This is a genomic window from Pseudomonas alcaligenes, from assembly GCF_041729615.1.
GTDB lineage: Bacteria > Pseudomonadota > Gammaproteobacteria > Pseudomonadales > Pseudomonadaceae > Aquipseudomonas > Aquipseudomonas alcaligenes_B.
Genome location: NZ_CP154874.1, coordinates 3,262,949 through 3,705,831, shown reverse-complemented (window position 1 = coordinate 3,705,831; position 442,883 = coordinate 3,262,949). Strand labels below are relative to the sequence as shown.

Genomic DNA, 442,883 nt, shown 5'->3' with positions numbered 1-442,883 from the left:
GGCGACTCGACCACGGCGTTCTGCGTGGTGGTCACCTGGTTGCCGGAGCCGTCGTCCTCGGTCTTGTCGAAGCTGTATACGCCGTTGAGTTCGTTGTCGACCCAGTTCACGGCACGCACGATGCAACGCGAGTAGCCGCTCCAGCTGATCAGCGTACTCGCCTGGGTCAGCACCATCTGCACCAGCTCGCCATCCGGCACCTTGGCCGCGGCATAGGTCTCGCCGGAGACCTGCACCTTGCTCAGCGAGTAGATGTAGCCATCGACTTCGTAGCCGAACAGACTGGCCTGGCCGCTGCCGTCGCGCACCATCACCGGGCGAGTCGTCGCCGCCTGCGCGCCATCCGGCACGTCATCGGTCAGCTCACCCTTGAGCGGATCGAAATACTTGCCATCGTTCTCGTAGGCGAAGCCGACCACCTGGTTGTTGACCACGATGGCCACCAGCGGTACCTCGTTGCCATCCTCGTCGACGAAGATGCTGCCGACACTGACGCCAGTGATCTCCTCGCCATCGACTACGGCCACCTGCTCGCCGGTTTCCTCGTTGTAGGTGTACTCACCGATCACGTTGCCATCGAGGTCATAAATGGTGCTGCCGGATACGGTGCCGATGACGTTGCCCTGGTCGTCGTAGACGTAGTTGACCTTGTTCAGCGACTCGGCCGGCGTCTCAGTGGGATCATCGTTGCCACCGTCACCGGGAATGCTGTCGTCATCCTCGACCTCGCCCTCATCTTCCGGTGGTGCGGCTACGTCCACCTCGCCATAGTCCTGCACATCGCCGATGGCCGCCGAATAGCCCTCATAGTTGTTGTGCAGAGCATCGATCAGGGTCGGTACGCAGCCCTTGGCGCTGCCGGCCACGGTACAGGGTGTCAGGGTCAGGGCCGCGATGATGCTGCCGCCGATGCCCAGCGCCACCAGGTATTCGGCCATCGACTGGCCAGCCTGCGCGCGCATCAGCGATCCACCCGATTGAGCAGGATCTGCGTCTGCTCGCCGGCGGTGCGCAGGAACACCACCGACAGCTGCTCGCGACCTTTGCCGTAGATCAGCGTGGCGTTGTTCTGGCTGTACTGACGGCGGTTGAGTTGCCAGCCGCTGCGCACCATCTCCGTCTCGTACCAGCGGGTGGCGGCATCGAGCACATCCGGGTAGAGCAGCATCACCAGCTGGCCGTCACGGTAGCTGTCCTGGTTCTGCATGTCGGTCACCACCACCGCATCGGGGGGCATCGGCACGCCTCCCCCCAGAGGGCGTGAGCTGCCCTCCTCATCCGGCGGATTGACCAGCATCAGGCGGCCCTGGGTCTGCCCTTCGGCGCTGCGCAGCTGAACCATCATCATGCAGTCGTCATTGATGTGCAGGATCTGCTGCCAGGCGCCGAACTCGGTGAAGTCCACCGCGCCCTCCCAGCGCTCGGCATAGAAGCCGCGCAGCACTTCCACGGGCGCCTCGGTGCGGAAGCCCTTGACGCTCATCGGCAGGTTGTTCCATTGCATGGCCTCTGCCACCGTGGCCAGTTGCATGCCGTCCTGGGTCGGAAAATCGTCGAAATCACAGTCGGCCTGCGCCACCTGGGACAGTAAAGCGAGCAGCAGGATGGCGGGCAGGCGCTCAATCATCGTCTTCATCGAAGTAGCAGAAACCGAAATCGCACTTGGTCTCGGCATCGGGGATGGGATCGGTGCCGACATAGCCGAAGTCGACATCGGCGAAGCTGGGTTCGAAGATGCCGATGAAGTCGATCACCGCATTGATCACCGCGTTGTCCATCATGGTGCCGATGGCGAAGTCGTCCACCCGCTCCTGGAAATGATGCTCGCCCTGGGCATTCCAGCCATCGGCGAGAATGGCGCTGTTGGCGGTGATGGTCAGGTTGGCCGGCAAGGCGCTGGACTCCAGGCCGACCTTGCTGAGATCTACGCGAGTGCTGACACTGGGGGTGAAATAGTTGTCCTGGGGATGCGCCACCTGCAGGAAATCCGCATCGTCCTGGATACGCAGCATGGTCAGAGGCGTCATCAGCAGCGACATGCCGTCGTTGTAGACCTCCAGCACGTCATAGGCGAAAGAAGGCGTTTCCTCGGGGTTCAGGCTGCCCCCCGCCAGCCCGCCTGCGCCCAGCATCTGCTCGCCATTGCTCCAGCGCCACAGGGCATGCCGGGTTCCGACCGGCAGGCCGCTCACATCACTGGCAGCGAGTTCCTCGGGACTGGCAGAGAAGCTCAACAGGCGCCGCTGCGCGCTGCCGTCGATGGCCGCGTCGCTGCGCACCGCAACATCGTAGCCCGGCTCGGTGGTTTCACCCGGCTGGTCACCATTGTCATACCAGACAGTGCGCTCCCAGGCGGCGTAACGCGCCATCTGCTGAGTCTGGAAGCTCATGTCGAGCAGTTTGGCCAGGGTCGGCACCACCAGGAACAGGATCAGCAGCACGCCACTGGTCATGACCACGAACTCGGTCATGGCCTGGCCCGAGCATTTCGACCTAAGGCACATAGTTATCCAGCCCATCTAGCATGGCGTCCTTGGGCGGGCCAGTGACCTGATCGAACACCTCGTCCACTACCTCTTCGGCAAGCTGCTTGACCGGCGGCTGGACGTTCTTCAGCAACTGTTCCTTGGCAGGATCGGTAATGCTCTCGATGGCGGTATCGATCACCCACTCGGCCACCCCCTTGATGCCGCCGGAGAGGTTGAGCTCCTCCATCAACTGGAAGGGGTTGATCTCGCCGGTGGCGATCATCATGGTGATGGCGCTCGGCTCGCGCAGGCGCGCATCCCAGAAGGGGCTGAACTGGCTGGCCACCTCGTCTTCGTCACGCGGGCTGGCGAAGTAGGTTTCCGCCGAGGACACCGTCATCAGTGCATTCGGCTCGTGCCACAGGGCCGTGGCATAGGCGGTACTCAGGGCGCCATCCACCGGTCCCTGGGTATCCAGCTGGAAGCGGTACAACTGGTTACCGGACGAACCGTTGAGGTTGAGGCCGTCCGGGCTGTCGGTGGTGGGCACGTCGCTGAGCTTCTTGGCCACCGCGATGCTGAACTCGTGGCTGGTGCCGGACTCGGCGAAGGAGTCATTCAGGGCAAAGAAGGATGGCGGGCCGGCGTAGTTGGTCTTCACATCCGCCGGAATGGTGCCGTAGATGTTGCGCACCTGCCCCCAGAACCAGGTCACCGCGTGCACCATATGGAAGGTGTCGGCGTACATGCCCGGCGCCAGGCCCGTCATGTCCATGCCGGGGAAGCCCCACTGCGGCGCCGAGCGCATCGCATCGGCGTCCTCCGCCACCAACTGTTCGGTGGCACCGCTGATGGGCATGCCGAAACCCAATGGGATATTGCCGTCGATGATGGTGAAGCACTTGGTACCTACCACCGGGAACCACAGGCACAGCTCGATGAAGATATCCACGTCGAGCTTGAAGCCCAGCGAGGTGTAGTCGATGGAAGTCCAGCCGTAACGCTCGATGCCATCGCCGGTGGAGCTGGTACGCAGCGGGTTGTATCGGTAGGCGGTGCCACCGTCGTTGAAGGAGCCCATCTCCAGGGTCAGGCTGAAGCTGATGCGCAGTGGCCCCAGCGGCAGGGTGATCTCAGGCGTGGCCAGGGCGGGGGGCCCCAGGTTGAAGTGGCGCTGATCCAGCCAGTCGTTGCGATTGTCGTTGATGATCGCGGCGAACTGCCGATAGGCCTCCTTGGCATCGTCATTGGCCGGCGGGTCCTGGGTGGAGCCGGCCTTCTTCTTGTAGCGCTCCGGGTTGGTGTCCACCAGCATGGTCTCGGGGCCGTTGAGCCCTCCGAGAAAGGAGCCGACCACCTCGTCGGTCGTCGAGGGCGGAGACTCGCCGGCACCACCCGCTCCTCCGCCGGAGGCACCGCCGCCGCTCATCGCGCTGCTGGCCTGACTGTAGAGGTTCTCGTAGCTGAAACTGTCGCCGAAGTAGGTCAGCGCGGCATTCTGGGTCAGGAAGTAGTAGCCCAGCAGGGGAATATAGAGATCGTCTTCGGGGTCGGCGCCGCTCTGGTTCTGGTGCGCCTCCACCACATCGATCATGCCCTCGATCTGCGACTCGACCGTGGCCATGGCAAAGGCCTTCTGGAACATGGACATCGCCATGTTGAAGTAGGACACGGTGGTCGGGTAGAAGCCGATCATCGGGTTGGTCACCGCGTCGATGCCGTAACCGATGGCGATGTAGGGGATGTAGACGGCCTTGAGTGCATCGGCCAGGGTTGGCCTGGGTGCGGGCGGCACGATGGGAATCTGGTAGGCCGGGAAGGAGTCGACCCAGCTCGGAATGGTCTTGTAGCGCTTGGCCCAGGAGCGCATCGCCACCATCTGGCCGATCGACAGCTCGTTGGCGATCATCGCGCGATTGGTATAGGCGATGAAGTTCTGGTTGCGCGCGAACAGCTTGGCCTGGGTATAGACCGCCGCGTCGGCGGCATTTTCCAGCTGCACGCGGTCGCGGGTGAGGATGCCGTGGTTGTACACCAGCAGCATCGCCACCACGGCCACGCCTAGGAAGAGCAGGCCAAAGACAATGGCCTGCCCTCTCTGGGAGGAGGGTTTCACAACAGCACTTTGAGCAGTGCTGAGTTAGTTGCCGCCGCCCTCTTCCTGATTGAAGTTGCCCAGGTCGTAATCCTGGCCTGCCTCGGTACCAGCCTCACCACCTGCGGTCGCACCTTCACCCGTGGCGGCACCGCCGCCCAGCTCCGCCGCCATATCGCCGACCTGACCGCGCACGGTATCGCCGAACAGGTTGTAGACGACGATGGCGGCGATGGCGATCAGCGCCACGATGATGATGTACTCGGTCATGCCCTGCCCCAGCTGACGAGCACGCGCCTTGATGTTCATAAGAGTCTCTCCTGCTTGTTATTGGTTGTGATGGCAAATCCATGGCGGATAGCCAATACACTACCAAAGGTGTAGGAAATCGTCTCGAAAAGTTCGGAAAAACGCTTGACTTTGACCGATCAATCAGGATCTGGAATTGCGCCCTTCTTACGAATCATCCCTGGGGCGATTCCCTCCAGCAGGGAATCCAGCAATGCCCGGCCCTCGGGCCAGTCGCCCAGGCCGCTGTCGCCGTTGATATGGCCGCACGCGCCAAGGTTGTGCCAGCGACTGCCCCAGCGCAGGGCGGCGCCATGGGCATGCTCCAGGCTGCCGTAGGGATCGTCGCTGCTGGCCACCACCAGGCTGGGGAAGGCCAGCGGCAGGTCGGGCACCGGCACGAAACCACGGATATTCAGCTCGGCAGCCGGACCTTCTGGATCGGGAGGAGCCACCAGCATGGCGGCGCGGATGGGCTGGCGAGTCTGCGCCGCCCAGTGCGCCACCAGCCCGCAGCCCAGGCTATGGGCGACCAGCACGGTGTTCGGGCCGCTGGCAACCACTGCCGCCTCCAGGGTCGCCACCCAGTCCTCGCACAATGGGTTCCACCAGTCGCGTTGCTCGACCCGGCGAAAGCGCGGATCCTGCCGCTGCCAGCGGCTCTGCCAGTGCTCGGTCCCGGAGTCGCCGTAGCCGGGGATGATCAGAAAGGTCGTATCCATTGCCTTGTCTGCCGCGTCGATAACCGGCCCCCAACATGCCGCAAGCGGCCGGGCGGCTCAAGCGCCCATAAAAAAGGGCAGCCCGCAGGCTGCCCGAGTCACACGGAGCGTCTGACGATCAGTGGGCGACCGCGCCACTGGCGCCGAGGCCGGTCTGCGAGCGGACGAACTGCGGGTAGAAGCGTGCACGCTCCTCGTCGGCCGCGGCGGACTTGTCGGTGATCGAGAAGAACCAGATACCGATGAAGGCCACCAGGATGGAGAACAGCGCCGGATACTCGTAGGGGTAGACCGGGGTGGCGTTGCCGAGGATCTGCACCCACACGGTCGGGCCGAGCACGGTCAGGGTGACGGCGGTCACCAGGCCCAGCCAGCCGCCGATCATGGCGCCACGGGTGGTCAGCTTCTTCCAGTACATGGAGAGGATCAGCACCGGGAAGTTGCAGCTGGCGGCGATGGAGAAGGCCAGGCCGACCATGAAGGCGATGTTCTGCTTCTCGAACAGGATGCCCAGGCCGATGGCCAGCACACCCAGGGCCACGGTGGTGATCTTCGACACGCGCAGCTCATCCTTCTCGTTGGCCTTGCCCTTCTTGATCACGCTGGCGTAGAGGTCGTGGGACACCGCCGAGGCACCGGCCAGGGTCAGGCCGGCGACCACCGCGAGGATGGTGGCGAAGGCCACGGCCGAGATGAAGCCGAGGAACAGGCTGCCACCGACGGCATCGGCCAGGTGCACCGCCGCCATGTTGTTGCCGCCCAGCAGGGCGCCGGTGGCGTCCTTGAACTGCGGATTGGTGCCGACCAGGAGGATGGCGCCGAAACCGATGATGAAGGTCAGGATGTAGAAGTAGCCGATGAAACCGGTGGCGTAGAACACCGACTTGCGGGCTTCCTTGGCGTCGGCGACGGTGAAGAAGCGCATCAGGATATGCGGCAGACCGGCGGTGCCGAACATCAGCGCCAGGCCCAGGGAGATGGCCGAAATCGGGTCCTTGACCAGGCCGCCGGGGCTCATGATCGCCTCGCCTTTCGGGTGGGCCTTGACCGCTTCGCTGAACAGGGTGCCGAAGTCGAAGCCCACGTGCTTCATCACCATCAGCGCCATGAAGGAGGCGCCGGACAGCAGCAGCACGGCCTTGATGATCTGTACCCAGGTGGTAGCCAGCATGCCGCCGAACAGCACGTAGCAGACCATCAGGATGCCGACCAGGATCACCGCGACATGGTAGTCCAGGCCGAACAGCAGCTCGATCAGCTTGCCGGCACCGACCATCTGCGCGATCAGGTAGAAGGCCACCACCACCAGCGAGCCGCTGGCCGACAGGGTGCGGATTTCCGTCTGCTTGAGGCGGTAGGAGGCCACGTCGGCGAAGGTGTACTTGCCGAGGTTGCGCAGGCGTTCGGCGATCAGGAACAGGATCACCGGCCAGCCGACCAGGAAGCCGATGGAATAGATCAGGCCGTCGTAGCCGGAAGCGAACACCAGGGCGGAGATACCCAGGAAGGAGGCCGCCGACATGTAGTCACCGGCGATCGCCAGGCCGTTCTGGAAGCCGGTGATACTGCCACCGGCGGTGTAGAAGTCGGAGGCCGACTTGCTGCGCTTGGAGGCCCAGTAGGTGATGAACATGGTGAAGGCGACGAAGGCCACGAACATCACGATGGCCGAGATGTTCAGCGGCTGGCGCTGCACTTCGCCTTCCAGCGCGCCGGCGGCCCACAGGGCCGGCGAGGCGGCCAGCAGGCCCAGGGAGGTAAGGATGCGGGCGATCATTTCTGCACCTCGTCGAGGATTTCCTGGTTCAGGCTGTCGAACTCGCCGTTGGCGCGCTTGACGTAGATGCCGGTCAGCACGAAGGCCGACAGGATCAGGCCGATGCCCAAGGGGATACCCCAGGTCGTGGTGCCTTCCGGACTGATGCGCGTGCCGAGCAGCTGCGGCTCGAAGGCGATCAGCAGGATGAAGGCCACGTACAGGCCGAGCATGATGGCAGAGAGGGTCCAGGCGAACCTGTCGCGCTTGGCGACCAGTTCCTGGAAGCGCGGATTCTGCTCGATCCGCTTGTAGACGCTGTCGTTCATTGTTTTTGTCCTCCACAGCTGGGTTGCTGGTGAGGTCACTGTAGAACTCTGGCCCGCGCAAGACAGACGACCTTAGTCGTAACGACAGGAGCTTCTCGACCAAAGTCTTAGGCGCCCGGCAGCGGCATACAGCGCCGCTATCGGCGCCATGCACAAGAGCGATTTCCCGCTTCCTACCAGCGCGGCTACCTTGCACGACAAGAAAGAACAATTCTCGTTCAGCGAGGTGTGCCATGCTCAAGACCGTAACCTTCACCCTCATGCACTTCTGCATCGCCTTCGCCGTCGCCTATGCGCTGACCGGCAGCGTGGCCGTGGGTGGCCTGGTGGCGGCGGTGGAGCCGCTGTGCAACTCGGTGGGTTTCTACTTCCACGAGAAAATCTGGCGGCGCTTCGAGAAGAAGGGTCAGGGCAGCGCCATCCCCAGGTACGCCTGGCTGCATCACCACGCCTGAGGCGGCTGTGCGCGGCCCGCCGGCTCCGCTAAGATGCGCGGCTTTGCCGCCACGCATCCCCAGCCGACATGAAGTCCGACTCGCGCCTGCTCCTCGTTACCTACCTCATCGCCCTGCTCCTCGCCGTCGGTGCCCTGGCCGCCGGCTGGTACTGGATCGGCCGGCCGCTGCCACTGGCCGACGCGGCGACGCCCACGCACAAGCTGCAATGCGCCTCCTACACGCCGTTCGCCAAGGATCAGTCGCCCTTCCAGCAACCTTTCGTGCTGCGTCCCGAGCGGGTCGACGCCGACCTGGCACTGCTCGCCCAGCGTTTCACCTGCATCCGCACCTACTCGCAGATCGGCCTGGAGGCGCTGCCCGAACTGGCGCGCAAGCACGGCCTGAAGATGCTGGCCGGGGCCTGGATCAGCGCCAACCCGGTGGACAGCGAGAAGGAAGTCGCCGCGCTGATCAGCGCCGCCAACGCCTACCCGGACGTGATCGAGGCGGTCATCGTCGGCAACGAGGTGCTGCTGCGCAAGGAAGCCACCGAGGCGCAACTGGTGGCGCTGATCGAACGGGTCAGGGCCGCCGTGGCGCAGCCGGTGACCTACGCCGATGTCTGGGAGTTCTGGATCAAGCACCCGCGGATGGCACCGGCGGTGGACTTCCTCACTATCCACCTGCTGCCCTACTGGGAAGACGAACCCACCGGTATCGACGCCGCCCTGGCCCAGGTCGCCAACGTGCGCCGCGCCTTCGGCAGCGCCTACGCGCCCAAGGACATCCTGATCGGTGAAACCGGCTGGCCCAGCGAGGGCCGCCAGCGCGAGACCGCCCTGCCGAGCCGGGTCAATGAAGCGCTGTTCATTCGCGGCTTCGTCAAGCTGGCCGAGGACAACGGCTGGCGCTACAACCTGATCGAAGCCTTCGACCAGCCCTGGAAGCGCGACAGCGAGGGTGCTGTCGGCGGCTTCTGGGGCCTGTACGATGCCGACCGGCAGGACAAGGGCATCCTCGCCGGCCCGGTGTCCAACCTGCCGCACTGGCCGCTGTGGCTGGGCGCCAGCGGCCTGCTGCTGCTCGCCGCGCTGTGCCTGGCCGGGCGCCCGGCCAGCCCCCGCGCCGCCCTGCTGCTGCCATTCGCGGCCGCCCTCGGCGCCGCCTGCAGCCTCGGCTGGACCGAGCTGGCGCTGGTCACCAGCCGCTACTGGGGTGAATGGCTGTGGGCCGCCGCCCTGCTGGGCCTGAACCTGATCGTCCTGGCGCATGCCGTGCTGGCCCTGTCGGCCCGCCACGGCTGGCGCCAGCGCGCCTTCGCCTGGCTGGAGGCACGCGCCGGCTGGTGGCTGGCGGCGGCCGGCTTCGCCGGCGCGGTGCTGATGCTGGCCCTGGTGTTCGACGCCCGCTACCGCAGCTTCCCCAGCCTCGCCCTGCTGCTGCCGGCGCTGGTCTACCTGTGCCGCCCGGTACAGGGCCCGCGCCGCGAGGTCGCCCTGCTGGCGGCCATCATCGGCGCCGGCATCGCCCCGCAGCTGTACCAGGAAGGCCCGCACAACCTGCAGGCCATCAGCTGGGCGGTGACCAGCGCCCTGCTGCTCGCCGCCCTGTGGCGCAGCCTGCGCCACTCGCGCCGTCAGGCCTGAGGCGCGCGCCGCACCAGGCGCAGCCCGGCCAGCACCAGGGCGAACACCGCCAGGCTGGCGCTGTACAGCACCAGGGCCGGAATGCCCACGAACAGCGCCAGGACGGCCAGCAGGCGACCGATCCGGCCGGGCGCGACGAAAGCCAGCAGCGCCAGGCCCAGCGCGCCCCAGGCGATCACCCGGAAGTGGATCAGGTAGCCCAGGCCGGCACGCGCCTGGCATTCCCAGCGCGTCGCCTGTTCCACGCAGAGGCCCACCCACTGACCGTCCTCCATCAGCGCGAAACGCACGCCGTAGCTGGCCGCCAGCCACAGGGGCAGCACCAGCAGCAACAGCAGGAAGGGAAGATGGCGGGACATTCTGGGCACTCCGATGGTCCGAAAAAGGCGCCCAGCTTAATCCGCCCGCGCCCGAGTGCAAGACGGATCGCCAGAATCCATCCGGAAGAGCCGGGATCTGCCGCCGGCCCAGGCCAGCGCCGAGCCTGTCCGGGGGGCATGGCGCGGCTCGCCAGGCCGCGTCACGGCACTCTTGGCGCTTGCACTTGTCATAGCGCCGTTATTCACTCCCTGCAGTCCGTCAAAGGGATTCGACCATGCTCCGTCTACTCACCCGCGTCGCCCTGCTCGGCCAGCTGCTGTCCCTGCCGGCCACGGCCGCCGATCTCGACGTCGCCAGCTACGGCTTCCCGCTGGCCAACCCGTTCGAGGCGACCATCGCCGGCACACCGCCGAAACTGCGCCCGCAGGTGCCCGGCGATGACGACATCGACCAGGCCGACTACAGCCTCAAGCTGCGCCCGGAGCGCGAGTTCGAACTACCGGAAAACTTCTGGCCGGTGACCAAGCTGCGCTACCGCCTGGCCCAGCAGAAAGGCCGCGCGCCGTTGATCTTCATCATCGCCGGCACCGGCGCGCACTACGCCAGCGGCAAGACCGAGGAGCTCAAGCGCCTGTTCTACGGCGCCGGCTACCACGTGGTGCAGCTGTCCTCGCCGACCAGCTACGACTTCATGAGCGCCGCCTCGCGCAGCGCCACCCCCGGCATCTCGCGGGCCGACGCCGAAGACCTGTACCGGGTGATGATGGCCGTGCGCGCCCAGCATCCCAAGCTCGCGGTGAGCGACTACCACCTCACCGGCTACAGCCTCGGCGCGCTCAACGCCGCCTTCGTCAGCGAGCTGGACGAGCGCCTGCGCAGCTTCAACTTCAAGCGCGTGCTGCTGCTCAACCCGCCGGTCAACCTGTACACCTCGGTGACCAACCTGGATCGCCTGGTGCAGACCCGGGTTAGGGGCGTCGACGACCAGACCACCTACTTCGAGCTGGTCCTCGGCAAGCTCACGCGCTACTTCGAGGAGAAGGGCTATATCGACCTGAACGAGGCCCTGCTCTACGACTTCCAGCAGTCCGGGCAGAAGCTCAGCAACGAGCAGCTGGCCATGCTGATCGGCAGCTCGTTCCGCTTTTCCGTCTCCGACATGGCCTTCACCGCCGACCTGATCAACCGTCGCGGCCTGATCACCCCGCCGCACTACCCGATCCGCGAGGGCACCAGCCTCACGCCCTTCTTCAAGCGCGCCCTGCAGTGCGACTTCGACTGCTACATAGTCGAGCAGCTGCTGCCCTACTGGCGCGCCAGGTACGACGGCGGCAGCCTGTTGCAGCTGAACGACCAGATCAGCCTGTACGCCCTGCAGGACTACCTCAGGGCCAGCACCAAGGTCGCCGTAATGCACAACGCCGACGACCTGATCCTCGGCCCCGGCGACCTCGGCTTCCTGCGGCGCACCTTCGGCGAGCGCCTGACCCTGTACCCGCGCGGCGGGCACTGCGGCAACCTCAACTACCGCGTCAACAGCGACGCCATGCTGGAGTTCTTCCGTGGCTAAGTACCTGTTCCCGCTCGCCCTGCTGCTCGCCGCCGGCCTGGCCCACGGCGAACCCGCCACCGATCCGGACGGCTTCACCAATCCCATGCAGCGCCTGCAGTTCAACCCTTACCTGGACCAGCGCGAGTTCGAGCGCTCGACCCTGAACGCACTGCAGGTCTACGACCCCTGGGAGTCGTGGAACCGCCGCGTCTACCACTTCAACTACCGCTTCGACGAGTGGGTGTTCCTACCGGTGGTCGAGGGCTACCGCTACGTCACCCCGGGCTTCGTGCGCAGCGGGGTGAGCAACTTCTTCGCCAACCTGGGCGACGTGCCCAACCTGCTCAACAGCCTGCTGCAGTTCAAGGGCAAGCGCTCGCTGCAGACCAGCGGACGCCTGCTGGTCAACACCACCATCGGCGTGGCCGGCCTGTGGGACCCGGCCACGCGCATCGGCCTGCCCAAGCAAAGCGAGGACTTCGGCCAGACCCTGGGCTTCTACGGCGTCCCCGATGGCCCCTACCTGGTGCTGCCGATCCTCGGCCCGTCCAACCTGCGCGACACCGGCGGCAAGGTGTTCGACTTCGCCGCGGAGAGCCAGATCAACTACCTCAACGTCGCCGAAGTCAGCAGCGATCACCCGGAAATCACCGCCCTGCGCGTGGTGGACCTGCGCCACAGCACCGCCTTCCGCTACGGCCAGACCAACAGCCCGTTCGAGTACGAGAAGCTGCGCTACGTGTACCGCGAGGCGCGCAAGCTGCAGATCGCCGAATAATCGACCTTATCGATCATTACAAAGCAAAACTTGCGACCATAGATTCAATAAACAGGACTAGCATGGGCACATTCCCGCTACGGAGGTGCCCCATGACCCAGTTCCGCCAAGTTCTCACCCAGCACATCGGCCAGAGCGCCTCGGACGGCGCCGGCGTGCGCCTGACCCGCGTGATCGGCGGTGCCGGCATCGAACGCTTCGATCCCTTCCTGATGCTCGACGAATTCGGCTCGGACAACCCGGACGACTACATCGCCGGCTTCCCGCCGCATCCGCACCGCGGCTTCGAGACCATCACCTACATGCTCGAGGGGCGCATGCGCCACGAGGACCACCTGGGCAACGTCGGCCTGTTGGAAAGCGGCGGCGTGCAGTGGATGACGGCCGCCCGCGGCATCATCCACAGCGAGATGCCGGAGCAGCAGGAAGGCGTGATGCGTGGCTTCCAGCTGTGGCTCAACCTGCCGGCCAAGGACAAGATGGGCGATGCCGGCTACCGCGACTATGCCCCGCAGGAGATCCCGCGCCTGACCACCGCCGATGGCGTGGCCGTCAGCGTGATCGCCGGGCGCTTCGATGACGGCCAGCAGCAGCAGGATGGCGCCGTGCAGCGCCCGCACACCGAGCCACAGCTGTTCGACCTGCACCTGCCGGCCGGCAGCCGCCTGGCGCCGCGCCTGGCCGATGGCCAGCGGGTGCTGCTCTACGTCTACGAGGGCGAGCTGGCGGTCAATGGCCACAGCATCGGCAAGGGCCGCCTGGCGCGGCTGTCGGAGGCCGGCGCCATCGAGATGGGCAGCAGCAGCGGTGCACGGGTGCTGCTGATCGCCGGCACGCCGCTCAACGAGCCGATCGTGCAGTACGGCCCCTTCGTGATGAACAGCCGGGAAGAGATCGAGCAGGCGCTACGCGATTTTCGCGACGACCGCCTGACCGCCTGAGGCTCAGCGCGCCGAGAGAACCGGCGCCTCCTCGCTCGCTTCTTCGGCATGGCCGAGGAAGCGGCACAGCGCGCCCTTCTGCGCCATGGCGTCCTGGTAGCCCAGCTCGATCAGCTCGTTGCAGTAGCCAGGCTCGAACAGCAGGTAGCTGAGCACCCCGGCACCGCTGGCGCGGGTGGCGCCCGGCCCGCGCAGGAAGAAGCGCATGGACTTGGGCAGTTCGTGGCGATGGCGTGCGGCGATCTGGTCCAGCGGCTGGCTCGGCGAGATCACCAGCACGTCCACCGGCTTCAGGCCCAGGCCGCGCGGATGCAGGCCCGAGGGCACCAGGCGGCTCATGTGGTTGAGCCGTTCGAGCAGCTCGATGTCGCCCTCCAGGCTGTCGATGAAGGTGCTGTTGAGCATGTGCCCGCTGATCTGTGCCAGGGTCGGCGGCAGGCCGCTGCGCGGACGTGCCACCTGCTGGTTGGCAGCCTTGCCCAGCGGGTTGCCGCTCACCCCCACCACCAGCACGCGGCTGGCGCCCAGGTGCAGCGCCGGGCTGATCGGCGCCTGCTGGCGCACCGCGCCATCGCCGAAGTACTCGCGGTTGACCTTGACCGGCGGAAAGATCAGCGGGATCGCCGCACTGGCCAGCAGATGCTCCAGGCCCAGGCGGGTCGGTACGCCGACGCGGCGATGGCGGAACCAGGGGTCGATGGTCGCGCGGCCCTGGTAGAAGGTCACTGCCTGGCCGCTCTCGTAGCCGAAGGCGGTCACCGCCACCGCGCGCAGCTGGCGCATGCGTACCGCCGCGGCGATGCCGGAGAAGTCCAGCTCGCGGGCCAGTAGCTCGCCCAGCGGCGCGCTGTCGAGCAGCGCCACCGGAAGATCCTTGCCCATGCCCAGCAGGCTGTGGCCGAGAAAGCGACTGGCCTGGCGCAGCACGCCGGGCCAGTCGCTGCGATACACGTCGCCGCAGTGGAAGGCTTGCCAGACCTCGGTCAGGCGGCGCACCGCGCTGGCGAAATGCAGGGCGCCGCAGGCCAGGCCGACGGCGTTGATGGCGCCGGCTGAGGTACCGACTATGACCGGGAAAGGGTTGCGGCAGGATTCACCAAGCAGGTCGGCGATCGCCCCCAGCACGCCCACCTGGTAGGCCGCCCGCGCGCCGCCGCCGGAGAGAATCAGCCCGGTGACGGGCCTGCTGACTTCTACTGCTTCACTCATGGGGCGCTTTCCGCTTTTTCTAGCGAGTATAGGGGCCGGCTACTTGCCGCGCTTGTAGAGCTTGGGCTCGCCCTCGGGACGGGTCTTGAAGCGCCGGTGCGCCCACAGGTACTGCTCCGGGTGGCGGCGAATAGCCGCCTCGATCCACTGGTTCAGGCGCAGGCAGTCGGCCTCCTCGCTCTCGCCGGGGAAATCGGCCAGCGGCGGGTGCACCACCACCCTGTAGCCGGAGCCATCGGCCAGGCGCTCCTGGGTAAAGGGGATGACCCGCGCCTTGCCCAGGCGGGCGAACTTGCTGGTGGCGGTGACGGTGGCCGCCGCAATGCCGAACAGCGGCACGAAGATGCTGTGCTGCGCACCATAGTCCTGGTCGGGGGCGTACCAGACCACGCCGCCGGCGCGCAGCTGCTTGAGCATGCCGCGCACGTCGTCGCGCTCCATGGCGCCCAGCAGACGATGTTCCCGTCCCTCGCGCTGGATGAAGTCGAACAGCGGATTCTTGTGCGCCCGGTACATGCCGTACATGTCATGGCGCACAGCGAGCAGGGCGCCGCCCAGCTCCAGGGTGGTGAAGTGCAGCGCCATGAGGATCACGCCCTGGCCTTCGGCCTGGGCCTGCTGCAGGTGTTCGAGCCCCTCCACCCGCCCCAGCCTGCGCAGCCGCGCCACCGGCCACCACCAGCTGATGGCGATCTCGAAGAAGCTCATGCCGATCGAGGCGAAGTTCTCACGCAGCATGCGCTGGCGCTCGGCCACCGACAGTTCGGGGAAGCACAGCTCGAGGTTGCGTGCGGCGATACGCCGGCGCGAACCAGCCAGGTGGTACATCAGCCAGCCGAGCGCACGCCCCAGCACCATCAACAGTCGATACGGCAGTTGCGAAACCAGCCAGAGCAGGCCCAACCCCAGCCATAACAGCCAGAAACGGGGATGCAGCAGGCTGGCTCGAAATTGCGGGCGATCCATGAATTATTCCGGACAAAGACTCGGGGCGGCCATTCTACAGAAGTCCCCTTGGCTTGCGGCCGACCAGGCTTCTCGTTATAAGTCCTCGCCATCCAACCGCATGAACAGACCATGAGCCAAGCCGATCTCCTCGACCAAGACCCCGTGTTCCAGCTCAAGGGCAGCATGCTCGCCATCACCGTGCTGGAGTTGGCGCACAACGAGCTGGAGCGCCTGGACCGGCAACTGGCCGACAAAGTCGCCCAGGCCCCCAACTTCTTCCAGAACATCCCCCTGGTGCTGGCCCTGGACAAGCTGCCGGAAGGCGAAGGCGAACTCGACCTGGCCAGGCTGATGGAAGTCTGCCGCGGCCACGGCCTGCGCACCCTGGCCATCCGCGCCAACCGCGCGGACGACATCGCCGCCGCCGAGGCCCTGGACATCCCGGTACTGCCGCCCTCCGGCGCCCGCGAGAAACTGGTCGAGCCGGTGGAAGCGCGTAAAAAGGAAGAGAAGCCGGCCGAACCGCAGTACAAGCCGACCCGCATCGTCACCAGCCCGGTCCGCGGCGGCCAGCAGATCTACGCCCAGGGCGGCGACCTGGTGGTGATGGCGCCGGTCAGTGCCGGCGCGGAACTTCTCGCCGACGGCAACATCCATGTGTACGGCCCGCTGCGCGGCCGTGCCCTGGCCGGTGTCAAGGGCGACGCCCGGGCCCGCATCTTCTGCCAGCAGATGGGCGCGGAAATGCTTTCCGTGGCCGGCCAGTACAAGACCGCCGAGGAGCTGCGCCGCGATCCCCTGTGGGGCCAATCGGTGCAAGTCAGCCTGTCGGGTGATGTGTTGAACATCACCCGCCTTTAACGGATACTGCGGCCCAATTTCAGGGACCAAAAGGGGCATTCGGAAGCCAGTTTACCGGCGCCGGATTTCCCGATTTTTCATATATTTGGGGTGAATCACCTTGGCCAAGATCCTCGTAGTCACTTCCGGCAAGGGCGGCGTGGGTAAAACCACCACCAGCGCCGCCATCGGCACCGGCCTCGCCCTGCGCGGCCACAAGACCGTCATCGTCGACTTCGACGTGGGCCTGCGTAACCTCGACCTGATCATGGGCTGCGAACGCCGCGTGGTTTACGACTTCGTCAACGTGATCAACGGCGAAGCCAGCCTGACCCAGGCCCTGATCAAGGACAAGCGCCTGGAAAACCTCTACGTGCTGGCCGCCAGCCAGACCCGTGACAAGGACGCGCTGACCAAGGAAGGCGTGGGCAAGGTCATCGACGAGCTGTCGCAGAACTTCGAATTCGTGATCTGCGACTCGCCGGCCGGCATCGAGACCGGCGCGCACATGGCCATGTACTTCGCCGACGAAGCCATAGTCGTGACCAACCCGGAAGTCTCCTCGGTACGCGACTCCGACCGCATGCTCGGCCTGCTGGCCAGCAAGTCGCGCCGCGCCGAACAGGGCCTGGAGCCGATCAAGGAGCGCCTGCTGCTGACCCGCTACAACCCCGAGCGCGTCACCAAGGGCGAGATGCTCGGCGTGGAAGACGTCGAGGAAATCCTCGCCATCAACCTGCTGGGCGTGATCCCCGAGTCCCAGGCCGTGCTGAAAGCCTCCAACCAGGGCGTGCCGGTCATCCTCGATGACCAGAGCGACGCCGGCCAGGCCTACAGCGATGCCGTCGACCGTCTGCTGGGCAAGGAAGTGCCCCATCGCTTCCTCGATGTGCAGAAGAAAGGACTCATGCAACGCCTGTTTGGAGCGCGCTAATGAACATTTTCGACTTCTTTCGTGAACGCAAGAAGGAAACCCCTGCGTCGATCGCGAAAGAGCGTCTGTCGATCATCGTCGCCCACGAGCGCGGCCAGCGCAGCCAGCCGGACTACCTGCCGGCGCTGCAGAAAGAACTGGTCGAGGTGATCCGCAAGTACGTCAAGATCGACCAGGACCAGGTGCACGTGGCGCTGGAAAACCAGGGCAGCTGCTCCATCCTGGAACTCAACATCACCCTGCCGGATCGTTGATCCAACCGGGGTAAGCGACGGCGGCCACGGCCGCCGTCGTCATTTGTGGAACGCCCATGCCGCTGTCGAACATCGAGATACTCCATCAGGACGACGCCCTGCTGGTGATCAACAAGCCCACCCTGCTGCTCTCGGTACCCGGCCGCGCGGAGGACAACCGCGACTGCCTGGTGACCCGCCTGCAGGAAAACGGCTACCCGGAAGCGCGCATCGTCCACCGCCTGGACTGGGAAACCTCCGGCATCATCGTGCTGGCCCGCGACGCCGACAGCCACCGCGAGCTGTCCCGGCAGTTCCACGACCGCGAGACCGAGAAGGCCTACACCGCCCTGTGCTGGGGCCAGCCGGAGCTGGACAGCGGCAGCATCGACCTGCCGCTGCGCTACGATCCGCCGACCAAGCCGCGCCACGTGGTCGACCATGAGCTGGGCAAGCACGCCCTGACCTTCTGGCGCGTGGTCGAGCGCTGCGGCGACTACTGCCGGGTCGAGCTGACCCCCATCACCGGACGCTCGCACCAACTGCGCGTGCACATGCTGTCCATCGGCCACCCGCTGCTCGGCGACCGCCTCTACGCCCACGCCGAGGCCCTGGCCGCCCATGAGCGCCTGTGCCTGCACGCCAGCATGCTCAGCCTGACTCACCCGACCACCGGCCAGCGCCTGCGCTTCGAGTGCCCGGCGCCGTTCTGACTGTCTTCTCCCCTCTCCCACTTGTGGGAGAGGGGCCGGGGGAGAGGGGTGCGTCAATGCCCTCTCCCCAACCCTCTCCCGTAAACGGGAGAGGGGGCCTCCTGCCCATACTCTGAATCCGATAAACTCGGCCGATCGCCGTCCGGAGTCCGTTATGCGTGCAGAGCTGAACCAGGGCCTGATCGATTTTCTAAAGGCCTCGCCCACCCCCTTCCACGCCACCCGCAGCCTGGCCCAGCGCCTGCAGGCCGCCGGTTTCCGTCCGCTGGACGAGCGCGAGCCCTGGCACACCGAGGCCGGCGGGCGCTATTACGTGACCCGCAACGACTCCTCGATCATCGCCTTCCGCCTGGGCCGCCGCGCGCCGCTGGAAGGTGGCCTGCGCCTGGTCGGCGCGCATACCGACAGCCCCTGCCTACGCGTCAAGCCGCAGCCGGAGCTGCAGCGCCAGGGCTTCCTGCAGCTCGGCGTGGAAGTCTACGGCGGCGCCCTGCTCGCGCCCTGGTTCGACCGCGACCTGTCGCTGGCCGGCCGCGTGACCTTCCGCGAGGGCGGCAAGGTGCAGAGCCTGCTGATCGACTTCCAGCAGCCGATCGCGGTGATCCCCAACCTGGCCATCCACCTCAACCGCGAGGCCAACCAGGGCTGGCCGATCAACGCGCAGACCGAGCTGCCGCCGATCCTGGCCCAGCTCAGCGGCGACGAGCGCGCCGACTTCCGTGCCCTGCTCGCCGACCGCCTGGCCGTGGAGCACGGCATCTGCGCCGACGCGGTACTGGACTACGAACTGAGCTTCTACGACACCCAGGGCGCCGCGCTGATCGGCCTCAACCAGGACTTCATCGCCGGCGCGCGCCTGGACAACCTGCTGTCCTGCTACGCCGGCCTGCAGGCGCTGATCGAGGCCGAGGGCGACGAGACCTGCGTGCTGGTCTGCACCGACCACGAGGAGATCGGCTCCTGCTCGGCCTGCGGCGCCGACGGCCCGTTCCTCGATCAGGTCCTGCGCCGCGTGCTGCCGGAGGGCGACGCCTTCGTGCGGACCATCCAGAAGTCACTGCTGGTGTCGGCCGACAACGCCCACGGCGTGCACCCCAACTACGCTGACAAGCACGACGCCAACCACGGCCCCAAGCTCAACGCCGGCCCGGTGATCAAGGTCAACAGCAACCAGCGCTACGCCACCAACAGCGAAACCGCCGGCTTCTTCCGCCACCTGTGCCTGGCCGAGGAAGTGCCGGTGCAGAGCTTCGTGGTGCGCAGCGACATGGGCTGCGGCTCGACCATCGGCCCGATCACCGCCAGCCAGTTGGGCGTACGCACCGTGGACATCGGCCTGCCGACCTTCGCCATGCACTCCATCCGCGAACTGGCCGGCAGCCACGACCTGGCACACCTGGTGCGGGTGCTGAGCGCCTTCTACGCCAGCGCCGAGCTGGCCTGAGTGCCCGGCTAGAGCCGGAAGCTCTGCCGGTAGGCCAGCGGCGTCATGCCGGTGACCCGCTTGAAGGTGCGGCGGAAGCTGGACTCGTCGCCAAAGCCCAGTGCCTCGCTGATCTGCGCGACTGACTCCGACGTCAGGATCAGCCGCTCGCCAGCCTGGTTGAGCTTGATCAACCGCACATGATCGGCCAGCGCGTGGCCGGTCAGCGCCCTGACCTTGCGCGCCAGTGTGCGCGTGCTCAGCGCCAGTTCCGCAGCCAGCCGCTCGGCCACCAGCAGCCGTGCCGGGTGGCGCTCCACCAGCAGCTGCAGCCGGCGCAGCAGCGGATCGCTCTGCCGTGCCACGCCCAGGGCACGGAACACCGGGGCGGCCGGCTCGGGCCGCGGCAGCACCATCATCCGGGCAATCTCGCGATAGGCCTCGACACCCAGCTGCTCCTCGATCAGTGCCCTGGCGATCGGCAGATGGCCGCTGACACCCGAGGCGGTGGCGACCCGCGGGCCGAACAACTGGGTGTGCTGGAACTGCCAGCCGACCTTGGGAAAACGTGCGCGCAGGCTGTCCGCCAGCCACCAGGTAGCGGTGGCCTCCTCGCCGTCCAGCCGGCCACTGCCCGCCAGCAGGCATACGCCGGTGCAATAGCTCCACAGCCGGGTCTTTCGACTCAAGCGCGCCAGGCCGTGCAGCAGCGCGCGGTGCTGCTCCAGCGCCTGCGCCACCCGTGCCTCGCTATCCGCCCATAGCCCGGGGATGAGCAGCGCATCGCAACGCGCCTCGGCCAGCGTCGCCTCCGGCTGCAGGCGCAGCCCCTGCGCGCACTCGACCGCCTGCAGGTCCAGACCGAGCCAGCGCAGCTCGAAATGCCGCTGTCCGCTCCGCCGATTGGCGGCCGACAGCAGATCGGCGAAAGCAAACAGGCCAGCCGGCATGCAGCCGGGGTAGAGCAGCAGACCGATAGTTCGAGTTGGCATGAAATGTCCGCTTTATGGCAATTCAAGCCATGCTCACCCGGCCGCGCAATTTTCACAATGGCCCTACCTGAATCGGAGGCCACCATGAAGATCACCCAGTTGCGCAACGCCACCCTCATCGTCCAGTTCGGCGATGTCCACCTGCTGGTCGACCCCATGCTGGCGCCGCGCGGCCAGCTGCCGTCGCTCAAGTTCGTCACCCGCTCGCGCCGACGCAATCCACTGGTCGAGCTGCCGGACAACGCCGCCACACATCTGGAGCGGGTGACCCACTGCCTGATCACCCACTGCCAGAAGGGCCATTTCGACCACCTCGACCGCGCCGCCGTGCGCTGGCTGCGCCAACGCGGCACGCCGGTGCTGTGTATGGCGGAGGACGCCGACTATCTGCGCCGGCTGCGCCTTAACGTGCAGGTACTGGCGACCGACGAGGATGGGGCCTTCTTCGGCGGCAGCGTGCGTGCCATCCCCTGCCTGCATGGCGAGGGCTTCGTCGGCCGGCTGATGGCTCACGGTTATGGCTACTTCATGCGCATCCCCGGCGAGCCCAGTCTCTATCTGGCCGGCGACACCCTGTTGACCGACGAGGTACGCCACTGCCTGCGGGAACTGCAGCCGGACGTCAGCGTGCTGCCAGCCGGCGGCGCGCAGTTCGATATCGGCGGCGCGATCATCATGGGCCAGGCCGACATCCTCGCGGCGCTGAGCCTCAGCCGCGGATTGGTGATCGCCAACCACCTCGAGGCCCTCGACCACTGCCCGGTGAGCCGCGCCGAACTGCTGGCCGAGGCCAACCGCGCGCAACTGGGTGGTCGCTTGCGCGTCCCCCTGGATGGCGAGACCCTGACCTTCCCCGCAACCGCTCGCGCCGGCGCCACGGCCTGAGGAATCCGCCTCAGTCCGGAACCTCGACGCGCACCCGCACCGCATCGTGGCGCCAGTACTCCAGGTCGCAGTCGATGATGCGTCCGTGCTGGTCGCGGTTGACCCGGGTGATGCACAGTGCCGGGCTGCCCGGCGCCGCCTTGAGGCTGAGCGCGGCGTCGGCCGGCAGCGCGGTGGGCAGGATGTCGAAGGCCACCCGGCCGTAGCGGATGCCGTACTGGCTGGCGTACATCTCGGTGAGCGAGGCGGTCAGGTCGTTGTCGAGGATGCCGGGGAAATAGGCCGGGTTGAGGTAGTGCTCGACATACAGCACCAGGCGCCCATCGATACGCCGCACCCGGCGGATCTGCTGCACCGCCGACAACGCCGGTAGCTCCAGGCGCGCGCAGATGTCCGCCGGCGCCGGCACCAGCCGCGCACTCAGCACCTCGGTCGAGGGCACCCGGCCCTGCTCGCGCACCATGGCGTGGAAGTGGCTGCGCACCAGCGGGTTGTAGTCCAGCCGGCGCGGCGAGACGAACCAGCCACGGCGCTCCTCGCGATAGATCAACCCCTCCGACTCCAGCTGCCCCAGCGCCTCGCGCAGGGTGATGCGGGTGGTTTCGAACAGCTCGCTGAGCTTGCGCTCGGCCGGCAGCTTGCCGCCCTGGGGCAGCAGGCCATGGTCGATCTGCTCCTGCAGGGCGCGGCAGATGGCGGTAACGGTACGCGGCGCTTCTTCGCGCATGCATTTCTCCATTCTGGAATAGACCAGCACCAATGAGGTGCGCAGCCGTGAGGCGATACGGCCATGCTAGGCAGCCTAGATGACTGCCAGATGACAGTCGCGGCGACCATCGAAACGTCTGCATGCCTTATGCCATCTGGCCTGGTGCGAATCAGGCAAATCAGCCACTTAGCTATGGTCTACGCTTTCCTGCGCGGAGCGGACCTGTGGAACGGGCCGCAGCCTCGCCATAAAAGCGTCATGAAAAGCCTCTAGATTTGGCCTGGGTCTTGCTGATCTAGACCAAACTTTCACCCTGCTAAGGAGCTTCACGATGAAACGCCTGCTGCTGGCTTCACTGATGGGATCGGCCATTGTTCTGGGTAACCAGGCCATGGCCAACGAGGACTTGAAAGCACTGGAACAAGCCGCCCGCGCAGAGGGCGAAGTCAACAGTGTCGGCATGCCTGACAGCTGGGCCAACTGGAAGGACACCTGGGCTGACCTGAACAAGCTGTACGGCCTCAAGCACATGGACACCGACATGAGCTCGGCCCAGGAGATCGCCAAGTTCGACGCCGAGAAGGACAACGCCACCGCCGACATCGGCGACGTCGGCGCCGCCTTCGGCCCCATCGCGGTGCAGAAGGGCGTGACCCAGCCCTACAAGCCGAGCACCTGGGAACAGATCCCGGCCTGGGCCAAGGACGCAGACGGCCACTGGATGCTGGCCTACACCGGCTCCATCGCCTTCATCGTCAACAAGCAGCTGGTCAAGGAGCCGCCGAAGTCCTGGGCCGACCTCAAGGAAGGCAAGTACAAGGTCGCCATCGGTGACGTCAGCGCCGCCGCCCAGGCCGTCAACGGCGTGCTGGCCGCCGCCATCGCCAACGGCGGTGACGAGAAGAACATCCAGCCGGGTCTGGACTTCTTCGCCGAGATCGCCAAGCAGGGCCGCCTGTCGCTGTCCAACCCGACCATCCAGACCCTGGAAAAAGGCGAAGTGGAAGTCGGCGTGGTATGGGACTTCAACGGCCTGTCCTACCGCGACCAGATCGACCCGAGCCGCTTCGAGGTGCTGATCCCGTCCGACGGTTCGGTGATCTCCGGCTACACCACCATCATCAACAAGTACGCCAAGCACCCCAACGCGGCCAAACTGGCCCGCGAGTACATCCTCTCCGACGCCGGCCAGATCAACCTGGCCAAGGGCAATGCCCGGCCGATCCGCGCCGAGCACCTGACCCTGCCGCCGGAAGTGCAGGCCAAGCTGCTGCCCAACGAGCAGTACGCCAAGGTCCAGCCGATCAAGGATGCCGCCGCCTGGGAAGCCACGTCCAAGGCCCTGCCGCAGCTGTGGCAGGAAAACGTGATCATCGAAATGCAGTGACCGCGATGCGGGGCCCGCACGGGCCCCGCTCTCGCCAAGGAATTCCCGATGCCGTACAAAGTCATTCTGGTCGTGCTCGACGGTCTCAACTACGAGGTCGCACGGCATGCCCTGGGCCATCTGCACGCCTACTGCGCCGCCGGCCGCGCCGCGCTGTACCGCCTCGAATGCGAACTGCCGGCGCTGTCGCGCCCGCTCTACGAATGCATCATGACCGGCGTTGCGCCGATCGACAGCGGCGTGGTGCACAACGACGTGGTGCGCCTGTCCAGGGAGCGCAGTATCTTCCACTATGCCCGTGACGCCGGCCTGACCACCGCCGCCGCGGCCTATCACTGGATGAGCGAGCTGTATAACCGCGCGCCCTTCGTCGCCGCCCGCGACCGCCACACCAGCGATGCGGCCCTGCCGATCCAGCACGGCCACTTCTACTACGCCGACCACTACCCGGACTCGCACCTGTTCGCCGACGCCGAGAGCCTGCGCCTGAAACACGCGCCGGACTTCCTGCTGGTGCACCCGATGAACATCGACGACGCCGGCCATGGTTACGGCCTGGATTCGCCGCAATACCGCAACGCCGCGCGGCGTGCCGACGTGATCCTCGCCGACTACCTGCAGGGCTGGCTCGACGCCGGCTACCAGGTGCTGGTGACCGCCGACCACGGCATGAACAACGACCGCTCGCACAACGGCATGCTGGCCGAAGAGCGCGAGGTCCCGCTGCTGGTGCTGGGCGAGGCCTTCAGCCTCGACGCCAACGCCCGCCCTCGGCAGATCGAGCTGTGCGGCACCATCTGCGCGCTGCTCGGTGCCGCCCACGACAAACCCCTGTGCAAGGAACTGCTCAAGTGATGTCTGCTCTTCGCGGCAAGTGGCTGGCCCTGCTGTGCCTGCTGCCCTTCGCCGTGTTCTTCTTCGCCTTCCAGGTCGCCCCGCTGTTGTGGGTGGCGATCAACAGCCTGATCGTCGGCGACAGCTGGAGCCTGGCCAATTTCAGCAAGATCTTCTCCTCGAAGTTCTACCTGCAGGCGATCAAGCACAGCCTGCAGATCGCCTTCTGGTCCAGCCTGTTCGGCATCGTCATCGCCATCCTCGGCAGCTACTCGCTGCGCCAGGTCGACTCGAAGCTGCGCGACTTCGTCATGGCTTTCTCCAACATGACCAGCAACTTCGCCGGCGTGCCGCTGGCCTTCGCCTTCATCATCCTGCTCGGCTTCAACGGCGCACTGACCCTGCTGCTCAAGCAGGCCGGCGTGATCGACGACTTCAACCTCTACTCCAAGACCGGCCTGATCGTGCTCTACACCTACTTCCAGATTCCCCTGGGCGTGCTGCTGCTCTACCCGGCTTTCGACGCCCTGCGCCAGGACTGGCGCGAGTCGGCGCAACTGCTCGGCGCCGGCACCTGGGACTTCTGGCGGCATATCGGCCTGCCGGTGCTGACCCCGGCGCTGCTCGGCACCTTCGTCATCCTGCTGGCCAACGCCCTCGGTGCCTACGCCACCGTGTACTACCTGACTACCGGCAACTTCAACGTGATGCCGATCCGCATCGCCGGTCTGGTGGCCGGCGACATCAGCCTCGACCCCAACCTGGCCAGCGCCCTGGCCATGGTGCTCGTTGGCCTGATGGCGCTGATCACCGTGGTGCACCAGTGGCTGCTGCGCAGGAGCTATCACGATGCGCGCTGAAAACAAACCCGCCGCCCTCTACCACCGCGTGGTGGTCTGGCTGCTGTTCCTGATCCTGCTGCTGCCGCTGGCGGCCACCCTGCTCTACTCGCTGTCCACCAGCTGGTCGGCGACCATCCTGCCGGATGGCCTGACCTTCAAGTGGTACCTGGCGCTGTGGAGCGACGCGCGCTTCCTCGCCGCCTTCGGCCAGTCGCTGCTGGTGTGCCTGGGTGCGCTGCTGCTGGCGGTACTGCTGATCCTGCCGCTGCTGTTCGTGGTGCACTACCACTTCCCCAAGCTGGACGGGGTGATGAACATCCTCATCCTGCTGCCCTTCGCCGTGCCGCCGGTGGTGTCCTCGGTGGGCCTGCTGCAGGTCTACGGTTCCGGGCCGCTGGCGATGGTCGGCACGCCGTGGATCCTGATCGGCTGCTACTTCACCGTGGCCCTGCCGTTCATGTACCGCGCTATCACCAACAACCTGCAGGCGATCAATCTGCGCGACCTGATGGACGCCGCCCACCTGCTCGGCGCCAGCACCTGGAAAGCCGCCTTCCTGGTGGTGCTGCCCAACCTGCGCAACGGCCTGATGGTCTCGCTGTTCCTTTCCTTCAGCTTCCTGTTCGGCGAGTTCGTGTTCGCCAACCTGCTGGTTGGTACCCGCTACGAGACCCTGCAGGTGTACCTGAACAACATGCGCAACAGCAGCGGCCACTTCAACAGCGCGCTGGTCATTTCCTACTTCTTCTTCGTACTGGTCTTCACCTGGGCGGCCACCCGCCTGAACAAGGACAAACCGTAGGCTGCGCGCGAGCGCAGCGAGTCGAAGCCTACAAGGACACCTTCATGAGTTACCTGAGTATCCGCAGCCTGCACAAAAGCTACGGCGCCACCCCGATCTTCAGCGACATCCACTGCGAGATCGAAAAAGGTGAGTTCGTCACCCTGCTCGGCCCCTCCGGCTGCGGCAAGTCCACCCTGCTGCGCTGCATCGCCGGCCTGACCGAGGTCGATGGCGGGCAGATCCTCCTGGGCGACCAGGACCTGGTGCCGCTGTCGCCGCAGAAGCGCGGCATCGGCATGGTGTTCCAGAGCTACGCGCTGTTCCCCAACATGACCGTGCAGCAGAACGTCGCCTTCGGCCTGCGCATGCAGAAGGTCGGCAAGGACGAGACCGCCCAGCGCGTCGACGAGGTGCTGCGCCTGGTGGAGCTGCACGACTATGCCGCGCGCTACCCGCACCAGCTCTCCGGCGGCCAGTGCCAGCGCGTGGCCCTGGCCCGCTCGCTGGTGACCCGCCCGCGCCTGCTGCTGCTCGACGAGCCGCTGTCGGCGCTGGATGCACGCATCCGCAAGCACCTGCGCGAGCAGATCCGCGCCATCCAGCAGGAGCTGGGTCTGACCACCATCTTCGTCACCCACGACCAGGAGGAGGCGCTGACCATGAGCGACCGCATCTTCCTGATGAATGCCGGCAAGATCGTCCAGAGCGGCGATGCCGAGTCCCTCTACACCGCGCCGGTCGACGCCTTCGCTGCCGGTTTCATCGGCAACTACAACCTGCTCGATGCCGATGCCGCCAGCCGCCTGCTGCTGCGTCCGGTGCACCAGCGCATCGCCATCCGCCCCGAGGCCATCCGCCTGGAAGACAGCGGCGCCATCGCCGCCGAGGTGCTCGGCCACAGCCTGCTCGGCAACGTGATCCGCTACCGGGTGCAGGCCAACGGCGTGGAGTTGCTGGTGGACGTACTCAACCGCTCGGAAGGCTCGCTGATCGGCAAGGGCCAGTGCATCGGCCTGTCCATCGACCCCAACGCGATCCGGGAGGTGGCGTGATGGCCCTGGCGATCTTCGACCTCGACGAAACCCTGATCCACGGCGACTGTGCCTCGCTGTGGGCGCAGCACATGGCCGACATCCAGTGGGTCGACGGCGAGTCCTTCCTCGCCCGCGAACAGGAACTGATGGCGCTCTATTCCCAGGGCAAGCTGGCCATGGAGGACTACATGGCCTACACCCTGTCGCCGCTGGTGGGGCGCACACCGGAGGAAGTGGCCTTCGTCGTCGGCCCCTTCGTCGAAGACGTGATCGAGCCGATCATCTACAGCGACGCCATGCGCTGCCTGGCCGCTCACCGTGCGGCCGGCGACCGCCTGCTGATCATCTCCGCCTCGGCACATTTCCTGGTCAGCGCCATCGGCGAACGCCTGGGCGTCGAGGAAGTCCTGGCCATCGACTGCGAGCTGCAGCACGGCTGCTACAGCGGCAAGACCAGCGGCGTACTGACCTACCGCGAAGGCAAGGTCACCCGCCTCGCCGCCTGGCTAGAGGCCGAAGGCGAGAGCCTGGACGGTGCGCATTTCTACTCCGACTCGCGCAACGACCTGCCACTGCTGCAGCAGGTGCCGCATCCCCATGCGGTCAATCCGGACCCGACCCTGCGCGCTCACGCCGAGCAGGCCGGCTGGGACATCCTCGCCTGGCACTGACAGCGCGCGAGCCGGCTCAGGCCAGGCTCGCGTCGAGCTGCAGCACCAGCTTGCCGGCCACCTGGTTGCTGGCCAATGCGGCGAAGGCGGCATCCACGTCCTTGGCCGGGTAGACGCGCTCCAGCTGCGGCTTGAGGCGGCCTTCGGCGAACAGCGGCCAGACATGACGCTGCAGATCGGCCAGCAACTCGGCCTTGAACTGCTCGTCACGGTTGCGCAGGGTCGAGCCGGTCAGCTGGATGCGCTTGCCGAGCAGCAGCGCCATGTCCAGCGGCGCCTTGCTGCCGCCCATCAGGCCGATACACACCCAGCGGCCATCGCGGGCCAGCAGCTGCAGGTTGAGCTCGGCGTAGCTGGCCCCCACCGGGTCGAGAATCACATCGAACGGCCCGAAGTCGCGCAGGCTCTCCAGCGCCTCGCCGCGAATCGCACCGCCCTGGGCACCGAGCCCCACGCAATAGGCCAGGCGCTCGGCCGAGCCGACGCTGACCCAGCAGGGATTGCCGAAGGCCTTGCACAGCTGGATCGCTGCCGAGCCGACGCCGCTGGCACCGGCGTGCAGCAACACCTTCTCGCCGGGCTTGAGCGCGGCCAACTGGAACAGATTGAGCCAGGCGGTGGCGTACACCTCGGGCAGCGCCGCCGCTTCGGCCAGTGAGAGGCCCTCGGGTACCGGCAGGCAATGGCGGGCGTCCACCACCACCTCCTCGGCCATGCCGCCACCGGCCAGCAGGGCACAGACCCGGTCACCGACCTGCCAGGCGCTGCCGGCACCGACCTCGATCACCACCCCCGAGCACTCCAGGCCGAGGATATCGCTGGCGCCCGGCGGTGGCGGGTAATGCCCGGCCCGCTGCAACAGGTCGGCACGGTTGAGGCCGGCGGCGGCCACGCGAATGCGGACCTGCCCCACATCGCAGGCAGGAACCACCCGCTGCACCCACTCCAGCTGCCCCTCGATGCCTTGCAATGCCTTCATGCTGCCTCCATAGTGAGTGAGACCCCGGCAATAGACAGCATGCGGCTTTGCGCCTACCGTCGGGTTTTTGCATTCTGCCGCCCGGCTCCCACGGAACCGGCGCCCTACCAGACGGCCTAATATGCGTTATCACCTGCCTTCGCGTCGAACCACCATGCAGAGATTCCTCCCCGCTACCGCCCTGGCCCTGCTTCTCGGCCTGCACGCCCTGCCCGCCGCCGCCAAGGCCGCCGCGGAGAACTGGGCCTACCTGCAGCCAGACCGCGAACAGGTGATCGCCAGCCTCAACGTGGTCGAGCTGCTCAAGCGCCACCACTACAACAAGCCCCCGCTGGACGACGCCCGCTCGGCGAAGATCTACGAGGGCTACCTGAAGATGCTCGACCCGGCGCGCAGCTACTTCACCGCCGCCGACATCGCCCAGTTCGACCGCTGGCAGAACAGGTTCGACGACCTGCTCAAGAGCGGCGACCTCGAGCCCGGCTTCATCATCTACCGCACCTACCTGCAGCGTGCCGAGGAGCGCCTCGACCGGGTTGACGCCCTGCTCGCCGCCGGTGTCGACAATCTCGACTTCGGCATCGACGAGAGCCTGCTGGTGGACCGCGAGAAGGCCCCCTGGGCCAAGGATCAGGCCGAGCTGGACGACCTCTGGCGCAAGCGCGTCAAGGACGAAGTACTGCGCCTGAAGATCGCCGGCAAGGACAGCAAGGACATCCAGGAGCTGCTGCAGAAGCGCTACAACAACCAGCGCAAGCGCCTGTCGCAGACCCGCGGCGAGGACGTGTTCCAGGCCTACATCAACGCTTTCGCGCAGACCTACGACCCGCACACCAACTACCTCTCCCCGGACAACGCGGAGAACTTCGACATCAACATGAGTCTGTCGCTGGAAGGCATCGGTGCCGTGCTGCAGACCGACAACGAGTACGTCAAGGTGGTGCGCCTGGTGCCTGCCGGCCCGGCCGAGAAGAGCAAGCTGATCGCGCCGGCCGACAAGATCATCGGCGTGGCCCAGGGCGACAAGGAAATGGTCGACGTGATCGGCTGGCGCCTGGATGAAGTGGTCAAGCTGATTCGCGGGCCCAAGGGCTCCAGGGTCCGCCTGGAGGTGATACCGGCCAGCAACGCGCCGAGCGACCAGACCAGCAAGGTGGTCACCATCGTCCGCGAAGCGGTCAAGCTGGAGGAACAGGCGGCGCAGAAGTCGGTGCTCAAGCTGCAGCACGAGGGTCGCGACTACAAGCTCGGCGTGATCAAGGTCCCGGCCTTCTACCTGGACTTCAAGGCCTATCGCGCCCAGGACCCCAACTACAAGAGCACCACCCGCGACGTGAAGCGCCTGCTGGGTGAACTGAAACAGGAGAAGGTCGACGGCGTGGTCATCGACCTGCGCGACAATGGCGGCGGCTCCCTGCAGGAAGCCACCGAGCTGACCGGACTGTTCATCGACCAGGGCCCGACAGTGCTGGTGCGCAATGCCGACGGCCGCGTCGACGTGCTGGCCGACGAGGAGCCCGGGGTGTTCTACGACGGCCCGCTGGCCGTGCTGGTCGACCGACTGTCCGCCTCCGCCTCGGAAATCTTCGCCGGTGCCATGCAGGACTACCATCGCGCGCTGATCCTCGGTGGCCAGACCTTCGGCAAGGGTACGGTGCAGACCATCCAGCCGCTCAACCACGGCGAGTTGAAACTGACCCTGGCCAAGTTCTACCGGGTTTCCGGGCAGAGCACCCAACACCAGGGCGTGCTGCCGGACATCGCCTACCCGGACATCGTCGACACCCAGGAGATCGGCGAAAGCGCCCTGCCCGAGGCCATGCCCTGGGACAGTATCAAGCCGGCCGTGCGCCCGGACAGCAATCCCTACAAGCCCTTCCTCGCCGAGCTGAAAGCCCGTCACGAGTCACGTACTGCGGACAACCCGGACTTCGTCTTCACCCGCGAGCGCCTGGCCCTGGCCCAGGAGCTGATGGCCGAGACCAGCGTCAGCCTCAACGAGGCCAAGCGCCGCGCCCAGCACGCCGATATCGAGGCCCGCCAACTGGCGCTGGAGAACGCCAAGCGCAAGGCCAAGGGCGAGGAGCTGCTCAAGGAGATCAAGGAAGAAGACGAGGACGCCGCGCCGGCGGAGCCGGAGAAGACCAAGCCGGAAGACGACGCCTACCTGACCGAGAGCGGGCGCATCCTGCTCGACTACCTCGGCCTGGAAGCCACGCTGGCCAAGCACTGACGAGAAGTCATCAAACAGTCATCGAACTGTCGTGAAATAAGGGCCGGTAGCGATACCGGCCCTTTTCTTTCCGGCAGATCGAGACACCTCCATGACCGTCACCGAGCAGTTGAGCGCCCTGGAATCCATCCTCGCTCACGGCGACTTGCACAGCCTGTTCCAGCCCATCGTCTCGCTCTCCGAGCGACGCATCCTGGGCTACGAGGCACTGACCCGAGGCCCCTCCAACAGCCCGCTGCATGCACCCATCGCGTTGTTCAGCGTGGCGCGCAACGCCGGCCGCCTGAGCCAGCTGGAGCTGGCCAGCCGCAAGAGCGCCTGCCGCCGCTTCCGCGACCAGGGCCTGGACGGCAAGCTGTTCCTCAACGTCTCGCCGGAATCGCTGCTGGAGCCCAGCCACCAGCCCGGACGCACCCTGCGCCTGCTGCAGGAGTTCGGCATCGCCCCTGACCGGGTGGTGATCGAGCTCACCGAGCAGGCGCCGATCGACGACTTCCAGCTGCTCGACACCGCCCTGCACCACTACCGCGCCATGGGCTTCTCCATCGCCCTGGACGACCTCGGCGCCGGCTACTCCAGCCTGCGCCTGTGGTCCGAGCTGCGCCCGGACTACGTGAAGATCGACCGCCACTTCATCGACGGCATCCATCAGGATGCGGTCAAGCGCGAGTTCGTCGACTCCATCCTGAAGATGGCCAAGGCCTCGCGTGCCCAGGTGATCGCCGAGGGCATCGAGCTGGCCGAGGAGCTGGCAACTCTGATCGAGATGGGCGTCGACCTGGTCCAGGGCTACCTGCTGTGCCGCCCCCAGGAGCAGCCGCCGCGTGACGCGCAGAAGCTGCTGCCGCGCCTGGACAACCTGGCCCCGGCCCTGGGCGAGGACGCCGGTGACCTGTCCGCACTGCTCAACGAACAGCCGGCCGTACCCCAGGACACACCGATCGCCGTGGTACTGGAGGCCTTCCGCGCCCAGGCCAACCTCAATTCCCTGGCGGTGCTGGATGAGCGTGCGCAGCCGGTCGGCATCGTGCATCGCCACTCACTGTCCGACGCCCTGCTCAAGCCCTTCGCCACCGACCTGTTCGCCCGCAAGCCGATCAGCCGGCTGATGAGCACGGACTTCCTCGCGGTGGATATCGGCCAGTCGCTGCAGCAGGTCAGCCGCCTGCTCACCAGCCGCGCGCGCCAGCGCATGGAAGAGGACTTCATCATCGTCCAGCAGGGGCGCTACCGCGGCCTGGGGCGGGTGATCGACGTGCTCAAGCTGATCACCGAGCTGAAGATCCAGCAGGCCCGCCACGCCAATCCGCTGACCCTGCTGCCGGGCAACGTACCCATCCAGCAGTGCCTCGGCCGCCTGCTGCAGCAGGGCCGCGAGGCCGTGGTGTGCTATGTGGATATCGACAGCTTCAAGCCGTTCAACGACCTCTATGGCTATGCCAAAGGTGACGAGGTTCTGCTGTGCCTGGCCCAGTGTCTGAACGAACGGGTCGACCCCAGCCGCGACTTCGTCGGCCATATCGGCGGCGACGACTTTCTCCTGGTACTGGGGCCGGACACCTGGCGCGAACGGCTCAACCAGCTGCTGGAGGACTTCCAGGCCCAGTGCCGGCGCTTCTACCGCGAGGAGCACCTGCAGGCCGGCTGCTTCGTCAGCCACAACCGCCAGGGCCGGCGCGAGGAATTCCCGCTACTGTCACTGTCGATTGGCGTGGTCCAGCTGCACCCGCAGAGCTGCGCCAGACTCGATGCCAGCCAGCTGGCCGGCCTGGCCTCGGAAGCCAAGCGCCAGGCCAAGGCGGTGCCCGGTTACAGCCTGCACATCCTCGACACCCTCAACCTTTCGGCCTGAAGCCAAGCGCCTCGGCCTGGCGGGCGAAACGCTCGGCCTGCTGCGGGTCGACCGGCAGACCGGGAGCGCCTTCCCGATAGAGTTGCGCCAGGCGCTGCGCCGCCAGCGGATGGCCAGCCTCGGCTGCCCGCGCCCACCAGCGCGCCGCCTCGGTGGCATCCGCGGCCTGGCGCGCGTCGCCGGCCAGGCACTGCACACCGAGCTGGTAGGCGGCCTTGCCATCGCCGCCCTGAGCGGCCAGACGCAGCAGGCGCAGCCCCTCCTCGCGGGCGCCGAAGCCCTGGCCGCGAAACAGCAGGAGGTGGCCGTAGAAGCCCTGTGCCGGCACATGGCCGAGGGCCGCCATGCGCGCATACTGGCCCTGCATCCAGGCCCAGGCCCGTGGCTGCTGCACCAGCCAGCGCCAGTGCAACAGGCGGCGCGCCAGCCAGTAGCCCAGGCGCGCGCGCAGGGTCCAGAGCATCAGGCCTCCTCGGGGTAGCTGAACTCGAAGACCCGCGCCACCTCGGCAGCGTGCCAGGAGGCAGCGGCAATGCCGTCGGACGGTCCGGAGAAGCGCCCGAGGCGAGCCACGCACTCGAAGAAACCGGTGCGCGGCAGGCGGCTGGCGCCCTGGCTGATCACCAGCGCGCTGCGCAGGGGGCGTTCGGCGCGGGCGTCGAGGGCGGCCAGGTGTTCCAGGGCGGCGGTCAGGGTCTGCATGGCCGGGGTCGGCAGCTGCAGGCGCTCGACCAGGGCGCGGTAGGTCAGCAGGTGACGCTGGCGGCGGGCATCTTCCAGCTCGCCGAGCAGAGCCTGCCAGTGTTGACGATGGATACGCACGCTCAAGAAGACTGCTCCCAGTCGCCGATTTCCAGCACACGCCCCAGCGAACGCAGGATGGCCCCATCGGGCTGGCGCTCGCCGCTTTCGATCATGTTCAGGTAATGCGGGCTGATGCCCACGGCACGCGCCAGATCGGCCTGGGACAACCCCTTGGCCTCGCGCAACGCCGCCAACTGGTCGAGCCGGGCCGCGCCAGGCTGGATGGTTTCGGCGACGGCAGCCGGGGCCTGGCCGGCCGCCTGCAACAGGGCCTGGTAATCGGCCCAGGGCAGCACGGCGTACTCCGCCTCGCCGTCGCGCATGATGACTTGCACACTCATTACAGCTCTCCGTGGAAAGCAGTGCCGAAACGTTCGGCACCTCCCTTGCAGGCGCTCATCTTAACAGTCGGGTCACCTTCAAAGCGTGACCTATACTGACCCGGCAGACAAGAGTCGGGAGCCGAGCACGGATGGCCAAACGCCTGCTGATCTGCCTGCTCTGCGCCGGCAGCCTCAGCGCCTTCGCCGAAGAGCTACGCTGGGGCTTCGGCCCGCTGGACGGCATGCCCTATGTCGACGTGGAAAGCCAGCAGCTGGTCGGCGGCTTCACCCTGCTGCTCGGCCAGCGGGTCGGCCAGCGCCTGGGCCTGCAGGTGCGCTTCATCGAGGCGCCGAACAACCGCCTGGAAAGCTTCCTGCTGCAGGGCCGCATCCAGCTGATCTGCAACGCCAATCCGGCCTGGCTAGGGCCCTCGGCCAGACTGCACTGGTCAGCACCGCTGTACGAGGAGGAGGACGTGCTGCTGCAGCATGTACGGCAGCCAGCCTTCAGCGATCTGGCCAGCCTGCGCGGCAAGACCATCGGCACCAGCCTGGGCTTCGTCTACAGCGCCGCACTGATGGCGGCCTTCGCCGACGGCAGCGTAGTGCGCAAGGATGTCCGCGATCTCGAAACCCGCCTGCACATGCTGGCGCTGCGGCGCCTCGACGCGGTGATCGACATGCGCCGCCCCCTGACCTATCGCCTGGCGCGCGAGCCCGATCTGCCGTTGCGCTTCAGCCCTTGGGTGGTGCAGCGCTACAACATGCACTGCGTCTACGGGGAGCCACTGCCGATAGCCGCCGAACGTCTGGATGAGATCCTGCAGGAGATGCGCGACAGCGGCGAAATCCGCGCACTACTGCTGCAGGCGGAGCGCCGGTTGCACTGACTCCGGCCACCAGCTAGTCGGGCTGCCCCGCCTGTACCGGGGGTAGCGCCTCGATACGCTGCAGCGTGGCGACGGGCTGTGTCTCGCGCCAGGCGCGATAGGCTTGCAACTCACCCTCCCAGGTACGCAGGACCCAGGCCAGCACCGCCAGATCGTCCAGCAGGCCGACAGCCAGTAGCCAGTCCGGGGCCATGTCCAGCGGCACCAGGAAATACACCAGGGCAGCCACCACGGCGAGCAGGGCCTGCTTGCTGATGTCTCGATACTCTCCACGCCACCAGGCTGCGCAGAGTCCCTGCATGAGATTCAGATCGGCGCGCAAGCGGGCAAACCTGGCTCCGCCTTCGCCCTTGCGAGCGACGGCCAGCAGCAGTGCCGGCAATCGCCCACGAGCCAGCACGCGCTGAGCCAGGCGAAGGTAACGCACACTGTTCCAGGGAATGCTCATGGTGATTCTCCGCGATACCGCATGGCTGCTGGGTCAGGTCCGGTTATCCACCGAAGCTGTGGATAACCCTGTGAACAGTTGTTTGATGAGTCGAGCAAACGCCCGTATCACGCGGCCTCGCTACAGATCGGGCATTTTTTGCTCACGAATAAAAAATTATATAAATCAGCTAGTTACAGCAATCGTACCGCTCATCAAAACTGTAACAGTCGGTGCAGGAAAGGTAACTCGGGCAATGTGCATAACCGTAACACCATCTGGCCCCGCACTCCCATTCAGACCGCCAGGTCGCCTACCGGTTCTGCAAATGAAAACGCCCCGGCAAGCGGGGCGTTGTCTTGTGCAGCGAGCGTTACTGCGCCGGGGCAGCCGGGTCCTTGATCGCCAGCAGTTCCAGCTCGAACACCAGCACCGAGTTGGCCGGGATCGCCGGGCTCGGGCTCTGGGCACCGTAAGCCAGCTCGCTGGGGATGTACAGCTTGTACTTCTCACCCACATGCATCAGCTGCAGGCCCTCGACCCAGCCCGGGATCACGCCGCTGACCGGCAGATCGATGGGGCTGCCGCGCTCGATGGAGCTGTCGAACACGCTGCCGTCGGTCAGCTTGCCCTCGTAGTGCACGGTGACCACGTCGGTGGCCTTGGGCTGGGCGCCGTCGGCCTTCTTCAGTACTTCGTACTGCAGACCGGAAGCGGTGGTGATCACGCCCTCCTTCTTACCATTCTCTTCGAGGAACTTCTTGCCGGCGGCGGCGGACTCCTCGTTGAGCTTGGCCATGCGCTCCTCGGCACGCTTCTGCAGGAACTCGAAGGCATCCTTCATGTCCGCGTCGGTGATTTTCTGCTCCTGCTTACCAATGGCATCCTCGATGCCCATGGCCACGGCCTTGGAGTCCAGATCATCCAGGCCTTCCTGGGACAGGCTCTTGCCCATGTTCAGGCCAATGCCGTAGGAAGCCTTCTGCGCCGGGGTCTTGAGTTCCACTTCGCTGGTCTGCGCATCGCAACCGGCCAGTACCAGGCCGACCAGGGCAACCGCCGCCGCAAGACGATGTTGTTTCATGCTTGTTCCTTGTAGAAGCCACGAAGGGCAATGAGAGAGCGCGAGCTTAGCAGCCTGCAGCGAGCACTGGCTACGGCACAATGGGAACCGCAAACGATGCAGAAGTTCAGTGGCGCAGGCCGGCTGGCGAAGAGCCCGCCTGGGCGCGGAGAAATCGCGGGCAAAAAAAAACGACCTTTCGGTCGTTTTCTTCAAGCTCCGGTCTTCAGTCTAACCAGAGCTTTGTGTATGGCGCAGCGGACGGGACTCGAACCCGCGACCCCCGGCGTGACAGGCCGGTATTCTAACCGACTGAACTACCGCTGCGCATAACCTCGAAAGTGGTGGGTGGTGACGGGATCGAACCGCCGACCCTCTGCTTGTAAGGCAGATGCTCTCCCGGCTGAGCTAACCACCCAGTGCTCTCGAAGTGGTGCGCATTCTAGGGATGCCCTTTCACCTTGGCAAGCCTTTTTTGAAAAAAATTTTCGAGCAGTTCCAAAGGCTTAGCTTCACCCCCGGCAATGGAGAATAATGCGCGCTTCGTGTTCAAGGAGTGTTCATTCCCATGTGGTTCCGCAACCTGCTCGTTTATCGCCTGACCCAGGACGTTCCGTTCGACGCCGAGGCCCTGGAGGCAGCGCTGGCCGCCAAGGCCGCGCGCCCCTGCGCCAGCCAGGAGCTGACCACCTACGGTTTCATGGCGCCGTTCGGCAAAGGTGGCGACGCGCCGCTGGTGCATGTCAGCGGTGACTTCCTGCTGATCGCCGCACGCAAGGAAGAACGCATCCTGCCCGGCAGCGTGGTGCGCGACGCACTGAAGGACAAGGTCGACGAGATCGAGGCGCAGCAGATGCGCAAGGTCTACAAGAAGGAGCGCGACCAGCTCAAGGACGAGATCGTCATGAGCTTCCTGCCGCGCGCCTTCATCCGCCGCTCCAGCACCTTCGCCGCCATCGCGCCCAAGCTCGGCCTGATCCTGGTCGATACCGCCAGCGCCAAGAAGGCCGAAGACCTGCTGTCCACCCTGCGCGAAGCCATAGGCTCGCTGCCGGTGCGTCCGCTCTCCGTGAAGATGGCGCCGACCGCCACCCTCACCGACTGGGTCAAGGCCCAGGCCGCAGCGCCGGATTTCTTCGTGCTCGACGAGTGCGAGCTGCGCGATACCAGCGAAGACGGCGGCGTGGTGCGCTGCAAGCGCCAGGACCTGACCAGTGAGGAAATCCAGCTGCATCTGTCGTCCGGAAAGCTGGTCACCCAGCTGTCCCTGGCCTGGCAGGACAAGCTGTCCTTCGTGCTGGACGACAAGTTCGCAGTCAAACGCCTGCGTTTCGAGGACCTGCTGCAGGACCAGGCCGCCCAGGACGGCGGTGACGATGCGCTGGGCCAGCTCGATGCCAGCTTCACCTTGATGATGCTGACCCTGAGCGACTTCCTGCCGGCGCTGTTCGAAGCCTTCGGCGGCGAGGAAATCCCGCAGGGTATCTGATCCGCTGCGCAGACTGCACGGGGCCATCCGTCCTTCATGACTTGCCCTGTGCAGCCGACTGTGCAAAATAGCGAACAACGCGAGGACGACCTCGCCGCTCCATTCGAGTGACCATCCGGGACGGCCCGCCCATTCGTTGTAAGGAGCCATCCCATGTCCTGGATCATTCTGTTTCTCGCCGGCCTGTTCGAGGTCTGCTGGGCCGTCGGCCTCAAGTATACCGACGGCTTCAGCCGCCCCCTCCCCACCCTGCTCACCGTCGCGGCCATGGTCGTCAGTATCGGCCTGCTCGGCCTGGCCATGAAGGAACTGCCGTTGGGCACCGCCTATGCCATCTGGACCGGGGTTGGCGCCGTCGGCACGGTGATCGCCGGCGTGCTGCTGTTTGGCGAGTCCATGGCGCTAATGCGCCTGGGCAGCGTAGCGTTGATCGTCATCGGCCTGGTCGGCCTCAAGCTCAGCCACTGATAGGCCCCAAAGAAAAAGCCCGCCAATCGGCGGGCTTTTATTCGATCGGGTCAGCGCTGATCACCGCGCAGGCGCATCACCTGCTCCTGCATGACCAGTCTGCCGGTGTCCGCCGGTAGCGGCGTGCCGGCGACTATGTTGACCCGCGACCACAGGCGCTTGAACAGGCCCTTGTGCGGCGCACGACTGAAGAAGCTGCCCCACAGGCCCTGCAGAGCCAGCGGAATCACCGGCACCGGGTTGGCCGCGAGGATGCGCTCGACCCCGGCCTTGAACTCGTCGATCTCGCCATCGGTGGTCAACTTGCCCTCGGGAAAGATGCACACCAGCTCGCCCGCCGCCAGGTACTCGGCGATCCGCGTGAATGCCCGCTCGAACACCTCCGGGTCCTCGTTGCGCCCGGCGATCGGCACGGTGCCGGCGGTGCGGAACACGAAGTTGAGCACCGGTAGATCGTAGATCTTGTAGTACATGACGAAGCGCAACGGCCGGCGTACCGCGCCACCGATCAACAGGGCATCGACGAAGGACACGTGGTTGCACACCAGCACCGCCGCGCCCTCGTCGGGAATGACATCCAGATTCTGATGGCGCACCCGGTACATGGAATGGCTGAGCATCCAGATGAGGAAGCGCATGGTGAACTCGGGGACGATCTTGAAGATGTACAGGTTCACTGCGATGTTCATCAGCGAGATGGCCAGGAACAGCTGCGGGATGCTCAGCTTGGCCACGCTGAGGAAGAGGATCGACACCAGCGCCGCCGCCACCATGAACAGCGCGTTGAGGATATTGTTGGCGGCGATCACCCGCGCCCGCTCGTGCTCCTCGGTGCGCGACTGGATCAGTGCATACAGCGGCACGATGTAGAAGCCGCCGAACATGCCGATGCCGAGAATGGCGGCAAGCACCCACCAGGCCTGGCCAACGCCCAGCAGCCCCAGCCAGTCGTAGGGTGTCGCTGGCTGAGGGAAACCGCTGGAGAACCACCAGAGCAGGATTCCGAACAGGGTCAGGCCGAACGAGCCGAAGGGCACCAGGCCGATCTCCACCTTGTGCCCGCTCATGCGCTCGCAAAGGATCGAGCCCAGGCCGATACCGATGGAAAACACCGCGAGGATCAGGGTCACCACGCTCTCGTCGCCGTGCAGCAGTTCCTTGGCGAAGGCCGGGATCTGCGTCAGGTACACGGCCCCGAGAAACCAGAACCAGGAGTTGCCCACCAGCGAGCGCGACACCGCCGGGCGCTGGCCAAGCCCCAGGCGCATGATCCGCCAGGATTGGCGCAGGATGTTCCAGTCCAGCGGCAGCTCCGGCAGCGCTGCCGCCGCACGCGGCACATGGCGGCTGGCCAGGTAGCCGGCCACGGCCACCAGCACCACCACGCCGGCCACCAGCGCGGCATAGCTGTCGCTGGCCATCAGCATGCCGGCGCCGATGGTGCCGGCGAGGATGGCCAGGAAAGTACCCATCTCCACCAGCGCGTTACCGCCGACCAGCTCCTGCTCGCGCAGCGCCGCCGGCAGGATCGAGTACTTCACCGGACCGAACAGCGCGGACTGGGTCCCCATCACGAACAGGGTGGCCAGCATCAGCGGCAGGCTGCCGAGCAGGAAGCCCAGCGCGCCAACCAGCATGATCACCACCTCTGCCAGCTTGATCGCACGGATCAGCGCATCCTTGGCGAACTTCTCGCCGAACTGGCCGCCAAGGGCGGAGAACAGGAAGAACGGCAGGATGAACAGCAGTGCGCAGAGATTGACCAGCAGATCGCGGTCGGCGCTGACACTGAGCTTGAACAGGATGGCGAGGATCAGCGACTGCTTGAACACGTTGTCGTTGAACGCACCGAGCAGCTGGGTGATGAAGAACGGCAGGAAGCGCCGGGTGCCGAGCAGGGCGAATTGCGAGTGTGGGGTCATCGTCCTTGTACCTGTCATATGGGCGGCAAACGCCGTCCTGCATTGGACAGCATCCAGCCCTGACAAAGCCACACCCACGTGTGGCATTCGCCCAGGATCGTCGCGGAAAAGTGCTAGAGCGGCAGCTGCCCCAGCCACCCGCGCAACAGAAAGAACACCAGCAGGCCGCCCCCGATGGTCGCCAGCAGGTGGCGGGTCGCGGCGGCGATGACGATGGTCACCAGGCCGGCCAGCAGGTAGGCGTTGTCCAGGCTCAGGGCCCAGCTCTGGCCGTCCGGCAACAGCATGCCGGGCACCACGATAGCGCTGAGCACGGCGGTCGGCACGTAGTGCAGGCCCTGGCGCACCATGGGCGGGAAGTGCAGGTCGGGAAAGGCGAACAGGCTGTAGCGGGTGGCGAAGGTGATCGCCAGCATGCCGAGGATCAGGAGCCAGTTGTCCATCAGAACACCTCGTCCTGCAGCAGGCGGTAGCGCCGTTCCAGCACCACGCCGACGACGATGCCGGCACCGGCCGCGGCCATCAGGCCGAGCTTGTAGGGTAGCGCGTGGCAGACCAGCGCCACCGCCCCGGCCACCAGGGCCGCCGCCACCTGCGGGCGGTTGCGCAGCATGGGCACGACGATGCCGATGAAGGTGGCGAGCATGGCGAAGTCCAGGCCCCAGGCGCCGATGTTCGGCACCGCCTGGCCGAACACCAGGCCGATCAGGGTGCAGGCCTGCCAGTTGAGGTACATGGCCAGCGCCGCGCCGAGGAAGTACCAGTGCTTGTGTGGCGAGGCATCGCTTTCGGCATAACGGTGCTGGACCACGGCGAAGGCCTCGTCGGTCAGCCAGAAGGCCAGCGGCACCCGCCAGCGCTTGGGCAGGTGGCGCACGAAGGGCTGCAGGCTGGCGCTGTACAGGGCGTGGCGCAGGTTGACCACCAGGGTGGTCAGCCACAGCACGGCCAGGGTCGCGCCGCCGCCGAGCAGGCTGATGGCGATGAACTGGGCGGAGCCGGCGAACACCAGCAGCGACATGCCGATGGTCTGCCAGGGCGTGAGGCCGGCGGCACCGGCCAGGCTGCCGAAGATGATGCCGAAGGGAATGGCACCGAGCAGCATCGGCAGCATGTCGCGCATGCCCTGCAGGAATTCGTGGTGACGGGACATGGAACCTCCTTGGAACGAGGAGGCTAGCTGGCCGCCACGGCGCCGTCTTGAACGATATTGCTGCACCCCGCAGCAGCGGGGTTCCTCAGGACAGCCAGGGGATCACAGCGAGTCCAGGTAGCGCTCCACGTCCAGGGCTGCCATGCAGCCGGCGCCGGCCGAGGTGATGGCCTGGCGGTACACCGAGTCGGCCACGTCGCCGGCGGCGAACACCCCGGCAATGCTGGTGGCGGTGGCGTTGCCATCGCGGCCGCCGTTGACCACCAGGTAGCCATCCTTGAGCGCCAGCTGGCCCTCGAAAAGCGTGGTGTTGGGGGTATGGCCGATGGCGACGAACAGGCCGTCGACCTTTAGCTCGCTGCGGGCGCCATCGCTGTGCCTCAGGCGCACCCCGGTGACCCCCGTCTCATCGCCCAGCACCTCGTCCACCTCGGCGTTCAGGCGCAGCTCGATCCTGCCCTCGGCGATGCGCGCCCTGAGCTTGTCCTGCAGGATCTTCTCGGCACGGAAGGTCTCGCGGCGGTGTACCAGGGTCACCTTGCTGGCGATGTTGGCCAGGTACAGCGCCTCCTCCACCGCGGTGTTGCCACCGCCGACCACCGCCACTTCGCGGCCCCGGTAGAAGAAGCCGTCGCAGGTGGCACAGGCGGACACGCCCTTGCCCATGAACGCCTGCTCGGACGGCAGCCCCAGGTAGCGGGCGCTGGCGCCGGTGGCGATGATCAGCGCATCGGCCGTGTAGGTGCCGCTGTCGCCGACCAGGGTGAAGGGCTTGCCGGCCAGGTCTACGGCGTTGATATGGTCGAAGACGATCTCGGTCTCGAAACGCTCGGCATGCTCCTGCATGCGCTGCATCAGTGCCGGCCCGGTGAGACCGTGGGGGTCGCCGGGCCAGTTGTCGACCTCGGTGGTGGTGGTCAGCTGGCCGCCGGCCTGGATGCCGGTGATCAACAGCGGCTTGAGGTTGGCACGGGCGGCGTAGACGGCCGCGCTGTAACCCGCGGGGCCTGAACCGAGGATGATGACGCGGGCGTGACGGTTGGCGGACATGACCGGCTCCTGAATAAAAGGGGGTTATCCACAGCACTTGGGGAAGGCTTGGGAGGAACGGACGACCCCGACAAGGGAAACTGCGGCCACGCTACCGGGCCGCCGCCATCGGAGAAAATACCCATTCTCAATGCCGCCGATAGCCCGGGCCTATGCGCCAGAGCGCTAGGTCTATACTCGGCTCATCCCACCCCAGGACGCACGATCGGCATGACGCTGCGCAAACGCCTGTTCTGGCTCTTCGCCCCCCTGCTGGCCCTGGCCCTGGTCATCGCCTACCTGCTCTCGCAGAGCCTGATCCTCACCCGCTTCGACCGCCAGGACGCCGCCCTGCTGGTCGCCGAGGCCGAGCGTGCGCGCGCGCTGCTGGACAATAACCTGAACCGCAATCTCGACCTGCTGCTCAGCTATGCCCAGTGGGATGCCAGCTACGAGTTCATGCTCGGCCAGCACCCGGACTTCGTCCAGCGCAACATGGACACCGAGGCCCTGCGCCAGATGAACTTCGACTTCATGGTCTACCTGGACACCGATGGTCAGGTTCGCGCCGAGCAATGGCTGCCGCCGGACCTCCCGGATCTGCTGGCATTGGGGAACGACAAGCCACGTAGCCATGAGTCGCTGCGCACCAGCATCCTGACCCTGGCCGAGCGCCTGCGCCACCGCGACGGCGAGGGTCCGCGCGGCCAGCTGGTGGCCTTGCAGGGCGTACCACTGCTGCTCGTGATGAGCGACATCAGCAACAACCAGAACAGCCTGCCCAGCGTCGGCACCCTGGTGGCCGGCCACTTCATCGACGGCGAGCGCGCCGAGAACCTGCAGAGTCAGCTCAGCGGCACCCTGCGTCTGTTGCCACCGGACGAGGAGATGGTGCGCTGGAAGATGCTGTCCAGCCTCGACCAGACCAGCATCAACCAGATCGAGATCAGCCCGCGGCGCATTCTCGACGACGACCATCACCAGGTGGTGCTGCTGTTCAGCAACAGCCTCGACGAGCCCGAGCTGATGTTCGAACTGACCCGCGAGCGACGCCTGTACCTGGAGGGCCGCAAGGCCATCGCCATCTTCCTGGCGCAGGCCGGCACGGTCGGCGTCGCCGCCTGGCTGCTGATCTACCTGGGCCTGGAATTCGGCATCCTGCGCCGGGTCTCACGCATGCACCGGGAAATCGCCGGCATCGGCCCGGACTCCGCCGGCCAGCGCCTGAGCGATGCCGGGCGCGACGAGCTGGGTCGGCTGGCGGCCGAGACCAACCGCATGCTGGCCCGCCTGGAACAGAGCGAGACGCGCGACCGCGAGATCCTCGACGCCATCCAGGACGGCTACTTCGAACTGGCCCCGGATGGCACCATTCGGGCGGTCAACCGCGCACTGTGCAGCATGCTGGGTTATCCGGCCGAGCAGTTGCTGCAGCGCTCCTTCGAGACGGTGCTGGAGGAGCAGGACATCAAGCGTGCCCGCGAACTGTTCCGCCAGAGCTGGGACACCGGCAGCGATGCCACTTTCGCCGCGCCTTTCCGCCGCCGCGACGGCAGCCAGGGCTACTACGAGACACGCTTTTCGCTGATCCGTGACGCCCAGGGCAACTGCGCCGGTTATCGCGGCATCCTGCGCGACATCAGCGACCAGATGGCCTACCAGCAGCGCCTGCTGGACATGGCCTACCACGACCCGCTGACCGGGCTGGGCAACCGCAAGGCCTTCCACGAGCAATTGCGCCAGTCCATCGAGCAGGCCAAGCAGCCGCTGGCGCTGCTGTTTCTCGACCTGGATCGCTTCAAGGAGGTCAACGACCGCTTCGGCCACGACGTCGGCGACACCCTGCTGCAGCACATCGCCGAGCGCCTGCGTGGCACCGTGCGCCAACCGGACCGGGTCTATCGCCTGGGTGGCGACGAGTTCACCCTGATCCTGACCGACAGCAGTGCGGAAACCGCGCAGAAGCTCGCCGAGCGCCTGCGCGAGGCACTGCAGCACGTCATCCGCATCGGTGCGCTGAGCATCGACTTTGTTACACCGAGTATCGGCATCGCCCTGTGCCCACAGCACGCCGACGATGCGGACGGCCTGATCAAGGCCGCCGACAGTGCCATGTACGAGGCCAAGCGCGAGCGCAACCGCACCTGCCTGTATCACCCCGGCATGCTTTCCTCCTCCCCGCAAAGTGGTTAAGGTCGGCGCGTTTTTCAGCGCAACGGAGATCACGATGCTCACCCCCGCCCTGTCCGGCCCCCAATACCTCGGCCAAGGCCTGAAACTGGTGCTCAGTCCTGGCCTGCGCCTGTTCGTGCTGCTGCCGCTGACGGTCAACACCCTGCTGTTCGTCGGCCTGATCGTGCTGGCCATGCAACAGTTCGGCGGCTGGGTGGACAGCTTCATGCCCAGCCTGCCCGACTGGCTGAGCTTTCTCGAATACCTGCTGTGGCCGCTGTTCGTGCTGCTGGTGCTGGTGATCATGTTCTTCACCTTCACCCTGCTGGCCAACGTCATCGCCGCGCCCTTCAACGGCTTCCTCGCCGAGAAGGTGGAAGTGGTGCTGCGCGGCCGCGACGACTTCCCGCCGTTCAGCTGGGCCGAACTGCTGGCCATGATGCCGCGCACCATCGGCCGCGAGTTGCGCAAGCTGGCCTACTTCCTGCCGCGCGCCATCCCGCTGCTGATCCTCACCTTCGTACCGGTGCTCAACCTGCTGGCCGTGCCGCTGTGGATACTGTTCGGCATCTGGATGATGGCCGTGCAGTACATCGACTACCCGGCGGACAACAACAAGCTGGGCTGGGACGAGATGCTCGCCTGGCTGCGCGAGAAGCGCTGGCAGAGCCTGGGCTTCGGCGGCACCGTGTACCTGGCGCTGCTGGTGCCCTTCTTCAACATTCTGGTGATGCCCGCCGCCGTGGCCGGCGCCACCCTGTTCTGGGTGCGCGAGCGCGACGTCACCGCGCAGTAACCGGGCCGTCACCAACCCTTCATGGCGTCGTCGCAGACTGGCGCCATGAATGTCACGAACCTGCATATCGCCCTGGTCAGCGAGACCTTTCCGCCCGAGATCAACGGCGTGGCCAATACCCTTGGCCGCTTGTGCCAGGGTCTGCGCGAGCGTGGCCATCGGCTGCAGCTGGTGCGCCCGCGCCAGGCCGACGAGGACACCCCCGACGACGAGGACCTGCTGCTCACCCGCGGCTGGCCGCTGCCGGGCTACGCCGGCCTGCAGTGGGGCCAGTCGTCGCTGCACAAGCTGCTGCGCCGCTGGCAGCGCCATCGCCCGGACGTGCTGTACATCGCCACCGAGGGCCCGCTCGGCCTGTCCGCCCTGCGCGCCGCGCGGCGCCTGGGCATCCCGGTGGTCAGCGGCTTCCACACCAACTTCCAGCAGTACAGCGACCACTACGGCCTGGGCCTGCTCAGCCGCCTGCTGACCGGCTACCTGCGCTGGTTCCACAACCGCTCGCGGCTGACCCTGGTGCCCAGTCCCAGCCAGCGCCTGGAACTGCAGCGGCGCGGCTTCGAGCGCCTGGAGCTGCTGGCGCGGGGCGTCGACGGTCAGCAGTTCCACCCGATGCGCCGCTCGGCCGAACTGCGCGCCGAATGGGGCCTGGGCGAGAACGAGATCGCCGTGCTGCACGTCGGCCGCCTGGCCGCGGAAAAGAATCTGCAACTGCTGGTGCGCGCCTTCCGCAGCCTGCAGCAGAGCCTGCCGCAGCGCCGCCTGAAACTGGTGCTGGTGGGCGACGGCCCGCTGCGCCCGCAACTCCAGGCCGAGCTGCCCGATGCCCTGTTCTGCGGCGTACGCCGCGACGCGGAGCTGGCCGAGCACTATGCCAGCGGCGACCTGTTCCTCTTCCCCAGCCTGTCCGAGACCTTCGGCAACGTGGTGCTGGAGGCCCTGGCCTCGGGCCTGGCCGTGGTCGCCTTCGACCAGGCCGCGGCGGCCCAGCACATCCGCCACGGGCACAACGGTGCCCTCGCCACCCCCGGCGACGAGACGGCCTTCATCGAGGCCGCGCACTGGCTGCTGGAGGACGCGGAAAGCCTGCGCCGGGTACGCCTGAACGCCCGCCGACACGCCGGCCAGCAGGGTTGGGCCAGCATAGTCGAGCAGTTCGAGGCACACCTGCGCCAGGCCCGCATCGCCCCCGCGCCGGAATGAACCACTTGCAACCCTGAACGGCAGGCATAAAAAAACCGGCCTGCCGGGAGGAGTGCCCGTGCAGACCGGTGGACGGGCCGAGTGGATCGGCCCCAGGGGAGAGTCGGGTATCAGGCGACCTGGGCCAGCTGCTCGCGGGCCTTGGCCAGGCCTTTCTCCTGGAACTCGGCGCCCATGTTCAGGCCCTCGGCGTGGATGAACTGCACGTCGTGGATGCCGATGAAGGCCAGCGCCTGGCGCAGATAAGGTTCCTGGTGATCGAGGCCGCTGCCGGCGTAGATGCCGCCGCGGGCGGTCAGCACGAAGGCGCGCTTGCCTGTGAGCAGGCCCTGCGGGCCGGTCTCGGTGTACTTGAAGGTGACTCCGGCGCGCAGCACGTGATCCAGCCAGGCCTTGAGGGTGCTGGGGATGGCGAAGTTGTACATGGGCGCGGCCAGCACCAGCACGTCGGCAGCCAGCAGCTCATCGGTCAGCTGGTTGGAACGGGCGGCGGCGGCCTGCTCCGCTTCGCTCTGCTGCTCGACCGGCTTCATCCAGCCACCGAGCAGGGCTTCATCCAGGTGCGGCACCGGCTGCTTGGCCAGGTCGCGAACCTGTACCTGGTCCTGCGGGTGGGCGGCTTGCCACTGGGCGACGAAATCGGCGGTCAGTTGGCGGGAGACGGAATCCTGTTGACGGGCGCTGCTTTCGATAACGAGTACACGGGACATTTGGCTGACCTCCATCGGGGGTGATTGGCTTCGATGGGGTGCAGATTATGGTCAGCCATTAAGATAAAAAAGCGCAAATATCCGCTACTACCAATCAACAAAGTTGATTTATCTGCCGCTGCGCTCTAGTCTCAACCCTGCTGGCAGGTCAGCTCGACACGCAGCTTGATGATGTCGCGGGCGAACCTTACCGTCAGGTTGGCGGTATCGCCGGCCTTGACCTCGACCTTGCGTGTACGCGGAGCCTCCGGACCGTTGCGGAACAGCGCCGTGCACTGGGCAGCCACGGAGCCGTAGTTGTACAGCAGCACCGCGCCGATGTTGCGATCCACCTGCTGGCTGGTGGCGGAAACCTCGGCGCCATTGAGCTGCTTCTCGATTTCGATCGGATAGGCGGCAGCGGTCAGCGGCAGCAGCGCGAGCAAGGCCAGGCAACAGTTTTTCATCGGTATCTCCTCGTCCGGGGATGCCCAGATTAGAGAAGAGGAAGCGGCGATGAAAGCGCCCCGTGTCACCCTGGAACAATGGCGCACCCTGCAGGCGGTGGTCGACCATGGCGGCTTCGCCCAGGCCGCCGAGGCCCTGCACCGTTCGCAATCCTCGGTGAGCTACACGGTGGCGCGCATGCAGGAGCAGCTGGGCGCGCCGCTGCTGCGCATCGACGGGCGCAAGGCGGTGCTCACCGAGGCCGGCGAGGTGCTGCTGCGTCGCTCGCGGCAGCTGGTCAAGCAGGCCAGCCAGCTGGAGGAACTGGCCCACCATATGGAACAGGGCTGGGAAGCGGAAGTGCGCCTGGTGGTGGACGCCGCCTACCCCACCGCCAACATCGTCCGCGCCCTCTCCGCCTTCATGCCGCAGAGCCGTGGCTGCCGCGTGCGCCTGCGCGAGGAGGTGCTGTCCGGGGTCGAGGAAGTGCTCAAGGAGGGCTCCGCCGACCTGGCCATCAGCGCCCTCAACATCACCGGCTACCTGCCTATCGAGCTGGGCGAGGTGGAGTTCATCGCCGTGGCCCATCCGGAACATCCGCTGCACCGCCTGCAACGCGAAGTGACCTTCCAGGACCTGGAAGGCCAGATGCAGGTGGTGACCCGCGACAGCGGGCGCATCCAGCCGCGCGACTCGGGTTGGCTCGGCGCCGAGCAGCGCTGGACGGTCGGCAGCCTGCCCACCGCGCGTACCTTCGTCTCCAGCGGCCTGGGTTTCGCCTGGCTACCGCGCCACCTGATCGCCCGCGAACTGGCCGAGGGCCTGCTCAAGCCGCTGCCGATGGAACAGGGCGGCACGCGCAAGCCGCGTTTCTGCCTGTACAGCAACAAGGACAAGGTGCTCGGCCCGGCCACCCAGATCCTCATCGAACTGATCAAGAACTTCGACGGCGCGCCGCTGGATGCCCCCTTTGCCGCCCCGCTGGCCAGCGACTGAGGAGAACGCGATGGCCTTTTTCGAGCATGACGGCTGCCGTTTCTACTACGAGGAGCACGGCCAGGGCGAAGCGCTGCTGCTGGTGCACGGTCTGGGCTCCAGCACCCGCGACTGGGAGTACCAGATTCCCCACCTGGCCCGCACGCACCGGGTACTGAGCCTCGACCTGCGCGGCCACGGCCAGTCGTCCAAGCCACGCCAACGCTACAGCATCGCCGGCTTCGCCGCCGACGTGGCGGCGCTGATCGAGCACCTGCAGCTGCCGCCGATACATCTGGTGGGCATCTCCATGGGCGGCATGGTCGGCTTCCAGCTGGGCGTCGAGCGCCCCGAACTGCTGCGCAGCCTGACCATCGTCAACAGCGCCCCGGAGGTCAAGGTCAGGAGCGCCGCCGACCTCTGGCAGCTGGCCAAGCGCTGGAGCCTGTCTCGCCTGCTGAGCATGCAGGCGATCGGCAAGGGCCTCGGCCGCATCCTCTTCCCCCATCCGCAGCAGGCCGAGCTGCGCGCCAAGATCGAGCAGCGCTGGCCGCAGAACGACAAGCGCGCCTACCTGGCCAGCCTCGACGCGATCATCGGCTGGGGCGTGCGGGAACGCCTGGCGGCGATCACCTGTCCTACGCTGGTGGTCACGGCCGACCGCGACTACACCCCGGTCGCCCTCAAGGAGGCCTATGTGAACGAACTGCCCGACGCCCGCCTGGTGGTGATCGAGCATTCGCGCCACGCCACGCCGATGGACCAGCCCGAACGCTTCAACGCCGTCCTGGACGACTTCCTCGCCCGGGTCGAAGCTACCCCGCCACACACCCAAGACAAGGACCTACGACCATGCTGAAGCAACTCCTCCTCTGCGCCTGCGGCCTGCTGCTGAGCACCAGCCTGCTGGCTGCGGAAAATCCCCATGTGCTGCTGACCACCAGCTATGGCGACATCGAGCTGGAGCTCAACGCCGAGAAGGCGCCGATCAGCACGCAGAACTTCCTCGGCTACGTGGAATCCGGCTTCTACAACGGCACCCAGTTCCACCGGGTGATCCCGAACTTCATGATCCAGGGCGGCGGCTTCGATGCCGACATGGCCGAGAAGGACACCTTCAAGCCGATCAAGAACGAGGCCGACAACGGCCTGCGCAACGACCGCGGCACCATCGCCATGGCCCGTACCCAGGTAGTGGACTCGGCCACCAGCCAGTTCTTCATCAACCACAAGGACAACGACTTCCTCAACCACGGCGGCCGCGACTTCGGCTACGCGGTGTTCGGCAAGGTGGTACGCGGCATGGACGTGGTTGACCGCATCGCCAAGGTGCGCACCGGCAACCGCGGCATGCACCAGAACGTGCCGGTCGAGCCGGTGCTGATCCTCAACGCGAAGAAGCTCTGACCTCGTACTCCTGGCGCAGCCGCTCCAGCCGCTGCGCCAGTTCCTCGGCGCGCAGGCCGTAGTTCTCCGGCAGCGCCGCCTGGCAACCGCCCAGTGCCAGCGACAGGCGCACGCCCCGCCCCGGTGGTTCGCAGCCCGGGCGATAGTGCCAGCCGACCAGGCGGTTCGGCCCCACCTGTGCCACGCCGAAGTGGCTCACCTGCGCCCAGCCCACCCGGTGCGCGCGAAACAGCGAAGAGAAGGTGAAGCCGTCCTCGTCTAGGCGCAGATAGTTGGCGCCCGGCAGCACCGCCACCGCCGCGACCAGGGCTCCCAGGCCGAACAGCGCCAGGCAGAACCAGCCGGCGAGGCGCCCGTCCCGCAACATCAGCACGGCGACCACGCAGAAGGCCAGCGACAGCAGCAGGATGCCCAGCCATTTCCAGGGCCTGGGGCGCAGTTCCTGGGTCATCGCAGGTAGGCGCCCACCTTGCGCCGCAGCAGCTCGACCAACTCCGTCTGCATGAAGTCATAGTCGTCGGGGATGTCCAGGCAGATCACCCGCTTGCCCCTGAGCCAGGGGGCGAAGCGCTGTTGCAGGCGGCGCCGGTGGACGGGCTCCATGACGAAGACCAGCTCGGCCCATTCGAGCTGTTCGGCGGACAGCGCTACCTCGGCGTCCGCCGCCAGCCCGGCCGAATCGCTCTCGACACCAGGCCAGCTGGCGAACAGGCGCTCGGCCGTGGGGCTGCGCAGACGGTTACGGCTACAGATGAACAGGGCGCGGGGCATGCTCAGCTTCCCTCTTGGCGATAGGGCAACAGCTGCCGCGCCTGCTCGGCATAGGCCAGCACCGCCGGCCGCTCGTGGGCCAGGAAGTCGGCCACCGCCGCACGCAACCCGGGGTGCAGCAGATAGTGCCAGGAACGGGTGATCTGCGGCTCGAAGCCGCGGATCAGCTTGTGCTCGCCCTGGGCCCCGGCGTCGAAGCGCTGCAGTCCCTCGGCGATGGCGCGCTCGATACCCTGGTAGAAACAGGTCTCGAAGTGCAGGCGGTCGAAGTCGCCCAGGCAGCCCCAGTAGCGCCCATAGAAAGTGTCGCCGGCCACCAGGCTGAAGGCCATGGCCACCGGCCGGCCATTGTGCAGCGCGGTGACCACGCGGATCGCCTCTGGCATACGCTCGGCCAGCAGGCTGAAGAAGTCGCGGGCCAGGTAGGGCGCGCGGCGGCGCACATGATAGGTGCTGGCATAGCAGGCGTAGACGAAGTCCCAGTCCGCCTCCGCGAGCTCGTCGCCGCGCTGCCAGCGGAACTCGATGCCCTGCCCGGCCACCTGCTCGCGCTCCTTGCGCAGCTGCTTGCGCTTGCGCGAACTGAGTGAGTCGAGGAAATCCTGGAAATCACGGTAGCCGCGGTTGCGCCAGTGGTACTGGCAGTCCAGGCGCTGCAACCAGCCCTCGCGCCCCTCGAATAACGTATCGTCCTCGGCGCGCAGGAAGTTGATGTGCAGGCCGGACAGGCCCTGCTCCGCCAGCTGTGCCTGCAGCTCGTCCAGCAGCTGCGCGCAGGCCCGTGCATCGCCGAGCAGACGCGGTCCGCTCACCGGGCTGAAGGGCACGGCGCCGAGCAGCTTGGGGTAGTAGGCGATGCCGGCGCGCTGGCAGGCCTCGGCCCAGCCCATATCGAACACATACTCGCCGTAGGAGTGCTGCTTGATATAGGCCGGCAGGGCCGCCAACGCCTGACCATGGGCGTCGTACAGCACCCGGTGGGCCGGCCACCAGCCACTGTCGGCAGCCAGGCTGCCACTGTCCTCCAGGGCACTCAGGAAGGCATGCCGCAGGAACGGCTGTGGCTCGGGCAGCAGGGCATCCCAGGCGGCGGGCGTGATCTGGCGTAGGGAATCGAGGCTGTGCAGCGGCATGGGTGCGCGGTATCCGGTGCGACAAGAGCCGCACTATAGCGCGCCATCCGGACGAAAAAAGCCCCGCGCGAGGCGGGGCCGAAGAAGGAGCAGTATCGTTCGCTTGTTCTTAGAACACGTACTGCAGGCGACCGATGATGGCCTTGCCGTCGTCCTGCACGTCTTCGCCGTCGATCTGCTGCTCGGTGTCGATATTGTCCACCTGGTAGTCGACGTAGTTCAGGCTCATGCGCACGGCCGGGGTCGGGAAGTAGTTGACGCCGACCACGAAGGCGTCGGCGGTGAACTCGTCGCCGATGTCCTCGGCGATGATGCCGTCGACGTTGCTGTTCAGCTCACCCGGTACGGCGTTCTCGTCGGCGTCGACGGTGCTGCTCTCGTAGCGGGCGAACAGTTCCACGGCACCCGCCTGGTCCGGCTTGTCCCACTTGCCGGCGCCGGCCTTGTACTTGCGTACGCCGTTGAACATGTAGGACAGCTGGGCGTAGTAGCCGCTGACATCCACGTCGGCATCGGCACCCAGATCGTCCTCGCCGGAGATGTTGCGCTGGAAGTACTCGGCCTGGGCACGGAAGGCGCCGAACTGGGCACCGGACTCCAGGACCCATTCGGTGTCCTTGTCGGCCTGGCGCACGTCGCCGAAGGTCAGGCGGTCATCCTGGTCGCTGCGGATACCCAGGCGGGTACGGGCGCGGCTGCGGTCGTCGTCCGGGTTGGAGCTGTGGAAGTTGGCACCCAGGTGCACCACGTCGGTACCGTTCATGTACGGCGCCCAGTTGGCGCGCAGGGTGTAGCCGAAGGCCTCGTCGTTGCCGTTGTCCGGGTTCTCGTAGGTATCGTAGTGGCCGACCTGGGCCATCAGGCCGTAGTTGTCACCGGCGTGCATGACGTTGACGCCGAACTTGGTGTCCTCGTCGCCATTGAGGAAGTCGTACATGAACGGACGTTCGATGCCGGTGATCCAGGACGAGCTGGTGGTGTTTTCAAGACCGTAGTCGACGCCGTACTTACCGACGGTGACGTCGGCGAAACCGAGGCCGGTGTAGGTGATGAAGGCGCGATCGACGTCGGTGCTCTCTTCGGCGTCGGTGTAGCTCAGACGCAGGCCATAGCCCCAGTCGGTGTAGGCCACGCCTTCAACGGAAACTTCACCGCGACGGATGAAGGTGTTGAAGGTGTCGTCGAACGGCTGATTCTGGCTGGCGGCCTGCAGGCCGTCGAAATTGGTGGCATCCCACTGCAGCTTGCCGCCCAGCTTGAAGCTGAATTCCTTGTCGGTGGTCGCGACTTCCAGGCCGCTCTTGGTGTTGATCACGAGGTCGGCGCCGTCGGTGGTGACGGTGCCGGCGAAAGCCTGGGCGGAAACGGCCAGGGCCAGTGCGCTGGCTGCGAAACCGGCGAAGTGCTTACGGATCATCGAAGGATTCCCCTATTGGTCTTTAGCGTTGGAAAACACGCGGGCTTCGGCCCTTGGTGTTGGGGGGGAATCTTGGCGGGGGGTTATTTCAGCGCGGTTGTGTTTATATGAAAATTCAATGACATAGGAACTTTTTTACTTCGTTAAAGAATAAGCGGAAAGGCCCGGCCCGCCTGGGCCGCGGCCGTTCCGACCGGGCAGTCAAGGCCGCCGAAAGCGCGCCGCGATCCAGTGATCGAGGCTCACCCAGCGCCCGCCACCGGTGCCGAACAGCGCCAGCAGCATCACCAGGTAGGTGGCGGCGAACTCGATGCCGTTGTTCAGCACCACGAAGCGCCCGCTGGCCGTCAGCCAGGCATAGTTGCCGTGCTCCTGGAGGATGGCGCGGGCTCGCTCCAGCTTCTCCGCCGCCGCCAGCACCCGCTCGTTGGCGAAGGGAGCGGACGGATCGGCGATGGCCTGCCAGCCGAACTGCCAGTGCACGGTGAAGATCGCCACCAGCATGGTCACCATCAGCGGGATGCTGATCCAGCGCACCGCCAGGCCGAACAGCAGCAGCAGCGCACCACCCGCCTCGGTCAGCGCCGCCAGCCAGGCCAGCAGTGCCGGGAACGGCAGGCCCAGGCCCCAGTCCGGATTGCCGAACCAGGCGATGGTCGACTCCATGTCGGCCAGCTTGTGCGTGCCGGCCATCCAGAATACCGGCACCAGGTACAGGCGCAGCAGCAGGGGGCCGAGAAAATCCAGGCGACGGGTAGCGTCCAGGCCATCCTGGAGGCGGTTGAGCAGTCTGAGCATGGTGATCTCCGTGCGGCGCGAGCCCGCGGATCAGGTGGCAGGGGGGAACCAGATGTCCTGGCGCTGCCAGTCATGGAGCAGCGCACGGGCCTGGCTGAAGTAGTGTTCGTTAGCCTCCAGGCCGCTCTGCGCGGCCAGCTCCAGCAGCGCCTCGGCGCTCGCCTGGCCGGCCTGCAGGCGCAGCGCCAGCTGGTAGGCGAAGGGCGCCAGCTGCTGGAAGCGCACCCGCTCCTGCGCATCGCGCCAGGCCAGCAGGCAGGTCGGCTCGGCCGGCGGCTGCACGGCCTGGTACTCGGCATCGATCCGCTGCACCGGCCAGGCGTAGGCCAGCGGCCAGGCCAGAGGCGACCAGCCCTGCCGCGGCAACTCGGCCTCGGCGACATCGAGGGCCAGCTCGACCCGTTCGTAGTGGGCCAGCTCGAGCAGGAACGGCGGATCGTCCGGCTCGGCGACGCAGCCCTCCTGCAGCCAGGCAAGGAACTCTGCGCCGATCTGCAGGAAGTACGGCGTGGTGCAGCGGTGGCCCGCCAGGAAGGCCCGCACCAGGCGTCGCCGGCGCGTCTCGCCGAGCACCCGGCAGAGCACCGGGAAACCGCTGCTGATGAAGCCATCGACATTGTTGAAGAACAGCTCCTCGTACACCGCCATGCGCTCAGGCGCGATGCCCGGCAGCAGCGCTTGCGACTCGGGCCGGCGGATGCGCGCGGCGAAGGCGGCCTGATCCTGCGCGCTCATCGTCCGGCCTCCCGTTGCAGCTGGCGGATCTGCGCCACCTCGGCGTACAGCTCGGCCACCGGCGGGAAGTTGAAGTCGCGCTCCAGCAGGGTCGGGCGCACGCCGTGCAGGCTGTAGCAATGCTGCAGCAATTGCCACACCGGCTCGCCCACCGGCGCGCCGTGGGTGTCGATCTTGAGGTCGGCGGCCTGGTCGTAATGACCGGCCATGTGCAGGTAGGCGATGCGCTCGCCGGGCATGGCGGCGATGTAGGCGCGCGCATCGAAGGTGAAATTGTGGGCGTTGACCGCCACGTTGTTGATGTCCAGCAGCAGCCGGCAGTCGGCCTCCTCCAGCACCGCGCGGACGAACTCGACCTCGTCCAGCTCGCCGGGCAGGCGCGCGTAGGCCGAGACGTTCTCGATGATCAGCGGGCGCTCCAGCACCTCCTCGACCTGGCGGATGCGCGCCGCGACGCGGCGCACCGTTTCCTCGCTGAAGGGCAGCGGCATCAGATCGTACAGCTGGCCCTGGTCGGCACAGGCCGACAGGTGTTCGCTATAACCGCGGACGCCGTGCTCGTCGAGGAACGCCTTGATCGAGCGCAGCAGCTGCATGTCCAGCGGGGTGAAGCCGCCGAGGTTTAGGGACAGACCATGGCAGAGAAACGGCAGGCGCTCGCTCAGCGCGCGCAGCTGGCGGCCGAAACGGCCGCCGACACCGATCCAGTTCTCCGGGGCGATTTCGAGAAAATCCGCCTGGCCGACGACGCTGTCCTGCAGCGCCGCCAGCAGGCCGCGACGCAGGCCCAGGCCGGCGCCGGTGACGAAACCCTGCATGGTCATGTCCCGTCGCCCTTACTCGGTCTTGTCGCCGCCGCACTTGCCCTCGCCGCACTTGCCTTCGCGACCGGCCTTGCCTTCCTCGCCGCAGCTGCCCTCCTTGCTCGCCTTGTCGCCGCCACACTTGCCTTCTTCGGCCTTCATCTCGCCCCCACACTTGCCCTCGCCACAGGAGCCTTCGTGGCCCTTCTCGTGGGCCGCCAGGCTGTAGCCGCTGGAGAGCTCCTGGGCGGCAAAGGGGTTGCTGCCAGCCTGGGCAGTGAAGGCAGCGGTGCTCAGCAGGGCGGCGCCCAGGGTGGCGACAACGGTATTCAGCTGTTTCATGGAGTCTCTCCAGTGGAGGGGCGACATGCCCCCGACGCAACACTAGACGGAGTGACGAAGCGGGCGTTACAGCCCGGGAGAATTTTTTCTACGACGCCGGCTCAGGGCTGCCGGCGATGCTGCTCGGCAAGGCGGTCGGCCAGGGCATCCAGCTCCGGCAGGCTCTGTTCGGGCAACTGGCGCAGCACGGCCTGGGTCACCTTCATCTGGCGGATGAAGCGCCGGCAGTGGTGGCACATGGCGAGGTGGGCGCGCACCGCGATGCGCTCGCGCAGGCGCAGCTGGCCGTCGAGATAGTCGCTGGAGTGAGCTACCAGTTCCTGGCAGGTCAGCATTGGCCGGTCTCCTCGAAATGCTCCAGGGTGGCGAACACCTTGAGCCGGGCGCGGTGCAGGAGCACGCGGACATTGGAGAGCGAAAGGTCGAGAAGATTACAGATCTCCTCCAGCTCCAGCCCCTGGCGCTCGCGCAGCAGCAGCACGCTGGACTGCATCTCGGACAGGCTGGCGATGGTCTTCTCCAGGCACTCGCGCAGCTCGCCGGCCGCCAGCAGGGCCTCGGGGGTATCCTGCTCCCACTGGCTGGGCGGCGCCTGCCAGTGGCCATTTTCCGAGAAACGTTCGGCACCGACGCTGCCATGCGGCGCCGGCAGGTCATCGAGCAGCGGCTCGCGGCGTTGCTGCTTGAGGCGGCTCTTGGCGGTATTGGCGGTGATGGTCAGCAGCCAGGTCTTGAGGCTGGCGCGCTGCTGGAAGCCGGCCAGGTTGCGCACCACGGCCAGCCAGGCGTCCTGCACCACCTCGTCGGCATTGCGGCTGCCGACTATGGCGTAGGCCACCGCGCGCATGGCACCCTGGTAGCGGGCGACCAGCTCGCGGAAGGCCTGCTGTTCGCCGGCCAGCAGGCGCTGCAACAGCTGCTGCTCGTCCATGGCGTGCGCTCCGCCAGGTACTGGCGTCAGGCCTTCTTGCGCAGGATCACGCTGCCGATCGAGTAGCCCGCGCCGAAGGAGCTGAGCACGCCCAGGCTGCCGGCCGGCAGGTCGTCCTGGTACTTGTGGAAGGCGATCACCGAACCGGCCGAACTGGTGTTGGCGTAGGTGTCGAGGATCACCGGCGCCTCGTGCGGCTCGGCATCGCGGCCGAGCAGCTTGCGGGCGATCAGCAGGTTCATGTTGAGGTTGGCCTGGTGCAGCCAGAAACGCTTGACATCGCCGACGTTCAGCTGGTTTTCCGCCAGGTGCGCGGCGATCAGCTCGGCCACCATCGGGCAGACGTCCTTGAACACCTTGCGGCCTTCCTGGACGAACAGCTTGTCCGGCGCGCCGATGCCCTCTTCCGCAGCGCGGTTGAGGAAGCCGAAGTTGTTGCGGATGTTGTTGGAGAACTGGGTCAGCAGCTTGGTGCCGAGGATATCCCACTGGTGCGCGGAGGTGGCCTGGTCGGCGCGTTCGATGATCACCGCGGTGGCGGCATCGCCGAAGATGAAGTGGCTGTCGCGGTCGCGGAAGTTCAGGTGGCCGGTGCAGATCTCCGGGTTGACCATCAGCACGGCGCGCGCCTGGCCGGTGGCCACGGCATTGGTAGCGGCCTGGATGCCGAAGGTGGCGGAGGAGCAGGCCACGTTCATGTCGTAGCCCCAGCCGTCGATGCCCAGGGCGGCCTGCACCTCGATAGCCACCGCCGGGTAGGCGCGCTGCAGGTTGGAGCAGGCGACTATCACCCCGTCGATGTCGGCGACGCTGCGGCCGGCGCGCTGCAGGGCTTCCCTGGCGGCGCCCACGGCCATCTCGCAGAGGATGCCCCACTCGTCGTTGGAGCGCTCGGGGATGCGCGGCACCATGCGCTGCGGGTCGAGGATGCCGTCCTTGTCGATGACGAAGCGGCTCTTGATGCCCGAGGCCTTCTCGATGAAGGCCACGCTGGACTCGGCCAGCGCCTGCACCTCGCCGCGCTCGATGGCGGCGGCGTTGTCGGCGTTGAACTGCTGGACGTAGGCATTGAAGGAGGCCACCAGCTCTTCGTTGGAGATGCTGTTGGTCGGGGTGTACAGGCCAGTGCCACTGATTACGGCTTTGTGCACGGGACATTCCTCTTCTTGTACCGCCGCGGGCGGCTGGCTGGTCGGTTGCACCCCGGTGCGGGCCGGCGGCGCGAATTCGGCTGCAGGGCGGCTCACGGCCAGGCTGGGCCCGCCACGCTGCAAAGCGCAGAGTGTGCCATAGCCGCCGGCGTGGCGCTGCTGTCGCACGGCGGCACCGGACTGGCGGCGAAGCATCCTGCGTTCATAGGAGATGCACGCACCTGCGGCGAAGACACAGGAATCTGTCGCGATAGTCGAGCAAAACAGGCTTTTGCGACGGGAGCAGCACGCTCGCCGAGACGATGCCCGGGTTTTGACCAGCCATTCAAAAAAGGCGCAGAATCCTGGCTTCCCAGCCCCTGGAGCCTGCCCATGCTCGGCACCCACGACCTCGCCCTGTTCGTCATTTCCGGCCTGCTGCTGAACATGGCCCCCGGGCCGGACTCGCTGCTGATCATGGCACGCAGCGCCACCCAGGGCTGGCGTGCCGGCTCGGCGGCGGCGCTGGGCATCGGCGCCGGCACCTGCGTACACATAGTCGCCGCCGCGCTGGGCATGTCCGCCCTGCTCGCCACCTCGGCCACCGCCTTCATGCTGGTCAAGCTGATCGGCGCTGCCTACCTGCTGTACATCGGCATCGGCATGCTGCTGGCCAGGCACAAGGAAGCGGCCGCACCGGGCGCCAGCGAGCTGCCGGCGCTACCCTACGGGCGCATCTTCGCCCAGGGCTTCCTGACCAACGTGCTCAACCCCAAGGTGGCGCTGTTCTTCCTCGCCTTCGTGCCGCAGTTCATCAGCCCGGACGCCGAGCACAAGGCACTGGCCTTCCTCCTGCTGGGCGCCATCTTCAACTTCAACGGCATGCTCTGGTGCCACTTCCTGGCCCTGAGCACCGCCTTCGCCCAGCAGCGCCTGCAGGTCGGCCGGCGCGTCGGCCTGTGGCTGGAGCGCGCTACCGGCGGCCTGTTCACCCTGCTGGGGGTGAAGCTGGCCCTCGCCGATCGGGTGTGATGCGCCGGGGCCGCAGGGCCCCTGGTGCAGTCCGGCTCAGTGGCTGGCCGCCACCGCGCCGCCCTCCCCGCCGGGGATGCACTCCAGCCGGCGCAACCAGGTGCAGCGCAGCAGGGCGGCGCACAGGCCGATGCTGGCGGCCGACTCATCCAGGCGCAGCAACCAGCCCCGCTCCTGCCGCTGCAGGCGCCAGCCAGGCGCCGCGCCGAGCGCCGCGAGGCGCTGGCGCAGGGCCTGTTCGTCCAGACTCCGGGTTTCCATCAATACGAGCTTGGCCATGGCGGTCTCCAGGACAGGGGGCGTGGCCGGCACTCAGGCCGATTGCATGGCGAAGCCGACGCCGAAGCGGTTCCAGAGATTGATGGTGGCGATGCACAGGGTCAGCTCGGCCAGCTCCTGCGGGTCGAACTGCGCGGCCACCTGCTGGTGCAGGGCATCCGTGACGTGCCCCTCGGTCAGCCGGGTCAGGCTGTCGGTCCACAGCAGGGCGGCCCGTTCGCGCTCGCTGAAGCAGGGCGCATCCTGCCAGGCGCCCAGGGCCAGCAGGCGACGGGCCGACTCGCCCTGCTTCAGCGCGTCGGCGCTGTGCATGTCCAGGCACAGGGCGCAGCCGTTGAGCTGCGAGGCACGCACCTTGACCAGCTCGCGCAGCGAGCCCTCCAGGGCAAAGCCGGCCTGGGTCTGTTCCAGGGCATAGATGGCCTTGAACACGTGCGGGGCGGTCTGGTGATAGTTGTTGCGCTTGCTGGTCATCATGGCGATTGCTCCGAAGGGGCCCGATGTCGTACCGGGATTGGTCGTCACTGTATTAGCCATGCATAACGCGATAAATTGGCCTCATACGGAAACATTGTGCGGAGATTCGGATAATGGCCCTGGACCGTCTGGAAGCCATGCGCGCCTTCTGTCGCATCGTCGAGCTGGGCAGTTTCACCCGCGCCGCCGATGCCCTGGGCCTGGCCAAGACCACGGTGTCGGGCCAGGTGCAGGCACTGGAAAGCCAGCTCGGCGTCAAGCTGCTGCACCGCACCACCCGCCGGGTGTCGCCGACCACCGATGGCAGCGCCTACTACGAACGCGCCCGCGCCGTGCTCGACGACCTCGACGAACTGGAAGCCAGCGTGGCGCAGAACCGCAGCCTGGCGCGCGGCCGGGTACGGGTGGAGATGCCCTCGCCGGTCAGCCGTTTCCTGCTGATTCCCGCCCTGCCCGACTTCGTCGCCCGCTACCCGCAGATCCGCCTGGACATCGGCAGCAGCGAGCGGGTCGTCGATCTGGTGCAGGAAGGCGTCGACTGCGCCATCCGCGGCGGCCCGGTGCACGACCCGGATCTGGTCTGCCGGCCCATCGGGCAGATGCGCTTCTGCCTGTGCGCGGCGCCGAGCTACCTGGCCGCCAGCCCGCCACTGCGGCACCCGCAGGATCTGGTGGCGCACCGCTACCTGGCCTTCGTCTACCCGGCCACCGGACGGCAGAAGGCCAACACCCTGCACTGCGGCAACGAGCATTATCCGATCGAGCAGGAGCCGGCCATGCGCTTCAACAGCGGCGAGGCCTACCTGGCCGCCGTCGTGGCCGGCCTGGGCTTTGCCGTGCTACCGGCGGCGGCCGCGCGCCAGGCCCTGGAAGATGGCCACCTGGTCCAGCCGCTGCCGCAATGGCAGGCCGACAGCATGCCGCTGAGCCTGGTCTACCCCCAATCGCGGCATCTCTCGGCCAGGGTGCGCGCCTTCATCGACTGGGCGGGCGAACTGCTGGCCGGCGATCCGCTGTGGCGCCCGCGAGACTAAGCCGCGGCGCTAAGCCCGTGCCGTTCTGACTGGTCGTCTGCTATCGCTGAGCGCCCAATTCGCCCAGGCACTGCTGCGAAACCTGCTGCAGGCGCTCGATCAGCGCCGGCGGTAACTCGGCCTGCTCCAGCGCGGCGATCTCGGCCAGGCTGAAATCGCGATCGATGCGCCCCACCGTGCAGTCGCAGTAGAGCAGCGCGCGCTCCTTGCCCAGCGGTTCGCCGGCGCTGTTCACACAGCTGTCGCGGAAGGTCTGCTTGACCCCGGCCGGCCAGTCCTTGGCCAGCACCGGCGCGCAGCTCAGCAGCAAGCCGAGCAGGATGGCGCGGCGGATACCCGACATGCCGGCGTTCACTGCAGCTTGGGCGGTTGCGCATCCGGGCGGATGTCGAAGCCGCCACGGTTCTCGCTGACGATATGGAAGTACTGCACGCTGCCCGGCGCGACCTTCACCGCCACTTCCTTGTGCAGGCGCCCCATGCCGCACAGGGTGTCGTCCAGCGGGTCGATGGTCAGGCCCAGCACGCGGGTACCGGCCGGCACATTGAAGCTCGCCACCTCGGCCATGCCGATGCGCGCGGCCAGCTTGCGATCCACCTCGATGGCCACGTAGCAGCCGCCGCCCATCAGGCCCATGTCACGGTTGACCACCAGCTGGCCACCGCCCTCGCGCGCCTCCTGGTAGGCCAGCAGGCGATCGTCGGGGACTTGGGTGATGTGCTCGGCGTCGGGACGGAACGACGAGCAGCCGGCCAGCAGAACCAGGGGAAAAACGGCGAGGATCGAACGCATGGAAGCCCTCCTTGGGCGTGCGTGGAGTCGGCCCAGTATTGGCGCTCCCACGCCGCCGCTCAAGCCCGATCTGCAACGCTGTGCTACAGCCCCGACTTCAGCCGGCTGAAGGCCCGGGTCAGGGCGCGGTTGAAGGCCGGGGTGTTGTCGTTCTTGGTGTACAGGCTGGCGCGCAGCTGCGCCGGCGGATAGGTACCGGGATCGGCGAGGAGGGCCGGATCGACGAAGGCATCGGCCGCCGGCACCGCATTGGCGTAGTAGATGCTGTTGGTGATGGCGCCGATCACCTCGGGCTTCATCAGGTGGTCCATCAGCGCCAGCGCCTCCTGCGGATGCGGCGCATCCGCCGGGATGACCATAGCGTCGAACCAGATCAGCGTGCCCTCGCGCGGGATGCTGTAGTGCAGGCTGTAGGGCTTGCCGGCCTGCTGCGCCTGGCCGGCGGCGATGGCAACGTTGCCGTTCCACGACATCGCCAGGCAGGTGTCGCCGTTGGCGAGATCCGCGATGTTACGGTCGTTGTCGAAATAGCGGATCGACGGCCGCACCTTGGCCAGGTGCGCCTCGGCCTTTTTAAGGTCATCGAGGTTCTGCTGGTTGATATCCAGGCCCAGGTAGCGGAAGGCGGCGGCGAACACCTCGTTGGGGTCATTGAGGAAGCTCACCCCGCAGTCGGCGAACTTGGCCACCACCGCCGGGTCCATCAGCATCGCCCAGCTGTCGGTCGGCGCATCCTTCATGCGCTGGGCGATGGCCTCACGCTGGTAGCCGAAACCGGTGGTGCCCCACACGTAGAGCCCGGCATGACGGTTACCCGGATCGAAGACCGCCATATGCCCGGTGAACTCCGGCGCCAGGCCGGCGAAGTGCGGCAGCGCGGCCTTGTCCAGCGGCTGCAGCGCGCCACTTGTGATGGCCCGCTGCAGGTGCTGGCCGGCGGTCAGCACCAGGTCGTAGCCGCTGCGTCCGGTAAGCAGCTTGGTCTCCACCGTCTCCAGCGAGTCGAAGTGATCGACCACCACCTTGATCCCGGTCTGCTGCTCGAAGGACGCCAGGGTGTCCGGTGCCAGGTACTCGTTCCAGATATACAGGTTGACCTGTTTGGCGGGCTCGGCCGCCTGCGCACACGCGCAGACGGACAGAGACAGGGCCAGCCACGAGGCGGGCAGTTTCATGGCGGCCTCCTAGCGCTTGGGCGCGGCGTATTGCGGCGAGGTGATGCAAGCGACGTTGCCGCCACCGAGGAGGATCTCCCGCGAGTTCTCGATGCCGAGGATGCGGTGCTTGGGGAACAGCTCGGCCAGGGTCGCCTGGGCAATGCGGTCGTTGGGATCGTTGAACAGCGGTACGACGATGGCCGAGTTGCCGGCGTAGTAGTTGATGTAGGACGCGCAGATCCGGGTGCCGGCCTGACGGGTGTGGGTGGCGTCGTCCTGGTCCAGGCCTTCGGCCTCCTCGGCCGTCCACTCCAGCACGCGCGGCTGCGGCAGCTTGTGAATCTCCAGCTCGCGACCCTGAGCATCGCGGGTGCTGCGCAGGATGTCGTAGGCCTCCTGGTAGATCTCCCACTGTGGGTCACTGCGGTCGTCGGTCCACTGCATCACCACTACGCCGGGGCGGACGAAACAGGCCAGGTCGTCGATATGGCCGTCGGTTTCATCGAACTTGCAGCCGCGCGGCAGCCAGATCACCTGCTCGGCGCCCAGGTAGTCCTGCAGGCGGCGAGTCATCTCGTCCGTGCCCAGGTGGGCGTTGCGGTTGCGGTTGAGCAGGCACTGCTCGGTGGTCAGCAGGGTGCGCTGGCCGTCGCTCTGGATGCCCCCCATCTCGGCGATAAAGGGCGCGCGGTAACGGTCGAAGCCCTCGATCTCGAGGATCTTCTGGGCGATCTGGTCGTCCTTGTCCCAGGGGTAGTAGAGGCCGCCATCGAGGCCGCCGTAGGAGTTGAACTCGAAGTCCACGCCGCGCACTTCACCGGACTCGTCGTTGACCAGAAAGGCCGGGCCGCTGTCGCGGAACCAGGTGTCGTTACAGGTCATCTCCACCACCCGCACATGGGCCGGCAGCAGGCGGCGGGCGTTGGCGTACTGGGCCGCCGAGGCGCACACGGTCACCGGCTCGCTGCTGGCGATGGCGCTGACGATCTCGACCCAGACCTTCTGCGCCGGCTTGCCGCCGTTGCGCCACACGTCCGGGCGCTCCGGCCAGCCGAGCCAGCAGCGGCTCTTGGGTTCGAATTCACCGGGCAGGCGGAAGCCGTCGGCCTTGGGCAGGGAGGTCAGGGTACGGGCCATTGTCAGGTACTCGTCGATGGCTGTTGGATGGCTCGACAGTACCCGCGGCAGAGCGGCCGCGACCAATGACCATTATCGCGGGATAGCTGAATTCAATTCACCGATCAGCTAGCTGATCGGTGAATCAATCGATGAAGCTGGCCACCGCAGGCTTGTCCAGGCGCAGGCGTTCGCAGACCAGCGCATACTGCCCTAGCGAGGCCACCTGGGCGGCGAACGGGCGCACCAGGCGGCCGCTGGCCAGGTCTTCGGCGCTGGTCAGGTTGTCGCCGATGGCCACGCCCTGGCCGCGCGCCGCCGCCTCCATGGTCAGCCCGGCATGGCCGAGGTACAGGTGGCGCGCAGGCTGGATATCGCCGGCATGGGTGGTCAACCAGGCGGTCCAGGTCTTGCCGTCCTGGTCGTCGTGCAGCAGGCAGTGGCGGGCCAGGTCGCGCGGGTGCTTGAGCAGCAGCTGGTTGAACAGGCCGGGGCTGCACACCGGGAAGAACTGCAGGGTCGGCAGCGGTCGCACGAAGTAGGTGCTGGCGTCCTCCGGGCCGGTGCCATAGGTGATCGCCAGATCGATCTCGGCGCCCGGCAGCGGCGCCTCCAGCGGTTGCTCGTGCAGGTGCAGGGTGATCTGCGGGTGGCGCTCGGCGAAGTCCGCCAGGCGCCCGATCAGCCACTTCTGCGCCAGCTCCACGGTCACCGCGATGCGCAGCTGCGCCTGCGAGCCGGGGTCGCGCAGCTCGTCGCAGGCCTCACCGATCAGCTCGAAGGCCTGCTGCAGGCTGCGCAGCAGTCGCCGCGCCTGGGGCGTGAGGCGCACCTGGCGGCCGTCGCGCTGAAACAGAAGCGTGCCCAGTTGCTCCTCGAGCTGGCGAATCTGGTGGCTGACCGCGCTGTCGGTGACGCACAGCTCGGCGGCCGCACGACCGAAATGGGCGTGGCGCGCGGCGGCCTCGAAGGTGCGCAGGGCGGTGAGTGAAGGCAGGCGGCGCATGGCGATCCGGTTCCGGCAAAAGCCGTCATCCTTGCCCAGCGCCGCGCTCCCCGTCCAGCCCGATCAGTGCCCCTGGAAGGTCTGCCGCCAGGCACTGGGCGACACGCCGAAGGCGCGACCGAAGTGATGGCGCAGCGACACCGGCGAGCCGAAGCCGGCCAGTGCGGCGATCGCCTCCACGCCCTGCTCACTGCTCTCCAGCAGGCGCTGGGTCAGGGCCAGGCGCTCGGCCAGCAGCCAGTCGCCCACCGTCATGCCGGTGAGCTGGCGGAAGTGCCGAGTGAAGGTGCGTCGGCTCATCAGCGCGCGCTCGGCCAGGCTGTCCAGGCTGTGCGGCAGGTCGAGGTGGGCACGCACCCAGTCCAGCAGGCCGGCCAGGCGATCGTCGCGGGAGGTGGCCGGCAGCGGCTGCTCGATGAACTGCGCCTGGCCGCCCTGGCGGTGCGGCGGCACCACCAGGCGCCTTGCGACCCGGTTGGCGAGCTCGGCGCCGTGCTGCTGGCGCAGCAGGTGCAGGCAGCAGTCGATGCCGGCGGCGGTGCCGGCCGAGGTCAGCAGGCCGCCGTCATCCAGATAGAGCACGTCAGCGTCCACCGTCACCCGCGGGAAGCGCGCGGCGAAGTCATTGGCCCAGGCCCAGTGGGTGGTGGCGCGCAGGCCATCGAGCAGTCCCGCCTCGGCCAGCACATAGGCGCCCAGGCACAGGCCGACCAGCCGCGCGCCGCGTGCATGGGCCGCCACCAGCGCATCCAGCAGGGTCTGCGGTGGGCGCTCGTCCGGGTCGTGCCAGCTCGGCACGATGATCGTCTGCGCCCACTGCAGCGCCTCCAGCCCGTGTTCGACCTGCAGGGCGAAGCCGGCGGTGGTCGGCAGCGCGCCCGGCGCAGTGGCGCACACGCGCAGCTCGTACAGCTCGGCGCCCGGCCCGAGGTCGCCGAACACCAGGCAGGGCACGGACAGGTGGAACGGCGTGATGTGGTCGAAGGCGACCACGGCGATGCGGTGGGCAGGCATGGCGTTGTCCCGATCCGAAGGTTTGGCCCGATCTTAGCGCAAGCTGGCTTCAGGGCCACTTACGACAACAGGCGCGACGGGCGAACAATCTGTCCATCGACCACCACACCGCCAAACCAGAGGAACCCGCCATGAGCCAGCAAGCGAAACGCGCCCTGATCGTCATCGATGTGCAGAACGAATACGTCACCGGCAACCTGCGCATCGAGTACCCGCCCATCGAGCAGTCGATGGCCAATATCGGCCGCGCCATGGACGCCGCCAGCGCCGCCGGCATCCCGGTGATCGTCATCCAGCACCTGCTGCCGGAAAGCGCGCCGATCTTCGCCACCGGCAGCCACAACGCCGAGCTGCACCCGCTGGTGGCGGAGCGCCCGCGTGACCACTTCATCCAGAAGCAGATGGCCAGCTCCTTCGCCGGCACCGACCTGGCCGCCTACCTCAAGCAACACGAGATCGACACCCTCAGCGTGATCGGCTACATGACCCACAACTGCGACGACTCCACCGTACGCCAGGCCCACCACGAGGGCTGGAAGGTCGAACTGCTGCACGACGCCGCCGGCTCGCCGCCCTACCGCAACGCCATGGGCTCGGCCACTGCCGAGGAGATCCACCGGGTGTTCACCGTGGTCATGCACACCGGCTTCGCCGCCGTGCTCAGCACCGATGACTGGCTCAACGCCCTGCAGACCGGCGAAGTGCCGCAGCCGGACAACATCTACCTGTCCAACCAGCGGGCGATTGCCGATCGCTGAGCGTGGCAACGCCGGGGCATCCATCGCCCCGGCTGTTAGTTGCGTGGCCCCGTTCAAAGCCTCTGCCACGCGCCTCGATTAGAATCCTTTCGATCGCCAGGACCGGCGAAGCCAATCCCATAGAGAAGGAACTCATATGCTCCCTCAGCGGTTAATCCAGGCGCTGCTCATCGGCGTCCTCAGCATCAGCTCCATCCACGCCGCTCCGGCGGTCAACCCTACTAACAACGGCGTGGTACTGCAGGCCTTCGAACCTGGACAGAACGACGCGCCCTACCGCTTGGACCGCGACCCGCAGGTGCGCGGTGCACTGGAGAAGCTGCTCGGCTACGGCCGCGCTAGCTATATCAGTGCCGATACCTTAGTACTCGAGCAGGTGCTCGAGTCACTCAACTCGTCGATGGACATCGTCACCGCCAACCTCGCCGACGGGCGCCGTCTGATCGCCTCGGAGAACAAGATGACCGGTGGCTACGAACGCGCCGCGCTGCTGATCGAAGGGCGCAAGCTGGTCGCCGTCGGCCTGGTACATGGCCCCTGCCAGTTGGATGAGGAAACCCACGAGATGACTTGCCACTCCCAGGAGCCGGCAGCCATCCTAACCATCTTCCTGCCCGCCGGCACCGCCCGCGACAGCGTGCAGCCACTGCGCGACTGGGCCGTGCAGTTGCCACCACTACTGGTCAACCTGGCCGATGCACGCGGTGGCGTGGATCAGGTGCAGGTCATCGCCAAGACCGAATATGTGGAGCCGGACCTCAACGCCCCTGGTTGGGATGACAAGGAGCTGGGCCTGGCGCAACCGCTGCTGGCCCTGCTGCCCAAAAGAGCCAAGCTCAGCACGGCCATGCGCGACGGTCAGTACATCGCGCCGGCACACATGGCCGGCGATATCTTCGACACCGGATGGGACGATGCACTGGGTCAGCCCCACCGCAATGCAGAGGTTGTGCTGTTCAGCCACGCGGACTACGCGGAACTCGTTCAGCACTACCGGCAGCTGGCCGGCGATCAGCCCATCGACGATGACGGCCAGACCGCCCGCTGGAGCGGTCAGAACGAAGCCGGCGTGTTCACCCTGACCCTGGAAGACGAACAAGAGAAGGGAGTACGCATCACACTGTCGGTCTGGCCGCTCGACACGGCCTCCTGAGCGAGACAGATCAGCCGTTGATCCGCTTCACCAACCGCGCCTGCAGCTGCTCCAGCTCGGCCGCATCGGCCTGCTTGGCGGCGTGCACGCCAAGTTTCTCGCCCTCGTAGCGCGGCACTATGTGCATGTGGATGTGGAATACCGTCTGCCCGGCCGGGGCGCCATTGAACTGCGCCACCTGTACGCCGGCCGGCTGCAGCTCGTCCACCACCACCTGGGTCAGCCGGCGCACCACGGACATGACCTTGGCCAGATTGGCGTCGTCGATCTCCAGGATGTTGCGCGCCGGGGCATTCTTCGGAATCACCAGGCAGTGGCCGTAGGACTGCGGGAACAGGTCGAGGAAGGCGAGCACGTCCTCATCCTCGTACAGCTTGTAGCAGGGCGCCTCGCCACGAATGATCTTGGCGAAGATGTTCTGCGGATCGTAAGTGCCATGCAGGCTCATGGGTAAGCTCCCTAACCCGGGTGAATAAAGCCCGCACCATACCGGCTCGAGCCGCCGCTGCCCATGCCCCCGTGGCCGGGCCGGGGCGAAATGTCGCAGTGACCATTCGGTCACGCGGTGGCGTCATTGCCCCATTCCCCGATCCGGCAGAAGAACCAGCATGCATCCACTGCGCGTCACCCTGCACAACGAGCTGCACTCGCGCCCCTCGATTCACTTTCAGGAACCGGCTAACGTCCACCACCTGGCCTTCGTCGACCCGGACGAGGCCTGCTCGGTGCTGATCGGCCAGCTCGAACGGCTGGCCGACGAGCGCCTGCCCAGCAACAGCGTGCAGGGCCTGCTGCGCCTGGGCCAGGCCACGCTCAAGTGGGAGCGCCACGGCGAGTTCTTCACCCTCACCCTGGTGCAGCCACGCCAGGCCAGCGACCCGCTGTGGGGCGAATGGCCGGCGGTGCTGGAGCCACTGCTGGCACCCCATCGTGAACGCCTGATCAGCGCCAGCCAGCTGCTCGTGGAATCCGCCGCCCACTGGCCCGACGGCCCGGCCCGCTGCGGCTTCAAGGACCCGGCCGCCTCCGCCCTGGGCGACGGCGACGCCATCGCCTGGTCGGACTTCCGCCTCGACGAGCAGGGCGTCAACCGCCTGCTGCTGGTCAACCACCGACTCAACGCCTACCGCCTGGGACGCATGGTGCGGCGCCTGCTGGAGATCGAAACCTACCGCATGATGGCCTCGCTGACCCTGCCGGTGGCGCAGCAGGTCAGCCGCGAGCTGAAGGACCACGAGCGCGAGCTGGATCGCCTGTCCGCGCGCAACGCCGAAGGCCGCGACGGCGCCCGCGAGCTGTCCACCGACCTGGCCCGGCTGTCGGCGCGCATCGTCCACTGCAGCGCGCGCACCCGCCAGCGTTTCGGCGCCGCCACCGCCTACGCGCAACTGGTCGGCGAACGCATCGCCGAGCTGCGCGAGAAGCACGTCGAGGACTGCCAGCGCCTGGGCGTGTTCATCGAACGGCGCTTCCTGCCCACGGTGCGCTACTGCCAGGCCACCGACCAGCGCCTGACCCGCCTGGCCCAGGGCGTTGCACACCTGAGCGACCTGCTGCAGGTGCGGGTGCAGGGCGAGGTGGAGGAACAGAACTCGGCCATCCTGCGCAGCCTCAATGCGCGCGCCGACACCCAGATCAGGATCCAGAAGGCGGTCGAGGGCCTGTCGATCATCGCCATCAGCTACTACCTGCTGAGCCTGTTCAAGCTGCTCTACCAGGGCCTGCTCGGCCTCGGCCTGGAGCTGTCGGAACGCACCGCGCTGCTGACCCTGGGGCCGCTGGCGCTGCTCACCCTGGCCGGGGTGATGCTGCGCATCCGCCGGGCACGCCGGCAGGGGGACAGAATCGCCGCGACTGATAGCCACTAGCGCCACTATCGATTTTCCCGCAGCCGCAGCGCCGTGCTGAGATGGCCCGAGTTCTCAACTGCCAAGGAAGCCCCATGACCGACCTGTCCGCCTTCGCCATCACCCGCAAGTGGCCCGCCCGGCACCCCGAGCGCCTGCAGCTGTACTCGCTGCCCACGCCCAACGGGGTCAAGGTCTCGATCATGCTGGAGGAGACCGGCCTGGCCTACGAGCCGCACCTGGTCAGCTTCGACAGCAACGACCAGCTCAGCGCGGAGTTCCTCTCGCTCAACCCGAACAACAAGATTCCCGCCATCCTCGACCCCAATGGGCCGCACGGCGCGCCGCTGGCCCTGTTCGAGTCCGGTGCCATCCTCCTCTACCTGGCCGAGAAGACCGGCCAGCTGCTGCCGCAGGACCAGGCCCTGCGCTACCAGGCCATCCAGTGGCTGATGTGGCAGATGGGCGGCATCGGCCCGATGTTCGGCCAGCTCGGTTTCTTCCACAAGTTCGCCGGCCGCGACTACGAGGACAAGCGCCCGCGTGACCGCTACGTGGCCGAATCCGTGCGCCTACTCGGTGTGCTCGACCAGCTCCTGCAAGACCGCGACTGGACGCTGGGCGACGACTACAGCATCGTCGACATCGCCATCTTCCCCTGGGTGCGCAACCTGGTCGGCTTCTACGAGGCCGGCGAGCTGGTGCAGTTCGAGCGCTTCGCCAACGTCGCCCGCGTGCTCGACGCCTTCCTCGCCCGCCCGGCGGTGCAGCGCGGCCTGCAGATACCGGCGCGCACCTGACCTCGACCGCCCCGCGCGTTCCTGCGCGGGGCGTGCTATAGGCGCAGGGCCGCGCTACGGGTATCTTCTGCGCCCAGTCGTTCAGCCAGAAGTCGTCGCCCCATGAGCCGTACCCTCCTCCGCCTCGCCCTGCTCTGCGCCGCCGCGCTGGGCGCCAGCCCCAGCCTGGCCAGGGTCGAAATCGAAGCCGCCGAGCAGAAATCGGTCGGCCGCATCCTCATCGTCAAGGTCTCCGAGGACATCGCCCCCGGCGACTACGAGGTCCTGTTCAAGGGCCTGCGCGGCCACCCCGGCAAGTTCGCGCGCAAGATCCTGCTGCTCGACAGCATCGGCGGCAGCACCGCCGAGGCCCTGCGCATGGGTCGCCTGCTGCGCGAAACCGGCTTCGACGCCCTGGTCCCGGCCCGAGGTGTTTGCCAGGGCAGCTGCGTCTACCTGCTGGCGGCCGGGCGCAAGAAGAACGTGCGCGGCCACGTGGCCATCCACCGCCCGCACTTCCCCGCCGGCGAGTCGGCCCGCGCCCGCGAGGCCGGCATGCCCCACAACCTGGCCGGCTATCTGCGCGAGATGGGTGTGGCGCCGACGCTCGCCAGCGACATGCAGGCCATCGAGCCGCACCGCATGAAGGTGCTCACGGCGCAGGAACTGGCGCGCTACCGTCTGTACTGAGGCGCTGGCCGCTGCAGTGGTGATTGCGTACCATCCGCCCCCCTTTGCAACTCCGCAGCACCGCACCGGCAGCCGCCGGCTGCTTCAGGAAAGCCCATGAAAATCGCCCGTGTGCGCGCCGACATCCTGGCCGGCCTCACCTCGTCCTTCGCCCTGGTGCCCGAGTGCATCGCCTTCGCCCTGGTAGCCCAGCTCAACCCGCTGATGGGCCTGTACGGCGCCTTCATGATCTGTACCCTCACCGCGCTGTTCGGCGGCCGCCCGGGGATGATCTCCGGCGCCGCCGGCTCGATGGCGGTGGTCATCGTCGCCCTGGTGGTGCAACACGGCGCGCAGTACCTGCTGGCCACCGTGCTGCTCGGCGGCCTGCTGATGATCCTGTTCGGCGTGCTGCGCCTGGGCAAGCTGGTGCGCATGGTGCCGCACCCGGTGATGCTCGGCTTCGTCAACGGCCTGGCCATCGTCATCGCCCTGTCGCAGCTGGAGCACTTCCATGCCGACGGTGGCTGGCTCAAGGGCACGCCGCTGTACTGGATGCTCGGCCTGGTGGCCCTGACCATGGCGGTGGTCTACCTGCTGCCGAAACTGACTCGCGCGGTGCCGCCGGCGCTGGTGGCGATCCTCGGCGTCGGCCTGCTGGTGTACCTGCTCGACCTGCCCACCCGCACCCTCGGCGACATGGCGCAGATCGCCGGCGGCCTGCCGCAGTTCGCCCTGCCGGACATTCCGTGGAACCTGGAGACCCTGCGCATCATCGCCCCCTACGCGGCGCTGATGGCCCTGGTCGGCCTGCTGGAAACCCTGCTCACGCTGAACCTCACCGACGAGATCACCCAGAGCCGCGGCCACACCAACCGCGAGTGCGTGGCCCTGGGCGCGGCCAATGTGGTTTCTGGCGCGTTCGGCGGCATGGGCGGCTGCGCGATGATCGGGCAGACCGTGATCAACCTCAGCTCCGGTGGCCGCGGCCGCCTGTCCGGCGTGGTCAGCGGGGTAATGATCCTGCTGTTCGTGCTGTTCCTGGCCCCGCTGATCGAGCTGATCCCGCTGGCCGCGCTGGTTGGGGTGATGTTCGTGGTGTCGCAGCAGACCTTCGCCTGGGGCTCGCTGCGCGTGCTCGGCAAGGTGCCGCTCAGCGACGCCCTGGTGATCGCCGCCGTGACCGTCATCACCGTCTTTACCGACCTGGCCACCGCCGTGCTCTGCGGCATCGTCATCGCCGCGCTGAACTTTGCCTGGCACCACGCCCGCGAGCTGTACGCCGACAGCGACATCCAGGCCGACGGCAGCAAGCTGTACCGCGTACACGGCACGCTGTTCTTCGCCAGCACCACGCCCTTCCTCAACCTGTTCGAGGTGGCCGACGACCCGCAGCAGGTGACCCTCGACTGCCGCCACCTGAGCTTCGTCGACTACTCGGCCATCGCCGCGCTGAAGACCCTGCGCGAGCGCTACGCCCGTGCCGGCAAGCACCTGCGCGTGGTGCACCTGTCCGAGCGCTGCAAGCAACTGCTCAAGCGCGCCGGCGCCCACGACTGATAGGCGAAAACGACTGCGGCGCCCAAGGGCGCCGCAGTGCTGTCAGGCCTTGGCCTTCTTGCGGAACAGGCGTTTCCACCAGTGCTTGGGCCGGGTCACCGAGTTGCCCGAGTAGGTCTTCTGCGAGTACTTGGGGAACGCACCGAAGACCTGCTGCATGCGGTAGTTGTCCAGGCTGTAGCCGGCATCCAGCGCCTCCTGGTACAGGCGTTCGAACAGCGCCTGCAGGTCCTGGCGCGGGTGCGGCATCACGGTGCCGTCGAACCAGTGCTTGCGCCCCTCGCGCTCCAGGCGCGGGAAGGAAATCTTGTGCGAGAACTGGGTGCCCATGTCCGAGTAATGGAGGATCTTGATCTGCTCGATCGGGGTGTTTTCGCCGTCGATGTTGTTGTACTGGGTATCGAACGGCTGGATCACCTCGGTGTGCTTCTTGTAGTACTTCTTCAACTGCTGGTGGATCTCCGGCTTGCCGCGCAGGTCCTCGATCGGCGGCAGGTGCTTCTTGGCCTCGGCGCAGTCCCACATGGACACGCAGAAGCGCCAGGACTCCTCGCCGCCCTTGGCCATCACCACCTTGCCCGGCTCGAACGACAGGTTCCACATCTGCGCCAGGTCGCACAGCACCATGACGTCGGTGTCCATGTAGATGGCCTTGCCCTGGTAGTTGCAGAACGCCGGGATGCCCCAGCGAAAGGCGGAAAACGGCGTGGTCCAGGCCTCGGTGCGCCAGCCCTGCTGCTGCTCGGGGTTGGAGTACCAGAAGCTCTGCGGATCACGGGACAACTGCATCCAGTGGATCTCCACCGGCTGCGAGCAATGCTTACGGATGCTGTAGTCCAGCACCATCATCTGTTCCAGGTCGCAATCGTTCGGATCGCAGCCCACGAATACGCGGATCGTCTCCGTCATAACCCTCTCCTTGCTCCGGCAGTGCTCGCACCGCCCCGAAAAGCCGGCATGATACCGCCAAGCCCCGGCGAATGCCGCACCGCCTGGCGCCCGCCGCTAGCGCCCCGGCTTGCGCCCGGTCTTGCGCGCATGCGCCGCGGCGGCGGCGTCCTTGAGCAGGCGCTGGAAAGTCGGGCACTCGGCATGGCTCGGCGCCCGGCAGGCGGCGGCATGGCGCAGGCCACGGCTCATGGCGCGCAGGCGCTTGATGCTGGCATCGATCTCGGCAGCCTTGGCCAGTAGCGCCTGGCGGTCGATGTTCGGCTCGCCATTGCTGGTCAGCATGCTGCGGATCTCCTCCAGGCTGAAGCCGGCGGACTGGCCGAGGGAGATCAGCGCCAGCTGGTCGAGAATCTGCGGGCCGAAGCGGCGCCGCTCGCCCTGGCGGTTGAGCACCTGTACCAGGCCCTTTTCCTCGTAGAAGCGCAGCGTCGACGCGGGCAACCCGGAGCGCCTGGCGACTTCGGCGATATCCATGCGAATACCTCTTGACCTCAAGTTCACTTGAACTTGTAGCCTCACATCGAAACCCCTGTTGGTCAACCCGAGTGAGGCCGCCATGAACCCGTTACTGCACAACTTCCTGCTCATCATCGCCATCGGTGCCGGCGCCACCCTGGTGATGGACGCCTGGCTGCTGCTCCTGCAGCGCCTGGGCGTACCGACCCTGAGCTTCGCCTTCGTCGGCCGCTGGGTCGGCCACCTGGTGCGCGGCCGGGTACGCCACCCCGCCATCGCCAAGGCCGCGCCGATTCGCGGCGAACTGGCCCTGGGCTGGCTCGTCCACTACGCCACCGGCATCGCCTTCGCCGCCCTGCTGCTGGTCCTCGCCGGGCCGGGCTGGGCCGCACGCCCCTCGCTGCTGCCGGCGCTGGCGCTGGGCCTGGCCACGGTCGCCGTGCCGCTGCTGCTGATCCAGCCGGCCATGGGCGCCGGCATCGCCTCGCGCAACACCCCCACGCCGCTGCGGAACAGCCTGAAAAGCCTGACCACCCACAGCGTGTTCGGCCTCGGCCTGTACCTCAGCGCCGCCCTGGTCGCCGCGCTGCAACCCTGAACCCCGCCAAGGAGCCCTCCCATGATGCAAGTCGCCATCCTCTACCACAGCGCCCACGGGCACACCCAGCACATCGCCGAGCGCATCGGCGAGGGCGTGGCCGGCGTCGGCGGCGTCGCCGCCCACCTGCTGCAAGCCCAGGAGCTGGTCGCCCGGCCCGACGAACTGCCCGCCTACGACGGCCTGATCCTCGGCTCGCCAACCTACCTCGGCGGCGTCTCGGCACCGCTCAAGGCGCTGATGGACGCCACCGGCGGCCTGTGGCGCCAGCAGCGCCTGCGCGGCCGGCTGGCGGCAGGCTTCACCGTGTCGGCACTGCCGGCCGGCGACAAGCAGTCCACCCTGCTGTCGATGTTCACCTTCTGCATGCAGCACGGCATGCTCTGGGTCGGCAACCCGATCCTGCCCGAGCAGCACCTGGGCGTACCCTATGACGAAGCCGCCAACCGCCTGGGCTCCTGGTCCGGACTGATGGCCCAGGCGGACAAGGCCTCGCCCGGCCACGCCTTCGCCCCCGGTGACATCAAGACCGCGCGCCTGTTCGGCCAGCACTTCGCCCACACCCTGCTGCGCCTGCACGCCGGCGCCACCCCGGAGCACGCCTGATGATCCCGCCCAAGTACACCCCGCTGCTGTTCGCCCTGATCCTCTCCGGGCTGATGTCGCTGCTGGTCTCCGGCATCGCCACCCTGCGCGCCAGCGGGCTGGTGCCGCAGTTCACCGAGATCTGGCTGGGCGCCTGGCTGACGGCCTGGCTATTCGCCTTCCCAACCGTGCTGCTGGTGGCGCCGCTGACCCAGCGCCTGGTGCGCCTGCTGCTGCGCCAGGCCTGAAGCCGGCGGCACGCTGCAGCGTGCCGCGGCCTCTCAGCGCAGGGTGTAGCCCTTGTCCACCACCCAGTCCTGGCCGTACACGCCACGGGCACCCTGGGACAGCTGGAACAGCACCACCTCGGCCACCGCCGCAGCGCTGAGGAACTCGCCGTCCACCAGGCGCGCACTGACCTCGCCGGCCACACCGGCCAGCGCCTCGTCCGCCAGGCCCAGGCTGTTCCAGATCGGCGTGGCGGTCGGCCCCGGCGACACCAGGTTCAGGCGCACGCCCTCGCCGGCATGCTCCAGCGCCAGGCTGCGCACCAGCGCGGACAGCGCCGCCTTGCTGGCAATGTAGGCGCCCAGGCCGACGAAGCCCAGCTGGCGCAGAAAGGTGCTGATGAACACCACCGACGCCGGCTGTGCCAACTGCGCCTTCAATGCGTAGAAGGTATTCACCGCGCCGGCGCCGTTGACCCGCCACTGCGCCTCGAACGCCTGCAGATCGCTGCCCGGCGCCAGCTGGGCGATGCCGGCGTTGGGCACCAGGTAATGCACCTCGCCCAGCTCGGCGGCGCGCGCGGCCAGCCCCTGTAGCGAGGGCGCGCGGGTCACGTCGCCCTCATGCCAGTACAGCTGTTCGGGATAGCGCTGCAGCAGCGGCGCCAGCCCACCCAGGCTGCGCGACATCGCCAGCACCCGCGCGCCACACTCCAGCAGCTGCTCGCACACGGCCAGGCCGATACCGGAACTGGCGCCGGTCACCACCGCCAGGCGTTGCTCGAATTCGTTGTTCATCATTACCTCGAAAGCCGAGAAGAAGGGTCGCGCCCCGGACCCAGCCCGGAGCGCCGTCAGGATCAGTGGGGATAGAGCCGGCCCTGGCGCAGGTCTACCTGCTGGCCACGCTCGAAGCGCCGGTGCGGCGAGCGCACCCAGCGCTCCTCGCCCGCCTCGTCGCGCACGATGTAGGCGGTGCCGCTCTGCCCGCTGGCGCGCTGCACCTGCGCCCCGGACCAGCCCCCCAGCGCCGCCCCCACCACGGCGCCGACCGGCCCGCCGGCGGCGGCACCGACCATCAGCCCGGTCAGCCCACCGAAACCGGTGCCGACCGCGTTTTCTTCCCGCTCTGCCACCACCTCGGCGGCCTGGAGGGTTTGCATGGCCAATAGGCCGGTTGTGAAAGCAAGCAAGGCAAGGTGTTTCATCTGAGTACTCCTGTTTTGGGCATTGCGCCTGGAGTTACTCAGCTTTCGTGCCAGGTATTTTTCTATTTAATTTCAATGACTTGATGCAGTAAAAAGTCGTGATAACAACGATGACTCGCGGTCGATATGACATTCAATGAGGTCGAAATGACAGCGATGTAGCAGTGACTGCGGTTCTGGAGGGGCACCGATGTAAACGGGATGCTTGATCCCCCTGCGAGTTCAGGTTCGGCAGAGCGTTAGCCTCGCCGAACTTCCCAGCTCATTCGGCATTACCCGCGTTATGTCTTAAGATGGCGGACTGCCGAAAGAACCGTCATGGCCGTAGCCATGAAGGGCTTTCATTCTTTACAGACACCTGTGGTGAAGATGAACAAGCCTTTCATTTCGCTGTGCCCTGAAATTACTCGGGCACACGCGCTGAAGCTGATGGACTGGTTGGAAGATGAGCGCGTCACCTGCTACCTGAGCGATTCGCGTCATACCTCGCGCTTCATCGAGCAAGCCATCGATCGTACTCAGTTACCGATCCTGACCCATCTGTTCAACCGCGGCGGCCGATTCTTCATGGCCTATGACCGGCATGACGCTCCGGTGGGCTTTGTCCGTCTGATCAAGACCGGCGCACAGTGCGAAATCGTCCTGGTAATCGGAGACAGCGACACATGGGGCCGCAACCTTGGCACCAGCACCCTCCGCGAAGGCATGAAACTGGCGTTTCTCGACATGCGGGCCGAAAAGCTAATCGCCAAGATCCACCCGGATAACGTGCGCTCGCTAAAAGCCTTTCTGCGCAGCGGCTTTCTGCTTGAGAGCGAATCGCCTGCATTGAAGTCATTTTCCATGACGGCAGGGCGCTATCTCCAGCTCTTGCGCGAAGGTAGCGCTGGCGACTCCGGCAGGATCTACATCACTGAAGTCGACAAATCCAGGCTCGAGAGCCTTATCGCACTCGAGCAGGGCCCGGCCGTTGTTGAGCTCGAACACGAGCTTGAACGAGTCATTGTCGTCAAGCCGCAGCAGGTGGCGTGCAACGTCGTCACGATGAACTCCAGGGCCTTGCTGCAGTTGGACGAAGAAGAGCTCGAAGTGGCCTTGGTCTACCCGGAGGACGCGGACACCAACGCTGGGAAGCATTCCGTGTGTTCCGACATCGGCGCGGCCATCCTCGGCTATCAGGAAGGGGACGCCATCGACTGGCGTATTGCTGATCGGACCTGCCGGATTGCCATCAGGAAAGTGCTTTACCAGCCGGAGGCTGCGGGCCATTTCCACCTCTGATTGCGATCTTGGCTCGCGCTCAGAATCAATGGGGACAGACCACGCTTTATCCGAAGCGCAGGCTCTAGGTCGCAACACTTTCCTCGGCTGAAGCTACAGGTTTCGCCCTGCACGGCGAGTCACTTTCTCTTTGCGCGCGCAAAGAGAAAGTAACCAAAGAGAAAGCGCGCCCGACATCCGGGTCTGGCCTGCGGCCAGACTTCCCTCGCTCCGGTGCTACTCCGGGGGCCGGCTTACAAGGGCCATCCTTGGCCCTTTAAGCCTCTCGCCGCATCCATGCGGCTCGTCCCCCTGCGCAACACCTCCACTCGGCCTCCTGACGGGGTTCGGGCTACGAGTTGCCTGATGGCTTTCCCTGGCGCTGCGCGCATTGATCGTTCCCATGCCCCGCGCCCATTCGTTGTTTTGTACGGGCCGGCAGCTCTGTGACGAGGAGCGTAACGGGATTAGCTTCCACGCAGAGCGTGGGAGCTGGAGAAGGCACATGACTGTCAGGCAGCTCCAAACGCCCCTTCAGGAGGGTGAGCGGAATCGTTGCGTAGAGGGGTGAGCCGCATGGATGCGGCGAAAGGCTTACAAGGGCCAGGGACGGCCCTTGTAAGCCGACCCTCGGAGCAGCGATGGAGAGAACGAACCCGGAGCGAAGCGGAGGGCCGGATGGCGGGGCAAGCCCTTTTGGTTCCTTTTGGGGCGACTGCCAAAAGGAACCCGCCCAGCAGGGCGGAACTGAAGCAGTCAGCAACTGGGTAAATAGCAGCGGCACGAAACCATCAAACAAAGCCCCTCTCCCCCACCCCTCTCCCGTAAACGAGAGAGGGGAGTTACAGTGCCCGACCCAACTCCCCGCCAGCCCTGAGCAAGAACCCGATGAGCAACGACCCCCTCCACGGCCTGACCCTGAAAGCCATCCTCCAGGCCCTGGTCGACAAGCACGGCTGGGAGCGCCTCGGCCAGCTCATCGCCATCCGCTGCTTCACCCACGAACCCAGCCTCGAATCCAGCCTCAAGTTCCTGCGCAAGACACCCTGGGCGCGGGAGAAGGTGGAGGCGCTCTATATCAGGGACATTGCCCGCAGCCGCTAGCCCTCAGGGCTTCAGGTAGCGCTGGCGAATCTGCGCATAGCGGCCCTCGGCGATCTGCCGGCGCAGCGCCTCGGCATAGCGCTGGACGAACTCGGGCGCGACGCTCTTCTTGCTGAAGGCGGTTTCCGCGCCCTCGCTGGACACCACCACCGGCGTCGCCAGGATCAGCTCGCTCAGGCCCAGGTCGGCCAGCTCCTGTTGGCCGGAATGTTCGTCGGCGATCACACCGTCGATGCGCCCCTTGGCGACCATGCGCCAGAGGTTGAGACGGGTGGCGCTGAACTCCATGCGCTCGTGGAAGGCCGGGGTCTGGATCAACTTCTGGTAGCCGGGGCCATAGGACACGTCGATCTGCGCGCCGAGGCGAAACGGCGTATCGCGCAGCTGCAGCAGCTCGCTCACCGGCCAGCGGGCGGCGGCCTCGCGGTGCATGAACAGGATGTTGCGCGAGGGTTCCTCGATCACGCCGGAGAAGTGTGCGTAGACCTCGCGCTCGGGCTTGCGGAAGGCGCCGGTGAGCACGTCGAGGCGCCCCTGTTCCAGATCGCGCAGGGCCCTGGCCCAGGGCAGGCGCACCAGGCGTACCTCGCACCCCAGGCCTTCTAGCACCTCGCGGGCGCTGTCGATGGAGATGCCGGCGATGGAGCCATCGGCCAGCTGCATGCTGAAGGGCGGGTCGTTGTCCCAGCGCAGCGACATTTCGCAACCGGCCCTGGCCAGGCCCGGCACGAGGAGTAGCAGCCCCAGCAGGAGGCAGCGGCAGTGCGGCGTGGTGAGGCTGGGCAGAGGCATCGGGGCGCTCGCGGGACTGCTCGGGGCCGGGAGCCTCCGACTCTAAGAGAAAGTCGACGCCTCGGTAAAGCGCGCCGTGTTCAGGGCTTGAAGCCCTTGACCGCCTCCAGCCAGGCCGGATCGAGGCGCTTCTGCTCGATATCCAGCCCGCGCTGTGCCATGGCCTCGCGGTGGGCATCGATCTCCCACACCATCTGGCCGAGGTCGCTGCTGTTGCCGTCCAGCTGGTGCATCTGGGTCACGCCCAGGTGGTAGAAGCGCAGCAGCTTCATGGCGCTCTCGTCACCCGCCGCCACGCCGGCCTTGACGTGGTGCATGACGTTGGTGACGCGCATCAGGCTGCGCTTGAGCTGCCAACCGTACACCGCCGCCGCCATGAACGGCCGCTGCCACAGTTGCTGGCGCACCAGGGCGATGGTCAGGGCCAGGCCGAGCAGCACGCCGAGCAGATTCCACTTGAAGTTGTCGCCACCGGGCGTGCCCAGCAGCTGGGTGCTGGCAGTGGCGCAGAGCATGCCCAGCGCCAGGAAGATGGCCGCCAGCGCCAGGGTGCTGCGGCGGGTCTGCTGGCGGTAGTGCTCGGGGTTCATGGGCTGGATTTCGAACATGGCGAGTCCGCGGGAATGCCTTGGGGGCGCCAAAAATGCCCGATCACCTTCGCGCCGTCGAGCCCTGCGCAGTGACAAGAGGCTTCAGAGCACCTCAATGCGGTCGCGGCCGTTGGCCTTGGCCCGGTACAGCGCGCGGTCGGCGCGCTCCAGCATGCTCTGCGGGTTCTCGTCGCCACGGAAATGGGTGATGCCGAAGCTGGCGGTCTTGCGCAGTACGGTGTCGAAGTCGAACTGGTGGATGCGCTCCTGCAGGGTACGCGCGACGGCCTGGGCCTGCTCGGCGTCGATCTCCGGCAGGATGACGAGAAACTCCTCGCCACCCAGGCGACCGACCTTGTCGATGCTCCTGACGTTGTTGCGCAGCAGCGTGGCGAACTGGCGCAGCACGCTGTCACCCACCGTATGGCCATGGTGATCGTTGACGTGCTTGAAGTGGTCGATGTCCAGCAGGATCACCGAGAACGGCGTGCCATAGCGCCGGGCACGGGCGATCTCATCGGCGAAGAACTGGTCGATGCGGGCGCGGTTCCACAGCCCGGTGAGGCCGTCGAGGCTGGCGCTGAGGGTCAGCTGGCCCTGGTGCAGGAACATGGTCTTGTGCGCCTTCTCGAGGATGAAGGCGCAGAGCAGGCCGAAGGACAGCGAGGCGAGCACCCAGATCAGGTGCAGGCGTTGCGGCCCGGGTTGCAGCGCCCCGTCGAGGGTGACGATGGCCACCACCAGGGTGGAGGCCCCGGCGCTCAGCGTGGCCTGGCGCAGGTTCAGCCCGGAGACGGTGAAGGTCCACATCAGGGCGAGGTAGATCTCCGGGGCGAAGTAGGCGAAGTCGGCCCCGCCGTGGTTGAACGCCAGGTTGGCGCTCACCGCGCCCACCGGCGCCACGCAGAGGGTGACGAGCATGCCCCGGTGCCAGGCCTCGCGGTAACTCATCAGGCCCACGGCGAGCAGTGCCAGGGGCACCAGCAGGCCGTGCACCAGCAGACGCGAGCCGAGGTGGTCGCGCGCCACATTCTGCTCGATGGCGGCGTAGACCAGGTACAGCGCCATGGTCAGGAAGGCGACGTAGCGGATCTGCAGCAGCTTGGCCTGGCGGTACCAGCAGGCGAAATCCTCGCACGTCGCATGCGGCAGGCCGTGCAACGGATTCAGCGACCGCATCAGCCTGTCGATCCACCCCACCAGCGGCTCCTCCTCATGAGCTGCTCGCTATTTCGGCACAAGCATCGCCGACATGAGCTCAGAATGCCATCAGGCCTCGACCTGGCTCCACTGCTTGCTCAGGCGCTTGTCCGACACCGCCATCCTGGTGCCCAGCTGCTGGGCGAACAGCGACACGCGGTACTCCTCCAGCATCCAGCGATACAGCACCAGCTCGGGGTCGCGCTTGCCCTCCTGGGCGTGCTTGGCGGCGCGCGCCTGGTACTGCTCCCAGGCGGTGCTCAGCTCGCCGGTCCACACCCGGTCGCGCTGCAACTGCCCGCCGATTTTGTCAAAGCGCTGTTCGATGGCCTTGAGATAACGCGGGATTTCCTTCAGCCACTCGCCGGGCGTTTCGCGCACGAAGCCGGGGTAGACCAGGTTGGCCAGCTGCTGCTTGATGTCGTTGAGCGCCATGGCCTGGGCCAGGTCGATCTTGCCCTTGAAGCGCTTGTGCAGGCCGTGGGTGAGCTTGAGGATGTCCAGGGTGAGTCTGGCGATGCGCTCGGCGTGGCCGGTCCAGTCGCCGCGCTTGCGCTCGGCCAGCTGCGCCAGGGCGGCGCCATCGCGCGGCAGCGTCGCTTCGCCGTCGAGGATGCAGGCGTCCAGGCTGGCCAGCAGGATGTCCTCGACCAGCGCCTCGGGGCGGCCCATCTCGCGGTACAGCAGGCCCAGCTCGGTGAGCCCCGGCAGCTTGCCGCGCAGGTACTTGGCCGGTTCGGCCAGCTGTTGCAGCAGCAGCCTCTGCAGCGCGCGGCGGTGCTGGAAGTCGGCCTCGGCCTGGGTCGGGAAACGGCCTTCCTTGACCACCCCGCCCTCTTCCACCAGCGCCGGGAATACGGTCATGGAGAGGCCGGCGATCTTCTGCTGGGTCTTCTCGGCGACCTGGGCGAAGGCCTTGGCCTCCACCGGCTTCTGTTCCTGCTTCTGCTGCGGGATGGCCAGGGCGGCCTGGCTGGCTTCGGCGAAGCGCGCGCACAGCTCGGCCAGGTCGCGGCCTTCACCGAGGAACTTGCCGCGCGCATCGACCACCTCGATGTTCATCTTCAGGTGGTTTTCCAGCTGCTGCGCCGCCTCCTCCCAGGCCTCGTCGGGCACGCGCGCGCCGGTCATGCGGGTCAGTTCACGGCCGAGCGACTCGGGCAGGCTGCCCTGGCCGAAGGCGATCTTCGACAGGGCCGCGCCGACGAAGTCCGGAACCGGCACGAAGTTCTTGCGGATGGCCTTGGGCAGGCCGCGCACCAGGGCGATGGCCTTGGCCTCGATCAGGCCCGGCACCAGCCATTCCAGGCGGTCCGCCGGCAGCTGCGGCAGCAGCGGCGCCGGCACGCGCAGGGTCACGCCGTCGCGCGGATGATTGGGTTCGAAGTGGTAGGTCAGCGGCAATTGCAGCTCGCCGAGCGGGAGGATGTCCGGATACTGCGCGGCGGTGACTTCCTTGGCATCGCGCGCCAGCACGTCTTCCTCGCGCATGATCAGCAGCTGCGGGTTCTTCGCCCCTTCGCTCTTGTACCAGTGCTCGAAGGTCGCGGCCTGGTGGATCTCCGCCGGGATGCGCGCCTCGTAGTAGGCGTAGAGGGTTTCCTCGTCGGCGAGGATGTCGCGACGCCGGGCCTTGGCCTCCAGTTCGTCGAGGCGTTCGAGCAGCTCGCGGTTGGCCGCCAGGCAACGGGCGCGGCTGTTGATCTCGCCGCGCACCAGACCCTCGCGGATAAACAGCTCGCGCGAGGCGACCGGGTCCACCGGGCCGAAATGCACCGGGCGGCGGCCGACCACGATCAGCCCGTACAGGGTGACCTGCTCATAGGCCACCACCTGGCCACGGCGCTTTTCCCAATGGGGCTCGAAGTGGTTCTTCTTGATCAGGTGGCCGGCCAGCGGCTCGATCCAGTCCGGCTCGATCTTGGCGACCATGCGGGCGAACAGCTTGGTGGTTTCCACCAGTTCGGCGGTCATCACCCAGGCCGGCTTCTTGCGCCCGATCACGCTGGACGGGTGAATCCAGAAGCGCCGCTGGCGCGCGCCGAGGTAGTCGCCGTCCTCGCTCTTCTGGCCGATCTGGCTGAGCAGGCCGGACAGGATCGCCTTGTGCACCGCGGCGTAGCTCTTGGCGCGTTGCGCCGCCTCGCTGGCCTCGGCCTGCTCGCGGACGATGACATTGACCTTGGTATCGCTGGTGGGCTTGGCCTTCTGCTCGCCCTGGGCCGGACGCTCGCGACGGCCTTCCGCCTTGCTCGCCGACAGCTGCAGCTCGCGGGCGATCAGCACCAGCTGGCGATGGGCGTCGCGCCATTCGCGCAGACGCAGGTAATTCAGGAAGTTCTTCTTGCACCAGTTGCGCAAGGGGTTTGCGCCCAGCTCCTGGCGCTTCTCCTCGAAGCCGCGCCACAGGTTGATCAGCGCGGCGAAGTCGGAATCCACGTCCTTCCACTGCGCATGCGCCTGGTCAGCCGCCTGCTGACGGTCCAGCGGCCGCTCGCGCGGGTCCTGCACCGACAGCGCCGAGGCGACGATGAGGATTTCGTCCAGGCTGCCGAGCTTGGCCGCCTCCAGCACCATGCGACCCAGGCGCGGGTCGATGGGCAGGCGCGCCAGTTGGCGCCCCAGCGGGGTGAGCTGGCCCTCGCGGTTGACCGCCGAGAGTTCCTGCAGCAGGTTGAAGCCGTCGCTGATGGCCTTGCCATCCGGCGGCTCGATAAAGGGGAAATCCTCGATGCTGCCCAGGCGCAGGTGCAGCATCTGCAGGATCACCGCCGCCAGGTTGGTACGCAGGATTTCCGGATCGGTGAATTCGGGGCGGGCGAGGAAGTCCTCCTCGCTGTACAGGCGGATGCAGATGCCCGGCTCGACCCGGCCGCAACGGCCCTTGCGCTGGTTGGCGCTGGCCTGGGAAATGGCCTCGATGGGCAGGCGCTGCACCTTGGCACGGTAGCTGTAGCGGCTGATACGCGCGGTGCCGGAGTCGATCACATAGCGAATGCCCGGCACGGTCAGCGAAGTCTCGGCGACGTTGGTGGCCAGCACTATCTTGCGTGCGCCCATCGGCGCGAAGATCTTCTGCTGTTCGGCCGGGGTCAGGCGTGCATAGAGCGGCAGCACCTCGGTCAGGCGCAGGTTGGCCTTGCGCAGCACCTCGGCGGCCTCGCGGATCTCGCGCTCGCCGGGGAGGAACACCAGCACGTCGCCGGGGCGCTTGCCCTCGGCCCGTTCATGGGCGGCGATCTCGTCCAGCGCGGCGAGGATGCCCTGGTCGACGGTCAGGTCGTCGAGCAGGCTCTCGCCCTCCTCGTCCACCTCGGCGGCCAGCGGGCGGTACCAGGTCTCCACCGGGTAGGTGCGGCCGGAGACCTCGATGATCGGGGCGTTGTCGAAGTGCTTGGAGAAGCGCTCAAGATCGATGGTCGCCGAGGTGATGATCAGCTTGAGGTCGGGGCGGCGCGGCAGCAGGGTTTTGAGATAGCCCAAGAGGAAGTCGATATTGAGGCTTCGTTCATGCGCCTCGTCGACGATGATGGTGTCGTACTTTTCCAGGAAGCGATCGTGCTGGGTCTCGGCTAGCAGGATGCCGTCGGTCATCAGCTTGATCAGGCTGGCGTCGCCGGAATGGTCCTCGAAGCGCACCTGGTAGCCGACCAGCTCGCCCAGCGGGGTGCCGATCTCCTCGGCCACCCGGGTGGCCACGCTGCGCGCGGCCAGGCGGCGCGGCTGGGTGTGGCCGATCAGGCCGTGCACGCCACGGCCCAGCTCCAGGCAGATCTTCGGCAGCTGGGTGGTCTTGCCCGAGCCGGTCTCGCCGGCGATCACCAGCACCTGGTGCTCCTGCAACGCCTTCTTGATCTCGTCGCGCTTGGCGGCGATCGGCAGGGCGTCGTCGTAGCGGATGCTCGGGATGCTGCGCTGGCGCGCCTCGACCTTGGCCACTGAGGCCTGGAAGCGCTCCAGCCACTGCGCCAGCTTGGCCTCGTCCGGCGGCGTCTGCTTCTGCAGCTCGTGCAGCTGGCGGCGCAGGCGGTGGCGGTCGGCCTGCATGGCCTGGTCGAGGTTCTTCTGCAAGGTGTGGAAGTCGGTCATTGCAACGCGGCGGTCTGGGGAGGGCGGGCGGCGATTGTCGCAGATTGCGCGGCCCGGCGTGAAACCGCGCGGCTCAGCGCGCGGCCGGCGGCAGGCCGGCCAGCAGCTTGCCGAGCAGGTCGAACAGCTGGGTCTGTTCGGCTTCGTCCAGCCCCGCCAGCAGGCGGCGCATATTGGCCACGTGCGCGGCCATGATGCCGTCGATCAGGGCGAAGCCGGCGGCGGTCAGCGCCACCAGCACCCCGCGCCGGTCGCTCGGGTGCTTGCGCCGTTCGATCAGCCCGGCCCTCTCCAGGCGGTCGATGCGGCTGGTCATGCCGCCGGAGGAGATCATCGCCGCCTCGTACAGCGCGGTGGGCATCAGCGCATAGGGCTCGCCGGCGCGGCGCAGGGTGGCCAGCAGGTCGAACTCGCCCGGCTGCAGGCCATGGGCGGTGAAGAACGGCACTAAGTGATCGCGGCTGATCAGCTGGCTCAGCTCACCGAGGCGCCCCAGCAGAGCCATGGGAAAGGGGTCGAGGTCGGGACGCTGCTGGCACCACTGGTCGGCGGCGGTTTGCGCACGATCGTGCATGGACTGCTCCACTTATCTTGCCATCAAGATACTTATCATCAAGAATGCAGCCATCCTAACCCGAGGAGACCGCCATGTCGCGCCCCTGGCTTTCCCTGTTCCTGCTGCTGGCCGTGGGCGGCCTGCTCGGCCTGATCGGCAACGTCGCCAAACTCGCCGCCGCCAGCGGCTGGCCGCCGGTGGCCCTGCTGCTGTGGAGCCTGCTCGGTGCCGGCGGCCTGCTCTGCCTGCTGGCGCTGGCCCGCGGTGAGGCGCCCAGCCTGCGGGGGCCCTACCTGCGCTACTACCTGGTTTCCGGGCTGGTCAGCATCAGCCTGCCCAACGCCCTGCTGTTCAGCGCCATCCCCCACGTCGGCGCCGGCTTCGCCTCGCTGTGCCTGGCCTTCCCGCCGCTGCTGACCTACGTGCTGGCCCTGGCGCTGCGCATGGAGGGCCTGCAGCGCCTGCGCCTGCTCGGCATCTTGATTGGCCTGGCGGGCAGCCTGATCCTCGCCCTGGGCAAGCTCGGCAGCGGCGACAGCCCGCTGCTCTGGGTACTGGCGACGCTGGTCATGCCGGTGTTCCTGGCCATCGGCAACGTCTACCGCTCGCGCCACTGGCCGGAAGGCGCGCGCCCGCTGCAACTGGCGCCCGGCATGCTGCTGGCCGGCGCCCTGCTGCTGTTGCCGCTGGGACTGTTCGGCGTGGAGCTGCGCCCGGCCTGGGAGCAGGCCGCCGCGGCCTGGTGGCTGGTCGCCGAGGTAGCGCTGTTCGCCGGCATGTACGCGCTCTACTTCGTGCTGCAGAAGGTGGCCGGCGCGGTGTACCTGAGCCAGATCGGCTCGGTCACGGCCATCACCGGCGCGGCGGTGGCGATCTTCCTGCTCGGCGAGCAGGGCTCGGCCTCCATGCTGCTGGCCGCCCTGTGCACCACGGTCGGCGTGGCCCTGGTGGCTCTGCGCCCGGCGCGGACCGCGGGCTAAAGATCATCCGATCCGGACCGTTACAGGGAGTAGCGGCGGCTCTCTTGACCCGGATCAAGCCGGGGCGAACTGTCGCAGGCATGATAGCGGCCTTGTGCCATCCCATCAGACGCTGAAGAAGTTCGCCATGGATGCATGGATTCGTAATCTCTCTCTGAAATACAAGTTCTGGGCCGTCAACCTGGTGGCCTTCGCCACCACCCTGCTGCTGGTGCTGTTCGCCATGCAGCAGGAGCAGCACGGCCGCGCCGAGACCGCGCGCCAGGCCGGCCAGGCCCTGGCCGTGCAACTGGCGGCCCTGGCGGAGCTGCCGGCAGCTAGCCAGGCCCGGCGTTTCGCCGCCTCGGCGCAGCCGCCGCTGGGCCTGCCGCGCACTGCCCGAGGCTGGGTGGAGCTGGAGCATGACGGCCTGTGGGGCGACTCGCCGCTGATCGGCGCCTGGGTGCTGGACAGCGCCGACGGCCAGCGCCTGGCCCTGCCGGTACACGCGCCGAGCCTGTGGCAGGTGTTCGGCGAGCGCGCCGGCGCCTACGCCATCGCCGTGGCCGTGCTGATGCTGCTGTTGCTGGGCGCCTCGCAGCTGCTGATCCGCTTCATCCTCGGCCATCTCAACCAGCTCAAGGACGTGATGCTGCACGTGGAGCGCAGCGGCGACCTGGCCGCCCGCGCCGAACTCGACAGCGGCGACGAAGTGGGCCAGATGGCCAGTGCCTTCAACGCCATGCAGGCCGGCTACCAGCGCGTGGTCGGCACCGTGGCCCAGGCCGCCGCCAGCCTCGACGAAGGCGCCAGGCGCCTGGCCGCGAGCATGGAACAGGTGCGCAGCGGCATGCTCGGCCAGCAGGCCGAGACCGACCTGGCCGCCACCGCGATCAACGAGATGTCCGCCACCGTGCACGAGATCGCCCGTCATGCCGGTGACACCCGCGACCAGTCCGCCGAGGCCGACCGCCTCAGCGGCGTCGGCCAGCAGGTGGTGGCGCGCGCCGGCTCGGCCATCGCCAATCTGTCGCAGGGCGTGCAGCAGACCGCCGAGATGATCCAGAAGCTGGCCGAGGACAGCCGCACCATCGGCGGCATGGTCGAGACCATCCACGGCATCGCCGAGCAGACCAACCTGCTGGCGCTCAACGCCGCCATCGAGGCGGCGCGTGCCGGCGAGATGGGCCGCGGTTTCGCCGTGGTCGCCGACGAGGTGCGCAACCTGGCCAAGCGGGTGCAGGACTCCACCGACGAGATCACCCGCATGATCGGCAACCTGCAGGCGGCCAGCCGCGACGCCGTGGAGTTCATGCGCGAGAGCTCGATCAAGGCCGACCACTGCGTGCAGGAGGCCGAAGCGGCCGGCGGCGCGCTCGGCGACATCGCCCGTGCGGTGGCGCAGATGCGCGACAGCAACGTGCAGATCGCCGTGGCCGCCGAGCAGCAGAGCCAGGTGGCCGAGGAGATGACCCGCTCGGTGGTGGGCATCCGCGACGTCACCGAGCAGACGGTGCAGCAGACCCTGGCCTCAGCCAGCACCAGCGCCGAGCTGGTCGGCCTGGCCGACGAGCTGGGCAAGGCGATCCGCAAGCTCAAGCTGTAGCCCTCTCGCCCCTCCTGCGGCAGAGGGGTGAAGAGCGGTACGACAGAAACGAAAAAGCCCCGGCGAGGCGGGGCTTTTTCATGGCCGTGAAGATCAGGCCGTGGCGGCCAGCTTCTTCAGCTCCTGGTCGCGCAGCTCGCGGCGCAGGATCTTGCCGACGTTGGTGGTCGGCAGGCTGTCGCGGAACTCGACCGAGCGCGGCACCTTGTAGCCGGTGAGGTTGGCGCGCATGTGCTCCATCACCTGCTCCTTGCTCAGGCTCTCGCCCGGGCGCACCACCACGAAGACCTTGATCGCCTCGCCCGACTTCTCGTCCGGCACGCCGATGGCCGCGCACTGCAGCACGCCCGGCAGGGTGGCGAGCACGTCTTCCAGCTCGTTGGGGTACACGTTGAAGCCGGACACCAGGATCATGTCCTTCTTGCGATCGACGATGCGCATGTAGCCGTCGTCCTGGATCACCGCGATGTCGCCGGTCTTCAGCCAGCCATCGGCCGAGAGCATCTCGTCGGTGGCTTCCTGGCGCTGCCAGTAGCCCTTCATCACCTGCGGGCCCTTGACGCACAGCTCGCCACGCTCGCCCAGCGGCAGGTCGTTGCCGTCGTCGTCGATGACCTTGCACTGGGTCGAGGGCACCGGGATGCCGATGGTGCCGATCTGGATGTTCTGGTAGGGGTTCACCGACACCACCGGGCTGGTCTCGGTCATGCCGTAGCCTTCGCAGATGGCGCAGCCGGTGACTTCCTTCCAGCGCTCGGCGGTGGCCAGTTGCAGGGCCATGCCGCCGGACAGGGTCAGCTTCAGGCTGGACAGGTCCAGGCGACGGAACTCCTCGTTGTTGCACAGGGCGACGAACAGGGTGTTGAGGCCGACGAAGGTGCTGAACTTCCACTTCGACAGTTCCTTCACCGTGCCCGGCAGGTCGCGCGGGTTGGTGATGAGGATGTTGTGGTTGCCGGTCAGCATCATCGCCATGCAATGGAAGGTGAAGGCGTAGATGTGGTACAGCGGCAGCGGGCAGATGACGATCTCGCAGCCCTCGCCGAGGTTGGAGCCCATCAGCGCCTTGGACTGCAGCATGTTGGCCACCAGGTTGCGGTGGGTCAGCATGGCGCCCTTGGCCACGCCGGTGGTGCCACCGGTGTACTGCAGCACGGCGATGTCGGTATTGCTCGGGCTGGCCTCGGTGACCGCCTTGCCACGACCGAGGGCCAGGGCCTGGTTGAGCTTGACGGCCTGCGGCAGGTTGAAGGCCGGAACCATCTTCTTCACGTGCTTGACCACGGTGTTGACCAGCAGGCGCTTGAGCGGCGGCAGCAGGTCGCCCACCTCGGTGACGATGACGTGCTTGATGCCGGTCTTGGGCAGCACTTCTTCGGCCAGGTGAGCCATGTTGGCCAGGCAGACGAGGGCCTTGGCGCCGGAGTCGTTGAACTGGTGTTCCATCTCCCGCGCGGTGTACAGCGGGTTGGTGTTGACCACGATCATGCCGGCGCGCATGGCGCCGAATACCACCACGGGGTATTGCAGGACGTTGGGCAGCTGCACGGCGATACGGTCGCCGGGCTTGAGATCGGTGTGGTTCTGCAGATAGGCGGCGAAGGTGCCGGAGAGTTGGTACAGCTCGCCGTAGGTCAGGGTCTTGCCCATGTTGCTGAAAGCAGGCTTATCGGCAAAGCGTTGGCAGGACTCTTTCAGTACGGCCTGGATGTTGGGGTACTGGTCGGCATCGATTTCGGCAGCGATTCCGACAGGGTATTTGTCCTTCCAGAAGTTATCGGTCATGGAAGCCTACTCCTGAGCAACAGCTTGTCTACACCGCGCGCAATGGCGGTTGTTTGTTGTGATGATTGACCTTGACGCGAGATGGGGACTGGCGCAAAGCGTGCCGAGAGTAGCAGCTTTGCCAGGGTGCGCCTAGCACCAAACATGGCCGCAGCGGTCATAAAAGTGACCGAACCATCCAGCCTGGTCACCAGCGCCACCACGGGACAAAAAAGCCCCTGGGACGGGGCTTTTCGGCACCTGCCGGCACAAGCGATGCCGGTCGGGAACGGGCGTCAGGCGATGTCGCGCAGCTCGCGACGGAGGATCTTGCCGACGGGCGTCATCGGCAGGGCGTCCTTCAGCACGATGTGCTTGGGCACCTTGTAGCCGGTGAAGTTCTCCTTGCAGTAGGCCTTGATCTCCTCGACGGTGACGCCACCTTCGCGGGCCACCACGAACAGCTTGACCGCCTCGCCGGACTTCTCGTCCGGCACGCCGATGGCCGCGCAGCTGGCCACCTTGGGGTGGGCCATGACCACGTCCTCGATCTCGTTGGGGTACACGTTGAAGCCGGAGACGATGATCATGTCCTTCTTGCGGTCGACGATGCGCACATGGCCGTCCGGGTCGATCACGGCGATGTCGCCGGTCTTGAACCAGCCCTCCTCGTCCAGCACCTCGGCGGTCGCCTCGGGGCGCTGCCAGTAGCCCTTCATCACCTGCGGGCCCTTGATGCACAGCTCGCCGCGCTCGCCCAGCGGCTGCTCGACGCCGTTGTCGTCGATCACCTTGAGCGTGGTGCCGGCCACCGGAATGCCCACCGAGCCCAGGCGCGCCAGCTTGCCATAGCAGTTGGTGGTGGCCACCGGCGAGGTCTCGGTGAGGCCGTAGCCCTCAACGATGGTGCAGCCGGTCATCTGCTGCCAGCGCTCGGCGGTAGCCTTGACCAGCGCGGTACCGCCGGAGTTGGTCAGCTTGAGGCGGGAGAAATCGAGGTTCTTGAAGTCCGGGTGATCCATCAGCGCGACGAACAGGGTATTGAGGCCGAGCAGCGCGGAGAACTGCCACTTGCCCAGCTCCTTGACGAAGCCGGGGATGTCGCGCGGGTTGGTGATCAGCACGTTGTGGTTGCCGCTGACCATCATGCACATGCAGTTCGCGGTGAAGGCGTAGATATGGTAGAGCGGCAGCGGCGCGATCATGATCTCGCCGCCCTCGCGCATCAGCGGCTGGCCGTCCTCGCCGATCTGCTGCAGGCAGTTGTGCACCTGCTGCATGTTGGCCACCAGGTTGCCGTGGGTGAGCATGGCGCCCTTGGCCACGCCGGTGGTGCCGCCGGTGTACTGCAGCACGGCGATGTCGTCCAGACCCTGCTTGGCCGGCTGGAAGGCGTGGCCCTTGCCCTCGCGCAGCGCCTGCTTGAAGGACACGGCCTGCGGCAGCTGGTAGTCCGGCACCATCTTCTTCACGTGCTTGACCAGGGTGTTCACCAGCCAGCCCTTGAGGCTCGGCAGCATGTCGCCCAGGCGCGCCTCGATCAGGTACTCGACCTGGGTGTCGGGCAGCACTTCCTGGACCGCCTTGCCGAAGGTGTTGAGGTACACCAGGGCGCGCACGCCGGCGTCGTTGAACTGGTGGCGCATCTCGCGCACGGTGTACAGCGGGTTGGTGTTGACCACGATCAGCCCGGCGCGCATGGCACCGAACACGGCGATCGGATACTGCAGGATGTTGGGCATCTGCACGGCGATGCGGTCGCCGGGCTTGAGGTCGGTGTTCTTCTGCAACCAGGCGGCGAAGGCCGCGGAATGGCGCTCCAGCTCGGCGTAGGTCATGGTCACGCCGAGGTTGCTGAAGGCCGGGCGGTCGGCGAATTTCTTGCAGGATCGCTCGAACACCTCGACCACCGAGCGGTAGGCGGTCATGTCGATCTGGTTGGATACCCCGGCCGGGCGCTTGTCGTCCCAGAAGTCAGGTTGCATTGTTGTTATTCCCCTTGACCTGAATGTGCGGGCCGGACGCCAGCGATTGCGACCGGGCTGTGCCGGAACTTAACAGTTGGTGCGTCACAGGCAAATACCTGTGGTCACTCATTGACCGCGTGAATCTTTACCATGCTTTTCGGCGATTCATGCCCGACTGGGCTATAGCTACTAATCGCCCCCGACATACCCGCCTTCATGCCCCCAAGATTCTGGCCCGCCCTCCTCGCCCTGTTCTGCCTGCCGCTGGCGGCCGAGCCGCGCCTGGCCACCCTGGAATACCCGCCCTACAGCTCGGAGCACCTGCCCGGCGGCGGCAGCATAGTGGAGCTGACCCGCCGCGCCTTCGCCACCCAGGGCCATGCCCCGCAGATCGATTTCCTGCCCTGGGCACGGGTGCGCGCCGAGCTGCGCAACGGCAACTACCAGGGTGCCCTGGCGCTGTGGCCGCAGGAGATCAAGGAAGAGCGACTGATCGCCTCGCGCCCGCTGTTCTACAGCCAGCTCGGCCTGTTCGTGCGCATGCACGAACGGCAACCCGTGCACAGCCTGGCCGACCTGCGCGGGCGCCGGGTCGGCATCGTGCGCGGCTACGGCTATCCGCCGCGCATCCTGGCCTCGGGCCTGCTCGCCGAGGAGGCGGTGGACGACATCAGCAACCTGCGCAAGCTGGCGGCCCGGCGATTCGACCTGGTGCTGCTGGAGCGCATCGTCGGCGAACACCTGGTGGCCGGCGACGCGGCGCTGCGCGGGCGCCTGGCCTGGCAGGAGCCGGCGCTGGAACGCATCCCGCTGATGGTCGGCTTCAACGCACCGCGCCCCGGCCAGCCGGACTGGGCGGCGATCTTCGAGCGCGGCCTGCGCGAACTGCACGCCAGCGGCGAATACATGCGCATCCTGCGGCGCTACGCCGCGCCACGCTGAGCCTCGGCGGGCGTGGCACTTTGCGCGGCCGGCCGGGCCATGCACAATGCCGCCACTCCCAGGGCACAAGGACCCGCCATGCAACTCGAAGAACTCTGGATCGGCGCCAGCGACGGCAGCCAACTGTTCGTGCGCCGCTGGCACGGCGACGCAGCGCCGCGCGCGGTGCTGATGATCGCCCACGGCATGGCCGAACATGGCGCGCGCTATGCCCGCCTGGCCGCACAGCTGGTGGCGGCCGGCCACGAGGTCTACGCCCTCGACCAGCGCGGCCACGGCCGCACCGCCGAACGCGGCGTGCTCGGCCACTACGCCGACGCGGACGGCTGGAACAAGGTGGTCGGCGACCTCGCCACCCTCAACCACCACATCCGCCAGCAGCACCCGCAGACGCCGATCTTCCTGCTCGGCCACAGCATGGGCAGCTACATCGGCCAGGCCTACCTGATGCAGCACAGCTGCAGCCTGCAGGGCGCCATCCTGTCCGGCTCCAACTGCCAGCCGCTGGCGCTGTACAAGCTGGCCAGCCTGATCGCCCGCGGCGAGCGCTGGCGCCTCGGCCCGCTGGGGCGCAGCCGGCTGCTCGACCGGCTCTCCTTCGGCTCGTTCAACCAGGCCTTCAAGCCCAACCGCACCGCCTTCGACTGGCTCAGCCGCGACCCGGCGGAAGTCGACCAGTACATCGCCGACCCGCTGTGCGGCTTCATCTGCACCACCCAGCTGTGGTGCGACCTGCTCGCCGGCCTGCAGCAGATCACCCCGGTGCGCAACCTGGCGCAGATCGACAGCGCGCTGCCGCTGCTGGTGATCGGCGGCGACCGCGACCCGGTCAGCCAGGGCAAGCGCCTGGTCGACCTGGCCAATGCGCTGCGTGCCGCCGGCCTCAAGGAAGTCGAACTCAAGCTTTATCCCGAGGCCCGTCACGAGCTGTTCAACGAGAGCAACCGCGACGAGGTCACCACCCATCTGCGCGACTGGCTGGAGCGGGCCCTGACCCGCGGCCGTTGCCATACCACCGCCTAGGAGCACGCCATGACCCAGGTCACCAACATCCCCTACGACAAACTGGAAGTGGGCCAGCAGGCCAGCCTCGACAAGCGGGTGGAGGAGCGCGACATCCAGCTGTTCGCCGCCGTCTCCGGCGACAACAACCCGGTGCATCTGGACGCCGCCTTCGCCGCCGAGACGATGTTCAAGGAGCGCATCGCCCACGGCATGTTCAGCGGCGCGCTGATCAGCGCCGCCATCGCCTGCCGCCTGCCCGGCCCGGGCACCATCTACCTCGGCCAGCAGCTCAAGTTCACCCGCCCGGTGAAGCTCGGCGACACCCTGACGGTGAAGCTGGAAGTGCTGGAAAAACTGCCCAAGGGCCGCGTACGCCTGGCCACCCGGGTGTTCAACCAGAACGCCGAGCAGGTGGTGGACGGCGAGGCCGAGGTCCTGGCCCCGCGCGCCGAGCAGACCCTGAGCATGCCGGAGATGCCCAAGGTCACGGTCGGTTGACTGGAGTCCAGGTCCGGGTACGACAAGGCCGCTCATTGAGCGGCCTTTTTGCTGAGTCATCGTTGCCGTAGCCCGGAGTCAGCCTGGGCCGAGTCAGCCCAGCGCTACTCCCGCTCCACCCGCACGCTCGCCGTCATCCCCGCGCTCAGCGGCAGCTCCTTCGGCACCGCCTCCAGCTCGATGCGCACCGGGATGCGCTGGGCCAGGCGCACCCAGTTGAAGGTCGGCTCGACATTGGCCAGCAGCTGCGCATCCGGCGCCGCATTGCGGTCGGTGATGCCGCGGCTGATGCTCTGCACCCTGCCGCGCAGCGGCTCGTCGCCGCTCATCAGGATCACCTCGGCCGGCGCGCCGACGCGGATGCCCGGCAGCTTGGTCTCCTCGAAATAGGCCTGCACGTAGAAGGAATCGTCGGCCACCAGGGCCATCACCGCCTGGCCGGCCTGCACGTAGTTGCCCTGGGCCAGGTGCAGGTTGGTGATCTGCCCCGCACGTGGCGCGCGCACCTCGCTGCGCTGCAGGTTGAGCTCGGCCAGCTTGACCTCGGCCTCGGCCTGCTGGAACTCGGCGCGGGCGATCTCGGCGTTGATCTGGGCGTTCTCGCGCAACTCGGCGCTGATCGCCTGCGGGCCCAGGCGGGTGCGCCGGTTGGCCTCGTGCTCGCGCAGGCGCAGCTGCTGGCGGCGCGTCTCGGCCAGGGCGCGGGCCTTGTCCAGGGCGGCCTGGTAGCGCTCGCGGTCGATGCTCATGAGCAGGTCGCCGGCCCTGACCTGCTGGTTGTCCTGCACCTTCAGCTCGACCACCCAGCCGGACACGTCCGGGGCCAGGGTGACCACGTCGGCGCGCACCCGCGCATCGCGGGTCCAGGGCGCGATCATGTAGAAGTGCCACAGCCACCAGCCGGCCAGCAGGGCCAGCAGCAGCGCGATCAGGGTCACCGCCATGCGCGGAAGTGCGTTCATCAACAACTCCTCACCAGGTGGCCAGCGCCGCCAGCAGCGCCGCCAGTACACAGACATACAGGGCGCAGTCGAACAGCGCCTCGTGCCAGATCCAGCGCGCCAGCCCGGCACGCTGCAGGGCCAGGCGCAGCACGCCGGTCAGCAGCAGCGCCAGCAGCGCGTACAGCAGCATGGGGCTGAGCAGCACGCCGCCCAGGGCCCATTCACGCAGTGCCATCGGAGTCTCCTTGCCGGTCGCACCACTGGCGCCAGCTGTGGGTCAGTTGTAGCAGCGCCGCCTCGGCCAGGCGCAGCTCGATGCCCTGGGGGTATTCGTGCAGCGCGCGCAGCAGGGCCGTGGCCGGCGCCTCCAGGGCCGCGCCCCGGGCCGGCTGCGGCCCCTGCAGCAGCAGGCGCTGCACCTCGGCGAAGAAGTGCCGCTCGGCCTCGCGCGGGGTGGCGGGCGCGGCGGCCAGGCAGGCGCGCAGGTGCAGCAGCTCGTCACCCAGGTCGAGGCTGTCGAGGCCGTCGTCCCAGCGGCTGCGCCGCTCGTCCGGCAGCTGCGGGTAGTGGCGGGCCAGCTGCAGCAGGCGATCGGCCATGCGCCCGCCGAACCAGTTCTCGGCGCCGTCGAGGCTACGCGAGCAGAGCCGTGCCAGATCCTCCAGGGTCGCGCGCAACAGGCGCCGGGCATGCCACAGCGGGTTGCGCAGCACCACCAGGCGCAGCGCCAGCACGGCGCAGCCGACGCCGATCAGCATGGCCAGCGCCTCGTTGAGGAAGAAGGCGACGTCATAGACCATGTCGTTGCGCGGCGCACAGAGCACGATGAAGTGCAGGCAGAAGGAGGTGGCGGCGCCGGCCAGCGCCGGCCGCGCCATCGCCAGCAGGCCGCACAGCAGCGGCACGCCGAGCCCCAGGCAGAGCATGGCAAAGCCGTTCCACTGCGGCAGCAGCAACTGGCCGACGACGAAGGCCACCGGCAAGGCGTAGAAGATGCCGCGCAGGAAGGCCATGCCGATCAGGTCGGCGTTCTCCCGGCTGGCGAACAGGCTGCACACCACCGCCGCCAGCAGCAGCGCGCCATTGGCGGCGGGCCAGCCGCTGGCCAGCCAGAAGGCCGACAGTGCCAGCAGGGTCAGGCAGCTGCGCAGGCCATAGACCGCGGCGGTCTGCACATCGCGATGCCAGGACAAGGCCGGCGGCGCATCCTCTGGCGGCTCGCCGCGCTCCACCGCGAGCAGGGCCTGCCGTGCACGCCCCAGCTGCCGCGCCAGCAGCGCCAGGCGCCCCAGACAGTGGCGGCGCGCCGGCGGCTGCTCGGCCTGCTCGGCCGCCGCCAGCAGGTCACGGTACAGCTCATCCGGCGCCGCCTCGGCGTCGCCGAGCCGCGCCCGAAGGCGCTCCAGCCAGGGCGCCAGGGCACGCGCGTCGGCCTCGTCCAGCTGCCGCCACTGGCGCGCCACGCCGCGTGCCGTGCGCAGCAGGCCGAGCAGCTCGCGGGTCAGCGCGCGCAGGCCGCGGGCACGCTGGCGGCCGCGCCGGCCCTCGAACCAGGCATGCTCGCGCTGGGCATCCACCGCGACGATGCGGCCGAGGGTCTCCAACAGGCCCTGGCGCTGCGCCGCCCGGCCCTGCAGGGCCGCCGCCGCGGCCTGGGTGCCGCTCTGCCAGGCCGCGCGCGCCTGCTGCACCAGCTGTCGCTCGACCCGCTGTGGCCAGAGCACGGCGCTGACCGCCATGGAACAGAGGATGCCCAGGCTGATCTCGGTGCAGCGCGCCACGGCCGCATCGAACACCTGCAGCGGCTTGCCGAGGATCGGCAGGCAGATGATCGCCACCGTGTAGCCGGCCAGCACGAAGGAGTAGGCCCAGGCGCTGCGCAGCAGGGTCGAAGCGCCGGTGCACAGCCCCAGCCACAGCGCCATCACCAGCAGGAACAGCCAGGGGGCCTGGGCGAACAGGGCCATGAACAGTACCGCCATGCCGGTGCCGATGAACGTGCCGAGCAGGCGCGCCAGGCCCTTCTGCACCACCATGCCGGCCAGCGGCTGGGCGACGATGAAGGCGGTCATCAGCGCCCATTGCGGCTGGTCGAGATCGAAACGGAAGGCGCACCACAGGGCCAGACCGCCACTGAGCAGGGTCTTGAGGGCGAACTGCAGCGCCACGGGGCTGGGCGCAAGGAAGGCCGAGAGGGAATCACGCACGGCGGCTACCTGATGGACTCATGCTGGACATGCCATTACGGCAGATACAAACAGAAGCTAATTATTAGCTAACTATCATTAAGCCTCCAGTCGAATCTTCGCTACAGGAGTTTTAGCGGATATGTCCCGATGCTGCCGCCTGCGCCAACGCCGGTTATGCTCGGACGAGGCAGACAAGATGAGGCAAGGACATGCGACGCTCATCCGCCCTACCCACCCTGGCACTGCTGGCCTGCATGGGCCTGCTGGCCGCCTGCAGCCGTATCGACCTGGCCTACCGCAACCTGGACTGGCTGCTGACCTGGCGGGTCGACCAGTACCTGGACCTGGATCGCCAGCAGAAGGCCTGGCTCAAGCCACGCCTGCAGGAGCACCAGGCCTGGCACTGCAGCACGCAGATGCCACAGCTGGCCACCTGGCTGGAGGAAGACGGCGCCCGCCTGGACGTCGGCCGCCTGGACAGCGACCGCCTGCTGCAGCGCCTCGGCCAGCTGCGCCAGGCGCTCGACGCGGTGTCCGTGGAAGTCGGCCCGACCGCCGCCGGCCTGCTGCAGCAGCTGAGCCCGCAGCAAGTCGAACAGCTGCGCCAGGCCCTGGCCGAGGAAAACGCCGAGCTGCGCCGTGAGTATGTCGACCCGCCGGCGGACCAGCTGCTGGAGCGCCGCCGCGTGCGCATGGAAGAACGCCTGCAGCCCTGGTTCGGCCAGCTCGATGCGGCACAGCGCGACCTGGTGGTGCGCTGGGCACGGCAGCTGGAGGGCCAGAGCCCGCTCTGGCTGGACAGCCGCCAGCGCTGGCAGGCGGCGCTGCTGGCAACTCTGGAGCAACGCCAGGCGGAGGACTTCGCCGCCCGCATCGAGCAACTGTTCGCCCAGCGCCAGGACTACTGGAGCGAGGACTACCGCGCCGCCTTCACCCGCAGCGAGCAGGCCCTAGCCGAGCTGCTGGGCGGGCTGATCGCCAGCAGCTCGGCGCAGCAGCGCCAGCACCTGCAGGCGCGCCTGGGCGAGCTGCGCGAGGACATCGCCGGGTTGAGCTGTGAGACGACTACAGGGGCGGCAGTCGCCAATCGATCGGAGTGAGGCCGCACTGCTCCAGGTACTTGTTGGTGCGGCTGAAATGGCCGTTGCCGAGGAAACCCCGGTAGGCCGACAGCGGCGAGGGGTGCGCCGACTTCAGCACCAGGTGGCGGGTGCTGTCGATCAGCTTCTGCTTGCTCTGCGCGTGCGAGCCCCAGAGCAGGAACACCAGGTTGCCCGGCCGTGCGTTGACCACCTCGATCACCTTGTCGGTGAACGGCTGCCAGCCCTTGTCGGCATGCGAGCCGGCGCTGGCCTGCTGCACGGTGAGCGAGGTATTGAGCAGCAACACGCCCTGGTCCGCCCAGCTCTGCAGGCAGCCATGCTCGGGGATGTCGATGTTCAGGTCGCGCTTGAGCTCCTTGAAGATGTTCACCAGCGAGGGCGGCGCCGCCACCCCGGGCTGCACCGAGAAGCACAGGCCATGGGCCTGCCCCGGACCGTGGTAGGGGTCCTGGCCGATGATCACCACCTTGACCCGCTCCAGCGGCGTGGAATTGAGCGCGTTGAAGATCAGCGGGCCCGGCGGGTAGATCACCTTGCCGGCGGCCTTCTCGGCGCGCAGGAACTCGCTCAGCTCGCGCATGTAGGGCTTGTCGAACTCCTCGCGCAGGGCCTCCTTCCAGCCCGGTTCGAGTTTGATGCGGTCGTCGGCGCCCATGCGGTGTTCCTGCTGCGAAAAACGGAAGCGGCACGCTAGGCAAGGGCCGCGTGCAAGTCAAGCTGATGCCCGGCCATCACGGCCGTGGATGCATGTGGCCCGTACGCCGAAGCCGGCCAAGACTGCAGGTTCCCCACCTGCGAGGAGCACCCACATGGACACCGCCACCGGCATCAGCCGCGCACGCCTGGAACAGGCCCTGCAACACTCCACCTTCGCCCAGCTGCTGGGCGCCGAACTGCTCGACTTCGCGCCCGGCAAGGTCAGCCTGCAGGTGCGCAGCCGCCCGGACCTGTGCCAGCACCACGGCTACCTGCACGGCGCCGTGGTCGGCTTCATGGTCGATAGCGGTTGCGCCTGGGCGGCGGCCTCGATGGTCGGCGACGTGGTCACCAGCGAGTACAAGCTCAACCTGCTGGCGCCGGCCCTCGGCGAGCGCCTGGTCTGCCGCAGCGAAGTGCTCAAGGCCGGCCAGCGCCAGGCGGTGTGCCGGGCCGATGTGTTCGCCGTCAAGGATGGCGCGGAGAAGCTGATCGCCACCGGCCTGGCGACCATCGCCCGGGTGTAGGGCCTGGTCAGGCCGCCTGTGGCGGCTGATGCTCGCGGCAGATCAGCTCGCTATCGGACTGGCGCAGCGGTTCCTGGGTCAGGCCGCAGAACGGCGCACCGTCACGCTGCTGGTGGAAGCGGCAGGTGTGGCACAGGCCGAAGCCGGGCACATCCTGGTTGCGCTGGATCTGCCGCAGCAGGTCGCCGAACAGCACCTCCAGCGCCTGCGCGCGCTCGCCCAGCTGCTCCAGCGCCGCCACCAGGAACTGCGGCGGCGCGATGGCCGCCAGCAGCTCGCGGGCCGGCACGGTCAGTTCCAGGTGCACGCTGCGCCGGTCGTGCGGGTCCTGCACCTTCTCGATCAGGCCCTTGGCCTCCAGCGCCTTGAGCGACTGCGACACCGTGCCCTTGGTCAGCCCCAGGTACTCGGTCACCGCCAGCGGCGTATTGGAGTAGCAGTTGCAGCGCGACAGGTAGACCAGCGCGCTGACCTGGATCGGCTGCAGCTCCGCCAGCAGCGGGTGCTGGCGGTTCCAGATGCGCATCAGGCTGGTCAGGCGTTCGATCAGGTCGAAGAGGGTCGTGGCGGTCATGTCATCACTCCTGTCGACACATAGTATCGACTAAAAACCATATTGACAAAGCGCGCAGTTCGCGTAGCCTTCAATTCAGTATTGAATCGATACCAAATTAACCTGAAGGAGACTCGAAATGACCCACGCACGCTTCTACCACGCCGGCTGCCCCGTCTGCGTTTCGGCCGAACAGACCCTGCTCGCCCTGCTGGCCCCGCAAGTTGAGGTCGAGGTCGTCCACCTCGGCGATCAGCCACAGCGCGCCGCCGAGGCCGAAGCGGCCGGTGTCAGGTCGGTGCCCGCATTGGTGGTCGAAGGCCAGGTGCTGCACCTGAACTTCGGCGCCTCCATCGACGACCTGAAATAAGGAGCCGGCCATGAAAGCCCCCTTCGCTCTCGCGCTCACCGCACTCCTCGCCAGCCAGGCCTGGGCCCATGGCCCGGGCGGCATCCACAGCGAGAAGAGCACCCAGCTCGACGCCGCCTTCGACCTGGTGCACACCCGCGTGACCAAGGACGGCAGCGATCTGGTGTTCGAACAGCTGGTCGACGGCCAGGCCGGCAGCCGCACGCCTTCGCCCAAGGGCAGCTTCGCCGCCGCCGAGGTGTACAGCTATGTCTGGCCGACCAGCCTGGACGCCGGCAGCGTCGGCTTCGAGCCGGGCGCGGGCATCCTCGCCCTGGCGCTGACCTCGCACCCGGACTTCGACGACACCCCGCAGCTGGACGAGAACGGCGACGGCAAGCAGGACAACGACGGCGGCCTGTGGCACTCGCACTGGGTGGTGCTGACCAAGGATGAAAGCTGCGGCCCGTCCGGACTCAAGGTGCGCGACATCCCCGAAGGCGCCAAGCCCAGGCTGCCGGCCACCTGGCCCGGCACGCCGATCTACATCGACTCGCCCGGCTACGACCTCAGCGTGCAGGGCGACGCCGCGCGCATCCGCGTGCCGCTGGCCGCCGTCGGCTTTCCGCAGAGCTTCAACTACGACGGCGTGACCGCCGCCCTGCAGGTCAATGCCAACCTACACAACCCGCTGCTGTGCGTCTCCAGCGTGTGGGACGTGGCCTCCGGCGACCTGTCGCTGCCGGCCACCTGGAAAGAGGAGCAATGACATGAAGGTGCAGGTCTTCGACACCCACGTGCGCACGCTCGACGGTAGCTACCTACACTTCGACGTGCTCATCGCAGGCAACGACCAGGCCCTCGCCGCCCGCCATGCCCGCGACTGGCTCGCCAGCCGCGGCGTGGCGGAAGCGGATGTGGAGCAGAGTCGCTGCCAGTTCTGCCACAGCGAGCCGGCCCACCCCGAGGTGGCCGCGGCCATCGCCCGGCAGGGCTACTTCATCATCCCGTTGCAGGGTTGCTGAGCCGAGGAGGAAAGCCATGAACACGTATCAACCCCTGAACTGCGATCTGCACGACTTCCTGGAAATCGCCTGCATGCACGGCTACCGCCTGCAGGTCGAGCTGGTCGAGGGCCCGGGCTTCGTGGCCAGGGCGCTGGATACGCGCACGGCCCCGAGCAAGGAGGAGTTCCTCGTGCTGCAGACCGAGGCAGGCCAGCAGGAGGTGCGCCTCGACCGCCTGCTGGCCATCACCCCGCTCGACCCCGGCGCCAGCTTCGGCCGGGTGGAGCTGGCAGGGCTGGTCTGCTCGATCTGACCGCGACAGAACAGGCCGTGGCTGATACCCACGGCCTGTTCATTTAGCCCTGGTGCAACGCCCGATAGTGACTGGGCGCCATGCCCACCACCTTCCGGAACAGCCGCGAGAAGTAGTAGGGATCGTCGTAGCCCAGCTGCTCGGCGATCTGCCGCACTTCCAGGCTGCCCTGGTCGAGCAGGCGGCAGGCCTGGGCCATCTTCAGCTGGATGAAGTCCTGGATCGGCGCATGGCCGGTCAGGGCGCGGTAGGTCTTGGCGAAGTGGAAGCGCGACAGCTTGAACTGCGCCGCCAGCTCGTCGAGGTTGAGGCTGCCATGCAGGTGGCTGCGCATCACCGCCTGCACCGCGTCCACGTCCAGCACCCGCCCGGACTTCAACGTGGTGCGCGCCGGCAGTATGGCCAGCGAGCTGAGCAGTGCCTGCAACTGGTGGGCGGCGTGGATGAAGTGCGCCGGGTTGAGGCCCTGGCGGTGCAGGCCGAGCAGCGCCTCGAAGTCCGCCAGCAGGCGCGGCTGCACGCCGATGCGCCGCGCGCCGGGCCTGCCCAGCAGGCGCAGGAAGTCGTCGCCGAGGCTGCCGTCGAAGTGCACCCAGTACAGGGTCCAGGGCCGCTCGGGGTCAGCGCCGTAGGCATGGGCCTGGCCGCGCGGCAGCAGCAGCAGGTCGCCGCCACCGACCTCTAATCGTCCATCCACCGTCTCCAGCCAGCCACGCCCGGCGCGGCAGTAGATCAGCAGGTGATCGTCCGGCTGCACGCGCTGCATGCGGTGTCCGGCGGCCTCCGGGTAGAACCCCAGGGCCAGCGGGTAGCAGCCGCCGCTGAGCGGATGGCGGGCCAGCACACGGCGCAGCCGCGGCGGCACGATGAAGCGCAGGCCGCCGGCGGGCAGCGGCCAGTTGGAGGTTTCGACGGATGCGGCCATGCTGACTCTCCGGTTTCGAATCCCAAGATCGTCCATCCCGAGAGCAAGATCGTCAATCCACAGGCTGGTCGGCTGCGGCTATAACAGGGGCACACAAGAACAATCAGGAGGCCCGCGATGCCCCGAGTGATCCCCCAGCTGATCGATGGCCAGTGGCAGGCCAGCCACGCCCGCGAACTGATCGAAGTGACCGACCCGGCCACCCAGGAAGTCCTGGCCCTGGCGCCCAAGGCCACCCACGAGGAGATCGAGGCGGCCATCGCCAGTGCCAAGAAGGCCTTCCTCGCCTGGCGCGAAGTGCCGGTGCCGGAGCGTGCGCGGCTGATGCTGCGCTACCAGCACCTGCTCAAGGAACACCACGACGAGCTGGCCGAGATCCTCGCCGGCGAGACCGGCAAGACCTTCGCCGATGCCAAGGGCGACGTCTGGCGCGGCATCGAGGTTGCCGAGCACGCGGCCAACATCTGCAGCCTGATGATGGGCGAGACGGTGGAGAACGTCGCCCGCGAGATCGACACCGCCAGCTATATCCAGCCGCTGGGCGTGTGCGTCGGCATCACCCCGTTCAACTTCCCGGCGATGATCCCGCTGTGGATGTTCCCGCTGGCCATCGCCTGCGGCAACACCTTCATCCTCAAACCGTCGGAGCAGGACCCGCTGACCCCCAACCGCCTGGCCGAGCTGTTCCTCGAGGCCGGCGCGCCGGCCGGCGTGCTGCAGGTGCTGCACGGCGGCCGCGAGGTGGTCGACGCCCTGCTCACCCACGAAGACATCCGCGCCATCTCCTTCGTCGGCTCGGTGCCGGTGGGCCAGCACATCTACCGCACCGGCACCCAGCACCTGAAGCGCGTGCAGGCCTTCGCCGGCGCCAAGAACCACATGGTGATCATGCCCGACGCGCCCAAGGACCAGGTCATCAGCAACCTGCTCGGCGCCAGCTGCGGCGCCGCCGGCCAGCGCTGCATGGCGATCAGCGTGGCGGTGTTCGTCGGCGAGTCGAAGCAGTGGATCGACGAGCTGGCCGCGCAGATGGCCGAGCTGCGCCCTGGCTACTGGAAGGACAGCGGCGCCGCCTATGGCCCGCTGATCAGCCAGCAGGCCAAGCAGCGCGTGCAGCGGCTGATCGCCGAGGGCAAGGCCGAAGGCGCCGAGTGCCTGCTCGACGGCAGCCACTGCGAGGTGCCCGGCTACCCGGACGGCAACTGGCTGGGTCCGACCCTGTTCCGTGGTGTGACGACGAAGATGTCCCTCTACCGCGAGGAAATCTTCGGTCCGGTGCTGGTGTGCATGGAGGTCGACACCCTGGAGCAGGCCATCGAGCTGGTCAACGCCAGCCCCTACGGCAACGGCACCAGCATCTTCACCCGCTCCGGCGGCGCCGCGCGCCACTACCAGCACGCGGTGGAAGTCGGCCAGGTGGGCATCAACGTGCCGATCCCGGTGCCGCTGCCGTTCTTCTCCTTCACCGGCTGGAAGGGCTCCTTCTATGGCGACCTGCACGCCTACGGCAAGCAGGCGGTGCGTTTCTACACCGAGACCAAGACGGTCACCAGCCGCTGGTTCGATGACAGTCCGGTGAGTGGACCGAACATGACCATCCAACTGAAGTGAGACCTGACTCACCTCAATAACGGACGACTAAGACGAAAAGACAATGCCTCCGCGTTCGCCAGGGCCTCAGAGTGGCCCCGGCACAACAAGAACAAGGAGCCATTGCCCGATGAAACGACTGACCGCCACCCTGGCCCTGTGGGCCGGGATCACCGCCTGTGCGCAGGCCGCCGAGCCCATCACCCTCGGCCTCAACTACCCGCGCACCGGCCCGTACAAGGAAGAGGGACTGGCACAGATGCGCGGAGCCTTGCTGGCCATCGACGAGCTCAACGCCCAGGGCGGCGTGCTGGGCCGGCCGCTGCGCCTGTCCAGCCGGGACACCGCCTCGCGCCCGGAAAAGGCGGTGAAGAACGTCGACAAGCTGGCCGACGAGGGCGCCGCCATGCTCTTCGGCGGTGCCTCCAGCGCGGTGGCCATCGCCGCCGGCAAGCACGCCCGCGAGCGCGGCCTGCTGTACTTCGGCACCCTCACCTACTCCAACGACACCACCGGCAAGGACGGCCAGCGCTACCTGTTCCGCGAGTGCAACAGCGCCTGGATGAGCGCCCGCGTGCTCGGCCAGTACCTGGCCAAGACCCTGCCGGGCAAGCGCTACTTCTACGTCACCGCCGACTACACCTGGGGCACCACCAGCGAGAGCTCGCTGCGCCAGGCCACCGGCACCCAGGACATCGCCCGTCATCCGGGGCTCAAGGTGCCCTTCCCCGGCGCCCGCCTCGGTGACTACCACGAACGCCTGAGCCAGGCCGCCGCCAGCCAGGCCGAAGTGCTGGTACTGGTGCTGTTCGGCGAGGATCTGGTTCGTGCCATGCGCGTGGCCGAGGACCTGGGCCTGACCCAGCGCATGCAGATAGTCGCGCCCAACCTGACCCAGGGCATAGTCGAGCAGGCCGGCCCCAGCCTGATGCAGGGCGTGATCGGCACCGAGCCCTGGACCTGGCGCGTGCCCGAGCTGGTCGGCTCGGAAGCCGGCAAGGCCTTCGTGCGTGACTTCACCGAGCGCTACCAGGTCTACCCCTCCAGCGCCGCCGCCTCGGCCTACAGCATCGTCCACCAGTGGGCCGACGCCGCCGAACGGGCCCGCAGCCTGGACAGCGAAGCCTTGATCAAGGCCCTCGAAGGCCACAGCTACCGCCTGCTCAAGGATCAGCAGCAGTGGCGCGCCTTCGACCACCAGAACGTGCAGAGCGTCTACGCCGTGCGGGTCAAGCCGCGCGCCGAAGTGATGAAGGACGCCCTGCGCCAGGATTATTTCGAGATCGTCCACCAACTGGACGGCGCCCAGGCCGCACCCAGCCTCGCCGAATGGCAGGCCGAGCGGCAGGCGGCCGGCCAGCCCAGCACCCTGCAGTGAGGAACCATGGACTTTGAACTGAACGAAGAACAACGCCTGCTGGTCGACAGCGCCCGCGCCTTCGCCCAGAAGGAGCTGGCGCCACACGCCGCCGACTGGGACCGCGACCACCACTTCCCGGTGGACGTGATCAAGCGCGCCGCCGAACAGGGCTACCTGGCCCTGTACATCAAGGAAGAGGATGGCGGCCTGGGCCTGTCGCGCCTGTCCAGCTCGCTGATCTTCGAACAGCTGTCCGCCGGCTGTATCGCCACCACCGCCTTCCTCACCATCCACAACATGGCCAGCTGGATGCTGGCCAGCTTCGCCGACCAGGCGCTGAAGGATGCCTGGCTGCCGCGCCTGACCAGCGGCGAGCTGCTGGCCTCCTACTGCCTGACCGAGCCGGACGCCGGCTCCGACGCCGCCCACCTGCGCACCCGCGCGCGGCGCGACGGCGACGAGTACGTGCTGGACGGCAGCAAGTGCTTCATCTCCGGCGCCGGCAGCACCGATGTACTGATCGTCATGGCGCGCACCGGCGAGGACGGCGCCAAGGGCGTGTCCTGCTTCCTGGTGCCGGGCGACGCGCCGGGGGTGAAATACGGGCGCAACGAGCTGAAGATGGGCTGGCGCGCGCAGCCGACCCGCACCATCGCCTTCGAGGGCGTGCGCATCCCGGCCGGCAACCGCATCGGCCCGGAGGGCCAGGGCTTCGTCTATGCCATGAAGGGCCTGGACGGCGGCCGCATCAACATCGCCAGCTGCTCCCTCGGCGCGGCCCAGGCGGCGCTGGAGCAGAGCCTGCGCTACGTCGAGGAACGCAAGCAGTTCGGCAAGCAGCTCAGTACCTTCCAGGCCCTGCAGTTCAAGCTGGCCGATATGCTCACCGACCTGACCGCGAGCAGGCAGATGGTGCGCCTGGCCGCGCACAAGCTGGACCACGGCCACGCCGAGGCCAGCCTGTACTGCGCCATGGCCAAGCGCTTCGCCACCGACCACTGCTTCACGGTGTGCAACGAGGCCCTGCAGCTGCACGGCGGCTACGGTTACCTCAACGACTACCCGCTGGAGCGCTGGGTACGCGACAGCCGCGTGCACCAGATACTGGAAGGCACCAACGAGATCATGCGGGTGATCATCGCCCGCCGCCTGCTGGACCAGGGCGGCATGCTCGATCGCCTGCTGTAGCTTTTGCTTATAGTCCCCTCTCCCCCCGGGGAGAGGGTCAGGGAGAGGGGGCCGAACAGCCTCCCTCTCCCCCTGCCCCATCTCCCATGAATGAGACGGGCAAGAACACCGACGAGGAGCGTTATGAGCACCGCCATCGAAGCCTACAAACCCGGCATCTTCGACCTGACCCACAAGCTGACGGTGGAGAAGCACGGACACACCGCGCTGATCACCATCAACCACCCGCCGGCCAACACCTGGGACCGCGACTCACTGATCGGCCTCAAGCAGGTGGTCGAACACCTCAACCGCGACGACGACATCTACGCCTTGGTGGTGACCGGCCAGGGCAGCAAGTTCTTCAGCGCCGGCGCCGACCTCAACCTGTTCGCCGACGGCGACAAGGCGCGCGCCCGCGAGATGGCGCGGCGCTTCGGCGAGGCCTTCGAGACCCTGCGCGACTTCCGCGGCGTGTCCATCGCCGCGATCAACGGCTACGCCATGGGCGGCGGCCTGGAATGCGCCCTGGCCTGCGACATCCGCATCGCCGAACGCCAGGCCCAGCTGGCCCTGCCCGAGGCCACGGTTGGCCTGCTGCCCTGCGCCGGCGGTACCCAGGCCCTGCCCTGGCTGGTCGGCGAAGGCTGGGCCAAGCGCATGATCCTCTGCGGCGAGCGCATCGACGCCGAGACCGCCCTGCGCATCGGCCTCATCGAGCAGGTGGTGGACAGCGGCGAGGCGCGCGGCACCGCCCTGCTGCTGGCGGCCAAGGTGGCGCGGCAGAGCCCGGTGGCGGTACGCACCATCAAGCCGCTGATCCAGGGCGCACGTTCACGCGGGCCGAACACCTGGCTGCCGGAGGAGCGCGAGCGCTTCGTCGACCTGTTCGACGCCGACGACACCCGCGAGGGGGTCAACGCCTTCCTGGAGAAACGCGACCCGCAGTGGCGCAACAAGTGATGACCTCCATGAACCTGCATTTCGAAGAACGCCCCGCCCAGCATGGCTACCGCATCGGCATCGCCAGCCTGGATGCGGAGAAGAGCCTCAACGCCCTGAGCCTGCCGATGATCGAGGCGCTGGACGCCAAGCTGCGCCAGTGGGCCGAGGACGAGCGTATCGCCTGCGTGCTGCTGCGCGGCAACGGGCCCAAGGCCTTCTGCGCCGGCGGCGACGTGGTGCAGCTGGTGCAGCAGTGCCGCGAGCACCCCGGCGAGGTGCCGCCGCTGGCGCGGCGCTTCTTCGCCGACGAATACCGCCTCGACCACCGCATCCACACCTACCCCAAGCCGCTGATCTGCTGGGCCCACGGCCATGTGCTGGGTGGCGGCATGGGCCTGATGCAGGGCGCGGCGATCCGCATCGTCACCCCGAGCAGCCGCCTGGGCATGCCGGAGATCAACATCGGCCTGTACCCGGACGTGGGCGGCAGCTGGTTCCTCGCCCGTCTGCCGGGCAGGCTCGGCCTGTTCCTCGGCCTGACCGCCGCCAGCATCAACGCCCGTGACGCCCTGGACCTGAATCTCGCCGACCGCTTCCTGCGCGACGACCAGCAGGACGCGCTGCTCGACGGCCTGACACAGCTCAACTGGCAGCAGCAGGCCGCCGAACAGCTCACCAGCCTGCTCCGCGCCCTGGAGCACGAGGCCCGCGCGGAACTGCCGCAAGCCCAGTGGCTGCCGCGCCGCGAGCGCATCGACGCGCTGCTCGACGTGGCCGACCTGCCCGCCGCCTGGCATGCGCTGAGCGCCCTGCAGGGCGACGACGACCTGCTGCTGGCGCGCGCCGCCAAGACCCTGGCCGCCGGCTGCCCGCTGACCGCGCACCTGGTCTGGCAGCAGATCCGCCGCGCCCGCCACCTGTCGCTGGCCGAGGTGTTCCGCATGGAATACGCCATGAGCCTGAACTGCTGCCGCCATCCGGAATTCCCCGAGGGCGTGCGTGCGCGCCTGATCGACAAGGACCAGGCACCGAAGTGGCACTGGCCCGACCCGGCGGCCATCCCGGCGGCGATGATCGCGGCGCACTTCGCCCCGGTCTGGGAGGGCGAGCACCCACTGGCGGATCTGTAGGAACGAGCCGTAGCCCGGATGAAATCCGGGAGAGCTGCGAAACCGCACCCCGGATTGCATCCGGGCTACGTACTGACACTCCCCTCTCCCGCCCACGGGAGAGGGAAGAACAAGGCCCTGCGCGGCCACACCATCACCGGGACTGTACAAGGAGAACAACAATGACCCAGATCGCCTTCATCGGCCTCGGCCACATGGGCCTGCCCATGGCCCGCAACCTGCTCAAGGCCGGCTTTGCCGTGACCGCCTTCGACCTGGTGCAGGAGGCGCTGGACGCCTTCATCCAGGACGGCGGCAAGCCTGCCGCCAGCGCCGCCGAGGCCGTGCGCGACGCCCAGGTGGTGGTCAGCATGCTGCCGGCCAGCCGCCATGTGGAGGGTCTGTACCTGGGCGATGACGGCCTGCTGCAGAAGATCACGCCCGGCAGCCTGGTGCTGGAATGCTCGACCATCGCCCCGGAATCCGCGCGCAAGGTGCATGCCGTGGCGGCCGCGCGCGGCATCGCCCTGCTCGATGCGCCGGTGTCCGGCGGCACCGCCGGCGCCGCCGCCGGTACCCTGACCTTCATGGTCGGCGGCAAGGCCGAGGCACTGGACAAGGCCCGGCCGATCCTCGCCGCCATGGGCAAGAACATCTTCCACGCCGGCCCCGACGGCGCCGGCCAGGTGGCCAAGGTGTGCAACAACCAGCTGCTCGCCGTGCACATGATCGGCACCGCCGAGGCCATGGCCCTGGGCGTGGCCAGCGGCCTGGACCCGGCCGTGCTGGCCGAGATCATGCGGCAGAGTTCGGGCGGCAACTGGAGCCTGGAGAAGTACAACCCCTGGCCGGGGGTGATGGACAACGTGCCGGCGTCGAAAGGCTACAGCGGCGGCTTCATGGCCGAGCTGATGGCCAAGGACCTCGGCCTGGCCCAGGAGGCGGCGCAGGCCACCGGCAGCAGCACGCCAATGGGCGCGCTGGCGCTGCAGCTGTACCGTCTGCTGCTCAAGCAGGGCAACGGCAAGCTGGACTTCTCGGCGGTGCAGAAACTCTTCGTCGAGCCGCGCTGAAGCGACAGCGGGACGCTCCCCGCTGCCCCTCACTCAGTTGGAAATCCCCCAGTAGCGGCCATCGCCGCGCTGGCTACGCCGGTCCGGCTCGCGCTCCTGGCTGCGCTGGCGCTCGTGGCGGCGCTCCTGGTGCTTGCGCGGGTAGCCGTCGTAGCGCTGGCCGCCATGGCGCTGCCAGGACGACTGGTCGCGGCGGTCATACTGGCGATAGCGCTGGTCCCAGCCATGGCGCGGCGGCTGGTAGCCACGGTCATGCTCGCGGTAGCGCTCGTGGCGCCTGCCATCCTGCCACTGGTAACGGCCGTCGTAGCCCGGCGCGTAGTGGGAATGGCGGCGCTCCTGATAGCGGTCGCGATGCCAGCGATGGTAGTTGCGGTCATCGTCGTAGTAGTAGACGCGGTAGGACGGGTAGCTTTCGTAGTAGCGCACGCTGGGGCCGGGATAACCGTAGTCACCACCGTACACGGCGCAACCGCTGAGGCTCAGGGCCAGAACTGCAAGGGCAAGGGCTAGACGGGACATGGCGGCCTCCTTCGACCGCGGGGAAGGCGCCGGCGAGTGCCGGCTCCGGGACTGCTCCCACTGCATCTGACCGCGTCACCGGGGCAAGCGCATGCCGGGCCCCGGGCGAACTTTCATTACAAGTTGTTACAGCACCGACAGCTCGATGTCGTCCTTGTAGGGCGACTGCAGGTCGCGTTCGGGAATCTCCCAGATCAGCAGCTGCGGCGGCGTTTCGCGGAAAGCCGGGCTGGCGAAGTAGTCCCTGGCGGCACCGGAGAACTCACCACCGTCCTTGGCGAAGTTGCCCAGGCTGGCCCCCAGGGCCTGCTCGAGGAAGGCCACGAAGTTGGAGTTGCGCGAGAAGGAGGTACCGATCAGCGCCACGTTGGGCAGCTGACTGTCACCGAACAGGTCGTCCTCGCTCATCGCCTCGGCCTGCTCGACCTTGCTGAAGCGCGACTCGGCCACCCGCTCGCCGGCCGGCTGCAGGCCTTCCGGCAGCCAGTCGAGGCCCGCCAGGCGCACCAGATCGCCAGGGCGCGGCGCCTCCGCCTGCAGCTCGCGCTTGAGCTGCTGGGCCGGTGTCGGGGTCACACCGAGCACGCCGATCTGCGGCGCCAGCGCCAGTGCGGCGGCCTGCGCCCCCGCTTCGCTCCAGTGGGTGTCGCTGCGCAGGTAGGCCGAACTGCCCAGCGCCTGCAGGGTCGGTGCCAGGTCCAGCACCGCCACGCCGGCCTGCTGCAGCTGCGCCTGCCAGCGCTGCGCGCGATCGGCCAGCTGGGCGGAACGGCTGATACCGCACAGCTGGTCGGCGGCGATCCGGCTCTTGTCCGGCACCAGCGCCACCAGCAGGCGGATATTGCGCGCCGCCAGCCAGTCACGCACGGCGAGCACCTTCTGCGCACGCGCCTGGGCATTGACCTCGGCACGCGGGTGGATGCGGTTCTCGTCGGCCAGGAACAGCCAGCCAGCACAGCCCTGGCGCACGCGCGCGCCGGTGTCGCCGATCAGCAGCCAGCTGGCGGCGCGCTCCAGGTCGGCCGCCTTTCTGGCCAGCGTCACATGGGACAGTTCCTTGGCGATATGGTGGGTGATCTCGCCTTCGCTGATGGCGGCCCAGTCGTGCTCCTTGGGCAGCAGGTCCACCTTGCCGCTGACGAACATGGCCCACAGGCAGCTGAGCAGGCCGGCCAGCAGGAACACGAACATCACCACTCCGGCGACCGGGCTGAGCAGAATGGTCATCGCACTCGGCGGTACCGGGGCGAGGGAAGCGTCTTTTTTCGACATGAGGACGTCCCCTTAGAACTGGAAGTACAGGAAAGGTACGGTTTCACGGCTGGCGATCAGGGCGAACGACAGCAGGAAACCGGCGACCGGCCACAGGGCGCCAACCGCACGGAAGCTCAGGCTGTGGCCGAAGCGCGCCTCGGCACGGGCCTGCAGCAGCGGCAGCAGCAGGCACACCACGCCGAGGGCGGCGGCGATACCGTGGGCCGGGCGCAGGGTCGCCGCCAGGGCATCGCCCAGGGCGAAGCCGTTGAAACCGAACTGGCCGGCGTACATGCCCAGCGCCGTGGCGAAGTCCGGCGAGCGGAACAGGGTCCAGGCCAGGCAGACGAACAGCAGCGTCACCGTGTGCGCCAGCGGCGCCGGCAGGTCCGGCAGGCCGGCGCGGCTCCAGGCGCGATCGATGCACAGGGCGATACCGTGGGCGGCGCCCCAGAGCACGTAGTTCCAGCTGTCGCCGCCGTGCCACAGGCCGCCGATGGCCATGATCAGGAACAGGTTGCGGTAGGTCTTCCAGGTACCCAAGCGGTTGCCGCCCAGGCCGATGTACAGGTAGTCGCGCAGCCAGCTGGACAGAGAGATGTGCCAGCGCCGCCAGAAGTCCTGGATGTTGCGCGCCCAGTACGGCCGGTTGAAGTTCTCCGGGAAGTGGAAGCCGAGCATCAGGCCCAGGCCGATGGCCATGGCGCTGTAGCCGGCGAAGTCGAAGAACAGCTGCAGCGAGTAGGCCAGGCAGCCGATCCAGGCATCGACGAAGGACGGATTGGCCTGGCTGAAGGCCACATCCACCAGCGGCGACAGGCTGTCGGCCACCAGCACCTTCATGCTCATGCCGATCATGAAGCGGCGCGCGCCGAGGGCGAAGTTCAGCGGATTGAAATAGCGCTGCACCAGTTCGCGACGCACCCAGTCGTAACGGATGATCGGACCGGCGATGGAGTGGCCGAACATCGCCAGGTAGGTGGCGAAGTTGGCGAAGCTGCGCTCGACCGGAACCACCTTGCGATGCACGTCGACCAGGTAGGAGATCACCTGCAGCACGATGAACGACAGGCCCGCCGGCAGCGCCACCTTCTGCCACTCGAACGGCATGGCGCCGTAGGCGCTGAGCAGCTCGTTGAAGGTCGCGGCGAGGATGTTGGCGTACTTGTACCAGCTCAGCACCAGCACATTGACCACGATCAGCAGTGTCAGCAGGCGGTAGCGCCGCCGCGACTGCGCATCGGTCAGCTCCACCAGCAGGCCGCCGACCCAGCCCACCGCCGTCAGTACCACGTGCAGCAGGAGGAAGGCCGGGCTCAGCCAGCCATAGAAGATCCAGCTGCCGATCAGCAGCACATGGTTGCGCCCCCCCGGCCGGACCAAGGCATACACCAGCATGAAGGTGGGCAGGAACAGCAGGAGAAATTCGAGGGAGGCGAAAACCATGTCGGGATCTTAGTTAGCCAGATTGTCGACGGCCTGGAACAGGCGCGGCCCCTGCGCCGAGGGCACCAGGAACAGGGTGTAGCGCTGGCCGGCGGCCAGCTGGCCAAGGTCCAGCGGCTGGCCGACGGCGGCGCCGCCGCAGCGCAGCTGCACGGACAGCTTCAGCGGGTTGATCGAACGCCGCTGCAGGCTGCCTTCGGCGACATCCTTGAAAATGTCGACATTGCGCCCGGCGGCCTGCAGGCCTGCGTTGGCGCAGCTGCCATCGAGGCTGTAGAAGGCCAGCGAAGCTTTCAGGGAGTTGAAGTCGTCCGGCTGCTCGCGCAGGGTCAGCAGGCGCAGCTCCTTGCCGTTGCCGAGGCCGACCACGGTGGCGAACTCGCCCGGCTCGACGCTGACATCCAGCGCCTGTTGCGCGCCGCCCTGCTTCAGGCTGCCCTGGATCGGCTTGCCGGCCGGCACGGTGAGGAAGTCGGAGGCGCGCTGCTCGCCTGCCAGGCGCAGACTGGCGCCGTTGGCGGCGTTCAGCTCCAGCGGCGTCTCGCCGGCGTTGAAGAAGCGCAGGAAGGCCGAATCTTCGCTGGGGCCGGTGGGATACAGCGGAATCTCCGCCGCCAGGGCCTGGCCCAGCGGCAGCACAGCGAACAGACCGAGCAGTGCGCGCTTCATCACTTGCCTCCTTTCAGGCTGGCGGCCGGCAGCTTGCTCATCGCTTCGGCGATGGCATTGCCCCAGGCCTTGTAGCCGGCCACGGTGAAGTGCTGGCCATCGGTGGTCACCCACTGCCCCGGCTTGGACATTTTCAGCGAGTCGACATAGGTGCAGGGCGCCACGTTGGCGGCGAGGAACTGCGACATGAACTGGGTGCGCGGGTCGTTCTTCTTGTACTTGCCACCGACCTTGCCCCAGGCCGGGCCGACCCACACGCACTTGGTGCCGGTGGCAGCGATGGCCTTGGTCAGGTTGGTCACGCTCTGCCAGGCCCAGGCCTTGGGAAAGGCCGGCTTGTCGTAGGAGGCCATGGTGTCGCCGATGACCAGCACCACCACGTCAGGCTTCTGCTGCGCGATCAGCTCCTTGATCGGCGTGGTGGTGGCGCCACTGCCCTTGAGCACCAGCTTGCCGTTGTTGTCCTGCACGGCACCGCAGTCGACCTTCTTGGTCACCAGCCAGTCGGCCGCGCTGGCACCGCAGGCACCGATCGAATGCACGTTGGCGCCCTTGGCCACCAGCGCCGCGTTGAGCGGCTCGGTCAGGTGGTTCTGCAGGCTCATGTGGCTTTCGCCGAGCACCAGAAGGGTCAGGCCGGCCAGTACGGAAGAAGACATCTGAAACTCCTTGAATCGTTCGTAAAGAGGAATACCGGGCTTACTGGGCGGCGCCCTTGCGCACTTTCTCCAGCTCGGCGCTGATGGCCGCGCCCCACTTCTGGTAGCCCTGCACATTGAGGTGCTGGCCGTCGGTGGTGGCCCACTCGCCCGGCTTGGAGAATTTCAGCGAGTCGACGTAGCTGCACGGCGCCACGTTGGCGGCGAGGAAGGCTGACATTTGCTTCACCTTGGCGTAGGTCTTGCCGTACTTGCCGCCCTCGGTACCCCAGTTCGGCCCGACCCAGGCGCACTGGGTGCCGGTGGCGCCGATGGCCTTGGTCAGGCTGGTGGTCTGCTGCCAGATCCAGGCCTTGGGGAAGGACGGCTTGTCGTAACCGGCCATGGTGTCGCCGATCACGATCAGCACCAGGTCCGGCTTGTCCTTGGCGATCAGCTCCTTGATCGGCGTGGTGCTGGCCTTGCCGCGCAGCACCTGGGCCGGCTCCTTGCCACGGCGCTCGGCCGCACCGCAGCCGCCACCCGGAGAGACTTTCAGCCAGTCGCCGGCATTGGCCCCGCAGATACCGATGGAATGGACGTTGGCGCCCTTGCGGATGAGGTCGTCGTGCAGACCGCCGATCAGGTAGTTGGGAGTGGCCATATGGCTGTCGCCAATGATCAGGATCGACAGGCCGGCAAGCAGGGAGGAAGCCATGGGAATCCTTATTTCGCGTAGGGGGATTGATAGGGAGAAACGGGCAGCGGCATCGGGCCGGTCATGCGTTCGAGCATGTAGCGCAGGTACAGGCCGCCGTTCCACTGGCGGTAGTCCTGGGCGTTGTCGACGCCGACGTGACCACCGAGGAACAGGTGGTCGCCCAGCTGGTATTCGGCGGCGCCGGCCAGGTTGTAGCCGATACCGGTGCTGTTATCGCTGCCGTAGACCGCCTCGTAGCCCAGCGCACGACTGGCCTCGGCCTGTTTCGCGCGGTCGCCGGGGAAGAAGTCGGCCTCGTCCTGCTTGATCGACTGCACGCCGACCGAGCCGCGTAGCTGGAAGCTCAGGCGCTCGTAGCGACGCGCCCAGCTGACCGGCACGCCGAGGGCGAAGAAGCTCTGCGGGCTGAAGTAGCCGCCGTGGCCATAGGTGAAGTAGCCGAGGTTCTCGCGATAACCGATGCCGAGCAGGTCGAGACCGATGGTGGCCTGGCTCTGCTCGTCGTTCTGCAGGTACCAGTAGACACCGGTGCCCGCCTCCACCCGGTCGTTGTCCTCGACGTTGTTGCCGAGCAGGCGATGCCAGCCGGCATAGGCATAGGCGCCCATTTCGCGGTCATCGAAGGCCAGCTGGGCACGTCCACCGTTGGCGGTGACGCCGCCCCACTTCTGCCCGGTGCGCTTGTCCTCGGCACCGGCGAACGACAGCAGGCTGTCGGTGACCGCGCGCCGCGACACGCCGACGTTCCAGTGCAGGTCCGGGTTGCCCGGCACGGCACGCTCGACGCTGACGCCACCGACGGCGGTGCTGTAGAGGAAACCCTGCGGCGTGGTGCCGATGTCGGCCTTGAGGCCCGCACCGGGATTCTCGAAGGCCACGGCCAGGCCGACACCGGAATCCTTCTGCGAACCCGGCGACATGCCCGGGTTGTCCAGGGTCGCCTGCGGGCCACCGCCGAAGCGATCACGCGCACTGTCGTCCAGGCTGCCGGCGTTCAGCGAGACCGGGGTCACGCGCACGGCCAGGCGGTTGTCGCCCAGCGGCATGCTGGCCTCGAACGGCGCCTGCACATCGGTGATCTTGCTCAGGCCGGACTCGCTGTCGTTGGTCCGCACCGTCACGCCCTGCACCACATAAGCGCTGCGCTGCTGCAGGATATCGTCTAGGGCGCGGGCCGCCTCGCTCATGCCGGCACGCGGGTCCGGCTCTTCCTCGGCACCCGGCAGGAAGGGATTGGCCGAGGCCGGCTCGGCGGCGGCCAGTGCCGGCGCGGTTTCCAGGGCCAGCAGGCTGTCGCGCGTAGTGCTCACCGGTAGCTCGGCACGGGCCGGGGCACGCGGCTGGCTGCTCGCCGGGGCTGGAATATCGTCCAGCGCCAGAGTCGGACGCTCGACCGGCGCCGCCAGGGTCGATACCGGGTCGGGAATCGCCGCAGGTACTGCGGCCAGACTGCCGACACCGGCGAAGGGGTTGGCCGGCGCGCTGGCCGGACGGGTGCTGGCGGCGTAGCTCGGGGTCTGTTCGCGTTTCTCCTGGGCCACCACCTTGCCCAGCAGCTCGGCGGCGGTACCGGTGCGACCGAGGTAGCGGTACACACGGGCAGCGGTGGTGAGGATGTCGACGTCATTGGGCGCCAGCTTCAGCGCCTGTTCCAGGCGCTCCTCGGCATAGCCGTTCTCGGCCTGCTGGGCGGCCATGTCGGCAGCACCGACCTGCAGGTTGGCGTCTTGCGGGTGACGCTGCACCAGCGGCTTGAACAGCTCAAGGGCCTTGGCAGTGTCGCCGTTGGCGCCGTACATGCGCGCCAGCGCCGAAACCACCAGCGGGTCCTGCGGGCGCTGCGCCAGGGCGGGCGCCAGGGTGTCGTAAGCGGCGGCCAGCTCACCGCGCAGGCGTAGCTGCTCGGCCTGGCGCACGCGGTAGTGGAACAGCAGATCGTCGTACTGCTTGCGCTGCTCCACCGTCATGCTGCGGCCCTGCAGGTCGCGCAGAATGGCGGCCACTTCGGCGTCCTGCTCGGCGCGCAACAGTACGCCGGCATAGCTCAGGGTCAGCGACAGGTCGTTGCGCGGGCTGCGCGCCAGCAGGTCGCGCATGATGGCCATGGCACGCTGCGGGTCGTCGGCATCGGCATAGGCCGAAGCCATGCTGGCCAGACGCGCCGGCTTGCCCTGGGCCAGCGGTTCGATGCGGCCGAGGAAGGCACGGGCCTCGGCGCGCCGACCGCTACGGTTGAGTTCCTCGATTTCCTGCATCTGCAGGTTGAAATCCACTTCGGCCACCAGCCGGCTGACGTCCGCGTTGCGCGCGTCGCGCGGGATGCGCGCGAGGGTCGTCTGGGCCTTGCGCCAGTCGCCCAGCTGCATGGACAACAGGGCGCTGGTGTACAGCGCGTCGCGGTCGTTCGGCTGGGTCTGCAACAGGCCATCGACCAGGCTGCGCGCTTCGTCCACGGCGCCCAGGTCAACGTACAGGCGCGCCAGGGCGAAGCGTGCCCAGGCATTGTTCGGATCATCGCGCAGGGCGTTTTCCAGCTCGCGGCGCATGCCGGCGCTGTCGCCGCGCTGTTCGGCGGCGCGGGCGCGCTGCAGCGCCTGCTCGGCACGCAGCTGGCTGAGGCTGCCAATCTTCTCGCGCTCGGCCTTGGGCAGCTTGTCCAGCTCGTGCAGGGCCTCGTCGACCTTGCCCTGGCCACCCAGCACCTGCACCAGGCCGCGCAGGGCGCGCGCCTGCTGCTGGCCCAGCTGCAGCGCCTGGCGATAGCCGGTTTCGGCGGCCGCGAGTTCGCCCTGCTGGGCCTGCAGCTCGGCCAGGCTCAGCACGGCCTCGGCATCCTTGGGCTTGAGCCGGCGCGCCTGTTCCAGTTGCTGGCGGGCATCGGCATTGCGCGCGTTGGCGATGTTGTCGCGAGCACGCTGCAGCAGCGACCAGTAGCGCACATCGTCCAGCGCGCTCTGCCAGGCGCGGCCACCGCCGCCCTTCACGGCACGGGTGAGCAGCAGCTCGGCATCCTCGAAGCGCTCCTGGCGCTGGCGCAGGATGCCGAGCCCGCCGAGGGCATCAGGGTCCTTGGGGTGCTTCTCCAGGTAGGCGCTCAACTCGCGCTCGGCCACCTGCAGTTCGCCTTTCTCCAGGGCCTTGAGCCCGCGGTCGAGCTGCGGGTCACGGCGCCAGGCCGCCGCTGCGCTGGCGGGCTGAGTGCGGCCCTTGACCAGCAGCGCGCGGATTTCCTCGTCGTCCGGATGGGTCTTGAGAAACTGCTCGAACAGCGGCTGCTGCGCCTTGTTGGGCGGGCCGATCCAGGTCAGCGCCAGGCGCCAGCTTTCGTCGGCGTCGCCGCCGATATCCTCGCGCTCGGCCAGCTTGGCCAGGGCACGGATACCCTCCTCGCGCGCGCCCTGGTTGCGCGCCAGGTGCTTGGCCAGGAACAGCGCGGCATAGGGATCGTCCGGGTACTCGCGCTGGATGCGCTGCATGCCGCTGCGGGCCTCGGCCCAGTGCGCGTCGACGTAGCCCAGGTTGTTGTAGAACTCCAGGCCGATCTGCCCCTGCGCGGGCTTGCCGCCCAGCGCACGGCGATAGACTTCGGCGGCCTTCGCGCGCTCATCGCTCTCGACCAGCAGGCGAGCCTCGTCGAGCAGCTTCTGGTTGGCCGGATCGGCCAGGCGGATATCCTGCTCCAGCAGCAGGGCCTGACGCGGCAACGGCTGGATGGCCTGCAGGCGCTGCAGGTAGCCGCCGGCGCTGGCCAGGTCGCCGTCCTTGACCGCGATGAAGCCCAGGCCATAGAGCGCATCCGGCTGCGCCGCATCGATCAGCAGCAGCTTCTGCCAGACCTCGCCGGCACGCTTGGGCTTGTCCTGCGCCTGCCAGAAATGTCCCTGCTCGATCAGCAGGCGCTGGGCATCGCTGCCCTCGGCCTTGGCGCCGCCATGGGCCAGGGCGGCGAGCAGCGCCAGAGTCAGCGGGCGGTAGCGGAACATGGAGACTCCCAAAGCGGTAGCAGACGGCCATCGGCCGCGAAGCGGTAGTACTTGTCTGCCCAGCCGAGACCGAACAGGCTGAGCATGTAGTCGTAATAGAACGGCGCAGGCCCCGTGCCGGCGATCCACTGGTCGATGGCGCCGCGCGCGCGCTGGTCCTGCAGCTCTTCCAGCCAGGGCTGGCCCTTGGCGCGGAAGTACGGCACCAGGGCGCCGGAGAAGCCGCTCGGGCTCTGCCCCGAGGTGACGCCCGTGCGCACGTCGACCTTCTCCGGCGGCAGGCCGCTGGAGGCGGTGGCGCGCGCCATGCCGAACAGGCTGTCGAGCAGCGGCTTGGCCAGCGGGTCGGCGGGATCGGTCATGCCGGCCCAGAGGTAGACGCGGATGGCGTCGTAGCTGCCGCTGTCGCCCTTCATCGGGTCGCTGGCGAACAGCCCGGCACGCTCGGACACGGCGCGGTAGCCGATCCAGTCGGCAGCGAAGCCATGCGGCCCGGCCTGCTCCTGCAACACCGCGCTGTGCCGGGCGATGGCGTTCCACGGCCCCTTGGGGTCGACGGCGGCGAGGCGGCGCAGCAGCGGCAGCGGCTGGTAGCTGGGGTTGATGCGCCACAGATGGCCAATATGCGAGAAGCCGATCGGACCCGGCAGCAACACCGGGCCCAGGCCTGGCAGCTCGGTGGTTTCACGGGCCTTGATCTGCGCCAGCAGGGCCAGCGCATCGGCGCGGTATTCGGGCTTGCGCCACAGGCGGTCGGCTTCCAGCAGGGCGTAGACGAACCACAGGTCGGCGTCGGAAGCGGAGTTGGGGTCCTGCACCTGCCACTGGCCGTCCTTGCCCTGCCCCCACAGCCAGGCCGGCAGGATGTTCTGCGGGTCATTGCCGGCGAGGTTCTCGCGACTCCAGCGCCAGATGCGCTCGAAACGCGCCTGGTCATTGGCCACCAGGGCGAAGAACAGTGCGTAGGACTGCCCTTCCGAGGTGCTGTGGTTCTTCTCCAGGCTGGACTCCAGGACGCGGCCGTCCGGCTGGATCCAGTGTTCGGCGAAGCGCTGCCAGTGCGGCCAATCGACCGGGCAGGCAGCCTGTGCGGCGCCGCCGAGCACGAGGCTCAGCAGGCCGGCGCAGAGAGTCGGATACAGACGCCGCATGGCCGACCTCAGCCGTTCAGGCGGGCACGAGCCCGCGCACGCAGGCTGACGAACAGCAGCAGACTGATCAGGCCGACGCCCAGCGCGGTGAGCAGCAGCATCCAGCCCAGGTTGTGCGCCAGCAGCCACTGCAGGTAGCGGAACCAGCCCAGGTCGCCGACATGGTATTGCTCGTCGGCCACCAGCGAGTTGATGCGCGTGCCGTTGACCACCGCCAGGCTGCCCTGCAGGGACTGCTCGTAGTCCTCGCCGCCGCGCAGGGCCGCGCTGACTTCGCCCAGCCGGTCGGCGGCGCTGGCGGCGATCACCACCACGCTGCGCTCGCTGGTCAGCGGCGACTCGAAGCCGGCCACGTAGGCGCCGGCCGCGCCGCTGCCCAGCACCAGGTTGCTGCGCGCCGGACGGCGGCTGGCGCTGTCCACCCAGTGGCGCACGCGATGGACCAGGTCGGACAGCTCGAAGCTGGCGCGCCCGTTGATCTGCGCCGGCAGCCAGTCGGCCCAGCGCTCCAGCAGCGGCTGGTTGCTGCCGGTGGCCAGCACCAGCAGGTCCTTGTCCTCCAGCTCGGCATCGCTGTCGCCCTGGGTCACGCTGACGCCGCTGGCAGGCAGGCCGGTGGACTCGCCGAAGCGGCCGAGCAGGTCGAGCAGCAGGGAGATTTCCTCGGCACTGGCACCGGCCGGGATCACCACGGCGGTCTCGGCCAGGTCGGCCATGCGGGTGAACGGGAAGCCGCTGCTCTGGAACACGCCCAGGTTGGGCATGGCGATGAAGTGCTCGTAGCCGCTCAGGTCCAGGGTCGAATCCGGCTCGATGGTGCCGCGCATGTTGTCGATGATGATGTCGCGGCAATCGCCCTGCTTGATGTAGTCGTACATGAAGCGCAGCTGCAGGGCCGACTGCAGCGGCAGGCTGTCCAGCGGCAGCATCAGCTTGGCCTCGCGCAGCAGGCTGTCATCCTGCAGCTTGGCCAGCAGCGACTGGTCGAGGTTCTCCTGCGACGGCAGCGGCAGCGACTTGATGAACTTGCCGCCGACGCTGATCAGCAGCGACGAGTTGGTCGACACCGGCTGCGGCGTGTAGCGGTACTTGAGGTGCAGCGGCACGCCTGGCTGGCGCCAGTTGAACAGGTCCGGCGGCAGGCGCAGCGGCAGGTTGATGGTGCCCGGGTCATAGCCGGAGACGCTCAGGCGCTTGGCTTCCGTCAGCTCGCCGAGGCGCACCGGGCGGTCGCTGGGCAGCCAGTTCGGCGCGTCATAGGGCTCGCGCGGCGCCAGGCTGTCGATGCGCTCGATGCGCGCATGGGCGCCGGACAGCACCTGGCTGCCGGTGACCAGCGCCAGGGCGGCCTGCTTGAGTTGTTCGCCGTCGTCACCACGCAGGATCAGCAGCTTGCCAAAGGGATCGGCGGGGTGCGCCATCAGGGTCAGGCTGGGGCCCTTGTCGGTTGCCGCGGGCACACCGTCGAGGTTGGCCGCGCCGCTGAGCAGGACGATGGCGTTGCCCTTCTCCGGCAGCTGGCCGAGGCTGACCGGGAAACGCGCGCCGCGGTAGCTGGCCAGCGCACCGAACCACGAGGACACCATGCCGGCGGCCTCCAGGCTGCGGTTGTCCGGCGCACCGGCAAACACGAAGGGCAGCTCCAGCAGGCGCGAATCGCGGCTGTCGAAGAACGGCAGCGGCAGCTTGGCCAGGTCGTCCGGCAGGGCGATCTGGGTGGTCTCCAGCTGCAGTTCGCTGGTGTTGCTGACCTTGGCCCACAGGCTGGAATGCAGCGGGTCCTCGCACATCATGGTGTAGTGGCCGATCAGCTGCAGGGTCAGGCGGTTGAACTCGGTGATCAGGTGCGGCGGGATGTCCAGCACCTGCTGCTGCAGGGTGCCGGCGGTTTCCTTGGGCACCGGCAGACTGGCCGCCACCTGGTCGTTGACCATCAGGTTGATCTGCGACAGGTCGGGCAGCAGCGCCGGCGAGTAGCTGTATTCCAGCTTGACCCGCGCCTTGCTCACCACCTGGTCGGCGCGCACGTCGAAGCTGACGCTGTCGCTGCCCTCGATGCCGCGCAGGTGCATGGTGTAGTTGGCGCCCAGCTGCTTGAGCGTGGCGCTGTAGGTCGGCACGAACTCGACCGGCACGGCATCCGCCGGGATCTCAGCACCGTCGACGGCAGCACCCTCGACGGCGACGGCGCCCTCCTCCACCGGTTCCTCGGCCCAGGCGGAAGCCAGCAGCAGCGGCAGGGTCAATGCGAGACACAGGGACGACAGTCCATTGCGTTTCTGGCTCATGGGTTCCTCGGGGTGGAGCGAAGGTGGAAGGACGGGCTGGGCAGGCGCGCACGCAGTTCGGCGAAGGTGGCGCGCGACAGCAGGCGAAGGCCGCGCCAGCCGATGCTGGAGACTTCGGCCAGGGCGCCCAGCGGCGTATCGACGGCGCCCTGGCCCCAGGTGGCGGCCCAGGTGTCGGCGCGTGAGAAGGTCATGCGGGTCAGCTCGCGCTGCTGCTCGATGTTCAGCTCGAGGAAGTTCAGGCCCAGCACGCCGTCGCGGGAGAACATCACCACGGCGGGGAACACGCATTCCTCGTTGTCGCGGAACAGCGACACCAGCAGCTGCTCGCCACGCTCGACCTGCGCCCCTTCGGGCAGGGCGATGCCGACGCCGCGCTGGGAGAAGTCGTTGGTGCGGCAGACGATGGTCTTGCCGTTGGCCAGGCTCAGGGTGGCCGGCAGCTCGGCGTACACCCGCGGCTCGGCGCGGATCTGCCGGGCCTCGGCGGCCACCGCCACCGAGGCGGCGCTGATGACGATGTTGTAGAAGGTCCAGGTCAGGTTGATCAGCACCGTGGCCACGCTGACCTCGGGGTCGAAGCCCAGCTTCCACAGGCCGGCCAGCACGCCCAGCAGGTTCAGGGCCAGCACCACGATATAGGGCCGCGCCATCTTCCAGTCGAAGTAGCTCTTGTCGATCACCCCGCCCTTGGCCGTCACGTTGAACTTGCCGAGCTTGGGGTTGACCATCGCCAGCAGCACCGGGCGCATGATGTACCAGGCCAGCACCGACTCGTAGACCTCGTTCCAAAAGGAATGGCGGAAGCGCCCCTGGATGGTCGAGTTGGTGACGCTGGCGATGAGGATGTGCGGCAGCGCGTAAGCCAGAATCAGCAGCGCCTCGGCCTGGAAGATCTGCGCGCCGAAGAACAGGTAGGCCAGCGGCGCGGTGAGGAACACCAGGCGCGGCAGGCCGTAGAAGAAGTGCAGCATGGCGTTGAGGTAGCACAGCCGCTGGCCGAGCTTGAGCCCCTTGCCCAGCAGCGGGTTGTCGGTGCGGAAGATCTGCGCCATGCCGCGCGCCCAGCGGATGCGCTGGCCGATGTGCCCGGACAGGCTCTCGGTGGCCAGGCCGGCGGCCTGCGGCAGCGCCAGGTAGGCGGTGTTGTAGCCCAGGCGGTTGAGCTTGAGGGCAGTGTGGGCGTCCTCGGTGACGGTCTCCACGGCGATGCCGCCGACTTCCTCCAGCGGGCCGCGCTTGATGATGGCGCAGGAGCCGCAGAAGAAGGTGGCGTTCCACAGATCGTTGCCGTCCTGCACCAGGCCGTAGAACAGCTCGCCCTCGTTGGGTACCGAACGGAAGGTGTCGAGGTTCTTCTCGAAGGGGTCCGGCGAGAAGAAGAAGTGCGGCGTCTGCAGCATCGCCAGCTTGGGGTCGCGCAGGAACCAGCCCATGCCGACCTGCAGGAAGGAACGGGTCGGCACATGGTCGGCATCGAAGATGGCGATGTAGTCGCCGTGGGTCAGCTTCAGCGCGTGGTTGAGGTTGCCGGCCTTGGCGTGGAAGTTATCCGGGCGAATGATGTAGCCGATCCCGGCCTCGGCGCAGAAGTCGCGGAACTCCTCGCGGCGGCCGTCATCGAGCACGTAGACGTTGAGCTTGTCCTTCGGCCAGTCGATGGCCTGGGCGGCGAAGGCGGTGAGCTTGATGATCTCCAGCGGCTCGTTGTAGGTGGGGATGTACACATCCACCGTGGGCCACAGGGCGGTGTCGCGCGGCAGCGGGTAGGGCTTGCGCTGCAGCGGCCAGGCCGTCTGCAGGTAGCCGAGCAGCAGCACCAGCAGGGCATACAGCTCGGCCAGCACCAGGCCGTAGCCGAACAGCATGTCGAGCAGGTTCTCGAAGCCCAGCGAGGAAGTCAGGCGCCAGTACATGTAGCGCAGCGAGGCGATCACCGACAGCGTGATCATCGCCAGGATCGCCAGGCGATGTGCGTGCCGGCGTAAAACGAGCGCCGCCGCCATGCAGGCGGCGGTGAACAGCATCTGGGCTTCGAGGTCGAGCGGCGCGGCCACCACCACCCCGAGCATGAGCAGGGCGAGCAGCAGCGTCAGCCGCTGCCCCAGGCGACTGGCGCACAGCCGCGCAGCGACGGAGTCCGACGCCAGGACGCCGGACCATTTGCGCCAGAGGCTCATGCCGGTTGCTCGACTCGCTGCTCGTTCGCCAGGCGTACCAGCAGGCTCTGGGCGCAGGCCAGGATATCGTGGCAGCCGCGGCCGTGCGGGTCGTAGTCCAGCACGTTGCGGTTGTAGGCCAGCGCCTCGCCGACCGACTGATCGCGATGCACCAGGCCCAGCAGGCGCTTGCCGAGCAGGCCCTGCATGATCTGGGTGATGTCCTTGCTCAGCTGCCGCGAGTTGTCCACCTGATTGATCAGGTAGGCGCTGCCGGCGAAGTCGGCGCGACCCTCGGTATGGCTGGCGATCAGCCCATCGATCAGCGGCAGCGCGGTGTAGGAGGCCGCATCGGCCAGGCTCACCACCAGGGCGAGATTGGCCACGTTCAGCGCCTGCTGCAGGTACAGCGATGGGCCCGGCGGCGTGTCGAGCAGCACCAGCGCGCCATCGGCCAGCTGCAGATCGGCCAGACGCCGCGCCAACCACAGGGGATCGCTTTCCAGCTGACGTTCGAAGGTGCGCCGGGCCGGTTCGTCGGTCAGGCCGTGGGGCAGCACGAACAGGCCGTCGCGGGTCGGCACGCAGAGCTCGTGCCAGTCGCGCTCGCTATGACACAACCCCTGCGCCGGCGCTGCAGCCTGTGCTTGTTCGGTCGCCTGGAAGTGATGGTGCAGGGCATTCTGCGGATCGAGATCGATGGCCAACACGGCCCGTCCGGTCTTCTGCAGCGCGGCCGCCAGGTTGGCCGCCAGGGTGCTCTTGCCGACGCCACCCTTGGCGGAAACCACCGCGATCACGCGGATGTGCGCAAGATCGGGACGTTCCGGCGCGACCGCAGCGGCGACCGGCGCCGGCTCGCTGGGCTCCTCGGCCAGCTTGGCCAGCAGGCTCTGCAGGCCGGCAGCGGACCAGACCTCCGGTTGCGCGACAGGCGCCTGCTCGGCCACTGCGACGGCCTCGGGCGCCGCGGGTAAGACCTCAGCGATGTCAGTGGGCTGAATCTCGCTGCGCCCCACCACCGGCCAGCGCTCGACACTGGCCCGCGCCTCATCGCCCCGGGATATTTCCTGATACTGATCCGCGCGACCACCGAACTGCTTGAACAAACGCGAGATATCGCTCGAGGCACTCATATCGAAACACCGCTGGCCGGATTAGGGCAGGTACGCAAGGAAGAGGGGAACGCACAAATGGCGTCAAAAAAATATCGACTGCTTATTATTTTTCGAAATTGCGTCAATTCTACAGCGAGATAAAAACCTGATGTCAAGATGATATTGCAGCCCGGCTTTCTGCCCTCTTACTGGGCGGGTGCGCACCAAAAAACACCCATCCGCATGCCAGAGCGGCCTTTCGCCCCCGCAAATGGCGCAATCCGGCCTCCCTGCGCCTGGCACGCCATTCGCTAAGCAATGGCAGCACAGGATGTGCCGGCCTGGTGCCAACACATCATCGCAATGGCCGACTAGGGTTCCGGCTCGTCCACCACGACGAGCGACTGGTCCGAGAGTGGGCGACCCCGACTGGGGTTACACGGCGGGACAAAAGCCCGGGAGAAATGCGTGCCTGCTCGGCCGCATCCTGTCTCCCATCCATTGTCCCGAGGTCATCATGCCTGCCCGCCTGTTCTGTTCCTGCCTGCTCGCCCTGCTGCTCCTGCAGCCCGCCCACGCTGCCGAAACCCGCCCGTTCAAGGTCTGCTGGTCGATCTACGCCGGCTGGATGCTGTGGGGCTACATGGCCGAGCAGGGCATCGTCGACAAGTGGGCGAAGAAGTACGGCATCCAAATCCAGGTCGAGCAGGTGCCGGACTACGTCGCCTCCATCGAGCAGTACACCGCCGGCCAGTACGACGCCTGCGCCATGACCAACATGGACGCCCTGACCATCCCGGCCGCCGCCGGCGTGGACTCCACCGCGCTGATCGTCGGCGACTTCTCCGCCGGCGCCGACGGCATCCTGGTGCGCGGCGGCAGCAAGGACCTGAAGGATCTCAAGGGCAAGACCATCCTGCTGGTGGAGAACTCGGTATCCCACTACCTGCTCAGCCGCGCCCTGGAATGGGCCCACCTGCAGCCTTCCGACGTGACCATCGAGAACGTCTCGGACAAGGATCTGGCGCGGGTCTGGCGCAGTGGCAGGGGCGATGCGGTGGTGACCTGGAACCCGATCCTCGCCGACCTGCGCCAGGACGGCGACAGCGTGCAGGTGTTCAGCTCGCACCACATCCCCGGCGAGATCCTCGACCTGCTGGTGATCAACAGCCAGACCCTGACCCAGCATCCGCAGCTGGGCCGCGCCCTCACCGGCGCCTGGTTCGAAGGCATGCGCCTGATGGGCCTGCCGAATGCCGCCGGCGCCGCCGCGCGTGCGCGCATGGCCGCTGCCGCGGACACCACGCCGGCCGACTTCGACGAGCAGCTGCGTACCATCCGCTCCTTCTACGCACCGCGCTCGGCGGCCGCCTTCGCCCGTGGCGAGAAGATGCCGGACCTGATGCAGCGGGTGGCCAACTTCGCCGACGCGCAGCAGCTGCTCGGCGAAGGCCATGGCCTGCAGCGCCTGGGCATCGCCTTCGGCGACGGCCGGGTGCTGGGCAACCCGACGCAGGTCCTGCTGCGCTTCGAGCCGGCCTACATGCAGCTGGCCGCCGACAACCAGCTGTAAGCACCAACAGCGAACATCACGCACCGCTTTCGTGCAGCAGAGCACGGCGCGGCGCCGGGCACCCCGCGTCGCGCCCAGCAGAATAGGGGCTGCAGGCAACTGGCACGATGTTCGCTTTGTTCGAGACATGCAGAAGCACCCCGCAAGGGGCGCGGCACTACAACTTGCAATGGCCGACTAGGGTTCCGGCTCGCCAAGCCCGGCGAGCGACTGGTCCGAGAGTGGGCGACCTCGACAGGGGTTACACGGCGGGACAAAAGCCCGGGAGAACGCGCACAGGCCAGTGCCGCGCCGCTCCTGCCCGTATCCCTGGAACTGGAGGTCTACCCATGCGCAAGTCCCCGCTGTTCGCCCTGCTTTCCGCCGGCCTCGCCGCCGCCCTCGCCTTCCCCGCCCACGCCGAAAAGAAAGAGCAGTTCGACGTCTGCTGGACCATCTACGCCGGCTGGATGCCATGGGAATACGGCGCCGCCCAGGGCATCGTCGACAAGTGGGCACAGAAGTACGGCATCGAGATCAAGGTCACCCAGCTCAACGACTACGTCGAATCGATCAACCAGTACACCGCCGGCGCCTTCGACGGCTGCACCATGACCAACATGGATGCCCTGACCATTCCCGCCGCCGGTGGCGTGGACAGCACCGCGCTGATCGTCGGCGACTTCTCCAACGGCAACGACGGCATCGTGCTCAAGGGCGAGAAGAAGACCCTCGGCGACCTCAAGGGCATGGACGTCAACCTGGTCGAGCTGTCCGTCTCCCATTACCTGCTGGCCCGCGGCCTGGAGCGCGCCGGCCTGAGCGAGAAGGACCTGAAGGTGGTCAACACCTCCGACGCCGACCTGGTCGCCGCCTTCGCCACCGACGACGTCAAGGCGGTGGCCACCTGGAACCCGCTGCTGGCCGAGATCGAAGCCACCCCGGGCGTGACCAAGGTGTTCGACTCCAGCCAGATTCCCGGCGAGATCATCGACCTGATGGTGGTCAACAGCGACACGCTGAAGGACAACCCCGAGCTGGGCAAGGCGCTGACCGGCGCCTGGTACGAGATCATGGCCACCATGAGCGCCGATTCGGCCGAGGGCAAGGCCGCCCGCGAACACATGGCCAAGGCCTCCGGCACCGACCTGGCCGGCTACGAGGCGCAGCTGGCGGCGACCAAGATGTTCTATTCGGCCAAGGATGCGGTGGCCTTCGCCAACAGCCCGAAGCTGCCGGCGACCATGACCAAGGTGGCCGAGTTCTCCTTCAGCCATGGTCTGCTCGGCGAGGGCGCACAGAGCGCCGACGCCATCGGCATGGCATTCGCCAAGGACGTAGTCACCGGCGACGCCGGCAACATCAAGCTGCGCTTCGATCCGACCTACATGGAAATGGCCGCGCAAGGCAAGCTCTGACGCCGCCCCGCCGGCCGCAATGGCTTCCCTCCCCTCTCCCGCCTGCGGGAAAGGGGCCGGGGGAGAGGGCATGAAGCCAACCGAGACCCCAGCATGCGCCTGATCAACCGATACCCGGACCGCGGCGGTCGCCTGCTGCTGATCCTGCTGCCCTTCGCCCTGCTGCTGTTCGCCTACTTCGCAGGCTCCACGGCACGCCTGGCGGACAACCCCAACGACAAGCTGCTGCCCAGCGCCGCGCAGATGGTCGATGCGGTCGAGCACCTGGCCTTCAACGAGGACAAGCGCACCGGCCAGTACCTGTTCTGGCAGGACAGCGCCGCCAGCCTCGGCCGTCTCGGCCTGGGCATCGGCATCGCCGCCCTGGCCGGCCTGATGCTGGGGATCGCCGCCGGCAGCATCCCGCTGTTCGGCGCACCGCTGTCGCCGCTGCTCACCGTGCTGTCGATGATCCCACCGCTGGCGATCCTGCCGATCCTGTTCATCGTGTTCGGCCTGGGCGAGCTGTCCAAGGTGATGCTGATCGTCATCGGCATCACCCCCTGCATCGCCCGCGACATCGAGCAGCGCGCCCGCGAGATCCCGCGCGAGCTGCTGATCAAGGCACAGACCCTCGGCGCCAGCACCTGGACCCTGATCCTGCGCGTGGTGCTGCCGCAGTTGTTGCCGCGCCTGCTGATCTCCCTGCGCCTGATGCTCGGTTCGGCCTGGCTGTTCCTCATCGCCGCCGAGGCCATCGCCAGCACCGACGGCCTCGGCTACCGCATCTTCCTGGTGCGCCGCTACCTGGCCATGGACGTGATCCTGCCCTACGTGGTGTGGATCACCCTGCTCGCCTGGCTGATGGACCTGGGCCTGCGCCGCCTGACCCAGCTGTGCTTCCCCTGGTACGAAGGAGCCAAGGCATGAGCTTCATCCAGGTCAAGAATGTCTGGCAGGAATATGGCGACCAGGTCGTCCTGGAGAGACTCAACCTGATCGTGCGCGAGGGCGAGTTCTGCACCCTGGTCGGCGCCTCCGGCTGCGGCAAATCGACTTTCCTGCGCCTGCTGCTGGGCCAGGAGCAGCCGAGCCGCGGCGAGATCCTCCTGGCCGGTCAGCCGCTGGTGGCCGAACCGGATGCCAGCCGCGGCGTGGTGTTCCAGCGCTACTCGGTGTTCCCCCACCTGTCGGTGCTGGACAACGTCGCCATCGGCCTGGAGCTGCCGCGCTCGCCCCTGCTCGGCCGCCTGTTCGGCAATGCCAAGCGCGAGGCGCGCGAACGCGCCGCCGAGCTGCTGCGCAAGGTCGGCCTCGGCCATGCCCTGGACAAGTACCCCAGCGCGCTGTCCGGCGGCATGCAGCAGCGCCTGGCCATCGCCCAGGCGCTGATCACCAGGCCGCGCGTGCTGCTGCTGGACGAACCCTTCGGCGCGCTGGACCCGGGCATCCGCAAGGACATGCACGCCCTGCTGCTGGAGCTGTGGCGCGAAACCGGGCTGACCGTGTTTATGGTCACCCATGACCTCTCCGAGGGCTTCAGCCTCGGCACCCGCCTGCTGGTGTTCGACAAGGTGCGCCTCGACCCGCACGCGCCCAACGCCTTCGGCGCGCGCATCACCTACGACATTCCGCTCAACAGCGAACGCCGTGCGGCCCTGCCCGCCGAACTGGCCGAGCGCCTGCAACCGCAACTTCAAGGAGCCTGAGCATGACTGCCTCTCTCGCCCTGCGCCCCACTCTCTACGAGGAGACAGTCCCCGGTGGCGGCCACACCTCCTTCGTGCTCAAGCGCGGCCAGCTGCTGCGCATCACCGATCTCGACGGCGGCGCCAACGTCAGCCTGCTGCTGCTCAATGCTGTCGAAAAGAGCGAACGGCTGAACCTGCCGGATACCCTCAAGTGCCAGCACACCGCCAGGCTCACCGCCGGCCACTGCCTGTACTCGGACATGGGCAGAGTCCTCGCTGCCATCACCGCCGACACCTGCGGCTGGCACGACAGCTTCGGCGGCGTGCTCAACGCGCAGGAAGTCGCCGAGAAATACGGCCAGGGCCGCTACCAGGAACTGCGCAACGGCTTCTTCCGCAACGGCGTGGACAACCTGCTGGTGGAACTGGGCAAGTGGAACCTGGGCCTTGCGGACCTGCTGATGAACCTCAACCTGTTCAGCAAGGTCACCGTCGATGCGGACGGCTGCTTCCACTTCGAAGCCGGCAATTCCAAGGCCGGCGATTACCTCGAGCTGTACGCGCCGATGGATACCCTGGTGGTGCTCAGCGCCCTGCAGCACCCGCTGGACCCCAACCCGCAGTACGCACCCAAGCCGGTGCAGCTGACCTGGAGCCGGGTCGAGAGCGACGGCATCAGCGTGCTCTGCCGCACCTCGCGCCCGGAGAACGGCCGCGGCTTCCACAACACCGAGAGGCTTTATCTGGCATGAAGGATTCATCCCTGAATCCTTCATGCGACGCCATTCGCGGCGCATGTCCGCGCATGGCTCCCGCCGAATCGCAAGCGATTCGCGGGCAGCACATCCTGTACTGCCGAGTGGCCAAAACCACCCCACGGAGCCGCCTATGAGTCTCACCGCCAGCACCCTGCATCCCGAAGCCGCCGTGTTCCGCCACGTGATCCCGGCCGGCGAGCCCTACCTGTTCGAGGTCAAGGCCGGGCAGACCCTGCGCCTGCTCGACCTGGAAGGCAACCAGGCCGTCGACACCCTGTTCTTCAGCGCCAAGAACCCGCGCGAGCGCTACGACCCACAGCGCACCCTGCGCAAACAGAACCGCGTGTACCTGACCACCGGCACCGTGCTCTGGTCCAACCTCGGCAACCCGCTGCTGACCATCACGGCCGATACCTGCGGCCGCCACGACACCCTCGGCGGCGCCTGCGCCCAGGAGAGCAACACCGTGCGCTACGCCCTGGACAAGCGCTACATGCACAGCTGCCGCGACAACTTCCTGCGCGGCGCGCTGCATGACGGCCGCCTGGAGAAGCGCGACATCGGCGCCAACATCAACTTCTTCATGAACGTTCCCGTCACTCCGGAAGGTGGCCTGACCTTCGCCGACGGCATCTCGGCCCCGGGCAAGTACGTGGAGCTGAAAGCGCATATGGATGTGATCGTGCTGATCTCCAACTGCCCGCAATTGAACAACCCCTGCAACGCCTACAACCCGACCCCGGCCGAGGTGCTGGTATGGGACTGAAAGGCTTGCGCCTGTGGTTGTTCCGCCTGTGCCAGAGCCGCTCGGGGCAGTGCCTAGGCTCTCTCCCCTCTCCCGTTGGCGGGAGAGGGGCCGGGGGAGAGGGGAACGACAGAACGCCGAGTTAAACCCTCTCTCCAGCCCTCTCCCTGCTCTTTGTTCATAAGCATGGGAGAGGGAGCAAAGCACTCCCAGCCACGGACGACCGTGGTGCAGACGAATAAGGCGGGACGGCCCGCCATCCCTTTCGAGGGTTCTGCAATGTTCGACAAACTCCTGATCGCCAACCGCGGCGCCATTGCCTGCCGCATCCTGCGTACCCTGCGCCAGCTCGACGTCAAGGGCGTGGCCGTGTACTCCGAGGCCGACGCCGCCAGCCTGCACCTGCAGCAGGCCGACGAGGCCCACAGCCTGGGCGAAGGCCCGGCGGCCCAGACCTATCTGGTGGTCGACAAGATTCTGCAGATCGCCAAGCGCAGCGGCGCCAAAGCCATCCACCCCGGCTACGGCTTCCTCTCCGAGAACGCCGCCTTTGCCGAAGCCTGCGAGGCCGCCGGCATTGCCTTTGTCGGCCCCACGCCCGAACAGCTGCGCGTGTTCGGCCTCAAGCACACCGCCAGGGCACTCGCGAAACAGCATGGCGTGCCGATGCTGGAAGGCACCGAGCTGCTGGAAAACCTCGATGCCGCGCTTAAGGCCGGTGAAGAGGTCGGCTACCCGGTGATGCTGAAAAGCACCGCCGGCGGTGGCGGCATCGGCATGCGCGTGTGCCGCAGCGCGGAAGAACTAAGCGACGCCTTCGAGGCGGTCAAGCGTCTGGGGCAGAACAACTTCAGCGACAGCGGCGTGTTCATCGAGAAGTACATCCAGCGCGCCCGCCATCTGGAAGTGCAGGTCTTTGGCGACGGCGCCGGCGAAGTGCTCGCCCTTGGCGTGCGTGACTGCTCGGTGCAGCGCCGTAACCAGAAGGTGCTGGAAGAAACCCCGGCGCCCAACCTGCCGGCCGGCATGGCCGAGGAACTGTGCGCGGCGGCGATCAAGCTGGCCAAGGCGGTGAATTACCGCAGCGCCGGCACCGTGGAATTCGTCTACGACAGCGCCGCCGAGCGTTTCTACTTTTTAGAGGTGAACACCCGCCTGCAGGTCGAACACGGTGTTACCGAACAGGTGTGGGGCGTCGACCTGGTGCGCTGGATGATCGAACTGGCGGCCGGCGACCTGCCGCCGCTCAACGAACTGGCGAAGCACCTGAAACCCAGCGGCCACGCCATCCAGGCGCGCCTGTATGCCGAGGACCCGGGTCGCGACTTCCAGCCCAGCCCCGGCCTGCTCACCGCCGTCAGCTTCCCCGAAGCCGATGGCAAAGCTTTGCGCATCGACACCTGGGTCGAAGCCGGCTGCGAGATCCCGCCCTACTTCGACCCGATGATCGCCAAACTCATCACCTGGGCACCGACTCGCAGGGAGGCCAGCGCCGCCCTCAGCCGGGCCCTGGCCGATACCCTGCTGTACGGCGTGGAAACCAACAGCCAGTACCTGCGCCAGATCCTGGCCGACGCGCCCTTCGCCAGCGGCTCGCCCTGGACCCGCTGCCTGGAAGGCCTGGTCTACCAGGCGCATACCTTCGAGGTGCTCTGCGCCGGAACCCAGACCACCGTGCAGGATTTCCCCGGCCGCCTCGGCTACTGGGCGGTCGGCGTACCGCCGTCCGGCCCGATGGACGACCGCGCCCTGCGCCTGGGCAATCGCCTACTGGGCAATGAGGAAGGCGCCGCCGGCCTGGAAATCACCATGAGCGGTCCGCTGCTGCGCTTCAACACCGAGGCGGTGGTGGCGATCACCGGCGCAGATATCCCGGTGACGCTGGACGGCGTGGCCCAGCCGATGAACACCGCCCTGTTGATCAAGGCCGGCAGCACCCTGAGCCTCGACACCATCGCCGGCAGCGGCGCACGCTCCTACCTCACCCTGCGCGGCGGCCTGCAGGTGCCCGAGTATCTGGGCAGCAAAAGCACCTTCACCCTCGGCCAGTTCGGCGGCCACGGCGGCCGCGCCCTGCGTGCCGGCGATGTGCTGCACATTCCACCTCTCGGCGATACGAGCAACGGCGCGCAACTGCCCGCCGCACTCTGTACCGCCCTGCCCGCCGTGCGCGAAATCCGCGTGATATACGGCCCGCACGGCGCGCCGGAATACTTCACCGAGGGTTATATCGATACCTTCCTCGCCACCGACTGGGAAGTGCACTTCAACTCCAGCCGCACCGGCGTGCGCCTGATAGGCCCCAAGCCGGAGTGGGTACGCGACAGCGGTGGTGAAGCCGGCCTGCACCCGTCGAACATCCACGACAACCCCTATGCCATCGGCGCGGTGGACTTTACCGGCGATATGCCGGTGATACTCGGCCCGGACGGCCCGAGCCTGGGCGGCTTCGTCTGCCCGGTGACCATCATCGAGGCCGACCTGTGGCAGCTCGGCCAGCTCAAGGCTGGCGACAAGGTTCGGTTTATCCCGGTGGATGTCGCCACGGCGCGGGAGTTGGCCAAGGCGCAGAAACAGGTGTACGCGGACCTATCCCCTCTCCCATTTATGGGAGAGGGGTCGGGGGAGAGGGCAATTGGCAACGCAAAAAGCCCCTCTCCCCAGCCCTCTCCCGCAAGCGGTAGAGGGAGCTTGTCCGAGGCCGATCTAACCTCCCCCATCGTGCTCGACCTCGGCGAAGCCGACAAACGCCTGGTCGCCCGCCTCTCCGGCGACACCCACCTGCTGCTGGAAATCGGCCAGCCGGAACTGGACCTGGTGCTGCGTTTCCGCGGCCATGCGCTGATGCAGGCGCTGGAAGCCAAGCACCTCGACGGGGTGATCGACCTCACCCCCGGCATCCGCTCGCTGCAGGTGCACTACCAGCCGGAAACCCTGCCCTTGGCCAACCTGCTGGCGGTGGTGATCGGCGAGTGGGATGCGGTGTGCAACGCCACCGACCTGCGCGTACCCTCACGCATCGTCCATCTGCCGCTGTCCTGGGACGACCCGGCCTGCCAGTTGGCCATCGACAAGTACATGACCACGGTGCGCAAGGACGCGCCCTGGTGCCCGAGCAACCTGGAATTTATCCGCCGCATAAACGATCTGCCCAACCTCGACGAGGTGTACCGCACGGTGTTCGATGCCAGCTACCTGGTGATGGGCCTGGGCGACGTCTACCTCGGCGCCCCGGTGGCCACGCCGCTGGACCCGCGCCACCGCCTGGTCACCACCAAGTACAACCCGGCGCGCACCTGGACCGCGGAGAACTCGGTGGGCATCGGTGGCGCCTACATGTGCGTGTACGGCATGGAAGGCCCCGGCGGTTACCAGTTCGTCGGCCGCACCCTGCAGATGTGGAACCGCTACCGCGAGGTCGAGGCCTTCGACGGCAAGCCCTGGCTGCTGCGCTTCTTCGACCAGATCCGCTTCTACCCGGTGAGCGCGGAGGAACTGCTGCAGATCCGCCGCGACTTCCCCCTGGGCCGTTACCCTCTGCGCATCGAGCACAGGGAGCTGGCCCTGGCCGACTACCAGCAGTTCCTCGCCAACGAGGCCGCAGGCATCGACGCCTTCCGCCGCCAGCAGCGCGCCGCCTTCGCCGCCGAACGCCAGCGCTGGATCGATTCCGGCCAGGCGCATTTCGAGGTGGACGAGACAGTGGCCGAACTGAGCGAGGATGCCCCGCTCGGCGCCGGCCAGCACGGCATCGACAGCCATATCGCCGGCAACCTCTGGCAGGTGCAGGTGGAGGCCGGCAGCACGGTGCAGGCCGGCGACGTGCTGGTGATCCTCGAATCGATGAAGATGGAGATACCCCTCACTGCGCCGGTCGGCGGTGTGGTGCGCGAGGTGCGGGTGCAGCCGGGCTCGCCGGTGCGCGCCGGGCAGCGGGTGGTGGTGCTGGAGGAGGTATAAGCACGGTAGGCAGCGGGGTGGCGGTGACGCCGCCCACCGCCACGCGCTAGCATTGCGCCATCTCATCGAGAGCCCGCCCCATGCCGCTCAGCACGTCCCGCAAGGCCCAGATCACCCTGCTGTCGCTTCTGTCGATCCTGTTGCTGGGCGGCTTCCTCGCCACCAGCCTGGTCAGCTACTTCGCCTCGCGCGACAGCATCCGCCACAACATCGTCAACACCGAGCTGCCGCTGACTTCGGACAACATCTACTCGGAGATCCAGAAGGACCTGATCCGCCCCACCCAGATCGCCTCGATGATGTCGCGCGATACCTTCCTGCGCGACTGGGCCCTGGCCGGCGAGCAGAACGCCGAGCCGATGACCCGCTACCTGCGCGAGATCCAGGACCACTACGGCACCTTCACCAGCTTCTTCATCTCGGAAAAGACCCGCACCTACTACCAGGCCAAGGGCGTGCTCAAGCAGGTGCGCGAGGACGAGCCGCGCGACGCCTGGTACTTCCGCGTGCGCGGCATGGCCGAGCCCTACGAGATCAGCGTCGACCCGGACATGGCCAACGCCGACCGCCTGACCTTCTTCATCAACTTCAAGGTGTTCGACTACCAGGAGCGCTTCATCGGCGTGGCCGGTGTCGGCCTGACGGTGGACGCGGTGGTCAAGCTGGTGGACGACTACCAGCGTCGCTACGACCGCAGCATCTTTTTCACCGATCGCCAGGGCAACCTGGTGCTCACCGGTGCCGAGGGTGGGCCCATGGGCGCCCGTCGCGGTCAGTCGCTCGAACAGATTCCCGGCCTGGAACCTTTGCGCGCCAAGCTGCCGCAGCCCAGGAGCGGCAATTTCAGCTACCAGGAACACGGCCGCGGGCACTTCCTCAACGTGCGCTACATCCCCGAACTGGACTGGTACCTGTTCGTCGACAAGCACGAGGAAGGCGCTCTCGCTGGCATCCGCCACACGCTCTACCTCAACCTGCTGATCTGTGCACTGATCAGTGCCCTGGTGCTGTTCCTGGTCTACCTGGCCACCCGCCGCTACCAGCAGCGCATCGCCGCCCTGGCCACCACCGACATGCTCACCGGCCTGCCCAACCGCCGCGGTTTCGACCTGCTGGCCGGCCAGGCACTGCAGGAGGCGCAACGCGAGCTCAGCCCGCTGAGCGCACTGCTGATCGACCTGGACCACTTCAAGCAGCTCAACGACACTCACGGCCACCTGGCCGGCGACCAGGTGCTGCGCGGCTTCGCCCATAGCCTGCAGGGCAACCTGCGGCAGTCGGACATCATCTGTCGCTGGGGTGGCGAGGAATTCATCCTGCTGCTCAAGGGCACCGGCAGCAGCACGGCGCGCCAGCTGGCGGAGAAGATTCGCCAGCAGACCGCAGAGCAGCTGTTCCAGTTCAACGGCGTCAACCTGCGCATCACCACCAGCATCGGCCTCACCGAGCTGCAGGGCGAGGACAGCCTGGACCGCCTGATCGCCCGCGCCGACCGCGCCCTGTACCGGGCCAAGCAGTCCGGGCGCAACCGCGTGTGCGAAGACGCGGGCGGCCTGCAGCAGTGAACGCCGAGCGCTGTCCGCGCTGCGGCCAGCCCAATCGCTGCGCCCAGGCGGGCGAGGAGCAGGCGGTGCAGGACTGCTGGTGCTTCCATGTGCCGATCGTGGCGGGTGCGCTGGAGCAGCTGCCCGCCGCAGCAGGCGATCGGGCCTGCCTGTGCCCCAACTGCCTGCGCGCCCTGACCGGCGAGCCCGAGTAGCGATGCGCCTCGACCGCTTCCTCAGCAACCTGCCTCGCTTCAGCCGCGCCGACGCGCGCCTGCTGCTGGCCGCCGGCCGCCTGCGGGTGGACGGTGCCACGGTACGCGACGGCCGCTTCGAGGTGCGCGAGTTCAGTCGCGTCGAGCTGGACGACGAGCTGCTGCAGGCCGGCAAGCCGGCGCGCTACTTCATGCTCAACAAGCCGGCCGGGGTGGTCAGCGCCACCGAACACCCCGAGCACCGCACCGTGCTCGACCTGCTCGACGAGCCGGACAAGCACGAGCTGCACATCGGCGGGCGCCTCGATCTGAGCACCACCGGCCTGCTGATCATCACCAACGACGGCCTCTGGTCGCGCCGCCTCACCGAGCCGCGCAGCCGCCTGGGCAAGCTCTACCGGGTCAGCACCGAGAGGCCTATCACCGAGGAGTACGTCGAGGTGTTCGCCCGCGGCCTGTACTTCGCCTACGAGAACCTCACCACCCTGCCCGCCGAACTGCAGATCCTTGACCCGCACACCGCCCTGCTGACCCTGCACGAGGGCCGCTACCACCAGGTCAAGCGCATGTTCGGTCACTTCCAGAACAAGGTGATCGGCCTGCACCGCGAGCGCATGGGCCCGCTGCAGCTCGACCCGGCCCTGGCGCCAGGCCACTACCGCCCGCTCACGACCGCCGAGATAGACGCCGTCTGAACAGGGCCCGCCCGACCAATGGCAGGGACAAATTCACCGGCATGTCTTGCATCGGTAACACCGGGCTGCTTGAATCCCCTCAACGGTCCGTTAGTGACCGAATAGTCATAGACAACATCTAAAAGCGCTTCCTCCGTAACGCCACACGGGCCTGCCCCTCGAAGCCCGCACGGAAAACGCCCCGCCACCAACAACAAGCGTCGGCCCGCAGTCAGAGCCGACAGGCCCCGTTTCCCAGGCACATGCCTACCTGCCGAAGCTCGCCCAGCCGCATTGCGCGCTGTGCGTCCGCACTCTTGCACGTCAGGGGCATGCACGATGAAACCAGAAACCGCTGTGCTGGATATCCAGGGGCAATACCGGGTTTACACGGAGTTCTACCGCGCCGACGGCGCCGAGCAGACCATCATCCTGGTCAACGGCTCGCTGTCGACCACCGCATCCTTCGCGCAGACGGTCCGCTACCTCCACCCCCACTTCAACCTGGTGCTGTTCGACCTGCCCTACGCCGGGCAGTCGCGCGCGCACAACCGCCACGAGCGCTTCCTCAGCCGCGAGGAAGAGGCCGATATCCTGCTGGAACTGGTCGAGCGCTTCGCCTGCGACCTGGTGCTGTCCTTTTCCTGGGGCGGCATCGCCACCCTCCAGGCCCTGGCGCGGCGGCCACGGCGGATCAAACGCGCGGTCATCAACTCCTTCTCGCCGGTGGTCAACAGCGCCATGCTCGGCTACCTGCGCGCAGGCCTGGCGGTGATGCGCGACTGTGACCGCGAGAGCATCGGCATGGTGCTCAACGGCACCATCGGCAAGCACCTGCCCTCGCTGTTCAAGCGCTACAACCATCGCCACGTCACCGGCCTGGAACGCTACGAATACGAGCAGATGAGCTTCCACGTGGAAACCGTGCTGAACAACGGCGGGCGCTCCTGCGTCAGCTTCGCCGGGCAGATCGAGATCCCACTGCTGTTCGTCAACGGCGAATGGGACGAATACACCACCGCGCAGGACGCCCGCCTGTTCACCCAATACGTACGCCACTGCGAGTTCCGCACCATCGCCCAGGCCGGCCACTTCCTCGACATGGAACACAAGGGCGCCTGGCTGCAGACCCGCGACGCCCTGCTGGCCTTCCTGCTGGCGCCAGCGCCGGCACAGCAGCGGGAGCAGGAACGCGAACCCCACGCCCTGGCCGGCTGAACGCCTGCCGCTTCACCTGCGCGGGCGATTCTGGTACAAAGTCACCCGCCCGAGCGGGCGTCGTATAATGGCATTACCTGAGCTTCCCAAGCTCATGACGAGGGTTCGATTCCCTTCGCCCGCTCCAGACTTCCCCACAAAGGCCCCGCACTCGCGGGGCCTTTGCATTTCGGCCCAGCCTGAATTGGCCAATGGCCACCATCAAAATGTGACGGAAATCACCATTTATCGTCAGAGCATATGTCGAAGGGATCACAAGCCTTGTTAGGCTTGCGTCACAAATCACTCTAGGAGCTTGTCCGATGAAGGAACAACGGAAGTTTCTCGCCTTGCGCGCCTACATCGAAACCCTGCTGCAGAACGGCGCCGAAGTCGTCAGCAGGCATCCTTTCACCCTGCGTATCAACGGCCGCCAGTTCTGGGTCCAGCACGGCATGCTGATCGGTCATTCGGCCGCCGCCTGAACCCCACCGTCGAGGCCCGCCACTGGCGGGCCTCTTTGCTTCTGCAGGCCGTCGCCCCGGACTTGCCCCCGCCTCACGGATGGCGCACTCTTTAACTGTATAAAAAACCAGTTAAAAGCCATCCATGCCCGCTCCACTCGATTCCAGCCTCTACTACCTCGACAACTTCCGCACGCTGCTGGCCTGGATCGAGCAGCGCTACGCCGACCTGCTGGATGCCGAGGAGCGCGCCTTTCTGCAGGGGTTCGCCGCGCTGGCGCAGCCGTCCCAGGCCCTGCTGGTGCGCCTGGTGATGCGCAAGGGGCCGCACTTTCGCGCCGGCAAGCTGAACTACGCGGAAGTCGGCGACATCGCCGCCGCAGCCGAGCCGCTGCTGCAGCTGGGCTGGCTGATCGAGGATGCCGAACTGACCCTGGCCGAGGTCTTCGCCCTGCTGCGCAAGGACGAGCTGCTCGCCAGCTTCGGCGAACTCGCCGGGCGCCGCGGGCTGAAGAAGGACGAGCAGCTGCAGGCCCTGCTGCCGCTCTACCCACAGGCGCAACCCTTCACCCGCTGGTGCCCGCAGCTGGATCGGCTCTACAGCCTGACCATAGGCCCCCTGTGCGACCGCCTGCGCCTGCTGTTCTTCGGCAACCTGGCGCAGGACTGGTCCGAGTTCGTCCTCGCCGAGTTGGGCATCTACCGCTACGAGAGCGTCGCCATAGACGCCGAGGCACGGGGTTTCAGGCAGCGCCGCGATATCGAGCAGTACCTGCACCTGCATAGCTGCCGCGAGCTGTTCGAGGCGGGCCAGCCCATCCCCACAGTGCTCGCCGCGCTCGGCGAGTTCGCCAGCGACAACCCGCACCTGCAGAGGCGCCATGCCCGGCTGCTGTTCCACCTCGGCCAGCAGCTGGAGCGCGACGGCGAGCTGGCACAGGCCGCCACCCTGTACGCCGGCAGCACACACGGCGAGGCCCGCCAGCGTCAGGTCCGCGTGCTGGAGAAACTCGGCCAGTTCCGGCAGGCCCACGACCTGGCCAGTGCGGCCCTGCTGGCCCCGCGCAACGCCGCCGAGGTGCAGGCGCTGGAACGCGCCCTGCCGCGCCTGCAGCGCCAGCTCGGCCTGCCGAAGACTCCCCCCAGGCCGGCGGTCGCCGCCAGCCTGCTCGAACTGGAGCTGCCGCAACCCGATGGGCTGAGCGTGGAATGGGCGGTGCAGCAGCACCTGCATGAGGAGCAGGCGCCGGCCTTCTATGTGGAGAACACCCTGGTCTGCGGCCTGTTCGGCCTGCTGTGCTGGGAGGCGATCTTCGCCCCGCTGCCCGGCGCCTTCTTCCACCCCTTCCAGGCCGGGCCGGCTGACCTGTTCGACGCCGATTTCCGCCAGCGCCGCGCCGCGCTGTTCGAGCGCTGCCTGGCCCGGCTCGACGACGGCAGCCATGCCGCGGCGATCCGCGCCACCTACGCGGCCAAGCAGGGCATCGTCTCGCCCTTCGTGCACTGGGAAGTGCTGACGCCCGCTTTGCTGGACACCGCCCTGCACTGCCTGCCGGCGGACCACCTGCGCGCCTGGTTCGAGCGCCTGCTCGGCGACATCCGCGCCAACCGCGCCGGCATGCCGGACCTGATCCAGTTCTGGCCGGCCGAGCGGCGCTACCGGATGATCGAGGTCAAGGGCCCCGGCGACCGCCTGCAGGACAACCAGAAGCGCTGGCTGGACTTCTGCGCCCGCCACGGCATGCCGGTGGACGTCTGCTACGTGCGCTGGAGCGGCGCATGAGCTACGCCGTCGGCGTGCGCGCGCTGTGCGAGTTCACCGCCAAGGCCGGCGACCTCGACCTGCGCTTCACCCCGGCACCGAGCGCGGCCGAGGGCATGGCCGGCCATGCCACTGTGGTCGGCCGGCGCGGCGCCGGCTATATCGCCGAGCTGGCGCTGGTCGGCGCGTATGCGGGCCTGCTGATCAGCGGCCGCGCCGACGGCTACGACCCGGCACAGAACCTGCTGGAGGAGATCAAGACCCACCGCGGCGACGTGGCGCGCATCCCGGACAACCACCGCGCGCTGCACTGGGCCCAGGCCAAGGTCTATGGCTGGCTGCTGTGCGCCGAGCGCGGGCTGGAGGAGATCGAGCTGGCGCTGGTGTACTTCAACGTCGTGTCGCAGAAGGAAACGGTGCTGCGCGAGCGCTACGCCGCCAGCACACTGCGGGCCTTCTTCGAGGCGCAATGCGCGCGTTTCATCGCCTTCGCCGAACGGGAAAGCGCCCACCGGGTCGCCCGCGACCTGGCTCTGGAGCGCCTGCGCTTCCCCTACCCGAGCTTCCGCCAGGGCCAGCGCCAGCTCGCCGAGGCGGTGTATCGCGCCGCCCGCGACGGCGAGCACCTGCTGGCCCAGGCCACCACCGGCATCGGCAAGACCCTGGCCACCCTGTTCCCGCAGCTCAAGGCCTTCCCGGCGCAGGGCCTGGACCGCCTGTTCTTCCTCACCGCCAAGACCCCGGGCCGGCGCCTGGCGCTGGACGCCCTGGCCCGCCTGCGCGAACAGGAAGACGACATGCCGCTGCGGGTGCTGGAGCTGGTGGCCCGCGACAAGGCCTGCGAACACCCGGACAAGGCCTGCCACGGCGAGTCCTGCCCGCTGGCCAGGGGCTTCTACGACCGCCTGCCGGCCGCCCGCGGCGAAGCCCTGCAGCGCCGCTGGCTGGACCAGCAGGCGGTGCGCGAGATCGCCCTGGCGCACCAGCTCTGCCCCTACTACCTGGCCCAGGAACTGTGCCGCTGGAGCGACGTGGTGGTCGGCGACTACAACTACTACTTCGACATCAGCGCCCTGCTGCACGGGCTGACCGTGCTCAATGGCTGGAAGGTCACCCTGCTGGTGGACGAGGCGCACAACCTGATCGACCGTGCGCGCGGCATGTACAGCGCCGAGCTGGACCAGGCCGAGTTCAACGCCCTGCGCAAGGTCGCCCCGCCCGGGCTCAAGGGCGTGCTGGAGCGGGTCAGCCGGCACTGGAACCAGCTGCAGCGCGACCAGGAAGTCGACTACCAGATCCATCCCAGCCTGCCGGACCTGCTCATCCTCGCCCTGCAGAAGGCGGTCAGCGCCATCACCGACCACCTCACCGACCAGCCCGAGGGCAACCAGGCCGCGCTGCTGCGCTTCTACCTCGACGCCCTGCTGTTCTGCCGTCTGGCCGAGGCCTTCGGTGCTCACTCGCTGTTCGACATCAGCCTGCACCCGGGCCGTGGCCAGCAGCGCCTGTCGACCCTGTGCCTGCGCAACCTGGTGCCGGCGCCCTTCCTCGCCGAGCGCTTCGCCAATGCCCACAGCTGCACCCTGTTCTCCGCCACCCTGAGCCCGGGCCACTACCATGCCGACCTGCTCGGCCTGCCACACGAGGTGCAGTGGCTGGAAGTGCAGTCGCCTTTCCACGCCGAACAGCTGCGGGTCCGCGCCCTGACCGACCTGTCCACCCGCTACCAGCACCGCGAGGCCAGCCTGGCGCCGATCACCCACCTGATGGCGCGACAGTTCCGCGAACAGCCGGGCAACTACCTGGCCTTCTTCAGCAGCTATGCCTACCTGGAGCAGGCCCTGGAGCACCTGCGCGGGCAATACCCGGACATCCCGCTGTGGGCCCAATCGCGCAGCATGAACGAGGCCGAGCGCCAGGCCTTCCTCGAGCGCTTCGGCGAACATTCCCGGGGCATCGGCTTCGCCGTGCTCGGCGGCGCCTTCGGCGAGGGCATCGACCTGCCTGGCAAGAGGCTGATCGGCGCCTTCATCGCCACCCTCGGCCTGCCGCAGGTCAACCCGGTCAACGAGGAACTCAAGGCGCGTCTGCAGCAGATGTTCGGCAACGGCCACGACTATGCCTACCTGTTCCCCGGCCTGCAGAAGGTGGTGCAGGCCGCCGGGCGGGTGATCCGCACCACGTCGGACCAGGGCGTGGTCTACCTGCTGGATGACCGTTTCAACCGCCGCGAGGTACGCCGGCTGCTGCCCGCCTGGTGGCAGGTCGAGGCCTGCCGCTTAAACACTTTGCAAAAAACCTAGGCTTGAGATGCCGGCCAGTTGCCTTATCCTGCGCAACGTGACGCCGGGCCCCTCTGACGGTTAGCAGCCGCCATGTCGGAGTCATAGTTGGTACAACTACGACTGCAAGGAGGGGCTCATGACCGCCCTAGAAACATTCCTCTTCGCCGAGTTCCTCGGCACCGCCACCTGGCTGTGGCTCTCGTTCCTCGCTGTAGTAATCGCCCTGCTGGCCTTCGACCTGGGGGTTCTGCATCGCGAAGAACGCGAAATCGGCGTCAAGGAAAGCCTGCTGCTTTCCGCCGGCTATATCTCCATGGGCCTGCTGTTCTCCGTCTGGGTGTTCTTCCAGAAAGGCGGCGACGCCAGCATGGATTACCTCACCGGCTTCCTGATCGAGAAATCGTTGTCCATGGACAACGTCTTCGTCATCGCCCTGATCTTCAGCTTCCTGGCCATCCCGCGCCGCTATCAGCACCGCGTGCTGTTCTGGGGCATCCTCGGCGTGATCGTGCTGCGCGCCATCATGATCGGTCTGGGCGCCGCGCTGATCAGCGAGTTCGACTGGATCCTCTACCTGTTCGGCGCCTTCCTGCTGCTGACCGGGGTGAAGATGCTGTTCTCCAAGGTCGACGACGAGCCGGACCTGTCGAAGAACCGCTTCGTCAACTGGCTGCGCAGCCACCTGCCGGTGACCGACCGCCTGCACGAGCAGCGTTTCTTCGTGCGCCTGCCGGATGCCGGCGGCCAGCTCAAGCTGTGGGTGACGCCGCTGTTCCTGGCGCTGATCCTGATCGAGCTGGCCGACCTGGTGTTCGCCGTGGACAGCGTGCCGGCGATCTTCGCCATCACCCAGGACCCGTTCATCGTCTACACCTCGAACATCTTCGCCATCCTCGGCCTGCGCGCCCTGTACTTCGCCCTGGCCGCGATGATCCACCGCTTCGCCTACCTGAAGTACGCCCTGGCCCTGGTGCTGGTATTCATCGGCGGCAAGATCTTCCTGCACGACATCGTCGGCAAGATTCCGGCCGAGATATCGCTGAGCGTGACCGTGGGCCTGCTGGCCGGTGGCGTACTGCTGTCGCTGTGGAAGACCCGCAACCAGCCCGCCCACAAGCTCGAATCCTGATTGCAGAGGAGACCATCATGACCATCGTCAAACCCCTGCTGCTCGGCCTGGGCCTGTTCGCCCTGGCCGGCTGCGACAGCGCCGAACAGGCCGCCGAGAACCTGGCCAAGAAGGTCGAGGAAGCGGCCGTGGAACAGGCTCGCGAGAGCCTGGGCGAGACCATCAAGGAACTCGACAAGCAGGTCGACCAGCTCAACGAGAAGGTCGACCAGGCCCAGGAGAGCACCCGCCAGTGGCTGGACCAGGCGCAACCGAAGCCTGAGCAGGAGCAACCGCAACAGGATGCCGAGCAGCAGCCGGAGCAGGCACTGATCGAAAGCTGAGGAACGACGCCACGAGACCGGCCCTGCACATGCTCGCCAGGGCCGCTTCTGTTCAAATCGCTCTTCGCTCCGGCGACACGCTTGTCCGCAGCCAATAGCCTCCCTGCTCATCGCGCTGCACCAGGCCGCAACTGCACAGCCGACCGAGTACCTGGCGCACGGTGAGGATGGAAATCTGCTCCTCGGCCAGGCGGAGGCGCTCATGCAGCTCCCGCGAGCGCAGGCTGCTCCCACTGTCGTGCAGCACTTCCATTATTTTCAGGCGCACCAGGCTGCCCTTGAGCCCGGCGTCCTGCAGCATGACCTTCAACGCCTGGCGCTGAACGCGCTTCATCTCACCACTCCCTGAGCCCTGCAACACGCGTTTCCATCCCTTGCAACCACGTCATCTAGTAAGACGAACGAGCGGCCCAAAGCTGTAGGAAAACTGCAATCTTTTTGTCTCGCGCCAAGTGCATGCTTTGTGCTATTTCTCGATTCATCCGGCTGCACTGCCCGTGCAGGGTGCAAGCAGCGACTCCACATCAAGAGCTGCGTCACCGCCGGAGCCATTGCTACAAGGGGTTGGCGATCACTGGATCGTCGCAAACAGACAAGCCCGCTGGGGATAGATATGAACAGGCTTGTGCTGCTGACTGTTGTGCTGGCGCTCTGCGCCGGCTGTTCCGCAACTGCCAAGACTTACGAAAAGAAGGGCCGCAAGGGCCTCAACATCAACTGCTCGGGGCTGACGTCCAGCTGGGAACAGTGCGAGAAGAAGGCCACCCTCGCCTGTGGCGCCAAGGGCTACAAGGTGCTGGCCAAGGCCGGCAGCGACAGCGGCGAGGACGACCCCGCCGACTTCCTCTTCGGCCTCAACCCGGCCGGCTTCTCCAGTCGCAGCATGGTGGTGCTGTGCCGCTGAGGCGTTTTGCCCATACGAAAATCAGGGTCTAAGCTGCTGGCATCCGCTCCATGGAGATGTGCGGCATGCCCAGCCCTTCCACCACCCCGGCGTCCAAGGCCAAGGAAACCCGGCTGTTCCTGTTCCTGGTGGTCTGCCTGTTCCCTCTCCTCTCGGTCGCCATAGTCGGCGGCTACGGCTTCCTCATCTGGATCCTGCAGATCTTCACCGGCCCGCCGGGACCGCCCAGTTGAGGGCGCGGATCATGGATGACGCCCTGCATATCGCCAGCCTGCTGGTGCACGCGCGCCCCGAGTTGCTCACCGCGGTAAAGGCCAACCTGCGCTTGTTGCCCGGCCTGGAACTGCACCAGGAAAGCCCCCAGGGCAAGCTGGTGGTGGTGCTCGAGGCCGAGCACGAACAGCAGATTCTCCAGCGCCTGGAACAGATCGGCGGCCTGCCAGGCGTGCTCAACGCCGCGCTGGTCTACCACGAACTCCTCAGCCCGGAAGGAGACTGCCCATGACCCTCACCCGTCGCGAGTTCGCCAAGGCCCAGGCCGCGGCCATCGCCGCCCTGGCCGGGGGGCTGCCGCTCGCCAGCAGTGCCAGCAACCTGATCACTAATGCGGACCTCACCGCGCTGGACTGGAACAAGGCGCCCTGCCGCTTCTGCGGCACCGGCTGCAGCGTCATGGTGGCGACCAAGAACGGTCGCGTGGTGGCCACCCACGGCGACATCAAGGCCGAGGTCAACCGCGGCCTGAACTGTGTCAAGGGCTACTTCCTGTCGAAGATCATGTACGGCGTCGACCGCCTGACCCAGCCGCTGCTGCGCATGCGCAACGGCCAGTACGACAAGCAGGGCGAGTTCCAGCCGGTGAGCTGGGAGCAGGCCTTCGAGATCATGGCGCTGAAGGTCAAGGAGGCGCTACGCGCCAACGGCCCCGAGGCGGTCGGCATGTTCGGCTCCGGGCAGTGGACCGTGTGGGAGGGCTATGCGGCGAACAAGCTGATGAAGGCCGGCCTGCGCTCCAACAACATCGACCCCAACGCCCGCCACTGCATGGCCTCGGCGGTGATGGGCTTCATGCGCACCTTCGGCATGGACGAGCCGATGGGCTGCTACGACGACATCGAGGCGACCGACACCTTCGTGCTCTGGGGCTCGAACATGGCCGAGATGCACCCGATCCTGTGGAGCCGGGTCACCGACCGCCGCCTCAGCCAGCCGCACGTCAAGGTGGCGGTGCTGTCCACCTTCGAGCACCGCAGCTTCGACCTGGCCGACATCCCGCTGGTGTTCAAGCCGCAGACCGACCTGATCATCCTCAACTACATCGCCAACCACATCATCCAGAGCGGTGCGGTGAACAAGGACTTCGTCGCCCGGCACACGCGCTTCGCCAAGGGCACCGACGACATCGGCTACGGCCTGCGCCCCACCGACCCGCTGGAGCAGAAGGCGAAGAACGCCGCCAGTGCCAACACCTGGACGGACATTTCCTTCGAGCAGTTCGCCGCCTTCGTCAAACCCTACAGCCTGGAGCGCGCCGCCGCGGAATCCGGGGTACCGGCCGAACGCCTCAAGGCCCTGGCCGAGCTGTACGCCGACCCCAAGCGCAAGGTCATGTCGTTCTGGACCATGGGTTTCAACCAGCACACCCGCGGCGTGTGGGCCAACAACCTGATCTACAACATCCACCTGCTCACCGGGAAGATCAGCGAGCCGGGCAACAGCCCCTTCTCGCTCACCGGCCAGCCCTCGGCCTGCGGCACCGCGCGCGAGGTGGGTACCTTCTCCCACCGCCTGCCGGCGGACCTGCTGGTGGCCAACCCCAAGCACCGCGCCACCGCCGAGAAGATCTGGCAGCTGCCCGCCGGCACCATCCAGGAGAAGCCCGGCTTCCACGCCGTGGAGCAGAGCCGCAAGCTCAAGGACGGCGTGCTGCGCTTCTACTGGACCCAGGCCAGCAACAACATGCAGGCCGGGCCCAACATCATGCAGGAGGTACTGCCGGGCTGGCGCAACCCGGAATGCTTCGTGGTGGTGTCCGACGTCTATCCCACCGTCTCGGCCCAGGCCGCCGACCTGATCCTGCCCAGCGCCATGTGGGTGGAGAAGGAAGGTGCCTACGGCAATGCCGAACGCCGCACCCAGTTCTGGCACCAGCTGGTCCAGGCGCCGGGCGAGGCCAGATCCGACCTCTGGCAGCTGGTGGAGTTTTCCAAGCGCTTCAGCACCGACGAGGTGTGGCCGGCCGAGCTGCTGGCCAAGGCCCCGCAGTACAAGGGCAAGACCCTGTACCAGGTGCTGTTCGCCAACGGCCAGGTCGACCGCTTCCCCGCCAGCGAGCTGGCCGCCGGCTATGCCAACGACGAAGCCAAGGCCTTCGGCTTCTACCTGCAGAAGGGCCTGTTCGAGGAATACGCCCAGTTCGGCCGCGGCCACGGCCACGACCTCGCGCCCTTCGACACCTACCATGCCGAGCGCGGCCTGCGCTGGCCGGTGGTCGACGGCCAGGAGACCCGCTGGCGCTATCGCGAAGGCCTCGATCCCTACGTCGAGAAAGGCAGCGGCGTGCAGTTCTACGGCCACCCGGACAACAAGGCGATCATCTTCGCCCTACCCTACGAACCACCGGCCGAGGCGCCGGACAAGGACTTCCCGTTCTGGCTCAGCACCGGCCGGGTCCTCGAACACTGGCACACCGGCAGCATGACCCAGCGCGTCGACGAGCTGTACCGCGCGGTGCCCGACGCCCTGGTGTACATGCACCCGGACGACGCCCGCGACCTCAAGGCGCGGCGCGGCAGCGAGGTCAAGGTGATCAGCCGGCGCGGCGAGATGCGTGCGCGCATCGAGACCCGCGGGCGCAACAAGCCGCCACGCGGCCTGGTGTTCGTGCCCTTCTTCGACGCCAACAAGCTGATCAACAAGGTCACCCTGGACGCCACCGACCCGATCTCCAAGCAGACCGACTACAAGAAGTGCGCGGTGCGCATCGAACTGGTCAGCCTGGCCTGAGGAGCCCGATCATGAGAAGCCTGCCCCTGTTGCTGGTGTTCCTGGCGAGCCTCGCCCAGGCCGCCGACTACCCGCTGGATGCCCCCGCCCCGGACGGCCGCCGCCCCGGCGGCACGATCAGCCAGGAACTGCCCGCGCCGCCCCTGGCCAACGACGAGAACAAGGACCTCAAGCGCGAACGCAACTACCCCGAGCAGCCGCCGACCATTCCCCACGCCATCCGTGGTTACCAGGTGGACGCCAACGGCAACAAGTGCCTGACCTGCCACAGCCGGGCGGGCAGCGCGAGGACCCAGGCGCCGATGATCAGCATCACCCACTACATGGATCGCGATGGCCAGGCCCTGGCCGCAGTGGCACCACGGCGCTACTTCTGCGTGCAGTGCCATGTGCCGCAGAAGGAGGTGCAACCGTTGGTGAAGAACGGTTTCCGCACCATCGACCAGGTGCTGCAGGAAGAAGTGCAGCAGGCCGGCCAACAGCCCTGAGGTGCCCATGAAAGCCATGCTCGCCCTGCTCCGCGACTACTGGGGCATCCTGCGCCGGCCCAGCGTGCACTACAGCCTGGGCTTCCTCACCCTCGGCGGCTTCATCGCCGGCATCGTCTTCTGGGGCGGCTTCAACACCGCCCTGGAGGCGACCAACACCGAACAGTTCTGCATCTCCTGCCACGAGATGGAAAGCAACGTCTACGTCGAACTGAAGGACACCATCCACTACAGCAACCGCTCGGGGGTGCGCGCCACCTGCCCGGACTGCCACGTGCCGCACCAGTGGACGGACAAGATCGCGCGCAAGATGCAGGCCTCCAAGGAGGTCTGGGGCAAGATCTTCGGCACCATCAACACCCGCGACAAGTTCCTCGAGAAGCGCCGCGAGCTGGCCGAACACGAGTGGGCCCGGCTCAAGGCCAACGACTCGCTGGAGTGCCGCAACTGCCACGGTTTCGACTTCATGGACTTCACCCGGCAGAGCCCGCGGGCGCGGCAGATGCACTCCACCGCCCTGGGCAGCGGCCAGGCCACCTGCATCGACTGCCACAAGGGCATCGCCCACAAGCTGCCGGACATGAGCGGCGTGCCCGGCTGGTGAGTGCGCCGCCGGGCGCCCTCAGCGCCGGCGGTCGAGCAGGTTGACCACCACCCGGTCCAGCCAGCCCCACAGGCGCTGGCGCAGGCGGCTGAGCAGCGGCCGGCGCCGCCAGTCCTCCAGGGTCACCTCCTGGCTGGCGGCGAAGTCGGCGACGAAGGACTCGGCAACCGCCAGGGTCAGCTGCGCATCCAGCGCCTCCAGGTTGGCATCCAGGTTGAAGCGCAGGTTCCAGTGATCGAAGTTGCACGAGCCGACGCTGACCCAGTCGTCCACCAGCACCATCTTCAGGTGCAGGAAACGCGGCTGGTACTCGAAGATGCGCACCCCGGCGCGCAACAGCCTGGGGTAGTAGCGCTGGCCGGCGTAGCGTACCGGCGGGTGGTCGGTGTTGCGCCCGGTCAGCAGCAGGCGCACCTCGACGCCGCGTGCGGCGGCGCGCATCAGCTGGCGGCGGACCTTGCGGCTGGGCAGGAAATAGGGCGTGGCCAGCCATACCCGGCGCTTGGCCTGGCCCAGGCTGCGCAGCAGCGAGTGGACGATGTCGCGGTGCTGGCGCGAGTCGGCGTAGGCCACCCGGCCCATGCCCTGCCCCAAAGGCGGACAGGGCGGCAGATAGGCCAGGCCGGGCGCATGGCCGGGGGCCCAGGGGCTGCGCCCCTCGCAGGCCAGCCACTGGCCCTCGAACAGCAGCCGCCAGTGCGCCACCAGCGGCCCCTGGATGCGCACCATCACCTCGTGCCAGTCGGCCTCGGGCGCCTGCGGGCGCCAGAACTGGTCGGTGGCGCCGGTGCCGCCGACATAGGCGCTGGCCTCGTCCACCACCAGGATCTTGCGATGGTCGCGGTACAGGTTGCGCACGCCACGGCGCCAGCGCAGCGGGTTGTACAGGCGCAGCTGCACGCCGGCAGCCGCCAGGCGTTCGCGTAGCGCGCGGCCCAGGCCCAGGCAGCCGAAGTCGTCGAACAGGCACAGCACCTGCACGCCACGCCCGGCCGCCGCGCACAGGGCCTGCACCAGGGCCTCGCTGCAGCGCCCGTCCTCGGCCAGGTAGAGCTCCAGCAGCACGCGCTGCCGCGCCGCGGCGATATCCGCGAGCATGGCCGGAAAGAAGGCCGGGCCATCGACCAGCAGCTCGAAGCGATTGCCCGACTTCCAGGGAAAGATGGCGCCGCTCATCGCGAGGTGAAGATCATCACCGCGCCGACCGGTACCGACAGGCTGATGGTGGACAGCCGGGCCACCTTGCGCAGTTCCTCGATGCCCGGCTCCAGGCCGAAGTGCTCGGCATGCAGCACCAGCGGTGCCAGGGTCACCACCTGGAAGCGCCGGTCGTCCAGGCGGGTGGCCAGCAGCTCGGCCATGTAGGCGTGCTTGCGCCCGCGGATTTCCACCTGGATCGGCAGGCTCAGCTCCAGCTGGGCACCGGGCGCGAGGTCGGTGATCGGCGCCAGGTCGAGCTGGGCCATGATGCGCGCGTCGGGGAAATTGGCCACGTCGAACAGCAGGCTGCGCAGGCGTTCGTCGCGCACCGGGATGCCGGTGCTCACCGACTCCAGTTCGACGCGCAGGCGCGCCGCGCCCTTGGCGTCGATCCTGCCGTGCAGGGTGAGGAAGCGGTGCACTTCGGAGAGGTTGCCGGCCTTGGTGGAAATGAACGACAGGCGCGAGGACTCGTTGTCCAGGTACCAGTCGGCCTGCGCCGGCAGGGTCAGGCCGGCGGCGAGCAGGGCGCCGCCGAGGGTGAGCAGGGGTTTGACCATGGGTTCACTTGCGTTGCGGTTTGAGCGCAACGATAGCGGCCCCGGCCGGCCTTGCCAAACGCCGGACGGTTGCAGCTTGTGGCAGGCAACCGTCTGCGGCGCTCACAGCGGATCGGCCTGGCTCTGCAGCTGGCAGCCGTGGCGCTCGCCCAGCCAGGCGGCGGTCTGCCGGCTGCCCAGGCCCTCGGCGGTCACCCGCTTGCGCTCGGCGTCATCGTGCAGGGCGCCGAGCGGCAGGTACTGCTCGACGTAGCCGGCGCAGTACTCGGCCGGATTGCCGCTGACATAGCGGCAGGAACAGTATTCCTTGGCCGAGTAGGCGCCGATGATGCCGGGGAAGGCGGCCAGGTGGACGCGGTTGCTCCAGGCCAGCAGGATCAGGCCGGCAAGCAGCGCCAGGGACACGGACAGCAGCGGACGACGACGGATCATGGCTGTTCTCCATAGGCGGCCAGCACCCGTTTCAGCAGTTCGTTGTGGCGGTAGCTGCCGTCGCGGTCGTCGGCGTAGCGCACCACCACCAGCTTCTGCTCCGGCAGCACGTAGAGGCCCTGGCCCCAGTGGCCGAGGGCGGCGAAGGCGCTGGCCGGCACGTCGGGCCAGGGCCGGCGCGCGTCCGCGACCTGCGCGTTGAGCCACCACTGGCCGCCGGGTACCGCGTCATCGGGCTGCTGCGGGTCGGGCCGGTAGTTGGCGAAGGGGGTGCGGTTGAAGGCCACCCAGCTGGCCGGCAGCAGCTGGCGCGCGCCCCAGCGGCCGTCGCGCTGCATCAGCAGGCCGACGCGGGCCAGGTCGCGGGCGGTGAGGTAGGCATAGGACGAGGCGACGAAGGTGCCGCTGGCGTCGCGTTCCCACACCGCCGAGCCGATGCCCAGCGGCTCGAACAGCGCGGTCCAGGGATAGTGGCTATGGGCCGGCTCGCCGACCATGGCCTTGAGGCTGGCGCCCAGCACGTTGCTGTCGCCGCTGGAATAGGAGAAGCGCGTACCGGGGGCGGCGGCCGCGCCGTGGCTGGCGGTGAAGGCGGCCATGTCGGCGCGCCCGCGGGTGTAGAGCATGGCCACCACCGAGGACTTCAGCGGCGCGTACTCGTAGTCCTCCTGCCAGTCCAGGCCCGAGGCCCAGTTGAGCAGGTGGCCGATCTTCACCTCGGGGTGCGTGGCGAACGGCGGATAGTGCTTGGCCACCGCATCGTCCAGCTTGAAGCGCCCCTCGCCGTAGGCCACGCCGAGCACGCTGGCGAACAGGCTCTTGCTCACCGACCAGGCCAGGTGCGGGGTCTGCGCCGTGGTGGGCGCGGCATAGCGCTCGTGGACGATCACGCCATCCTTGACCACCAGCAGCGCGTCGCTGCGCACGCCGGCGCGACTGATGTCGTCGCGCACGGGAAAGGCATAGTCGTCCAGCGCCTGCACGGCGGGCGTGATAGCCGCCGACTGGCTGCTCCACTCGGGAATGGGCCAGGTCTCGGCGGCCAGGGGAGCGGCGCTCAGCAGCAGGCCGGCGGCCAGGAGGGTTCGACGCGGCATCGGACTCGCTCGCAGTGATGAAGAGGAGCCGACGCTAGCATGCCTGGCGTGACCGGCAATAGCGCTGATCGCGCCGATGTGGCGGAGGTATCAGTCCGGCAGGCGATAGTCCTGCTGGGTCAGCAGGTCGAGGCCGCATTCCAGGTGCTCGATCCAGTCGAGGAAGGCATTGATCATGGCCTCGCCGACGAAGGGCCGGCCGTGCTGCGGCACGATCATCGCCACGTCCATCTCGCGCACCATCTGCGCCCAGAAGCGGCAGGCCTTGTTGCTGGCCATGTAGCGGCGGTGGAAACCGGCCATGTTGGGGATGTGATTGACGAAGTCGATCACCGGGCTGGCGTCATCCACCAGCGAGGCACCCATGTCGCCGGAGAAGAGGATCTTGCTCACCGGGTCATACAGCTGGAAGTTGCCCACCGAGTGCAGGAAGTGCGCCGGCACCGCCTTCAGCTGGCAGTTGCCCAGGGGGATCGACTGGCCGCGATCCGGCAACGCGATGATGCGGTCGTAGGTGCAGATGCCGTGGCTCAGGGCCAGGTAGTTGGCGGTGAGGTGCGGCAGGAAGCGCGCCCACAGCTTGGAGCAGATCACCCGGGCGCGGGTGTGCAGCAGCCACTTGTCCAGCGAGGCGATGATGTCCGGGTCCTGGTGCGAGGCGAAGATGTAGGTCAGCGCCTGCACCGGGATGCGCTTGGACAGCTCCAGCGACAGCGGCGTGTAGGTCAGGTCGCCACCCGGATCGAGCAGCAGGTACTGGTCGCCGTCGACGATGAGGAACTGGTTGGACTGGACACCTTCGCCGCTGACCAGGTCATCGAACATCAGGCATTGGTGGGTGCCGTTATCGAACAGCACTATGGGCTCGCGGCGCATGGCAACCTCGCAGGAAAAACGCGAGGCGAACATAGAGGCAGGCGCCGCAGCGCGTACTGACCTGGATCAAGCGGGTCCCGGGTTGAGAGCGGGAATCCCCGACCACCAGGCATCAGGCTCGCAAAACTGCGGCCCGGCCTACAGCTGCAGGGCCGCCCAGGCCTTCTCCAGACGCTTGGCCCGCGCCGCGCCGGCCACCTCCAGCAGGTTGCGATCGCGCGCCCACAGCGTCGCCCAGGGCTGCGGGCCGGCGCCGATGGCCGCGTCCAGCTCCGCGCGCAGGGCCTGGAACTGGGCGAACAGGCCGGCCAGCAGCAGGTGGGTGGCCGGCTCGCTGGCGCCGTGGCGGGCCACTTCGGCGCAACCGGCCAGCAGGCCGAGCAGGCGCAGGCGCAGCTCCCGCGGCCAGCCGCCGTCCTGGCCGACGCCATACAGCCAGGCGCTCAGCGCGGCCAGCACGTGCAGGTCCTCGAGGCTGCGGAAGGGTTTCACGTAGCTGTCCCAGCCGTCGCCCGGCAGCAGCTCGCACAAGGCATTGTCCAGGTGCAGGCGGGCATGGCCGATGTCCGGCATCAGCGGCAGCGCCGGCAGCGCTTCGATGCGCGCTCCCGGCGCGCCGCTGCGCACCACGCCCAGGGCCAGGCGCGGCGCGCCCTGCTCTTCCACCCGCGCAGCCACCAGCAGCCAGTCGGCGGCCTCGGCGGCGGTGACGAAGTCCTTGCGCCCGGACAGGTGCAGGCCGCTCAGGCGGGTGTGCAGGTCCGCCGGGCGGGTGCTCCTGTTCTCGGTCACGCACAGCGCGCCCAGGCTGCGCGGCGCCGCCGGCCACAGCGCACGCAGGGCGCCCTGGTAGCCGGCCAGGAAGGCCAGGCCGGGCGTGGCGGCCAGGCGCCCGCCGAGCACGGCCAGGGCGAAGGGAGTGGTATCGCCAGCGCGTTCCAGCAGCGCGGCGTACCAGTCGTCCAGGTTCGTCGCCGGCAGGCGGTCTCGGGTTTCCAGCAGGGATTGCCAGGGCATCGCAGAGTCCTCGTCGTCTGTCACGCAAGCATCACCAAAGCTTCATGGAGGTGACACCAGGTGTTCCTAGCCTGAGCTTGCCCAACAACATCGACCGGCCGCAACCCACCGCAGGCTGGCTTATGGAGGCTAATCGATGACCCGCATCGCCCGCGACACCACTGCCGAACGCCGCCTGCAAGCCGAACGCCTGATAGGCCCGGACGCATTGCGCGAGGCCCAGAGCCTGCGCTTCGCCGTGTTCAGCAGCGAATTCGATGCCAAGTTGCAAGGGGCCGAACTGGGCCTGGACATGGATGACTTCGACCCACACTGCCGCCACATCGGCGTACGCGACCTGAGCAGCGGCCGCCTGGTGGCCACCACCCGCCTGCTCGACCACCAGGCCGCCGCCAGCCTGGGGCGCTTCTACAGCGAGGAGGAGTTCAGCCTGCACGGCCTGGCCCACCTCGAGGGGCCGGTGTTGGAGATCGGCCGCACCTGCGTCGATCCGGCCTACCGCAACGGCGGCACCATCGCCGTGCTGTGGAGCGAGCTGGCCGAGGTGCTCAACGAGGGCGGCTACCGCTACCTGATGGGCTGCGCCAGCATCCCCATGCAGGACGGCGGCATCCAGGCCCAGGCCATCATGCAGCGCCTGCGCGAGCGCTACCTGTGCACCGAGCACCTGCGCGCCGAGCCGCGCACGCCACTGCCGGCACTGGAGGTCCCGGGCAACGTGATCGCCGAGATGCCGCCGCTGCTCAAGGCCTACATGCGCCTGGGCGCCAAGGTGTGCGGCGAGCCCTGCTGGGACCCGGACTTCCAGGTGGCGGACGTGTTCATCCTGCTCAAGCGCGACGAGCTGTGCCCGCGCTATGCCCGCCACTTCAAGGCCGCGGTATGAAGCAGCTGCGCCTGTGGTTGCGCCTGGCCCGGCTGACGGCGGTGCTGCTGCTGGGCCTGCTGCTGGCCGGTGGCGTGGCCCTGGCCGAACGCCTGCGTCGCCACGACCTGATGGGCCTGCGCCAGCGCCTGACGCGCTGGTTCCTCGCCCGCCTCGGCGGCGCCCTGCCCTTCACCGTCGAAGTGCACGGCGAGCTGCCCAGCGGCCCGCACCTGTGGGTCGGCAACCATGTGTCGTGGACCGACATCCCGCTGCTCGGCCAGCTGCTGCCGCTGTCCTTCCTGTCCAAGGCCGAGGTGCGCACCTGGCCGCTGGCCGGTTGGCTGGCGCACAAGGCCGGCACCCTGTTCATCCGCCGCGGTTCGGGGGACAGCGCGCTGCTGGCGCGCCAGCTGCATCGCCACCTGCAGGCCGGGCGCCAGCTGCTGATCTTCCCCGAGGGCACCACCACCGACGGCCGCCAGGTGCGCACCTTCCATGGTCGCCTGCTGACCGGGGCGATCGAAGCCGGCGTGCCGCTGCAGCCGGTGGCGATCCGCTACCTGCGCGACGGCGAGCCCGACCCCATCGCCCCCTTCATCGGCGACGACGACCTTCTCTCGCACCTGCTGCGCCTACTGCGCAGCGACAGGGCGCAGGTCGAGATCCACCTGCTGCCCCCCATCGCCAGCACCGGCCAGGAGCGCAACGCCCTGGCCCGCCAGGCACAGCGCGCGGTGCAGCGGGCGCTGGGCGGCGCCGAGGTGGAAGAGCACGAACAGGCCGCGGCCTGAGCCTCAGAACTCCAGCGCCAAGCGGCGCGCATGGCGCGCGGTGAACAGCGCCAGGATCACCGTCAGCAGGCCGCAGACGGCGATGACCAGGGCCATGGGCCGTGCCGTGCCGTCGTGCAGGGTGCCGACCGCGGCCGAGGCCAGCGCCGCCACCACGAACTGCAGCGAACCGATCAGCGCCGAGGCGCTGCCGGCATGGGCGCCCTGCCCGGCCATGGCGCAGGCAGTGGCATTGGGCAGCACGCAGGACAGGCTGGCGGTGGAGATGAACAGCGGAATCAGCAGCGGCCACAGCTGCGCCGGCTGGGCCATGGCCACCGCCAGCAGCGCCAGGGTCGCCACGCAGTAGACCCACACGGTGCGCTTGAGCCAGTGCCCCGGGCCATGGTGGCGCAGCAGCCAGCCATTGAACTGGGCGGTGAGGATGAAGCCGGCGGCGTTGGCGCCGAACAGCCAGCCGTAGTTGTCCGCCGACACCCCGTACAGCTCGATGAAGACGAAGGGCGAGCCGGAGATGTAGGCGAACATGCCGGCCATCGCCACCCCGCCGGTCAGGCCGTGGCCGATCAGCAGGCGGTTACCGAGCAGCGCCAGGTAACGGCGCAGCGCCCCCGACAGCGGCGGACGTGCCACCCCGGCCGGCTGGGTTTCCGGCAGCCACAGCAGCACCGCCAGCAGGCACAGGGCGCTGAACAGCATCAGGCCGTGGAAGATCGATTGCCAGCCGAACAGCTGCAGCAGCACACCGCCGCCCAGCGGCGCGAGGATCGGTGCCACGCCCATCACCAGCATCAGCTTGGAGAACACCTTGGCCGAGGCCAGCGGATCGCACAGGTCGCGCACCACCGCGCGCGAGATGACCATGCCGGAGCAGCCGCCGAGGGCCTGGACGAAACGCGCGACGATCAGCCACTCCAGGCTGCTCGCCAGGGCGCAGGCCAGCGAGGCCAGGGTGAACAGCACCAGCCCGGCCAGCAACGGCTTGCGCCGGCCGTAGCGGTCGGCCAGCGGGCCGTAGACCAGCTGGCCCAGGGCGGTGCCGGCGAAGTAGGCCGCCAGCGACAGCTGCACATGCTCGACATCGGTTGCGAACACCCGCGCCAGGGTCGGGAAGCTGGGCAGGTAGAAGTCGATGGCCATGGGCCCGAAGGCGCTGAGGCTGCCGAGGATCAGCAGGATGCGAAGGTTCATGCGTTATCCACTGCGGGGCGCACCCCGGAAAACCGAGGGCGCCACAAGGGCGCCCGGTGAACGAATCGGTGGCAGCGGCCCTGGCCGCGAGGGAAGCCCAGCGCGGCCAAGCGGATGACCGCCCAGCCACTTCCACTTGAATCAGTGCTGCTGCGCGGCCCCAACCTTCTTCTTGCGCCCCAGCTTCTCGGCCAGCGACTCCACCAGCAGGTAGAACATCGGAATCAGGAAGGTCGCCAGCAGGGTCGCGGCGAGCATGCCGCCGATCACCCCGGTACCGATCGAGTGGCGGCTCGCCGAACCGGCACCGCTGCTGATGGCCAGCGGCACACAGCCGAGGATGAAGGCCAGCGAGGTCATCACGATCGGGCGGAAGCGCAGCTTGGCCGCCTCGAAGGCGGAGTCGAAGATGCTCTTGCCCTCGGCGCGCAGCAGCACGGCGAACTCGACGATGAGGATAGCGTTCTTCGCCGCCAGGCCGATCAGCGTCACCAGGCCGACCTGGAAGTACACGTCGTTCTGGATGCCGCGCAGCCACACGGCGAGGATCGCGCCGAACACCGCGAAGGGCACCGCGGTGACCACCGCCAGCGGCAGGGTCCAGCGCTCGTACTGGGCGGCGAGGATGAGGAACACCATGATCAGGCCGAAGATGAACGCCGTGCTGCCGGAACCCTGGGTGGCCAGCTCCTGGTAGGCCGAGCCGGTCCAGCCGACGGTATAGTCGCTGCCGAGCACCTCGTCGGCCACTTCCTGGATCGCCGCCAGCGCCTGGCCCGAGCTGTAGCCCGGCGCCGGGCCGCCGAGGAACTTGGCCGAGGGGTAGACGTTGAAGCGCGCGTAGGTATCCGGCCCGAGGATGCGCCGCACCTTGATCAGGCTGGTCAGCGGCACCAGGTCGCCGCCGCTGGCGCGCACGTAGACCTGCGACAGGTCCTCGGGCTTGCGGCGGAACTCCGACTCCGACTGCAGACTGACCTGCCAGGTGCGGCCGTACAGGGTGAAGTCGTTGACGTAGTAGCTGCCGAAGGTCGACTGCATGGCGGTGAACACATCGCTGATCGACACGCCCAGGGCGCGCGCCTTGGTGCGGTCGAGGTCGATGTAGTACTGCGGCACGCTGGCGTTGAAGGTGCTCTGCACCCCGGCCAGTTCCGGACGCTTCTGCGCTGCGGCGAGGAAGGCCTGGACCTTCTCGCCGAGCTGCTCGACGCTGCCGCCGCTGCGGTCCTGGATATAGCCCTCGAAGCCGCCGGTGGTGCTCATGCCGGTGATCGGCGGCGGGTTGAAGCTCATGACCAGGCCGTCCTTCTCGGACAAGCCCATGCCCATGAACTCGCGGGTCAGGTTGCGTGCATCCAGCTCCGGCGTGGTGCGCTCGGACCAATCCTTGAGCGGCACGAAGCTCACCCCGGCATTGGTGCGCTGGCCGAAGGTCAGCACGTCGAAGCCGGCGAAGGTCACCACGTCCTCTACCGCCGGGTGCTTCATCAGCTGCTGGGTGAAGTCGCTGGTCAGCGCGTCGGTGCGGTTGACCGAAGCGGCCGGCGGCAGGAAGTAGGCATTGATCACGTAGCCCTGGTCCTCGTCCGGCACCAGCGAGCCGGGCACCCGGCTGAACAGCCCGACGGTGAGGGCGATCATGCCGCCGAACAGCAGCAGGCCGACCAGCGAGCGCTTGAGGAAGAAGGCCACGCCGGCGCCATAGGCATCGGTCAGCTTGTCGAACAGGCGGTTGAAGGCGCGGAACGGCGCCGCCGGCTCGCTATGGTCGGGCTTGAGCATCAGCGCGCAGAGCGCCGGCGACAGAGTCAGGGCGACGATGCCGGAAATCACCACCGACACCGCGATGGTGATCGCGAACTGCTTGTACATCTCGCCGGCCAGGCCGCCGAGGAAGCCCACCGGGACGAACACGGCGCACAGCACCAGGACGATGGCGATGATCGGCCCGGTGACCTCCTCCATGGCCTCGATGGCCGCCTCGCGGGCCCCCAGCTTCTTGGTGCGCATCACCCGCTCGACGTTCTCGATCACCACGATGGCGTCGTCGACCACGATGCCGATGGCCAGCACCATGCCGAACAGGGTCAGCAGGTTGATCGAGAAGCCCAGCGCGTACATGCCGGCGAAGGTGCCGACCAGCGACACCGGAATCGCCAGCACCGGGATCAGCGTGGCGCGCCAGTTCTGCAGGAACACGAAGACCACCAGCACCACCAGCAGCAGCGCCTCGAAGAAGGTCTTGACCACTTCATCGATGGAGATTTGCACGAACCTGGTGGTGTCGTAGGGGATCTTGTAGGAGATGCCCTCGGGGAAGCGCTCGGCCAGGCGATCCATGGTCGCGCGCACCGCCTCGGCGGTGTCCAGGGCGTTGGCGCCAGGCTGCAGGTAGACGCCGAAGGCGGCGTTCTGCTGGCCATTGAGGCTGGTCACCAGGGAATAGTCCTGGGCGCCCAGCTCGATGCGCGCCACGTCACCGAGCAGCAGGCTGGCGCCGGTGGCGTCGGAGCGCAGGATCACGCTCTCGAACTCCTTGGGGTCCTTGAAGCGGCCCTGGGTGGTCACCGTGTAGGTGAAGTCCTGCGGCGTCTGCAGCGGCTGCTGGCCGAAGCTGCCGGCGGCGAACTGCGAGTTCTGCTCGCGGATGGCGTTGACCACGTCGGTCGGCGTCAGGTCGTACTGCGCCAGCTTGTCCGGACGCAGCCAGATGCGCATGGAGTAGTTCTTCGAACCGAACTGGCTGACGTCGCCCACCCCCGGCAGGCGCTTGAGCTCGTCGATGACGTTGATCAGCGCGTAGTTGGAGATGAACACCGGGTCCTTGGAATTGTCCGGCGAGAACAGGGTGACCACCTGGAGGATGTCCGAGGACTTCTTCTCCACCTTCACGCCCTGCCGGCGCACCTCCTCCGGCAGCTTGGCCAGGGCGGCCTGCACCCGGTTGTTGACGTCGATGGTGGCCTGGTCGGGGTCGCGGCCCACCTCGAAGTACACCGACAGACTCATGCTGCCGCTGCTGGCCGAGTTGGACAGCTGGTAGATCATGCCCTCGACGCCGTTGATCTGCTGCTCCAGCGGCGCGGCCACGGTCTCGGCAATGACCTGGGCGCTGGCGCCCGGGTAGCTGGCCGACACCGACACCTGCGGCGGCAGGATCTGCGGGTACTGGGCGATGGGCAGGGCGCGCATGGCGGCCAGGCCGGCAAGGATGATGACGATGGAGATGACCGCGGCGAACACCGGCCGGTCGATGAAGAACCTTGAGATCACGGGCCGGACTCCTTAAGGCTGGGTGGCCGGGGCCGCAGGGGCCTCGGCCACCTTGACCGGTGCGTTCGGCCGCACCTTGGGCAGGCCCTCGACTATCACCCGGTCGCCGGCGGCGATGCCGCTGTCCACCACCCAGCGCCCCGCGGCGGTGTGCGCGGTGGTGACCGGGCGAATGCGCGCCAGGCCCTGCTCGTCCACCACATAGACGAAGGTGCCATTGGGCCCCTGGGAGATGGCGCGCTCCGGCACGGTCACCGCGTTGGGCTTGCTGATGCCCTTGACCACCACGCGCACGAACTGCCCCGGCATCAGCGCCTGGTCCGGGTTGGGCACCACGGCGCGGGCGCTGACGGTGCCGGTGGCGCGGTCGATCAGGCTGTCGGTGAAGTCCACCTTGCCTTCCAGCGGGTAGCTGGAGCCGTCGCCGAACTTGATCTCCACGCTCATCTGCTGGCCGCCGTCGCGCACCAGGCTGCCGCTCTGCAGGCCGCTGCGCACGCTGGACACTTCGCGGTCGGGGGCGGCGAAGTTGACATAGATGGGGTCGAGCTGGGTGATCTGGGTCAGCAGGCTGGCGTTGGGGTCGCCGGCCACCATCAGGCTGCCCTCGGACACCGTCTCCTTGCTGGTGATGCCGGAGATCGGCGCCTTCACCGTGGTGTAGTCGAGGTCGATTTGCTTGGCCTGCACCTCGGCCCTGGCCGCCTCGATGTTGGCCTTGCTCTGCTCGAAGTTGGATACCGCGTTGTCCAGCTCGCTCTCGCTGGCGAAGCCCTTCTTCTGCAGCTCGCGGATACGCTTGAGGTCGCGCTCGGTCTGCCGGTAGCGCGCCTGCTCCTGGGCCAGCGCACCCTTGGCGCGAGCCAGCGCGGCCTCATAGGGGCGGGGGTCGATGCGGAACAGCACCTGGCCCTGCTTGACCTGGCTGCCCTCCTGGTAGGTGCGCTCCTGCAGGATGCCGCTGACCTGGGCGCGCACCTGCACCTCGCGGTAGCCGGCGGTGCGCGCCGGGTACTCGAACTGCAGCGGCAGCGACTCGACCTTGGCCGCTTCCACCAGCACTTCCGGCGGCGGCATCTGCGCGGCCGGGTCGGCGGCCTGCAGCAGCGGGCTGAACAACGTACCCAGGGCCAGCGTTGCAAAGGCAAGCGGGAGCGGTCGAGCAAACATGAGTCGTCTCCGTGACATCTTGGACGGGCACAAGCCCGGAAAGGCGGCCATGCTAGTTACATACATTCACGTTTGTAAACAAAGCGATGACGCAAAAATCGTTACACTGCGTTCCCCTGACTGAGCCTAGACCGATTACCGATACCCGCCATGCGCCGCACCAAAGAACAAGCCGAGCAGACCCGTGCCGCCATCCTGGCCGCTGCCGAACAGTTGTTTCTGGAAAAAGGCGTGGCGCACAGCACCCTCGAGCTGATCGCCCGCGCCGCCGGGGTGACGCGCGGTGCGGTGTACTGGCACTTCGAGAACAAGGCGCACCTGTTCCACGAGATGCTCAGCCAGGTGCGCCTGCCGCCGGAGCAACTGGCCGAGCGCCTGGGCGGCTGCGACGGTGGCGACCCGCTGCTGTCGCTGCGCGACCTGTGCATTGAGGCGATCGAGAACCTGGCCCGCGACGAGCAGAAACGGCGCATCTTCACCATCCTGCTGCACCGCTGCGAGTTCACCGAGGAACTGCGCGAGGCCGAGGAACGCCACATCGCCTTCATCAACCAGTTCATCGGCCTGGTGCAGGCACTGTTCGAGCGCCCGGCCTGCCAGCAGCGCCTGCTGCCTGGAGTGACCCCGCGCCTGGCGGCGCGCGCGCTGCACGCGCAGCTGGTCGGCCTGTTCACCGACTGGACGCGCGACCCGACCCTGTTCGACCCGCTGAGCGACACCGCCGCGCTGATCGACGCGCAGCTACGCGGCCTGCTGCGCAAATGGAATCCGCCGCCCCGATAGCCCGGACCGGCGGACAGGCCCCCCCCCCGGATCGGGTGCCCTGCGGAGCGGTCAGGCTGCCTCGGCCTCGTAGCCCTTGTCGCGGATGGCCTGCAGCAACTGCTCCAGGCTCTGCCGGCTGGCGACCCGGACTTCGCCGGCGCCGAGGTCGATCTGCACTTCCGCCGCCGGATCGCCGGCCTGCACCACCCGGGTGATGGCACGTACGCAGTGGCCACAGGACATGCCGGAAACTTTCAGGATTTGCATGGTGTATACCTCTCGCTGGGGTGACTGGGGGCCTCCTCCGGCCCTGCGAGCAGTCTCAAGCCTGCCACGATGGCAAGGTCAAGCCGCGGCGACTTGTCGTTCCACGGCGGCTGAACCAAGCTGCAGGGAAGCCTCGAGGAATCACCGCCATGCGCCTGCCCGCCGTCCTGCTCGCCCTGCTCTGCCTGCCAGCCCTGGCCGACGAATCGGTGCCCGAGCCTGCCCTGCCGGCTAGCGAGATGCCAACGCCGACTCCCGCGCCGCAAGCGGCTGCCGTGCCGCTGGCACCGATGACCCTGCCCACGCCGATCGACTACGGCGTACTGATCGTCTCGCGCGAACGCCTGGAAGTCTCGACACCCTGCGAGATCGGCCTGTACCTGCAGGGCAACCTCACCGCGCGCCTGTACCAGGGCCAGTCGATCACCCTCAACCTGCCCCCGGGCCAGGTACTGGTGCGCCTCGGCCAGCTCGGCGGCCAGCACTGCCAGCCACGTTTCGAGCAGCTGCGCAGCCAGAGCCTGCAGATCAACAGCGGCGAGGTGCTCAGATACCGTATCGCCATGGACTCGCTGGGCCTGCAGCTGATCCCGGCACCGCAGAATTATTGAAGGCGCAGGCGGGGCTTGACCTTGACCCGGTGTCAAGGTTGATCCTGTGGGCGAATCGAGGAGGAATCGCCCATGTCCAACCTGCAGACCTTCGACCTGCCCATCCACGGCATGACCTGCGCCAGCTGCGCCGGCCGCGTCGAGCGCGCCTTGAGCCGGGTGCCCGAGGTGCAACAGAGCAGCGTCAACCTGGCCACCGAACAGGCCCGCATCACCGCCCCGCGCGAACGCCTGGACGAGCTGCTGGCGGCCGTCGAGCAGGCCGGCTACTCGGTCCCCTTGCAGAGCCTGGAGCTGAACCTCGGCGGCATGACCTGCGCCAGCTGCGCCGGGCGCATCGAGCGGGCGCTGCTGAAGGTCGCCGGGGTGCGCCGCGTCAGCGTCAACCTGGCTAGCGAGCGCGCCCATGTCGAGATGCTCGCCGGCACCTCCAGTGCCGCGCTGATCGCCGCCGTCGAGGACGCCGGCTACACGGCCAGCCTGCTCGACAGCGTGCCAACCCAGGACCCGCAGGCCGCGCTGCGCCGCGAGCGCCTGGCGGTGATCCTCGCCCTGCTGCTGGCCGCGCCGCTGGTGGTGCCGATGCTGGCCGAATGGGCCGGCCTGCACTGGATGCTGCCGGCCTGGGTGCAGTTCCTGCTGGCCACGCCGGTGCAGTTCGTCCTCGGCGCGCGCTTCTACCGGGCGGCCTGGAAGGCGGTGAAGGCCGGCAGCGGCAACATGGACCTGCTGGTGGCCCTGGGCACCAGCGCCGGCTACGGCCTGAGCCTGTACCTCTGGGCCACGGCCGAACACCATGTGCCGCACCTGTATTTCGAGGCCTCGGCGGTGGTCATCGCCCTGGTGCTGCTCGGCAAGTACCTGGAGAGCCGCGCCAAGCGCCAGACCAGCGCGGCCATCCGCGCCCTCGAGGCGCTGCGCCCGGAGCGCGCCACGCGCCTGGTGGACGGTCGCGAGGAAGAGGTGGCGATTGCCGCCCTGCGCCTGGATGACCGGGTGGTGGTGCGCCCCGGCGAGCGCTTCCCGGTGGACGGCGAAGTGCTCGAAGGCCACAGCCAGGCCGACGAGGCGCTGATCAGCGGTGAGAGCCTGCCGGTGGCCAAGGCCCCGGGTGACCGGGTCACCGGCGGCGCCATCAATGGCGAAGGCCGGCTGATCGTGCGCACCACGGCCCTGGGCGGCGAGACGGTGCTGGCGCGGATCATTCGCCTGGTGGAGGACGCCCAGTCGGCCAAGGCGCCGATCCAGAAGCTGGTGGACCGGGTCAGCGCGGTGTTCGTCCCGGCCGTGCTGCTGATCGCCCTGCTCACCCTCGGCGGCTGGCTGCTCGCCGGCGCCAGCCTGGAGCAGGCGCTGATCAACGCGGTGGCGGTGCTGGTGATCGCCTGCCCCTGTGCCCTCGGCCTGGCCACCCCGGCGGCGATCATGGCCGGTACCGGCGTGGCGGCGCGCCACGGCATCCTGATCAAGGACGCTGAAGCCCTGGAGCTGGCGCACAAGGTCGCGGTGGTGGCCTTCGACAAGACCGGCACCCTCACCTCCGGCCAGCCGCGCATCGTCCACCTGGCCAGCGAGAACATCGAGGAAGACGAGCTGCTGCGCCTGGCCGCCGCCCTGCAGCAGGGCAGCGAGCACCCGCTGGCACACGCAGTGCTGACGGCGGCCGCGGAACGCGGTCTCACCCCGCCGCCGCTGACCGCCAGCCAGGCCCTGGCCGGGCGCGGCATCCGCGGCGAAGTGGCAGGCCGCGCGCTGGCCCTGGGCAACCAGCGGCTGTTCGACGAACTGCAGCTCGGCAGCCCGCTGCGCCAGCAGGCCACGGCCTGGGAAGCCGAGGGGCGCACCCTGTCCTGGCTGATCGAGCTGGGCACGGCGCCGCGCGTGCTCGGCCTGCTGGCCTTCGGCGACAGCCTCAAGGCAGGCGCCGCCGCGGCCGTCGCCGCACTGCGCGACCAGGGCATCGAGAGCCACCTGATCAGCGGCGACAACGCCGGCAGCGCCAACACCGTGGGCCATGCACTGGGCATCGACCGGGTGCATGCCCAGGTCCTGCCGGCGGACAAGGCGGCGCATGTCGCCGCGCTGAAACGCGCGGGCGTCAGCGTGGCCATGGTCGGCGACGGCATCAACGATGCCCCGGCCCTGGCCGCCGCCGATGTCGGCATCGCCATGGGTGGCGGCACCGACGTGGCCATGCACGCCGCCGGCATCACCCTGATGCGCGGCGACCCGCGCCTGGTGCCGGCGGCGCTGGAAATCAGCCGGCGCACCTGGCGCAAGATCCAGCAGAACCTGTTCTGGGCCTTCATCTACAACCTGGTGGGCATTCCGCTGGCCGCCGCCGGCCTGCTCAGCCCGATGGTGGCCGGCGCCGCCATGGCCCTGTCCAGCGTCAGCGTGCTGAGTAACGCGCTGCTGCTCAACACCTGGAAACCCGACACGGAGCAGCGCTCATGAACATCGGCCAGGCAGCGAAACACAGCGGACTCAGCGCAAAGATGATCCGCTACTACGAGTCCATCGGCCTGCTGCGGCCGGCCGGGCGCAGCGACAGCGGCTACCGCCGCTACGGCGAACAGGACCTGCACGTGCTGGCCTTCATCAAGCGCTCGCGTGACTTGGGTTTCTCGCTGGAAGAAGTCGGCAAGCTGCTGGCCCTGTGGCAGGACCGCGAGCGCGCCAGCGCCGACGTCAAGGCACTGGCCCTGGCCCACGTCGACGAGCTGAACCGCAAGATCGCCGAGCTGACCGCGCTGCGCGACACCCTGAGCGAGCTGGTACAGCACTGCCAGGGCGACCACCGCCCGGATTGCCCGATCCTCAGGGATCTGGAAGGTCAGTGCTGCCACTGAACATGAAAAAAGGGAGCCGAAGCTCCCTTTTTTCATCGCCTTGCTATCAGGCCTGTGATTGCAGGTAGTTCTGCAGGCCGATGCGGTCGATCAGGCCGAGCTGCTGCTCCAGCCAGTAGGCATGATCTTCCTCGGTGTCGTGCAGCTGCACTTCGAGGATCTCGCGGCTGACGTAGTCGCCATGCTTCTCGCACAGCTCGATGCCCTTGGCCAGGGCCGCGCGCACCTCGTATTCCAGCGCCAGGTCGGCACGCAGCATGTCCGGCACCGTGGCGCCCGGCTTGATCGGCTTGGGCGTCATGTCGGGCGTGGCTTCGAGGAACAGGATGCGCCTGAGCAGGGCATCGGCATGCTCGGTCTCTTCCTGCATCTCGTGATTGAGGCGCTCGTAGAGCTTGTTGAAACCCCAGTCCTCGTACATCCGCGAATGCAGGAAATACTGGTCGCGCGCGGCCAGCTCGCCACGCAGTAGATCCTTCAGGTAATCGACAACCGCTGCCGATCCTTTCATGAACGCTTCTCCGAAAAAACTCCGTATAGACAGGCAGCTTCGACCCTCAGAGGCGCGCGGTCAAGCACGGGAATCGAACAGTGCAGGAAGCGATTCGCATTAGCCAAAGCCCCGTAGTTACTGGCTCGCCACGGGCTGACGCAGCCGTCGCAGCGGCCACGGCAACACGGTGATCGCCAGGCCGCCGAACACCAGCACACAGGCCAGCCAGCCGAGGCCGTCGAGCGCCTCGCCCAGCAGCAGCCAGCCGGCCAGCAGGCCCGACACCGGCACCGCCAGGGCGAATGGCGTGACCAGGCTGGCCGGGTAGCGGCGCAGCAGGAAACTCCACAGGGCGAAGCCGACCGTGGTGGCGAGGAAGGCGATGTACAGCAACGCGCCGATGCCGCGCCAGCTCGGCTGTGCGAGCGCCGCGCCGATCGCCTGCGGCCCTTCGAAGAGGTAGGACAGGCCCAGCAGCGGCAGCACCGGGACCAGGCTGACCCAGCAGATCAGGCGCAGCATGTCGCTGGCCCCGGAGCGCTTGGTGGCGATGTTGGCGCAGGCCCAGGCCAGCGCCGCGCCGATCACCAGGGCGAAGCCCAGCAGGCTGTCGCCCAGCGGCCGCTGCAGGCCGATCAGCAGCAGCCCGCCGGCGGCCAGCAGCAGTCCGACCAGGGCGCGCGGCGTGGGCCGTTCGCCGAGCAGCACGGCGGCGATCAGCACGGTGAAGAACACCTGGCTCTGCAGCACCAGCGAGGACAGGCCGGCCGGCATGCCCAGGTGCATGCCGACGAACAGCAGGCCGAACTTGATCACCCCGAGCAGCACGCCGATCTGCACGATGCGCCACAGCGGCGCCGGCAACGGCCCGCGCAGGAACAACAGGGGCAGCGCCGCCAGGGCGAAGCGCAGGGCGCAGAACAGCAACGGCGGGAAGTCCTGCAGGCCGACCTTGATCACCACGAAGTTGACACCCCAGATCAGGGTGACCAGCAGGGCCAGGAGGATGTGCGGCAGCGGCATGGACGGACTCCGGAGTCAGTGCTCGCACACTAGCAGCGCCCCGCCTCCGCCGCCCGGTACAGTTGCCGCCTATCGCGACCGGACAGCGGGCCTCACTGCGCCCAGGGCGGTGGCGGCGGCTCGTCGTGCGGGGCATCCTCGGCGTTGCGCGCGGCCTCGCGGCGCGCCTGCTCGGCCAGCGCCGCCTTGATCTCGCGCAGCACCGCGCCGACATCGGCCTCCGCCTCCGGCTCGGCGAAGCGGCCGCTCAGCTGAGTCTCGGGGGTCAGCTTGCCGTCCTCGTAGAGCGCCCACATCTCCTTGGCGTAGCGGGTCTCCAGCAGCTCCGGGGCGAACTGGCCGAAATACTCGGCCATGTTGCGCACGTCGCGCTCGAGCATGCTGAAGGCATGGTTGTTGGCCGCCGCGTCCACCGCCTGCGGCAGGTCGATGATCACCGGGCCGTGCGGGTCGAGCAGCACGTTGAATTCCGACAGGTCGCCATGCACCAGGCCGGCGCAGAGCATCTTGACGATTTCGCCGATCATGAAGGCGTGGAACTCGCGGGCATCCTCGGGCAGCAAGTCGACATCGTTGAGGCGCGGCGCGGCGTCACCATAGCCGTCGTCGACCATCTCCATCAGCAGCACGCCATCCTGGTAGTCGTAGGGCTTGGGCACCCGCACGCCGGCGGCGGCCAGGCGGAACAGCGCCGACACCTCGGCGTTCTGCCAGGCCTCCTCCTGCTCCTTGCGCCCGTACTTGCTGCCCTTGGCCATGGCGCGGGCATCCCGGCTGTTGCGGGTCTTGCGGCCCTCCTGGTACTCGGCGGCCTGGCGGAAGCCGCGCTTGTTGGCCTCCTTGTAGACCTTGGCGCAACGCAGTTCCTTGCCGCAGCGCACCACATAGACCGAAGCTTCCTTGCCGCTCATCAGCGGGCGCACGACCTCGTCGATCAGGCCATCTTCGAGCAGGGGTTCCAGGCGTTTCGGGGTCTTCATCGCGTGCCAAGGGGCTCCGGTGGGGAAATCAGCAGGCGTTATACGGCAATCCGCCGCCAGCCCGCCAGCGCGAAGCGGAATCGCCTCGCGAACGGCATGCTTCAGCCCGGCGGCAGGGTCAGCTCGATGCTCTCGCCCAGCGACTCCTCCAAGCGCTGCAGCTCGCAGCGCAGCGAGGCGGCATCGTCGGCGTGCGCGCGGGCGATCTCGGTGAAAGGTTCGGCCGCCTCGATCAGCGCCAGCACCACCGAGGGATCGAAGCGCGTACCGCTGGCCGCGCTGATCTGCGCCACCGCCTCGGCGCAGGACAGCGCCTGGCGGTAGGGGTGGTGGCTGGTCAGCTCCTCGTAAGCGCCGACCACCGCCATCAGCCGTGCCGCCAGCGGAATCTGCTCGCCGTGCAGGCCCTGCGGATAGCCGCTGCCGTCCCAGTGCTCGTGCTGGCTATAGACGATATCGCGGGCATCGCGCAGGAAGTCGGTGACGCTGCCCAGCTTGGCCTCGGCGGCCAGCAGGGCGTCGCGCCCGGCCTGGGCATGGCTGTGCAGCAGCTTGAGATCGTCGCCCTGCAGTGGCACCGGGCTGAGCAGGATGCGGTCGGGCAGCACCAGTTTGCCGATGCCGTGCAGCAGCGCCGACTTGCCCAGCTGGGCGATGCGCGCCTCATGCAGCTCCTCGGCCAGCAGCGGTTGCTGACGGGCCAGGGTGGCGGCCAGCTCGACCATGTACGGTTCGATACGCGCCAGGTGCTTGCCGCAGGGGTTGTCGCGCATCGCCGCGAGGCCGGCCATGGCCTCGATGGTCACCTCCTGCAGGCGCTGGATGTCACGGGTGCGGCGGCGCACCTCCCACTCCAGGTACTCGCTCCTGTCGCGCAGGAAGTCCGCACTGGCCTTGAGCTGCAGCTGCGCACGCACGCGGGCGAGAACGATGGGCGGGCTGATCGGCTTGGTGATGTAGTCCACCGCGCCCAGGTCGAAGCCCTGCTGCTCGTCGGCCTGCTCGCTCTTGGCGGTGAGGAAGATCACCGGGATCTCGGCGGTGGCCGGGTCGGCCTTGAGCCGCCGGCACACCTCGTAGCCGTCGATCTCCGGCATCATGATGTCCAGCAGGATCAGGTCGGGCTGGCTCTCGGCAGCGATGCGCAGGCCCTTGGCACCGTGGTTGGCGACCTTGACCCGGTAGTGGTCGGCCAGCAGCTCGCTCATCAGCGTGAGGTTTTCCGGGGTGTCGTCGACCAGCAGGATCAGCGGCTGGTCGGGCCGGTCGAGCATTTCCACCATCATCCATACCCCCTGTTCAGAGCCCCAGCCCCTGTTGCTGCGCGGCCTGGCGCAGCAGGGCCCGGGCCCGCTCGAAGTCGAAACCGTGCACCGCCGCCGCCAGCGGGGCATATGCATCATTAAAGGCGCTGCGCAGCAGTTCGGCCTGCTCGTCGAAGACTTTTCCGGCACGCGGATCGTCGTCGCCGAACAGGCGCAGCAGCTGCTGGCACACCGGCAGCAGCTGCTGCGGGTCGACCTCGGCCATGGCCTGCGCCACGGGCAGCGCGCGGATCGCCGCGAGCAGCTCGGCCAGGCTGCGCTCCAGCTCGCCGAGCAGCGCGCCCAGCTCGTCGTGGCGGGCATCCTTGATCGCGCTTTCCAGGGCCGCCGCCTGCGCCGCCAGGTCGCCGGCACCGAGGTTGCCGGCCAGGCCCTTGAGGCTGTGCGCCTCGCGTTCGGCGCCCTCTTGCTCGCCGGCGGCCAGCAGCTGGCGCAGGCGCGGCGCGAACTCGGCCTGGCTGGCGGCGAACTTGTCCAGCAGGCGGCGGTACAGCTCCGGCTTGCCCAGCACCCGGCGCAGGCCGCTGGCGACATCCACCCCCGGCAGTAGCCAGTCCGGCGCAGTCGCCTGCGCCACCTGCGCCTGCGGCTCGGCGCGCGCCACCAGCCAGCGGCCGAGGGTGGTCCACAGTTCGGCCGGCTCGATCGGCTTGCCCAGGTGGTCGTTCATTCCCGCCGCCAGGCAGCGCTCGCGATCGGCCGGCATGGCGTTGGCGGTCATCGCCACGATCGGCAGGCTGGCGAAACGCGGCATACGGCGCAGCGCCTCGGTGGTGGCGATGCCGTCGAGCACCGGCATCTGCATGTCCATCAGCACCAGGGCGTAATAACCGTCGGGATTGGCCCGCAGCAGGTCGAGGGCGATCTGGCCGTGCTCGGCCTGGTCGATCAGCAGGCCGCTCTCCTGCAGCAGGCCGCAGGCCACCTCGCGGTTCAGCTCGTTGTCCTCCACCAGCAGCACGCGCTGGCCGGCGAAGTCCGGCACCCGCTCGCCCACCGGCAGGCGGGCGAAGCCCTCGGCCGCGCCCTCGCCGCCCAGGCTGCGGATCACCGCGTCGAACAGCAGCGAGGGATTGAGCGGCTTGAGCAGCACCTCCTCGATGCCCACCCGCTGCGCGCCCGCCAGCACTTCCTCGCGGCCGTAGGCGGTGGCCATCAGCAGGTGCGGTGGCGGCTGCAGGTGCAGCTCGCGCAGCTTGCACGCAGTTTCCAGGCCATCCATGCCGGGCATCTGCCAGTCCAGCAGGATCAGCTCGAAGGGTTCGTGGCGCAGCACCGCCTGCTGCACCCGCTGCAGCGCCGCCTTGCCGGACTCCACCGTCTCGACGCGGAAGCTCATGCTCTCCAGCATGGCGCCGAGCACCTGACGCGCGCTGTCGTTGTCATCCACCACCAGTACCCGGCGGCCACGCAGGTCCGGCTGCGCCAGCAGGCGCTGGCCCTGCTGCCCGGCGATGCCCAGCGGCAGCCGGCACCAGAACAGGCTGCCGCGCCCCGGCTCGCTGTCCACCCCGACGCTGCCGCCCATGGCCTCGGCCAGGCTCTTGCAGATGGCCAGGCCGAGGCCGGTGCCACCGTACTTGCGGGTGGTGGAACTGTCGGCCTGCTGGAACGACTCGAACAGCCGGCCCTGCTGCTCGCGGGTCAAGCCGATGCCGGTGTCGCGCACGCCCAGGTAGACCAGCACGCCGTCGGCCGTGCGGCCCTCGTCGCGCAGGATCACCTCGACCTCGCCCTGCTCGGTGAACTTCACCGCGTTGTTGGCGTAGTTGATAAGGATCTGCCCCAGGCGCAGCGGGTCACCGATCAGCTGTTGGGGCAGCGCGGGATCGAGGTTGAACACCAGCTCCAGGCCCTTGCTCCCGACCTTGTCGCCGATCAGGCTGGCGAGGTTCTCCAGCACCTGCTGCAGGTCGAACTCGATGCGTTCGATGGTCAGCTTGCCGGCCTCGATCTTGGAGAAGTCGAGGATGTCGTTGATGATCCCCAGCAGGTGCTGGCCGGCCTGCTGGATCTTGCTCAGGTAGTCGCGCTGGCGCGGATCGAGGTCGGTCTTCAGGGCCAGGTGCGACATGCCGATGATGGCGTTCATCGGCGTGCGGATCTCGTGACTCATGTTGGCCAGGAAGTCCGACTTCAGCCGCGCCGCCTCCTCGGCCAGCTCCTTGGCCTTGGCCAGCTCGGCCTCGGTCTGCTTGCGCACGGTGATGTCGCGGCTGACCCCGACCAGGCCGAGCAGTAATCCACGTTCATCAACGAAGGTGGTGCGCAAGGTGTTCAACACCACTCGCCGGCCATCTGGGTAGATCGCCCAGCCCTCGCTTTCGAATGGCCCGCTCCAGTTCAAGGCCGTGAGGTCATGTTCAAGGCGGGCCTCGGCCCACTCGGGGACGAGCAACTCTTCATCACGCTTGCCCGCCACCGTCTCGCGGTCGCAGCCGAACAGCTCGGCGCAGGCCTGGTTGATGCCCAGGTAACGGCCCTCGGCGTCCTTGAACCAGATCGGGTCGGGGATGGCGTTGATCAGCGCCACCAGGGTGCTGCGCTGGCGCTGGGCCTCGGCCTCGGCGCGCTGGCGCTCGGCGATCTGCACCGCCAGGCGGCGGTTCCACACCAGCACGAAGGCGATCAGCGCGACCAGGCCGAGCAGGTAGGGCCAGCCCACCTGCAGCAGGCGCCGCCAGTTGAAGGCGGTCAGCGGCGGCAGCCAGCGCGCCTTGATGCTCTCCTGCTCCGCGTCGCCCAGGCTGGCCAGGGCCTTGTCCAGCAGGGCGACCAGCTGGGTCTGGTCGGTCCGCGTGGCGAAGCGGAACTCGCTGGTGGACAGGCCGGTCTCGCCGCGCAGCTCCAGGTTGGTCAGGTTCAGCTCGCGGATCAGGTAGCTGGCCACGATCATGTCGCCGACATAGGCCTCGGCGCGCCCGGACGACACGGCGCGCAGCGCCGCCTCGGTGTCGCGCACCTCCAGCAGCTGGACGCCCGGCACCTTGTCGCGCAGCGCCTGCTGCAGCACATAGCCGCGCTCGATGGCCACCAGTTTGCCGGCCAGGTCGCCGGGGCGCTGCACCGCCACGTCGGCGCGGGTGAAGATCAGGCTGCTGCTGACCAGGTAGGGCGCGCTGAAGGCCATGTAGGCCTGGCGTTCGGGGGTCATGGCCACCGAGGGCAACAGGTCGACCTGGCCGTCGCGCAGCGCCTGCTGGGCCGCTTCCCAGTCGTCCAGCAACACCGGCTGCAGGCGCACGCCCAGGCGCTGGGCGAGCAGCGCCAGGTAGTCGCCGCTGAGGCCACGGTGCTGGCCTTGCTTGTCGATCACGTCGAAGGGTGGCCAGCCGCCACGCTCCAGCCCCACCCGCAATACCGGGTGCTCGGCCAGCCAGGCGCGCTCGTCCTCGTCCAGCTGCAGATCGGCGCGAGCCAGCAGCGGCAGCAGGCAGAGCAGGAGCAGGCAGCACAGACGTGGCATGGAAGGGTCCTTCCGTGGTCGAGGCGCTTTCAGCATAGGCTTTGAAAGTCAGATGCGGATTGGCAGCGGCGGCGGGCGGATCGACAATCGGGCCATACGCATTCGGGGGACCGCCTCCGGGAGATTGCCATGCTCGATCACGACCACTGCTGGCAGGCCCTGTGCGAGCGCGACGCGCGCTGCGACGGGCAGTTCGTCTTCGCCGTGCGCAGCACCGGCATCTACTGCCGGCCCAGCTGCCCGGCGCGGCGGCCGCGGCGCGCCAACGTCAGCTTCCATGCCGACGCGGCCAGCGCCGAGGCCGCCGGTTTCCGTCCGTGCAAACGCTGCTCGCCGCAGGGCCAGAGCCCGGCCGAGCAGCTGGACGCGCTGGTGGTGGCCGCCTGCCGCCTGCTGGAGAGCAGCGAGCAGGCGCCGACCCTCGACCAGCTGGCGGCGCGCATCGGCCTGTCCGCCTCGCACCTGGCGCGGGCCTTCAAGGCGCGCACCGGGCTGACCCCGCGCGCCTGGTTCGCCGCCCAGCGCCGCCAGCGCCTGGAGGCTGGCCTGCCGCTGGCCGGCACGGTGCTGCAGGCAGCGCTGGAGGCCGGCTACTCCGGCACTCGCGCGCTGTACGAGGAAACTTCCGCCCTCAGCCCCGCGCGGCGCCGCCAGAGAGGCGCCGGCGAGGTGCTGCGCTACGCCATCGCCGACTGCCCGCTGGGCCTGCTGCTGCTTGCCGCCAGTGCCAAGGGCGCCTGCGCCCTGCTGTTCGGCGACGACGAGGCGCAGCTGGAGGCCGAGCTGCAGCAGCGCTTCGCCGCCGCCGAACTCAGACGCGACCAGCGCGGCCTGCGCGACTGGCTGCGCGAGGTGCTCCAGCAGGTGCAGGAGCCGAGCCGCGCCGCCAAGCTGCCGCTGGACCTGCGCGGCAGCGCCTTCCAGCAGCGGGTGTGGCAGGCCCTGCGCGAGATTCCACCGGGGCAGACACGGCGCTACGGCGAGCTGGCCGAGCAGCTCGGCAGCCACGCCCGCGCCGTGGCCCGCGCCTGCGCCAGCAACCCGCTGGGCCTGCTGGTGCCCTGCCACCGGGTGGTCGGTGCCAACGGCGCACTCACCGGCTACCGCTGGGGCGTGCCGCGCAAGCAGGCGCTGCTGGACCGGGAAGGCGCCTGACGGGCTTGCGAGGCGGCGGCTTCGGGCCGAAGCTATGCGCCCCGAAGGAGAGCCCCATGGACATCGCCGAACTCACCCGCCGCCTGCACGCGATTCGCGACCACAACGACTGGCGCCGCTTCCACAGCCCGAAGAACCTGGCCATGGCCGCCAGCGTGGAAATGGCCGAGCTGGTGGAGATCTTCCAGTGGCTCTCCGAAGACCAGGCCCGCCAGCTCTCCGCCGAGCAGCTGCAGCATGCCGGTCAGGAGGTCGGCGACATCGTCCTCTACCTGTTGCTGCTGTGCGCCGAGCTGGGCATCGACCTGGAGCAGGCGGTGCGCGCCAAGCTGGCCGACAGCGAGAGGCGCTTCGCATGACTGACCGGCATTTCGACGAGCTCGCCACCCGTTTCGCCGAGAAGATCTACGGCGGCGCCAAGGGCGCCATCCGCCTGGCCGTGCTGCAGGCCGACCTCAAGGAAGCGCTGCCGGAACGGCCGCTACGGGTGCTCGACGTCGGCGCCGGGCTCGGCCACATGAGCCTGTGGCTGGCCCAGCGCGGCCACAGCGTGACCCTGGCCGAACCGGCCGAACCCATGCTGGAGGGCGCGCGCCAGCGCTTCGCCGAAGCCGGCGCCACGGCGACCTTTATCCACGCGCCCTGGCAGGACCTGCTCGGCCAGCTTACCGAGCCCTACGACCTGGTGCTGTGCCATGCCGTGCTGGAGTGGCTGGCCGAGCCACACGCCATCCTGCCCGTGCTGCACCAGCTCACCGCCGCCCAGGGCTGGCTGTCGCTGGCCTTCTACAACAAGGACGCGCTGGTCTACCGCAACCTGCTCAAGGGCCATTTCCGCAAGCTGCGCAAGGAGCGTTTCGCCGGCGAGGGACAGAGCCTGACCCCGCAGCAGCCACTCGACCCGCGCGAGCTGGCGGCGCGGCTGGCGGAGCACTGGACGGTGGCGAGCCGCACTGGCGTGCGGGTATTCCACGACTACATGCCGGCCGAATTCCAGGCCAAGGCCGAGCTGGCCGACCTGCTGGAGATGGAACTGGCCTACCGCCGCCACCCGAGCTTCGCCGGCCTCGGCCGCTACCTGCACTGGCTCTGCCAGCCGCGCTAGCGGCTACCAGGGCGCGTCGGCGAGCTGCTCGGCACAGCGCTGCTGGAGGAACTCGCGCAGCAGGCGCACCGCGCCGCTGAGCTGGTCGCGGTGGGCGCAGATCAGGTTGAGCGGGGTCGGTTCGCCCTGCCAGTCCGCCAGCAGCACTTCCAGGCGCCCGGCGCGAACATCGTCGGCCACGTCCAGCCAGGACTTGTACACCAGCCCCTGCCCCGCCACGGCCCAGCGCCGCACCACATCGGCATCGTCGCTGACCCGGTTGCCCGCCACCGTGAGCGCCTCACGGCGCTTGCCCGCGGTGAAGCTCCAGCGCTCGTGCACGCGACCGCCGAGCATGTACAGCAGGCAGTTATGCCCACGCAGCTCCTCCGGCCGACGCGGCCGGCCGTGCTGCGCGCAGTAGGCGGGCGAGGCGCACAGCACGCGGCGGTTGCTCGGCGCGACGGGCAGCGCCACCAGGCTGGAGTCCTCCGGCGCCCCGTAGCGCAGGGCGATATCCACCGGCTGGCGATAGAAGTCGGCCAGCCGGTCGCTGAGCAGCAGGCGCAGCGCCAGCTGCGGATGGCCGGACTGGAAGCGGTCGAGCCAGGGCAGCAGCACGTTGCGCCCGAAATCCGAGGGCGCGGCGATCTGCAACACCCCACCGAGGCCCTGGCGGCCGCAGGCCAGTTGCTGGCGGCCGGCCTCCAGGCTGGCCAGGGCGGCACGCGCATGCTCCAGGTAACGCTCACCCTCGGCGGTCGGCCGCAGGCTGCGGGTGGAGCGCAGCAGCAGGCGGCTGCCAAGCTGCGACTCCAGGCGCTTGAGCGCGGCGCTGGCCACCGCTGGCGAGCAGTCCAGCTCGCGCGCGGCGGCGGACAGGCTGCCGAGCTCGGCCGTGCGCACGAAGAGAGAGAGATCATCGAGGCGCAGCATGGCAACTCCACTTTCAAAATTCTATTGAAAGAAACTCTATGGCAAGCCGATTTTTCCCGCCAATTGAATGAATCACCATGCGCTCGACAGCAGCCGCCCCGGCTGCCGCTTGCGCCCTGAGGAATGAACTTCGTGAAAGCCATCGCCTACTACCAGTCCCTGCCCATCGAGCATGCCGAGGCGCTGCTCGACCTCGAACTGCCGGCACCCCAGCCCGGCCCGCGCGACCTGTTGGTGGAAGTGCGAGCCATCTCGGTCAACCCGGTGGACACCAAGGTCCGCCGCAATGTGGCGCCCGACGCCGGCCAGGCCAAGGTGCTGGGCTGGGACGTGGCCGGCGTGGTGCGGGCGGTGGGTAGCGAGGTCACGCTGTTCCGCCCCGGCGACCGGGTGTTCTACGCGGGCGCCATCGACCGCCCCGGCGCCAACAGCGAACTGCATCTGGTCGACGAGCGCATCGTCGGGCACATGCCCGGCTCGCTGGACTTCGCCCATGCCGCGGCCCTGCCGCTGACCAGCATCACCGCCTGGGAACTGCTGTTCGATCACCTCGGCGCACGCGAGGGCCAGGGCGCTGGCCAGTGCCTGCTGGTGATGGGGGCCGGCGGCGGGGTCGGCTCGATCCTGGTGCAGCTAGCGCGCAGGCTCACCGGCATGACCGTCATCGGCACCGCCTCGCGCGCCGAAACCCAGGCCTGGGTACGCGAGCTGGGCGCCCACCACGTGATCGATCACAGCCAGCCGCTGCTGCCGCAGTTGCAGGCCCTGGGTATCGCGCAGGTCGAGCGGGTCGCCAGCCTGACCCACACCGACCAGTACTTCGACCAGCTGGTGGAGGCCCTTGCCCCGCGCGGCAGGCTGGCCCTGATCGACGATCCGGCGCAGCTCGACGTGACCCAGCTCAAGCGCAAGAGCCTGTCGCTGCACTGGGAGTTCATGTACACCCGCTCCCTGTTCCAGACCGCCGACATGATCGAACAGCACCGCCTGCTCGAACGTGTCGGCCAGCTGATCGACGCCGCGGTGCTGCGCACCACCCTGGGCGAGCACTTCGGGCGCATCGACGCAGCCAACCTGCGCCGCGCCCACGCCTTGCTGGAAAGCGGCAAGGCACGCGGCAAGATCGTTCTGGAAGGCTTCTGAAGACAGCCCCGGCGCCCTGGTCTAGGCTCTGCTCATGCCCCGCAAGCGGGCGTGCCAGAGCCGATCCGGATAAGGAGCGCCGATGACGCTGCAACCCGTGGAAACCCTGCTGGCGACCGTGCTGGTTCTACTCCTGGGCCGCCACGTCAACCGCCTGATCCCCCTGCTGTCGCGCTACAACATCCCCGACCCGATCACCGGCGGCCTGCTGTTCGCCCTCGGCATGCTGCTGGTCGGCAGCGTCACGGAGCTGCGCCTGGAGTTCGACGTCACCCTCAAGCCGGTACTGCTGCTGGCCTTCTTCGCCGCCGTCGGCCTGTCCGCCAACCTCGGCCTGCTGCGCCAGGGCGGCAAGCGCCTGCTGATGTTCGTGCTGGTGCTGGCGCCCTTCCTGGTGCTGCAGAACCTCACCGGCCTGCTGATCGCCTGGGGCCTGGACCTGCATCCGCTGATGGGCCTGATCGGCGGCACCATCACCCTGGTCGGCGGCCATGGCACCGGTGCAGCCTACGCCGAGCGCTTCGCCGAGGTGCACAACATCCAGTCGGTGATGGAGCTGGCGATGACCGGTGCCACCCTCGGCCTGGTGCTCGGCGGCATCTGTGGTGGCCCGCTGGCGCAGTGGCTGATCCGCCGCCATGCCCTGGCCGGCACCGATGGCCAGGCCGCCGCGGCGCAGCCCAGCGCCGATGGCGACGCCGCACCGATCAGCGCCGCCAGCCTGATCCCGGTGCTGGCCGCCGTGCTGGTCGCGGTACTGGCCGGGCAGTGGCTGGCCGACCTGGTCAGCGGCGCGCCGGTGACCCTGCCCAGCTTCCTCTGGTGCCTGCTGCTCGGCGTGCTGATCCGCAATTGCGGTCACCTGGTCGGCCTGCGCCTCAACGACGCGGCCATCGAACTGGTGTCCAGCCTGGCCCTGGCGCTGTTCCTGGCCATGACCATGATGGCGCTGAACCTGGCCAGCGTGGCCAGCCTGGCCGGCCCGCTGCTGCTGATCCTGCTGGGTCAGGTGGTGCTGGTGCTGGCCTATGGCGGCGCGCTGGTGTACCGCGCGGTCGGCCGCGACTACGAGAGCGCGGTGATGTCGGCGGCCTTCTGCGGCTTCGCCCTGGGCGCCACCGCCACCGCCATCGCCAACATGCAGGCCATCGTGCAGAAGTACGGCCCGGCGCCACAGGCCTTCCTGGTGGTGCCGCTGGTCGGTGCCTTCCTCATCGACCTGATCAATGCCCTGGTACTGACCGGATTCCTGGCGCTGCCGGGCATGGGGAGCTGAACCATGCTGCGCATCCTCACGATCGCCCTGCTGGCCCTGCTCGCCGCCTGTTCGCGCGGCCCCGAGCAGCAGGCCCTGGAAGCCGACCTGCGGCAGCGCCTGGAACAGGCCTTCCCCGCCGACAGCCTGAGCCTGGTGGGGCTGCAGCGGCGCGGCTCGGCCAGCGACGCCCATTCCGCCCCCGGCGAAGCACGCCTGCTGGTGTACTTCGATGCCGAGCTGCGCCTGGAGCGCGACCTCGACTTCGGCTCCTGGGACTCGCCCGGCGTGGCCAGCCTGATCAGCGCCCTGGGTGCCGGCCCGCGCGGCCTCAGCGGCATCGAGAGCGGTGGCAACCAGCGCGGCGACCTGCTGCGCGCCCACGGCAGCCTGATCTACCGCGAGCAGGACGGCGCCTGGCAGGCCGTGGTCCCGCAGGGCTTCAGTGCCCCGCGGGCGCCGCAGACCAGCGCCGCGGCCAGTCCGCGCGAGGCGCTGGTGCTGGCCATCAGTACCGCGCTCAACCTGGCGCCCGGCGGCACCGGCAGCGCCGAGCGCAAGGTCATCAGCGATGAGCTGGAACGCTCGCTGACCAACATCCAGGGCCGTCTCGGCCGCCTGCACAGCGGCTACCCGCTGGCCGGCGGCCCGCAGGCCGGGCAGTACGCGCGCTTCGCCCAGGCCATGAGCAGCGCGCTGCGCGAGCAGGGCCTGAGCATCCTGCCGCTGAACACCGAGGGCGGCCTCGACAACCTGCGCCTGCTGCGCGCCGGCGAGGTGCTGCTGGCCCTGTCGCAGAGCGACATGGCGCACCTGGCGGTGAGCGGCGCCGGGCCCTTCGCCGAAGACGGGCCGAACCACCGCCTGCGCGCCCTGGCCAGCCTCTATCCGGAGCCGGTGCATGTGCTGGTGCGTGCCGACGGCGAGCTGCGCAGCATCGCCGACCTGCGCGGCCGGCGCGTCAACCTCGGCCAGGGCGGCTCCGCCTCGCGGCACACCGCCCTGGCCGTGCTGGCGGCCCACGGCCTGCAGCCGCAGGACCTGGCCGAGGCGGCCAGCCTGGACCTGCAGCAGGGCCTGGCGGAACTGCGCGATGGCAGGCTGGACGCCCTGATCCAGGTGATCGGCAGCCCGGCCGACAACATCCGCGCCGCCAGCGAAGCCTTCGCCCTGCGCCTGCTGCCGCTGGAGCCGGCGGCCATCGCGCGCCTGCAGCAGGAGCGCCCCGGCAGCTTCGCCTATCAGCTGCCGCGTGCCAGCTACCCCGGCCAGGCCGAGCCGGTGGCCACCCTGGCGGTCAGCAGCCTGCTGCTGGGCAGCGACCAGCTGACCAGTCGCGAGGTCGAGCTGCTGGTGCGCCAGCTGTTCGACCTCGACCGCCAGTGGCTGCAGTACGGCAGCGTGCAGGGTGGCCAGCTGTCGCCGGACAACGCCCAGCGTGGACTCGGCGTACCGCTGCACGAAGGCGCCGAACGGGCCCTGCAGCAACTGCGCTCCGTCGCCCCGCCGGCAGGATGAGCAACAGCAGCTAGACTCAAGCAGACCCGGCCTTTCGGCAGTGGTCCGGGGGAATCGACCGGACCGCCGAGAGGGTTCAGGATGCAACCCACCATCACCAGGCCGCTGCGCGTGGCCGCAATCTATCTGTTGTTCAGCGTTGCCTGGATTCTGCTGAGCGACTCCCTGCTGCAGACGCTGGTCAGCAACGAAACTACCCTGGCCTGGCTACAGACCGCCAAGGGCCTGCTGTTCGTGCTGCTCAGCGGCCTGCTGATCCTGCTCCTGTGCCGGCACGAACAGCAGGTCCAGCAACGCCTCGAACACGGCCTGCGCCAGCACCTGCTGCAGCTGCAGCAGGCCCAGCGCGATGCCGGCCTCGGCACCTGGAACTTCGACGGCCAGCTGCACTGGTCGCCCGAGGCCCTGCGCCTGCTCGGCCGTCCCGACAGCGACAACACCGGCCACCTCGACGACCTGCTCGGCTGGCTCTACCCGGCCGACCGCAACGCCGTGCAGCGTGCCTTCGGCATCATGCTGGAGGCCGGCACGCCGCTGCTGGTCAATGCCCGGCTCAATCGCCCGGGCAGCGAACCGGTGGTCTGGCTGATGCTGCGCGGCACCCTCGACAGCAACGGCCACGCCCACGGCAGCGTGCAGAACATCAGCGGGCAGAAACGCGACGAACAGGCCCTGCGCGAGAGCGAGCAGCGCTTCCGCCAGCTGTTCGAGCAGACCCCGCGCATCGCCGTGCAGGGCTACGACCGCGAGCGCCGGGTGATCTTCTGGAACCAGGCCAGCGCCCAACTCTACGGCTACAGCGTGGCCGAGGCCATGGGCCGGCGCCTGGAGGAGCTGATCATCCCGCCGCCCATGCGCACCCAGGTGGTCAACGACATCAACGCCTGGATGATCGGCGGCCCGGCCATCCCCGCCGCCGAGCTGACCCTGCAGCACCGCGACGGCCGCGCGGTACACGTGTATTCCAGCCACCTGATCCTGCGCAACGCGCGCAACCAGCTGGAGCTGTACTGCGTCGACATCGACCTGGGCCAGCAGCACCTGGCCCACCAGCAGTTGGAGAGCAGCGAGGCACGCTACCGCGAACTGGTCGAGCAGCTGCACGAGGCGATCTTCCTCACCGACGCCAGCGGCCGCCTGAGCTTCGTCAACCCGGCCTGGCAGACCATCAGCGGCTACAGCATCCAGGAAAGCCTGGGCCGTCCGCTGCTCGACTTCGTCGAGGACGACCACCAGGAAGAAGTCGGCCAGCAGATCTCCGCCATCATCGCGCGCCAGGCCAGCGGCTGGCTCGGCGAGCTGCGCCTGCGCGACGCCGGCGGCAGTCCGCACTGGATATCGCTGCGTCTGGCGGCCGGTGAACCGGGCCTGCGCGGCAGCCTCAGCGATATCCAGGAACGGCGCCACAGCCAGGCCCTGCAGGAGGCGCGCAACGCCGTGCTGGACCGCATGCTGGCGCAGCGCCCGCTGCAGGAGAGCCTGGGCGACATGGCCTGGCGCCTGGAGCAGATCAACCCGCAGATGCTGGTCTCGATCATGCGCCTGGAGCAGGGCCGCCTGCGCGTGCTGGCCGCCCCCAGCCTGCCCGGCCAGTACGTCGAGCAGGTCGATGGCAGCGCCGCGCGGCTCGGTGTTGGCAGCTGCGGGCACGCCGCTGCCAGCGGCGAGCTGACCGTGGTCGAGGACATCCGCGAGCACCCGTACTGGCTCGAGTTCCGCGAGGTCGCCCGCCTGGCCGGGCTGCGCGCCTGCTGGTCGCTACCGTTCAAGAACGACCAGGGCGATGTGCTCGGCGTGTTCGGCATCTACCACCGGCGGGTGACCCGCCCCTCGGCCGACGACATCGCCCTGGTGGTCGAGTTCACCCGCCTGGCCGGCCTCGCCGTGCGCCAGCAGCAGCGCGACAGCGAACGCCTGCAGAGCGAGCTGCGCTTTCGCGCCACCTTCGAGCAGGCCGCCGTCGGCATCGCCCACCTGGCACCGGACGGCCACTGGCTGCGGGTCAACCAGCGCCTGTGCCAGATGCTCGGCTACGCGCGCGAGGAACTGATCCAGTTGACCTTCCAGGACGTCACCCACCCGGACGACCTGCAGAACGACCTGGGCCTGACCCAGCAGTTGCTGAGCGGCGAACTGTCCCGCCTGAACATGGAGAAGCGCTATGTGCGCCGCGACGGCAGCACACTGTGGGCCAACCTCAGCGCCACCCTGGTGCGCCACACCAATGGCGAGCCGCACTACTTCATCTCGGTGGTCGAGGACATCGGCCTGCGCAAGCAGCAGGAACAGGCCCTGCGCCAGGCCGCCACGGTGTTCGAGAGCACCCAGGAAGGCGTGGTGGTGGTCGATGCCCAGCGCCGCATCCTCACCAGCAACCCGGCCTTCACCAGCATCACCGGGCTGAGCCAGCAGGAAGTGCTCGGCCGGCGCCTGCCGCTGCTGCCCGGCAGCGATCTGGACCGCACCCGCTACCGCACCCTGTGGCGCAAGGTGCAGGACAGCGGCCACTGGCAGGGCGAACTGAGCAGCCGGCGCCAGGATGGCTCGCGCTTCCCCTTCTGGCTCACCGTCAGCCAGGTGCGTGACTGCGACCCGCAGCAGCCGCAGTACGTGCTGACCTTCACCGACCTCAGCCAGTACCGCGACAGCCAGGAGCGCCTGGCCCACCTGGCGCACTTCGACACCCTCACCGACCTTCCCAACCGCCTGTACGCCATGGAGCGCCTCAACCATGCCCTGGAGCATGCGCAGCGGCACAACGAACGGGTGGCGGTGCTGTACTTCGACCTGGACAACTTCAAGACCATCAACGAGAGCCTCGGCCACAAGGTCGGCGATGAGCTGCTGGTGGCCGTGGCCCGTCGCCTGCAGCAGCGCCTGCGCAACGAGGACACCCTGGCGCGGCTGAGCAGTGACGAATTCCTCGTGGTACTGGAGAACCTGCAGCGCCCCGAGGAGGCGGCCACCATCGCGCGCACCCTGATCGAGCTGCTGGAGCGCCCGCTGCCGCTGGGCAACGGCGGTCGCGAGGCCTACCTGAGCGCCAGCATCGGCATCAGCCTGTACCCGGACGACGGCCTGTCCGGCGACGACCTGCTGCGCAATGCCGACAGCGCCCTGCACCAGGCCAAGCAGGAGGGGCGCAATACCTTCCGCTTCTACACCCAGGGCCTGACCCACCAGGCGCACACCCGCCTGACCCTGGAGGGCCGCCTGCGCCAGGCGCTCAAGCGCAACGAACTGCTGCTGCACTACCAGCCGCTGGTGGACGCCGAGAGCGGCCGCGCCATCGGCGTGGAGGCCCTGCTGCGCTGGCACAGCAGCGAGGGCATGGTGTCGCCGGCGCAGTTCATCCCGCTGGCCGAGGAGACCGGGCTGATCGTGCCGATCGGTACCTGGGTGCTGCGCGAGGCCTGCCGGCAGATGCAGTTCTGGCGCCAGCAGGGCGTGGCGCTGCAGACCCTGGCGGTGAACCTGTCGCCACGCCAGTTCCGCCAGGCCGACCTGCTGCAGCAGGTGCGCGAGGCCCTGCATGACAGCGGTCTGCCACCCGAGTACCTGGAACTGGAGATCACCGAGGGCGCGCTGATCGAGAACGTCGAACAGGCCCAGGCCAGCCTGGCGGCGCTCAAGGGCCTGGGCCTGAAGCTGGCGATCGACGACTTCGGCACCGGCTACTCGTCGCTGGCCTACCTGCAACGCTTCCCGCTGGACAAGCTGAAGATCGACCAGAGCTTCATGCGCGGCGTGCCGGAGGACCAGGCCAACCTGGAGATAGTCGCCACCATCATCGGCCTGGCACGCAACCTCAAGCTGCGCGTGTTGGCCGAGGGGGTGGAGACGCCCGAGCAACTGCGCGCCCTGCGCCAGCTCGGCTGCGAGCAGTGCCAGGGCTACCTGTTCAGCCGCCCGCTGAGCGCCGTGCAACTGGTGCACTGGTTGCACAGCGACCATCAGTCGGTCGGTTGATCCAGGTCATGGAAGCCTGGTCTGTGCCATCTACACTGCAGATTCCGGTTTTCTCTGGAGGTCTGCCATGGACATCCGTATCCGCCAACTCAGCACCGCCAGCGGCCCACGCTGGCAGGTCTGCCTGGACCAGCACGGCGTCAGCTTCCGCAGTGAACGCGAGGCGCTGGAGTTCATCGCCACCCTGGAGACCCGCCTCAAGGCCCCCCATCCCCTGCCCTGGCGCGAGTCAGATGTGGCGCGCAACGCCAGCTGAGGCGGCGAATGCCTGCAGCTCGGGGTAAAAGGTGCGGAAATCCCGGCTGAGCGGCTGGTACAGGCGCTCCAGTTCCAGCATGGCACCCTCCAGCAGCTGTGGCCGCGACAGGCGCCGGCTCATGCCGCCGATGACCTGCTCCAGCACGGCGAACTCGCGGTAACTGCCCAGCCAGTCCTGCGCCGCCATGCGCGGGGCGATGAAGGCCAGGCGCTCCGGCAGTTCACGCTGGGCCGCCAGCACCTCGTAGACCCGGCCAGTGAACTGCGGCAGTGGTTCAGCGTGGTAGTCCGCCCAGTCGCGCGCCAGGCAATGATCGAAGAACAGGTCCAGTAGGATGCCCGAGGTGCGCCGCCGTGCGGCGGGAAAGCGTGCCCGCGCCCGCTCGACCAGCGGGTGGCGGTCGGTGAAGGCGTCGATCTGCCGGTGCAGGCGGATGGCCGCTTCGATGTCCGCCGGAAAGCGCCCCACCAGCGGCCCCTTGACGAAGTCGCCGTACAGGCTGCCGAGCAGCTGCTGCGGGCTGTCGCCGCCCAGGTGCAGGTGCGCCAGGTAGTTCATGCGGCCGCCCTGCGCCAGGCATTGGGGGTCATGCCCAGCCAGCGGCGGAAGGTGCGGCTGAAGTTGCTGGTGTCGCGATAGCCGAGGCGCTCGGCCACCGCCTCGACACTCAGCTCGGTGTTCTGCAGCAGCCAGCAGGCCAGCTCCTGACGCACCTCGTCGAGCAGCAGCTGGTAATGCGCACCCTCCTCGCGCAGGCGGCGGATCAGGGTGCGCTCGGACAAGTGGAACTCCTCGGCCAGCTGCTCCAGGGTCGGGTAGCTGCCGCTGCAGGCCAGCAGGCGCAGCTGCACCTTGCTGGTCCAGTCGCCGCCGTGGCGGGTGCCGAGCAGCTGGTGCTCGCAGTCGCGCAGGGCGATGCGCGCGGCCTGGGCATCGGCGCTCAGGCTCGGCCGGTCGAGCCAGGCCAGCGGCAGGCAGACGCTGCAGGCCTCGGCGGCAAAGCTCACGTGCGGCCCCAGCAGCTCGCGATAGCGCGCGCCCCAGGGCGGCTCGGCGAAGGGGAAGGCGAACTCCAGGCGCCCCTCCGGCAGACCGCCGCACACCGCCTCCAGCAGGCGCAGGCAGACCCCGGCCAGGCTGGTGAGGATGTGCTCGCGCACATCGCCCAGGTCGAACAGCTCGTCGACGCGAATGCGGTAGTGCTCGCCCTCCACGCTCCCGGATAGGCGCAGGCTGGACAGACGCAGCACGCTGAAGCGCTCCAGCACCTGCAGCACGCCACGCAGGTCCGGGCACAGGGCGGCGGCGTAGCCCACCGGGCCATGGGCCGACACCGGCGTGGCGCAGCCCACCTCCAGGCCCAGCCAGGGACAGTCGGTGAGCACGATGGCGCGGCGCACCAGGCGCTGCACCTGGGCGAAATTGAGCGGGCGGTTGTCGCGGTGCAGGTGCTGCCAGTCCAGCCCGGTGCCACTGAGGATGTCGTCCTCGGCGAAGCCACGCTGGCGCAGCGCGGCGCACAACAGGCGGGCGTAGATCGGGTGCAGGCAGGGTTGCAGCGGGACGAGGCTGGGTTCCATGGCGGCTTCCGGCGCGGGGCTCGACTGTCACCATATGACGATTTTCTGCCCATCTCAACGGTTCTGCGCAACACCAATGCGGTCCATGCTGGCCACAGGTCGTAGAACCTCGGAGAGAACAACATGGATATCGCCCTGCCCTACCGTGACCAGAAGCGCCCGCTGTGGCTGCTGTCGCTGTTCGTTCCCACCCTCGGGCTGATCGGCCCGGCGCTGTACCTGCTGGTGTCGCCCAGCGAACTCTGGCTGTGGCTGTCGCCGCTGTTCTTCTATTTCGGCATCCCGCTGCTGGACGCGCTGATCGGCGAGGACCCGAGCAACCCGCCGGAGTCCGAGGTGCCGGCGCTGGAAGCCGATCCCTACTACCGCTGGATCACCTACCTGCTGGTGCCGGTGCTGTGGGCCTCGTTCATCGCCATCTGCGTATTCGTCGCCAGCCAGCCGCTGAGCGCAACCGGCCTGCTGGCGATGATCATCAACACCGGTGGCGGCCTGGGTTTCGCCATCAACCTGGGCCACGAGATGGGCCACAAGAAGAGCACCCTGGAGCGTTGGCTGGCCAAGCTGGCGCTGGCGCCGGCCTGCTACGGGCACTTCTACATCGAACACAACCGCGGCCATCACCGCGATGTGGCGACGCCGGTCGACCCGGCCTCGTCGCGCATGGGCGAGTCGATCTACCGTTTCGTCCTGCGCGAGATGCCGGGCGGCTTCCGCCGCGCCTGGCAGCTGGAGCGGGAACGCCTGGCGCGCTGTGGCAAGGGCCCCTGGAGCCTGGACAACGAGGTGCTGCAGCCGGCGCTGATCAGCCTGGCGCTGTACGGCGCGCTGGTGGCCGCGCTGGGCTGGCAGATCCTGCCGTTCCTCCTGCTCAGCGCCTTCTGGGGCGCCTTCCAGCTGACCTCGGCCAACTACCTGGAGCACTACGGCCTGCTGCGCCGCAAGCTGGAAAATGGCCGCTACGAGGTGTGCCAGCCGCACCATTCGTGGAACAGCAACCACCTGTTCTCCAACTGGGCGCTGTTCCACCTGCAGCGCCATTCCGACCACCACGCCCACCCGACCCGGCGCTACCAGTCGCTGCGCAACTTCCCCGACCTGCCGCGCCTGCCCAGCGGCTACTTCGGCATGTACCTGCTGGCCTACGTGCCGCCATTGTGGTTCCGCCTGATGAACCCGCGGCTGATCGCGGCAGTGCAGGGCGATGCGGCGCGCATCAACTTCCAGCCGGGCCTGCGCGAGCGCCTGATGCGCCGCTACGGCCTGCAAGAGCACGCCGCATGAGCCGCTACCGTTGTCCAGAATGCGGCTACTGCTACGACGAGGCCCGCGGCGAGCCGCACCAGGGCTACCCGGCCGGCACGCCCTGGGACGCCCTGCCGGACGACTTCGCCTGCCCGGACTGCGCGATCCGGGTGAAGGACGAGTTCGAGCCGCTGGCCGAATGACCCACCCCGGCCGCGAGCCACGCGCAGGCTCGCGGCCTGCCCATCAGCAGCGTCGATAGTCGCTATCGGAACAAACGATCTGCGCATCGGGAAAGCCCGATATACAGTTCGCCTCAATCCGATACGCGCAGTCCGCCGCCATGTCCGACTCCATCGACCTCGACGAAATCATCAAGGCCCTGGCCCACCCGGTGCGCCGCGAGATCCTGCAGTGGCTGAAGGAGCCGGAAAAGCACTTCGCCGACCAGGAACACCCGCTGGAGCTGGGCGTGTGCGCCGGCAAGTTCGAGCGCTGCGGCCTGTCCCAGTCGAGCGTCTCGGCGCACCTGGCGACGCTGCAACGCGCCGGCCTGGTGACCTGTCGCAAGGTCGGCCAATGGAGCTTCTTCAAGCGTAACGAGGCCGTCATCCAGGCCTTCCTGAGAAGCCTCGACCAACAACTCTGAGCCCGGCCCGGCACGACGGGCCCTTCCATCACCGATTCGTTTCAGGAGCCGGCCCCATGCCGTTACCGCTTCTCGTCCTCGCTTTGTCCGCGTTTGCCATCGGCACCACGGAATTCGTCATCATGGGCCTGCTGCCCGAGGTGGCCGCTGATCTCGGCGTATCCATTCCCGGCGCCGGCTGGCTGGTCACCGGCTATGCCCTGGGCGTGGCCCTCGGCGCGCCGTTCATGGCCCTGGTCACCGCCAACTGGCCACGCAAGCTGGCCCTGCTTGGCCTGATGGGCATCTTCGTCATCGGCAACCTGCTGTGCGCCACCGCCGCCGACTACGAGCTGCTGATGGTCGCACGGGTGGTCACCGCACTCTGCCACGGCGCCTTCTTCGGCATCGGCTCGGTGGTCGCCGCCAGCCTGGTGCCGGAGAACCGCAAGGCCTCAGCCGTGGCCCTGATGTTCACCGGCCTGACCCTGGCCAACGTGCTCGGCGTGCCGCTGGGTACTGCACTCGGCCAGTACGCCGGCTGGCGCTCGACCTTCTGGGCCGTCACAGCAATCGGAATCGTCGCCTTTATCGGCCTGTGGCGCGTGCTGCCGAACAATCAGCAGCAGGAGCCGGCCGACCTGCGCGGCGAGCTGGCCGCCATGCGCGGCGCCGGCCTGTGGCTGGCGCTGAGCACCACCGTGCTGTTCTCCGCCGCCGTGTTCGCCCTGTTCACCTACATCGCCCCGCTGCTCGGCGAGGTCACCGGCGTATCGCCGCGCGGCATCACCTGGACCCTGCTGCTGATCGGCGTCGGCCTGACCCTGGGCAACCTGATCGGTGGGCGCCTGGCCGACTGGAACCTGGCCACCGCGCTGGCCGGCATCCTGCTGACCCTGGCCCTGCTCTCCTCGCTGGTACGCTGGAGCAGCCCGCTGCTGGTTCCGCTGGAAATCAACCTGCTGCTCTGGGCCATGGCCGCCTTCGCCGCCGTGCCGGCCCTGCAGGTCAACGTGATGAACTTCGGCCAGGCCGCGCCGAACCTGGTGGCCACCCTCAACATCGGCGCCTTCAACCTGGGCAATGCCCTTGGCGCCTGGATCGGCGGCCTGGTGATCAGCCAGGGCCTGGGCCTCACCAGTGTGCCCCTGGCCGCCGCCGCGCTGGCCGCCCTGGCGCTGCTCGCCGCCCTGCTCACGACTTCCCTCGGCAGCATCCCAGCCGCCGAACCCCTGCTGGACTGACCCACTGGAGACCGCACCATGACCACCCTGTTCGATCCGCTCAAGCTCGGCAGCCTGCAACTGCCCAACCGCATCATCATGGCCCCGCTGACCCGCTGCCGTGCCGACGCAGGCCGCGTGCCCAACGCGCTGATGGCCGAGTACTACGTGCAGCGCGCCTCGGCCGGCCTGATCCTCAGCGAAGCCACCTCGGTGACGCCGATGGGCGTCGGCTACCCGGACACCCCCGGCATCTGGTCCGAAGACCAGGTGCGCGGCTGGCTCAACATCACCCGCGCCGTGCACGCCAACGGCGGGCGCATCTTCCTGCAGCTGTGGCACGTCGGCCGGGTCTCCGACCCCGTCTACCTAAACGGCGAGCTGCCAGTGGCACCGAGCGCCGTCAAGCCGGCCGGGCATGTCAGCCTGGTGCGCCCGATCAAGGAATTCGTCACTCCGCGTGCCCTGGAAACCGAGGAGATCGCCGAGATCGTCGAGGCCTACCGCCACGGCGCCGAGAATGCCAAGGCCGCCGGCTTCGACGGCGTGGAGATCCACGGCGCCAACGGCTACCTGCTCGACCAGTTCCTGCAGAGCAGCACCAACCAGCGCAACGACCAGTACGGCGGCTCCGTGGAGAACCGCGCGCGCCTGCTGCTGGAAGTCACCGATGCCGCCATCTCGGTGTGGGGCGCCGACCGCGTCGGCGTGCACCTGGCACCGCGCCAGGACGCCCACGACATGGGCGACGCCAACCCGCGCGAGACCTTCGGCTATGTGGCCCGCGAGCTGGGCAAGCGCGGCGTGGCCTTCATCTGCACCCGCGAGAAGGAAGGTGAGGACAGCCTGACGCCCTACCTCAAGGAGCAGTTCGGCGGCCTGGTGATCGCCAACGAGCGCTTCACCAAGGAGCAGGCCAACGCCTGGCTGGCCGCAGGCAAGGCCGACGCCGTGGCCTTCGGCATCCCCTTCATCGCCAACCCCGACCTGGTCGAACGCCTGGCCCAGGACGCCCCGCTCAACGAGCCGCGCCCCGAGCTGTTCTACGCCCAGGGCCCGGTCGGCTACATCGACTACCCGCGCCTGTAAGCTGCGAAGGCCTGGGTTTGGGCCGTGCCTGCCTGGCACGGCCCAAACCAATCTAATTAGTAGATTTATAAACTGGATTTTTTGCGCTTTTATTCAACTATAAATCGATAGATCATGCAGCCATTCCTGCACCGCACTGCCGCGCTGCAGTCACTGGAGTCTCGCCATGATCGAAGTCCGCCCCTTCGCCACCCTCGGCCATGCCAACCACGGCTGGCTCAACGCCCGCCATCACTTCTCCTTCGCCGAGTACCAGGACCCGCAGCGGGTCAACTGGGGCCGCCTGCGCGTCTGGAACGACGACGAGATCGCCGCAGGCTCGGGCTTCCCGCCGCACCCGCACCACGACATGGAGATCATCACCTACGTCCGCGAAGGCGCCATCAGCCATCGCGACAACCTGGGCAACCAGGGCCGTACCGAGGCCGGTGACGTGCAGGTGATGAGCGCCGGTACCGGCATCGCCCACTCCGAGTACAACCTGGAGGACGTCACCACCAAGATCTTCCAGATCTGGATCATCCCCGACCAGCAGGGCGAGGCGCCGTCCTGGGGCGCCAAGCCCTTCCCGCGCGGCGAGCGCGCTGGCCAGTTCGTGGTCCTGGCCAGCGGCCACGCCAGCGACGAGGATGCCCTGCGCATCCGCGCCGACGCGCGCATGGCCGCCGCCACCCTGGCCGCCGGACAGAGCGCCGAGTACCCCCTGGGCCGCCTGCGCAAGGGCTACCTGGTGGCGGCCAAGGGGCGCATCGAGGTCAATGGCGTGGCGGCGGACGAGCGCGACGGCGTGGCCATCGCCGGCGAGGAGGTGGTGCGCGTCACCGCCCTGGAGGACAGCGAGGTGGTGCTGGTCGACGTAGCCTGATCTGGAGCAAGCGAAAGGCCGGCGCGGCGGGCTAGACTGCGGCCATCAGCCCGTCGAAGGAACGCCGATGTCGCCCGCCGTCGAACTTGCCCTCAACCTTGCCACCGCCCTCGCCGCCGGCCTGCTGATCGGCGCCGAGCGCGGCTGGCGCGCCCGCGACAGTGACGACACGCACCTGGTGGCAGGCATCCGCACCTTCAGCCTGGTCGGCCTGCTCGGCGGCCTGGCGGCGCTGCTCGGCAGCCACTTCGGCGTGGCCGCCTGGATCGCCGTGCTGCTGCTGGTGGGGCTGCATGCCCTGGCCGGCTACATCGGCGAAGTCAGGCGCAGCGGCGATCTGGGGCTGACCAGTGAAGTGGCCCTGCTGCTGACCTTCCTGCTCGGCAGCCTGGCGCTGGCCCACGAACGCAGCCTGGCAGCCGCCGGCGCGGTGGTGGTAGCCCTGCTGCTGAGCCTCAAGGAGCCGCTGCACAGCGGCCTGCGCCGCCTCTCCGAGGCCGAGCTGTCCGGCGCGCTGAAGCTGCTGTTCATTTCCCTGGTACTGTTGCCGGTGCTGCCCAACCAGGGCTACGGTCCCTGGCAGGCCTTCAACCCCTACGCGGTGTGGTGGATGGTGGTGCTGATTGCCGCCATCGGCTTCGCCGCCTACGTGGCCATCCGCGTGGTCGGCACCCGCCATGGCCTGCTGGTCACTGCCCTGCTCGGCGGCATCGTCTCCTCCACCGCCATGACCATGACCCTCTCGCGCCTGCATGACGGCCGCCAGCTGCGCGCCCTGCTGACCTGCGCGCTGCTGGCCACCTCGGCGCTGATGTTCCCGCGCGTGCTGCTGGAGGTCGGCCTGGTCAACGCCGAGCTGCTGCCGCACCTGCTGCTGCCGCTGGGTCTGGCCGGGCTGGTGTACGCCGCGGGAGCCCTGGTGTTCTACCGCATCGCCGGCGACGAGCTGCAGGAAGCGGTCGAGCCGCCGCTGAAGAACCCCTTCGAGCTCGGCCCGGCCCTGCGCTTCGCCGCCCTGCTGGCGCTGATCCTGCTGCTGATCGAGGCAGCACGCGCCTGGTTCGGCGATGCCGGCGTGTGGGGCGTGGCCATCCTGTCCGGCCTGAGCGACGTGGACGCCATCACCCTGTCGCTGGCGCGCAGCGCCAAGGGCGACATGAGCAGCGAGCTGGCCGTGCAGGGCATCTACCTGGCGGCCTTCAGCAACAGCCTGGTCAAGGCCGCGCTGATCGCCCTGCTCGGCGGCCGCGAACTGGCCCTGCGCACCCTGCCGGTGATGGCCCTGGGCCTGCTGCTGGGGCTGGCGGCCCTGTTGCTGGCTTGACCTACTCGCCCGCCTCGTCCAGCTGCGGCATACCGGCGGCGCGCTCGATCAGCTCGGCCGGCAGGCTCTTGCTGGCACGCGCGCCGAGCAGCTTGAGGTTCTCGACCCGGTTGATCAGGTTGCCGCGGCCCTCGCACAGCTTGTTGCGCGCCGCCGCATAGGCCTTGTCCAGCTGCTGCAGGCGCCCGCCCATCTCGTCCAGATCGGCGATGAAGGCGACGAACTTGTCGTACAGCTGCCCGGCGCGCTCGGCGATATCGCGGGCATTCTGGCTCTGCCGCTCCTGGCGCCACAGGCTGTCGATCACCCGCAGGGTGGCCAGCAGGGTGGTCGGGCTGACGATCACCACATGCTGCTCGAAGGCCTCCTGGAACAGCCCCGGGTCGGCCTGCAGGGCGGCGGCGAACGCCGCCTCGATGGGTACGAAGAGCAGCACGAAATCCAGGCTGTGCAGGCCTTCCAGGCGCTGGTAGTCCTTCACCGAGAGGCCCTTGAGGTGGCTGCGCAGGCTCAGCACGTGCTGCTTGAGGGCACTGGCGCGCGCCGCTTCGTCCTCGGCGGCGACCAGCGCCTGGTAGGCGGTGAGGCTGACCTTGGCGTCGACCACCACCTGCTTGTCGCCTGGCAGCTGGATCAGCACGTCCGGCTGGAAGCGCTCGCCGTCGCTGCCCTTGAGGCTGACCTGGGTCTGGTACTCGCGGCCCTTCTCCAGGCCGGCGTGCTCCAGCACCCTTTCGAGCACCAGCTCGCCCCAGTTGCCCTGGGTCTTCTGGCCCTTGAGGGCACGGGTCAGGTTGGTCGCCTCGTCGCCCAGGCGCTGGTTGAGCTGCTGCAGGCGCTCCAGTTCCTTGGCCAGGGAGAAACGTTCGCGCGCCTCGTTCTGGTAGCTCTCCTCGACGCGCTTCTCGAAGGCCTGGATACGTTCCTTGAGCGGGTCGAGCAGCTGGCCCAGGCGCTGCTGGCTGGTCTCGGCGAAGCGCTGCTCGCGCTCGTCGAAGATCTTCCCGGCCAGCTCGGCGAACTGCGCGCGCAGCTCGTCGCGGGCGTTCTGCAGATCGCTCAGGCGCTGCTGCTGGTGTTCCTGCTGCTCGCGCAGCTCGGCGGCCAGGGCGGCGCGCTGGCTTTCCAGCTGGCGCAGCTCGGCCTCCTTCAGTTCGCGCTCGCGCGTCCACTCCCGCGCCGTGGCCTGCGCCTCCAGGCGCTCGCGGCCGAGCAGCTCGCTCTCGCGGCGCAGGGCGGCCAGCTCGGCCTGCTGGCGAGCGCCTTCCTGCTGCTGGCTGCGCAGGTCGTCGAGGGCACCGTCGAGTTGGGCGGCGAGTCCGTCGTGGGCCAGACGCAGCTGGCTCAGGCGCTCCTCCTGCAACAGGCGCTCGGCGGCCTGGGCCGCCAGGCCACGCTGCAGGCGCCAGGCCAGGAAGGCCAGCGGCGCTGCGCCGAGCAGAATGCCGAGCAACAGGTTGGGCAAGTCGGGAACGAAGGACACAGGCACGGGCGGGCTCGCTGTCGGGTCGGATAGGCCAGCCAGTATACCCGCGCCGCCTCAGGGGTTGAGACGTTGCAGCTGCCGCTGCGCCTCGTGCGAGCCCTGCGCCGCGGCGGCTTCCAGCCAGTGCCGGGCCTGCAGCGGCTCGCGCTGGCGCGGCTGGCTGAAATGCCGGCCGAGCTCCAGCTGGGCGCGCAGGTCTCCGGCGCGCGCGGCCTGGCGCAGCAGCTCCAGGCCGATGCGGCGGTCGCGCGCGTTGCCGCAGTCACGGCACAGCAGCTGGCCGAGGCGACTCTGCGCGGCGACCACCCCCTGGCGCGCCGGCTGCTTGAGCAGGCGTCCGGCGATGCGCTTGATACTGGCGTGATGACCCAGGCGCGGACGATCGAGCAGCCACAGGGCCAGGCGGATCGGCAGGCGGGTGGTCGGGGCGGGTTGCGGCTGGGCGGCGAGCAGGACGCGAGACTTCATGTAAGCATTGGCTGACTGCGGGGCGCGCCACTCTACTCTCTTTTTTTGCCGGGTAAAGACTTGCCAAGCACGGTAAAAGGCGCTCTAGAACAAAGACTCTAGAAAATCCACAGAAGCTGTGGATAACTCCGTGGACAACTGGGTGAAAACCTTGCCCATCCCCCAAGGAATGGGGCTCCCGCTCAAACTGGTGCTTTTTTCACCAACAGAAAAATTCTTTATTTTTCAATATCTTAAAAAATAGCCGCGCAGAATCAGCTGGTTACGCCGCTTTGTGACAGAAGCTTGACAAGCTGCCTCGCGATTGTGCACAAGTGCGCCGCTCAAGGCCGCGCTTCGCCCCGTTTCGGAGCGCTCTGCTGCGGCATCCGGGCACAGCCCGGGGGGATTCTGCCGGCTGGCCGGCGATGCTAGAGTCGCTGCCCATGAACCTCAGTCCGTCACGTCGCGCTGCCACCGCCTGGATGCTCTGCCTGTGCATCCTGAGCAACCTGGCCGCCTGCGCCATCGCCCATGGCCAGTCCAGCGGACTGCAGCTGAGCGGCAGCGGTCTCTTTTGCTCCGCCGACGACCATCACGGGGCTAGCTTCGCCGACGACCTGGATTCCACCTCCGCGGGTAACCCGTTCAGCTGTGCCCTGAGCGGTAGCGCACTGGTCTGCCTGGGCCTGCTGTTCGCCCTCGCCTGGCTGCTGCAGCCCCGGGCGGGTCTGCGCCCACGGCGCGCACTGCCACACCGGGCGTCACCGCGCCACTGCTGGCCCTCGGCCAATCCACGCGCCTCACCGGCACACTGATCATCCCCACCCATTCGCCGCCCCGCACACCCGCCGACCATACCGAGCGCAGCCCCTGGCACGCGCAGATTCGGCACACCTATCCCGACGAGGAGACCCCTCATGCACCCTTCCAAACTTCTGCTGCTGGCCGCCTTGCTACTGGCGCCGCTGCTGGCTCAGGCCCACGACTACAGCGCCGGACAGATCCACATCGAGCATCCCTGGGCGCGCGCCATGCCACCCAGCGCGCCGAATGCCGCGGCCTTCTTCGTCCTGCACAACCGCGGCGCGGCCGACCGCCTGATCGGCGTCAGCAGCCCGCTGGCGCAGAAGGCCGAACTGCACGAGCACCTGCACCAGAATGGTCTGATGAAGATGCAGCAGATCCAGGCCGTGAGCGTGCCGGCCGGCGCCGAGGTACAGTTCGCGCCCATGGGCTATCACGTCATGCTGTTCGGCGTACGCCAGCAGCCCAGGGACGGCGAGCGCTTCCCGCTGACCCTGCGCTTCGAGAAGGCCGGCGACATCGAGGTCGAGGTGGCCGTGCAGAGGGACGCACCCGCCGCCGAGCACCAGCACTGAATCAGGCTGGCTGCGGCAGCACGCCATCCAGCAGGTACAGGTCCAGGGCGAACAGGCGCGGCGTGTCCGGCGCCTGCGCGCTCTTGAACGCCACATAGCCGGCGGTGGTTTCGCACAACCAGGGCTGCAGGTTGCGCGGGCGCTTCTCGCCAAAGGCGGCCGGGGCATAGAGCGCGACGTTGTTGCCGCCCTGCGGGCAGCGCGCCGAGGGGTACTCGAAGGCCTCCACCCCCGCCTCGCGCATGGCGCTGCCCAGGGCCTGGGTGGCGCGGTAATCGCTGCGGTGGGTGAGCGCCTCGCGATGACGATCGAAAGGCGGTAGCTGCAGGCGAATGCCGCGCTCCACCTGATAGCGCGCCTCGAAAGAGGAATGCTCGGAAACAATCCGCCCGCTCGGTGGCGGCTCGACCATGCCGTGCCAGAGCACGAAGCGATAGAAGGCGGTCTCCGCCATGGCCGTTTCCAGCCGGCAGGCGGCATAGAACAGGCTTGGCTCGTGGCGCCGGCCGAAGCGTGAGCCCCAGCGCAGCGGCGGGTAGCGGAACGGCGTGTGCAACAGGTAATGCAGGGGTTCGGCACTGGGCGGCAGTGGTGGCTTGCTGGTCTCCAGCAGTTGCTCGAGCAGCGCCTGCTCCTCCAGGCTTTCCACCAGTTGCAAGGTGGCCACCTGTTCCTGATTCTCCACCAGCCGCACCAGGCGACCGCGCAGGGGAATCATCTGTTCTGCGCCGGCGCAGGCCTGCCAGATATCCATATCGGGACTCGCTCAATCTGCCACGGCGGATAACGGGAAAAGTAGGCTCAGACCTTGCCGCGAATGGCGTCGAGGTACTCCACCACCCGCACCAGCCCCTGCACCTGGCTCATCTGCTGCAATGGCACGCCGGCCAGATGCCGGTTCTCGGTACGCAGGAAGTGGCGCATGTCCTCGAGATTGCCACCGAACAGGGCGAACAGGGCGCGGTAGATGCGGATCAGCAGCAGCGCCAGCTCACCGGTCTTGCTCTGCGGACGCAGGCCACCGCTGTCGCTCCAGCGGCTGATGGCGGAACGATTCACGCCGACGATAGCGGCCAACTCCTGCTGAGTCAGCCCCAGCTGCTCACGGGTATTGAGCAGGGCTTTGAGCAGGACGGCTTCGGCGTCGACACCGGGCTTGCTGAGTGCACTCATGGCGCCCTCCTGATGTTCGTTTGATACAAAAATAGCAAATAAACAGCAAAACAGACACAGAAAACCGCGACAAGCGCATGCACGGCCTCTCCATGACCCGGCAGAAACGCAAAAGCCCCTGAAATCCGAGGATTTCAGGGGCTTTCTATGAATGGCGGGAAGATAGGGATTTGAACCCTATTCTTGCCGTTCCGTTTCGTCGCAAAGCCTCACACTCCGAGGGTGCCATGCAAGCTCAAGGCTGGTTTCGTGCCTTTTCGGCTCTACGATTTCGACACTGCTTCGACACCTATGGCCCGCCCTCCCGGGCTAGGCCAGCCTTCAGCAGAACTCGCCCCATCTCATCCGCCAGCTGTTTGTACCACTCCTGGGGCATGCTTCTCCACACCTCATGAGCCCTCCTCAGCCGGCTGACGCCGGATGCCTGAACTAGCTCGTCATACCCCTGCCACTGATTGAAGAAACGAAGCATGTCATCGCTGATAAAGTAGAACTCGTCATGGTCCAGCCCACTCTCATCAGCCTTATCAGCCAAGAGGCCATACAGAAAGGCCATCTCTTCCTGGTCGTCACCTCCTCGAGCATTGAGCGGCTCATTAGGCAGGGGCCTGCCATTGAACTCGGCATGCAGCAGCCAGTGGCATTTCCTACAAAGTGACACGCCATTCCCCAGCTCGAAGCGCCCCGCGGGGTAGATCGTCTTCCGAAAGACATGGTGAGCCTCCACCCTCTGCATGCCGCCACAGTTCAAACAGCAGCCCCCATCTCGCAAGCGGATGAACCGACTCCAGAGCGTCAGGCACCACCGGTCGGAGCGCTCAGTACTGACAGCAGCAGCAAGACGGGCCTTCGCATGCCTCAGCTCTTGCTCAAATGGAGATGAAAAGCTCACCTTCGCCCCAACTCGGCATGTTGGCTTTTATGAAGTCATTGATGACCATCTCTCCCGATCGACGCCAAATTTCGTATGCCATCCTCAGACGAGTTATCTGCCCTTGCGCCACCGCATCCAAAAAGAACTCATACCCCTGCACTCGGACGAAAAAGAAGAGCATGTGATCTTCGAAGAAGTAGAACTCGTCCTCGCTGAGCCCTTGATCCCTAGCGTCCTCAAGGAGGAGCCAGAATGAGTACGCTACATCGTCCAGGTTGTCCCCACCTTGCGCATCAATCGGCTGATTCAGATCAGGGCGACCGTTGAAGCCCTCGTGGTACATCCAATGACACTCATGGCACAGAGTTATGCCGTTGCCTGGCTGATACCACCCCCACGGGTAAAGTGAACGCCGAAATATGTGATGCGCCTGAATGCGCTCCTTTGACTGGCAGCGCACACACTGATGACGATCCCTTGCTTTGATGTAGCGGCTCCATAAGCGAATGCACCAACGCTCCGATCGCCCACGCACAAGAGCTTGGGACAGGCGTATGAGTGACTCCATCAGCTCCATTTGTCTTGCATCCATTCTCTGCATCCTCCTCGATCTCCAACCTAGACGAGCTGATACTATCAGCGCGCCACTACGACGAACCGCATACCATCAATGCACAACAACACCCCGCCCTTTCAACCGACCTTAAGCAACACCCAGTCGAATCCCGCCTGGAGCCGTGACGAGCTCATTCTTGCCCTAGACCTCTACCTCCGGCATCGTGAATCGCTGCCATCCAAGCATCACCCCGATGTGCAGGAGCTTTCCCAATTCTTGGGCAAGATGGGGCAGGCGCTGGGTATTACCTCATCCGCCAGCTTCCGCAACCCAAACGGCGTCTACATGAAGCTCGGCAACTTCCGGCGCTGGGACCCCGACTACACCAAAGACGGCAAGAAAGGCTTAATCAAAGGCAACAAGGATGAAGAGGTCGTCTGGAACGAATTCGCTTCCTCACCCAAGAAGCTTGCGTCGATAGTCTTCAGCATCCGCGCCGCAGTGAATGCAGACGAGCAACTAGGCCACCAACTGCAGGGTTTGGATGAGCCGGAGATTCACGAAGCTGCTGAAGGCAAGGTGCTTACTCGCCTTCATCGTTTGCGAGAAAGAAGCCGAAAACTCGTGGAAGACAAGAAGAAGGAAGCTCTAGCTAAGCATGGAAAACTGGCTTGTGAGGCGTGTGGATTCGACTTCCAGCAACGCTATGGAACAGCTGGATTAGGGCTGATCGATGTCCATCACATCCGCCCACTCCACACTCTAGAATCCGGTCAAAAAACACGCCTAGCTGACCTAGCTCTTCTCTGTGCTAACTGCCATCGCGTCGTGCATGCAACCCGCCACTGGCTGAGCATTGAGGAGCTCAAAGCGGCTCTCGAAAAAGCTGAAAAGCATGTATAAATTTTCAGTACTCGACCTCGATCTTTCGAGCCGAAGCCGCTAGAATGACCTCCGCTAGGAGGCCATTACCATGCATCAAATAGACGCCGTCGATCTTTTTTGTGGAGCTGGCGGGCTCACCGCGGGCTTGCTCAAGACAGGCATCAGCGTTCGAGCTGGCTATGACATCGATCTCAACTGCGAGTATGCCTATGAGACGAACAATGGCGCCAAGTTCGTTGCAGAGAGCGTAGCGCTGGTCAAAACAGAAGACGTCGCTGCCTGGTATCGTCCAAACCGCATCAAGCTTCTTGCTGGCTGTGCTCCCTGCCAGCCCTTCTCGTCCTACAACCAAGGCCGGGACACCACTACCGACGTCAAGTGGCCCCTTCTCTATTCCTTCGAAAAGCTGATCAAGGCCATCCAGCCCGAATTGGTGACCATGGAGAACGTGCCAGACGTGACCAAGCACAAGGTCTATCACGACTTTGTCGCGGCGTTACGCAAAGAGAATTACGAGATTTGGGCCGACACGGTCAATTGTGTCGACTATGGATTACCGCAGCAGCGCCGACGCCACGTTCTGCTCGCCTCCAAGCTAGGGCCGATTGAGATTATCCCCAAGACTCATGAGCAGCCGGTCAGCGTCGAAAAGGCCATTGGCGACCTACCGAAGCTAGCCGCAGGTCAGTGTGATCCTCGTGACCCACTCCATCGAGCAGCCAGTCTCAACGCCACCAACCTACGGCGAATTCGGGAAGCTAAGCCAGGCGGGACCTGGAAAGACTGGCCAGAAGAGCTAAGAGCTGACTGTCACAAAAAAGCCAGTGGGAAAACTTACCCCAGCGTTTACGGACGCATGGTCGGAAGCGAGCCAAGTCCTACCATGACCACCCTTTGCTATGGCTTTGGGAATGGCCGTTTTGGTCACTACGACACAGAACAAGACCGCGCAATCTCTCTGCGAGAAGCAGCCACCTTGCAGTCCTTTCCTAAGGACTACAAATTCATGCCACCAGAGAAAATTACCTTCAAAGCGGTAGGCCGAATGATTGGAAATGCCGTTCCCGTGAGGCTGGGCGAAATCATTGGCCTGAGCATTCAGCGCCATCTTGAGCAGGTAGAGCAAACGAAGCAGGAAGGCCAAACTCCCGCCTAAGGCGCTCCTCGAGGGCTGTCATATTCCTCGTCTCACACTCCCATACCACTAACACCCTCCAGCCCAACGTTTCTAGTTGGGCTGCCTTTCTTGCATCTCTCTCAACATTAGCTGCGAATTTAGGCAGCCAATACTCTTGTCGAGCTTTCGGCGTTGTCGCATAGCGACAGCCAGAATGACGATGCCAGAAGCAACCGTGCACGAAGATGGCCGTCTTATGCTTGGTTAGAACGATGTCTGGAGTGCCAGGCAAAGGCTTCTTGGCTATGCGGAATCTAAGCCCCGCTACATGAAGGATCTTGCGCACTAGAATTTCAGGCCGCGTGCTTTCCCTTCTTACGGCCTTCATCCTAAGCGTCGCCTTTTCCTCCTCAGAAGGCACTTGTTGCCCCATCCCCTGTCATCAGAAACCTACGGAGTACGTAACTGTCGATTCGCAAGGTTTCCAGGCACTCCCAACCACACGCAGAATGTATGGCATATAAGATTACTTCACACGCGTTGCTAGCCATCATGAAGAACGTTGGAGTGCTCGTAGGAAGCCAGCTGGTTGCCCCAGGTAGATCAACATCTCTTCCACCAATACGAGCTGCTTTGATTGGTTGTACATGAAAGAATGCGTGCTTTTTCCCTCCAGGCCCGTCAAATATATCTGGATGCTCATATCTGAAGCCGAAAGAAAGGCTTTTATTTCCTTCTACTTTCAAGAAGACCACCTCTGCATTTAGGTTGCCATGCCTGGTAACCAAAAGCCTAAATATCTTTATTAACCCATCCGTCGGCTCTAAATCTATCAGTAAATAAGGCGTCTCCATTCCAGCTCTTGGCTCAATGAGCATCGCCTTGATCCTTCCTTGCAATCCATGCCCATCATCAGCAAAAAATATCTCACTATTATATCCTTGGGCATATTTCTGCATGAATCTATTGCAGCTTCCCAGAGCAGGATGATTGGGAAAGTCGCGCCGTTTCTGAGTGTGCAGATTAACAAGAAACTTTGCTAGCTCTTCGGCAGTTGACCTATCCATGTGTCTCCCACCCTACATCAGCAAATATGCTTGTGGCTCATAATTTACTTTTTCACCTCCAGCAAGCAAATCATCCAAAACCCAACGCTCTCTATCGAACGTTTGAAGGTCACTAGGGAAAGACTTGCATTCTCTTTTATCCATGAAGGTGGATGAGTCCTCGCAAAATGCAAGATTGGGAATCCTTGCCATGGAAAAACCTTCAGGCATGCCAACTTCTCGTCTAGCTTGTTTAGCCCAATAAGCAGGACGGCTAGTCAGGCAAGCCGGATAGACTTTATGATCTTCGAGTTCGGGCCTGAGGCCTAGAGCACGATCTAACCTTGCCAAATTTTGCCAAGCATCCTGGTTCTCTGGGCTCTCTAGAAGCCACGGAAACTGATAAGCCAGATGAGGAACATCTGCTATTAGCTCCTGATTAGGAAGGATCAGCCTTTCCATCCAATGACCAAGCACGGCAGCACCAAGTCGAGATAGAACATCCGGGGGCATGTCTTTCACCAGCTCTGCGTCTTTCTCTAGTATATTGAATACACTTATCGCATTGGGTTGGTATTTACCATCCTCTTTCTGAGAACCTACGAGAAGCTGCCTAAAAGTCATGCCATCTTCGCGACTCAACCCCAACCTTGCCAATAGTTCGGGCGAAACGTATCTAGACGAATCGTAGTCGGATAGCTCCAGCCTAAGAACCTCAACAACTGGCTTATCTAGATTCTCCAGAACGAAATTTGACAACTCACTGAATCTAGAAGGCTCACGGCGTAGGTTTGGCCAATGCCAGGGTCTAAAACCCTCGAAACCCTCATCCTTCCAAAGCTCTGGGCTCGTAATATGCTTGCTGCCTAAATCCAAATCTGCGTAGGAAGGAGATGTTCTACGCATTGTTAGATCGAAAGAGTTCGTTCCGTATTGGTTGACTACGACGATTGGCCCGACCTTCGACATCAATCTTGCTGCATATGCAACTTCAGCGCCTGTTGACCAAGCAGAACGTCCCTCGGTATCCAAGCCGAGAAGGTCATAATCGACTATGAGCAAGTCAATTTCGTCAAGTTCGACTACTGTCTGATAATTCCCCTCACGAGCTTTTAGTCTTTTTTGGTGAAGCTCGGAAATTACGCGACTGACATCAGCATTGTCGTAAACTTTTATGCTTGCGTCATCGCCTAAGCTCTTACTTATCTCTAGCTTCCAATCCTCTGCACGCGCTTGATCGTCATCCAATATCAATATGTTCACTGGTCGCTCCATGAAATCTTGAAAGCTGTTTTGAAAGGGGGAGTGGGCTCTACGAATGAAACCTCGCAGCCCAAAGAATCAGCCACCATCTTGACGATGGTTAGCCCAATGCCCATGCCGCCCAAGCCCAAGCTCTTTCTTTCTTCAGGTATCTCGAGGCGACGTACGAATGGTTTGAAAAGTTCGGAACTGTCGTGCAGTCGAACGCCTGCGCCAGTGTCTTGAACGTAAATGGCATGCTCTCCGCCGTCGAATTCACTAGAGCAATGAATTTTTCTAACTTTCGAATCGATCATCGCGTTTACGGCGTTGATCAAAACATTCTGAAAGATCGCATTCCAGCCGGCAAAGGTCGCTTCTGGCAACTGAAGATCGGAAGCAATGTCCACTTCGACGCTCACGTCGCGCATGACGGCTTCGGAATTCTTCACGATCTGGTCAATGACTTTCCTTGCCTTGTATTTATTTCTTTTGTCTCGGTCATACTCGTTCATGAGCGGCGAGAATAATTTTCTTGCCCTTGTCGTTCGCTCCGCCCAGTTATCCAAAGCGTCAATGATCTTGGTCTCGTTCAAAGCACCTCGCTTCGATTTGAGTTGATCCTTGATGTTATACAGAACGACGAGCTCCTTCTGCAGCTCATGCTCCATTGCCAACGCAGCCATACCTGTAGTAGCTAACGCAGCCAGTAGAACGCGCTCTGCATTGATTGCACTCTTTCGCTGATCTTCCAGCTCCCTGAGCTCTCTCAAGTTCTCAGAGACTTTCTCTATCTGCTTGGCTACCTGGGCGGGTGCACTCAAGGATATTTGAAAGAGTTGCTCTTGGATCTCCGTCGACTTGGTCTCCGTTTCGGGGATCTCTAGCCGCTTGGATAGCTTCTCTTTCTGCCTTCTCTCGAAAGAGCGCATTGCATAGAAGTCCAGCGCCCATCTAACTGTATTGACCAGCTGCTTGAAGGCATCGTTATCAATTAGCCTGTCACGAGTGACCTGCACGTTGAGATAGTTGCCTCTCCTAAGCTGAGCTTGAGCAGCAACTTTACGCTCGTGAGAGGTGGAAATTTGTACCAAGCCGAATATCCGGCCGTTGGTTGGTAGGTCATTGAGACCGCTGGCAACTTGAAATTCAGGCGGCAATAACTCAGATCGATTTAGTCGATGGGAGTGATCATACTCAAGACCTAGCCAATCTTGCTCTTCCCCCCCATAGAATGGAAGGCGGAAGTTATTGTCATACACATGAATCCCACCATGCTTCCTGAAATACTTTCGTGCCGCCGTTACCTCAATGCCTCCCGTCTGTTTTCCTGACAATTTGAATACATATATCTTGAAGCGAGCACTATCGAGAAGAGAAGTATTTTGTTTGTACGATGCATTGTACTCATCACCGTTCTTGAAGGTGACTTTTACTTTGCTTCCCCCGCCTTTGCTGCCGTCTTTGAGCTCACCCTCTATAACAGCAATCCAATTCTCGAAAGCTTGATGCATTTGATCGGAAAAGCTTCTTTCCTCATCATCTGCAACACCCTTGAGGGTGATCTTAAATTTGTCTTTTTGGTCGAGTGACTTCAAAAGCATCTCAGGGGGCTGCAAGAACCAAAGATCTCTTGCTAGTTCTCTTAACTCTGCCTTGCCCCATTGCTGCTTCAAGCCTCGAATGGTCACGGAAGTCCCAGTCACGAATCTTCCGCTTATTGGATTTCCTGAATCACTCGGGAATACATATGCACCAGCTTGTATGAGGTCGCCTGCGCCTATATTTTCAGGCCAATCCACTACTGCCTCAAAGTAACGCTCTCCTTTCTTCTTGGATTCCAGTTCTAGCTGCTCGCCCAAGAACTGAACTGATAGGCGTCCGATACCTTTCGATCCAGTAACTATTCGGCCTCGAGGAGTAACTGTATTGGTTTGCTTGTGTATGGTGCCTACACGTAACCAGTGATCGACGAAATCGGATGGACTCATCCCCGTCCCGTTATCCGAAACGGTAATGCTGTCGTCCCCGAAGAGAATCTCGACCTCCGTTGCATCGGCGTCATAGCTGTTCTTCACCAGCTCAGACAAAGCAACGTGGGGTTTGCCTACTAATCGTTCACCAAGCTCTCTCAGGAGAGCGGCATCGACGGTGAATTCTTTGAAGTTTTCTTTTGGCCGATCTTTATCCACAAGTCGCATCGCTTGCACTCTGATAGAGATGGTTCGGTAGAACTGACTCAGCGCCTGAGTCAGAGTCCATGTGCGTGGAAACCATGTATTCCCGTTGAGGCTTCGTCCCTGTCATCAATCTCGCTTCCTGTCTCTACGGGCGTACCAGCGCCTAGCTACTTCTTGAGTAATCGCTATCCCGCGTTTTGACTGCGCAAGTTTGAATTCGCCGTCTCGTACTCAGGACTTACTTGCCCACAATCTGGATGCACATTGCCACTGACGATCCAGAGTGCGAACTGAGGGTAGAGCTTCACTACTGCCTCAATTTCCTCTGCTTTGATCTCTCGTGCCTTCGCCGGATTTTTCAGATTGCTCCAGGTGTACCTACTGATGCCCGTCAGCTCTTCCAGCTGAGGCAGCTTGAGGCCACTGTGCTTTAGCACGGCTATAACGCGTTCTTTTATCATTCCAGATTGATCTAAATAAGCTCTATCCAATTTGACTCTATCTGAATATGATTCGTTTCGACTCTAGTCAAAACGGATAGGGTCAATCCGTATGCAATGACACAGATAGTGACGGAACGAGCATGGAACTGGAAGAGCTGGAGCCCGGCAAGCTCGCTGGGCCACAACAGGATGTAGAACCAATAGAGAAGTGGGCCGAGCGCAACGGAATCAGCTTCGGCACTGCCCGCGCTTGGGTCTATCGCGGCATTCTCCCTTCGGTGAAGCTCGGCAAGCTGCGCATGGTCAATAGCGCTCTGCTGCGCTCCTGGCTGCTGGAACAGGAGTGGACGGCATGAACCATGAACACTCTCGACCGCTATCTGCACCGACCGCACCCCGCCACCTGCGACTGCTCTGTGTGCTGGTCCCGTCGCGTACCGGCGTTCGCTCCCTGCCAGTCCATACCCTGCGACCAATGCCGCCCCGCGTCAGTTACCAAGGTCGATGGAATCTGGAAGGCGACACCGGCTTTTATCTGCGCGAGACATACGCCACCGCCCCGGCCCCCGAAGTACTGGCACGTTATCTACGACTCGGGCAATCCAACGCCCTTCGTGCCGATTCGGGAGCCGTTCGAGTTGGAGGGCTGAGCCGTGTCTGAGCAGCATCGGTTGGAGCAATCGGCCCGCTTCTTTTGGGGCATCTTTCTGCCCGTCGTGCTGTTGGTTGTGGTGCTGTTCGGCTTCCCCTGGATCGGCATGAAGATCACTCACTATCGCGATTCGCTCCAACACAATGGCCAAGCCACCCCAGCAGCCCCCGCTGTTGAAAGTCCATCGCCGCCGGCGTCCGGGACTGGCCCGCCAGTCCCGGGCGACGGTGGCGACACGGGATGACAAGGGCCGTGGCCCTTGGTGTTTGACGCGATAACGGCCCGCGCATTGGCCGAGTTGTAAAACCCCGGCAAACCGAGAAACCCCTCGGGCGAAAAACTGAACAGTTCGCCCGTGTGGACTCGCTCGGCCTGCTGAAAGGCAAACCGCGCAATCAGGCGCACCACTAGCGAGGTAACACACATGGCACGTTCCACTATGGAAGTCGCATTCCTGGGCACCCAAAAAACCGAAATGGAAGGCGCGAAGTACGTGAAGGTCTTCTACGGCGATGAGCCGGACGGCAAGACCGAGCACGGCCTGTCCATCATCGGCATGGCTGTGGCCGATGACCACGCCGACGAGGTGTTCGCCGCTGGCGCTCACTTCGAGCCGCTGGAAATGGTCCGCATCACCTTCGAGGTGGACCGTGGCGGCCAGAACAAGGGCAAGAATCTCGCCCTGCACATCGAGTCGGTGAAGCCCCGCGAGCAGGCCCAGCGCCCGACTCAGCAACCGAACCAGACCGCCAAGCCGGCTGCCCCGGCTGACGCCGCCAAGTCCTGATTAGAGGGCGGCTCCGATGGTGCGCATCTTCTGCAATCACTGCTACGCCTGCGCCCCTGCGCGTGACTGGCAACTGATTCAGGCGTGCCCGCGCTGCCGGAGCCCCCTGTGAATTTCCTCGCGTGTGAGGGCGCCTGGAGCGTCGGTGCCGGTGGTGAACCCATCTGCACCGGAACTCTGGTCAGCCTCACCCAGGAGGAAATGCAGGCCCTCTACGGGACTGCCCTGACCTGGGATGACGTGGCCGAGCTGCAAGGTGAAGCAATCACCCTGTTCGCCCTGGTGTTCGGCTTCCTCGTCCTGAAAAAAGTACTCAAGCAATGAGGTATCACCCATGAAGCAACACCTGCACAACCTGAAACGCACCCTCGGCGCCGCTGCTGCTGTTGGTGTCCTGTCCATCCAGCAGGCTTACGCCGCTGTCCCGGCCAGCGCTACCACCGCCCTGGATACCGCCGGCACTGACGTCGGCACCATCGGCTGGGCCGTGTTCGGCGTACTGGTGGCCGCTGCGGCCTTCAAGTACATGCGTCGCGCCCTGTAAGCCTGCTCGTCACGTCCCGTGCCGGGCAAGAACAACCCCGCTCCGGCGGGGTTTTCTTATCCAGCTGGAACTACTGCCATGTCTCAAGAATGGTTTGTCCTGATCGTCACCATCGCCGCCCTGTGGGCGCTGTTTTTCGGGCGGGTGTAGATATGCGCCGCCTACTGTTTCTTTTCCTTCTGCTGGCCTCTCAATCCGTCCGTGCCGCCCCTACCTGGCAGCTAGAGGTCAACGGTGAGTATTACGACAACGTCCAGGCCGCTTGCGATGCGGCCATCCCCATTGCTCAAGCGTTCGCGAGTAACGGCACCATCACTGCTGCCGCCCCTCAGTCCGGCGGCGCTATTAACCGCGATGTTTGTCTTTTCAGTTTCAAGCGCAATGACGGCCAGATGTTCTATGGCCAGGGGTTTTCATGCACTGCTGGCCGCCCCTGCTTTATCTACCGCACCACCTGCGAGGCCGGCACTACCGACACCCTTACCTGGCCGCTGGGCCGTGAAGAAGTCGCCGTAGGTGATCCGAGCTTTGTAGCCTTCGGCTTTCCTCTGCCGCAGACCTATTGCCTCAGCGGCTGCACCGGCACTGTCAATCCTGGCGGAACCGGTCAAGACCTCTTCGGCCAGCCCGACACCGATCCCAAGTACGAGGTCATTTTCGCCAACGTCACCTATGACCTCGACGGCACGGCCTGCACCACGGTCGGCAGAGAGCCGATCCCCGACGTTCCGCCACCCCCGGAGCCTGACCCTTGCGACACCAACCCGCAGGGCGAGGGCTGCTCCACCGATCCCGGCGACGGCAGCGGTGATCCTGGCGATGGTGGCGACACCGGCGGTGGTGATCCCGGCGACGGTGGTGACACTGGGGGCGGGGATACCGGAGGCGGTGACACAGGCGGTGGCGATACCGGTGGTGGAGACACTGGCGGCGGCGATACCGGCGGAACCGGTGCTAGTGGCCTTAATTGCGACACTCCGCTTTCTTGCTCCGGTGATGCCATCGCCTGCGCCCAGCTGCAATTTCAGAAGAACGCCTTTTGCGCTGACGTAGCCGCCAACAACTTCCCTGGCCAGACCGACGAGATCGCCGACTTTCTCGATCAACCGGCCTTTGCTCCCGAGGATGACGAGGAGATCAACCTCGGCGGCATGTTCAGCGAGGGCACCCGCTTCTTGCCCAGCAGCTGCCCGCCCGACAAGACCGTCAGCCTGACCACCAACGGTGGCCGCACCTTCTCCTTCACCTATGAGCCGCTGTGCCAGTTCGCCAGCGACCTGTCCTATCTGATCGTGGCTGCTGCTGGGGTCTTCTTCGCCGTGTATGTCGGCCGCGCTACGGGAGGTGAGTAATGCCTGTCTGGCTATGGGTAGCTCAGCTGGTCTTCATGATGGTCCAGCCTCTGATCAACTTCATCTTTCGTCTCGTCGGCATCGGCTTCGTGTCCTATGTCGGCTACAACGTCCTGCTCGAACAGGTCACCAGCTACGTCGTCAGCCGCATGGGCTCCAGCACCCTGGTGATCCAGCAGATTCTCGGGCTGGCCAAGATCGATGTAGCCATCAACATCTTCCTCGCCGCGGTGACCACGCGGCTGGTGATCGCCGGTCTGAACAAGGCCCAGGATCGCCGTCGTGCCCAGGTCTGGCGCAAGCCGGGCGGCACCTCCATCGAAGCATAAGGAGGCCGCCCCATGCTCTATATCCGCACCGGTAAGCCCGGTCACGGCAAGACCCTGAACACCATCCGCGAAGTGGATGAAAAGGCGTTCAATGAGGGCCGCCCGGTCTACTTCCACAACATCAACGGCCTCAAGCCCGAACTGCTGCGGGCAGCATGGTTCCACTTCGAAGATCCCGAACTCTGGTTCCAGCTGCCGCAAGACTCGATCATCGTCGTGGATGAGGCGCAGGGCTGGTTCGGTGCCCGCGATACCCGAGGCCGGCCACCGGAGCACATCAGCCGCTTCGAGACCATGCGCCATCAGGGCCACGAGGTTCACCTCGTCACCCAGGACCCGCGCTATATCGACGTGCACCTACGCCGCCTGTGCAATGGCCACATTCACTACTGGCGGGTGTTCAAGTCCTCCCAGCTGTTGCGCTTCGAGTCTGACTCGGTAATCGAGAAGGTCGAGGTCAAAAGCAGCTTCAAGGATGCCGACAAGAAAACCGTCCGCCTGGATCGCAAGTTCTTCAGCGTCTACACCAGCAGCAACGCCAGCCATCACTTCCAGACCAAACTGCCGACCAAGTTCCTCTTGGCCGGCGCGGTGATCCTCGGCGCGGTGTTCATGGTCTACCGCGCCTATGAGCGCTATGAGCTGGGCAAGGAGCAACCCCAGCTGGAAGCCAGCGCGCCCGCTGAGGAAAAGGGCCTGGTCGAGCAGGTCAAAGGCCAGGTCGGCTCCCTGATAAACCCGGTCGGCGCCGCCAGCGACAAAGAGCCGATCAGCCCGCAGAAATACGTCGCCCTGCGCACTCCGCGCATCCCCGATATCCCCAGCTCGGCGCCCATCTATGACGAGCTGACCAAGCCCAAGACCTACCCGCGTCTGTCCTGCGTGATGAGTCGTGATGAGGGCTACATAGAGCGCAACCGCAAGCGCTATCGGGTCGTGCGGGCCGGCGACCGGGCCTATATCTGCGAGTGCTTTACCCAGCAGGGCACGTGGCACAAGACCTCGTTTTCCTTCTGCAAGAACACCGTTGAGCACGGCTACTTCGATCCGGCGATCGCCGATCGGGGCAGTGGACGTGACCAGATGCCCGAGCCTCGCCAGGGCCAGCAGCAGGAGGCCGCCCCGCAGCCCCCAGGACAGCCCCAGAAAGGAACCCTTGTGCAGGGTGTGCCGTTTGAGAAAGGGCGCTTCCTATGGTGATCCGCGCCTTCTCCTGGGCGCTTTTGCGCGCCGTCGCGAGGTACGAGCGCGGCGCCAAAAGCGCGCGCGGGACGTCCCTGTAACACGTCAGATAAACCGATTAACCGAGTTTCAATTCGTAGCTATTTGGAGCGAACAGCATGAGCGTTAAGGATCAACTGCGAGTCGATAACGAGTTCAACGAGTCCGCGACCGGACGCCTGTTTTTCGATGACAAAACCGCTGTACTCACTGACCTCTCGAAAGTCCGTCTGCTGCGCTGCGGCGTCGATACGGTCCGCCAGCTGTACCGGGGACTGATCCGCCCCGAGATCATGGCGCTGTTCGAGAAGCCCGGAACCATTGTCGATTTCGCCGGCCAGCGCTGGCACTCCGGTCGCGTCGGGCGTGACTCCGGTTACCAGTACAAGCTGCAGAACGCCGACCTGGGCTTCGTCCTGCTGGTAAAGAACTTCAACGCTAAGCTGGACGTCATCGGCCCCCACCTGAAAATCGAGGTGTCACCCCATGCCCTGGACGCACTGAGTCCCGAGCGTCTGCAAGCCCGTCTCGACTACTACGCCCGCGAAGTCCTCACCCATGTGGAAACCAACCAATGCGCGGTGCATCTAGCGTTGGACCTGCAAGGCTGGCAACCGCCTGCCGATCTGATGGCGCGCATGCACTGCCGCGCGCGCACCCATCGCGACATATCGGGCATCAATGAGATTTCCTGGGCCACTAAAGCCAGCGTCTACGGTCGCGGGGAAACCTCCATGTTCGGCTCTGCCGGTGGCATTCAGCTCTGTATCTACAACAAGACCGAGCAAGCCAGGGCCACGGACAAGCTCGACTATTGGGAAGGCGTCTGGCGTCGTCGTGACAGCTTCGACGAGGGGGACCCGGACAACTACAACCCGGCCCAGGACGTCTGGCGTATCGAGCTGCGCTATCACCATTCCATCATCCAGCAGTTCGCCAGCGGCTCAGTGGACGTGCGCACCGGCGCCCTGATCGACACGCGCACCTTCGCGGCCTTCTCCAGCCACCTCGACGGCCTCTGGCGCTATGGCCTGACTCAGTTCCGCCTGCAATCCCGTCCCGGCAGATATGAGCCGATCTGGACGCTGATTCGTGACGATGTGCGTGTCGATATTGCCGCCGATTCGCTGCTCGAGGACACCCACTACAAGCGCCATTACAAGACCGCTCGCGGCTTTTCCGGGAAGAACGTCGAGCTCTTCCTGGGAAACTTCGTCAGCTTGCTGGCAAGGGAACGGGTGGGCGCAAAAAAGGCGTTTGACCGGCTGAAAGAATGGGAATGCTGGCCGGTCATCCGCGACCACTACGCCGCCAAGGACCTGACCGAGTTCGACATCTACAAGCACATCAAGAATCTGCTCGAAGAGCGGCATGTGCGCTGGGGACGGGCTGTCTGATGGCAATCGAGCAACTACCCAACGGACGCTGGAAGGTCGATATAGAGCCCATCAAGGGAAAGCGCTTCCGCAAGACGGTCAAAACCAAGGCTGAGGCGCTGCGCTTCGAAGCGACCTGCAGGGCCAAGGTGATCGACACCCCGGATTGGTCCCCCAAGCCCAAGGACAAGCGCCGTCTCTCTGAGCTGATCGACCGCTGGGCCACCCTGCACGCCTACACCCTGGCGGATGGGGAAGCACGCCGGCGCTTACTGGATGAGCTGGCTAAGACCCTGGGCGATCCGGTAGCCATCAAGATGACCGGCAATGAATACGCCGAGTATCGCACCCAAGCACTCAAAGCCGGCGCCAATCCGAAAACCCTGAACAACAGGCTCGGCTACCTGCGGTCTGTCTTCAACGTGCTGCATCAGCTCGGGGAAATCGACTACCCCAATCCACTGGCCAGGGTCCGCCCGCTACGCCTTCAGGAAAAGGAGCTGACCTACCTGACCAATGACCAGATCAAGGTTTTGTTTGAGGCCATCCACAAGCGTTGTAAGACACCCCACGTCGCCATGATCGCGGCGATCTGCCTGGCAACAGGAGCACGTTGGGGAGAAGCTCAGGGCCTGACGCCCGAGCGGGTACGCAATCAGCTGATCACCTTCGTTAATACCAAGGGCAAGCGCAGTCGCTCGATACCGATTGCCCAGGAGCTGGAGGCCAGGATTCAGCAGCACTTCAAGGAACACGGCCCCTTCTCGAACTGCATCAACAGCTTCGACAAGACAATGGGCGCATCTGGCTTACCGGTTCCTGCCGGTCAGTCCTCGCATGTGCTTCGGCACACCTTCGCCAGTCATTTCATCATGAACGGCGGGAACATCCTGACCCTGCAGAAAATCCTCGGACATACGTCCCTTGCTATGACCATGCGCTATGCACACTTGGCGCCGGGCCACTTACAAGATGCAGTTGCTTTCAATCCAGTTAGAGAAAACATACTCAAGCTAGTAAATTAGTTCACTCTTACCGGACAGTTCTTAATCACAAACACATAGCCATCGTCCTTATCAGGAATCGCGACCGAGGCCCACTTATAACGTATTTGAGCCACCCAAACGCCCTCTCCCATGTTGCTCAATCCACAAATATCAGGCTTCAGATGATATGAGGAGAAAACTATCAAACTATTTATTAAACGCCCAAACCAAGGAGCCGAGGACATTCTCTCTATTGCCTCAGGAGCGATATACCCATAGACAATACTTCCCAACATTATTGCAGCAAGGCGTATAGTTTTAAGAGCAGCCTGCTTCTTTCTGTGCTTTTTTAATCCAGGGCCGCAAAATCTTGCAGAACTACCCATTCCATCCATATTTTTCCCGATGAGAAGGACAACAGCCGCCAGCACGTATGCAATGATCGCTATAAGCGACAGCGCCAGAACCCATACAAACAAGGTAACGACTATAGAGACAAAGCCCTGGGCAACCGGGAAATTACCTGCCTCAAAACTAACAGCATCAGCTATTTCACCATCAGTAACCGCTCTGGCAACATTATTAACTAAGAGAGCAACCAAAGCAGAGCCCCACCCAACGAGATACTTATTATCCTTAATAAAGCCCCTCATCGCTCGATCTTTAAGCACAATATATACTGCGCCACCACCAAACAAAGAGACAATCAACAGAACCCACTCAGGCTCAAATTTCAGCCCGATATCCGCGCACACACCAAAAGCGAAAAAAAGGATTACCAGTCCAGCGATGATTAGATGAGCCACCTTGTCATCTAGTTTTAACTTTAAAAAGTGATTTTGCAGGCGATCAGAGATAGAAACACCGCCGGATGCCACTAAAACTTGCTCCACAAAGGAGATAGCGAGAAGTGTCAAAGAAAGAAAGACAATCAGAAAGAAGCTGTTAATCACTGCACATCCCTTGCCTTGATATCAAGTCAATCACTCGGTCTTCGACACTTTATCGACAGCAACAGCCCCAGAAAAGCAAAAGCCCCCGAAACTCTAGGAATTTCAGGGGCTTAGGCTTTGGATATGGCGGGAAGATAGGGATTTGAACCCTAGGTGCCATTGCTGACACAACGGATTTCGAATCCGTCCCGTTCGACCACTCCGGCATCTTCCCAAAGCGGTGCGCATGATACCAGCTGAGGGCCTTTAGTCCAGCAATTTTTCTTGGCCGATCAGGCGCTTGCGCCGTGCGTATGAAAAAGGGGAGCCAAGGCTCCCCTTCCTTCACGCGACCACGTCTCACTGGGTCAGGCGGGTCAGCGCCTCGCGGTACTTGTCGGCGGTCTTCTGCGCGACGTCGGCCGGCACGGCCGGAGCCGGCGGCTGCTTGTTCCAGCCGGTGGACTCCAGCCAGTCGCGCACGAACTGCTTGTCGAAGCTCGGCGGGTTGCTGCCTTCGGCGTAGCTGTCGGCCGGCCAGAAGCGGCTGGAGTCGGGGGTCAGCGCCTCGTCCATCAGGGTCAGGGTACCGTCCTCGTCCAGGCCGAACTCGAACTTGGTGTCAGCGATGATGATGCCGCGGGTGGCCGCGTACTCGACCGCCGCGCTGTACAGGGCGATGGCGGTGTCGCGCACCTTGGCCGCCAGCTCGGCGCCGATGATGGCCTCGCACTGGGCGAAGCTGATGTTCTCGTCGTGGTCGCCGACGGCGGCCTTGGTCGAGGGGGTGAAGATCGGTTGCGGCAGCTTGGCCGCCTCCTTCAGGCCGGCCGGCAGCTGGATACCGCAGACGGTGCCGCTCTTCTGGTATTCCTTCCAGCCGGAGCCGACGATATAGCCGCGCACGATGGCCTCCACGGGCACCGGCTTGAGGCGCTTGGCGACCACCGCACGGCCCGCCACCAGCGGCAGCTCGGCGGCCGGCACCACGTCCTCGACCTGGTCGCCGGTGAAGTGGTTGGGCACCAGGTCCTTGAGCTTGTCGAACCAGAAATTGGAGATGGCGGTGAGAATCTTGCCCTTCTCCGGGATCGGCTCCTCGAGGATGACATCGAAGGCCGACAGGCGATCGCTGGCGACCATCAGCATGCGCTTGGCATCGATCTCATAGAGGTCGCGGACCTTGCCGGAGTAGATCTTCTTCAGGCTCAGGGTAGAGGGAGTGGTCATGTCGAGTTTTCCGCCTGGTTCAAACGAAACAGGCGAAACCCACCGGGTTTCGCCTATCGATTCGCTGCATGGCCGGCGCGTGGCCGGCACCGATCAGCCGAGGTTTTCCTGGATCAGGGTCAGCACGCGGCGGGCCACGTCTTCCGGTGCCACGGTGTTGATGTCCTTCTCCACCGAGACCTGCACGTCGCCGCCGGCATTGCTGGTCAGGCGCACCTGGTAGCGCTCGGCGCGGGCGTCGATCTCTTCCTTGGTCGGCTCGCTGCCGAACAGGCCGCTGATGAAGCCCTTCTCTTCTTCCGGCTTCTTGGCGCCCTCGGCCAGGTTGACGTAGTACACGCCGAGGCTGCGGTTGATGTCGTCGACGCGCACATCGGCCAGCTCCAGGGCGCGACCGACACTGGACCAGGCGCGATCGAAGTCGGTGCTGAGGTTGAGCACCGGGTTGCCGGCGCCGTCCTGGGTCAGGCTGACACGGCTCGGCGCATCGTAGTTGCGCGCGGCCAGCAGAGAGACGGAGCCGTGCTCGGCGGTACTGCTCAGGTCGTCGAGCATGCCATCGAGCAGCGAGGCCTCGAGGCTGGCGATGCCGGTGCGCGCCGGGAAGGCCACATCGGCACTACTGCCCTCTTCGCGCTCGACGCTGGCGACGAACACCTCGCTGGTACCACGCACCACGCCCGGTTCGATGCGCACGCGGGCGCGCACCTGGTTGTCGCTGTCGGACAGCAGGCTGCCGACGCGGCGCCCCATGGACGGGGCCAGCTCGGCCGGGGTCTGCCACTCGGTGACGAACTCGCCAGTCTGCGGACGTTCCTCGGCGATGCGGAAGCCGTTGTTCTCGAAGTAGGCGCGGGCCACCGGCCAGACTTCCGCCGGGCTGCGCTGGGCCACCAGCCAGCGCGAGTCGCCGCTCTTCTGCAGGCTGAACTCGCTGGCCGCGCCGCTCACGCCAATGGCCTGCGGGCGCGGCACTTCGAACTCCTGCGGAGTGGCGGTGCTGGTGGCGATGTGCGCGGGCACCGGCAGCAGCGGGTCGATGCGCTTGGCGTCGACATTGGCCGGCATCTGCATGGCCGCGGTCTGGCGCGCTTCCAGGTAGTCGGTGGAGCGGTCACGGAAGTAGCCTTCGTCGCCCCACAGCCAGCCGCAACCGCTGGTGCTGGAGATGATCAGGGCAAGGGCGGAGAGTCCAGCCAGTCGCTTCATGCGTAATGCTTCCTCAATTAAGCCAGGACGCCGGACTGGCGCATGGCCTGACGCAGCGGTTCGTGACAGCGCGGGCTGAGCCAGGTCAGCGGCAGGCGGATGCCGTCCTGCATCATGCCCATCTCGTGCAGGGCCCACTTCACCGGGATCGGGTTGGATTCGATGAACAGGTTCTTGTGCAGCGGCATCAGGCGCTCGTTGATGGCGCGGGCGGTATCGGCATCGCCGCGCATGGCAGCGGCGCACAACTCGGCCATGGCGCGCGGCGCGACGTTGGCGGTCACCGAGATGTTGCCCTTGCCGCCCATCAGCATCAGCTCGACGGCGGTGGCATCGTCACCGGAATAGACCAGGAAGTCGGCGCTGACGCGGTCGAGGATGTCCTGGCCGCGCTGCAGGTCGCCGGTGGCTTCCTTGATGCCGATGATGTTGGCCACCTTGGCCAGGCGCTCGACGGTTTCCGGCAGCATGTCGCAGGCGGTGCGGCCCGGCACGTTGTAGAGGATCTGCGGAATCGCCACCGCCTCGGCGATGTGGCGGAAGTGCTGGTACAGGCCTTCCTGGGTCGGCTTGTTGTAGTAGGGGGTGACCAGCAGGCAGGCGTCGGCGCCGACGCTCTTGGCATTCTGGGTCAGCTCGACGGCTTCGCGGGTGCTGTTGGCGCCGGTACCGGCGATCACCGGGATGCGCCCGGCCACCTGGTCGACCACGCGGCGGATGACTTCCACGTGCTCGTGGACATCCAGGGTGGCGGACTCGCCGGTGGTGCCGACGGCGACAATGGCGTTGGTGCCTTCCTGCAGGTGGAAGTCGACCAGTTTGCTCAGGGCGTCCCAGTCCAGACCGCCTTGTGCGTCCATGGGCGTGACCAGTGCCACCATACTGCCCGAAATCATGCAACCGCTCCTGCCGGAAAAAGAGAGCCGTAATGGTACTGGCGGCTCCGGTGTTGCACAACCGCCGCAGCATTCCCCTGAGCGGCGCTTTTCGCTACCCTTCCCCCTTTGTTTGGCGCCGCGTTGCGCCGGGCGCCCATCGTTTCAGGAAAGCTGCATGTCCACCCCCCAGGTTCGCGAACAATTCCTCGTCATCAGTGCCCTCGGCGCCAACCCCATGGAGCTGACCAGCGTGCTCTGCCGGGCCAGCCAGGAGAACCGCTGTGGTGTCGTCAGCAGCCGCCTGACCCGCCACGGCGAATACAGCGCCCTGGTGCTGCAGGTCAGCGGCAGCTGGGATGCCCTGGCCCGCCTGGAAGGTGCCCTGCCAGCACTGGCCAAGCGCCACGACTTCAATGTCAACATGGTGCGTAGTGGCGCCCTCGACGTGCGCCCCAACGCCCTGCCCTACGTCGCCTACGTCAGCTGCGCCTACCGCCCGGACATCCTCAACGAGCTGTGCCAGTTCTTCAGCGACCACCGCGTCGAGCTGGAGAACATCACCTGCGACACCTACCAGGCACCGCAGACCGGCGGCACCCTGCTCAACGCCACCCTGACCGTGACCCTGCCGCCGGGCACGCAGATCAGCTGGTTGCGCGACCAGTTCCTCGACTTCGCCGACGCTCTCAACCTGGACGCCCTGATCGAACCCTGGCGCCCGCAGAACCCGTAAGGAGCTAACGATGGCCGTCTCCCTCGACCACCCCGTCGCCGACTTCAGCGCCGCCGCCACCAGCGGCCAGCAGGTCTCCCTGAGCGCGCTCAAGGGCCGCCAGGTGGTGATCTATTTCTATCCCAAGGACAGCACCCCGGGCTGCACCACCGAGGGCCAGGGCTTCCGCGACCAGCATGCCGCCTTCCAGGCCGCCAACACGGTGATCTTCGGCGTCTCGCGCGATGGCATGAAGTCCCACGAGAACTTCAAGTGCAAGCAGGATTTCCCCTTCGAGCTGATCAGCGACAAGGACGAGGCGCTCTGCCAGCTGTTCGACGTGATCAAGCCGAAGAAGCTGTACGGCAAGGAATACCTGGGGATCGACCGCAGCACCTTCCTGATCGACGCCGAGGGCGTGCTGCGCCGCGAATGGCGTGGCGTGAAAGTGCCGGGGCACGTGGACGAGGTGCTGGCAGCCGCGCAGGCGCTGCACCAGGGATGACGACAAGGGCCGCAAACGCGGCCCTTGTTCATTGCAGCACCATCAGGCCTTCTGCAACCAGTAGCGGAACACGCCGTCTTCCTCTTCCTCGCGCAGCAGGGCGTGCCCGGCCAGGCGGGCGAAGGCGCGGAAATCGCGCTGCGAGCCGGCATCGGTAGCGATCACCTTGAGCACCGCGCCGCTGGGCAGGCGATTGAGCTCCAGCTTGGCCTTGAGCAGGGGCAGCGGGCAGTTCAGGCCACTGGCATCCAGTTCGGCATCGCAGGTGGGCATCTCGGTCATGGGCATCTCCTCGCAGGCCGGCAAGGATACCGCACAAGCCTGGCCAGCGGCCGGCCTGGCCGGCTAGAGTAACGGCTTTGCCCACGCCAGAGCCTCGTGCATGAATCTTCTGCGCCCCACCCTGCTCGCCCTCGCCTGCCTCGCCCTGCCCGTCGGCGCCAGCGACCTGCCTTCGCTGGGCGACGCCAGCTCCTCGATCTTCTCGCCCGAACAGGAACATCGTCTCGGCCGCGCCTGGCTGAGCATCCTGCGTGGTCAGATCGACCAGCTGTCCGACCCGCAACTCAAGGACTACGTGGAAAGCAGCGTCTATCGCCTGGCCGAAACCAGCCAGCTGGAGGATCGGCGCCTGGAGTTCGTCCTGCTCAACAGCCCGCAGATCAACGCCTTCGCCGCCCCCGGCGGAATAGTCGGGGTCAACGGCGGCCTGCTGCTGCACGCCCAGACCGAAGCCGAGTACGCCTCGGTGATGGCCCACGAACTGGCGCACCTTTCGCAGCGCCACTTCGCCCGCGGGGTCGAAGCGCAGAAGCGCATGCAGGTACCGGTGATGGCTGCCATGCTCGCCGGCATAGTCGCCGCCGCCGCGGGCGCCGGCGATGCCGGCATCGCCACCATCATGGGCGCTCAGGCTGCCGCCATTCAGGAACAGCGGCGCTTCTCCCGGCAGAACGAGCAGGAGGCCGACCGCATCGGCCTGCTTAACCTGGAGCGTGCCGGCTACGATCCACGCGCCATGCCGAGCATGTTCGAGCGCCTGATGCGTCAGTACCGCTACGATTCGAAGCCGCCGGAGTTCCTGCTCACCCACCCGGTGACCGAGTCGCGCGTGGCCGACACCCGCAACCGCGCCGAACAATTCCCCGCCCAGGGCCGCTCGGACAGCCTGGAGTACCAGCTGATGCGCGCCCGCGTACAGCTGATCTTCGAAGAGACCCCGGGTATTGCCGCCAAACGCTTCCGCGCCATGCTCGACAGCAACCAGCAGCTGGACGCCGCGCGCTACGGCCTGGCCATCGCGCAGATCAAGGGCGGCCGACTGGACGAGGCACGCAGCGAACTCAATGCACTGCTGCTCAAGGCGCCCAACGACCTGCACTACAACCTGGCGATGATCGAACTGGATGTCGCCGCCAACCGTACGACCGAGGCCGGCCAGCGCATCGAGCGCCTGCGCGGCCTGTATCCCGAGAACTACCCGCTGGAGCAGGCGCGCATCGACCTGCTGCTCAAGCAGAACCGGCACAAGGACGCCGAGGTCGCCCTCGACGAACTGCTCAAGCAGCGCGGCAACGACCCGGACATCTGGTACCAGGTCGCCGAAGTGCGCGGCCAGACCGGCAATATCATTGGCCTGCACCAGGCGCGCGCCGAGTTCTTCGCCCTGGTCGGTGATTACGACCAGGCTCTGGAGCAGCTCGACCTGGCCAAGCGCAGGGCCAGCAGTAACTTCCCCCTGGCCTCGCGCATCGATGCACGCCAGCAGGAACTCCAGGAAGAGCAGCGCGCCATCGACAAGATGCTGCGCTGATCGCTGCAACGGAAAAGCCCGGCATTCGCCGGGCTTTTTCATGAACGCTCGTGGCTCAGGCGTTGCCGGCCAGCTTCAGCCGCGCCGCCTGGGTGAAATCCAGCATGCGCTTGAGCGGTTTGACCGCGCGCGGAATCAGCGCCGGCTCCACGAGGATCTCGTTGCTGCCCTCTCGCAGGCACTGCAGGGTGCGCTGCAGGGTATTCATCGCCATCCACGGGCAGTGCGCGCAGCTGCGGCAGGCGGCGCCGTTGCCGGCCGTGGGCGCCTCGACGAAGACCTTGTCCGGGCACAGCTGCTGCATCTTGTAGAAGATGCCGCGGTCGGTGGCGACGATGAAGGTCTTGTTCGGCAGGGTCTGCGCCGCCTTGATCAGCTGGCTGGTGGAGCCCACTGCGTCAGCCAGTTCGATCACCGCCTCGGGCGACTCCGGGTGCACCAGCACGGCGGCCTCCGGATACAGCGCCTTCATGTCTTCCAGCTGCTTGGCCTTGAACTCCTCGTGGACGATGCAGGCGCCGTCCCACAGCAGCATGTCGGCACCGGTCTCGCGCTGGATGTAGCGCCCCAGATGCTGGTCCGGCGCCCAGAGGACCTTCTCGCCGTTGTCCATCAGGCTCTCGACGATCTCCAGCGCGCAGCTGGAGGTCACCACCCAGTCGGCGCGCGCCTTCACCGCCGCCGAAGTGTTGGCATAGACCACCACGGTGCGGTCCGGGTGCTGGTCGCAGAAGGCCGAGAACTCGTCCACCGGGCAACCCAGATCGAGCGAACAGGTGGCCTCCAGGGTCGGCATCAGCACGCGCTTCTCCGGATTGAGGATCTTGGCCGTCTCGCCCATGAACTTGACCCCGGCCACCACCACGGTCTGCGCCGCATGCTGGTTGCCGAAACGGGCCATCTCCAGGGAGTCGGACACGCAGCCACCGGTTTCCTCGGCCAGGGCCTGGATCACCGGATCGCAGTAATAGTGGGCCACCAGCACGGCGTTCTGCTTCTTCAGCTCGGCGGCGATCTCGCTGCGGTAGAAGGCCTCCTCCTCGGCGGTCAGCGGCTTGGGCTGCTTGGCGGCGAGGTGGGCCTGAACCAGCAGGCGTTCGGAAATCTGGGTCATGTCATGAAACCTGCGAGCGCTGATACGCGAGCGGCCAGTATACCACCAGGCCCTCTGCCGCCTCTGTCAGCCCTTTTGCGGGCATAAAAAAAGCCAGTCTGAAGACTGGCTTTGACGATATGGTGGGTCGTGTAGGATTCGAACCTACGACCAATTGGTTAAAAGCCAACTGCTCTACCGACTGAGCTAACGACCCAACGCGGTGCGCATGATACTGATTTGATTCAGGAAATCAACACTCCACGAAAAAAACTTACGCGTAGCGGGTCGGGTCGGCCACGCCGGCCGCGGCGAAGCCCGCCGCACGCAGGCGACAGCTGTCGCACTTGCCACAGGCACGACCATCATCATCGGCCTGGTAGCAGGACACGGTCAGGCCGTAGTCGACGCCATGCTGCAAGCCGATCTGCACAATCTGCGCCTTGGACAGATTCTGCAGCGGCGCCTGGATGCGGAAACCGCTGCCCTCAACGCCCTCGCGGGTCGCCAGGTTGGCCACCCGCTCGAAGGCGGCGATGAATTCGGGACGGCAATCCGGATAGCCGGAGTAATCCACCGCATTGACGCCGATGAAGATGTCGTGGGCACCCAGCACCTCGGCCCAGCCCAGCGCCAGGGCCAGGAACACCGTGTTGCGCGCCGGCACGTAGGTAATCGGGATGCCCTCGGTCGGACTCTCCGGCACGGCGATGGAGCTGTCGGTCAGGGCCGAGCCGCCGATGCCGTTGAGGTTGAGACCGATCACCTTGTGCTCGACCACGCCCAGCTGGCGCGCCACCCGCTCGGCCGCCTGCAGCTCGGCACGGTGACGCTGGCCATAATCGAAACTCATGCTGTAGCAGGCGAAGCCGGCCGCCTTGGCCTGGGCCAGGATGGTGGCCGAATCCAGGCCACCGGAGAGCAACACCACGGCTTTCTTGTCGGTCATGTCAGTGCCCCGGCTCGTCGTTCCAGAGGATCTTGTGCAACTGCAGCTGGAAGCGTACCGGCAGGTTGTCGGCAATGATCCAGTCGGCCAGGGCGCGGGCATCCACCTGCTGGTGGCTGGGCGAGAACAGCACCTCGCCGGCACGCTGATCGAGGCGGTACTCGATCAGCTTGGAGACAGCCCAGTCGTAATCCTCGCGCGAGCAGATGACGAACTTCACCTGGTCGTTGCCGGTCAGCTCATCCAGGTTGCTGTAGAGGTTGCGCGCGACCTCCTGCGAGCCCGGGGTCTTCAGATCGAGCACCCGACTGACTCGTCGGTCCGTAGGGGCAATATCCATGGCTCCACTGGTTTCCAGCGACACGCTGTAGCCGGCGTCACACAGCTGCTCGAGCAAAGGGATGCAATTGGGTTGTGCCAGCGGCTCGCCACCGGTGACGCAGACATAACGCGGCCTGAAGGCGGCCACCCGCTCGAGGATGGCCTCCAGGCTCATGATCTCGCCACCATTGAAGGCATAGGCGGTATCGCAGTACTGGCAGCGCAGCGGGCAGCCGGTCAGGCGAACGAATACCGTGGGCAGGCCACTGGTATTGGTCTCGCCCTGCAGCGAGTAGAAAATCTCGGTAATGCGCAGGGTTGTTTGCATATCGGCACCGGGCGTGACGGCGAAACAGGCCATCCGCCTCCGTTGCGGGAAAGTCGGGGCGGCGATTCTAAGCGAAAAAGCGCCCGGGCAACATTTTTCCCGCCGCGCAGGCGACGATCTGGGCGCGTGCCCATGAAAAAGCCCGCGACTAGCGCGGGCTTTTCACAACGCCGAAAGGCTCAAGGCAGACGCTGCAGATCGCGCTGCGCCAGCTGGGCGGCAGAAGAGCCCGGGTACTGGGCAATCAGCTGCTGGAGGATGCCCTTGGCCCGGTCATTGTTACCCAGGCGCCGCTCGACGTCCGCCAGCTTGAACAGCGAATCGGGCACCTTGGCATGGGTCGGGTAGCTGGCGGCGACCTGGGCGAAGGCCTTGCCGGCGCCCTGCAGGTCACCCTTGGCCAGGTTGACCTCACCCAGCCAGTACTGGGCGTTGCCGGCATACTGGCTCTGCGGGAACTTGCGCAGGAAACCTTCGAAGGCCTGGCTGGCCTTGTCGAAGTCCTTGGCCTTGATCAGGTCGAAGGCCGCATCGTAGTAGAGCTTTTCCTTCGCCGGATCGGCCGGCTCGTTGCTGGCTGCCGGGGGCTGCGAGGCTGAGGCAGCGGGGGTACCAGCGGCATTGATCGCGCCGCCGGCCGGGGAATTCTGTGCCGGTGCCTGCTGGGCACCTGCGGCACCGCCTTGCAGGCGGCTGTCGAGATCCTGGTAACGCGCCAGGCTCTCCTGCTTGAGACGCTCGATCTCGTTCTGCTGTTCTTCGACCAGGCCACGGAGCTGGGCGATATCCTGCTGCATCTGCTGCAGCTGCATGAACAGCTCGCCCTGCGCCGAGGTCGGGGCTTGCGCCCCGCCCCCGGCGTAGGCACCACTCGTACCGTAACCCGCCGGCGGATAGCTGCTGCCGTAGCCGGCACTGCTATCGATCACGGGAACCTCGGCCACCGCCGCGAGCGGCAGGGCAAGCACCAGGGAGGTCAGGATACGAGGGCACTTACGCATGGCGAATTACTTGCGCAGTTCGACGCGGCGGTTCTGAGCCCAGGAGGACTCGTCGCTGCTGGTGGCAACCGGACGCTCTTCGCCGTAGGAAACCAGTTCCAGCTGAGCCGGGGAAACGCCCTGCAGCACCAGGTAGCGCTGAACGGCCTTGGCACGACGCTCGCCCAGAGCCATGTTGTACTCGCGGGTGCCGCGCTCGTCGGTGTGGCCTTCCAGAACGACGCGAGCGCCGTTGCCTTTCAGGTCCTTGGCGTGGACGTCCAGAGCGCGCATGGCTTCCGGCTTCAGGTCGGAGCTGTCGTACTCGAAGTAGAAGGTGGTGATGGCGCGCAGAGCGGCTTCTTCGCTCAGGGCACCGTCAACGCCGCTGCCACCGGCGTTGTAGCCAGCGTTCGGATCGACAGCGCCTTCGCCGGAGGCGTCGCCGCCTTTGGACGAGCAACCAACAGCCACGGCCAGGGCCAGGCTCAGAGCGGCAAATTTGCCAAATTTCAGCATTTCCATGGTGGAGCTCCTAATGAGTTCTAGGTGTGTTTACAGCAGAAAAAGAGTCAGTACCGCATCAGTTCAGGTAAGGGGACCAGGACGGTTCCCGTACATCACCTTGCGCGGTGGGAATCGGGAGCCTGACACGCCCGTTGATGGACACGAGCATCAGCACTCCGCGGCCCTGCTGGCGGGTGGCGTAGATTAGCATGGTGCCATTGGGCGCAACAGTGGGCGAGTCGTCCAGACTGGTCTCGGAGAGAATGCGCAGGCGGCTGGTCACCAGGTCCTGGGCGGCCACCTTGAAATTGGTGAACCCGTCCTGGCGATGGATCATCACCAGGGTCTTCTCGTCGGCCGACAGCTTCGGGTTGGCATTGTAGTTGCCGGTAAAGGTCACGCGCTGGGCGGCACCGCCGTAGATGCTCTGCTTGTAGATCTGCGGCTTGCCGGCGCGGTCGCTGGTGAAGTACAGGGTCTGCCCGTCCTTGCCCCAGAACGGCTCGGTCTCGATCGAGCCGGAGTTGGTCACGCGCTGGATCTGGCGACTGCCCAGGTCCATCACATAGATCTCCGGGTTGCCGTCCTTGGACAGCACGAAGGCCAGGCGATTGCCATCCGGCGAGAAGGCCGGCGCGCCGTTGAGGCCCTCGAAGTTGGTCAGCTGCTCGCGGCGACCGGTATCGATGTGCTGCAGGAAGATGCGCGGACGGCGCTGCTCGAAGGACACGTAGGCGATGCGGCGGCCATCCGGCGCGTAGCGCGGCGACAGGATCGGTTCGCGCGACTGCAGCAGGGTCACGCCACGGGCGCCGTCGTAGTCGGAGCGCTGCAGGGTGTAGCGGGTGTTGTTGACACCAAAACGCTCGGCGGTGACGTAAAGCATCTTGGTGGAGAAGGCGCCCTTGATGCCGGTGAGCTTCTCGAAGGCCTGGTCGGCGATATGGTGGGCCATGTCGCGCAGCTGGTCGGTGGTGCCACCGACGGTGCCGGCCACCACCTGCTGCTGGGTCGCCACGTTGAACAGGGCGAACTGCACCTGCAGGCGCGCACCGTTCGGTACGATGCTGCCGACCATCACATACTGGGCGCCCAGGGCCTGCCAGTCGCGGTAGATGATCTCGGCCGCCGAGGTCGGCAGGCTGATCATGTTCTGCCGCGGGATCGGCTCGTACATGCCGCTGTTGCGCAGGTCGTTGCCGATAACGGTGGCCAGGTCCTCGGGCAGCACGGTGCCGCCCTGCCAGCCGAAAGGCACCACGGCGATGGGAATGGCGCGGTCACTGCCGGTCGAGACCACCAAGGGGTCCGCTGCCTGCACGGCACCGGCCAGCAAGGCCAGCCCAAGCAGGGCCATACGAATCAAGCTGTTCACAGAGACAAGTCCTCCGGTTTGAAAATCATCCGCCGCTGACGGTACATGGCATTAAAGGTGGCACTATCGACTTGCTGCATTTCCGGAATACGCACGACGTTCTTCACGGCCGCCACCGCCGAGCTGTCGAAAGGCGCATCGCCGCTGGAGCGGGTGATCGAGGCATTGACGATGGTGCCATCGGGCAGCATCTGGATCAGCACCTCGACACTCATGCCGTTGCGCGCCGACGGCGGACGCTGCCACTGCTCGCTGACCAGCTTGATGATCAGGTCATCGAGACTGCCCGCCACCTGATCGCCCACCTCATCGGCCAGCGCCTGCTGGCGCTCGGTGGTATCCCCCAGCAACTCGGCCAGGGCCTGCGCCTTCTTGTCCTCGGCGGCCTTGCGCGCGGCTTCCTGGGCCTTCTTCTTCGCAGCCTCGGCGGCGGCCTTCTTCTTGGCCTCCTCCGCAGCCTTTTTCTTCGCCTGCTCGGCCGCTTTCTTGCGCGCCTCCTCGGCGGCAGCTTTCTTCTTCTCTTCCTCAGACTTCTTCTTGGCGATCTCGGCCAGCCTCTTCTGTTCGGCCGCCTTCTTCGCTTCTTCGGCCTTCTTCGCTTCGGCCTGCTTCTTCGCCTCAGCCTGTTTGGCCACCGCGACCTTCTTTTGTTCCGCCGCTTCCTGCTTCTGCTGTTCTTCCTTCTTGGTCTCCAGCTGCTCCACCTCGTACTGGCGCGCCTTGGTCTTCTGCGCCTCGCCGGCGATCTTCTGATTGGTCTGGGTGGTCGCCTGGCTCTGCGACTTCAGCTGGTACAGGGTCGCCTGCACGATCGGCCTGGCCGGCGGCAGCTCCGGGGCGAAGTGGAAGCTGACGAACAGCATGGCGAACAGCAGGACGTGAATGGCCACGGCCCAGACCGTTGGCCAGAAATAGCTTTCCGACGAGGAGCGCACGCTCTTCTGCTGCATCAGGGCGCCTCGGTGATCAGCCCGACGTTGCCCACGCCGGCTTCCTGCAGACCGCCCATGACAGCCATGACCGAGCCGTAGTCGACCGACTTGTCGCCGCGCACGAAGACCTGAACTTTCTTACCCTGGGCGGCGTTCTGGTTCATGATCGCGCTCACCGTCTGTACCAGCGCCGGCAGCGCGGTGGCGGTCTCACTGGCCTTGCCCTGGTCCGGGTCGACTTCCTCGCCCATGTTCCAATAGTAGGTCTTGTCGGCCTTGATCGAGATGGTCAGCACACGGGCATTGTTGTCCTGCGGCAGGGCCTCGCTGGAAACCTTGGGCAGGTCGACCTTGACGCCCTGGTTGAGCATGGGCGCGGTCACCATGAAGATCACCAGCAGCACCAGCATCACGTCGATATAAGGCACGACGTTCATCTCGGCGACCGGCTTGCGTCTGTTGCGAATTCTGGCCATGGGCTGAGCCTCAGTCCTCGCTGGTGTGCACTTTGCGGTGCAGGATCGCCTGGAACTCGTCGGCAAAGGTGTAGTAACGGCCAATCAGGCGATCGCCTTGCGCCGAGAAGCGGTTGTAGGCGATCACCGCCGGAATGGCGGCGAACAGGCCGATGGCGGTGGCGATCAGCGCCTCGGCGATGCCCGGCGCCACGGTGGCCAGGGTCGCCTGCTGCACCTGGGCCAGGCCGCGGAAGGAGTTCATGATGCCCCACACGGTACCGAACAGTCCGATGTAGGGGCTGGTGGAGCCGACGGTGGCGAGGAACGGCAGGCTGGTTTCCAGCTTCTCTTCCTCACGCGAGATGGCCACGCGCATGGCGCGGGCCACGCCGTCCATCACCGCATCCGGGTCGACGCCGGACTGCTGGCGCAGGCGGGAGAACTCCTTGAAGCCGGCGCGGAAGATCTGCTCGATGCCGCAATCCGGGTCCGGGTTGCTGCCGGCCTGGCGATACAGCTTGGACAGGTCGATACCGGACCAGAAGCGCTCCTCGAACACCTCCAGCGACTTCTTCGCCGCGCGCAGCATGGTGCTGCGCTGGAAGATCATGATCCAGGACACCACCGAAGCGGCGACCAGGGTCAGCATGACCAGCTGCACCACCAGACTGGCGTTGCTGATCAGGCTCCACATCGACATATGGTCAACGGCGTTGGCTGTTGCTTCCACGCTACTCTCCTGCTGTGACTTGACCCATGCCGGCGAAGGCTGCGCGCAGCGCCTCGGGGATGGCACGGGGTTTCAAATTGTCGGTGCGCACACAGGCCACCACGAACTGCCCCTCGCAGAGCAGCGCCTCATCCGTTACCCGCCGCACCTGTTGACGAAAACGCAGGCTGGCACGGTTTAACTCGATCACCTCGGCGGTGATAAAAAGTTCGTCGTCCAGCCGGGCCGGTGCGTGATAGCGCGCCTCGGCGGAATGCACGACGAACAGCAGATTCTCCCCGGCCAGCTGCGACTGGGCGAAACCCAGACTGCGCAGGCACTCGGTACGAGCCCGCTCCATGAACTTGAGGTAGTTGACGTAGTAGACGATGCCGCCGGCGTCGGTGTCCTCGTAATACACCCGACACCTGAGGGCGAAAGGCTGGGCCTCGTTTTGCGCGCGCATACTCTAGTGTTTACTCCTGGCCTTGCCAATCCGGGCAAGCCTTTGTTTTTCGACTATTCGTTGCCGTCGAACAGGTCCGCGACCGGCGCTTCACCCAGGCGCTTCGGCAGATTCAGGCCGAAGTGCAGGTAGGCATGCCGGGTCACCACCCTGCCGCGCGGCGTACGCATGATGTAGCCCTGCTGGATCAGGTAGGGTTCGAGCACGTCCTCGATGGTGCCGCGCTCCTCGCCGATGGCCGCCGCCAGGTTGTCGATGCCCACCGGGCCGCCGTCGAACTTGTCGATCATGGCCAGCAGTAGACGGCGGTCCTGGTGGTCGAAGCCACGTTCGTCGACGTCCAGCATGTTCAGCGCCTGGTCGGCGATGCTCCGGCTGATCTGCCCGCCGGCGCGCACTTCGGCGAAGTCGCGCACGCGGCGCAGCAGGCGGTTGGCGATACGCGGCGTGCCACGGGCGCGACGGGCGATCTCGAAGGCGCCTTCGGGGTCGATATGCAGACCGAGAATGCCGGCCGAGCGACTGACGATGGTGGCCAGATCCTCGCTGGAATAGAACTCCAGGCGCTGGACGATGCCGAAACGATCACGCAGCGGATTGGTCAGCATGCCGGCGCGGGTGGTGGCGCCGACCAGGGTGAAGGGCGGCAGGTCAAGTTTGATCGAGCGGGCAGCCGGGCCCTCGCCGATCATGATGTCGAGCTGGAAGTCCTCCATGGCCGGATACAGCACTTCCTCGACCACCGGCGACAGGCGATGGATCTCGTCGACGAACAGCACATCGCCGGCCTCCAGATTGGTCAGCAGCGCCGCCAGGTCACCCGGGCGCTCCAGCACCGGGCCCGAGGTGCTCTTGATCGACACGCCCATTTCCTGGGCGATGATGTTGGCCAGGGTGGTCTTGCCCAGGCCGGGAGGGCCGAAGATCAGGGTGTGATCCAAGGCTTCCTGGCGGTTCTTGGCGGCCTGGATGAACAGCTCCATCTGCTCGCGCACCACCGGCTGGCCGATGTATTCGGCCAGCGCCAGGGGGCGGATGGCACGGTCCAGCTGCTCGTCGCGGTCGCGGCTGCTGGCGGTAATGAGACGGTCGGCTTCGATCACTGCTTAGACCATGCCCTTGAGGGCTCGACGGATCATTTCTTCGCTGGACAGACCCTCTTCCTTGATCGCTGCCACGGCCTTGCTGGCTTCCTGCGGCTTGAAGCCGAGGGCGATCAATGCGCTCAAGGCATCGTTCTCCGCGCTTGAGACTGCCACGCCAGCACGAGGTTCCACCACCAGCGTGGCGATGGACGGCATGGTCTCCCAGGCCTTGAAGCGATCCTTGAGCTCCACCAGCAGGCGCTCGGCGGTCTTCTTGCCGACGCCGGGGATCTTCACCAGGGTCGAGGTATCCTGGGCCTGCACGCAGCGCACCAGCTCATCCACCTCCAGCCCGGACATCAGCGCCAGGGCCAGCTTGGGGCCGACGCCATTGAGCCGGATCAGCTCGCGAAACAGCTCGCGTTCACGCTTCTCGAAGAAACCATAGAGCAGGTGGGCATCCTCGCGCACCACCAGGTGGGTGTGCAGGGTCACCGCCTGCCCCACCGCCGGCAGGCGGTAGAGGGTGGTCATCGGCACTTCCAGCTCGTAGCCGACGCCATTCACGTCGAGGATCAAATGCGGCGGCTGCTTTTCCGCCAGGGTGCCCTTGAGGCGTCCGATCACGAATTCGCTTCCTTCTGTTACAGGCGCAGGCGGCCGCTGCGCCGTTTGGCGCCAAGCAGGCCGTGGGGAATCAGGCTCTGCCGGTGATGAGCGTGGCAAAGGGCGATGGCCAGGGCGTCGGATGCGTCGATCTGCGGCTTCTGGGTGAGCCTGAGCAGGTGCATGACCATCATCATCACCTGCTGCTTGTCCGCCCCGCCGGTACCGGCGATGGCCTGCTTGACCTGGCTGGCGGTGTACTCGCTGACATCCAGCCCAGCCTCGATGCCGGCGACTATCGCCGCGCCGCGGGCCTGGCCGAGCTTGAGCGCGGAATCGGCATTCTTGGCCATGAACACCTGCTCGATGCCCATGGTCACCGGCTCGTGCAGGCGAATCACCTCGCTGACGCCGCGAAACACCTTCTGCAGGCGGCTGGCCAGATCGCCCTCGCCGGTGCGGATGCAGCCGGAGGCCACGTATTCACAGCCGCGTCCGGTGTCGCGCACCACGCCGTAGCCGGTGATGCGCGAGCCGGGGTCGATGCCAAGAATCAGGGTCATGCCGGGTTCAGCTCCGCGCACCAAGGCACTGTCTATTTATCCAGCCGCGAGTATACGGAGCGCCGCCGATATAAAAAAGCCGGAAGCGCGCGTGGCGACTTCCGGCCCTGGCCGACGCAAACCGGGATCAGTCGAGCTGCTCCATGATCTCGTCGGAGATTTCCGCGTTGTGGTAGACGTTCTGCACGTCGTCCAGGTCTTCCAGCATGTCGATCAGCTTGAGCACCTTCTTGGCGGTGTCCAGGTCGGTGATCGGCGCCATGGTCGACGGAATCATCGCCACCTCGGCCTCTTCGCCCTTGAAACCGGCAGCGGTCAGCGCCTCGTTGACCGCCAGGAAGTCGGCGAAGCTGGTCGACACCATCGCCGAGCCGTCCTCGCCCATCTCCACATCGTCGGCGCCGGCCTCCAGGGCCGCCTCCATCAGGGCGTCCTCGTTCACGCCGGGGGCAAAGCTGATCTGCCCCTTGCGCTCGAACATGTAGGCCACGGAACCGTCGGTGCCCAGGTTGCCGCCGCACTTGGTGAAGGCATGGCGCACTTCGGCGGCGGTGCGGTTGCGGTTGTCGGTCATGGCTTCGATGATGATGGCCACGCCACTCGGCGCGTAGCCCTCGTAGCTCAGCTCTACCATGTTGTCGGCTTCGGTGTTGCCGGTGCCGCGAGCGATGGCGCGGTCGATCACATCGCGTGACATATTGGCCGTGAGGGCCTTGTCCACTGCCAGGCGCAGACGCGGGTTATCCGCCGGCACGCCGCCGCCATGCTTGGCGGCCACGGTCAGCTCGCGGATCAGCTTGGTGAAGATCTTGCCGCGCTTGGCGTCCTGACGCCCCTTGCGGTGCTTGATGTTGGCCCATTTGGAATGACCGGCCATAACTCACTCCGTCTGTTTCAGATCAGTTTTGCTCTAGCAGAATGCAAGGAGCCTGGCATGCCAGGCTCCTGTTCGACTCACTCGGCCTTGGCCTGTTCGCGCAGGCGGATATGCAGCTCGCGCAGCGCCTTGTTGTCCACCACACCCGGCGCCTGGGTCATGACACAGGCCGCGCTCTGGGTTTTCGGGAAGGCGATCACTTCGCGGATCGAGCTGGCGCCGGTCATCAGCATCACCAGGCGATCCAGGCCGAAGGCCAGGCCACCATGGGGCGGCGCACCGTACTTGAGGGCGTCCAGCAGGAAGCCGAATTTCTCCTGCTGCTCCTCCTCGCTGATGCCCAGCACGCGGAACACGGTCTGCTGCATGGCCTTGTCGTGGATACGGATCGAACCGCCACCCAGCTCGGTACCGTTGAGCACCATGTCGTAGGCGCGCGACAGGGCCGCGGCCGGATTGGCCTCGAGCTCGGCCGGGCTGCACTTGGGCGCGGTGAAGGGGTGGTGCATGGCGGTCAGGCTGCCATCGTCGTTCTCCTCGAACATCGGGAAGTCGACCACCCACAGCGGCGCCCACTCGCAGGTGAGCAGATTGAGGTCGTGACCGACCTTGATGCGCAGGGCACCCAGGGCATCACAGACCACCTTGGCGCGGTCGGCGCCGAAGAACACGATGTCGCCATCGACGGCACCGACGCGGTCGAGGATGACCTTGAGGTTGTCTTCCGGGATGAACTTGACGATCGGCGACTGCAGGCCCTCGACGCCCTTGGCGCGCTCGTTGACCTTGATGTAAGCCAGGCCCTTGGCACCGTAGTTGCCGACGAACTTGGTGTAGTCGTCGATCTGGCTGCGCGGCATGGCAGCGGCGCCCGGCACGCGCAGGGCAGCGACGCGGCCCTTCGGGTCGTTGGCCGGACCGGAGAACACCTTGAACTCGACGTCCTTGAGCTGGTCGGCGACATCCACCAGCTCCAGCGGGATGCGCAGGTCCGGCTTGTCGGAACCGAAGCGGCGCATGGCCTCGGCCAGGGTCATGTGCGGCAGCGGGCCGAACTCGACGCCCAGCACTTCCTTGAACAGGTTGCGGATCATGGTCTCGGTGATGCCCATGATGTCGTTTTCGTCGAGGAAGCTGGTTTCCAGGTCGATCTGGGTGAATTCCGGCTGACGATCGGCACGCAGGTCCTCGTCGCGGAAGCACTTGGCGATCTGGTAGTAGCGGTCGAAGCCGGCCACCATCAACAGTTGCTTGAACAGCTGCGGCGACTGCGGCAGGGCGAAGAAGCTGCCGGCATGGGTACGGCTCGGCACCAGGTAGTCACGCGCGCCTTCCGGGGTGGCGCGGGTCAGGATCGGCGTCTCGACGTCGAGGAAACCGTTGTCGTCCAGGTAGCGACGGATGCTGCTGGTAATGCGCGAACGCAGCTTGAGCTTCTCGGCCATTTCCGGGCGGCGCAGGTCGACGAAGCGATAACGCAGGCGGGTTTCCTCGCCGACGTCGGTGTATTCGTTGAGCGGGAACGGCGGGGTTTCCGCCTCGTTGAGCACGTCCAGCTCGTAGCCCAGCACCTCGATGGCACCGCTGGCCATGTTCGGGTTGACCGCGCCAGCCGGGCGCAGGCGCACCTTGCCGGTGATCTTGACCACGTATTCACTGCGCACGCGGTCGGCCTTGGCGAAGGTCTCGGCGCGATCCGGGTCGAATACCACCTGGGCCAGGCCTTCACGGTCGCGAATGTCGAGGAAGATCACGCCACCATGGTCGCGACGGCGATGGACCCAACCGCAAAGGGTGATTTCCTGGCCGTCCAGGCTCTCGTTCAACTGGCCGCAATAGTGGCTGCGCATCATGATCGTGGTTCGCTTCTCTAATCAGTCTTGAATTCGCGCCCGGGGCAAACCCCGACAGGCAGCAGGCATTTTCTGCAATTCGGAGGGGAAACAGCAGAAACAGGCGACCAATGGCGCCCAGGCGCCGTGATCGGTGCGATTCCGCATCCGCAACAAGGGGCGCGATTATATAGGGTTAATCGCCCAGGCGCAGCCCACCGCCCGCGCGACCATACGGCACCTTCCTATACTGATACTCCCGCCTCGCGGAGACCGCCCATGGCCCTGCCCCGCACCGCCGACATCCCCAGTGAACTGCTGGAGGAGTTCCGCCTCGACACCGCCGAGCAGCTGCCGCGCTGCGAGCAGCTGCTGATCGAGCTGGAACGCTTTCCCGACGACAGCTCGCGCCTGCGCGAACTGTTCCGCCTGGTACACACCATCAAGGGCAGCCTGGGCTATGTCGAGCTGAACCACCTGCTGCCGCTACCACAGGCCATGGAGGACGTGCTCGAGCGTCTGCGCGAGGGCGCCCTGCACTTCGACAGCCTGCTCGGCGACATCCTGCTGCTCAGCCTCGACCAGCTGCGCAGCCTGATCGATGCGGCGCTGGGGCTGGCCGAGCCACCCGATCCGCACAGCATCGCCAGCCAGTGCCAGGCCCTGCGGGCGCTGGCGGCCGCCCCGCCGGCGCAGCAGGACGAGATCCGCCGCACCCTGCTGCAGCACCTGGACCCCAGCACCCGTTTGCAACCGGCCGAGGTCGCCAGCCAGGAACAGATCCGCCAACTGTTAGAACGCCACGCCATCGCCCTGGATGCCGACCTGCAGTTCTTCATCGAACTGATGAGCGCCGGCGAGCATCGCTCGTCCTTCTGGCATGGCCGCGGCCTGCGCCTGCTCGAACTGACGCTGGCCATCAACCACAGCGCCGGAGAACCGGTGGAGCCGGCACAACTGGCCGCCGCGGTATGCCTGCACGACCTCGGCATGGCCTTTCTGCCCCTGGACCTGCTGCACAAGCGGAGCGCACTCAGCCGCGAGGAGCGCCGCCTCATGCAGAGTCACCCGCGCCTGGCCGGTGAACTGCTCAAACACATGCCGGCCTGGGCCAGCGCGCGCGAAATCATCCTGCAGCATCAGGAGCATGCGGACGGCAGCGGCTACCCGAAAGGCCTGCGTGAAGCCGAGATTCACCCCGGCGCCCTGCTGCTGAACATCACCGACACCTTCGACGCCCGCACCCACGAGCGCGCCCACCAGACCCTGAGCAAGCGCCCGCGCCTGCGCGCCATCCTCGAGATCAACAACCTGGCCGGCCAGCAGTTCAGCCGCCACTGGGTCGAGCACTTCAACCGCACCTTGCAGCTCAGACCGGAGCTGGCCCATCTGTGAAAGCGGGCGAGCGCCATAGCCAGCGACCATGAGCCCGATTGACACAAGACAAGCCGAGCGCCGCCCGCCCTGTGATAGGCTGCCGCCATCGAGGGGGGCGTCTGCCCCGGCAACCTGAGAGGAGATAAAGGTATGGAAATCAACATCGGCATCGCCGAACAGGACCGCGCCGCCATTGCCGAAGGACTGTCCCGCCTGCTGGCGGACACCTACACCCTGTACCTGAAGACCCACAACTTTCACTGGAACGTCACCGGTCCGATGTTCAACACCCTGCACCTGATGTTCGAGGCGCAATACACCGAGCTGGCCCTGGCGGTGGACCTGATAGCCGAACGCATCCGCGCCCTGGGCTTCCCGGCACCGGGCACCTATGCCGCCTACGCACGCCTGTCTTCGATCAAGGAAGAGGAAGGCGTACCCTCCGCCGAGGACATGATCAAACTGCTGGTCCAGGGTCAGGAAGCGGTAGTGCGCACCGCCCGCGGCATCTTCCCGCTGCTGGACCGGGTCAGTGACGAACCGACCGCCGACCTGCTGACCCAGCGCATGCAGGTGCATGAGAAGACCGCCTGGATGCTGCGCAGCCTGCTGGCGGCCTGACCACTCGGCGCAGACGAAAGGCCCGGCCAGACCGGGCCTTTTGCGAGGCGATCCGCCCCCAACTACTCTATTCTTTGTCCATTCGCCCCACCCCACAGTGACGTGCATGAGCCAGCCGCCGAAAGCTCCCTCCATCCTCGAGCAATACCCGGAAGAAACCCGCGAGGCCGCGGACTTGCTCAAGCAGGCGGTGCCGCACATGGTGCGCCACGACATCCCGCCGAACCCGGTGCACTACGCCCTCTGGTACACCTACTGCCAGGGCCGGGAGCCCGAGTTGAACCGGCGCCTGGACAAGATCGTCAACGACTTCATCAGCTTCCCCCCGGAAACCGCACTCAAGCTGTTCCGTGAATACGTGATCCATGGCGAGCTGGAGGAGGCGCGCACCGGCCAGCAGCAGGTGATCGAGCTGGTCGACGACATCGAGCACGGCGTGGCGCGCAGCGTCAGCGGCAGCCAGCACTACCAGGCCAGCCTGTCCCAGGGCCTGGCCGCCTTGCAGGAACCGATAGTCGACGACCTGCCCGGCGTACTCAACGAGCTGCAGCTGAGCACCCAGCAGATGCAGGATCAGCAGGAGCAGTTCCTCTATCGCCTGCGTGCCGCCCAGTCGGAGATCCAGAACCTGCGCAGCCAGCTGGAGCGCGCCCAGGCCGCCGCCACCCTGGACAGCCTGACCCACGTCTTCAACCGCCATGCCTTCACCCGCCTGCTGGAACAGGCACTGGCTGGCGACACCAAGGGCCTGGCACTGGTGATGCTGGATATCGACCACTTCAAGCAGTTCAACGACCAGTACGGCCACCCCCTGGGGGACAGAGTACTGCAGCACGTCGGCCAACTGCTGCGCGACCTGCTGCCCGCCCGCGGCGTGGCCGCCCGCTACGGCGGCGAGGAATTCTGTGTGATCCTCCAGGACTGCTTCGACATCGGCACCGCCAGCGACTTCGCTGAACAGCTGCGCCAGAAAATCCAGGCACTGCGGGTCAAGGTGCGCAGCACCGACAAGGTACTGGATACCATCACCGCATCCTTCGGCCTGGCCCTGGCCGAGCCGGGCGACACCTTCGACAGCCTGGTCACCCGGGCCGACGATGCGCTCTACAAGGCCAAGCGCAATGGCCGCAACCAGATCCACCCACCCACCCCGGAAACCGCGCTAAGCGCTTGATTTGAGTGGCCATCCCCTTTGCGGTTAAATACTGCCTGTGCCGCGCCACGGCGGCATAGGCGGACCGTCGCATCCATTCATCGGGTTCACGCCGGCTCCGCTCCTCGATAAGCCATCTCGAACAAGCGAGTTTCTTGACTATGTTGAAGATCGTTCACCTGATCACGGGCTGCGGCGCCCTGCTGCTGTCCCTTGCGCCCAGCCTGCGCAGCGCAACCCTGCCCTACCTGCAACAACCCGACGCGCTCTATCTGGCCCTGTTCGGCCTGACCAACCTGCTCCTGGCTCCGTTGCTGCCGGTACGCCATGTCGGCCTGCGCAACCAGCTGCAGGCCCTGGTATCGGCCCTGCTGGTATTTGCCAGCGTACTGCAGGCACTGATCCTGCTCGCCCCGCTGGCACAGATCGGCAACCAGCCGGCGGTCGCCCTGAGCCTCGCCATACTGCTGACCGCAGTCCTGCTGCATCTGGCCATCAACCTGGGCAAGCGCAGCGCGCGCCCCCAGACCACCCGCCGCGAACTCGACGAGAATCGCGAAACCGGCACGGTGAAGTGGTTCAATACGTCCAAGGGCTTCGGCTTCATTTCCCGCGACCAGGGCGATGACATCTTCGTGCACTTCCGCGCCATCCGCGGCGAGGGCCACCGCATCCTGGTCGAAGGCCAGCGCGTGGAGTTCTCGGTCATGCAGCGCGACAAGGGCCTGCAGGCCGAAGACGTGGTAGTGGCCCTGCCCGGCCAGCGCTGAACGCCTCCCCATGAAAAAGCCCGCAGAACGCGGGCTTTTTCATTTATTCAGTAATGCGGTGGCGGCGCCTCATCCTCGGCGATGCCGAACTGGCCGGCCATTTCCTCCTGACGACGTGCCAGGGCGGCAATCTGCAACTGCAGACGCTCCAGCACACGCTGCTGCCCCACCACCACATCATTGAGCGCCGTGATGGTGTCATCCTGAAAGGCGAGCCGGGTTTCCAGCTCGATGACGCGCTGCTCAAGCTCCATTTCTCAACCCTCGGCAAACTGGAAGTCATTGGTCAGCACCAGCCGCAAGCGCTGCTGCAATGCGGCAATCTCGGCCGCCTCATAGGGACGTGCTGGCAGGCGCCCCCAGACCGGTGCGGGCCACGCAGGGTCGTCTCGGCGCCGGACGATCACATGCATGTGTAGCTGACTGACCACGTTGCCCAGGGTGGCAACGTTCATCTTGTCGGCAACGAAGGCATCCTTGAACGTTTCCGCCAGACGCGTGGTTTCCAGCCATAGCTGCTGCTGATCGGCCTGGTCCAGCTGAAACAGCTCGCTGACCGCCTCGCGCCTCGGCACCAGAATGAACCAGGGATAATTGGCGTCATTCATCAGCAGCAGCCGGCACAAGGGAAAATCTCCGATAGCCAGGGTGTCCTGTTGCAAGCGGGGGTCGAGAGCAAACATCGTATGTCCTTTGAGCGGGTAACCGGCGGGTGAACAGAGTTAGACCTATCCATTCGCGAAAGGCTAACGCCTGCCGCTCACCAGCACCAGACAGCCCCAAAACAATGCACCGCCACTGCAACCCACCGCCTGGCCACGCTACCTCTCCCGCCCACTGCGCCCCAGGAACGAGCAGAGCAGCCCCCAACGCCCACAAATTGAACAGGCGCACAGGAAAAAGCGTTACCAGCGGGTAAATTCCACCAGCGTCAGGTAACGCCTGCGGTTTACTCCCAAGCGGGCAAGGCAGCCGCCATGACTGCATTCAAGCGAACGCAAACCCAGGCCCGGAGCGGCTCGACCACCGCCATCCGGCGATCCGGAAGCCAAGTACGAATATTTTTATGCTGCACCGGCACTTTGTGCATGGAAGTTGCTTTAGCACTGGCACCGTCAGGACCGAGCAACCCTCGAACGGCTCGCGACACTCGCCTAGCCCCTCTAAGCGATTGGATTTGCAGACTTTTCGAAGCAGCCTGGTGCGGGAGCCGCATGCGGCGACAACCTACAGAAAAGCGACACCGCAATTGCAGTTTTGCGACACGCAATTGAATAAAGCGCAGGGAATCAATGATATCTGTCGCCAACTTAAGTCAGCGTGCTATAAGTTAGCGCCGACACAAAAAGAAAGAGCCGCCCATACAACAACACAATGGGTAGCACAACTCTTCTAAACCAAAGGAGCAATCACAATGCAAGTGATGAAGTGGAGCGCACTGGCTCTGGCCGTGACCGCCGGAACCACCCAGCTGGCCTTCGCCAGCGCGCAGTCTGAGTCGAAAGGCTTCGTCGAAGACAGCAGCTTCGACATCTTCAACCGCGCCCTCTACATGAACCGCGATTTCCGCAATGGTGCCAGCAATGGTGCCAGCACCTCCGCCAACCCGGCGGGCTATCGCGAAGAAACCGGCCTGGGCATCCGCCTGCTGTTCGAATCCGGTTTCACTCAGGGCACCGTAGGTGTCGGTGTGGACGCCCACTCCCTCTCCAGCATCAAGCTCGATGGCGGCCGCGGCCGTTACGGCACCGGCCAGTTCGCCCAGACCGACGAAGGTCGCGGTGACGATACCCAGACCGAAGTTGGCGGCGCCATCAAATTCCGCGTTTCCGACACCGTCCTGAAGTACGGCAACCAGTTCGTAGCCAGCCCGGTATTCTCCACCGACGACAGCCGCATCCTGCCGGAAGTCGCTACCGGCACCTACCTGGTCAGCAATGAGATCGAAGGCCTCGAACTGAGCGCCGGCCGCTTCACCGGCCTGAGCAGCCAGGTTCAGACCACTCGTGATGATTTCGAACTGAAATCTGCCAACATCGTTGGCGCCAGCTATGCCTTCACCGACAATTTCAGCGGCGCCATCCACGCTGCCGACGTCGAAGACTACTGGAAGAAGTACTACGGCAACCTGAACTACAACCTGCCGCTGGCAGAAGAGCAGGCCCTGAACTTCGACTTCAACATCTACAAGACCGACTACGACGACGAGTACTCCGCCGACGCATTCGACGACAACACCATCTGGAGCCTGGCAACCGCTTACAGCCTGGGCGCCCACAAGTTCACCCTGGCCTACCAGCGCTCCAGCGGTGACCGTGGCTACGACTACGGTGTAGACGGTGGCGGCACCGTCTGGCTGAACAACTCCGTGCAGTTCTCTGACTTCAACGGCGAAGACGAGAAGTCCTGGCAGGTTCGTTATGACCTGGATATGGCTTCCTACGGCGTACCGGGCCTGAGCTTCATGACCCGCTACCTGACCGGTGACGACATCACCACCAGCTCCGGCGAAGAAGGCAAGGAGCACGAGTGGAACTTCGAAACCAAGTACGTCATTCAGGAAGGCGCCGCGAAGGACCTGTCCTTCCGTCTGCGTCACGCCATCTGGCGTGCCAACGACGCCTACAACGCTGACTACAGCGCTGACCTGAACGACACCCGCCTGATCGTCGAGTACCCGCTGGACGTGCTGTAAGTCCTGCGCTACCGCAATCTGTGCATAAAGAACCCGGCCTAGGCCGGGTTCTTTTTTTGTCCGCTCACCCTTTACAGTGGCAAGGCATAGGTGCCGGTAACATGGGCTACCAGTTCGCCCTCCTCACCCTGCGAGTAAAGCTGCACCTCACACACCGCCTGGCGCCTGGACAAGCGCAGGATGCGCGCCTCGGCGATCAGGTCCAACGGCTTGGGCCTGGCCAGGAAGTTGATGTTCAGGTTGGCGGTCACCGCCATCTCCACCCGCCCCAGACGCCCGAGCACCACCGCGTACATGGCCGCATCGGCCAGTGACATGATGGTCGGCCCCGACAGGGTGCCCCCCGGCCGCACCAGCTTGCCGTGGAAAGGTACCCGCGCCACCGCCAGATCAGCCTCCAGGCGGTCGATCCGCAGATCGATATCCTCGGCCATCGGCACCCCCGCCCGGATCAGGGCCTGCACCTGGCCCGCCGTCAGCTCCGCCATCTTCGACTCCCGCTCCATCCTGTACGCCACATGGCTGGCACCGTACAATGCCGAGTCATTATTTGCCCCCGCAACCGACATAACGGCCAAACATGCGTACCAGTCAGTACCTGCTCTCGACCCTCAAGGAAACCCCCTCCGACGCCGTGGTGATCAGCCACCAGCTGATGCTGCGTGCCGGCCTGATCCGCAAGCTGGCCTCCGGCATGTACACCTGGATGCCGATGGGGCTGCGCGTGCTGCGCAAGGCCGAAGCCATAGTGCGCGAAGAGATGAATGCCGCCGGCGCCCTCGAGGTACTGATGCCGGCCGTGCAGCCGGCCGAGCTGTGGCAGGAGTCCGGCCGCTGGGAGCAGTACGGCCCCGAGCTGCTGCGCATCAAGGATCGTCACGATCGCGATTTCTGCCTGGGCCCGACCCATGAGGAAGTGATCACCGATCTGGCGCGCAACGAACTGAACAGCTACAAGCAGTTGCCGATCAACCTGTACCAGATCCAGACCAAGTTCCGCGACGAGATCCGCCCGCGCTTCGGCCTCATGCGTGGCCGCGAGTTCATCATGAAGGACGCTTACTCCTTCCACCTGGACCAGGCCTCGCTGCAGGAAACCTATGACCGCATGCACCAGGCCTACTGCAATGTGTTCACCCGCCTGGGCCTGAACTTCCGCCCGGTGCAGGCCGACACCGGCTCCATCGGCGGCACCGGCTCCCACGAGTTCCACGTGCTGGCCGAGTCCGGCGAAGACGATATCGCCTTCAGCGACAGCTCCGACTACGCCGCCAACATCGAGAAGGCCGAGGCCATCCCGCGCGAGAAAGAACGCGGCGCGGCCACCGAGGAGCTGCGCCTGGTCGACACCCCCGAGGCCAAGACCATCGACGACCTGGTGGCCCAGTTCGGCCTGGCCATCGAGAAGACCGTCAAGACCCTGGTGGTGCATGCAGCCGAGGAAGGCAAGCTGGTCGCCCTGATCGTGCGCGGCGACCACGAGCTGAACGAGATCAAGGCCGCCAACCACGAGCTGGTCGCCAGCCCCCTGGTGTTCGCCTCCGAAGCCGAGATCCGCGCCGCCATCGGCGCCGGCCCCGGCTCGCTGGGCCCGCTGAACCTGCCGATCCCCTGCGTGATCGACCGCTCGGTGGCCCTGATGAGCGACTTCGGCGCCGGTGCCAACCTCGACGGCAAGCACTACTTCGGCCTCAACTGGGAGCGCGACCTGCCGCTGCCGGCCGTCGCCGACCTGCGCAACGTGGTCGAAGGCGACCCCAGCCCGGACGGCAAGGGCACCCTGGTGATCAAGCGCGGCATCGAAGTCGGCCATATCTTCCAGCTCGGCACCAAGTACAGCGAGGCCATGGGCTGCAAGGTCCTGGGCGAGAGCGGCAAGCCGATCACCCTGACCATGGGCTGCTATGGCATCGGCGTATCGCGCGTGGTGGCCGCGGCCATCGAGCAGAACTGGGACGAGCGCGGCATCCTCTGGACCGACGCCCTGGCGCCCTTCCAGATCGCCCTGGTGCCGATGAAGTACGAGAACGAAGCCGTGCGCGCCGCCACCGACAATCTCTACGCCGAGCTGACCGCCGCCGGCTACGAGGTGCTGCTGGACGATCGCGACAAGAAGACCAGCCCCGGGGTGAAGTTCGCCGACATGGAGCTGATCGGCATCCCGCACCGCATCGTGGTCAGCGAGCGCGGCCTGGCCGAGGGCAACCTCGAATACAAGCACCGCCGCGACAGCGAGAGCCAGCAGATGCCGGCCGCCGAGATCCTGTCGTTCCTCGCCAACCGCATCGCCCGCTGAGTCCGACCGACCAAGAAGCCCGCATGTTCCAGCGAAACACCCTCCGTATCGGCGCCGCCCTGTGCGGCGCCCTCTTCCTCGGCGGCTGCGCCAACCAGCTGCCACAGCGCAGCGAGCACGAGGAACGCTTCGAGCGTCGCCTGCTCGATCACAGCCTGCAGATCGACGTGGGCGAGCCGCGCGTACTGGAACTGCCGCAGCGCCGCGTGCGCGTGCATGAACAGAAGACCTTCGAGGTCACCGAGTTCGAGGTCACTCGCCGCTACGACCGCTACACCCCCTACCAGCCCTGGCGCGAACTCTACGAGGTGCCACTAGGCGCGGTGGCGGTGGTCGCCGGCATCGGTGCCAACGCGCTCAACGTGGTGATGCTCGGCCGCCTGCCGGACAGCGTGACCAAGGACTGGATCAGCTACGGCTTCGCCGGCATGAACCCGGCGATGAACGTCGAATCCAACGGCCGCGCCGAGCAGAACCTGGCCGCCATCGAGGAGCTGCAGCGCGACAAGCGCATGGATTACTCCAGCCTGCCCTGGGCCGAGCGCCCGGTACAGGTCAAGGCCGGCAAGGACAGCTTCGAGCTGACCACCGACAGGTCCGGCGTGCTGCGCCTGAACCTGCTCGACGGACCTTTCGCCGAGCACGACGCCAGCCATATCGGCACCCTGCTGCTGAGCGTGGAAGATCCGCAGGACGGTACGCGCACCGAAGCCACCCTGCTGGTCAGCCGCGACCTGCGCGGCAAGCTGCGCGAGGCCCATGCCCTGATCTACGACGACCTCGAGGATGACGAGGTCGGCCAGTGGGTACACCGGGTCAAGCGCCTGTCCGACCTGGGCCTGGAGGAAGAGGCCAGCGAGCTGGAACAGAGCCTGATCGAACTGACCCGCAACGATCCGGAGCTGCAGGCCGAGTTCCTCGAGGCCCTGCTCAAGGACGCCGGACGCCTGGCAGCCGATCCCGGCGAGGATTGATCAGCGACGCACGACGAAGCCGGTGACGCCCTGCACCGGCTGTTCCTCCAGCTCCACCCGATCGACCTGCGCGCGCTCGGGACCTTGCTCCAGCCAGGCGGCCAGCTCCTGCACCGCGCTCTGCGCGCCCTCAATCAGTACCTCGACCCGCCCATCATTCAGGTTGCGTACCCAGCCATCCAGGTCGAGGCGTTCGGCCTGCTCCGCGGTGCACTGGCGAAAACTCACGCCCTGCACCCTGCCAGTGACGAAACCGTGCATACAGATGCGCATAGCCATTACTCCCGAGCCTGCCAATGAGCCAGCCGTGCCTGCAGGCCGGCAGCGGTCTGTTCGCCGACCAGGCGCTCGCGCAGCTTACCGTCGGCATCGATGATGTAGGTGACCGGCAACACGTCGTTGCGCGGCAGCTGCAGACGCGCGGCGGGATCCTGCGCCAGCACGGTGAAGCGAATAGCGAAGGCCTCGGCAGCCTTGCTCAGCGCCTCGCCCTGCAGGGCATCGAAGTTGACCCCGAGCACCCGCGCCCCCTGGCCCTCCAGCGCCACAGCAAGCCGATTCAGCTCGGGGATCTCGGTGCGGCACGGCTTGCACCACTCGGCCCAGTAATTGATCACCAACCACTGGCCTTCGAGCTGCTCAGCCGCTACCTTTCGTCCATGCTGATCGACGCCCCAGTCCTCGGCGCAACCGGCCAGAAGAAGCCCGGCAATGACACCAATCACCATCTGGAGTGGCCTTCCCATGCAATCGTTCCTCGTGCATACGGGGTTGATATGACGCTGGACGCCCTGCGCCTCGAAGTGCCGGATATCCTCGAGGAGGACGCCACTCCGCTCGCCGACCTCAACGAACGACTCGCCGATGCCCGCCGGCAGGTCTACGAGGACGGCCTGCAACAGGTCCTGGCCCTGTTGCTGCGCCTCAACCGCAGCGCCATGACCTTACTGGAAAGACAGCGCGCCCTGCAAAGCCTCAGCGAGGAATACCGCCACTACTGCGCCCCGCTGGGCCAGGGTGCGGCCCCCTCGCCCCTGTTCGTGCATCTCTGCGACGAGCTGGCCGCCGGCTTCAAGCGCCTGCTGCTGCAGATCCTGCAGGGACGCCAGCCCTCGCGCCCGCACCTGGCTTGGTGCCTGTACATGGCCGAGCACTTCCTCGCCCAGAGCCTGCTGCGTCACTACCAGCTGTACCAGGAACCACCGGCCTCGTTGTGGAGCGACAGCCACCTGCTGTACTGGCTGGGTGAGCACCAGCATTGCCTGGACGAGCCGGTCGCCGCACCTTTCCAGCCGGCCCCCGCCGGCTCGCTGCGCGGCCTCTACCAGCAGATGCTGCTCCTGGCTCTGAGCAATCCATTCCACCTGGCCGAAGGCGAGTGCGTGACCCTGTTCGCCGCCCTGACCCCGCTGTCCGGCCTGGCGCGTCTGCTGCCCTGGGATGACGACGAGGACAGCGAGGCACCGCTGATCGACCTCAGCCAGGCCCTGCCCTGCCTGCCCTATGACGGCCAGGTCAAGGGCTCGGCCGACTACCTGCGACGCCTGGAGCTCGGCGCCCTGCTGGTCGCCCTGCACGAGCCCGCGCCGCTGCAGAGCGCACAGGAAAGGGAACTGCTGGAGCGGGTGCGCCCGCACTGGCAGGGGCGTCAGCAGAGGCGTCACCCGCGGGCCGACTTCAGCGCCGACTGCAGCCTGGTGATCGGCCTGCCGGCCATCCATGCCCAGCTGCTGGAAAAGCGCCCGCCCAGTTGCGCGGCGCAGATGCTCGATGCCAGCCCCGGAGGCGCTCGCCTGCTCTGCCATGCCGACCTCGGCCCGCAGCTGCCGGTGGGCCAGCTGATCCTGGTCTTGCCGCACAGCGGCACCCCGACCCTGGCCCTGGTGCGCTGGCGCCATCTCAACCAGCAAGGCCTGCACCTGGGCCTGCGCTACCTCAAGGGGTTACCACGGGCCGTGTGGTTGCGCCGCGCGCCCAGCGCGCAGACCCACCCGGGCGTCCTGCAGAGCACGCCCGAACCCGGTGCCGGCTGGCACCACGGCCTGTGGCTGCCCTGCGGCCAGTTCGGCGAAGGCGAAAACCTCTGGCTGCAACTGGCCAACGTCAACAACCAGGCCATGCTGCCCCTGCCGGCCGCCAACCTGAGCACGCCCACGGTGGTGCGCCACCCACTGCGCCTGGCCTGACCCAAGGGGCAGGTTCTGCGACGGAAGTCTCAGCCGGCGGGGCCACAGCGCACAGTTTCAGCACCATGCCCCTGCCTATAATCGGCGCATACCTATACCAACGAGTTCTGCCGGAGTTACCCCCATGACCCAAGCCAATGACAGGCTGATCGGCCCCGTTCCCGCCAGCATCGTCAACAGCGCACGTTCCAGCGTGGCCCCCTACGAGGGGCGGGTCGGGGAATACAACGTGGCGGTCTGGCTGCATCTGCCGGGGCTGGCCAATCTGCCGGTATCGTTGATGGTGCGTTACCGCGATGGCAGCCAGGTGCGCGAAGTGGCGGTGGATCATGGCAAGGTCAACGCTCACCACAAGGTGATGCTCTCCGGCATCGCCCGCCTGCCGATGAAGAGCAAGATCGAGGACATGCAGGTCCGCCTGCGCTCGGCCGTACCGGCACAGACCCTGATAGTCGAGGAATTGTTCGTGCAGGCCGTGGAACTGCAGGAAAGCGCGAATCGCCAGGCGCTGGCCTGAACCCGCCGCAGGTTGCCCACCCCCGCTTCGGCGGGGGTTTTGCTTTGGGGCCTCAGAAAACCCCGAAACGCACCACGGAGCTGGGCTTGGGCGGCTCGCTCTCCTCGGCCGCCTGGCGCGCCAGGGCCGCCAGCGACTCGGGCCAACGGGCGAAACGCAGGCCGGTGATGCGGTTCAGGCGCTCCAGTGCATCCTCGGAATCCCGCGGCTGCAGGGGCACCACTTTGTTCTTGCTACTGCTCATCCACACGACATCCCTGAGTCATTCAGGCTGCTGGCCGTCTGCCAGCACATGGCTGGGTAGTTGCCAGAAGCGTGCCAGCCATCCCTGGCCGGTATTGCGGCGCTTCAGCGCCCTTGCAGCCCCGTGGAGCCGGCTGCACCTCGCCCTAAACTGACTTTTTTCGTCACCCTTGGCAAGCCCTCACTCCCTGGCCCGCAGCCACTGCGCCAGGCTGCCGCCGAACAGCGCCGCCTGTTCCTCGTGCAGCATCTCCAGGGCGTTGTGCAAGGCCGGGTACCAGACCTCGTCGAGCCGCTCGGGCAGTTGCGCCGGCCGCGGCAACGGCCAGGGACTCTGACCGAGCAGGCGATGCAGGCTGTAGTGTTCCAGATCGCGGCAAAGCACCCAGCCGCCTCCACTGGCACGGCAGACCAGCTGCTCGCGCTCGAGAAAGTCGACAATCTCCTCCCACTCATCCTCCGGCAACAGCCAGCCCTCGCGCTGCACATCGGCGTGCCGCACCGCCAGGCCACGCTGCTGGCTGTCGTGGAACACCCGCAGTACGCCGAGCAGCACCAGCAGACGCGGCAGCGCGCGGCGGCGCCAGGTGCGCGACGAGGACAGGTTGCACACCAGCTCGGCACCGAACAACACGATCAGCCAGGACAGGTAGACCCAAAGCAGGAACAACGGCACCGTGGCGAAGGCCCCGTAGATCAGCTGGTAGCCGGGGAACAGGCTGACGAACAGGCCGAACAGCGCCTTGGCCACCTCGACCAGCAGGGCGACGAAGGCACCGCCCAGCAGCGCGTGGCGCAGCGGCACCCGGGCGTTGGGCACCGCCGAGTAGATCAGGGTGAAGGCCGCCGTACTGAACAGCAACGGAGCGAAGGCCAGCAGGGTCTTGGCGCCGATCAGCGCATCCGGGCCGGACAGCAGCGACAGCGAGGCGACATAGGTGGTCACGGCGAATCCGGCGCCGAGCAGCAGCGGCCCCAGGCTGAGGATCGCCCAGTACAGCAGGAAGCTGGAAATGCCCCGGCGTGGCTGGCGCACGCGCCAGATGGCATTGAAGGTCTTCTCGATGGTCACCAGCATGAAGAAGGCGGTCACCGCCAGCAGCGCCACGCCGACCCAGGTCAGCTGCCGGGCCTGAGCCGTGAAATCGCGCAGGTACTGTTGCACCGTCTCGCCCGAGGATGGCACGAAGTTGCGAAAGATGAAGTTCTGGATCTGCTCGCCGGTGTCCTGGAAGGCCGGGATGGCCGAGAGCATGGCAAAGGTCACGGTCATCATCGGCACCACGGCGAACAGCGTGGTGTAGGTCAGTGCCGCGGCACTGTTGATGGCGCGATCGGCGAGGAAACGCTGCAGCAGGAAACGCCAGAACTCCACCAGATCATCCAGCCGCTGACGCATGCCCTCTCCTTAGCCCGTTTCGTGCTCGACGCGGCTAGAATAGCGCCCTCATTCGCCGATGGGCACCCGCCATGACCGATCTGACCCTCTACCACAATCCGCGCTGTTCCAAGTCCCGCGGCGCGCTGGAGCTGCTCGAAGCCCGCGGCCTGGCGCTGACCGTCGTGCGCTACCTGGATACCCCGCCCAGCGCCGATCAACTGCGCGCCCTGCTGGACAAGCTCGGCATCGCCCCGCGTGCCCTGCTGCGCACCGGCGAGGACGAGTACAAAGCGCTCAACCTGGCCGACACCGGCCTCAGCGACGAGCAGCTGATCGCCGCCATGGTCGCCCATCCCAAGCTGATCGAGCGCCCCATCCTGGTCGCCGGCGAGCGCGCCGTGATCGGTCGGCCACCGGAGAAGATCCTGGAGCTGCTGGCATGAGCACGCCCTATATCCTGGTGCTGTATTACAGCCGCCATGGCGCCACCGCCGAGATGGCCCGGCAGATCGCCCGTGGCGTGGAGATGGCCGGCCTGGAAGCGCGCCTGCGCAGCGTGCCGGCGGTATCCAGCGAGTGCGAGGCAGTTGCCCCGAGCATTCCCGAAGAAGGCGCGCTCTACGCCGAGCTGGATGACCTGCGCCACTGTGCCGGCCTGGCCCTGGGCAGCCCGACCCGCTTCGGCAACATGGCCGCGCCGCTCAAGTACTTCCTCGACGGCACCAGTAGCCTGTGGCTGACCGGCGAACTGGTCGGCAAGCCGGCCGGGGTGTTCACTTCCACCTCCAGCCTGCACGGCGGCCAGGAAAGCACCCTGCTGTCGATGATGCTGCCGCTGCTGCACCACGGCATGCTGATCACCGGCCTGCCCTACAGCGAAGGCGCCCTACTGGAGACTCGCGGCGGCGGCACCCCCTACGGCCCCAGCCACCATGCCGGCGCCGACGGCAAACGCAAGCTCGACGACCACGAAATCGCCCTGTGCCGCGCCCTCGGCCAGCGCCTGGCGAGCACCGCGCAGCAACTGGAGATCCGCCGTGGCTAAAACGCCCAAGCCCCTGCCCAGTCTGGAATGGCTGGCCCCGCGCCTGAAACTGAGTCGCGCCCTGGCCCTGTTCAGCTTCTTCGCCCTCCTGGCACTGCTGCTGGTGTGGAACCTGGCCTTCGCCGACCTGCACGGCGCGCGCATCTGGGTTGTGCTGAGCATTCAGCTGCTGCCGCTGCTGCTGCTCGCCCCCGGCCTGCTGCTGGGCAACGCCCGCGCCCACGCCTGGGCCTGCTTCGTGGTGAACATCTACTTCATCCAGGGCGTACTGGCCGCCATCGACCCGGCCCGCGCCCTGTTCGGCGCGCTGGAGACGGTGATCAGCCTCGGCCTGTTCTGCAGCGCCCTGCTCTACGTGCGCTGGAAGTTCCAGCACGATCGCAAGCTGGCGGGTGAAAGCTGATGCGCCTGGTGTTGCTGCCGGGCCTCAACGGCAGCAGCAAACTATTTGCTCCCTTGCTGGCGCAACTGCAGGAGATACCCCTACAGATCATTGAACTGCCGGGGCAGGGGCCGCAGGACTACACCAGCCTGGCCAATGCCGTGGCAGAGCAACTGCCGATCGATAATCCCTTCGTGCTACTCGGCGAGTCTTTCTCCGGCCCATTGGCCTATCGTTTGGCACTGCAGAGTCCGAAGGGCCTGAAGGGACTAATCTTCGCGGCCAGCTTCCTGCAATCGCCACACCCGCTGGCAGTGCTGGCGAGCCGTCTGCCAACGCCAAAGATGCTGTTGAGCCATTCCCGGCTGCTGCGATTGCTCTGCATCGGCGATGCGCAGCCGGCAGTTCTGCAAATGCTGCAGACGGAAATCCGCGACATGCCCAGCGCATTGATCAAGGCGCGCCTGAGGAGCCTGGCCGAGTTGAGCAGCCCGGAGCAGAAGGTCGTGATTCCCGCCCTGCACCTGTGGCCCACCTACGACCATCTGGTGAACAATGCCGCAGCCGCCAGCCTTGCCAGTGGCTGTAGCAACCTGCGTCGGGAAGGCATCGAAGGCCCTCACTTCTTACTGCAGAGCCGGCCACAGGCATGCGCTATGGCCATCCGCGATTTCATCGAGCAGCTGAAAGACTGACTACCAGCCCAGGGTTTCCTTGAGGAAGGGAATGGTCAGCTTGCGCTGGGCCTGCAGCGAGGCCTGATCGAGGCGTTCGAGCAGCTCGAACAGTGCGCTCATGCTGCGCTCGCCACGGGTGAGGATGAAGCGCCCCACTTCGTCGGTCAGGTGCAGGCCGCGGCGCGAGGCGCGCAGCTGCAGGGCGCGCAGCTTGTCCTCGTCGGACAGCGCGTGCAGCTGGAACACCAGCGCCAGGGTCAGGCGCGACTGCAGGTCGGGCAGCTGCACCGACAGCTCGCGCGGCGACACGCTGGCCGCCAGCAGCAGGCGCCGGCCGGAGTCGCGCAGGCGGTTGAACAGGTGGAACAGCGCCTCTTCCCAGTCCGCGCGGCCGGCCACGGCCTCCAGATCGTCGAGGCAGACCAGCTCGGACTGGTCCAGGCCATCGAGCAGCTCGGGGCCGTAATCCGCCACCTCGCCCAGCGGCAGATAGACCGCGGCCTCGCCACGCTGCTCGAAGCGCAGGCAGGCCGCCTGCAGCAGGTGGCTGCGCCCCACGCCTTCACCGCCCCAGAGATAGATCAGGCTCTCGGTCCAGCCGGCATCGGCCTCGCACAGCCGCTCGACGTAGCCGAGGGCCGCCGCGTTGGCACCGGGGTAGTAGTTGGCGAAAGTGGCGTCGTCGCGCAGGCGCACGCCAAGGGGCAGCTGGATGGGTTTCATGCAGGCGGCGGCGGCTCTTGCGAGTCGCCGGAAGACTCTCCGTAAAGGTCGGAAAGTTTATAGAAATCATGCGCATGGCGCAGCAAAACCATGATCACCGCAGCCACCGGCAGGGCCAGCAGCACACCGGTGAAGCCGAATAGCTGGCCGCCGGCGAGGATGGCGAAGATCACCGCCACCGGGTGCAGGCCGATACGGTCACCGACCAGCATGGGCGTCAGCAACATGCCTTCGAGCAACTGACCGATGCCGAAGACCACGGCAATGCCGATCAGCGGGTACAGCTCAAAGCCGCTGTACTGGAACAGCGCAGCCACCACGGCGGCACCGAAGCCGACGATGAAGCCCATGTAGGGCACGATGCTGGCCAGGCCGGCGAGCACGCCGATCAGCAGGCCCAGCTCCAGCCCCACCACCATCAGGCCAACCGAATAGATGCCGGCCAGCGCCAGCATCACCAGCAACTGGCCGCGCATGAAGGCGCCGAGCACCTCGTGGCACTCGCCGACCAGCTTCACCACCAGGCTTTCGCGCGCCCGCGGCAGCAGGTTGCGCAGCTTGGCCAGCATCAGGTCCCAGTCGCGCAGCAGGTAGAAGGCCACCACCGGAATCAGCAGCAGGTTGCCCAGCCAACCGAGCAGCGCCAGGCCGGAGGCGGTGGCCTGGGCCAGCAGGCCGCTGACGATGTCGGTGGTCTTGCCCAGATGCCCGGACAGCGCCTGCTTGAGCTGGTCGAAGCGCCAGAAGCCCTCCGCCAGCCCCAGCTGCGCCTGTAGCCAGGGCAGGGCCTGGTGCTGTGCCCAGTCCAGGCCCTGCGGCAGCAGCTCGTAGAGGCGCACCAGCTGGCGACCGAGCATGGGGATCAGCACCAGCAGCATGACCAGCAGCAGCAGGCTGAACAGAGCGAAGACGATGACCACGCCCCAGGTCCGCGAAAGCCCGCGTCGCTCCAGGCGATCCACCATCGGATCGCCCATGTAGGCCAGCAGCATGGCCACCAGGAAAGGCGAGAGGATGGGGGTCAGCAGGTAGATCAGCCAACCACACAGGAACAGGCCGGCCAGCCACAACCAGCGGCGCGAATCGGTCATCTCAGGCACTCCGTCGCTATGGATGGGGGACGCCGCCGGTAGCCGAGCTTACCAGCGGAAACGCATCAGGTTGGCCGGGGCTGGTGCGGGCGCCGCCTGCGGATTGGCGCTGGCGTCCAGCGGCACGGCATCGGCCGGTACTTCCTGCAGGCCGGCCAGGCCCAGCTGGGCACGCAGCTGTTCAGCACTGGCATTGACCTGCCACACCAGCAGATCGCCCTTGGCGCGCAGCAGGCGGGCGGCGAAGGGTTCGAGCAGGCGCTCCAGCTCGGCATAGCGCGCCAGGTTGGCGCCCTGGATTTCCAGGGTCAGGGCGCTGGCGGCACCGGGCTTGACCAGGAAGCGCGGCGCCAGGCGCTGGCTCACGGCCAGCAGCACGGCATCGGCCAGCGCCTTCTGATCGGCGCCCTGGGCCTTGCCCTGCTCGCGGGCGTCGCCCAGCCACAGGCGCCACTCGGCCTGCCACTGACCGCCCTCCTCACGGGCCTGCACGGCCAGCAGGGCATCGGCGCCGTAGCGCTCGGAGGCCGGCTGCAGCGCGTCCGGCTGGCTGGCGCCGAGGTTTTCCGGAGTCGCCACCAGTTGCTCCTGCAGATCGGCCAGCGGCAGGCGCAGCGGCAGACCGCGATGCTGGGCGGCCTGTTGCAGCGGTGCGGCGACTTCCTGACCATCGCCGATCAGGCTGGCACCTTCGGCGCCGCTGTTCAGCCACCAGGCCAGAATGACCGGGCGATTGGCGCCCCACAGCGCCAGGCCGGCCTGGCGCAGCTTGTTCTCGGTGGTCAGCGGGTCAAAGTCCACCACCAGGGTCTCGCCTTCGTAGACGTACTGGCTAACCAGCTGTTGCGGGTCCTGACGCACGCCTTCCAAGGCCGGGCTCTGCACCGCCTTGGCGTCGCCGGTCAGGCGCAGCACCAGGGTTTCCAGGGCGCGATTGAGGGCGGCCGTGCGCTCCTCCGGTTGCTGGCTGGTGACCGGCTCGCGCACCTGGTAGAGGCCGCTGACCGTCTCGGCCAGGGCCGGGAGGCTGAGCAGCGAGAGGCAAAGTGCAAACAGGCGGGCGGACAGGCGCATCGATAGGGTCTCGGTTGGGGAGGATGTGCCCGGGCGGCACACGAAGGGCTATACCTTAAACAGCCGCCTGTCCCCCGGCAACCGTCGCGCCCGGTGGCCGCTGGCGGGCAAGCCTGATAAAATCGCGCGCCTTCGCGGACCGGCCCCTGCATGCGCCGGTCGCCCCGAGCATTCTCCCTTTCTAAAGGCCCGAACCCATGAGCAAGCAACCCTCCATCAGCTACAAGGATGCAGGTGTCGACATCGACGCCGGCGAAGCCCTGGTCGAGCGCATCAAAGGCGTGGCCAAGCGCACCGCACGTCCGGAGGTCATGGGTGGCCTGGGTGGTTTCGGCGCCCTCTGCGAAATCCCGGCCGGCTACAAGCAGCCGGTGCTGGTGTCCGGCACCGACGGCGTCGGCACCAAGCTACGCCTGGCGCTGAACCTGAACAAACACGACAGCATCGGCCAGGACCTGGTCGCCATGTGCGTCAACGACCTGGTGGTGTGCGGCGCCGAGCCGCTGTTCTTCCTCGACTACTACGCCACCGGCAAGCTGAATGTCGACGTGGCCGCCACCGTGGTCACCGGCATCGGCGCCGGTTGCGAACTGGCCGGTTGCTCCCTGGTCGGCGGTGAAACCGCCGAGATGCCGGGCATGTACGAAGGCGAAGACTACGACCTGGCCGGTTTCTGCGTCGGCGTGGTGGAGAAGAGCGAGATCATCGACGGCTCGAAAGTGGTCACCGGCGACGCCCTGATCGCCCTGCCCTCTTCCGGCCCGCACTCCAACGGCTACTCGCTGATCCGCAAGATCCTCGAAGTGTCCGGCACCGACATCGAAGCCACCGAGCTGGGTGGCAAGAAGCTGGCCGACCTGCTGATGGCGCCGACCCGCATCTACGTCAAGCCGCTGCTCAAGCTGATCAAAGAAACCGGCGCGGTGAAGGCCATGGCCCACATCACCGGCGGCGGCCTGCTCGACAACATCCCGCGCGTGCTGCCGCAGGGCGCCCAGGCGATGATCGACGTGGCCAGCTGGACCCGCCCGGCGGTGTTCGACTGGCTGCAGGAAAAGGGCAACGTCGACGAGCACGAGATGCACCGCGTCCTCAACTGCGGTGTCGGCATGGTCATCTGCGTGGCCCAGGACCAGGTCGAGGCCACCCTGGCCAGCCTGCGCGCCTCCGGCGAAGCCCCGTGGGTGATCGGCCAGATCGCCCAGGCCGCCGAAGGCGCCGAGCAGGTCGTGCTGAACAACCTGAAAGCCCACTGATGGCCGACTGCAATGTCGTGGTGCTGATCTCCGGGTCCGGCAGCAACCTGCAGGCCCTGATCGACAGCATCGCCAATGACGGCAACCCGGCGCGCATCGCCGCGGTGATCTCCAACCGCGCCGATGCCTATGGCCTGGTCCGCGCGCAGAACGCCGGCATCCAAACCCGGGTGCTGGACCACAAGCAGTTCGACGGCCGTGAGGCCTTCGATGCCGCACTGGTCGAGGCCATCGACGGCTTCGACCCGCAGCTGGTGGTGCTGGCCGGCTTCATGCGCATCCTCACTGGCGACTTCGTGCGCCACTACGAGGGCCGCCTGCTGAACATCCACCCCTCGCTGCTGCCCAAGCACAAGGGCCTGCACACCCACCAGCGCGCGCTGGAGGCTGGCGACCGCGAGCATGGCTGCAGCGTGCACTTCGTCACCGAGGAACTCGATGGCGGACCACTGGTCGTACAAGCCGTGGTGCCGGTAGAGTCTGGCGACACGCCGGAGAGCCTGGCCCAGCGCGTGCACAGCCAGGAGCACAACATCTATCCCCTGGCCATGCGCTGGTTCGCCGAGGGCCGCCTGAAGCTGGGTAAGACCGGCGCACAACTGGACGGCAAGGACCTGCCGGCCACCGGACACCTGATCCGCACATAGGAGATTCCATGTCCCGCATTCTGCTGATGCTGCTCGCCCTCCTGGCCCTGCCGGTGCAGGCCCTGGAGCTCAAGCCCTTCTCCGCCAGCTACACCGCCGACTGGAAGCAGGTGCCGATCAGCGGCACCGCCGGGCGCAGCCTCAAGGCCCTGGACAACGGCCGCTGGGAACTCAACTTCGAGGCCTCCATGCTGGTCGCCAGCCTCAGCGAGACCAGCACCCTGCGCATGGAAAGCGACGCCTTCCTGCCGCTGACCTACCGCTTCGACCGCAGCGGCCTGGGCAAGGCCAAGCAGATCGAGCTGGACTTCGACTGGACCGAGAAGCAGGTGCTGGGCAACGACCGTGGCGAGCCGGTGCGCTTCCCGCTCAACCGCGGCCTGATGGACAAGTCGACCTACCAACTGGTGCTGCAGCACGATGTCGCCGCCGGCAAGCAGAGCATGAGCTACCAGGTGATCGATGGCGACGAGATCGAGACCTACGACTTTCGCGTGCTCGGCGAGGAGCGCGTGCGCACCAAGGCCGGGCTGATCGACGCGATCAAGGTCGAGCGCGTGCGCGACCCGACCCAGAGCAGCCGCAAGACCGTGCTCTGGTTCGCCAAGGACTGGAACTACCTGCTGGTACGCCTGCACCAGGTGGAAAAGGACGGTAAGGAATACCAGATCATGCTCAAGGACGGCCAGGTCGACGGCCGCACCGTCGAGGGCCTGCGCGAATAGGGCGGAGCCACTCGGGAAAGCCGGGCCATGCCCGGCTTTTTTGTGCCCGCCAATCGGTCTAGGCTGAACCTTCGACATGGAGGAACACGCGATGAGCGATGCCTACCGCCCCCTGGCCTGCGACCTCTACGACTACCTGGAAATCGCCTGCATGCACCGCTACCGCCTGCGCATCGAGCTGGTCGATGGCGGCGAGCTGCAGGCCCAGGCCCTGACCACCCGCACCGAGCCGAGCAAGGAAGAATTCTTCGTGGTACAGAGCGAGGCCGGCGAGCAGCGGCTGCGCCTGGACCAGCTGCTGGCCATCACCCCGCTCGACCCGGGCGCCAGCTTCGGCCGCGTACTGCTCGGCAACCGGCCCTGCTGATGGCGCCAGCCGGGCAGCGGCCCGGCTGCGGCCTTACCACATCAGATCATCGGGGATCTGGTAGGCGGCGTACGGGTCGTCCTCGTCCGGCCCTTCGCTCTGCACGTTGAGCAGGACGATGCGCTGGGCGTCGCGCTCCTGGATCTTCAGCGCCGCCTCGCGCGGGATCACCTCGTAGGCGCCGCCATGGCGGACGATGGCCAGCGAGCCGCGGCTGAGCTTGTCGCGCATCAGGTTGTTCACCGCGATGCGCTTGACCTTCTTGTCGTCGACGAAGTTGTAGTAGTCCTCGCCATTGATCTTGGGCAGGCGGCTGGTCTCGATCAGCTGCTTGATCTGCGCGGCGATGGCCTTCTGCTGGGCCTTCTCCTGCTGCTGGCGGTTCAGTTCCTGGTCGCGCGCGGCCTTCTCGGCCATGGCCTGCAGGGCGGCCTGCTTCTGCGAATCATCGACCTCGACCTGGTTCTTCTTCTCCAGGCGCTGCTGCTTCTGTTTCTGCTTGCCGGCCTGCTTGGCCTGCTTTTCATTGACCAGGCCGGCTTTCAGCAGCTGGTCGCGGAGGGAAAGGCTCATGGGGTTCTCATCACTCAGCAGCCAGGCTGCAGTTTTTCCAGTTTCTTGGCTTCGCCCCACAGGGCATCCAGTTCATCCAGGCTGCAATTCTCGATGGGCCGACCGGCCTCGCGCAATGCCTGTTCGATATGGCGGAAGCGCCGCTCGAACTTGCCGTTGGCCGCGCGCAGGGCAGCTTCCGGGTCGACCTTGAGGTGCCGCGCCAGGTTGGTGACGACGAACAGCAGGTCGCCGATCTCCTCGGCGATGGCCCCGGCATCGTTCTCGCTCATGGCCTCCAGCACTTCGTCGAGTTCCTCGCGCACCTTGTCCACCACCGGCAACGCCTCGGGCCAGTCGAAGCCGACCTGGGCCGCGCGCTTCTGCAGCTTGGCGGCACGCGACAGCGCCGGCAGCGCCGTGGGCACATCGTCGAGCAGCGACAGCTGTTCGGGCGCCGCGGCCTTCTCGGCGCGCTCCTCGGCCTTGAGTTCCTCCCAGCGCTGCTTGACCGCCGCCTCCTCCAGCTTCGCCGCATCCGGCGCGCCATACAGGTCGCCGTCAGGGAACACGTGCGGGTGGCGACGGATCAGCTTGCGGGTGATGCCGTCGACCACCTGGGCGAACTCGAAGCGCCCCTCTTCCCTGGCCAACTGGCTGTAGTAGACGACCTGGAACAGCAGGTCGCCCAGCTCGCCGGGCAGATGGTCGAAGTCGCCGCGCTCGATGGCGTCGGCCACCTCGTAGGCTTCCTCCAGGGTGTAGGGGACTATGGTTGCGTAGCTCTGCTTGAGGTCCCAGGGGCAGCCGTGCCGCGGGTCGCGCAGGCGGGCCATCAGGTGCAGCAGGTCGTCGAGCTGGTACATGGGGCTTCCGTGGGGTCGAGGGCGCCCCGCCGCAGCGGGGAGCGCCCGTTAGGTGCCGGAGCGATTGCGCCGCGCCTCGATGATGTTGGGCAACTGGGAGATGCGCGCGAGCAGGCGCGACAAGGCATCCAGCCCGGGAATCTCGATGGTCAGCAGCATGGAGGCGGTGTTGTCCTCCTTGTTCGAGCGGGTGTTCACCGCCAGCACGTTGATGCGCTCGTTGAGCAGCACCTGGGTCACGTCGCGCAGCAGGCCGGAACGGTCGTAGGCCTTGATCACGATGTCCACCGGGTAGGTCTGCACCGGCACCGGCCCCCAGCTGACCTGGATGATCCGCTCCGGCTCGCGCCCGGCCAGCTGCAGCACCGAGGCGCAGTCCTGGCGGTGGATCGAGACCCCGCGACCGACGGTGATGTAGCCGACGATCGGGTCGCCCGGCAGCGGCTGGCAGCAGCCGGCCATCTGCGTCAGCAGGTTGCCGACGCCCTGGATCTGGATATCGCCGCGCTTGCCCGGGCGCGGCGCACTGGCGCGCCGCGGGATCAGCTCGAGCTGCTCGTTGCCGCGCTCCGGCTCGACCTGCTGCTGGGCCAGGTTGACCGCATGGGCCAGGCGCAGGTCGCCGGCGCCGAGGGCCGCGTACATGTCCTCGACCGTCTTCAGGTTGCACTTCTCCGCCAGCTTGGCGAAGTCCACCGCCGCCAGCGCCAGGCGCGCCAGGTCGCGCTCGAGCATGGCCTTGCCGGCGGCGACGTTCTGCTCGCGGTCCTGCAGCTTGAACCAGTGGACGATCTTCGCCCGCGCCCGGCTGGTGGTGATGTAGCCCAGGTTGGGGTTGAGCCAGTCGCGGCTCGGCGCACCGTTCTTGCTGGTGATGATCTCGACCTGCTCGCCGGTGTGCAGGCTGTAGGTCAGGGGCACGATGCGCCCGTTGATCTTGGCGCCGCGGCAGTTGTGGCCGATCTGGGTGTGCACGCGGTAGGCGAAGTCCAGCGGCGTGGCGCCCTTGGGCAGGTCGATGGCGTGGCCGTCCGGGGTGAACACGTAGACCCGGTCCGGCTCGATGTCGACCTTGAGTTGCTCGGCCAGGCCGCCGATGTCGCCCAGCTCCTCATGCCACTCCAGCACCTGGCGCAGCCAGGCCATCTTCTCCTCGTAGTGGTCGGAGCCGCCCTTGGCGTCGGTGCCCTTGTACTTCCAGTGGGCGCACACGCCCAGCTCGGCCTCCTCGTGCATGGCCTGGGTGCGGATCTGCACCTCCAGCACCTTGCCGTCCGGGCCGATCACCGCGGTGTGCAGGGAGCGGTAGCCGTTCTCCTTGGGGTTGGCGATGTAGTCGTCGAATTCCTTGGGAATGTGCCGCCACAGGCTGTGCACGATGCCGAGGGCGGTGTAGCAGTCGCGCACCTCCGGTACCAGCACGCGCACCGCGCGCACGTCGTAGATCTGGCTGAACTGCAGGCCCTTGCGCTGCATCTTCCGCCAGATCGAATAGATGTGCTTGGCGCGGCCGCTGATGTCGGCCTTGATCCCGGTGGCGGTGAGCTCGGTGCGCAGCTGGTTCATCACGTCGGCGATGTACTGCTCGCGGTCGAGGCGGCGCTCGTGCAGCAGCTTGGCGATCTGCTTGTACTGCTCCGGCTCCAGGTAGCGGAAGGACAGGTCCTCCAGCTCCCACTTGATATGGCCGATGCCCAGGCGATGGGCCAGCGGCGCGTAGATGTCGAAGACCTCGCGTGCCACGCGGTGGCGCTTCTCGTCGTCGGCATGCTTGACCGCGCGGATCGCACAGGTGCGCTCGGCCAGCTTGATCAGCGCCACGCGCACGTCGTCGACCATGGCCACCAGCATCTTGCGCAGGTTCTCCACCTGGGCCTGGGAACCGAGCACCAGGGAGTCGCGCGGATTCAGCGAGGCGCTGATCGCCGCCATGCGCAGCACACCCTCGATCAGCTTGGCCACCACCGAGCCGAACTTCTCCTGCACCGCCTTGAGCGTGGTCTTGCCCTCGCGCACGGCGCGGTAGATCACCGCGGCCACCAGGCTGTCCTGGTCAAGCTTGAGGTCGGCGAGGATCTCGGCGATCTCCAGGCCGGTCTGGAAGCTGGAGTTGCCCTCCGCCCACAGGTTCTGCGCGGCATTGGCCTGCTGCTCGACCTCGCGGGCGAACTCGCAGGCCGCCTTGAGGGCCTCGCGGTCGAGCGCCGGGTCGACGCTCAGCGTATGGTCCAGCCAGGCCTCGAGGTTGATGCTGCCGTCGAGGTTGATCGGCTGGTGTGCTCTGACCTGTACCATCTTCTGCCTTCCCTACGGCGAGTTAAGCCCCGCCGGATTAGCTCTGACCTTCTCTGGGCCAGTCGGATTACAAGGGCTTCCTAGCCCCTCTCGAATAACGCCATCGCCTCCACATGTGCCGTCTGCGGGAACATGTCGAGAATCCCGGCCCGCTTCAGCCGGTAGCCCTGCCGGACCAGCTCGGCGGCATCGCGCGCCAGGGTCGCCGGGTTGCAGGACACATAGACCAGGCGCCGCGCGCCCAGCCGGTGAATCTCCTTGACCACCTCGAACGCGCCGTCACGCGGCGGGTCGAGCAGTATCGCGGCGAAGCCGCGGGCGGCCCAGGGGGCGCCGGCCAGCGGCTTCGACAGGTCGGCCTGGAAAAAGTGCAGATTGCCCAGGCCGTTGGCCGCGGCATTTTCCCGCGCCCGCGCCACCATGGCCTGCACGCCTTCCACCGCCACCACTTCGCCGACCCGCTGCGCCAGCGGCAGGGCGAAGTTGCCCAGGCCGCAGAACAGGTCCAGCACCCGCTCGCCAGTCTGCGGCGCCAACCAGTCTAGCGCCTGTTCGACCATGGCCTGATTGACCGCACCATTGACCTGCACGAAATCGCCCGGGCGGTACTGCAGCTCCAGGTTCCAGGGCTCCAGGCGATAGCCCAGGCGCTGCTCCGGCACATCGGGCTCGGGCTCGCCGGCGCCGTGCAGCCACAGCTGCGCCTGGTGCTCGGCACAGAAGGCGCGCAGGTGCTGCAGATCGGCCTCGCCCAGCGGCGCCGTATGGCGCAGCAGCAGGGCCGCCTGGGTGCCGTGGAACAGCTCGACGTGGCCGAGTGTCTGGGGCTTGTCCAGCGCCCGCAACAGCGCCGGCAGGGCGCGCAGGATCGGCTGCAAGGGCTGTACCAGCACCGGGCAGTCGTCGATGGCGACGATGTCCTGGCTGGCCGCGGCACGGAAGCCGACCTCCAGGCGCTTGCCCTTGACGTCCCAGCGCACGGCGATGCGCGCGCGGCGCCGGTAGCCCAACTCGGGGCCGGTCAGCGGCGCCGCCCACTCATCCGGTTCGACGCCGGCCTGGCGCTGCATCTGTTCGGCCAGGCTGCGCTGTTTCAGGGCAAGCTGCTCGGCATGCGGCAGGTGCTGCAGGGTGCAGCCACCGCAGCGGCCGGCATGCGCGCAGGCCGGCTCGCGGCGCAGCGAAGAAGGGGTCAGCACGCGCTCGCTGCGCGCCTCCACCACCTGGGCGCGGGCGGCCAGCACGCGTGCCTCGACCTCCTCGCCAGCCAGCGCACCGGCGACGAACCAGCTGCGCCCCTCGACGAAGGCGATGCCGCGACCGTCGTTGGCCAGACGCTCGATGGTCAGCTTCTGCTTCTTGCCGACCGGCACCTGGGCCTTGCGCTCGCCGCCGGCGGGCTGGAAGCGCAGCGATCTGTGCTTGCTCATGGTCAGTGGTTGAACAGGCCGGACGACAGGTAGCGGTCGCCGCGGTCGCAGATGATCGCCACCATCACCGCATTCTCGGTCTCGCGCGCCAGCTTGAGCATGGCCGCCACCGCACCACCGGACGACACGCCGCAGAAGATCCCTTCCTCGCGCGCCAGACGGCGCATCATGTCCTCGGCCTCGGCCTGGGAGATGTCCAGGACGCGGTCGACCCGGCTGGCATCGAAGATGCTCGGCAGGTACGCCTGCGGCCAGCGGCGGATGCCGGGGATGGCTGAGCCGTCCTGCGGCTGCAGGCCGATGATCTCCACGGCCGGGTTCTGCTCCTTGAGGTAGCGCGAGGTGCCCATGATGGTGCCGGTGGTGCCCATCGAGCTGATGAAGTGGGTGATGGCGCCCTGGGTCTGGCGCCAGATCTCCGGACCGGTACTGCGGTAGTGCGCCTCGGGGTTGTCGCCGTTGGCGAACTGGTCGAGCACCTTGCCCTTGCCCTCGGCCTGCATGGCCAGGGCGAGGTCGCGCGCCACCTCCATGTTGTCCACCAAGATCAGCTCGGCGCCGTAGGCGCTCATCGCCGCCTTGCGCTCCTCGGTGGAGTTGCCGGGCATGATCAGGATCATCTTGTAACCCTTGATCGCCGCCGCCATCGCCAGGGCGATGCCGGTGTTGCCGCTGGTGGCTTCGATCAGCACATCGCCGGGCTGGATGTCGCCGCGCAGCTCGGCGCGAGTGATCATCGACATGGCCGGGCGATCCTTCACCGAGCCGGCCGGATTATTGCCTTCCAGCTTCACCAGCAGGTGATTGCGCTCGCTGCCGGGCAGACGCTGCAGGCGAACCAGCGGGGTGTTGCCGATGCAGTCGGCGATGGTGGGGAACTGCAGGGTCATGCGAAGCGGCCATCCGTTCGTGAAACAGGTGCCCCATGATAGCGGCAAACCGCCGCCGGCCATATCGCCACGCTGTCCGCCCACCGGCCCAGCCGCTAAACTCGCGGAACATCGGATCGCTGGAGAACCCCGTGTTCAAGGACCTCGGCATCAAGGGCCGCGTGCTGCTGCTCACCCTGCTCCCCACCAGCCTGCTGGCGTTGCTGCTGGGCGGCTATTTCACCTGGATGCAGCTGGCCGACCTGCGCAGCCAGCTGCTGGTGCGCGGCGAGCTGGTGGTGCAGCACCTGGCACCGCTGGCCGCACCAGCCCTGGCCCGCGAGGACAGCGCCCAGCTCAAGCGCCTGGCCGAGGAGACCCTGAACCAGCAGGACGTGCGCGCCGTCGGCTTCCTCTCCACCGAGCGGCGCAGCCTGGCCCAGGCCGGGCCGAGCATGCTCAACGAGCCGCCGCAGCTCACCGTCGAGCCGCTGGCCACCCGCACCAGCCAGGATGCCACGCGCTTCCTGCTGCCGGTGTTCGGCCGCCACCAGAGCCTGGCCGGCCCCAGCGAACCGGACAGCGCCGACCGCCTGCTGGGCTGGGTCGAGCTGGAGCTGTCGCACCATCGCACCCTGCTGCAGGGCTATCGCAGCCTGTTCGCCAGCCTGTTGCTGATTATCGCCGGCCTCTCCGTCACCGCCCTGCTCGCCCTGCGCATGAGCCGCACCATCAACGACCCCCTGCGCCACATCCAGCAGGGCGTCAACCAGCTCAAGGAAGGCCATCTGGAGACCCGCCTGCCACCCCTGGGCAGCCACGAGATGGACGAACTGGCGGCCGGCATCAACCGCATGGCCGAATCGCTGCAGAACGCCCAGGAGGAGCTGCAGCACAGCATCGACCAGGCCACCGAGGACGTGCGGCAGAACCTGGAAACCATCGAGATCCAGAACATCGAGCTGGACCTGGCGCGCAAGGAGGCCCTGGAGGCCAGCCGCATCAAGTCCGAGTTCCTGGCCAACATGAGCCACGAGATCCGCACCCCGCTCAACGGCATCCTCGGCTTCACCGGCCTGCTGCAGAAAAGCGAGCTGACGCCGCGCCAGCAGGACTACCTGGGCACCATCGAGAAGTCCGCCGAGAGCCTGCTGGGGATCATCAACGAGGTCCTCGACTTCTCCAAGATCGAGGCCGGCAAGCTGGTGCTGGAAAGCATTCCGTTCAACCTGCGCGACCTGATCCAGGACTGCCTGACCATCCTCGCCCCCGCCGCCCACGACAAGCGCCTGGAGCTGGTCAGCCTGATCTACCGCGACACCCCGCTGGCCCTGCAGGGCGACCCGCTGCGCCTGAAGCAGGTGCTGACCAACCTGGTGAGCAACGCCATCAAGTTCACCCGCGAGGGCAGCATCGCCGTGCGCGCCATGGTCGAGGACGAGAACGACGAGCGTGCCCAGCTGCGCATCAGCGTGCAGGACACCGGCGTCGGCCTGTCCGACGACGACCTGCGCGCGCTGTTCCAGGCCTTCAGCCAGGCCGACAACTCGCTCTCCCGCCAGGCCGGCGGCACCGGCCTCGGCCTGGTCATCTCCAAGCGCCTGATCGAGCAGATGGGCGGCGAGATCGGCGTCGACAGCAACCCCGGCAGCGGCTCGGAATTCTGGATCAGCCTGACCCTGCCCAAGGCCCGCGACGACGGTGACGACCTGCCGCGCGTGCCGCTCGAGGGCCGTCGCGTGGCCCTGCTGGAGAGCCACGAACTGACCCGCCAGGCCCTGCAGCACCAGCTGGAGGACTGCGGACTGCAGGTGCAGGACTGCACCAGCCTGGACGCGCTGCTGGAACAGGTGGCGCGCCAGCGCCAGGACGGCCGGCCGATCGAGCTGGCGGTGCTCGGCGTGTGCCTGCAGCAACTCCCGCCCGAGCAGCTCGGCCAGCGCATCTGGGACCTCGAGCGGCTCGGCTGCAAGGCTCTGGTGCTCTGCCCCACCACCGAGCAGGCGCGCTACCTGGAGGCGCAGCCGGAAATCCAGGTACAGGCCAAGCCGGCCTGCACGCGCAAGCTGCTGCGCGCCCTGATCGACCTGATCCACCCGCGCCAGCCCAAGGCCGAGACGCCGGCCCCGCTGACCAGCCGCGCGCCGCGCCTGCTGTGCGTCGACGACAACCCGGCCAACCTGCTGCTGGTGCGCACCCTGCTCGGCGACATGGGCGCCGAGGTCACCGCCGTGGACAGCGGCTACGCCGCCATCGAGGCAGTGCAGCAGCAGCCCTTCGACCTGGTGTTCATGGACGTGCAGATGCCCGGCATGGACGGGCGCCAGGCCACCGAGGCGATCCGTCAGTGGGAGCAGGAGCGCGAGCGCAGCCCGTTGCCCATCGTCGCCCTCACCGCCCACGCCCTGGCCAACGAGAAGCGCGCCCTGCTGCAGGGCGGCATGGACGACTACCTGACCAAGCCGATCAACGAACGCCAGCTGGCCCAGGTGGTGCTCAAGTGGACCGGCCTGGCCCTGCGCAACCACGCCGCGCCGAGCGCCCCCGAGGCGCCGCCGTCGACGGCCGCGCTGCGCGTGCTCGACCCCGAGGAGGGCCTGCGCCTGGCCGCCGGCAAGGCCGACCTGGCCGCCGACATGCTGAGCATGCTGCTGGCCGGCCTGCCCGCCGACCGCCAGGCCATCCGCCAGGCCCGCGAGACCGGCGAGCGCGGCGCGCTGATCGAGCGGGTGCACCGCCTGCACGGCGCCACCCGCTACTGCGGGGTGCCGCAACTGCGCGCTGCCTGCCAGCGCAGCGAGACCCTGCTCAAGCAGGACGACCCGGCGGCCCAGACCGCCCTCGACGAACTGGACATGGCTATCACCCGCCTGGCCGAGCAGGCCGCCGTCGGCGCCTGAAGGAGCGACTCCATGCGCATCGTGCTGTTCAGCAGCAAGCCCTACGACCGCGAGAGCTTCCGCGCCCACACACTGCCCACCGACTGGCAGCTGGAATTCCAGGACTGCCTGCTGCGCGCCGACACCGCCGCCCTGGCCGAAGGCTGCGCGGTGGTCTGCGCCTTCATCAACGACGACCTGTCCGCGCCGGTGCTGGAGCGCCTGGCCGCCGGCGGCACGCGCCTGATCGCTCTGCGCTCGGCCGGCTACAACCATGTCGACCTGGTGGCCGCCGAGCGCCTGGGGCTGGCCGTGGCGCGGGTGCCGGCCTATTCGCCGCATGCAGTGGCCGAGCACGCGGTGGCGCTGATCCTGGCGCTGAACCGGCGCATCCACCGCGCCTTCAACCGCACCCGCGAGGGCGATTTCTCGCTGCACGGGCTGACCGGCTTCGACCTGCACGGCAAGACGGTGGGCGTGATAGGCGCCGGCAAGATCGGCCAGGCCTTCGCCGGCATCATGGCCGGCTTCGGCTGCCGGGTGCTGGTCTACGACCCCTATCCGGTGCCTGAACTGGCGAGCTTCGGCGGCCACCAGGTCACCCTCAACCACCTGATCGCGGCAAGCGACATCATCAGCCTGCACTGCCCGCTGAACGAGGGCAGCCGCCACCTGATCGACAGCGCCCGGCTGGCACAGATGAAGCGCGGCGCCATGCTGATCAATACCGGGCGCGGCGCGCTGGTCGACACCCCGGCGCTGATCGGCGCGCTGAAGAGCGGCCAGCTCGGCTACCTGGGCATCGACGTGTATGAGGAAGAGGCCGAACTGTTCTTCGAGGACCGCTCCGACCAGCCGCTGCAGGACGACGTACTGGCGCGCCTGCTGACCTTCCCCAACGTCATCGTCACCGCCCATCAGGCCTTCCTCACCCGCGAGGCGCTGGCCGCCATCGCCACCACCACCCTGGACAACATCGCCGCCTGGGCCGCCGGCACGCCGCTCAACCGGGTGACCGCTGCCGCGTGATAGCATCCCGCGCAGCTCAGGAGGCTGCATGACCACCCACGATTTCCGCTACACCCTGCTCAACCCGCAACACACCCTGACCGAATGCCGCGCCCTGGCGCCGGGCCGCTACCAGGTCACCGGCAACGGTGGCGCCATCCAGGCCGGCGACACCCTGCTGGTGACCCTCAAGGGCAGCCGCGAGCTGTCCATGAGCCTGGCCGTGGAGAAGGTCCGCCACCTGATCAACCCGCCCGGCCAGTGGCTGGCGGTGGCCAGCGGCCCGGTCTTCCGCGAACTGGCGATCCATACTTGGCAGGTCGACTGCGACGGCTGCGGCAAGCGCATCGACCTGGAGTTCGCCGTCGACGCCAGCCTCGGCGCCAAGGCCCAGGCCCCGGCGGCCGAAGCACGGCTGGCCGAACTGGGCTGGGCCAGCCGCGGCGGCAAGCACTTCTGCCCTGCCTGCAAGGAGCAAAGCCTATGAAACACGCCCTGGTTCCCGCGCTGCTCGCCGCCACCCTGGCCGGTTGCGCCAGCGACCCGGTACAGCTGGAAAGCGACAAGACCTATCGAGTGGAATGGATCGGCGAGCGCCCGCTGATCGACCGCAGCCACCTCACCATCACCCTCGGCGAGGATGGCCGCGCCTATGGCAGCGCCGGCTGCAACCACTGGTTCGCCAGCTACCAGCGTGACGGCGAGAAGCTGACCTTCGCCCAGGCTGGCGCCACCCGCAAGCTGTGCGCACCCGCCCTGATGGAACAGGAGCAGCGCTTCCTCGAAGCCCTGGGCCAGGTGCAGCGCTGGGACGTGTCCGGCATCGGCCAGCTGCGCCTGTGGCCGGCGGCGGGCAAGCCGATCCGGCTGTGGCCGGAAGAAGGCTGAACAGTCCTCCGCAGCCTCTTTCCGCGGTAGCCCGGATGCAATCCGGGGGCGAAGTTGCCTGCTTTCCCGGATTTCATCCGGGCTACTCGCCCCCTCTTCCATAGATGAGCGAGAGGGGCCGTAGCACCCTGCCGACATGGATCTCTCCAGCCCCCATCACCTCTCCCGTTTACGGGAGAGGGCTAGGGAGAGGGCCGGCCACATACCCTCTCCCCCGCCCCCTCTCCCACAAGTGGGAGAGGGGAGTCACAGCCAGGCTGTTCGATGTCCTACTCCTCGAACAACTCCAACTGCTCATGCCGGCCACGCAGATCCTGCAGACGCACCCCCACGCCGAGCAGGCGCACCGGCTTGTTGCCACGGGCGAAGGCGGCGCTCAGCAGTAGCTTGTAGCTGTCCAGGTCACGGCGCGCACCGGCCTGCTCCAGGGTGGTCTGGCTGAAGTCGTGGAACTTGATCTTGACGAACGGCTTGTCCGGCCGGTAGCTGGCGTCCAGCCGGGCCATGCGGGTGTCGAGCTGCGCCAGCAGCTCGGGCAGGTGCTCCAGGCAGGCGGCCAGATCCGGCAGGTCATGGTCGTAGGTGGTTTCCACACTCACCGACTGGCGCCGGCTGTCCACCTGCACGGGGCGCTCGTCGATACCGCGTGCCAGGCTCCAAAGGCGCTCGCCGAAGCTGCCGAACTCGCGCGCCAGGGCCAGCTTGCTCCACTCGCGCAGGTCCGCGCAGGTGGCAATCCCCAAGCGCCCCAGCTTGTCCGCGGTGACCTTGCCCACGCCATGCAGCTTGCCCACCGGCAGCTCGGCGACGAACGCCTCGACCTGGTCCGGGGTGATCACGAACAGCCCATTGGGCTTGCGCCAGTCGCTGGCGATCTTGGCCAGGAACTTGTTCGGCGCCACCCCGGCCGACACCGTGATGTGCAACTCCTGGGATACCCGCCGGCGGATGTCCTGGGCGATGCGGGTAGCACTGCCGGCGAAATGCTGGGTGGCGGATACGTCCAGGTAGGCCTCGTCCAGCGACAGCGGCTCGATGATCTCGGTGTAGTCGCGGAAGATCGCGTGGATTTCCCGCGACACCGCCTTGTAGGCATCCATCCGCGGCTTCACCACCAGCAGATCCGGACACAGCTTGAGCGCCTGCCCGGTCGGCATGGCCGAGCGCACGCCCCAGGCCCGCGCCTCGTAGTTGCAGGTGGCGATCACCCCGCGCCGATCCGCCGCGCCGCCGACGGCCAGCGGCTTGCCGGCCAGGCGCGGGTCGTCGCGCATCTCGATGGCGGCGTAGAAGCAGTCGCAGTCGATGTGGATGATCTTGCGCACGGAAGTCCCGAAAGCCCCGCCGGGCATGCCCTGAGAGCCTGCAGTCTACACCTCTGGCACGCTAAGCATCTGACGATAAAACAATTTTCCCAAAACAGAGGTTGACACAAGAGCGCTCCTGAGTAGAATGGCCGCCGCGGGATGGAGCAGTCTGGTAGCTCGTCGGGCTCATAACCCGAAGGTCGTCGGTTCAAATCCGGCTCCCGCAACCAGATTCAAGAAAAGGCCACTCAAACGAGTGGCCTTTTTCGTTCGTCTACGATTTATGTTTTCGATCAAAAGCAATAAATCGATTGACAGAGATGTATTCCTGCGTAGAATGGGCGCCGCGGGATGGAGCAGTCTGGTAGCTCGTCGGGCTCATAACCCGAAGGTCGTCGGTTCAAATCCGGCTCCCGCAACCAAATACCAGAGAGAAACCCCGCAGTGCGCAAGCGCTGCGGGGTTTTCTTTTTGCCCGCCGAAAATCCCCGCCCGCCACCCGCCCCGGCAATCTCTCCTATGCTGCAGCTGACATGCGCGTGTTTGCCGAACATAGGCGCAACTCGGCACGCCCAATAAAGTGCAACTCGTCGGCATAGCCCGAACAATAAGGTTGCACCTAGTTGCACCCAGGTCGATCCTGCGCTTACTCTCTCGGCCACGCGTTATCCGCGCTCCACTGCAGATAGGATTTACCCATGGCGACCACCACCCTTGGCGTGAAACTCGACGACGCCACCCGCGAACGTCTCAAGAAAGCAGCCCAGCAGCTCGACCGTACGCCGCACTGGCTGATCAAGCAGGCGATCTTCAACTATCTGGAGCAGGTCGAGGGTGGCCTGACCCCGGCCGAGCATGCCGGCCTGGCCGCCGCAGCCGGCGAGGAGGCGGTGGAGCAGCTGAACGAGGCGGGCCTGCAGGTATTCCTCGACTTCGCCGAAAGCATCCTGCCGCAGTCGGTGCTGCGCGCCGCCATCACCGCCGCCTACCGCCGCCCGGAAACCGAGGCGCTGCCGATGCTGCTGGAGCAGGCGCGCCTGCCCAAGGAGCTGGCCGAGGCCGCCAACGGCATGGCCCTGGGCATCGCCGAGAAGCTGCGCAACCAGAAGAGCGCCGGTGGCCGCCAGGGCCTGGTGCAGGGCCTGCTGCAGGAGTTCTCGCTGTCGTCCCAGGAAGGCGTGGCGCTGATGTGCCTGGCCGAGGCGCTGCTGCGCATCCCGGACAAGGCCACCCGTGACGCCCTGATCCGCGACAAGATCGCCAACGGCAACTGGAGCCAGCACCTCGGCCAGAGCCCGTCGATGTTCGTCAACGCCGCCAGCTGGGGCCTGCTGATCACCGGCAAGCTGGTGTCGACCCATAATGAAGCCGGCCTCACCTCCTCGCTCAACCGCCTGATCGGCAAGAGCGGCGAGCCGGTGATCCGCAAGGGCGTGGACATGGCCATGCGCCTGATGGGCGAGCAGTTCGTCACCGGCGAGACCATCGGCGAGGCCCTGGCCAACGCCAGCAACATGGAAGCCCGCGGCTTCCGCTACTCCTACGACATGCTCGGCGAGGCCGCGCTGACCGAGGAAGACGCCAAGCGCTACCTGGCCTCCTACGAGCAGGCCATCCACGCCATCGGCAAGGCCTCGCACGGCCGCGGCATCTACGAGGGCCCGGGCATCTCGATCAAGCTGTCGGCCCTGCACCCGCGCTACAGCCGCGCCCAGTACGACCGCGTGATGGACGAGCTGTACCCGATCCTGCTGAACCTGACCAAGCTGGCCAAGCAGTACGACATCGGCATCAACATCGACGCCGAGGAAGCCGACCGCCTGGAAATCTCCCTCGACCTGCTCGAGCGCCTGTGCTTCGCCCCCGAGCTGGCCGGCTGGAACGGTATCGGCTTCGTCATCCAGGCCTATCAGAAGCGCTGCCCGTACGTGATCGACTACGTCATCGACCTGGCCAAGCGCAGCCGCCACCGCCTGATGATCCGCCTGGTGAAAGGCGCCTACTGGGACAGCGAGATCAAGCGTGCCCAGGTCGAGGGCCTGGAGGGCTACCCGGTCTACACCCGCAAGCCCTACACCGACGTCTCCTACATCGCCTGCGCGCGCAAGCTGCTGGCCGTGCCGGAAGCCATCTACCCGCAGTTCGCCACCCACAACGCCCACTCGCTGTCGGCCATCTACCAGCTGGCCGGGCAGAACTACTACCCGGGCCAGTACGAGTTCCAGTGCCTGCATGGCATGGGCGAGCCGCTCTACGAACAGGTGGTCGGCTCGGTCAAGGACGGCAAGTACAACCGTCCGTGCCGCATCTACGCCCCGGTCGGCAGCCACGAAACGCTGCTGGCCTATCTGGTGCGTCGCCTGCTGGAAAACGGCGCCAACACCAGCTTCGTCAACCGCATCGCCGACCACAGCATCTCGCTCAAGGAGCTGGTGCTGGACCCGGTCGAGCAGGTCGAGCAGATGGCCGCCCAGGAAGGCGCAGTCGGCCTGCCGCACCCGCGCATCCCGCTGCCGCGTGACCTGTACGGCGCCGCCCGCGCCAACTCCAGCGGCATCGACCTGGCCAACGAGCACCGCCTGGGCTCGCTCAGCTCGGCGCTGCTGACCTCCACCAACACCAGCTACGTGGCCGGCCCCATGCTCGGCTGCGACACGCCCAACCCGGGCCCGGCCGAGCCGGTGCGCAACCCAGCCGACCACCGCGACCTGGTCGGCCATGTGCACGAGGCCAGCGAGGCCGACGTCAAGAGCGCCATCCTCTGCGCCCAGGCCAGCGGGCAGATCTGGCAGTCGACCCTGCCGGCCGAGCGCGCCGCCGTGCTGGAGCGCGCCGCCGACCTGATGGAGAGCGAGATCCAGCAGCTGATGGGCCTGCTGGTACGCGAGTCGGGCAAGACCTTCGCCAATGCCATCGCCGAGGTGCGCGAGGCGGTGGACTTCCTCCGCTACTACGCAGCCCAGGCACGCAGCTTCGGCAACGACAGCCACCGCCCGCTGGGCCCGGTGGTGTGCATCAGCCCGTGGAACTTCCCGCTGGCGATCTTCACCGGCCAGGTCTGCGCCGCGCTGGCCGCCGGCAACACCGTGCTGGCCAAGCCGGCCGAGCAGACCCCGCTGATCGCCGCCCAGGCCGTGCGCATCCTGCTGGAGGCCGGCGTACCGGCCGGCGCCGTGCAGCTGCTGCCGGGCCGCGGCGAGACCGTCGGCGCCCGCCTGGTGGGCGACGAGCGCGTGCGCGGCGTGATGTTCACCGGCTCCACCGAAGTGGCCGGCATCCTCCAGCGCAACATCGCCGGGCGCCTGGACGCCCAGGGCCGCACCATCCCGCTGATCGCCGAGACCGGCGGCCTCAACGCCATGATCGTCGACTCCTCGGCCCTGGCCGAGCAGGTGGTGATCGACGTGGTCAGCTCCGCCTTCGACAGCGCCGGCCAGCGCTGCTCGGCCCTGCGCGTGCTGTGCGTGCAGGCCGACGTGGCCGACCGCGTGGTGGAAATGCTCAAGGGTGCCATGGCCGAGTACCGCATCGGCTCGCCGGAACGCCTGCACACCGACATCGGCCCGGTGATCGACGCCGAGGCCAAGGCCAATATCGAGCAGCACATCCAGAAGATGCGCGAGAAGGGTCGCAAGGTCTTCCAGGCCGCTCGCGCCGACGCCGAGGAGATCAAGCGCGGTACCTTCGTGCTGCCGACCCTGATCGAGCTGGACAGCTTCGACGAGATGAAGCGCGAGATCTTCGGCCCGGTGCTGCACCTGGTGCGCTACCAGCGCGCCGACCTCGACAACCTGCTGCAGCAGATCAACGACAGCGGCTACGGCCTGACCCTCGGCGTGCACACGCGCATCGACGAGACCATCACCCAGGTGGTGGACAGCGCCAAGGTCGGCAACCTCTACGTCAACCGCAACATCGTCGGCGCCGTGGTCGGCGTGCAGCCGTTCGGCGGTGAAGGCCTGTCCGGCACCGGTCCCAAGGCCGGCGGACCGCTGTACCTGTACCGCCTGCTGTCGACCCGTCCGCAGGAGGCCGTGGCCCAGTACCTCAAGGGCGACAACGTGCAGGCGCTGGCCCTGCCGACCGAGCTGGACAAGGCGCGCGCCGCCTTCGCCGCCTGGGCCGGCAAGCAGGAGCCGGGCATCGCGGCCCTGTTCGAGCAGTACCTCGGCCTGTCGCAGAGCTACACCAGCCACCTGCTGGCCGGCCCCACCGGCGAGCGCAACAGCTACACCCTGCTGCCGCGCGAGCGCGTGCTGAACCTGGCCGAGGAGCGCGCCGACCTGCTCGCCGAGCTGGCCGCGACCCTGGCCGTGGGCAGCCACGCACTGTGGCCGGAAAGCCAGCGCAGCCTGTTCGCCGAGCTGCCCAAGGAGGTGCAGAAGCGCATCGTCCTGGTGGCCGACTGGACCGGTGGCGACGCCGAGTTCGACGCCATCCTGCACCACGGCGACTCCGACCAGCTGCGCGAGGTCAGCCGCCAGGCGGCCCAGCGCAAGGGCGCGATCGTCAGCGTGCACGGCCTGAACAAGGGCGAGACCGACATCCCGCTGGAGCGCCTGCTGATCGAGCACGCCCTGAGCGTCAACACCGCGGCGGCCGGCGGCAACGCCAGCCTGATGACCATCGGCTAAGACCCGAGCATGCCCTCGCCCATCCGCACCGGGTGGACGAGGGCATGAAAGCGGGGTGAAAGCCTGGCGCGGCATGCTTGCGCCGCCAACGCCCCCAGGAAAGCCAGATTCACACCCGGGAGCTCCGCCAGAGCGCCCAAACCGGCCATGCCGCGGCTCGGCCGCGTCGGACGCCACGCGTCGCACACCTGCACAGGGGGTTACCCACCCGGTGCGGCGCGCCTTCCCTACCGGCACCTCGGTGCCATGCGCCAGCCTACCCGGCCGGCGCTGGAACGGGGCCCACGGGCCCCGCGTCCACCCTCCCTTGACCTCCCTCAGCATTCCTTAAGCTTTGCCGGGCTAAGCTTTGCCCGACGCTCCACCCCACGAGGAAACGAGATGAGCTGGAAAAATGACGAGCGGCGCTACGGCAGCCTGTCCATCGCCCTGCACTGGCTGATGCTGGTGATGATTGCCACCGTGTACTTCACCATGGAGTTTCGCGGTCTGTTCCCCAAGGGTTCGGATGGCCGCGAGTTGATGAAGCAGACCCACTTCATCCTCGGCCTGAGCATTTTTTTCCTGGTCTGGTTGCGCCTGCTGGCCAGGCTCATCGCGCCCACGCCGAAGATAGTCCCGGCCATTCCGGCCTGGCAGGCGATCCCGGCCAAACTGATGCACCTGGCACTCTATGGCCTGATGATCTGCACCCCGCTGCTCGGCTGGTTGATCCTCAGCGCCTTTGCCAAACCGATTCCCTTCTTCGGCCTGGAGCTGCCGCCGCTGATGGAACCGAACCACGACCTGGGTGAGCAGCTCGAGCACTGGCATGGACAAATCGCCGAGGCCGGCTACTGGCTGATCGGCCTGCACGCCGCCGCCGGCCTGCTCCATCACTACGTCAGCCGCGACAACACCCTGACGCGCATACTGCCGGGGCGCTGAACAGCGACCGACAGTGCTGGAAAAGCCTCGCGGGCGCCGCTAGAATTGCGCACTTTTTGATCAGAGGCGCCCGCGAGCGCCCGCTCGAGGTTAGCCACCGATGTCCACCGCCACACCGAAAGTCGGATTCGTCTCCCTGGGTTGCCCGAAGGCCACCGTCGACTCCGAACGCATCCTCACCCAGCTGCGCATGGAAGGGTACGAGATCGTCCCGACCTACCAGGATGCCGACGTCGTGGTGGTCAACACCTGCGGCTTCATCGACAGCGCCAAGGCCGAGTCGCTGGACACCATCGGCGAAGCCATCGCCGAGAACGGCAAGGTGATCGTCACCGGCTGCATGGGCGTATCCGAGAACGCCATCCGCGACGTGCACCCGAGTGTGCTGGCCGTCACCGGCCCGCAGCAGTACGAGCAGGTGGTCAACGCCGTGCACGAGGTGATCCCGCCCAAGGCCGACCACAACCCCTACGTCGACCTGGTGCCGCCGCAGGGCATCAAGCTGACCCCGCGCCACTACGCCTACCTGAAGATTTCCGAGGGCTGCAACCACAGCTGCGCCTTCTGCATCATCCCGTCCATGCGCGGCAAGCTGGTCAGCCGCCCGGTCGGCGACGTGCTGTCCGAAGCCCAGCGCCTGGTCAAGGCCGGGGTCAAGGAACTGCTGGTGATCAGCCAGGACACCAGCGCCTACGGCGTCGACCTCAAGTACAAGACCGACTTCTGGGAAGGCCAGCCGGTCAAGACGCGCATGAAGGAGCTGTGCGAGGCGCTCTCCAGCATGGGCGTGTGGGTACGCCTGCACTACGTCTACCCCTACCCCAACGTCGATGACGTGATCCCGCTGATGGCCGCCGGCAAGCTGCTGCCTTACCTGGACATCCCCTTCCAGCACGCCAGCCCGAAAGTGCTCAAGGCCATGAAGCGCCCCGCCTTCGAGGACAAGACCCTGGCGCGCATCAAGAGCTGGCGCGAGATGTGCCCGGAGCTGACCATCCGCTCCACCTTCATCGTCGGCTTCCCCGGCGAGACCGAGGAAGACTTCCAGTACCTGCTGGACTGGCTGACCGAAGCCCAGCTCGACCGCGTCGGCTGCTTCCAGTACAGCCCGGTGGAAGGCGCCCCGGCCAACGACCTGGGCCTGGAGCCGGTACCGGACGAGGTCAAGCAGGAGCGCTGGGACCGCTTCATGGCCCACCAGCAGGCCATCAGCGCCGCCCGCCTGCAGCGCAAGATCGGCACCGAGATCGAAGTGCTGATCGACGAAGTCGACCACGAAGGCGCCGTCGCCCGCTCCTGGGCCGATGCACCGGAAATCGACGGCAGCGTGTTCATCGACTCCACCACAGTGCAACCCGGCGACAAGGTGCGCGTGCGCGTGGTGGATGCCGACGAGTACGACCTCTGGGCCGAGCTGGTCTGACCGTATAGCGCCGCGAAAACAGCCCCGCCAATGCGGGGCTTTTTCATGCCCGGTCGAGCGGGCTCAGCACGCCCAGGCCACCGCGATTGAGCACATGGGTGTAGATCTGCGTGGTCTTCACATCGGCGTGGCCGAGCAACTCCTGCACCGTACGGATGTCCTGCCCGCTCTCCAGCAGATGTGTGGCGAATGAGTGGCGCAGGGTATGAGGCGTGGCAGGCTTGTGCAGGCCGACCCGGCGCACCGCATTGCGAATCGCCCGCTGGATGGTCTTCTCGTGCAAGTGATGACGGAATATGCCGCCGGAACGCGGGTCGGCCGAGCGATTGACCGACGGAAACACGAACTGCCAGCCCCACTCGGCAGCCGCGTTGGGATACTTGCGCGCCAGGGCATGCGGCAAATTGGCCCGGCCATAGCCCTCCTGCAGATCCTGCTCGTGCAGGGCCCGCACCCTTTGCAGATGCAACTCCAGGGGCGCAGCGAGCTTGCGCGGCAGCATGGTCACCCGATCCTTCTGCCCCTTGCCATCGCGGATCAGGATTTCCAGGCGGGCAAACTCCACATCCTTGACCCGCAAACGCAACACTTCCATCAAGCGCATGCCGGAGCCATACAGCAGGCTGGCGATCAACCACAGCGTACCGTCCAGTTGCGCCAGCACGCTCGCCACCTCCTCCCGAGTCAACACCACCGGCAGGCGCTGCGGCCGGCGCGCCCTAATCACGCCATCCATCCACGGCAGTTCGATCTGCAAGACCTGCTTATAAAGGAAGAGAATCGCCGACAACGCCTGGTTCTGCGTCGGAGCCGAAACATCCCGGCGCACCGCCAGATCACTCAGGAAAGCCTCGACTTCCGGGGCTCCCATCTCCTGCGGATGGCGATACTTGTGAAAGCGGATAAAGCGCTTGACCCACTCCAGATAGACAGCTTCGGTGCGAATCGAATAGTGTCGAAGGCGAATTTGCTCGCGTACCTGATCGAGCAGTCTGGGCTTGTCATCCATGTCGCTGTTGCTCCCTGATTCATGTCGCATCTCCTGATGCCAACTGCAGGCTAGACAAGGACTTGCTGGACGACAAGGAACGTTATGCGACACAAGTGGCGGAAAAAATTACGCCACTTGTGTCGTCTACTTATAATTAGATTTACAGGAGCCTCCATGCAACGCAAAAATGCAATAAAACTTCTTGCTATCGGCGGTCTGCTTTTTGTTCTGCCTTTCTTAGTAAAGTTTCCGTCCTCAGAAATTTTACTAGTTGTGGGTATCATAATGATCCCTGTTGGCCTTTTTGGCTTGATCAAAGGGTCAACGACCCCAAACGCAACCTCGACAGAAATACCAACCACAGAACGCAAAACAAACTGGCCCATGATCATCGGGGTAATAATCGCAGCTGGCTTCTTGGGAAACTTAATTAAACCTAACAAACAAGCAGCCCCTACAGCCGCAACAGAGAAAAGTGCCACCAACTCTGACCTTGAAGCAATCTGCGCAAAAGGTGACCCATACAAAGCTTTTACCCAACTTCAAGAAATATCCGTGTGGAACACTGACAAAGAACCGGTACTTGTCCACGTACGCCCAGAACACTGGGCACTTCTAAAAAATAACCCTGACCAAAAACGACAATTTATCGAAGCTGTCGCAAATACGGATGCTTGTGTTGAAGGGAAACCACGTGAAATCCGAATTTTCAGTTCAGACTCAGTATTAATTGGCAGTGCATCCCCATCTAGCGGTATTCGTATTATTCCGTAATGAGTACGTGCGCCAAATCTAACAACTGGTTCAAGTCGCTCGCTTCGCTCACTCGGGACCGGCTAACGCCGGCCCCTTAACCAAACGTCAGGCGCCAAGACAATATTGGTTACTCGGCACCGAGTCAGTGGGGCGCCCCGTCAGCACACCAGCACGCCCCGCGCTCCGCCGCTTCGGCTACCATGCGCAGGTTCCCCGAATAGCGTGTCGTCATGCCCCACTCCGTTACCCCCGTCGGCTACCTGCGCTCCTGCTTCAAGGAGAAGTTCGCCATTCCCCGCCAGCCACAGCTGGCCCCGGCCGCCCGTGGCGTGCTGGAGCTGGTGGCGCCGTTCGATCGTGCCGAGGCGGTGGCGGGGCTGGAGCAGGTCAGCCATGTGTGGCTGCTGTTTCTCTTCCACCAGGCGCTGGAGGACAAGCCCCGACTCAAGGTGCGACCGCCGCGCCTGGGCGGCAACCAGTCGATCGGTGTGTTCGCCAGCCGGGCCACGCACCGGCCCAACGGCATCGGCCAGTCGGTGGTGAAGCTGGAGCGGGTCGAGCCGGGTCGGTTGTGGCTGTCCGGCATCGATCTGCTGGACGGCACGCCGGTGCTGGACATCAAACCCTACGTGCCCTACGCCGACCAGGTACCCGAGGCGTTCAACCGCATTGCCGAGGCGCCGCCACCGCAGGTAGCCCTGGAGTGGCACGAAGCCGCGCTGGCCCAGGCCCACGAGCATGCGCTGCGCCTGGGCGAGCCGCTGGTGGCGCTGATCGAGCAATGCCTGCGCCAGGACCCGCGCCCGGCCTACCAGGTGCCGGAGCCGGAACGCCGCTACGGCGTGCTGCTGTGGGACGTGCAGGTGCGCTGGCACTACCCCGGGCCCGGGCGCATCCGCGTACTGGAAGTGGTACTGGGCTGAGGGCAGCCCCGGATTGCATCCGGGCTACGCCAGCCGAGCCCTGGCCAGAAACGACAAACCCGCCGATTGGCGGGTTTGTGTATGCAGCGACTGACGCTTACTTCTCGACGAAGGCGCGCTCGATCAGGTAGTCGCCCGGCTCGCGCATGCGCGGGGAGATCTTCAGGCCGAAGCTGTCGAGCACCTGGCTGGTCTCGTCGAGCATGCTCGGGCTGCCGCAGATCATGGCGCGGTCGTCCTGCGGGTTGATCGGCGGCAGGCCGATGTCGGCGAACAGCTTGCCGCTGCGCATCAGGTCGGTCAGGCGGCCCTGGTTCTCGAAGGGCTCGCGGGTCACGGTCGGGTAGTAGATCAGCTTGTCTTTCAGGGCATCACCGAAGAATTCGTTCTTCGGCAGATGCTCGGTGATGAATTCGCGGTAGGCCACTTCGTTCACGTAGCGCACGCCGTGGACCAGGATGACCTTCTCGAAGCGCTCGTAGGTTTCCGGGTCCTGGATCACGCTCATGAAGGGCGCGAGGCCAGTACCGGTGCTGAGCAGGTACAGGTGCTTGCCAGGGTTGAGGTCATCGAGTACCAGGGTGCCGGTGGGCTTCTTGCTGATGATGATCTCGTCGCCTTCCTTGAGGTGCTGCAGCTGCGAGGTCAGCGGGCCGTCCGGCACCTTGATGCTGAAGAACTCCAGGTGCTCTTCCCAGTTCGGGCTGGCGATGGAGTAGGCGCGCATCAGCGGGCGACCGTTGGGCTGCTGCAGGCCGATCATCACGAACTGGCCGTTCTCGAAGCGCAGGCCCGGATCGCGGGTGCACTTGAAGCTGAACAGGGTGTCGTTCCAGTGATGCACACTCAGTACGCGTTCCGAGTTCATGTTGCTCATGCTGTTTCCTTCGATAGCTTGCTGTGCCGGGGCCGGCAGGATTGCGCGCCATTCTAGGGAGGGCCACAATATCTGTTAAGTGGATTATCAAGATATGGTTTATTGGTTATATAGATATGAAATTCACGCTCAGACAGCTGGAAGTCTTCGTCGCCGTGGCCAAGCAGGAAAGCGTTTCCCGCGCGGCCGAATCCCTTGCCCTGTCGCAGTCCGCGGCCAGCACTTCGCTCAGTGAGCTGGAGCGGCAGTCCGACTGCCAGCTGTTCGACCGTGCCGGCAAGCGCCTGTCGCTCAATGCCCTGGGCCGGCAGCTGCTGCCGGAGGCGGTGGCCCTGCTCGACCAGGCCCGCGAGATCGAGCGCCTGCTCAGCGGCAAGACCGGCTTCGGCTCGCTGGAAGTCGGCGCCACCCTGACCGTGGGCAACTACCTGGCCACCCTGCTGATCGGCAGCTTCATGCAGCGCCACCCGGAATGCCGGGTGAAGCTGCATGTGCACAACACCGCCCATGTGGTGCAGCAGGTGGCGCACTACGACCTGGACCTGGGCCTGATCGAGGGCGACTGCCAGCATCCGGACATCGAGGTGCAGCCCTGGGTGGAGGACGAGCTGGTGGTGTTCTGCGCACCGCGCCATCCGCTGGCCGAACGCGGCAGCGCGAGCATGGCCGAACTGACCCGGGAGGCCTGGATTCTGCGCGAGCAGGGCTCGGGTACGCGGCTGACCTTCGACCAGGCCATGCGTCATCACTCCTCGCAGCTGAATATCCGCCTGGAGCTGGAGCATACCGAGGCGATCAAGCGCGCCGTGGAATCGGGCCTGGGCATCGGCTGCATTTCGCGCCTGTCGCTGCGCGATGCCTTCCGCCGCGGCAGCCTGGTGCCGGTGGAAACGCCCGAACTGGACCTCACCCGCCAGTTCTATTTCATCTGGCACAAGCAGAAGTACCAGACCGCCGCCATGCGCGAGTTCCTCGACCTATGCCGGCAGCTGACCGCGGGCATCCGCCGCAGCGACGAGATCATCCTGCCCTGGATTGCCTGAACCGGGTCAGTTCAGGCCGAGGCGGCCAAAGGGTGGAAGCTGAAGTACAGGCGCAGGGCATCGACCATTTCGACGTACTCGGCCGGCGGCGCCACCAGGGCGAAACCGGAGTCGAAGGTGCCGGGGGTGACGTCCTCGCGGCTCCACTGGCAGGTGGCGGCGAAGTCGATGGGATGGACGCGGCCGTCGCGGCCGGGGATCTTCAGGCGCATGTCGAAACGCGCGTTGACCAGCATGGGCAGCTGGCTGATCAGCATCAGGCCGTCCAGCGAGACATTGCCGATGTAGCCCATGGGCTTGTCGGTGATGCGGTTGAACACCTTGAGGTAGTAAGGCAGCTGGTGGCGTTCGATGCGGCGCTGGGTATGCATGGTGGCCATTCGCTAGAGCTGGGTCTTGGAGTATGGTCGGCCTGCCGCCACCCGGCCAGGGTCAACCGCACCGCTCGGCGATGCGGGACGACAGACGGCTACGGGCGCTGGCCATTTCGTCGTCGCTGTAGTAGCGGCGCTCGCCGTTGGCTTCCAAGCTGAAGTAGCGGCCATCCTCGCTGATTTGCGCCAACCGGCGGCGCAGTTCGCTGCACTCCTGGTGGCGCTCGGCACGCGCGGCAGCGGCACGCGTCGCGGCCTGGGCCTGCTCCTCGCGGCGGGCATCGTAGAACTGCTGGGTGCGGCGTTCGCGCTCGAGGGTGGCGGCATCGCGCTCGACCACCTGCGGCTTGACCTCGACGGTCTCGGCATTGGCCCCGCCCGGGCGCTCGCCGAAATGCACGCGCCCCTGGGCATCCGTCCAGCGGTAGATTTCCGCGCTGGCCAGGGCCGGCGCAAGCAGCACGATGAATAGCAGATGACGCATGTGGACTCCCTCCTCTGGCGCAGCTTAGCGCCGCGCCCCTCTCCCTGACAGTCGGCCGACTGGCGGCCGCATCAGAGGGATGCGGGAGTCGCCTTGGCCGGTTCGCTCGCCTGATGATGCCCGAGCTGGCGCAGGGTCTCCAGCCTGGCACGCGCGCGGTAGGCGTACTCGCTGCCCGGGTAGCGGTTGATGATGAACTCGTAGGTCTGCGCCGCATCGACGAACAGGTTCTGCCGTTCCAGGCACTGGCCGCGCAGCAGGGAAATCTCCGGCTGCACGTAGCTGCGCGAGCGGCTGGTGCGCTCGGCGCGCGACAGGTCGAGCAGGGCCTGGTCGCAGTCGCCGACGTTGTAGTGCTTGTAGGCCTCGTCCAGGTGGCGGTCGAGGGAGATGCGGTTGCAGCCGGCCAGGCTGGCCAGGGCGAGAAGCAGGATCAGGGTACGCATGGTCGGTTTCCTCCACTGCGCAGAGTATCGGCCGCCGCGCGACTTTCTGCAGCCGACCAGGTAGTGCAAGCGAACAATGACTACAGTGCAAGGCCGTAGTAGCCTCGCCGCACGCATTGAGAATGGAGTTACCGCATGACCCTGCGCCGCACCAAAATCGTCGCCACCCTCGGCCCCGCCAGTAGCTCCCCGGAAGTGCTGGAGCGCCTGATCGTCGCCGGCATCGACGTGGCCCGCCTGAACTTCTCCCACGGCAGCGCCGACGACCACAAGGCCCGCGCTGCCCTGGTACGCGAGCTGGCGGCCAAGCACGGGCGCCACGTGGCGCTGCTCGGCGACCTGCAGGGGCCGAAGATCCGCATCGCCAAGTTCGAGAACAAGCGCATCGAGTTGAAGGACGGCGACCTGTTCCGCCTGTCGGCGACCCACTCGCGCACCACCGGTAACCAGGAGGTGGTGGGCATCGACTACCCGGCGCTGATCCAGGACTGCGACGTCGGCGACGAGCTGCTGCTGGACGACGGTCGCGTGGTCATGCGCGTCGAACTCAAGGGCGCCGACGAGCTGCACTGCCGCGTCGAGATCGGCGGCCCGCTGTCCGACAACAAGGGCATCAACCGCCGTGGTGGCGGCCTCACCGCCCCGGCCCTGACCGACAAGGACAAGGTCGACATCAAGCTGGCCGCCGAGATGGAGCTGGACTACGTCGCCGTGTCCTTCCCGCGCGACGCCGCCGACATGGAATACGCCCGCCGCCTGCTCACCGAGGCCGGTGGCAACGCCTGGCTGGTGGCCAAGATCGAGCGCGCCGAGGCGGTGGCCGACGACGCCGCGCTGGACGGCCTGATCCGCGCCAGCGATGCGGTGATGGTGGCCCGTGGCGACCTCGCCGTGGAGATCGGCGACGCCGAGCTGGTCGGCATCCAGAAGAAGATCATCGCCCACGCCCGCCGCCTGAACAAAGCGGTGATCACCGCCACGCAGATGATGGAGTCGATGATCCACAGCCCGATGCCGACCCGCGCGGAAGTCTCCGACGTGGCCAACGCCGCGCTGGACTACACCGACGCGGTGATGCTGTCGGCCGAGAGCGCCGCCGGCGAGTACCCGGTGGAGGCCGTGGAGGCCATGGCGCGCGTGTGCCTGGGCGCCGAGAAGCACCCGACCAGCCAGAAGTCCAGCCACCGCATCGGCCGCACCTTCGAGCGCTGCGACGAGAGCGTGGCCCTGGCCACCATGTACACCGCCAACCACTTCCCGGGTGTGAAGGCCATCATCAGCCTGACCGAGAGCGGCTACAGCCCGCTGATCATGTCGCGCATCCGCTCGTCGATCCCGATCTTCGCCTTCACCCCGCACCGCGAGGCGCAGGCCCGCGTGGCGCTGTTCCGCGGCGTGTACACCGTGCCCTTCGACCCGGCCGCCCTGCCGGCCAACAAGGTCAGCCAGGCGGCGGTGGACGAGCTGCTCAAGCGCGGCGTGGTGGAACCCGGCGACTGGGTGATCCTGACCAAGGGCGACAGCTACCACGGCACCGGCGGCACCAACACCATGAAGATCCTGCACGTCGGCGACCCGCTGGTGTGATGCCGTGCAGCATGAAAAAGGCCGCTCGATGAGCGGCCTTTTTGCTGGAGGGCGCCCGGCTACTTCTGGTTGTAGCTCTGGATCAGGTTGGCGTAGGCCGGCAGGTGGCCACCGAGGATGCCGCCGAAACCCTCGATGTCGTTGCGCCAGTCGCGGTGCAGCTCGCAGCCGACGCTGAACCAGTTGAGCAACTGTGCACCGGCATGCGCCATGCGGGTCAGCGCGGCGTCGCGCACCGAGGTGTTGAAGGTGCCGGAGGCGTCGGTGACCACGAACACCTCATAGCCCTCCGCCAGGGCCGACAGGGTCGGGAAGGCCACGCACACGTCGGTCACCACGCCGGCGATGATCAGCTGCTTGCGCCCGGTGGCCTTGATCGCGTTGACGAAGTCGGCATTGTCCCAGGCGTTGATCTGGCCAGGGCGGGCGATGTAGGGCGCATCCGGGAACATGGCCTTGAGCTCAGGCACTATGGGGCCGTTGGGGCCCTGCTCGAAGCTGGTGGTGAGGATGGTCGGCAGTTTGAAGAACTTGGCGATGTCGGCCAGCGCCAGCACGTTGTTCTTGAACTCGTCCGGGCTGTAGTCGCGCACCAGCGACAGCAGGCCAGCCTGGTGGTCGACCAGCAGCACGACGGCGTCGTCCTTGTTCAGGCGCTTGTAGGTAAAGGACATGGTGAACCTCCCGTGGGGTTGCGGCGAAGTGGGCATCGGAATCGATGAACTCTCAGCCTAGCCGCTGGCGGGGGCCCTGACGTCCCGGCAAATGGGCAAATAGCTTTTCGCTAGAACAGAACAATCCGCCGCCATACCAACGCTATCCTTGGCCAATCTCACACTCGGGAACGAACGCCATGAAACTGGACCTGCAGGAGATCGAGACCTTTCTGCGCGTGGTGGAGCTGGGCGGCGTGAGCCGCGCCGCGGAGGATCTGGCCCTGTCCAAATCGGTGGTGAGCAAGCGCCTGAGCGACCTGGAGCAGCGCCTGGGCGCCAAGCTGCTGCACCGCTCGACGCGCAAGGTGGGGCCGACGGAGAACGGCCTGGGCTTCTACCGCCAGGCCAAGGACGCCCTGCGCGAACTGCAGCAGGCGGCCGAGGCGGCGACCTACACCGACAGCGGCCTGCGCGGGCGCCTGCACATGCTCGCGCCGATGAGCTTCGGCACGCTCTGGCTGGCGCCGCTGCTCGCCGAGTTCATGGCCCTGCACCCGCAGCTGGAAATCACCCTGCACCTGGACGACCGCATCAGCGACTTCGAGCGCGAGGGCTACGACCTGTGCGTGCGCGTCGCGCACATCGGCGACAGCGCACTGATCGCACGCAAGCTGGCCAGCAGCGCACGCCTGCTCTGCTGCAGCCCCGCCTACGCCGCCCGGCACGGCGTGCCGCAGCGCATCGAGGAACTGCTGGAGCACGACTGCATCGGCTACAGCAACGTGGTCTCGGGGCAGTTCTGGTCGTTCGACAGCCGCGACTCGAGCGGCGACCTGCTCAGCCTGACGCCGCGCGGGCGCTTCGCCAGCAACAACGGCGAGGCGATGTGCGCCATGGCACTGGCCGGCCAGGGCCTGGCGCTGCTGCCGAGCTTCATCGTGCAGCCGCACCTGCGTTCGGGCGCGCTGCTCGAGGTGCTGCCGCAGGCACGGCCGCCGGCCTATGCCATCTACGCCCTGTACCCGCGTTCCAGCCGCGCCTCGCACAAGGTCCTGGCGCTGTGCGACTTCCTCCAGCAGCGCCTGGCGGACGCGCCCTGGGAGCACCCCTGAGGCGCGCGGAACAGGCGGCAGTTCAGACGACTGGCCCCGGCGGCCTCAGGCGAAGCGGGAAAAGTCCGGCTGGCGCCGCTGCATGAAGGCGCTCAGTGCCTCGATGGCCTCCGGCGAGCGCAGGCGCTGGCCGAACAAAGCGCCCTCCTCCTCGATCACCTGGCGCAGCTGCTCGCGCCCCGGCGCACGCATCAGGCGCTTGCTGTCGGCCACCGCCGAAGGCGCCAGGTCGAGGAAACGCCGGGCCATCTCGCGGGCCTTGGCCATTGTGCTCGGGCCATCCTCCAGGGCGGCACCGGCGATGCCCCACTCGGCCGCCTGCTCGCCGGTGAAGGCCTCGCCCAGCAGCAGCACCTCGGCGGCCCTGGCCGGCCCCAGCAGTTGCTGCAACAGCAGGCTGGAGCCGAACTCCGGGCACAGGCCAAGGTTGACGAAGGGCGTGCGCAGCTTGGCATCGCGACTGACGTAAACAAGGTCGCAGTGCAGCAGCAACGTGGTGCCGATGCCTACCGCCGGGCCGGCCACGGCGGCCACCACCGGCTTCGCGAAGTCGAACAGCGCGCGCATGAACTGGAACACCGGGCTGTCCATGCCGGTGGGCGGCGCCTGCAGGAAGTCCGCCACGTCGTTGCCGCTGGTGAAGCACTCCGGACCACCAGTGATCAGCACGACACGCACCGTGCGGTCGGCATTGGCGGCGTCCAGCACTTCGGCCATGCGGCTGTACATGGCGCGGGTCAGGGCGTTCTTCTTGTCTACGCGGTTCAGGCGCAGGGTCAGCAGGCCGTCTTCGCGCTCGACCAGTATGTGTTCGCTCATGGCAACTCCGGGGCAAGGCCCCGATCAGGCGTGGGGCAGAAAAAGATCGGCCAGCACCTGGTTGCGCGGCACGCCGAGGATGAACAGGCGGCGGGCGAAGGCTTCCACGCTGGCGGGGGAGCCGCAGAGTAAGGCGAGGGTCTGCCGCGAAACAAGCCGCAGTTGTGCCAAAACCTCCGCCTGCTCGGACGTCGCCACCAACTGCACTTGCAGCTGCGGATGGGCCGCGGCCAGTGCCTGCAGCGGCTCGGCCAGATAGTGCTCGGCGCCGTCATGGGCCAGGTGAATGAGCCTTATGGGGCCCTGGTGATGCTGACGCAACGCCTCGCGCAGCACCCCCCACAGCGGCGCCAGGCCGGTGCCGGCGGCCAGCAGCCAGAGCGGCCGCTGCTGCCAGTCCGGATCGTAGTGCAGGGCGCCACCGCGCAGCTCGCCCAGGCGCAGCGCATCGCCCGGGCGCAGCTGGCGGGCGATGTCGCTGAAGGCGCCGCTGCGCCGGCAGTCCAGATGGAACTCCAGCCAGGGCTCCTCGCCCGGCAGGCTGGCCAGCGAGTAGGGCCGCGCCACCCCCTCCCCGGCCCACAGCACCAGGTGCTGGCCGGCGGCGTAGCGCAGCGGCCGCTCCGGCAGCAGGCGCAGGCGCAGCACCGTGGGGCTCAGCCAGTCGAGCGTCTGCACCCGCGCCGGCAGGCCGTCGCGGGCCGGGTCGAACAGCTGCACTTCGAGGTCACCGGCCACCCGGCACTGGCAGGCCAGGCGCCAGCCCTGCTCGCGGCGCTCCGCGCTCAGCGCCTGCGGCTGCTCGTCCAGCGGTTCGCCACGCACGCAGCGCACCAGGCAGGCATGGCAGCTGCCGGAGCGGCAGCTGTAGGGCACGCGCAGGCCGGCGCCGTTGAGGGCATCGAGCAGGTTGCTGCCAGGAGTCACCGAACAGGACTGGCCGGCGGCTTTCAATTCAGGCACCGGCGCCCTCCCAGGCTGCATCGCAGCGGTTGCGCCCGCCGCGCTTGGCCCGGTACAGCGCCTGGTCGGCCCGTTGCAGGGCCTCGTCGAGCTCGTCGCCCGCGCTGAGCAGGGTCATGCCGGCGGACAGGCTCAGGTTGCTCACCTGCACGCCCACCGGCCGGGCATTGGCGAAGGCCTCGCGCAGGCGCTCGCAGCAGCTGGTGAACTGGTCGGCGTCGGTGTTGGGCAGCAGCAGGACGAACTCCTCGCCGCCGTAGCGGGCCAGCACGTCGCCGTCGCGCAGGCAGGCGCGCGCCACCGCGGCGAAGGTCTGCAGCACGCGGTCGCCGGCGGCGTGGCCGTGCACGTCGTTGATGCGCTTGAAGTGGTCCAGGTCGATCAGCGCCAGGCCGTGCTGGCGACCATGGTCGAGGTTGTCCAGCTCGCGCACGGCCAGGCGCAGGAAGTGGCGGCGGTTGAACAGGCCGGTCAGCTCGTCGGTGGCAACCAGGTCTTCCAGCTGGCGCATCATGCCGCGCAGGGTGTCCTGGTGCGCCTGCAACGCGTAGCGGCGCTGGCGCATGCGTTGGCGCAGCGCCTGGGCATAGCTGGCGAACAGGCTCAGCCAGGTCAGGCCGATGAACAGCGCGCAGGATTGCAGCAGGGCCTGGGCGGGGTCGGCCAGGCGCATCTGGTAGCCCTCCCACAGGTTGAGCCCGGCGAAGGCGAAGAAGGCGATGGCGGCGCAGCGCACGAACACCGCCGGGCGCAGCTGGAACGCGCCGAACATCAGGATGATCAGGTAGAACATCAGCAGGCTGCCCCGCGCGCCATCGAGCTGGGCCAGCAGGGCCGTGTGCAGGAGCAGGCCGACGAGGATCTGTGCCTCGGTCAGGCTGGGGTCGACGAAACGCAGGTTGCGCCCGCTGCGCAGCAGGGCATAGAAGACCAGCTGGCTGGCCACGACCAGGCCGGTGCAGAGCAGTGCCGCCTGCAGGCCGCCACTGAAGATGCCCGTCCACACGGCAACCCACAGCAGCAGCAACACCAGGGCATAGCTCGCCACCGCCATGCCGAAACGCTTCAGCAAGAGGCTTTGCAGACCACGCTTTGTCACGCCTGGAACGCTCGTGCTCATGGGCTCCGTCCCGTACTGGCACCTTGCCCAACTCTACCCCCGTGATCACAAAATTGATAGCGCGCCCCTCGACCATCGGCCAGTGTGCGTGGCTGTGCCCATGCAAGCCGCCGCGCTATACTGCGGCGCCTTTTCGTGGCCCGCCGCGCTGCCGGCCACCGCGGAACGACGTGAAGAGTCGTCCGCAGCTTTTCCGCAGTTGCGCCGGGTCGTGGTCCGGCGCTTCCTTATAGATGTTCCCTGATAGAGGAGCGCCCCAATGACCGTGATCAAGCAGGACGACCTGATCCAGAGCGTCGCCGACGCCCTGCAGTTCATCTCCTATTACCACCCCGTCGACTTCATCCAGGCCATGCACGAGGCCTACCTGAAGGAAGAGTCGCCGGCCGCCAAGGACTCCATGGCGCAGATCCTGATCAACTCGCGCATGTGTGCCACCGGCCACCGCCCGATCTGCCAGGACACCGGCATCGTCACCGTGTTCATCAAGGTCGGCATGGACGTGCGCTGGGATGGCGCCACCATGAGCGTCGACGACATGATCAACGAGGGCGTGCGCCGCGCCTACAACCTGCCGGAGAACGTGCTGCGCGCCTCGATCCTGGCCGACCCGGCAGGTAGCCGCAAGAACACCAAGGACAACACCCCGGCGGTGATCCACTACTCGATCGTCCCCGGCGACAAGGTGGAAGTGGACGTCGCGGCCAAGGGCGGCGGTTCCGAGAACAAGTCGAAGATGGCCATGCTCAACCCGTCCGACTCCATCGTCGACTGGGTACTGAAGACCGTGCCGACCATGGGCGCCGGCTGGTGCCCGCCGGGCATGCTCGGCATCGGCATCGGCGGCACCGCCGAGAAGGCCGCGGTGATGGCCAAGGAAGTGCTGATGGAGCACATCGACATCCACGAGCTGAAGGCCCGCGGCCCGCAGAACCGCATCGAGGAGCTGCGCCTGGAGCTGTTCGACAAGGTCAACCAGCTGGGCATCGGTGCCCAGGGCCTGGGCGGCCTGACCACCGTGCTCGACGTCAAGATCATGGACTACCCGACCCACGCCGCCTCGCTGCCGGTGTGCATGATCCCCAACTGCGCCGCCACCCGCCACGCCCACTTCGTGCTCGACGGCTCCGGCCCGGCCGAACTGGAAGCGCCGGACCTCTCCGCCTACCCGGAAATCGTCTGGGAAGCCGGCCCGAGCGCGCGCCGCGTCAACCTCGACGAGATCACTCCGGAAGAGGTGCAGAGCTGGAAGCCGGGCGAGACCATCCTGCTCAACGGCAAGATGCTCACCGGCCGCGACGCCGCGCACAAGCGCATGGTCGACATGCTCAACAAGGGCGAAGCACTGCCGGTCGACCTCAAGGGTCGCTTCATCTACTACGTCGGCCCGGTCGATCCGGTGCGTGACGAAGTGGTAGGCCCGGCCGGCCCGACCACCGCCACGCGCATGGACAAGTTCACCCGGCAGATTCTCGAGCAGACCGGCCTGCTGGGCATGATCGGCAAGTCCGAGCGCGGCCCGATCGCCATCGACGCGATCCGCGACAACAAGGCCGTGTACCTGATGGCCGTCGGCGGCGCCGCCTACCTGGTGGCCCAGGCGATCAAGAAGTCCAAGGTGCTGGCCTTCCCGGAACTGGGCATGGAGGCGATCTACGAGTTCGAGGTCAAGGACATGCCGGTCACCGTGGCCGTCGACACCAAGGGCGAGTCGGTGCACATCACCGGCCCGGCGATCTGGCAGAAGAAGATCGCCGAGAACCTGGCGGTGGAAGTCAAGTAAGCGCCCCGCCCTCGCGAAAAGCCCGGCCCGCGCCGGGCTTTTTCTTGGGCAAAAAAAGACCCGCCGGGAAGCGGGTCGCAATCGGCGGGCCGGGCAGGTGACCGTGCCGAGAAATAAAAAAACCGGCAGCCCAAAGGGACAGGGGGGAGAATGGCTGCCGGGTTGCGCAGTCGTCAGGCGGCGAACTCCTCCTCGGCAAAGGCCATGAGGGTCGCCTTGCCCGCCAGCACTTCGGCCAGCAGGCTGTCGGTCTCGGTCAGTACTCGGGCCATGTAGAAATCGGCCGACTTCAGCTTGGCGCCGTAGAAGACGGTTTCGCTGCTGCCCTGTTCCAGCTTATGGCGGGCCACCAGGGCCATGCGCGACCACAGCCAGGCCAGGGTGGTCAGGGCAAACAGGCGCAGGTAGGGCACCGAGGCGGCGCCGGCCTGCTCGGGGTCCTTCATGCCTTCGCTGGCAATCCACAGGGTGGCCTGCTGCAGCTGCTTGAGCGCCTTGCCCACCGCAGCCGCATGCGGCGCCTCGGGGTTGGCCTTGAGCCAGCCTTCGACCTGAGCGAAGAAGCCGCGCACCGCACGCCCGCCACCCAGGGCCAGCTTGCGCCCGACCAGATCCAACGCCTGAATGCCGTTGGTACCTTCGTAGATGCGGGTGATGCGGCAGTCGCGCACCAGCTGCTCGATGCCCCAGTCCTCGGTGAAGCCGGAGCCGCCCAACACCTGCAGGCCCTCGTTGGCGCAGGTGAAGCCCTCGTCGGTGAGGAAGGCCTTGACCACCGGGGTCAGCAGCTGCACCAGGTCGTCGGCCTGCTGGCGCACTTCGGCATCCTCGTGGTCGTGGGCAATGTCCAGGTGCAGGCCGGTGAAATAGGCCAGCGCACGGCAGCCTTCGATGATCACTTTCTGCCGCAGCAGCATGCGCCGCACGTCCGGGTGCACCAGGATCGGGTCGGCCGGCTTGTCGGCGGCCTTGGGACCGGACAGCGAGCGGCTCTGCAGACGCTCCTTAGCAAAGCCGAGGCTGATCTGGTAGGCACTCTCGGCGATGCCCAGGCCCTGCATGCCGACCATCAGGCGCGCCGAGTTCATCATGGTGAACATGCACTTGAGGCCCTTGTTCGGCTCGCCGATCAGCCAGCCCTTGGCGCCTTCGAAGTTCATAACGCAGGTGGCCGAGCCCTTGATGCCCATCTTGTGCTCAAGGCCGCCGCAGAAGGCCGGGTTGCGCGTGCCGTCCTCGAGGAACTTGGGCACCAGGAACAGCGAGATGCCCTTCACGCTGTCCGGCGCGTCCGGCAGCTTGGCCAGCACCAGGTGGATGATGTTGTCGACCAGGTCCTGCTCGCCGCCGGTGATCCAGATCTTGGTGCCGCTGATGGCGTAGCTGCCGTCGGCCTGCGGCACGGCGCGGGTGCGGATCAGGCCCAGGTCGGTGCCGCACTGCGGCTCGGTCAGGCACATGGTGCCGGTCCACTCGCCGCTGATCAGTCTGGGCAGGTACTGCTCCTGCTGCTCGCGGGTACCGTGCTGGGTCAGCGCGTTGATCGCGCCGTGGGTCAGGCCCGGATACATGCCCAGCGACAGGTTGGACGAGCAGACCATCTCCTCGACCATCATGTTCAGCACATGCGGCAGGCCCTGGCCGCCGAATTCCGGGGTACAGGCCAGCGCGGTCCAGCCGCCCTCGGCGAACTGCTTGTAAGCGGCCCTGAAACCGTCCGGGGTCTTCACCGTCTTGCTCGCCGGGTCGTACTGGCAGCCCTGCTTGTCACCGGGACCATTGACCGGGGCCAGCACGTTCTCCGCCAGCTTGGCCGCCTCGTCGAGGATGGCGCTGCCGAGGTCGGCACCGAACTCGCGCTGGCTCGGCAGGGCCTGCAGGTGGCTGTAGGCATCGAGAACTTCATCGAAGACGAACTGCATGTCACGCAAGGGGGCACGGTACGAAGGCATGGTTTGCTCTCTACATGTACAAAAACAATCTGTGTACAATTTTTGTATAGCCAAACCCATCCCCAGTGCAAGCTTTTTTTGCGCACGACGAAACGCTCCGCGGCCGGGCCGCGGAGTCACAGGTCATGCGGGATCAGGTATCCAGGTGGCCGGCGAGGAACTGCTGCAGGCGGTGTTGCATCAGGCGACCTTCGTTGCCCAAGCAGGCGACGGGCGAACCGTCGAGCTCGTCTTCGGCCAGGTCGGCGGCGTCGCCGGCCAGCGCCAGCGGGCAATCCAGGGCCAGGGCCAGGCGGCGCAGCTGCTGCCCAAGGTCATCGGCCGGCGGCTGGTTAGAGAACAGCACCAGGGCTTGCGGGCGCACGCGGGTGCACACCAGGGGCAGCTCCTCCAGAGGCTGGCCGGGACCGAGCACCTGGATGCCGAGGTCCTCGTTGCCCAGCAGCAGGCCGGCCACCAGCAGCTCCAGCTCGCGGCAATGGCCGGGCAGCGCCGCCAGCAGCACCCGCGTCTGCCCGCCGCCCAGTTGCAGACGCTGCAGGGCGCGGGCGCGCAGGAAGGCATCGAGGAACAGCCATTCGCTGACCTGGCCGGGCTCGTCGCGGCGCAACAGGAGCTCCTGCCACAGCGGCATGAACACTTCCTGGAACACCACCAGCAGCGGATAGGTGGAGAACACCTGGCCATACAGGCGCTCCAGCAACGGCGCATCGAAGGCGGCGACGGCGCTGCGGATGCGCCCCTGCCATTCGCCCCACTCGCTGGAGGCGACCTCGACATAGACCGGTGCCGGGGTACGGATGGCCTGGCTGCGCGCCAGGATCTTGCCGACCTTGCTCACCGACACACCGCGCTCGATCCAGGCCAGGATGCTGCGCACCGCCTCGATGTCGGCCGCCGAATAGAGCCGATGCCCGCTGTCGGTACGAGTCGGCTGGATCAGGCCGTAGCGCCGCTCCCAGGCCCGCAGGGTGACCGGGTTGACGCCGGTGACCCGCGACACTTCGCGGATGGGGAACAGCTCCTGCTCCCTGAAGGAGTCGGAGTGGGCGGGGGACGGGGCGAGTTCGGTCATGGCCAGGGGGGTGCCGAGTGGTGTTGCGCCGAGTGTACCCCAGCCAGGGCCGCAGTCTGAAATCCGCACGACCCGACGAATAGCCGCCCGCCGCACACGGCAGCTCTGGCCGGCACGGAGCAGGAGGAATACTCTCTGCACGCCCGCCACCACCCCGGCGGCGCATACCGCGCAACGCCCTACCCGGGCCCGCGCCTGTCGCTCTGGAGATACACGATGTCTACCGAACCGGTCACCATGCTGGTGGCACGCCGTGTGCCACGCGCCTGCCTGCAGGATTTCCGCACCTGGCTGCACGAGGGCCAGCAACTCGCCGCCGACTTTCCCGGCTACCTCGGCTCCGGCGTGCTGGCCCCGCCGCCCGACGACGACGAATTCCAGATCGTCTTCCGCTTCGCCGATCGGACCACCCTCGCCGCCTGGGAACACTCCGCCTCGCGCCGTGCCTGGCTGCAACGCGGCAGCGGCCTGTTCGCCCAGCCGCACGAGCACCGGGTCAGCGGCCTCGACGCCTGGTTCGGCAACGCCTTGCGCCGGCCGCCGCGCTGGAAGCAGAGCGTGGCCATCTGGCTGGCCTTCTTCCCGGTCTCGCTGGCCTTCAACCTGCTGTTCGGCACCTGGCTGGCCGAACTGCCGCTGGTCCTGCGGGTGCTGCTCAGCACCCTGGCCCTCACCCCGCTGATGACCTACTGGTTCATTCCGCTGTCCACCCGCCTGCTGGAGCCCTGGCTGCAGGGCCGCACCCGCAGCGATGGCGAGCGGACCGTGGAAATCCGCTGAGCCGCGCCGGGCGGGTGGCGGCCGGCGCCAAGCGCGCAGCCGCCCCCGACTCTACAGAACTTGTACATGAACCCAGAGCATGTACAGATCGAGACAGGCGCGACAGAACCACGCAATCAGCATTTATCTATATTTTTCAAAATCTTAGAAAAATCACCAATCGCCAGAGCTATCTCCACACGCAGCGCATGGTTGTACAAAGCATGCGCCTGGTATAACTTTGCTCGCATGCGCACCCCCCGTTCGCCATCTGCGAGGCAGCCATGAGCGGTTCCACCGCCCCCATCCTGATCACCGGCGCCGGCCAGCGCCTCGGACTGCATTGCGCCGAGCGCCTGCTCGATGACGGCCAGCCGCTGATCTTCACCTACCGCAGCGAGCGCGAGGGCGTGCAGCGCCTGCGCCAGCGTGGCGCCTGCGCCATCCATGCGGACTTTTCCAGCGAGGCCGGCATCCTGGCCTTCGTCGAACAACTCAAGGGCCACACCGACAGCCTGCGCGCCATCGTGCACAACGCCTCCGACTGGGAAGCCGAGGCCCCCGGCCACGAGGCCGAGGTGTTCCAGCGCATGGTCAGCGTGCACATGCTGGCGCCCTACCTGATCAACCTGCATTGCGAAGCGCTGCTGCGCCGCAGCAAGCCGGCCGACATCATCCATATCGGCGATGACGTGACCCGCAGCGGCAGCGCCAAACGCCCGGCCTACTGCGCCAGCAAGGCCGGCCTGGACAGCCTGACCCTGTCCTTCGCCGCGCGCTTCGCTCCGGCCATCAAGGTCAACGGCATCGCCCCGGCGCTGATCCAGTTCAATCCGGGAGACAGCGCCGAATACCGCGCCAAGCGCCTGGCCGAGTCGGCACTGGGCATCGAGCCCGGCGCCGAAGTCATCTACCAGAGCCTGCGCTACCTGCTGGACAACCCCTACGTCACCGGTACCACGCTGACCGTCAATGGCGGCCGCCATCTCGTCTGAGAGCCGCCGCGAGGAATAGTCGATGAATACTCAACTGCCCCATCACTACCGCGAGATCCTTCTCGGCCTCGGCGAGAACCCCGAGCGCGAAGGCCTGCTCGACACGCCCAAGCGCGCGGCCAAGGCCATGCAGTACCTCTGCCACGGCTACCAGCAGTCGCTGGAGGAAATCGTCAACGGCGCACTGTTCGCCTCGGACAACGACGAGATGGTGATCGTCAAGGACATCGAGCTGTACTCGCTGTGCGAGCACCACCTGCTGCCCTTCATCGGCAAGGCCCATGTCGCCTACATCCCCACCGGCAAGGTACTGGGTCTGTCCAAGGTGGCGCGCATCGTCGACATGTATGCCCGCCGCCTGCAGATCCAGGAGAACCTGACCAAGCAGATCGCCGATGCCATCCAGCAGGTCACCAACGCCGCCGGCGTGGCCGTGGTCATCGAGGCCAAGCACATGTGCATGATGATGCGCGGCGTGGAGAAGCAGAATTCGGTGATGAGCAGCTCGGTGATGCTTGGCGCCTTCCGCGAGTCCTGCAACACTCGCCACGAATTCCTGCAACTGATCGGACGGAGCAAGTAATGCCGCGACTGGAACCCGGGATGGCGCGCATCCGCGTCAAGGACCTGCGCCTGCGCACCTATATCGGCATCAAGGAAGAAGAAATCAACAACAAGCAGGACGTGCTGATCAACCTGACCATCCTCTACCCGGCCGCCGAGGCGGTGCGCGACAACGACATCGACCACGCGCTGAACTACCGCACCATTACCAAGGCGGTGATCCGCCACGTCGAGGAAAACCGCTTCGCCCTGCTCGAACGCATGACCCAGGAGATCCTCGACCTGGTGATGGCCAACCCCGACGTGCGCTACGCCGAGGTGGAGGTGGACAAGCTGCACGCCCTGCGCTTCGCCGAGTCGGTCTCGATCACCCTGTCCGGCCACCGCTGAGACGCCGGCCCGCGCTCTGCCACGGGCATTGCCGCTGGGCCAGCGCGCTTCTATCATCTGCGCACCCTGAAGTCCGGGAGTCCGCCATGACCGATCAAGAACGCCTCGAACTGGAAGCCGCCGCCTTCCGCAGCCTGGTCCAGCACCTGCGCTCGCGCCCCGATGTGCAGAACATCGAGCTGATGAACCTGGCCGGCTTCTGCCGCAACTGCCTGGCCAAGTGGTACAAGGCCGCCGCCGACGACCTCGGCCTGGACGTCAGCCCGGACCAGGCGCGCGAAGAGATCTACGGCATGCCCTATGCCGAGTGGAAGGCCAAGCACCAGAAGGAAGCCAGCGCCGAGCAGCAGGCCGCCTTCGCCAAAGGAAAATCCTGATGACCCTGCAAGACTTCCGCGCCCGCCTGCATGGCGAGCAGTTCCAGTTCGCCGAGACCCTGGCCTTCGTCGCCGAGCACTACGACTACCGGCCCAGCGCCTTCTGCAACGGCAGCGTGACAAACGCCGCCGGACAGAACGAAGGCTCCTGCAAGACCCTCGGCCTGGCCCTGCTCGAAGGCTTCAGCCTGGAGGAAGCCCTGCGCGCCTTCGGCGAGCACTACCGCGCCGTGCTGGCCAGCCCCGACGGCAACGACCACGCCAATATCCGCGCCCTGCAGAACACCGGCCTGGCCGGCGTGCACTTCGACCAGGCGCCGCTCACGCGCAAGGCCTGACTGCGCAAGAAGTTGCTCGACTGTCGGCTTTGGCTGACAGACAGGCGCACGCCAGCCGCCTAGACTGGGCGCCATGGAAACGCCGGCACGGAGGCTGGCGTGTGGAGAGCGCAAGGATGCAACAGAGTCTGGTGTGGAAGCCGTGGGACGGCCACGGCGTCGAGCATCTCGGCCTGGCCAGCGCCGGCGATGGCATCAGCGCCAGCAGCCACCTGATCCAGAGCACGCGCGGCAACAGCATCGCCGCCGCCTACCTGCTCAAGTACGACGAGCGCTGGCGCTTCCGCCGCCTCTGGCTGAAGGCCGACAACCACGGCCAGCGCAGCCTCGAACTGCGCCGCGACATCCGCGGCCGCTGGCATCTGGGCGACCAGCTGCGCGAAGACCTCGGCGAGTGCCAGCAGGTCATGCTCTCCGCCTCGCCTTTCCCCCACACCCCGCTGCTGCAGCGCAGCCCGCTGGCCGTCGGCGACAGCGAGCGCTTCTGCGTGGCCCATGTCGACCTGCTCAGCCTGCGCGTGGAGGCCCGCCAGCAGCGCTACCAGTGCCTGCACCGCCAGGCCAGCCATGCCGTCTACCTGTGCGAGGCGGAAGGCCATGCGCCCTGCGAGCTGACCCTGGATGCCAGCGGCCTGCTGGTGCAGGCCATCGGCCAGTTCGTGCGGGTCAGCCAGCGCACCCTGCGCGAGGCCGAGTGCGCCTGGCGATTCAGGGACGCGCGTTGAGCTGCTGCTGCAGGTTCTGCACCTGAGCGGTGAGGGTGTTGATGTTGCGGGTCACCTGGGCGCGGAAGGCGTCGAACTCGGCGGTGCTGTTCTGCGCCGCGCGACTATCCAGCTCGCTGCGCAGCACCAGCAGGTCCTGCTCCAGGTTGCGGATGGCCTGGCTTGGATCGCCCTGCTTCTTCAGCGCCTCCAGGCTCGCGGCCTGGCCCTTGAGCTGCTCCTGCAGCTGGCCGACCCCGGCCAGACCGGCCTTCTGCTCGCTGGCCAGCTTGTCCAGCCGGCCGTCGAACTGCGCGGTACTGCTCTGCTGGCTCTTCAGCTCGGCGGCCAGCTGGTCGAGGCGCTTGCCCTGCCCGCTCTGCTGGCCGGCGACGTTCTGCTGCGCCTTGGCCAGTTCGGCCAGTCGGGTCTCCAGCTGCTTGATGCGCAGCTTGAGCGCCTCGCTGTCGCTGGTGACGCTGGACTCGGTGGCCACCACCTTGCCGGAAATGTCCTGGATGCGCCCGGCAGCATCCTCGCTGAGCCGGGCGAAGGTCTCCTGGGTCACCACCAGCTGCGCCTGCATCTGCGCGATCTGCTGGTAGCTCCACCAGCTCAGGCCGCCCAGGGCGATCAACAGGGCGCCGGTCAGGGCCCACAGCGGGCCGGTACCGAAGCCGCGGCGGCGTTCCACCTGCGGATAGGTGGGTGCGCTGCGCTGCGGCGCTGCAGCGTGGCCGACCTGGAAGTCGTCGCGATCGCGCGGATCGGTGGTCAGGCTGGGCACATGCTCCAGCTCGTCGTGAGCGTCGTTACGCATAGAAACCTTCGGGAAAATGCAGGAAAGATGAAGCCGGGCGCGCAGTATACCGTCATGCCGGCCGACCTTCAGCGGGGCGCCAGACGAGTGCGACCTGCACCAGCGCCGTGCGTCCCCGCCAGCATGGACCTGTGAAGAGCCGCACAGTTCGCCGCCCCGGCGCAGTGGTACGCCACTTGCAGAGCCCTACCCGGGGAAGCCCGGCCACGCCGGGTGCCGGAGCATCGAAAGCCTGGGGAGTCGACATGGAACTGAACAAAGCCGTTCTCGATTGCATGCAAGCGCTGCGCCGCCGTCTGCGCGAAGAACTGTCCGTGGACATCCGTCTGAGCCAGCCGGACGCCGTCGAGGCCATGCTGCTGGCCTGCCTGCGCTCCGGCGACCAGGAAACCCGCAACCTCGGCATCCGCCTCGCCGAACTGAGCGACTTCCACAGCCCGGCGCGCCAGTCTGCCGCGGCCCAGCCGACGCGCCAGTACCGGGGCCACGAGCTGCCGCAGGCGGCCACCACCGCGCCGGCGCTCGACGAGGCGCCGCGGGGCCACTCGGTGCGCATGTACCGCGGCCAGCGCGTATACGCCTGAGACGGCTGGACGAACCGGGGGCGCCCGGTTAATAGTCGGGTGGACTGTGTCTCGTCACCGGAGAACTGCATGCCCGCCCGCCCCGCCTGGCTGCACTGCCTGGAGTCCGACCCGCCCGCCCTGCTGGAGGCGGCCCTGTGGATCGCTCGCGAACACGACCCGACGTTGCAGCCGGAGCAGGTCCTGCGCGAGTTCGCCAACCTGCGCCAGCAGGTGTCCGCCGGCCTGCCCAACCTGGCCGCCAGCGACCTCGCCCAGCCGCTGCTGCGCCGCCTCGGCGAGCTGGACTTCCACGAGGACGACGACCTGCCCCTGCGCCCCCGCGCCGCCCTGCTGCATCAGGTGCTGCAGCGCCGCCGGGGGCAGCCGCTGTCGCTGGCGCTGATCGCCCTGGAACTGGCCCGGCGCCTGGACATCCCGCTGCAGGCGGTGAATTTCCCCGGCCATCTGCTGCTGCGGGTTCCCGGCGCCGATCACCTGCTCGACCCGTGCAACGGCCGGCGCCTCTATACCCGCGACTGCCGCGACCTGCTCAGCCGCATCGCCGGCCCCGGTGCCGAGCTCAATGCCCGGCACTTCCAGACCTGCGACGGCCCTGCCCTGCTGCTGCGCCTGTCGCGCAACCTGTGCCACCTGCACGGCGCCGCCGGCGAGCATGTGGCCGCGCTGAAGGATGCCGAGCGCATCCTCCTGCTGGCTCCGCCGAACAGCGCCGACCACCAGCTGCGCGCCGCCATCTACCGCGAACTGGACTGCCCCCAGGCCGAGCGCTTTGACCTCGAGCGCGCCCTGCTGCTATGCGAGGACGAGCGTGAGCGCCTGCACCTCACCCAACGCCTCGACCAGCTGGCACGCCAGGAGCACAGCCCGGCACTGCATTGACAGCCGCGACGACTCGCTGCCTAATCGGACGCGCCCCACACAACAACAACATAAGGGACGTTCACCATGCGCAAGCTGCTCATGCTTTGCCTGCTGTGCTTTTCCTCGCTCGTCCACGCCGCCCCCGGCGTTTTCCCCGACTCCACCTTCAACAACCTCGACTACGGCCTGTACTGGTTCGGCTATGGCGACACCTGGCAGAAGGCCGTGCCCGGCCAGAGCAACGCCTACTTCGGCGCCAGCAAGCCCACGGTGATCTACATCCATGGCTGGCAGAACACTTCGAGCATTCGCAAGGATCGCGAAACCTTCAACCGCGAAGGAGCCGGCGGTCCCAGCCTGGACCTGGCCGCCGCCTGGCTGAATGCCGGCTACAACGTCGGCGTGCTGTACTGGAACCAGTTCGCCGATGAGAACGAAGTCACCGACGCGGAAGCCAAGATCTGGACGGCCAATGGCCCACGCGGCATGCGCTGGCGCAACAGCAGCGGCAGCTACAGCGCCGGACCGAGCCAGTCGGCCGGCGACCTGCTGTTCAACAGCTACAAGGCCAACATGGCCGGCTACACCGGCAGCAACATCCGCATCCTCGGGCACTCGCTGGGCAACCAGATGGCCATCGTCCTGACCAAGAAGATCAGTGACGCCATCAGTGCCGGCACCATGAACAGCAAACTGCTGCCCAAGCGCGTCGCCCTGCTCGATCCCTTCTATTCGAACTATGCCAAGAGCTGGCTGGGCAACCAGTGGACCGGCGCGGTCAGCCGCAGCTACGTCAGCGAACTGAAAAGCAAGGGCGTGATTTTCGAGGCCTATCGCAGTTCGTCGGTCACCAGCACCCTTTTCGTCGGCGACGAGAACAAGGGACTGATGAACATGACCGCCTTCACCGAACTCAAGCCCTGGTATTTCCTCGCCACGCAACAGGTCGAGAAGCACAATGCCGCCGTCTGGCACTACCTCTGGTCGTTCAGCTTCAACCCGCCGCTGATTACCGGCACCACCAACCAGGCTGCATCCGCCAAGACCTCGGACAGCCGCATCACCACCCTGATGAATGGCACCCAGAAGTTGGTACAGGATCAAGGCGCCTATACCAAGGAGCCCTCGGACGACAACTTCAAGCTGCAGGCCCGCTAGAACGATGCGCAGGCCATCCCGGGGCAATCCGGCCTGCGCATCGTCACCCTGCTAGCAGGGCCTGGCGGTTCCCAACTGCCCGCAAACACAAAGGCCGGCATCGCTGCCGGCCTTTGTGCCTCTGCTTCAAGGCTGGGGTCAGCCCGCGTATTTCTGCAGGTTGGCCATCATCTCGCGCAGCGCGGTGACGTTGTCATCCGGGTGCACGGCGCCGGCGAAGTCGCCGATCTGCTTCCAGCTGGCCGCCACGTCTTCCGGGCTGAAGCCGGCCTTGGGGTCGAAGCCGGCGCCCAGGCTGCGCTCCCAGCGCACCTTGCCGACCCAGCCGCCGCCGACCTCGTAGAGACCGGAAGTGTCCTGGCAGGCACGGCTGCCCAGGTACACCACCAGCGGGCTGACCAGCTCCGGCTTGAGCTGCTCGAACACCTGCGGCGGGATCAGGCCCTCGGTCATGCGGGTGCCGCCGGTGGGGGCGATGGCGTTGACCAGCACGTTGTTCTTGCGCCCCTCGATGGCCAGGGTGCGGGTCAGGCCGTACAGACCGAGCTTGGCCATGCCGTAGTTGGACTGGCCGAAGTTGCCGTAGATGCCGGAGGTGGAGGCGGTGAAGATGACGCGGCCGTACTGCTGCTCGCGCAGGTGCTCCCAGGCGGCGCGGGTCACCTTGTAGGCGCCCTCGACGTGGACCTTGTAAACCAGGTCCCAGTCGGTGTCTTCCATCTTGTGGAAGGACTTGTCGCGCAGGATGCCGGCGTTGTTCACCACCACATCGATGCGGCCGAAGCTGTCCAGCGCGCACTGCACGATCTGGCCGCCGTCGGTCACCGAATCATGGTTGGCCACCGCCTCGCCACCGAAGGCCTTGATCTCGGCCACCACCTTGTCCGCCGCCGAGGCGTTGGCGCCCTCGCCGTGGGTGCTGCCACCCAGGTCGTTGACCACCACCTTGGCGCCATGCTTGGCGAACAGCAGCGCGTGGGCGCGACCGAGGCCACCGCCGGCGCCGGTGACAATCACGACCTGGTTTTCGAAACGGATGGCGTCGCTCATAAAAGGCTCCTCTGGGCAGTCGGCGAAAGCCCGGAGTGTCCCGCAGCGAAGCGGCCCGGGCAATGAACCGCGAGCAGACTGAATATCGCCCGATAAGGCCGGGGGATGGCCGCCATGCGGGCGGCAACCGATCAGGCGGGGCGGATCAGGCTCAGGTGGTTGTACAGGTGCAACACATGAGCCGCGGCGTATTCCTCATGGCTGAGGGCGCCATAGGCGAAGTGCGGCTTGAGCTCGCCGGTATGCGCGGCGAAACGCGCGAAGGCGGCCTGCAGGCGCTGCAGCGCGGCTTCCTGGCCGGCCGGCTCGGCCAGCGGCGCGGCGCCGGGTATGGCCTCGGTCAGCGGGTGGCGCATGGCGCCGCGGGCGCTGAACACGGCAAAGGCGGCCGGGCCGACGCTGTGGCGGAACCAGGCCGGCTTCAGTTCGGGGTAGCCGTCCATGGAGTACTCGATGCTCTGCGCGCAGTGGTTGAACACCTCGACCGGGGTCCAGCCCTGGATGCTGGCCAGGGCCTTGCCCTGCAGGCCTGCCAGCACGCTGCGCGCGCCGTCCAGGCTGACGGCGGCCGGCGCGGCGCCGCTGGGCAGGGCCCAGAAGCCGGTGCCCAGAGCCGCCACGCCGCCCAGGGCGGCACCTTTCAACAGAGTGCGTCGCTGCATGTGTTGGCCTCCAGCCGGTCACGGAATTGCAGATAGTGGTCGAGCACCTCTGCGGGTGCCTCGGTCTGCGGATAGTGGCCTATGGCCGGCAGCAAAACCGTGTCCGGACTCTCGATCAGCTCACGATAGCGCTCGACCATGTGCGCCCCGGAGATCGGATCGACGGCGCCGTCGATGACCCTCATGGGCACGGCCGTCTCCTGCATGGCCGCCACCCAGCGCTCGCGGTTGGCCCGGCGATCGAGGATGTAGCGGATCAGCCGGTGCATCACCTTGGGCCCGTCGTTGTACGCGATCAGCTCCCAGAAGGCGTCCAGCTCGGCCTCGCTGGGCTGCGTCTGCGGGCCGAACACCTTGGCGAAGTTCTTCGCCAGGGTGGCGCGCGAGAACAGCCGGCCGAGCAGCGGGCCCAATGGACCGAGCAACAGCTTCTGCATCAGCACCGGGTAATGGGTTTCGGGAAACAGGCCGCCGTTGAGGAACACGCAGCTGGCCAGCTGGATGCGCCCCTCCTGGTGCCGCGCCAGCAGTTCCTGGGCCACGCTGTCACCGTAGTCGTGTGCCAGCACATGCACCGGCTCGCGCACGTCGAGATGGGCCAGCAGCGCCTGCTGCAGGTCGGCCTGCTCCAGCAGGCTGTAGGCATGGCAGCGCGGCTTGGCCGAATAGCCGAAGCCGAGCATGTCGCAGGCGATCACGCGGTAGCGCTGGGCCAGCGGCTGCCACAGGTAATGCCAGTCCCAGCTGGCGGTGGGGAAGCCGTGGATCAGCAGCAGCGGCTCGCCCTGCCCCGCCGTCCAGTAGCGGATGGCCTGGCCGTTGAAGCTGAAGCCGCGTCCCTGCGCCCGCCACTCGGCCAGGGCGATGCCCGGCAGGCCGCTCACTGGGCGTAGCCCGGCATCTGCGCGTCGAGCTTGCGCAGCAGTGCCGGCCAGGGCAGCGAGCCGCCCATGCCCTGCGGACTCTTCATCACCCCGGCGATCATCGCCCGGGCGCCGTCGAGGATCTGCTGCGGGATATGGATCAGCTCGCTGCCGCCGCTCTGCGCCATCACCTGGATTTCGCAGGCGCGCTGCAGGGTGAACATGCCGAGGAAGGCGTCGGCGATGCTGCCGAAGGCGGTGAGCAGGCCGTGGTTGGGCAGGATCATGAAGTTCTTGTCGCCCAGATCGGCCTGCAGGCGGGCCTTCTCGTCGTGGTTCAGGGCCACGCCCTCGTAGCCGTGGTAGGCCAGGCTGGCGAGGACGAACAGCGACTGCTGCGACAACGGCAGCAGACCCTGCTTCTGCGCCGACACGGCGATGCCGGCCGGGGTGTGGATGTGCAGCACGCAGCCGACGTCGTGGCGCACCTCGTGCACCGCGCTGTGGATGGTGTAGCCGGCCGGGTTGATGTCGAACGGGCCGTCCATCAGCTTGTTGCCGGCCAGGTCGACCTTCACCAGGCTGGAGGCGGTGATCTCGTGGAACATCAGGCCGTAGGGGTTGATCAGGAAGTCCTCGGTGCCCGGGACCTTGGCCGAGATGTGGGTGAAGATCAGGTCGTCCCAGCCGTACAGGGCGATCAGCCGGTAGCAGGCGGCCAGGTCGACGCGGGTCTGCCATTCGGCGGCGGACACCTGATTCTTGAGGCTGGGAAGATTGAGCGGAGCGTTCACGGCAGTCACCTCGGCACTTGTTGTTGTGCCGAGGAGTCTAGCGAGGCTCGCCGCCCTCACCAGTTGCCTTGCAGGCCAGCACACTGGCCCTGCGGGTCATAACAGCTCGGGATACCGCTCGAGCAGCAGCGGCCACCCGGCCTGGGCGGCCGGATCGTCGGCGAGCAGGCGGAAACCCTCGAAACGGAATTCCGGCGCCACGCTGCAACTGACCAGGGTGAAGTCACCGAGGCTGCGCGCGGCCTGCCAGGCCCCGGCCGGCACCGCACGCTGCGGCAACTGGCCGGGCGCCACCGGCCCCAGGCGCTCGACGTGCAGCACGCTGGGCGACTCACCGACCAGCAACTCCAGCGGCGCGCCTTCGTGAAAGAACCACAGCTCGTCGGCGTCCACCCGGTGCCAGCGGCTGGCGGCGCCACCCGGCAGGAGGAACAGGATGCTGCTGCAGGCACCGCGCCCCTCGGCATCCACCTGGGCCGAGGCGAACAGGCGGCGGTAGTAGCCGCCCTCGGGGTGGGCGGCCAGCTGCAGCTCGCGGACCAGCTCGACGGCGCGCGGAACCATCAGGCCTTGAGCGCCTTAGCCAGCTCGGCCAGCCAGGGCATGGCGTCGTCTTCCGGGGTCACCGTCTCGCTGGCGTCCAGGCGCAGCATCGGCAGCACCTCGCGCATGCCCAGTTCGAGCAGCAGCTCGCGCATCTGCTCGCCGCCACCGCAGAACACGTCGTAGCTGGAATCGCCCAGGGCGAGCACCGCGCAGGGCAGGCCGCTCCAGGCCGGGAAGCGGTCGCGCAGGGCGTAGTAGAGGTTCTGGATATTGCCCGGCAACTCGCCCATGCCGGTGGTCGAGGTCACCACCAGCACCGCCTCGGGGGCGAAGGCCAGCAGCTCGTCGAGGGCCACGCCCGGCTTGTGCCAGGCCTGCAGGCCGGCGCGTTCGAGCACGTCGACGGCACGGCGGGCAACGTCTTCGGCGGCGCCGTAGACCGAACCGGAGAGGATGGCAACTTTCATGAATCACTCCGCAACACACTGAAAACCGGTGCGCATTATGCCGCAAGTGGACAGCCCGCCGGGATGCCATAGAATGCAGCCCATACGGATGGGGAACCCGCACATGATCAATGCCAAGCTTCTGCAACTGGTGGTAGACGCGTCCAACGACGGCATAGTGGTGGCCGAACAGGAAGGTGACGACAACATCCTGATCTATGCCAACGCCGCCTTCGAGCGCCTGACCGGCTACGCCAGCGACGACATTCTCTACCAGGACTGCCGCTTCCTGCAGGGCAGCGAACGCGACCAGGCCGGGTTGAACGCCATCCGCCAGGCCATCCGCGAACAGCGCCCGTGCCGGCAGATCATCCGCAACTACCGCCGCGACGGCAGCGCCTTCTGGAACGAGCTGTCGATCACGCCCGTGTTCAACGAGGGTGACCAGCTGACCTACTACATCGGCATCCAGAAGGACGTCAGCGAGGAAGTCGAGGCCAAGCAGCGGGTGCGGGAACTCGAAGCCGAGGTGGCGCGTCTCAAGGACGAGATCACGGCGCTGAAGGCGCAGGCCACCCAGTAGGCCCGCGCCTTGCTCGTGATCATGCATGCCCTGCCCGTGGAGGGCCCATGTCCGAGCATTCCACCCTGTCCAGCGAAGAGCTGGACTACATCCGCCAGGTGTTCAACAGCCAGCTGATCGGCACGGCCCTGCCGATCCCGGCCTTCAAGGTCGACGGCGGCCCCCAGGCCAACGCCCTGCTCGCCCGCCTCGGCCTGCACGCCCGGCTCAGCCTGGACGCGCAGCTGGGCCACTACCGCATGACGTTTCCCCTGCAACTGGTGGAGGATGAACTGCACGGCCTGCAGCTGGAGATGGGCGCGCCGAGCATCTTCGAGGAAGGCCTGGTGCGCCGCCCCTGGCGCCTGGTGCTGACGGAGCCCTTGTCGCTGCGCGACGAGCGTGGCCATGCCAGCGACCTGCGGGTGCTGGAGCTGGCTCCCGCCAGCCTGCTGCTCGGCAGCGACAGCGGCGAGCCGCCGCAGCGGTTCAAGCTCTGGTTGCCGCTGCCGGGCCGCGACAGCCTGCCGATCCAGGGCCGGCGCATTCGCCTGGCCGGCCCGCGGCGGGCGGCCTATCACCTGAGCCTGCAGCACCGCGAGCATGCCGAGCGCATCCGCCAGTTCATCTTCGAGCAATACCGCTTGCGCCACCCGCAGCTGCAGATCGCCGGCTGACTGTCATAGATCGCTGCCACTATTTATAAGCATGCACATAGACCAAACCAATCGTGTCCATGCCTTCATTCAATTTAGCGATTACAGCCGATGCGGTTAGTATGCGCAGCATCAAGTTTCCAACCCCCAACAGGAGTTCTCTCATGTCCCTGATCAACACCCAGGTTCAGCCGTTCAAGGCCACCGCTTTCCACAACGGCGAGTTCATCGAAGTCACCGAGCAGAGCCTGAAGGGCAAGTGGTCCGTGCTGATCTTCATGCCGGCCGCCTTCACCTTCAACTGCCCGACCGAGATCGAAGACGCCGCCAACAACTACGCCGAGTTCCAGAAGGCCGGTGCCGAGGTGTACATCGTCACCACCGACACCCACTTCTCCCACAAGGTCTGGCACGAAACCTCCCCGGCCGTGGGCAAGGCCAAGTTCCCGCTGATCGGTGACCCGACCCACCAGCTGACCAACGCTTTCGGCGTGCACATCGCCGAAGAAGGCCTGGCCCTGCGTGGCACCTTCGTGATCAACCCGGAAGGCGTGATCAAGACCCTGGAAATCCACTCCAACGAAATCGCTCGCGACGTCTCCGAGACCCTGCGCAAGCTGAAGGCCGCCCAGTACACCGCCGCCAACCCGGGCCAGGTTTGCCCGGCCAAGTGGAAGGAAGGCGAGAAGACCCTGGCTCCGTCGCTGGACCTGGTCGGCAAGATCTAAGTCTTCGCCTGGGGCCTCCCCGGCCCCCTCCGTCTTGCGCTTTGCCGGCTGCAACCCAGCCGCGAGTGCCCGAACGCCCGGGCGCGATCCGCCCGGGCGTTTGTTTGTCCGAAATTCGCTGAAGGAAACCCGTCATGTTGGACGCCACTCTGAAAACCCAGTTGCAGGCTTACCTCGAGAAGGTCACCCAGCCGTTCGAGATCGTCGCTTCCCTCGATGACGGCGAGAAATCCCAGGAGCTGCTCGGACTGCTCAACGACATCGTCGGCCTGACCGACAAGATCACCCTGCGGACCGACGGCAACGACAGCCGCCGCCCGTCCTTCGCCCTGAACCGTCCGGGCGCGGATATCGGCATCACCTTCGCCGGCATCCCCATGGGCCACGAATTCACCTCGCTGGTGCTGGCCCTGCTGCAGGTCGGCGGCCACCCGTCCAAGCTGGACGCGGAAACCATCGAGCAGATCAAGGCCATCGAAGGCAAGTTCGAGTTCGAGACCTACTTCTCGCTGTCCTGCCAGAACTGCCCGGACGTGGTCCAGGCGCTGAACCTGATGGCCGTGCTCAACCCCAACATCCGCAACGTGTCGATCGACGGCGCGCTGTTCCAGGAAGAGGTCGAGCGCCGCCAGATCATGGCCGTGCCGAGCATCTACCTGAACGGCGAAGTGTTCGCTTCCGGCCGCATGGACGTGAAGGAAATCCTCGCCAAGATCGACACCGGCGCCGCCAACCGCGACGCCGAGAAGATGAGCGCCAAGGAGGCCTTCGACGTGCTGGTCATCGGTGGCGGCCCGGCCGGCGCCGCGGCGGCCATCTACGCCGCGCGCAAGGGCATCCGTACCGGCGTCGCCGCCGAGCGCTTCGGCGGCCAGGTGCTGGACACCATGGCCATCGAGAACTTCATCTCGGTGCAGGAAACCGAAGGCCCGAAGCTGGTGCGAGCCCTGGAAGAGCATGTGCGCCAGTACGAAGTCGACATCATGAACCTGCAGCGCGCCACCGCCCTGGTCCCGGCTAGCAGTGAAAGCGGCCTGCACGAAGTACGGTTCGAGAGCGGCGCCAGCCTCAAGGCCAAGACCCTGATCCTCTCCACCGGCGCGCGCTGGCGCGAGATGGGCGTGCCCGGCGAGCAGGAATACAAGGCCAAGGGCGTGTGCTTCTGCCCGCACTGCGACGGCCCGCTGTTCAAGGGCAAGCGCGTGGCGGTGATCGGCGGCGGCAACTCCGGCGTCGAGGCAGCGATCGACCTCGCCGGCATCGTCAGCCACGTGACCCTGCTGGAATTCGCCGACAGCCTGCGCGCCGACGCCGTGCTGCAGAAGAAGCTGTACAGCCTGCCCAACGTCAGCGTGATCAAGAGCGCGCAGACCACCGAAGTGATCGGCGATGGCCAGAAGGTCACCGGCCTGACCTACAAGGACCGCACCACCGACGCGCTGCATACCGTCGAACTGGAAGGCATCTTCGTGCAAATCGGCCTGCTGCCCAACAGCGACTGGCTGAAAGGCACCGTCGAGCTGAGCCGCTTCGGCGAGATCATCGTCGACGCCAAGGGCCAGACCAGCGTGCCCGGCGTGTTCGCCGCCGGTGACGTGACCACCGTGCCCTACAAGCAGATCGTCATCGCCATTGGCGAAGGTGCCAAGGCCTCGCTCTCCGCCTTCGACCACCTGATCCGCAGCTGAGCGGACAGACTCGGACCAAGGGCCCCTCGGGGCCCTTTTTCATACCGACAGGCAACGCTCGCCGATGTATTCGAAGAAGCGCAGCAGGTAGCCGTCCGGGTCGCTGACGAAGAACTCGCGCTGGCCGTGCTCGATGTCGTCGGCGCGGTACCAGGCCTCGGTCACCGGCGCCACCAGGGCCACCCCGGCCCGCTGCAGCGCCTGCAGCTGCGGGGCGATGCGCTCGACCTCGATCTGCAGGTGCAGCCCGCGGCCCTTCTCGGTGTCCGGGCGCAGGCCGTAGAGGTCGCCGCCGGGCTGCTCGATCAGCATGATCTGCGCACCATCCAGATCGAAGTAGCCGAAGCGATCCTCGGCGCGCTCGAAGAACAGGGTGAAACCCAGTACCTCGGTGTAGAAACGCCGCGAAGCCTGGTAGTCGGCCACCACCAGCTCCGGGACCAGCTTGTTCCATTCCATGGAAACTCTCCTCGTGTCGAGCGGCGAGCATAGCCAGCGCGCCGGACGGGCGGTAGAGGTCGCGGCGAAAAAGCGGCAGACTGGGCGCATCCCGTTCGAATGCCACGCCATGAAGCCCGAAGACCTGCTCCTTCTCGTCACCCGCAGCATGCCCTTCGGCAAGTACCAGGGCCGCCTGCTCGCCGACCTGCCCGGCCACTACCTGGCCTGGTTCGCCCGCCAGGGCTTCCCCAAGGGCGAGCTGGGCCGCCTGCTGGCACTGATGTACGAGATCGACCACAACGGCCTGAACGCCCTGCTGGAACCGCTGCGCCAGGGCCGGCGCTGATGGCCCGGCATTTGCGCCGGCTATAAGCGCCGCATCCGCCGGCCGCCTCGTTTAGGGTACGGGCTCGTATCCAGCCTTGAGGAATCGCCATGCATCCCTACTTCAGCCTGCAGGGCCGCACCGCCCTGGTCACCGGCGGCAGCCGCGGCATCGGTCGGATGATCGCCCAGGGCCTGCTCGAGGCCGGCGCGCGGGTATTCATCTGCGCCCGCGACGGCGCCGCCTGTGCCCAGGCCGCCGCGGAGCTGTCGGCCCATGGCGAATGCATCGGTATGGCCGCCGACCTCTCCGGCGAGCAGGGCGCCCGCGCCCTGGCCGAGGAACTGGGGGCGCGCTGCGAGCGCCTCGACATCCTGGTCAACAACGCCGGCACCACCTGGGGCGCACCGCTGGAGAGCTACCCGGCCAAGGGCTGGGAGAAGGTCATGCAGCTCAACGTCACCGCCGTGTTCAGCTGCATCCAGCAGCTGCTGCCGCTGCTGCGCAGGGCCGGCAGCGCGCAGAGCCCTGCGCGCATCATCAACATCGGCTCGGTGGCCGGCATCAGCTCGTTCGGCGAGCAGGCCTACGCCTACGGCCCGAGCAAGGCGGCGCTGCACCAGCTGTCGCGCCTGCTGGCCCGCGAGCTGGTCGGCGAGCACATCAACGTCAACGTGATCGCGCCCGGGCGCTTCCCGAGCAAGATGACCCGCCACATCGCCGGCGACGAGGCGGCCATGGCCGAGGACGTGGCGCAGATCCCCATGCGCCGCTGGGGCCGCGAGGAGGAGATGGCCGCCCTGGCCATCGCCCTGTGCAGCGCGGCCGGCGCCTACATGACCGGCGCCATCATCCCCATCGACGGTGGTTTCAGCCTGTGAACAGGCTGCCGCGCGACTACTCCTGCTCCAGCTCGGCCTTCAGCGCCTCGTAGGCCGGCGCGGCGTAGATGCCGACTTCCACCGCCAAGGCCAGTACGCGCGGCAGATCGCTGGTGTAGACGAGCACGCATTGCAGCTCGTCATCCAGCGGCTCGCTGAAGTCCAGCAGCACGTAGCCGCCCTTCTCCTTGTACAGCGCCGAGAGCTGCACCTGGATGCGGTTGAGCGCCTTCAGCGGCTCGACCTTCAGCAGTTGCTTGGGCTTGATGTTGAAGGTCACGCTCGGGCCGAAGGAGTCGATGATCTGCTGCAGCAGCTGGTCGTAGCTGTCGGCCTGGAACAGCACGGTGTCCGGCAGGCTGCCGACCACCACCCACTCGCCCAGCGGGATGGGGAAATCGTCGTCGTAGTTGATGTCCGGGTTGGCGGCGAGAAAGGCCTGCGGATCGGCGTAGGCCTGGGCGGCCTCGTCGGCGATGCGGGCGATCTCCTCGTCGGTCATGCAGCCGGAGCTGATCAGGGTGATGAGTTCGAGGAGCTGGGCTTTCATGGGACGGGTTCCTGGTTCGGTCTAGGCTGCACAGGATAGCGCGAAGGACCGTCTAGAACTGCCGGCTAATTGACCGGGGGCAAGGGCTGCCCCTTCAATGTGCGGCATGCTGTCCAGCCAGACCGCCCTGCCACTAGGAAGCACCCTGTGACCGAGCTCCATCCGCCACCGCGCACGCCTGCTCGTCTGATCCTGCTGCTGCTCGCCGGCCTGTTCGGCGGCCTGCTGCTGATCGAGCTGGGTGGCGCGCGGGTGCCGCCCAGCGAGCACTTCCTGACCTGGCACCAGTTGCTGGAGACCCTGTCCATCGTGGTCTCCGCGCTGATCTTCGCGGTCGGCTGGAACACCTACCGCCTGCACCGCCAGCGCAACATCCTGGTGGTGTCCTGCGCCTTCCTCGGCGTGGCCATCGCCGACTTCTCGCACATGCTGTCGTACCGCGGCATGCCCGACTTCATCACCGCCAATGGGGTGGAAAAGGCCATCGACTTCTGGCTGCTGGCGCGCTACCTGGCGGCGCTGGCGCTGCTACTGGTGGCCTGGCTGCCCTGGCGCCCGGCAGACAAGGACAACAGCAGTGCCACCCATGGCTGGCGCCTGGCGAGCATGCTGGCCATGCTGGCGCTGCTGCTGCCGGCCCACCTGATCTTCCTCTGGCGCCCCGAGTGGGTGCCGCAGACCTTCATCGAGGGCCAGGGCCTGACGCCGTTCAAGGTGGTGGCCGAGTACGGCGTGATCGCCATCCACGCCCTCAGCATCGTCCTGCTGGCGCGCAACCTGCGGCATCCGGGCAACATCGACGCCAAGCTGCTGATCGCCGCCCTGCTGGCGATGATCATGAGCGAGCTGCTGTTCACCCGTTATTCCTCGGTCACCGACCTCTACAACCTCGGCGGCCATCTATACAAGGTGGTGGCCTACCTGGTGCTGTACCGGGTGATGTTCGTCGAGACCATCTCCGCGCCCTACCACGCCCTCGACGAGGCGCGCGGCGAGGCTCAGGCCATAGTCGAGGCGATTCCCGACCAGCTGTTCGAGCTGGACGAACAGGGGCTCTGCCTGCGCGTGCACACCCCGCAGCAGGGTGCGCTGTTCGATGAACAGCATTCGCCGCTGGGACGGCGCCTGGTCGACCTGCTGCCCACCGAGGCCGCCACCAGTTGCCAGCGTGCGCTCGACGAGGCGCGCCACGAAGGCTTCAGCAACGGCCGCCAGCTGCTGCTGGGCAGCGCCGAGCAGGGACGCTGCTTCGAGCTGTCCATTGCCGTGCTGCGCAAGGGTGACAGCGATCGCTACGTGGTGCTGGTGCGCGACATCAGCCAGCGCCTGCGCGACCAGCGCCATATCGAGCACCTGGCGCACTTCGACGCCCTCACCGGCCTGCCCAACCGCACCCTGTTCGCCTCGCTGATCGAGCAGGCGCTGGGCCTGTGCCAGCACAACCAGCAGGCCCTGGCCGTGCTGTTCATGGACCTGGACCACTTCAAGAACATCAACGACCTGCTCGGCCACCCGGTCGGCGATGCGGTGCTGGTCGAGGCCGCCCGGCGCATCCGTGCGCTGCTGCGCGAGGAAGACACCCTGTCGCGCCAGGGCGGCGACGAATTCCTCCTGGTGCTGCCCTATGTCGACGCCCAGCAGGCCGCGCACCTGGCCGAGCGCATCCAGGCGGCGCTGGCCGCGCCCTGCCAGCTGCACGGCCACAACCTGCGCCTGAGCGCCTCGATCGGCATCGCCATGTTCCCCGAGGATGGCGGCACGGTGGACAGCCTCGCCCGCCACGCGGAAATCGCCATGTACCGGGCCAAGCAGGAGGGGCGCGACCAGTACGCCTTCTTCACCGCGGACATGCACAACCAGGCCGTGCGCACCCTGCAGCTGGAGAATGCGCTGCGCGAGGCGCTGCCGCGCGGCGAGCTGCAGGTCTACTACCAGCCGCAGCTGTCCGCCGACGGTCGCCTGGTCGGCGCCGAGGCCCTGCTGCGCTGGCAGCACCCGCAACTGGGCTGGATCAGCCCGGCCGAGTTCATCCCCATCGCCGAACACAGCGGGCAGATCCTGGCCATCGGCGAGTGGGTGCTGCGCACGGCGGCGGCGCAGATGAAGCACTGGCTGGACCAGGGCTACCCGGCCCACACCAGCGTGGCGGTGAACCTGTCCATGGCGCAGTTCCGCGCGCCCAGCCTGTTCGAGCTGATCGGCGACGTGCTGCGCGACAGCGGCCTGCCGGCGCACTGCCTGGAGCTGGAGCTGACCGAAAGCGTGGCCATGCACAAGCCGGACAGCGTGGTGCAGGTGGTGCAGCGCCTGCGCGCGCTCGGCGTGCGCCTGGCCATCGACGACTTCGGCACCGGCTACTCCTCGCTCAGCTACCTCAAGCGGCTGGAAGTGCACAAGCTGAAGATCGACCAGTCCTTCGTCCGCGACATCAACCGCAGCGGCAGCGACCAGCGCATCGTCCAGGCCATCATCGGCATGGCCCACGGCCTGGGCATGCTGACCCTCGCCGAGGGCGTGGAGACCCGCGAGCAGCTGCAACAGCTGCTCGCCATGGGCTGTCAGGAAGTACAGGGCTACCTGTTCGGCCGCCCGCTGCCGGCGGCCGAGTTCGACGCCCTGGTGCGCGCCGAGGGCCTGCTCGGCCTGCCCCAGCCCGGCTGACCCGGGATCGGCCCCAAGGTTCGCGAGCCAGGGCCAGGCGCCCGCACCAACTGGCGCAGAGCGGTCGGAGTCGCGGGCGCCTTTACGACGGGTAAATCAGCATCCGAGACGCCGCGTCCCGCCTGCTGCCAACGCCGCAGGCCGGCGCGCCGCAGCCCCTTGCCAGGCTCTCAGCGCAGCTTTTCCAGCATCTGGTAGTACCACATGCCGGCGGCCAGCATCGGGTTGCCGAACACGTCGCCCATCGGCACCTTGATGTGCTTGCAGGCGGCGAAGGTGTCGTAGTGGCCGAGGGTGCCGGTCATGGCGTTGGCCATGATCTCGCCCATGATGTGGGTGGTGGCGATGCCGTGGCCGGAGTAGCCCTGGCAGTACCAGACGTTCTGCGACAGCTTGCCCAGCTGCGGGATGCGGTTCATCACGATGCCCATGGCGCAGCTCCACTGGAAGTCGATCTGCACGCCCTTGAGCTGCGGGAAGGTGCGTTCGATGCACGGGCGCAGCTCGCCGGCGATGTCGCGCGAGTCGCGGCCGGAGTAGTTGGCGCCGCCGCCGAACAACAGGCGGCCGTCGGCGGTCATGCGGTAGTAGTCGAGCACGAAGCGGCAGTCGTACACCGCCAGGCTCTGCGGGTTGAGCTCCTTGGCCAGCTCGCCCAGCGGCGCGGTGGTGACGATGCCGCCCATGGCCGGGAAGATCATGCCCTTGAGCTGCTTGCGTGCCAGCTTGTGGTAGACGTCGCCGGCCAGGAGGATCTGCTTGGCGTCGATGCGGCCCTGGGCGGTGACCACCGCCGGCTTGGCGCCCTGGACGATGTCGAGCACCTCGGAATGCTCGAAGATCAGCGCACCCAGGCTCTCGGCGGCCTTGGCCTCGCCGATACACAGGTTCAGCGGGTGCAGGTGCATGTTGCGGGTGTTCTTGATCGCGCCCAGGTACAGGTCGCTGGCCAGGTGCTCGCGCACGCCGGCGGCGTCGAGCAGGGTCACCTCGTCACCCATGCCGCGTTCCACGGCCTCGGCGTAGGAGGCGTGCAGCTCGTCCATGTGCGAGGGCTTCATCGCCGCGTGCAGGTGGCCGTGCTTCAGGTCGCACTGGATGCCGTACTTCTGCACCCGGTTCTTGATGATCTCGTGGCCGCGCCAGCGCAGGTGCCAGATGAAGTCGTCGACCTCCTCGCCCAGCGTATTGCGCATCTGCTTGCGCATGGCCGCGTCGCCCGACAGGCTGCCGGTGACCTGGCCGCCGTTGCGCCCGGTGGCGCCCCAGCCGATCTTGTGGGTCTCGACTATGGCCACCTTGAGCCCGCGCTCGGCCAGCTCCACGGCGGTAGCCACGCCGGTGAAGCCGCCGCCGATGATGGCGACGTCGACGCTGACCTGGCCCTGCAGGGTCGGGTAGTTGGTTTCCTCGTTGAGCGTAGCGCTGTAGTAGGACTTGGCCCGCTCGGCGGCGGGGATCACGGGCTGGATGGCGGCGTTCATGCGGTTTTCCTCTGCGGCCGGCGATCTGTGCCGGCGGTTCTTGTTCTGTTCGGGGTTCGCCGCTGCCTGCTGCGGCGGCCGGGGTCAGGCGGCCAGGGCGTCCGGGGGCCGCGCATGGCGGCAGTGCCAGAGGGCCCAGAAGGCCAGCACGGGATAGGCGCACGCCGACCAGGCGTGCAGCGCGGAGAGGGTCATGCTGCGGTTCATGATTCCGCAGCCTCGCACGGCGGCGAAGCGGGGTTAAATCGGATTCTTTGCACTTTCAGTTAGGCCGGCACTAAACAATCGGACTCAGGGACGGTAGCTGAACGGCTGCGCCAGACCGCGCTCGACCTGCCCGGACAGTTCCAGCACCCCGGCCAGCACGCCGTGCTGCGGACTGCGCAGCAGGGCCTGGGTCTCCTGCTCCAGCGTCGCCTGCAGGCTGAGGCGCAACTGCGCCTCGGCCTGGGGCCGTTCGCTGGCGCGGGCCATGGCGGTGAACAACGTCACCCCCAGCGACAATGCCGAGCCGGCGGCCCGCCCGAGCATGGCCGAGAGCGCACTGGCGGCGCCGCTGGTGGTCATCTCCTCGACCAGGCGCTCGCTGGTGCGCTGGGCCACCAGGGAGATGCCGGGGTCGCTCGCCCAGTCGCCACCGGGGCCGACACGGACCCGTTCGAGCAGCGCCGCATAGGCCGGCAGGCGCTCCAGGGGATCGGCGCGCAGCAATTGCCGCAGCGAGGCCCCGGGCAGAACCGGCAGGGCCTCCAGGCGTGCGTCGAACTGCTCCTGGGGTATCTCGTGGCGGGCCGGTAGCGCCTGCAGGCGCATGTCCAGCTGGCGCACGTAGATGCGCATGGCGCCGCGCTGGATGCGCTCGGGCGAGATGTCCTCGGCCACCGGCTCCAGCACCTGCGCGCGATACTCCTCCTGCAGGTAGGCGGCCAGGCGCTGCACCTCGTCGCCACCGAGCCGGTACCAGGACACCCGCAGGCCCAGCCACTGCTGGGTCCAGTAGCCGGAGAACCAGGGAATGAAGGTTTCGTCGGTCTGCCGCTGCACCAGCTGCAGCCAGCGCCCCATGGCCGTCACCGCATAGGCGCGGGACTGCTCCTCGGCCGCTCGCGAGGCGGCGGCTATGTCCTGGTCGAGCCGGCGCCAGGTTTCGCCAGACACCTGCACCGGCGCGCTGGCGCAGCCGGCCAGCAACACCAGCCCGGCCAGCACCAGGCCCCGCGCATAGACCGCACTCCGGGCTCCGCACATGCTGCCCACCCGTCCCACGCCCCGCCAAGGCCGCCGTCCTGCCGCAGCACCCGCTGCTGGCCGGCCCCTGCCGGCGGCATGCCCGGCCACCCTCTCGCCGGTAGCGGGAAGTATAGGTTCCGGTAGGTCCCGGTAGGTTCCGCTAGGCCCGGCCCTCAGCCGAGATAACCGAGGGTGGCCAGCAATAGGGCCAGGTAGCGTCCGGCCTTGGCCAGGGTGACGATGGCCAGGAAGCTCCACCAGGGCTCGCGCATCACCCCGGCCACCACCGTCAGCGGGTCGCCGATGACCGGCACCCAGCTCAGCAGCAACGACCAGCGGCCATAGCGCCGGTAGAACTGGCGGGCCTGCTCCAGGCGCCTGGCGCTGACCGGGAACCAGCGACGCTGGCGGAAACGCTCGACACAGCCGCCCAGCCACCAGTTCAGCAGCGAACCCAGCACGTTGCCGGCGCTGGCCACCAGCAGCAGGAGCCAGGGTGAGTGCTGCCCGCCCAGCAGCAGCCCGACCAGCAGCGCCTCGGACTGCGCCGGCAGCAGGGTGGCCGCGGCGAAGGCGGCGAGAAACAGGGCGGGATAGGCGGACAGCTCCAGCACGCGCGGACACTCGGGAACAGGGACGGAGCCCGGCGCCAGGCGCCGGGGGGCGCATCATGACCAATTCGCCGCGGCGGGGAAATCCCGCCCCGTCACTCGGCCTGGCGGCGCTGGCGCAGGCTGGCCAGCATGCGCTCGGCATTCTCCGCGCAGTGCATGCCCGCCGGCTTGTTCTCGATCTCGACGATGGTCGCCAGCAGTTGCGCGCGGTTCTGCGCCAGGCGCGCCTGCATCGCCTCGATCTCGCCGACCTTGGCCCTGAGCGCGGCCAGCAGCTCGTCGTGCGGCCAGCTCTTGGCCACCGGGTCGGGCAGCAGGCGGCGGATCTCCTCCAGGCTGAAACCCGACTGCTGGGCGCAGGCGATCACCGCCAGGGTCTGCTCGGCCTCCGCCGGATAGTCGCGATAGCCGTTGCTCTGGCGCTGCGCGGCGATCAGCCCGCTGGCCTCGTAGAAGCGGATGCGCGAGGGCGCGAGGCCGGTGCGCCTGGCCAGTTCGCCGATTTTCATGCCGATGCCTCCGGGCTATTGACCTTGAAGTTGACTTTAACCTTAGTCTTGCCGCACACGCCACCGCGGAGCCCTCCATGAACGCCTTCCAGCCCCTGCAACTGCCCAACGGCACCCAGATCCCCAACCGCATCGCCAAGGCGGCGATGGAGGAGAACCTCGCCGCCCTCGACCAGGGCCCCTCGGCCGAGCTGCTGCGCCTGTACCAGGCCTGGGCCGAGGGCGGCGCCGGCCTGCTGCTGACCGGCAACGTGATGATCGACCGCCGCGCCATGACCGGCCCCGGCGGCGTGGTGCTGGAGGACGACCGCCTGCTGCAGCGCTTCCGCGACTGGGCGCGCATCGGCCGCGCCCAGGGCGCGCAGTTCTGGATGCAGCTCAATCACCCCGGCCGGCAGATGCAGGCCAACCTCGGCCAGCCGACCGTGGCACCCTCGGCCGTGGCCCTGGAGCTGGGCAGCTTCTCCAAGATGTTCCCGCTGCCGCGGCCACTGAGCGACGAGGAGATCGGCGAGCTGATCCAGCGCTTCGCCCGCAGCGCCGCACTGGCCGAGCAGGCCGGCTTCACCGGCGTGCAGATCCACGCCGCGCACGGCTACCTGCTCAGCCAGTTCCTCTCGCCGTTGAGCAACCAGCGCACGGACAGCTGGGGCGGCCCCATCGAGAACCGCGCGCGCCTGCTGCTGGAGGTGGTCAAGGCGGTGCGCGCGCAGGTGGCGCCGGGCTTCTGCGTGGCGGTCAAGCTGAACTCGGCGGACTTCCAGCGCGGCGGCTTCGATGCCAGCGATGCCAAGCGCGTGGTGCAGATGCTCAATGAACTGGACGTCGACCTGGTCGAGCTGTCCGGCGGCAGCTACGAGGCGCCGGCCATGCAGGGCGATGCCCGCGACGGCCGCACCCTGGCGCGCGAGGCCTACTTCCTCGAATTCGCCCGTGAGATCGCCCAGGTGGCACGCATGCCGGTGATGGTCACCGGCGGCATCCGTCGTCTGCCGGTGGTGCAGCAGGTGCTCGACAGCGGCCTGGCCATGGCCGGCATCGCCACCGCGCTGGCCATCGAGCCGGCCCTGCCGCGCCAGTGGCAGGCCGGGCAGAACAGCACGGCCGAACTGCCGCCGATCCGCTGGAAGCGCAAGGCGCTGGCCTCGCTGGCCTACATGGCGGCGGTGAAGTACCAGCTGCGTCGCCTCAGCCAGGGCCGGCGCCCCAACCCCGGCGTGTCACCGCTGCGCGCGCTGCTCGCCGAGCAGCTGAAGACCGCCCGCCGTGCCCGCCAGTACAGGCGCCTGATGGCCAGCGCCTAGGGCGCGAGGTGCCCGGTCTTGCACCAGAGCAGGCAGCCCTCGGCACTGCCCGGGCTATGGCTGAACTGTGCCGGGCAGCGCAGCCAGCTACCGGCCGGATACACCCCGCGCTCGTCCTGCAGGCTGCCTTCGAGCACGAGGAGCTCCGCGCCGCCGGGATAGCCCTGCGGCGCTTGCACGGTGCCGGGCGCCCAGCGCAGCAGGCGCACCCGCTCGCCGGCGAACACGTGCAGGGCCAGTTCACGCTGGCCGGGTAGCAAGCCCGGCGTCCACTCGGCACGGCGGCTGTCGATCACCACCTCGGCGCGATCGGCCGCATCGAACTGCATCAGCTTGACGAAAATCGTGCAGCCCTCGCGGCTGAACGGCGCGTGGCGGCTGCCGATGGGATTGCGCACGTAGGTGCCGGCCGGATAGTCGCCGCGCTCGTCGGAGAACACCCCGTCCAGCACCAGGAACTCCTCACCGCCCGGATGCCCGTGCGCGCTGAAGTGCGAGCCCGGCGCGTAGCGCACGATGGAGGTGGCCCGCGCCAGCTCCTCGCCGATGCGGTCGAGCATCTGCCGTTCCACCCCGGCCAGCGGCGAGGCGACCCAGGGCGCATCGCCCGGACGGATCACCACGGGCAGGGCGAAGTCGGCGTTCAGGCGCACCGCGCGCTCACCAGCTGCCGACGTTGGGCATGGACACCCAGGGTTCGGCCGGCGCCAGCGGCTCGCCCTTCTGCAGCAGCTCGATGGAGATCTGGTCCGGCGAGCGCACGAAGGCCATGTGGCCGTCACGCGGCGGGCGGTTGATGGTCACGCCGTGTTCCTGCAGACGCCGGCAGGCGGCGTAGATATCGTCCACCGCATAGGCCAGGTGGCCGAAGTTGCGCGCGCTGCCGTAGTCCTCGGGGTCCCAGTTGTAGGTCAGCTCGACCTGGGCATCCGCATCGCCCGGGGCGGCCAGGTAGACCAGGGTGAAGCGGCCCTGGGGGTATTCGCGCTGCTTGAGCACTTCCAGGCCGAGGGCATCGCGGTAGAAGCGCAGGGAGGCATCCAGATCACGGACGCGCACCATGGTGTGCAGGTATTTCATCGCTCAGTTCCGTTCCACAAGGGTCAGCAGGGCCTCGGCACTGGCGTCCGAGGAGGCGGGATTCTGCCCGGTGACCAGCAGGCCGTCGACCTCGACATGGCTGTGCCAGTCGGCCGCCCGGCCATAGACGCCGCCATGGGCCTTGAGCATGTCCTCGACCAGGAAGGGCACCACGTCGGTCAGTTCCACCGCGGCCTCTTCGCTGTTGCTGAAGCCGGTGACGCGCTTGCCGCGCACCAGCGGCGTACCGTCCGCGGCCTTGACGTGGCGCAGCACGCCCGGCGCGTGGCAGACCGCACCCACCGGCTTGCCGAGGGCGATGAAGCGCTCGATCAGGGCGATGGAAGTGGCGTCCTCGGCCAGATCCCAGAGCGGGCCATGGCCGCCAGGGTAGAACAGCGCATCGAAGTCTTCGGCGCGCACCTGCGTCAGCGGCACGCTGGTGGCTAGCAGTTGCTGCGCCTCGGCGTCCTCGGCAAAGCGCCGGGTGGCGGCGGTCTGCGCATCCGGGGCATCGCTCTTCGGGTCGATCGGCGGCTGGCCGCCCTTGGGCGAGGCCAGGGTGATCTGCGCCCCGGCGTCCTTGAACACGTAATAGGGCGAGGCGAATTCCTCCAGCCAGAAGCCGGTCTTGTGCCCGGTGTTGCCGAGTTGGTCGTGGGAGGTGAGTACCAGCAGAATCTTCATGAACAGCTCCTCGGGATAGTGCCCGCTGTGATTTCGATGCCCTAGAGGGTAGGTCGCTCGAGGTGATTCGTTAACTCAAAATCCTTGATTTCAGACATTCAAAAAATGGATAGCTGAAACAAGCGCGCGGCGGTCATACCTGCCCACCGGCAGCGCTTATGCCAGGCGGACTCAGCGCGCCTCCAGCTGATTGATCAGGGCCTCGGCCAGGGCCTTGTCGGAGAAGGGGTTCTGCCCGGTGATCAGCTCGCGGTCGACCACCACGTGCGGCTGCCAGGCCTTGGCGTATTGCATGTCGCCACCGGCGGCGGCCATTGCCGGAGCCGGGTAGTAGCGGATGCGTGCGCCATCCAGGGAGCTCTCGAACACCGCCTCCTCCGGGTCGGAGAAGATGGTCATGCGGTAGCCCTGGTAGGTCCAGTCCGCGGCCGCCGGTCGCTCGCCGCGCACCAGCGCCGCCTCATAGCCCTGTGGATCAGCTTGCGCCGCCAGCAGCGCAATGGGGCCGTGGCAGATGGCGGCAGTGGGCTTGCCGGCCTGGTGGAAATGGCGCAGCAGGGTGCCGACCTGCGGGTTGTTGGCCAGGTCGATCAGCGGCGCGTGGCCACCGGGGATGAACAACCCCTCGTACTGCCCCAGGTCACCGGCCAGCACCTCGTCGAGCGACAGGCTGTCGTCGATGCCCGGCAGCCCGGCCACCACCTGCTGGATGCGCTGCATCTCGGCCGCGTCGCCGCCGAAGTACTGCGGGTCGACGGACTTCTGATCCACGCTCGGCGCATTGCCCCTGGGCGTCACCAGCACCAGCTCGTAGCCGGCCTTGAGCAGGCGGTCGGCCGGCACGCCGAACTCGTTGAGGTAGTAGCCGGTGGCGTAGTGCTGGCCATCCTTGAGCGCCAGCTGGTTCTCGCTGGACAGCAGCACCAGCACCTGGCCCTTGGGCTCGGCGGCGACGGCGGCAGTGGCGGCAGTGGCGGCGAGACTAGCGAGCACGGCCAGGGCCAGCGGGTGGAAGGTCTTCATGGGCGGTCTCCGTTGAATGAGGCGAACGTGGCTCCGTTCGGATGAGGCGAATCTTAGGCGGGCGGTTATGATTCGATAATTCGAAAGCTTTTATTTCTGGTATCCAATAAGTGAATATCGCCAACAAGGACCTCAACCTGCTGCTGGTCTTCCACGTGCTCTACCAGGAGCGCAACGCCTCGCTGGCCGCCGCGCGCATGGCGCTGAGCCAGCCGGCGCTGAGCCACAAGCTGAACAAGCTGCGCCACGAGCTGGGCGATGCGCTGTTCGTGCGCGCCCCGCGCGGCCTCACGCCAACGCCGCGGGCCCATGAGCTGGCGCCGCTGGTGCAGGGTCTGGTGGCCGAGCTGGAGGCCTTCTACGACCAGTGCGAGGGCCGCGACTTCCTGCAGCGCGCCGAGCGCATCCACCTCTACACCACCGACTACATCGAGCAGACCCTGCTGCCTGCCCTGTTGCCGCGCCTGCGCGAGCAGGCGCCCAACCTGCTGCTGATCACCCACAACACCCGCGGCCTGCTGCCGCGCGAGGAGCTGGAGAAAGGCACCTGCGACCTGGCCATCGCCGGCTTCTACGCCAACCTGCCGGACACCTTCCGCCAGCAGCGCCTGCTCTCCGAGGACTTCGTGGTGCTGGCCGCGCGCGACCATCCGCTCCTGGCCGGGGGGCTCGACCTGCCGGCCTACCTGGCCTGCGAACACCTGCTGACCACCCTCACCGGCGACCTCAACGGCCTGGTCGACCGCGCCCTGCAGGCCCAGGGGCAAACGCGCCGGGTGGCGGCCGGGCTGTCCAGCTTCATCGCGCCGAGCCGCCTGGTGCGCGGCAGCGAACTGTTGCTGACCTGCCTGCGCTCGGTGGCCGAGGAGGCGGTGGCGCGCGACGCCTCGCTGGTGCTGCACCCCCTGCCGGCCGGCCTGGAATTGCCACAGGTGGAGGTGATGCAGATCTGGCACGAGCGCACCGACGCCGACCGCCTGCGCCGCTGGCTGCGCCAGCAGATCCAGCAGGTAGCGAGCGAACTCAGGCGTTGAGGCCGTCCAGCGCCAGGCGGCTGCGCTCGAACCAGCCCAGCAGGTAGTCCACCAGCGCCTGGGTCCGGCGCGGCAGGGCGCCCTGCCAGGGGTGCACGAGGAACACCGGGGTGCTGCGCGTCTGGTAGTCGCGCAGCAGCCATAGCAGGCGACCATCGGCCAGCTCGTCCTGGACCATGTAGGACGGCAGGCGGGCGATGCCGGCGCCGCTCAGCGCCGCCTTCTTCAGCAGGCTGTAGTGGTTGCTGGCCAGCTGCCCGGACACCGGCACCCGCTCCAGGCGGTGCTGGAGGTGGTACAGCCACTGCTCGAAACCGCTGTAGTGGGTATTCAGTAGGCACTGGTGCCGACTCAGCTCGGCCGGCGTCTGCGGCGCCGGGTGGCGCGCCAGGTAGGCCGGCGCGGCGCAGGTGATCTCCTGCAGGGCGAACAGCGGCCGCGCCACCAGGCGCTCGTCCTGTTCCACGCCGGAGCGGATGGCCAGGTCGAAGCCGTCGGCCAGCAGATCGCGGTAGGCGTTGGCCAGGTCCAGCTCGACGCGCACCCGCGGGTAGCGGCTGGCGAAATCCAGCAGCAGCGCATCGAAGAAGGTCTCGCCGAGCGACACCGGCACGGTCAGGCGCACAGTGCCGGCCACCTCGTCCTGCAGGCTGCGCACCGCCTGCCGCGCGCGCTGGGCCTGGGCCTGCAGCGCCTGGGCCTCGGGCAACAGGGCGGCGCCAGCGGCGGTCAGGTGCAGGCGCCGCGTGGTGCGGTGCAGCAGCTGGCTGCCGAGGCTGCGCTCCAGGCCGCTGATGCGCTTGGACAACTGGCCCTTGCTGCAGCCCAGGCGCTCGGCGGCGGCGGTGAAGCTGCCGGCCTCGACCAGCAGGGCGAAGGCGACCAGGTCTTCCAGCTCGCTCATGGCGCGGCACTCATTGTTTCCATATGAGAACCAAAGGTTTCACATTGCCAGGATTATTGGCAACCCAATCCCGCCTAAGCTGGTTCCACACCCCCTCACTCAGGAGCCCCAGCATGAAAATCATCCTCGTCGGTGCCAGCGGCACCATCGGCCAGGCCATCGACCGCGAGCTGCGCGAACGCCACGACATCGTCCGCGTTGGCCGCAACAGCGGCGAGCTGCAGGTGGACATCACTGACCCGGCCTCGATCCGCCGCCTGTTCGAGCAGACCGGCCCGTTCGACGCGCTGATCAGCGCCGCCGGCAACGCCCATTTCGGCGCGCTGGAGGAACTCACCGCCAAGGAGTTTGCCGTGGGCCTGGACGACAAGCTGATGGGCCAGATCAACCTGGTGCTGATCGGCCGCGAGTTCGCCAACGACGGTGCCTCCTTCACCCTCACCTCCGGCGTGCTCAGCGAAGACCCGATCCGCTACGGCGCGGCGGTCAGCACGGTGAACGCCGCGCTGGACGGCTTCGTCCGCGCCGCCGCCATCGAGTTGCCGCGCGGCCTGCGCATCAACGGCGTGAGCCCGACCATCCTCGAGGAGTCGCTGCCGGCCTACGGCCCCTACTTCCGCGGCTTCAAGGCGGTACCGGCGGCCACGGTGGCGCTGGCCTACGCCAAGAGCGCCGAGGGCCGGCAGACCGGCCAGGTCTACCGCGTGCTCTGATCACGGCGGTTGCCTGACGGGGCAGACGGTGGCACGGTGAAGTCCTGTTTCAGACAAGGACGCCCACCATGAACCGAATCCTGCCCCTTCCCGCCCTGCTTGCCGGCGCCCTGCTCGCCGGCTGCGCCTCCAGCCCGCAGCAGGACAGCGCCGGCGCCGCCAAGGGCGACGGCCGCTGCAACGCCGAGCCGGTGCAGTACCTGCTGGAGGAGCGCATCACCACCGACCTGGCCGAGCGCGCGCGCATCGAGTCCGGCGCCGCGCACCTGCGGGTGACCCATCCCAACCAGCCGGTGACCCTGGACTACAACCCGCAGCGGCTGAACATCGATATCGACGATGACGACATCATCATCCGCCTGAGCTGCGGCTGATCGCCAGCGCTACGGGGGCGGCGCCAGGCTCAGTTGCAAGTGGCGCACCAGGCCACCGCCAAGCAGCCGGCCGAGTGCCTGCATGTGCGGCAGCTGCAAGTGCGCCTCCAGCGCCTGCGGCGAGGCCCAGTGGCCACGCAGCAGCCAGGCCTCGCCCTGGCGCTCCAGTTCGCAGCCCAGGCAGGCGGTATCGGCGCGCGCCCGCAGCAGCAGCTCGCCCAGACGCAGCCCCAGCTCTTCGCCATGACCTTGCGCAGCCTGGAAACGGGCCAGGCTGACTATCGTTGGCTTCATCGCATCGCTCCTGCAACGAAGGCCGCCCGCACGCGGGCGGCGGGCTGGATCAATAGGCGCTGGAGGTGGGGCGCACGACCAGTTCGCTGATGTCCACCGTATCCGGCTGGCCGATGGCGTAGGCGATGGCCTCGGCGATGGCGCCGGCGGGAATCGCCTCGCGGCGGAACTCGTCGATCGCCACGCGGGTTTCGGCATCGGAGATGCTGTGCGCCAGGTCGGACTCGGTGACCCCGGGGGAAACCACGGTGACGCGGATGGCGCTGCCCACTTCCTGACGCAGCGCCTCGGACAGCGACACCACCGCGGCCTTGGTGGCGCAGTACACGGCGCCGGTGGCGATCGGCTTGTAGGCGCCAATGGAGGCGACATTGATGATCTGCCCGCTGCGCTGCGCCTGCATCCCTGGCAGCACGGCGGCGATGCCATGCAGCACGCCACGCAGGTTGACATCGATCATCTGGTTCCACTCGCCGATCTTCAGCGCCGCCAGCGGCGACAGCGGCATCACCCCGGCGTTGTTGACCAGCACGTCGACCCGGCCGTAGCGCTCCACGGCCAGCTCCACCAGGGCCTGCACCTGTTCCTGGCGGGTCACGTCGGTGACGCGGTACTCGGCGCTGCCGCCGAGATTGCGGATCTCGGCGGCCAGCGCCTCAAGACGCTCGCCGCGCCGCGCGCCGAGCACCAGGCGGGTGCCCTGCAGGGCCAGCAGGCGGGCGGTGGCTTCGCCGATGCCGCTGCTGGCACCGGTAATGACTATGACTTTCTCTGCGATACGGGACATGGACGACTCCTCGACGGGGGCGCACTGGCAGTGGCGCCGGACAGGGCAGAGACTGCGCCCGGGAACGGGAAGGTCGTTAGCCGAATACTGCCCGACGCTTGCCTGATCCTGCCGATGACTCTCGGGACTGCGCAGTTGCACGGACGGCCCGGACATTGCACTCTGCCATCATCCGCAACCCATCGAGATCACCCTTGAGACCTTCACTGCTCGCCCTGCTGCTGCTCGCCACGCTGCCGGCTTACGCCGCCGACTGGCAGGTCTACACCCACAGCCTGGGCAACCAGGCCAGCAGCGTCGACGGCCAGCTGCGCGGCCACCCGCACGGCGGCAAGCGCGCCTTCTACGTCGAGCTGGTGCGGGCCCTGCTCGGCGAGCTGGGCCAGCCGCAGACCATAGTCGAGGTGCCGCTGGCGCGCGGCCTGGTTCTGCTGCAGTCGCGCGCCCATGTGGTGCTGTTCAACCTCAGCCGCACCGCGGAGCGCGAGCACCTGGTGCACTGGGTCGGGCCGACCCTGCGCGAGACCGACTACCTGTACGAACTGAGCGTGCGCCCGACCGGCATCCGCAGCCTGGCCGACGCCGCCAGCCTGCCGGTCTGCGTGCTCAACGGCAGCTCCCACGACAGCCTGCTGGGCGAGCAGGGCTTCACCCGGCTGCAGCGCGCCAACTCCTATGCCGGCTGTTTCCGCATGCTCGCCGCCGGCCGCGTGCTGCTGGTGGCCTCGGCCGACAGCGACCTGCAGAGCAAGCTGGCGGAGGCCGACGTGGGCACCGCCGAGGTGGTGCCCAGCGCCGTGTCGCTGGGCCAGGACCAGGGCTACATCGCCCTCTCGCTGGACACCCCGGCGGCCGAGGTGGAACGCTGGCGCGCGGCCCTGGCGCAGCTGAACCGCGATGGCCGCTACCGGCAGCTCCACGCGCGCTTCGCCCACTGAGCCCCTGCGATCTGCACGATACTGCCGGCCACTTGCCCAATCCTGCCGAGATTGCCCAGCCAGCGGGATTTCCCCGGGCCTGCGCGCTAAGCTGCGGGCAACCCGGGAGGACCGCCACATGCCAGACGCCATCACCGAGCCCGACCTGCACAGCCAGCGCCTGCAGCTGGCCGAACTGATCGCCCGTTTCGCCGAGGCGGACGGCGCCCACGACACCGCCATCGCCAGCCTGGTGCTGTATCGCGCCAGCACGCCCTCGCCGATCACCCACACCCTGTACCGCCCGGCCCTGTGCATCATGGCCCAGGGCCAGAAGGTGGTGCGCCTGGAGAACGAGCGCTACTGCTACGACCCGCTGCACTACCTGGTGGCCTCGGTGACCCTGCCGGTTACCGGCGAAGTCACCCTGGCCACGGCCGACGAGCCCTACCTGAGCCTGCGCCTGGACATCGATCCGGCCGAACTGGGCGAGCTGATCGCCAGCGCCGGCCCCATCGGCGTACCCAGCCGCGGCAGTGGTCGCGGCCTGCATGTCGACCGGCTGGACGCGCCGTTGCTGGATGCCGTGCTGCGCCTGCTGCGTCTGCTGGAGGCGCCGCGCGACATCGCCATGCTCGCCCCGCTGATCCGCCGCGAGATTCTCTACCGCCTGCTGTGCAGCCCGCAGGGCCAGCTGCTGCGCGATATCGCCACGGCCGACAGCCAGGCGCACCGGGTCAACCGTGCCATCGAATGGCTCAACCGCCACTACCAGCAGCCCCTGCGCATCGAGGAGCTGGCCAGGGTTGCCAACCTCAGCAGTTCCACCCTGCACCACCGCTTCAAGGCGCTGACCGCCATGAGCCCGCTGCAGTACCAGAAGCAGCTGCGCCTGCAGGAGGCGCGACGCCTGATGCTGTGCGAGAACCTGGATGTATCGAGCGCCGGCTACCGGGTCGGCTACGAGAGCCCGTCGCAGTTCAGCCGCGAATACAGCCGCCTGTTCGGCGCGCCGCCGGTACGCGACCTGGCGCGCCTGCGCGCGGCCGGCTGACTACCAGTCCAGCGCCAGGCCGCTCTCGAAGTGGCACGCGGCGCCGCTCAGCGGGTCGCTGAAGGCCAGGCTCTGGGCCAGCAGCTTGAGCGGGCGGGTGAAGTCGTCCACGCCCTTCTCGTCGGTCAGCCGCGGGTAGAAGCTGTCGTTGAGGATGGGCGCGCCCAGCGCCGCCATGTGCACGCGCAGCTGGTGCTGCTTGCCGCTGATCGGCCAGAGCCGGTAGCGCCACAGCTCGCCGTGGCGCTCCAGCACTTCCAGCAAGGTCTCGCTGTTCGGCTCGCCCACCACCTCGCGCATGCGGAAGAACGGCTCGCCCTTCTCCAGGCGGCTGTGCCGGCGCAGCGGGAACTCATGGTGCGGCAACGCCGGGGCGATGGCCTGGTAGGCCTTGTCGATGCGCCGCTCGCGGAACAGCGCCTGGTAGGCGCCGCGGCTGGCCGGCGTGGTGGAGAACAGCACCAGCCCGGCGGTGTGCCGGTCGATGCGGTGCAGCGGCGCCAGGTGCGGATTGCCGGTCTCGCGCACCAGACGGGTGAGCAGGGTTTCCTCGGCGTAATCGCCGGCCGGCATCACCGGCAGAAAGTGCGGCTTGTCGGCCACCAGCAGGTGCTCGTCCTGGAACAGGATGCGCGCCTGGAAGGGGATCTGCCGTTCGTTCTCGATCTCGCGAAAGTACTGCACCCGCAGCGCCTCGCGGTAGGGCGTGGCGGGGTCCAGCGGGAGATTCTCGGCGTCCAGCACCAGGCCGCGGGCCATGCGCTGCAGCCAGGTCTCGCGGGATATCTGCGGGAAGCGCGCGCACAGGCAGTCGAGCACCGTGGCCCAGTCGCCGGGCGGCAGGTGCAGGAAGCTGGGGCGAACGTGCAGGGCGCGCGAGGACATGGCGGAACCGTGGCAGGGAAAGCCCGGCATTATTCCTCAAGCGCCGCGCGCGCGCTGCCCCCGGCGACAGCCGTACAGCCGCACGCGCGATTCGCCGGCAACTGTAACTGTCCGGCCGGGCGCGCCTATCGCAGCATGGGGCCAGAACAGCGGAGGAACGCGCATGAAGACCATAGGCCTGCTCGGCGGCATGAGCTGGGAGTCCACCCTGCCCTATTACCGGCAGATCAACGAGGCGGTGCGCGAGCGCCTGGGCGGGCTGCACTCGGCGCAACTGGTGCTGTTCAGCGTCGACTTCGCGCAGGTCGAACGGCTGCAGCGCAGCGGCGACTGGGACGCCGCCGGCGCCCTGCTGGCCGAGGCCGCCCGCGCGCTGCAACGGGCCGGGGCGGACTTCCTGGTGCTCTGTACCAACACCATGCACAAGGTGGCCGAGGCCATCGAGGCGGCCGTGGACATTCCCCTGCTGCATATCGCCGACCCTACCGCGGCGGCCATCCGCAGTGCCGGCCTGCGCCGGGTCGGTCTGCTCGGCACGCGGTTCACCATGGAGCAGCCGTTCTACCGCGAACGCCTGGAGCGCCTGCACGGCGTCGAGGTGCTGGTACCGGACGAGGCCGACCGCACCGAGGTACACCGGGTGATCTACGAGGAGCTGTGCCTGGGCAGCGTGCACGAGGCGTCACGCCAGGCCTACCGGCAGGTGATAGCGCGGCTGGTGGAACGTGGCGCCGAGGCGGTGATCCTCGGCTGTACCGAGATCGGCCTGCTGCTGGGGCCGCATGACGCCAGCGTGCCGCTGTTCGACACCACGGCCCTGCATGCCCGCGCGGCGGCCGAGCACGCCCTGCTGGATTAACCGACCAGCTGCTCGACCTGTTCGCCATACAGCAGCACGCGGTCGCGGCCGGCGGCCTTGGCCGCGTAGAGCGCCTTGTCGGCGCCCTGGATCAAGGCCTGCGGCCCCTCGTCCGCCGCTCCCGGCTGCGGCAGGCAGACATGCACGCCGGCGCTCAGGCTCAGGCGCAGCCAGGGCGAGCCGGCATGTGGCAGGGCCAGCTTCTCCACCAGCGCGCGCACCTGCTCGGCCACCCGCACGGCGCCCTGGGTATCGGTCTCCGGCAGCAGCAGGCAGAACTCCTCGCCACCGTAGCGGGCGGCCAGGTCGGCCGGGCGCTTCTGCCCGGCACGAATCGCCTCGGCGACCAGGCGCAGGCATTCGTCGCCGGCCGAGTGGCCGTAGATGTCGTTGTACTGCTTGAAGTAGTCGACATCGAACAGGATCAGCGCCAGCGGCCGCTGGCTGCGCGCCGCGCGGGCGAACTCGTCATCGAGGGCACGGATGAAGCGCCGGCGGTTGGCCAGGCGCGTCAGCTCGTCCTCCAGGGCCTGCTTCTCCAGGCGCTGGTTGAAGGCCCGCAGCGCATCGCGGGTGGCCAGCAACTCGATTTCGGTGCGCTGGCCGCGCTGAATCAGGCGCACCAGGTAGTAGCCGAACAGCCCGAGCAACCCGGACAGCAGGCACACCACCACCAGCTGGCGCACGCTGTCGGAGCGCCAGTCGGCGAGTATGTCGTCCTTGGACATGGCGGCGACCACCACCAGCGGGTAGTCCTGGATCTGCCGGTAGCTGAACTGCCGCTCCACGCCGTCCAGCAGCGAGGGCAGCATGGCACTGCCGGCCGGGCTCTGCGGCAGCAGACGGGTGAAGATCTGCCCACGGGCGATGCTGGTGCCTATGGTGCTCTCGCTGAAGGGCACGCGCAGCACGATGGTGCCATCGTTCAGCACCAGGTTGATCGAGCCGTTCTCGCGGACATCGAAGGTGCCGTAGAACTGGCGCAGGTAGTCGATCGAGATGGTCGCCAGGACCACTCCGGCGAAACGCCCCTGGGCATCCTCCAGGCGGCGTGACAGCGGAATGATCCAGTCGCCGGTGGTGCGGCTGCGGATCGGCCGGCCGACATGCGGACCGTGGTCGTTGGGGAAATCGCGGTGGTAGATGAAGTATTCGCGGTCGGCATTGTTGGCTCCCGGCGGAATCTCGCCGAAGGAGTTGACCAGCCAGTTGCCGTCGCGGTCGTAGGCGAACAGGCCGTGCAGCTCGGCCTGCTCGTAGACGTGCTGGCGCATCAGGCGCTGCAGGCGTTGCAGGTGCTCCGGCGAGGTGCCTTCCACCTGCAAACGCTCGACCAGGCCGAACAGCACGGTATCGGCCTTCTTCAGGGTATCGCTGGCCTGGCGGGCGAGGGCCGAGGCCAGGTTGGACGTCTCGATCTCGGCATCGCGCAGCTGCACCTGGCGAGCCTTCCAGATCAGCCAGCCATCGATGGCCACCAGCGACAGGCAGACCAATGCCACGAAGGCGCGCGTCAACGGCAGCAGGGCCAGCTGCTGCCAGCCACGCATGCTGCGTGCCTCGGCCTGCCTATCGTTGTCCATGGATGCCCCACATTCGGCTGACGCTCTGTATTCCCAATATAGAAAAGCCCCGGCATGGTCAACCGCAGCGGGTTATCCTCGCCGGCTTATGTCCGGCTTTGCATGAGTCATGCTGTCGGCCTGAAACGAGAATGTGTTAGGAAATTGCCCCAGCAACACATCGATCATAGAGGAAGCCGCAGCGATGAATGAGACGCCCCTGCCCCTGACGGAGCACAGCCCGGCACAGAAAACCGTCGGTTTTCTCGAAGCCCTGCTGTTCTGGCTCAAGCTCGGCTTCGTCAGCTTCGGCGGCCCGGCCGGGCAGATCGCGATCATGCACCAGGAGCTGGTGGAGCGGCGCCGCTGGATCTCCGAACGGCGCTTCCTGCATGCCCTCAACTACTGCATGCTGCTGCCCGGCCCGGAAGCCCAGCAACTGGCCACCTACATCGGCTGGCTGCTGCATCGCAGCTGGGGCGGGGTGATCGCCGGGGCGCTGTTCGTGCTGCCCTCGCTGTTCATCCTGATCGTCCTGTCCTGGCTGTACATCGCCTTCGGCGACGTGCCGCTGGTGGCCGGCATCTTCTACGGCATCAAGCCGGCGGTGACCGCCATCGTCCTGCAGGCAGCCCACCGCATCGGCTCGCGGGCGCTGAAGAACAACTGGCTGTGGGCCATTGCCGGCGCCTCCTTCGTCGCCATCTTCGCCCTCGAACTGCCCTTCCCGCTGATCGTGCTGGGAGCCGCGGTGATCGGCTACTTCGGTGGACGCCTCGCCCCGCAACGCTTCAGCCTGGGCGGCGGCCACGCCAGCAGCGACAAGTCCTACGGCCCGGCACTGATCGACGACCACACGCCGCCACCGCCACATGCGCGCTTCCGCTGGTCGCGCCTGGTCCTGCTGCTGGCCATAGGTGCCGCGCTGTGGCTGCTGCCCATGGGCCTGCTGACTGCGCTGTTCGGCTGGGACGGCACCCTGACGCAGATGGGCTGGTTCTTCACCAAGGCGGCCCTGCTGACCTTCGGCGGCGCCTACGCGGTGCTGCCCTACGTCTACCAGGGCGCGGTCGGCCACTACGGCTGGCTGACGCCGACCCAGATGATCGACGGCCTGGCCCTGGGCGAGACCACGCCGGGACCGCTGATCATGGTGGTGGCCTTCGTCGGCTTCGTCGGCGCCTATGTACAGCCGGTGTTCGGCGTCGAGTCGGCCTTCGCCAGCGGCGCCCTGGCCGCCTGCCTGGTCACCTGGTTCACCTTCCTGCCGTCCTTCCTGTTCATCTTGGTCGGCGGGCCGCTGGTGGAGTCGACTCACAACGAACTGAAGTTCACCGCGCCGCTGACCGCCATCACCGCCGCCGTGGTGGGCGTGATCCTCAACCTGGCACTGTTCTTCGGCTACCACGTGCTCTGGCCACAGGGCTTTTCCGGCAGTTTCGACTGGCCTTCGGCGCTGATCGCCCTGGCCGCGGCCGTGGCCCTGTTCCGCTTCAAACGCGGGGTGATCGAGGTGCTGCTCGGCTGCGCCCTGATCGGCCTGGCGGTGCATCTGCTGCGTTGAAGAGGTGAGCATGGGGCGTATCTCGATCTGCGAACTGGCCGAGTGGCAGGCCGCCGGCCGCCCGCTGCTGGCGCTGGACCAGTCCCTTCGGCATGGCGATTGGCATCTTCGGCCGGGACTTGGCCGGCGCGGATGCATACACTAGGCGGCATCTTCACCCGCCGAGAGCCTGCCATGACTGACGCTGCCGCCCCCTCCACCGCCATCATCATCGGCGCCGGCCATGCCGGCGGCGAACTGGCCATCGCCCTGCGCAACGAGGGCTGGGAGGGGCGCATCCTGCTGCTCGGCGAGGAAGTGCACCTGCCCTACCACCGCCCGCCACTGTCCAAGGCCTACCTGGCCGGCAGCGTGGAGAAGAGCAGCCTGGCGATCCGCCCGCAGGCCGCCTATGAGCGGGCCAACGTGGAGTTCATGGCTGGCGTGCGGGTGCAGCGCATCGACCGCGCCAACCGGCGCCTGGAGTTGGCCGATGGCGCACAGCTGAGCTACGACAGGCTGGCCATCGCCACCGGCGGCCGCCCGCGCCCGCTGGCCGTGCCGAATGCGGCAGCGGCCGAGCGCTGTGGCAACTTCCACTACCTGCGCACCCTCGACGACGTCGAGCGGATCCGCGCCCAGTTGGCCCCCGGCAAGCGCCTGGCCATAGTCGGCGGCGGCTACATCGGCCTGGAAGTGGCGGCCTCGGCCGTCGCCCAGGGCCTGCAGGTCACGGTGCTGGAGGCCCTGCCGCGGGTGTTGCAGCGGGTCACCGCCGCCGAACTGTCGGCCTACTACGAACGCAAGCACCGCGAGGCCGGCGTGGACATCCGCACCAACGTGCAGGTGGCCGACCTGGAGGTGACGGGCGATGCGGTGACGGCGCTGCTCTGCGCCGATGGCAACCGCCTGGAGACCGACCTGGTGGTGGTCGGCATCGGCCTGATCGCCAATACCGAGCTGGCCGCCGAGGCCGGCCTCGCGGTGGACAACGGCATCCTGGTCGACGAGCACGCGCAGACCAGCGATCCGCACATCTATGCCGCCGGCGACTGCACCAACCATCCCAACGCCCTGCTCGGCCGCCGCCTGCGCCTGGAGTCGGTGCCCAATGCCCTGGAGCAGTCGCGGGTGGCCGCCGCCAACATGGCCGGCAAGGCCAAGACCTACGCCTCGGTGCCCTGGTTCTGGTCCGACCAGTACGAGCTGAAGCTGAAGATGGTCGGCCTGTCCGAAGGCTTCGAGCGCCTGGTGTTGCGCGGCGACCCGGCCAGCGACAGCTTCAGCGCCTTCTACCTCAAGGGCGACAGGGTGCTGGCCGCCGACACGGTGAACCGCCCGCAGGACTTCATCGCCGCCAAGCGCCTGGTGGCCGAGGACATTGCCGTGACTGCCGAGCAACTGGCGGACGACGGCAGACCGCTCAAGGAACTGCTGCCGGCGCCGGCGGCCTGATCACACAAATGAAAACGCGGCCTCGTCCGGTGTTTTTTCCGTAGCCCGGATGCAATCCGGGAACTGAGCTGACTGCCTTCCCGGATTGCATCCGGGCTACAGGACTGCGCCTCCCTTCTCCCACCCGAGGGAGAGGAGCACAAGCCATCAGGCATTGATCGCCATCACGGAATCCACGACCACAGCTCGACGTCGATGAAGCGGAAGATCGCCCGGGTGAAAGCCTTCCACACCGGCAGGGTCTCGCCGGCCGCCTTGGCGTAACCGGTCATCCCCGACTTCAGCTCACCGGCCGGATTGTCGATGATCGTCAGCACCTTGACGTACTTGCCGGCGGTCTTCTCCACCACGTTGGCATCGATCTGCGTCACGGTGCCGTCGAACAGCCGGTCGGAGTAGGCCAGCGGCTTGACCTTGAGCACCGCGCCCGGCTGCACGTAGCCGATCTCGGTCTCCGGCACCTCGATCTCGGCGAACACCCGCTCGGCCTTCTCCACCACGGCGAAGGGCTCGCCCGGCGGCTGGAACTTGCCGACCTTCTGTTTGAGCAGCAGAGTGATCAGCTTGCCGTCCATCGGTGCACGTAGCTGCGAACGCTCGATCTTCGCCAGGTACAGGTCGCGCTCGCTCTGCCAGCGCAGTACCTGGGCCTCGGCGGCGGCGATGGAATCCGGGGTGGCACCGCTGCTGGCCAGGGCCAGGTTGGCCTCGGCCACCTTCACCGCCATCAGGTCCACTTCGTACTGGCGACGGGCCTGGTCGGCCTGCTGGGCGGACACCCCGCCCTTGGCCAGCAAGGCGATGTGACGCTGGTGGTTGGTCAGGCTGAACTGGGTCTGGGTACGCGCCATGTCCAGACTGCGCTGGGCTACGTCGACTTCCTCGGCACGCGGCCGCGACTTCAGCTCGGCGACTATCGCCTGCTCCTCGGCGATGCGCGCCTCGGCAATTTTCACCTGGGCGGCGTAGTCGCCGGTGGCCAGGCGGGCCAGCACCTGGCCGGCCTTGACCTGCTCGCCGCCCTCCACCAGCACCTCGGTGACGATGCCGCCGATATCACTGGCCACCTGCTGCTGCTCGGTCGGCAGGATCACGAAAGTGCCGCCCGGCTCGTAGGGATAGGGCAGGAACAGGCAGATCAGCAGCGACAGGGCGAACACCCGGCCGGTATAGCCAGCCACCTTGTTGGCCGGCTTGGTGCCGACCTTCTGCTCGACATTCTCCGGCAGCCGCCGGCGCTTCCAGCGCTCGTACTGCACGGCACGCTCGTACATCTCGTTGGCCGACTTGAACTTGCGATAGGTCAGCAGGCTGAGATAGCCGATCAGCACCACGCAGGCCAGCACGCCGGTACCGCCGAAATTGAATTTCAGCCAGCTGCCCACCAGCATCAGGGCAATGACGAACAGCAACGCGGAATACAGCAGCGAGGCCAGGCCGTAGGCCATCAGCGCGGTATCGTTGGCCTCGCGATAGGCATTGCCCTTGATCCGTCCGAACAGTGCCTTGAACGCCTTGCCGCGCAACTGCGGCTCGTCGACCATCACCGCGATCAGGTGATAGCCGCTGCTCTTCGACAGCGGATTGAGGGTCAGCAGCAGGGCCACCGCGCTGACCACCGCCAGGGCCAGGCCGATGGCCGGCAGCAGGCCAGAGGAGGAACGGCTCAGGTACCAGGTGAATACCCCCAGGCTGAACAGGGCCAGGCGCATCAGCACCGGCCCGCCATGCAGCCACAGGCGTTCGCGCCGGCTCAGGCCGACCAGATGGCGGATGCGCGGCATGAAGCGCGGCAGGAAGCCCAGCATCAAGGCCACCGACAGGCTGTACACCGTGCCACGGTACTTCTGCGCGGTCAGTGCCAGGGTCAGGGTACACAGCAGGTTGACGGTGAACAGGCTGAACAGCACCTGCCCCACTGCCCCCATGCCGGACAGCAGGGTGGTTGCATCCAGGCGCGCCTGGGCGAAGTTATTGAGCACGATGCCGAGGGCCAGGCCGAACAGCAGTGGCAGGATGAACACCCCGTACTTGAGGGGCTCGGTCCAGCCTTGCATGGACTGCAGCAGACGGTGCGGGTTGAACAGGTGAAAGACCGGTATCTGCAGGCTGTCATCCATGCCGGCCGAATCGCGCACACCGGCCTGCAGCGGCTCGGCATCGTTCGAAGCGCCCACGGACGGACGCGCCACAGCGGGACCCGAGGCGCTGGCGATAGCGGCAGGTGCAGCTTCCGCGCGCTTGGCCGGCGGCGTGGCCTTGTCGCGGAACCTGGCGACTTTCTCCTCCAGAAGGCGCTGCAGATCCTGTTGCAACTGCTGCCGGTAGGGCGCCACCAGCGGATGGTTGGCAGCGGCCAGGCCGAGCAGGCGCTGCTCCACCAGGTTGGCCAGCAGGACATCCAGATTCTCGGGAGTCAGCGCCTGGGAAAAGCGCCTTTCATAGCTGGCCGATATGGCGTCGAATTCTTCGTCCACCTGAAGCATTTCCAGCACGAAGAACTGCCGGGTCTCCAGCTCCCACTGCAGCTGGTTGGCCGGATCCAGGACCACATACAGCGGCTCCTGCCGGCCATTGCGCAGGAACACCTGCAACCCCTTGCGCAGCAGCAGCGGCGTGGCGATCTTGCGGGCATCGCCGAGGTCGGATTCTTGCCTGGCGGAGATGTTGCCGTTCATAGCACTGGACTTCCTTGGGAGCGGTCACGGATACCGGCGCTGGGTGCGGCCGAGGTCATCTGCTTGCGCGGGGCGAAGAACACTTCGCAGCCACCGCGCGGGTTGTCGATATAACGGTCCCCGCCCAGCGGCCAGACCCTCGGACCGAAGGGGTTGGCGGCGCCGAGGAACAGGCCGTAGGGCGAGGAAACGATGGTGCGCATGCCGATGTTGTAGGGGTTGCCCATGCCATCGGTGGTCACCGGCAACCAGTTCTCGCCGTCATGGCTGCGGTACAGGTCGAAGCCCGACTGGCGCTCGAAGATGAACTGCTCACCAACATGGTTGACGATGTTGAGGAAGGGCTCCGGCCAGCTGTCGCGCCGGGCGTAGCCGAGCAGGCCGCTCCAGTCGAAGGTCGACAGGTAGAGCCAGCCCTCGTGCTCGGCCATGCGCCAGAAGTAGCCGTTGAAGAAGTTGTCGAAGCCGGCCATGTAGCCGGACAGTGGCTCCTTCCAGCCGTCCTCGGTCATCCGCGCGTCCCCCACCAGCAGCTCCCAGCGCTTGTCCGGGTGGATGCGGATCAGCTCGGGCGGCGCCGGCCCCACGCCGTTCTGCCGGTCGATGCCGCCCCCTTGGATGGCGCTGCCAACGTACAGCGCGCCCTTGAACGGGTGCATGCTCAGCACCGACTGGTTGAGCGGACCGCGACCGGCACCGTCGACTATCACCCGCTCCCACTGGTAGGGCTTGCTCTCGCAGGTACTGCGCCAGACCTGGTAGCCCTTGAGGTTGAAGGTGCCGACGTAGAGATGGTCGCCGAAGGGGCACATCTCGAAGATGGTCTTGTTGCCCTCATCGCCGAAGCCGAACTCGCTGACCGGCTGCCACTGTCCCAGCTCGGGGGCTTCGCTCTCGTAGACGATGGAGTGCGAGGAAACATTGGGATTGCCGCCCCGCGAACCGGCGGGCGTGGTGTACATGCGCCCCTTGAAGCTGACCATGGTGCGGATGGTGGTCACCGGCAGACCCATCAGCCCCGGCTCGCAGCTGGGCACGAAGTTCAACCCGTCCTCGCTGCGCAGCAGCAGCGGCCCCGGACCCTTGGCCGGCGACCAGGTGCTGACGAACAGCGCAGGGTTGTGCCCGGGGCTGCCGGGATACACGCACATGCCGCGAAAGCCCAGCTCGCGGGGAATCTTCGAGCCGTCGCTGCCGATGATGGTCGGCGCCTTGAACACCCGCTTCCACTCGTCCTTGCGCGGGTTGTAGCGCCAGATCTCGGCGTGCAGGTCGAGATCGAACGGGTTGGCCGGACACTCGACCGGCCAGGGGTCCATGCTGATCGGCAGGCGCGCCTTCATCAGCGGGAAGTTGCCACGGGTGGTGCCGACGTACAGGTGGTCGTTGAACCAGGCCATGGCATGGGCATAGGCGTTGATGCCGTCGCCAAAACCGTTGCGCGCGATCAGGCGGAAGTCGTCCGCGTTGAGCCCGGCCGGCACCCGCACCTTGCTCGGCAGGTTGAACATCGAGCCGGCGCGGGTCTTGCGCGACAGCACCTCGGCGATGAAGGCATTGAGATGGTCGAGGGCCTCCTCGAAATCGCCGAAGGGACCCTGCTCCTTGCCCTCGCGGGTGGCATAGAACCACTGCTCGGCGCGGCTGTAGATGCGATCGCTGCGGAAGTAGGCGCGGGCCTCGCCATCCTCGGCGCGGCCCTGGCGCTGGCTACTGACACTGCGCAGGAAGAATTCGAAGGAGCGGATCAGTTTCTGCGGCCTTGAGGCCGGGAAGAAGTGTCCGGCGCCGCGCACCTGGCGGAAGTCGGCGCGCGGCCACACACTCAGCAGCAGCTCGCCGGTGGTCACCGCCTGCGAGCGCTCGCCATAGATGGCCAGAATGGGGAAGTCCAGCCCGCGCAGGCGTTCGACATCCAGGCCATCGTCGCCCATCAGCTGCTCCTGCGCTGAGGTGGTTTCCAGCAGCTTCACCCACTGGTCGGCGGTACGCTTGCCGGAGGCGCCCATCAGCGGGTTGATCAGCTCGCGCAGGGCTTCCGGCAACTCGCGCTGGTTGAGCTGCAGGGTCGCCGCCTCCTTGAGCAGGCGATAGCCGAAGTAGGGCTCGCGGGTATTCAGCGGAATATTGTGCTCATCGAGGATGCGCTGGATATGGTCGGCGTAGCGCCAGTCGGCGCCCACGTTGCGAATGGCGGCGATGTGGGTGTCAGCGATGGTCAGGCTGCGAAAGCGCTGCGGCTGGGCGCAGGCCAGGTTCAGCGCGATGGTGCCGCCGAAACTGTGGGCGATGAAATGCGCCCGACCGATGCCCAGGTGATCGAGCAGCTGGCGCAGATCCTCGGCTTGTTCGGCCGGGGTGTAGCCCTGTGCGGGCATGCTCGAGCGGCCATGGCCGCGCAGGTCGTACATGGTTACCCGGTAGTGCCTGGCCAGGGCGTGGCCGACCTGCAGGTACCAGAACGCCAGGTTGGCGGCCAGGCCGTGGATCAGCACCACGTCCTCGACCTCACCTTCCGTGCGTTCGCACGCCAACTGCTGGTAGTGCAGCCGGACTCCGTTGACCTCGGCCATCGCCATGGTGCGTTACTCCATGTAGCCGAGCATCTGCAGCTGCGCCATCAGCTTGTCCTTCTCGTCGTCGGCCATGCCTTCGGCGTTGGCGTCCCTGTTCACGCCGCGGGTGGCCTCGCCGATGCGGATCGGGTTCTGGTTCAGCCAGGGCTTGATGAACATGTCGTTGGCCACCTTGCCCTCGAAGTCGCCGGGTACTTCCAGGCCCTGGCTGTAGAGCAGCGTCGCGCCGACGTCGCAGATGTGCCGACGCTCGATCTGCACACCCTTGCGGATGCCGGGGCCGCAGGCGATGAAGATGCCATCCGGGTGGTGGGTACCGGCCGGTTCTTCACGCGGCTCGACGATCGGCAGCTTGTTCTTGATCGAGACGAAGCCGAAGTCGCGCAGTACCAGCAACAGGTCCGGCGCGTCCATCATCGCCGGGCCGGCAAAGACTTCCTCGCGCAGGTGAATCTCGGCGACGATGCTCTCGCCGGTCAGCGGGTCCTTGAGCGCCTTGATATCGAGGATCAGCTGCTCGCGGAAGGCCTCGTAGTCTTCCGGCTTGATCCCGGTCTCGCCCGGATTGCGCGCCACGCGGATGTTGATGCCGTTGCTCGACGGCGTACGGCAGTAGGCGGTGGTCTTGCTCCAGTCGAGGTTGGCGAACATGCTTTCCTCGCGACGCTTGGCAGCCTCGGAGTCCGGATCGAGCACTTCCTTCCAGTGCAGGTAGCCTTTCTCGAACAGCCAGGCGTTGATCCGCACCACTTCGGTGGTGGCAGTGAAGCCGTGGTCGGAGGCCATGAACACCTGCACATCCGGGCCGGCCATGGTCACCAGTTCCTCGATGAAGCCATCGAGCTGGCGGAAGTAGTCCAGGCACAGCTTGCGCATGCGCTTGTGGTAGTCGCTGACGCCGTCGTGCTGCAGAGCCGGGTCGAGGAACAGCCAGGCCTGGTGCTGCAGCTTGTCGACACCGTCGAACATCACCGCCATCAGCTCCGGCGCTTCCTCCTTGAGCAGGTATTTGGCGATCTCGAACCACTGCTTCTCGCGCGGCAGGTGGTAGCGCACCCAGTTCTCGCGGTCCTCGTCGGTGAGGTCGTCGACCGCCTGCTTCTCCTGCTCGAAGTCCCAGGCCAGCTCCTTCGGATCGAAGCCCGGCAGGTCCTGCTTGAGGCGGTCGTAGAAGTCCGCCGGCACGGTGTTGCGGCGCAGGTGCCGCCAGGGGATGAAGCCCGGCACCATGAAGCCGTTGAGGTCCTTGGGCGGCGGCGCGGTGAACGGCAGGTTGAGCACCGCGACGCGGCGCTGCTGGCGGCTGGCGATCGACCAGATGGTCTCGGCCAGGTTGTCGCGCGAGTCGTAGAGGGTGAAGAACACGTCCTCGCCGCGCTCCTCGGCGCGGATGAAATCCAGCAGGCCGTGGTTGCCCGGGGTGCGCCCGGTCATCAGCGAGACCCAGGCCGGCGGGGTCAGCGGGTTGGGCGTCGAGCGCAGCTTGGCGCGGGTACCGCGGGCCATGAGGCCACCGAGGAAGGGCATCACGGCCGGCTGGCCGTCCTTTTCCACGCAGAGGTCGTCGAGGATGGTGAAGGTGCAGCCATCCATGCCGATGAAGAGGGTACGAGTGGTCATGCCGACACTCCTGTGAGTTTTTCGTGGACGAAATCGATCAGCTGCCCGATGGAGAGATCGTCGACGTAACTGCCGTCGTTCATCAGCAGATCCTGGAAGCCCATCTTCGGGCGGTTGTAGTGCTCTTCGATGGCGACGATCAGCTGGATGATGTCGACCGAGGCGAACTCCATGTCCGCCACCAGCCGGGTCTCGGCGCTCAGCGGTTCGTCCAGCTCGATGCCCCAGTCCTGGGTCAGGTCGGCGACGATATGGATCAGGGTCTGCTCGATTGCGCTCTTGCTCTCAGCCATTGGCCACTCCGTATTCCGCTACTTCCAATTCGGCCCCGGCCAGGGCGATCAGCCGATCGCCATGTATCTCGAAGACCACACTCACGCGCGCCGGCGCCAAGCTGGCGTCTCCGGCGAAACTCACTTCGGCCAGCTCGCCGGTCTCGGCGAACTGCACCTCGAAATCCTGCGGCGCGCCGCGCAGGCCGCAGCCCAGGTACTTGGCAGCGGCCTCCTTGGCGCACCAGGTGCGCAGGGTCAGCTCATCGCGCCAGGCCGGATCGACTGCGGTCAGCACCTGCTGCTCATGGGCGGTGAAGGAGCCGGCCACCAGCTCGGGGCGCTGCAGGCGGTCCAGGCGCTCGGCATCCACGCCCACGGCGCCAGCCGGCACTAGGGCCGCCAGGCAGCCGTCGCGGTCGTGGCTCAGCGATACGGCCGGCGCGGCCAGCCAGTGGCCGTTCCACCAGCCGTCGACGAAGGGCGCGCCCAGCGCGTCGTGCTGCACGCTCACGTCCGCCGGGCAGAGCAGCTCGCCGCACTGCTGGTAGATGAAGTAGCGGGTCGCCTCCTTCAGGCACAGGCGCCCGTGCAGCCACTCGCGGGCGCGGCGAGTCTGGCGTACGGCTTCCCACTCCTCGCGCTCCTCCGCGGCCAGCACGGCGTGGGCGAGGATGCGCAGGAAGATCGCCGCCGACTGCTTGCAGAAGTCCTCGGGCAGCTGTTCCAGCTGCCACAGCAGGACCTCCGGCAAGGCGCTGGCCAGCGGCGCGCCGAGCCAGCCGTTCATCGGCTCGCGGCGTAGCTGGTAGAAGGCGTTGGGCACCGGGAAGAACAGGTTGGCGAAACCGCTGGCATGCAGCAGCAAGCGGCCTTGGTGCAGGCAGTCGAAAGTCCAGGTGCGCGGCGCATCCAGGCCGGCGTTGGCCGCATCGACCGGGAGCTGGCGGCCGCGCAGCCAGGCGCCAGACAGGTCGGCCGGAGCCGGCGCGTGCAGCTCGATGCGGGCGATATGCGAGGGGAAGCTGTTGAAGTCGGTGCCGACCTGCTGCGCCAGCCAATAGGCGGCCAGCTGGCCGAGGGCGTCCAGCAGCACCGGATTGAGCACAAGGGCGCAGGGCTCGCCGTCATGTACGAAACCATGCACTGAGCAGTTGGCGAGCTGGGCATCGATGCCCTCCTCCGCCCAGGCATGAATGCCGGCGATACTCTGGAACAGCGGGCCGTGGAACATGCCGGTGCTGTACAGCTCGTGGTCCGGCCAGCGGTAGCCGATGCCGCCCTGCAGCTCGGCCAGCGGCGTGCCGGTGAGCGGCGCGGCGAAGCGGAATTCGGCGCTCATCACCAGGCTGCCGGCATTGTGCAGCTCGGCCCGGTAGTGGTTGTCGGCGACGCGCTCGGCCTGTACCTGCAGGGTCAGTTCACCACGATCCAGGGCCACCCAGTCGAAGGCACGGACGTTCTCGATCAGGTTGATTGCCACGCTGTCGGCCAGCAGCGCGCAGGCCTCGGCCATGATTTCCAGGCTGGCCATCATCGCCACGCAGGCCAGGCCCTGCAGCTCGGGCTGATGGTAGGAACTGGGGCCGGACAGCACGTGGTCGGCGAGGAAGCGGTCGGTGGACCACAGCGGGCACTGGGCGCTGAGCCGCTCGCCCTGGCGCTGGATATCCACCAGCAGCGGCGCCGTCGGGCTGGCTGCCAGCGGCTGCGCAGGCACGGCCGCGACCGGCTGGAACAGTTCGCGCAGCAGCTCGCCGAGCGACTCATTCACATGCACCACCGGCATGGTGTTCTTCACCAGCATGCCGCGCTTGGGTTGTGGCAACGGCTGGTCGAGGTCGAGCACACGGCAGGCGATGCCGCGGTAGAGCTTGCCGAGGTCCACCGCCTTGCCGTTGACGAACAGGCTGCCGAGCAGGTTGAACAGCTGCTCCACGCCGCTGCGCTTGCGCGCATTGGAGGCGATGGCCATGTACTCCTCGCCGCCGAGGATGTCGTTGACGAAGCCGGTCAGGTTGCCCGACGGGCCGATCTCGACGAAGTAGCGCACGCCATCACGGTGCATGTTGGCGATGGTTTCGCGGAAGCGCACGGTGTTCGACCACTGCGCTGCGGCCAGCTCGCAGACTGCGGAAGAGTCCGCCGGAAACAGGCCGGCGCTGGCGCAGGAATACAGCGCGGTCTTCGGCGCCTGCAAGCCGACGTCCTGGTAGTAGCGGTGGAAGGCCGTGGTCACCGCGGCGAACAGCGGTGTGTGGTAGGCGCGGTCGAACGGCAGGATCGAGCAGATGCCGCCCTCCTCGCTCAGGCTCTTGAGCAGCCCCTCGATGGTGGCGCGTCCTGCGAACAGCACCAGCTGGTTCTGGCAGTTATCCATGGCCACCGAAACCGTCTCGGCGCAGGCGGCAATGTGCCGGTCCACCACTTCGCGCTTGAGCGCGCCAACGGTGAGCAGCGCGCCGGTGGCGATGCCACCGCCATCCAGCACGCCGCGGTAGACCTTGTTCAGCTCGCGGATAAAGTCGGCCAACTGCTCTCTGTTGGTGAAGGCGATGGCACCGCTGGCGGCCAGGGCCGAGGACTCGCCGGTGCTGTGGCCGAGCATGGCGTCCGGCTCCACGCCCAGGGCACCGAGCAGGCTGAACAGGGCCTGGCTGGCGACGAACACCGCCTCGGAGCCCACGTCCATGTCGAACAGGCGCGCCTCCAGGCGCTGGCGCAGTTCGTCATCCAGCTCGCTGGCCGGTGGGAACAGGATGTCGGTACGGGTCGAGCCGGGCTGTTCGTCATACAGGCCCTGCCAGAAGTCGAACCACTCGCGCACTTCCGGGAACTGCTGGGCCAGGTCGGCCAGCATGTTCAGGTACTGCGAGCCTTCGCCGGGGAACAGGAAAGCCAGCTTGCCCTGCAGCGGCTGGTTGCTGAACACCAGCCCGGTGCGGGTCATCCAGCGCGGGCTCTTGGCCTCGGCGATCTTCTTCGCCGCCTGCTGCAGCTTCTTCGCCAGCTCGGCCACATCACCGGCCAGCACGGCCAAGCGCACCGGCTGGTCGGCGCAGTCGCGGGCGGCCAGGGTGGCGGCCAGGTCCAGCAGCGCCACGCCGGGGTTGTTGTCTATATAAGCCTGTACCTGCTGCAGCTGGGCCAGCAATGCAGCCTCGCTGGCTGCGGCGAACACGCACAGCTCGCACTCGCGGCGGGCGAAACTCAGCGGACGCTGGGCGGCGGCCGGCGCCTCCTCCAGCACCGCATGGGTATTGATGCCGCCGAAGCCGAACGAGTTGATCCCGGCGCGGCGCGGGCTGTGCGGCTTGGCGATCCACGGCTTGCTGGCGGTGTTGACATACAAAGGGGTGGCGCCGATGCCCAAGGCCGGGTTGACCGTGCCACACAGGGTCGGCGGCAGCACCTTGTGGTGCAGGGCCAGGCTGGTCTTGATCAGGCCGGCGATGCCGGCAGCGGGAATGCAGTGGCTGATCATCGACTTCACCGAGCCGATGGCCACGCTGCCGAGCAGGCCCTGGCGCTCGCCGAGCACGCTGCGCAGGGCGGCGATCTCGGTCTTGTCGCCGAGCGGAATGCCGGTGCCGTGGGCCTCGACCAGGGAGATGCTGGCCGGATCGACGCCACTGCTCTCATAGGCGCGGCGGATCGACAGGGCCTCGCCCTCCTCGCTCGGCGCCAGCAGGCCGGTGCCACGACCATCGCTGGCCTGGCCGATGCCGCGCAGCACGGCGTAGATGCGGTCGCCGTCGGCCAGGGCATCATCCACACGCTTGAGCACCACCATGCCCAGACCTTCGCCGAGCAGGGTGCCATCGCTGCCCTGCTCGAATGGGCGCACCTTGCCACGCCCGCTGAGGGCGCCGAGCTGGGTGAAGATCACTGAGACCTCGGCCGGCAGCGAGGCGTTGACCCCGCCGGCGATCATCAGGCGGCTGCGCCCGCTGCGCAGCTCGTCCATGGCGGCGTTGACCGCCAGCAGCGAGGACGAACAGGCGGCGTCGACTATGTAGTTGGGGCCCCGCAGGTTGAGGCGGTTGGCAATGCGCCCAGTCATCACGTTGGGCACCAGGCCCGGGGCGATGTCGGTATTGGATGGCGGCAGCTGCTTCTGCAGCGCCGTGTGCAGGCGCGCCAGGTCGTCCGCGCTCAGGCTCGGCTGGGCGGCCTTGAGCAGCTCCAGGGTCTGATCGAGGACGATGTGGTTCTGGATATGGCTGACCTGGCCGCGGTGCAGGTAAGTGCTGTGGCCGAGGATGATGCCGGTGTCGCGATGGTCGACGCCGTCGCCCGCGTAGCCGGCATCCTGCAGGGCATCGAAGGCCACCTTGAGGGCGAGGAACTGGTCTGGCTCACCGCCGTCCACCGAGTTGGGCATGATGCCGAACTCGCGCGGATCGAAGCGGTACAGGTCGTTCAGGTAGCCGCCGTGCTGGGTGTTGATGCGCCCCGAGTCCAGGTAGCGCTGCGCCTCCCACTCGTCCTGCGGTTCGCCGACGGCGTCGGTGCCGGCCAGGATGTTACGCCAGAAGCCTGCCAGGTCCGGGGCCTGCGGGAAGATGCAGGCCATGCCGATGATGGCGATAGGCGCGTTGCTCATCACTCGGTTTCCTTGCGCAGGTGGGTGCCGCCCAGGCGATTGAGGCGCGCATCGACTATGCACTGCAGGTCTTCGATCAGCAGCAGCAGGCGGCCCTCGTCGTCGCTGAAGAACACGTTGGCGCGCACTTGCTGCGCCTCGCCGGGCAGGCACTGGAAGTCCATGTGGAAACGCTCGGGCAGCTGCTCGACGTAGCGGATCACCCGGCCGAACTGCGCCGGCAGCGCCGAACCGTCGTGGAAGGTGCGGGCCCAGAGCAGGGCCATCTGCGGCGCGGCGTCGAGCACCGCCGGGTCGATGATCCACTGTTGCTCGGCACGGCCGCCGGCCAGCCACTGCTGCGGCGAGCTGGGACACATCAGCGCCGCCGCACCCTGGCTGGACAGGCCACTGATGCCACGGATGACCTGGAAGCGCGGGCCGTGGAACAGCCACTCCTGGTAGGCCTTGGCCACCGGCAACTCGCGCTCGCGGTACTCGCCGATCGTGTGGCGCGGCGCCTCGGGCAGCTGCTGGGCCATCTTCACTGCGGCGCGGTAGTGCATGCGCTGCTGCTTGCCGTTGCCGGAACGGATGCTGATGCTGGCGTCGAAGCCTTCGCTGCTGGCGTAGGTCGGCGGGTTGATCAGCACCGACAGGGCCTGGGTCGGCTCGCTCAGCTGCACGCCCTTGAGCAGGCGCAGCTCGGCCACTTCGGCAACTATCCAGCCTGGCCACATCAGGGTGGCGGCCTCGGCGATGATCTCCAGGGCCACGGCGGCGGGAAGCACCGGGATGCCGTCGATGCAGTGTTCCTGCAGGTAGCCGTGGCTGGCGTCCAGATTGAAGTGCAGTACTTGGGTGCCCTTCTCGCCATCTTCGATGCGGCACTGGGTCAGCAGCGGCTGGCGAGCGGTCTGCGGAGCGTCGCCGGCATCTTCCTGGCAGCGGCCGACCTCCGCCTCGTGGCGCTCCCAGGGACCGTCGCCGGCCACCACTTCCACCGCGTGTCCGGCCTTCAGACGCAAGGTCTCGTCGAACAGGCGCCGGCCTTGAGCGGCACCGACCAGGGCCACGCCCTTGTCGGCAAATTTCTTCTCGGTCTCGGCAGTGACCATGCCGGCGCCGAACAGGGTCGGCCCCCAGGGGCCCCAGTTCAGCGACAGCAGCTTGACCTGGTTGCCCCACAGTCGCTGCAGCTGGCAGCACAGGCGGCTCATCAGCTCATTGGCGGTGGCGTAGTCGAGCTGGCCGCTGTTGCCGTAGCGCCCGGCCACCGAGCTGAACACGCAGAAGAACTGCAGCTCCTCGACGCGCACCAGCTTCTGCAGCAGGAGCATGCCCAGCACCTTGGTGCCGACCACGCGCATCCAGCTATCGGGAGTCTTGTCTTCCAGCAGCTTGTCTTCGATCACCCCGGCGCCGTGCACCACGCCGCTGAGCTTGCCATGGCGCTGACGAATGCCGTCGATGGCGGCGACCAGCGCCGCCTCGTCGGTGGCATCCACCGCCAGGTACTCGACCGTCGCGCCGCGGGCGCGCAGGTCGGCGATATTGCTGTGCATCTCGCGCAGGCCGAGCAGCGCGGCGATGCGTTTCTGCATCTCGGCCGGGGTCAGCTTGAGGCGGCCGGCGCGCACCTCGCCGATGAAGTGCTGGCGCAGCTGCTGCTCGCCCTGCAGCGCGGCGGTGTCGGCGCTCTCTTCCTGCAACGGGCTGCGCCCGGTCAGCACCAGCACATTGCCGGGGCGGGCGATCTCGCGCAGCACCTCGGCGGTGATGCCGCGGGCGCCACCGGTGGCCAGCACCACGGCATTCTCCAGCGGCGGCAACAGGTCCTCGGCGGTGACCTCGTCGACCTGGGTGCGGAACACCGTGCGCCGGCCGGCCGGATAGCCGACCTCCTGGCGCCCGCCAACCAGCTGAAGCTCGGCGGTGATGATGGCCAACTGCTCGGCATCGCTCAGCGCCGGATCCAGGTCGATGGCACGGGTACGCAGGGCCGGTCGCTCCTCGCGAATCGACTTGATCAGGCCGCTGCCACCGCCCTGCAGGCTCAGGGCCTGGCGCTGTTCATCAATGCCGCGAGCGAACAGGCCGCCCAGGGCGCTGAGCGCGACCACGTGGGCATCACTGCGCAGCTGCGCGGCAAGCGAGTGGAGGATCAGGTACAGCGACTTCTCGTTGACCAGCAGTTCGCGCTGCCAGTCCTGCAGTCCGGCATCCACCGGCAGGGCCTGCGCGCCCAGGGCGGCCAGGTGGATGACCCCGGCGACCTGCTTGTCGGGATTGGCCGCCGTTTCGCGGCACCAGGCATTGAGCGCCGCCTCGTCGGCCAGCAGACCGGGGCTCAGCAGGGACACCGTACAGCCGCGCTGCTCCAGCCACTCCTGCAGGCGCAGGGCCAGGCCATGGTCGTCGGCGGTGAGAATGAAGTAGCCCGGCTCGAACTGGCGCAGGGCCTGCTCGGGGATGGCCTCCTCCTCGGGTGCCACGATATGCCGAGGCGAGTGGCTGGCCGCTACCGGCACAGTCTTCTGGCTCGCCTCGGCCGACTCAAAAGGGACGGCTACCTCGCCGACGTCCAGCCCTTCGAGCATCTTCAGCATGTCCGCCAGGGTCGCTCGCGTGTTGAGCTGGCTGCGCGCCTCGCCCAGGGCACTGCCGTAGGCCGGCGGCAGGGTCTGCAGCAGGGCGCCGACGATTTCCACGCGCTTGATCGAGTCGATGCCGAGGTCGGCTTCCAGGTTCTGCTCCAGGCCGACCATGTCGCTCGGGTAGCCGGTGCGCTCCTCGACGATGGACAGCAGCAGGTCCTTGAGCTTCGGCTTCTCGGCCTGGGTCGCCGGCGGCGTGGCGGTGGCCGGAGCGGAAACTGGCACAGCGGCGGCCACGGGTGCAGGTGTGGCGGGTGCAGCGGCGACCGGAACCGGCGGCGCAACGGCTACAGCAGCTGGAGCCGGAGCCATGCGCGCGGCCGGCGCGGCAGCCACCGGGCGACGCGGCGCCGGCACGGCGGCAGGAATGCTGCGCGGAAGCGCCGTCGGCATGGCGCCGCCGGCCATGAAGGCGTTGAGCACGCGCTCCTGGGTTTCCAGGAACTGGCGCATGGTGGCGAAGTATTCCGCCATCACCGATGACATCTCGTCACCTTGGATTGCCGTGGGTTCGGACATGACCAGCCTCTCCTTGTGTCGCTCTGCGCTGTGCGGCAGGGTTGCGGGATTGCGGTTGAGCGGCACCACTACCGGGTGCGCTTCGATCTTGGGTTCGGCGTGCTGCAGTACCTCGCCCTGCAGCACGCCGATCTGCCGCGGCGCCTCGCTGGCGCGGCGGGCGCCGCTGCCATTGAGCAGCCAGGCCTGCTTGGGCAGGCTGGCGTCGCGCCACAACCCGTCGAGACGGCCGTTGGCACTGGGCTGACAGGCGCGCCCGGCGAACAGGCGCCGGGGCTGGAAGGCCACACCTAGGCAATGCAGACGCGCCAGGGCCAGCAGCAGGCTGGCGAGACCGCCACCGCGCTCGTCCAGGGCCACCGCCTGGTGCGGCTTGCCGTCGAGGATGCGGCCGACCAGGCGGCTGAGCACGGCCTTGGGCCCGACCTCGATGAATACCCGGGCACCGGCTGCATGCATGGCCTCGATCTGGGCGACGAACTCCACCGGCTTGACCAGGTGCTCGGCCATGGCCTGCTTGACCCGTGCCGGCTCGGCGGCATGCAGGGCGGCACTGGCGTTGGAGTAGACCGGCAAGCGCCCGGCCTGCCAGGGCGTGGCGGCGATGGCGGCGGCCAGCAGGCCCTGGGCCGGGGCGACGAAGGGCGAATGGAAGGCCGCGGCCACCGGGATCGGGCTGGCGTTGATACCGGCCTGCTGCAGCACCTCCAGGGCGCGGGCGATGCCGGCCGTGGAGCCGCTGATGATGCTCTGCTCCGGCGCGTTGTGGTTGGCCACCAGCAACTGCGGGATGGCGGCGATGGCCTGCTCCACCTGCTCGCGCGGCGCCTGCACCATGGCCATGCTGCCCAGCTCGCTGCCGGCACTGGCGGCGGCCTCGACGATGAAGCGGCCGCGGGCCTCGGACAGGTTCATCAGGCCGGCGAAGTCGATCTGCCCGGCCGCAAACAGGGCAACGAACTCGCCGTAGCTGTGGCCGGCGAGCATATCGCCGTCGATACCCAACTCGCGCAGCAGACGCAGCAGACCCGCCTCCACCGCGCCGAGGGCCGGCTGAGCCACGTCGGTGCTGGTCAGCGCGGCAGTCGCCGCCTGGCGCGAGGCTTCGTCGTAGCAGGCCCGAGGATGGATGAACTGGCTCAGCGGCTTCTTGACAAAACGCTCGGTGCCGGCGGCCAGCAGACTGTCGGCCTCGGCCAGGGTGTCGGCAACCACCGGGAACAGCACGGCCAGTTCGCGCAGCATGTTGATACTCTGCGAGCCCTGGCCGGGGAACAGCAGGGCTACCTGGCCCGGTTCGACACGGCTGTCGCCGAGCACGATGGCCGGGTCTATCTGCGCCTCGCCGGCCAGGCGCTGCTGGGCCTTGGCCAGCTTGTCGGCCAGTTCGTCGAGGCTACCGACCACCAGCGCCAGGCTGTGCTCCCCCTGGCCGAGGTTGTCGCTCAGATAACAGGCGATATCGCGCAGCACCACCTTGCCCGGCGCCGCCAGCTGCGCCTGCAACTGGGCCACCTGGGACTGCAGCTGCTCGCGGCTGCCACCGCGCCACAGCAGCAGCTCGGCGCTCCAGGCGTCGCTGACGCCCTGGGTCAGCCAGGGGCGATATTCGCCGGCATACTCCTCGAGCACCGCGTGGAAGTTGGTGCCGCCGAAGCCGAAGGCACTGACCGCGGCGCGCCGCGGCAGGTCGGTGCGAGCCAGCCAGGGCTGCGCCTCGTCGAGCACGCAGAGCGGGCTGTCGTCCTTCTTCAGCACTGGATTGGGCGACTGCACGCCCAGGTGCGGCGGCAGCACCTTGTGGTGCAGGGCCAGGGCCGCCTTGATCATCCCGGCCACACCGGCGGTGGCCTTGGTGTGGCCGATCATGGTCTTCACCGAGCCGACCACCGCCTGGGCCGGGCGGCTGCCGGCCTCGCGCAACAGCGAAGTGGTGCTGTCCAGTTCGGCGGTGTCGCCGGCCACGGTGCCGGTGCCATGGGCCTCGAACAGGCCGACGCTGTCCGGACCGAAACCGGCCTGCTGGTAGGCACGGCGCATGGCGCGCAGCTGGCCGGCGGGCAACGGCGCGGTCAAGCCCTTGGCCTTGCCATCGCTGCTGCCGGCCATGCCCTTGATCACCGCGTAGACACGGTCGCCATCACGCTCGGCATCGCTCAGGCGCTTCAGCGCCAGCATGGCGATGCCTTCGGAAATCACGATACCGTCGGCCGATTCGTCGAAGGTGCGGCAACGGCCGCGCGGCGACAGGGCCTGGGTCTTGCTGAAACACAGGTAGCCGAACGGGCCCTGAACGGTGTCCACGCCACCGGCGATGACCAGGTCGCTGCGCCCGGAGAGCAGCTCGTTGATGCCCTGGTAGATGGCGGCCAGCGACGAGGCACAGGCCGCGTCGGTGGCGAAGTTGACGCCGCCGAAGTCCAGGCGGTTGGCGATGCGCCCGGCCATCACGTTGATCAGGATGCCGGCGAAGGTGTCCTCGGTCCATTGCGGCAGGCGCCCGGCGATCTCGCCCGGCAGGTCGCCCTTGAAGCGCGGCAGCTCGGAGCGCAGGCCGTACTGCATGCCGACGTCGCCGGCGCCACCGCTGGCACCGATGATCACCGAGGCCTTCTCGCGGTTGAAGCCGCGCTGTTCGTAGCCGGCGTCGGCAAGGGTCTGGCGGGCGATGTCGAGGGCCATCAGCTGCATCGGGTCGACCGACTCGATGGACTTGGGCGGCATGCCGTAGCGGGTCGGGTCGAACACCAGATCGTCGAGGAAACCGCCCCAGCGCGAGTAGATCTTGTCCGGCGCGCTGCGGTTTTCGTCGAAGTACAGGCGCCAGTCCCAGCGGTGCGAGGGGATCTCGGTGATGGCATCGACCTTGGCCAGGATGTTCTGCCAGTACTCGCGGGTGGTGCTGGCGCCGGGCAGGATCGAGCCCATGCCGATAATGGCGATGTCGGCCGGCTCGCCGGGCTCGACAGCCGTTTCGAGCTGGGCCTGCTGGTAGTCCTCCAGCAGGGCCAGGGAATCCTCGGTGACACTGCGGTGCAGGCTGGCGACGTCGGTGATGGCGTCACGCAGGGTGGCGACCTGGCCGATCATGTACATGCCGTCGGTCACCTGCTCGGCGGCGGAGAACTCCTTGAGCGTGCCCTCCTCGCCCACTCGCATGCTGCCCTTGGAGGCCAGACGCAGGCGACCGAGGATCAGGTCGTCGAGCTGCTCGCGGGCCTCGTCGGCCGGCACCGCCTGCTGCTTCAGCTCGTTGCGCCGGGCGAAGAAGGCGGCGGCAAAGGGTGTGTAGGCGCAGCGGCTGGCATGGCCGGTGCCGGACTCCAGGTTGACCGTGCGGGCGCACTCGATGGCCTGCTGCTGGAAGCCCTCGACGATGGCGCCGGCCTCGACGATCTCGCGGGTGAACAGGTAGGCACTGCCCATCAGCAGGCCGACCTTGACGCCCTTGGCCAGCAGCGGCGCGGCCATGGCCTGGACCATGGCCGAGGAGCGCGCGTCATGGATGCCGCCGGCAAACAGCACCTGGATCTCGTGCGCCGGCACGCCCAGGGCGATCTCCTCCAGCAGACGGTCGATCATGCTGCTCCACAGCACGAAGCTGCTCAGCGGGCCGACGTGACCGCCGCACTCGCGGCCCTCGAAGATGAAGCGCCGTGCGCCTTCCTTGAGGAACATCGGGATCAGGTTGGACGAAGGCACATGCAGGAAGGACGGGATGCCCGACTGCTCCAGACGCACCGCCTGATCCGGACGGCCGCCGGCGATGATGGCGTAGCTGGGCTGGTGCGGCTTGGCCGCGGCGATCTGCTCGTCCAGCAGGGTCTGCGGGGCGAAGCCGAGCAGGCCGATACCCCAGGGACGGCCGGCCAGCAGCTCGGCGGTCTTTTCCAACAGGCCAGCCAGCGGCTTGCCCTTGAGCAACGCCAGGGCCAGCATTGGCAGCGCCCCAGCTGCGGCCACCGCGGCGGCGAATTCGGCCTTGTCCGAGACCCGGCTCATCGGCCCCTGCACCAGCGGCAGGCCCAGGCCCAGGGCCTCGGCCAGGGGCGCGCGCTCGGCACGCAGGGCACGGGCGCTCAGGGCGAGCTGCGGGTTGTGCTGCACGGCCGCATCGATGGCCTGGAACAGCTGGGCGACACTGCCGTACTGCTTCTGCCAGGCGGCGGCGAAGGCCACGTCCTGCCCCAACGGCAGCAGGCCGGCAGGCGGATTGCGCCACTCCACCTCGGCCAGCAGGCGCTCGCGCATCTGCTCGGGTGTCAGGGATTCGGCAGCGGCGATGAAGGCCTTGGCCTTGGCGAAGCCGGGACGCGAGAGAATGCGGCAGTAGCGGCCCAACTCGCCGTTGCCGGCGGCTACCGTTTCGCTGCCGGAGAGGCTACGCAGGTGTGGCTGCAGCTCGGCCGCCAGCGGCGACTCCTGCAACAACAGCACCTGGCTGTCCAGTGCGATGCCGGCAAAACCGGCCAGTGCCGCGGCGGCAGCGGTATGCGGGGTGACACCGCCGCGCAGGTAGAGTGGCAGGCCACAGGTCGCGCGCCAGTGCTGGGCGAGGATGAAGGCGCTGCTCTCGCCGACGAAGCCGGCGGCCTCGTGCCCCTTGAGCAGCAGTCCGTCCAGGCCGGCCGCGATGCCGGGCTCCAAGGGATCGTTGTCACTCAGTTCGAGCAGCAGGGTTGCTGCATCACGGTGCTCGGCCAGCCACTCCTGCCACTCGCCCCACTGCTCGCGACCGAGGATCAGTAACCTCAGCCCCTTGCCGAACAATCCGACGAGCCGCCCGGCCAGCTCCTCATCGAAGCCCCCCAGACGCACGCCAAAGCCACGCGCACCGGCATGGCGGGCCAGCAGCGCCAACTGCTCGACCCGCGGATCACGACTCAGCTCCAGGTCCAGCACGCCGACCCCGCCGGCACGGGACGCGGCTATCGCCAGTGCGGGGTGGCCAAGGCCGACGGGTGACAGCAGCAGCTTGAGGAGACCGGCGCCATGCATGATTCGTAGCTCTTTCTGAGGCCAAGAAACCCCGCGCGACGGAAGCTCCGCTCACGATCGAGGACCAATTAGCTAGCAGCGACTACTGAACTGTTGAGGCTCGAATGCAAGAAGCGGGCAAAGCCCGAGAACACGCATTGAAAGCTCGACCGTCCCCACCGCAATCCGTTGCAAACCCACCCAGACACCGACACCCGCCACTCGAGTAGCAGGGCATGGCAGAGGAATGATGAATCAGGGCAGGTACAGGTATTTTATTTTTATGAATTACCGCTCATCTGAACCGGTACAGTGCGAAGCGCACCACAACGAAGCAAAAACTTTACTGCTGGCTATTTACCACCAGCCATCCAATAGTGTCAAAATTACATGCACAAGATGTGACACAAAATTATTTTGTCAAAATAACATCGCACCATAAGAACAATAGAGACGCTCCCCCGCCCCCTTCCTCGGGAGGGGGCGGGGGTAAATCGCAATCGGGAAACTGTTCTGCGCCAGGACTACGGCACGGTTGATGCAGCCCTGCACCAGCATCGCGGAACATGACTCGCATCAAGGAGCCCGTACGGTATGGATACCTCGCCCCCCTGCCACTCCTCCATCCCGGCACTCCCCCAGCCTTCCGCGCAGAACACCCTGCCCGCCCCAGCCCCAGAGAGGACAACCCCATGAGCGCGCCCATCAACCACATCGTGTTCATCATCATGGACAGCTGCCGCTACGACTCCTGCATGGCCGCTGCCACGCCGAACATCGAGCGCGTCGGCCAGGTGCAGAAGCGCTACTCCTACGCCTCCTGGACCGCCCCCTCGCACTACGCCTTCACCATGGGCATGCTGCCGCACAGCACGCCGCGCGAGGTCTACGCCTCCGAGGTGTACAAGGAGGAATTCGTCCAGTGGGTGGAACGCACCGGCATCGCTGACGTGTCGTTCCGCGACTTCATCCCCGAGCTGTCGCTGCCCAAAGTGCTCGGCCAGCTGGGCTATCGCACCGTGGCGCGGGTATCGATGCCGGTACTCAACCAGCAGACGGCGATCAATCAGCACTTCGATGATTACAAGCTGATGAGCAACCACAACGACTTCGCCGGCATGGTCGAGGAGATGACCTTCCCCGAGGATGAACCGCACTACTACTTCCTCAACCTGGGCGAGACCCACTATCCCTACATGCTCAAGGACGAGAATCTGCCACGCATCTCCGGCGTGCACGGGGTGTTCAAGAGCCTCGGCGGCGAAACCCAGCACAATGCCGCGGACAGCGAGGCGTTCTTCGACCAGGAGCAGATGGAAATGCTGCGCCAGCAGCAGATCCGCTGCGTGGAGTACGTCGACGGGCTGATCGGCAAACTGATGGAAAAGGCACCGGAGAACACCTGGTTCATCATCACCGCCGACCACGGCGAGCTGTTCGGCGAGGATGGCTACTTCGGCCACGGCCCGATCATGCATGAGAAGTGTTTCGAGGTGCCCTTCGTCGAAGGCTACGCGAGCAAGGTCTGATGACTCAGCCGCTGTTCATCCTGGCCCTGCCACGCTCCTACACCTCGCTGATCGCAGGCATGCTGGGGCAGCATCCGCAGACCTACGGGCTGCCGGAACTGAACCTGTTCACCGTGGACCGGCTGATCGAGATGTGGCAGGACGGCAAGGGCAAGACCGCCTTCATCAAGTTCCAGCGCCACGGCATCCTGCGCGCCGTGGCCGAGATCTATGCCGGCGAACAGAGCAGCAGCGCCGTGGTGATGGCCAACCACTGGGTGGCGGCGCGACAGAACCGCAGCGGCATGGAGGTATTCCGCGAGATCACCGGTGCCGTCGCGCCGCTGATGGCCATCGACAAGAGCCCGGCTCACGTGGTCAGTCCGGTCTACCTGGAGCGCATCTATGCGGCCTATCCGGATGCGTTCTACATGCACCTGACCCGGCACCCGATCAACCAGGGTAATTCGGTCATGCAGATCCAGGAAGGCAACTACGCCCTGTCGGTGAACTCCATCGACTACAGCGGTAGCGAAGCCATAGTCGACCCGCAGATCGCCTGGCACGACATCAACCTGAACATCATGGAGCTGCTGTCCAAGATCCCGCCGCGGCAGAAGATGCATGTACGAGGCGAGGACGTCATGGCCGACCCGCTGACCGAACTGGCGAAGATCTGCCGCTGGCTGGGCCTGCGCGATGACATCGAGGCCCTGGAGGACATGCTGCACCCCGAGCTGTCGCCGTTCTCCAGAGTCGGCCCGATCAATGCCCTGTTCGGCAACGACCCCAACTTCCTGCGCAATCCGGTATTCGAACCGCACACACCCAAGCAGCCCCCGCTGCGCGCGCCGCTGCCATGGCGCCTGGATGGTGCTCCCCTGCGGCCGGAGGTCCAGCGCCTGGCGCTGGAGTTCGGCTACTCGCACTGAACGAGGCGAACCATGCCAACACGTCCCCGCCTGGGCAACATCAGCAACCCCAGCTCCCTGGATGAACTGCCCGAACTGCCGCCGCATCTGCAGATGCTGCGCGACGACCTGCAGAAACGCGTGCAGGCCAGGCGCGTACGCCACTACCTGGATCGGGAACTGTCGCACCTCAGCGGCAATCGCGAAATCGCTGCCAGCGTACGCCTGCTGTTCGACGGCCATGGGCGACCCGCGGAAAACCTGAGCCTCAAGGAAATCGTCAAATTCCGGCAGAAGATCGAAACCGACATCCAGTGGATGGAAGCGGTGCTGATCGAGCTACGCAGTGACCTCGGCATCGTCCGGGAGCTGGAGGATGCTGCCCTGGACGTGGCCGAGATCCAACAGGCCGAAGAAGACCGCTGAGGAGATCACCCATGCGCCTCGCCACTCTGTTTGCCATCGGCCTGAGCCTGCTGGCGGGTCAGGCTCAGGCCGCCAGCGAAGGCCGGCTCCTATCGCTGGATAGCGGTGGCGAGATGCGCAGCTACAAGCTGTTCATACCTGCCAATGCCATGCAGGGCCCGCTGCCACTGATGATCGTGATGCACGGGGGGCTCGGCAATGCCGACGAGACCGAGCGAACCACTGGCATGAATCGGATTGCCAGCGCCAACGGCTTCATGGTGGCCTACCCCAATGGCACAGGGGCCCGCCTGATGAAGAATCGGCGCACCTGGAATGCCGGCAAGTGCTGCGGGCCGGCGGCAGCGCGCAACATCGACGATGTCGGCTTCATTCACAGCATGCTCGCCGACATTGCCAGACACCACCCACTGGACCGCTCGCGGGTGTACGCCACCGGCATCTCCAACGGCGCCATGATGGCCTACCGCCTGGCGTGCGAGATGCCTCGGGAAATCGCCGCGATCGTGCCGGTATCCGGCACCCTGGCACTGAACAGCTGCCCAGGTGCGCAGGACATCCCCGTGCTGCACATTCATGGCAGCGCCGACAGCAACGTCCCCTACCAGGGCGGCATGGGCGAGAACGCCATCGCCGGCGTGGCACACCGCTCGGTACCGGAAACCCTGCAGATACTCGCCCAGGCCCATGGCTGCAAGGCCGGCCACAACGAACAAGCGATGCCCGACGGCTCCGCACTGACCAGCTGGAACTGCCCCCAGAACGCGCCGGTGCAGTTGCGCCTGATTCCGGGTGGCGAACATGTCTGGCCAGGTGGCGACAGCCGGCGCAACCGCAAGCTCTTTGGCGGCAATTTCTCCGCTAGCCAGGCGGCCTGGGACTTCGCCAGACAGTTCAGGAAGAACCAATGATCGCCCCTGCGTACTGCCCAAGACCGCAGCCCCTGTCGTCACCAATAGGTAGGTCGGTGATCGGGAAGCAGGTAAGCTGCATCCCATAGACCCTGCAGTACAGATTCATTGAGGCACAGATATGCCACTGACTCATCTAGAGCGCCTGGAAGCGGAGAGCATCGACATCTTCCGCGAAGCGGTTTCCGAGGCGGAGAACCCGGTGATGCTCTACTCCATCGGCAAGGACAGCGCGGTGATGCTGCACCTGGCGCGCAAGGCCTTCTTTCCCTCGCGTCCGCCCTTCCCATTGCTGCACGTGGACACCACCTGGAAGTTCCGCGCCATGTACGAGATGCGCGAACGCATGGCCCGCGAGTCGGGCATGGAACTGCTGGTGCACCACAACGAGGATGCCCGGGCCCGCGGCATCAATCCCTTCACCCATGGTTCGGCCCTGCACACCGACCTGTGGAAGACCGAGGGCCTGAAGCAGGCGCTGGACAAACATGGCTTCGACCTGGCTTTCGGCGGCGCACGCCGCGACGAGGAAAAATCGCGCGCCAAGGAGCGCGTGTTCTCCTTCCGCAGCGCCCAGCACCGCTGGGAGCCCAAGGCCCAACGCCCCGAGCTGTGGCGCCTGTACAACGCGCGCAAGCTGCCCGGCGAGAGCATTCGTGCCTTCCCCCTGTCGAACTGGACCGAGCTGGACATCTGGCAGTACATCCACCTGGAGAACATCCCGATCGTGCCGCTGTACTTCGCCGACCGGCGCCCGGTGGTGGAGCGCGACGGCGTACTGATCATGGTCGATGACGAGCGCATGCCGCTGCGCCCCGGCGAGCAGCCGGAACTGAAGAGCGTGCGCTTCCGCACCCTGGGCTGCTACCCGCTGACCGGTGCGGTGGAGTCCGAGGCCGACAGCCTGCCGGCGATCATCCGCGAAATGCTGCTATCCACTACCAGCGAGCGCCAGGGGCGGGTCATCGACCATGACAGCGCCGGCTCCATGGAGAAGAAGAAAGTCGAGGGATACTTCTGATGAACGCCCACCGCCAGCTCATCGACGAGGACATCGAGCAGTACCTCGAAGCACACCAGCACAAGACCCTGCTGCGTTTCATCACCTGCGGCAGTGTCGACGACGGCAAAAGCACGCTGATCGGCCGCCTGCTCTACGAATCCAAGGCGCTGCTGGAAGACCAGCTCAGCGCCCTGGAGAGCGACTCGAAGAAGCACGGCACCCAGGGTGGCGAATTGGACTTCGCCCTGCTGGTGGACGGCCTGTCCGCCGAGCGCGAACAGGGCATCACCATCGACGTGGCCTATCGTTTCTTCGCCACCGAGAAGCGCAAGTTCATCGTCGCCGACACTCCCGGCCACGAGCAGTACACCCGCAACATGATCACCGGCGCCTCCACCGCCGACGTCGCCGTGATCCTGATCGACGCGCGCAAGGGTGTGCTGACCCAGACCCGCCGGCACAGCTATCTGGTGTCGCTGATCGGCATCCGCCGCGTGGTCCTGGCGATCAACAAGCTGGACATGGTCGATTACTCGCAGGAAGTGTTCGAGCAGATCGACGCCGACTACCGCGCCTTTGCCAGCAGGCTCGGCATCGAGCATATCCAGAGCATTCCGCTGTCGGCCCTGCGCGGCGACAACATCACCGAGCCCAGCCCGAACACGCCCTGGTACCAGGGCCCGAGCCTGATGCAGTTCCTCGAGACGGTGGAGCTGGAACAGGCCCGCGAAGATGCGCCATTACGCATGCCGGTACAGTGGGTCAACCGTCCCAACCTGGATTTCCGCGGCTTCTCCGGGCGCATCCTCGGCGGCAGCGTGCGCCCTGGCGATGCCATCCGCGTGCTGCCCTCAGGCAAGACCAGCCGAGTCGAACGCATCGTCACCCTGAATGGCGATCTGCAGCAGGCCGTCACCGGTCAATCGGTGACCCTGACCCTGAGCGACGAGATCGACATCAGCCGCGGCGACGTCATCGCCGCGGCTGATGCGCCGCCGGCGGTGGCCGACCAGTTCGAGGCAACCGTGGTCTGGATGAGCGAGGAGGCCATGCTGCCGGGCCGCCCTTACCTGATCAAGCTGGGCGCCAGCAGCATCGGCGGCGCACTGGGTCAGCCCAAGTACCAGGTCGACGTCAACAGCCTCGACCAGCTGCCGGCCAAGACCCTCGGTCTCAACGAGATCGGCGTCTGCACCCTGAGTCTGGACCGTGCCGCGCCCTTCGACCCCTATGCGGAAAACCGCGACATGGGCAGCTTCATCGTCATCGACCGCTACACCCACCAGACGGTGGGTGCCGGCATGCTGCACTTCGCCCTGCGCCGCTCGCAGAACATCCACTGGCAGGCCGTGGAAGTCGACAAGGCCGCACGCACCCGCCTCAACGGCCACAAGCCCTGCGTGATCTGGCTGACCGGCCTGTCCGGCGCCGGCAAGTCGACCATCGCCAACCTGCTGGAGCGCCGCCTCCACGCCCAGGGCGTGCACACCTACCTGCTCGACGGCGACAACGTGCGCCACGGCCTGAACAAGGACCTGGGCTTCACCGCCGCCGATCGGGTGGAGAACATCCGCCGTATCGGCGAGGTGGCCAAGCTGATGGTGGATGCCGGGCTGATAGTGGTCACCGCCTTCATCTCGCCGTTCCGTTCGGAGCGCCAGCTGGCTCGGGATCTGGTCGCCGAAGGCGAGTTCATCGAAGTATTCGTCGACACGCCGCTGGCGGAAGTGGAGAAGCGTGATCCCAAGGGGTTGTACAAGAAGGCGCGGCGCGGCGAACTGAAGAACTTTACCGGCATCGACTCGCCCTACGAGGCGCCGGAGCAGCCGGAGATCCGCATCGAGACGCTCAAGCACAGTGCCGAAGAGGCTGCCGACCTGATAGTCCGGCAACTGCGCGAACTGGGCCTGCTGGCCTGACGGACAGGCCGGGGCAGTCACGCCCCGGCGCTTCACAGCTCGATCATCTCGAAGTCGGCCTTGGCGGCGCCGCAGTCGGGACATAGCCAGTCCGCCGGAACGTCCTCCCAACGGGTTCCCGGCGCGATGCCCTCGTCCGGCCAGCCCAAGGCTTCGTCATAGATGAAACCGCAGATGATGCATTGCCACTTCTTCATGTCACGCTCCTCCACCCTTAAGCATAGGAAGTCATGCGAAGACAGTAGTTGCGAAGACAACTTGCCGGATCGGCCAGCCTTACTGAAATCGCCGTGCGACTCGGCCGCCTGATAGTCCAATGAACCCATGCGAGCGATGGAAACATAAGAACCCATCGCTATAATTGCGCCGCTTCTACTTCAAGCTTCGGTACTGACTATCGAGGCAGGCCGTTTCGGCCATTCCATCAGGGTGAACACGTGACGAAAGACGAACTGCGCGCCGAACTGGAGCGTCAGGCGCAACGTTACAAGGAAGTATATGGCGGCGAGGTGATCACCTACGCAGCCCAGCCCGACCCCGAGCGCAAACCCTGGCGCAAGCGCCAGAGCCTGCTGGACCAGGCCTTCCAGCAGGAGCTGCAAAAAATCGAACAGGCCCGCGAGACCGAGTGACCCGACGCCTCAGCGGCGCCGGCTGCCACCCAGCAGGGAGCCCATCAGACCACGCACCAGCTGCCGACCGATCTGGTTGGCCGCCTGGCGTACTGCCGTCTTCATCACCTGGCTGGCCAGGCTGCCGAGCAGTTCACCGGCCATGCCGCCCAGCCCGCCTTGCTCCGCCGGCGCCGCGCCCTTGCCGACCGGCGCCGTCTCCGCAGGCACCTCGGCCGCGCGCGCCATGAGCATCTCGTAGGCCGACTCGCGGTCCACCGCCTTGTCGTAGCGGCCGGCCTGGGGCGAGCCGCGCAACAGCGCCGCCCGCTCCGCCTCGTTCAGCGGCCCGATGCGCGACTGTGGTGGGGCGATGGCCACGCGCTGGACCATGGCCGGCGTGCCCTTCTCTTCCAGCGTGCCGACCAGTGCCTCGCCGATGCCCAGTTCGGTGAGCACGCTCAGGCTGTCGAACGCCGGATTGGGGCGGAAGCCGTCGGCCACCGCGCGCAGGGACTTCTGCTCCTTGGCGGTGAATGCGCGCAGGCCATGCTGGATACGCAGGCCGAGCTGGGCCAGCACCTCATCCGGCAGATCGCTGGGTGACTGGGTGACGAAATAGACCCCCACGCCCTTGGAGCGGATCAGCCGCACCACCTGCTCCAGACGCTCCTGCAGGGCCTTGGGGGTGTCGGCAAAGAGCAGGTGGGCCTCGTCGAAGAACAGCGCCAGTACCGGTTTGTCGGCATCGCCACGCTCGGGCAGCTGCTCGAACAGCTCGGCCAGCAGCCACAGCAGGAAGGTCGCATAGACCTTGGGCGCCTCGTGCACCAGGCGGCTGGCATCGAGCAGGTGAATACGCCCGCGGCCATCCGCATCGGGCCGCAGGATATCCTCCAGCTGCAGCGCAGGCTCGCCAAACAGCGCCTCGGCGCCCTGCTGCTCCAGGGTCGCCAGACGCCGCAGCAGGGCCTGGGACGAGGCTCCGGCGAACAGCGCGCGATCCTCGCCGAGCAGCTCGGGATTGTCCTTGAGGTGATTGAGCAGCGCCTTGAGATCCTTCAGGTCGAGCAGCAACAGGCCCTCGCGGTCGGCCACCTGGAAGGCGGCATAGAGCGCTGCCTGCTGGCTGTCGGTCAACTCCAGCAGGTTGCTCAGCAGCAACGGGCCCATCTCGCTCAGGGTGGTGCGCAGCGGATGCCCGCTCTTGCCGGCCACGTCCCACAGGGTCACCGGATAGGCCTGGGGTCTGTGATTCAGCCAGGGCATGCTGGCGATGCGCTCGGCCACCTTGCCCTGCGGATTGCCGGCGGCGCCCAGGCCACAGAGGTCGCCCTTGATGTCGGCGGCGAAGACGGCCACCCCGGCATCGCTGAACAGTTCGGCGAGGCGCTGCAGGGTCACCGTCTTGCCCGTCCCGGTGGCACCGGCTACCAGGCCGTGGCGATTGGTCAGGCGCAGGGCCTGGCTCACGGGCTGCCCCTGCGGATCGGCACCCAGCACAAAAGTATCGGTTACAGGCATCTTGCCATCCCTCGGGCTAAAGCTTTACTGCAATTATGTCGTTATAGATGGTGTTACCCATAAGGCCGGCGCAGCGTCGTACGGCCACCTACAAGACTGCTGCCAGACCTTACCGGACGCAAGCCACCATGACCCAGAACCTGAAGTTCAGCCACAAGATCCTGCTCGCCGCCTCGCTGGTGGTGATAGCAGCCTTCTCCCTGTTCACCCTGTACAACGATTACCTGCAACGCAATGCCATTCGCAGTGATCTGGAGCATGAGCTGGAGAGTCTGGGCCAAATCACCGCCAGCAACATCCAGAACTGGTTGTCCGGGCGCATCCTGCTGGTGGAGAACGTGGCCCAGTCGATCGACGACTCGACCACGCCCGACTCGCTGGTCAAGACCCTGGAAAGCAAGGTGCTGACCTCGACCTTCGCCTTCACCTACCTGGGCTCGGCCGACGGATCCTTCACCATGCGCCCGGACGAGCAGATGCCGGAAGGCTACGATCCGCGCACCCGCCCCTGGTACAAGGACGCCATGAGCGCCGGCGGTTCGACCCTGACCGAGCCCTACGTGGATGCCGCCACCAGTAAGCTGATCATCACCATCGCCACCCCGGCCGGCAGCAGCGGCGTGGTCGGGGGCGACCTCAGCCTGGACACCCTGGTGCAGATCATCAACTCGCTGGATTTCGACGGCATCGGCTACGCCTTCCTGCTCAGCGCCGACGGCAAGATCCTGGTCCATCCGGACAAGAATCTGGTGATGAAGAGCCTCAAGGAGGTCTACCCGCAGAACACGCCGACCGTCAGCGCCGGCGTGACCGAAGCGGAGCTCGATGGCGTCGAGCGCATCCTCACCTTCACCCCGGTCAAGGGCCTGCCCTCGGTCGACTGGTACGTCGGTCTGTCCATCGACAAGGACAAGGCCTACGCCACCCTCAGCGAGTTCCGTGCCTCGGCCATCATCGCCACCATCATCGCCGTGGTCATCATCATGTTCCTGCTGGGCATGCTGATCCGCGTGCTGATGCAGCCGCTGCTGCTGATGGGCAAGGCCATGCGCGACATCGCCCAGGGCGAAGGCGACCTGACCAAGCGCCTGAACGTGCAGAGCCGCGACGAGTTCGGCGAGCTGGCGACCTCCTTCAACCAGTTCGTCGAACGCATCCACGGCTCGATCCGCGAGGTCTCCTCGGCCACCCAGCAGCTCAACGAGGTGGCCAAGCTGGTGGTCAACGCCTCCAACTCGTCGATGGCCAACTCCGACGAACAGGCCAGCCGCACCAACAGCGTGGCGGCCGCCATCAACGAACTGGGCGCCGCTGCCCAGGAGATCGCGCGCAACGCCGCTGACGCCTCGCACCAGGCCTCCGACGCCCGTCACCTGGCCGAGGACGGCAGCCAGGTGCTGCAGAAGACCATTGCCGCGATGAACGAGCTGTCGGAGAAGATCAGCGCCTCCTGCCGCAACATCGAGACGCTGAACAGCAAGACGGTGAACATCGGCCAGATCCTCGAGGTGATCAAGAGCATCTCCGAGCAGACCAACCTGCTGGCGCTCAACGCCGCCATCGAGGCCGCCCGGGCCGGCGAGGCAGGCCGTGGCTTCGCCGTGGTGGCCGACGAGGTACGCAACCTGGCGCACCGCACCCAGGAGTCGGCGCAGGAAATCCAGAAGATGATCGAGGAGCTGCAGGTGGATGCCCGCGAGTCGGTGTCCACCATGACCGAGAGCCAGCGCTACAGCGAGCAGAGCGTGGAGATCGCCAACCAGGCCGGTGAACGCCTGGGCAGCGTGACCCAGCGCATCGGCGAGATCGACGGCATGAACCAGTCGGTCGCCACCGCCACCGAGGAACAGACCGCCGTGGTCGACTCGCTGAACATGGACATCACCGAGATCAACACCCTCAACCAGGAAGGCGTGGAGAACCTGCAGGCCACCCTGCGCGCCTGTGGCGACCTGGAGCAGCAGGCCACCCGCCTCAAGCACCTGGTCGACAGCTTCCGTATCTGAGGCTCAGGCGGGCGCGTCGTCGTCCGCCGGCGGCTCCTGCGGCGCCTGCAACTGGCGCCACAGCTCGGCGGCACCGGGAAATTCGGTGCCGTCCTCCTCGCTCAGCGCCTGCGGGTCATAGCGCCGCACACAGCCCTCGCCCAGAGTGGGTGGCGGTGTCGCGGTTCCGGGCTGCTTCATTTCATCTCTCGCTCACCGGCTGGCCGGCGTCATGCTGGGCGAATTCCTTGACCGCCAGCAGCACGTCGTGACAGCTGATCTGCCCGAGCAGCCGCCCCTCCTCCACCACCGGCAGGTGGCGGTGCCCGCCATGCAGGAATCGCTCGGCCACCTCGATCACACTGCAGTCGGGAGAAACCGTTTCCACCCGCGGATTCATGCAGGAGCCGACCAGGCCGCCGGTCTGCTCGAAGTAGGCCCCGGACAGGATGCCGCGCAGGCAGTCGGCCTCGGCCAGCAGGCCGATCAGCCGGCCCTGCTCATCGACCACCGGTGCGCTGGAAATACGATGTTCCAGCAGCACGCCGATGGCGCGGTAGAGATCGGTGTCGGCCTTGAACGTCACCAGGTGCGTGGCCATGTAGTCGCGCACCTTGATCGATCTGAGCATATCGTCCTCCCACCGCGCGCGACGGTCAGTCGAACACCACCGTCTTGTTGTCGTGCACCAGTACGCGGTCTTCCAAGTGATAGCGCAGGCCGCGGGCCAGCGCCATCTTCTCCACATCCTTGCCGAGGCGCACCATGTCCTCGACGCTGTCGCGGTGGCTGACGCGCACCACGTCCTGTTCGATGATGGGGCCGGCATCCAGCTCCTCGGTGACGTAGTGACAGGTCGCGCCGATCAGCTTGACGCCACGCAGGGAAGCCTGGTGATAGGGCTTGGCGCCGACGAAGGACGGCAGGAAGCTGTGGTGGATGTTGATTACCCGCCCCGCATACTCGCGGCACAGCTGCGGCGGCAGGATCTGCATGTAGCGCGCCAGCACCACCGCATCGGCCTGGCACCCCGCCACCAGCCTGGCCACCTCGGCGAAGGCCGGCGCCTTGTCCTGCGGATCGACCGGGACATGGTGGAAGGGAATGCCATGCCATTCGACCATGCTGCGCAGGTCGTTGTGGTTGGAGATCACGCAGGGGATCTCGCAGTCCAGCTCGTCGCTGTGCCAGCGGTGCAGCAGGTCGGCCAGGCAATGGGACTCGCGGCTGGCCATCAGCACCACGCGCTTGCGCTGCGCCGAATCGGTGATGCGCCACTCCATGGCAAACTCGCGGGCGATGGGGGCGAAGGCCTGGCGGAAGCCATCCAGATCGAAGGGCAGGGAGTCGGCGCGAATCTCATGGCGCATGAAGAACCAGCCGCTCTGATCATCGGAATGATGACTGGCTTCGGTGATCCAACCGTTATAGGTGGCCAGGAAACTGCTGACCTTGGCGACAATGCCGACGCGGTCCGGGCAGGCGATCACCAGACGAAAAGTGCGCATGAAGAAACTCCAGAAACTTCGCGAAGGGCGCCATTCTAGCCACAGCCGGAGAAAACTTCAGTAATGCCGATGTGCCGGCGGCAACCGCAGATTGCGCCACAACTTGCACAGAAGCGAACTTGAGCTGTCACATTAAATACATCGCCACGGCAATGAGGGCTTACCTAACATTGCCAATGGAGTTATCTCGGCGATGACACAACCTGGATATTTCGGCAAAAGATTTCCATGTTATTTACTTGCGCGGGGCGCCTGCCTATTATTAGTCCACATTACAACTGCAACCGGTCCACTCAAGGTAGAACCTCATGTCCCTGATCAATGAATACCGCGCCACCGAAGAAGCCATTAAGGAACTGCAAGAGCGTCTGAAGAACCTGTCGCAGGACGACAAGCTGAAAAAAGAACTGGAGTTCGAAGGCAAACTGCGCACCCTGATGGGCGAATATCAGAAATCCCTGCGCGACATCATTGCCCTGCTCGATCCGGAAGGTGCCAAGAGCGGCAAGACCGCCCGTGTGGCCAAGCCGGCCAGCGGCAAGCGCGCACGCAAGGTCAAGCAATACAAGAACCCCAACACCGGCGAAGTGATTGAAACCAAGGGCGGCAATCACAAGACCCTAAAAGAGTGGAAAGCCAAGTGGGGCGCCGCCACCGTGGAAAGCTGGGCCACCCTGCTGGGTTAATCACCCGTAGTTTGAAAAAAGCCGGCGGATGCCGGCTTTTTTATTATCTTGCAGTTACCCGCAATAACTCGCCCGCAAACGCTCCATGTGCTCCTGCCAGGCCCGCAATACCGCCTGCTGCGCCTCATCCGCCTGCTGCCACTCCAGCGCCAGGGCGCTCATGAAGTTGTTCAGGGTATTGGGCGCGCCCATTTCCGCCTGTTCCAGGCGCATCCGACAGAATTCCTGCCAGCGCTGCTGCTCGGCGCCGTTCAACGAACCCGGGAAGTTGCGCGCGCGGTAGCGAAACAGTAATTCGGGCAGGCGCATATCGCTGAATGCCCAGTTATCCCGCGCTAATTGCTCGACCGAGGCCTGGCGCACCTGCTCGCACAGACGGCGGTCACGCTCGCCGAGAAATCCCGAGTACAGCTGCTGCTCGGGATCATCCAGCCCGGCGTACTCCTCGGCGGCATAGATGTCCGCCAGCTTGGCCTGCCAGAGCGGCAGGCTGTCGCGCAGCAAGGAAGCCCTCCGCTCGCACAGGTCCAGGTCCAGCTGCAGCCGCTCGCGGTCTTGCTCCCGCAGCACCTTCAGCGGCGCCACCACCGGGCAGCGGTTGATGTGCAGCAGCTTGAGCGGTACCGGCAGCTCGCCCTCGGCCAACTCGTCACGGCGGGTGTAGAGACGGCGGCACAGGGTTTCGCCGTCCAGCTCCAGCAGTGGCTGCGGCTCGGCCTGCAGGTCGCAGACGATCAGGGCATTGCGGTTGCTCGGGTGCCAGGCCAGTGGCAGGACCACGGCCAGGTAATGACGATCACCGGCGAAGCGCCCGGATACATGTAGCAACGGCTGCAGCAGGCGGATCTGCTCGGCCACCCGCGCCTTGCTGCGCAGCTGGTAGAGAAAGTCATACAGGCGCGGCTGGCGCGCGCGCAGCAGGCGCGCCAGGCTGATGGTGGCGCGCACGTCGGACAGCGCATCGTGGGCCTGGCCATGCTCGATGCCGTTGGCCAGGGTCAGCCGCTCCAGCTTGAGCGAAACCCGTCCTTCCGCGTCCCGAGGCCATTCGATGCCCTCGGGACGCAGGGCATAGGCTGCACGAACCAGATCGATCAAATCCCAGCGACTGTTGCCACCCTGCCACTCGCGGGCATAGGGGTCGTAGAAGTTGCGATACAGGCTGTAGCGGGTCAGCTCGTCATCGAAGCGCAGGCTGTTGTAGCCGGCGCCACAGGTGCCGGGCAGGGCCAGTTCGGCATGCACCCGGGCCATGAACTCGGCCTCCACCAGCCCCTTTTCCTCGAGCACCTGCGGCGTGATGCCGGTGATGCGACAGGCCGCCGGGTGCGGCAGGATGTCGTCGGATGGACGACAGTAGAGGTTGAGCGGCGCCCCGATCTCGTTCAGTTGCTCGTCGGTACGGATGCCGGCCACCTGCAATGGGCGATCGCAGCGCGGGTTGATGCCGGTGGTTTCGTAGTCGTACCAGAAGATACTCGCAGACAAGATGGTTCCTCATGGGTGGCAACGCGGCCAGTCTATCACTGCAAGCCGGACGGGCCGCGGCAAGCAAAGCATGATGTCTCTCACGCTGCCTGCCTTGTGGCCGGCATGCCTCAACCGATAGGATGGCTCGATCAGGAAAACCAACCACAAGGACAGTCACGCCATGCACGATTCCACCGCACCCAACCCCTACGCGGCACCGGTCAGCAACCTGCAGGAAGTCTCCAGCAGCCAGACCCCGACCATTGCCGAAGCCCTCAACCGTGGTTATGACTTCCGCATCGGCGACGTCATCGGCGAGTCCTGGCGCCTGGTCAAAGGCACCAAGGGCATCATCTTCGGTGGCCTGGTCATCTTCTATGTGGTCATGTTCGTCGCCACCAGCGTGCTGGGAGCCCTCTTCGGCGCCATCGGCCTGCTCAGCGAGGCCAGCCTCAGCGCCATCCTGGTCGGCCAGTTCGTGATCTCGGTACTGGCCTCGGCCCTGACCTACCCCTTCCTGGCGGGGGTCAACATGGTCGGTATCCGTCGCGCCGCCAACCAGCCTGTCAGTTTCAACGAGGTGTTCAGCGGCCTCGGCCTGTTCGTGCCACTGCTGATTACCGCCGTGGTGATGACCGTCCTGGTCTACATCGGCTCGCTGCTCCTGCTGCTGCCCGGCATCTATCTGGGCGTGGCCTACATGCTGGCGATGCCGCTGGTGATCGAGCGCGGCCTGTCACCCTGGCAGGCCCTGGAAACCTCGCGCAAGGCCATCAGCCAGCACTGGTTCAAGGTCTTCGGCCTGTTCCTGGTGCTCGGCCTGATCATGGCGCTGAGCATGATTCCGCTGGGCATCGGCCTGATCTGGAGCATGCCGCTGTTCATCATCAGCATGGGCGTGCTGTACCGCACCATCTTCGGCGTACTGCCGCCGGCCAACTGATTTCACCCGGAAGTTCGGGCCGCCGCGCGGCGGCCCGATTGCCTTGGCACCCTGCTGCTGGCTAGCATCAGGCCTTTCTTCGATGCAGTGCCCCGATGCCGTTCACGCCCGCCACCGCCCAGTCCGCTGCCCCAGGCCTGCCCCTGCTGGATACCCGCCTGCTGGTTGAGACGCCCGAGGGCATCGATCTGATCCTCCGTCCCGCCGGCCTGATGCCGCGCGCGCTGGCCTTCGGCATCGACCTGTTGATCCGTGGCGCCATCCTGCTGGCGGCCTTCGTGCTGCTCGGCCTGCTCGGTCAGTTCGGCGCTGGCCTGGGCACCATCCTCTACTTCCTGGTCAACTGGTGGTACCCGGTGCTGTTCGAAGTGCTGTATCAGGGCCGCACCCCCGGCAAGAAGGCCATGGGCCTGCACGTGGTGCATGACGACGGCACCCCGGTGGGCTGGGCCGCCTCGCTGACCCGTAACCTGCTGCGCGCGGTGGACATGCTGCCGTTCGCCTACTGCCTGGGCGCGATAAGCTGCCTGAGCCACAGCCAGTTCAAACGCCTCGGCGACCTGGCCGCCGGCACTCTGGTGGTGTATCGCGACGAGGAACCGAAACAGCCGCAGCCGCCCGAGGCGGAGGCCGAGCGCGCGCCCTTCCCGCTCAGCCTGGCCGAGCAACGCGCCGTGCTGGACTTCGCCGAACGCCGCAGCAGTCTCTCCACCGCGCGCCGCACCGAGCTGGCGGCGATCCTCGCCGAGCCACTGGACAGCCTGCCGGAACACGCCGAGGCGCGCCTCAACGGCATCGCCCGCGGCCTGTTGGGGTCGGCATGAAGCAGCATCTTTTCGAGCAACGCCACGCAGCCGACTGGCAGGCCTTCGAGCAACGCCTGCAGGCACTGGAGCGCGGCAAGGCCGAGCGGCGCGACTGCGAGAGCTTCGCCATCGACTACCGCCACCTCTGCCAACACCTGGCCCTGGCCGAGGAGCGCGGCTACAGCAGCCACCTGATCGACCGCCTGCAGCAACTGGCCAAGCGCGGTCACCAGCAGTTCTATCGCCACCGCAGCCACCTGGGCGCACAGGTCATCGGCTTCGTCATCGCCGGCTTCCCGCAGCTGGTGCGCCGCGAATGGCGCGCCGTGCTGGCCGGCTGCCTGCTGTTCTTCGGCAGCCTGCTCGGCATGGGCCTGCTCACCTGGCAGTTCCCCGAAGTGATCTACAGCCTGATGCCGGCCGAGCAGGTCGGCCAGATGGAGGAGATGTACGACCCAGGCGCACGGCGCATCGGCCGCTTCGCCGAACGCGACTCCGGCGACGACTGGATGATGTTCGGCTTCTACATCATGAACAACATCGGCATCGCCTTTCAGACCTTCGCCAGTGGCCTGCTGTTCGGCCTCGGCAGCCTGTTTTTCCTGCTCTACAACGGCCTGGTGATCGGCGCCATCGCCGGCCACCTGACGCGCATCGGCTACAGCGAGACCTTCTGGTCCTTCGTCATCGGCCACGGCGCCTTCGAACTGACCGCCATCGCCCTGGCCGGCGCCGCCGGGCTCAAGCTCGGCTGGGCGCTGCTCGCCCCCGGCCGCCTGCGCCGTGGCGAAGCCCTGCGCCAGGCGGCCGGCCAGGCCATACGGCTGGTCGCCGGGGTCATCCTGTTCCTGCTGATCGCCGCCTTCGTCGAGGCCTACTGGTCGTCCATGACCTACGCCAGTCCGCTGACCAAGTACTGGGTCGGGGCCGGCCTGTGGCTGCTGGTGATCGCCTACTTCCTGCTCGCCGGACGCACCCGCCATGCGCCTGACTGACGCCAGCGTCGCCATCCGCCCGCGCAGCGCCTGGGAAGCCATCGACCTAGGCGTGCTCCTGGCGCGCCGCCACCTGGGCCTGCTAATGGCCAGCTGGGCGCTGCTCACCTTGCCGCTGTTCGTCCTGCTCAGCGCCCTGCTCTGGCAGTACCCGACCGTCGCCGTGCTGCTGTTCTGGTGGCTCAAGCCGGTCTGGGAGCGCCTGCCGCTGCACATCCTGTCACGCGCCCTGTTCGGCGACACACCTACCCTCAAGGAAGCCTTCCGGGCCCTGCCGCGCCTGCTCAGGCCGCAGCTGATCGCCAGCCTGACCTGGCGCCGCCTGAGCCCGACACGCAGCTTCGACCTGCCGGTGCTGCAACTGGAAGGCCTGGCCGGCGAGGCGCGCAGCAAGCGCCTGGCGGTGCTTGGGCAACGCTATGCCGGCGGCGCCACCTGGCTGACCGTACTCGGCGTCCACCTGGAAACCCTGCTGTCGCTGGGCCTGATCACCCTGCTCTACCTGCTGATCCCGCAGCAGGTACAGATCGACTGGAGCTGGCAGATGCTGTTCGAGGCCAGCAGCGGCGAGTGGCTGTGGCTGGAGCACCTGTCCAACCTGCTCTACGCCCTGGTCCTGGTGTTCTGGGAGCCGATCTACGTGGCCTGCGGCTTCACCCTCTACCTGAATCGCCGCACCGAGCTGGAAGCCTGGGACATCGAGCTGACTTTCCGCCGCCTGCGCCAGCGTCTCACCGGCAGCGCCTATGCCCTGCTGCTGGTTTGCTGCGCCAGCCTGGCCCTGCTGCCGAGCGGCGAGGCCCTGGCGGCCAAGCCGAGTGCCAGCTGCCCGGTGCCCTTCGACGATCCCATGGGCCCGGATGCCGCTCGCCTGCTGCAGCAGCCGCTGACCAGCCAGGAAGCCCGCGACAGCATCACCCAGCTGCTCGATGCACCGCCCTTCGAGAACCGCGAGGTGGTGCGGGGTTGGCGTTTCGGCGACGACAGCGCCGAGGAGCCGAGCGAGGAGGAGATCGAGAACCTGATCGAGCTGATCGAGAAGCTGTTCGAGCTCGGCAAGTTCTGGAGCAGCCTCGACCTGCTGGCGCTGTTCTTCGAAGTGCTGCTGTGGGCCGCCCTGGCCCTGCTGGTCGCCCTGCTGCTGTGGCGCTACCGCGAATGGCTGAGCACCTTCGCCGCGCGCCTGGGCCTGCCGCAGCGCCCCGTGCGCGAGATGCCGAGCCAGCTGTTCGGCCTGGAGCTGGCTCCGGAGAGCCTGCCCGCGGACGTCGCCGGCGAGGCCGAGCGGCTCTGGGCAGAGCAGCCGCGCGAAGCCCTCGGCCTGCTCTACCGCGCCCTGCTCAGCCGCCTGCTGCACGACTTCCGCCTGCCGCTGAAGGGCTCGCACACCGAGGGCGAGGTACTGCGCCTGGTCGAGACCCTGCAGCGCGAGGACCTGCAACGCTTCAGCCTGGTGCTGACCCGCCACTGGCAGAACCTCGCCTACGGCCACCGCCTGCCGCCGGCCAACCTCGGCCGCGCCCTCGCCGACGGCTGGCGGCGCCTGTTCGTCCCAGGGGCACGGGCATGAACCGGCCGCTGAAACTCGCCCTCGGTGGCGTGCTGCTGATCGCCCTGGTCTGGCTCGGCCTGCAGGCCCTGGCGCGCCTGCAGCCCTACGAGGAAACCATCAAGCACGGTCCCTCGCCCGAGGCGCGCGCCAACGACTACCTGGCCGCCGAGCTGTTCCTGCGCCAGCAGAAGATAGCGGCCACGCGGGCCGAGGGTCTGGAGGTGCTGCGCGACCTGCCGCCCGCCGGACACACCCTGATGCTGCTGGCACCGCGCCGCAACATGACGCCGCGCCAGGCCGAGCAGGTGCTGGACTGGACCGCCCGGGGCGGCCATCTGGTGTTCGTCGCCGAGGAGCTGTGGGACGAGGAAGAGGAGCGCAGCGGCGACCTGCTACTGGACGCCCTCGGCGTGCAGCAGTTCAGCACCTACGAGCTGGACGAGGAAGACGACCAGGAATCCGCTGCCGAGGATGAGGAAGCGGCCGAGCCCGAGTCCGACGCGGACGCGACGGCTGCGCAAGACACGGAAGAGGACCGCTATCCGGAGCTGACCAAGATCTATCTGGAGAACGAGGAAGCGCCGGCCTACGTCGAATTCGACACCGAGTACCACCTGTTCGATGCCGAGAACCGCGCCTACGCCTGGGCCAACAGCGGCGACGCCACCCACATGCTGCAGCTCGAGCACGGCAAGGGGCTGGTCACCGTGCTGACCGACGCCTGGCTGTGGCAGAACGACAGGATCGGCGACCATGACAACGCCTGGCTGCTCTGGTACCTGACCCAGGACAGCGTCGTGACCCTGATCTACAACGCCCAGCGCGACGACCTGTTCAGCCTCCTGCTCAAGCACTATCCCGCTGCGCTGGCGGCGTTGGCCCTGCTCATCGGCCTGCTGCTGTGGCATGTCGGCCTGCGCCACGGCCCGCTGCAGGGGCAGCCCGCGCCGGCGCGTCGCCAGCTGGAGGAACACCTGCGCGCCGGCGCCGACTTCCTCCTGCGGCGTGCCGGCCAGCAGCACCTGCTGGCCAACCTGCAACGCGACATCCAGCGCCGCGCCCGCCATCGCCACCCCGGCTTCGAACGCCTGCCGGTGGCCGAGCAGTGGCAGGTGCTCGGCCGCCTCACCCGCTTACCCACCGCCGCCATCAGCCAGGCCATGCGCCCGCTGCCGGCACAGCGGCTGTCCGCCGCCGACTTCACCCGCCAGGTCGCCAACCTGCAAACCCTCAGGAATGCCCTATGAGCGAACACACGCCGGAACAACCCAGCACCACTACCGCCGCCGCGGCCCCCGCGGCCAACCCGGCCGGCCAGCAGCGCCAGCGCGCCAGCCAGATGCTCCAGGCCCTGCGCCTGGAACTGCAGAAGGCCGTGGTCGGCCAGCGCGAGGTGGTCGACGACGTGCTCACCGCGCTGATCGCCGGCGGCCACGTGCTGGTCGAAGGCGTGCCGGGCCTGGGCAAGACCCTGCTGGTGCGCGCCCTGGCCAAGTGCTTCGGTGGCGAGTTCGCGCGCATCCAGTTCACCCCGGACCTGATGCCCAGCGACGTCACCGGCCACGCCGTGTACGACCTGCAGTCCGAGCAGTTCAAGCTGCGCAAGGGCCCGGCCTTCACCAACCTGCTGCTGGCCGACGAGATCAACCGCGCTCCGGCCAAGACCCAGGCGGCCCTGCTGGAGGTCATGCAGGAGCGCCAGATCACCCTGGAAGGCCGCGCCCTGCCGGTGCCGCAGCCGTTCCTGGTGCTGGCCACGCAGAACCCGATCGAGCAGGAAGGCACCTACCCGTTGCCGGAGGCCGAGCTGGACCGCTTCATGCTCAAGCTGCGCATGGATTACCCGCAGGCCGACGAGGAACTGAGCCTGGTACGCCAGGTGACGCGCTCGGCCAAGGCCGACATGCTCGAGGTGGCGCCGCTGCGCACCCTGCTGCAGGCCAAGGACGTGCTGGCCCTGCAGAAGATCGCCAGCGAACTGCCGATCGACGACCAGGTGCTCGACTACGCCGTGCGTCTGGCCCGTGCCACCCGCAGCTGGCCGGGTCTGGCCATGGGTGCCGGGCCGCGCGCCTCGATCGCCCTGGTGCGTGGCGGTCGCGCCCGTGCCCTGCTGCGCGGCGGCGACTTCGTGCTGCCGGACGATATCAAGGCCTGTGCCCTGGCCGTGCTGCGTCATCGCGTGCGCCTGGCGCCGGAGCTGGACATCGAGGGCCTGTCGGTGGACCAGGTGCTGCAGCAGCTGCTCGACCAGGTTCCGGCGCCGCGCCTGTGACGATCGCCCGCGCATGAAGCCATCCCGCCTGCTCCTCGGCCTGCTCGGCGGCCTGCTGGCCCTGGCCATCGTTCTCGGCAGCCTGCCGCTGCTCGGCATCAGGCTGCCGCAGACCCTGCAGCCGCTGTGGTGGGGCCTGCTGCTGGCCCTGCTGCTGCTCGCCGGCCTGGACGCCCTGTGGCTGCGCCGGCAGCCCACCCCGCGCCTGCAGCGCCAGCTGCCCGGCAACCTGCCGCTGGGGCGCTGGAGCGAGGTGCGCCTGACCCTGCACCACGACTATCGCCAGCCGCTGGTCATACAGGCCTTCGACCATCTGCCCGAGCACATGGACTTCGAGTTCCTGCCCCAGTCGGTGGCGCTGCATCCGGGCGAGCAGACCGAGTTCGGCTACCGGGTGCGCCCGCTCAGGCGCGGCCACTTCCGCTTCCCGCGCTGCGAACTGCTGCTGCCCAGCCCGCTGCGCCTGTGGCAGGCACGGCGCTTCGTCGAGCAGGCCAGCGAGACCCGCGTCTACCCTGACTTCGCCCGCCTCTACGGCGCCCAGCTGATGGCGGTGGACGACTGGCTCAGCCAGCTCGGCGTACGCCAGCGCCAGCGCCGCGGCCTGGGCCTGGAGTTCCACCAGCTGCGCGAGTTCCGCGACGGCGACACCCTGCGCCAGATCGACTGGAAGGCCACCGCGCGCAAGCGCACGCCGATCGCCCGCGAGTACCAGGACGAGCGCGACCAGCAGATCGTCTTCCTGCTCGACTGCGGCCGCCGCATGCGCAGCCAGGACGACGAGCTGGCGCACTTCGACCACGCCCTCAACGCCTGCCTGCTGCTCAGCTACGTGGCCCTGCGCCAGGGCGACGCGGTGGGCCTGGCGACCTTCGCCGGCAACCAGGACCAGTACGTGGCACCGCTCAAGGGCCAGGCCCACATCGGCACCCTACTCAACGCCGTGTATGCCCTCGACAGCACCCGCCGGCCGGCCGACTACGCGGCGGCGATCAACGCCCTGCTCGCCCGCCAGCGCCGCCGCGCTCTGGTGGTGCTGGTGACCAACCTGCGCGACGAGGACGACGAGGAGCTGCTCGGCGCGGTCAGGCGCCTGGGCCGCCAGCATCGGGTGCTGGTCGCCAGCCTGCGCGAGGAAGTGCTGGATCGCCTGCGCCACACCCAGGTACAGGACTACGAGCAGGCCCTGGCCTACTGCGGCACGGTGGATTACCTGAACGCCCGCGCCGGCCTGCACGAGCGCCTGCTGGCCCACGGCGTGCCGGTGCTGGATGCGCGGCCGAAGGAACTGGGGCCGGAACTGGTCAGCCGCTACCTGGCCTGGAAGAAGGCCGGGGTGCTGTAGGCGCGGGTCGCTCAGCCGAGCAGGATGATCGACCAGACCAGGCCGATCAGCACCAGCGAGGTCAGCTGGGCGGCACTGCCCATGTCCTTGGCGTTCTTCGACAGCGGGTGGCGCTCCAGGGAGATGCGGTCGATGGCCGCCTCCACCGCCGAGTTGAGCAACTCGACGATCAGCGACAGCAGGCCCACCGCCACCATCAGCGCGCGTTCCACCGGGCTCACGTCGAGCCAGAAGGCCAGCGGAATCAGCACCAGGTTGAGCAGCACCAGCTGGCGGAAGGCGGCTTCGCCGGTGAAGGCGGCGCGCAGGCCGTCCAGCGAGTAGCCGGCGGCATTGAGGATACGTTTCAGGCCGGTCTGGCCCTTGAATGGCGACATGGGGAAGGCAATCCGTGAATGACTCGCCGCGCATTGTAGCGGCGAGCGGCCCACAAGGGGCCTACTGCTGGGCCGGCACCGACTCCATCTGCTGCAGCAGCAGCGCCGCCTGGGTGCGGGTACGCACACCGAGCTTGCGGAAGATGGCGGTGACATGCGCCTTGATGGTGGCCTCCGAGACGCTCAGCTCGAAGGCGATCTGCTTGTTCAGCAGGCCCTCGCAGACCATTGTCAGGACGCGGAACTGCTGCGGCGTCAGGCTGGCCAGGCCGGCGCTGGCGGCCTTGGCCTCGGCCGACACGCTGACCGCCTCGAAGGCCTGCGGCGGCCACCAGACCTCGCCATCGAGCACCTGGCGCACGGCCTGCTGGAGGGTCTCCAGCGGGCTGGACTTGGGAATGAAGCCGCTGGCGCCGAACTCACGGGCACGCGCCACCACGGCGGCCTCCTCCTGGGCGGAGATCATCACCACGGGGATCTGCGGATACTGCCCGCGCAGCAGCACCAGGCCGGAAAAGCCATAGGCGCCGGGCATGTTGAGGTCGAGCAGGACCAGGTCCCAGTCGGCCTTCTCGGCCAGGCGCGCCTCCAGCTCGGCGATGCTAGCCGCCTCCACCAGGCGCACGTCCGGCCCCAGGCCCAGGGTCAGCGCCTGGTGCAGGGCGCTGCGGAACAACGGGTGGTCGTCGGCGATGAGAATCTCGTATGCGGCCATGGGCGTTCCCTGTTGTTGTTGTGGGCCGGTTCAGCAAGCGGCGCCAAGCATGCCGAGCCGTGACGGGGTGGTCAAGTTCCGCGCTTTGCGGCAAAGTCGCCAGTTTTTCCGAGCGAGATCCGCCATGCGAAGCCAAGCCCTGCGCGCCGACCTGTTGATGCTGCTGACCGCGATGATCTGGGGCTCCGCCTTCGTCGCCCAGCGCCTGGGCATGGACGCCATCGGCCCCTTCCTCTACACCGGCCTGCGCTTCACCCTGGCCTGCCTGGCGCTGCTGCCGCTGGTGCTCTGGCTGGGCCGGCGCGAGCAGGGACAGAAGCGCGAGCCAGTCAACCGCGGCCTGCTGCTCGGTGGCCTGACCATGGGTCTGGCGCTGTCGCTGGGGATCAACCTGCAACAGGTCGGCCTGCTGTTCACCAGCGTGACCAACTCCGGCTTCATCACCGGCCTGTATGTCATCGTAGTCCCGCTGCTCGGCCTGGTCATCGGCCAGCGCACCGGCATGGGCACCTGGCTGGGCGCAGGCCTGGCGGTGGTGGGCATGTTCCTGCTCAGTGTCGGCGAGGGCTTCCAGGTCGCCTCCGGTGACTGGCTGCAGTTGGCCGGCGCCTTCGTCTGGGGCGTGCACGTACTGCTGGTGAGCTTCTTCGCCAGCCGCCACGACCCGCTGCGCCTGGCCCTGCTGCAGTTCGCCACCTGCGCGGTGATCAGCCTGCTGCTGGCGCTGGTGCTGGAGGAAATCCGCCTGGAGGCCATCCTCGCCGCCGGCCCGGCCATCCTCTACGGTGGCCTGTTCGGCGTGGCCGTCGGCTTCACCCTGCAGGTGGTGGCGCAGAAGCATGCGATCGCCTCGCACGCCGCCATCATCCTGTCGCTGGAGGCGGTGTTCGCCGCCATCGCCGGCGCCCTGCTGCTGGGCGAGGCCCTGGCGCTCAAGGGCTACTTCGGCTGTGCGCTGATGTTCGCCGGCATGCTGCTCGCCCAGCTGTGGCCGAAGAAGGCCTGAGCGCCTGCGTCGCTGGGGCAGAGTGCGGCCGTGAGCCGGCGCAGAGGTCTCAGAGGAAAGGCTTGAGCGCCTGATGCGCCGGGCTCTGCTCGTCCAGTACGCGACGGTGCTTGGCGCCCAGATAGCGCTCGGTGAACAGGTCCAGCCAGGCATCCAGGGCACCGGCGACGCGGCGCTCGCCGGCGAGCTCCAGGCACAGCGCCGCCACTTCGGCGGTGCACAGGTGCTCGTCGCGCTTGGAGCGGCGCAGGCGATAGCGCGACAGCTGTTCGGGCTTCAGGCTGAGCACCGGGAAGCGGTTCAGGTAGGGACTCTTGCGGAACATCTTGCGCGCCTCGGTCCAGGTGGCGTCGAGCAGGATGAACAGCGGACGCTTGCCCGGCGCCAGGGGCGGTAGTTCCTCGATCACCCGTTCGGGCTCGGCGTATTCACCGGGGAACACCACGCAGGGGGCGTACTGCGGGTCGTCCAGCAACGCCAGCAGGTGTGGGTCGACTGCGGTGCGCTGCCAGCCGAAGGCGTGGGTATCGGCCACCAGGTCGGCGATCAGCCAGCCGGTATTGCTCGGCTTGAGCGCCTCCACGTCGTACATCAGCAGGCACATCGCCGCCCGCGCCTCGACCCGCGGACGCCAGGCACACAGGCAGTAGCTGGGGATGACCCGGCAGTCCGGGCAGCGCTCGGAGCGCGACCCCCGCGACACGAAGGGCTTGAGGCTGCGCGCCAGGCGCTCGGCACGCAGGCGGGCGACGGCATGGCTCATGACGGACTCCGGGTAAAAGGGGCGCAGTCTACCCTTGCCTCTGCCACTGGGTAAGATGGAACACCGGCGAACCCGACCGACGCCAAGCGGTCGAAGGCCGCACCGCACCTTCTGGAGATCCCCATGCCGCGTCTCGTCACCCTGCTCGCTCTCGCCCTGTTCCTGCCCGCCACCCAGGCCACCTCGCTGGGCGAGTACGAGCTGAACCTGATGCTTGAGGAAGTGGCCAAGCAGAGCAATGTCGGCACGCCACGGGCGATCAATGCCGACATCCTCGACCAGGGCTACACGGTGGAGGGCGGCATGCTGATCAACCAGCTCAGCGTGCGCACGGCCCATGCCGAGCAGATGCGCGCCAACCCGGCCAGCGTGCGCGAGCAGCTGGCCGCCAGCGTCTGCGGCAACCCCGGCTACCGCCAGCTGCTCAGCCGGGGCGCCGTGCTGCGCTACCAGTTCAGCGAATACCCGGGCAACCAGCCGGTAGCCGACGAGCGCTTCGCCAAGGCCGACTGCGGCCTGCAGTAGCGTTCAGCTCTCGCCGGCGCGGCGCTGCTCGTCGTCGGCGCGCAGCTCGGCGAGCAGCGCCTCCATGTAGCGCGAGCGGCGCACGCCACCCTCGAGGCGCCGCAGGCACTCGTCCTCCAGACTCAGCCCATTGCTCCGTGCGGCCTGCACCAGCAGACGATACAGCTCCAGGTCCAGCTCCAGCGTCAACTTGGGCATACCTGCCCCTCCCGTCCATGACCCTCAGCGCAGGCAGTGCGGGTCGCCCCTGCCCTCCACCGCGGCCAGCTCCTCGCCGCGCAACAGGGCCGACGGCGGCAGCCCCAGCAGGCGGCTCGCCGCGCGCAACACGTGCGCCCAGCTGCAGGCATTGGCGAACAGCATGCCCGCCTCGTCCAGGGTGCCGCCGCGGTTGCGATAGCCCAGCACGCGCAGCGCTCGGCCTGGGCCAGGATCGGCCACAGGTGACCCCGCGCCACCTCGCCGCGCATGTGGGTCAGCAGCAGGCGCTTGCAGCCGGCCGGGAACAGCGTTTCCACCAGCGACTGCGGCGCCACCACCTGTGCTTCCCAGGTATCGCGCGGCGCACGGAAGCGCCCCGGTTCCTGCAAGTAAATCAGACGCCAGGCGCGCCCCGCCTCGCTCAGACGAACGGCGGCGCGGCGCAGCTCGGCCAGCTGGTAGCTGCCGGTGGCGATCAGCAGCAGCGGGTCCTCGCCCTCATGGCGGTCCAGCTCCAGGGCGCCGTCGCGCGCCAGCTGCTCGGCCTGCGCCGGGCTCATCTCGCAGGGCCGCTCGCGCTTGGGCACGACCAGGCAGGCCAGCTGGCCGCGCGCCCGGTAGATGCCGGGCAGCAGAGCCAGCAGGGCATTGTGATCGGCGGGGAACAACACCCGCACCATGTCGCTCATCTCGCCCAGCAGCGCCTCGCAGAAGCCGGTGTCCTGGTGCGACTGCTGGTTCTTGCCGTTCTCCCAGGTGTGCGAGGTGGCCACCAGCGGCCAGCCGAGCCAGCCGGCCGGGCGCCCGGCCTCCTTCTGCAGGCGGGCGAAGATCAGGCTCTGGCGGACCGCACCGAGCATCTTCACGCAGAACGCCTCGTAGCTGGCCACCAGGTTCAGTCCCCCCTGGTTGGCCAGGCAGGCGGACACCACCGCCTCCTCGTTGAGCGCGGTGATCACCGCGCCATGCACCGACTCCAGCTCGCTCTCCGGCTGGCTGACCCGATGGCGCAGCGCCTTGAGCACGCCGCCAAGGCGATTGCTGACCAGCTCGTCGGGGTTGCCCACCCGCGGCCGCAGCTCGGGGTTGGCCGCCACCAGGTCGACGAAGAAGCCATCCAGGGCGGCCATCGGCGAGGCCGGCGCCGCGCGGTAGGCGAGCGGCGGCAGACGCGGCAGCTCGGGGTGGCGGCAGGCCAGGGCGGTATCGCGCTCCAGCGGCCGCTCGCCCTGGCGCAGCAGGTCGGCGGCGGCGAACAGTTCGTCCGGAGCCACCCAGAGCGCGGCGGCGGCCTGGTTGAACTGACCGCGGGCGTCTTCGTTGAGCCGCGGACAGGCCGCCAGCGGCAGGTTGTGCGCGGCGTTGCTGCCGGCGCCGGGAAAGCCGAAGCCCTTGACCGTCTCGGCGATGCCGTAGGGCATCGGCAGCGGATAGTCGAGCACCCCGTTGCGCAGCTCCTGCACCCGATGGCTCAGGCGCTGCTCCATTTCCCACAGGGCGCAGACGAAGGCGGCCGGGTCGCGACCGTCGAACAGCAGCGGATCGAAGCCGCACAGGCGCAGGTGCTGGCGAAAACCTTGCAACCCCTCCAGGGTGCCCAGCTCGGTGCGCTGCTCGATGCGCCGGCCGTTGGCGATCATCACCGGCAGGGCCGTGCCGCAGTCCTCGGCACGCCACCAGCGGGGCATCCAGTCGCTGCCACGCTGCTCCTCGGCGGCGCCGTCGGAGAGGAAGGCCACCAGGGTTTCACCGGGCAGCGGCATGTGCGCATACATCAGCTCGGCGAAGCCGAGGTAGCCCCCCTCGGCGATGCCGCCGGCGGTGTGCGGGTTGACATGGCTGCCGAGCGGCACCGCGACGCTGCCGTCGGCGGCCTGGGCGTAACCGTAGAAGTCGGCGACCAGGCGGCTCATGCCGGCCTCGTCGCGGCTGTAGCGCTGCGCCTGCTCGGCGTGCTGGTTGGCGCTCAGCAGGTTGAGCGCCTCGATGGCCGCCACGCAATGGCCCTGCCCCATCAGCCAGGCGCGGGTACGCCCGCTCAGGGCGTTGAGCGCCAGGTAGCCGGCATAGGCCGGCACCATGTTCAGGGCGCCGCCGGTATGCCCCTCGGGCACCGCCTTGAAGTCCTCGGCCGCCAGCGCCGCGCCATCCAGGCGCACCCGCTGCGCATAGGTCATGTGCACCACCAGCCAGAGGCCGGCGCAGGTCAGCAGATCGAGCGCGCGCAGGCGTCGGTAGACCGCCTCCAGGCTGGGCTGCAGGCCGGCCTGGACCAGCTGGTGGGCCAGGCGGAAGACCGCCGCGCGGGTTTCCGGACTATGCTGAACGGGTCCCCGCCCCTGCTGCCAGAGGGCGAAGGCGGGCTCGGCCTGGGCGTGAGCGTTGAGTTCCTGCAGGCTGGGCAATAGCTGGGACATGGCTCGGCTCCTCGTGTCTGCTGCCAGTCTAGGCAGGCCACCGTGCCCGAGTGCTGACCTGCATCAAGACGCGCGGACGCGCCAGGGTGCAACCTGCCAGCCATCATCGTGAAGAAGGACTCTCCATGGCCCTGCTCAGCTTTCTCGGCGCCATCCAGCAAGTCACCGGCTCCTGCTACCTGATCGAAAGCCGCGACGGCGCGCGGGTGCTACTCGAATGCGGTCTGCGTCAGGGGCGCCGCGAGGATGAGGAAGGCAACCGCCAGCCCTTCCCCTTCGACCCGCTGACGCTGGACGCGGTGGTGGTCTCCCACGCCCACCTGGACCACACCGGCCTGCTGCCCAAGCTGGTGAAGGACGGCTACCGCGGGCCGATCTTCGCCACCGAAGCCTCCTGCGCGCTGATGGAGCTGATGCTGCTGGACGCCGCGCACCTGCAGGAGAAGGACGCCGAGTGGGAGAACAAGTGGCGCGCGCGCCTGGGCAAGGCCGCGATCGAGCCGCTGTACACCACGCGCGATACCGAGCTGGCCCTGCAGCTGCGCCGCCCGCTGCCCTATGGCCGGGCTACCGAAGTGGCCAAGGGGGTGCAGGTAACCTTTCACGATGCCGGCCACATCCTCGGCTCGGCCATCGTCGAGGTGGAGGTGCAGGACCATCACCTGCAGCGCCGCCTGGTGTTCTCCGGCGACCTCGGCAACACCTGTTCGCCACTGATGCACGACCCGGCCATCCTCGATCGCGCCGACGTGGTACTGCTCGAGTCCACCTACGGCGACCGCGACCACCGCTGCAGCGAAGACACCCTCGACGAGCTGGCCGGCATCCTGCAGCAGGCCCATCGCGACGGCGGTAATGTGCTGATTCCCTCCTTCGCCGTCGGTCGCACCCAGGACCTGATCTACTACCTGGGCCGTTTCTATCAGGAGGGACGCCTGCCACAGCAGGCGGTGTTCCTCGACAGCCCCATGGCGATCCGCGCCAACGCCATCTACTCGCGCTTCCACGAGCAGTTCAACCCGGTCGACCGGGCCGCCCTGCAGGCCAAGGGGGTCAGGCGCGTCGAGGACTGGCTGCCGGTGCTGCGCTGCACCGAGTCGCCGGAAGAGTCGATGGCGATCAACCGGGTCAAGAGCGGTGCCGTCATCATCGCCGGCAGCGGCATGTGCACCGGCGGACGCATCGTCCATCACTTCAAGCACAACCTCTGGCGCAGCGAATGCCACCTGGTGTTCCCCGGCTTCCAGGCCCGTGGCACCCTCGGCCGCGCCATCGTCGACGGCGCCAGCACGGTGAAGCTGCTGCACCAGCGCATCGCCGTGAGGGCCCAGGTTCACACCCTCGGCGGCTTCTCGGCGCATGCCGGGCAATCGCAGCTGCTGGACTGGGTCGCCCACTTCGAGCACCGTCCCGAGCTGTACCTGGTACATGGCGAGCTGGAGAAGATGCAGACCCTGCAACAGGCCCTGCGCCAGCGCCTGAACTGGATCGCCAACATCCCCGAGCCGGGCGAGCAGATCGCCCTGTGACGCCGCACGGCGCCTGAGCCCGAGTCATCCGGTTACAAAAGCCCCTGGGTTACCCTGCAACCCGGGGCGTCTTTTGTCCGTCATAACGTCATGGTCCGGGCCATACTCTCAGACAGGGTCTGGCGCCACAGGACGTGGCCGCGACCGGACCTGCATCAGAAGAAGGAGAAGTCTATGCCTTACGAACCGGACGATTACCTGTCCCGGCACTTCCAGACCAGCGGAGTCGACCTCAGCAGCCACATCGAGCAACTCACCGCCCTGGTCGTCCCGCCTGCCAGCCCCAACCTGCCGCTGTACCGCGAAATGCTCACCACCGTGATCCGCATGGCCCAGGCCGACCGCAACCGCTGGGACGCCAAGATCATGTTGCAGACCCTGCGCGAGATGGAGCTGGCCTTCAGCACCCTCGAACAGTTCAAGCGCCGGCGCAAGGTCACGGTATTCGGCTCGGCGCGCACGCCCGCCGACCATCCGACCTACCGCCTGGCCCGCGAACTGGGCCAGACCCTGGCCCGCCTCGACCTGATGGTGATCACCGGCGCCGGCGGCGGCATCATGGCAGCCGCCCACGAAGGCGCCGGTCTGGAAAACAGCCTGGGCTTCAATATCACCCTGCCCTTCGAGCAGGGCGCCAACGACGTGGTCAACGGCAGTGCGCACCTGCTGTCGTTCCACTTCTTCTTCCTGCGCAAGCTGTTCTTCGTCAAGGAAGCCGATGCCCTGGTGCTCTGCCCCGGTGGTTTCGGCACCCTGGACGAGGCGCTGGAGGTGATGACCCTGATCCAGACCGGCAAGAGTCCGCTGGTGCCCATCGTGCTGCTGGACGAACCGGGCAGCAGCTACTGGGAGCACTTCCAGGACTTCCTGCGCATGCAGCTGCAGGAGCGCCGCTACATACTGCCCAGCGACCTGCAGCTGGTGCGCCTGGTGCACAGTGCCGAAGAGGCCGGCCAGGAGATCGCCCGCTTCTATCGCAACTTCCACTCCTCGCGCTGGCTCAAGGACAGCTTCGTGGTGCGCATGAACCACCCGCTCAACCAGGCCGCGCTGGAAACCCTCAACAAGGAATTCGCCGACCTCTGCCTGGACGGCGGCTACCTGCAGCAACCCTACTGCGAGGCGGAGAGCGACGAGCCGGAGCTGTGCGAACTGACGCGCCTGGCCTTCCGCTTCAACGCCCGCGACCACGGTCGCCTGCGTGAGCTGGTGGACTTCATCAACCTGCCGCAGAACTGGGCGCAGAACGCCTAGCCCACGACCTGGCACAGACGCTGAAAAAACGGAGCCCGAAGAGGGGACGCTTCGGGCTCTAAGGGGAAATCAATCCAGGCTGGCGCCGCGCAGCAGACGACCTATCTGCTCCTGGGAAAAACCGCGATAGCCGAGAAAACGCGCCTGCTTGGCCTTCTCGCGCATGTCCTGCGGCAACTGGCCGGCGAACTTGCGCTGCCACAGTTCGCGCAGCTGCTCGCCCCAATCCACCTCAGCCTCGCTCAGCGCCTGCTCGATGGCCGGTCTGGGCAGGCCGCGCTGGGCCAGTTCCTCGCGAATGCGCATGGGCCCGTAGCCGGCCCGTGCACGGCTGGCCACGAAGGACTCCAGGTAGCGCACCTCGGACAACAGGCCCTCCTCGGCCAGACGCTCGAGGGTGGCCGCGATCAGCTCATCCGGCGCGCCGCGCTGGCGCAGCTTGCGGGTCAGTTCGACCCGGCCATGCTCACGCCTGGCCAGCAGGTCCATGGCGGCACGGCGCACGGCGACCGGCGTATCCAGCACAGCGCCCATGGCCGTCGACTCAGACGTCCAGATCGGCCATCTCGTCGGCGTCTTCCTCGACCGCACCGCGCGCCGCAGCGGAATCCACCAGCAGCTTGTCGCGGATGATCTTCTCGATGGCGCCACCCACTTCCGGGTTGTCTTCCAGGTACTTGGCGGCGTTGGCCTTGCCCTGGCCGATCTTGTTGCCCTGGTAGCTGTACCAGGCGCCGGACTTCTCGACCAGACCCAGCTGCACGCCCAGGTCGATGATCTCGCCGGTGCGGTAGATGCCCTTGCCGTACATGATCTGGAACTCGGCCTGGCGGAACGGCGGGGCCACCTTGTTCTTCACCACCTTGACGCGGGTTTCGCTGCCGACCACCTCGTCGCCTTCCTTCACCGCGCCGGTGCGACGGATGTCCAGGCGCACCGAGGCGTAGAACTTGAGGGCGTTGCCACCGGTGGTGGTTTCCGGGTTGCCGAACATCACGCCGATCTTCATGCGGATCTGGTTGATGAAGATGACCAGGCAGTTGGCGTTCTTGATGTTGCCGGTGATCTTGCGCAACGCCTGGCTCATCAGGCGAGCCTGCAGGCCGACGTGGGAATCACCCATCTCGCCCTCGATCTCGGCCTTGGGCACCAGCGCGGCCACGGAGTCGACGATGATCACGTCCACTGCATTGGAGCGCACCAGCATGTCGGTGATCTCCAGGGCCTGCTCGCCGGTGTCCGGCTGCGACACCAGCAGATCGTCGACGTTGACGCCCAGCTTGCCGGCGTAGTCCGGGTCCAGCGCGTGCTCGGCGTCGACGAAGGCGCAGGTGGCGCCGGCTTTCTGGGCTTCGGCGATGACCGACAGGGTCAGGGTGGTCTTGCCCGAGGATTCCGGACCGTAGATCTCGACGATCCGGCCCTTGGGCAGGCCGCCGATGCCGAGCGCGATGTCGAGGCCGAGGGAGCCGGTGGAGATGGCCGGGATGGCCTGGCGCTCGTGGTCGCCCATGCGCATCACGGCACCCTTGCCGAACTGCTTCTCGATCTGGCCCAGGGCGGCCGCCAACGCGCGCTTCTTGTTCTCGTCCATTTCCATCCTCACGTGATCAAAGGGAGCCGTACGCTCACCAACAACTGTATAAGTAGACAGTAGTATTCCATAAGGCAAATCGCTCGCCTACCCCTGAACCGGATTTTCTCCCGCCGTCAGTCGGAGCAAGCCCTGCAGCGCCCGTTCGACCGTCTGCCGGCGTACCGCCTCGCGGTCCCCGGCGAACTGGCAGCGCTCGGCGAAGCTGCGCTCGCCATCGGCCCAGGCCAGCCACACCGTACCCACCGGCTTTTCCGCCGAGCCGCCGTCGGGGCCGGCGATGCCGCTGACCGCCACGGCGAAGCGCGCGCCGCTGTGGCGTCGGGCACCAGCGGCCATGGCCTCCACCACTTCGCGACTGACCGCACCGACGCGCGGGAACAGCTGCGCCGGCACGTCGAGCTGGGCAGTCTTCTGGGCATTGGAATAGGTGACGTAGCCGGCCTCGAACCAGGCCGAGCTACCCGCGATGCGGGTGATGGCCTCGGCGATGCCGCCGCCGGTACAGGACTCGGCGGTGCTGACCTCGGCGCCCAGGGCCTTGAGCCGAGCCCCCAGCTGCTCGGCCAACGACGTGATGGAATCCATGTGCTCTCCGGGAGGTTCGGGCAGGCTGGCTACCCTACACCAGGCGCCCTGGCGATTGCAGCGGGGCCGGCCAACATCCGTGATTTCTCGGCCCCGGGAGAGGCGCCCGCGACGACAGATCCCGGATAGTCCTTCGCACCGAGAACATCAAGCAGGGCGCCGGCTCAGGCACCAACCGAGGGGGTCCCTTGCGGCCTCGGCGGTGAAACTGCCGGCCTGGTCTCGGCCGCCTGTGCCGCTAGCTGTTCGCATCACGGTCCACACAGAGCTCCCTGAAGGCCTGAGCGATATCCTGACGCAGAAGCTCGTCATCCCAGGGTTTGGTGAGGAACTTATAGATCGCGCCCTTGTTGATGGCATCGGTCACCGACTTGAGGTCGGTGTAGCCGGACAGCACGATACGAATGGTATTCGGGTAGAGGTCCTTGACCCTGCTGAGGAACTCGGTCCCGTTCATCTCGGGCATTCGCTGGTCGGAAAGAATCACCTGGACATCATGCTTGGCGAGCAGCTCGAAGGCGTCCTGGGCACGCGTGGCCATGAGGATCTTGTAGCCGTCACGCCGCAACACCCGCGCCAGGGCGCGCAGGATATTCTCCTCGTCATCCAGCAGCAGCACCGTCTGCACCTGCTCCTCGGACCCCACGGCGGGGGCGGGCTCATGCACCAGCATGCGCTGACGCAGGTACTCCTCGACCGCGGAGAAAGGCATCGGTTTGGCGAAGTAGTAGCCCTGGAACTCGTCGCAATGACTCTTCTTGAGGAAGGCGAACTGCGGCTCGGTTTCCACCCCCTCGGCGATGACCTTGAGCCGCAGATGGTGCGCCATCGAGATGATGCCCTGGGTGATGGCTGCATCGTGGCGGTCACTGATGATTTCCTGGACGAAGGAACGATCGATCTTGACCTTGTCGATGGGCAGGCGCTTCAGGTAGTTGAGGCTGGAGAAGCCGGTACCGAAGTCATCGATCGCGATGCGCACCCCCAGCTCCTTGAGCCGGTGCAGCGTCTCGATTGCCTTGTCCGCGTTATTCAGCAGGACAGTCTCGGTGATCTCCAACTCCAGCATATCGGCGCCGAGGCCATGCTTGTGCAGCATCGCCTGTACGCTCTCGACAAAGTTGCTGCGCTGAAACTGCACCGGGGAGATGTTCACAGCGACCGAGGGGCCCTTCATGCCCTGCTCGCTGAGCAGACGTATCTGCCGGCAAGCGGTGTCGAGCACCCACAGGCTGAGCGGAATGATCTGCCCCGTATCCTCGGCCACGGGCACGAATACGGCGGGCGAAACGAAGCCCTGGGTCGGATGCTGCCAGCGCAGCAGCGCCTCCAGGCCGACCACTCGACCACTGCGCCCATCGATCTGCGGCTGGTAATAGAGCTCGAAGTCCTCGGCCTCGATGGCCTTCTGCAGCTCGTTGCGCAGATTGACCCGCTCGCTGACACGCAGATTGAGGTCGTTGGTGTACCACTGGTAGTTGTTGCGCCCTTCCTGCTTGGCCTTGTACATGGCCAGGTCGGCCTGCTGGATCAGCTGCATCGGCTGTTCGAGATTGCCGTCGCTCAGCGTGATGCCGATGCTGGCCGTCACATGCAGGTCGATGCCCTGAATGCGATAGGGCCTGGAGATACTCGCGATCAATCGCTCCGCGACCGGAATCACATCCTCTTCCACCGCCAGGTCGGGCAACAGGACGATGAATTCGTCGCCCCCCATGCGTGCCACCGTGTCACCGGGGCGCACCTGCTCACACATGCGCTTGGCGACCTCGATCAGCAGCAGATCGCCGAAGTTGTGCCCGATGGAGTCGTTGATCGGCTTGAAGCCATCCAGGTCGATGAACATCACCGCCAGGCTGCGCTGATAGCGCAGGGAAATCTTGCAGCCCTGGCGCAAGCGGTCCTCGAGCAGAGCCCGGTTGGGCAGGCCGGTCAGGACATCGTGGCTGGCATTGAAGCTCAGCTCATCCTCGAAGCGCTTCTGCTCGGAGATGTCATTCTGCACGCCGACGAAATGGGTGATCACGCCCTGCTCGTTGAAGATCGGCGAGATGTACAGGTCGTTCCAGAAGGCCTGGCCGTCCTTGCGGAAGTTGCGCACCACGACATGAACATCACGCGCCTGGCTCAGCCCGCGACGGATCTCTTCCACGCGCATCGGGTCACGCGACTGGCCCTGGAGAAACCGACAGTTGCGCCCCAGCACCTCTTCCTGGCTGTAGCCGGTGATCCGCTCGAAGGCAGGGTTGACATAGATGATCGGCATGTCGGCAGCGCAGGCATCCACGATCACCACGCCGTTGTAACTGGCCTCCAGGCTACGCTGCAGCAGGCGCAACTGTTTTTCCGATTCCTTGCGATCGGCGATATCACGCAGCGAGAGCAGCTGCGCCGGCTCCCCCTCCCAGTCCGTCCGGGAGTTGTGAATTTCGACCTCGACCTGCACGCCACCAGGCAGGGGCAGTGTCCACTCGATCAGACCCTCCTGCACGGGCGGCAGGGGCAGGTAATGCTCCTGCAACTCCTCGGCGCTCAACTGCAGCAATGCCTGGGCCGCGGGGTTGGTGTAACGCACGCTGCCCTTGCCATCGATCACCAGCAGTGCATCGCGGTTGTCGTTCAGCAACTGGCGAAAGGCCTGCTCACGTAGGCGTGCCTGCTCGCGCGCCACCTGTTTCTCGGTGACGTCGATGGCCAGCACCAGGCAACAGGACTGACCGTCGAAGTCGAAGTCATGCACCAGGATTTCGGCAAACAGCTCGCGCCCGGACTTGTGCCGGTAGCACCAGACTCCGGCGGAGGGATCGACGATGCGCTCGCGAATGGACGAATGGAAATACGCCAGGAAGCGTTCGCGCTCCTGCTCGGTGCGGATGTCCAGGATCGTCATGTCGAGCAGTTCATCCTGGCCGTAGCCGAAGAAATGCGCCGCCGCCTGGTTGACCGCCACGAAACGCAGGCTCTCCCGGGAGAACACCCACATCGGCTCGGGATTGGCCTCGAAGAGCAGGCGGTAACGCATCTCGCTCTCGGCCAGTCTGGCCATGGCCTGGCTGCGATCGATGGCGTAGCGCACGCTGCGCAGCAGCTGCTGGCTGTCGAACTGGCCCTTGACCAGATAATCGGCGGCTCCCTGCTCGATGGCCGTGGCATCCAGACGTGCATCGCCCTGACCGGTCAGCAGAATGATCGGCAAGCTGACGCCCGCCTGGCGGGCCTGGTGAATCAGCTCCAGGCCCGTATCCGAGCCCAGGCGATAGTCGACCAGATACAGGTCGTGCTCCTGGCGGCAGATCGCTTCCAGGCCCTGCTGGAAATCGCCACACCAGTCGAGGCTGACCTGCTCCTGATGGGAGCCACGTAGCAGATCGCGGGTGATGACGAAGTCATCCTCGTCGTCATCGACCAGCAGCAGGCGCCAATGCGTTTCTCCTCGGGTCATGCACCCGTCCCCTCGAGCGGCAGCTCGACAATATCCAGCCAGTAGCGACCGAGCGCACGGATGACCTCGATGAGCCCGGAATAGCTGACCGGCTTGGTGATGAAGGAGTTCACCCCTATATCGTAGCTGCGCAGGACATCCTCCTCGGCCGACGAGGTGGTCAGGATGACCACGGGAATGGAACGCAGCGCGGCATCGGCCTTGATCTCCATCAGGGCCTCCCGACCATCCTTCAGCGGCATGTTGAGGTCCAGCAGGATCAACCCCGGCATCGGGAAACGCTGTTCGTCGTTGTAGGGCGGGCGGCGCTTGAGGTAGTCGAGCAGGGCTTCGCCGTCGTGCACGAAGTGCAGCCGGTTGGCGATCCGGCACTCGCGAAAAGCCTCGCGGGTCATCAGGCAGTCATCCTGGTCGTCGTCGGCGATCAGGATATCGACGATCTTGGTCTTCATGGCGAGTCCTTGTTGATCCGCGGGAAGGTGATACGAAACACGCTGCCCTGGCCTGGCTTGCTGCTGGCCGTGATACTCGCGTTGTGCCGTTCAATGATTTTTTTGACAATCGCCAACCCTATCCCGGTTCCCGAGTAGGCCTCGCGGCCATGCAGGCGCTGGAAGGGGTTGAAGATGCGGTCCAGGTATTTCTCGTCGAAACCTATGCCGTTGTCGGCGATGCACAGGGTCCAGCCGTCGTTGGCTGCCGGCTCGGCATAGATCCGGATCAGCGCTGAGTTGCCAGGTGCCTGGAACTTCAGGGCATTGCTCAGCAGGTTCTGGAGCACCTGGCGCAACTGGCTGGCATCGCCCAGCACGGCGGGCAATGGCTGGCGCTCGATGCGACAGGCCGCCTGTTCGATGCCGGCCTCCATGTCCAGCAGCACATCATCCAGAACCCGCTCCAGCTCCACGGGCTGCAGCGACTGCCCACGGGTGTTGACCCGCGAATAGTTCAGCAGGTCGATGATCAGCGCCTGCATGCGCGAGGCCGCCGAAGTCATGCGCTGCAGGTAGTCGCGCCCCTCCTCGTCCAGCCCGTCGGCGCGGGCGGCCAGTCGATCGGAGAAGGCCTGAATCTTGCGCAGCGGCTCCTGCAGGTCATGCGAGGCGACGAAGGCGAACTCCTGCAGTTCACGGTTGCTGCGCTCCAGTTCGAGCAGGGTCGCCTGCAGCTCCTCCTCGGTGCGCCGGCGCTCGGTGACATCGCGGAAGTAGACCGCCAGCCCCTCCTCCGAGGGGTAGGCATGCACCTCGAACCAGCGCTCCATGGGCGGATAGTAGGACTCGAAGTGTGCAGCCTGGTGATCTTCCATGGCCTGCAGATAACGCAGGCCGATCTCGCTTTCGCGGGCGCCCGGAAATACCTCCCAGATTTCCTTGCCGAGCATTTCATCGACCGATACCCGCAGCTGCTGGGCGGCCTCCTGGTTGACATAACTGAAGCACCACCGGGTATCGATGGTGAAAAATGCATCGGTGATGCTCTCCAGGGTATTGGTCAGCCTGATGGCCAGGCGCTGCACCTCGCGCTGGGCGCGTTTGCGCTCGCTGATATCCTGCAGCGCCCCCGATATGCGTACGATGCGCCCCCCCTCGTCGCGCACGGCCTGGCCGGCCAGGCGCGCATCCAGCAGCATGCCACTGGCATGGCGGATTTCCACATCGAGATCGAAGCCCTGCCCCTCGGCGATGCAGGCCTCGAGAGCGGCAATGATGGTGGCACGATAGTAGGGCGGATAAAGCGCCAGCCCGTCCTCCAGGGTCGGGACGCTGCCCCGTTCGAAGCCCAGCAGGCCGAACATTTCCTCCGACCAGACCACCTCGCGACCGGGCAACTCGATGCTCCATCCGCCCAGTCGGGCGGTTCGCCCGGCCATGCTCAGGATCAGGTTGTGCTGGGCGATCTGATCCTCGATGGCCTTCTGCTCGGTGATATCGCGGGCAGCACAGTAGATCGCCCGGTCCTCGCCCAGCGCAGCGCTGAACTGCAGCCAGTGCGGACGACCGCGCCCGTCCCAGACGCGGATGGTCAGATCGCGGATCAGCTCGCCATCCTGCAGTTGCTCGATGGCCTGCAGGACCCGCTCACGGTCCGCCGTGTCGATCAGTTCTATGTAGGGTTGCCCGACCAGGGCCTCGGCGCTGTAGTGCAGAGTGCTGGCGAAGGCCAGGTTGACCTGGATGAACAGCCCTTGCAAGTTGACCATGCAGAACAGATCCAGCGACAGGCTGAAGAACTGGTTGCGCTCGCGCATGGCCTGCTCGGCGCGGCGCTGCACGCTGACATCGCGCAGCGCCACCACCCAGCCCTGGGCACCGGCGAGGCCAATGAGGGGGCGTGCGTCATAGTGCAGGGTCAGCCCCCTCAGCTCGAACTCGCCGCGGTTGCCCGTGGTCGCCTCCCAGCTCTGAAAATTCAATGGCAGCAGCTGCTGCATCTGCTGCCCGAGCGGGTCCTGCTCGGCCACCAGCAGCTTTCTGGCTGCCGGGTTGATGAAGGTCAGTACGCCCTGCTCATTGACGGCGAGCAGCCCCTCGGCCAGACAGTCGGTGATGGTGGACGTGAAATCCAGCTGCGTCTTGAGGCGTTGCTCGGCCGCCATCAGCTCGTTGAGCAGACGGTTGTTCTCCAGGAAGGAAACGGCCATCTGGGCGAACTGCTGCACGATCGTCAGGTCATCGGCATCGAACTCGCCGTCCATCTTGTCCGACAGCTGCAGCAGCCCCAGGTTGCCACCGCTCTTGTCGATCAGGGGCACGGCCAGCCAGCCACGCATGGGCGGATGCGCCGCGGCATGCGCACCGAAGCCACGCCAGCGCGGATGCCGCTCCAGCTCGTCCTGGGTCAGCATCAGGGGCTGGTTGGTTTCACAGATCAGGGCATAGATGCCGCTGCCGTCCGGGATGGCCGCGTAATCGCGCCAGGCGGCATATTTGTCCGATAGCGCGACCCCATTGATGGACTGGCTCCAGTCCGCCCCCCGAGTCAGACTGAGCACGGCCTGGTGCGCGCCAACCACCACGCGCACCTGTTCCACCAGGTAGTCGATCAGGGTCTGGTGATCGTGCAGCTTGGCCGTGGCGATCGCCGCCGCGCCCAGGCCGCGCAGTTGCTCGGCCTGGCGCTCGCTGCGGGCCAGGGTGCTGTTCAGCTCGGCGGCGATGCGCTCGCGCTCGGTGATGTCCTTGGCCAGGCCGAACACCCCGACTATCTCGCCCTCCACCATGATCGGCAGGTTGCTGACATCGAGGTGCAGCTGGCTGCCGGCCGCATTCTGGATTCGTATCTCATAGCGCTGGGGTATACCGCGGCAGGCCGAGGCGAAGTGCTGCAAGGCGCGCTTCAGGTCCTCGGCCACCACCAGTTCGGCGAAATGGCGCCCGATGACCTGCTCCTCGCGCAGCCCCGTCAGCTCCATCCCGGCCCCGTTCATGCTGAGAAAGTGCCCCTTGAGGTCGAAGGCGAAGACCGGGTCGGGGTTGAAGGTGAACAGGGAACGGAAGCGCTGCTCGCTCTCCTGCAACTGCTGGCGGTCGCGGGCGCGGGCGATGGCGATTGCCGCCAGTTGCGCGGCCATGGCCAGGCACTGGATCTGCTCGTCGCTGGGGGCATGCGGCACCTTATGGTACATCGCCAAGGTACCCAGCACCTGACCATGGTGGGAAATCAGCGGGAACGACCAGCAGGCACGCAGGCCATGGGGCCTGGCCAGGTCGCGATAGTCCACCCAGAGCGGGTCGGTCTCGATGTCCTCGACCACCACTAGCTGGCGACGATAGGCCGCCGTGCCGCAGCTGCCGGCATTGGGGCCGATGGCGGCACCATCGATGGCAAGGTTGTAGGCCTCCGGCAGGCTCGGTGCCGCCCCTGTATACAGCTGCTTGCCCTCGGCATCGAGCAGCAGCACCGAGCAGAAGGCCTCCGGTTCCTGCGCCTCGATCATATGGCAGACGGCCTCGAGCGTCTCGGACTGCGGGCGATCCATGGAGATCATGCCGAGTATGTCGCGCTGGCTCTCGGTGAGGGCCTCGTTGTGCACCACTGCGGTGATGTCGTGGGCCACGGCGAACAGGGTCTGCTCTTGCTCCGACCAGTCGGCCGACCAGAGGATGTGCAGGATGCGGCCATCGCGGTGCCGGTAGCGGTTGCGAAAACCATAGGAGGGCCGCCCGGCCATCACCTCGGCGGCTTCCATGCGGGTCAGCTCATGATCTTCGGGCAACACCAGTTCCAGATAGGGACGTCCGACCAGCTCCTCCTGCCGATAGCCGAACAGCTTGACGCAGGAGGGGCTCACTTCGAGAAAACGACCCTCGCGGTCGAAGGAGCACAGCACATCCTGGGTGAACTCCATGATCCGCTGGTTGAGCGCCTGAGCCTTGAGCTGGCTGGCCAGGCTCAGTTGCAGCTGGTCGTTGGCCTGTTGCAGACGAGTGGCACGCTCGATGGCCAGGCCACCCAGGCGCTGGCTGAGCATCAGGAAGAAGCTCAGGACCAGGCCGAACAACATGATCAATGCCGGCAGCAGGCGGGCCGTGTTGAGGGTGACCGAATCGTCGATGTAAGACACCAGCCGCCAGCGCTGATCGTGGTGGAAGTCGATGAGACGCTCGCTCACCGGCGTATTGAAGCGCTGCCGCCCCTGGCTCCGGGAGGCATAGATCGGCATTCCGTCTTCATACACCCTGACGATGAAGCCACCCAGTTCGTCGCCCAGCAGCTCTGCCAGTGCCCCCTGAATATTCAGCGTGGCGATCACCAGCCGTGGCGCATCGCCGCGAATGCGCAGGGAGCTGACCAGCAAGGCATTGGCCCCGACCCCGTCGGGGCGCTCGACGGCGCGGCTGATGTGGGGTAACTCATCGGCCAGGGCATGGCTCAACCACTCGACCTGCTCCGGGCGGGCCAGGAAGGCGCGTAGCCAGAGGCCCTGACTCTCATCACGGGCCTCCAGCCAGTAGGGCTGCAGCCGTTCGTCCAGCACGCCGACCAGGTACAGGTTGGGGAAGTCGCGCAGGTAACTGCGCGCCTCCTGCTGCCAGTAGGCCTCCGATGGCAGGGCGCCCAGCGCCTGCCAGCGCTCGGCCAGACGCTTCATCAGGTCCAGGCGGTTCTGCAGGGTCCGTTCGGTCAGCGTCTGCACCTTGGACAGCAGCAGATCGCTTTCCCGGGTCAGGGTATCGATGGTTTGCAGGCTCAGCAGATACCAGCCACCACAGGTCAGGGTTGCCCCCAGCGCTCCGGCCAGCAGCGGCAGGCGCCAGACTCGCGCGTCGGGCCGCGCGTCCTGCAGGCTGAGCAGGATGATGGCGCCGCCCAGCAGGAGGGTGAACAGATTGGCGATATGGGTCGAGGAGAATTTGAAACCCAGGCTGAGCATGCCCGTGGCCGGCAGTTCCCAGGAGAAATGCGCGGCCACTGCCAGCAGCATGATCGCTACGCCGATCACCCGGGCCACGCGCCTGGCCGGCCGGGGGCCCAGGCACAGGCAAATGGCAATCGCACTGACCAGCAAGGTGGCCACCAGGGCGCTGCGCATGCGCATGAAGCCGGTCAGCAGTGAGCGGCCGCCATCCGAGCCGCCCTCCAGATGGTTGTGCACCAGGGTGTACAGGGTGCAGCCGACCAGCAGCGCCACAAACAGCCAGAGCGGACGCCAGGCCCGACGCACGGCGCACAGCAGCAGTCCGCCGAGCAGGGCCGACATGATGGCGCTGTCCGGCAACAGCACCACCGTGTGCACGGTCGGCTCATCCAGCCCCAGGTAGCCGACCAGACTGATCAACCCCATGGCCAGCAGGGCGAATGCCAGCACATGCAGGTAGGCCTCTATGATCAGCTGGCGGGTGCTCATGCCTACTCCTGCAGGTCCTGCGGGCCCAGCAGGCGCAGGACCTCGTCGATGGTGGTGAGCCCCTGGTGGATCTTCTCCCGGGCATCGTCGAGCAGCGTGGTCATGCCCTGTTCACGGGCAATGGCCTGCAACTGCATGGCCCCGACCCCCTGCGAGATGGCATCGCGCATCCGGTCGCTCATGGTCAGTACCTCGTGGATGCCGATGCGCCCACGGTAGCCCTGATTGCACTGGTTGCAGCCCTTGCCCTGGAAGAACTGCATGTCGGGCGCCAGGAACTCCAGGCCCAGGCTGCGCCGGCGCTCCTCGCTCGGGTGAACCGGCTCACGGCAATAAGGACAGATGCGGCGCACCAGACGCTGGGCGATGATCGCCTCCAGCGCCGAGGCCAGCACATAGGGCTTCAGCCCCAGGTCGAACAGCCGGGCGATGGTGGCCGCCGCCGAGTTGGTATGCAGGGTGGAGAACACCAGGTGGCCGGTCAGCGCGGCATGGAAGGCCACATCGGCGGTTTCCTCATCACGGATCTCGCCGAGCAGAATCACATCCGGATCCTGCCGCAGGATGGCCCGTAGCACACTGGCGAAGCTCAGGCCGATGCGCTCGCGCACCGGCACCTGACCCGCCAGGTCGACATGGAACTCCACGGGATCCTCGATGGTGACGTAATTCTTCTCCGACGAAGCCTCATGCTGCAGCAGGGCGAACAGGGTGGTGGTCTTGCCGCTGCCGGTAGGGCCGGTGGCCAGGATGATGCCTTGCGGCTTGTTCACCACGTGCAGCAGGCGGCGCAGGTTGTGCGGCGACAACCCGAGATCCTCCAGCGACTGTGCGGCCGACTGGCGCTCCAGCACCCGCATCACCACCTTCTCGCCATTGATGGTGGGCAGCGTGGAAATGCGCAGATCGACGATGCGCATGGGCGTCTTGACGGTGATACGGCCATCCTGGGGGCGCCGCCGTTCGGTGATGTCCAGCTCGGCCATCACCTTGATCCGTGACACCAGCGCCATCAGCAGCGTGCTGGGCACCTGGATCTTGTCCTGCAGCACACCGTCGATGCGATAGCGCACCACCACATGCTTGGTGCGCGGGTGGATATGGATGTCGCTGGCGCCCAGGCGCAACGACTCGAGAATGATCGCGTTGACCAGGCGAATCGCCGGCGGCTCCTCCGAGCTGCCCAACAGCTGCTCCAGGCTCTCGCCGGCACCATCGTCGTCGAGGACGATCTCGATGCCTTCATAGGGGTCGCTGCTGCCGACCACGGTCGCCAGGTCTTCCAGCCGGTCCGACTCGCCAAACAGCTCGCCCAGCTTGGCCTGCATCTGTTGCAGGTCGCACAGCAGGGGGTGGATGCTGAGGCCGGTCATGAAGCCCAGTTCGTCGATCAGGCCCTGGTCCAGCGGGTCGGCCATGGCCAGGCGCAGGCGCTTGTCCAGCACCCGCAGCGGCAGCACCAGCTGGCGAGTGCAGATGCTCTGCGGCACCAGGGACAGCAGCGACGGATCGACCTCGAACTCGCGCAGGTCGATCTCCTCGAACATCAGGTCCTTGCGCAACAGCTCGTGGACCTTCTGGCTGTCGAGCCAGTCGTGCTGCATGAGTTGCCGCAGCACCGGGGTCTTGTGCGCCTGCATTTCCTTGTGCAGCTGCTGGATCTGCTGGGCGTTGAGCAGGCCCTTCTTGTGCAGCAGGATGGCCAGCTGGCTACGGTTGGTCACGCTCAGCTTGGCCAGGGTCTCCAGGTCGCGGTGCTGCTTCTGGTTCTGCTGCTCCAGGGCCCGGTTGCGCTGCTGCAGCGCGTACTGCTCCAGCGCCAGGGCAATGGTCAGACGCAGGTCGTCGTCGTTCCAGGGCTTGAGGATGAAGCGGTAGACGGCCCCGTCCTTGATCGAGCCCATTACCGCTTCGGTGTTGGCGTGCCCGGTCAGCATGATGCGGATGGTATCGGGCCAGCGCTCACGCACCCGCGCCAGCAACTCGCTGCCATTCATCTCCGGCATCATGAAGTCGCTGATGATCAGCTGGATGTCCTGGCTGGCGAGTATCTTCAGCGCCTCGACGCCGTTGCGGGCGAAGTGCAGCTGGTAGTTCTCGCGCTGGAACACCCGCCGCAGCGCGGCCAGGATGCCCGGTTCATCATCCACCAGCAGCAGCTGGTAAGGCGTGGCGGGCCTGGAATCCTCGGCCTCCCCTGCAGGCGCCTTGCCGAGAAACAGCGATGCATAGTGCTTGGCCACTGCGGCTCCTTACCGGCTCAGAAAGCGCAGGATCACGCGCGTTCCGGAGCCTGGCTTGCTGTGCACGAGGATCTCTCCACGGTGCGCCGTCATGATGTCACGCGCCACGCTCAGGCCCAGCCCGGTGCCGGAGCCCACCGGGCGCGTGGTGAAGAACGGGTCGAACAGGCGCTCCAGGTGTTCGCTGGCGATGCCGCAGCCATTGTCCTCCACCAGCACTTCGCTGCAGCCACCCTCGCCCACCCGGCTGGTGACGCGCACCCGGCCACTGTCGGCAATCGCCTGTGCGGCGTTATCCAGGACGTTGTACAGCGCCTGGGAAATCTTCGCCGGGTAGCCTGCCAGCTGCGGCACAGCCCCCAGGCGCTGTTCGATGGTCAGCGCATGATTGAACTCGGCCTCGACCAGGTGGCAGGTACTGGCGATGAGCTGATTGAGGTCGCAGGGAACGAAGTCCTCCTGATCGATATTGGCGAAGGTCTTCAGGTCGGCCACGATGGCGGCGATGCGCTGGGCACCGCTGAGCGATTCCTGCAGCAGCGCACGGAAGTCTTCCAGCACTGCGGCAATGGGCTGCTCCGCAGGCAATTGGCCGCCCAGCTCGTCGAGGTACTCGCCGGCCACGCGCAGATTGCTGGCGATGAAACCGATCGGGTTGTTGATCTCGTGAGCCACCCCTGCGGCAAGCTGGCCGATGGCACGCAGGCGCGCGCTCTCGTAGAGCTGTTGCTGGGTATCCTCGATCACCCGCACCTGCTCGCGCACACGCGACTGCAGCTGCTCGGACAGTTCCCGATAGCGCGTCTCCGACTCCTGCAGCGCCGCATGCTGGCGCTGCAGCTCGGCAAAGCTGGCCTCGGTGGTGTCGTGGTGCAGGCTGGCCGCCAGGCGGTACTTGGCCACGTAATAGAGAATGAACTCCACAAGGCGCGCCGCCGGCGCCTGCCGGGCCGGTGCCGCCGGGCAACTCAGCCAGGCGATGGTCTCCAGGTTGAACTCCACCGGTTCCGCCCCGGCACAGGCCTCGGCCTGCAGGCTGAAATTCTCGCCACACAGCCCCTGCAACAGACCGAGCAGGCGCACGCGCCGCTCATCATCGAGCAGTTCGCCGAGGTCGGGATCATCATCGAACCTACGCATCTCCGGCTCCGCCCAGATCGCTCAGGTGACGGACAAAATCGTCACGCGACAGGCCTTCGCGCTCGGCCAGGTGGAACTCGGCATCGAGACGCGGGTAAAGGCGCTGCAACAACTGACGAAAGGTTTCCACCACCCCGATACCATTGAGCGCCGATGCCATGCTCAGGGGCGCCCAGGGCGTCGCCGCCCAGCGCGCCTGCAACTCGGCTTCATCCACCGCCCCGGGCACATCGCGCTTGTTGAACTGCACCACCAGTGGCAGCTGTTCGATATCCATGCCCAGTTTCTGCAGGCTGTCGGCCAGATTGTCGAAGGCGTTGGCATTGTTGTCCTGCTGCGCCGGCTGCGAGTCGGCGACGAAGATCACCCCGTCGGCGCGCGACAGCACGGCCTTGCGCGTGCTGTCGTGCTGAACCTGCCCGGGCACGGTGTAGAGCTTGAGACGCAGATCGAGGCCGGCCGCGCTGCGCAGGCCGATGGGCAGCACATCGAAGAACAGGGTGCGGTCATCGCGGGTCTCGAGCACCATCAGCTCACCCTTGCGCTGCGGCTGCAACAGTGTGTGCAGCTGCATCAGGTTGGTGGTCTTGCCGCTCAATGCCGGCCCGTAGTACACCACCTTGAGCATCAGCTTGCGCTCAAGCGCCAGGTACTCAGCCATGGCCGCTCTCGCTGGCATCGTCCTCCAGCAGCAGAGCGCCATCGGCGTCACGCAGCACCCGGGTGATGCCCGGGTGCTCCTGCTCCAGGCGCTGCAGCTCCTGGCGTTGGCGCTCCAGCGCATTCTGCTGATTACGCACCTGGGCCAGCAGGCGCTGGTTCTCCGAACGCAGCTGATAGAGGTCGATGGCCGCCTGCAGCGCCGTCTCGATCTCATAGTCTTCCCAGGGTTTGGACAGGAAGCGGTAGATCTCCGCGCGATTGATCGCCTGCATCATCGACTGGCGGTCGCCGTGCCCGCTGAGCACCATGCGCATGGCATGCGGCTGGCGCTGCTTGGCGAACTGCAGGTAGGTGATGCCATCGAGATTGGGCATCTTGTAGTCGGAGATGATCACCGCATATTCGTGTTCGGTCAGGGCCTGCAGGGCTTCCTGGGCATCACTGAAGGCATGCACTTCCCAGGGATGCGGGCGCAGCAGGCGCTGCAGAGAGGCGAGGATATTCCGCTCGTCATCCACCAGCTGGATCTTGATCATTCATGACACTCCCGTCAGCACAGCGGCATCGACTTCGGGCTTGCGTACGAAGAGGGTGTAGCGCGCCCCCTCGGAAGCCTCGAAGGCCGTCAGTTTGTCGATCAGCGGGCGGGTCAGCGGCTTGCCCTCGTTCAGCAGCAACATGCCGTTCTCCGCGTAGAGGTTGCGCGCCAGCACCATGCCAGCCTCCAGGCGACGGGTATCCAGCGCGATGATGGTGTTGTCGGCCAGCACCAGGTCGGGGGCGAGAGTGGTGCACAGCTCGATGAAGGACTCGCAGACCTGCGGGTCGTAGAGGCGCCCGGCGTACTTCTTGATCAGCAGCAGAGCCTCGTCGCGACTGAGCTTGCGCTCGAGGACCATGCCGCGCTGCAGCTCGATGAAGTCCACCGCCAGGCGCAGGATGCGCGAACCCAGCGGAATGGCCTCGCCTTCCAGGCGGTCGGGATAGCCCTGGCCGTCCCAGCGCTCCTGGTGGCTGCGAATGATCAGCCCGGCATCCTGGATCGGCTCGAGCGTCATCAACAAGCTCTCGCCGATTTCAGGATACTTGCGGTAGCGCGCCCTCTCCTCCTTGTAGAGCAGGTCGGAAGGCCGCGAGAGCAGATGATCGTCCCAGGTCAGCTTGCCGATGTTGTACAGCGCTGCCGCCATGGCGAGGTCGCCACCCAGGCGGGCATCCAGCTGATAGTGCTCGGCATAGGCCTTCACCAGTGCGATCACCTGGGCGTTGGTCTGGCGCTCCTTGCTCAGGCGCTGGGCGACCAGGTTGGCAAACACTTCGGTGGCGGTGATATAGCTGTTGCGCAACTCCTCATAGGCGAGGTCGAGCATGTCGGCGGTCTGCTGCAACTCGGCCGTGCGCGCCTTGACCCGCTGTTCGAGGGACGCATTGAGCTCCTGCAACTGGCGGTTCTGTTCCTGGGTCAGGGCTTCCAGCCGGCTGCGCTCGCGCTCCGAGTACTGAAAGGCCAGGGCCTGGCGGATGATCAGGCGCAGCTCGTCATCGTCCCAGGGCTTGCTGATGTAGCGGTAGATCTGCCCCTCGTTGATCGCCTTGACCGTGGTGGTCAGGTCGGCGTAACCGGTCAGCAGGATGCGCAGGCAATGCGGCCAGCGCTGCTGCACCTGGGCCAGCAGGGTGGCGCCATCCATGCCCGGCATGCGCGCATCGGAAATCACCAGGTCGACATGCGTCGACTCCAGCTGCTCCAGGGCGGCCTCGCCGCTACCGGCGGTGAGCAGCTGATAGGGCTCGCTGCGCAGGACCCGGCGCAGGCTATTGAGAATATTCTCCTCGTCGTCGACCAGCAGCAGGGTGAGCGGCTCGTCACTGGCGCCCATCATGGCGCAACCTCCTGCTGCTGGGGCCCGGCCGGCTGCTTGATCGGCAGGTAGACACGGAAGCGCGTACCGACGCCGACCTCGCTATGCACGTCGATACGGCCGTTATGCTTCTGCACGATGTTGTAGGACAACGCCAGCCCCAGGCCCGTGCCCTTGCCGACCGGCTTGGTGGTGAAGAACGGCTCGAAGATGCGGTTGAGAACCTTGGGCTCGATGCCCTTGCCGGTGTCCTCCACCTCCAGCCAGACCTCGTCCTGCTCGCAGCCGGTGCGCAGGGCGATGCGGCCAAACTGCTCGATGGCATGGGCAGCGTTGACCAGCAAGTTCATCACGACCTGGTTGATCTGCGACGGAATGCACTCGACCTCGGGCAACTCGCCGTACTCCTTGACCACCTCGGCCTTGTACTTGAGCTCGTTGTTGACCACGTTGAGGGTGGTATCCAGGCCCCGGTGCAGGTCCGCCGGGCGGAACTCCTCCTCTTCGATGTGGGAGAAGTCCTTGAGCGCGCTGATGATGCGCTTGACCCGATCGATGCCGTCCTCGGACTCATGGATCAGTGCCTCCACATCGCCGCGGATGTAGTCGTACTCCAGGCCACGCTTGAGCTGGCGTAGCTCGTCGAGATCGGCGACACCGTCCACGGCGTCGATGATCTTCAGGAGATCGCGCACGTAGCCGCTGAGGGTTTTCAGGTTGGAGAACACGAAGCCGATGGGGTTGTTGATTTCGTGCGCCACACCTGCGGCCAGTTGGCCGATGGCGGCCAGTTTCTCGGACTGCAGCAGCTGGCTGTTGGCGGTATCCAGCTTGCGCAATAGCTGATCCTGCTCCAGCTGCTTGCGGCGCAGGGCATTGAGCGCGGACTCCAGGTGGGCACTGGATTTGGCGATGGCGCCCGTGTCGTACATGACCAGCCCGAACAGGGGTTCGCCGTCATCGCCGGCGAAAGGAAAGAACAGGGTGCTCTGCAGATGCTGCCCTGCCTCGCTCGACACCTCGCCACTCAGCCTGACCAGGGGGGCCTGCTCCAGCCAATGGTTGTAGACGTGAATGCCACGCCCCCGCGCCAGCTCGACGATCTTGCCGAAGGAGTTCTGGTCGACATCCGGAAACACCTGCAGAAAGGGCTGGCCGATGGCCTGCGCCTGATCCTTTCCGCTACGCTGGGTGATGAAGCCGTTCCAACAACGAATGCACAGATTGGCATCCAGGACGATGATTCCCAGGTCGATTTGCTCGACCAGTGCGCCAAACAGCCCTGGGGAAGATTTATCCATTTTCATGCTCCAGATGCATTCGCCATGCAGACCGACAGACACTGACTCCGTGAACCTGAGTATGGCGTCAAGATTCGGGCGTCACAATAACATCATGATGGCAATAGGCTATAACTCCAATAACCCAGTGCTGAGGTCAGGTTAGTTGATGACGCAGGGCAGGAATGAAAGTTTCATCCGCTACCGCTTCCGCTTCGCCGATGGCCAGGTGGCCGAGCACTCCATCGACCCGGCAGGCACGCCACAGGCCGACGCCCCGGCCGAGTGGACACGCCTGGGCTTCCACCAGTGCCCGCACTGCCCCCTGACAAGCGAGCAGATATCGCACTGCCCCTTCGCCACCGCCCTCGAGGTACCCGTGCGCCTGCTCGGCGAGCGGCTCTCGCACAGCGAAGTGGATGTGCAGGTGCTCTACCGGGACAGAGACATCCGCCAACACACCACGCTGCAGCGCGCCGTCGGCTCCATGCTGGGCGCAATAGGGGCGACGAGCGGCTGCCCGCATACCGACTTCCTCAGGGCCATGGCCTGGTTCCACCAGCCTTTCAGCGATAACGACGAAACCCTGTTCCGCGCCGTCGGCACCTACCTGCTCGGCCAGCACCTGCGCGCCATGCGCGGACTGTCCCCCGACTGGTCTCTGGACGGCCTGCGCGAGGCCTACAAGAAACTGCGGCAGGTCAACCAGGGCATCGCCAAGCGCCTGCGCCACGCAGCCCAGGAGGACTCGAGCGTGAACGGGCTGATACTGCTGGACCTGCTCGCATCTTCGGCCCTGAATGCCCTGGATCAGTACGAAGGCGAGCTGGACAGGTACTTCACGGCGTACCTGTCCCCATAGCGCCGGCATTACCTTCGCCTCTGCGTGACCGTGGCATTTCCGGAGCCAAAGCGAACCTCGCTATGGATGATCGAGCCGCCAGGCGCTATGGTCGCAGCAACTGACAGCAGCCCCGCACATAACCCGCCATGCCCCTGATCACCACCGATATTCAACAGTGCGCCGCCCGCCTGCGCGGTGGCAGCCTCGTCGCCATGCCCACCGAAACCGTCTACGGCCTGGCCGCCGATGCCTGCCAGCCGGCGGCGGTCGAGCAGGTCTTCGCCCTCAAGGGGCGGCCGAGCAGCAACCCGCTGATCGTGCACCTGGCCAGCGCCGAGCAGGTCGGCCAGTGGGCCGCCGAGGTTCCACCGGCCGCGCGACGGCTGATGGACGCCTGCTGGCCGGGGCCGCTGACCCTGGTGCTGCCGGCCCGTGACGAAGTCTCGCGCAGCGTCACCGCCGGCCAGGACAGCGTGGCCCTGCGCGTGCCGGCGCACCCGAGCGCGCAGGCGCTGCTGGCGGCCTTCGCTGGTGGCCTGGTGGCGCCCTCGGCCAACCGCTACATGTCGATCAGCCCGACCAGCGCCGAGCACGTGGCGCAGCAGTTCGCCGGCAGCGACCTGTGGATTCTCGACGGCGGCCCCTGCCAGGTGGGCCTGGAGTCGAGCATCGTCAGCCTGTTGCCGGGCGACAGCCCGCGCCTGCTGCGCCGCGGCATGCTCGGCCAGGATCGGCTGGAGGCGCTGCTTGGCGAGCCGCTGGAAGGCAAGGCCGGCGCCGTGCGCGCGCCCGGCCAGCACCATCGTCACTACGCGCCCAGCACCACGACCCTGGCCTTCGTGCAGGCGCCTGCCGAGGCTTTGGCTTCGCCGCGCTGCGGCTGGCTCTGGTGTGGGCGCGCGCAGCCCAGCCAGGGGCCGGCCCTGGACCTGGGCGCCGAGCCGCAGGCCTACGCCGCACGCCTGTACGCCGCGCTCTACCAGCTCGATGGGCTGGGCCTGGAGCGCCTGTACATCCAGCTACCGCCGCTGCAGGACGCCTGGGCGGCGGTACATGATCGCCTGAGCCGCGCCAGCCAGCGCCTGGACTGAAATGCTCAAGCCGGCAGCGTCGGGGTCTCCAGCGGTACCTCGGCGAAGCGGCTGAAAGCCTGTGCGGCCGGCGATGGATTCTTGGTGCGCCAGCGCACCAGGTACCAGCGGTTGGGAATCGGGAAGCCCTCCACGTCCAGCTCCACCAGGTTGCCCGGCGCGGTGTGGATCAGCGTGTGCCGCGACAGGATGGCGATGCCCAGGCCGGCGGCGACCGACTCCTTGATCGCCTCGTTGCTCTCGATGGTCATCTGCGGCCTGAGGCTCCAACCATAGCGGGCGAAATGTTCCTCGATGGCCAGGCGCGTGCCGGAGCCCGGTTCGCGGCTGAGGAAGGGTTCCGCCGCCAGCTGCTCCCAGCGCAGGCGCTGGCCGGCGAGGCGATGCCCGGCCGGGGCGATCACCACCAGCGGGTTGTCGGCCAAGGGCACCACGTCCAGGTCCAGGTGCCGCGGCGGCTGGCTGAATACATAGAGGTCGTCGCGGTTGTCCTCCAGGCGGCGGATCACTTCCGAGCGGTTGGCGATGTTCAGCTCCACCTCGACCTGCGGGTACTGCCGGCAGAACGGGCCGAGCAGACGCGGCACCAGGTACTTGGCGGTGGTCACCGCGCCGAGGCGCAGCTGCCCGGCGGTAAGGCCGTTGAGCTGGGCCAGGCGCATCTCCAGATGATCGAGGGCATCGAAGATCTCCCGCGCCCCGGCCTGCACTTCGCGCCCGGCATCGGTCAGGTGCAGGCGCTTGCCCAGCTGCTCGAACAGGTTCATGCCCAGGGCCTGCTCCAGCTTGGTGATCTGCGTCGACACTGACGGCTGGGCCAGATGCAGGGCGCGCGCCGCCTCCGTCACGCTGAGGCGCTCGGCCACGGCGAGGAAGGTTTCCAGTTGGCGAAAGGTGGTCTGGCGGGTGTGAAAGCGCGGTCTTTTCATAGTCAATAAGCGATGATTTTGTAATCAATAATCTATTTTTGACTATAGCTTCGGCTGGTGAAAATGCCTGCGTCTCCCTCAGCAGGAATCATCGCCATGTCTGCCGCTCTTGCCCCCCATGGGCATCATGCCGCCCAGTCCCTGGCGCGGCATGTCGCCTTCCTCACCTGCCATGACAAGACCCGCCTGGTAGTAGAGGCTCTGGCACCGCTGGGCTTCGCCATCGAAGCGGTCAGCAGCTACGACACCGACCACTTCGGCACCTTCAGCCGCGAGGTGCCGCGCAGCGGCAGCGCCCATGATACGGCGCTGGCCAAAGCCAGGCTGGCCTGTTCCCTGAGCGGAATGCGCTACGGCCTGGGCAGCGAGGGCAGCTTCGCCCGCGACCCGCACCTGGGCTGGATGCCCTGGGACTACGAGATCCTCTGCCTGTGGGATGCCCAGCTGCAGTACCCGGTGTTCGCCCTGGCCGGCTCGGGGGCGACCAACTACGCCCAGGCCGAGGTCGACAGCCTGCAGGCCGCCGAGAGCTTCATGCAGCGTGCGCGCTTTCCCGAGCATGCGCTGATCCTCGGGCGCCCCGGCGAGGCCTGGTTCCGCAAGGGCATTCGCCAGCGCGACTGGCTGCTCGGCCAGCTGGAATGGTTGCTGGCGCGCGAGCCGAGCGTCTGGCTGGAAACCGATATGCGTGCCCATCTGAACCCGCTGCGCCAGGCGGTGATCCGTGAGGCGGCTACGCAGTTGGCGCAACGTCTGGCCAGTCTCTGTCCGCATTGCGAGGCCCCTGGCTTTGCCGTGGTGCGCAGCGAGCCCGGCCTGCTCTGTGCCGACTGTGGCCTGGGCACGCCGCTGGCGGCGGCGCACATCTGGGCCTGCCCGGCGTGCCAGCACGAGGAACGCCGCCCCGTCAGCCAACTGGCCAGTGCCGGCCACTGCGAGCAATGCAATCCATGAATGCCTTCGCCCCCAGCGTGTCCCGCCTGACTCACCTGCGCGCCCTCGAGGCCGAGGCCATCCATATCCTGCGCGAGGTGGTGGCGGTGATGCGCAACCCCTGCCTGTTCTATTCGATCGGCAAGGACTCCACCGTGCTGCTGCACCTGGCGCGCAAGGCGTTCTTTCCCGGCCTGCTGCCGTTTCCGCTGCTGCATGTCGACACCGGCTGGGAATTCCACGAGATGGGCCGGTTCCGCGACCGCCTGGCCGCGCGCCTGGGCCTGGACATGCGCGTGCACATCAACCCCGACGGCGCGCGGCTGAACATCACGCCGTTCTCCGTGGGCTCGGCCAAGTACACCGACATCATGAAGACCGAGGCGCTCAAGCAGGCGCTGGCGCAGTACGGTTTCGACGCCTGCTTCGGCGGCGCCCGGCGCGACGAGGAGAAGTCGCGGGCCAAGGAGCGCGTGTGTTCCTTCCGCGACCCGCACCAGCGCTGGGACCCCAAGCAGCAGCGCCCCGAGCTGTGGCAGCTGTACAACACCCGGATCAATGCCGGCGAAAGCCTGCGGGTGTTTCCGCTGTCGAACTGGACCGAGCTGGATATCTGGCAGTACATCCACCTGGAGAACATCGAGATCGTCGACCTCTACCGCGCGGCGCCGCGCCCGGTGGTGGAGCTGCACGGCACGCTGATCTGCGTGGACGACGAGCGGCTGCTGGAGCACCTCACGCCCGAGCAGCGCGCCGGCATCCAGACGCGCTGGGTACGTTTCCGCACCCTCGGCTGCTACCCGCTGACCGGCGCGGTGGAGTCGCAGGCGCAATCGCTGCCGCAGATCATCCAGGAGATGCTGCTGACCCGCACGTCCGAGCGCCAGGGGCGGGTCATCGACCATGACCAGGAAGGCTCGATGGAGAAGAAGAAAATCGAGGGCTACTTCTAGCCACTCCAGCGCCTGTTGCCACAGCCGAGGCCACGTCATCCGGACGCGGCCTCGGCGTTTTCAGGCGTCCGGCAGGGCTTGCCAGCCGCTGGCGGTGCGCCGCTCCAGGTGCGCCGGCTGGCCGTCCAGGCGCAGCAGGTGCAGCCAGCCGTGCTGCACCAGGTCGCGGACCACGGCGTGGGCCTCGATCACCCGGTCGATCATCGCCTGCGGCGCTTCGATGACCACGTGCAGGCGCAGCGGGCGGTGCATCCACTGCTGGCCGTCGTGCAGCGACTGGCGGGCCAGGCCGATGCGCAAATCGCCGCCGTTGCCCTCGAACACGCCGATATGGCCGCCCACCACGTTGTGCAGCAGCTTGTTGCCGCTGCCGAAACGCAGGTTGTCGGTGGTGGAGGTGAAGTACTGCAGGTTGATCCAGTGCGCCACCACCATGGGCGCGGTCATGATCAGCTCCAGCACGCGGCCCTCGTGGTCCTGGCGCCAGTCGTAGTCGTGCAGGAAGGCACGGCCCTGCAGGTCGACGTCACGGGTGCGTGCGCGCGGCGCCGCGATGAACGCAGCGTTGCCGGCCAGGCCCCATTCGGGGCGGGTCTGCGCCCAGTCGCGGGCGCGCCGGCGCAGCAGGTGGAGCAGCTTGCCCGGCTGCTCGCGCAGCGCCGCCAGGCCCAGCGCGTCGGCACGCTCCTGGCGCACCTTGGCGGTGGCCTGGTCGAGGGCCTGGCGCAGGCGCTGCCAGCTGGGCTGCAGGGCGGCCGGCAGATTCTGCTGGCCGAAGATCCGCACCTCATCGGTGCTGGTGTTGTGCAGGCCGGCCAGCACCCGGCAGTGCGCCGGCAGCTCATGCCCGAGGGTGCGCAGCTCGGCCCGCACTTCGGTGTCGTTGAGCAGGCCGGCCAGCAGGCGCGCATTGACCTCGCCGCTCTGCCCGCAGCAGGCGCCGCAATCCAGTCCGGCCGCCTGGGGATTGTTGGCACTCTGGCTGCCATGGCCGAGCAGTACCAGCAGTTCGGGCAGCGGGCCGCTGAGGCCCATGGCTTGGAGGATGCGCGCGGCCAGCTCGGCCTTCTGCGCCAGGCTCATGGCCAGCAATTGCGGGCTCAGGCGTTGCCACTCGGCGTCGCGCCAGGCGTTGCGGTGGGCCTCCGGCGTGCCACCGAGCAAATCGCTGGTGCGCCCGACCAGGGTGCCGGCATAGCCCAGGCCGATGCTCTCGACCAGGCTGAAGGTGGAGGCCGGCAGGCGCTCGAACAGGCGCCAGCGGCCCTGGCGCGCCAGTCGCTGTTGGCGCGCCAGGGCCAGTTGCCGGTCCTGCGCCGCGTCGCCGCTGCTGTCGCTGACCTGCAGCTGTGGCGCCAGCAGGCCCGGCAGCTGCGGTCGGGTAGCGCAGGTGCCCAGCGGCGTGTAGGCGATGGGCAGGCCGAAGAAGCCGGCGAAGCCACCGGTCTCGAGGTCCGGGCAGACCTGTTCCAGGGCCCGGCGCAGCGGCTCGGAACGCACATCGATGCAGAAGAACAATTTGGCCAGCGGCACCTGCGCCGGGGTGGCCGCAGGCGCCTGGCCGAGCCGGCGCTGCAGCTGTTCCTGCCAGGCCAGCTCATCGGCCCGCTGCCACAGCTGCAGGGCCTGCCAGGCGGCCGAGGGTGCTTGTTGCAGGCCGGCCTGCCAGGCCTTGCGCCAACGCTGCCAGCGGCTCTGCGCACCGCGCTGGCGGTCATCCACCAGCCATTCCCAGGCCGCGCGGATGGCCAGCAGTTCCACCAGGGTCTGGTCGTCACCACCCTGCAGGCGTGCCTGCCAGCGCCGGTAGGCGCACCAGGAGGCCCAGCCCAGGCTGCGCAGCAGCAGGCAGTCGAACCAGGGCTCCCAGTCATCGCGGGCCAGGCCCAGGCGCTGCACCGCCGCTTCCAGCGCCGCCTGCGGCTGCAGCGGCAGTTCCATAATGCGCCCGTGCAGGTCGGCACAGGCACTGAGCACGCTGAGCCCGCGATCCGCCAGCATGCTGGCGCGCCAGGCCTGGTACAGCCCGACGCCGGCATCCGGGCGCCAGTCGGCCTGCTCGTGGTCGAACCAGGCGGCGCAGCATTGGCCGATCTGCTGGGTGATCAGCGTCGGCCAGCCGGGCAGGGCGATGCCCGGGTCGGCCAGGTCTTCCAGCAGCGGCAGGCCGCGGCCCTGCTCCGGCTCGGCGTCCAGGGCGGTCAGCAACTGCTCGACCGTCCAGGTCTGGCCCTGCTCGGCCATGGCCAGTTGCAGGTGGCGGGCGCCGATGCGGCCGGCTTGCCAGGCCTGCCGATAGTCCGCGGCGGCCAGGCTCAGGCGGCTGCCGGCACGCTGCCAGAGCTGCGCGGCGACGGTCTGCCAGGGCTGGTCGCGACGTTCCCACAGGGGGCTGACGGCGATCATGCGGTCCAGCGGCCAGGTCGGTGCGATGCGTTCACAGGCCTGCCGGGCGGCGCCGTGCAGGGCGTCCCGGTCGAGGCCGGGGAAGTGTTCGTGCGCGGTCATGGGCGATCTCCTGTGGTGCGGGGCGAAACCTGCGGCGCGCGGACCGGCCACAGGCGGAAGGTGAGGCGGGTGAAGTGCTCATCCAGGTAGAAGCCGGCGAAGGCCAGCGGATACAGGCGCCGCGCCAGGGCGCCCTGGGGGCGGGCAAGGATTAGCGCCTGCAGCAGGTAGAGGCCGAGGAACAGCAGCAGCGCCAGCGCGCTCAGTGGCCAGGGCGCGGCGCTGCCCGGCTGCTGCAGTATCCAGGCCGCCGCCTGGTGCCAGAGCAGGTAGGCGCCGAGCAGCAGGGCGAACATCGCCAGCCCGTAGAGCACCTGGCCACGGCGCAGGCACCAGGGCGCCAAACCGACGGCGAGGATCGCCAGGGCCACCAGCGGCAGCGCCTGGGTCGGCAGCAGCCAGGCCCAAAGTCCCTGCAGCAGAGCCAGGCTCAGGCCGGCCAGCAACAGGGCCAGCAGCAGGCCGGCGATACCGGGCGCGGGCGCCTGGGGCTGTAGCGCGTGCTGCCGCGCCTGGGCCACGGTCTCGCCGGCAGCGAGGAAGGCGTGGGCCTTGTACAGCGAGTGGGCGAGCAGGTGCACCAGCGCCAGTTCATACAGGCCCAGGCCGCATTCCAGCAGCATCAGGCCCATCTGCGCGCAGGTCGACCAGGCCAGGCGCACCTTGATGCTGATGCGCGTCATCATCACCAGCGCGGCGATCACCGCGGTCAGCCCGCCGACCAGCACCAGCAGGCTTTGCGCCGGCACGGCGGCGGAGAACAGCGGGGCGAAGCGCAGCAGCAGGAAGCCGCCGAGGTTGACCAGCCCGGCATGCAGCAGCGCCGACACCGGCGTCGGCGCCTCCATCACCTGGATCAGCCAGCCGTGCACCGGCAGCTGCGCCGACTTGAGAATCACCGCCAGGGCCAGCAGCAGCGCCGCCAGTTGCAGGTCCCAGCCCAGCTGGCCGCTGGCCTGCAGGCGGGTGTTCAGGCTCTCCAGAATGATCGCGATATTGCTGTCGCCACTGGCGCGGATCAGCAGCAGCGCGGCGAGAATCAGGCCGACATCGGCCAGGCGGCTGGCGAGGAATTTCTTGTGCGCCACCACCAGCGCCTGGGGGCGGTCGCGGTAGAAGGTCAGCAACTGGTGCAGGCTCAGGCTGGAGAGAATCCAGGCGCCCACCAGCAGGATCAGGTCGGTGCTGGTCACCACCGTGGCCACAGCGGCCAGGGTGACCAGCAGGGCCAGCACGTAGCGGCGCTGGCCGGGCTCGCCCTCCAGGTAACGCCACGAATACTCGATGATCACCCAGGCCAGCAGGCCGACCAGGCCGAGCATGGCCAGCCCCAGGCGGTCGTTGCTCTGGCCGTCCAGCGCCGCCTGCAGCCAGGCGCCCAGCACCAGGACCAGACCCAGGCCGCCAGCGATGCGCGCGGGCCACCAGAACCCGCGCAGCCATGCTGCCGGCAACAGCGCCAGGGCGAAGAGCCAGGGCATCCCCTGAGCCAGAGGGAAAGACAGGCTGAACATGAGGCGATCTCCATGGGGGCGCGATGGCGCTAGTCTCATGGAGCGCTTGAACTATTAAAAATAGATAGATAAGAATTGTTCATTCACATTAGAAGAACGAAATATGCGCCGGCTGAATTTCCATCACCTGCACTACTTCTGGGCAGTGGCCAAGGAAGGCAACCTGACCCGCGCCGCCGAGGCTTTGCATGTGTCGCAGTCGGCCCTGTCCACGCAGATCCGCGTACTCGAAGAGCAGCTCGGCCACCCGCTGTTCATCCGCGCCGGCCGCAGCCTGCAGTTGACCGAGGCGGGACGCCTGGTGCTGGACTACGCCGAGACCATCTTCGCCCTCGGCAACGAACTGCAAACCACCCTGCTGAGCACCCGCCAGGTCAGCCAGACGCTGCGCATCGGCGCGGTGGCCACGCTGTCGCGCAACTTCCAGGAAAACCTGCTGCGCCCCTTCCTCGGCCGCGACGACCTGCGCATCACCCTTGAATCCGGCAGCCTGGACGAGCTGCTGGAGCGCCTGGCCCTGCACAAGTTGGACGTAGTGCTGACCAACCGGGCGGTCAGCGCCGACAGCCAGCGCCCCTGGCAATGCCGCCTGCTCGACCGCCAGGCGGTGTGCCTGATCGGCCCGCCACGTGCCGACGCACAGCCCTTCGACCTGCGCCGCGACCTGCAGCAGGCCCGCCTGATCGTGCCGGGGCGCAGCAGCGATGTACGCAGCCAGTTCGAGGTCTACTGCCACAGCCACGGCCTGAACCCGATCATCTGTGCCGAGGTCGACGACATGGCCATGCTGCGCCTGCTGGCGCGCGACTCCGGCGACCTGGCTCTGCTGCCGGCCGTGGTGGTGCAGGACGAGCTGCGCAGCGGCGCCCTGCAGCTGTATGCCGAAGTGCCGGATATCGCCGAGCAGTTCTTCGCCGTGACCCTGCAGCGTCAGTTCAGACTGGGCATCCTGGATGAGCTGCTGAATCGTTTCGATCGCAAGGAGTGAGACGGCAGCGGCGCGGTTGGACACCGCCTGGAGCCCAACAGGCTGCCATGCCAGGCGCGTGAAAGACGCCTTCCCGTCGCTCTCGAGCGCTGCTGAGGCAACGCCGCCACAAGGCATGCGAGCGCGCTGGCGTGAAAGACGCTACCCTGCACGACCTCCGCGCGCAGTCGATCAGCGATGCCCCAGCGCAGGCTCGCCATGGCAACTGGCCGGCCTCGCGGTAGATCGGCCTGCGCACTATCGACGGTGCACAGGGCCCGTCCTGGCCAGGATTGCGGCCAACAGTGCCGGCTCGGGGCAAAAGTCTTGGACAGCGATGCCCCGCCCAATTAGACAACTTAAGCTAAGTCATTGATTTATGGATGTTTCAGCACACACACCGATGATGCAGCAGTACTGGAAGCTGAAGAACCAGCATCCGGACATGCTGATGTTCTACCGCATGGGCGACTTCTACGAGCTGTTCTACGAGGATGCCAAGAAGGCCGCGGCCCTGCTCGACATTACCCTTACCGCCCGTGGCCAGTCGGCCGGCCAGGCCATTCCCATGGCCGGCATCCCCTTCCACTCGGCAGAGGGCTACCTGGCACGCCTGGTGAAGTTCGGCGAATCGGTGGCGATCTGCGAACAGATCGGTGACCCGGCCACCAGCAAGGGCCCGGTGGAGCGCCAGGTGGTACGCATCATCACCCCCGGCACCATCAGCGACGAGGCGCTGCTCGACGAGCGCCGCGACAACCTGGTCGGCGCCGTGCTGGGCGACGAGAAGCTGTTCGGCCTGGCCATGCTCGACATCACCAGCGGCCGCTTCAGCGTGCAGGAGCTGAAGACCTGGGAAAACCTCCTGGCCGAACTGGAGCGCCTGGCCCCGGCCGAGCTGTTGATCCCCGACGACTGGCCCCAGGGCCTGCCGCTGGAGAAGCGCCGCGGCGTGCGCCGCCGCGCGCCCTGGGACTTCGAGCTGGACAGCGCGCGCAAGAGCCTGTGCCAGCAGTTCGCCGTGCAGGACCTCAAGGGCTTCGGCTGCGAAGGCCTGACGCTCGCCATCGGCGCCGCCGGCTGCCTGCTGGCCTATGCCAAGGAGACCCAGCGCACTGCCCTGCCGCACCTGCGCAGCCTGCGCCACGAACGCCTGGACGACACCGTCATCCTCGACGGCGCCAGCCGCCGCAACCTGGAACTGGACACCAACCTCGCCGGCGGCCGCGACAACACCCTGCAGTCGGTGGTCGACCGCTGTCAGACCGCCATGGGTTCGCGCCTGCTGACCCGCTGGCTGAACCGTCCGCTGCGCGACCGCAGCGTGCTGGAGGCGCGCCAGGAGGCCATCGCCTGCCTGCTGGAGCGCTACCGCTTCGAGCTGCTGCAGCCGCAGCTCAAGGACATCGGCGACGTCGAGCGCATCCTCGCCCGCATCGGCCTGCGCAACGCCCGCCCACGCGACCTGGCGCGCCTGCGCGACGCCCTCGCCGCGCTGCCGCAGCTGCAAGGCGCGATGGCCGAGCTGGACGCCCCGCACCTGGCCGAGCTGGCAGTGAACATTCGCACCTACCCGGAGCTGGCCGACCTGCTGCAACGGGCGATCATCGACAACCCGCCGGCGGTGATCCGCGACGGCGGCGTGCTCAAGACCGGCTACGACGCCGAGCTGGATGAGCTGCAGTCGATCAGCGAGAACGCCGGCCAGTACCTGATGGACCTAGAGGCGCGCGAGAAGGAGCGCACCGGCCTGGCCAACCTCAAGGTCGGCTACAACCGCGTGCATGGCTACTTCATCGAACTGCCCAGCAAGCAGGCCGAGTCGGCGCCGGCCGACTACATCCGCCGGCAGACCCTGAAAGGCGCCGAGCGCTTCATCACCCCGGAACTGAAGGCCTTCGAGGACAAGGCGCTGTCGGCCAAGAGCCGCGCCCTGGCCCGTGAGAAGCAGCTGTACGAGGAGCTGCTGGAACTGCTCATCGCCCAGCTGGCACCGCTGCAGGACACCGCCGCCGCCCTGGCCGAGCTGGACGTGCTGGCCAACCTGGCCGAGCGCGCGCTGAACCTCGACCTCAATCGTCCACGCTTCGTCGAGGAGCCCTGCCTGCGCATCGACCAGGGCCGTCACCCGGTGGTCGAGCAGGTGCTCGACACGCCCTTCGTGGCCAACGACCTAAGCCTCGACGACAGCACCCGCATGCTGATCATCACCGGCCCGAACATGGGCGGTAAGTCCACCTACATGCGCCAGACCGCGCTGATCGTGCTGCTCGCCCACATCGGTAGCTACGTGCCGGCGGCCCGCTGCGAGCTGTCTCTGGTGGACCGTATCTTCACCCGCATCGGCTCCAGCGATGACCTGGCCGGCGGCCGCTCGACCTTCATGGTGGAGATGAGCGAGACCGCCAACATCCTGCACAACGCCAGCGACCGCAGCCTGGTACTGATGGACGAGGTGGGCCGCGGCACCAGCACCTTCGATGGCCTGTCGCTGGCCTGGTCGGCCGCCGAGCACCTGGCCAAGCTGCGCGCCTGGACCCTGTTCGCCACCCATTACTTCGAGCTGACCGTACTGCCGGAAAGCGAGCCGATGGTGGCCAACGTGCACCTCAACGCCACCGAGCACAACGAGCGCATCGTCTTCCTGCACCACGTGCTGCCCGGCCCGGCCAGCCAGAGCTATGGCCTGGCGGTGGCGCAGCTGGCCGGTGTGCCCACCCCGGTGATCGCCCGCGCCCGCGAGCACCTGGCGCGCCTGGAGACCACCAGCCTGCCGCAAGAGGTGCCGCGCAGCGAGCCTGGCCAGCCGGCCGCGCCGCTGCAGAACGACCTGTTCGCCAGCCTGCCGCACCCGGTGCTGGAGGAATTGGGCAAGATCAATCCCGATGATCTGACCCCGCGCCGCGCCCTGGAACTGTTATATACATGGAAGACGCGCATCTAACGCCGGCCCGATCAAACTGGTAGAATCGCGCGCATTTTTACGACTGCCCGGTTTACAGCCTGAGCCGCGGCCATTATCGAGCACCTGCAAGCCCCGCACAGATGGGGCTCAGGCTGCCGCCCGAGGAGACAATCAGCATGACCTTCGTCGTCACCGACAACTGCATCAAGTGCAAATACACCGACTGCGTGGAAGTCTGCCCGGTGGACTGCTTCTACGAAGGCCCGAACTTCCTGGTGATCCACCCGGACGAGTGCATCGACTGCGCCCTGTGCGAGCCGGAATGCCCGGCCCAGGCGATCTTCTCCGAGGACGAGGTGCCCGAGGACATGCAGGAGTTCATCGAGCTGAACGCCGACCTGGCGGAAGTCTGGCCGAACATCACCGAGAAGAAGGAAGCGCTGCCGGACGCCGAGGAGTGGGACGGTGTGAAGGACAAGCTGCAGCACCTGGAGCGCTAAGCGCCCGCCACGCAAAAGGCCCGCATCTGCGGGCCTTTTCGTTTCTGCCTTTCCTGCGGGCAAAAAAAGGGGCGGTGATTAACCGCCCGCTCTTTCTTCCCTACTCCCTGAGAATCCTTTCATCTTCCTGATGAACTGCATCCTGCAGTGGTTCCTCGATCACCGTCCTGGCGACCGTGCCTTCTCCCTAGGCACGGCTTCATAGTAGCGTCTCGCCGCGGCCGAACAAGGCCGCTATCTGGCCGCCGCGCCGCGCCCGCGGACCCAAGCCACAAGAATAAGTTATTAAATATCAGATACTTGCCATATTAAGACCGCAAAGAATGGATCACAGCCAGCGCAAATATCCTGAGATGTCCTACATGCCATGTAAGCGATCACTTACATGGTCGGACAATAAAAAGCCCGGCCAGCGCCGGGCTTTCAGGTGAAGGGCTACGCCTACTGGAACAGGGCGTCGCTGGACAGGCCATTCTTCTCCAGGATTTCCCGCAGCCGCTTGAGCGCCTCGACCTGGATCTGCCGTACCCGCTCGCGGGTCAGGCCGATCTCCTGGCCGACCTCCTCCAGGGTGCAGCTCTCGTGGCCACGCAGGCCAAAGCGGCGCACCACCACCTCGCGCTGCTTGTCGGTGAGTTCGGACAGCCACTGATCGATGCTCTCCGACAGGTCATCGTCCTGAAGCAGGTCGCAGGGGTCGCTCGGACGATCATCGGTCAGGGTGTCGAGCAGGGTCTTGTCGGAGTCCGGCCCGAGGGAAACGTCCACCGAGGTGACCCGCTCGTTGAGACCGAGCATGCGCTTGACCTCGTCGACCGGCTTCTCCAGCAGGTTGGCGATCTCCTCGGCCGAGGGTTCGTGGTCGAGTTTCTGGGTCAGCTCGCGGGCCGCGCGCAGATAGACGTTGAGCTCCTTCACCACATGGATCGGCAGGCGGATCGTGCGGGTCTGGTTCATGATCGCCCGCTCGATGGTCTGGCGGATCCACCAGGTGGCGTAGGTGGAGAAACGGAAACCGCGCTCGGGATCGAACTTCTCCACCGCACGGATCAGGCCGAGGTTGCCCTCTTCGATCAGGTCCAGCAGGGACAGGCCACGATTGACGTAGCGGCGGGCGATCTTCACCACCAGGCGCAGGTTGCTCTCGATCATGCGCTTGCGCCCGGCAGGGTCGCCCTTCTGCGCCAGACGCGCGAAGTGCACCTCCTCCTGCGGGGTGAGCAGCGGGGAAAATCCGATTTCGTTGAGATACAGCTGGGTCGCATCGAGCGCCCGCGTGTAGTCGATGTACTTGTGCTGCTTGAGATTGCTGGTCGCGGTCTTGGATTTGCTGCTGGAGAGCGACAGCTCGGCTTCCTCTGTCAGGTCTTCCAGAACGATGCCGGGCTCCATGAGAAGCACTTCGTCATCGAGGTCAAACTCCGGCGCTTCTTTGCTGAGTGCCATTGTTGTTGTCCTGTGCTGAGTTCGACAACAAGCCTTGGCGACACCCGTTCCAGTTCCACATCAGGGAGAGCCGGCCCCCCAGACCAGTCGAAACCCTGGCCTGCCGCCGATCATTGCGCACCTGATGAATCGCTGGATGACTCCCTGGCAACACCAAAGCCCGCTCCTGCCACGCATGGAACAGGCTGGCACAGGGTCAACGACGAGGCAGATATTGCAGGGGGTCTACAGGTTTGCCCTGGCGGCGAATCTCGAAGTGGAGTTTCACCCGGTCGGTTCCCGTGGAACCCATCTCGGCGATATGCTGTCCGACTTTGACCTGCTGTCCCTCCCGCACCAGCAGCCTGCGGTTATGTCCGTAGGCGCTTACGTAGGCATCGCTGTGCTTGATGATCACCAGTTCACCGTAGCCCCGTAAACCACTTCCGGCGTACACAACGGAACCATCAGCCGCAGCCAAAACAGGCTGGCCCAATTCTCCGGCGATATCAATTCCTTTATTCAAACTCCCGTTTGAGGAGAATTTGCCGATCAGCACGCCATTGGCAGGCCAGGCCCAGCCCTTGGCCGAGCGTGGCACCGACTGCACCTTGCCGGCCGCGGCGGGAGTGCCACTGGCCACCGGAGGCCGGCTCGCCGGCTGCGGCGGCGCAGTCTGCAGCGGCGGCTGCGCCTGTACCGGGGGGCGGGCGGCGGGCGGCGGCACGCTGGTCACCGCAGGCCTGCTCGGCTGGGCGACCACCGGCGCACCGCCCTGCTGGGGCAGGTCGAAGCGGATGCGCTGCCCCGGGCGGATCACGTAGGGTGCGGGGATATTGTTGCGCGCAGCCAGGGCTTTCCAGTCCCAGCCGAAGCGAAAGGCGATGGAGTACAGGGTATCGCCGCGCTGCACCGTGTACTGGCCGCTGGTGGCCTGCGGGCGGGCGGCCTGCGCACTGCCCTGGGTGCGATCCACCACCTGTACGCTGTTCGACGACTTGCTGCTGCAGCCCGCCAGTAACGCGGCGAAAACCGCAACGGCCAGAGCCTGGCGCTTGCGCTGCTGTGTGAGACTCACCCCGTGCTCCTGTGTCGGTGCTGCATGAATTGGTGCGCGCATTGTGCCGGATTTATTCGCCGGCACCAGCCGCCTGTTGCTTGCGCCCGGCCAGCCACTCCAGGCCGAGCACCAGCACCACGCCGGCCACGGCGAGCAGGATGGCTGCCAGCAACTGGGCGTCCTGGCCACTCTGCTGGGCAAACTGCAGCGGCCAGAGGTTTTCCTGCAATACCGGCACCTGCTGGCCATGGCTGTCGGCACGCCAGGTCAGGGTCTGCTTCCAGGGCCAGACCTTGTTCAGCGAGCCCAGCATCAGGCCGGTGAGGAAGGCCAGGGTGAGGTCGCGAAAACGCGCCAGCAGCCAGCTGAGCAGACGGGCGAAGCTGAGGATGCCGACCAGACAGCCGGCGGCGAATACCGCCAGCACGGCGATATCGAGGTTCTTCACCGCGCCCAGCACCAGGCTGTACAGGCCCATCAGCACCAGCAGGAAGCTGCCGGAAATACCCGGCAGGATCATCGCGCAGATGGCTATGGCCCCGGCCAGGAACAGGCTCAGCGGGTCATGCCCCCACTGGATGGGCGAAGCCACGGTGATCCACCAGGCGAAGGCGCCGCCGAGCACGAAGCTGAGCACGCGGGTCCAGTTCCAGCGTCCGATCTCGCGCGCCACCAGGTGGCTGGAAACCAGGATCAGGCCGAAGAAAAACGACCAGACTGGGATCGGGTGATGTTCCAGCAGCCAGGTGATCAGGCGCGCCAGGCTGAACACGCTGGTCAGGATGCCGCTCAGCAGCACCAGCAGGAAGGTCGCATTGGCCATCTGCCAGGCCTTGACCACACGCCCGCGCAGCAACTGCAGGGCCGCCTCGGGAATGCTGGCGATGGAACGCAGCAGCTCGTCGTAGATGCCGCTGATGAAGGCGACCGTGCCGCCGGACACGCCGGGCACGACATCGGCGGCGCCCATGGCCATGCCCTTAAGAAACAGCAGAAGGGGATTCTTCATGGTGCTTTCCGTAGCGATAGAGATCAGGCCAGGGGCCCGTTGAGCAGTGGCACGAAGCGCACCAGATCCAGCACGTGACGGGAGTAGCCGTCCTCTTCGCGGACGATCAGCAGCAGTTCCTGCACATCGCCCGCGCCCACCGGAATCACCAGGCGACCGCCGATGGCCAGCTGGTCCAGCAGCGCCTGCGGCACCTCGGCGGCGGCGGCGGTGACCATGATGCCGTGGTACGGACCGAGGGCGTTCCAGCCTTCCCAGCCATCGCCCCAGCGGAACACCACGTTGCGCAGCTTGAGCTCGACCAGGCGCTCCTTGGCGCGGTCCTGCAGGCTCTGGATGCGCTCCACCGAGAACACCCGCTCCACCAGCTGGGCCAGCACGGCGGTCTGGTAGCCGGAGCCGGTGCCGATCTCCAGCACCTTGTCCAGCGGGCCGCCGGCCAGCAGCAGCTCGGTCATGCGCCCGACTATGTAGGGCTGGGAGATGGTCTGATTGTGGCCGATGGGCAGCGCGGTGTCCTCGTAGGCGCGGTGGGCCAGGGCCTCGTCGACGAACAGGTGGCGCGGCGTGCGGCGGATCACCTCGAGCACGTGGGGGTTGGACAAGCCCTCCTCGTACAGGCGCTCGATCAGGCGCTCGCGGGTGCGCTGCGAGGTCATGCCGATACCGTGGCGCTGCAGGTGATCGTTGCCGCGCATCACAACAGCCCCTCCAGCCAGCCGCCGAGGCTATCGAAGGCCTCGTGGAAGGTCCGGTCCAGCTGCAGCGGGGTGATCGACACGTAGCCCTGCATCACTGCATGGAAGTCGGTGCCCGGCCCGCCGTCCTCGGCATCGCCGGATACCGAGATCCAGTAGCCCTCCTTGCCCCGCGGGTTGACCTGCTTGACCGGCGCGGCGGCGCGCGCGCGGTGGCCGAGGCGGGTCAGCTGCACGCCACGGATATGCTCCAGCGGCAGGTTGGGCACGTTGACGTTGAGCACGGTGCGCGGCGGCAGGTCGAGCTTGTCGTGCGCCTCGACCAGCTTGCGGGCGAAGTAGGCCGCGGTCGGCAGGTTGGTCGACTGGCGCGACAGCAGCGAGAAGGCGAACGCCGGCTTGCTCAGGAAGCGCCCTTCCAGGGCCGCCGCGACGGTGCCGGAATAGAGCACGTCGTCGCCCAGGTTGGCGCCCAGGTTGATGCCCGACACCACCATGTCCGGCACCGGATCGAGCAGGGCGTTGAGGCCCAGGTGCACGCAGTCGGTCGGCGTGCCGTTGAGGCCGATGAAGCCGTTGGGCAGGGTCGCCGGATGCAGCGGACGGTCGAGGGTCAGCGCACTGCTGGCGCCGCTCTTGTCCTCGCTCGGGGCGATCACCACGCACTCGGCGTAGTCGTGCAACGCGTCGTGCAGCGCGGCGATGCCGGGTGCCATCACCCCGTCGTCGTTGGAGATCAGAATTCGCATGGAGTATCCGTCTGTTCCGCCGGTAGCAGATCGACCAGTTCGCGCACCACCACGGTGGCGAAGCAGCCGGCCGGCAGAACGAAAGCCAGTTGCAGTACGTCAGGCTCGGGATAATGCCACGACAGGTCGGCGATGGGGAGGCGCAGGATGCGCCGTTCGTGCGCCATGCCCGCCTCGCCCAGCCAATCGGCCAGCAGCGCCTGCTCGCCGGCCAGGCGCTGCTCCAGTTGGTACGTGGCGCCAGCCGCCGGCGACGGGCCTTCGCCCCACAGCGGACCGGTCGGATGCAGGTCCAGTGCGGCCAGGCGCGGGTCATGGGTTTCCGCCTCGCCGGCCATGAAGAAGCTGCGGCTGTCGGTGAAGGCCAGCAGGTCGCCGGCCTGCGCGTGATTCCAGCTGCCCTCGGCGACCCGCGCCGCCAGCACCCGGTTGAAGATCAGGCTGCGTGCCGCCGACAGCAGGCGCGAGCGGCGGTTGCGCTGCTCCGGCAGCACGCCCTCGACGGCGAAGTGCAGGGCCTCGGCGATATTGCCACCGGCATGGCCGAAACGCTGCAGGCCGAAGTAGTTGGGCACGCCCTCGGCCCCGATCGCCTGCAGGCGCTGCTCCAGCGTGGCGCGGTCGGCCTCGAGCGCGGTCAGACGCAAGGTGAAGCCGTTGGCCGCATGGGCGCCGCGCTGCAGCTTGCGCGAGTGGCGCGCGCTCCTGAGGATGCTCAGTTCCGGCCCGGTGGCGGCGCCCAGATCGGGATCGGCCTTGCCCGGCAGGTGCAGGCTGAACCACTGGCGGGTCAATGCCTGGCGATCCTTCAGCCCGGCATAGCTGATGTGGCGCTGCGACACGCCGGCGGCACGGGCCAGGCGGCGGGCCGCCTCCTCGGTGTTGAGGCCGCGTTTCTCCACCCATAGCCAGAGGTGCTCGCCCTGGCCGGACAGCGGGATGTCGAGCACCTCGTCGACCTGGAAGTCCTCGGCCACCGCCTTCAGCACGGCCGTGCCGCAGGCCTCGCCATGGGCGCGCGGGCCCAGCAGTTCGGCTTCGTTCATGCCTTGAGCAGCAGGGCCACGGCATGCACCGCGATCCCCTCCTCGCGGCCGGTGAAACCCAGCTTCTCGGTGGTGGTGGCCTTGACGTTGACCGCGTCCAGCTCGACGCCGAGGTCCTCGGCGATGTGCGCACGCATGCTCTCGATATGCGGCGCCATCTTCGGCGCCTGGGCCACTATGGTGGCGTCGACATTGCCGACCACATAGCCCTTGGCGCGGATCAGGCCGACCACGTGGCGCAGCAATACGCGGCTGTCGGCGCCCTTGAAAGTCGGGTCGGTGTCGGGGAAGTGCTTGCCGATATCGCCCAAGGCCGCCGCGCCGAGCAGCGCATCGCTGAGCGCATGCAGCAGCACGTCGCCGTCGGAATGGGCGATCAGCCCGAACTTGTGGGGAATCCGCACGCCGCCGAGGGTGATGAAATCGCCCTCGCCAAAGCGATGAACGTCGTAGCCGTGACCGATACGCATGATGGAAATGCCTTGAAAAGTCCGGCCGCGATTCTAACCCAGGCGGGCGCCGTGCTCGCGCAATGGATCACCAAAGAGTGCGCCGCGGCAGCAGTCATGCACGCAGCAGGCTGGCCCAGGCCAGCAGCAGGCTGATGCTGACCACCAGGGTCAGGGGCCGGCGCAGTGCCGGGTACCATTGCGGCGCCAGGCCCAGCCGGGTCGCACGCAGGTCGGCGAAGTAGAGCAGCACGAAGGCGAAAAGGAAGATCGGCAGAGCCAGTCCGAAGGGCATACCGCTGGCGACGGCAACCCAGCCCAGCAACGGCGGAATCACCGACAGGCCCAGCTGCAGCCTGGCACGCTCGTCGTTGGCCTGGGCACGCATCGCCAGGCCCCAGTGGATGGCCCCCATGAAGGCCAGGATCACGGCCGCATAATCCAGCAGCGCGCTCATCACGAAGGGCCGCCAGCTGCTCGGCGTGACCCAGATGCCCAGCGCGCCGCTGACGAAGGGAATCAGGCCGGCATAGCCCAGGTGCATGGCCAACTGCTGAGGCTGTTTGGCTTCGAAGGGATGCATGACAGGCTCCTCTGGCTGAGGGCACTCGGGTTAGTCAGACCGGCGCCCCGACTGCAAATGCCGACTACCCGCCGCTAGAGAGCAGCGCTGCCGCATGATGGCGCAGATGGTCGTCGATAAAACTGGCGATGAAGTAGTAGCTGTGGTCGTAGCCCGGCTGCATCCGCAGGGTCAGCGGATGGCCGGCGGCCCTGGCGGCGGCCTGCAGGGCCTGCGGCTTGAGCTGGACGGCGAGGAAGTCGTCGCGGTCGCCCTGGTCGACCAGGATCGGCAGCTTCTCCGGCGCCTCGGCCAGCAGCGCGCAGGCGTCCCATTCGCGCCAGCGCGAACGGTCCTCGCCCAGGTAGAGGGAGAAGGCCTTCTCGCCCCAGGGGCAGTCCAGCGGGTTGGCGATGGGCGCGAAGGCCGAAACCGACAAGTAGCGCCCTGGATTCTTCAGCGCGCAGATCAGCGCGCCATGCCCGCCCATGGAGTGGCCGGCGACGCCACGCCGGTCGCCGACCGGGAAGTTCGCCTCGACCAGCGCCGGCAGCTCCTGCACCACGTAGTCGTACATGCGGTAATGCCGCGCCCAGGGCTCCTGGGTGGCATTGAGGTAGAAGCCGGCACCGAGGCCGAAGTCCCAGGCGCCCTCCGGGTCGTCCGGCACCCCTGCGCCGCGCGGGCTGGTGTCCGGCGCCACCAGCACCAGCCCCAGCTCGGCGGCCAGGCGCTGGGCGCCGGCCTTCTGCATGAAGTTCTCGTCGGTGCAGGTCAGGCCGCTCAGCCAGTACAGCACCGGCAGGCGGGCGCCCTCCTGCTCCGCCTGTGGCGGCAGGTAGACGGCGAACTGCATGTCGCAGTTCAGCGCAGTCGAGCGATGCCGGTAGCGCTTGTGCCAGCCGCCGAAGCTCTTGTTGCCGGAGACGATTTCCAGGCTCATCGCGGCGCCCTCAGAAGTGGATGACGGTGCGGATGCTCTTGCCTTCGTGCATCAGGTCGAAGGCGCTGTTGATCTCGTCCAGGCCCATGGTGTGGGTGATGAAGGTGTCCAGCGGGATCTCGCCGCTCTGCGCCTTGGCCACATAGCCGGGCAGCTCGGTGCGGCCCTTCACGCCGCCGAAGGCGCTGCCGCGCCAGACGCGCCCGGTGACCAGCTGGAACGGCCGGGTGCTGATCTCGGCGCCGGCCGGCGCCACGCCGATGATGGTCGACTCGCCCCAGCCCTTGTGGCAGCACTCCAGCGCCGCGCGCATCAGCTGCACGTTGCCGACGCATTCGAAGGAATAGTCGACGCCGCCGTCGGTCATCTCGACTATCACTTCCTGGATCGGCTTGGCGTGCTCCTGCGGGTTGACGAAGTCGGTGGCGCCCAGCTCGCGGGCCACCGCGAACTTGGCCGGGTTGATGTCGATGGCGATGATGCGCGCGGCCTTGGCCATCTTGGCGCCGATGATCGCCGCCAGGCCGATGCCGCCCAGGCCGAAGATGGCCACGGTGGCGCCCTCCTCGACCTTGGCGGTGTTGAGTACGGCACCGATGCCGGTGGTGACGCCGCAGCCGAGCAGGCAGACCTTCTCCAGCGGCGCCTCCTTGGGGATCTTGGCCAGGGAGATTTCCGGCAGCACGGTGTATTCGGAGAAGGTCGAGCAGCCCATGTAGTGGTAGACCGGCTGGCCCTGGTAGGAGAAGCGCGTGGTGCCGTCCGGCATCAGGCCCTTGCCCTGGGTGGCGCGCACCGCCTGGCACAGGTTGGTCTTGCCCGAGGTGCAGAACTTGCACTGGCGGCATTCGGCCGTGTACAGCGGGATCACGTGGTCGCCCACCGCCAGCGAGGTCACGCCCTCGCCCACCGCCTCGACGATGCCGCCGCCCTCGTGGCCGAGGATGCAGGGGAACACGCCCTCGCTGTCCTGGCCGGACAGGGTGTAGGCGTCGGTGTGGCAGACGCCGCTGGCGACGATGCGCACCAGCACCTCACCGGCCTTGGGCGGCGCCACGTCCACCTCGACGATCTGCAGCGGCTGGTTGGGGCCGAAGGCCACGGCGGCACGGGACTTGATCATGAATTCGCACTCCAGCGGTTGGGCATAGTGGCGAGAGTGTAGAACAGCGCCATTTCGGGAATAATCCGCACATTCGAAAAACATTATTGCCATGCAGGGATAATCCATGAATCGCTGGGAAGGACTGGACGAGTTCGTCGCCGTGGCCGAGAGCGGCCAGTTCGCCGCCGCGGCCAGGCGCCTGGGGCTGTCCACCTCGCAGGTCAGCCGCCAGGTGGCGCGCCTGGAGGAACGCCTGCAGACCCGCCTGTTCTACCGCAGCACCCGGCGGGTGGCGCTGACCGAGGCCGGGCAGACCTTCCTGCAGCACTGCCGGCGCCTGCAGGACGCCCGCGAGGAGGCGCTGCGCGCGGTCGGCGACCTCAACGACGAGCCCAAGGGCCTGCTGCGCATGACCTGCGCGGTGGCCTACGGCGAGCGCTTCATCGTGCCACTGGTCAACGACTTCATGGCGCGTCATCCGCAGCTGCGGGTGGAGATCGAGCTGAGCAACCAGACCCTCGATCTGCTGCACGGCGGCCTGGACCTGGCCATCCGCCTCGGCCGCCTGCAGGACTCGCGCCTGGTGGCCACGCGCCTGGCGCCACGGGTCATGCACCTGTGCGCGTCGCCCGCCTACCTGGAACGCTATGGCCGGCCGCACTCGCTGTCGGAGCTGGCGCGGCACAACTGCCTGATCGGCAGCAGCGAGCACTGGAACTTTCAGCAGGACGGCCGCGAGCTGAGCCTGCGGGTGCAGGGCAACTGGCGCTGCAACAGCGGCGAGGCGGTGCTCGACGCGGCCCTGCGCGGCTTCGGCCTGTGCCAGCTGCCGGACTACTACGTGCAGCCGCACCTGCGCAGCGGCGCCCTGCTCGACCTGTTGCCGCAGCAGCGTCCGCCGCACACCGCGGTGTGGGCGCTGTATCCGCAGCAACGCCACCTGTCGCCCAAGGTGCGCCTGCTGGTGGAGCTGCTCAAGGAGGGCCTGGCGCAGCGCCCGGAATACCGCGAGGCGCTTACGCCGGGGTGAGGCACTCCGGCCCCTCGCAGGCCGGATCGTTGATCAGGGTCGCCAGCGCCCGTTCGCGCAGCGACGGCTGCGCCGCCGCCAGCAGCGCCTGCAGCTGCTCGGCCGAGGCTTGCGCATCGAGCCAGACACGGCTGGCGGCCTGGTCCAGCAGCAGCGGGCGGCGCAGATAGGCCGCCTCGCGGGTCACCATGGCCACGCTGAGGTAGTTGGCGCCCCCCGCCGGGTAGATCTCCCACAGCCCGGCGAAATACAGCAGGCCCTCGCCGCTCAGCCAGTAGGGACGCTTGCGGTTGGCCTGGCCACGCCACTCGTAGAAGCCGTTGGCCGGCAACAGGCAGCGGCGCTGGGCGAAGGCCTCGCGGAACATCGCCTGCTCGGCCAGGGTCTCGGCGCGGGCATGCGCCGGCGCCTTGGCGAAATCGGTCAGCCAGGCCGGCGTCAGCCCCCAGCGGCCGCTGGCGGCGCGCAGCTCGTCGCCCTGCTGGTGGACGAACAGCACCTGGGCGCCGGGCGACAGGTTCCAGCGCTGCGGATGTTCGGCGGGAAATCCCGGCAGGTTGGCGATGGCCTGGGGCCAGCGGAACAGGGCGTAGCGTCCACTCATGGGGTATCGGGCATCCGGCGGCAGGGATCAGCAGAGCAGCACGCCGGGGCAGCCCTCGGGCTCCTCGCCGGGCAGCGGCGCGGCGGCATTGTACGCGGCGATCAGGCGGCGCGCGCGCTCGGCATCATCGTCCTCCACCAGCAGGCCGAGCAGCCCGAGCGCCGGCAGCTCGCCCATCGCGCCGAGCAGATGGCGCCCGGCCAGGTGCGCTTCCACGCCCTCGCTGGCCAGCATGCCGAGCAGCAATTCGGCCTCCAGCAGGTCCTGCGGCTCGTAGACGCGCTGCATCAGTCGTCCTCCCGGCGCACGTCCAGCGACCAGTCCTGGCCATCGGTGCGCAGGTCGAAGACGATCGGCCGGCAGCACACCGGGCAGTCCTCGACGTACTCCTGGTCGCCGGAGGAGAGGTCGAGCACGGCCTCGGCCTGCTCCCAGCAATAGGGGCACTGGTACATCTGTGATTCCAGCATCGCGGCCTCCGTGTGACTTGTCGGTATAATCGCCGGTCTATTGCTGGCCCCATTGCATGCGGGCCATGCCGCCCCTGGCGGGCGTTCCGAGCAGCCGAACAACGAGAACATGATGGGCGAATTCGATTCCATCCGACCCTACGCCGACCACGAAGTCCCCGCCGTACTGGCGCGCCTGTTGAGCGACGATACCTTCCTCGGCACCCTCACCCGCTTCCGCTTCCCGCGCCTGGCCGGGCCAATGGGCTGGCTGCTCAAACCTCTTATAGCCCATCGGCTGCGTCGCGAGACGGCCGGCATCGCTTCGGTGGACGCCCTGCAAGCGCGCATCGAGCCCTATATCGACCGCACCGTGGAGCGCGCCACCGACGGCGTCAGCTATTCCGGGCTGGAACAGCTCAAGGCCGGCACGCCCTACCTGTTCCTCGCCAACCACCGCGACATCGTGATGGACCCGGCCTTCGTCAACTACGCGGTGTTCCATGCCGGGCTGCCGACGCCGCGCATCGCCATCGGCGACAACCTGCTGCAGCGCCCCTTCGTCAGCGACCTGATGCGCCTGAACAAGAGCTTCATCGTGCACCGCAACATCGCCGGACGGCGCGAGAAGCTGGCGGCCTTCCAGCTGCTGTCGGCCTACATCAACCACTCGATCCGCGAGGAAGGCCAGTCGATCTGGATCGCCCAGGCCGAGGGCCGGGCCAAGGACGGCGACGACCGCACCGACTCGGCGATCCTCAAGATGTTCCACATGGCGCGCAAGGACGAGCCGTTTGCCGAGGCCCTGGCGGCGCTCAACCTGATCCCGGTGTCGATCAGCTACGAGTACGATCCCTGTGACCAGGCCAAGGCCCGCGAGCTGCAGATCCGCGCCAGCACCGGCGACTACGAGAAGGCGCCGGGCGAGGATGACGCCAGCATCGCCCTCGGCATCACCGGCTACAAGGGCCGCGTCCACGTGCATTTCGGCGCGCCGGTGCGCGAGGGCTTCGAGGATGCCAAGCAGCTGGCCGCCCTGATGGACCGACACATCCTCGGCGGCTATCGCCTGTTCCCGGTGCACTACCTGGCCTATGCCCAGTGGGACGAGCGCGACGCCGAACTGCCGGTGCCGGACGCCGAGCAGCTGTTCGCCGCCGAGGAACTGGCCAAGGCCCGTGGCGAATGGCAGCGCCGCCTCGACGCCTGCCCCGCGCAGCAGCGCCCCTGGCTGATCCGCCAGTACGCCACGCCGGTGCGCAACCAGTACCGGATCAAGGCCGGCCTGGCCCTGTAAGGGCAGCGCGCTAACGAAAAAGGCAGCCCGAGGGCTGCCTTTTTGCTATCCGCGTCGCCCTACAGGCCGGTGCTGTAGAACGACAGCGCCAGGGCCGCGGCCAGGCTGACCCCGCCGAAGCGGAAGAAGAAACGGTTGATGCGCAGGGTCGGCTCGTCCAGCCAGCTGGCTGCGTCGTCGGCCAGGTCGCTGGCGGCGGCCAGGCGTGCCACCGCGCGCTGCTCGCGGATCCGGGTGGCCAGCAGCAGCCAGGCACCGGCCAGGGCCAGGAACAGGGCCAGGCCATTCACCACCTGGGCGGGGTGGTTGGAGAACAGGTTCCAGAGGTACTGCAGAGACACGAAAACACCTCGAATGCACCATGAACAGGAAAAGCCGGCACCAGAAGCTGGCGTGGCGGGCTGCAAGGCCCCACGCAGAGCGTTCGGCGGCGCCCACCAGCGCACCAAAAGCAGGCAGCCCGGACGGGCCGAGCAGGGTCGCGGCGGGCGGCAGTCTACTGGAAAGTGGCTGCTTATAAGTTCCGTTTCCGACGAGCGTGAATGGTCATCACCAATTCGTCTGAAAACCGTCATATACCTGGCCTAGAGTTTGATCCTCTCGCAGTGACCCATCAGTCATACGCCATGACCGATTTCGCACCATGACAGCGGAGGAACCGCCATGCTCAACCCGCAACCCGTAGACCACGACTACCTGATCGACTCGCTGGACGAAGTGGAGGCCGTGGTCGATGAACTGTCGATCAACGTGCAGGACCATCACTGGCTGATCTACTGCTCCCTCGGCGGCCACGAGCACTACGACCTGCCGGACATCGACGAGCACACCGGCCTGAGCCTGCCGGAGCTGTATGCCGAGGCGGCCTGAAGCCCAGACATGAAAAAGCCCGGCATCCGCCGGGCTTTTTTTGTGGGCGCCCGAGTTACGGCTGGCCGAGCAGCTGGCCGATGGTCGGGTCCTTGAAGGTACGGGTCAGGGCATCGCTGAGCACATCGGCCACCAGCTTGGTGTTGGTCTCCTGGTTCGGCGCCATGCCGAAGCGCTGGTTCAGCGAGGCACCATAGCGGCCGCTGTAGCGCCGGCTGCTGTTCTGCACGTCGGCGCGGAAGCTGGCACTGATGTTGGCCTCGGTCACGTAGGTGCTGTCCTTGGGCGACTGGTATTTCAGGTCGACCAGGGTCAGGGTCAGCTGCGGCGCGTTGTAGGCATTCTGGCTGGGAGTGAAGCCGAGCAGGCGCACGGCCGCCTCGGCCTCGGTCTGCAGGCGCGGCAGGATGTCCTGGCCCTGCACGGTGATGGCACTGGTCTCCGGGTAGAGGCCGCCGCGGGTGCCGAGCACCGGCGACTGGCGACCGTCAACCACCCGCACCACCACCGGCTGGCCCTGGCCGACCGGCGCCAGCTGCGCGGTCAGGCGCGGCTGCGGACGCAGTTGCTGCGGGCTGTGGGCACAGCCGACCAGGCTGACGCCAAGCGCGGCAAGCAGACCGAACAGCAGGTATTTCTTCATGGGCGATCTCCAGAAAGGTGGCTGCGGAAAATGGCCGGCAGTATACCCAGCACCCTGCCCTGCCGACAGCCGTGTATGACCCGTGCCAGGCCCCGGCGGTTCCTGTCATCGCCCTGTCACCGCCGCCTGGCATAAGGATCCGGCAACCAGGAGGATTGTCCCCATGCTGAGTCTGTGGTCCCTGCTTACCCCGCGCCCGAAGCGCCGCTACTTCGTCCTGCTGGACGCACAGGGCCAGTGCCGTGCCCTGCGCGAAGCGCATACCCCGCCGAGCGAGGCGGGCTGGGTGGAAGTCGGCGAGCTGCGGGCCAGCTGGCTGGGCCGGCCGCTGCCGCAGGACGCCCGGCTGGCAGCAGCCCCGCGTGACAGACGCACGCGCCTGGCCCTGGCGGCCTGAGCCGCGCGCAAACGAAAAAGCCGCCCGTGGGCGGCTTTTTTCATGACACGGCGGCTCAGGCGAGCTGCAGGGCCTTGGCGCTGGCGGCGGCCACTTCGCGGTACAGCGCGGCGTCCTCTTCCAGCACCTTCTCGCGCGCCGGGAAGATCTCCCGCAGCTTGCTGGCCCAGGCCTCGCTGCGGGCCTGCTCGGCGAAGCAGCGCTCGATCAGGTTGAGCATGATCGACACGGTCACCGAGGCGCCCGGCGAGGCGCCCAGCAGGGCGGCGATGGTGCCATCCTCGGCCGCCACCAGTTCGGTGCCGAACTGCAGGATGCCGCCCTTCTTGGCGTCCTTCTTGATGATCTGCACGCGCTGGCCGGCGATTTCCAGGCTCCAGTCCTCGGCCTTGGCCTGCGGATAGAACTTGCGCAGGGACTCCAGGCGCTGCTCCTGGGACTGCAGCACTTCCTTGATCAGGTAGCGGGTCAGGTCCATGTTGTCGCGGGCCACCGCCAGCATCGGGCCGATGTTGCTCGGGCGCACCGACAGCGGCAGGTCGAGGAACGAGCCGTACTTGAGGAACTTGGTGGTGAAGCCGGCGTAGGGGCCGAACAGCAGCGAAGTCTTGCCGTCCACCACGCGGGTGTCCAGGTGCGGCACGGACATCGGCGGCGCGCCGACTTCGGCCTGGCTGTAGACCTTGGCCTGGTGCAGCTTGACCACATCCGGGTTGTCGCAGCGCAGCCACTGGCCGCTCACCGGGAAGCCGCCGAAGCCCTTGCCTTCCGGGATGCCGGACATCTGCAGCAGCGGCAGGGCGCCACCGCCGGCGCCGAGGAAGACGAACTTGGCCTGGATCTCGCGCTGCCCGCCGTTCTTGGTGTTCTTGGCCTGTACGCTCCAGCCCTGGCTGGTGCGCTTGAGGCCGACGACCTTCTGGTTGTAGCTGACGCTGATGCCGCCCTGGCTGGCCAGGTACTGCAGCAGCTGGTTGGTCAGCGCGCCGAAGTTGACGTCGGTGCCGTTCTGCGCGCGGGTGGCGGCGATGCGCTCGTTGGCATCGCGGCCCTGCATCATCAGCGGCATCCATTCGGCCATGGCGGCCTTGTCTTCGGTGTACTCCATGCTTTCGAAGGCATGGTGACGGCTGAGCAGCTCATGGCGCTTCTTGAGGAAGGCGATGTCCTTGTCGCCGCGCACGAAGCTCAGGTGCGGCACCGGATTGATGAAGTTCCTCGGCGAACCGAACGCGCTCTTGCCGGCCAGGTACGCCCAGAACTGCTTGGAGACCTCGAACTGGGTGTTGATCTGCACCGCCTTCTTGATGTCCACCGAGCCATCCGCCGCCTGTGGCGTGTAGTTCAGCTCGCACAGGCCGGCGTGGCCGGTACCCGCGTTGTTCCACGGGTTGGAGCTCTCGATGGCGCCGGAGGAACGCAGCTCGGCGATCTCCAGCTTGAGGCTGGGGTCCAGCTCCTTGAGCAGCACCGCCAGGGTGGCGCTCATGATGCCGGCCCCGACCAGCAGCACATCCACGGTTTCGTGATTGACTTGCGTCATTTAACGCTTCTCCAAGATCTGCAGTACCAAGTCGCTGACATCGGCCTTTTGAGCCGCGCATCGACGTCTAATCACTGGCAGCCAGACGGGTGCCTGGAGCTTCGGAGGGCTCGCATCGTGGCCGCTGACTTGGCCTGATCGACGCGGGCAACCTCGTCCGGCGCGCGCCGCCTGTTAGCAGCCCGCGCGTTCAATTCTTCACCCTCCCGGCAGGGCCTCGGCCGCTCTGCTGCGGCCCTCGCGGGGCGCACCACGGGGTACGCCAGGCCAGTCGGGGCGCCGGCTCGGGAGTTTTCGGCGCGCACAATACCACTAATGCCGCGAATTCAGTCGCAAAAAATGCACGAACCCGGTCGGACGGTCACTTTTCCCACGACCAATCAGGCTTTCGCCGCTTTTACCGCCTCGATATAGGGCTCGGCCAGGCGCTGGTCGGCGATCAGGGCGATGAAGTCGTTGCCCTGGGCATCCTTGGCGTCCAGGTCGTAGCCGGCTTCCTTGAAGAAGGTCAGGAAACGCTCGAAGTCGTCGATGCGCAGGCCACGGTAGGCCTTGACCAGCTTGTGCAGGGACGGCGGCGTGGCGTCCGCCGGCTCGACAGTGAGGAACAGCTTGATGGAATCCTCGCTGATCTCTTCGCCGATCACCTGTTTCTTGTCTTTACGCATCACGCACTCCAGCTAGCGGATATCACGGGGCCGGCAGTTTACCCTTGCCCCGTGCGCCACTCAACGCGACTAAAGCAGAGGCCGGGGCTCGCCAAGCGCGCAGCCGCTATCCCTATAATGTGCAGGGTCTTTGCTGGAGTCCGCGATGCGCCTACCTCCGCTGTTCGCCGCCTGGCGCCAGGTCCTGGCCGCCGGCTATTCCCTGCAGGCCCTGCGCGGCGATCTTGCCGCCGGCCTCACCGTCGGCATCATCGCCATCCCGCTGGCCATGGCGCTGGCCATCGCCGTCGGCGTGGCGCCGCAGCACGGCCTGTACACCGTGCTGGTGGCCGCGCCGCTGATCGCCCTGTGCGGCGGCTCGCGCTTCAACATCTCCGGGCCCACCGCCGCCTTCGTCGTCATCCTGCTGCCGATCACCCAGCAGTTCGGCCTCGGCGGCCTGTTGCTGTGCAGCATGCTGGCCGGGCTGATCCTGATCGCCCTGGGGCTGCTGCGCGCCGGCCGGCTGATCGAGTTCGTGCCCTACCCGGTGACGCTGGGCTTCACCGCCGGCATCGGCATCGTCATCGCCGTGCTGCAGATCAAGGACCTGCTCGGCCTGCGCCTGGACGGTGCGCCGCAGCACTTCCTCGACCAGCTCGCCCTGCTCGGCCAGGCCCTGCCGGACTTCCGCCCCGGCGACGCCCTGACCGCCGCCGTCAGCCTGGCCACCCTGCTGCTCTGGCCGCGCCTGGTGCCCAGGGTGCCGGGGCACCTGGTGGCGCTGGCGGTCGGCGTGCTGGCCGCGTTGCTGCTGGAGGCCGCCGGCCTGCCGGTGGCGACCCTCGGCGAGCGCTTCAGCTACAGCCTGGACGGCGTCAGCCAGCCGGGCATCCCGCCCTTCCTGCCAGCCTTCGCCTGGCCCTGGCAGTTGCCGGGCCCGGACGGCCAGCCATTGGTGCTGTCCTTCGAGCTGATCCGCCAGCTGCTGGCGCCGGCCTTCGCCATCGCCATGCTCGGCGCCATCGAGTCGCTGCTGTGCGCGGTGGTGGCCGACGGCATGACCGGCAGCAAGCACGACCCCAACGGCGAGCTGCTCGGCCAGGGTCTGGGCAACCTGGTCGCCCCGCTGTTCGGCGGCATCACCGCCACCGCCGCCATCGCCCGCTCGGCGGCCAACGTGCGGGCCGGCGCCTATTCGCCACTGGCGGCCATCGTGCATGCCGGCGTGGTGCTGCTAGCCATGCTGCTGCTCGCGCCGCTGTTCAGCTACCTGCCGATGGCCTCGCTGGCCGCCCTGCTGCTGGTGGTGGCGTGGAACATGAGCGAGCCGCACCACGTGCTGCACACCCTGCGCATCGCCCCGCGCAGCGACGTGCTGGTGCTGCTGACCTGCCTGGCGCTGACCGTGCTGTTCGACATGGTGCTGGCCGTCGGCGTCGGCCTGCTGCTGGCCGCCGGCCTGTTCATCAAGCGCATGAGCGAGCTGACCGATGCCCAGCCGCTGCCGCGCCAGCAGCTGGCGCTGCTCGGCGAGCTGCCGGACGGGGTGCTGGCCTACAGCATCCGCGGCCCGCTGTTCTTCGGCGCGGCGGAGAAGGCGCTGAGCGTGCTGCGCCGCTTCAACCCCGGGGTGAAGGTGGTGGTGGTGGAGATGAGCGCCGTGCCGCTGCTGGACATGACCGCCCTGGCGGCGCTGGAGAATGTGCTGCGCGACTACCGCCAGCAGGGGGTCGGCCTGGTGCTCAGCGGCGCCTCGGCCAACCTGCGCCTGAAGCTGCGTCGCGCCGGCATCCGCCGCGAGCCCGGAGTGCTGGCCTTCGCCCGTGACCTGGCGCAGGCGCGGGCCAAGGCGCTGGACTGGCTGGAGGCCAGCCCGTAGCCCGGATGCACTCCGGGGGGCGGAGTCGCCTGCTTTCCCGGATTGCATCCGGGCTACCTGCGGCTTCAGCGCGCAGCAGTCTCAGAGCAGGCGTTCAGAACTGTGCGCGCATCCAGGCCAGGTACTCGGCCACGCCGGGCTCGCCCTCGCGCGGCGCCCAGGCCGCCTGTTCGGCCTCGACCAGCGGGCGGTAGGGCCCAGCCTTGCATTCGAAGAGGATGCTATCCGCCTCCAGCACCACCAGGGCATGGAACTGGCCGGGCGCCAGGTCGACCCCGACGCATTCGCCGCCGGCTTCGAGCAGGCGGGTCTGCTGCAGCTCGCCCTGCTCGCCGAACAGCAGCAGGCCCAGGCGCCCCTGCAGCACCAGCAGGGTCTCGGCCTTGTCGGCACTCAGGTGGCGATGGGGCGGGATATAGGTGTCCGGCTGCAGCCCCACCGCCAGGCGATGGCAGGGCTCGCTCATCGCGTGCAGGTTGTGGTGGGCGCGCCGGCGCGGGCTCTGGCCGGCCTGGCCCGCCAGCTCGGCGAACAGGGTACGGTCGAGAAAGGCCGGTGCACGCACTTACAGGCCTTTCACCGCGTAGATGCCGGCGGCATTGCGCCAGTAGCCCTTGTAGTCCATGCCATAGCCGAAGATGAAGCGATCCTCGCAGGACAGGCCCACGTAGTCGGCCTTGAGGTCCGGGCGGGCCTTGCGGTCGTGATCCTTGTCGATCAGCACGGCGGTGTGCACGGCGCGGGCGCCGGCGTGCTTGCAGAACTCGATGATGGCCGCCAGGGTGTGCCCCTCGTCGAGGATGTCGTCGATGATCAGCACTTCGCGGTCGATGAAGGAGATTTCCGGCTTGGCCTTCCAGAACAGCTCGCCGCCGGTGGTCTCGCTGCGGTAGCGGGTGGCGTGCAGGTAGGACAGTTCCAGCGGGAAGTTCAGCTTGGGCAGCAGCTTGCCAGCGAAGATCAGACCGCCGTTCATCACGCAGAACACCACCGGATTGCTCTCGGCCAGCTCGGCGCTGATGGTCGCGCCGACCTGCTCGATGGCGGCCTCGACCTGGGCCTCGGTGAACAGGCAATCGGCTTCGGCCATGACTTGGCGGATATGGGCGAGATCGGCTGACATGGCGTACTCCGGATAAGTAGAAAGAGGGCTGGTTAAAAATTGCCGGGAGCAATTTTTAACGTCGCGCCAGCGACGGCCCGAAGGGTGACCGCCAAGGATGGTAGGTCATAAAAAATGGCCGGCAAAGTTACTCAGATGAGCGCTGGAGGGCAAGCCTGGCGGCGTATTTTCTGACCATTTGCTCAGGCGAATCGGTAAACTGCGCGGCTTCTATCTGGCATCAGCAGTGCTTTACTCTAGCCAGAATTTTTGCCCGCCCGGAGAACTCCGCATGCCCATCCGTGAGATCCGCCACCCGCTGATCCGCCACAAGCTCGGCCTGATGCGCCGCGCCGACATCAGTACCAAGAATTTCCGCGAACTGGCCCAGGAAGTGGGCGCCCTGCTGACCTACGAGGCGACCAACGACCTGCCGCTGGAAAGCTACGAGATCCAGGGCTGGGCCGGGCCGGTGCAGGTGGAGAAGATCGCCGGCAAGAAGATCACCGTGGTACCGATCCTGCGCGCCGGCATCGGCATGCTCGACGGCGTGCTCAGCCTGATCCCCGGAGCCAAGGTGAGCGCCGTGGGCATCGCCCGCAACGAGGAGACCCTGCAGGCACACACCTACCTGGAGAAGCTGGCGCCGGAGATCGACGAGCGCCTGGCGCTGATCGTCGACCCCATGCTGGCCACCGGCGGCTCGCTGGTCGCCACCATCGACCTGCTGAAGAAGGCCGGCTGCAAGGAGATCCGCGCCATGGTGCTGGTCGCCGCGCCGGAAGGCATCCAGGCGGTCGAGGACGCCCACCCGGACGTGGTGATCTACACCGCCTCGATCGACCAGCGCCTCAACGAACACGGCTACATCATTCCCGGCCTGGGCGATGCCGGCGACAAGATCTTTGGCACCAAGCAGAAGGACGCCTGAGCATGACCCAGCAGTTCAACGACCCCCTCTGGCGCCAGGTGATCTCCGGCGCGCAGATGCTCTTCGTGGCCTTCGGCGCCCTCGTGCTGATGCCGCTGATCACCGGCATGGACCCCAACGTGGCGCTGTTCACCGCCGGCGTCGGCACCCTGCTGTTCCAGCTGGTCACCGGCCGCCAGGTGCCGGTGTTCCTGGCGTCGAGCTTCGCCTTCATCGCGCCGATCATCGCCGCCAAGGGCCAGTTCGGCCTGCCCGCGGTGCTCGGCGGCATAGTCGCCGCCGGCCTGGTCTACGTGCTGCTCAGCGCGCTGGTGCGGGTGCGTGGCGCCGGCTTCATCGACCGCCTGCTGCCGCCGGTGGTGATCGCGCCGGTGATCATCTCCATCGGCCTGGCCCTGTCGCCGGTGGCGGTGAACATGGCCATGGGCAAGAGCGGCGACGGCGCCATGGAGCTGGTGCCCTACCAGACCGCCATGCTGATCTCCATGCCGGCGCTGGTCACCACCCTGCTGGTGGCCGTGCTCGGCAAGGGTCTGCTGCGCCTGGTGCCGATCCTCGCCGGCATCGCCGTGGGCTGCCTGCTGGCCGCCTTCTTCGGCGTGATCAAGACCGACGCCATCGCCGCCGCGCCCTGGCTGGCGCTGCCGGCCTTCGTCGCCCCCGAACTGCACTGGGGCGCCATCCTCTACATAGTGCCGGTGGCCCTGGCTCCGGCCATCGAGCATATCGGCGGGGTGGTGGCCATTGGCAGCGTCACCGGCAACAACTTCATCAAGAAGCCCGGCCTGCACCGCACCCTGCTCGGCGACGGCCTGGCCACCTCGGCCGCCGGCCTGTTCGGTGGCCCGCCCAACACCACCTACGCCGAGGTGACCGGCGCGGTGATGCTGACCAAGAACTTCAACCCGAAGATCATGACCTGGGCCGCCGTGTTCGCCATCGCCCTGGCCTTCATCGGCAAGTTCGGCGCGGCGCTGCAGGCCATCCCGGTGCCGGTGATGGGCGGCATCCTCTGCCTGCTGTTCGGCTCCATCGCGGTGGTCGGCCTGAACACCCTGAACCGCCACCAGGTCGACCTGTCCGAGGCGCGCAACCTGATCATCGTCTCGGTGACCCTAGTGTTCGGCATCGGCGGCATGGTCATCGGCGGCCAGGAATTCGCCCTCTCCGGCATCTCTCTGTGCGCCATCGCCGCCCTCGCGCTGAACCTGCTGCTGCCCGGCGGCAGCGCCTGGCACAAGCACCCGCAGATCGATCCGGAAATCTGAGCACGCGCCGCACGCTGCCTCAGGCATCGTGCGGCGGCTGCACCCCGGCGTCGGTCAGGGTCCGCGGGCGATAGCCCGCATCCTCTCGCCAGCGCCGCCAGACCGACGGATCGACCGTCACCCCCAGCGCGCGGTTGCCCCTGTCGTCCCGATCGAACAGCCGGTAGTGACGACCGTCGCCACCGCGCCAGGCCCTGCGCCAGGCGGCATAAGCGCCCCCAATGAAGTCCTCGTAGGACGCCGCCGGGCGCCCCATCCAGGCGTCTTCGGCGAGCGGCGGCAGCTTCAGCCTGAGCCCGGCGTCGGCGGCCTTGCGCAGCATCCAGGCCAGCGGCAGTTCGCACAGCGCGTCCTGCTCGTAACCACCGCCCACGTTGGCATGGGCGCCGATGAACCAGCGCTGCTCCACCTCCAGCTGCTCGGGCTTGTGCTGGCCGGTCCACGGCGCCACATCGTAGGCCGCGCGAAATTCGTCCAGGGCCATCGCGTGGTAGGCGCGGCGCACGATCTTCGACAGCTGGGTGTCGTGCCAGGCATACAGGCCGCGCTCCGAGACCAGGGTGCCCGGTACGCCGAGCGCGCCGACCGTGTCCCACACGCCGACCAGGGCCACTTCCACATCGCGGCTGTACTTCTGCCGGAAGCCACAGGCCAGGCTGTCGTCAGGCGCCACCGCCTTGTTGCGATAGAGCGCCTCGGCCTGCTTCAGCAGCGCGGGCGTCGAGGTGTGCAGCAGGCCGCACTTGCGCAGCATGCCGACCAGGCTGCGCGCGGTGTAGGCACCACGGCTGAAGCCGAAGACGAATATCTCGCTGCCCTGCAGGTAGCGCCGCACCAGCCAGTCGTAACCCTCCAGCAGGTTGCGGCTCAGGCCGCTGCCGAAGGCCCCGCCGGCCAGGCGGGTCAGCGGCGTGGTGCCCACGCCGGGGTCGTAGAAGAAACGCTGGCGCAGCTTGCCGTCGAAATCCTCGAGGCAGCGCGACAGGCGATAGACGTTGGTGCGGTCCTGCGGATCGTTCCAGGTACCGTCGAACAGCAGGATCAGACGCTCTTTCTGCTCTGCCATGGGCTGCCTCCTTGGCGCGCTGCGCCTGCCTGGCAATGGCTCACGGGAAAGACGGCGTTCGATCCCACCGCGGGTTTGGCCTCGCTCAGAAGGGCTCGGCGATGTATTTGAACGGGTAGTTGGCCGGCTGGTACTTGCCGATCTTGCGCTTGGGCAGCTTGACCCTGGGCTGCTCCACCGGCTGGTAGGGAATCTGCTGCAACAGGTGACTGATCAGGTTCAGGCGCACCCGTTTCTTGTCCTCCGAGCGGGCGACGAACCAGGGCGCCCAGGGCGTGTCGGTGGACTCGAACATCTCGTCGCGGGCGCGGGTGTAGTCGTCCCAGCGGTCGAACGACTTGATGTCCATGGGCGACAGCTTCCACACCTTGCGCCCGTCATCGATGCGCGCGTGCAGGCGCCGCTCCTGCTCTTCCGGGCTGACCTCCAGCCAGTACTTGAGCAGGATGATCCCCGACTCGACCATGGTGCGCTCGAACAGCGGCGCCAGGGCGAGGAACTTCTTCACCTGCGCCTCGCTGCAGAAGCCCATGACCCGCTCCACGCCGGCGCGGTTGTACCAGCTACGGTCGAAGATCACGATCTCGCCGGCCGCCGGCATCTGCGTCAGGTAACGCTGCACATACATCTGGCTCTTCTCCCGCTCGGTCGGCGCCGGCAGCGCCACCACGCGGAACACCCTGGGGCTGACCCGCTCGGTGAGCGCCTTGATGGTGCCGCCCTTGCCGGCGCCATCGCGCCCCTCGAAGACGATCACCACCTTGGCCCCACTGGCCACCACCCACTGCTGCAGCTTGACCAGCTCGACGTGCAGCTGCGCCAGGGCCTTCTCGTAGTCCTTGCGCCCGAGCTTCTGCGCAGCAACCTGCGGCTTGACGCTTTTGTCCTTGGCTTTGGCCATGGCGAACTCCTGTTGCGGATGGACAGTCATGGCTATCAGCCTAGACCCTGGAGCCGAGGCTGCCTTGCGCCGGATCAACGGCGCGCTAGGCTGATCCGACGCCACGCCACGAGGAGCACGCATGTCCATCGAACACCTGGATGTCCTGATCGTCGGCGCCGGCCTGTCCGGCATCGGCGCCGCCTGCCACCTGCGCCGCGAGCTGCCGGGCCAGCGCCTGGCCATCCTCGAGGGGCGCGAAGCGCTGGGCGGCACCTGGGACCTGTTCCGCTACCCAGGCATCCGCTCCGACTCGGACATGTACACCCTGGGCTACGGCTTCCGCCCCTGGACCGATGCGCAGGCCATCGCCGACGGCCCGGCGATCCGCCGCTACCTCGCGGACACCGCCCGCGAACACGGCGTCGACGCGCTGATCCGCTACCGCCACCGGGTGCTGCGCGCCGACTGGGACAGCGCCAGCGCCACCTGGACCCTGCAGGTACGCTGCGCCGACGAGGCCGAGCCGCGGCGCCTGAGCTGCCGCTTCCTGCTGCTGTGCACCGGCTACTACCGCTATGAGGCCGGCTACACCCCGGACTTCCCGGGGCGCGCGGAGTACAGGGGCACCTTCATCCACCCGCAGCACTGGCCGCAGGACTATGACCCGGCCGGCCGGCGCATCGTGGTGATCGGCAGCGGCGCCACCGCCGTGACCCTGGTGCCGGCGCTGGCGGCACGCGGCGCGCAGGTGACCCTGCTGCAGCGCTCGCCGAGCTACGTGATCAACCTGCCGCAGCACGACCGCCTGCTCGCCGGGCTGCGCAAGCTGCTGCCGGAAACCTGGGTGTACCGCATCGCGCGCACCCGCAACGTGGCCCTGCAGATGCTCTTCCACAAGCTGGCCAGGCGCTTCCCCGGCCTGGTGCGGCGCCTGCTGCTGGGCCTGGTGCGGCGGCAGCTGGACGCGGACTTCGACATGCGCCACTTCAGCCCGCGCTACCGGCCCTGGGACGAGCGGGTCTGCGCCGTGCCGGACGGCGACCTGTTCGCCGCGCTGCGCAGCGGCCAGGCGGACATGGTCACCGAGCCGATCGAGTGCCTCACCGCCAGCGGCATCCGCCTGCAGTCCGGCCGCGAGCTGACCGCCGACACCATCGTCAGCGCCACCGGCCTGCAGCTGCAGCTGTTCGGCGGCATGCAGCTGGCGGTCGACGGCCAGCCCTTCGACGCCGCGCAGAGCATGGGCTACCGCGGCATCATGCTGCGCGACCTGCCCAATGCCGCCGTGGTACTGGGCTACACCAACGCCAGCTGGACCCTCAAGGCCGACCTCTCCTGCCAGTACCTGTGCCGCCTGCTGCGCCACATGGAGGCCAGCGGCATGCGCCAGGTGACCCCGCGCGAGCCCAGCGGCCGGGTACGCCCGACGCCCTTCCTCGACCTGCAGTCCGGCTACATCCGCCGCGCCGCCCACCTGCTGCCGAGCCAGGGCGACCGCCTGCCCTGGAAGCTGTACCAGAACTACCTGCTGGACCTGCTCCTGCTGCGCTACGCCCGCCTCGAGGATGGCTGCCTGCAGTTCTCCTCGCCGGCGACAGCCGAACCGCTCGCAGCCCCGCTGTAAGTCGGGGCGAACGCCGGAGCCTAGAGACGCGGCAGGCCCCAGTGGGTCTGCGCCAGCCAGTCGGCAAAGGCCTGCGGCGCCAGCGGCTTGCTCAGCAGGTAGCCCTGGGCGATGTCGCAGCCGAGCTGGTCGAGGCGCTGCAGCACGGCGTCCGTCTCCACG

Annotated in this window: 434 protein-coding genes, 7 tRNA genes, 3 pseudogenes and 2 riboswitches (2 of these 446 running past the window's edge); of the genes and pseudogenes, 214 read left to right on the top strand and 230 right to left on the bottom strand. The window is 67.0% G+C overall.

The features are described from left to right. From AAG092_RS17980 to AAG092_RS17945, 8 genes are all read right to left on the bottom strand, one after another. A protein-coding gene (locus AAG092_RS17980) for a hypothetical protein (RefSeq protein WP_373387750.1) crosses the window boundary here: on the bottom strand, positions 1–962 show its 5' portion. It extends 112 nt beyond the left edge of the window; the window shows 962 of its 1,074 coding nt (coding positions 1–962); it begins with the start codon at positions 960–962; the stop codon falls past the left edge of the window. Further along, positions 962–1,636, bottom strand: a complete 675-nt coding sequence (locus tag AAG092_RS17975) for a hypothetical protein (RefSeq protein ID WP_146224908.1) — start codon at positions 1,634–1,636, stop codon at positions 962–964. The genes AAG092_RS17980 and AAG092_RS17975 overlap by 1 nt, the downstream gene beginning before the upstream one ends. Next, entirely contained in the window at positions 1,620–2,471 is an 852-nt protein-coding gene (locus AAG092_RS17970) for a hypothetical protein (RefSeq protein WP_110682302.1), read from the bottom strand. Before AAG092_RS17970 ends, AAG092_RS17975 begins: the two co-directional genes overlap by 17 nt. A gap of 22 nt (positions 2,472–2,493) precedes the next feature. Beyond that, positions 2,494–4,584, bottom strand: a complete 2,091-nt coding sequence (locus tag AAG092_RS17965) for a Tad domain-containing protein (protein WP_373387749.1) — start codon at positions 4,582–4,584, stop codon at positions 2,494–2,496. A 24-nt stretch (positions 4,585–4,608) separates the two neighbouring features. Then, a complete protein-coding gene (locus AAG092_RS17960) occupies positions 4,609–4,872 on the bottom strand; it encodes a hypothetical protein (protein WP_220034072.1) in 264 nt (87 codons plus the stop codon). Between the two features lie 119 nt (positions 4,873–4,991). Then, positions 4,992–5,594 (bottom strand): RBBP9/YdeN family alpha/beta hydrolase, encoded by a 603-nt coding sequence (locus tag AAG092_RS17955; RefSeq protein WP_373389616.1) that lies wholly within the window; start codon positions 5,592–5,594, stop codon positions 4,992–4,994. Positions 5,595–5,691: 97 nt separating this feature from the next. Further along, complete coding sequence (locus AAG092_RS17950) at positions 5,692–7,350, bottom strand: cation acetate symporter (RefSeq protein ID WP_373387748.1); 1,659 nt, start codon at positions 7,348–7,350, stop codon at positions 5,692–5,694. After that, positions 7,347–7,658, bottom strand: coding sequence for a DUF485 domain-containing protein (locus tag AAG092_RS17945; RefSeq protein WP_373387747.1), 312 nt, complete (start codon positions 7,656–7,658; stop codon positions 7,347–7,349). The genes AAG092_RS17950 and AAG092_RS17945 overlap by 4 nt, the downstream gene beginning before the upstream one ends. A gap of 233 nt (positions 7,659–7,891) precedes the next feature. Here AAG092_RS17945 and AAG092_RS17940 point away from each other — a divergent pair, with 233 nt between their 5' ends. Continuing rightward, on the top strand, positions 7,892–8,113 hold the full coding sequence (locus AAG092_RS17940; RefSeq protein ID WP_373387745.1) for a DUF2061 domain-containing protein: 222 nt from the start codon (positions 7,892–7,894) through the stop codon (positions 8,111–8,113). 68 nt (positions 8,114–8,181) lie between these two features. Beyond that, positions 8,182–9,741: a beta (1-6) glucans synthase gene (locus AAG092_RS17935; RefSeq protein ID WP_373387744.1), complete on the top strand. Its 1,560-nt coding sequence runs from the start codon at positions 8,182–8,184 to the stop codon at positions 9,739–9,741. Here AAG092_RS17935 and AAG092_RS17930 read toward each other — a convergent pair. Next, complete coding sequence (locus AAG092_RS17930; protein WP_373387742.1) at positions 9,732–10,100, bottom strand: hypothetical protein; 369 nt, start codon at positions 10,098–10,100, stop codon at positions 9,732–9,734. The two genes, AAG092_RS17935 and AAG092_RS17930, sit on opposite strands and share 10 nt — an antisense overlap. Positions 10,101–10,336: 236 nt before the next feature. Between AAG092_RS17930 and AAG092_RS17925 the strand changes: the two genes are divergently transcribed. From AAG092_RS17925 to AAG092_RS17915, 3 genes are all read left to right on the top strand, one after another. Then, positions 10,337–11,632 carry a serine/threonine protein kinase gene (locus AAG092_RS17925; protein WP_373387741.1) on the top strand — a complete coding sequence of 432 codons (1,296 nt, stop codon included), beginning with the start codon at positions 10,337–10,339 and terminating at the stop codon, positions 11,630–11,632. Next, entirely contained in the window at positions 11,625–12,392 is a 768-nt protein-coding gene (locus tag AAG092_RS17920) for a VacJ family lipoprotein (RefSeq protein WP_373387740.1), read from the top strand. The genes AAG092_RS17925 and AAG092_RS17920 overlap by 8 nt, the downstream gene beginning before the upstream one ends. A 92-nt stretch (positions 12,393–12,484) precedes the next feature. Beyond that, positions 12,485–13,333 carry a pirin family protein gene (locus AAG092_RS17915; protein ID WP_373387739.1) on the top strand — a complete coding sequence of 283 codons (849 nt, stop codon included), beginning with the start codon at positions 12,485–12,487 and terminating at the stop codon, positions 13,331–13,333. 3 nt (positions 13,334–13,336) lie between these two features. Here AAG092_RS17915 and AAG092_RS17910 read toward each other — a convergent pair whose 3' ends face one another. Both AAG092_RS17910 and AAG092_RS17905 read right to left on the bottom strand, forming a co-directional pair. Then, entirely contained in the window at positions 13,337–14,542 is a 1,206-nt protein-coding gene (locus AAG092_RS17910; RefSeq protein ID WP_373387738.1) for a patatin-like phospholipase family protein, read from the bottom strand. 39 nt (positions 14,543–14,581) lie between these two features. Beyond that, the gene (locus tag AAG092_RS17905) at positions 14,582–15,508 is read right to left on the bottom strand and encodes a lipid A biosynthesis lauroyl acyltransferase (RefSeq protein WP_373387737.1); all 927 of its coding nucleotides are present in this window, start codon (positions 15,506–15,508) and stop codon (positions 14,582–14,584) included. Between the two features lie 111 nt (positions 15,509–15,619). Here AAG092_RS17905 and minC point away from each other — a divergent pair, with 111 nt between their 5' ends. The 5 genes from minC (at position 15,620) to AAG092_RS17880 (ending at position 19,654) form a co-directional block, all read left to right on the top strand. Then, positions 15,620–16,351 (top strand): septum site-determining protein MinC, encoded by a 732-nt coding sequence (gene minC / locus AAG092_RS17900; RefSeq protein ID WP_373387736.1) that lies wholly within the window; start codon positions 15,620–15,622, stop codon positions 16,349–16,351. Between the two features lie 100 nt (positions 16,352–16,451). Then, positions 16,452–17,264: a septum site-determining protein MinD gene (gene minD / locus AAG092_RS17895; protein WP_110682316.1), complete on the top strand. Its 813-nt coding sequence runs from the start codon at positions 16,452–16,454 to the stop codon at positions 17,262–17,264. Further along, complete coding sequence (gene minE, locus AAG092_RS17890) at positions 17,264–17,518, top strand: cell division topological specificity factor MinE (RefSeq protein WP_110682317.1); 255 nt, start codon at positions 17,264–17,266, stop codon at positions 17,516–17,518. Before minD ends, minE begins: the two co-directional genes overlap by 1 nt. A 56-nt stretch (positions 17,519–17,574) precedes the next feature. After that, entirely contained in the window at positions 17,575–18,210 is a 636-nt protein-coding gene (locus AAG092_RS17885; protein WP_373387735.1) for an RluA family pseudouridine synthase, read from the top strand. A gap of 154 nt (positions 18,211–18,364) precedes the next feature. After that, a complete protein-coding gene (locus AAG092_RS17880) occupies positions 18,365–19,654 on the top strand; it encodes a M18 family aminopeptidase (RefSeq protein WP_110682319.1) in 1,290 nt (429 codons plus the stop codon). An 8-nt stretch (positions 19,655–19,662) separates the two neighbouring features. Here the strand turns inward: AAG092_RS17880 and AAG092_RS17875 are convergent, their stop codons facing one another. Beyond that, positions 19,663–20,625, bottom strand: coding sequence for a GlxA family transcriptional regulator (locus tag AAG092_RS17875; protein ID WP_258371512.1), 963 nt, complete (start codon positions 20,623–20,625; stop codon positions 19,663–19,665). Positions 20,626–20,709: 84 nt separating this feature from the next. On the opposite strand from AAG092_RS17875, the gene AAG092_RS17870 reads away from it, so the two are divergent. Beyond that, complete coding sequence (locus AAG092_RS17870) at positions 20,710–21,510, top strand: MBL fold metallo-hydrolase (RefSeq protein ID WP_110682321.1); 801 nt, start codon at positions 20,710–20,712, stop codon at positions 21,508–21,510. Positions 21,511–21,520: 10 nt separating this feature from the next. On the opposite strand, the gene AAG092_RS17865 is transcribed toward AAG092_RS17870, so the two are convergent. After that, entirely contained in the window at positions 21,521–22,237 is a 717-nt protein-coding gene (locus AAG092_RS17865) for a UTRA domain-containing protein (RefSeq protein ID WP_110682322.1), read from the bottom strand. A gap of 313 nt (positions 22,238–22,550) precedes the next feature. Between AAG092_RS17865 and AAG092_RS17860 the strand changes: the two genes are divergently transcribed. The 6 genes from AAG092_RS17860 to AAG092_RS17835 are packed head-to-tail and all read left to right on the top strand — an operon-like array spanning position 22,551 to position 27,771. Beyond that, positions 22,551–23,606 carry an ABC transporter substrate-binding protein gene (locus AAG092_RS17860; RefSeq protein WP_076426262.1) on the top strand — a complete coding sequence of 352 codons (1,056 nt, stop codon included), beginning with the start codon at positions 22,551–22,553 and terminating at the stop codon, positions 23,604–23,606. Between the two features lie 48 nt (positions 23,607–23,654). After that, positions 23,655–24,461, top strand: a complete 807-nt coding sequence (locus tag AAG092_RS17855; RefSeq protein ID WP_373387734.1) for an alkaline phosphatase family protein — start codon at positions 23,655–23,657, stop codon at positions 24,459–24,461. Next, a complete protein-coding gene (locus tag AAG092_RS17850; protein WP_169919388.1) occupies positions 24,461–25,300 on the top strand; it encodes an ABC transporter permease subunit in 840 nt (279 codons plus the stop codon). Before AAG092_RS17855 ends, AAG092_RS17850 begins: the two co-directional genes overlap by 1 nt. Beyond that, positions 25,290–26,084, top strand: a complete 795-nt coding sequence (locus AAG092_RS17845) for an ABC transporter permease (protein WP_373387733.1) — start codon at positions 25,290–25,292, stop codon at positions 26,082–26,084. Before AAG092_RS17850 ends, AAG092_RS17845 begins: the two co-directional genes overlap by 11 nt. 44 nt (positions 26,085–26,128) lie before the next feature. Next, positions 26,129–27,118 carry an ABC transporter ATP-binding protein gene (locus AAG092_RS17840; RefSeq protein ID WP_373387732.1) on the top strand — a complete coding sequence of 330 codons (990 nt, stop codon included), beginning with the start codon at positions 26,129–26,131 and terminating at the stop codon, positions 27,116–27,118. Then, positions 27,118–27,771 carry an HAD family hydrolase gene (locus AAG092_RS17835; RefSeq protein WP_373387731.1) on the top strand — a complete coding sequence of 218 codons (654 nt, stop codon included), beginning with the start codon at positions 27,118–27,120 and terminating at the stop codon, positions 27,769–27,771. Before AAG092_RS17840 ends, AAG092_RS17835 begins: the two co-directional genes overlap by 1 nt. A gap of 16 nt (positions 27,772–27,787) precedes the next feature. Here AAG092_RS17835 and AAG092_RS17830 read toward each other — a convergent pair whose 3' ends face one another. Further along, the gene (locus AAG092_RS17830; RefSeq protein ID WP_373387729.1) at positions 27,788–28,750 is read right to left on the bottom strand and encodes an NAD(P)H-quinone oxidoreductase; all 963 of its coding nucleotides are present in this window, start codon (positions 28,748–28,750) and stop codon (positions 27,788–27,790) included. A gap of 154 nt (positions 28,751–28,904) precedes the next feature. Here AAG092_RS17830 and AAG092_RS17825 point away from each other — a divergent pair, with 154 nt between their 5' ends. Together AAG092_RS17825 and AAG092_RS17820 are read left to right on the top strand one after the other, a co-directional pair. Continuing rightward, the gene (locus tag AAG092_RS17825) at positions 28,905–30,983 is read left to right on the top strand and encodes a carboxy terminal-processing peptidase (RefSeq protein ID WP_373387728.1); all 2,079 of its coding nucleotides are present in this window, start codon (positions 28,905–28,907) and stop codon (positions 30,981–30,983) included. A gap of 91 nt (positions 30,984–31,074) precedes the next feature. Beyond that, entirely contained in the window at positions 31,075–32,835 is a 1,761-nt protein-coding gene (locus AAG092_RS17820; RefSeq protein ID WP_373387727.1) for a bifunctional diguanylate cyclase/phosphodiesterase, read from the top strand. Here AAG092_RS17820 and AAG092_RS17815 read toward each other — a convergent pair. Genes AAG092_RS17815 through AAG092_RS17805 form a run of 3 tightly spaced genes read right to left on the bottom strand, consistent with a single transcriptional unit; the run spans position 32,819 to position 33,980 of the window. Next, positions 32,819–33,298, bottom strand: a complete 480-nt coding sequence (locus AAG092_RS17815) for a sel1 repeat family protein (protein ID WP_373387726.1) — start codon at positions 33,296–33,298, stop codon at positions 32,819–32,821. The genes AAG092_RS17820 and AAG092_RS17815 overlap by 17 nt on opposite strands. Further along, positions 33,298–33,663, bottom strand: a complete 366-nt coding sequence (locus tag AAG092_RS17810) for a hypothetical protein (RefSeq protein ID WP_076584353.1) — start codon at positions 33,661–33,663, stop codon at positions 33,298–33,300. The genes AAG092_RS17815 and AAG092_RS17810 overlap by 1 nt, the downstream gene beginning before the upstream one ends. Beyond that, complete coding sequence (locus AAG092_RS17805; protein WP_110682331.1) at positions 33,660–33,980, bottom strand: helix-turn-helix transcriptional regulator; 321 nt, start codon at positions 33,978–33,980, stop codon at positions 33,660–33,662. The genes AAG092_RS17810 and AAG092_RS17805 overlap by 4 nt, the downstream gene beginning before the upstream one ends. A 131-nt stretch (positions 33,981–34,111) precedes the next feature. Here AAG092_RS17805 and AAG092_RS17800 point away from each other — a divergent pair, with 131 nt between their 5' ends. Continuing rightward, a complete protein-coding gene (locus tag AAG092_RS17800; RefSeq protein WP_373387725.1) occupies positions 34,112–34,852 on the top strand; it encodes a substrate-binding periplasmic protein in 741 nt (246 codons plus the stop codon). A 13-nt stretch (positions 34,853–34,865) separates the two neighbouring features. Here the strand turns inward: AAG092_RS17800 and AAG092_RS17795 are convergent, their stop codons facing one another. The 4 genes from AAG092_RS17795 to AAG092_RS17780 form a co-directional block, all read right to left on the bottom strand. Continuing rightward, complete coding sequence (locus AAG092_RS17795) at positions 34,866–35,300, bottom strand: YkvA family protein (RefSeq protein ID WP_373387724.1); 435 nt, start codon at positions 35,298–35,300, stop codon at positions 34,866–34,868. A 352-nt stretch (positions 35,301–35,652) separates the two neighbouring features. Then, positions 35,653–36,363: an FKBP-type peptidyl-prolyl cis-trans isomerase gene (locus AAG092_RS17790; RefSeq protein ID WP_373387723.1), complete on the bottom strand. Its 711-nt coding sequence runs from the start codon at positions 36,361–36,363 to the stop codon at positions 35,653–35,655. A 229-nt stretch (positions 36,364–36,592) separates the two neighbouring features. Continuing rightward, positions 36,593–36,669, bottom strand: a tRNA-Asp gene (locus tag AAG092_RS17785). 15 nt (positions 36,670–36,684) lie between these two features. Next, a tRNA-Val gene (locus AAG092_RS17780) sits at positions 36,685–36,760 on the bottom strand. A 150-nt stretch (positions 36,761–36,910) separates the two neighbouring features. On the opposite strand from AAG092_RS17780, the gene rdgC reads away from it, so the two are divergent. Both rdgC and sugE read left to right on the top strand, forming a co-directional pair. Next, positions 36,911–37,831, top strand: coding sequence for a recombination-associated protein RdgC (gene rdgC, locus AAG092_RS17775; RefSeq protein WP_373387722.1), 921 nt, complete (start codon positions 36,911–36,913; stop codon positions 37,829–37,831). A gap of 153 nt (positions 37,832–37,984) precedes the next feature. Further along, positions 37,985–38,299, top strand: coding sequence for a quaternary ammonium compound efflux SMR transporter SugE (sugE, locus tag AAG092_RS17770; protein ID WP_110681847.1), 315 nt, complete (start codon positions 37,985–37,987; stop codon positions 38,297–38,299). Between the two features lie 50 nt (positions 38,300–38,349). On the opposite strand, the gene AAG092_RS17765 is transcribed toward sugE, so the two are convergent. From AAG092_RS17765 to trxB, 4 genes are all read right to left on the bottom strand, one after another. After that, on the bottom strand, positions 38,350–40,221 hold the full coding sequence (locus AAG092_RS17765) for an MFS transporter (RefSeq protein WP_373387721.1): 1,872 nt from the start codon (positions 40,219–40,221) through the stop codon (positions 38,350–38,352). A gap of 113 nt (positions 40,222–40,334) precedes the next feature. After that, on the bottom strand, positions 40,335–40,664 hold the full coding sequence (locus tag AAG092_RS17760) for an AzlD domain-containing protein (RefSeq protein ID WP_110681845.1): 330 nt from the start codon (positions 40,662–40,664) through the stop codon (positions 40,335–40,337). After that, positions 40,664–41,374 carry an AzlC family ABC transporter permease gene (locus AAG092_RS17755; RefSeq protein ID WP_373387720.1) on the bottom strand — a complete coding sequence of 237 codons (711 nt, stop codon included), beginning with the start codon at positions 41,372–41,374 and terminating at the stop codon, positions 40,664–40,666. The genes AAG092_RS17760 and AAG092_RS17755 overlap by 1 nt, the downstream gene beginning before the upstream one ends. Before the next feature lie 102 nt (positions 41,375–41,476). Then, on the bottom strand, positions 41,477–42,424 hold the full coding sequence (trxB, locus tag AAG092_RS17750) for a thioredoxin-disulfide reductase (protein WP_373387719.1): 948 nt from the start codon (positions 42,422–42,424) through the stop codon (positions 41,477–41,479). Between the two features lie 210 nt (positions 42,425–42,634). Between trxB and AAG092_RS17745 the strand changes: the two genes are divergently transcribed. The 3 genes from AAG092_RS17745 to AAG092_RS17735 are packed head-to-tail and all read left to right on the top strand — an operon-like array spanning position 42,635 to position 46,571. Then, a complete protein-coding gene (locus AAG092_RS17745) occupies positions 42,635–44,596 on the top strand; it encodes a diguanylate cyclase domain-containing protein (protein ID WP_373387718.1) in 1,962 nt (653 codons plus the stop codon). Positions 44,597–44,630: 34 nt separating this feature from the next. After that, positions 44,631–45,371 (top strand): sulfate transporter CysZ, encoded by a 741-nt coding sequence (gene cysZ / locus AAG092_RS17740; protein ID WP_373387717.1) that lies wholly within the window; start codon positions 44,631–44,633, stop codon positions 45,369–45,371. Between the two features lie 21 nt (positions 45,372–45,392). After that, positions 45,393–46,571, top strand: a complete 1,179-nt coding sequence (locus tag AAG092_RS17735) for a glycosyltransferase family 4 protein (protein WP_373387716.1) — start codon at positions 45,393–45,395, stop codon at positions 46,569–46,571. A 110-nt stretch (positions 46,572–46,681) separates the two neighbouring features. Here the strand turns inward: AAG092_RS17735 and AAG092_RS17730 are convergent, their stop codons facing one another. Together AAG092_RS17730 and AAG092_RS17725 are read right to left on the bottom strand one after the other, a co-directional pair. Beyond that, the gene (locus tag AAG092_RS17730; protein ID WP_373387715.1) at positions 46,682–47,281 is read right to left on the bottom strand and encodes an FMN-dependent NADH-azoreductase; all 600 of its coding nucleotides are present in this window, start codon (positions 47,279–47,281) and stop codon (positions 46,682–46,684) included. Between the two features lie 131 nt (positions 47,282–47,412). Then, positions 47,413–47,727, bottom strand: a complete 315-nt coding sequence (locus tag AAG092_RS17725; RefSeq protein WP_373387714.1) for a 3-phosphoglycerate kinase — start codon at positions 47,725–47,727, stop codon at positions 47,413–47,415. 49 nt (positions 47,728–47,776) lie between these two features. Between AAG092_RS17725 and AAG092_RS17720 the strand changes: the two genes are divergently transcribed. From AAG092_RS17720 to AAG092_RS17710, 3 genes are read left to right on the top strand one after another with little or no spacing between them, the layout of a single operon-like run. Then, complete coding sequence (locus AAG092_RS17720; RefSeq protein WP_373387713.1) at positions 47,777–48,703, top strand: LysR family transcriptional regulator; 927 nt, start codon at positions 47,777–47,779, stop codon at positions 48,701–48,703. A 10-nt stretch (positions 48,704–48,713) separates the two neighbouring features. Then, positions 48,714–49,541: an alpha/beta fold hydrolase gene (locus AAG092_RS17715; protein ID WP_373387712.1), complete on the top strand. Its 828-nt coding sequence runs from the start codon at positions 48,714–48,716 to the stop codon at positions 49,539–49,541. Further along, on the top strand, positions 49,535–50,089 hold the full coding sequence (locus AAG092_RS17710) for a peptidylprolyl isomerase (protein WP_110681835.1): 555 nt from the start codon (positions 49,535–49,537) through the stop codon (positions 50,087–50,089). Before AAG092_RS17715 ends, AAG092_RS17710 begins: the two co-directional genes overlap by 7 nt. On the opposite strand, the gene AAG092_RS17705 is transcribed toward AAG092_RS17710, so the two are convergent. The 11 genes from AAG092_RS17705 to AAG092_RS17655 all read right to left on the bottom strand — a co-directional run bounded on the left by AAG092_RS17705 (position 50,070) and on the right by AAG092_RS17655 (position 58,170). Further along, positions 50,070–50,540, bottom strand: coding sequence for a hypothetical protein (locus AAG092_RS17705; RefSeq protein ID WP_373387711.1), 471 nt, complete (start codon positions 50,538–50,540; stop codon positions 50,070–50,072). The genes AAG092_RS17710 and AAG092_RS17705 overlap by 20 nt on opposite strands. Next, the gene (locus tag AAG092_RS17700) at positions 50,537–50,860 is read right to left on the bottom strand and encodes a low molecular weight protein tyrosine phosphatase family protein (RefSeq protein WP_373387710.1); all 324 of its coding nucleotides are present in this window, start codon (positions 50,858–50,860) and stop codon (positions 50,537–50,539) included. Before AAG092_RS17700 ends, AAG092_RS17705 begins: the two co-directional genes overlap by 4 nt. A gap of 2 nt (positions 50,861–50,862) precedes the next feature. After that, entirely contained in the window at positions 50,863–51,993 is a 1,131-nt protein-coding gene (locus AAG092_RS17695; RefSeq protein WP_373387709.1) for a GNAT family N-acetyltransferase, read from the bottom strand. Between the two features lie 109 nt (positions 51,994–52,102). Next, positions 52,103–53,410 carry an OprO/OprP family phosphate-selective porin gene (locus AAG092_RS17690; protein ID WP_373387708.1) on the bottom strand — a complete coding sequence of 436 codons (1,308 nt, stop codon included), beginning with the start codon at positions 53,408–53,410 and terminating at the stop codon, positions 52,103–52,105. Between the two features lie 201 nt (positions 53,411–53,611). Then, entirely contained in the window at positions 53,612–54,208 is a 597-nt protein-coding gene (locus AAG092_RS17685; protein WP_373387707.1) for a DoxX family protein, read from the bottom strand. A gap of 30 nt (positions 54,209–54,238) precedes the next feature. Beyond that, on the bottom strand, positions 54,239–54,943 hold the full coding sequence (locus AAG092_RS17680) for a DUF2063 domain-containing protein (RefSeq protein WP_373387706.1): 705 nt from the start codon (positions 54,941–54,943) through the stop codon (positions 54,239–54,241). Beyond that, positions 54,940–55,767, bottom strand: coding sequence for a DUF692 domain-containing protein (locus AAG092_RS17675; RefSeq protein WP_373387705.1), 828 nt, complete (start codon positions 55,765–55,767; stop codon positions 54,940–54,942). The genes AAG092_RS17680 and AAG092_RS17675 overlap by 4 nt, the downstream gene beginning before the upstream one ends. Positions 55,768–55,779: 12 nt before the next feature. Further along, a complete protein-coding gene (locus AAG092_RS17670) occupies positions 55,780–56,088 on the bottom strand; it encodes a hypothetical protein (protein WP_110681827.1) in 309 nt (102 codons plus the stop codon). A gap of 101 nt (positions 56,089–56,189) precedes the next feature. After that, positions 56,190–56,423 (bottom strand): anti-sigma factor, encoded by a 234-nt coding sequence (locus AAG092_RS17665; RefSeq protein ID WP_110681826.1) that lies wholly within the window; start codon positions 56,421–56,423, stop codon positions 56,190–56,192. Beyond that, a complete protein-coding gene (locus tag AAG092_RS17660) occupies positions 56,417–57,019 on the bottom strand; it encodes an RNA polymerase sigma factor (protein WP_110681825.1) in 603 nt (200 codons plus the stop codon). Before AAG092_RS17660 ends, AAG092_RS17665 begins: the two co-directional genes overlap by 7 nt. Before the next feature lie 26 nt (positions 57,020–57,045). Beyond that, positions 57,046–58,170, bottom strand: a complete 1,125-nt coding sequence (locus AAG092_RS17655; RefSeq protein WP_373387704.1) for a beta-ketoacyl-ACP synthase III — start codon at positions 58,168–58,170, stop codon at positions 57,046–57,048. Between the two features lie 372 nt (positions 58,171–58,542). On the opposite strand from AAG092_RS17655, the gene AAG092_RS17650 reads away from it, so the two are divergent. Continuing rightward, positions 58,543–59,181, top strand: coding sequence for a LysE family translocator (locus AAG092_RS17650; protein ID WP_373387703.1), 639 nt, complete (start codon positions 58,543–58,545; stop codon positions 59,179–59,181). Positions 59,182–59,217: 36 nt separating this feature from the next. Here AAG092_RS17650 and AAG092_RS17645 read toward each other — a convergent pair whose 3' ends face one another. Together AAG092_RS17645 and AAG092_RS17640 are read right to left on the bottom strand one after the other, a co-directional pair. Then, entirely contained in the window at positions 59,218–59,460 is a 243-nt protein-coding gene (locus tag AAG092_RS17645) for a hypothetical protein (RefSeq protein WP_373387702.1), read from the bottom strand. Positions 59,461–59,493: 33 nt separating this feature from the next. Then, a complete protein-coding gene (locus AAG092_RS17640) occupies positions 59,494–59,934 on the bottom strand; it encodes a carboxymuconolactone decarboxylase family protein (RefSeq protein WP_110681962.1) in 441 nt (146 codons plus the stop codon). 116 nt (positions 59,935–60,050) lie between these two features. Here AAG092_RS17640 and AAG092_RS17635 point away from each other — a divergent pair, with 116 nt between their 5' ends. Further along, complete coding sequence (locus AAG092_RS17635) at positions 60,051–60,971, top strand: LysR family transcriptional regulator (protein ID WP_373387701.1); 921 nt, start codon at positions 60,051–60,053, stop codon at positions 60,969–60,971. A gap of 40 nt (positions 60,972–61,011) precedes the next feature. Here AAG092_RS17635 and AAG092_RS17630 read toward each other — a convergent pair whose 3' ends face one another. The 6 genes from AAG092_RS17630 to AAG092_RS17605 form a co-directional block, all read right to left on the bottom strand. Continuing rightward, the gene (locus tag AAG092_RS17630) at positions 61,012–61,314 is read right to left on the bottom strand and encodes a hypothetical protein (RefSeq protein ID WP_373387699.1); all 303 of its coding nucleotides are present in this window, start codon (positions 61,312–61,314) and stop codon (positions 61,012–61,014) included. Positions 61,315–61,322: 8 nt separating this feature from the next. After that, on the bottom strand, positions 61,323–61,763 hold the full coding sequence (locus AAG092_RS17625; RefSeq protein ID WP_373387698.1) for a 3-isopropylmalate dehydratase: 441 nt from the start codon (positions 61,761–61,763) through the stop codon (positions 61,323–61,325). Positions 61,764–61,846: 83 nt separating this feature from the next. Beyond that, positions 61,847–62,938 (bottom strand): extracellular solute-binding protein, encoded by a 1,092-nt coding sequence (locus tag AAG092_RS17620; protein ID WP_373387697.1) that lies wholly within the window; start codon positions 62,936–62,938, stop codon positions 61,847–61,849. Positions 62,939–62,947: 9 nt separating this feature from the next. Further along, positions 62,948–64,057 (bottom strand): agmatine deiminase, encoded by a 1,110-nt coding sequence (gene aguA, locus AAG092_RS17615; RefSeq protein ID WP_373387696.1) that lies wholly within the window; start codon positions 64,055–64,057, stop codon positions 62,948–62,950. Between the two features lie 124 nt (positions 64,058–64,181). Continuing rightward, positions 64,182–65,042, bottom strand: coding sequence for a LysR substrate-binding domain-containing protein (locus AAG092_RS17610; RefSeq protein ID WP_373387695.1), 861 nt, complete (start codon positions 65,040–65,042; stop codon positions 64,182–64,184). Between the two features lie 63 nt (positions 65,043–65,105). Next, complete coding sequence (locus tag AAG092_RS17605) at positions 65,106–66,056, bottom strand: GlxA family transcriptional regulator (RefSeq protein WP_373387694.1); 951 nt, start codon at positions 66,054–66,056, stop codon at positions 65,106–65,108. A 131-nt stretch (positions 66,057–66,187) separates the two neighbouring features. Between AAG092_RS17605 and AAG092_RS17600 the strand changes: the two genes are divergently transcribed. Beyond that, positions 66,188–66,814, top strand: coding sequence for a cysteine hydrolase family protein (locus AAG092_RS17600; RefSeq protein WP_373387693.1), 627 nt, complete (start codon positions 66,188–66,190; stop codon positions 66,812–66,814). A gap of 136 nt (positions 66,815–66,950) precedes the next feature. Next, on the top strand, positions 66,951–67,967 hold the full coding sequence (locus tag AAG092_RS17595) for a hypothetical protein (protein WP_373387692.1): 1,017 nt from the start codon (positions 66,951–66,953) through the stop codon (positions 67,965–67,967). A 10-nt stretch (positions 67,968–67,977) separates the two neighbouring features. Here the strand turns inward: AAG092_RS17595 and AAG092_RS17590 are convergent, their stop codons facing one another. After that, positions 67,978–68,415 carry an HIT family protein gene (locus AAG092_RS17590; RefSeq protein ID WP_373387691.1) on the bottom strand — a complete coding sequence of 146 codons (438 nt, stop codon included), beginning with the start codon at positions 68,413–68,415 and terminating at the stop codon, positions 67,978–67,980. A 160-nt stretch (positions 68,416–68,575) separates the two neighbouring features. Between AAG092_RS17590 and AAG092_RS17585 the strand changes: the two genes are divergently transcribed. The 4 genes from AAG092_RS17585 (at position 68,576) to AAG092_RS17570 (ending at position 72,822) form a co-directional block, all read left to right on the top strand. After that, positions 68,576–69,835, top strand: a complete 1,260-nt coding sequence (locus AAG092_RS17585) for a DUF3422 domain-containing protein (protein WP_373387689.1) — start codon at positions 68,576–68,578, stop codon at positions 69,833–69,835. Positions 69,836–69,909: 74 nt separating this feature from the next. Beyond that, positions 69,910–70,614, top strand: coding sequence for a glutathione S-transferase N-terminal domain-containing protein (locus AAG092_RS17580; RefSeq protein ID WP_373387688.1), 705 nt, complete (start codon positions 69,910–69,912; stop codon positions 70,612–70,614). Positions 70,615–70,716: 102 nt separating this feature from the next. Further along, complete coding sequence (locus tag AAG092_RS17575) at positions 70,717–71,283, top strand: hypothetical protein (RefSeq protein WP_110681810.1); 567 nt, start codon at positions 70,717–70,719, stop codon at positions 71,281–71,283. A gap of 96 nt (positions 71,284–71,379) precedes the next feature. Continuing rightward, positions 71,380–72,822, top strand: coding sequence for a SulP family inorganic anion transporter (locus tag AAG092_RS17570; RefSeq protein ID WP_373387687.1), 1,443 nt, complete (start codon positions 71,380–71,382; stop codon positions 72,820–72,822). Positions 72,823–72,864: 42 nt separating this feature from the next. Here AAG092_RS17570 and AAG092_RS17565 read toward each other — a convergent pair whose 3' ends face one another. Both AAG092_RS17565 and AAG092_RS17560 read right to left on the bottom strand, forming a co-directional pair. Continuing rightward, the gene (locus AAG092_RS17565; RefSeq protein ID WP_373387686.1) at positions 72,865–73,731 is read right to left on the bottom strand and encodes a hypothetical protein; all 867 of its coding nucleotides are present in this window, start codon (positions 73,729–73,731) and stop codon (positions 72,865–72,867) included. A 96-nt stretch (positions 73,732–73,827) separates the two neighbouring features. Continuing rightward, positions 73,828–74,247, bottom strand: coding sequence for a helix-turn-helix domain-containing protein (locus AAG092_RS17560; RefSeq protein ID WP_373387685.1), 420 nt, complete (start codon positions 74,245–74,247; stop codon positions 73,828–73,830). Between the two features lie 82 nt (positions 74,248–74,329). On the opposite strand from AAG092_RS17560, the gene AAG092_RS17555 reads away from it, so the two are divergent. Genes AAG092_RS17555 through AAG092_RS17545 form a run of 3 tightly spaced genes read left to right on the top strand, consistent with a single transcriptional unit; the run spans position 74,330 to position 75,660 of the window. Continuing rightward, positions 74,330–74,827 (top strand): DUF2938 domain-containing protein, encoded by a 498-nt coding sequence (locus AAG092_RS17555; RefSeq protein ID WP_373387684.1) that lies wholly within the window; start codon positions 74,330–74,332, stop codon positions 74,825–74,827. A gap of 21 nt (positions 74,828–74,848) precedes the next feature. Further along, positions 74,849–75,433, top strand: a complete 585-nt coding sequence (locus AAG092_RS17550; RefSeq protein WP_373387683.1) for a flavodoxin family protein — start codon at positions 74,849–74,851, stop codon at positions 75,431–75,433. After that, a complete protein-coding gene (locus tag AAG092_RS17545) occupies positions 75,433–75,660 on the top strand; it encodes a DUF2798 domain-containing protein (protein ID WP_373387682.1) in 228 nt (75 codons plus the stop codon). The genes AAG092_RS17550 and AAG092_RS17545 overlap by 1 nt, the downstream gene beginning before the upstream one ends. Before the next feature lie 33 nt (positions 75,661–75,693). Here the strand turns inward: AAG092_RS17545 and AAG092_RS17540 are convergent, their stop codons facing one another. Together AAG092_RS17540 and AAG092_RS17535 are read right to left on the bottom strand one after the other, a co-directional pair. Beyond that, a complete protein-coding gene (locus AAG092_RS17540) occupies positions 75,694–76,437 on the bottom strand; it encodes an SDR family NAD(P)-dependent oxidoreductase (RefSeq protein WP_373387681.1) in 744 nt (247 codons plus the stop codon). A gap of 62 nt (positions 76,438–76,499) precedes the next feature. After that, positions 76,500–76,802 (bottom strand): hypothetical protein, encoded by a 303-nt coding sequence (locus AAG092_RS17535; protein WP_258371495.1) that lies wholly within the window; start codon positions 76,800–76,802, stop codon positions 76,500–76,502. Positions 76,803–77,165: 363 nt separating this feature from the next. Here AAG092_RS17535 and AAG092_RS17530 point away from each other — a divergent pair, with 363 nt between their 5' ends. Both AAG092_RS17530 and AAG092_RS17525 read left to right on the top strand, forming a co-directional pair. Next, a complete protein-coding gene (locus AAG092_RS17530; protein WP_373387680.1) occupies positions 77,166–78,128 on the top strand; it encodes a GNAT family N-acetyltransferase in 963 nt (320 codons plus the stop codon). A gap of 867 nt (positions 78,129–78,995) precedes the next feature. Continuing rightward, positions 78,996–79,211, top strand: coding sequence for a VF530 family DNA-binding protein (locus AAG092_RS17525; protein ID WP_373387679.1), 216 nt, complete (start codon positions 78,996–78,998; stop codon positions 79,209–79,211). A 3-nt stretch (positions 79,212–79,214) separates the two neighbouring features. Here AAG092_RS17525 and AAG092_RS17520 read toward each other — a convergent pair whose 3' ends face one another. The 5 genes from AAG092_RS17520 to AAG092_RS17500 form a co-directional block, all read right to left on the bottom strand. Beyond that, entirely contained in the window at positions 79,215–80,003 is a 789-nt protein-coding gene (locus AAG092_RS17520) for a substrate-binding periplasmic protein (RefSeq protein ID WP_373387678.1), read from the bottom strand. Between the two features lie 80 nt (positions 80,004–80,083). Continuing rightward, positions 80,084–80,611: a DUF3087 family protein gene (locus tag AAG092_RS17515; protein WP_110681798.1), complete on the bottom strand. Its 528-nt coding sequence runs from the start codon at positions 80,609–80,611 to the stop codon at positions 80,084–80,086. A gap of 84 nt (positions 80,612–80,695) precedes the next feature. Continuing rightward, positions 80,696–81,772, bottom strand: coding sequence for a diguanylate cyclase (locus tag AAG092_RS17510; RefSeq protein WP_110681797.1), 1,077 nt, complete (start codon positions 81,770–81,772; stop codon positions 80,696–80,698). A gap of 90 nt (positions 81,773–81,862) precedes the next feature. Next, positions 81,863–85,882: an ATP-dependent RNA helicase HrpA gene (gene hrpA / locus AAG092_RS17505; RefSeq protein ID WP_373387677.1), complete on the bottom strand. Its 4,020-nt coding sequence runs from the start codon at positions 85,880–85,882 to the stop codon at positions 81,863–81,865. A 73-nt stretch (positions 85,883–85,955) separates the two neighbouring features. Then, the gene (locus AAG092_RS17500) at positions 85,956–86,456 is read right to left on the bottom strand and encodes a MarR family winged helix-turn-helix transcriptional regulator (protein ID WP_373387676.1); all 501 of its coding nucleotides are present in this window, start codon (positions 86,454–86,456) and stop codon (positions 85,956–85,958) included. A gap of 74 nt (positions 86,457–86,530) precedes the next feature. Between AAG092_RS17500 and AAG092_RS17495 the strand changes: the two genes are divergently transcribed. The 3 genes and pseudogenes from AAG092_RS17495 (at position 86,531) to AAG092_RS17485 (ending at position 89,003) form a co-directional block, all read left to right on the top strand. After that, positions 86,531–87,418 carry an EamA family transporter gene (locus tag AAG092_RS17495; protein WP_373387675.1) on the top strand — a complete coding sequence of 296 codons (888 nt, stop codon included), beginning with the start codon at positions 86,531–86,533 and terminating at the stop codon, positions 87,416–87,418. 127 nt (positions 87,419–87,545) lie between these two features. Next, positions 87,546–88,133 (top strand): annotated as a pseudogene (locus AAG092_RS17490) (HAMP domain-containing protein); the annotation flags it as partial. Continuing rightward, positions 88,119–89,003 carry a methyl-accepting chemotaxis protein gene (locus AAG092_RS17485; protein WP_373389615.1) on the top strand — a complete coding sequence of 295 codons (885 nt, stop codon included), beginning with the start codon at positions 88,119–88,121 and terminating at the stop codon, positions 89,001–89,003. The pseudogene AAG092_RS17490 and the gene AAG092_RS17485, both read left to right, overlap by 15 nt. Before the next feature lie 93 nt (positions 89,004–89,096). Here the strand turns inward: AAG092_RS17485 and fadD1 are convergent, their stop codons facing one another. Together fadD1 and fadD2 are read right to left on the bottom strand one after the other, a co-directional pair. Then, on the bottom strand, positions 89,097–90,788 hold the full coding sequence (fadD1, locus tag AAG092_RS17480) for a long-chain-fatty-acid--CoA ligase FadD1 (RefSeq protein ID WP_373387674.1): 1,692 nt from the start codon (positions 90,786–90,788) through the stop codon (positions 89,097–89,099). Between the two features lie 275 nt (positions 90,789–91,063). Next, positions 91,064–92,752 (bottom strand): long-chain-fatty-acid--CoA ligase FadD2, encoded by a 1,689-nt coding sequence (gene fadD2 / locus AAG092_RS17475; protein WP_110681791.1) that lies wholly within the window; start codon positions 92,750–92,752, stop codon positions 91,064–91,066. A gap of 198 nt (positions 92,753–92,950) precedes the next feature. Between fadD2 and AAG092_RS17470 the strand changes: the two genes are divergently transcribed. The 3 genes from AAG092_RS17470 (at position 92,951) to AAG092_RS17460 (ending at position 95,179) form a co-directional block, all read left to right on the top strand. After that, positions 92,951–93,676, top strand: coding sequence for a substrate-binding periplasmic protein (locus AAG092_RS17470; protein ID WP_373387673.1), 726 nt, complete (start codon positions 92,951–92,953; stop codon positions 93,674–93,676). Between the two features lie 78 nt (positions 93,677–93,754). Then, positions 93,755–94,699, top strand: coding sequence for a lysophospholipase (locus tag AAG092_RS17465; protein WP_373387672.1), 945 nt, complete (start codon positions 93,755–93,757; stop codon positions 94,697–94,699). A 9-nt stretch (positions 94,700–94,708) separates the two neighbouring features. Beyond that, positions 94,709–95,179 carry a MaoC family dehydratase gene (locus tag AAG092_RS17460; RefSeq protein WP_110681788.1) on the top strand — a complete coding sequence of 157 codons (471 nt, stop codon included), beginning with the start codon at positions 94,709–94,711 and terminating at the stop codon, positions 95,177–95,179. Positions 95,180–95,283: 104 nt separating this feature from the next. Here the strand turns inward: AAG092_RS17460 and AAG092_RS17455 are convergent, their stop codons facing one another. From AAG092_RS17455 to AAG092_RS17445, 3 genes are read right to left on the bottom strand one after another with little or no spacing between them, the layout of a single operon-like run. Continuing rightward, complete coding sequence (locus tag AAG092_RS17455; protein ID WP_110681787.1) at positions 95,284–96,141, bottom strand: HlyD family secretion protein; 858 nt, start codon at positions 96,139–96,141, stop codon at positions 95,284–95,286. Positions 96,142–96,151: 10 nt separating this feature from the next. Beyond that, positions 96,152–96,358, bottom strand: a complete 207-nt coding sequence (locus AAG092_RS17450) for a DUF1656 domain-containing protein (RefSeq protein ID WP_373387671.1) — start codon at positions 96,356–96,358, stop codon at positions 96,152–96,154. Further along, positions 96,345–98,330 carry an FUSC family protein gene (locus AAG092_RS17445; RefSeq protein ID WP_373387670.1) on the bottom strand — a complete coding sequence of 662 codons (1,986 nt, stop codon included), beginning with the start codon at positions 98,328–98,330 and terminating at the stop codon, positions 96,345–96,347. The genes AAG092_RS17450 and AAG092_RS17445 overlap by 14 nt, the downstream gene beginning before the upstream one ends. Before the next feature lie 191 nt (positions 98,331–98,521). On the opposite strand from AAG092_RS17445, the gene AAG092_RS17440 reads away from it, so the two are divergent. Then, positions 98,522–99,412, top strand: a complete 891-nt coding sequence (locus AAG092_RS17440) for a DUF6279 family lipoprotein (protein WP_373387669.1) — start codon at positions 98,522–98,524, stop codon at positions 99,410–99,412. On the opposite strand, the gene ung is transcribed toward AAG092_RS17440, so the two are convergent. Continuing rightward, positions 99,378–100,070 (bottom strand): uracil-DNA glycosylase, encoded by a 693-nt coding sequence (gene ung / locus AAG092_RS17435; protein ID WP_373387668.1) that lies wholly within the window; start codon positions 100,068–100,070, stop codon positions 99,378–99,380. The genes AAG092_RS17440 and ung overlap by 35 nt on opposite strands. Before the next feature lie 154 nt (positions 100,071–100,224). Here ung and AAG092_RS17430 point away from each other — a divergent pair, with 154 nt between their 5' ends. After that, positions 100,225–100,638 carry a PaaI family thioesterase gene (locus tag AAG092_RS17430; protein ID WP_373387667.1) on the top strand — a complete coding sequence of 138 codons (414 nt, stop codon included), beginning with the start codon at positions 100,225–100,227 and terminating at the stop codon, positions 100,636–100,638. A 7-nt stretch (positions 100,639–100,645) separates the two neighbouring features. Here the strand turns inward: AAG092_RS17430 and AAG092_RS17425 are convergent, their stop codons facing one another. Further along, positions 100,646–101,212 (bottom strand): MarR family winged helix-turn-helix transcriptional regulator, encoded by a 567-nt coding sequence (locus AAG092_RS17425; RefSeq protein ID WP_373387666.1) that lies wholly within the window; start codon positions 101,210–101,212, stop codon positions 100,646–100,648. Between the two features lie 118 nt (positions 101,213–101,330). Between AAG092_RS17425 and AAG092_RS17420 the strand changes: the two genes are divergently transcribed. From AAG092_RS17420 to AAG092_RS17405, 4 genes are read left to right on the top strand one after another with little or no spacing between them, the layout of a single operon-like run. Next, complete coding sequence (locus tag AAG092_RS17420; RefSeq protein ID WP_373387665.1) at positions 101,331–101,561, top strand: glutaredoxin family protein; 231 nt, start codon at positions 101,331–101,333, stop codon at positions 101,559–101,561. Positions 101,562–101,571: 10 nt separating this feature from the next. Next, a complete protein-coding gene (locus AAG092_RS17415) occupies positions 101,572–102,309 on the top strand; it encodes a hypothetical protein (protein ID WP_373387664.1) in 738 nt (245 codons plus the stop codon). Between the two features lies 1 nt (position 102,310). Continuing rightward, positions 102,311–102,565, top strand: coding sequence for a DUF2024 family protein (locus AAG092_RS17410; protein WP_373387663.1), 255 nt, complete (start codon positions 102,311–102,313; stop codon positions 102,563–102,565). 16 nt (positions 102,566–102,581) lie between these two features. Further along, the gene (locus AAG092_RS17405; RefSeq protein WP_373387661.1) at positions 102,582–102,860 is read left to right on the top strand and encodes a Rho-binding antiterminator; all 279 of its coding nucleotides are present in this window, start codon (positions 102,582–102,584) and stop codon (positions 102,858–102,860) included. A 43-nt stretch (positions 102,861–102,903) separates the two neighbouring features. Here AAG092_RS17405 and AAG092_RS17400 read toward each other — a convergent pair whose 3' ends face one another. Then, on the bottom strand, positions 102,904–103,785 hold the full coding sequence (locus tag AAG092_RS17400) for an AraC family transcriptional regulator (RefSeq protein ID WP_373387660.1): 882 nt from the start codon (positions 103,783–103,785) through the stop codon (positions 102,904–102,906). 117 nt (positions 103,786–103,902) lie between these two features. On the opposite strand from AAG092_RS17400, the gene AAG092_RS17395 reads away from it, so the two are divergent. The 6 genes from AAG092_RS17395 to mmsB all read left to right on the top strand — a co-directional run bounded on the left by AAG092_RS17395 (position 103,903) and on the right by mmsB (position 111,029). Then, positions 103,903–105,396, top strand: coding sequence for a CoA-acylating methylmalonate-semialdehyde dehydrogenase (locus AAG092_RS17395; protein ID WP_110681775.1), 1,494 nt, complete (start codon positions 103,903–103,905; stop codon positions 105,394–105,396). A gap of 109 nt (positions 105,397–105,505) precedes the next feature. Next, positions 105,506–106,753 (top strand): ABC transporter substrate-binding protein, encoded by a 1,248-nt coding sequence (locus tag AAG092_RS17390; RefSeq protein WP_373387659.1) that lies wholly within the window; start codon positions 105,506–105,508, stop codon positions 106,751–106,753. A 6-nt stretch (positions 106,754–106,759) separates the two neighbouring features. Continuing rightward, positions 106,760–107,923 carry an acyl-CoA dehydrogenase family protein gene (locus AAG092_RS17385; protein ID WP_373387658.1) on the top strand — a complete coding sequence of 388 codons (1,164 nt, stop codon included), beginning with the start codon at positions 106,760–106,762 and terminating at the stop codon, positions 107,921–107,923. Positions 107,924–108,046: 123 nt separating this feature from the next. After that, entirely contained in the window at positions 108,047–108,865 is an 819-nt protein-coding gene (locus AAG092_RS17380) for an enoyl-CoA hydratase (RefSeq protein ID WP_110681772.1), read from the top strand. 8 nt (positions 108,866–108,873) lie between these two features. Beyond that, positions 108,874–109,977 carry an enoyl-CoA hydratase/isomerase family protein gene (locus AAG092_RS17375; protein ID WP_373387657.1) on the top strand — a complete coding sequence of 368 codons (1,104 nt, stop codon included), beginning with the start codon at positions 108,874–108,876 and terminating at the stop codon, positions 109,975–109,977. 161 nt (positions 109,978–110,138) lie between these two features. After that, positions 110,139–111,029: a 3-hydroxyisobutyrate dehydrogenase gene (mmsB, locus tag AAG092_RS17370; protein WP_373387656.1), complete on the top strand. Its 891-nt coding sequence runs from the start codon at positions 110,139–110,141 to the stop codon at positions 111,027–111,029. A gap of 33 nt (positions 111,030–111,062) precedes the next feature. Here the strand turns inward: mmsB and AAG092_RS17365 are convergent, their stop codons facing one another. From AAG092_RS17365 to bcsP, 11 genes are all read right to left on the bottom strand, one after another. After that, complete coding sequence (locus AAG092_RS17365) at positions 111,063–111,551, bottom strand: hypothetical protein (RefSeq protein WP_373387655.1); 489 nt, start codon at positions 111,549–111,551, stop codon at positions 111,063–111,065. A 126-nt stretch (positions 111,552–111,677) separates the two neighbouring features. Continuing rightward, positions 111,678–112,823 carry a cell division protein FtsQ gene (locus AAG092_RS17360; RefSeq protein WP_373387654.1) on the bottom strand — a complete coding sequence of 382 codons (1,146 nt, stop codon included), beginning with the start codon at positions 112,821–112,823 and terminating at the stop codon, positions 111,678–111,680. A 12-nt stretch (positions 112,824–112,835) separates the two neighbouring features. Then, entirely contained in the window at positions 112,836–114,251 is a 1,416-nt protein-coding gene (locus AAG092_RS17355) for an MBOAT family protein (protein WP_373387653.1), read from the bottom strand. A gap of 9 nt (positions 114,252–114,260) precedes the next feature. Continuing rightward, positions 114,261–114,920, bottom strand: a complete 660-nt coding sequence (locus AAG092_RS17350; RefSeq protein ID WP_373387652.1) for an alginate O-acetyltransferase AlgF — start codon at positions 114,918–114,920, stop codon at positions 114,261–114,263. After that, the gene (locus AAG092_RS17345; protein WP_021699339.1) at positions 114,920–115,579 is read right to left on the bottom strand and encodes an SGNH/GDSL hydrolase family protein; all 660 of its coding nucleotides are present in this window, start codon (positions 115,577–115,579) and stop codon (positions 114,920–114,922) included. Before AAG092_RS17345 ends, AAG092_RS17350 begins: the two co-directional genes overlap by 1 nt. Before the next feature lie 40 nt (positions 115,580–115,619). Further along, positions 115,620–116,276 (bottom strand): SGNH/GDSL hydrolase family protein, encoded by a 657-nt coding sequence (locus AAG092_RS17340; RefSeq protein WP_061903716.1) that lies wholly within the window; start codon positions 116,274–116,276, stop codon positions 115,620–115,622. Positions 116,277–116,284: 8 nt separating this feature from the next. Then, positions 116,285–120,262 (bottom strand): cellulose synthase subunit BcsC-related outer membrane protein, encoded by a 3,978-nt coding sequence (locus AAG092_RS17335; protein ID WP_373387651.1) that lies wholly within the window; start codon positions 120,260–120,262, stop codon positions 116,285–116,287. Further along, entirely contained in the window at positions 120,241–121,413 is a 1,173-nt protein-coding gene (bcsZ, locus tag AAG092_RS17330) for a cellulose synthase complex periplasmic endoglucanase BcsZ (protein ID WP_373387650.1), read from the bottom strand. Before bcsZ ends, AAG092_RS17335 begins: the two co-directional genes overlap by 22 nt. Positions 121,414–121,421: 8 nt before the next feature. Next, on the bottom strand, positions 121,422–123,701 hold the full coding sequence (bcsB, locus tag AAG092_RS17325; RefSeq protein WP_373387649.1) for a cellulose biosynthesis cyclic di-GMP-binding regulatory protein BcsB: 2,280 nt from the start codon (positions 123,699–123,701) through the stop codon (positions 121,422–121,424). After that, positions 123,698–125,773, bottom strand: coding sequence for a UDP-forming cellulose synthase catalytic subunit (gene bcsA, locus AAG092_RS17320; RefSeq protein ID WP_373389614.1), 2,076 nt, complete (start codon positions 125,771–125,773; stop codon positions 123,698–123,700). Before bcsA ends, bcsB begins: the two co-directional genes overlap by 4 nt. Before the next feature lie 104 nt (positions 125,774–125,877). Next, positions 125,878–126,996, bottom strand: a complete 1,119-nt coding sequence (bcsP, locus tag AAG092_RS17315) for a cellulose biosynthesis protein BcsP (RefSeq protein ID WP_373387648.1) — start codon at positions 126,994–126,996, stop codon at positions 125,878–125,880. Positions 126,997–127,317: 321 nt separating this feature from the next. Then, positions 127,318–127,421, top strand: a riboswitch (guanidine-I (ykkC/yxkD leader). Between the two features lie 53 nt (positions 127,422–127,474). Here bcsP and AAG092_RS17310 point away from each other — a divergent pair. The 17 genes from AAG092_RS17310 to AAG092_RS17230 all read left to right on the top strand — a co-directional run bounded on the left by AAG092_RS17310 (position 127,475) and on the right by AAG092_RS17230 (position 146,653). Next, a complete protein-coding gene (locus tag AAG092_RS17310; protein ID WP_373387647.1) occupies positions 127,475–128,530 on the top strand; it encodes a putative urea ABC transporter substrate-binding protein in 1,056 nt (351 codons plus the stop codon). 166 nt (positions 128,531–128,696) lie between these two features. Continuing rightward, positions 128,697–128,800: riboswitch (guanidine-I (ykkC/yxkD leader) on the top strand. Positions 128,801–128,859: 59 nt separating this feature from the next. After that, a complete protein-coding gene (locus AAG092_RS17305) occupies positions 128,860–129,927 on the top strand; it encodes a putative urea ABC transporter substrate-binding protein (RefSeq protein ID WP_373387645.1) in 1,068 nt (355 codons plus the stop codon). A 93-nt stretch (positions 129,928–130,020) separates the two neighbouring features. Beyond that, positions 130,021–130,836 carry an ABC transporter permease gene (locus AAG092_RS17300; RefSeq protein WP_373387644.1) on the top strand — a complete coding sequence of 272 codons (816 nt, stop codon included), beginning with the start codon at positions 130,021–130,023 and terminating at the stop codon, positions 130,834–130,836. Continuing rightward, entirely contained in the window at positions 130,833–131,615 is a 783-nt protein-coding gene (locus AAG092_RS17295; RefSeq protein WP_373387643.1) for an ABC transporter ATP-binding protein, read from the top strand. The genes AAG092_RS17300 and AAG092_RS17295 overlap by 4 nt, the downstream gene beginning before the upstream one ends. 2 nt (positions 131,616–131,617) lie before the next feature. Next, positions 131,618–132,349 carry an urea amidolyase associated protein UAAP1 gene (locus tag AAG092_RS17290; RefSeq protein WP_373387642.1) on the top strand — a complete coding sequence of 244 codons (732 nt, stop codon included), beginning with the start codon at positions 131,618–131,620 and terminating at the stop codon, positions 132,347–132,349. A gap of 136 nt (positions 132,350–132,485) precedes the next feature. Further along, positions 132,486–133,121 (top strand): urea amidolyase associated protein UAAP2, encoded by a 636-nt coding sequence (locus tag AAG092_RS17285; RefSeq protein ID WP_373387641.1) that lies wholly within the window; start codon positions 132,486–132,488, stop codon positions 133,119–133,121. A 258-nt stretch (positions 133,122–133,379) separates the two neighbouring features. Beyond that, on the top strand, positions 133,380–137,060 hold the full coding sequence (gene uca, locus AAG092_RS17280) for an urea carboxylase (RefSeq protein ID WP_373387640.1): 3,681 nt from the start codon (positions 133,380–133,382) through the stop codon (positions 137,058–137,060). A gap of 80 nt (positions 137,061–137,140) precedes the next feature. Beyond that, entirely contained in the window at positions 137,141–138,625 is a 1,485-nt protein-coding gene (locus AAG092_RS17275; RefSeq protein WP_373387639.1) for a diguanylate cyclase domain-containing protein, read from the top strand. Continuing rightward, positions 138,622–138,819 (top strand): cysteine-rich CWC family protein, encoded by a 198-nt coding sequence (locus AAG092_RS17270; protein WP_373387638.1) that lies wholly within the window; start codon positions 138,622–138,624, stop codon positions 138,817–138,819. Before AAG092_RS17275 ends, AAG092_RS17270 begins: the two co-directional genes overlap by 4 nt. 2 nt (positions 138,820–138,821) lie before the next feature. Next, the gene (locus AAG092_RS17265) at positions 138,822–139,514 is read left to right on the top strand and encodes a pseudouridine synthase (protein WP_373387637.1); all 693 of its coding nucleotides are present in this window, start codon (positions 138,822–138,824) and stop codon (positions 139,512–139,514) included. A gap of 318 nt (positions 139,515–139,832) precedes the next feature. Then, entirely contained in the window at positions 139,833–140,711 is an 879-nt protein-coding gene (locus AAG092_RS17260; RefSeq protein WP_373387635.1) for an alpha/beta fold hydrolase, read from the top strand. A gap of 53 nt (positions 140,712–140,764) precedes the next feature. Beyond that, positions 140,765–140,838 (top strand) — tRNA-Gly (locus tag AAG092_RS17255). A 175-nt stretch (positions 140,839–141,013) separates the two neighbouring features. Then, positions 141,014–141,175 carry a hypothetical protein gene (locus AAG092_RS17250; RefSeq protein ID WP_373387634.1) on the top strand — a complete coding sequence of 54 codons (162 nt, stop codon included), beginning with the start codon at positions 141,014–141,016 and terminating at the stop codon, positions 141,173–141,175. 124 nt (positions 141,176–141,299) lie between these two features. After that, complete coding sequence (locus AAG092_RS17245; protein ID WP_373387633.1) at positions 141,300–142,937, top strand: VRR-NUC domain-containing protein; 1,638 nt, start codon at positions 141,300–141,302, stop codon at positions 142,935–142,937. Then, the gene (locus tag AAG092_RS17240) at positions 142,934–145,219 is read left to right on the top strand and encodes an ATP-dependent DNA helicase (RefSeq protein ID WP_373387632.1); all 2,286 of its coding nucleotides are present in this window, start codon (positions 142,934–142,936) and stop codon (positions 145,217–145,219) included. Before AAG092_RS17245 ends, AAG092_RS17240 begins: the two co-directional genes overlap by 4 nt. A gap of 118 nt (positions 145,220–145,337) precedes the next feature. Then, positions 145,338–146,330 carry a TerC family protein gene (locus AAG092_RS17235; protein ID WP_373387631.1) on the top strand — a complete coding sequence of 331 codons (993 nt, stop codon included), beginning with the start codon at positions 145,338–145,340 and terminating at the stop codon, positions 146,328–146,330. Between the two features lie 17 nt (positions 146,331–146,347). Further along, a complete protein-coding gene (locus tag AAG092_RS17230) occupies positions 146,348–146,653 on the top strand; it encodes a hypothetical protein (RefSeq protein ID WP_110681746.1) in 306 nt (101 codons plus the stop codon). Between the two features lie 52 nt (positions 146,654–146,705). On the opposite strand, the gene AAG092_RS17225 is transcribed toward AAG092_RS17230, so the two are convergent. Then, complete coding sequence (locus AAG092_RS17225) at positions 146,706–146,987, bottom strand: BlaI/MecI/CopY family transcriptional regulator (protein WP_373387630.1); 282 nt, start codon at positions 146,985–146,987, stop codon at positions 146,706–146,708. A 279-nt stretch (positions 146,988–147,266) separates the two neighbouring features. On the opposite strand from AAG092_RS17225, the gene AAG092_RS17220 reads away from it, so the two are divergent. The 6 genes from AAG092_RS17220 to AAG092_RS17195 all read left to right on the top strand — a co-directional run bounded on the left by AAG092_RS17220 (position 147,267) and on the right by AAG092_RS17195 (position 151,655). Continuing rightward, complete coding sequence (locus AAG092_RS17220) at positions 147,267–147,557, top strand: hypothetical protein (protein ID WP_110681744.1); 291 nt, start codon at positions 147,267–147,269, stop codon at positions 147,555–147,557. 65 nt (positions 147,558–147,622) lie between these two features. Further along, the gene (gene napE / locus AAG092_RS17215) at positions 147,623–147,790 is read left to right on the top strand and encodes a periplasmic nitrate reductase, NapE protein (protein ID WP_373387629.1); all 168 of its coding nucleotides are present in this window, start codon (positions 147,623–147,625) and stop codon (positions 147,788–147,790) included. A gap of 11 nt (positions 147,791–147,801) precedes the next feature. After that, entirely contained in the window at positions 147,802–148,062 is a 261-nt protein-coding gene (locus AAG092_RS17210) for a chaperone NapD (RefSeq protein WP_110681742.1), read from the top strand. Next, a complete protein-coding gene (gene napA, locus AAG092_RS17205) occupies positions 148,059–150,563 on the top strand; it encodes a nitrate reductase catalytic subunit NapA (protein ID WP_373387627.1) in 2,505 nt (834 codons plus the stop codon). The genes AAG092_RS17210 and napA overlap by 4 nt, the downstream gene beginning before the upstream one ends. Before the next feature lie 11 nt (positions 150,564–150,574). Further along, positions 150,575–151,051 carry a nitrate reductase cytochrome c-type subunit gene (locus tag AAG092_RS17200; RefSeq protein ID WP_110681740.1) on the top strand — a complete coding sequence of 159 codons (477 nt, stop codon included), beginning with the start codon at positions 150,575–150,577 and terminating at the stop codon, positions 151,049–151,051. Positions 151,052–151,058: 7 nt separating this feature from the next. Next, positions 151,059–151,655 carry a cytochrome c3 family protein gene (locus AAG092_RS17195; protein ID WP_110681739.1) on the top strand — a complete coding sequence of 199 codons (597 nt, stop codon included), beginning with the start codon at positions 151,059–151,061 and terminating at the stop codon, positions 151,653–151,655. 18 nt (positions 151,656–151,673) lie between these two features. Here AAG092_RS17195 and AAG092_RS17190 read toward each other — a convergent pair whose 3' ends face one another. From AAG092_RS17190 to AAG092_RS17165, 6 genes are all read right to left on the bottom strand, one after another. Further along, positions 151,674–152,831: a phosphatidylserine/phosphatidylglycerophosphate/cardiolipin synthase family protein gene (locus tag AAG092_RS17190; RefSeq protein WP_373387626.1), complete on the bottom strand. Its 1,158-nt coding sequence runs from the start codon at positions 152,829–152,831 to the stop codon at positions 151,674–151,676. Beyond that, positions 152,828–153,415, bottom strand: coding sequence for a YceI family protein (locus AAG092_RS17185; protein ID WP_373387625.1), 588 nt, complete (start codon positions 153,413–153,415; stop codon positions 152,828–152,830). The genes AAG092_RS17190 and AAG092_RS17185 overlap by 4 nt, the downstream gene beginning before the upstream one ends. A gap of 102 nt (positions 153,416–153,517) precedes the next feature. Continuing rightward, entirely contained in the window at positions 153,518–153,847 is a 330-nt protein-coding gene (locus AAG092_RS17180) for an amidase (protein ID WP_373387624.1), read from the bottom strand. Next, the gene (locus AAG092_RS17175) at positions 153,844–154,944 is read right to left on the bottom strand and encodes a serine hydrolase domain-containing protein (RefSeq protein WP_373387623.1); all 1,101 of its coding nucleotides are present in this window, start codon (positions 154,942–154,944) and stop codon (positions 153,844–153,846) included. The genes AAG092_RS17180 and AAG092_RS17175 overlap by 4 nt, the downstream gene beginning before the upstream one ends. A gap of 90 nt (positions 154,945–155,034) precedes the next feature. Next, the gene (locus tag AAG092_RS17170; protein WP_373387622.1) at positions 155,035–155,820 is read right to left on the bottom strand and encodes an MBL fold metallo-hydrolase; all 786 of its coding nucleotides are present in this window, start codon (positions 155,818–155,820) and stop codon (positions 155,035–155,037) included. Between the two features lie 138 nt (positions 155,821–155,958). Next, positions 155,959–156,837 carry an acyl-CoA dehydrogenase gene (locus AAG092_RS17165; RefSeq protein WP_373387621.1) on the bottom strand — a complete coding sequence of 293 codons (879 nt, stop codon included), beginning with the start codon at positions 156,835–156,837 and terminating at the stop codon, positions 155,959–155,961. Between the two features lie 136 nt (positions 156,838–156,973). Here AAG092_RS17165 and olsB point away from each other — a divergent pair, with 136 nt between their 5' ends. Further along, positions 156,974–157,723, top strand: coding sequence for an L-ornithine N(alpha)-acyltransferase (olsB, locus tag AAG092_RS17160; RefSeq protein ID WP_373387620.1), 750 nt, complete (start codon positions 156,974–156,976; stop codon positions 157,721–157,723). Further along, the gene (locus AAG092_RS17155; protein WP_373387619.1) at positions 157,720–158,496 is read left to right on the top strand and encodes a lysophospholipid acyltransferase family protein; all 777 of its coding nucleotides are present in this window, start codon (positions 157,720–157,722) and stop codon (positions 158,494–158,496) included. The genes olsB and AAG092_RS17155 overlap by 4 nt, the downstream gene beginning before the upstream one ends. 3 nt (positions 158,497–158,499) lie before the next feature. Here the strand turns inward: AAG092_RS17155 and AAG092_RS17150 are convergent, their stop codons facing one another. The 3 genes from AAG092_RS17150 to AAG092_RS17140 form a co-directional block, all read right to left on the bottom strand. Continuing rightward, complete coding sequence (locus tag AAG092_RS17150; RefSeq protein ID WP_373387618.1) at positions 158,500–159,687, bottom strand: multidrug effflux MFS transporter; 1,188 nt, start codon at positions 159,685–159,687, stop codon at positions 158,500–158,502. A 141-nt stretch (positions 159,688–159,828) separates the two neighbouring features. After that, positions 159,829–162,963 carry an efflux RND transporter permease subunit gene (locus AAG092_RS17145; protein ID WP_110681729.1) on the bottom strand — a complete coding sequence of 1,045 codons (3,135 nt, stop codon included), beginning with the start codon at positions 162,961–162,963 and terminating at the stop codon, positions 159,829–159,831. Between the two features lie 12 nt (positions 162,964–162,975). Further along, positions 162,976–164,133 carry an efflux RND transporter periplasmic adaptor subunit gene (locus tag AAG092_RS17140; protein WP_110681728.1) on the bottom strand — a complete coding sequence of 386 codons (1,158 nt, stop codon included), beginning with the start codon at positions 164,131–164,133 and terminating at the stop codon, positions 162,976–162,978. A gap of 150 nt (positions 164,134–164,283) precedes the next feature. Between AAG092_RS17140 and AAG092_RS17135 the strand changes: the two genes are divergently transcribed. Then, on the top strand, positions 164,284–164,916 hold the full coding sequence (locus tag AAG092_RS17135; protein ID WP_373387617.1) for a TetR family transcriptional regulator: 633 nt from the start codon (positions 164,284–164,286) through the stop codon (positions 164,914–164,916). Positions 164,917–164,967: 51 nt separating this feature from the next. On the opposite strand, the gene AAG092_RS17130 is transcribed toward AAG092_RS17135, so the two are convergent. Then, on the bottom strand, positions 164,968–165,165 hold the full coding sequence (locus tag AAG092_RS17130; protein ID WP_373387616.1) for a heavy-metal-associated domain-containing protein: 198 nt from the start codon (positions 165,163–165,165) through the stop codon (positions 164,968–164,970). 239 nt (positions 165,166–165,404) lie between these two features. Between AAG092_RS17130 and AAG092_RS17125 the strand changes: the two genes are divergently transcribed. From AAG092_RS17125 to cueR, 3 genes are all read left to right on the top strand, one after another. Continuing rightward, a complete protein-coding gene (locus tag AAG092_RS17125) occupies positions 165,405–165,776 on the top strand; it encodes a hypothetical protein (protein ID WP_110681959.1) in 372 nt (123 codons plus the stop codon). Between the two features lie 72 nt (positions 165,777–165,848). Further along, entirely contained in the window at positions 165,849–168,233 is a 2,385-nt protein-coding gene (locus tag AAG092_RS17120; RefSeq protein ID WP_373387615.1) for a heavy metal translocating P-type ATPase, read from the top strand. Then, entirely contained in the window at positions 168,230–168,628 is a 399-nt protein-coding gene (gene cueR, locus AAG092_RS17115; protein WP_110681724.1) for a Cu(I)-responsive transcriptional regulator, read from the top strand. The genes AAG092_RS17120 and cueR overlap by 4 nt, the downstream gene beginning before the upstream one ends. A gap of 46 nt (positions 168,629–168,674) precedes the next feature. On the opposite strand, the gene bfr is transcribed toward cueR, so the two are convergent. The 5 genes from bfr to AAG092_RS17090 all read right to left on the bottom strand — a co-directional run bounded on the left by bfr (position 168,675) and on the right by AAG092_RS17090 (position 175,915). Then, positions 168,675–169,139, bottom strand: a complete 465-nt coding sequence (bfr, locus tag AAG092_RS17110) for a bacterioferritin (protein ID WP_110681723.1) — start codon at positions 169,137–169,139, stop codon at positions 168,675–168,677. Between the two features lie 117 nt (positions 169,140–169,256). Continuing rightward, complete coding sequence (locus AAG092_RS17105) at positions 169,257–170,144, bottom strand: EamA family transporter (protein ID WP_373387613.1); 888 nt, start codon at positions 170,142–170,144, stop codon at positions 169,257–169,259. A gap of 92 nt (positions 170,145–170,236) precedes the next feature. Continuing rightward, a complete protein-coding gene (locus tag AAG092_RS17100; RefSeq protein WP_021701414.1) occupies positions 170,237–171,124 on the bottom strand; it encodes a PA4780 family RIO1-like protein kinase in 888 nt (295 codons plus the stop codon). A gap of 101 nt (positions 171,125–171,225) precedes the next feature. Continuing rightward, positions 171,226–172,407 carry a two-component system response regulator gene (locus tag AAG092_RS17095; RefSeq protein ID WP_373389613.1) on the bottom strand — a complete coding sequence of 394 codons (1,182 nt, stop codon included), beginning with the start codon at positions 172,405–172,407 and terminating at the stop codon, positions 171,226–171,228. 16 nt (positions 172,408–172,423) lie between these two features. Then, complete coding sequence (locus tag AAG092_RS17090; protein WP_373387612.1) at positions 172,424–175,915, bottom strand: response regulator; 3,492 nt, start codon at positions 175,913–175,915, stop codon at positions 172,424–172,426. A 129-nt stretch (positions 175,916–176,044) separates the two neighbouring features. Here AAG092_RS17090 and ada point away from each other — a divergent pair, with 129 nt between their 5' ends. From ada to AAG092_RS17075, 3 genes are read left to right on the top strand one after another with little or no spacing between them, the layout of a single operon-like run. Continuing rightward, positions 176,045–177,070 carry a bifunctional DNA-binding transcriptional regulator/O6-methylguanine-DNA methyltransferase Ada gene (ada, locus tag AAG092_RS17085; RefSeq protein ID WP_373387611.1) on the top strand — a complete coding sequence of 342 codons (1,026 nt, stop codon included), beginning with the start codon at positions 176,045–176,047 and terminating at the stop codon, positions 177,068–177,070. Positions 177,071–177,126: 56 nt separating this feature from the next. Beyond that, entirely contained in the window at positions 177,127–177,429 is a 303-nt protein-coding gene (locus tag AAG092_RS17080) for a nucleotide pyrophosphohydrolase (protein ID WP_373387610.1), read from the top strand. Beyond that, a complete protein-coding gene (locus AAG092_RS17075) occupies positions 177,426–178,175 on the top strand; it encodes a methyltransferase domain-containing protein (RefSeq protein WP_373387609.1) in 750 nt (249 codons plus the stop codon). The genes AAG092_RS17080 and AAG092_RS17075 overlap by 4 nt, the downstream gene beginning before the upstream one ends. A 3-nt stretch (positions 178,176–178,178) precedes the next feature. On the opposite strand, the gene AAG092_RS17070 is transcribed toward AAG092_RS17075, so the two are convergent. Continuing rightward, a complete protein-coding gene (locus AAG092_RS17070) occupies positions 178,179–179,090 on the bottom strand; it encodes a LysR family transcriptional regulator (RefSeq protein WP_373387608.1) in 912 nt (303 codons plus the stop codon). 132 nt (positions 179,091–179,222) lie between these two features. Between AAG092_RS17070 and AAG092_RS17065 the strand changes: the two genes are divergently transcribed. From AAG092_RS17065 to AAG092_RS17045, 5 genes are all read left to right on the top strand, one after another. Beyond that, the gene (locus tag AAG092_RS17065; RefSeq protein ID WP_373387607.1) at positions 179,223–180,233 is read left to right on the top strand and encodes a zinc-binding alcohol dehydrogenase family protein; all 1,011 of its coding nucleotides are present in this window, start codon (positions 179,223–179,225) and stop codon (positions 180,231–180,233) included. 82 nt (positions 180,234–180,315) lie between these two features. Then, complete coding sequence (gene gltS, locus AAG092_RS17060; protein ID WP_373387606.1) at positions 180,316–181,509, top strand: sodium/glutamate symporter; 1,194 nt, start codon at positions 180,316–180,318, stop codon at positions 181,507–181,509. A 3-nt stretch (positions 181,510–181,512) separates the two neighbouring features. Further along, positions 181,513–183,006, top strand: a complete 1,494-nt coding sequence (locus tag AAG092_RS17055) for a TAXI family TRAP transporter solute-binding subunit (protein ID WP_373387605.1) — start codon at positions 181,513–181,515, stop codon at positions 183,004–183,006. Between the two features lie 81 nt (positions 183,007–183,087). Then, complete coding sequence (locus AAG092_RS17050; protein WP_373387604.1) at positions 183,088–186,975, top strand: PAS domain S-box protein; 3,888 nt, start codon at positions 183,088–183,090, stop codon at positions 186,973–186,975. 67 nt (positions 186,976–187,042) lie between these two features. Then, positions 187,043–187,231 (top strand): hypothetical protein, encoded by a 189-nt coding sequence (locus AAG092_RS17045; protein ID WP_373387603.1) that lies wholly within the window; start codon positions 187,043–187,045, stop codon positions 187,229–187,231. Here AAG092_RS17045 and AAG092_RS17040 read toward each other — a convergent pair. Both AAG092_RS17040 and AAG092_RS17035 read right to left on the bottom strand, forming a co-directional pair. Continuing rightward, a complete protein-coding gene (locus AAG092_RS17040; RefSeq protein WP_373387602.1) occupies positions 187,205–187,792 on the bottom strand; it encodes an ACP phosphodiesterase in 588 nt (195 codons plus the stop codon). The two genes, AAG092_RS17045 and AAG092_RS17040, sit on opposite strands and share 27 nt — an antisense overlap. Further along, the gene (locus tag AAG092_RS17035; protein WP_373387601.1) at positions 187,789–188,814 is read right to left on the bottom strand and encodes an AraC family transcriptional regulator ligand-binding domain-containing protein; all 1,026 of its coding nucleotides are present in this window, start codon (positions 188,812–188,814) and stop codon (positions 187,789–187,791) included. Before AAG092_RS17035 ends, AAG092_RS17040 begins: the two co-directional genes overlap by 4 nt. Positions 188,815–188,937: 123 nt before the next feature. Between AAG092_RS17035 and AAG092_RS17030 the strand changes: the two genes are divergently transcribed. The 7 genes from AAG092_RS17030 (at position 188,938) to AAG092_RS17000 (ending at position 195,188) form a co-directional block, all read left to right on the top strand. After that, entirely contained in the window at positions 188,938–190,098 is a 1,161-nt protein-coding gene (locus AAG092_RS17030; RefSeq protein ID WP_373387600.1) for an alkane 1-monooxygenase, read from the top strand. Next, on the top strand, positions 190,095–190,262 hold the full coding sequence (locus AAG092_RS17025) for a rubredoxin (protein WP_021699389.1): 168 nt from the start codon (positions 190,095–190,097) through the stop codon (positions 190,260–190,262). Before AAG092_RS17030 ends, AAG092_RS17025 begins: the two co-directional genes overlap by 4 nt. Positions 190,263–190,402: 140 nt before the next feature. Beyond that, positions 190,403–190,708 carry an ArsR/SmtB family transcription factor gene (locus tag AAG092_RS17020; protein ID WP_373387599.1) on the top strand — a complete coding sequence of 102 codons (306 nt, stop codon included), beginning with the start codon at positions 190,403–190,405 and terminating at the stop codon, positions 190,706–190,708. Positions 190,709–190,764: 56 nt separating this feature from the next. Next, on the top strand, positions 190,765–191,931 hold the full coding sequence (locus AAG092_RS17015) for an MFS transporter (protein ID WP_373387598.1): 1,167 nt from the start codon (positions 190,765–190,767) through the stop codon (positions 191,929–191,931). Between the two features lie 18 nt (positions 191,932–191,949). Next, positions 191,950–192,999, top strand: a complete 1,050-nt coding sequence (locus AAG092_RS17010; RefSeq protein ID WP_373387597.1) for an alkene reductase — start codon at positions 191,950–191,952, stop codon at positions 192,997–192,999. A gap of 166 nt (positions 193,000–193,165) precedes the next feature. Next, on the top strand, positions 193,166–193,864 hold the full coding sequence (locus tag AAG092_RS17005; RefSeq protein ID WP_110681706.1) for a pirin-like bicupin family protein: 699 nt from the start codon (positions 193,166–193,168) through the stop codon (positions 193,862–193,864). A gap of 67 nt (positions 193,865–193,931) precedes the next feature. Beyond that, positions 193,932–195,188: an MgtC/SapB family protein gene (locus tag AAG092_RS17000; RefSeq protein ID WP_373387596.1), complete on the top strand. Its 1,257-nt coding sequence runs from the start codon at positions 193,932–193,934 to the stop codon at positions 195,186–195,188. A 1-nt stretch (position 195,189) separates the two neighbouring features. Here AAG092_RS17000 and rmuC read toward each other — a convergent pair whose 3' ends face one another. Together rmuC and AAG092_RS16990 are read right to left on the bottom strand one after the other, a co-directional pair. Next, entirely contained in the window at positions 195,190–196,551 is a 1,362-nt protein-coding gene (rmuC, locus tag AAG092_RS16995) for a DNA recombination protein RmuC (protein WP_373389612.1), read from the bottom strand. 177 nt (positions 196,552–196,728) lie between these two features. Continuing rightward, positions 196,729–197,142, bottom strand: coding sequence for a tetratricopeptide repeat protein (locus AAG092_RS16990; RefSeq protein WP_110681704.1), 414 nt, complete (start codon positions 197,140–197,142; stop codon positions 196,729–196,731). Between the two features lie 425 nt (positions 197,143–197,567). On the opposite strand from AAG092_RS16990, the gene AAG092_RS16985 reads away from it, so the two are divergent. Both AAG092_RS16985 and AAG092_RS16980 read left to right on the top strand, forming a co-directional pair. Then, the gene (locus tag AAG092_RS16985; RefSeq protein ID WP_373387594.1) at positions 197,568–197,939 is read left to right on the top strand and encodes a DUF2946 family protein; all 372 of its coding nucleotides are present in this window, start codon (positions 197,568–197,570) and stop codon (positions 197,937–197,939) included. Between the two features lie 102 nt (positions 197,940–198,041). After that, a complete protein-coding gene (locus tag AAG092_RS16980) occupies positions 198,042–198,503 on the top strand; it encodes a copper chaperone PCu(A)C (RefSeq protein WP_373387593.1) in 462 nt (153 codons plus the stop codon). 1 nt (position 198,504) lies between these two features. Here AAG092_RS16980 and AAG092_RS16975 read toward each other — a convergent pair whose 3' ends face one another. The 4 genes from AAG092_RS16975 to AAG092_RS16960 all read right to left on the bottom strand — a co-directional run bounded on the left by AAG092_RS16975 (position 198,505) and on the right by AAG092_RS16960 (position 201,142). Next, entirely contained in the window at positions 198,505–199,257 is a 753-nt protein-coding gene (locus AAG092_RS16975; protein ID WP_373387592.1) for an RES family NAD+ phosphorylase, read from the bottom strand. A 47-nt stretch (positions 199,258–199,304) separates the two neighbouring features. After that, complete coding sequence (locus tag AAG092_RS16970; RefSeq protein ID WP_110681700.1) at positions 199,305–199,676, bottom strand: antitoxin Xre/MbcA/ParS toxin-binding domain-containing protein; 372 nt, start codon at positions 199,674–199,676, stop codon at positions 199,305–199,307. 289 nt (positions 199,677–199,965) lie between these two features. Then, a complete protein-coding gene (locus AAG092_RS16965; RefSeq protein ID WP_373387590.1) occupies positions 199,966–200,232 on the bottom strand; it encodes a hypothetical protein in 267 nt (88 codons plus the stop codon). 313 nt (positions 200,233–200,545) lie between these two features. Further along, positions 200,546–201,142: an HNH endonuclease gene (locus tag AAG092_RS16960; protein ID WP_373387589.1), complete on the bottom strand. Its 597-nt coding sequence runs from the start codon at positions 201,140–201,142 to the stop codon at positions 200,546–200,548. A gap of 78 nt (positions 201,143–201,220) precedes the next feature. On the opposite strand from AAG092_RS16960, the gene AAG092_RS16955 reads away from it, so the two are divergent. Both AAG092_RS16955 and AAG092_RS16950 read left to right on the top strand, forming a co-directional pair. Next, entirely contained in the window at positions 201,221–202,009 is a 789-nt protein-coding gene (locus AAG092_RS16955; RefSeq protein WP_373387588.1) for an HNH endonuclease, read from the top strand. Positions 202,010–202,079: 70 nt separating this feature from the next. Then, positions 202,080–203,147, top strand: a complete 1,068-nt coding sequence (locus AAG092_RS16950; protein WP_373387587.1) for a DNA cytosine methyltransferase — start codon at positions 202,080–202,082, stop codon at positions 203,145–203,147. On the opposite strand, the gene AAG092_RS16945 is transcribed toward AAG092_RS16950, so the two are convergent. The 4 genes from AAG092_RS16945 to AAG092_RS16930 form a co-directional block, all read right to left on the bottom strand. Continuing rightward, on the bottom strand, positions 203,074–203,541 hold the full coding sequence (locus AAG092_RS16945; protein WP_373387586.1) for a very short patch repair endonuclease: 468 nt from the start codon (positions 203,539–203,541) through the stop codon (positions 203,074–203,076). The two genes, AAG092_RS16950 and AAG092_RS16945, sit on opposite strands and share 74 nt — an antisense overlap. Continuing rightward, complete coding sequence (locus AAG092_RS16940; protein WP_373387585.1) at positions 203,519–204,067, bottom strand: hypothetical protein; 549 nt, start codon at positions 204,065–204,067, stop codon at positions 203,519–203,521. Before AAG092_RS16940 ends, AAG092_RS16945 begins: the two co-directional genes overlap by 23 nt. A 120-nt stretch (positions 204,068–204,187) precedes the next feature. Then, positions 204,188–205,417: a hypothetical protein gene (locus AAG092_RS16935; protein WP_373387584.1), complete on the bottom strand. Its 1,230-nt coding sequence runs from the start codon at positions 205,415–205,417 to the stop codon at positions 204,188–204,190. Continuing rightward, positions 205,414–207,597, bottom strand: a complete 2,184-nt coding sequence (locus AAG092_RS16930; RefSeq protein ID WP_373387583.1) for an ATP-binding protein — start codon at positions 207,595–207,597, stop codon at positions 205,414–205,416. The genes AAG092_RS16935 and AAG092_RS16930 overlap by 4 nt, the downstream gene beginning before the upstream one ends. A 562-nt stretch (positions 207,598–208,159) precedes the next feature. Between AAG092_RS16930 and AAG092_RS16925 the strand changes: the two genes are divergently transcribed. The 10 genes from AAG092_RS16925 (at position 208,160) to AAG092_RS16880 (ending at position 215,305) form a co-directional block, all read left to right on the top strand. Then, positions 208,160–208,375, top strand: coding sequence for a DNA-binding protein (locus tag AAG092_RS16925; RefSeq protein ID WP_373387582.1), 216 nt, complete (start codon positions 208,160–208,162; stop codon positions 208,373–208,375). Between the two features lie 3 nt (positions 208,376–208,378). After that, positions 208,379–208,669 carry a DUF5447 family protein gene (locus tag AAG092_RS16920; RefSeq protein ID WP_373387581.1) on the top strand — a complete coding sequence of 97 codons (291 nt, stop codon included), beginning with the start codon at positions 208,379–208,381 and terminating at the stop codon, positions 208,667–208,669. A gap of 426 nt (positions 208,670–209,095) precedes the next feature. Then, entirely contained in the window at positions 209,096–209,458 is a 363-nt protein-coding gene (locus AAG092_RS16915) for a hypothetical protein (RefSeq protein ID WP_373387580.1), read from the top strand. A 108-nt stretch (positions 209,459–209,566) separates the two neighbouring features. After that, complete coding sequence (locus AAG092_RS16910) at positions 209,567–209,782, top strand: hypothetical protein (protein WP_110681690.1); 216 nt, start codon at positions 209,567–209,569, stop codon at positions 209,780–209,782. A 10-nt stretch (positions 209,783–209,792) separates the two neighbouring features. Continuing rightward, entirely contained in the window at positions 209,793–210,002 is a 210-nt protein-coding gene (locus AAG092_RS16905) for a major capsid protein (RefSeq protein ID WP_373387578.1), read from the top strand. Positions 210,003–210,154: 152 nt separating this feature from the next. Then, on the top strand, positions 210,155–211,354 hold the full coding sequence (locus tag AAG092_RS16900; protein WP_373387577.1) for a virulence factor TspB C-terminal domain-related protein: 1,200 nt from the start codon (positions 210,155–210,157) through the stop codon (positions 211,352–211,354). Next, positions 211,354–211,683, top strand: a complete 330-nt coding sequence (locus AAG092_RS16895) for a DUF2523 family protein (protein ID WP_373387575.1) — start codon at positions 211,354–211,356, stop codon at positions 211,681–211,683. The genes AAG092_RS16900 and AAG092_RS16895 overlap by 1 nt, the downstream gene beginning before the upstream one ends. Positions 211,684–211,695: 12 nt before the next feature. Beyond that, positions 211,696–212,883: a zonular occludens toxin domain-containing protein gene (locus AAG092_RS16890; RefSeq protein ID WP_373387574.1), complete on the top strand. Its 1,188-nt coding sequence runs from the start codon at positions 211,696–211,698 to the stop codon at positions 212,881–212,883. A 140-nt stretch (positions 212,884–213,023) separates the two neighbouring features. Beyond that, a complete protein-coding gene (locus tag AAG092_RS16885; RefSeq protein WP_373387573.1) occupies positions 213,024–214,301 on the top strand; it encodes a hypothetical protein in 1,278 nt (425 codons plus the stop codon). Continuing rightward, positions 214,301–215,305: a tyrosine-type recombinase/integrase gene (locus tag AAG092_RS16880; protein WP_373387572.1), complete on the top strand. Its 1,005-nt coding sequence runs from the start codon at positions 214,301–214,303 to the stop codon at positions 215,303–215,305. The genes AAG092_RS16885 and AAG092_RS16880 overlap by 1 nt, the downstream gene beginning before the upstream one ends. Here AAG092_RS16880 and AAG092_RS16875 read toward each other — a convergent pair. From AAG092_RS16875 to dapA, 5 genes are all read right to left on the bottom strand, one after another. Further along, positions 215,302–216,219 carry a hypothetical protein gene (locus AAG092_RS16875; protein WP_373387570.1) on the bottom strand — a complete coding sequence of 306 codons (918 nt, stop codon included), beginning with the start codon at positions 216,217–216,219 and terminating at the stop codon, positions 215,302–215,304. The genes AAG092_RS16880 and AAG092_RS16875 overlap by 4 nt on opposite strands. 124 nt (positions 216,220–216,343) lie before the next feature. Then, positions 216,344–216,433, bottom strand: a tRNA-Ser gene (locus AAG092_RS16870). A gap of 125 nt (positions 216,434–216,558) precedes the next feature. Further along, complete coding sequence (locus AAG092_RS16865) at positions 216,559–217,428, bottom strand: phosphoribosylaminoimidazolesuccinocarboxamide synthase (protein ID WP_110681682.1); 870 nt, start codon at positions 217,426–217,428, stop codon at positions 216,559–216,561. Positions 217,429–217,521: 93 nt separating this feature from the next. Beyond that, positions 217,522–218,637, bottom strand: coding sequence for an outer membrane protein assembly factor BamC (bamC, locus tag AAG092_RS16860; RefSeq protein WP_373387569.1), 1,116 nt, complete (start codon positions 218,635–218,637; stop codon positions 217,522–217,524). Between the two features lie 17 nt (positions 218,638–218,654). Next, entirely contained in the window at positions 218,655–219,533 is an 879-nt protein-coding gene (gene dapA, locus AAG092_RS16855) for a 4-hydroxy-tetrahydrodipicolinate synthase (RefSeq protein ID WP_110681680.1), read from the bottom strand. A 157-nt stretch (positions 219,534–219,690) separates the two neighbouring features. Here dapA and AAG092_RS16850 point away from each other — a divergent pair, with 157 nt between their 5' ends. Together AAG092_RS16850 and AAG092_RS16845 are read left to right on the top strand one after the other, a co-directional pair. Beyond that, positions 219,691–220,248, top strand: a complete 558-nt coding sequence (locus AAG092_RS16850; RefSeq protein WP_110681679.1) for a glycine cleavage system protein R — start codon at positions 219,691–219,693, stop codon at positions 220,246–220,248. A gap of 10 nt (positions 220,249–220,258) precedes the next feature. After that, positions 220,259–220,732, top strand: coding sequence for a peroxiredoxin (locus AAG092_RS16845; RefSeq protein WP_110681678.1), 474 nt, complete (start codon positions 220,259–220,261; stop codon positions 220,730–220,732). 42 nt (positions 220,733–220,774) lie between these two features. On the opposite strand, the gene AAG092_RS16840 is transcribed toward AAG092_RS16845, so the two are convergent. Next, the gene (locus AAG092_RS16840) at positions 220,775–221,020 is read right to left on the bottom strand and encodes a sulfurtransferase TusA family protein (RefSeq protein WP_373387568.1); all 246 of its coding nucleotides are present in this window, start codon (positions 221,018–221,020) and stop codon (positions 220,775–220,777) included. A gap of 94 nt (positions 221,021–221,114) precedes the next feature. Here AAG092_RS16840 and AAG092_RS16835 point away from each other — a divergent pair, with 94 nt between their 5' ends. Continuing rightward, positions 221,115–222,545 carry a M48 family metalloprotease gene (locus tag AAG092_RS16835; RefSeq protein WP_110681676.1) on the top strand — a complete coding sequence of 477 codons (1,431 nt, stop codon included), beginning with the start codon at positions 221,115–221,117 and terminating at the stop codon, positions 222,543–222,545. Between the two features lie 55 nt (positions 222,546–222,600). On the opposite strand, the gene nadA is transcribed toward AAG092_RS16835, so the two are convergent. From nadA to aspS, 16 genes are all read right to left on the bottom strand, one after another. Beyond that, positions 222,601–223,659, bottom strand: a complete 1,059-nt coding sequence (gene nadA, locus AAG092_RS16830) for a quinolinate synthase NadA (RefSeq protein ID WP_373387567.1) — start codon at positions 223,657–223,659, stop codon at positions 222,601–222,603. A gap of 120 nt (positions 223,660–223,779) precedes the next feature. Further along, positions 223,780–223,855: transfer RNA gene (locus AAG092_RS16825), tRNA-Lys, on the bottom strand. Positions 223,856–223,912: 57 nt separating this feature from the next. After that, positions 223,913–224,587, bottom strand: a complete 675-nt coding sequence (gene queC, locus AAG092_RS16820) for a 7-cyano-7-deazaguanine synthase QueC (protein WP_110681674.1) — start codon at positions 224,585–224,587, stop codon at positions 223,913–223,915. 1 nt (position 224,588) lies between these two features. Next, complete coding sequence (gene queE / locus AAG092_RS16815; protein ID WP_373387566.1) at positions 224,589–225,236, bottom strand: 7-carboxy-7-deazaguanine synthase QueE; 648 nt, start codon at positions 225,234–225,236, stop codon at positions 224,589–224,591. A gap of 179 nt (positions 225,237–225,415) precedes the next feature. Then, positions 225,416–226,237 carry a tol-pal system protein YbgF gene (gene ybgF, locus AAG092_RS16810; protein WP_373387565.1) on the bottom strand — a complete coding sequence of 274 codons (822 nt, stop codon included), beginning with the start codon at positions 226,235–226,237 and terminating at the stop codon, positions 225,416–225,418. Positions 226,238–226,243: 6 nt separating this feature from the next. Continuing rightward, positions 226,244–226,741 carry a peptidoglycan-associated lipoprotein Pal gene (gene pal / locus AAG092_RS16805; RefSeq protein WP_110681672.1) on the bottom strand — a complete coding sequence of 166 codons (498 nt, stop codon included), beginning with the start codon at positions 226,739–226,741 and terminating at the stop codon, positions 226,244–226,246. Between the two features lie 58 nt (positions 226,742–226,799). Further along, entirely contained in the window at positions 226,800–228,098 is a 1,299-nt protein-coding gene (gene tolB / locus AAG092_RS16800) for a Tol-Pal system beta propeller repeat protein TolB (RefSeq protein ID WP_110681671.1), read from the bottom strand. Continuing rightward, positions 228,095–229,048 (bottom strand): cell envelope integrity protein TolA, encoded by a 954-nt coding sequence (gene tolA / locus AAG092_RS16795; protein WP_373387564.1) that lies wholly within the window; start codon positions 229,046–229,048, stop codon positions 228,095–228,097. Before tolA ends, tolB begins: the two co-directional genes overlap by 4 nt. After that, on the bottom strand, positions 229,048–229,506 hold the full coding sequence (tolR, locus tag AAG092_RS16790; RefSeq protein WP_110681669.1) for a protein TolR: 459 nt from the start codon (positions 229,504–229,506) through the stop codon (positions 229,048–229,050). Before tolR ends, tolA begins: the two co-directional genes overlap by 1 nt. 10 nt (positions 229,507–229,516) lie before the next feature. Further along, positions 229,517–230,188: a protein TolQ gene (gene tolQ / locus AAG092_RS16785; RefSeq protein ID WP_373389611.1), complete on the bottom strand. Its 672-nt coding sequence runs from the start codon at positions 230,186–230,188 to the stop codon at positions 229,517–229,519. 31 nt (positions 230,189–230,219) lie between these two features. Beyond that, positions 230,220–230,663 (bottom strand): tol-pal system-associated acyl-CoA thioesterase, encoded by a 444-nt coding sequence (ybgC, locus tag AAG092_RS16780; protein WP_373387563.1) that lies wholly within the window; start codon positions 230,661–230,663, stop codon positions 230,220–230,222. A gap of 53 nt (positions 230,664–230,716) precedes the next feature. Then, positions 230,717–231,766, bottom strand: a complete 1,050-nt coding sequence (ruvB, locus tag AAG092_RS16775) for a Holliday junction branch migration DNA helicase RuvB (protein ID WP_373387561.1) — start codon at positions 231,764–231,766, stop codon at positions 230,717–230,719. 3 nt (positions 231,767–231,769) lie between these two features. After that, entirely contained in the window at positions 231,770–232,375 is a 606-nt protein-coding gene (ruvA, locus tag AAG092_RS16770; RefSeq protein ID WP_110681665.1) for a Holliday junction branch migration protein RuvA, read from the bottom strand. Positions 232,376–232,392: 17 nt separating this feature from the next. Continuing rightward, on the bottom strand, positions 232,393–232,917 hold the full coding sequence (gene ruvC / locus AAG092_RS16765) for a crossover junction endodeoxyribonuclease RuvC (RefSeq protein ID WP_110681664.1): 525 nt from the start codon (positions 232,915–232,917) through the stop codon (positions 232,393–232,395). Between the two features lie 127 nt (positions 232,918–233,044). Then, complete coding sequence (locus AAG092_RS16760) at positions 233,045–233,794, bottom strand: YebC/PmpR family DNA-binding transcriptional regulator (protein WP_110681663.1); 750 nt, start codon at positions 233,792–233,794, stop codon at positions 233,045–233,047. Between the two features lie 77 nt (positions 233,795–233,871). Then, complete coding sequence (gene aspS, locus AAG092_RS16755) at positions 233,872–235,647, bottom strand: aspartate--tRNA ligase (RefSeq protein ID WP_110681662.1); 1,776 nt, start codon at positions 235,645–235,647, stop codon at positions 233,872–233,874. 258 nt (positions 235,648–235,905) lie between these two features. Between aspS and AAG092_RS16750 the strand changes: the two genes are divergently transcribed. The 5 genes and pseudogenes from AAG092_RS16750 (at position 235,906) to AAG092_RS16730 (ending at position 239,547) form a co-directional block, all read left to right on the top strand. Next, positions 235,906–237,021 carry an HD domain-containing phosphohydrolase gene (locus tag AAG092_RS16750; protein WP_373387559.1) on the top strand — a complete coding sequence of 372 codons (1,116 nt, stop codon included), beginning with the start codon at positions 235,906–235,908 and terminating at the stop codon, positions 237,019–237,021. A 132-nt stretch (positions 237,022–237,153) separates the two neighbouring features. Further along, complete coding sequence (locus AAG092_RS16745) at positions 237,154–237,624, top strand: Dps family protein (RefSeq protein WP_021700672.1); 471 nt, start codon at positions 237,154–237,156, stop codon at positions 237,622–237,624. A gap of 106 nt (positions 237,625–237,730) precedes the next feature. Continuing rightward, positions 237,731–238,798: a GGDEF domain-containing protein gene (locus tag AAG092_RS16740; RefSeq protein ID WP_373387558.1), complete on the top strand. Its 1,068-nt coding sequence runs from the start codon at positions 237,731–237,733 to the stop codon at positions 238,796–238,798. Positions 238,799–238,938: 140 nt separating this feature from the next. Then, positions 238,939–239,262: pseudogene (locus tag AAG092_RS16735) on the top strand (cold shock domain-containing protein membrane protein); the annotation flags it as partial. A gap of 15 nt (positions 239,263–239,277) precedes the next feature. Beyond that, positions 239,278–239,547 carry a cold-shock protein gene (locus AAG092_RS16730; RefSeq protein ID WP_373389610.1) on the top strand — a complete coding sequence of 90 codons (270 nt, stop codon included), beginning with the start codon at positions 239,278–239,280 and terminating at the stop codon, positions 239,545–239,547. 47 nt (positions 239,548–239,594) lie between these two features. Here AAG092_RS16730 and AAG092_RS16725 read toward each other — a convergent pair whose 3' ends face one another. Both AAG092_RS16725 and AAG092_RS16720 read right to left on the bottom strand, forming a co-directional pair. Continuing rightward, complete coding sequence (locus AAG092_RS16725) at positions 239,595–239,801, bottom strand: SlyX family protein (protein WP_373387556.1); 207 nt, start codon at positions 239,799–239,801, stop codon at positions 239,595–239,597. A 3-nt stretch (positions 239,802–239,804) separates the two neighbouring features. Further along, positions 239,805–240,230 (bottom strand): HIT domain-containing protein, encoded by a 426-nt coding sequence (locus AAG092_RS16720; RefSeq protein WP_373387555.1) that lies wholly within the window; start codon positions 240,228–240,230, stop codon positions 239,805–239,807. Positions 240,231–240,961: 731 nt separating this feature from the next. On the opposite strand from AAG092_RS16720, the gene AAG092_RS16715 reads away from it, so the two are divergent. Next, a complete protein-coding gene (locus AAG092_RS16715) occupies positions 240,962–242,242 on the top strand; it encodes an OprD family porin (RefSeq protein WP_373387554.1) in 1,281 nt (426 codons plus the stop codon). Between the two features lie 71 nt (positions 242,243–242,313). Here the strand turns inward: AAG092_RS16715 and AAG092_RS16710 are convergent, their stop codons facing one another. Beyond that, positions 242,314–242,721 carry a PaaI family thioesterase gene (locus AAG092_RS16710; RefSeq protein WP_110681954.1) on the bottom strand — a complete coding sequence of 136 codons (408 nt, stop codon included), beginning with the start codon at positions 242,719–242,721 and terminating at the stop codon, positions 242,314–242,316. A gap of 101 nt (positions 242,722–242,822) precedes the next feature. Between AAG092_RS16710 and AAG092_RS16705 the strand changes: the two genes are divergently transcribed. Further along, on the top strand, positions 242,823–244,538 hold the full coding sequence (locus tag AAG092_RS16705) for a proline--tRNA ligase (protein ID WP_373387553.1): 1,716 nt from the start codon (positions 242,823–242,825) through the stop codon (positions 244,536–244,538). A gap of 23 nt (positions 244,539–244,561) precedes the next feature. After that, a complete protein-coding gene (locus AAG092_RS16700; RefSeq protein ID WP_110681655.1) occupies positions 244,562–245,512 on the top strand; it encodes a hypothetical protein in 951 nt (316 codons plus the stop codon). Here AAG092_RS16700 and AAG092_RS16695 read toward each other — a convergent pair whose 3' ends face one another. Beyond that, positions 245,513–245,785, bottom strand: a complete 273-nt coding sequence (locus AAG092_RS16695; RefSeq protein WP_373387552.1) for an acylphosphatase — start codon at positions 245,783–245,785, stop codon at positions 245,513–245,515. A gap of 5 nt (positions 245,786–245,790) precedes the next feature. Then, the gene (locus AAG092_RS16690) at positions 245,791–246,258 is read right to left on the bottom strand and encodes a TlpA disulfide reductase family protein (protein ID WP_373387551.1); all 468 of its coding nucleotides are present in this window, start codon (positions 246,256–246,258) and stop codon (positions 245,791–245,793) included. Positions 246,259–246,288: 30 nt separating this feature from the next. Between AAG092_RS16690 and AAG092_RS16685 the strand changes: the two genes are divergently transcribed. Together AAG092_RS16685 and AAG092_RS16680 are read left to right on the top strand one after the other, a co-directional pair. Then, complete coding sequence (locus tag AAG092_RS16685; RefSeq protein ID WP_373387550.1) at positions 246,289–247,698, top strand: PilZ domain-containing protein; 1,410 nt, start codon at positions 246,289–246,291, stop codon at positions 247,696–247,698. A 124-nt stretch (positions 247,699–247,822) separates the two neighbouring features. Further along, a complete protein-coding gene (locus AAG092_RS16680) occupies positions 247,823–248,215 on the top strand; it encodes a hypothetical protein (protein WP_110681652.1) in 393 nt (130 codons plus the stop codon). A gap of 52 nt (positions 248,216–248,267) precedes the next feature. On the opposite strand, the gene AAG092_RS16675 is transcribed toward AAG092_RS16680, so the two are convergent. Together AAG092_RS16675 and AAG092_RS16670 are read right to left on the bottom strand one after the other, a co-directional pair. Further along, positions 248,268–248,459 carry a hypothetical protein gene (locus AAG092_RS16675; protein ID WP_021700689.1) on the bottom strand — a complete coding sequence of 64 codons (192 nt, stop codon included), beginning with the start codon at positions 248,457–248,459 and terminating at the stop codon, positions 248,268–248,270. 180 nt (positions 248,460–248,639) lie between these two features. Then, positions 248,640–249,857: a YihY family inner membrane protein gene (locus AAG092_RS16670; RefSeq protein ID WP_373387549.1), complete on the bottom strand. Its 1,218-nt coding sequence runs from the start codon at positions 249,855–249,857 to the stop codon at positions 248,640–248,642. A gap of 71 nt (positions 249,858–249,928) precedes the next feature. Here AAG092_RS16670 and arsC point away from each other — a divergent pair, with 71 nt between their 5' ends. The 4 genes from arsC to AAG092_RS16650 are packed head-to-tail and all read left to right on the top strand — an operon-like array spanning position 249,929 to position 251,961. Further along, positions 249,929–250,282: an arsenate reductase (glutaredoxin) gene (arsC, locus tag AAG092_RS16665; protein WP_373387547.1), complete on the top strand. Its 354-nt coding sequence runs from the start codon at positions 249,929–249,931 to the stop codon at positions 250,280–250,282. After that, entirely contained in the window at positions 250,279–250,884 is a 606-nt protein-coding gene (wrbA, locus tag AAG092_RS16660; protein ID WP_373387546.1) for an NAD(P)H:quinone oxidoreductase, read from the top strand. The genes arsC and wrbA overlap by 4 nt, the downstream gene beginning before the upstream one ends. After that, positions 250,877–251,287: a DUF2069 domain-containing protein gene (locus tag AAG092_RS16655; RefSeq protein ID WP_373387545.1), complete on the top strand. Its 411-nt coding sequence runs from the start codon at positions 250,877–250,879 to the stop codon at positions 251,285–251,287. Before wrbA ends, AAG092_RS16655 begins: the two co-directional genes overlap by 8 nt. After that, positions 251,287–251,961 carry an alpha/beta fold hydrolase gene (locus AAG092_RS16650; protein ID WP_373387544.1) on the top strand — a complete coding sequence of 225 codons (675 nt, stop codon included), beginning with the start codon at positions 251,287–251,289 and terminating at the stop codon, positions 251,959–251,961. Before AAG092_RS16655 ends, AAG092_RS16650 begins: the two co-directional genes overlap by 1 nt. Here AAG092_RS16650 and hda read toward each other — a convergent pair whose 3' ends face one another. From hda to AAG092_RS16635, 3 genes are read right to left on the bottom strand one after another with little or no spacing between them, the layout of a single operon-like run. Continuing rightward, positions 251,962–252,666, bottom strand: a complete 705-nt coding sequence (gene hda, locus AAG092_RS16645) for a DnaA regulatory inactivator Hda (RefSeq protein WP_373387542.1) — start codon at positions 252,664–252,666, stop codon at positions 251,962–251,964. It abuts the gene before it with no gap. Next, positions 252,663–253,757 carry an AI-2E family transporter gene (locus AAG092_RS16640; RefSeq protein ID WP_373387541.1) on the bottom strand — a complete coding sequence of 365 codons (1,095 nt, stop codon included), beginning with the start codon at positions 253,755–253,757 and terminating at the stop codon, positions 252,663–252,665. Before AAG092_RS16640 ends, hda begins: the two co-directional genes overlap by 4 nt. A gap of 48 nt (positions 253,758–253,805) precedes the next feature. Next, positions 253,806–254,831, bottom strand: coding sequence for a DUF2066 domain-containing protein (locus AAG092_RS16635; protein ID WP_373387540.1), 1,026 nt, complete (start codon positions 254,829–254,831; stop codon positions 253,806–253,808). Positions 254,832–255,028: 197 nt separating this feature from the next. Here AAG092_RS16635 and purM point away from each other — a divergent pair, with 197 nt between their 5' ends. The 4 genes from purM (at position 255,029) to AAG092_RS16615 (ending at position 257,826) form a co-directional block, all read left to right on the top strand. Continuing rightward, positions 255,029–256,087 carry a phosphoribosylformylglycinamidine cyclo-ligase gene (purM, locus tag AAG092_RS16630; RefSeq protein ID WP_373387539.1) on the top strand — a complete coding sequence of 353 codons (1,059 nt, stop codon included), beginning with the start codon at positions 255,029–255,031 and terminating at the stop codon, positions 256,085–256,087. Further along, a complete protein-coding gene (purN, locus tag AAG092_RS16625; RefSeq protein ID WP_373387538.1) occupies positions 256,087–256,734 on the top strand; it encodes a phosphoribosylglycinamide formyltransferase in 648 nt (215 codons plus the stop codon). The genes purM and purN overlap by 1 nt, the downstream gene beginning before the upstream one ends. Positions 256,735–256,742: 8 nt before the next feature. Further along, positions 256,743–257,459: a DUF3108 domain-containing protein gene (locus tag AAG092_RS16620; RefSeq protein ID WP_373387537.1), complete on the top strand. Its 717-nt coding sequence runs from the start codon at positions 256,743–256,745 to the stop codon at positions 257,457–257,459. Between the two features lie 91 nt (positions 257,460–257,550). Beyond that, positions 257,551–257,826 (top strand): Rho-binding antiterminator, encoded by a 276-nt coding sequence (locus tag AAG092_RS16615; RefSeq protein ID WP_373387536.1) that lies wholly within the window; start codon positions 257,551–257,553, stop codon positions 257,824–257,826. Positions 257,827–257,859: 33 nt separating this feature from the next. On the opposite strand, the gene AAG092_RS16610 is transcribed toward AAG092_RS16615, so the two are convergent. The 5 genes from AAG092_RS16610 to cysM form a co-directional block, all read right to left on the bottom strand. Beyond that, positions 257,860–258,399 (bottom strand): DUF2058 domain-containing protein, encoded by a 540-nt coding sequence (locus AAG092_RS16610; protein ID WP_373387535.1) that lies wholly within the window; start codon positions 258,397–258,399, stop codon positions 257,860–257,862. Positions 258,400–258,413: 14 nt separating this feature from the next. After that, positions 258,414–259,244 carry a nucleoside triphosphate pyrophosphohydrolase gene (gene mazG, locus AAG092_RS16605; protein WP_373387533.1) on the bottom strand — a complete coding sequence of 277 codons (831 nt, stop codon included), beginning with the start codon at positions 259,242–259,244 and terminating at the stop codon, positions 258,414–258,416. 48 nt (positions 259,245–259,292) lie between these two features. Next, positions 259,293–261,539 (bottom strand): GTP diphosphokinase, encoded by a 2,247-nt coding sequence (gene relA / locus AAG092_RS16600; protein WP_373387532.1) that lies wholly within the window; start codon positions 261,537–261,539, stop codon positions 259,293–259,295. Positions 261,540–261,619: 80 nt separating this feature from the next. Beyond that, entirely contained in the window at positions 261,620–262,969 is a 1,350-nt protein-coding gene (gene rlmD / locus AAG092_RS16595) for a 23S rRNA (uracil(1939)-C(5))-methyltransferase RlmD (RefSeq protein WP_373387531.1), read from the bottom strand. 2 nt (positions 262,970–262,971) lie between these two features. Continuing rightward, a complete protein-coding gene (gene cysM, locus AAG092_RS16590) occupies positions 262,972–263,859 on the bottom strand; it encodes a cysteine synthase CysM (protein ID WP_373387530.1) in 888 nt (295 codons plus the stop codon). Between the two features lie 131 nt (positions 263,860–263,990). On the opposite strand from cysM, the gene AAG092_RS16585 reads away from it, so the two are divergent. The 4 genes from AAG092_RS16585 to AAG092_RS16570 are packed head-to-tail and all read left to right on the top strand — an operon-like array spanning position 263,991 to position 268,613. After that, on the top strand, positions 263,991–266,738 hold the full coding sequence (locus tag AAG092_RS16585; RefSeq protein WP_373387529.1) for a response regulator: 2,748 nt from the start codon (positions 263,991–263,993) through the stop codon (positions 266,736–266,738). Between the two features lie 12 nt (positions 266,739–266,750). After that, the gene (locus AAG092_RS16580) at positions 266,751–267,746 is read left to right on the top strand and encodes a 2-hydroxyacid dehydrogenase (protein ID WP_110681634.1); all 996 of its coding nucleotides are present in this window, start codon (positions 266,751–266,753) and stop codon (positions 267,744–267,746) included. 28 nt (positions 267,747–267,774) lie between these two features. Next, positions 267,775–268,212, top strand: coding sequence for a hypothetical protein (locus AAG092_RS16575; protein WP_373387527.1), 438 nt, complete (start codon positions 267,775–267,777; stop codon positions 268,210–268,212). Further along, complete coding sequence (locus AAG092_RS16570; RefSeq protein WP_373387526.1) at positions 268,209–268,613, top strand: META domain-containing protein; 405 nt, start codon at positions 268,209–268,211, stop codon at positions 268,611–268,613. The genes AAG092_RS16575 and AAG092_RS16570 overlap by 4 nt, the downstream gene beginning before the upstream one ends. A 269-nt stretch (positions 268,614–268,882) precedes the next feature. Here AAG092_RS16570 and dinB read toward each other — a convergent pair whose 3' ends face one another. Next, positions 268,883–269,938: a DNA polymerase IV gene (gene dinB / locus AAG092_RS16565; RefSeq protein WP_373387525.1), complete on the bottom strand. Its 1,056-nt coding sequence runs from the start codon at positions 269,936–269,938 to the stop codon at positions 268,883–268,885. 135 nt (positions 269,939–270,073) lie between these two features. On the opposite strand from dinB, the gene AAG092_RS16560 reads away from it, so the two are divergent. The 5 genes from AAG092_RS16560 (at position 270,074) to rimO (ending at position 276,904) form a co-directional block, all read left to right on the top strand. Next, positions 270,074–270,150 (top strand) — tRNA-Met (locus AAG092_RS16560). Positions 270,151–270,265: 115 nt separating this feature from the next. After that, positions 270,266–270,342: transfer RNA gene (locus AAG092_RS16555), tRNA-Met, on the top strand. 276 nt (positions 270,343–270,618) lie between these two features. Next, the gene (gene putA, locus AAG092_RS16550) at positions 270,619–274,554 is read left to right on the top strand and encodes a trifunctional transcriptional regulator/proline dehydrogenase/L-glutamate gamma-semialdehyde dehydrogenase (protein WP_373387523.1); all 3,936 of its coding nucleotides are present in this window, start codon (positions 270,619–270,621) and stop codon (positions 274,552–274,554) included. Between the two features lie 381 nt (positions 274,555–274,935). Beyond that, the gene (locus AAG092_RS16545) at positions 274,936–275,481 is read left to right on the top strand and encodes a cytochrome b (protein ID WP_373387522.1); all 546 of its coding nucleotides are present in this window, start codon (positions 274,936–274,938) and stop codon (positions 275,479–275,481) included. A gap of 100 nt (positions 275,482–275,581) precedes the next feature. Further along, positions 275,582–276,904, top strand: a complete 1,323-nt coding sequence (gene rimO, locus AAG092_RS16540; RefSeq protein WP_373387521.1) for a 30S ribosomal protein S12 methylthiotransferase RimO — start codon at positions 275,582–275,584, stop codon at positions 276,902–276,904. A 43-nt stretch (positions 276,905–276,947) separates the two neighbouring features. Here rimO and AAG092_RS16535 read toward each other — a convergent pair whose 3' ends face one another. Then, positions 276,948–277,913 (bottom strand): integron integrase, encoded by a 966-nt coding sequence (locus AAG092_RS16535; protein ID WP_373387520.1) that lies wholly within the window; start codon positions 277,911–277,913, stop codon positions 276,948–276,950. Between the two features lie 156 nt (positions 277,914–278,069). On the opposite strand from AAG092_RS16535, the gene AAG092_RS16530 reads away from it, so the two are divergent. Together AAG092_RS16530 and tsaA are read left to right on the top strand one after the other, a co-directional pair. Further along, a complete protein-coding gene (locus AAG092_RS16530; protein ID WP_373387518.1) occupies positions 278,070–278,669 on the top strand; it encodes a hypothetical protein in 600 nt (199 codons plus the stop codon). 212 nt (positions 278,670–278,881) lie between these two features. Further along, the gene (gene tsaA, locus AAG092_RS16525) at positions 278,882–279,574 is read left to right on the top strand and encodes a tRNA (N6-threonylcarbamoyladenosine(37)-N6)-methyltransferase TrmO (protein ID WP_373387517.1); all 693 of its coding nucleotides are present in this window, start codon (positions 278,882–278,884) and stop codon (positions 279,572–279,574) included. A gap of 97 nt (positions 279,575–279,671) precedes the next feature. Here the strand turns inward: tsaA and fpr are convergent, their stop codons facing one another. Next, entirely contained in the window at positions 279,672–280,451 is a 780-nt protein-coding gene (fpr, locus tag AAG092_RS16520; protein ID WP_110681622.1) for a ferredoxin-NADP reductase, read from the bottom strand. Positions 280,452–280,567: 116 nt separating this feature from the next. On the opposite strand from fpr, the gene AAG092_RS16515 reads away from it, so the two are divergent. Further along, positions 280,568–281,494: a LysR family transcriptional regulator gene (locus AAG092_RS16515; protein WP_110681621.1), complete on the top strand. Its 927-nt coding sequence runs from the start codon at positions 280,568–280,570 to the stop codon at positions 281,492–281,494. Between the two features lie 11 nt (positions 281,495–281,505). On the opposite strand, the gene AAG092_RS16510 is transcribed toward AAG092_RS16515, so the two are convergent. From AAG092_RS16510 to AAG092_RS16500, 3 genes are all read right to left on the bottom strand, one after another. Then, positions 281,506–281,865: a PilZ domain-containing protein gene (locus tag AAG092_RS16510; protein WP_373387515.1), complete on the bottom strand. Its 360-nt coding sequence runs from the start codon at positions 281,863–281,865 to the stop codon at positions 281,506–281,508. Between the two features lie 61 nt (positions 281,866–281,926). After that, positions 281,927–282,352: a DUF4124 domain-containing protein gene (locus tag AAG092_RS16505; protein ID WP_373387514.1), complete on the bottom strand. Its 426-nt coding sequence runs from the start codon at positions 282,350–282,352 to the stop codon at positions 281,927–281,929. A 71-nt stretch (positions 282,353–282,423) separates the two neighbouring features. Next, a complete protein-coding gene (locus AAG092_RS16500; protein WP_110681619.1) occupies positions 282,424–282,798 on the bottom strand; it encodes a tol-pal system YbgF family protein in 375 nt (124 codons plus the stop codon). 135 nt (positions 282,799–282,933) lie between these two features. On the opposite strand from AAG092_RS16500, the gene pyk reads away from it, so the two are divergent. Next, positions 282,934–284,385 carry a pyruvate kinase gene (gene pyk, locus AAG092_RS16495; protein WP_373387513.1) on the top strand — a complete coding sequence of 484 codons (1,452 nt, stop codon included), beginning with the start codon at positions 282,934–282,936 and terminating at the stop codon, positions 284,383–284,385. Positions 284,386–284,444: 59 nt separating this feature from the next. On the opposite strand, the gene ycaC is transcribed toward pyk, so the two are convergent. After that, on the bottom strand, positions 284,445–285,059 hold the full coding sequence (gene ycaC, locus AAG092_RS16490) for an isochorismate family cysteine hydrolase YcaC (RefSeq protein ID WP_110681617.1): 615 nt from the start codon (positions 285,057–285,059) through the stop codon (positions 284,445–284,447). A 179-nt stretch (positions 285,060–285,238) separates the two neighbouring features. Here ycaC and AAG092_RS16485 point away from each other — a divergent pair, with 179 nt between their 5' ends. Continuing rightward, positions 285,239–286,153 (top strand): LysR family transcriptional regulator, encoded by a 915-nt coding sequence (locus tag AAG092_RS16485; protein ID WP_373387512.1) that lies wholly within the window; start codon positions 285,239–285,241, stop codon positions 286,151–286,153. A 45-nt stretch (positions 286,154–286,198) separates the two neighbouring features. On the opposite strand, the gene AAG092_RS16480 is transcribed toward AAG092_RS16485, so the two are convergent. Genes AAG092_RS16480 through AAG092_RS16470 form a run of 3 tightly spaced genes read right to left on the bottom strand, consistent with a single transcriptional unit; the run spans position 286,199 to position 289,055 of the window. After that, entirely contained in the window at positions 286,199–286,972 is a 774-nt protein-coding gene (locus AAG092_RS16480) for an enoyl-CoA hydratase-related protein (protein WP_373387511.1), read from the bottom strand. A gap of 24 nt (positions 286,973–286,996) precedes the next feature. Then, positions 286,997–287,935, bottom strand: a complete 939-nt coding sequence (locus AAG092_RS16475; protein WP_373387510.1) for an iron-sulfur-binding ferredoxin reductase — start codon at positions 287,933–287,935, stop codon at positions 286,997–286,999. After that, positions 287,928–289,055, bottom strand: coding sequence for a diguanylate cyclase domain-containing protein (locus AAG092_RS16470; protein WP_373387509.1), 1,128 nt, complete (start codon positions 289,053–289,055; stop codon positions 287,928–287,930). The genes AAG092_RS16475 and AAG092_RS16470 overlap by 8 nt, the downstream gene beginning before the upstream one ends. Positions 289,056–289,314: 259 nt before the next feature. On the opposite strand from AAG092_RS16470, the gene AAG092_RS16465 reads away from it, so the two are divergent. After that, entirely contained in the window at positions 289,315–290,838 is a 1,524-nt protein-coding gene (locus tag AAG092_RS16465; protein ID WP_373387508.1) for a fumarate hydratase, read from the top strand. Positions 290,839–291,011: 173 nt separating this feature from the next. On the opposite strand, the gene AAG092_RS16460 is transcribed toward AAG092_RS16465, so the two are convergent. Together AAG092_RS16460 and AAG092_RS16455 are read right to left on the bottom strand one after the other, a co-directional pair. Next, positions 291,012–292,790 carry an acyl-CoA dehydrogenase C-terminal domain-containing protein gene (locus AAG092_RS16460; protein ID WP_373387507.1) on the bottom strand — a complete coding sequence of 593 codons (1,779 nt, stop codon included), beginning with the start codon at positions 292,788–292,790 and terminating at the stop codon, positions 291,012–291,014. Between the two features lie 133 nt (positions 292,791–292,923). Continuing rightward, a complete protein-coding gene (locus AAG092_RS16455; protein ID WP_110681610.1) occupies positions 292,924–293,865 on the bottom strand; it encodes a MerR family transcriptional regulator in 942 nt (313 codons plus the stop codon). A gap of 216 nt (positions 293,866–294,081) precedes the next feature. Between AAG092_RS16455 and AAG092_RS16450 the strand changes: the two genes are divergently transcribed. The 7 genes from AAG092_RS16450 to AAG092_RS16420 all read left to right on the top strand — a co-directional run bounded on the left by AAG092_RS16450 (position 294,082) and on the right by AAG092_RS16420 (position 298,013). After that, a complete protein-coding gene (locus AAG092_RS16450) occupies positions 294,082–294,645 on the top strand; it encodes an antibiotic biosynthesis monooxygenase (protein WP_373387505.1) in 564 nt (187 codons plus the stop codon). Positions 294,646–294,908: 263 nt separating this feature from the next. Beyond that, positions 294,909–295,619, top strand: coding sequence for a dihydromonapterin reductase (gene folM / locus AAG092_RS16445; RefSeq protein WP_373387504.1), 711 nt, complete (start codon positions 294,909–294,911; stop codon positions 295,617–295,619). Positions 295,620–295,641: 22 nt separating this feature from the next. Beyond that, positions 295,642–296,202 (top strand): GTP cyclohydrolase I FolE, encoded by a 561-nt coding sequence (folE, locus tag AAG092_RS16440; protein WP_110681607.1) that lies wholly within the window; start codon positions 295,642–295,644, stop codon positions 296,200–296,202. Further along, entirely contained in the window at positions 296,202–296,573 is a 372-nt protein-coding gene (folX, locus tag AAG092_RS16435) for a dihydroneopterin triphosphate 2'-epimerase (RefSeq protein ID WP_110681606.1), read from the top strand. Before folE ends, folX begins: the two co-directional genes overlap by 1 nt. An 86-nt stretch (positions 296,574–296,659) precedes the next feature. Then, positions 296,660–296,950 carry a DUF1244 domain-containing protein gene (locus AAG092_RS16430; protein WP_110681605.1) on the top strand — a complete coding sequence of 97 codons (291 nt, stop codon included), beginning with the start codon at positions 296,660–296,662 and terminating at the stop codon, positions 296,948–296,950. Next, positions 296,950–297,288, top strand: a complete 339-nt coding sequence (locus AAG092_RS16425; protein ID WP_373387503.1) for a HopJ type III effector protein — start codon at positions 296,950–296,952, stop codon at positions 297,286–297,288. Before AAG092_RS16430 ends, AAG092_RS16425 begins: the two co-directional genes overlap by 1 nt. Positions 297,289–297,404: 116 nt before the next feature. Further along, positions 297,405–298,013: a putative glycolipid-binding domain-containing protein gene (locus tag AAG092_RS16420; RefSeq protein WP_373387502.1), complete on the top strand. Its 609-nt coding sequence runs from the start codon at positions 297,405–297,407 to the stop codon at positions 298,011–298,013. Here the strand turns inward: AAG092_RS16420 and AAG092_RS16415 are convergent. Then, positions 297,997–298,812, bottom strand: a complete 816-nt coding sequence (locus tag AAG092_RS16415; protein WP_373387501.1) for an ATPase — start codon at positions 298,810–298,812, stop codon at positions 297,997–297,999. The genes AAG092_RS16420 and AAG092_RS16415 overlap by 17 nt on opposite strands. A gap of 245 nt (positions 298,813–299,057) precedes the next feature. On the opposite strand from AAG092_RS16415, the gene AAG092_RS16410 reads away from it, so the two are divergent. The 3 genes from AAG092_RS16410 to AAG092_RS16400 all read left to right on the top strand — a co-directional run bounded on the left by AAG092_RS16410 (position 299,058) and on the right by AAG092_RS16400 (position 301,418). After that, positions 299,058–299,396 (top strand): hypothetical protein, encoded by a 339-nt coding sequence (locus AAG092_RS16410; RefSeq protein WP_373387500.1) that lies wholly within the window; start codon positions 299,058–299,060, stop codon positions 299,394–299,396. A 69-nt stretch (positions 299,397–299,465) separates the two neighbouring features. Beyond that, positions 299,466–300,278 (top strand): SirB1 family protein, encoded by an 813-nt coding sequence (locus tag AAG092_RS16405; RefSeq protein WP_373387499.1) that lies wholly within the window; start codon positions 299,466–299,468, stop codon positions 300,276–300,278. Between the two features lie 66 nt (positions 300,279–300,344). Further along, complete coding sequence (locus AAG092_RS16400; protein WP_110681600.1) at positions 300,345–301,418, top strand: hypothetical protein; 1,074 nt, start codon at positions 300,345–300,347, stop codon at positions 301,416–301,418. Between the two features lie 138 nt (positions 301,419–301,556). Here AAG092_RS16400 and AAG092_RS16395 read toward each other — a convergent pair whose 3' ends face one another. The 6 genes from AAG092_RS16395 to AAG092_RS16370 all read right to left on the bottom strand — a co-directional run bounded on the left by AAG092_RS16395 (position 301,557) and on the right by AAG092_RS16370 (position 305,800). Continuing rightward, entirely contained in the window at positions 301,557–302,468 is a 912-nt protein-coding gene (locus AAG092_RS16395) for an SDR family oxidoreductase (RefSeq protein ID WP_373387498.1), read from the bottom strand. 131 nt (positions 302,469–302,599) lie between these two features. Beyond that, positions 302,600–303,130 carry a DUF1569 domain-containing protein gene (locus AAG092_RS16390; RefSeq protein WP_110681598.1) on the bottom strand — a complete coding sequence of 177 codons (531 nt, stop codon included), beginning with the start codon at positions 303,128–303,130 and terminating at the stop codon, positions 302,600–302,602. Further along, positions 303,109–304,014, bottom strand: a complete 906-nt coding sequence (locus AAG092_RS16385) for an alpha/beta fold hydrolase (RefSeq protein ID WP_110681597.1) — start codon at positions 304,012–304,014, stop codon at positions 303,109–303,111. Before AAG092_RS16385 ends, AAG092_RS16390 begins: the two co-directional genes overlap by 22 nt. Then, complete coding sequence (locus AAG092_RS16380; protein ID WP_373387497.1) at positions 304,011–304,787, bottom strand: class II aldolase/adducin family protein; 777 nt, start codon at positions 304,785–304,787, stop codon at positions 304,011–304,013. The genes AAG092_RS16385 and AAG092_RS16380 overlap by 4 nt, the downstream gene beginning before the upstream one ends. Positions 304,788–304,883: 96 nt before the next feature. After that, on the bottom strand, positions 304,884–305,351 hold the full coding sequence (locus AAG092_RS16375; RefSeq protein ID WP_110681595.1) for a cupin domain-containing protein: 468 nt from the start codon (positions 305,349–305,351) through the stop codon (positions 304,884–304,886). Next, positions 305,351–305,800, bottom strand: coding sequence for a flavodoxin (locus tag AAG092_RS16370; protein WP_110681594.1), 450 nt, complete (start codon positions 305,798–305,800; stop codon positions 305,351–305,353). The genes AAG092_RS16375 and AAG092_RS16370 overlap by 1 nt, the downstream gene beginning before the upstream one ends. Positions 305,801–305,903: 103 nt before the next feature. On the opposite strand from AAG092_RS16370, the gene AAG092_RS16365 reads away from it, so the two are divergent. From AAG092_RS16365 to ahpF, 4 genes are all read left to right on the top strand, one after another. Next, a complete protein-coding gene (locus tag AAG092_RS16365) occupies positions 305,904–306,362 on the top strand; it encodes a PAS domain-containing protein (protein WP_110681593.1) in 459 nt (152 codons plus the stop codon). A 47-nt stretch (positions 306,363–306,409) separates the two neighbouring features. Further along, positions 306,410–307,018, top strand: a complete 609-nt coding sequence (locus AAG092_RS16360) for a PilZ domain-containing protein (protein WP_373387496.1) — start codon at positions 306,410–306,412, stop codon at positions 307,016–307,018. Positions 307,019–307,161: 143 nt separating this feature from the next. After that, positions 307,162–307,725 (top strand): alkyl hydroperoxide reductase subunit C, encoded by a 564-nt coding sequence (ahpC, locus tag AAG092_RS16355; protein ID WP_110681591.1) that lies wholly within the window; start codon positions 307,162–307,164, stop codon positions 307,723–307,725. A gap of 134 nt (positions 307,726–307,859) precedes the next feature. Continuing rightward, a complete protein-coding gene (gene ahpF, locus AAG092_RS16350; protein ID WP_373387495.1) occupies positions 307,860–309,413 on the top strand; it encodes an alkyl hydroperoxide reductase subunit F in 1,554 nt (517 codons plus the stop codon). 39 nt (positions 309,414–309,452) lie between these two features. Here the strand turns inward: ahpF and AAG092_RS16345 are convergent, their stop codons facing one another. Next, on the bottom strand, positions 309,453–309,872 hold the full coding sequence (locus tag AAG092_RS16345) for a bleomycin resistance protein (protein WP_373387494.1): 420 nt from the start codon (positions 309,870–309,872) through the stop codon (positions 309,453–309,455). A 109-nt stretch (positions 309,873–309,981) separates the two neighbouring features. Between AAG092_RS16345 and AAG092_RS16340 the strand changes: the two genes are divergently transcribed. Together AAG092_RS16340 and AAG092_RS16335 are read left to right on the top strand one after the other, a co-directional pair. Further along, the gene (locus tag AAG092_RS16340) at positions 309,982–310,200 is read left to right on the top strand and encodes a DUF3820 family protein (RefSeq protein WP_373387493.1); all 219 of its coding nucleotides are present in this window, start codon (positions 309,982–309,984) and stop codon (positions 310,198–310,200) included. An 89-nt stretch (positions 310,201–310,289) separates the two neighbouring features. Further along, positions 310,290–311,060, top strand: coding sequence for an SDR family oxidoreductase (locus AAG092_RS16335; RefSeq protein ID WP_373387492.1), 771 nt, complete (start codon positions 310,290–310,292; stop codon positions 311,058–311,060). A gap of 16 nt (positions 311,061–311,076) precedes the next feature. Here AAG092_RS16335 and AAG092_RS16330 read toward each other — a convergent pair whose 3' ends face one another. Next, positions 311,077–311,610: a hypothetical protein gene (locus tag AAG092_RS16330; protein WP_373387491.1), complete on the bottom strand. Its 534-nt coding sequence runs from the start codon at positions 311,608–311,610 to the stop codon at positions 311,077–311,079. A 147-nt stretch (positions 311,611–311,757) separates the two neighbouring features. Between AAG092_RS16330 and AAG092_RS16325 the strand changes: the two genes are divergently transcribed. Beyond that, a complete protein-coding gene (locus AAG092_RS16325) occupies positions 311,758–314,271 on the top strand; it encodes an EAL domain-containing protein (RefSeq protein WP_373387490.1) in 2,514 nt (837 codons plus the stop codon). A 170-nt stretch (positions 314,272–314,441) separates the two neighbouring features. On the opposite strand, the gene AAG092_RS16320 is transcribed toward AAG092_RS16325, so the two are convergent. The 5 genes from AAG092_RS16320 to AAG092_RS16300 all read right to left on the bottom strand — a co-directional run bounded on the left by AAG092_RS16320 (position 314,442) and on the right by AAG092_RS16300 (position 318,108). Beyond that, a complete protein-coding gene (locus tag AAG092_RS16320) occupies positions 314,442–315,755 on the bottom strand; it encodes an NAD(P)/FAD-dependent oxidoreductase (protein ID WP_373387489.1) in 1,314 nt (437 codons plus the stop codon). Between the two features lie 84 nt (positions 315,756–315,839). Further along, the gene (locus AAG092_RS16315; RefSeq protein WP_373387488.1) at positions 315,840–315,962 is read right to left on the bottom strand and encodes a hypothetical protein; all 123 of its coding nucleotides are present in this window, start codon (positions 315,960–315,962) and stop codon (positions 315,840–315,842) included. An 84-nt stretch (positions 315,963–316,046) separates the two neighbouring features. After that, positions 316,047–317,003, bottom strand: coding sequence for a hypothetical protein (locus AAG092_RS16310; RefSeq protein WP_373387487.1), 957 nt, complete (start codon positions 317,001–317,003; stop codon positions 316,047–316,049). Positions 317,004–317,158: 155 nt separating this feature from the next. Then, positions 317,159–317,599, bottom strand: coding sequence for a YqaA family protein (locus AAG092_RS16305; RefSeq protein ID WP_110681583.1), 441 nt, complete (start codon positions 317,597–317,599; stop codon positions 317,159–317,161). Between the two features lie 92 nt (positions 317,600–317,691). Continuing rightward, positions 317,692–318,108 carry a MerR family transcriptional regulator gene (locus tag AAG092_RS16300; protein WP_373387486.1) on the bottom strand — a complete coding sequence of 139 codons (417 nt, stop codon included), beginning with the start codon at positions 318,106–318,108 and terminating at the stop codon, positions 317,692–317,694. A gap of 77 nt (positions 318,109–318,185) precedes the next feature. On the opposite strand from AAG092_RS16300, the gene AAG092_RS16295 reads away from it, so the two are divergent. Next, the gene (locus AAG092_RS16295) at positions 318,186–319,412 is read left to right on the top strand and encodes an NADH:flavin oxidoreductase/NADH oxidase family protein (protein ID WP_373387485.1); all 1,227 of its coding nucleotides are present in this window, start codon (positions 318,186–318,188) and stop codon (positions 319,410–319,412) included. On the opposite strand, the gene AAG092_RS16290 is transcribed toward AAG092_RS16295, so the two are convergent. The 4 genes from AAG092_RS16290 to AAG092_RS16275 all read right to left on the bottom strand — a co-directional run bounded on the left by AAG092_RS16290 (position 319,409) and on the right by AAG092_RS16275 (position 322,202). Further along, positions 319,409–320,065 carry a cupin domain-containing protein gene (locus AAG092_RS16290; protein WP_373387484.1) on the bottom strand — a complete coding sequence of 219 codons (657 nt, stop codon included), beginning with the start codon at positions 320,063–320,065 and terminating at the stop codon, positions 319,409–319,411. The two genes, AAG092_RS16295 and AAG092_RS16290, sit on opposite strands and share 4 nt — an antisense overlap. 7 nt (positions 320,066–320,072) lie before the next feature. Then, entirely contained in the window at positions 320,073–320,492 is a 420-nt protein-coding gene (locus AAG092_RS16285) for a VOC family protein (RefSeq protein WP_076580852.1), read from the bottom strand. A 3-nt stretch (positions 320,493–320,495) separates the two neighbouring features. Continuing rightward, complete coding sequence (locus AAG092_RS16280; protein ID WP_373387483.1) at positions 320,496–321,179, bottom strand: type 1 glutamine amidotransferase domain-containing protein; 684 nt, start codon at positions 321,177–321,179, stop codon at positions 320,496–320,498. Positions 321,180–321,350: 171 nt separating this feature from the next. Continuing rightward, complete coding sequence (locus AAG092_RS16275; RefSeq protein WP_373387482.1) at positions 321,351–322,202, bottom strand: type 1 glutamine amidotransferase domain-containing protein; 852 nt, start codon at positions 322,200–322,202, stop codon at positions 321,351–321,353. A 110-nt stretch (positions 322,203–322,312) separates the two neighbouring features. Here AAG092_RS16275 and AAG092_RS16270 point away from each other — a divergent pair, with 110 nt between their 5' ends. Next, positions 322,313–323,236: a LysR family transcriptional regulator gene (locus AAG092_RS16270; RefSeq protein WP_373387481.1), complete on the top strand. Its 924-nt coding sequence runs from the start codon at positions 322,313–322,315 to the stop codon at positions 323,234–323,236. Here AAG092_RS16270 and AAG092_RS16265 read toward each other — a convergent pair. After that, positions 323,226–324,140, bottom strand: coding sequence for a LysR family transcriptional regulator (locus AAG092_RS16265; RefSeq protein WP_373387480.1), 915 nt, complete (start codon positions 324,138–324,140; stop codon positions 323,226–323,228). The two genes, AAG092_RS16270 and AAG092_RS16265, sit on opposite strands and share 11 nt — an antisense overlap. 113 nt (positions 324,141–324,253) lie before the next feature. On the opposite strand from AAG092_RS16265, the gene AAG092_RS16260 reads away from it, so the two are divergent. Both AAG092_RS16260 and AAG092_RS16255 read left to right on the top strand, forming a co-directional pair. Further along, positions 324,254–324,853 (top strand): short chain dehydrogenase, encoded by a 600-nt coding sequence (locus AAG092_RS16260; protein WP_373387479.1) that lies wholly within the window; start codon positions 324,254–324,256, stop codon positions 324,851–324,853. 68 nt (positions 324,854–324,921) lie between these two features. Next, positions 324,922–325,227: an I78 family peptidase inhibitor gene (locus AAG092_RS16255; protein WP_373387478.1), complete on the top strand. Its 306-nt coding sequence runs from the start codon at positions 324,922–324,924 to the stop codon at positions 325,225–325,227. A gap of 9 nt (positions 325,228–325,236) precedes the next feature. Here the strand turns inward: AAG092_RS16255 and AAG092_RS16250 are convergent, their stop codons facing one another. Next, a complete protein-coding gene (locus AAG092_RS16250; protein ID WP_373387477.1) occupies positions 325,237–325,521 on the bottom strand; it encodes a putative quinol monooxygenase in 285 nt (94 codons plus the stop codon). Between the two features lie 49 nt (positions 325,522–325,570). Next, complete coding sequence (locus AAG092_RS16245) at positions 325,571–326,308, bottom strand: SDR family oxidoreductase (RefSeq protein WP_373387476.1); 738 nt, start codon at positions 326,306–326,308, stop codon at positions 325,571–325,573. 194 nt (positions 326,309–326,502) lie between these two features. Between AAG092_RS16245 and AAG092_RS16240 the strand changes: the two genes are divergently transcribed. Continuing rightward, positions 326,503–327,246, top strand: a complete 744-nt coding sequence (locus tag AAG092_RS16240; protein WP_373387475.1) for a substrate-binding periplasmic protein — start codon at positions 326,503–326,505, stop codon at positions 327,244–327,246. A 118-nt stretch (positions 327,247–327,364) separates the two neighbouring features. Beyond that, on the top strand, positions 327,365–328,279 hold the full coding sequence (locus tag AAG092_RS16235) for an AraC family transcriptional regulator (protein ID WP_110681569.1): 915 nt from the start codon (positions 327,365–327,367) through the stop codon (positions 328,277–328,279). On the opposite strand, the gene AAG092_RS16230 is transcribed toward AAG092_RS16235, so the two are convergent. Then, positions 328,280–329,164, bottom strand: coding sequence for a pseudouridine synthase (locus AAG092_RS16230; RefSeq protein WP_373387474.1), 885 nt, complete (start codon positions 329,162–329,164; stop codon positions 328,280–328,282). Between the two features lie 163 nt (positions 329,165–329,327). Between AAG092_RS16230 and AAG092_RS16225 the strand changes: the two genes are divergently transcribed. Further along, on the top strand, positions 329,328–330,023 hold the full coding sequence (locus AAG092_RS16225; protein ID WP_373387473.1) for an aspartate/glutamate racemase family protein: 696 nt from the start codon (positions 329,328–329,330) through the stop codon (positions 330,021–330,023). On the opposite strand, the gene AAG092_RS16220 is transcribed toward AAG092_RS16225, so the two are convergent. Continuing rightward, the gene (locus tag AAG092_RS16220; RefSeq protein ID WP_373387472.1) at positions 330,020–331,606 is read right to left on the bottom strand and encodes a diguanylate cyclase; all 1,587 of its coding nucleotides are present in this window, start codon (positions 331,604–331,606) and stop codon (positions 330,020–330,022) included. The two genes, AAG092_RS16225 and AAG092_RS16220, sit on opposite strands and share 4 nt — an antisense overlap. 184 nt (positions 331,607–331,790) lie before the next feature. Here AAG092_RS16220 and chrA point away from each other — a divergent pair, with 184 nt between their 5' ends. Both chrA and AAG092_RS16210 read left to right on the top strand, forming a co-directional pair. Next, positions 331,791–333,149, top strand: coding sequence for a chromate efflux transporter (chrA, locus tag AAG092_RS16215; RefSeq protein WP_258371477.1), 1,359 nt, complete (start codon positions 331,791–331,793; stop codon positions 333,147–333,149). Positions 333,150–333,323: 174 nt separating this feature from the next. Beyond that, entirely contained in the window at positions 333,324–334,583 is a 1,260-nt protein-coding gene (locus AAG092_RS16210; RefSeq protein WP_373387471.1) for an NAD(P)/FAD-dependent oxidoreductase, read from the top strand. Between the two features lie 164 nt (positions 334,584–334,747). Here the strand turns inward: AAG092_RS16210 and AAG092_RS16205 are convergent, their stop codons facing one another. Genes AAG092_RS16205 through AAG092_RS16180 form a run of 6 tightly spaced genes read right to left on the bottom strand, consistent with a single transcriptional unit; the run spans position 334,748 to position 354,488 of the window. Further along, the gene (locus tag AAG092_RS16205) at positions 334,748–337,261 is read right to left on the bottom strand and encodes an HlyD family secretion protein (RefSeq protein WP_373387470.1); all 2,514 of its coding nucleotides are present in this window, start codon (positions 337,259–337,261) and stop codon (positions 334,748–334,750) included. Then, the gene (locus tag AAG092_RS16200) at positions 337,258–339,840 is read right to left on the bottom strand and encodes an alpha/beta fold hydrolase (protein ID WP_373387469.1); all 2,583 of its coding nucleotides are present in this window, start codon (positions 339,838–339,840) and stop codon (positions 337,258–337,260) included. The genes AAG092_RS16205 and AAG092_RS16200 overlap by 4 nt, the downstream gene beginning before the upstream one ends. A 6-nt stretch (positions 339,841–339,846) precedes the next feature. Beyond that, positions 339,847–341,457 carry an alkaline phosphatase family protein gene (locus AAG092_RS16195; protein ID WP_373387468.1) on the bottom strand — a complete coding sequence of 537 codons (1,611 nt, stop codon included), beginning with the start codon at positions 341,455–341,457 and terminating at the stop codon, positions 339,847–339,849. After that, positions 341,454–341,750 carry an acyl carrier protein gene (locus AAG092_RS16190; protein ID WP_373387467.1) on the bottom strand — a complete coding sequence of 99 codons (297 nt, stop codon included), beginning with the start codon at positions 341,748–341,750 and terminating at the stop codon, positions 341,454–341,456. The genes AAG092_RS16195 and AAG092_RS16190 overlap by 4 nt, the downstream gene beginning before the upstream one ends. Further along, entirely contained in the window at positions 341,743–346,335 is a 4,593-nt protein-coding gene (locus tag AAG092_RS16185; protein ID WP_373387466.1) for a beta-ketoacyl synthase N-terminal-like domain-containing protein, read from the bottom strand. Before AAG092_RS16185 ends, AAG092_RS16190 begins: the two co-directional genes overlap by 8 nt. After that, positions 346,335–354,488: an SDR family NAD(P)-dependent oxidoreductase gene (locus tag AAG092_RS16180; RefSeq protein ID WP_373387465.1), complete on the bottom strand. Its 8,154-nt coding sequence runs from the start codon at positions 354,486–354,488 to the stop codon at positions 346,335–346,337. Before AAG092_RS16180 ends, AAG092_RS16185 begins: the two co-directional genes overlap by 1 nt. A gap of 671 nt (positions 354,489–355,159) precedes the next feature. Between AAG092_RS16180 and AAG092_RS16175 the strand changes: the two genes are divergently transcribed. The 6 genes from AAG092_RS16175 to cysN all read left to right on the top strand — a co-directional run bounded on the left by AAG092_RS16175 (position 355,160) and on the right by cysN (position 361,145). Then, positions 355,160–355,996 carry a sulfatase-like hydrolase/transferase gene (locus AAG092_RS16175; RefSeq protein WP_373387464.1) on the top strand — a complete coding sequence of 279 codons (837 nt, stop codon included), beginning with the start codon at positions 355,160–355,162 and terminating at the stop codon, positions 355,994–355,996. Then, positions 355,996–356,907, top strand: coding sequence for a sulfotransferase (locus tag AAG092_RS16170; protein WP_373387463.1), 912 nt, complete (start codon positions 355,996–355,998; stop codon positions 356,905–356,907). Before AAG092_RS16175 ends, AAG092_RS16170 begins: the two co-directional genes overlap by 1 nt. A 12-nt stretch (positions 356,908–356,919) precedes the next feature. Then, positions 356,920–357,312 (top strand): hypothetical protein, encoded by a 393-nt coding sequence (locus AAG092_RS16165; protein WP_373387462.1) that lies wholly within the window; start codon positions 356,920–356,922, stop codon positions 357,310–357,312. An 11-nt stretch (positions 357,313–357,323) separates the two neighbouring features. Continuing rightward, positions 357,324–358,223 (top strand): PHB depolymerase family esterase, encoded by a 900-nt coding sequence (locus tag AAG092_RS16160; protein ID WP_373387461.1) that lies wholly within the window; start codon positions 357,324–357,326, stop codon positions 358,221–358,223. 121 nt (positions 358,224–358,344) lie between these two features. Continuing rightward, complete coding sequence (cysD, locus tag AAG092_RS16155; protein ID WP_076580810.1) at positions 358,345–359,244, top strand: sulfate adenylyltransferase subunit CysD; 900 nt, start codon at positions 358,345–358,347, stop codon at positions 359,242–359,244. Further along, entirely contained in the window at positions 359,244–361,145 is a 1,902-nt protein-coding gene (gene cysN, locus AAG092_RS16150) for a sulfate adenylyltransferase subunit CysN (RefSeq protein WP_373387460.1), read from the top strand. The genes cysD (AAG092_RS16155) and cysN overlap by 1 nt, the downstream gene beginning before the upstream one ends. A gap of 32 nt (positions 361,146–361,177) precedes the next feature. Here cysN and AAG092_RS16145 read toward each other — a convergent pair whose 3' ends face one another. Next, positions 361,178–361,342 carry a rubredoxin gene (locus AAG092_RS16145; RefSeq protein ID WP_373387459.1) on the bottom strand — a complete coding sequence of 55 codons (165 nt, stop codon included), beginning with the start codon at positions 361,340–361,342 and terminating at the stop codon, positions 361,178–361,180. A 240-nt stretch (positions 361,343–361,582) separates the two neighbouring features. Here AAG092_RS16145 and AAG092_RS16140 point away from each other — a divergent pair, with 240 nt between their 5' ends. Beyond that, the gene (locus AAG092_RS16140; RefSeq protein WP_373387458.1) at positions 361,583–361,777 is read left to right on the top strand and encodes a hypothetical protein; all 195 of its coding nucleotides are present in this window, start codon (positions 361,583–361,585) and stop codon (positions 361,775–361,777) included. A 9-nt stretch (positions 361,778–361,786) separates the two neighbouring features. Here the strand turns inward: AAG092_RS16140 and AAG092_RS16135 are convergent, their stop codons facing one another. Continuing rightward, complete coding sequence (locus AAG092_RS16135; protein WP_373387457.1) at positions 361,787–363,280, bottom strand: helicase HerA-like domain-containing protein; 1,494 nt, start codon at positions 363,278–363,280, stop codon at positions 361,787–361,789. A 128-nt stretch (positions 363,281–363,408) separates the two neighbouring features. On the opposite strand from AAG092_RS16135, the gene AAG092_RS16130 reads away from it, so the two are divergent. After that, positions 363,409–365,286, top strand: coding sequence for a methyl-accepting chemotaxis protein (locus tag AAG092_RS16130; protein WP_373387456.1), 1,878 nt, complete (start codon positions 363,409–363,411; stop codon positions 365,284–365,286). A 3-nt stretch (positions 365,287–365,289) separates the two neighbouring features. Here AAG092_RS16130 and AAG092_RS16125 read toward each other — a convergent pair whose 3' ends face one another. Genes AAG092_RS16125 through purU form a run of 3 tightly spaced genes read right to left on the bottom strand, consistent with a single transcriptional unit; the run spans position 365,290 to position 366,773 of the window. Next, the gene (locus AAG092_RS16125) at positions 365,290–365,466 is read right to left on the bottom strand and encodes a hypothetical protein (RefSeq protein ID WP_373387454.1); all 177 of its coding nucleotides are present in this window, start codon (positions 365,464–365,466) and stop codon (positions 365,290–365,292) included. Position 365,467: 1 nt separating this feature from the next. Further along, positions 365,468–365,896 (bottom strand): CBS domain-containing protein, encoded by a 429-nt coding sequence (locus AAG092_RS16120; RefSeq protein WP_373387453.1) that lies wholly within the window; start codon positions 365,894–365,896, stop codon positions 365,468–365,470. Between the two features lie 25 nt (positions 365,897–365,921). Further along, positions 365,922–366,773: a formyltetrahydrofolate deformylase gene (gene purU, locus AAG092_RS16115; protein WP_373387452.1), complete on the bottom strand. Its 852-nt coding sequence runs from the start codon at positions 366,771–366,773 to the stop codon at positions 365,922–365,924. Between the two features lie 308 nt (positions 366,774–367,081). On the opposite strand from purU, the gene mvaT reads away from it, so the two are divergent. Then, positions 367,082–367,459 (top strand): histone-like nucleoid-structuring protein MvaT, encoded by a 378-nt coding sequence (gene mvaT, locus AAG092_RS16110; RefSeq protein WP_373387451.1) that lies wholly within the window; start codon positions 367,082–367,084, stop codon positions 367,457–367,459. Between the two features lie 54 nt (positions 367,460–367,513). On the opposite strand, the gene sbcB is transcribed toward mvaT, so the two are convergent. Beyond that, positions 367,514–368,947: an exodeoxyribonuclease I gene (gene sbcB, locus AAG092_RS16105; RefSeq protein WP_373387450.1), complete on the bottom strand. Its 1,434-nt coding sequence runs from the start codon at positions 368,945–368,947 to the stop codon at positions 367,514–367,516. 163 nt (positions 368,948–369,110) lie between these two features. Here sbcB and AAG092_RS16100 point away from each other — a divergent pair, with 163 nt between their 5' ends. The 7 genes from AAG092_RS16100 to AAG092_RS16070 all read left to right on the top strand — a co-directional run bounded on the left by AAG092_RS16100 (position 369,111) and on the right by AAG092_RS16070 (position 376,845). Continuing rightward, entirely contained in the window at positions 369,111–369,872 is a 762-nt protein-coding gene (locus AAG092_RS16100; protein ID WP_373387449.1) for a hypothetical protein, read from the top strand. Between the two features lie 95 nt (positions 369,873–369,967). Continuing rightward, positions 369,968–370,696 (top strand): RDD family protein, encoded by a 729-nt coding sequence (locus AAG092_RS16095; protein WP_373387448.1) that lies wholly within the window; start codon positions 369,968–369,970, stop codon positions 370,694–370,696. Next, positions 370,693–371,673, top strand: coding sequence for a stage II sporulation protein M (locus AAG092_RS16090; protein WP_373387447.1), 981 nt, complete (start codon positions 370,693–370,695; stop codon positions 371,671–371,673). Before AAG092_RS16095 ends, AAG092_RS16090 begins: the two co-directional genes overlap by 4 nt. Next, complete coding sequence (locus AAG092_RS16085) at positions 371,660–373,243, top strand: DUF4129 domain-containing protein (protein ID WP_373387446.1); 1,584 nt, start codon at positions 371,660–371,662, stop codon at positions 373,241–373,243. The genes AAG092_RS16090 and AAG092_RS16085 overlap by 14 nt, the downstream gene beginning before the upstream one ends. After that, entirely contained in the window at positions 373,240–374,472 is a 1,233-nt protein-coding gene (locus AAG092_RS16080; protein WP_373387445.1) for a DUF4350 domain-containing protein, read from the top strand. The genes AAG092_RS16085 and AAG092_RS16080 overlap by 4 nt, the downstream gene beginning before the upstream one ends. Then, positions 374,469–375,500, top strand: coding sequence for an AAA family ATPase (locus tag AAG092_RS16075; protein WP_373387444.1), 1,032 nt, complete (start codon positions 374,469–374,471; stop codon positions 375,498–375,500). Before AAG092_RS16080 ends, AAG092_RS16075 begins: the two co-directional genes overlap by 4 nt. A gap of 13 nt (positions 375,501–375,513) precedes the next feature. Next, positions 375,514–376,845, top strand: a complete 1,332-nt coding sequence (locus AAG092_RS16070; RefSeq protein ID WP_373387443.1) for a DUF58 domain-containing protein — start codon at positions 375,514–375,516, stop codon at positions 376,843–376,845. 11 nt (positions 376,846–376,856) lie between these two features. Here AAG092_RS16070 and AAG092_RS16065 read toward each other — a convergent pair whose 3' ends face one another. Continuing rightward, complete coding sequence (locus AAG092_RS16065) at positions 376,857–377,222, bottom strand: diacylglycerol kinase (RefSeq protein ID WP_373387442.1); 366 nt, start codon at positions 377,220–377,222, stop codon at positions 376,857–376,859. A gap of 61 nt (positions 377,223–377,283) precedes the next feature. Next, a complete protein-coding gene (erdR, locus tag AAG092_RS16060) occupies positions 377,284–377,937 on the bottom strand; it encodes a response regulator transcription factor ErdR (protein ID WP_110681547.1) in 654 nt (217 codons plus the stop codon). A gap of 124 nt (positions 377,938–378,061) precedes the next feature. Here erdR and AAG092_RS16055 point away from each other — a divergent pair, with 124 nt between their 5' ends. Next, entirely contained in the window at positions 378,062–378,943 is an 882-nt protein-coding gene (locus AAG092_RS16055; RefSeq protein ID WP_373387441.1) for a DMT family transporter, read from the top strand. Between the two features lie 49 nt (positions 378,944–378,992). Here the strand turns inward: AAG092_RS16055 and AAG092_RS16050 are convergent, their stop codons facing one another. After that, positions 378,993–379,706 carry a tRNA-uridine aminocarboxypropyltransferase gene (locus tag AAG092_RS16050; protein ID WP_373387440.1) on the bottom strand — a complete coding sequence of 238 codons (714 nt, stop codon included), beginning with the start codon at positions 379,704–379,706 and terminating at the stop codon, positions 378,993–378,995. A 123-nt stretch (positions 379,707–379,829) separates the two neighbouring features. On the opposite strand from AAG092_RS16050, the gene AAG092_RS16045 reads away from it, so the two are divergent. Then, a complete protein-coding gene (locus tag AAG092_RS16045; protein ID WP_373387439.1) occupies positions 379,830–380,231 on the top strand; it encodes a quorum-sensing-regulated virulence factor family protein in 402 nt (133 codons plus the stop codon). A 3-nt stretch (positions 380,232–380,234) separates the two neighbouring features. On the opposite strand, the gene AAG092_RS16040 is transcribed toward AAG092_RS16045, so the two are convergent. Together AAG092_RS16040 and AAG092_RS16035 are read right to left on the bottom strand one after the other, a co-directional pair. Beyond that, on the bottom strand, positions 380,235–380,429 hold the full coding sequence (locus tag AAG092_RS16040; RefSeq protein ID WP_373387438.1) for a hypothetical protein: 195 nt from the start codon (positions 380,427–380,429) through the stop codon (positions 380,235–380,237). 24 nt (positions 380,430–380,453) lie between these two features. Next, positions 380,454–382,849: pseudogene (locus tag AAG092_RS16035) on the bottom strand (xylulose 5-phosphate 3-epimerase). Between the two features lie 125 nt (positions 382,850–382,974). On the opposite strand from AAG092_RS16035, the gene AAG092_RS16030 reads away from it, so the two are divergent. Both AAG092_RS16030 and AAG092_RS16025 read left to right on the top strand, forming a co-directional pair. Continuing rightward, positions 382,975–384,378, top strand: coding sequence for an MBL fold metallo-hydrolase RNA specificity domain-containing protein (locus tag AAG092_RS16030; RefSeq protein ID WP_373387437.1), 1,404 nt, complete (start codon positions 382,975–382,977; stop codon positions 384,376–384,378). A gap of 174 nt (positions 384,379–384,552) precedes the next feature. After that, entirely contained in the window at positions 384,553–385,632 is a 1,080-nt protein-coding gene (locus AAG092_RS16025) for an LOG family protein (RefSeq protein WP_373387435.1), read from the top strand. Positions 385,633–385,701: 69 nt separating this feature from the next. On the opposite strand, the gene recX is transcribed toward AAG092_RS16025, so the two are convergent. From recX to AAG092_RS15965, 12 genes are all read right to left on the bottom strand, one after another. Beyond that, positions 385,702–386,166: a recombination regulator RecX gene (recX, locus tag AAG092_RS16020; protein WP_373387434.1), complete on the bottom strand. Its 465-nt coding sequence runs from the start codon at positions 386,164–386,166 to the stop codon at positions 385,702–385,704. Positions 386,167–386,176: 10 nt separating this feature from the next. Beyond that, entirely contained in the window at positions 386,177–387,226 is a 1,050-nt protein-coding gene (recA, locus tag AAG092_RS16015; RefSeq protein WP_110681538.1) for a recombinase RecA, read from the bottom strand. A gap of 87 nt (positions 387,227–387,313) precedes the next feature. Further along, complete coding sequence (locus AAG092_RS16010) at positions 387,314–387,814, bottom strand: CinA family protein (protein ID WP_373387432.1); 501 nt, start codon at positions 387,812–387,814, stop codon at positions 387,314–387,316. A gap of 238 nt (positions 387,815–388,052) precedes the next feature. Beyond that, positions 388,053–391,256: an EAL domain-containing protein gene (locus AAG092_RS16005; RefSeq protein ID WP_373387431.1), complete on the bottom strand. Its 3,204-nt coding sequence runs from the start codon at positions 391,254–391,256 to the stop codon at positions 388,053–388,055. Continuing rightward, positions 391,253–391,708 carry a response regulator gene (locus AAG092_RS16000; RefSeq protein WP_373387430.1) on the bottom strand — a complete coding sequence of 152 codons (456 nt, stop codon included), beginning with the start codon at positions 391,706–391,708 and terminating at the stop codon, positions 391,253–391,255. The genes AAG092_RS16005 and AAG092_RS16000 overlap by 4 nt, the downstream gene beginning before the upstream one ends. After that, positions 391,705–397,107: a PAS domain S-box protein gene (locus tag AAG092_RS15995; RefSeq protein WP_373387429.1), complete on the bottom strand. Its 5,403-nt coding sequence runs from the start codon at positions 397,105–397,107 to the stop codon at positions 391,705–391,707. The genes AAG092_RS16000 and AAG092_RS15995 overlap by 4 nt, the downstream gene beginning before the upstream one ends. A 2-nt stretch (positions 397,108–397,109) precedes the next feature. Beyond that, the gene (locus AAG092_RS15990; protein ID WP_373387428.1) at positions 397,110–399,350 is read right to left on the bottom strand and encodes an ATPase, T2SS/T4P/T4SS family; all 2,241 of its coding nucleotides are present in this window, start codon (positions 399,348–399,350) and stop codon (positions 397,110–397,112) included. 9 nt (positions 399,351–399,359) lie between these two features. Next, positions 399,360–400,490 (bottom strand): sensor histidine kinase, encoded by a 1,131-nt coding sequence (locus tag AAG092_RS15985; protein ID WP_373387427.1) that lies wholly within the window; start codon positions 400,488–400,490, stop codon positions 399,360–399,362. Continuing rightward, entirely contained in the window at positions 400,483–401,151 is a 669-nt protein-coding gene (locus tag AAG092_RS15980) for an ATP/GTP-binding protein (protein WP_373387426.1), read from the bottom strand. The genes AAG092_RS15985 and AAG092_RS15980 overlap by 8 nt, the downstream gene beginning before the upstream one ends. Further along, positions 401,144–401,689 (bottom strand): response regulator, encoded by a 546-nt coding sequence (locus AAG092_RS15975; protein ID WP_373387425.1) that lies wholly within the window; start codon positions 401,687–401,689, stop codon positions 401,144–401,146. Before AAG092_RS15975 ends, AAG092_RS15980 begins: the two co-directional genes overlap by 8 nt. Then, a complete protein-coding gene (locus AAG092_RS15970) occupies positions 401,690–403,036 on the bottom strand; it encodes an HD domain-containing phosphohydrolase (protein ID WP_373387424.1) in 1,347 nt (448 codons plus the stop codon). Next, positions 403,033–404,316, bottom strand: coding sequence for an ATP-binding protein (locus tag AAG092_RS15965; protein WP_373387423.1), 1,284 nt, complete (start codon positions 404,314–404,316; stop codon positions 403,033–403,035). Before AAG092_RS15965 ends, AAG092_RS15970 begins: the two co-directional genes overlap by 4 nt. A 148-nt stretch (positions 404,317–404,464) precedes the next feature. Here AAG092_RS15965 and AAG092_RS15960 point away from each other — a divergent pair, with 148 nt between their 5' ends. After that, positions 404,465–405,157, top strand: a complete 693-nt coding sequence (locus AAG092_RS15960) for a hypothetical protein (protein WP_373387422.1) — start codon at positions 404,465–404,467, stop codon at positions 405,155–405,157. A gap of 128 nt (positions 405,158–405,285) precedes the next feature. Continuing rightward, the gene (locus AAG092_RS15955) at positions 405,286–406,230 is read left to right on the top strand and encodes an L-threonylcarbamoyladenylate synthase (protein WP_373387421.1); all 945 of its coding nucleotides are present in this window, start codon (positions 405,286–405,288) and stop codon (positions 406,228–406,230) included. 5 nt (positions 406,231–406,235) lie between these two features. On the opposite strand, the gene AAG092_RS15950 is transcribed toward AAG092_RS15955, so the two are convergent. After that, positions 406,236–407,159, bottom strand: coding sequence for a LysR family transcriptional regulator (locus AAG092_RS15950; RefSeq protein WP_373387420.1), 924 nt, complete (start codon positions 407,157–407,159; stop codon positions 406,236–406,238). A 96-nt stretch (positions 407,160–407,255) separates the two neighbouring features. Here AAG092_RS15950 and AAG092_RS15945 point away from each other — a divergent pair, with 96 nt between their 5' ends. After that, positions 407,256–408,113 carry a DUF6671 family protein gene (locus AAG092_RS15945; protein WP_373387419.1) on the top strand — a complete coding sequence of 286 codons (858 nt, stop codon included), beginning with the start codon at positions 407,256–407,258 and terminating at the stop codon, positions 408,111–408,113. Next, on the top strand, positions 408,110–409,045 hold the full coding sequence (gene cysD / locus AAG092_RS15940; protein WP_373387418.1) for a sulfate adenylyltransferase subunit CysD: 936 nt from the start codon (positions 408,110–408,112) through the stop codon (positions 409,043–409,045). Before AAG092_RS15945 ends, cysD (AAG092_RS15940) begins: the two co-directional genes overlap by 4 nt. A 60-nt stretch (positions 409,046–409,105) precedes the next feature. On the opposite strand, the gene AAG092_RS15935 is transcribed toward cysD (AAG092_RS15940), so the two are convergent. Both AAG092_RS15935 and AAG092_RS15930 read right to left on the bottom strand, forming a co-directional pair. Further along, a complete protein-coding gene (locus AAG092_RS15935; RefSeq protein ID WP_373387417.1) occupies positions 409,106–411,553 on the bottom strand; it encodes a YbcC family protein in 2,448 nt (815 codons plus the stop codon). Then, complete coding sequence (locus tag AAG092_RS15930) at positions 411,550–413,067, bottom strand: NADH-quinone oxidoreductase subunit L (RefSeq protein WP_373387416.1); 1,518 nt, start codon at positions 413,065–413,067, stop codon at positions 411,550–411,552. Before AAG092_RS15930 ends, AAG092_RS15935 begins: the two co-directional genes overlap by 4 nt. A gap of 103 nt (positions 413,068–413,170) precedes the next feature. Here AAG092_RS15930 and AAG092_RS15925 point away from each other — a divergent pair, with 103 nt between their 5' ends. The 3 genes from AAG092_RS15925 to fdxA all read left to right on the top strand — a co-directional run bounded on the left by AAG092_RS15925 (position 413,171) and on the right by fdxA (position 417,439). Beyond that, a complete protein-coding gene (locus AAG092_RS15925; RefSeq protein WP_373387415.1) occupies positions 413,171–414,055 on the top strand; it encodes a LysR family transcriptional regulator in 885 nt (294 codons plus the stop codon). 358 nt (positions 414,056–414,413) lie between these two features. After that, positions 414,414–416,978, top strand: a complete 2,565-nt coding sequence (mutS, locus tag AAG092_RS15920; RefSeq protein WP_373387414.1) for a DNA mismatch repair protein MutS — start codon at positions 414,414–414,416, stop codon at positions 416,976–416,978. Between the two features lie 137 nt (positions 416,979–417,115). Beyond that, positions 417,116–417,439 carry a ferredoxin FdxA gene (fdxA, locus tag AAG092_RS15915; RefSeq protein WP_110681528.1) on the top strand — a complete coding sequence of 108 codons (324 nt, stop codon included), beginning with the start codon at positions 417,116–417,118 and terminating at the stop codon, positions 417,437–417,439. Positions 417,440–417,880: 441 nt separating this feature from the next. Here fdxA and rpoS read toward each other — a convergent pair whose 3' ends face one another. From rpoS to AAG092_RS15865, 10 genes are all read right to left on the bottom strand, one after another. After that, positions 417,881–418,885: an RNA polymerase sigma factor RpoS gene (rpoS, locus tag AAG092_RS15910; protein WP_110681527.1), complete on the bottom strand. Its 1,005-nt coding sequence runs from the start codon at positions 418,883–418,885 to the stop codon at positions 417,881–417,883. A gap of 196 nt (positions 418,886–419,081) precedes the next feature. Beyond that, positions 419,082–419,942, bottom strand: a complete 861-nt coding sequence (locus AAG092_RS15905; RefSeq protein ID WP_373387413.1) for a peptidoglycan DD-metalloendopeptidase family protein — start codon at positions 419,940–419,942, stop codon at positions 419,082–419,084. A 52-nt stretch (positions 419,943–419,994) separates the two neighbouring features. Beyond that, positions 419,995–420,933, bottom strand: a complete 939-nt coding sequence (locus AAG092_RS15900; RefSeq protein WP_373387412.1) for a DUF368 domain-containing protein — start codon at positions 420,931–420,933, stop codon at positions 419,995–419,997. Positions 420,934–420,956: 23 nt separating this feature from the next. Then, positions 420,957–421,592 carry a protein-L-isoaspartate(D-aspartate) O-methyltransferase gene (locus tag AAG092_RS15895; RefSeq protein WP_373389609.1) on the bottom strand — a complete coding sequence of 212 codons (636 nt, stop codon included), beginning with the start codon at positions 421,590–421,592 and terminating at the stop codon, positions 420,957–420,959. A gap of 38 nt (positions 421,593–421,630) precedes the next feature. Beyond that, the gene (gene surE / locus AAG092_RS15890; protein ID WP_373387411.1) at positions 421,631–422,380 is read right to left on the bottom strand and encodes a 5'/3'-nucleotidase SurE; all 750 of its coding nucleotides are present in this window, start codon (positions 422,378–422,380) and stop codon (positions 421,631–421,633) included. After that, positions 422,368–423,426, bottom strand: a complete 1,059-nt coding sequence (gene truD / locus AAG092_RS15885) for a tRNA pseudouridine(13) synthase TruD (RefSeq protein ID WP_373387410.1) — start codon at positions 423,424–423,426, stop codon at positions 422,368–422,370. The genes surE and truD overlap by 13 nt, the downstream gene beginning before the upstream one ends. Then, entirely contained in the window at positions 423,423–423,896 is a 474-nt protein-coding gene (gene ispF / locus AAG092_RS15880) for a 2-C-methyl-D-erythritol 2,4-cyclodiphosphate synthase (RefSeq protein WP_373387409.1), read from the bottom strand. The genes truD and ispF overlap by 4 nt, the downstream gene beginning before the upstream one ends. Before the next feature lie 94 nt (positions 423,897–423,990). Next, on the bottom strand, positions 423,991–424,458 hold the full coding sequence (locus AAG092_RS15875; RefSeq protein WP_373387408.1) for a DUF3429 domain-containing protein: 468 nt from the start codon (positions 424,456–424,458) through the stop codon (positions 423,991–423,993). Positions 424,459–424,522: 64 nt separating this feature from the next. After that, positions 424,523–425,380 carry an S-formylglutathione hydrolase gene (fghA, locus tag AAG092_RS15870; RefSeq protein WP_373387407.1) on the bottom strand — a complete coding sequence of 286 codons (858 nt, stop codon included), beginning with the start codon at positions 425,378–425,380 and terminating at the stop codon, positions 424,523–424,525. A 10-nt stretch (positions 425,381–425,390) separates the two neighbouring features. Then, complete coding sequence (locus AAG092_RS15865) at positions 425,391–426,503, bottom strand: S-(hydroxymethyl)glutathione dehydrogenase/class III alcohol dehydrogenase (RefSeq protein WP_373387406.1); 1,113 nt, start codon at positions 426,501–426,503, stop codon at positions 425,391–425,393. Positions 426,504–426,609: 106 nt separating this feature from the next. Between AAG092_RS15865 and AAG092_RS15860 the strand changes: the two genes are divergently transcribed. After that, positions 426,610–427,515: a LysR family transcriptional regulator gene (locus AAG092_RS15860; protein WP_373387405.1), complete on the top strand. Its 906-nt coding sequence runs from the start codon at positions 426,610–426,612 to the stop codon at positions 427,513–427,515. Here the strand turns inward: AAG092_RS15860 and AAG092_RS15855 are convergent. From AAG092_RS15855 to AAG092_RS15845, 3 genes are read right to left on the bottom strand one after another with little or no spacing between them, the layout of a single operon-like run. Then, positions 427,502–428,119: an SOS response-associated peptidase gene (locus AAG092_RS15855; RefSeq protein ID WP_373387404.1), complete on the bottom strand. Its 618-nt coding sequence runs from the start codon at positions 428,117–428,119 to the stop codon at positions 427,502–427,504. The genes AAG092_RS15860 and AAG092_RS15855 overlap by 14 nt on opposite strands. 27 nt (positions 428,120–428,146) lie before the next feature. Then, entirely contained in the window at positions 428,147–428,407 is a 261-nt protein-coding gene (locus tag AAG092_RS15850) for a DUF2007 domain-containing protein (protein ID WP_373387403.1), read from the bottom strand. Next, complete coding sequence (locus AAG092_RS15845; protein WP_373387402.1) at positions 428,407–428,589, bottom strand: CPXCG motif-containing cysteine-rich protein; 183 nt, start codon at positions 428,587–428,589, stop codon at positions 428,407–428,409. Before AAG092_RS15845 ends, AAG092_RS15850 begins: the two co-directional genes overlap by 1 nt. 109 nt (positions 428,590–428,698) lie before the next feature. On the opposite strand from AAG092_RS15845, the gene AAG092_RS15840 reads away from it, so the two are divergent. Next, positions 428,699–429,865 (top strand): 1-acyl-sn-glycerol-3-phosphate acyltransferase, encoded by a 1,167-nt coding sequence (locus AAG092_RS15840; protein WP_110681513.1) that lies wholly within the window; start codon positions 428,699–428,701, stop codon positions 429,863–429,865. Positions 429,866–429,924: 59 nt separating this feature from the next. On the opposite strand, the gene AAG092_RS15835 is transcribed toward AAG092_RS15840, so the two are convergent. Beyond that, positions 429,925–430,206 carry a hypothetical protein gene (locus tag AAG092_RS15835; protein ID WP_110681511.1) on the bottom strand — a complete coding sequence of 94 codons (282 nt, stop codon included), beginning with the start codon at positions 430,204–430,206 and terminating at the stop codon, positions 429,925–429,927. Positions 430,207–430,528: 322 nt separating this feature from the next. Between AAG092_RS15835 and AAG092_RS15830 the strand changes: the two genes are divergently transcribed. Next, the gene (locus AAG092_RS15830; protein ID WP_110681509.1) at positions 430,529–430,735 is read left to right on the top strand and encodes a hypothetical protein; all 207 of its coding nucleotides are present in this window, start codon (positions 430,529–430,531) and stop codon (positions 430,733–430,735) included. 55 nt (positions 430,736–430,790) lie between these two features. On the opposite strand, the gene AAG092_RS15825 is transcribed toward AAG092_RS15830, so the two are convergent. Beyond that, positions 430,791–431,378 carry a YajG family lipoprotein gene (locus AAG092_RS15825; protein WP_373387401.1) on the bottom strand — a complete coding sequence of 196 codons (588 nt, stop codon included), beginning with the start codon at positions 431,376–431,378 and terminating at the stop codon, positions 430,791–430,793. A 163-nt stretch (positions 431,379–431,541) separates the two neighbouring features. On the opposite strand from AAG092_RS15825, the gene AAG092_RS15820 reads away from it, so the two are divergent. Continuing rightward, positions 431,542–431,775: a hypothetical protein gene (locus AAG092_RS15820; RefSeq protein ID WP_373387400.1), complete on the top strand. Its 234-nt coding sequence runs from the start codon at positions 431,542–431,544 to the stop codon at positions 431,773–431,775. 55 nt (positions 431,776–431,830) lie between these two features. Here AAG092_RS15820 and mqo read toward each other — a convergent pair whose 3' ends face one another. Continuing rightward, positions 431,831–433,318 (bottom strand): malate dehydrogenase (quinone), encoded by a 1,488-nt coding sequence (mqo, locus tag AAG092_RS15815; RefSeq protein WP_373387399.1) that lies wholly within the window; start codon positions 433,316–433,318, stop codon positions 431,831–431,833. Between the two features lie 380 nt (positions 433,319–433,698). Beyond that, complete coding sequence (locus AAG092_RS15810; protein WP_373387398.1) at positions 433,699–433,986, bottom strand: PA4642 family protein; 288 nt, start codon at positions 433,984–433,986, stop codon at positions 433,699–433,701. A 145-nt stretch (positions 433,987–434,131) separates the two neighbouring features. Here AAG092_RS15810 and dauA point away from each other — a divergent pair, with 145 nt between their 5' ends. Then, positions 434,132–435,847, top strand: coding sequence for a C4-dicarboxylic acid transporter DauA (gene dauA, locus AAG092_RS15805; RefSeq protein WP_373387397.1), 1,716 nt, complete (start codon positions 434,132–434,134; stop codon positions 435,845–435,847). Positions 435,848–435,941: 94 nt separating this feature from the next. Here dauA and AAG092_RS15800 read toward each other — a convergent pair whose 3' ends face one another. Together AAG092_RS15800 and AAG092_RS15795 are read right to left on the bottom strand one after the other, a co-directional pair. Next, complete coding sequence (locus tag AAG092_RS15800; protein ID WP_373387395.1) at positions 435,942–436,412, bottom strand: WbuC family cupin fold metalloprotein; 471 nt, start codon at positions 436,410–436,412, stop codon at positions 435,942–435,944. After that, positions 436,413–436,970: a hypoxanthine-guanine phosphoribosyltransferase gene (locus AAG092_RS15795; RefSeq protein WP_110681496.1), complete on the bottom strand. Its 558-nt coding sequence runs from the start codon at positions 436,968–436,970 to the stop codon at positions 436,413–436,415. Between the two features lie 271 nt (positions 436,971–437,241). On the opposite strand from AAG092_RS15795, the gene upp reads away from it, so the two are divergent. Together upp and AAG092_RS15785 are read left to right on the top strand one after the other, a co-directional pair. Then, positions 437,242–437,880 (top strand): uracil phosphoribosyltransferase, encoded by a 639-nt coding sequence (gene upp / locus AAG092_RS15790; RefSeq protein ID WP_373387394.1) that lies wholly within the window; start codon positions 437,242–437,244, stop codon positions 437,878–437,880. A gap of 2 nt (positions 437,881–437,882) precedes the next feature. After that, positions 437,883–439,148 carry a uracil-xanthine permease family protein gene (locus AAG092_RS15785; protein ID WP_373387392.1) on the top strand — a complete coding sequence of 422 codons (1,266 nt, stop codon included), beginning with the start codon at positions 437,883–437,885 and terminating at the stop codon, positions 439,146–439,148. A gap of 19 nt (positions 439,149–439,167) precedes the next feature. On the opposite strand, the gene AAG092_RS15780 is transcribed toward AAG092_RS15785, so the two are convergent. Next, a complete protein-coding gene (locus AAG092_RS15780; protein WP_373387391.1) occupies positions 439,168–440,214 on the bottom strand; it encodes a DUF2235 domain-containing protein in 1,047 nt (348 codons plus the stop codon). Positions 440,215–440,299: 85 nt separating this feature from the next. Beyond that, the gene (gene ppk2 / locus AAG092_RS15775; protein WP_373387390.1) at positions 440,300–441,115 is read right to left on the bottom strand and encodes a polyphosphate kinase 2; all 816 of its coding nucleotides are present in this window, start codon (positions 441,113–441,115) and stop codon (positions 440,300–440,302) included. Between the two features lie 121 nt (positions 441,116–441,236). Here ppk2 and AAG092_RS15770 point away from each other — a divergent pair, with 121 nt between their 5' ends. After that, on the top strand, positions 441,237–442,721 hold the full coding sequence (locus tag AAG092_RS15770) for a flavin-containing monooxygenase (protein ID WP_373387389.1): 1,485 nt from the start codon (positions 441,237–441,239) through the stop codon (positions 442,719–442,721). A 20-nt stretch (positions 442,722–442,741) separates the two neighbouring features. Here the strand turns inward: AAG092_RS15770 and AAG092_RS15765 are convergent, their stop codons facing one another. Beyond that, a protein-coding gene (locus tag AAG092_RS15765; protein WP_373387388.1) for a putative bifunctional diguanylate cyclase/phosphodiesterase crosses the window boundary here: on the bottom strand, positions 442,742–442,883 show its 3' portion. It continues 2,210 nt past the right edge of the window; only the last 142 of its 2,352 coding nucleotides appear in the window; its start codon lies off the right edge, out of view; it ends in the stop codon at positions 442,742–442,744.

Bases quoted from the DNA above. Each gene is read 5' to 3' on its own strand.
- AAG092_RS17220 (WP_110681744.1), top strand. From the start codon at position 147,267: ATGAACAGGCTTGTGCTGCTGACTGTTGTGCTGGCGCTCTGCGCCGGC.
- AAG092_RS15850 (WP_373387403.1), bottom strand. From the start codon at position 428,407: ATGCAGCGCGTCTACGAGCCGCAGGACCTGCTGGAGGCCGAATTGCTG.
- recX (WP_373387434.1), bottom strand. From the start codon at position 386,166: ATGGGCGCTGTGCTGGATACGCCGGTCGCCGTGCGCCGTGCCGCCATG.
- AAG092_RS15955 (WP_373387421.1), top strand. From the start codon at position 405,286: ATGCCCCTGATCACCACCGATATTCAACAGTGCGCCGCCCGCCTGCGC.
- AAG092_RS16485 (WP_373387512.1), top strand. From the start codon at position 285,239: ATGAAACTGGACCTGCAGGAGATCGAGACCTTTCTGCGCGTGGTGGAG.
- AAG092_RS17470 (WP_373387673.1), top strand. From the start codon at position 92,951: ATGCCCCCAAGATTCTGGCCCGCCCTCCTCGCCCTGTTCTGCCTGCCG.
- AAG092_RS17465 (WP_373387672.1), top strand. From the start codon at position 93,755: ATGCAACTCGAAGAACTCTGGATCGGCGCCAGCGACGGCAGCCAACTG.
- AAG092_RS15825 (WP_373387401.1), bottom strand. From the start codon at position 431,378: ATGAAGAAATACCTGCTGTTCGGTCTGCTTGCCGCGCTTGGCGTCAGC.
- ispF (WP_373387409.1), bottom strand. From the start codon at position 423,896: ATGCGTATCGGTCACGGCTACGACGTTCATCGCTTTGGCGAGGGCGAT.
- AAG092_RS16970 (WP_110681700.1), bottom strand. From the start codon at position 199,676: ATGAGTGCACTCAGCAAGCCCGGTGTCGACGCCGAAGCCGTCCTGCTC.
- olsB (WP_373387620.1), top strand. From the start codon at position 156,974: ATGACCCGCATCGCCCGCGACACCACTGCCGAACGCCGCCTGCAAGCC.
- AAG092_RS16510 (WP_373387515.1), bottom strand. From the start codon at position 281,865: ATGCATACCCAGCGCCGCATCGAACGCCACCAGCTGCCTTACTACCTC.
- AAG092_RS17745 (WP_373387718.1), top strand. From the start codon at position 42,635: ATGACGCTGCGCAAACGCCTGTTCTGGCTCTTCGCCCCCCTGCTGGCC.
- AAG092_RS16000 (WP_373387430.1), bottom strand. From the start codon at position 391,708: ATGAAGACCAAGATCGTCGATATCCTGATCGCCGACGACGACCAGGAT.
- AAG092_RS17350 (WP_373387652.1), bottom strand. From the start codon at position 114,920: ATGAAGCGCGCACTGCTCGGTCTGTTCGCTGTGCTGCCGCTGGGCCAG.
- AAG092_RS16330 (WP_373387491.1), bottom strand. From the start codon at position 311,610: ATGAAAGCCCAGCTCCTCGAACTCATCACCCTGATCAGCTCCGGCTGC.
- AAG092_RS17620 (WP_373387697.1), bottom strand. From the start codon at position 62,938: ATGAAACTGCCCGCCTCGTGGCTGGCCCTGTCTCTGTCCGTCTGCGCG.
- AAG092_RS16905 (WP_373387578.1), top strand. From the start codon at position 209,793: ATGAAGCAACACCTGCACAACCTGAAACGCACCCTCGGCGCCGCTGCT.
- AAG092_RS17285 (WP_373387641.1), top strand. From the start codon at position 132,486: ATGAGTCTCACCGCCAGCACCCTGCATCCCGAAGCCGCCGTGTTCCGC.
- AAG092_RS16185 (WP_373387466.1), bottom strand. From the start codon at position 346,335: ATGAGCAACGCGCCTATCGCCATCATCGGCATGGCCTGCATCTTCCCG.
- AAG092_RS15860 (WP_373387405.1), top strand. From the start codon at position 426,610: ATGAATCGCTGGGAAGGACTGGACGAGTTCGTCGCCGTGGCCGAGAGC.
- AAG092_RS17640 (WP_110681962.1), bottom strand. From the start codon at position 59,934: ATGACCAGCAAGCGCAACAACTATCACCAGACCGCCCCGCACGTGTTC.
- AAG092_RS16255 (WP_373387478.1), top strand. From the start codon at position 324,922: ATGAACCGAATCCTGCCCCTTCCCGCCCTGCTTGCCGGCGCCCTGCTC.
- mvaT (WP_373387451.1), top strand. From the start codon at position 367,082: ATGTCCCTGATCAATGAATACCGCGCCACCGAAGAAGCCATTAAGGAA.
- AAG092_RS16410 (WP_373387500.1), top strand. From the start codon at position 299,058: ATGGAACTGAACAAAGCCGTTCTCGATTGCATGCAAGCGCTGCGCCGC.
- queC (WP_110681674.1), bottom strand. From the start codon at position 224,587: ATGACCGACAAGAAAGCCGTGGTGTTGCTCTCCGGTGGCCTGGATTCG.
- AAG092_RS16670 (WP_373387549.1), bottom strand. From the start codon at position 249,857: ATGCGTCAGCGGCTGGATGATCTGGTGGAGTTCTGGCGTTTCCTGCTG.
- AAG092_RS16100 (WP_373387449.1), top strand. From the start codon at position 369,111: ATGCACGATTCCACCGCACCCAACCCCTACGCGGCACCGGTCAGCAAC.
- AAG092_RS16370 (WP_110681594.1), bottom strand. From the start codon at position 305,800: ATGAAAGTTGCCATCCTCTCCGGTTCGGTCTACGGCGCCGCCGAAGAC.
- AAG092_RS17545 (WP_373387682.1), top strand. From the start codon at position 75,433: ATGATCCCGCCCAAGTACACCCCGCTGCTGTTCGCCCTGATCCTCTCC.
- AAG092_RS16195 (WP_373387468.1), bottom strand. From the start codon at position 341,457: ATGACCACTCGTACCCTCTTCATCGGCATGGATGGCTGCACCTTCACC.
- AAG092_RS16040 (WP_373387438.1), bottom strand. From the start codon at position 380,429: ATGCCCAAGTTGACGCTGGAGCTGGACCTGGAGCTGTATCGTCTGCTG.
- AAG092_RS17005 (WP_110681706.1), top strand. From the start codon at position 193,166: ATGATCGAAGTCCGCCCCTTCGCCACCCTCGGCCATGCCAACCACGGC.
- AAG092_RS17580 (WP_373387688.1), top strand. From the start codon at position 69,910: ATGACCGACCTGTCCGCCTTCGCCATCACCCGCAAGTGGCCCGCCCGG.
- AAG092_RS16620 (WP_373387537.1), top strand. From the start codon at position 256,743: ATGTCCCGCATTCTGCTGATGCTGCTCGCCCTCCTGGCCCTGCCGGTG.
- AAG092_RS17385 (WP_373387658.1), top strand. From the start codon at position 106,760: ATGGACTTTGAACTGAACGAAGAACAACGCCTGCTGGTCGACAGCGCC.
- AAG092_RS15865 (WP_373387406.1), bottom strand. From the start codon at position 426,503: ATGATCAAGTCCCGTGCCGCCGTGGCCTTCGGCCCCAACCAGCCGCTG.
- ybgF (WP_373387565.1), bottom strand. From the start codon at position 226,237: ATGCGTAAGTGCCCTCGTATCCTGACCTCCCTGGTGCTTGCCCTGCCG.
- AAG092_RS17755 (WP_373387720.1), bottom strand. From the start codon at position 41,374: ATGTCCCGTCACCACGAATTCCTGCAGGGCATGCGCGACATGCTGCCG.
- AAG092_RS16885 (WP_373387573.1), top strand. From the start codon at position 213,024: ATGAGCGTTAAGGATCAACTGCGAGTCGATAACGAGTTCAACGAGTCC.
- AAG092_RS15945 (WP_373387419.1), top strand. From the start codon at position 407,256: ATGTCTGCCGCTCTTGCCCCCCATGGGCATCATGCCGCCCAGTCCCTG.
- AAG092_RS16405 (WP_373387499.1), top strand. From the start codon at position 299,466: ATGCCCGCCCGCCCCGCCTGGCTGCACTGCCTGGAGTCCGACCCGCCC.
- purM (WP_373387539.1), top strand. From the start codon at position 255,029: ATGAGCAAGCAACCCTCCATCAGCTACAAGGATGCAGGTGTCGACATC.
- pyk (WP_373387513.1), top strand. From the start codon at position 282,934: ATGACCCTGCGCCGCACCAAAATCGTCGCCACCCTCGGCCCCGCCAGT.
- AAG092_RS16295 (WP_373387485.1), top strand. From the start codon at position 318,186: ATGAACGCCTTCCAGCCCCTGCAACTGCCCAACGGCACCCAGATCCCC.
- AAG092_RS16640 (WP_373387541.1), bottom strand. From the start codon at position 253,757: ATGACCGATTCGCGCCGCTGGTTGTGGCTGGCCGGCCTGTTCCTGTGT.
- AAG092_RS17935 (WP_373387744.1), top strand. From the start codon at position 8,182: ATGAAGTCCGACTCGCGCCTGCTCCTCGTTACCTACCTCATCGCCCTG.
- AAG092_RS16025 (WP_373387435.1), top strand. From the start codon at position 384,553: ATGCCTTACGAACCGGACGATTACCTGTCCCGGCACTTCCAGACCAGC.
- AAG092_RS15810 (WP_373387398.1), bottom strand. From the start codon at position 433,986: ATGCGTAAAGACAAGAAACAGGTGATCGGCGAAGAGATCAGCGAGGAT.
- AAG092_RS16675 (WP_021700689.1), bottom strand. From the start codon at position 248,459: ATGAGCAGTAGCAAGAACAAAGTGGTGCCCCTGCAGCCGCGGGATTCC.
- AAG092_RS17730 (WP_373387715.1), bottom strand. From the start codon at position 47,281: ATGTCCCGTGTACTCGTTATCGAAAGCAGCGCCCGTCAACAGGATTCC.
- AAG092_RS16230 (WP_373387474.1), bottom strand. From the start codon at position 329,164: ATGTCCTCGCGCGCCCTGCACGTTCGCCCCAGCTTCCTGCACCTGCCG.
- AAG092_RS17030 (WP_373387600.1), top strand. From the start codon at position 188,938: ATGGATATCGCCCTGCCCTACCGTGACCAGAAGCGCCCGCTGTGGCTG.
- AAG092_RS17260 (WP_373387635.1), top strand. From the start codon at position 139,833: ATGAAACCAGAAACCGCTGTGCTGGATATCCAGGGGCAATACCGGGTT.
- cysN (WP_373387460.1), top strand. From the start codon at position 359,244: ATGAACGCCCACCGCCAGCTCATCGACGAGGACATCGAGCAGTACCTC.
- AAG092_RS17265 (WP_373387637.1), top strand. From the start codon at position 138,822: ATGCGCCTCGACCGCTTCCTCAGCAACCTGCCTCGCTTCAGCCGCGCC.
- AAG092_RS17500 (WP_373387676.1), bottom strand. From the start codon at position 86,456: ATGCACGATCGTGCGCAAACCGCCGCCGACCAGTGGTGCCAGCAGCGT.
- AAG092_RS16095 (WP_373387448.1), top strand. From the start codon at position 369,968: ATGCCGTTCACGCCCGCCACCGCCCAGTCCGCTGCCCCAGGCCTGCCC.
- AAG092_RS17185 (WP_373387625.1), bottom strand. From the start codon at position 153,415: ATGGTCAAACCCCTGCTCACCCTCGGCGGCGCCCTGCTCGCCGCCGGC.
- AAG092_RS17790 (WP_373387723.1), bottom strand. From the start codon at position 36,363: ATGAAACAACATCGTCTTGCGGCGGCGGTTGCCCTGGTCGGCCTGGTA.
- AAG092_RS17565 (WP_373387686.1), bottom strand. From the start codon at position 73,731: ATGACGGAGACGATCCGCGTATTCGTGGGCTGCGATCCGAACGATTGC.
- AAG092_RS17575 (WP_110681810.1), top strand. From the start codon at position 70,717: ATGAGCCGTACCCTCCTCCGCCTCGCCCTGCTCTGCGCCGCCGCGCTG.
- AAG092_RS17080 (WP_373387610.1), top strand. From the start codon at position 177,127: ATGGACATCGCCGAACTCACCCGCCGCCTGCACGCGATTCGCGACCAC.
- ada (WP_373387611.1), top strand. From the start codon at position 176,045: ATGCTCGATCACGACCACTGCTGGCAGGCCCTGTGCGAGCGCGACGCG.
- AAG092_RS16930 (WP_373387583.1), bottom strand. From the start codon at position 207,597: ATGCGACTTGTGGATAAAGATCGGCCAAAAGAAAACTTCAAAGAATTC.
- AAG092_RS17710 (WP_110681835.1), top strand. From the start codon at position 49,535: ATGCTGAAGCAACTCCTCCTCTGCGCCTGCGGCCTGCTGCTGAGCACC.
- aguA (WP_373387696.1), bottom strand. From the start codon at position 64,057: ATGGCCCGTACCCTGACCTCCCTGCCCAAGGCCGACGGCTTCCGCCTG.
- AAG092_RS16680 (WP_110681652.1), top strand. From the start codon at position 247,823: ATGACCCAAGCCAATGACAGGCTGATCGGCCCCGTTCCCGCCAGCATC.
- AAG092_RS16695 (WP_373387552.1), bottom strand. From the start codon at position 245,785: ATGCGCATCTGTATGCACGGTTTCGTCACTGGCAGGGTGCAGGGCGTG.
- sugE (WP_110681847.1), top strand. From the start codon at position 37,985: ATGTCCTGGATCATTCTGTTTCTCGCCGGCCTGTTCGAGGTCTGCTGG.
- AAG092_RS16340 (WP_373387493.1), top strand. From the start codon at position 309,982: ATGAAGCCCGAAGACCTGCTCCTTCTCGTCACCCGCAGCATGCCCTTC.
- AAG092_RS17050 (WP_373387604.1), top strand. From the start codon at position 183,088: ATGCAACCCACCATCACCAGGCCGCTGCGCGTGGCCGCAATCTATCTG.
- hda (WP_373387542.1), bottom strand. From the start codon at position 252,666: ATGAAACCCATCCAGCTGCCCCTTGGCGTGCGCCTGCGCGACGACGCC.
- AAG092_RS17670 (WP_110681827.1), bottom strand. From the start codon at position 56,088: ATGAAACAGCTGAATACCGTTGTCGCCACCCTGGGCGCCGCCCTGCTG.
- AAG092_RS17495 (WP_373387675.1), top strand. From the start codon at position 86,531: ATGTCGCGCCCCTGGCTTTCCCTGTTCCTGCTGCTGGCCGTGGGCGGC.
- purU (WP_373387452.1), bottom strand. From the start codon at position 366,773: ATGCGCACTTTTCGTCTGGTGATCGCCTGCCCGGACCGCGTCGGCATT.
- AAG092_RS16065 (WP_373387442.1), bottom strand. From the start codon at position 377,222: ATGTCGCCATTCAAGGGCCAGACCGGCCTGAAACGTATCCTCAATGCC.
- AAG092_RS16965 (WP_373387590.1), bottom strand. From the start codon at position 200,232: ATGGCCTTTCTGTATGGCCTCTTGGCTGATAAGGCTGATGAGAGTGGG.
- AAG092_RS16265 (WP_373387480.1), bottom strand. From the start codon at position 324,140: ATGAGCGAGCTGGAAGACCTGGTCGCCTTCGCCCTGCTGGTCGAGGCC.
- AAG092_RS17130 (WP_373387616.1), bottom strand. From the start codon at position 165,165: ATGCAAATCCTGAAAGTTTCCGGCATGTCCTGTGGCCACTGCGTACGT.
- AAG092_RS16465 (WP_373387508.1), top strand. From the start codon at position 289,315: ATGACCGTGATCAAGCAGGACGACCTGATCCAGAGCGTCGCCGACGCC.
- AAG092_RS17975 (WP_146224908.1), bottom strand. From the start codon at position 1,636: ATGAAGACGATGATTGAGCGCCTGCCCGCCATCCTGCTGCTCGCTTTA.
- rimO (WP_373387521.1), top strand. From the start codon at position 275,582: ATGTCCACCGCCACACCGAAAGTCGGATTCGTCTCCCTGGGTTGCCCG.
- dapA (WP_110681680.1), bottom strand. From the start codon at position 219,533: ATGATTTCGGGCAGTATGGTGGCACTGGTCACGCCCATGGACGCACAA.
- AAG092_RS16720 (WP_373387555.1), bottom strand. From the start codon at position 240,230: ATGTTTGCTCTCGACCCCCGCTTGCAACAGGACACCCTGGCTATCGGA.
- AAG092_RS17630 (WP_373387699.1), bottom strand. From the start codon at position 61,314: ATGTCGGGTATCCGCCGCGCCATCCTGCTCGGCTTGCTGCTGAGCTGC.
- hrpA (WP_373387677.1), bottom strand. From the start codon at position 85,882: ATGACCGACTTCCACACCTTGCAGAAGAACCTCGACCAGGCCATGCAG.
- AAG092_RS17865 (WP_110682322.1), bottom strand. From the start codon at position 22,237: ATGCGCGAAGAAGCGCCGCGTACCGTTACCGCCATCTGCCGCGCCCTG.
- AAG092_RS17430 (WP_373387667.1), top strand. From the start codon at position 100,225: ATGGACACCGCCACCGGCATCAGCCGCGCACGCCTGGAACAGGCCCTG.
- AAG092_RS17570 (WP_373387687.1), top strand. From the start codon at position 71,380: ATGAAAATCGCCCGTGTGCGCGCCGACATCCTGGCCGGCCTCACCTCG.
- AAG092_RS17525 (WP_373387679.1), top strand. From the start codon at position 78,996: ATGAGCAACGACCCCCTCCACGGCCTGACCCTGAAAGCCATCCTCCAG.
- AAG092_RS16700 (WP_110681655.1), top strand. From the start codon at position 244,562: ATGTTCCAGCGAAACACCCTCCGTATCGGCGCCGCCCTGTGCGGCGCC.
- AAG092_RS17450 (WP_373387671.1), bottom strand. From the start codon at position 96,358: ATGGCACTGCGTGAATGGGCCCTGGGCGGCGTGCTGCTCAGCCCCATG.
- arsC (WP_373387547.1), top strand. From the start codon at position 249,929: ATGACCGATCTGACCCTCTACCACAATCCGCGCTGTTCCAAGTCCCGC.
- chrA (WP_258371477.1), top strand. From the start codon at position 331,791: ATGAATGAGACGCCCCTGCCCCTGACGGAGCACAGCCCGGCACAGAAA.
- AAG092_RS16250 (WP_373387477.1), bottom strand. From the start codon at position 325,521: ATGAAGCCAACGATAGTCAGCCTGGCCCGTTTCCAGGCTGCGCAAGGT.
- AAG092_RS16955 (WP_373387588.1), top strand. From the start codon at position 201,221: ATGCACAACAACACCCCGCCCTTTCAACCGACCTTAAGCAACACCCAG.
- AAG092_RS15900 (WP_373387412.1), bottom strand. From the start codon at position 420,933: ATGAAGAATCCCCTTCTGCTGTTTCTTAAGGGCATGGCCATGGGCGCC.
- folM (WP_373387504.1), top strand. From the start codon at position 294,909: ATGAGCGGTTCCACCGCCCCCATCCTGATCACCGGCGCCGGCCAGCGC.
- aspS (WP_110681662.1), bottom strand. From the start codon at position 235,647: ATGATGCGCAGCCACTATTGCGGCCAGTTGAACGAGAGCCTGGACGGC.
- AAG092_RS15785 (WP_373387392.1), top strand. From the start codon at position 437,883: ATGACCCAGCAGTTCAACGACCCCCTCTGGCGCCAGGTGATCTCCGGC.
- AAG092_RS17140 (WP_110681728.1), bottom strand. From the start codon at position 164,133: ATGTTTGCTCGACCGCTCCCGCTTGCCTTTGCAACGCTGGCCCTGGGT.
- AAG092_RS16890 (WP_373387574.1), top strand. From the start codon at position 211,696: ATGCTCTATATCCGCACCGGTAAGCCCGGTCACGGCAAGACCCTGAAC.
- fdxA (WP_110681528.1), top strand. From the start codon at position 417,116: ATGACCTTCGTCGTCACCGACAACTGCATCAAGTGCAAATACACCGAC.
- AAG092_RS16570 (WP_373387526.1), top strand. From the start codon at position 268,209: ATGAAACACGCCCTGGTTCCCGCGCTGCTCGCCGCCACCCTGGCCGGT.
- AAG092_RS17905 (WP_373387737.1), bottom strand. From the start codon at position 15,508: ATGGATCGCCCGCAATTTCGAGCCAGCCTGCTGCATCCCCGTTTCTGG.
- AAG092_RS16650 (WP_373387544.1), top strand. From the start codon at position 251,287: ATGCGCCTGGTGTTGCTGCCGGGCCTCAACGGCAGCAGCAAACTATTT.
- AAG092_RS16120 (WP_373387453.1), bottom strand. From the start codon at position 365,896: ATGCTCAGATCGATCAAGGTGCGCGACTACATGGCCACGCACCTGGTG.
- AAG092_RS16275 (WP_373387482.1), bottom strand. From the start codon at position 322,202: ATGAAGACCTTCCACCCGCTGGCCCTGGCCGTGCTCGCTAGTCTCGCC.
- AAG092_RS16920 (WP_373387581.1), top strand. From the start codon at position 208,379: ATGAACACTCTCGACCGCTATCTGCACCGACCGCACCCCGCCACCTGC.
- tolA (WP_373387564.1), bottom strand. From the start codon at position 229,048: ATGCAGCAGAAGAGCGTGCGCTCCTCGTCGGAAAGCTATTTCTGGCCA.
- AAG092_RS17355 (WP_373387653.1), bottom strand. From the start codon at position 114,251: ATGGTTTTCGCCTCCCTCGAATTTCTCCTGCTGTTCCTGCCCACCTTC.
- AAG092_RS17875 (WP_258371512.1), bottom strand. From the start codon at position 20,625: ATGCCAACTCGAACTATCGGTCTGCTGCTCTACCCCGGCTGCATGCCG.
- AAG092_RS17125 (WP_110681959.1), top strand. From the start codon at position 165,405: ATGCCAACGCCGACTCCCGCGCCGCAAGCGGCTGCCGTGCCGCTGGCA.
- AAG092_RS16990 (WP_110681704.1), bottom strand. From the start codon at position 197,142: ATGAAGTCTCGCGTCCTGCTCGCCGCCCAGCCGCAACCCGCCCCGACC.
- AAG092_RS17860 (WP_076426262.1), top strand. From the start codon at position 22,551: ATGAAACGCCTGCTGCTGGCTTCACTGATGGGATCGGCCATTGTTCTG.
- AAG092_RS17395 (WP_110681775.1), top strand. From the start codon at position 103,903: ATGCCCCGAGTGATCCCCCAGCTGATCGATGGCCAGTGGCAGGCCAGC.
- AAG092_RS16880 (WP_373387572.1), top strand. From the start codon at position 214,301: ATGGCAATCGAGCAACTACCCAACGGACGCTGGAAGGTCGATATAGAG.
- AAG092_RS17105 (WP_373387613.1), bottom strand. From the start codon at position 170,144: ATGCCGCTGCCGCACATCCTCCTGGCCCTGCTGGTCACCCTGATCTGG.
- AAG092_RS15930 (WP_373387416.1), bottom strand. From the start codon at position 413,067: ATGTTCAGCCTGTCTTTCCCTCTGGCTCAGGGGATGCCCTGGCTCTTC.
- AAG092_RS17585 (WP_373387689.1), top strand. From the start codon at position 68,576: ATGCATCCACTGCGCGTCACCCTGCACAACGAGCTGCACTCGCGCCCC.
- truD (WP_373387410.1), bottom strand. From the start codon at position 423,426: ATGAACGAAGCCGAACTGCTGGGCCCGCGCGCCCATGGCGAGGCCTGC.
- AAG092_RS15895 (WP_373389609.1), bottom strand. From the start codon at position 421,592: ATGACCTCGCAGCGCACCCGCGAGCGCCTGATCGAGCGCCTGTACGAG.
- tsaA (WP_373387517.1), top strand. From the start codon at position 278,882: ATGCCCCACTCCGTTACCCCCGTCGGCTACCTGCGCTCCTGCTTCAAG.
- AAG092_RS16425 (WP_373387503.1), top strand. From the start codon at position 296,950: ATGACCCTGCAAGACTTCCGCGCCCGCCTGCATGGCGAGCAGTTCCAG.
- erdR (WP_110681547.1), bottom strand. From the start codon at position 377,937: ATGGCCGCATACGAGATTCTCATCGCCGACGACCACCCGTTGTTCCGC.
- cysZ (WP_373387717.1), top strand. From the start codon at position 44,631: ATGCTCACCCCCGCCCTGTCCGGCCCCCAATACCTCGGCCAAGGCCTG.
- AAG092_RS17600 (WP_373387693.1), top strand. From the start codon at position 66,188: ATGAGCCAGCAAGCGAAACGCGCCCTGATCGTCATCGATGTGCAGAAC.
- AAG092_RS17675 (WP_373387705.1), bottom strand. From the start codon at position 55,767: ATGACCATGCAGGGTTTCGTCACCGGCGCCGGCCTGGGCCTGCGTCGC.
- AAG092_RS17870 (WP_110682321.1), top strand. From the start codon at position 20,710: ATGAAGATCACCCAGTTGCGCAACGCCACCCTCATCGTCCAGTTCGGC.
- AAG092_RS17345 (WP_021699339.1), bottom strand. From the start codon at position 115,579: ATGTCTTCTTCCGTACTGGCCGGCCTGACCCTTCTGGTGCTCGGCGAA.
- AAG092_RS16515 (WP_110681621.1), top strand. From the start codon at position 280,568: ATGAAATTCACGCTCAGACAGCTGGAAGTCTTCGTCGCCGTGGCCAAG.
- minC (WP_373387736.1), top strand. From the start codon at position 15,620: ATGAGCCAAGCCGATCTCCTCGACCAAGACCCCGTGTTCCAGCTCAAG.
- queE (WP_373387566.1), bottom strand. From the start codon at position 225,236: ATGCAAACAACCCTGCGCATTACCGAGATTTTCTACTCGCTGCAGGGC.
- AAG092_RS17645 (WP_373387702.1), bottom strand. From the start codon at position 59,460: ATGGCCAAGCTCGTATTGATGGAAACCCGGAGTCTGGACGAACAGGCC.
- AAG092_RS17420 (WP_373387665.1), top strand. From the start codon at position 101,331: ATGACCCACGCACGCTTCTACCACGCCGGCTGCCCCGTCTGCGTTTCG.
- AAG092_RS17720 (WP_373387713.1), top strand. From the start codon at position 47,777: ATGAAAGCGCCCCGTGTCACCCTGGAACAATGGCGCACCCTGCAGGCG.
- AAG092_RS17925 (WP_373387741.1), top strand. From the start codon at position 10,337: ATGCTCCGTCTACTCACCCGCGTCGCCCTGCTCGGCCAGCTGCTGTCC.
- AAG092_RS17855 (WP_373387734.1), top strand. From the start codon at position 23,655: ATGCCGTACAAAGTCATTCTGGTCGTGCTCGACGGTCTCAACTACGAG.
- AAG092_RS16940 (WP_373387585.1), bottom strand. From the start codon at position 204,067: ATGCAGAAATATGCCCAAGGATATAATAGTGAGATATTTTTTGCTGAT.
- AAG092_RS16865 (WP_110681682.1), bottom strand. From the start codon at position 217,428: ATGACCACTCCCTCTACCCTGAGCCTGAAGAAGATCTACTCCGGCAAG.
- AAG092_RS17690 (WP_373387708.1), bottom strand. From the start codon at position 53,410: ATGATCCGTAAGCACTTCGCCGGTTTCGCAGCCAGCGCACTGGCCCTG.
- AAG092_RS17555 (WP_373387684.1), top strand. From the start codon at position 74,330: ATGAACCCGTTACTGCACAACTTCCTGCTCATCATCGCCATCGGTGCC.
- AAG092_RS16160 (WP_373387461.1), top strand. From the start codon at position 357,324: ATGCGCCTCGCCACTCTGTTTGCCATCGGCCTGAGCCTGCTGGCGGGT.
- AAG092_RS16505 (WP_373387514.1), bottom strand. From the start codon at position 282,352: ATGCGTCATCTGCTATTCATCGTGCTGCTTGCGCCGGCCCTGGCCAGC.
- AAG092_RS17090 (WP_373387612.1), bottom strand. From the start codon at position 175,915: ATGCCACGTCTGTGCTGCCTGCTCCTGCTCTGCCTGCTGCCGCTGCTG.
- AAG092_RS16165 (WP_373387462.1), top strand. From the start codon at position 356,920: ATGCCAACACGTCCCCGCCTGGGCAACATCAGCAACCCCAGCTCCCTG.
- AAG092_RS17275 (WP_373387639.1), top strand. From the start codon at position 137,141: ATGCCGCTCAGCACGTCCCGCAAGGCCCAGATCACCCTGCTGTCGCTT.
- AAG092_RS16080 (WP_373387445.1), top strand. From the start codon at position 373,240: ATGAACCGGCCGCTGAAACTCGCCCTCGGTGGCGTGCTGCTGATCGCC.
- AAG092_RS16335 (WP_373387492.1), top strand. From the start codon at position 310,290: ATGCATCCCTACTTCAGCCTGCAGGGCCGCACCGCCCTGGTCACCGGC.
- AAG092_RS17820 (WP_373387727.1), top strand. From the start codon at position 31,075: ATGACCGTCACCGAGCAGTTGAGCGCCCTGGAATCCATCCTCGCTCAC.
- minE (WP_110682317.1), top strand. From the start codon at position 17,264: ATGAACATTTTCGACTTCTTTCGTGAACGCAAGAAGGAAACCCCTGCG.
- fpr (WP_110681622.1), bottom strand. From the start codon at position 280,451: ATGAGCAACATGAACTCGGAACGCGTACTGAGTGTGCATCACTGGAAC.
- ycaC (WP_110681617.1), bottom strand. From the start codon at position 285,059: ATGTCCTTTACCTACAAGCGCCTGAACAAGGACGACGCCGTCGTGCTG.
- AAG092_RS17610 (WP_373387695.1), bottom strand. From the start codon at position 65,042: ATGCGCCGCCTGCCTTCACTCACCGCCCTGCGCACCTTCGAGGCCGCC.
- AAG092_RS16985 (WP_373387594.1), top strand. From the start codon at position 197,568: ATGAACCTCAGTCCGTCACGTCGCGCTGCCACCGCCTGGATGCTCTGC.
- AAG092_RS15820 (WP_373387400.1), top strand. From the start codon at position 431,542: ATGCTGAGTCTGTGGTCCCTGCTTACCCCGCGCCCGAAGCGCCGCTAC.
- AAG092_RS16500 (WP_110681619.1), bottom strand. From the start codon at position 282,798: ATGCGTACCCTGATCCTGCTTCTCGCCCTGGCCAGCCTGGCCGGCTGC.
- AAG092_RS17530 (WP_373387680.1), top strand. From the start codon at position 77,166: ATGGCCGTAGCCATGAAGGGCTTTCATTCTTTACAGACACCTGTGGTG.
- AAG092_RS15875 (WP_373387408.1), bottom strand. From the start codon at position 424,458: ATGCATCCCTTCGAAGCCAAACAGCCTCAGCAGTTGGCCATGCACCTG.
- AAG092_RS16455 (WP_110681610.1), bottom strand. From the start codon at position 293,865: ATGACCGAACTCGCCCCGTCCCCCGCCCACTCCGACTCCTTCAGGGAG.
- AAG092_RS17800 (WP_373387725.1), top strand. From the start codon at position 34,112: ATGGCCAAACGCCTGCTGATCTGCCTGCTCTGCGCCGGCAGCCTCAGC.
- AAG092_RS17245 (WP_373387633.1), top strand. From the start codon at position 141,300: ATGCCCGCTCCACTCGATTCCAGCCTCTACTACCTCGACAACTTCCGC.
- AAG092_RS16310 (WP_373387487.1), bottom strand. From the start codon at position 317,003: ATGTGCGGAGCCCGGAGTGCGGTCTATGCGCGGGGCCTGGTGCTGGCC.
- folE (WP_110681607.1), top strand. From the start codon at position 295,642: ATGAATACTCAACTGCCCCATCACTACCGCGAGATCCTTCTCGGCCTC.
- AAG092_RS15960 (WP_373387422.1), top strand. From the start codon at position 404,465: ATGACGCAGGGCAGGAATGAAAGTTTCATCCGCTACCGCTTCCGCTTC.
- ppk2 (WP_373387390.1), bottom strand. From the start codon at position 441,115: ATGGCCAAAGCCAAGGACAAAAGCGTCAAGCCGCAGGTTGCTGCGCAG.
- AAG092_RS16400 (WP_110681600.1), top strand. From the start codon at position 300,345: ATGCGCAAGCTGCTCATGCTTTGCCTGCTGTGCTTTTCCTCGCTCGTC.
- AAG092_RS16030 (WP_373387437.1), top strand. From the start codon at position 382,975: ATGGCCCTGCTCAGCTTTCTCGGCGCCATCCAGCAAGTCACCGGCTCC.
- AAG092_RS15855 (WP_373387404.1), bottom strand. From the start codon at position 428,119: ATGAGTGGACGCTACGCCCTGTTCCGCTGGCCCCAGGCCATCGCCAAC.
- AAG092_RS16615 (WP_373387536.1), top strand. From the start codon at position 257,551: ATGAGCGATGCCTACCGCCCCCTGGCCTGCGACCTCTACGACTACCTG.
- purN (WP_373387538.1), top strand. From the start codon at position 256,087: ATGGCCGACTGCAATGTCGTGGTGCTGATCTCCGGGTCCGGCAGCAAC.
- AAG092_RS16915 (WP_373387580.1), top strand. From the start codon at position 209,096: ATGGCACGTTCCACTATGGAAGTCGCATTCCTGGGCACCCAAAAAACC.
- AAG092_RS16050 (WP_373387440.1), bottom strand. From the start codon at position 379,706: ATGAGCCATGCCGTCGCCCGCCTGCGTGCCGAGCGCCTGGCGCGCAGC.
- AAG092_RS17175 (WP_373387623.1), bottom strand. From the start codon at position 154,944: ATGCCGCGTCGAACCCTCCTGGCCGCCGGCCTGCTGCTGAGCGCCGCT.
- AAG092_RS17360 (WP_373387654.1), bottom strand. From the start codon at position 112,823: ATGTCGAAAAAAGACGCTTCCCTCGCCCCGGTACCGCCGAGTGCGATG.
- cysD (WP_076580810.1), top strand. From the start codon at position 358,345: ATGCCACTGACTCATCTAGAGCGCCTGGAAGCGGAGAGCATCGACATC.
- AAG092_RS17055 (WP_373387605.1), top strand. From the start codon at position 181,513: ATGCTGCGCATCCTCACGATCGCCCTGCTGGCCCTGCTCGCCGCCTGT.
- AAG092_RS15970 (WP_373387424.1), bottom strand. From the start codon at position 403,036: ATGATGGGCGCCAGTGACGAGCCGCTCACCCTGCTGCTGGTCGACGAC.
- AAG092_RS17695 (WP_373387709.1), bottom strand. From the start codon at position 51,993: ATGCCGCTGCACAGCCTCGATTCCCTACGCCAGATCACGCCCGCCGCC.
- AAG092_RS17010 (WP_373387597.1), top strand. From the start codon at position 191,950: ATGACCACCCTGTTCGATCCGCTCAAGCTCGGCAGCCTGCAACTGCCC.
- AAG092_RS16530 (WP_373387518.1), top strand. From the start codon at position 278,070: ATGCAACGCAAAAATGCAATAAAACTTCTTGCTATCGGCGGTCTGCTT.
- AAG092_RS17960 (WP_220034072.1), bottom strand. From the start codon at position 4,872: ATGAACATCAAGGCGCGTGCTCGTCAGCTGGGGCAGGGCATGACCGAG.
- AAG092_RS16390 (WP_110681598.1), bottom strand. From the start codon at position 303,130: ATGCAGCGACGCACTCTGTTGAAAGGTGCCGCCCTGGGCGGCGTGGCG.
- AAG092_RS16315 (WP_373387488.1), bottom strand. From the start codon at position 315,962: ATGAACCGCAGCATGACCCTCTCCGCGCTGCACGCCTGGTCGGCGTGC.
- AAG092_RS17425 (WP_373387666.1), bottom strand. From the start codon at position 101,212: ATGACCGCCACGACCCTCTTCGACCTGATCGAACGCCTGACCAGCCTG.
- AAG092_RS17705 (WP_373387711.1), bottom strand. From the start codon at position 50,540: ATGACCCAGGAACTGCGCCCCAGGCCCTGGAAATGGCTGGGCATCCTG.
- AAG092_RS17025 (WP_021699389.1), top strand. From the start codon at position 190,095: ATGAGCCGCTACCGTTGTCCAGAATGCGGCTACTGCTACGACGAGGCC.
- AAG092_RS17375 (WP_373387657.1), top strand. From the start codon at position 108,874: ATGAACCTGCATTTCGAAGAACGCCCCGCCCAGCATGGCTACCGCATC.
- AAG092_RS17240 (WP_373387632.1), top strand. From the start codon at position 142,934: ATGAGCTACGCCGTCGGCGTGCGCGCGCTGTGCGAGTTCACCGCCAAG.
- AAG092_RS16220 (WP_373387472.1), bottom strand. From the start codon at position 331,606: ATGGACAACGATAGGCAGGCCGAGGCACGCAGCATGCGTGGCTGGCAG.
- AAG092_RS17410 (WP_373387663.1), top strand. From the start codon at position 102,311: ATGAAGGTGCAGGTCTTCGACACCCACGTGCGCACGCTCGACGGTAGC.
- AAG092_RS15845 (WP_373387402.1), bottom strand. From the start codon at position 428,589: ATGCTGGAATCACAGATGTACCAGTGCCCCTATTGCTGGGAGCAGGCC.
- AAG092_RS17045 (WP_373387603.1), top strand. From the start codon at position 187,043: ATGGACATCCGTATCCGCCAACTCAGCACCGCCAGCGGCCCACGCTGG.
- AAG092_RS17815 (WP_373387726.1), bottom strand. From the start codon at position 33,298: ATGCTCTGGACCCTGCGCGCGCGCCTGGGCTACTGGCTGGCGCGCCGC.
- trxB (WP_373387719.1), bottom strand. From the start codon at position 42,424: ATGTCCGCCAACCGTCACGCCCGCGTCATCATCCTCGGTTCAGGCCCC.
- AAG092_RS17310 (WP_373387647.1), top strand. From the start codon at position 127,475: ATGCCTGCCCGCCTGTTCTGTTCCTGCCTGCTCGCCCTGCTGCTCCTG.
- AAG092_RS17415 (WP_373387664.1), top strand. From the start codon at position 101,572: ATGAAAGCCCCCTTCGCTCTCGCGCTCACCGCACTCCTCGCCAGCCAG.
- AAG092_RS17230 (WP_110681746.1), top strand. From the start codon at position 146,348: ATGACCATCGTCAAACCCCTGCTGCTCGGCCTGGGCCTGTTCGCCCTG.
- AAG092_RS17940 (WP_373387745.1), top strand. From the start codon at position 7,892: ATGCTCAAGACCGTAACCTTCACCCTCATGCACTTCTGCATCGCCTTC.
- AAG092_RS17305 (WP_373387645.1), top strand. From the start codon at position 128,860: ATGCGCAAGTCCCCGCTGTTCGCCCTGCTTTCCGCCGGCCTCGCCGCC.
- rdgC (WP_373387722.1), top strand. From the start codon at position 36,911: ATGTGGTTCCGCAACCTGCTCGTTTATCGCCTGACCCAGGACGTTCCG.
- AAG092_RS17830 (WP_373387729.1), bottom strand. From the start codon at position 28,750: ATGAAGGCATTGCAAGGCATCGAGGGGCAGCTGGAGTGGGTGCAGCGG.
- AAG092_RS16545 (WP_373387522.1), top strand. From the start codon at position 274,936: ATGAGCTGGAAAAATGACGAGCGGCGCTACGGCAGCCTGTCCATCGCC.
- AAG092_RS17915 (WP_373387739.1), top strand. From the start codon at position 12,485: ATGACCCAGTTCCGCCAAGTTCTCACCCAGCACATCGGCCAGAGCGCC.
- AAG092_RS16925 (WP_373387582.1), top strand. From the start codon at position 208,160: ATGGAACTGGAAGAGCTGGAGCCCGGCAAGCTCGCTGGGCCACAACAG.
- AAG092_RS17000 (WP_373387596.1), top strand. From the start codon at position 193,932: ATGTCGCCCGCCGTCGAACTTGCCCTCAACCTTGCCACCGCCCTCGCC.
- AAG092_RS17635 (WP_373387701.1), top strand. From the start codon at position 60,051: ATGGCCCTGGACCGTCTGGAAGCCATGCGCGCCTTCTGTCGCATCGTC.
- AAG092_RS16535 (WP_373387520.1), bottom strand. From the start codon at position 277,913: ATGGATGACAAGCCCAGACTGCTCGATCAGGTACGCGAGCAAATTCGC.
- bcsP (WP_373387648.1), bottom strand. From the start codon at position 126,996: ATGAGTGCCTCGAGCGATATCTCGCGTTTGTTCAAGCAGTTCGGTGGT.
- relA (WP_373387532.1), bottom strand. From the start codon at position 261,539: ATGGTACAGGTCAGAGCACACCAGCCGATCAACCTCGACGGCAGCATC.
- ybgC (WP_373387563.1), bottom strand. From the start codon at position 230,663: ATGCGCGCGCAAAACGAGGCCCAGCCTTTCGCCCTCAGGTGTCGGGTG.
- AAG092_RS16345 (WP_373387494.1), bottom strand. From the start codon at position 309,872: ATGGAATGGAACAAGCTGGTCCCGGAGCTGGTGGTGGCCGACTACCAG.
- AAG092_RS15935 (WP_373387417.1), bottom strand. From the start codon at position 411,553: ATGACCGCGCACGAACACTTCCCCGGCCTCGACCGGGACGCCCTGCAC.
- cueR (WP_110681724.1), top strand. From the start codon at position 168,230: ATGAACATCGGCCAGGCAGCGAAACACAGCGGACTCAGCGCAAAGATG.
- ahpF (WP_373387495.1), top strand. From the start codon at position 307,860: ATGTTGGACGCCACTCTGAAAACCCAGTTGCAGGCTTACCTCGAGAAG.
- AAG092_RS17590 (WP_373387691.1), bottom strand. From the start codon at position 68,415: ATGAGCCTGCATGGCACTTACGATCCGCAGAACATCTTCGCCAAGATC.
- AAG092_RS17595 (WP_373387692.1), top strand. From the start codon at position 66,951: ATGCTCCCTCAGCGGTTAATCCAGGCGCTGCTCATCGGCGTCCTCAGC.
- AAG092_RS17070 (WP_373387608.1), bottom strand. From the start codon at position 179,090: ATGCTGCGCCTCGATGATCTCTCTCTCTTCGTGCGCACGGCCGAGCTC.
- fadD1 (WP_373387674.1), bottom strand. From the start codon at position 90,788: ATGACCGATAACTTCTGGAAGGACAAATACCCTGTCGGAATCGCTGCC.
- AAG092_RS16130 (WP_373387456.1), top strand. From the start codon at position 363,409: ATGACCCAGAACCTGAAGTTCAGCCACAAGATCCTGCTCGCCGCCTCG.
- AAG092_RS17335 (WP_373387651.1), bottom strand. From the start codon at position 120,262: ATGTTCCGCTACCGCCCGCTGACTCTGGCGCTGCTCGCCGCCCTGGCC.
- AAG092_RS16375 (WP_110681595.1), bottom strand. From the start codon at position 305,351: ATGGTTCCGCGCGCCGTCGAGCTGGTCCGCGAGCTGCAGCTGGCCGCC.
- folX (WP_110681606.1), top strand. From the start codon at position 296,202: ATGCCGCGACTGGAACCCGGGATGGCGCGCATCCGCGTCAAGGACCTG.
- AAG092_RS17950 (WP_373387748.1), bottom strand. From the start codon at position 7,350: ATGATCGCCCGCATCCTTACCTCCCTGGGCCTGCTGGCCGCCTCGCCG.
- fadD2 (WP_110681791.1), bottom strand. From the start codon at position 92,752: ATGCAACCTGACTTCTGGGACGACAAGCGCCCGGCCGGGGTATCCAAC.
- AAG092_RS16200 (WP_373387469.1), bottom strand. From the start codon at position 339,840: ATGGCGATGGCCGAGGTCAACGGAGTCCGGCTGCACTACCAGCAGTTG.
- AAG092_RS16460 (WP_373387507.1), bottom strand. From the start codon at position 292,790: ATGCCTTCGTACCGTGCCCCCTTGCGTGACATGCAGTTCGTCTTCGAT.
- AAG092_RS16945 (WP_373387586.1), bottom strand. From the start codon at position 203,541: ATGGGGCAACAAGTGCCTTCTGAGGAGGAAAAGGCGACGCTTAGGATG.
- bcsB (WP_373387649.1), bottom strand. From the start codon at position 123,701: ATGAGCCAGAAACGCAATGGACTGTCGTCCCTGTGTCTCGCATTGACC.
- putA (WP_373387523.1), top strand. From the start codon at position 270,619: ATGGCGACCACCACCCTTGGCGTGAAACTCGACGACGCCACCCGCGAA.
- AAG092_RS17195 (WP_110681739.1), top strand. From the start codon at position 151,059: ATGAAAGCCATGCTCGCCCTGCTCCGCGACTACTGGGGCATCCTGCGC.
- AAG092_RS16895 (WP_373387575.1), top strand. From the start codon at position 211,354: ATGCCTGTCTGGCTATGGGTAGCTCAGCTGGTCTTCATGATGGTCCAG.
- AAG092_RS17290 (WP_373387642.1), top strand. From the start codon at position 131,618: ATGACTGCCTCTCTCGCCCTGCGCCCCACTCTCTACGAGGAGACAGTC.
- AAG092_RS16075 (WP_373387444.1), top strand. From the start codon at position 374,469: ATGAGCGAACACACGCCGGAACAACCCAGCACCACTACCGCCGCCGCG.
- AAG092_RS17095 (WP_373389613.1), bottom strand. From the start codon at position 172,407: ATGGTGGAAATGCTCGACCGGCCCGACCAGCCGCTGATCCTGCTGGTC.
- AAG092_RS16575 (WP_373387527.1), top strand. From the start codon at position 267,775: ATGACCACCCACGATTTCCGCTACACCCTGCTCAACCCGCAACACACC.
- AAG092_RS15925 (WP_373387415.1), top strand. From the start codon at position 413,171: ATGCGCCGGCTGAATTTCCATCACCTGCACTACTTCTGGGCAGTGGCC.
- AAG092_RS17665 (WP_110681826.1), bottom strand. From the start codon at position 56,423: ATGCTGACCTGCCAGGAACTGGTAGCTCACTCCAGCGACTATCTCGAC.
- AAG092_RS17015 (WP_373387598.1), top strand. From the start codon at position 190,765: ATGCCGTTACCGCTTCTCGTCCTCGCTTTGTCCGCGTTTGCCATCGGC.
- AAG092_RS16395 (WP_373387498.1), bottom strand. From the start codon at position 302,468: ATGAGCGACGCCATCCGTTTCGAAAACCAGGTCGTGATTGTCACCGGC.
- AAG092_RS16005 (WP_373387431.1), bottom strand. From the start codon at position 391,256: ATGACCCGAGGAGAAACGCATTGGCGCCTGCTGCTGGTCGATGACGAC.
- AAG092_RS16705 (WP_373387553.1), top strand. From the start codon at position 242,823: ATGCGTACCAGTCAGTACCTGCTCTCGACCCTCAAGGAAACCCCCTCC.
- AAG092_RS17660 (WP_110681825.1), bottom strand. From the start codon at position 57,019: ATGGACGAGCAGCAGCTGTTGCAGCGCCTGCTGGCCGGCGAACAGCAG.
- AAG092_RS15995 (WP_373387429.1), bottom strand. From the start codon at position 397,107: ATGAGCACCCGCCAGCTGATCATAGAGGCCTACCTGCATGTGCTGGCA.
- AAG092_RS16235 (WP_110681569.1), top strand. From the start codon at position 327,365: ATGCCAGACGCCATCACCGAGCCCGACCTGCACAGCCAGCGCCTGCAG.
- AAG092_RS17210 (WP_110681742.1), top strand. From the start codon at position 147,802: ATGGATGACGCCCTGCATATCGCCAGCCTGCTGGTGCACGCGCGCCCC.
- AAG092_RS16725 (WP_373387556.1), bottom strand. From the start codon at position 239,801: ATGGAGCTTGAGCAGCGCGTCATCGAGCTGGAAACCCGGCTCGCCTTT.
- AAG092_RS16610 (WP_373387535.1), bottom strand. From the start codon at position 258,399: ATGAGCCTTTCCCTCCGCGACCAGCTGCTGAAAGCCGGCCTGGTCAAT.
- AAG092_RS17850 (WP_169919388.1), top strand. From the start codon at position 24,461: ATGTCTGCTCTTCGCGGCAAGTGGCTGGCCCTGCTGTGCCTGCTGCCC.
- AAG092_RS17825 (WP_373387728.1), top strand. From the start codon at position 28,905: ATGCAGAGATTCCTCCCCGCTACCGCCCTGGCCCTGCTTCTCGGCCTG.
- AAG092_RS17680 (WP_373387706.1), bottom strand. From the start codon at position 54,943: ATGAGCGCGCAGGATCAGGCCGCCTTCGCCGCGCGCATCCGCCGGCCC.
- AAG092_RS15950 (WP_373387420.1), bottom strand. From the start codon at position 407,159: ATGAAAAGACCGCGCTTTCACACCCGCCAGACCACCTTTCGCCAACTG.
- AAG092_RS15770 (WP_373387389.1), top strand. From the start codon at position 441,237: ATGTCCATCGAACACCTGGATGTCCTGATCGTCGGCGCCGGCCTGTCC.
- AAG092_RS15795 (WP_110681496.1), bottom strand. From the start codon at position 436,970: ATGTCAGCCGATCTCGCCCATATCCGCCAAGTCATGGCCGAAGCCGAT.
- mqo (WP_373387399.1), bottom strand. From the start codon at position 433,318: ATGACGCAAGTCAATCACGAAACCGTGGATGTGCTGCTGGTCGGGGCC.
- AAG092_RS17075 (WP_373387609.1), top strand. From the start codon at position 177,426: ATGACTGACCGGCATTTCGACGAGCTCGCCACCCGTTTCGCCGAGAAG.
- recA (WP_110681538.1), bottom strand. From the start codon at position 387,226: ATGGACGAGAACAAGAAGCGCGCGTTGGCGGCCGCCCTGGGCCAGATC.
- AAG092_RS17650 (WP_373387703.1), top strand. From the start codon at position 58,543: ATGCTCGGCACCCACGACCTCGCCCTGTTCGTCATTTCCGGCCTGCTG.
- AAG092_RS16420 (WP_373387502.1), top strand. From the start codon at position 297,405: ATGCAACAGAGTCTGGTGTGGAAGCCGTGGGACGGCCACGGCGTCGAG.
- AAG092_RS17235 (WP_373387631.1), top strand. From the start codon at position 145,338: ATGACCGCCCTAGAAACATTCCTCTTCGCCGAGTTCCTCGGCACCGCC.
- AAG092_RS17760 (WP_110681845.1), bottom strand. From the start codon at position 40,664: ATGGACAACTGGCTCCTGATCCTCGGCATGCTGGCGATCACCTTCGCC.
- AAG092_RS15965 (WP_373387423.1), bottom strand. From the start codon at position 404,316: ATGGATAAATCTTCCCCAGGGCTGTTTGGCGCACTGGTCGAGCAAATC.
- AAG092_RS16360 (WP_373387496.1), top strand. From the start codon at position 306,410: ATGTCCGAGCATTCCACCCTGTCCAGCGAAGAGCTGGACTACATCCGC.
- AAG092_RS17970 (WP_110682302.1), bottom strand. From the start codon at position 2,471: ATGACCGAGTTCGTGGTCATGACCAGTGGCGTGCTGCTGATCCTGTTC.
- AAG092_RS16145 (WP_373387459.1), bottom strand. From the start codon at position 361,342: ATGAAGAAGTGGCAATGCATCATCTGCGGTTTCATCTATGACGAAGCC.
- rlmD (WP_373387531.1), bottom strand. From the start codon at position 262,969: ATGAGCAAGCACAGATCGCTGCGCTTCCAGCCCGCCGGCGGCGAGCGC.
- AAG092_RS17390 (WP_373387659.1), top strand. From the start codon at position 105,506: ATGAAACGACTGACCGCCACCCTGGCCCTGTGGGCCGGGATCACCGCC.
- mazG (WP_373387533.1), bottom strand. From the start codon at position 259,244: ATGTACCAGCTCGACGACCTGCTGCACCTGATGGCCCGCCTGCGCGAC.
- AAG092_RS16260 (WP_373387479.1), top strand. From the start codon at position 324,254: ATGAAAATCATCCTCGTCGGTGCCAGCGGCACCATCGGCCAGGCCATC.
- cysM (WP_373387530.1), bottom strand. From the start codon at position 263,859: ATGACCCTGCAGTTCCCCACCATCGCCGACTGCATCGGCAACACCCCG.
- AAG092_RS16175 (WP_373387464.1), top strand. From the start codon at position 355,160: ATGAGCGCGCCCATCAACCACATCGTGTTCATCATCATGGACAGCTGC.
- AAG092_RS17880 (WP_110682319.1), top strand. From the start codon at position 18,365: ATGCGTGCAGAGCTGAACCAGGGCCTGATCGATTTTCTAAAGGCCTCG.
- tolR (WP_110681669.1), bottom strand. From the start codon at position 229,506: ATGGCCAGAATTCGCAACAGACGCAAGCCGGTCGCCGAGATGAACGTC.
- AAG092_RS17365 (WP_373387655.1), bottom strand. From the start codon at position 111,551: ATGTCCCGTCTAGCCCTTGCCCTTGCAGTTCTGGCCCTGAGCCTCAGC.
- pal (WP_110681672.1), bottom strand. From the start codon at position 226,741: ATGGAAATGCTGAAATTTGGCAAATTTGCCGCTCTGAGCCTGGCCCTG.
- AAG092_RS15830 (WP_110681509.1), top strand. From the start codon at position 430,529: ATGCTCAACCCGCAACCCGTAGACCACGACTACCTGATCGACTCGCTG.
- AAG092_RS17835 (WP_373387731.1), top strand. From the start codon at position 27,118: ATGGCCCTGGCGATCTTCGACCTCGACGAAACCCTGATCCACGGCGAC.
- AAG092_RS17295 (WP_373387643.1), top strand. From the start codon at position 130,833: ATGAGCTTCATCCAGGTCAAGAATGTCTGGCAGGAATATGGCGACCAG.
- AAG092_RS17225 (WP_373387630.1), bottom strand. From the start codon at position 146,987: ATGAAGCGCGTTCAGCGCCAGGCGTTGAAGGTCATGCTGCAGGACGCC.
- wrbA (WP_373387546.1), top strand. From the start codon at position 250,279: ATGAGCACGCCCTATATCCTGGTGCTGTATTACAGCCGCCATGGCGCC.
- AAG092_RS16245 (WP_373387476.1), bottom strand. From the start codon at position 326,308: ATGTCCCGTATCGCAGAGAAAGTCATAGTCATTACCGGTGCCAGCAGC.
- AAG092_RS17135 (WP_373387617.1), top strand. From the start codon at position 164,284: ATGCGCCGCACCAAAGAACAAGCCGAGCAGACCCGTGCCGCCATCCTG.
- AAG092_RS16580 (WP_110681634.1), top strand. From the start codon at position 266,751: ATGCGCATCGTGCTGTTCAGCAGCAAGCCCTACGACCGCGAGAGCTTC.
- AAG092_RS16225 (WP_373387473.1), top strand. From the start codon at position 329,328: ATGAAGACCATAGGCCTGCTCGGCGGCATGAGCTGGGAGTCCACCCTG.
- AAG092_RS16070 (WP_373387443.1), top strand. From the start codon at position 375,514: ATGAAGCCATCCCGCCTGCTCCTCGGCCTGCTCGGCGGCCTGCTGGCC.
- AAG092_RS16010 (WP_373387432.1), bottom strand. From the start codon at position 387,814: ATGGATTCCATCACGTCGTTGGCCGAGCAGCTGGGGGCTCGGCTCAAG.
- ahpC (WP_110681591.1), top strand. From the start codon at position 307,162: ATGTCCCTGATCAACACCCAGGTTCAGCCGTTCAAGGCCACCGCTTTC.
- AAG092_RS15780 (WP_373387391.1), bottom strand. From the start codon at position 440,214: ATGGCAGAGCAGAAAGAGCGTCTGATCCTGCTGTTCGACGGTACCTGG.
- AAG092_RS16280 (WP_373387483.1), bottom strand. From the start codon at position 321,179: ATGAAGATTCTGCTGGTACTCACCTCCCACGACCAACTCGGCAACACC.
- AAG092_RS16205 (WP_373387470.1), bottom strand. From the start codon at position 337,261: ATGAACGGCAACATCTCCGCCAGGCAAGAATCCGACCTCGGCGATGCC.
- AAG092_RS16690 (WP_373387551.1), bottom strand. From the start codon at position 246,258: ATGGGAAGGCCACTCCAGATGGTGATTGGTGTCATTGCCGGGCTTCTT.
- AAG092_RS17700 (WP_373387710.1), bottom strand. From the start codon at position 50,860: ATGCCCCGCGCCCTGTTCATCTGTAGCCGTAACCGTCTGCGCAGCCCC.
- uca (WP_373387640.1), top strand. From the start codon at position 133,380: ATGTTCGACAAACTCCTGATCGCCAACCGCGGCGCCATTGCCTGCCGC.
- AAG092_RS17540 (WP_373387681.1), bottom strand. From the start codon at position 76,437: ATGAACAACGAATTCGAGCAACGCCTGGCGGTGGTGACCGGCGCCAGT.
- AAG092_RS17715 (WP_373387712.1), top strand. From the start codon at position 48,714: ATGGCCTTTTTCGAGCATGACGGCTGCCGTTTCTACTACGAGGAGCAC.
- AAG092_RS16745 (WP_021700672.1), top strand. From the start codon at position 237,154: ATGGAAATCAACATCGGCATCGCCGAACAGGACCGCGCCGCCATTGCC.
- AAG092_RS17840 (WP_373387732.1), top strand. From the start codon at position 26,129: ATGAGTTACCTGAGTATCCGCAGCCTGCACAAAAGCTACGGCGCCACC.
- AAG092_RS16635 (WP_373387540.1), bottom strand. From the start codon at position 254,831: ATGCGCCTGTCCGCCCGCCTGTTTGCACTTTGCCTCTCGCTGCTCAGC.
- AAG092_RS16685 (WP_373387550.1), top strand. From the start codon at position 246,289: ATGACGCTGGACGCCCTGCGCCTCGAAGTGCCGGATATCCTCGAGGAG.
- rpoS (WP_110681527.1), bottom strand. From the start codon at position 418,885: ATGGCACTCAGCAAAGAAGCGCCGGAGTTTGACCTCGATGACGAAGTG.
- AAG092_RS17945 (WP_373387747.1), bottom strand. From the start codon at position 7,658: ATGAACGACAGCGTCTACAAGCGGATCGAGCAGAATCCGCGCTTCCAG.
- AAG092_RS17020 (WP_373387599.1), top strand. From the start codon at position 190,403: ATGTCCGACTCCATCGACCTCGACGAAATCATCAAGGCCCTGGCCCAC.
- mutS (WP_373387414.1), top strand. From the start codon at position 414,414: ATGGATGTTTCAGCACACACACCGATGATGCAGCAGTACTGGAAGCTG.
- fghA (WP_373387407.1), bottom strand. From the start codon at position 425,380: ATGAGCCTGGAAATCGTCTCCGGCAACAAGAGCTTCGGCGGCTGGCAC.
- AAG092_RS16750 (WP_373387559.1), top strand. From the start codon at position 235,906: ATGGCCCTGCCCCGCACCGCCGACATCCCCAGTGAACTGCTGGAGGAG.
- AAG092_RS16835 (WP_110681676.1), top strand. From the start codon at position 221,115: ATGAATCTTCTGCGCCCCACCCTGCTCGCCCTCGCCTGCCTCGCCCTG.
- AAG092_RS16900 (WP_373387577.1), top strand. From the start codon at position 210,155: ATGCGCCGCCTACTGTTTCTTTTCCTTCTGCTGGCCTCTCAATCCGTC.
- AAG092_RS17100 (WP_021701414.1), bottom strand. From the start codon at position 171,124: ATGAAGACCCCGAAACGCCTGGAACCCCTGCTCGAAGATGGCCTGATC.
- AAG092_RS17485 (WP_373389615.1), top strand. From the start codon at position 88,119: ATGGCCAGTGCCTTCAACGCCATGCAGGCCGGCTACCAGCGCGTGGTC.
- AAG092_RS16975 (WP_373387592.1), bottom strand. From the start codon at position 199,257: ATGGATATCTGGCAGGCCTGCGCCGGCGCAGAACAGATGATTCCCCTG.
- AAG092_RS17805 (WP_110682331.1), bottom strand. From the start codon at position 33,980: ATGAGTGTGCAAGTCATCATGCGCGACGGCGAGGCGGAGTACGCCGTG.
- AAG092_RS17150 (WP_373387618.1), bottom strand. From the start codon at position 159,687: ATGAACCTTCGCATCCTGCTGATCCTCGGCAGCCTCAGCGCCTTCGGG.
- bfr (WP_110681723.1), bottom strand. From the start codon at position 169,139: ATGAAAGGATCGGCAGCGGTTGTCGATTACCTGAAGGATCTACTGCGT.
- AAG092_RS16085 (WP_373387446.1), top strand. From the start codon at position 371,660: ATGCGCCTGACTGACGCCAGCGTCGCCATCCGCCCGCGCAGCGCCTGG.
- AAG092_RS17520 (WP_373387678.1), bottom strand. From the start codon at position 80,003: ATGCCTCTGCCCAGCCTCACCACGCCGCACTGCCGCTGCCTCCTGCTG.
- AAG092_RS17510 (WP_110681797.1), bottom strand. From the start codon at position 81,772: ATGCGGTCGCTGAATCCGTTGCACGGCCTGCCGCATGCGACGTGCGAG.
- AAG092_RS16365 (WP_110681593.1), top strand. From the start codon at position 305,904: ATGATCAATGCCAAGCTTCTGCAACTGGTGGTAGACGCGTCCAACGAC.
- AAG092_RS17885 (WP_373387735.1), top strand. From the start codon at position 17,575: ATGCCGCTGTCGAACATCGAGATACTCCATCAGGACGACGCCCTGCTG.
- AAG092_RS16320 (WP_373387489.1), bottom strand. From the start codon at position 315,755: ATGAACGCCGCCATCCAGCCCGTGATCCCCGCCGCCGAGCGGGCCAAG.
- AAG092_RS16840 (WP_373387568.1), bottom strand. From the start codon at position 221,020: ATGCCCATGACCGAGATGCCCACCTGCGATGCCGAACTGGATGCCAGT.
- AAG092_RS17460 (WP_110681788.1), top strand. From the start codon at position 94,709: ATGACCCAGGTCACCAACATCCCCTACGACAAACTGGAAGTGGGCCAG.
- AAG092_RS16950 (WP_373387587.1), top strand. From the start codon at position 202,080: ATGCATCAAATAGACGCCGTCGATCTTTTTTGTGGAGCTGGCGGGCTC.
- AAG092_RS17440 (WP_373387669.1), top strand. From the start codon at position 98,522: ATGCGACGCTCATCCGCCCTACCCACCCTGGCACTGCTGGCCTGCATG.
- AAG092_RS17535 (WP_258371495.1), bottom strand. From the start codon at position 76,802: ATGCAAACCCTCCAGGCCGCCGAGGTGGTGGCAGAGCGGGAAGAAAAC.
- AAG092_RS16180 (WP_373387465.1), bottom strand. From the start codon at position 354,488: ATGCATGGCGCCGGTCTCCTCAAGCTGCTGCTGTCACCCGTCGGCCTT.
- napA (WP_373387627.1), top strand. From the start codon at position 148,059: ATGACCCTCACCCGTCGCGAGTTCGCCAAGGCCCAGGCCGCGGCCATC.
- AAG092_RS17845 (WP_373387733.1), top strand. From the start codon at position 25,290: ATGCGCGCTGAAAACAAACCCGCCGCCCTCTACCACCGCGTGGTGGTC.
- AAG092_RS16845 (WP_110681678.1), top strand. From the start codon at position 220,259: ATGGCCGTCTCCCTCGACCACCCCGTCGCCGACTTCAGCGCCGCCGCC.
- AAG092_RS17515 (WP_110681798.1), bottom strand. From the start codon at position 80,611: ATGTTCGAAATCCAGCCCATGAACCCCGAGCACTACCGCCAGCAGACC.
- AAG092_RS16740 (WP_373387558.1), top strand. From the start codon at position 237,731: ATGAGCCAGCCGCCGAAAGCTCCCTCCATCCTCGAGCAATACCCGGAA.
- upp (WP_373387394.1), top strand. From the start codon at position 437,242: ATGCCCATCCGTGAGATCCGCCACCCGCTGATCCGCCACAAGCTCGGC.
- AAG092_RS17605 (WP_373387694.1), bottom strand. From the start codon at position 66,056: ATGCCTGCCCACCGCATCGCCGTGGTCGCCTTCGACCACATCACGCCG.
- gltS (WP_373387606.1), top strand. From the start codon at position 180,316: ATGACGCTGCAACCCGTGGAAACCCTGCTGGCGACCGTGCTGGTTCTA.
- bcsZ (WP_373387650.1), bottom strand. From the start codon at position 121,413: ATGCGGCGTCTGTATCCGACTCTCTGCGCCGGCCTGCTGAGCCTCGTG.
- AAG092_RS16300 (WP_373387486.1), bottom strand. From the start codon at position 318,108: ATGAAAATCGGCGAACTGGCCAGGCGCACCGGCCTCGCGCCCTCGCGC.
- dauA (WP_373387397.1), top strand. From the start codon at position 434,132: ATGCGCCTACCTCCGCTGTTCGCCGCCTGGCGCCAGGTCCTGGCCGCC.
- ruvC (WP_110681664.1), bottom strand. From the start codon at position 232,917: ATGACCCTGATTCTTGGCATCGACCCCGGCTCGCGCATCACCGGCTAC.
- surE (WP_373387411.1), bottom strand. From the start codon at position 422,380: ATGCGAATTCTGATCTCCAACGACGACGGGGTGATGGCACCCGGCATC.
- AAG092_RS16135 (WP_373387457.1), bottom strand. From the start codon at position 363,280: ATGCCTGTAACCGATACTTTTGTGCTGGGTGCCGATCCGCAGGGGCAG.
- ung (WP_373387668.1), bottom strand. From the start codon at position 100,070: ATGGGCGCCGACGACCGCATCAAACTCGAACCGGGCTGGAAGGAGGCC.
- AAG092_RS17165 (WP_373387621.1), bottom strand. From the start codon at position 156,837: ATGCCCTGGCAATCCCTGCTGGAAACCCGAGACCGCCTGCCGGCGACG.
- AAG092_RS16430 (WP_110681605.1), top strand. From the start codon at position 296,660: ATGACCGATCAAGAACGCCTCGAACTGGAAGCCGCCGCCTTCCGCAGC.
- AAG092_RS17405 (WP_373387661.1), top strand. From the start codon at position 102,582: ATGAACACGTATCAACCCCTGAACTGCGATCTGCACGACTTCCTGGAA.
- nadA (WP_373387567.1), bottom strand. From the start codon at position 223,659: ATGACCCAGATTTCCGAACGCCTGCTGGTTCAGGCCCACCTCGCCGCC.
- AAG092_RS17250 (WP_373387634.1), top strand. From the start codon at position 141,014: ATGAAGGAACAACGGAAGTTTCTCGCCTTGCGCGCCTACATCGAAACC.
- AAG092_RS16190 (WP_373387467.1), bottom strand. From the start codon at position 341,750: ATGGCTGAGAGCAAGAGCGCAATCGAGCAGACCCTGATCCATATCGTC.
- AAG092_RS17155 (WP_373387619.1), top strand. From the start codon at position 157,720: ATGAAGCAGCTGCGCCTGTGGTTGCGCCTGGCCCGGCTGACGGCGGTG.
- AAG092_RS16045 (WP_373387439.1), top strand. From the start codon at position 379,830: ATGCCGCGTCTCGTCACCCTGCTCGCTCTCGCCCTGTTCCTGCCCGCC.
- AAG092_RS15985 (WP_373387427.1), bottom strand. From the start codon at position 400,490: ATGCGTAGGTTCGATGATGATCCCGACCTCGGCGAACTGCTCGATGAT.
- AAG092_RS16760 (WP_110681663.1), bottom strand. From the start codon at position 233,794: ATGGCCGGTCATTCCAAATGGGCCAACATCAAGCACCGCAAGGGGCGT.
- AAG092_RS17040 (WP_373387602.1), bottom strand. From the start codon at position 187,792: ATGAACTACCTGGCGCACCTGCACCTGGGCGGCGACAGCCCGCAGCAG.
- AAG092_RS16125 (WP_373387454.1), bottom strand. From the start codon at position 365,466: ATGAAGCAGCCCGGAACCGCGACACCGCCACCCACTCTGGGCGAGGGC.
- bamC (WP_373387569.1), bottom strand. From the start codon at position 218,637: ATGAAGCGACTGGCTGGACTCTCCGCCCTTGCCCTGATCATCTCCAGC.
- AAG092_RS16415 (WP_373387501.1), bottom strand. From the start codon at position 298,812: ATGCGTAACGACGCTCACGACGAGCTGGAGCATGTGCCCAGCCTGACC.
- AAG092_RS16470 (WP_373387509.1), bottom strand. From the start codon at position 289,055: ATGAGCACGAGCGTTCCAGGCGTGACAAAGCGTGGTCTGCAAAGCCTC.
- mmsB (WP_373387656.1), top strand. From the start codon at position 110,139: ATGACCCAGATCGCCTTCATCGGCCTCGGCCACATGGGCCTGCCCATG.
- AAG092_RS17300 (WP_373387644.1), top strand. From the start codon at position 130,021: ATGCGCCTGATCAACCGATACCCGGACCGCGGCGGTCGCCTGCTGCTG.
- AAG092_RS17725 (WP_373387714.1), bottom strand. From the start codon at position 47,727: ATGAAAAACTGTTGCCTGGCCTTGCTCGCGCTGCTGCCGCTGACCGCT.
- AAG092_RS17120 (WP_373387615.1), top strand. From the start codon at position 165,849: ATGTCCAACCTGCAGACCTTCGACCTGCCCATCCACGGCATGACCTGC.
- AAG092_RS16980 (WP_373387593.1), top strand. From the start codon at position 198,042: ATGCACCCTTCCAAACTTCTGCTGCTGGCCGCCTTGCTACTGGCGCCG.
- AAG092_RS16210 (WP_373387471.1), top strand. From the start codon at position 333,324: ATGACTGACGCTGCCGCCCCCTCCACCGCCATCATCATCGGCGCCGGC.
- AAG092_RS17735 (WP_373387716.1), top strand. From the start codon at position 45,393: ATGGCGTCGTCGCAGACTGGCGCCATGAATGTCACGAACCTGCATATC.
- AAG092_RS15980 (WP_373387426.1), bottom strand. From the start codon at position 401,151: ATGGCTGAGTACCTGGCGCTTGAGCGCAAGCTGATGCTCAAGGTGGTG.
- AAG092_RS16055 (WP_373387441.1), top strand. From the start codon at position 378,062: ATGCGAAGCCAAGCCCTGCGCGCCGACCTGTTGATGCTGCTGACCGCG.
- AAG092_RS17560 (WP_373387685.1), bottom strand. From the start codon at position 74,247: ATGGATATCGCCGAAGTCGCCAGGCGCTCCGGGTTGCCCGCGTCGACG.
- AAG092_RS17340 (WP_061903716.1), bottom strand. From the start codon at position 116,276: ATGGCTTCCTCCCTGCTTGCCGGCCTGTCGATCCTGATCATTGGCGAC.
- AAG092_RS17190 (WP_373387626.1), bottom strand. From the start codon at position 152,831: ATGAGCGGCGCCATCTTTCCCTGGAAGTCGGGCAATCGCTTCGAGCTG.
- AAG092_RS17455 (WP_110681787.1), bottom strand. From the start codon at position 96,141: ATGAACGCACTTCCGCGCATGGCGGTGACCCTGATCGCGCTGCTGCTG.
- AAG092_RS16285 (WP_076580852.1), bottom strand. From the start codon at position 320,492: ATGAAATACCTGCACACCATGGTGCGCGTCCGTGATCTGGATGCCTCC.
- AAG092_RS17035 (WP_373387601.1), bottom strand. From the start codon at position 188,814: ATGGAACCCAGCCTCGTCCCGCTGCAACCCTGCCTGCACCCGATCTAC.
- AAG092_RS17170 (WP_373387622.1), bottom strand. From the start codon at position 155,820: ATGCGCCGCGAGCCCATAGTGCTGTTCGATAACGGCACCCACCAATGC.
- AAG092_RS16090 (WP_373387447.1), top strand. From the start codon at position 370,693: ATGAAGCAGCATCTTTTCGAGCAACGCCACGCAGCCGACTGGCAGGCC.
- cysD (WP_373387418.1), top strand. From the start codon at position 408,110: ATGAATGCCTTCGCCCCCAGCGTGTCCCGCCTGACTCACCTGCGCGCC.
- AAG092_RS17380 (WP_110681772.1), top strand. From the start codon at position 108,047: ATGAGCACCGCCATCGAAGCCTACAAACCCGGCATCTTCGACCTGACC.
- AAG092_RS17910 (WP_373387738.1), bottom strand. From the start codon at position 14,542: ATGAGTGAAGCAGTAGAAGTCAGCAGGCCCGTCACCGGGCTGATTCTC.
- AAG092_RS16850 (WP_110681679.1), top strand. From the start codon at position 219,691: ATGTCCACCCCCCAGGTTCGCGAACAATTCCTCGTCATCAGTGCCCTC.
- AAG092_RS15975 (WP_373387425.1), bottom strand. From the start codon at position 401,689: ATGATCAAGATCCAGCTGGTGGATGACGAGCGGAATATCCTCGCCTCT.
- AAG092_RS17930 (WP_373387742.1), bottom strand. From the start codon at position 10,100: ATGTCCCGCCATCTTCCCTTCCTGCTGTTGCTGCTGGTGCTGCCCCTG.
- AAG092_RS17625 (WP_373387698.1), bottom strand. From the start codon at position 61,763: ATGCGTTCGATCCTCGCCGTTTTTCCCCTGGTTCTGCTGGCCGGCTGC.
- AAG092_RS17200 (WP_110681740.1), top strand. From the start codon at position 150,575: ATGAGAAGCCTGCCCCTGTTGCTGGTGTTCCTGGCGAGCCTCGCCCAG.
- AAG092_RS17180 (WP_373387624.1), bottom strand. From the start codon at position 153,847: ATGATCCGTCGTCGTCCGCTGCTGTCCGTGTCCCTGGCGCTGCTTGCC.
- AAG092_RS16450 (WP_373387505.1), top strand. From the start codon at position 294,082: ATGTCTACCGAACCGGTCACCATGCTGGTGGCACGCCGTGTGCCACGC.
- tolQ (WP_373389611.1), bottom strand. From the start codon at position 230,188: ATGTCGATGTGGAGCCTGATCAGCAACGCCAGTCTGGTGGTGCAGCTG.
- AAG092_RS16480 (WP_373387511.1), bottom strand. From the start codon at position 286,972: ATGAGCGAACACATACTGGTCGAGCGCGAAGACGGCCTGCTGACCCTG.
- AAG092_RS16960 (WP_373387589.1), bottom strand. From the start codon at position 201,142: ATGGATGCAAGACAAATGGAGCTGATGGAGTCACTCATACGCCTGTCC.
- AAG092_RS17550 (WP_373387683.1), top strand. From the start codon at position 74,849: ATGATGCAAGTCGCCATCCTCTACCACAGCGCCCACGGGCACACCCAG.
- AAG092_RS16170 (WP_373387463.1), top strand. From the start codon at position 355,996: ATGACTCAGCCGCTGTTCATCCTGGCCCTGCCACGCTCCTACACCTCG.
- AAG092_RS15840 (WP_110681513.1), top strand. From the start codon at position 428,699: ATGATGGGCGAATTCGATTCCATCCGACCCTACGCCGACCACGAAGTC.
- AAG092_RS17685 (WP_373387707.1), bottom strand. From the start codon at position 54,208: ATGCTCAGACTGCTCAACCGCCTCCAGGATGGCCTGGACGCTACCCGT.
- AAG092_RS17765 (WP_373387721.1), bottom strand. From the start codon at position 40,221: ATGACCCCACACTCGCAATTCGCCCTGCTCGGCACCCGGCGCTTCCTG.
- napE (WP_373387629.1), top strand. From the start codon at position 147,623: ATGCCCAGCCCTTCCACCACCCCGGCGTCCAAGGCCAAGGAAACCCGG.
- AAG092_RS17400 (WP_373387660.1), bottom strand. From the start codon at position 103,785: ATGGCCGCATCCGTCGAAACCTCCAACTGGCCGCTGCCCGCCGGCGGC.
- AAG092_RS17795 (WP_373387724.1), bottom strand. From the start codon at position 35,300: ATGAGCATTCCCTGGAACAGTGTGCGTTACCTTCGCCTGGCTCAGCGC.
- bcsA (WP_373389614.1), bottom strand. From the start codon at position 125,773: ATGCTCGGGGTGGTGGTGGCCGCGCCGCTCGACCTCGAAGCCCAGATG.
- AAG092_RS16715 (WP_373387554.1), top strand. From the start codon at position 240,962: ATGCAAGTGATGAAGTGGAGCGCACTGGCTCTGGCCGTGACCGCCGGA.